Consider the following 407431-nt stretch of genomic DNA (forward strand, 5'->3'; position numbering starts at 1 on the left):
TTCTTTGTTCTTTGTTCTTTGTTCTTTGTTCTTTGTTCTTTGTTCTTTGTTCTTTGTTCTTTGTTCTTTGTTCTTTGTTCTTTGTTCTTTGTTCTTTGTTCTTGCGGGCGTGGGTCTGCTCTTGGGGTTAGTTCTCGGGCAGGTCGCGGTAGGCGGGGGCTGCGCCGGAGATGGCGTCGCCCATTCGGTGGACTCGGAGGGCGTTGGTGGAGCCGGGGATGGAGGGTGGGGAGCCGGCGACGATTACCACCAGGTCGCCCTTTTGGAGTTTGCCCAGTTCGAGGAGGCGTTGGTCTACCTGGCGGACCATGTCGTCGGTGTGCTGGACGGTGGGGACGATGTGGGTCTCGATGCCCCAGACGACGCTCAGCCAGGCGCTGACCGACGGTACCGGGGTGAACGCCAGGACCGGGATCTCGGTGCGGTACCGGGCCAGGCGCAGCGCCGTGTCGCCGCTCTGGGTGAAGGCGACGAGGTACTTCGCCTCCATCCGCTCCGCCACGTCGGCGGCCGCCTTGGCGATCACGCCGCCCTTGGTGCGGGGCTCCCAGTCGATCTCCGCGACCCGGCCGAGGCCGTGCTGCTCGGTCGACGCGACGATGCGGGCCATCGTCTTGACCGTCTCGATCGGGAACCGGCCGACGCTGGTCTCGCCGGACAACATCACCGCGTCGGCGCCGTCGAGCACCGCGTTGGCGACGTCGGAGGCCTCGGCCCGGGTCGGCCGCGGGGCCGAGATCATCGACTCCAGCATCTGGGTGGCGACGATCACCGGCTTCGCGTTCAGCCGGGCCTGGTCGATGATCAGCTTCTGGACCAGCGGGACCTCCTCCAGCGGGAGCTCCACGCCGAGGTCGCCGCGGGCGACCATGAAGCCGTCGAAGGCCTCGATGATCTCGTCCAGGTTGGCGACTGCCTGCGGCTTCTCGATCTTGGCGATCACCGGGACCCGGTGACCCTCTTCTTCCATGATCTTGTGCACGATCTGGATGTCGGCCGCCCGCTGGACGAACGACAGCGCGATCATGTCGGCCGGCAGGTGCAGGGCCCAGCGCAGGTCCTCCGCGTCCTTCTCCGACATCGCCGGCACGCTCACCGTGACACCTGGCAGGTTGATGCCCTTGTTGTTCGACACCGGTCCGCCCACGACCACCCGGCAGATCACGTCGGTCTCGGTCACCTCCTCGGCGACCAGAGCGATGCGGCCGTCGTCGATGAGCAGCTGATCACCCGGGCTGACGTCGCCGGGCAGCCCGTCGTACGTCGTACCGCAGATGGTCACGTCACCGGGGACCTCCCGGGTGGTGATGGTGAAGCGCTCGCCGTAGGTCAAGGTGACCTTGCCTTCGGCGAACTCCGCCAGCCGGATCTTCGGGCCCTGCAGGTCGACGAGGATGCCGACGTTTTTGCCGGTCTCCTCCGCTGCAGCGCGAATCCGGTGGTAGATGCGCTCGTGCTCAGCATGGGCGCCGTGGCTCAGGTTCAGCCGAGCGACGTCCATACCAGCTTGGACGAGTTCCAGGATGCGCTCCGGGGCGGCCGTAGCCGGGCCGAGCGTACAAACGATCTTTGCGCGACGCACGTCACAAAACCCTACTCCTACAAGACCACTGTGCTGCTGGTCCGCTCCCGTTACTGGTGGGTTAACACCGTGTGTCAGTTGGCCAGCGGCTTGTATGTGCCCACCGTGATCTCACCCGTCAGCTCGGCCGTCACGGTCTGCAGACCTGCCGGCTGACCCTTCACATAGGTGACCAATGTGACCTCGCCCGGCCGCCGCAGCGTGTACCCGAGGGCGAACGCGTACGCCGCTCCGCCGGTGGTCCCGTTGGTGAAGGTGGTGACCGCCTTGCCGCCGATGATCTTCGTCTCCGGCCCCACCTGGCGATGCAGATGACCGGACAGCAGCAGCGACGCGCAGCCGCGATTCGCGGTGTCCTGGAACGAGGACGGATCGTGGACGACGAAGGTCGAGATCCGCTCGTCCTCGGGCTGGTCGCAGGCCACGTCGGCGAGCCGCTTGGACTGCTCCCCCGTCGTCTCGTCGCCCGGGGTGTCCGCGCTGCCCAGACCGGTCTTGGTGGGGTCGCTGTCGCCGAGGAACCGGATGCCCTCGACCTCGACCGGCTTGCTGTCGAGGACGGTGAACTTGTTCTTCCGCATCGCGTCCTCGATGTGCCCGCCGGCGTCGTGGTTGCCGGCGACCGCGACCACCTTGAGATCCTTGAAGTGCTGGGCGAGCGAGTTGATGCTGAACACCTCCCACGCCTGCCCCGAGGACGAGTCGTCACCGGCATCGATCAGTACCTTCGCGCCGGCCACCTTGGCGACCTCGGCGGCGAACGGGTCCATCCCGATGTTGTCGTGCCGGTCCGAGACGAGCAGCGCGACGGTCTCCCCCTCGGCCGCCTGGTGAATCCGGCCGCCGACCCGGCTGACGCGGTCGCGGAGCTGGCCGTAGAACTCGGTCGAACGCTCGTACGTCTCGACCGCCGTCCGGATCACGCCGACGCCGCCGGTGGTGGAGAAGCCCGACGCGACCTCGACGTTCTTGAGGCGCTCGTCGAAGGACAGCTCGGGGAGCAGCTTCGAGAGCGGTTGCCAGGCGGTCGGGGCGGCCTCGGGGGTACGCATCGCGGCCGGGCCGAAGATCGACGCGATCGTGGTCAGCATGGCGACCAGTACGACGATCGCGCGGTGCTGCACTCGGCGTTCGGAGTTGTGCAGAGCTGTCCAGAGCTCGCGTCGGCGGCGGGGGCCGACCATGGCCCAAGCGGTGGCGACGACGACGGCCACCAGCAGACCTGAGCCGGCGCCGGCGACCGCGTTGTCGACGGCCATCTCGCGGACCACCTGGCGGATCCGGGCGATCTCACCGTCGGGCTGCGAGGCGATCAGGGCGTCGCGGTTGAGCAGCTCGGTGAGGTTGTCGGCGTCGGTCTCCTGGATGTCGATGTTGAGGCCGAGGTCCGCCGGGAGATCGGTCTGCAGGCGAAGGCGGGGCAGTACGGCCCCGAGGTCGAGGGTGGCGTGGTTGTCAAAGGTCGGCGACACGGTGGCCGCGTGGGCGCCGATGGTGACGCGTTCGGAATCGTTGGCGAAGCCGAGCAGACCGATCGCGACCGACACCACCAGCCAGAGCAGCACCAGCGCGGCCCACGGCGCCGCTTTGCGGAGCCGGGCCTTCGTCACCAGCCGTCGAAACACAGGCTCCAACCTATTGCGCCGGATCAAACAGATGCATGTTGGCGCGCGGTCGGTCTCGTACTGCGGAAGCCCTCAGCCGCAGTACGAGACCGCCTCGAATCAGACCACCAGTGGGCGGGCGGTGGGCGGGATGGGGGTTGGGAGGGTGGATGAGCCGGTCAGGTGGGTGTCTACGCCGGCGGCGCAGGAGCGGCCCTCGGCGATGGCCCAGACGATCAGCGACTGGCCTCGGCCGGCGTCGCCGCAGGCGAAGACGCCTTCGACCGAGGTCTGGTAGGACTTGTCCCGCTTGACGTTGCCGCGCTCGTCCAGGTCTACCCCGAGTTGCTCGAGGAAGCCTTCGCGCTCGGGGCCCAGGAAGCCCATGGCGAGGAGGACCAGTTGGGCGGGGATGGTGCGCTCACTGCCCGGTACCGGAGTGAAGCGGCCCTCGACGAGTTCGACCTCGACCAGGTCCAGGCCGGAGACGTTGCCGTCAGCATCCGCCACGAAGTTGTTGGTGGAGACCGCGTAGACGCGCTCGCCACCCTCCTCGTGGGCCGAAGCGACCCGGTAGATCATCGGGTACGTCGGCCAGGGCTGCCCATCCGGCCGCTCGTCCGACGGCCGCGGCATGATCTCCAACTGGGTGACACTGCGGGCACCCTGGCGGTGTGCGGTACCGAGGCAGTCGGCGCCCGTGTCGCCACCACCGATGATCACGACATCCTTGCCAGTGGCAACGATCTGATCCTCGACCGTCTCCCCCAGCGCGACCTTGTTGGCCTGCGGCAGGTACTCCATCGCCTGGTGGATGCCGCCGAACTCGCGCCCCGGTACCGGCAGATCGCGAGCCGCCGTCGCGCCGGTGGCGATCACGACAGCGTCGTACCGCTGCTTCAGCTGCGTCCCAGTGACATCCACGCCGACGTTGACGCCGGAGCGGAAGACCGTGCCCTCTTCCTTCATCTGCTGGATCCGGCGCTCGACCTGCACCTTCTCCATCTTGAACTCGGGGATGCCGAACCGCAGCAGTCCACCCGGCGCCGAGGCGCGTTCGTAGACGGCAACTGTATGACCCGCCCGGGTCAGCTGCTGAGCGACCGCGAGACCGGCCGGCCCGGACCCGACGACCGCGATCGTCTTACCGGTCAGCCATTCCGGCGGCTGAGGCCGGACGTCGCCGGACTCCCAGGCCTTGTCGATGATCGCGACCTCGACGTTCTTGATCGTGACCGGCTCCTGGTTGATCCCCAGCACGCAGGCCGGCTCACAGGGAGCCGGGCACAGCCGCCCGGTGAACTCCGGGAAGTTGTTGGTCGCGTGCAGCCGCTCGATGGCGCCGGTCCAGTCGTCGCGCCAAACCAGGTCGTTCCACTCCGGGATCAGGTTGCCCAGCGGGCAGCCGGAGTGGCAGAACGGGATGCCGCAGTCCATGCAGCGGCCCGCCTGCTTGGTGATGATCGGCAGCAACGCCTTGCCGGGTCCACCGGGGTAGACCTCTTTCCAGTCCTGCTTGCGTTCCTCGACCGGGCGGCGCTCCGCGACCTCGCGCGGGGTGGTCAGGAATCCCTTCGGGTCAGCCATCAGATGGCCTCCATCATCGCTCGCGTGGTGGCGTCCTCGTCCAGCCCGTCGCGTTCGGCAGCCGCCTTGGCTGCCAGTACGCGGGCGTAGTCACGAGGCATCACCGTGGTGAAACGGGCAGCCGCGGCGGCCCAGTCGGCGAGCAGCTTCTCCGCCCGCTCCGAACCGGTCTCCTCGTGGTGCCTGCGGACCAGGTCGTGCAACAGCTCGGACTCCGCATCGGTGACCGGGAGCAGGTCGACCAGCTCCGGGTTCACCAGCGCGGGATCCAGGTCGAGCACGTGGGCCACGCCGCCCGACATGCCCGCCGCGAAGTTCCGGCCGGTCGCGCCGATGACGACGACGCGACCACCCGTCATGTACTCGCAGGCGTGGTCGCCGACTGCTTCGACGACGGCGGTGGCACCGGAGTTCCGGACACAGAACCGTTGCCCTGCGCCACCATTGATGAACAGCTCGCCCGAGGTCGCGCCGTAGGCGATCACGTTGCCGGCGATGATCTGGTCGGCCGCGTCGAACCGCGCCTCGCGGTCCGGGCGGATCACCACCCGTCCACCGGACAGCCCCTTGCCGACGTAGTCGTTGGCGTCGCCCTCCAGCCGGAGCGTGACACCGCGCGGTACGAAGGCGGCGAACGAGTTGCCGGCCGACCCGGTGAAGGTCAGGTCGATCGTGCCGTCGGGCAGTCCGGCGGCCCGGTACTTCTTGGTGATCGCGTTGCCGAGCATGGTGCCGACGGTCCGGTTGACGTTCCGGATCGGCAGCTGCGCCCGGACCGGCTCGCCGTTGTCGATGGCCGGCGCGCAGATCCGGATCAGCTCGTTGTCGAGCGCCTTGTCGAGCCCGTGGTCCTGGGTGACGGTCTGATGCCGTGCAGCACCCTCCGGCAGCGACGGCACGTGCAGGATCGGCGACAGGTCGAGCCCGTCGGCCTTCCAGTGGTCCACCGCGCGCTTGATGTCCAGTACCTCGGCATGCCCGATCGCCTCGTCGAGGGTGCGGAAGCCGAGCTCGGCCAGGTACTCCCGGACCTCCTCCGCGATGAACTCGAAGAAGTTGACGACGAACTCCGGCTTGCCCGCGAAGCGCTCACGCAGTACCGGGTTCTGGGTCGCGACGCCGACCGGACAGGTGTCCAGGTGGCAGACCCGCATCATGATGCAGCCCGATACGACGAGCGGAGCCGTGGCGAACCCGTACTCCTCCGCGCCGAGCAGTGCCGCGACGACCACGTCCCGGCCGGTCTTGAGCTGGCCATCGGTCTGTACGACGATCCGGTCGCGCAACCCGTTGAGCAGCAGGGTCTGCTGAGTCTCGGCCAGACCGAGCTCCCAGGGCCCACCCGCATGCTTCAGCGAGGTCAGCGGAGCCGCACCGGTACCACCGTCGTGCCCAGAGATCAGTACGACGTCCGCGTGCGCCTTGCTCACCCCCGCCGCGATCGTGCCGACGCCGACCTCGGAGACCAGCTTCACGTGGACCCGGGCCAGCGGGTTCGCGTTCTTCAGGTCGTGGATCAGCTGTGCCAGGTCCTCGATCGAGTAGATGTCGTGGTGCGGCGGCGGCGAGATCAGGCCGACGCCCGGCGTGGAGTGCCGGGTGCTGGCGACCCACGGGTACACCTTGTGCCCCGGCAGCTGGCCACCTTCACCGGGCTTCGCGCCCTGCGCCATCTTGATCTGGATGTCGTCGGAGTTCGTCAGGTACTCCGACGTAACGCCGAAGCGGCCCGACGCGACCTGCTTGATCGAGCTCCGCCGCTCCGGGTCGTGCAGCCGGTCGGAGTCCTCGCCGCCCTCGCCGGTGTTCGACTTGCCACCGAGCTGGTTCATCGCGATCGCGAGGGCGGTGTGTGCCTCGGCGCTGATCGAGCCGTAGCTCATCGCACCGGTCGAGAACCTGCGCACGATCGCCGAGACCGGCTCGACCTCATCGACGCTGATCGGCTCACGGCCGGAGTTGAAGCCGAACAGCCCGCGCAGCGTCATCAGCCGCTCCGACTGCTCGTCGACGCGGGCCGTGTACTGCTTGAAGATGTCGTACCGGCCCGTGCGGGTCGAGTGCTGCAACCGGAACACGGTCTCGGGGTCGAACAGGTGCGGCTCGCCCTCACGCCGCCACTGGTACTCGCCACCGACGTCGAGCTTGCGGTGCGCGCTGAGGATGCCGTCGGCCGGGTACGCCCGCAGGTGCCGGCGCCTGACCTCCTCGGCGATGACGTCGAGACCGATGCCGCCGAGCTTGGAGGAAGTACCGGTGAAGTACTCCTCGACCAGGTCCGGGGACAGGCCGTTGGCCTCGAAGATCTGCGCGCCCGTGTACGACGCGACGGTGGAGACGCCCATCTTGGACATCACCTTGAGCACGCCCTTGCCCAGCGACTTCACCAGGTTGCGGACGGCCTGCTCGGGCTCGATGCCGGGCAGGTACGTGCCACGGCGGCAGAGGTCCTCGACGGACTCCAGCGCCAGGTACGGGTTGACGCCGGCCGCGCCGTACCCCATCAGCAGGGCGACGTGGTGGACCTCGCGGACGTCGCCGGCCTCGACGACCAGCCCGACCTGTGTACGGGTCTTCTCCCTCACCAGGTGGTGATGAACCGCGGCGGTCAGCAGCAGCGACGGGATCGGCGCGTTCTCGGCGTTCGAGTGCCGGTCGGACAGGACCAGGATGCGGGCGCCCTCGGCGATCGCCGCGTCGGCTTCGGCGCAGATCTCGTCGAGCCGGGCCTTGAGCGACGCGCCGCCGCCCTCGACCACGTAGTGACCGCGCAGCACGGTCGTCGCGAGACCGGGCAGGTCACCGTCCAGGTTGATGTGGCGGATCTTGGCCAGCTCGTCGTTGGTGAGCACTGGGAACGGCAGCACGACCTGACGGCAGGACGCCGGGCCCGGGTTGAGCAGGTTCGCCTCCGGCCCCAGGGACGACGACAGCGAGGTGACGAGCTCCTCGCGGATCGCGTCCAGCGGCGGGTTGGTGACCTGCGCGAACAGCTGGGCGAAGTAGTCGAACAGCAGCCGCGGCCGGTCGCTCAGGACGGCGATCGGGGTGTCGGTACCCATCGAGCCGATCGGCTCGGCACCGGACTTGGCCATCGGGGTGAGCAGGATGCGCAGCTCTTCCTCGGTGTACCCGAAGACCTGCTGGCGCCTGGTGACGGAGGCGTGGCTGTGGACGACGTGCTCGCGCTCGTGCAGGTCCTCGAACCGGATCAGGCCGGCGTGCAGCCATTCGTCGTACGGGTTCTCGGCGGCCAGCGCCGACTTCACCTCGTTGTCGGTGATGATCCGGTGGCCCTCGACGTCGACCAGGAAGATCTTGCCCGGCTCGAGCCGGCCCTTCTGGACCACGGTCGCCGGGTCGATGTCGAGCACGCCGGCCTCGGAGGCCAGCACGACGAGGCCGTCGTCGGTGACCCAGTACCGCGAGGGGCGCAGGCCGTTGCGGTCGAGGACGGCGCCGACCTTCGTACCGTCGGAGAAGACGACCGAGGCCGGTCCGTCCCACGGCTCCATCAGAGTCGAGTGGAACTCGTAGAACGCGCGCCGCTTGGGATCCATCGTCGTGGCGTTCTCCCACGCCTCCGGGATCATCATCAGCATCGCGTGCGGCAGCGACCGGCCGCCGAGGTGGAGAAGCTCCAGCACCTCGTCGAAGGAGGCGGAGTCGGAGGCTCCCGGAGTACAGATCGGGTAGAGCTGCTCCAGGTCGCCCGGGATCAGGTCGCTGGCCAGCAGCGCCTCGCGGGCGCGCATCCAGTTCCGGTTGCCCTGCACGGTGTTGATCTCGCCGTTGTGGGCGATGTACCGGTACGGGTGGGCCAGCGGCCAGGACGGGAACGTGTTGGTGGAGAAGCGCGAGTGCACGACGCCGATCGCCGAGGCGAGGTCGGGGTCGGTCAGCTCAGGAAAGAACTTGTCCAGCTGGTCGGTGGTCAGCATCCCCTTGTAGGTGATGGTGCGGCCCGACAGCGACGGGAAGTAGGTCTCGGTCTCCTTCTCGGCCCGCTTGCGCAGCCGGAAGGCCATCCGCTCCAGCGCCAGGCCGAGCACGCGACCGGCCTTGGCCGCCACGAACAGCTGGCGGAACACCGGCATCACCGAACGCGCGGTGGCGCCCAGCAGGTCCGGGGTGGTCGGCATCTCGCGCCAGCCCAGAACGGTCAGGTTCTCCTCGGCGGCCAGCTCCTCGATCCGGGCGATCGCCTTCTCGGCGTCGTCGGGGTCCTGCGGGAGGAAGGCGATACCGGTCGCGTAGCTGCGGGCGACCGGCAGCTCGAAGTCGCACACCTTGCGGTAGTACGCGTCCGGGATCTGGATCAGGATGCCGGCGCCGTCGCCGGAGTCCGGCTCGGCACCCGAAGCACCTCGGTGCTCGAGGTTGCGCAGGGCGGTCAAAGCCTTGGCCACGATGTCGTGGCTCGGTTCACCAGTCAGGGTTGCGACAAAGGCGACACCACACGCGTCGTGCTCGTGGCGTCCGTCGTACAGACCCTCGCTGGGGAATGGGGGGCGACCAAACATCTAGGGGCTCCCGTCGTCCTACGGTCAACTGCTGGCCGCGGGACAACATTGGCCCAAGCCGGGAGTCCCGAGACTACCTCATGACGCCCATCAGATGGACTGCCATTCCACCGTCGGAGCGCCTTTCACCGTCCACAATCACGGCGTGTAAGCAAGCGCTCACTGCGTCGTCTACCCATGGTGACATCATGGGGTCAAATCTGGGTGATGAACTTCGCGCCGAAACCCGACTGGCAGCCGCTCACGTCCGGTACCGGGCAGTCCAACGGCGGAGTATGGCTCACCGCCGAGGGCTGGGTCGTGAAACGGCTGGTGCCGGGGGTGCCGGATCCGCGGCACCACGCTTACTGGGAGCGGCAGGCGCTGGTCGCCGAATCGGGCATCGTGGCGCGGACGCCCGGGTTGTGCTCCCCGAAGTACCAGCGGGTGATGCGGGACGCTGACGGGATCACCCTGCTGTCGGAGTACGTCGAGAGCGCACCGATCGACGCGACCAACCTCGCGCTGGCACTCGCGCGTTTCGCGAAAGCGCCGCTCGAAGAGCCGCCGTGGGGTGCGCGCGACGTCCTGCGCAACCGCCTGCAGACCGTCGAGGCGCGAGGCGGCTGGACTTCGCTGCCGGAGCTGGAAGAACTGGAAGAGCCGCTACGGCAGGCTCTGGGGGCTTTGTGGGTACGCCGGTCCGCTGCGCTCGACGAGCTCGACGCCTTGCCGCGGACGCCGGCTCATGGCGACGTGCACCCCCTCAACCTGCGCGGCCGCCGCGGGCACCACGTGATCGCCTTCGACTGGGAGCAGTTCGGCTTCGCCCCCGCGGGTTTCGACCTCGGCTACCTGGCGATCGCCGTCGCCCTGCCGCTGGACGAAGAACTCTTCGACGATCTCCTCCTCGCGGCGGACGCTGATTCCGCGGCACGCCGCGGCGCAGTACTCACTGCCGCCCTGACCGCCGCCTCCCGAGCCGCCTGGTCCCTCGACCAGCCTTCGCCGGGCGACCACGTCGATCGCCTGGTCGCCCTCACACCTCTGATCACCGAGGCGGTTGGATGAACAGGTGGGGTGAATTGGCTGTACTGGTGGTAGATCTTGTCGGATGGAGTGGGAGCCGGAGGCCGACTGGGTTGCGCTTACCGTGGGGACGGGGGTGTCCAACGGTGGGGTTTGGCTGACGCCGGATGGGTTGGTGGTCAAGCGGTTGTTGCCAGGGGTTGAGCGGGTGGATCACTACGCGTACTGGCGGCGGCAGGCTGAGGTGGCGAGTAGTGGGGTGGTTGAGCGGACCGTCGGGGTGCGGGGGCCTCGGTGTGTGAAGGTTGAGAGCGATCCGGGTGGGGTGACCGTTTGCAGTGCGGCGGTGTCGCCGGTGGAGTTCGAGCCGGTGGAGTTGGCTGCGGCGGTGGGGCGGTTCGGGCTGAATGAGTTCGAGCCGGCGGAGTGGTTCGCCCGGAGGATCTTGTGGGATCGGCTGGCGAAGGACGAGAAGGGTGCCGGGTGGGCGTCGCTGGTCGGTGAGGAGCGGTTGCCGGCTGGGGTTCGGCGGGATTGCGGGAGGTTGTGGGAGCGGCGGTACGAGCTGATGGACGAGCTCGATCGGCTGCCACAGCAGGTGGTGCATGGGGACGCGCATCCGGTGAATCTGATCGGGCGCGAGGGCGACCACGTGGTCGCGGTCGACTGGGAGCAGTTCGGGGTCGGGCCGGTGGGGTTCGATCTCGGATATCTGGTGGTTTCCACCGAGGCGACGATCGATGTGCTGCTGGGTGCGTATCAGAGCGGGAGCCGGTCGACTTGGCCGCGTGAGGCGGTACGGCGTGGAGCGGTGCTGACTGCCGCGATCACGGTGGTCGCGCGGGCGGCTTGGTCGCTCACTCAGGACGAGCCGGGTGATCACGTCGAGCGGCTGTGCCGGTTGGATCAGGTGGTGGCGGAGGCTGCCCGCCAGGCTTTGTAGAAGGCCGAGTAGCTCGGGTACCTGGTGGTGACGGCTTCCTGCAGTACGGCGTACAGGGCGTCGGAGCCTTTGAAGGCCGGGCGATCGAGGGTGCCGTCGGCGAGGAAGATCAGCGCGGTGCGGGCCATCACGAAGGCGGTGGTGCGTTCGTCGATCGGGGCGCCGAGTGAGAACTCCTCGGGCGCCATGAATCTGGACGAGCCGAACATCCGTCCCATGTCGTTGCGGTAGGCACCGAGTTGGTAGTCGTCGAGGTCCATCGCGGTGAGCTGGCGGGTACCGAAGTCGTAGAGCAGCGAGCCGTCGTAGAAGTCGCCCTCGACCCAGCCCTGCGTGGTGAGCAGATCGTGCAGGTCGAAGAGCTGGTCGAGTGCTGCGGTGATCTGCTCGACAGGGAGCGCTCGGAGGCGCTGGAACGCGCTCGTCGGGTTGTCCTGCCGGGTGCCGAGGTGCTCGCCGTCGCGCCATTCGTAGACCAGCAACGGACCGGCCGGCGACTCGATCAGGCCGTGGTACTCCGGCAACAACGGATGAGCGACCGCCTCGGCCAGCCGGGCGGCGTTGCGCAGTACCGCCGCACGCCGGTCGAACTTGGCGAGCGGCTCCGGATCGGCCGGGTCGCCGGCGGTCTTGACGAAGTACCGCTGGCCTGCGACCTGTACGCCGTACGAGACGTTGCCCGAATCCTGGGTGTCGAACCGCGCGAACACCTCACCGAACTGGTGGACGAAGACCTCTGGCCGCTCATCGATCGCCGCAGGAAACATCCACGCGACACTAGCCGATGCCTGGACCGACCAGCGTGCCGACGCCGTACGTGAGGGCCGCCGCGGCGCCGCCGAGGAGGAGTTGGCGGAGTCCGGAGTACCACCAGGAGCGCGACGTCACGCGGCTGACGACCGCGCCGCAGATGAAGAGCGCGGTGAGGGACAGGATCAGCGCTGGTACTACCGAGTTGGCGCCCAGGAGGTACGGGAGGAGTGGGACGAGGGCGCCGACGGCGAAGCAGACGAAGCTCGAGGCCGCGGCGACGACCGGTGAGGGGAGGTCGTTGGGGTCGATGCCCAGTTCTTCGCGGACGTGTTCCTCGAGGGCCTGGTCGGGGTTGGCGTGGAACTGCTTGGCGACCTTGTCGGCGAGGTCGGCATCGAGGCCCTTTTGCTGGTACGTCTCGGAGAGTTCGCGTTCCTCGTCGACGGGGTGGCGCTGGATCTCGCGGCGTTCGACGTCGATCTCGGCGCTGGCGAGTTCGCGCTGGGAGGCGACCGACGTGTACTCCCCCGCGGCCATCGAGAAGGCGCCGGCCGCGAGGCCGGCCAGGCCGGCGAGGACGATGAACTTGGAGCCGCTGTCGGTACCACCGTCCATGCCGGCGATGAGGGCGAAGTTGGAGACCAACCCGTCCATGGCGCCGAACACGGCCGGGCGAAGCCACCCACCGGTGACGTCTCGGTGGGTGTGGTCGCCGGAGTGTTCGGCGGAGATCTCAGTCACGGGTCCCGTCGGTGGAGTCGACCTTCAGGTCACCCTCGACCGGGCTGTGCGGGCCGGTCTCCTCAACCACCTTCGACGCCGTGGGCGCGTTTGCCTCAACCGCCGGGGACGAGTCTGGTGCGGGTTCGTCGGCGGCGGCGTTGGAGAGTTCCTCAGAAGCCGTCTCGGAGGTGGAGCTTGGGTTTTCCGGCGAGTCGGCGTCCGGCGCCGCGGTGCCCGCTGGGCTGTCCGACGACGCGGCGGGCGCGGGGGTATCCGTCGGGGTGGTGGTTGCGTCGGTGTCCGACGGAGCAGGAGCGGCCGGTGTGGCGAGGGCCGAGATGTCTTCTTGGCCGGGTTTGAGGCGGGTGGCGAGGATGAAGTAGGCGACTGCCAGGACGAACAGGAGCATCGCGGTCCACACGTTGAGGCGGAGGCCGGCGAATTCGTTGACCGTGTCGATGCGGAGGTTCTCGATCCAGGCGCGGCCGGCGGTGTAGCCGGCGACGTACAGGGCGAAGGCCCGGCCGTGGCCCAGTTTGAAGCGGCGGTCGATCAGGATGACCAGGGCGATGACGCCCAGGTTCCAGATGGCTTCGTACAGGAAGGTCGGGTGGAAGGTGCCGAAGTCCTTGAAGCCGTCGGGGCGGTGGTTGAAATCGATCTCGAGGCCCCACCAGTGGTTGGTCGGGCGGCCGAAGAGTTCCTGGTTGAAGTAGTTGCCGAAGCGGCCGACCACCTGGGCCAGCGCGATCCCCGGCGCCATCACGTCGGCGACCGCGAGGAACGGCACCTTGTGGCGGCGGCAGGCGATCCAGGCGCCGAGGCAGCCGAAACCGACCGCGCCCCAGATGCCCAGCCCGCCGTGCCAGATCTTCAGCGCGTCGATCGGGTGCTTGCCCGCACCGAAGTACAGCTCGGCATCGGTGATCACGTGGTAGATCCGGGCGCCGACCAGACCGAACGGCACCGCCCACATGATGATGTCGGCGAGCACCTCCGGCGAGCCACCGCGGGCGATCCAGCGCCGGCGGCCCAGCCAGTAGCCGGCGAAGATGCCGATCAGGATGCAGATGGCGTACGCACGCAGCGGCAGCGGGCCGAGGTGCCAGACGCCCTGGCTGGGACTGGGGATGAACGCCGGGATGATCACGGCGGGCACGAGACTAGACATGGCAGTCGGACCCTACTCGACCCGCCCCGAGCGCGACCACCAACCCCGTGGTCACGATTGGGGGACGGAGCGTCAGCTGATACCGCTGATGGCGGCCTTGAGGCCGTCGACGGTGAGTTGGTCACCCTGCAACTGCTTGTCGTTCACGAACACGGTGGGGGTGCCTTCCACCTTGCGGTCGTCGGAGGTCTTCTTGATCGACTCCAGCCAGCCCGCGTAGCTGTTGTCCTTGATCGCGGCCTCGAACTTGGCGTCGTCGATGCCGAGCTTCTTGCCCAGCTCGATCAGCTGATCCTCGGTCCACGCCTTGGTGAAGTCGGCGTAGATCTCGTCGGCGTAGCTCAGCGCCTTGCCACTCGCGGCGGCCGCGGCGAACGCGTTGGCCAGCCGGGGCGACGCGCCGGGATTGACGAACTTCAGCGGGTAGTACGTGAGCGTGATCGTGCCGTCCTCGACCAGCTGGTCCAGTACCGGCCCGGTGTCCTTCTCGAACTCCGCGCAGTGCGGGCAGCGGAAGTCCAGGAACAGGTCGACGTTCGTCGTCGCGCTGTCCTTGCCGACCTTGACGCCTTGGCCGTCGGTCCCCGGCCCGGTGAGCACGGCCGGCTCGGTCCGCCCGTCGGAGGTCACGTCGACCGAGGAGTGCTTGCGCCAGTAGTCGACCCCGACGGCCGCGACGATCGCCAGCACCACCACGCCCACGACGACGATCAGCCCGACCGGCAGGCGGCGCTTCGGCGGCTCCACCACCAGCGGACTGGCGGGCCTCTTCTTCTTGCTGTTGGTCACGACGCGACGACTCCTGTCGAGGGTTCGGATTCGAGCGCGAACCTGCTGAACGGGTTCAGGAACAACCACCCCGCGACCACCAGCAGACCCACATCCCGCAGGATCTCCTGCAGGTACTTCGTATCGCCGGGCGCGACCTGACCGCCACCGCCGAAGCAGCCGCAGTCGATCGCCAGCCCACGCGCCCAGGCCGACGACACCGCGGCGATGAACATGACCATGAACACCCCGGCCGCCACCGCTGCCGCGCGAACACCGTAGCCGACGATCAGCAGCAGCCCGATCCCGATCTCCAGGAACGGCAGCAGCAGCCCGACGACCCCGTCGAAGCCCTGCGGCAGCAACTCGTACGCCCGGACCGCCTGCGTCGCCGCCTCCGGGTCCGTCACCTTCAGCGCGCCGGCGACCAGCATCACCCCACCCAGCAGCAGCCGGGCGGCCAGCGACACCCACGACTTCACTGGTTGTCCTCCACCAGCTTGCCGAAGTCGTGCGCCAGATCACCGATCGCCGCGTTCGACAGCCACAGCACCCCGGCCTTGTCGTTCTTGCCGAAGCCGAGCACCTGCGCGCCGTGGCCGACCTCGTACCCACCTGAGGGCAGCTTCTGCATCCCCTCGACCGGTACGCCGACCGCCTTGGCGATGTCCTTGATCGACCCCAGCGACCCGGTCAGCCCCACGAACGACGGATCGAACCGGTCCAGGTACTTCCGGATCACCGGCCCCGTGTCCCGCGCCGGGTCGGTGGTGATGAACAGCAACTGCACCTGGTCGCGGACCGACTCGTCGAGCTTGGTCAGCGCCGAGGCCACGTCGGCCATCACCGTCGGGCACACGTCCGGACAGTTCGTGTACCCGAAGAAGACCAGCGTGACCGGCTTCTTCGTCGAGGTGACCAGGTTGAAGTCGTTGCCCGACGTGTCGGTCAGCACCTTGGCGGGCAGCGCGTACGGCCGGTCCAGCGTTGCCCCCCGCAACCCGCTCGGATCACCTGCCGGGGTACGGATGATCGCCCCACCGGGGTTGTTGGCCGTCTGCTTCTGTCCGCCGCTGCAGCCCACGAGGGCAAGCAGAGCCACCGCGACGAAGAAAACAGCCGCGTTCCTGGTTCGACTCACAGGCGGTTCAACGATCAACGGGCTTGCGTGGTTCCCGCCGGACTCCCTCGGCGAGATCTTCCGTGAGAGTCCGTACGCCCGCCGCGCCGCCCGCGTCGAGCGCCTTCACGAAGGCCGAGCCGACGATCACCGCGTCCGCGTACGCCGCGATGGCGGCGGCCTGGTCCCCGTTCGAGACGCCGAGACCGACGCCGACCGGCAACCCGGTCGCCGCCTTCGTCCGGGCGACCAACGGCGCCGCCAGGTCGGAGGTCTGGTCGCGGGCCCCGGTGACGCCCATCACGGCGGTCGCGTACACGAACCCCCGGCAGTTGCCGGTCGTCATCGCGATCCGCGCGTCCGTCGAGGACGGGGAGACCAGGAACACCTTGTCCAACTCGTTCTTGTCGGCCGCCGCGATCCACTCGGCGCCCTCGTCGGGGACCAGGTCGGGCGTGATCAGCCCCGCTCCCCCGGCCGCCTTGAGGTCGACGGCGAACCGGTCCACGCCGTACCGCTCGATCGGGTTCCAGTACGTCATCACGAGCACCGGGACATCGGAGTACGCGGCGAGCTTCTCGACCGTGGCGAGGACATCGCGGATCCTGAGCCCACCGGCCAGCGCGGCCTCGGCGGCCCGCTGGATCGTGACGCCGTCCATCACCGGATCGGTGTACGGCAGGCCGATCTCGAGTACGTCGGCGCCGCCGTCGACGAGCGCCTTGATCGCGTCGACGCCGCCGTCGATGCTCGGGTACCCGGCCGGCAGGTAGCCGACCAGCGCTGCCCGGCCCTCGTCGTTGGCCTTCCGGATCGCGGTTCCGGCGTTGCCCAGGGCAACCATTTCGGAGCTCATGCGTTGCCGTTCCCGTCGATCAGGCCGAAGTACGTGCCGGCCGTGTCCATGTCCTTGTCACCGCGTCCCGACAGGCAGACCAGGTAGGTCGCGTCGGGGCCGAGCTCCTTGACGATCTCGAGCGTGCCCGCGATCGCGTGCGCCGACTCGATCGCGGGGATGATGCCCTCGGTGCGGGCGAGCAGCCGGAACGACTCCATCGCGTCCGCATCCGAGACCGGCCGGTACGACGCTCGGCCGGTCTCCGCCAGCCACGAGTGCTCGGGACCGACGCCCGGGTAGTCGAGCCCGGCCGAGATCGAGTGCGACTCGATCGTCTGGCCGTCCTCGTCCTGCAACAGGTAGGACCGGGCGCCATGCAATACGCCGACCTGCCCAGCGGTGATCGTCGCGGCGTGCCGACCGGTCTCGTACCCGTCGCCACCGGCCTCGATGCCGTACAGCTTCACGTCGGTGTCGGGGACGAAGGCCGCGAACAGGCCGATCGCGTTCGAGCCGCCGCCGACGCAGGCGACCGCCGCGTCGGGCAGCCGGCCGAGCAGCTCGAGCGACTGCGCCCGCGCCTCGTCGCCGATGCCCCGGACGAAGTCACGGACCATCGCGGGGAACGGGTGGCCGCCGGCCGCCGTACCGAGCAGGTAGTGGGTGTTGTCGACGCTGGAGACCCAGTCGCGCAGGGCCTCGTTGATCGCGTCCTTGAGCGTGCGGCTGCCGGTCTTGACCGGGATCACCTCGGCGCCGAGCAGCTTCATCCGGGCGACGTTCAGCGCCTGGCGCTCGGTGTCGACCTCGCCCATGTAGACGACGCACTCGAGGTCCAGGTAGGCGCAGGCGGTCGCCGTGGCGACACCGTGCTGGCCGGCGCCGGTCTCGGCGATGACGCGGGTCTTGCCCATCCGCTTGGTGAGCAGCGCCTGGCCGAGCACGTTGCGGATCTTGTGGGCGCCGGTGTGGTTGAGGTCCTCGCGCTTGAGCAGGATCCGGGCGCCGGCGACCTCGGACAGCCGGGTCGCGTCGTACAGCAGGCTCGGCACGCCGGCGTACTCGCGCAGCATCCGGCCGAACTCGCCGGTGAACTCCGGATCAGCCATCGCTTCCTGCCAGGCGACCGTCAGCTCGTCGAGCGGCGCGATCAGCGCCTCCGGCATGAACCTGCCACCGAAGCGGCCGAAGTGCCCGAGCTGATCAGGCAACACAGCAGTCATTTCCAGCCTCCAGAGAGAGTTTCCCCTGCGTGGGCAGGGGAAACCCGACGTCTAGTGACGCTGCTGGATGGCGGGGTGCGATCCCGCAGCGACGAGATCGGCGACCGAGGCCCGCGGATCGCGGCCGGTCACCAGGGTTTCACCGACGAGGACGACATCGGCCCCGGCGCGCGCGAACTCGATTACATCATGCGGACCACGCACCCCGGACTCCGCCACCCGGATCAGGTTGGTCGGGATCACCGGCGCGACCCGCGCGAAGGTCGAGCGGTCCACCTCCAGCGTCTTGAGGTTGCGGTTGTTGACGCCGATCACCTGGGCCCCCGCGTCCACCGCACGCAGGGTCTCTTCCTCGTCGTGCACCTCGACCAGCGGGGTCAGCCCGATCGAGGTGGCCCGCTCGATCAGCGAGACCAGCGCCTCCTGCTCGAGCGCCGCGACGATCAGCAAGATCATGTCGGCACCGGCTGCCCGGGCCTCCCAGAGCTGGTACGAGGAGACCACGAAGTCCTTGCGCAGCACCGGCACGTCGACCCGGCCGCGGACCGCGCGCAGGTCCTCGAGGCTGCCGCCGAACCGGCGCTTCTCGGTCAGCACGCTGATCGCGGCCGCGCCGCCCTCGGCGTACTCGAACGCGAGCGCCGCCGGATCGGCGATGTCGGCCAGCGCGCCCTTGGACGGGCTGGACCGCTTCACCTCGGCGATGATCGCGATCCCGTCGCCGCGGAACACCGGCATCGGGTCCTTGGCGTCCGGCTTGCGCTGGGCTTCCAGCTTGAGGTCGTCCAGGCTGACCAGCGCCTGGCGCTCCGCGAGGTCCTCCCGGACCCCGGCGAGGATGTCGTCAAGCACAGTCATATCGGTTCCGTCCGTCAGGAGTGGTCGCTGGACTTGGCACCGAAGCCGAGCAGCTGCATCACCTTGCCGACCAGGCCGCCGGCGACGGCGATCCCGACCGAGATCCAGAACAACAGCCAGTTCGGGCCCATCACCATCGCGATGGCTCCGAGGGTGAAACCCACCAGCACGATCACGACGGCGGTCCAGGCCGCCGGGGTGCTGCCGTGCAGGCCGCCCGCGTGAGCTTCGTCGCTCTCGTACGTCACCGCTTGATCCGTGGTCGTATTGTCCATCGTTGGGCCACTCCTCGTCGTCGTCCCGTCCTATTGTGGCGGTTGCCTCCGACAGTCAGACCGTCGGGTCCTCACCTGCGTCGATCGCCTTCCACTGATCGGCGGGCGTGACCGCCGGATCACGCTCGTACCGGAGCGTGGGACGGCGCCATCGGTGTGCCGTCAGCACAGCAACGATGCCCGCCGCGAGCAGCGCCAGGCCGCCTGCCAGGGCGAGCCACGGCGCCGGGCCGGTGCTCAGGGTCACCGAGTCCGTGACCGCCTGGCTGAGCTCCGGTCGCAGCCTGCCGAGCTCCGCCGCGTCCGGGCGGACCTGCAGGGCCACACCGATCACTCCAGCGCCCATGAACACGATCAGTCCGGCCAGCACCCGGCGTAGCGCAGTACCGGCCAGCTTGGTCACGATCACGGCCACTGCCGAGGCCAGTGCCAGCGTCACCGGCGCGCGGGTCACGGCGTACCCGTTGAAGTTCACTACGGCTCTGCCGCTGCCCGGGTCGGCGATCGACCAGGTCAGGTACGCCGAGAGCGCCAGCAGCACGAGCGCCACCAGGGCCAGCAGGTCGACCAGTCTTTGCGGGCGCATCAGACCTCGGAGAAGGTGCCGGCGACTGCTATCGCGTTGAGGACCGCGGCGGCCTTGGTACGGCACTCCGCGTCCTCCGAGGCCGGGTCCGAGTCGGCGACGATGCCCGCGCCGGCCTGGACGTACGCCGTCGTGCCGCGGAGGACCGCGGTACGGATGGCGATGGCCGTGTCCGCGTCACCGGCGAAGTCGAGGTACCCGACCACGCCGCCGTAGACGCCGCGCCGGGTGACCTCGAGCTTGTCGATGATCTCCATCGCGCGCGGTTTGGGTGCCCCCGACAACGTTCCGGCCGGGAAGGCCGCCGTGAGCGCGTCGAAGGCGGTCTTGCCCGCCTGCAGCCGGCCGGTGACGGTCGACTCGAGGTGCATCACGTGGCTGTACCGGCGTACGTCCATGAAATCGACGACCTCGACCGTGCCCGGCGCGCAGACCCGGCCGACGTCGTTGCGGCCCAGGTCGACCAGCATCAAGTGCTCCGCGCGCTCCTTGGCGTCCGCGCGCAGCTCCTCCTCCAGCGCCCGGTCCTCCTCCGGCGTCGCGCCGCGGGGGCGGGTGCCGGCGATCGGGTGCAGGATCACCTTGTTGTCGGTGACCTTCACCAGGGCCTCGGGGCTGGAGCCGACGATGTCGAAGCCATCCAGGCGGACGAGGTACATGTACGGGCTCGGGTTGGACCTTCTGAGCACCCGGTAGATGTCCAGGGCGCTCGCGGAGGTCTGCAGCTCGAACCGCTGCGAGACGACGATCTGGAACGCCTCACCCGCCCGGATCTCCTCCTTGGCGGTCTCCACGGCCTCCCGGTACTCCGCGCTGGACCGCTGCCGGTGCGGCTCGGGCAACGCCTTGCGATCCGCCCTGACGACGTACGACGGGGTCGGCTGGGCCAGGTCGTGCTCCATCGCGTCGAGCCGGCGGACGGCATCGGCGTACGACTCGTCGACGCGCTCGTCGGAGTCGTCCCAGTTGACCGCGTTCGCGATCAGCCAGATCTCGCCGGTCTCGTGGTCGAGGGCGGCCAGGTCGGTGGCGAAGAGGAAGGTCAGCTCGGGCAGGCCGAGGTCGTCGGTCGTTGTGTCCGGCAACTTCTCGAGCCGGCGGACGGCGTCGTACCCGAGGAAGCCGACCATGCCGCCGGTGAGCGGGGGCAGGTCGGGCAGCCGTGGCGTGTGCAGGATCTCCAGCGTCTCGCGCAGCGCCTTGAGCGGGTCACCGGTCTGCGGCAGGCCGACCGGCGGGTTGCCGGTCCAGATCGCCTCGCCGTTGCGCTCGGTCAGGGTCGCCGCGCTGCGGACGCCGATGAACGAGTACCGCGACCAGACGCCGCCGTTCTCCGCCGACTCCAGCAGGAAGGTGCCCTCGCGCTCGGCGGCCAGCTTGCCGTAGACCCCGATCGGCGTCTCCGCGTCGGCCAGCAGCCTGCGCGTCACCGGGATGACCCGGCGGTCCTTGGCGTACTCGCGGAAGGTCTCCAGCTCGGGAGAGTTCATGCCTTGACCTCGATCTCACCGTGCTCGAAGCAGCTCCGGGTGCCGGTGTGGCAGGCCGGGCCTTCCTGGTCGACCAGGACGAGCAGGGTGTCGGCATCGCAGTCCACGAGGATCTGCTTCACATGCTGCCGGTGGCCACTCGTCTCGCCTTTGACCCAGTACTCCTGCCGGCTCCTCGACCAGAACGTGCTCCGGCCGGTCGCGGCGGTCCGGCGTACGGCCTCGGCGTTCATCCAGCCGACCATCAGCACCTCGCGGGTGTCGTACTGCTGCACCACCGCGGGGATCAGGCCCGCCGCGTCGAAGGTGAGTTCCTCGGTGTCCACCCGCTCATTGTCTCGCACTCCGCCAGACACCTTGACCGCACCCTGCTGAGCCCGTGCGAGCCGCGGGCAATCCTGACAGGATGTCGCAATGACCTCCAGTGTTGCCCGGGTACAGGGACTGTTGCAGGACCATCCGCTGGTCGACGGCCACAACGATCTCCCGATCGCCTTCTACGAGCTGGCCGGATACGACCTCGACAAGTACGACCTGAGCATCTCGGTGCCGAAGCTGAACACCGACCTCCCCCGGCTGCGGCTCGGGCAGGTCGCTGCCCAGTTCTGGTCGCTGTGGGTGCCGCAGGACGCGGACGCGGTGCGCCGTACGTTTGAGCAGATCGACTTCGTGCACCGGCTCGTGGCGCGCTTCCCGGAGGCGCTGCAGCTCGCGGTCACCGCCGATGACGTCGACGCTTGTTTCAAAGAGCGCCGGATCGCCTCCCTGATGGGGATGGAGGGCGGCCACTCGATCGGTGAGTCGCTCGGCGTCCTGCGGGTGATGCGCTCGCTCGGCGTGCGGTACATGACGCTGACCCACAACAACAACGTCTCCTGGGCCGACTCGGCGACCGACGAGCCGGTGCTCGGTGGGTTGAACGAGTTCGGTGAGGACGTCGTCCGGGAGATGAACCGGATCGGCATGCTGGTCGACCTCTCGCACGTCTCCACCGACACGATGCGGCACGCGCTGCGGGTGACGAGCGCGCCGGTGATCTTCAGCCACTCGTCGGCGCGGGCGGTCTGCGACGTACCGCGGAACGTCCCCGACGACGTCCTGCAGACGCTGGCCGGCAACGACGGCGTCTGCATGGTGACGTTCGTCCCGTACTTCGTCTCGCAGGCGTACGTCGACTGGGTCGCCGGCGCTCGCGAGGTGGCCGGCTCGCTCGACCTCGATCCGTTGGTGCCGGCCCAGCAGAAGAAGCTGAAGGAGGCGTACGACGTACCGAAGCCGCGGATCACTTTGGCGGACGTCGTGGCGCACGTCGAGCACGTCCGCGAAGTGGCCGGCGTCGACCACATCGGCCTCGGCGGCGACTACGACGGCTGCCCCGAGTTCCCCGACGGCCTGATGGACGTGGCGTCGTACCCGTCCCTCTTCTACGCCCTGGCCGACCGCGGCTGGAGCGACCAGGACCTGACAAAACTTGCCGGCAGCAACATCCTCCGCGTACTCCGAGCCGCCGACGAGGCCACCACCGCCTAATGTCCTAGAAGTCGCGGACTCGGTCGCGGCTCTGGCTGAGCTAGAAGTCGCGGACCTGGTCGCGGGTTTGGGTGAGTGGAGTGAAGCCGGCGGACTCGTAGGTGGCGACTGCGCCGACGTTGAAGCAGGGTGTCGAGACCAGCGCGCTTGACGCCCCCATCTCGCGGAGGGCCGCGGCGGCAGCGAGCGTGATAGCCTGGCCGTAGCCGCGACCGCGATGATCGCGGTGCACCCCCATCGGCTCGAGCAACCCGGGCTTGCCCTGGCCAGCCGACCAGACGGTGACCCCCGCGACGGCCGTGCCCTGCGCGTCGCGACCGAGCAGGCAACGGGCGGTCGCGTACGGAGTACCGGCTGCCATCGCGTGCCAGCGCTCATCGGTGAAGGTCGACCCATCGAACGACGCCCGCTGAATCGCCGTCCGCTCGGCCGCGCTCTCCGGCCCGACCGTCTCGATGCTGAGACCGCCGTCCTCGACCGGCGCGGCCAGATCGCGCCGCAACGGCTGCCACGGCTCGTCCAACGTCCAGCCGTCCTTCGTGAGGAGCTCCTGGATCACGCCCGCCGTCGGCGCCTCGAAGTACACCTTGCCCTCGATCAGCACCCCACGCTCCGGATCCGAACAGTCATCGACAATCCGCCGCGCCAACTCCTCATCGCGAAGCACCCCCGGCGCAAACGCCAGCCGCAGCAGATCCGGCTCATCCAGCATCCCGATCGCGACCGGCTCCCCATCCCGCTCCCACACCCGCACAGCCGCCGCGGTCCGCTCACCCCCGAACCGCCAGAACCACCCAAGATCCCCCGGATGCAACTGCACCGGCCCCTCATCGCTCTGCCACTCCCCCAACTTCCCCGCCACATCCGCAAGCCCCGCCACCCCAGGCGTCCCCAACCAAATCGTCATACCACCCATCCCACACCACCCCACGGACAAAACGCATCCGACTTTCCCACCCCCACCCCATCAACCCCATCAACAAATCCTCCTCGCCCCCCACGCCCGGGCCCGCCCCACCACACCCCATTGCCCCGCCCCACCGCCACGGCAAGCCCCACCGCCAACCCTCACCCCCCAGCCTCGCCCGCGCCCTCGTCCTCCTCACCACATCGCTCCCACGCACTTTGAGCACCGAGCAGTCGCCACTTGGGCGATCGGACGACTGCCCGGTGCTCAAAGTCATCGGTGGGCTGGTGCGGTGGAAGTCGAGGGGTGGGGTTCGGTGCGGAGTAGTGGGGGTTATCCACAGGGGCTGGGGTGACGAGGTGCGGACGGAGGTGCTGGAGGGTCAGGGTTAGGGGATGGATCGGCTTGGTGATGAGGTACGGAAGCGACTCGAATGCGTGTGGGGCATGCCGACGAGTCGGCGCGCGTTGCGCGAGCTCGGATTGTCCGACAACGATCTGCGGCGGCTGGTTCGCAACGACCACCTGCACCACGAGCGCAAGCACTATCTGGACGCCGGCATCGATCCCGTCCTGGCCAGAATCGCCGGAGCCCAAGCGGCGTATCCCGAGTCGGTCATCAGTCACTTCAGCGCCGCCGCGCTGGCCGACCTGCGGACGTGGACCGACAGAGCAAGGCCACACCGGCCGCCGACCGCTGCAGTCTGGCTCACCCGCCACCCGTCCGCGAAACGGAACCAGCGTCGCGATGACGTCGTACTACGTCGTGCAGGGCTTCCGCTCGGCCACCTGACTCGTCAGAACGGGTTCCTGACGACCTCGAACGCTCGGACGGTCGTGGACCTGGCTCGCGAGCTTCCGGCGCGCGAGGCCGTCGTGTCGATCGACCACGCGCTTCGAACCGGTACGCCGATCGAGGCGATTCAAGCAGTACTCGACCGCCAGTACCGGTGGCCGGGGATCCGCAGAGCACGGGACGCCGTGGCGCTTGCCGACCCCGGCTCCGAGTCGGCGCTGGAGTCGATCGCGCGGCTCGCGTTCATTCGCGGCGGGCTGCCTGCGCCGAATCTCCAGGCCCAGTTCTGGGACGGCTGGAAGTGGATGCTGGAGCGAGTCGACTTCTGGTGGCCGGAGCACCGCACAGTCGCCGAGGCAGATGGGTTGGCGAAGTACGAGGCAGACACCGCGGTTGAGCGACGACGCCGATTGCGAGACAGCTACGAGAGGGATCAGCGGTTGAGCGACCTGGACGTCGAAGTGGTCCGGTTCGGATGGGAGGACGTCGTCGGCGACAGCAGCCGGCTCCTCCACCGGCTACGCCAGGCATTCATCCGCGGTGGACGGCGTACCGGTCCATCTCCCACCTGGCGCTCCGCACTTGTCCTCCCACCCTCCACCGCCGCCTAACCACGCCTTTATCCCCATCCGCCCCCTCACCCTTCACCTTCACTTTGAGCACCGAGCAGTCACTCGAATCGCGAGCCGACGACTGCTCCGTGCTCAAGGTCGTCACGCATCTCGGTGCGAACGGCGACTTTGAGCACCGGGCAGTCGTCGGGGCGGTGGTTGAGTGGCTGGCGGGTGCTCAAAGTGAGCTGGTACGCCGGAGCGTGGCGTGGGTTGGGGCGGGGTGGTGGGTGGGGTGTTTGGGGATTCGGGGGTGGGGCACGGGGCGGGTTCACCGCAGTCGATGCTAGGAGAAGCAAGTGCTTACCCTGACCGAGAACGCCACTCTGGTGATCAAGAGCATCACGGGCGTCGAGGGCGCTCCCGAGGGTGCTGGGGTCCGGATCTCCCAGGACAACCCGACCGATCCCGCGCTGGCCGTGACGACGACCGAGTCGCCGGCCAAGGGCGACCAGGTGCTCGAGGAGAGCGGTGCCCGCGTCTTCCTGGAGCCCAACGCGGCCGCCACGCTGGACGACAAGATCCTGGACGCCGCAGTAGACGACAAGGGCGGCGTCGAGTTCCTCCTCGTCCCCCAGCCCGGCGCGCACTGACCCACACGCTGAGCTTGATCGGCTAACCCTGCACTTCACACGACAGGCTGTGTTGAGAGCAGGGCGTAGCCCCGCTGGTGGTCAGGGGCGCAGCCCCGCCGGTCGTCCCGGGTGTAGCCCCGCTGGTGGTTCAGGGGGCATAGCCCCGCCGGTGGTTCAGCGGGCACAGCCCCGCCGGTGGTTCAGGAGGCACAGCCCCGCCGGTGGTTCAGGAGGCACAGCCCCGCCGGTGGTTCAGGAGGCACAGCCCCGCCGGTGGTTCTGGGGTGTAGGCCCGCTGGTGTGGTTGGGGGTGGGTTAGAGGGCTGTGCGTTGGGCTATCCAGCTGTTGTGGAGGTGGGTGTAGACGCCGCCGGCGGTGACGAGGGTGGCGTGGGGGCCTCGCTCGACGATGCGGCCGTTGTCGAAGACGAGGACTTCGTCGGCGGCTTCGGCGGTGGAGAGGCGGTGGGCGATGGTTACTGAGGTTCGGCCGGTCATGAGGCGTTCGAGGGCCGCGTTGACCCGGACCTCGGTGCCGGGGTCTACGGCTGAGGTGGCTTCGTCGAGGACCAGGAGGTCGGGGTCGGCGATGTTGGCTCGGACCAGGGCGACCAGTTGGCGTTCGCCGGCTGAGAGGGATTCGCCGCGTTGGCCGACCGGGGAGTCGAGGCCGTCCGGGAGGGACTCGAGCCAGTCGGTCAGGCCCAGGGACTCGAAGGCGTCGAGCAGCTGGGCGTCGGTGACGTCGGGGCGGCCGAAGCGGACGTTCTCGGCCAGGGACGAGTCGAACAGGTAGCCGTCCTGCGGCACCATCACCACCCGCTCGCGCAGCGAGGCGAAAGCGATCTCGCGGGCATCGACACCGTCGAGCAGGACAGCGCCGGAAGTCGGATCCATCAGCCGGGTCAACAGCTTGGCGAAGGTCGTCTTGCCCGAGCCGGTCTCACCGACCACCGCGACCCGGCGGTGCGGTTCGAGCCGGACGTCGACGTCACGGAGTACCAGCTCCCCGTCCGGATAAGCGAAGTTCACGTCACGGAACTCGACCGTCACCGGCCCGCGCGACTGATGCACCCCGGCCTCACCCGGATCGACGACATCAGCAGGCGTAGCGATCACGCCGAGCACCCGCCGCCAGCCGGCGAAGGCGCTCTGCGCATCGGTCAGCACCTGTGTCGCGATCTGCACCGGATCGGAGAACAACGCCACCAGGAACATGAACGCCAAGATCTCGCCCAGCGTCGCGTGCCCGTCCACCCCAAGCAGCACACCTGCAGTCAGTACGCCGGCATTCGCCAGCCCCGCCGCCAGCCCACCGATCGAGAACGTGATCCCGGTGATCGCCTGCGCCTTCGTCGCCGTCTTGCGGTAGTCCTCGATCGACGCGTCGATCCGCTCCTGCGTCCGCTTCTCGATCGCGTACGCCCGCACGACCTGCGCCCCGACCACGGGCTCGGCGATCGCCGACAACATCTCCCCGACCTTCGCCCGCACCACGCCATAGGCCGCGGACATCAGCCGCTGCAGGTACTTCAGGCTGGCGAACAGCGGCAGGAAGCAGATCAGCACGACCAGCGCCAACTGCCACGAGTACACGAACATCACCACGGTCGCGAGCAGCATCTGCCCGATGCTCACCAGGAAGATGAACCCGCCGAACTGCAGGAACTGCGACACCGTGTCCACATCGGACGTCACCCGGCTGACCAGCGCACCCCGTCGCTCGGTGCTCTGCGTCAGTACCGGCAGGTCGTGCACGTGCCGGAACGCCTTGATCCGCATCGTCGCCAGCCCGCGCTCCGAGTTCGTCGCGAGCCGCACGGTCGTCAGGTACGACGCGAAGGCCGTCACCAGCACGCCACCGAAACACGCGACGCACATCCACGCCACGAACGACATGTCCGGCCCACCAGGACCCGACAACCCCTTGTCGATGGTCTGCTGCACAGCGATCGGTACGACGATCCGCCCGCCGGTCATGGTCAGCGCGAGCAACCCCGTGATCCACCAGCCGCGCGCCAGCTCCGGCGAGATCCGCAGACCCTGGCGAAGCGTCTCCAGGCCGCCCGCGTTGTCACCGGCGTCGAGACGGCTGGACGATGCGGCGGTACTCACGCGGACGCTCCTTCGGAGTCGAGATCATCGAGTTCTGCTTCGAGCGCGGCCTCTTCCTCACGCCGCGCCGCGTCCTTCTCGTACGCGTCTACCAGGTCCCGGTACGCCGCCGAGCGCTCCTGCAACTCGACATGCGTCCCCTGGTCGGCGATCCGCCCCTCATCGAGGAACAACACCTCATCGGCCAGCGCGATGGTCGCCTTGCGATAAGCGATCACCAGCACAGTCGTCGCCGCTTGAGAGCCCTGTACCGCCGTACGCAACCCAGCCAGGATCCGCGCCTCCACCTGCGGATCCACCGCGCTCGTGGCGTCGTCGAGAATCAGCAACCGCGGCCGCCGTACCAACGCGCGGGCCAGCGCGATCCGCTGCCGCTGCCCACCGGACAGCGTCGTACCGCGCTCCCCCACCTTGGTGTCGAGCCCGTGCGGCAAGGACTTCACGAACCCGTCGCCCTGCGCGATCCGCAACGCGTCCCAGACGTCCTCGTCGGAGTACTCCCCGCCGAGCGTGATGTTCCCGCGGATCGTGTCGTCGAAGAGCCAAGCCGTCTGCGCGACCAGCGCGACCGACCCGGCCAACTCATCGCGAGCCAGCTCCCGCAGGTCCAGCCCGTCGACGGCGACCGCCCCCTCCTCGGGATCGACCAGCCGGGTGAGCAACGTCGTCAGCGTCGATTTGCCCGACCCCGTCGGCCCGACGACAGCCACCGTCCGCCCGGGCTCGACCACGAAGTCGACCCCGGCAAGCACATCGCGATCGGGCAGATACCCGAAGCGCAGATCGGACACCTCCACCCGAGCCGCCGAGGCCGAGGTCAAGCGAAGTGAGCCGTACTCCATCCCACCCTCAGCCTTGAGCACCCGCTGTACCCGGTCCCAGCCGACCACGGACCGCGGCAGCTCACCGAGCACCCAGCCCAGCGCCCGGATCGGAAACCCGATCAGCGTGAACAAGAACGCCACCTGCACCACATCGCCCGCGTCGGCCGCGCCCGAACGAACCCGCCCGACCCCGACCAGCAGCACCGCCAGTACGCCGACGCGCGGCAACCCCTCGATCACCGGGTCGAACGCGCCGCGAGCCCGGTTGACCGCGATGTTCGCGTCGCGCAACGCGTTGGTCGGCCCGCGGAAGCGCTCGGTCTCGGCCGCCTCACGCCCGAGCGTCTTCACCACGAGCGCGCCGTCGAAGGACTCGTGCGCGACCTCGGACACGTCCGCCCGCAACTCCTGAGCCCGGGTGGCGAGCGGCTGCAGAGTGCGCTGGAAGATCACGTTCGCGACGAAGACGAGCGGGAAGACCAGACAGCCGACCAGCGCGAGCCAGACGTCGGCGGCGAACATCGCGGCGATGGCGAACCCGAGCATCGCTATCACCCCGACGGCCATCGGCAGCGGGGCGATCGGGTACCAGGTCGACTCGACGTCCGCGTTCGCGTTGGACAGCAGCTGGCCGGTCGGGTGCTTGTGGTGCCACTCCAGCGGCAGCTTCAGGTACTGCCGGGTGACGCGTTGCCGGTACGTCGCCTGCAGCCGGAACTGCATGACGCCGGCCCCGATCCGCCGGCCGACCACGCCGATGGCGCGCAGGATCGCGATCCCGAGGAACAGCGCGATCAGCGACGCGACCGCGCCGAAGGTGGTGTCACCCCGCTCCAGCGCCGGCCGGATCACGTGGTCGGTCGCCCAGCCGAGCCCCCAGCCGTCGGCGACCGTCATCGCGCCGTACAGCATGCTCGCCGCGACCGACCAGGTGAACACCCACGGTTCTTCCCAGATCGCCACTCGCAGGACCGCGAACCCTCGCCGGGTCACGCTCCCCTTGCTGGGAACCTTCGGCTGTGGCACGCAGACATCCTTCGAACGACACTGTCAGGACCGTAGCCAGCCACGAAGCTGACAACGATTGACATTCTGCCATTGCGCGCCGACAACTACGATCGAGTTGTGACCGATTACAGCAAGGTAGAGCGACTGGCGCTGTGTGACCTGTTCGACGAGGTCGGGCCTGATCAGCCGACGCTGTGCGAGGGATGGATGACGTTCGATCTCGCCGCCCATCTGTACGTCCGGGAGAACGATCCGATCGCGCAGCCGGGCATCATGATCGCCGGGCTGGCCGACACCACCGGCCGCCGAATGGAGCAGGCCAAGGCGAAGTACGGCTTCGCCGGGATCGTCGACAAGGTCCGCAACGGGCCGCCGCGGCTCTCGATCTACGGGATCCCGGGGATCGGGCACAACCTCAACACCACCGAGTACCTCGTGCACCACGAGGATGTCCGTCGCGCGGTCCCCGACTTCACCGTCCGGGCGCTGCCGGCCGAGCAGCAGGAGGGGCTCTGGAAGCAGGTGAAGCTGGCCGCCAAGTCGATGACGCGCAAGGCTCCGACCGGCCTGGTACTACGCCTGCCGGACGGCAGCGAGTCGGTCGCCAAGAAGCCGACCGCCGAAGGCTCGGTCACGATCACCGGCGAGCCGGTCGAACTGGTCCTGTTCTGCTTCGGCCGCCAAGCAGTCGCCCAGGTCAGCCTGGACGGCGAGCCGGCCGCGGTAGAGCGCCTCCAAGCAGCATCCTTCGGCGTGTAGGTACCTCAGTCGGTGACCGGCTCGCCCGTGGGTTGCTTTGCTGCGGCGGACTTCTTGCGCCAGCGCTGGATCAGGCTGCTGACCACCGTGGTCAGCAGCACCAGCACGATCGCCGCGACCACGCCCTGCCAAGGCTTCGGGAACAACGCATACCCGAGCAACCCGATGGCCATGTAGACCACCGCCCACAACGACGACGAAATCAGGTCCACCACCGCGAACCGGTGCCACCGATACCCCGCCAGCCCAGCCGCCAGCAACACCGGCACCCGCCCGCCGGGGATCAGCCGCGACGTCAGCAACACCGTGATCTCGTGCTCGGCCAGCCGCACCCGCAACGCATCCAACGACGCGTTGTTCCGCAGCCACCCGACCCGTTGAGCCAGCCGCTCCCCGCCCGCCCGGCACGCGGCGTACACGATCAAGTCACCCAGATACGCACCACCGGCACCGGCGATCAGTACGCCCACCAGCCCGATCGGATTGCTGTGCGAGGCCAGCACCGCACCCGCCGACACCGCCGCACCGGTCGGCAGGATCGGCAGTACCGCACCGATCAGTACTGCCCCGGCCAGCGCCGCCAGGTACACCCAGCCGAAGTCATCACCCGTCATCGCCCGACCACCTCGGTCAACTCGCCCGGCGCCAGCAGCTCCACCTCGACGGCAGGGTCCACCTCGGCCATCACCTTCTTGAACTCCTCCCCCGGCGGCAGGAACAGATCCGGCCGCAACCGATCGCACCCGATCGGCCAGAACGTCCCGAAGTGCACCGGGATCGCGATCCGCGCGCCGACCCGCCGTACCGCCTCAGCGGCCCGGACGGGGTCGAGGTGCCCCGGCCCGAGCGACGGACCCCAGCCGCCGACCGGTACGACCGCGACATCCACCGGCGCCACCTCCGCCGCCATCGCGTCGTACAGGTCGGTATCCCCCGCGAACCAGACACTCGGCGAGCCTTCGACGCGGAACCCGAGAGCAGGTCCGCGATGAGCGGACCAGGGCAGCCGCCGGCCGTCGTGGTCGGCGGTGACGACCGTGATGTCGAGCTTGCCGATCCGCAATTGGTTGCCGGGGGCAACTTCAATGCAGCGGTCCGAGTAGAAGGCGCCGCTGTGCGCGTCGATCAGCTTGGCCGCGCCCCGTGGCACGACCAGCGCCGCGTCCGGCGAGACCTTCGGCAGCGACGTCAGATGCAGATGGTCGGCATGCAGATGCGACACCAGTACCGCGTCACAGCGGCCGGCCTCCGGCGTCGGCGCGGGGCCACGGCGGCGCCGGACGTGCGCGATCCGAGCAGTCAGCACCGGGTCGGTCAGGAGCCTGGTGCCGTCCGACTCGATGGTGGTGGTGCTGTGCCCCCACCAGGTGATCCGCACTCTCAGGCCTCCACGCTTGCATCCGACGAACTCTCCACCTGGTCCTCGACCTCAGGTTCAGCGTGAGACTCGAAAGCGTCGTCGGGCTTGCGCTGGCCGAGCTGGTCGAGCCAGCTGATCAGGAGGCGGTGGATCGCATCGGAGCCTACGGGTGGCTCGTCGACGGCCCAGCGGCGCGGGTGCACCAGGACGGCCTCGGTCTGCCAGCCGCCGATCCCGCCGTGGCAACCGACCAGCTCCTCGAACGCGGCCACCTCCCGGGTGTACTCGTCCAGCCGGCTGATCACCACGATGTCCCCGTTGTGCGGCATCTCGGCCTGCCGCAGCATCGACGCGGCCGCCTGCGGACCGTACGGCTCCAGCGGGTCGGCGCCTTCGATCCGGCCCGAGCGAAGTACGTGGACGCCGGCCCGGCCGATCGCGATCGGCCCTTCCGCGAGCGTCTCCACCACGACGAACCCGACGCCCGGATGCGTCGCGAGCCCCGGGATCAGCCGCGGGTGGAGCAGTTCGATCTCCTCCAGCGGCACCCGTCCCGGAGTCCTGGCCAGGTAGATGAGGGCAAGGTTGCCCGAGGCCGTGACGATCATCTGCTCGTCGGCCGCGATCGGCGGCTCGCAGTCGGCGGGGCCCAGCTCGACCTCGCCCCGGACGGCCTTGCCGTGCAGCGCCTTGCGGGTCACCTTGCCGCCCATACTGGTCCGCATGGTCAGCTCGGTCAGGAACGCGTTGACCGGGCCCCAGCCCTCGGACCGGCCGGTCGCCGCCACCGGTTCCTTGGTCGTGTCGACCAGGTCGTCGACGACCTGGGTGAGGGTCCGGCCGTACCGCTGGAGGAAGGTCGAGCCCTGGCTCTGGCCGTGATCTGAGAGGACCACGATCTCGTACGAGTGCGGCAGGATGTCGATGATCCGCTGGAGCGCGCCGAGCACGCGGTCGAGCCCCTCGAGCGTCTGCAGCGACTCCGGCCGGGTCGGACCGGCGTGGTGGGCGACCTCGTCGTAGTCGACGAAGTCGCAGTAGATCGCCGGGGTGCCCTTGACCAGCTCGTCGGTGATCAGCGAGACGTTGAGGTCACGCAGCAGCACGTTGGAGATGGCCCGGAGGAAGATGTACGACCCGCCGCGGTTGACCCGCGGTACCAGGTTGCGAACGCGTTGCCGACGAGCCTGGTGGAGTTCCTTGACCATCTCGGCGAAGCAGAGCACCAGTCCACGGGCAGCACCCTGCGGGCTGGAGAAGAACCGGACGTACCCCCGGCTGCGGCCGTCCGGCAGTGCCGCGCGGCTGAACACCAGCTCCGACTTGGGCGCGTCGCCGGACCAGTTGTTGCTGATGCTCGCGCCACCATCGGCAAGCAGCCCGCGGCCGGTGGACATCCGCGCCTCGATCTCGGCGGCGTCCCGGGCACGGTTGGTCACCATGATCCGGCCGGTCTCCTTCTCATACCACCGGAAGGCCGGGATCTGGCCGGATCCGCCGTGCAGGATGCCCGCCTGGCTGGCCGGTGTGGTCGCCGGTACGCCGGTGTGCCACTCGACCATCGAATGGCGTCCCTCCCGGATCCAGCCACCCAGATGCGGCAGGTTGCCCGACATCACCATCCAGTTGAGCAGCGGCGCCGACAGCCCGTCGATCTGGATGATCAGCATCCCGGTCTTCGGCGCGGCGTCGATCCGGCGGGCCCGGCGCCGGACGACGCGCATCACCTCGGAGACGTAGGCGTCGTCACTGCCGGCGTACGCGATCCAGCCGACGAACGCGCTGACGGACGACATCACGATCGACACCACCAGCGCCGCCTCGGGGCCGCCATGCAGGTGCACGCCCGGATCGATCGTGACGCCGAGGTAGACGACCGCGAACTGGCTCAGCAGCCCGCCGATCAGCACCCCGACCGAGCCGATCAGAACCGCGATCCCGGCCAGGATCCAGCGCACGATCAGCCCGATCACCGCCAGGATCACGACCAGCCGCAGGATCGGCCAGGCGCCGTCACTGCTGCTGATCTGGGGCAGCGTCCAGAAGGTGATCAGCAGCGAGACCAGCGAGGCGAGTCCGCCGAGGATCATCGCCTGCAGGCCGCGGGTGGTACGGCGCAGGTCGAGCCAGACCGGCCTGTGCTGCCGCCGATCGCTGGAGATCTGCTCGGGTGGTTTTGCCATCAGGTACTTCGAACTCCCCGCTCGCCCATCACTGCCACCCCGAGCCTACGAGCCCACCCAGCAACCGCCCACTCCGCCACACCCCGGATTCTCCCCCGACCGTCGACTCAGGGTCACTGGAGTTCGAAGTAGTCCACCTCCGTGTAGAGGTCGCCTTTGGTCAGCCGGACGGTGTTCCAGCCGACATTCAGAGTGATCGGTACTGCCGCCTGGTGCCAGTTGTCCCAGCCGGTGGCCGGGTAGCTGATCGTCCCCTGGCTGTTGCCGTTGACAACCACGCCGTGGCTGGCCGTCGCGCCCATCCCGTTCGCGTAGCCGACGGAGAGCGTGTAGCCGCCTGCTGACGGAGCGAACACGGAGACCTGCACCCAGGAGTCCGCGTAGTCGATGTACGCCGCGACCGCTCCCTGCGATGCGCCGGCAGCTCCGGTACGGACCGAGCAGTGGTTGAGGGTGCCGCGCTCTGCCTCGGTACGGACCCGGCTGCCCCGGACGACCGGGAAGTCGTTCGCCCAGCCGAGGTCGGCGACGTACAGGTGCCTCGAGCCGTTGACCCAGCCGTGCAAAAACACCTTGTCCCCGACGAAGTCAGCCCCGCCGGGTCCGCAGACGTGGTTGTCGAAGCTGGCCGTGGTCATCAGGGGGCGGAAGGCCGTCGTCCACGGGCCGTTGAGGCTGGACGAGGTCGCGTACGAGGTCAGGTAGTTGCAGTCGTTGTAGCCGCCACCGGAGTAGAAGAGGACGAACTGGCTCCCCCGCTGGACCAGGTCCGGCGCCTCGATCACGCCGCTGGAGGTGAGCATCGCCGTGTTGCCGCCAGTGAGGGCCGTGCCGTTGTTCGTCGTCCTGGTGAGCCACAGGGTGGACGGCTGGCCGATCGCATTGCCGTCGTTCTTCCAGGTCAGGTACCGGGTGCCGTCATTGGCGACGAAGGTGTTCGCGTCGATCGCGCCGCCCTTGTCGAGCGGGCAGATCAGCGGCTGGCTGCCGACTGGAGTGAACGGGCCGAGCGCCGAGCTTGCGGTGGCGACGCCGATGCACTGCCGACCGGACGCCTTGTGCCAGGCGGTGTAGGTGAGGGTGAAGCTGCCGTCCGGGTTCGGATAGACGTCCGGCGCCCAGGTACGTCCGGCCTGTGCCCAACTCGCCGACGGGCCGCCGGGCATCGCGTCGCCGCGAATGGTCCACGGACCGTTGGCGCTCGGCGCGGAGGCGACCGGGACGTGACCACGACCGTTGTTGGTCGAGTAGGCATACCAGGTGCCGTTCTTGGCGAAGACGTCCGGATCGGGGAAGTCCTCGCCGATGATGTCGGCCGGGAACGCTGCCGCTGTGATCCGCTGAACGGCGGCCTGGGCGGGTGGATTGAGCATGGTCAGGGGCAGGACGAGGGCGGCGATCGCCGCGAGGACTCTGTTGCGCATAGGGGCTCCTCAGGTGGGGCGGTACCTGTGCGACCCACTTTTACATCGATTCACCTGAGAATCGAGAGCTGGAAATCTTTTCGATCCATTGACAGGCAATGCCATAACGTGGAAATTACTTCCACATGGACGACTCCGACATCCTGCGCCGGCTGCGCGAGCTGAGGCCCGCGATGGGCGGCGCGCTGGTGCGGATCGCCGACTTCCTGCTGGCCGAGCCGGCCGAGGCCGCGCGGCTCACCATCACCGACCTGGCCGATCGCACCGGCACCTCCCCCGGCACCGTCACGCGCTTCTGCCACACCGCCGGCTTGTCCGGGTTCGCCGCGCTCAAGGTCGCACTCGCCGAGCAGGTCGGCCGCTCCGGCGCGAGTCGCTGGCGTACGGACATCGGCCGCGAGATCGAGCCTGCCGACGACCTCGACCAGGTCCTCAAGGTTATCGTCGCCGCCAACACCCAGGCGTTGCTCAGTACCGCGGACCAGCTCGATCTGGCTGCCATCGATCAGGTCGCGCAGGCGATCACCGGAGCGCGCGCCATCCATCTCTTCGGCGTCGGTACCAGCGCGATCACCGCGGACGAACTGCGGATCCGGCTGCAGCGGATCGGTTTCGCCTGCTGGCTCTGGCCGGAGGTGCACGGCGCTCTCACCGCGGTCACCCTGGCCGACGAGCGCGACCTCGTGATCGGCATCTCCCACTCCGGCCAGATCACCGAAACCATCGACGTACTCCGAACGGCCCACGGCGCCCGAACAGTCGCGGTCACCAACGACCGCACCTCGACTCTCGCCGCCGAGGCCGATCTGGTCCTCACCACGGCCCAAACCGGCGCGGCCCCCGCCGACGCTCTGGCCGACCGCCACGCCCAACTGCTCGTCCTGGATGTTCTCTACACCCGAGTAGCCCAGCTGAACCACGCCCGCACCCTCACGGCCCTGGAAACAACCGCCACCGCGATAGACCCCCACCGCACCCCCAAGCCCAAGCGCCGCCGCACCCGGCCCAGCTGAAGGAGTTCCATGGACCGCCACACCACCCCCGACCCCACATCCCCGGCAAGCCCGCAAGGCGCTCTCCTCACCCCCAGCCGTCGCACCGTTCTGAGCAGCCTGGTTGCCGTAGGCACCGTTCTCTCAGTCCCCAAGGCCTTCGCCGCCCGCCGCCCCACCGACGCATCCGAAGCTGCCGCCTTCACCTTCCTGGCCGAGAAGATCGACCAGTACGGCACCGGCACCGCCCTCCGTGTCCCGCAGAGCTACACCGGCGGCTTCTTCGCCGACCTCAACTTCGTCTCCTCGTTTCTGTACGACGACGCCCTCACCGTCATCGCGTTGCTCCGCGAGGGATCCGCCGCTCAATTGACGAGAGCCAAAGTCCTCGGCGACGTCTTCCTCTACGTCCAGCAGCACGACCCGATCGGCGACGGCCGGACCCGAGCCTCGTACCAGCCCAACCCGCTGATCACCGCCGACGGCTCGCCCTACATCGGCTCCCCCGCCGCCTACTCCGGCAACCAGGCCTGGGTCGGTATGGCGCTCTGCCATCTCTACCAACGCACCGGCCAGCGGAAGTACCTCAACGGCGCCCTCACGGCGGCGAACTGGATCCAGTCCAAGACCTGGTCAGGCGCCGGCATCCCCGGCTACACCGGCGGTCGCAGCGCCGACGACCAGCCGCTCACCTTCAAAGCGACCGAACACAACATCGACATCGGCGCGTTCTTCGCGATGCTCAACCAGCAGACCGGCGACCGGGCCTGGTCGGCCCGCTCCCAGCAGGCGTTCGCCTTCATCCGCGCGATGTGGGACAACCCCGGCCGGATGCTCTGGACCGGCACCAACCCCGATGGTGTGACGATCAACCACTACCCGATCCCCGCCGACGTCCAGATCTGGGCGTACCTCGCCACCCGCGACGCCCGCTACAGCCAGGCCGTCGACTGGGTGATCGCCAACTTGGCGGCAACCGACGGCGGCTTCACCGGGATCAGCTTCAGCAACACAGATACGAGCAAGGTCTGGTTCGAAGGCACCGCCCATCTGGTCACCGCGCTCAAGGTCCGCCGCGCTCCTGGCGACCAGGCCCGGATCAACACCTATTTGGCCAGCCTCCGCGACGCCCAGCTCCGGGCACCGAACGCCGACGGCAAGGGCATCGTCTCCGCCTCCTCCGACGGCCTCGACACCGGCTTCGGCGACCTGTACTACGCGTCGCTCCACACCGGCGCCACGGCCTGGTACCTGCTCGCCGCCACCGGCACCAACCCGTTCGTGGTCTGACCGGCCCAACCGATCGGGCACGATCACTGGACCGGAAGGGCAACCGCGATGGAGACTCCGGGGTAGTTGGATTCCGCCAAGGTTTGAGGGGTTCTTGTGAGGAAATTACCGAGGGTGTCCGGGCGCGGCCTGATGGCGTTGACGGCCGTCGTCGCGGCGACCGCCGGCCTGGTGGGTCAGTCGGCCGGAGCGCCGGCCGCGGTACAGCAGGTGCAGGCGACCGGGTTGCAGCAGCAGTTGGACACGTTGCTGGCCGATCCGCGATTCCAGGGATCGCAGGTCGGCCTGCTGGTCCGCGACGCGACCACCGGCGAGACGCTGTACGACCGCAACGGCGGCACCCGGCTGGTGCCCGCCTCCAACACGAAGCTCTTCACGTCGACGGCCGCGATGCACACGCTGGGAGCCGGCTACCGGTTCCACACCGACGTACTGGCGACCGCGCCGGTGAAGGGCGGGAAGTTGCGCGGAGACCTTTATCTGAAGGGCTTCGGTGACCCGACCGCACTGGAGAGCGACTACGTCGCACTGGCCAAGCAGATCGCCAAGGCCGGGATCGAGCGGGTCGACGGCAACGTGATCGCCGACGACACCTACTTCGACCACGTACGCCTCGGCGACAGCTGGGCCTGGGACGACGAGCCGTTCTACTACAGCGCGCAGATCTCCGCGCTGACGCTCGCTCCGAACACCGACTACGACTCCGGTACGGCGATCGTCGAGAGCCGGCCGGGCGCGACGGTCGGAGCACCGGTCAAGCTCAACCTGGTCCCGGCCAACGGCGTGCTCAAGCTGATCAACACCGCCACCACGGGCGCGGCCGGGTCGGCCAACACGCTCAGCATCGAGCGCGACCACGGCACCAACGTCGTACGGGTGACCGGCTCGGTACCGGCCGGTGCCACCGTCGGCCAGGAGTGGGTCACGGTCTGGGAGCCGGCCCTGTACGCCGCGGACGTCTTCCGCCGGGCCCTCAAGGCCGAGGGAGTCCGCGTCGACGGCAGCACCCGGGAGGCGGCGACGCCGGCCACGGCCAGGCAGCTCGCCCGCGACGAGTCGATGACGGTCGGCGAGCTGATGACGCCGTTCCTGAAGCTGTCCAACAACATGCACGCCGAGACGCTGGTCAAGGCGATGGGCGCGGTCGCGAAGGCGGACGGGAGCTGGCCGGCCGGCCTGGGCGTCGTCACGGCGTACGCGAAGAGCGTCGGCGTCGACACCGCGACGATCCGGCTGTCCGACGGCTCCGGCCTGTCCCGCAAGGTGAACGTGACCCCGAAGAGCGTCACCGACATCCTGCTGGCCGCGGAGAAGGAGCCGTGGTTCCAGCAGTGGTACGACGCGCTGCCGATCGCGGGCAACCCGGATCGCTTCACCGGCGGAACCCTGCGGTCCCGGATGGCCAACACGCCGGCCGCGAACAACCTGCACGGCAAGACCGGCTCGCTGACCGGCGTCACGGCACTGTCGGGCTACGTCACGACCAAGGACGGCCGCAAGCTGGTCTTCTCGATGATCACCGACAACTACCTGACCAGCCCGCGCTCGGTCGAGGATGCGGTCGGTGTCACCCTCGCCTCCTGGACCGACCAAGCGCCGGTCGCCGCGATCAAGCCCGCTCCCGCCGCCAAGGCACAACTGACCGACGACGGCACCGGTCCCGAAGACCCCGGAAACGACTGGATCAAGGACCGCTAATCGAATAGACAGTGCGGCAGTGGTTCAGCACCATGTGGGAATGACTGCCGCACTGCCCACCGGGCACACCTTCCGCCGGCCCACCGAGGACGACGCGGAGGCGATCTTCGAGCTCGTCGCGGCGCGGAACATCGCGGCCATCGGGTCCGCCGACTTCACCCTCGAAGACATGGCCAACGAGCTCGGTGAGCCCGGCTTCGACCTCGACCGGGACGGCTGGCTGGTCTTCACCGGCGAGACCCTGACCGGCTACGGGACGGTCTTCGGCCAGGGTGATCACCACCTGCTCGACATCGACCTCTACAGCGCCGATCCCGCCATCACCGACTGGCTGCTCGGCGAGATCCTCGGGCGCGCCAAGGAGCTGGGCCGCGAGCACGGGCACGCGGAGGTGTCGCTCGACCTCGGCGTCTACCGCACCGACACGGCGAAGCGCGAGCTTCTCACCGCCAACGACTTCGCCCCTGGTACGACGTATCACCGGATGCGCATCGATCACACCGGGCCGGTGGCCGCGCCGAAGGTACCGGAGGGTGTGGTGCTTCGTCGGGGCGCGGCGGACGAGGAGACGCGGCGTGCGGCGCACGCGGTGTTCACCGAGACCTTCACCGGGCAGTTCGGGTTCACTCCCCGGTCGTACGAGGAGTGGTTCGCGGCGCGGGACGCCCAGTCGACGTTCGACTGGTCGCAGCTGAGTCTGCTGGAGCTGGACGGACAGGTGGTCGGGTTCATCGAGAGCAACGACCAGTTCGTCGAGGACGAGAACTGCAACTACGTCGGCCGGCTCGGCGTGCTCAAGGAGGCGCGGGGCCGGGGGCTCGCCAAGTTCCTGCTGCGCGACGCCTTCGCCGTCGACGCTGCCGCCGGGCGGGCCGGCACGATCCTCCACGTCGACACCAACAATCCGACTCCGGCGCTCGGGCTCTATCTCTCGGTCGGCATGCAAGCAGTCCTCGTCATCGACGTCTGGCGACGCACGGTCGCGGTCGACCGATGACGGGCCTGCCGGAGGGTGCGACTTGCCGGCCGATGCGGCTCGAGGACGTCGAGGTGGTCCAGCAGCATCTGGCGGCTCGCAGCGTGGCGCTGATCGGGCTGCATCAGTACAGCCTGGAAGGTGTCGAGGACTTCCTGCGCAATCCGCAGCTCGACCTCACTACGGACACCTGGCTGGTCTTCGTCGACGACGCGATCGTCGGCACCGCAGCCGTCGTGCACAGGCCGGACTGTATCGGCATCGAGCTCACCGCGACCGACCGATCCGTCGCCGACTGGCTGTTCGACCGCGCGATGGACCGGGTGGCGGAGGCGACTCGGGACGCCGGTCTGGGTGAGCAGCTGGTGCGGATCGGGGTGCTGGGCGCTGACGAACTGGTGGCTGAGCTTGCCGCCGCTCGCGGGTTCATTCATGAGACCTCGATCCAGCGGATGAAGATCGAGCACACCGGGCCGATGGACCGGCCCGCCCCGCCGGCCGGGATCGTGGTTCGCAGTGGCGCATCTGACGAGGAGTCGCGGCGGACGGCGTACCGGCTGATCGTGGAGACGTTCGCCGACCAGCCGTCGGCGAGCCCGCCGGAGTACGAGAAGTGGGTGGCGGCACGCGAAGCGCGGTCGACCTTCTCCTGGTCCCAGCTGACCGTGCTCGAGCTGGACGGCGATCCGGTCGCGATCCGTGAGTTCGACCGCAACTTCGTGAAGTCCGACAACTGCGGGTACATCGGGCGGATCGGTGTACTGGCCCAGGCGCGCGGCCGTGGGCTGGCGAAGTACTTGCTCCGGGACCAGTTCGCCATCGACGCGACGGCGGGACTCAGCGGCACTCTGTTGCATGTGGACAGCTCGAACCCGACTCCGGCAGTCGGCCTCTACCTGGGTGTCGGGATGCGGCCGGACATCGTCAACGACAGGTGGCGGAAGACGCTGCAGGTCTAGTTCAGGACGACTCGGTTGCCGGTGGAGCCGGCGAGGACTTGGCGGGTGGCCAGTTGCCAGTGGAGGGCGAGGATGCCCTTGAAGGGTTTGCCTTCAGGTCTGAAGCACTGCATGCCTTCGTCCGATTGGGGCAGGACGGAGTACTGGTAGGCGGCGATCCGGACTGCCTTGGCGTCTTGGGCCAGGACTCGGAGGACCACGTGGGGGACGCAGGTTTCGGTGTCGCCTCGGGTGGCTTCGACGATCAGGCGGTCCGGGGTGGCTGGGTCGGGGTAGGCCCTGGTGATCTCCAGTTCGTGGTCGAGGGTGAGCAGGGTGGTGCCTTGCTTGAACTGTGGGGGCGGTGGGCCGACATCCATCGAGCTGGTCGCGGGTGTGGTGGTGGTGACTGCTGGGCTTTCGTCGGCGTGTTGGCGGTTCACGGCGGTGACCGTGGCGGCGCCGCCGATCACGCCGATGGTCGCGGCGACGGCCATCACGATGCGGCCGCGTCTGCGGCGGTGCAGTGCGCGTTCGACGTACTCGAAGGGGCGCGGCTCCTCGGGCGTGCGCTCGTCGACGTACTCGGTCAGCAGGTCGGTCTCCGGATCACGCATGGCCAGGCACCTCCTCCTCGACCTCCAGTAGCGGCGCGAGCGCCTGGCGGGCACGGGCCAGCCGCGACTTCACCGTGCCGCGTGGCAGTTGCAGTTCGTCGGCGATCTGCTCGATCGACAGGTCGGTCACGTAGTACAGGACCGCCACCGCCCGCTGCGTCGGAGTGATCCTCGCCAGCGCGGCCGCCACGTCCACAGCATCCCCATCAGGACCCTGTACTTCGGAAGCGCGGCCGGTCAGCTTGGCCAGGGCACGCGTCGCGACCTGCTGGCGTCTGAGTCGGCTGACCAGCGCCCGTACCGCGACTGCGCGGACCCAGGCGTCGGGGTCGTCGTACCGGCTGATCTTGTCCCAGCGGTCGAGCAGCTTCACGTACGCGTCCTGGGCCAGCTCCTCGGCGTCGGCCCGCGAGGCGCCGATGGAGACGAGCAGGCCGATCAGGCGTGGCCACGTACGGCGGTAGAGCGCCGCCACCTCTGCCGCCGGATCGCCGTCGAGCTCCCTCACACCACTAACACGCGCTGCTCCCCTGGTCGGTTCCACTTCCCCGCCGACTTTTTCGCTCTTGCGTCCCGGAGATGTGAGAGATTACTCTCGAAACATGTCTCTCAGAAATCCGTACGGCGATTTCGAGATCACCGACCCGCAGGCGATGCGCGCGTTGGCGCATCCCGTCCGGCTCGCCGCGCTCAGCTACCTGCAGAAGAACGGACCGGCCACCGCGACCCAGTTGTCGGTGCACGTCGGCGCCTCGCCGTCGGTGACGAGCTGGCACCTGCGGCATCTCGAATCGTTCGGGCTGGTCAGAGACAGCCCTCCCCCGGACGGCGGCTCCGACAAGCGCCAGCGCTGGTGGAAGGCGGTCGCCCGCGGGTTCCGCTTCGAGATGCCCGACACCCCCGACGGCGCGGAGGCCGGCCGGATGCTGCGCACCGAGATGATGAGCCAGGCCCTGGACCACATCCAGCAATGGCTCTCCGACACCGAGCCCGTCCTCGACCCCGCCTGGTCCCGCTCAACCGGCTCCTCGAACACCCTCCTGACCATCACCCTCGCCGAAGCCGAAGCAATCGAGAACGCCATCGAAGACCTCCTCGCCCCCTACGTCCAACGCGGCGAATCCGGCGCCCCCACCGACGCCCACCCAGTCCGCCACATCCGCATGACGTTGCCCGAAGCAACCACCTGACCCGCTGACCTGCTTGACCCGCTAACCCGCCCGCCCGCATGACGTTGCCCGAAGCAACCGCCTGACCCGCTGACCCGCTGACCCGCTGACCCGCCGACCCGCCGACCCGCCGACCCGCCGACCCGCCGACCCGCCGACCCGCTGACCCGCTGACCCGCTGACCCGCTGTGAGGATCCACCATGACCGCTCCTGCCCAACCACCCGAGCCTCCGGCCGCTCCCATCTCCTCCGCGCCGACGGGGCCGGAGGCTCCGTCGGCGCGGAGTTTGTGGCGTGATCGGCAGTTCCGGACCTTCTGGTCGGCTCAGGGTGTTTCTGAGTTCGGTGATCGGATCAGCGAGCTTGCGTTGCCTTTGATTGCGGTGACGATGCTGGATGCTTCGCCCAGCCAGGTCGGGTTTCTGACCGCCGCGGTGTGGTTGCCGAACCTTGCGTCGTTGTTCATCGGTACCTGGGTCGACCAGCACCGCGACAAGCGGCCGTTGATGATCGCCGCCGATCTCGTCCGCACCGTCTTGTTGTTGTCGCTGCCGATCGCCTACTGGCTCGACATCCTCTCCCTCGGCCAGCTCTACGCGATCGCCATCCTGGCCGGTACCGCGCACGTCGTCTTCAACACCGCCTACGCGTCCTTCTTCGTCCGGCTGGTCAAGCGCGAGCAGTACCTGGAAGCGAACAGCAAGCTGGCATCCACCAGATCGATCTCATTCATCGCCGGCCCGGCCGCCGGCGGCCTGCTGATCCAATGGCTGACCGCACCGATCGCGCTGCTCGTGGACGCGTTGTCGTTCCTCTTCTCCGCGCTCCAGGTCAGCCGCCTGAAGGTCGAGCCGGGCACGGCCGACGACACCGAGGAGCCCTTGCTGACCAGGGCACGGGCCGGGATGAAGTACCTGCTCAAGCATCCGTACCTGCGCGCCAGTCTCGGCTGCGCGACCACGGTCAACTTCTTCAACATGATCGGGCTGGCGCTGCTGGTGCTGTTCGCCAGCCGCAACCTGGGTCTGCCGGCCGGCACCATCGGTGTCGCGTTCGGTGTCGGCGCCAGCGGTGGGCTCGTGGGAGCGCTCGCCGCGAACCGGCTGACCCGGCTGATCGGCGCCGGGCGGCTGATCGCGCTCGGTTCAGTCGTCTTCCCGGCCGCGTTGGGGATCGTCGTTCTCGCCGACGGACCGGTCTGGGTGCGGGCGGCCACGCTCGCGGCGGCCGAGTTCGTCGGCGGGTTCGCGGTGATGTGCTTCGACGTACCGCTGAACTCGCTGCAGGCTTCGGTGACCCACGACCACATGCGTAGCCGGGTCGCGGGCGCGTTCAGCAGCATCAACTACGGCGTACGGCCGCTCGGCGCGGTGATCGGCGGTCTCCTGGGCACCTGGCTGGGCGTCCGGGAGACGCTGCTGATCTCCGCCGCCGGCGGCCTCCTCGCCGTACTGTGGCTGCTCCCCTCGCCGATCATCCGGACCCATGACCTCGACGGGCTCGAACCACCGGCGATGTGACGGTCAGTCCAGCTCGACCGGCTCGTCGAGCTTGGCGACCGTACGGCGAAGCGGGATCTCCTTGATGAACAGGACCGCGATCAGGCTGACCAGCGCGCAGGCGGCCGCGATCAGGAAGATGCGCCCGGTCGCATCGCCGTACGACTGCCGGACCAGCTCAGCCAACTGCGGAGGCAGGTGGTTGACGTCCAGCAGGCTCGTACCGTCCGAGCCACCCTGCTGCAACTTGGCCGCCGCTGCCGCGCCACCCGGCCCGTGCAGGACACCCTGGATCAGCAGGTCCTTGACCCGAGTGGCCAGGACGGCCCCGAGAACCGCGACTCCGACCGCACCGCCGAGGCTCCGGAAGAATGCCACCGACGCGCTCGACGCCCCGATCTCGCTGACGTCCACGGTGTTTTGTACCGCGAGCACCAGGTTCTGCATCATCATGCCCATCCCGATGCCCATGAAGAGCATGCCGAGACCGACGTACCAGTACGGGCTGGTGTGGTCGATCGTGCCCAGGATGCCCAGGCCGATGGTGAGCAGGACGCCGCCGGCGATCAGGTACCGCTTCCACTTGCCGAACCGCGTCACCATCTGGCCGGCCCCGACGGAGCCGATGAACGAGCCGAGCATCATCGGGATGGTCAGCAAGCCGGCCTCGGTGGCGCTGTAGCCACGGGCGACCTGGAAGTACTGGCCGAGGAAGAGCGCGCTGCCGAACATCGCGACGCCGACGGCCATGCTGGCCACGATCGCCAGCGCGGTGGTGCGCTGCCGGACCACCTTGAGCGGGACCAGCGGCTCGCGGACCCGGTTCTCGACCATCACGGTCAGGATGCCGAAGACGATCGTGCCGCCGACGAACAGGACCGACTGCCAGGAGATCCAGTCGAAGTCGTGACCGGCGAAGGTCACCCACAGCAGCGGCAGGCTGGCGGTGATGCTGATCAGCACCGCGCCGAGATAGTCGACCGTGACCTGACGCTTGAACAGCGGCAGGTGCAGGTACTTCTGCAGGATGACCAGGCTGATCACGGCGAGCGGGACGCAGACGTAGAAACACCAGCGCCAGCCCAGCCAGGAGGTGTCGACGATGACACCGCCGATGAGCGGGCCGCTGACGGTGGCCACGGCCATCACGGCACCCATGTAACCGGAGTACCGGCCGCGGTCGCGGGGCGGGATCGCCGCACCGATGATCGCCTGGGCGAGGGCCATCAGACCACCCATGGCCAGACCCTGCAGCACGCGCGCGCCGATCAGGAACGGCACGCTGTGGGCCATCCCGGCGAGGGCCGAGCCGACCACGAACAGGCTGATCGCCAACTGCACGAGCAGCTTCTTGCTCATCAGGTCGGACAGCTTGCCCCAGATCGGGGTGGACACCGTGGTCGCCAGCAGGCTCGCGGTGAGCACCCAGGTGTACTGCGTCTGGGAGCCCTCGAGGTCGGCGATGATCGTCGGCAGGGCGTTGCTGACGATGGTCGAGCTGAGCATCGCAGTGAACAGCGCGGCGAGCAGCCCGACCAGGATCTCGAGGATCTCGCGGTGGGTGAGTTCCGGCGCGGCGGGCGCTTGCGGCCGGGTCTCCGTGACAGTCATCAGTCTCCAGTCGAGGGGTTTGAGTGCTTCGCAGACTCAGCGGTCTGGGTGACCGCGGCGGCGACGCGGCGCAGTACTTCGGCAGCCGCGGCCATCTCGTCGTCGTCCCAGTCCGCCAGGGCAGAGCGGAGTTGCCGGGCGTAACCGGCGTACAGGTCCTCCAGCCGTTTCCGGCCGGCCTCACTGAGCTGGACCAGGGACACCCGGGCGTCAGCCGGATCAGGCCGACGGCTCACCAGGCCGTCGCCCTCCAGCGCACTCAGCTGCCGGCTCACCACGGAGGCGTCGACGCTCAACTTGGCGGCGATCTCACCACCCCGCTGCTCGCCGTCCTTGGCCAGCACCTTCAGCACACTCGCGTCAGCGCGTCGCAGGCCCGAGTCGGGCCACAGATGCCGGTGCTCGATACAACGCACGGCCCGGATCAGCGAACTGACCCCTTCGAGCACTTCCTGGGCCGGCGTATCCCGCTCCACCTCCGGGACAGAGGTCTGCTGGACTAGTTGCATAACCCAACTATACACACATTTAGTTGGTTTCTGCAACCATATGTGCGGACTGCTCTGTTGTGACTACCGAGCGTGAAGGTCTAGCTGAGGTCGAGGTTCAGGCGGGCCAGGAGGCGGGCCAGGGCGGCCAGGTCGGGGGTTTCCCAGCGGTCGAGGATGGCGCGGAACTCTGCCTGGCGCTGGACGCGCATGGCGCCGAAGCGTTCGGCTCCGGTTTCGGTCAGGCGGAGGAGGCGGGCGCGGCCGTCGTCGGGGTCGCCTACGCGCTCGATCAGGCCGAGGGATTCGAGTTGGGTGAGGCCTCGGCTGACCGTTGACTTGTCGAGGCCGAGGGCTTGGGCGACGTCGGAGGCGCGGACGCCGGTACGACCGGAAGAGGTGCCCAGCTCGATCTGCGAGATCAGCGCATAGCCGGCGGCATCCATCTCCGGGTGGACGCGACGGGCCATCATCATCTGAGCCGAGCGCGACCGGCGGAACAGGTTGGTGAGCTCGTGCTCGACGTCGGCGACCAACCGCTGGCTGTTCCCGGTCACCATGTCGCTCACCGGACCACGATTCCGGCGTCGCGCAGCGCTTTCTTGACGTCCGCGATCCGCAGCTCGCCGAAGTGGAAGACGCTGGCGGCCAGTACTGCGTCCGCCCCGGCCTCGACTGCCGGCGGGAAGTGCTCGGGCAGCCCCGCTCCCCCACTCGCGATCAGCGGTACGTCGACCACCGCCCGCACCGCCCGGATCAGCTCTAGGTCGAAACCCTTTTTGGTGCCGTCGGCATCCATCGAGTTGAGCAGGATCTCCCCGGCCCCCAACTCGGCACCACGCCGCGCCCACTCGATCGCGTCCAGCCCAGCCGACTTCCGGCCTCCGTGGGTCGTCACCTCGAAACCGCTCGGCTGCTCAGCGGACCGGCGTACGTCGAGAGACAACACCAGCACCTGGTTGCCGAACCGGTGCGCGATCTCCTCGATCACCGCCGGCCGCGCGATCGCGCCGGTGTTGATGCCGACCTTGTCGGCCCCCGCCCGCAGCAGCCGGTCGACGTCGGCCGCCTCCCGCACGCCACCACCCACAGTGAGCGGGATGAACACCTGCTCGGCCGTCCGCCCGACCACCTCGTACGTCGTCTCCCGCGACCCCGACGAAGCGGTGATGTCGAGGAACGTCAGCTCATCGGCCCCTTCGGCGTCGTACAGCCGAGCCATCTCCACCGGATCCCCGGCATCCCGCAGATCGGCGAAGTTGACACCCTTCACCACCCGCCCGGCATCAACGTCCAGACAAGGAATCACACGCACGGCAAGGCTCACCCGGAAAGCCTACCGACTCCACCGCACCCGACCCGGCCAATAGTCCAGACTTGACCGGTGAAGATCCCCCGCCCCTGGCAGAAGAAGCCGCCCCGCGACCTGGCCACCGAGCTGCGGACGCCCCCGCCCGGACTCGTCGCAGAAGCGGCCCGTACTCCGGGTGGCTGGGTCTACGACATCGACCAGGACTGGCTCGACGACCGAACGGCAACGTGCCGCCCGAGGCGATCCGCGGCGGCTGGCGCGTCGACGACGCCGGCAAGCTCACCGGCGAGTTCGTACCCAACGAAAAGCACACCTCACCACGAGACGACTTCAGCGCGCTCACGGAGCCGGATCACTGGCTCGACTGGCTCGGCGAGGATCCGGGGCAGGTTGTGCGGGACAGCATCGAGCTGTCACTGGCAGATCAGGTCGCGGGCGCCAAGGTCCAGTGGTTGAGGTTCAGGGGCGAGCCGGCCTTCGTGACCGGCGGCAAGCCGTTGCCGCACGATCCGGGCAAGGCGCAGGTGGTGCGGACCGGCCTAGCCGTGGAGTTCATCCTCGCGGTCGTGCGGCCTTCGAATGAGCGGGACGTACTGACCGGCGTGTACACGCTGGCCATCGCCGGCATGGACGAGCCAGAAGCGCGCGAACGCTCCTGGCTCGACCTCGGCGCCACCATGGACCAGATCGGCCCCCTGCTGGAAACCCGGCTCTACGAACTGGGCTGAACAGCAGAAGGCCCTCCAGCCAGGCGCAACCGACGACGCTCAGAGGATGCCGCGGTCTGCGAAGACCATCGTGGGTTTCCGCGCATCGTCGGCAGGCTGGGCGACTAGTAGACGAGCCTGCCGGGGATGCGCTCGGTGACCTCTTGGAGGACCCAGGTGTTGCCGTCCGGGTCGGAGAACGCCGCCTGGCTGACGTACGAGCGACCCTCGGGATCGCGCCCGGGCTCGGGCCGGCCGCCTGGGGTGGCGTGGAAGATGTCGCCGATCTCGATGCCGCGGTCCAGGATCTCGGCGTGGGCGGCCTCGATGTCGTCGACGATCAGCAGCAGGCCCTGCAGCGGCGGCCCGGCGGGCGGGCCGAACTGGACCGACGCCGGGGAGCCCGGCGGGGTCAACTGCACGGCGCGCACCTGCTCGGTGAACTGGAAGTCGATGTCCAGCTGCCACCCCAGCCGCTGGTAGAAGTCCTTCGCCCGATCGATGTCGGTGACCGGGATGCGCGTCACCTCGAACTTCAGGGGCACCTTGGCCAGGTCCTGTCCTTCGGCCGGCGACGGAATGCTGTTCACAGTCATGATGCTTCCTTCTGGGGTGCTGATCGCCTGAAGCGCGGCTACCCCCGATCATGGGCGACAAGCTGCTCCATTGGAACCCGTCGCTCCCGCCGGTTCCAGGAGGCCAGCAGGGCCAACTTGTCCGCGTCGCTCGATCCGGCGTCCGGGTGGTACACGACGAGCTTCAGGTCCTCGGCTCCGTCGATCCGCAGTCGCTCGCGGTTGAGGGTCAGCTCGCCGACCTGCGGATGGTTGATCCGCAGCGGCGTACCGCGCTGGCCACGGACCTCATGCCGGGCCCAGAGTTCGCGGAACCGGGCACTCGCGCGCGACAGTTCCGTGGTGAGCTCGATCAGGCGCGGATCGTCGAGGTCGTTGCCGACGGACTGCCGCAGGTTCGCGATCAGGCACTCGGTGACGTCTTGCCAGTCCGGATGCAGGGCCTGCTCGGCCGGGTCCAGAAACAGGTCGCGCAGTTGATTGCCGCCGGCAGCGAGCCCGGGGGAAAGCGCTCTGGCGAGAGTGTTGGAGGCCAGGATGTCGAAGTACCGGCCCTCGATGAAGGCGGGCTGGGCCAGCGAGTCCAGGAGCTTGAGCGCGCCGGACGGTGGGATCTCGACCGGCGATCGGCGGCCGCGCGGGCGGGGCGCCTCGGAGACCAGGGACTTGAGATGAGCGAGGTGCTCGTCGTCGAGGCGGAGCACCCGAGCGATTGACTCGAGCACCTGCTGGGACGGGTTGCGGTCGCGGCCGCGCTCCAGCCGTAGGTAGTAGTCGGCGCTGATACCGGCGAGCATGGCGACCTCTTCGCGCCGCAGACCGGGCACCCGCCGTACGCCGAGGTCGGCGATGCCCGCCTGCTGCGGTGTCACCAGCTCGCGCCGGGCGCGCAAGAAGGCGCCGAGGGCTTTCTTCGTCCCGGACCCGTTCCGCAGAGGGGGTCCTGGCACACCCCGGGCTGGAGAGGGCTCTGGTTGCGGCAGGTGGCTGCTCATAGCGTGTTCAACGGTCCGCTCGGGCCGGATATTTCGACAGGAGACACAGACACATGACGGTCACACTGATCACCGGGGCCAACAAAGGCATCGGTTTCGAGACGGCAAAACAGCTCGTGGAGCGGGGACACGTGGTCTACGTCGGGGCGCGGGACGTCGAGCGAGGTGAGCAGGCCGCGGCCGCGCTCGGCGCACGCTTCGTCCAGCTCGACGTGACCGACGACGCCTCGGTGGACAAGGCGCTGGCGACGATCGGTTCGGACGAGGGCCGGCTCGACGTACTGGTCCACAACGCGGGCGTGCTCGGGGACGGACCGATCGACGGCCCCAAGGCGCTACGGGTCTTCGACACCAACGCGGTGGGAATCGTGCGGGTCACGGAGGCGGCGCTTCCGCTGCTGCGCGAGTCCTCGAACGCCGTGGTGGTCACCGTGTCCAGCAGCGCCGGGTCGTTCTGGGCGGTGAACAACCCCGACCGGCCGGAGTACCACCTGCCGGTCGCCCTCTACTCGGCATCCAAGGCCGCGGCCACCATGCTGACGATCCAGTACGCCAAGGCCGAGCCGGCCATCAAGTTCAACGCAATCGAGCCCGGCACCACCGCCACCGACATGACCGCAGCCTTCGGCATCGGCCGCTCACCCGAGGAAAGCGCCGCCTTCGTAGTACGCCTGGCAACCCTCGCCCCAGACGGCCCAACCGGAACCTTCCAGGACGAAACCGGCGAACTGCCCTGGTGAATCTGCCACCGCCCGTCAGAGGATGCCGCGGTCTGCGAAGGCCTTGTGGACGGTTGCGGCTGCGGCTGCTCCGTACATCGACTGTGCGGTGGCGACCGTGTGCGTGGCCGCGGCGGCGAAGGTGGTGTCCGGGGCGAACTTGAACTGGGCGTTGACGATGATCCGGTCGGCGACCTTCGGGCCGAGCGCCGTGCGGATCTGGAACAGTGCCTGCGACCAGATCTCGCCGTCCGCGTGCACCTCGCCCTCGACGTCCTCGGGGTAGTGCTTGCCGGCGTCCAGGCGGCGCAGACAGTGCGGGACCGTCGAGGTGTACGAGGTCGCGTCCCAGTCCATCACGCAGGCCAGCGGCGCCTTCACCGGTACGCCGTACTTCTTCGCCACCCAGTCGCCGACCGTCACCGAGAAGTAGTCGCCCCAGGCCTCGCCGATCGAGCCGGCCTCGAGCGAGGAACCGAATTCCGGCACCTGGGCGTCATGCACCGCGTGACCCGTCTCGTGGACGATCACCTCGCCGTCCTCGGCGTCGTCCACACCGCCCTTGCCGAGCGTGATCGTGTCGTGCTTGTCCCAGGAGAACGAGTTGTCGAGGCCGTACTGGTCGACCTTGTAGTCCTGGCTCTCGGCGTTCACCGGTGGCAACTCGCTGCCGAAGCCGAGCGACTGCAGGTACTTCTGCGCCTCGGTCCCCCAGAAGTACGACATCACCTGCTCGAACTGGTCGTCGTGCCGGTCGTAGAAGTAGGTGCCGTTCGTGCTGTACGCCGGGGTGCCGGTGCTGCTCCGCACGTTCGCCCACTTGCCACTCAGGTAGCCGGAGCCGTCCAGGTCCGTCAGGGTGACCTCGTAGTACTCACCGCGCGGAACCGCTGTCGCCGAGTCCTTCTGGTCGGTGAGCGTCTCGTTCCCACTGGACTGGACGGGGTTCGGAATGAACACCAGCGCCTTCGCCGTGCCGGCACCGGCCGGCGGCTTCGCATTGGCGATGGGCGCTGTCAGCCCGGCCAACGCCAAGGCGGCAGCCGCGGCCAAGGCGACGGGAGTGGTCCAGCTCTTCGGCACCATCGGAGCCTCCGTGTCGACGCAGGGGACTTACCAGCACAAAGTAAGTCGCGGCGATTCACGGCGGTAGTGCCTGCTACGAAGGTCGAGGGTTCTCATGCTCGGCCCGTCACACACAGCCAGCGCCCCACCTCGCGCCGGTGACGATGCCGGTGATCCCGGCTCGCTCGGACAAGGTGAGGCGCTGCTTTCAGCCGATTACTTCCAGGCCCTGCGCTTCTGCTCTGCGGGCTTGACAGGTGTCGTGGACTCCCAGACGCGGCGCCAGCGGGCGGCGTCGGGACCGGACTGCGACGGGGAGGCGCCGGCGGCGACCCGGCGGCGGGCCTCCCACCAGGTTGTTGCTTCCTCGTCCAGCAGGGCCGAGACGGCCGCCGAGATGCGCGGCGCGAAGTCGCGAGCGGTCTCACCCTCGGCCGGGTAGAGCGGGTCACCGTACCGGACTGCGACCGTCGGGCGACCAGGTACCGGCCAACCACGGCCACGGGGCATCGCGGCGAAGGAGCCCTTGATGCCGACCGGGATCACCGGAACGCCTTGCTCCACGGCGATGTAGGCCGCGCCCATCCGGAAGCGTTCCATCCAGCCGTCGGGCGAGCGCGTGCCTTCGGGGAAGACGACGACGTTCCAGCCGTCCGCGAGCAGGTCGCCCGGGGTCGCGCTGAGCTTGCCGCCACGACGCTCGATCGGGAACGTGTTGAACACGATCGCCGACGCGGTCGCCCGCCACCAGGTGTCGAAGAAGTAGTCCGCAGCCGCAGCGACGGCCGTCTTGCGACGCATGTCGTCAGGCAGCGTGCAGAGCACCAGCGGCGTGTCCAGGTGCGACGAGTGGTTCGCCACGATGACGGCCGGCCCGTGCACCTTGCGCAACGAGTCGAGCCCGCTCACCTGCGGGTTCACCTCGAAGCGGAGTACCGAGTTGAGAGCGCCCTTCTGCAGGACCTCCCGTACTGCGATCGCCGCGGGCGTGCGAGCCCACCTGGTCGGGAAGACCGACGACTCCTTCTTGACCACGTACGGCTCGGCCGAGCGCGGCACCTGCTGACGACGGCCCCAGCGGAAGCCGCGCGCGACCTGCTTCACGTCCCGCGCGGTGTCCCGGCCGAACCTCACCAAGCTCGTCCCCATCAGCGGACGTCCGCGAGCAGGTGCGGCGGGTTGTGGAGGTACGTGATGGACGGCGACCGGCCGACCGAGTGGCTGACCATCTCGAGCGCGTCCTGCAGCGTGGAGGCGGACCGGAAGCCCATCCGCTCGACCGTCTTGCGGTTCGCGCCGACCCAGACGATGTCGCCGCAGTGGTCCAGCGCGTGGCTGATCCAGTACCACATGTAGAACGGGTGCACGCCGTGGTACGCGTTCGAGGTGCGGTACAGGTGGATGTACCACGGGTCCTCGGCGTACTGCTTCTCGAACTTCGCCTCGATGCTGGCCGGGTCGGTCGACTCCGACAGCACCTCCTCGAAGAAGTCCACGTACGACGGGTGGTGCAGCTGGCTGAACTCGTAGTCGACCGGGTGGTACAGGATCACCGCGCCGTCCTTGCGGACGATCGGCTGGCCCAGGTACGAGTTGAAGTAGTAGCCCAGTCCCATGCAGGCGGCCAGGATCGGGTTCATCACCGAGTTGACGTTGTACGGGCCGACGAACGGCACGCCCATGATCGCGACGTCGGCCTGGCCCTGGACCTCGACCTTGTGCTGGCGGTGCACCGCCTCGATCGTCTTCTCGTGCACCGGCTCGATCTTGCCCGCGGTGACACCGGTCAGGCCGTAGTTGGCCCGGACGTCCTGGAAGATCTTGCGCTTGATCCTGGTCGGCGCGAGGTCGAGCCCGCGCTTGGCGCCGAGGTAGGCGGCCTGGTCCTTGATCGACCACTCCCACTCGCGCTTCTGCAGGAACTCCAGCGGTCCGCCGAAGATGTCGTTGTTCAGCGTGGTCTCGATCTGGAAGACCTTGACGTGCTGGGTGAGGATCTCGCCCATCCGCCAGGCCGACTCGTGCATCTTCGACCGCTTGTGGTCCATGAACGAGCGCGAGTGGATCATCGTGTGGCTGTTGTGGTGGTGCTTCAGCGACTTGTACGACGCCAGCCCGATCGACGTCGACTTGTGGCCGCCGTCCATCGCCACCAGGTTCACGTTCACGTAGACCAGCAGGTCGGACTCGGCCGCCCGCTTGGAGATCTCGACGTCCTCGCCGTGCTTGGTCTGACCCAGGTGGGCCAGGTTCGCCTCGTCCTCGGCGTCGAAGTTGTAGAGCTTGCCGTCGGGGTAGAACGACCGGAAGACCCGCTCGCCGACGATGTCGCGCAGCTCGTTCGGGGTGAGCCGGCGGTGCAGCGCGTTGGCCGAGATCAGCTCGACGTCGTCGACGCCCGCGTCGGCGGCCATCGTCAGCACCTGCTCGATGATCCGCTGCCGGATGTCCGGCTTCTTCATCGGCGGCAACGGGATGGAGATGTCGTCGAACGCGATGGTCAGCTTCATCCCCGCGAACAGCAGCTCCGGCAGCGGCTCGGACTCCAGCGGGTTGAGCAGCGCGTTCTGGATCGCCTCCTCGACGTCGCGCACCGCCGGCAGCGACTCCGGCGGGTAGACCACCCGGGTGCCGAGCGGGAACCGCTCCAGCAGGAAACCCTCACCGTTGTGCACGAGCAGCGGCGGCGTCCGGTCGTCCACCTCAAGCACAAACCCTGGCCGAGACATGTCAGAACCTCTCTCGTCGTACGTTCAACGGTGCAGCAACAACTGTGTCAATGGCGGCGGCGGTCATGAGGCCCTCACGTCGAAAGCGACCTTCACGGTGCCCAGCCGGCCGGCGGACTGCGCGTGGTCGAGCGCCTCACGCCACCGGTACAGCGGGTACTTCGCGCCGACGACCCCGTCCAGCGGAGCCTTCTGGGCCATCTCCAGCGCGGTCTCGAAGGCAGGGCGCCCGTTCGGCTCCTCCCGCGAGGACGCGTACGTCCCGGTCAGCTCCAACTCACGGAACCACACCGGCGACAGGTCCGCACCCGTCGACGGCATGCCGGCCAGTACCACCCGGCCGCCGGCCTTGGTGACCCGCAGCACGGTGTCGATCGAGTCCTTGCTGCCGACCGCGTCGACGGCGACGTCGACACCGCCGAGCAGGAACTCCTTGGCGTTCATCTCCGGCTTCAACCGGAACGCGCCGGTGGCCCGGCGGACGCCACGGAAGACCTCGTCGGGCGCGACCACATCGCTCGCGCCGAACGCCCTGGCCAGCTCGCGCTGCTTGGGGTGCTTGGCGACGACGGTGATCCGGCCTGCCTGGGTCAGCTCGCGCAGGGCGAGCGTCGCGAACAGCCCGACAGCGCCGGCGCCGCTGACCAGTACGGACTGGCCCGGCTCGATCTTGGCCCGGAGCGCGGTGTGGACGGCGCCGGCCAGCGGCTCGACCAGGACAGCCCGCTCATCGGAGAGGCCTTCCGGTACGGCGTACAGCTGGCTGCGGTGGGCCACCATGACGTTGCCCCAGCCACCGCCGGTGTCCTGGCAGAAGCCGGTCTGGAGTCCGGGCGAGACGTGGCCGACCGTGATCCGGTCGCACAGGCTCGTCCGGCCGGACACACAGCTCTCGCACGGCTCCACGCCACGCGCGGCGCACGTGAGGACCGAGTCCATGACTACCCGGGTGCCCTTCGGCAGGTCCTCGCAGTCGTCCAGCAGCTCGCCGACGATCTCGTGACCCGGTACGAACGGCAGCGACACCAGCGCGGAGAAGTAGAGCTTGGTGTGGCCGGTGACCATGCCGAGGTCGGAGCCGCAGATGCCGGACAGGATCGGCCGGATCCGCGCCCAGCCGTCGCGGTCGGCCTTCGGCTCGTCGATCGTGACGAGCCGCAGCGGCGCGGCCGGGCCGGTGAGGATGGCCGGGATCCGGCTGCCCATCGCCTTCGCGGCCAGGAACTTGGCCGGTGAGCGGTACATCTCCAAGGCGAGCATCATCGGGCCTTACCTCCGGTCAAACGCTGTACCCCGGGGATCTCCAGACGTGAAGAGGTGGCGGGTGTCTTCCAGTCGACGATCTGCCAGCGCGCGGCCCGGGCGGCCCGGAACAGCGAGACGTCCGGCGAGACGGCGACCGGGTTGCCGACGGTGGTCAGCATCGGCAGGTCCGAGTGGCTGTCGGCGTAGGCGTACGACTTGGACAGGTCGATGTTCGTGCCGCGGGCGCGGTGCTTGATCCACGCCGCGCGAGACTCGCCCACCAGCGGCGGGCCGGTCAGGTACCCGGTGCAGCGGCCGCGGTCGTCGACGGCCAGGTCGGCTGCGACAATCTCGTCGAACAACGAGTCCAGCGGCCTGGTCAGCGGCCGGACCGCGCCGGTGATCAGGATCGTCCGGTGGCCGGCCGCCTTGTGCTCGCGGATCCGCCGGACGGCAGCGCCGCTGAGCCGCTCGAGCACATGCCCGGCGAGAACCTCGTCGACGATGTGGTTGAGCTCTTCCAGGTCCGCACCCTGGTACCGGCGGTAGATCGTGCGCAGGAAGGTGCCGCGGTCCTTACGCTCGGCCGAGATCAGCTTCGGCAGCTTGCGCAGCATCGCGCCGATCTCACCGACCCGCTGGTGGCTGTCCAGCTCGGGCAGCCGCATCCACAGGTAGGTCTCGATCACGTTCGACGACAGCAGCGTGCCGTCCATGTCGAACGCGGCGATGATCTCGGCGTCGTCCGAGGGCTGCACCTTCTTGAGCGTGCCCGCGGACTCGGCCAGCGCCTTGTTCCGCTTCTTCCGGACGACGTCCAGCCGGCGCAGCGAGTCGGTGACGCTCGGGCAGTGCACTTCCTGCAGGTAGTGCTGCCAGTCGACGATCGAGGTGTCGCACCAGAACTTCTCCCGGTCGTCACCCTCGAGCGCGTTGTGCAGGGCGAGCACGTTGTCGTCGATGAACTGCAGCTCGGCCTGCGCGTACTCGGAGTACAGGTCCATGTAGCGGCGCAGGAAGTCGATCCGGCGCTTCTGCACGTCCAGCTCGCGCGCGTACTTGCGGGTCCGCTCGCCGCGAGGCGCGTGCATGATGATCTGGTCGGCGATCTTGTGCGCCTTCTCGCCGTACCGCAGCATGCTCTCGACCGAGTCGCCGCCGGGGAACTTCCAGACCGGCAGCCGGACCGCGCCACGCTCGCCCAGGTCGAATGGGTGCTTGGAGAAGTACGCGCGGACGCCGGCGTACAGCTGCTCGAAGGTCAGCGGGTTCCGGGCGCCGGAGCTGACGTGGTAGTACTCCGGCTTCGACAGCTCGGGCTCGGTCGCCATCACCGCGCAGATCGCGCCGACGACGTGGTCGACCGGGATGATCTCGACGACCGAGTCGGGGCTGGCCGGGAACTCGGGCAGCTCGCCGCGGCCGTAGGCCAGGATCAGCGGCTCGGCCATCTTGAAGCCCTCGATCCAGCCCGGGTGCGGGCTCTGCACCGCGGACTCGATGATGGCCGGCCGGACGATCGAGGTCGGCAGCTTGGCCGCGAACTCCTCGACGACGCGCTCGCCCAGCGCCTTGGTGAAGGTGTAGCAGTCGGTCCAGCCGAGGCTGCGCGCGCGCTCGGTGCCGGTCTCGACCAGCTTCTTGGCGACCCACTCGGTACGCCGGCGCTCGGTGTCGGCCGCGGCGGTCAGGTGACCGGCCCGGCGGTGCAGCTTCTCCGACTCCTTGCGGAACCGGATCAGCATCGCGGCGCTGCGCGAGGTCTCCTCGATCCGGGCCTTCATCGCCATCCCGGCCTCGGCCTCGGCCCGCCAGTCGACGTTGTGGTCGACCGGGGCTTCCGGGATCGCGCCCCGGCGACGGCCGGCGGTGTAGGCGGTGGAGATGTGCACGTAGTGGACCGGACGGCCGTCGCTGGCCTCGACGATCCGCTCGAGCAGGCTCTTGGTGCCGAGCACGTTGGTGGTGAACGCCTCGTGGATCGGCGGGTCGAAGGAGACGTCGCCGGCGCAGTGCACCACGATGTCGAGATCCTTCGGCAGCGCCGGTACGTCGGACAGGTCGCCCTCGACGACCTCGACCCGGGCGGCGGTCAGCTCGGCGGCGTCGGCGTACGGGGTGCCCTCGCCGTAGAACGGCTTGAAGATGTCCTTCTTGAGCATCTGCGCCATCCGGTCGGTGCCCTTGAGGGACCCCTTCGGACGGATGATCGCGACCACGGTGGTACCGGGCAGGTCGCCGATCATCCGGTGCAGCAGGGCCTCACCGACGAATCCGGTGATGCCGGTGACCAGGACCTTCTTGCCTGCCAGCTTGTCGGCAAGGCTCACTTGTCGCCTCCACGGGTGAGTTCGAGTGCCTCGGTCAGGGTGAACGCGCCGGCGTACAGGGCCTTGCCGACGATGACGCCTTCGACGCCGTCGCTGACCAGCGTGCTCAGGGCGCGCAGGTCGTCGAGGCTGGAGACGCCGCCGGACGCGACGATCGGCTTCTCGGTCCGCGCGCACAGGTCGCGGTACAGGTCGAGGTTGGGGCCCTGCAGCATGCCGTCCTTGGTGACGTCGGTGACGACGTACCGCTCACAGCCGGCTCGCTCGAGGCGCTCGAGCACCTCGTACAGGTCGCCGCCCTCTTTGGTCCAGCCGCGGGCGGCCAGCGTGCGACCACGGACGTCGAGCCCGATCGCGACCCGGTCGCCGTACTGCTGAATGATCCGGTCGCACCACTCGGGGTCCTCAAGGGCGGCGGTGCCGATGTTGACGCGGCGCGCGCCCGTCGCCAGAGCGGCCTCGAGCGAGTCGTCGTCGCGGATACCGCCGGACAACTCGACCTGTACGTCGAGCTTGCCGGTCACCTCGGCGAGCAACTCACGGTTGCTGCCACGACCGAACGCGGCATCCAGATCGACCAGATGGATCCAGTCCGCGCCGGCCTCCTGCCAAGCCATCGCAGCGGCCAGCGGGTCACCGTAGGAGGTCTCGCTCCCCGCCTCGCCCTGGACCAACCGAACAGCCTGCCCATCCGCCACATCGACGGCAGGCAGCAGCACCAGAGTCCCAGACCGGGGCGGTGGGGTGGGGGCCGAATCAGACACTGACATGGGCCACACCCTAGATGGCTTGGCTGGCAGTTTTGTAACCCAGTGCCCTGCTGAGTCGTTGAGATCCGATCTGTCGCAGCAATACCAGTGGGGTTACTGGTATGTACCATACGTAAGCTGTTGGGCATGACCACCGTGGCTGAACTCGAGACCGATCCGCATCCGTATCTCGCTCGGATCCGGCCCGTCGGGTTTAGCGACGCGTTGGGTGGCTGGGTGGTCGCCAGCCGGGCGTTGGCGATGGAGGTGATGCGGGATCCGGAGACGTTCACTGTCGATGATCCGCGGTTCTCTACGGCGCAGGTGGTGGGGCCGTCGATGTTGTCGCTCGACGGTTCCGTGCATGGTGAGCATCGGGCGCCGTTCGAGCATCCGTTCAGCCTGGCGCAGACTCGGGCTCGGTTTACGTCGTTCGTTTTGGAGGAGACCGATCGGCTTGTCTCGGCGATCGAGCTGCTGGGGGCCGCTGACCTTCGGACCACTGTCGCCGGCCCGCTGTCGGTCGCGGTGGTCGCGTACTCGCTCGGGCTCGACCGGACCGACGCCGCGACGGTGCTGGACTGGTACCAGGACATCTCTTCGTCGGTCAGTGGGATCGCGGCGGGGCTGCCGGTTACCGCCGAGGGGGCCGCAGCGTTCGCCAAACTTCACCAACATGTTGCCGGGAGCATCGATCACTCGGACTCGCTGATCGCCGAGGCCGCTTCTGCCGGGCTTGGGACCGATGAGGTGGTCGCCAACGCGGCCGTGCTGATGTTCGGCGGTATCGAGACGACCGAGGGGATGATCACCAACTGCCTCTGGCATCTGCTGACCAACCCGTCGCAACTCGCTCTGGTACTGGCCGATCACTCGCTGATCCCGAACGCGATCGAGGAGTCACTGCGCCTGGAACCGGCCGCGGCCGTGGTCGACCGCTATGCGACGCGCGACGTCTCGCTCGGCGGTGCTTCAGTGAAGCGCGGTGACTTCGTCAGCGTCTCGCTGGCCGGCGCCAACCGCGACCCGGCCGTCTTCCCCGATCCTGATCGGTACGACGTCCAGCGCGACAACGCCCGTCGCCACCTCGCCTTTGCCAGCGGCCCGCACATCTGCCTCGGCATGCACCTCGCCCGGCTCGAAGCGGTCAGCGCGATCACCGCGCTGCTCACCCGGCTCCCCGACCTGCGACTCGACCCGGCCTCTCCCCCACCCCACGGCCTCGTCTTCCGTAAGCCGTCGGCGGTCGACGTCAGCTGGACGGTCGCCTGAGGTCAGCTGACGTCGACCGAGCTGAGCTCAGCCAGCCGGACGGCTGAGCAGCAGGACGCCTGCCGGGAACGCGGGTACCTCGCGGTCCGGGTCGGCGTCCGCGTCGCGTTCGAAGTCGGCGAATCCTCGGTCGAGCTCATCGTCGGCGATGTGCTCGAAGGTCGAGAACGCTCGCAACTTCAGCCTGTCGTACGTCGCCCGCAGCGTCCGCGCTTCCGTGACATCGACCCATCGCGGCTCTTCCTCGGCTTGCAGACCGGCCTCCATCGCCAGTGCGCGAATCTCGTCGAACGGCAGGTACATCGCCGCGTCGACGCCGCGGGCGCTCGGGAAGTACCGGTACCAGTAGAGGTCCGGCATACGGTCGCCGAACTGGGTCCGGAGGATGACAGTGCCGCCGGGGCGCAGTACTCGGGTGACCTCTCGCAGCCCCTGGAGCGGGTCTGACCAGTGGTGGATCGTCAGGAAGAGCCAGGCCAGGTCGCAGGACTTGTCTGGCAACGGGATCGCCTCGGCGGAGCCTTCCAGATAGGTGACATCGGGGTGCTCGGTCGCCTGCTCCAGCATCCGGGCCGACGGTTCGACGCCGTACACCGGACCGCCGAAGGTCTCGGCGAGAGCCGGGGTGAAGCGGCCGATGCCGCAGCCGAGATCGAGAACTGTCAGTGGGCGGTTCGGGGGCGCGAATCCGGCGGCTGCCTGCATCCAGGTGTTCAGGCTGTCGGCGGGGAGGGCGCGGCCTTGGGCGTAGACCTGATGAAGCCGAGCGTCATAGTCCACCATTTGGCGATCCTAGCGATGGCCGGTCAGGCGGGGCATCAGGTTTATCGGGGCCAGAACACGTCGTACGCGAGGCGGAGGATCAGCGCCGAGACGACGACGAGGAAGATCACCCGGACGAAACGCGAGCCGCGCGCGACCGCGGTACGGGCGCCGAGCAGACCGCCGAGCATGTTGGCCGCGCCCATGATCAGGCCCAGTCGCCACAGCGGTGCGCCGTGGGCGGCGAAGACGAGGATGGCGCCGAGGTTCGTGGCGACGTTGGCGATCTTGGCCTTGGCGCTGGCGCGGAGGAAGTTGTAGCCCATCAGCCCGACCAGCGCGAAGATCAGGAACGAGCCGGTACCCGGCCCGACCGCGCCGTCGTAGAACCCGATCAGCAGTCCGACCAGGCTGGCGGCGACGTAGTGGGCCCGGCCGTCGAAGCGCAGTACGGTCGCGGACCCGAGATCCGGCTTGAACCAGGTGTAGAGCGCGACGCCGATCAGCAGCACCAGCACGATCGGCTTGAACCACGCCATCGGGATCCGCGTCGCCACCAACGCGCCGCCCGCCGCCCCGATCGCAGCCAGCCCGGCCAGCGGCAACACGGTCCGCCGATCAGGCTTCACCTTGAGGCCGAAGGTGACCGCGCTGGTCGTCGTACCGAACAACGACGAGATCTTGTTGGTCGACAGAATCTGCGCCGGCGATGCGTTCGGCAGCCCCAGCAACATCGCCGGCAACTGGATCAACCCACCACCACCGACCACCGCGTCGATCCACCCGGCCGAGAACGCGGCCACCACCAAGAACACCAACGTCCACAACGAAATGTCAGGCACAGAAGCCCCGCGGCCCGCGATAATCAATCACGGGCCCCATCATCAGGTAAGCCCATTGTCCCGCTCTACCCTTACACCGTCCGATGTGCTCCAGCCCACTGCTCAACCCGCGAGTACAGGCCGGTGCCGAGGAGGACGTGGCCGATCATGATCGGGTAGATCGCCGAGCGTTCGAACATACCGATGTTCCACATCCAGCCGGTGAAGACGTCGAGCATGAAGACCGCGAAGCCGGCCAGGCCGGCCATGCCGAGCGCGGTGCTGGCGATGGAACGTCCGCGGGCCAGGCCGATCCGGGAGCCGGTCACGCCGACAACGATGGCCATGATGTTGCCGGCGATCATCACGCCCTGCGCACCGAAGGTGTGGAAGGCGATCAAGCCGTTGTCGACGTTCGCATTGGAGCCCTGGAAGATGCCGACCAGCGAGACACCGACTCCGGAGATGGTGGCGAGGGCAACAATCACGACCGGGCGGATGCCCCTGCGGAGATCGAAGGTGAGAAAGGCGCCGACGATCAGGAGTACTCCGTAGAGCACCCAGCCGGCGTCCATGACCGCGCCGAGCGGGGAGTTGCCGACCTGCTGGAAGGCGACCTGGCTCGGACCGGTCAGGCCGAGGTGGCTGACCCAGTTGTAGAGGGGCGAGTAGTGCGGGTCCTGCCAGGCCGCGGCGGTGATGAACTCGGCGCCCCAGGAGATGAGCGGTCCAAGGAAGATGAGGAGCGCTCCGGTGCGGACCGTGTCGGCGCGGATGATGGTCTTCATCGCAGCGCCATTCCCGGGATGCGCCGGCGGATGGCTTCCAGCTCGGCCTCGTCGGAGATGCCCTGGAAGTCGTAGCGCGGCGTGTACGGAGCCTCCAGAACCTTCACGTCGTCGTCGGTGAGCTCGAGATCCAGCGACGCCACTGCTTCGTCGATCTGCTGGATCGAGCCTGCGCCGACCAGGGGTGCGGTGACGACCGGTTGGCGTCGCAGCCAGGCGAGTGCGACCTGGGCGCGACTGACGCCGTGGAGCTGCGCGACCTGGCCGACCGCGTCGATGATCGCGCGGTTGGATGCCTCCTGCTCGGGTGAGTAGAGCGTGTCCGCGTACGCGCCGTCGGTCTCGGACCGCTGCGTCGACCTGGCATCGTCCCAGCCGCGCGCGAGCCGTCCGCGCGCCAGCGGTGACCAGATGATCGTGCCGACGCCTTCGTCCAGACACAGCGGGATCATCTCCCGCTCCTCCTCGCGAGCGAGCAGGTTGTAGTGGTCCTGCATGGACACGAACCGGGCCCAGCCGTACTGCTTCTGCAGGCGCAGCGCTTTGGCGAACTCCCAGGCGTGCATCGACGACGCGCCGAGATAGCGCACCTTGCCGGCCTTCACCAGATCGCTGAGCGCCTCGAGAGTCTCCTCCCACGGGGTGGCGTGGTCGTTGCGGTGAATCTGGTACAGGTCGATGTAGTCGGTGCCGAGACGGCGCAGCGAGTGGTCGACCTCGGTCAGCACCGCCTTGCGCGACAGGCCCCGGCCGTTGGGACCGGTACGCATCGGATGCCGGAGCTTGGTCGCGATCACCACGGCGTCGCGGTCGGCGAAGTCCTTGAGCGCGCGGCCGAGGATCTCCTCGCTGGATCCGTTGGAGTACATGTTGGCGGTGTCGAAGAAGTTGATGCCGGCGTCCAGCGCGTGCTGGATCAGCGGTCGCGCCTCGTCCTCGCCCTTCGACCAGACGGGATGGCCGCGGTCGGGTTCGCCGTACGTCATCGCGCCGATCGCGATCGGAGACACGTCCAGGCCGGTGGTGCCGAGCTTGATGTACCGCATGATGCTCCTCTAAGCTATGTGGAGAGTTCTCCAGATACGTTAGTGGAGAGTTCTCCACTTAGCAAGGAGAGGTCTGCGATGGTTCGTTCAGACGCCCGGGAGAACCGGGCCCGCATCCTCGCGGCGGCCCGCGAGGCCTTCACCGAGGACGGCGCCACGTCCATGAACCAGGTCGCTCAGCGGGCAGGCGTCGGCGCCGGCACCCTCTACCGCAACTTCCCCACCCGGGAGACGCTCGTACTGGCCGTCTACCAGGACGAGGTCGAACGGATCGTTGGCTCCGTACCTGGCCTCCTGGCCGATCTGCCTCCGATCGAGGCCCTCCGGCACTGGACGACCGACCTGGTCGAGGCGATGCGGCGCAAACATGGCCTGGGCGACGCGCTCAGCCCCACCGCCCACCAGACGATCACCGAACAGACCTACGATCCGGTCATCACGGCGATCACGACCCTCCTGGACGCAGGCAAAAAAGCCGGCACCATCCGCCCCGACGCAGACCCCGGCGACTTCCTCCAACTAACAGCCGCCCTCTGGCGCACCCCCACCGGCCCCCAAGACCGCTCCCCCCGAATGCTCGCCCTCATCCTCGACGGCCTCCGCCACCAGCCGTAACTCCCTGCCCCCTCCCGCGGGCACGCAGGACGAGCAGCACCCGATCGAGCGCCACACGAGCGAGCACCATCCGACGCGTCGCCCACCCCACCGCTCACCCCACCCAACGCACGGCCCCACCAACGTGGTCAAACCGCGCGACGCAGGAGCGCCGACACCAGGGCGGGCGGGAGCACCCAGAGCCGTGAGCGACGCGGACTTCCCAGGGGCTAGGGGTGTCAAGCGGCGAGTGTTTGGGCGAACAGCGGCGGGAGCGTGGGGCAACCCAACCACCTGCCGGCCACGCCACGGATCAGCCAGCAATGCGGTCGCACTCGCGCGACGCAGGAGCGCCAACACGGGTGGGCGGGAGCACCCAGAGCCGTGAGCGACGCAGGAGCGAACAGCGGCGGGTGCGTGGGGTAGTAGAACCGCCGCCCTCACCCGGAGGTGAGAGCGGCGGTTGTCATGCAGGTGGGTCAGCCGCGGACGACGGAGACCAGGTGGTCGACGATTTCGGCGACCGGGACGTCGGTGCGGTTGCCCGAGCGGCGGTCCTTGACCTCGATGGTGCCGTCGGCGAGGCCCTTGCCTACTACGGCGATGGTGGGGATGCCGAGCAGTTCGGCGTCCTTGAACTTGACGCCGGGTGAGACCTTCTCCCTGTCGTCGTACAGCACCGTCAGGCCGCGGGACTCCAGCTCGGTGGCGATCGAGGCCGCCTTGGCGAAGAGGTCGGCATCCTTGCCGGTGGCAACCAAGTGGACGTCTGCAGGGGCGATCTCGCGCGGCCAGATCAGGCCGAGCTCGTCGTGGTTGCCCTCGGCGATCGCCGCGACGGCGCGGGTGACGCCGACGCCGTACGAACCCATGGTGACCGTGACGAGCTTGCCGTTCTGGTCGAGCACCTTCAGGTCCAGCGCCTCGGCGTACTTCTTGCCGAGCTGGAAGATGTGCCCCATCTCGATCCCGCGCGCCGACGACAGCGGACCCGAACCGTCGGGCGCCTCGTCGCCGTCGCGCACCTCGGCGGCCTGGATCGTGCCGTCGGCGGTGAAGTCGCGGCCGTACACCAGGTTGATCACGTGGAAGCCGGTCTTGTCCGCGCCCGTCACCCAGGCCGAGCCCTCGGCCACGCGGGGATCGAGCAGGTACCGGATCTTCGACGTGTTCTCCGCCCCCAGCACGCCCGGGCCGATGTAGCCCTTGGCCAGCGCGGGGTTCTTCTCGAAGTCCGACTCCTCGAAGGCAACGACCTCGGCGGGCTCGACCTGCGCGCCCAGCCGCTTCTCGTCGAGGTTCCGGTCCCCCGGTACGCCGATCGCGAGCGGCTCGCGGGTCCCGTCGGGGTGCACCAGCATCACGAGCACGTTCTTCAACGTGTCCGCCGCAGTCCACTCGCGACCGTCCGAGCGAGCATGCTTCGCGTTCAGCGCGTCGACCAGGGTGTCGATGGTCGGCGTGTCCGGAGTGTCCACGACCTCGGCAGCGGGCACGCCCGAGGCGTCGACAGCCGGCGACTGCGGCACCACGACGGCCTCGACGTTGGCCGCGTACCCACCGGGCGAGCGGACGAAGGTGTCCTCGCCGTTCTCCGCGATCGCCAGGAACTCCTCCGACGCCGACCCGCCCATCGCGCCCGACATCGCGGCCACGATCACGTAGTCGAAACCGAGCCGGTCGAAGATCGCGATGTACGCCTTGCGGTGCAGCTCGTACGACGCCTGCAGCCCGGCCTGGTCGATGTCGAACGAGTACGAGTCCTTCATCACGAACTCGCGCCCGCGCAGCACCCCGGCGCGCGGCCGGGCCTCGTCGCGGTACTTGTTCTGGATCTGGTAGATCGACAGCGGCAGGTCCTTGTACGACGAGTACAGGTCCTTCACGACGAGGGTGAACATCTCCTCGTGCGTCGGCCCGAGCAGCATGTCGGCGCCCTTGCGGTCCTTGATCCGGAAGATGTTCGGCCCGTACTCCGTCCAGCGGCCGGTCGCCTCGTAGGGCTCGCGGGGCAGCAGCGCCGGGAAGACCAGCTCCTGCGCGCCGATCCGGTCCATCTCCTCGCGGACGATGTTCTCGACGTTGCGCAGCACCTTCAGGCCGAGCGGCAACCAGGTGTAGATACCGGGCGCGGCGCGACGGATGTAGCCGGCCCGGACCAGCAGCCGGTGGCTCGGGACCTCCGCGTCCGCCGGGTCCTCGCGAAGGGTGCGAAGGAACAGCGACGACATGCGCAGAATCACGGGAGTCTCCAAGCAGTGAACGAGTGGTGGAAGAACTACTGTCGGCAAAGAGGATATCCGCCGACGGGCAGAACTCTCACCAGCTTTCCACAGCCCCGCCTCAGCGCCCCTCGCGGGACGCCTTCAGCGCCGCCCGGATCAACGGGAGCTGGAGCGGCAGCCGGGCGAATCCGATCGCCTTCGCGCGCGGCGTTCCCTTCCGCTGAAGGTCGAGCGCCATTTGCACGTTCGCCGGGAACACGGCGGCCAGCAGCCCCGCGCTGAGCAGGCCTGCCGGTCGCCGCGTCCGCGGATGCAGGAGCCCGGCCGCGCAGGCGAGCTCAGCGATGCCCGAGGCGTAGACGAGCTCCTTCTTGCGCGGCAACTGCCGTGGCACGATCCGCTCGAACGGCTCCGGCTTCACGAAATGCAGCACCCCCATGACCCCGAAAAGCACGGCCAGCCCGGTGGTGCTCCTGCTCCGTCTGCTCATGCCGACGACCTTAGCGGATGGTGTTACCCACGGGTAGCCACCCTACGGAAGCTTCCCGTACGGCGTCGCGGCCGCGCGGGCGGCGTACAGGAGAGCGGGCTTCTGCGCCGGCCACAGAGTGCTGGTGAAGCACGGGTACGACGGGAAGAACCCGCCACAGCTTCCCGAGTCCGGCCCGATCTCGAACGTGTACGCCGGAACGCCCCGCGTCCCGTAAAGCCAGTCATCGGTGGCCCCCGGCGCGAAATAGCCGACGCCACCGTCACCAGTGGAGACCGGATACCCGTTCAGCGCCCCCATCTTCTTGCCCAGGGCAACCAATGCGGCCTGGTTCGGCGCCGCCGTGTTCGTGTACCCGTACGGCGCCAGGATGTCGCTGCCGAAACTGTGCAGCGTCAGGAACACCCCGGTCGTGTCCGCCGCCGCGGGCTCACCGACCGCCCCCTTGGTGTCGCGGAAGATCTTGTCCAGCAACCCCTGGATCGCGACCGTCTCCGGCTCCGAGATCGCCTTCTTCCCCGGATAGGTCTCGTCGCACGGACCGCCCTGCTGCACGTCCCACTGGAAGCTCGAGTTGCGGTTCAGGTCGACACCGGCGTCAGCGGCCGGGCAGCCGCCCGCGGAGTTGTCGACGTTCTTGCGCTGCATCACCGGCCGCGTCGGGTTCGACGCGACCACGTCGACGCCGTCCGGGTTGGCGATCGGGATCACCCACAGCTCCCGAGTGTCCAGCAGCGAGGTGATCGCCGGGTCCGTCCCGTACGACCCGACGAGCAGGTCGATCCACTTGTACGCGACCTCGCCGGTCGCCAACTCACGCGCGTGGATCTGGGCGTGCAGGACGAACTTCGGCTTCTTGCCGGTGCTGTTCAGCGCGCAGTCACCGCTGGTGAGCTTGGTGATGCACAGGGCCTGGATGTCGTGCCCGCCCTGCCCCTTCGTCTTCTTCCACGAGTCGCCGATGTCGTACAGCTTCACCAGGTCGGGGTGGGCTGCCGTGACCGCCGCGTTGTGCTGCTCGTGGCCGGCCGTCGTGTGGTAGCCGCCGTAGTACGTAGTACCGGCTGCGGTTGAGCGGATCACCGGCTGGTAGACGTTGCCTGTCTTGCCGAGGACTACGCCACGGTCACGCAGACGGGCGACCTCGGCAGGGTTGGCGACCAGGATCGGGCGGGAGCCGTGGCCGTGGGGGATGTCGTAGCCGTCGCGGATCAGGTCGGCGACGGTCAACCCGGCGGGCAGCTTGAACGAGTAGTAGGACGGCGTGGTGTCGACCTCTGGCTGAGGCGCAGCGGCGGAGGGACCGGGCGCGAAGCCGGAGACGGCGAACGCGACGGTGGCCAAACCGGCCAATGACACAGCGAGTCTTCGCATGGAGTTTTATCCTTCGACTGGGCGGGGCGGCGCTGTCGAACAGCCAATCTCACCAGCGGTCACCGCGTCATCACAGTGAGCGCTCAGCCTCAGAACAGGATCGTCGCGAAGGTCTCGATGGTCCGGAACCCCACCCGCTCGTACGCCGCTCGCGCCGGCGTGTTGAACGCATTGACATACAGAGTCACCACCGGCGAGATCTGTCGCGCGAGTTCCACGACAGCCGCCATGCCGGGAGCCGCCAGCCCCTGACCCCGTCGCTCAGGATCGACCCAGACGCCCTGGATCTGGCAGACCCCAGTGCCGACCGAGCCGATCTCCGCCTTGAACACGACCTTGCCGTCCTCGATCCGCGCGAACGCCCGGCCGGCCCGGATCAACTCGGCCACCCGCGACCGGTAGAACGTGCCATCCGGGCCGGTCTGCGGCGGTACCCCGACCTCCTCGGTGTACATCGCGACGCACGCCGGGTACAGAATCCCCAGCTCCACCGGCTCGACCGCGCGCACGAGCGGATCCGGCGCGATCGCCGGCGGCCCCTCGATCACCATGAACGGCTGCTCGTCGCGCACCTCGCGCGCCGGTCCCCAATGTGGTTCGAGCACGGTCCACAACTGCTCCACGGCGCGGGCAGGCCCGAGGATCTGGAAGCAGTTGCGACCTCGCCGCAACGCATAGGCCGCGAACGAACGCAACGCGGCCTCCCCCGCACCGACCGGCACCATGTTGCCGCCTGCATGGCAGAGCGCCTCGAGTTCGCCCTTCTCGACGTACCCCCAGACCTCCGCACCGCGGCGCGGATCGAGCCCGGATGCCTGCACGAGCGAGTCGACGAAGACGTTCACGACCGGATCGCGGGCGATGACGGCCCTCGCTGCTGAGAGGTCGCGAGGACCCAGTACCCGTACGCCCACGCCGCAGAACCTAGCCGATTACCGCCGCTGTGGCGCGCAATGGGTCAGTTAGAGCGCGCGTGCCATCCAGATCAGCTCGTCACCCAGGTCCCGGTCCGGCGTACGCCGAGGTGCTCCGAAACCGTTCTTGCGATAGAACCGGATCGCCCGCTCGTTGCCGGCCAGCACATCCAGCAACAACTGATCCGTCCCCTCCGGCAGTGCCCCGATCGCCCCGTCCAGCAAGGCTTTCCCGATCCCTCGCCCCTGATACCCCGGCAGTACATAGAGCTTCCACATCACCCAAAATCCGGCTTCCTGCCCCAAGCCCACCATCCCGACCAAGCGCTGCTCGTCGACCAAGCGCTGCTCGTCGACCATGCGCTGCTCGTCGACCGCGACCAGGGTGATGCCGCGGGTGATGCCGCGCTCGACCGCCTCCGGCGACCACCACTGGGCCAACCCGTCCGCGATGAACTCGGCCGAAACCAACCCGTCGTACGCGACCGGCCAGGTCCTCAACCCGATCTCCCGCACCGCGTGGACATCGTCCACCACGGCCCGGCGGACGCTGATCATCCGCGGACCCTCACGATCTGCCCGTCCGGATCTACCACGGACAAGCCACCGTCAGCCTTCTCAGCGCGATAGCCGGTCGCCGTGAGCCGCTCGGCGACCTCGTCCAGGCTCTCCGTCGTCGTCAGCTCAAGCTGCACCTCAGGCCCGCCCGCCAGCTGTACTTCGGCCCCGCGCCGGAACCTCGCCAACTCGGGATTGTCCCCACCCAGGACGTCCAGCAGCCGCTCCCAGCCCGCCTGATCCGAGACGGCGAGCACCGGCGTGACCGACCATCGGGTGTCCGGATGGGCGGCATGCAACTTGTACCCGTACAGATCCTTGGGACGCTCGTCGATCCACAACCCCGCGCCATCCGGCCCCCGAGCCGTCAGCACCCGCCCGAACGCCTCGTCGAAGATGCTCACCTCCTCGAAGCCGGCCGCGTCGAGCCGGTCCTTCAGCTCGTCGATGTCGTCGGCCTCGAAGGTCAGCCTGGTCTGCCCCGGCTCGCCGCCGGTATCGCTCCGAGCCGCGTCGTGCAACGCGACCATCCCGCGGCCGGCGACCATGTCGATCCAGATCCCGCTCTCCGACTCGATCCGGGACCGCAACCCCAGCGTCTCCAGGAACGCCCGCATCGTCTGCACGTCGTTGCTGAACCTCAATGCGCGAATCACGACCTCATTCATGCCGATCCCTCTCCAGATAGTCCGTCAGCGCCTGCTCCACCAGAGCGGACAAGCTCGTGCTCTCGTCGATCGCCTGATGCTTGATCCGCCGGATCAGGTCCGGCGGCAGGTACACGTTGAACTGCGCCTTCTTGGCGGCCTCTTCGGTCATGGCTAGAATGCTAGCAATCTAGCGACCTAACAAACAAGCCCCCTGGCCGGAGCCAGGGGGCTTGCGAAAAGCGGAGCGGATCAGACGGCGGTCAGCAGCGCGTCATCCAGCTCCTTGAGCAGCTTGGCCTTCGGCCGGGCGCCGACGACGGACCAGATCAGCTCGCCGTGGTGGAAGAGCATCAGCGTCGGCAGTGCCATCACCCGGTAGTTCGAGGAGATCGCCGGATTCTCGTCCGAGTTCACCTTCACCACGGTCAGCCGGTCGGCGCGCTCGACCGCGATCTGCTGCAGGATCGGGACGATCTGGTGGCACGGTGGGCACCACTGCGCCCAGAAGTCCACCAGGACGGGCTTGTCGGCGCGTAGTACCAGCTGGTCGAAGTTCGTCTCGTCGGCCACGAGTAGTTCGGTCATCGGTTGGTCCTCCAGTTCTCGGCATCGGTCAGGAGGCCGGCGAGTTTGATCCGCAGTTCGGCCAGCTCGGCGATCCGCCGGTCGACCTCCGCGATCCGTGCCCGGTACGCCGTCAGCGAGGCCGGGCAGACGTCCGCCCGGTCGTTGCCGGCCCGCAGGCACTCGATGAACGGATACGTCTGCTCCGCCGTCAACCCGAGCGACAGCAAGGCCTTCACCTCACGGACCACGATCACGTCCTCGGCGCTGTAGGCCCGATATCCGTTGGGCTCCCGCCGGGGCTTCAGCAGCCCTTGAGACTCGTAGTACCGAACCGCCTTGACCGTCACTCCGGCCTCGGCCGCCAAGTCCCCGATCCGCATCTCCGCCTCCTTGACTCGACGCTAAACCCTGCCCCCAGGGTCAAGGTCAAGTCAGCCTAGTTCGGCTCGGAGCCAATCGCCCAGGACTTTGGCGCTCGCATCCACCAGGGCCGGCCAGTCCATCGCGGCCTCATCCGCCGAGTCCGACACATGCTTGACCAGCCGGACCGGTACGCCGAACTGGCGGCAGGCGAAGGCCACCCCGTACGCCTCCATGTCGACCAGATGAGCGCGCTCGGCGAGGCGGGCCCTGACCACCGGGTCGGTGACGAAGACGTCGCCCGAGGCGAGGACCGTACCGTCGCCGCCCTCGATCTGGATGGACTCCTGCGGGTCGAGCCCGATCCCGCGGATCGCCTCGGCGTTGAGGTCGTGGTTGACCACCTCGCTCGGCAGGTAGATCCCGGCCAGCCCGTCGCGCAGTGCTCCCGTCGTACCGACGTTCAGGACCGTGAGGTCGCTGGTGTCACGGCCGGCCAGCGCCTGCGCGGTGATCACCGCGGCCGCGGTCTTGCCGACTCCGGTGATGACCACCGGGATGCCTTCCGGAACGTACCGAGCCTCGCCGCGCGTCGCGCTGATCACGATGTAGTCCGCCACGCGGCGAGCGTACCGGGTCACCCGAAGGTGCCCGGCCGCGTTACGTCGTGTGGGTCAGCCGACCGTGACGGTGGGCTCGCCGCTGTCGACGGACTCGCCCATCTCCTCGGCGATCCGCAGCGCCTCTTCGATCAGGGTCTCGACGATCTTCGACTCGGGCACCGTCTTGATCACCTCGCCCTTGACGAAGATCTGGCCCTTGCCGTTGCCGGAGGCAACTCCGAGGTCGGCCTCGCGGGCCTCGCCCGGTCCGTTCACGACGCAACCCATAACGGCCACCCGGAGCGGAACCTCCATGCCCTCGAGCCCCGCGGTGACCTGCTCGGCCAGCGTGTAGACGTCGACCTGGGCGCGGCCGCAGGACGGGCAGGAGACGATCTCGAGCTTGCGCTCGCGCAGGTTCAGCGACTGCAGGATCTGCAGGCCGACCTTGACCTCCTCGACCGGCGGCGCGGACAGCGAGACGCGGATCGTGTCGCCGATGCCCTGGGACAGCAGCGCGCCGAACGCGACCGACGACTTGATCGTGCCCTGGAAGGCCGGCCCGGCCTCGGTGACGCCGAGGTGCAGCGGCCAGTCGCCGGCCTCGGACAGCAGCTGGTACGCCTTGACCATCACGACCGGGTCGTTGTGCTTGACCGAGATCTTGAAGTCGTGGAAGTCGTGCTCCTCGAACAGCGACGCCTCCCAGACGGCCGACTCGACCAGCGCCTCGGGCGTCGCCTTGCCGTACTTCTTCAGCAGCCGGGGGTCGAGCGAGCCGGCGTTGACGCCGATCCGGATCGAGGTGCCGTGGTCCTTGGCGGCGGCCGCGATCTCCTTGACCTGGTCGTCGAACTTGCGGATGTTGCCCGGGTTGACCCGGACCGCCGCGCAGCCGGCCTCGATCGCGGCGAACACGTACTTGGGCTGGAAGTGGATGTCGGCGATCACCGGGATCTGCGAGTGCCGGGCGATCTCCGGCAGCGCGTCGGCGTCGTCCTGCGACGGGCAGGCCACCCGGACGATGTCGCAACCGGCCGCGGTGAGCTCGGCGATCTGCTGCAGCGTCGTGTTGACGTCCGAGGTCAGCGTGGTGGTCATCGACTGTACGGACACCGGCGCGTCGCCACCGACCAGCACCTTGCCCACCTTGATCTGGCGGGTCTTGCGGCGCGGGGCGAGGGTCGGCGGAGGCAGCGCGGGCATGCCCAGGGAGATGCTCATTTTTCCTTTGTCCGGTTGAGAGTTATCCGTTGAAGAGCTTGATCGGGTTGACGATGTCGGCGACGACGAGCAGCACGCCCATCACCACGATGACGCTGGCCGCCACGTACGCGATCGGCAGCAGCTTCGCCACGTCGACGTACCCGGGGTCGGGCCGGCCGAGCAGCTTGGCGAACCCGCGCCGGATGCCTTCCCAGATCGCGCCGATCATGTGCCCGCCGTCCAGCGGCAGCAGCGGGATGAAGTTGAACAGCGCGAGGAACAGGTTCAGCGAGGCGAGCAGCGAGACCCCGAAGGCGAACTTGGCCGGCACCGTCAGGTCCTGGTTCGAGGCGACCTCGCCGGCGACCCGGCTGGCGCCCACGACGCTCATCGGGCTGTCGGCATCGCGGTCGCCGCCGACGATCGACTTGGCCACGCCGACCAGCTTCTCCGGGAAGTGGCCGAGCGCCTTGACCGTGGCGACGGTCAGCTCGCCCATCTTGTCGAGGACGAAGCCGAAGTCCTGCCGGACCACCTTCTGCTCCGGCGAGACCCCGAGGAAGCCGACCGAGACGAACTTGTCCGAGCCTGGCTTGTCCACCACCTGATTGAGGATCGTGTGGGTGGTCAGCGTCTGCTGCTTGCCGTCCCGCTCGACCACGATGGTGGCCGGCTTGTCGGTGTTGGAGCGGATCAGCGGCGTCAGGTCGTCCCAGCTGCTGATCGCGGTGCCGTTGAAGGACAGGATCTTGTCGCCGACGTGGAAGCCGGCGGCCTTGGCGGGCGACTCCTTGTCGGACGGCTGGCACACCCGGCCGGCCTTCGACGCCTCCGACGCGGGGATCACGCAGTCGGTGACGGTGGCGACCGTGGTCTGTGCGACGCCGGCGCCGTAGAACATGAACAGGCCGGCGAACAGGAAGAACGCGATCGCGACGTTGACCAGCGGACCGGACGCCATCACGATCAGCTTCTTCCACCACACCTTCTGGTAGAACAGCCGCCCGTTGTCGGCCGGATCGATGGTCTCGTACTCCGCGGTGCGCGCGTTCTCCACCAGCGACTGGATCGGTCCGGTGTTGGCCTTGCGGACCTTCGTCGGGTCCTGCCCCTTGGCCGGCGGCATCATCCCGATGATCCGGACGAAACCACCCGCCGGGATCGCCTTGAAGCCGTACTCGGTCTCGCCACGCTTGGTCGACCAGACGGTCTTGCCGAAGCCGACGAAGAACTGGGTCACCTTCATGCCGAAGGCCTTGGCCGGCAGCATGTGACCCATTTCATGCAGCGCCACCGACGCCAGGATGCCGATCACGAACAGCACCACGCCGATGAAAGTGAGGAGTGCGCTCATACCTGTGTGGTCTCCTGGCCCTGCTCGTTCGTGCTGCCGGTCAGTTCCCGGGCCCGCGCGCGGGCCCAGGCGTCCGCGGCGAGCACGTCGTCGACGGACAGTTCCTCGTACGAGGGTACGTCGTGTTCGGTCACGATCCGGGCCACGGTGTCGACGATCCCCAGGAACGGCAGCCGCCCGGCGCGGAACGCCTCCACGCAGACCTCGTTCGCCGCGTTCAGCACGGCCGGAGCGGTACCGCCCCGCTCCCCCGCCTCGCGGGCCAGCTGGACGGCCGGGAACGCCTCGTTGTCGAGCGGCTCGAACTCCCAGGACGACGCCTTGGTCCAGTCACAGCTCGGGGCGGCGTCCGGTATCCGTTCAGGCCAGCCCAGCGCGAGCGCGATCGGCAGCCGCATGTCCGGCGGCGAGGCCTGGGCGATGGTCGAGCCGTCCACGAACTCGACCATCGAGTGCACGATCGACTGCGGGTGGACGACGACCTCGATCCGGTCCATCGGCAGGCTGTAGAGCAGGTGGGCCTCGATCACCTCGAGACCCTTGTTGATCAGGTTGGCCGAGTTGATCGTGATGACCGGGCCCATGTCCCAGGTCGGGTGGTTGGCTGCCTGCTCGGGCGTCACGTCGGCCATCTCGGCGCGGGTACGGCCGCGGAAGGGTCCCCCGCTCGCGGTCACGACCAAGCGGCGTACCTCGTCGGCGGTACCGGTGCGGAGGCACTGGGCGATCGCGCTGTGCTCGGAGTCGACCGGGACGATCTGACCTGGCTTGACCCGCTTCACCACGAGCGGGCCGCCGATGACCAGTGACTCCTTGTTGGCGAGGGCGAGGGTGGTACCGGCGTCAAGCGCGGCCAGGGTGGGCTGCAGGCCGACGGATCCGGTGATGCCGTTCAGTACTACGTCGCACGGCATGCCGGCCAGCTCCGTGGACGCGTCCGGGCCGGTGATGATCTTCGGGATCCGGAACTGTCCTTGGGAGTAGCCGCGCTTCTGCGCCTCGGCGTAGAAGGCCAGCTGCAGATCCTGGGTCGCGGTGGCCTTGGCGACCGCGACGACCTCCACCTCGAACTCCAACGCCTGCTGGGCCAGCAACGCGACGTTGTCACCGCCCGCGGACAGCGCGAGCACCCGGAACCGATCCCGGTTGCGGCTGATCAGCTCGAGCGCCTGCGTCCCGATCGAGCCGGTCGAACCGAGGATGACGACGGTGCGTTGATTCACGCCACCTATTGTCACAGGTACTGGTCCTCGCTCGACTCCCGGCAGCGCTACCGTTGGCTCCATGAGCCTGGAGCAGCCGCCGCCCGCCCGCAGGGCATCCGACCATGACCGCGAGCGCGCCGCCGCCGTGATCCAGGAAGCCCACAGTGACGGCCGGTTGGACTTCGAGGAGATGGACGAACGGCTGACCCAGATCTACTCCGCCAAGACCGAGATCGAGCTGCGCACGGCCACCGCGGACCTGCTGCCCGTCGCGCACGGCAGCAACGCGGCCGAGCTGACGATCCGCGCCAAGCACAGCGCCCAGAAGCGCGAGGGCGCCTGGATCGTGCCCGAGCGGGTGACCGCGGTCGCTGAGCACTCGTCGGTGAAGCTCGACTTCACCGACGCGGTGATCAGCTGGCGCGAGGTGCATGTGGAGGCGCACGCCAAGCACAGCTCAGTGGTGATGATCGTGCCGCGCGGCTGGAGCGTCGACATCGACAACGTGGACATGGTCCACAGCGCCGCGAAGAACAAGGCGACCGCACCGACTGTCGGCGGTGTCCGGTTGGTCGTCACCGGCCAGGCTCGGCATGGCTCGATCATCGTGCGGCACCCACGCAAGCGACACTGGTGGTGGCCCTGGTACCGCAAGTGACTCCGTTAGCGTGTGTCCATGACGGTTTCGCTTGATCTTGTCGACGTCGACTCGCTGCTCACCGAAGAGGAAGTCGCCATCAGGGCGACTGCCCGGCGGTTCGCGGACGAGCGGTTGCGGCCGCATCTGCCCGAGTGGTTCGAGTCCGCGAGCATTCCCGCGCGCGATCTGGCCAAGGAGCTGGGCGCGCTCGGTCTGCTGGGCATGCACCTGACCGGGTACGGCTGCGCCGGGCTCGGGCCGGTGGCCTATGGGCTGGCCTGTCTGGAGATCGAGGCGGCCGACTCGGGGATGCGGTCGTTGGTGAGCGTGCAGGGTTCGCTCGCGATGTACGCGATCTGGAAGTACGGCAGTGAAGAGCAGAAGAACGAGTGGTTGCCGCGGATGGCGGCGGGCGAGGCGATCGGCTGCTTCGGGCTGACCGAGCCGGACTTCGGGTCGAACCCGGGTGGCATGCGCACCAACGCCCGCCGCGACGGCGACGACTGGGTGCTCAACGGGTCGAAGATGTGGATCACCAACGGGTCGGTGGCCGATGTGGCGGTGGTCTGGGCGCGGACGGATGACGGGGTCCGCGGATTCGTCGTACCGACGTCGGCGGCTGGTTTCTCGGCGCCGGAGATCACCCGGAAGATGTCGCTGCGGGCGTCGGTGACGTCGGAGCTGATCTTCTCGGATGTGCGGTTGCCGGCATCTGCAATGCTGCCCGAGGCTCGTGGATTGTCCGGGCCGTTGGGGTGTTTGAACGAGGCGCGGTTCGGGATCATCTTCGGCGCGATGGGCGCGGCGCGGGACTGCCTGGAGACGGCCGTTTCGTACGCGGCTGATCGACAGGTGTTCGACAAGCCGCTGTCGGCGTACCAGCTCACGCAGGCGAAGTTCGCGGACATGGCGGTCGAGCTCAACAAGGGCACCCTGCTCGCCGTCCACCTCGGCCGCCTGAAGGAGAAGGGCACGCTGCGCCCCGAGCAGGTCAGCGTCGGCAAGCTGAACAACGTCCGCGAGGCGATCGCGATCGCCCGCGAATGCCGCACGATCCTCGCCGCCAACGGCATCAGCGGCGAGTACCCGATCATGCGCCACGCCAACAACCTCGAATCGGTCCTCACCTACGAAGGCACCTCCGAGGTCCACCAACTGGTAATAGGTCAAGCCCTGACCGGCCAACCCGCCTTCCGCTGACCCGTGCTCAGTACCCGTGCTTGAGAATCGATGGATCGGGTACTGAGCGTGAGGAATCATCCACGGACAGTCACCCGGAGGTGCCGATGAGGATCAACGGGGGCATTGCACTCATCGCGATCGGGGCGATCATCGCCTTCGCCGTCCACGACACGCTGAGCGGGATCGATCTGACCGCGGTCGGCATCATCATCATGCTCGGCGGCGCGTTCGGGCTGTGGTTCTCGTACCGCCTCGCGAACGCCAAGCACGACGAGGAGATCGAGCTGATCAAGCCGTCGGTCGAGGAGCAGTACACGACAGAACCGCACGAGTACGCGATCCAGGAACAGATCGACGTCACCCCTACCCATCTCCCCAAGGAGCCTTAGGCGCGCGCCGCCCCGGGCTCAGACCAGGCGGGCGCCGCCATCCAGGTGGAGGACGGTGCCGGTCAGGAACGGATTGGTGATCGCGCTCAGCACCGCCGCCGAGATGTCTTCCGTCGTGCCGATCCGGCGGGCCGGGTTCTTCGCGGCGACATCGGCGTACAACTTCTCCTTGCCCGCGCCCAGCCCGTCCCAAGCACCCGAATCGATGATGCCCGGCGAGATCGCGTTGACCCGGACCGGCGCCAGTTCGACCGCGAGCGCCTGAGCCAGGAACGCGACCGCGCCGTTCGTCGTCGCCGTCACCGCCATCCCGGGCTTCGGACGCCAGGCGACGATCCCGGAGAAGAGCGTCACCGACGTCGTCGGCCGCAGGTGCTTGACCAGCAACAGTGCACCGATCACCTTGGCGTCGAACGCTGCTGCGATCGCCTCCCGCTCCAGCTTCTCCACCGGGCCCTTCGCCGGCGCATTGGCCAGCGAGATCAAGTGCTCGACCACGACATCACGCCGGTCGAGTTCCGCCGCCAACTCCGCGATCGAGTCTTCGTTGCCCAGGTCAACGACTGCTGTCGCCACTTCCCCGTTGATCGAATCCGCCACCTTCTGTACTGCCTCCGCGCTGCGGCCCGTGATCGTCACCCTGGCCCCTTGGTCGACGGCATCCTGCGCCAACCGCCGGCCGATGCCCGAACCGCCCGTCACGATGAGGACCTGCTTGCCGTCGAGTTCTGTCCCTGTTGTCATGCGTCCAGCCTCTGCGTCTTCTGCCATCGGCACAAAGACCAGTTTTCGATGCTCCCCATAGACTGCCTCTATGCCTACCTTGCGAGCCCTGGAGTGCTTCGTCGCCACCGTCGAGGCCGGGTCGATCACCCGGGCTGCCGCTGCCCTGCACCTGTCGCAACCCTCGTTGTCGCACCAGATCGCAGTACTGGAGAACGAGCTCGGTTCGCCACTGCTCGAGCGGCTCCCCCGCGGCATCCGGCCGACCAGCGCCGGGCGGGAGGCGTTACGGCATGCTCGTGCTGCTTTGGAGTCGGCCGCTCGCGTAGTACAGGCTGGTCGAGCCGTTGGCGCATTGGATGAGGGGCAGCTGCGGATCGGCTGCGCGGGGTCGATGACGGCCGGCCTCGTCGCTCCACTGCTCCGTGCCTGGCGACGGCGTCATCCTCTGGTGCGGCTCGCCCTGCAGGAGCGGAACAGTGCCGACGCGCTCGCCGCGATGATCACCGCCGACGAGATCGATGTCGCGATCGGCCCGCGCCCTACCCGCTGGGACGGCCTCACTGAGCTGCTTGCGAGCGAGGAGCTCGTCATCGTGTTCTCCGCCGGCGATCCGCTCGGGGACCAACCCGGACCAGTTCCTCTTGCTGCACTCCACGGCTATCCGGTGATCCAGTACGCCGGTCCGCATGGCCTGGCGAGCTGGCTCGACGGGCTCTTCGCCGAGCATCACGTGTCACCCGAGGTTGTCATCCGCACGCAGCAGACCACGTCGGCACCGGCCCTTGCCGCGGCGGGGTTGGGGGCGGCCGTAGTACCGGTGAGTGGGGTTCCTGCCGGGTTTGTGGGGACTGTGCATCGGCTGGATCCGCCGCAGTCGCGGGACGTCGTGGCGCTGACGGCCGGGCGGGGCGACGTACTGGTCTCGCAGTTCGTCGCGTCGGTGAAGGCGACCGGGCTGCGGGTGCCGGCGGCCGTTGCCAGGCAACTGGAAGCGGTTTAAGACTGGCTGAAGGCCACTGCGCAGGCTGGCTCTCAGAAGGGCGGGTGGTCGCTATGACCGACAAGAACCGTGCGCTCCTGGAACGCCTCTGGCCGATGGACGGGCAGCTCGCGTTGTCGGCCGAGGCCGAGCACGAACTGCGCACCGAGGACTACGTGCTGGAGATGCCGCAGTCGGGGGAACGCATCGTCGGGCGGGACAGGATGCGCGCGATGCAGCGCGAGTACCCGTCGCCGCCGTCGATCGTGATCCAGCGGATCACCGGTGCGGGCGACCATTTCGTCGTCCTCGGCCGGTCGGACTACGACGGTGAGATCTTCCATGTGGCCAACATCGTGGAGTTCAGCGACGGGCGGATCGCGCGGGAGACCCGCATCTACGGTTCGCCGTTCGAGCCGCCGGCCTGGCGTTCGAAGTACGCGGAATAGCTCGCCACCCTGCGGCCTCCGCCACCAATACACTCGGCTGCCTCGAACCGCGTGACCGGAGGAGCCGAGATGACGACAGCGCCACCAACCCAGGACGACGTGCTCGGGTACTTCGACACGCTGTCGAACTGGGGACGCTGGGGCGACGACGACGAGCTCGGCACGCTGAACCTCATCACCGACGACGTCCGGCTGGCCGCGGCGCGGGCCGTCCGCCACGGCAGGAGTGTGTCGTGCGGGTGGGAGGTCGCAGTACCGGAGGAGATGGAGCGGTCGACGACGGCGTGCCCGTGCGCCGCCGACATGCCGGGCGCCGAGCACATGCCGGCCGCGTTCCACGCCGACCGCCGCTGGGGCTTCTCGAACGAGCGGCTCGGCATCTTCTTCCACGGCAACACGATCACCCACCTCGACTCGCCCTGCCACCTCTTCTGGGACGGCAAGATGTACAACGGGCGTCCGCACTCGCTGGTCGACGCCGAGACGGGATCGGCATGGGCGGCCGTCACCGCGGCGGCGAACGGGATCATCACCCGCGGCGTCCTGCTCGACATCGCGCAGGTCCGCGGCGTGCCGTGGCTCGAACCAGGCGACGGCGTACATCCGGACGACCTCGAGGAGGCCGAGCGCCGCCAGGGGGTCCGAGTGCAATCCGGCGACGCCGTACTCATCCGAACCGGCTACGGCCGCGCCCGACACGAGACTGGCCCGTCCGGCGGCATCACTAAAGCCGGCTGGCACGCCTCCTGCCTTCCTTGGCTGCACGAACGAGGCGTCGCCCTGATCGGCGCCGACACACCCCAAGACGTCCAGCCATCCGGCTACGACAACATCCTGATGCCTGTCCACGCCGTCAGCCTCGTCGCCATGGGCCTCTGGCTACTCGACAACTGCGACCTGGAGGCCTGCGCGACAACCGCCACCGAACTGGCCCAATGGGACTTCCAGCTATCCCTCGCCCCACTCCGCCTAGCCGCCACCTCCGGCAGCCCAACAAACCCAATAGCCACCTTCTGAGTCCTCGCCCCGCCGGGCTCGGAGCTCCCCTGTGGATAACTTCCGCGCTGAGCGACCCCTGACGGATACGCTCAGTTAGGAAGGACAGGGTGGCGGCGGCGGTGCACGGCCACCAGGCAACCTCGGCGGCGTGCTGCTGCTTCTGCTACTTGGCGACCTCGGTGGCGCGGGACTCGCGGACGACGGTGACGCGGATCTGGCCGGGGTAGGTCAGCTCCTCCTCGACCTGCTTGGCGATGTCACGCGCCATCACCTGCGCGGCGATGTCGTCGACCGCGTCCGGCAGCACCATCACCCGGATCTCGCGACCCGCCTGCATCGCGAACACCTTCTCGACGCCGTCGTGATGCATCGCGATCTCCTCGAGCCGCTCGAGCCGCTGCACGTACGCCTCCAGCGACTCGCGCCGCGCCCCCGGCCGTCCACCGCTGACCGCGTCCGCCGCCTGCGTCAGCACCGCCTCGACCGTCCGCACCTCGACCTCGTTGTGGTGCGCCTCGATGCAGTGCACGACGTCGTCGTCCTCGCCGTACTTGCGGGCCAGCTCGGCCCCGACGATCGCGTGGCTGCCCTCGGACTCATGCGTCAGCGCCTTGCCGATGTCGTGCAGGAACGCGCCCCGCTTGCACCGCTTCACATCCAGCCCCAGCTCGGCCGCCATCATCCCGGCGATGTGCGCCGACTCGATCAGGTGCTTGAGCACGTTCTGCCCGTACGACGTCCGGTAGCGCAGCAGGCCCATCGTGCGAACCAGTTCGGGATGCAGATCGGTGATCCCGACATCGGCCATCGCGTCCTCGGCCGCCCGCTCGCACAACTCCGCGACCTCGCCCTTGCTGCGTTCGTAGATCTCCTCGATCCGGCTCGGGTGGATCCGGCCGTCCAGCACCAGCGAATCCAGGGTGAGCCGCGCGGTCTCCCGGCGTACCGGGTCGAAGCAGGACAGCAGCACCGCCTCGGGGGTGTCGTCGATGATCAGGTTGACGCCGGTGGTCTGCTCGAAGGACCTGATGTTGCGGCCCTCGCGACCGATGATCCGGCCCTTCATGTCGTCACTGGGCAGGTGCACGACCGACACGACCGACTCACTGGTCTGCTCCGAGGCCAGTCGCTGAACGGCGCCGGTGATGATCTTGCGCGCCTTGATCTCACCCTCGTCCTGCGCCTGCCGCTCGATGTCGCGGACGATCGTGTGCGCGTGCCGCTTCGCCTCGGCCTCGATCGCGGCGACCAGCTCAGCCTTCGCCTGCTCGGTGGTGAGGTTCGCGACGCCCTCCAGGATCCGGCGCCGCTCGTCCTCGAGGTCGCGGATCTCCGCCTTGCGCTGGTCGAGCTCGGCGAGCTGGGTGGTGAGCTCGGCCTGACGCTCCTCGATGCTCCGGTGCTGCTCGTCGAGGCGTTCCTCGCGCTCGGTCAGCCGGTGCTCGCGGCGCTCCATCTCCAGCCGCTGCTCCCGCAGGTCCTCGCGAATGGACTGGGCCTCGGACTCGGCTTCCCGGCGTACGTCGGACGCCCGCTGCTCAGCCTCACGCCGTACTTCGGAAGCCCGGGTCTCGGCGTCACGCCGGATCTCCTCGGCACGCTGCTCGGTCGCCTCGGTGCGGACGCGGAGTACCGTCGCTGCTTCTTCCGCCTGCCGAGTCACCAGCTCGGCAGCGGATCTCGCGTCGGCCGTGATCGTCGCGGCCTCGAGCTTGGCGTTCGCCTGGGCGGCGCTGAGGGCCGCGGACTGGTCGGCGACCTTGCGGCGCGACAGCGTCAGGCCGATCCAGGCGAGCAGGCCGACGATCAGCAACCCGATCAGGACGAGCCCCACAGATGCCGCCGTCGGCATGGCCGCGAGTGACATCGGCGTCTCCCCTCTGCGAGTCGCGCCCGGGGGCGTGACGTTGTATGCGTCGAAGGGAGCTTTCACAGCGATCAGCAGGACGATACGACGAAGAGCACCACCCGGTTCGGCGGTGCTGCAAACACCCGGCGGTGCCGGGTCGTCCTATGCGGCAGCTCGGTCGAGCGTAGGTCTCGCGTCCCCCGCGCCACGATGATGGGTCATGGCCCGGGTTTTGTCCGGCCGATCCAGCCGGTCCTGCTATGTACGCCATCTCGCGATGGAATGCTCCCTTGCTGATTCCGAGGCTAGGCGTGGCCATCCACAGGGTCAAGACGAACACCCGTCGACCGGTTTCCCGGTTGAATCGAGACCTTCACCCTGCTGCCACCCCATGGTTACCACTCAGTCACTCAGCGCCGCCCAACCACGCTGCTCTCGGCGCGCCACCCGGCCCCATCTGCCGCCGAACACCCGGGACGTACGTACCCGAACACCCCGGCTGTACCCACGTACCGGCGGCGCAACGGCAACAGCAACAGCAACGGCCCGGGCCTCCCCTGCTTGCTGGCAGGTGGAGGCCCGGGCCGTCGACGTGTCTTGCGGGGCGCTACCTCGGGCCGGGGAGCCCGCCTTCCGACGTACCGGTCGCGGTGCCACCGGTCTGGACCCCCTCGGTACCGGAGCCGGCCGAGCTGCTCGGGTTGCTCGACACGTCGGGCACCTCTCCACCGACGACAGTGCCATCCACCGCCTCGGGAGCGGCCTCGTCGGCGATCTCCGCCTCGTCACCCTCAGGGTCGGGCGCGGCTTCGTCGACGCTGCCCGGAACAGGTTCGCCGGATGCTTCAGGATCCGGCGCGGCCTCGTCGACAGTGCCGGGGACAGGCTCGTCGCCCGCACCCTCGGTGTCTGCCGTGCCGGGGCCGGAGGATTGGTCTGGTCCAGCATCGGCAGATCCTGCCGTACCTTCATCGGCCGCGGACGCGTCCGCGGTGGTGTCCGCACTGCTCTGCTCGGTCGAGGTGGTCCCGGGCCCGCCGGCGGGCTTGGCAGGGTCCGCGTGGGAGTCGACGTAACCGCCGACCTTCTCCTGCACGGAATCGACCTTGTCGGCGTACTTTCCGCCGGTCTGCTTGTCGATCAGGTCGCCGGCTTTCTCCACGCCTGCCTTGATCTTGTCCGGGTTTTGCTTGACGACATTCCGGAGCCAGTTCTTCGCCTGGTCTTGGAAATCGTTCATTGCACCCTCCGAGAGGTGTCAGGGGCGGATCGGACGAAAATCCCAGCCTACGGACCACACAAATCCGATCCGTACTTCGGATCACACACCGTCAACCCCCACCCGTCAACGTCCCTCGCCGCGAACCCCTCGCCCAACGCTCCCCAACCACCTCCACCTGACGCACAGTCACCACCCGAAGCGATCCGCCGAGCTGTCAGGAGACGGCGGGTGCGGCTGTGTACTGCTCATCGGTGACGGGTTCGAGCCACTGGACCATGTCGTGCTCGGTGTCGGCCTCATTGATGGCGAGGTGAACCATGAGGCGGTTGGGGGCTGCGCCGTGCCAGTGTTCCTCGTCGGCTTCGAAGAGGACTCGGTCGCCAGGCCGGATGACCTCGATCGGGCCGCCGCGACGCTGGCACAGGCCGACGCCTTCGGTGACGAAGACGGTTTGGCTGAGCGGGTGGCGGTGCCAGTGCGTGCGAGCGCCCGGCATGAAGTGGACCAGGTTCGCCGCGATGCGTGAAGGCGGTGGGGCCGCGGCGACGGCGTCGATATAGACGTCACCGGTGAACCAGTCGGCCGGTCCCTTGGCAGTGTCGATGGAGCTGCGGGTGATCTGCATGAGTTCCTTCAGTTGGGGTTGGTCGGTACGTTGGCCGGCGCCGCCCAGGAGGCGAGCAACTGGAGGCGCTCGGCCGACGGTGAGCCGGGCTCGGCGGTGTAGACCAGCAGTACCAGTCCCGGCTCTGCCGTGACTGCGAGTTCCTCGTAGGCCAGGGTGAGTTCACCAGCGACCGGGTGGTTGAAGCGCTTGGTGCCGGTACCGTGCGTACGGACGTTGTGGTCGGCCCATAGCCGGCGGAAGGTCTCGCTGCGGGTGGAGAGCTCGCCGACGAGGTCCTGGAGGCCGCGGTCGTGGGGGTCGCGGCCTGCCTCGGCACGCATGATGCCGACGCACATCTGGGCGAACAGGTCCCAGTCGGGATAGAAGTCCCGCGAGGCAGGGTCGAGGAACTGGAACCTGGCCAGGTTCGGCGTACGTCCGCTGTCGCCGATGACCGGTGAGTAGAACGCGCGGCCCAGGGAGTTCGTGGCAAGCAGGTTCTGATGCGGATCCCGCACGAACGCGACGCCGTCCTTGATCGCGTCCAGCGCCCATTGCAGGCTGAGCCGCGACGCTGCCTTGGCCGCGGTACGGCGACGCGGGCGACCCGAGGTCGGCATCCCGTCGGCAGCCCGCGCGAGGTCGAGGAGGTGGGCCCGCTCGGTCTCGTCCAGCTGAAGAGCTCGCGCGAGCGCTTCGAGCACGCCGGTGGAGGCGCCGGCGATCTGGCCCCGCTCCAGCCGGGCGTAGTACTCGACGCTGAGACCGGCGATCGTTGCGACCTCGCTGCGGCGCAGACCGGGTACTCGCCGGGCGCCGGTACTGGGCAGCCCTGCCTGGTCCGGAGTGATGCGGGCGCGCCGAGTCGTGAGGAACTCACGCACCTCCTGACGATTGTCCACGACTCCGACCCTAGCCCGCCGGAAGCGCCGGCTGAGCGATGAAGGGTGCCCTGTGAGTACACCTATCGACAGTGACTTCTTGCCCGTCGGACCGCCGGGTTCACTCGTTCGTGTGGCCTCTGACCGGGGCCAGAACGCCAGTACGAGGAGGAGCGCGTGATGCGCCAGGTAGTCATGCACGGCCCCGGGAACGTACAGGTCGAGGACCGCGAGGACCCGAAGATCCTCGCGCCGACAGACGCGATCATCCGCTTGTCGGCGACCTGCATCTGCGGAAGCGACCTGTGGCCCTACCGAGGTACCGAGCCCGTCGATCACCAAGTGATGGGCCACGAGTACGTCGGTGTCGTCGAGGAAGTCGGTACGGAGGTACGGACCGTGAAGGTCGGCGACTTCGTGGTGGGCTCCTTCTGGGCCTCGGACAACACCTGCGAGATCTGCCAAGCCGGCTACCAGGCCTACTGTGTCCACCGCGTTCTGATGGGCACCATCGGCACCCAGTCCGAACGGGCCCGCATCCCGCTGGCCGACGGCACTCTCGTCGCAACCCCCGGTATGCCCGGCCCGGATCTGATCCCGTCCCTGATGGCGGCCTCCGACGTACTCGGCACCGGCTGGTTCGCCGCTGTCGCCGCCGAGGCCGGACCGGGCAAAACGGTCGCGGTCGTCGGCGACGGCGCCGTCGGCCTGCTGGGCATCCTGGCCGCCAAGCAGCTCGGCGCCGAGCGGATCATCGCCTTCAGCCGGCACGCCGATCGCCAGGCACTGGCCAAGGAGTTCGGCGCCACCGACATCGTCGAGGAACGCGGAGACGACGGTGTGAGCCGGGTCAAGGAACTCACCGGTGGGCTCGGAGCGCACTCGGTGATCGAGGCCGTCGGTACCCAGGAAGCCATGATGCAGGCCATCCGCTCCACCCGGCCGGGCGGGCACGTCGGATTCGTCGGCGTTGCCCACGACGTCGCGATCCCCGGTGACGAGCTGTTCATGGCCGGCGTCCACATCCACGGTGGACCGGCGCCGGTACGGCAGTACCTGCCCCACCTGATCCAACTCATCTGGGACCGCAAGATCAACCCCGGCAAGGTCTTCGACCTCACCCTGCCGCTGGACCGCGCCGCCGAGGGATACCGCGCCATGGACCAGCGCACCGCCACCAAGGTCCTCCTCACGGTCTGACCAGCGAAGTGCACGGTGACATCGCACGCAACCCCGAAGGGGCCTGATGCAACAAACTTCGTTGCCCCCGGACGTCAGCTGGTCGACGCCCTCGCAGAAAGTACGCCGCCAGGCGCAACTGACCGCCGGATTGGTCGCGACCGTGGTTTTCCTGACCGCGATCGCACCGCTGGCCACGGACATGTACGTCCCGGCGTTTCCGCAGGTCGGTAGTGATCTCTCCAGTACCGCGACGCAAGTTCAGTTGACTCTGACAACGTTCTTCGTCGGTATGGCGCTCGGCCAGTTGATCGGCGGCCCGGTCTCGGATCAACGCGGCCGGCGGATCCCGTTGCTCGCGGCACTGCTGGCCATGACCGCAGCCTCGATCGTTTGCGCACTCGCGCCGACCATCGCGGTGATGACTGTGGCGCGACTCGTCCAGGGTTTCGCCGGTGGATGGGCGATGGTGATCGGGCGGGCGATCATCGTCGACCTGGCCAGCGGCGTCCGGCTGGTCAAGGTACTGAACGTCATCGCCGCGGTCGGCGGCATCGCGCCCATCGTCGGTCCGCTCCTGGGCGGGCTCATCTTGCAGCTGTCCCATTGGCGGGTCTCGTTCTGGCTCGTCGCAGTGCTCGGTTTTGGGATGGTGCTGGCTGTCTTGGTTGCCGTACCCGAGTCGCTGCCGCGCTCGCGTCGTCAGCCCGGGGGGCTACGCAATTTTGTGACCGCCGGTGGCGTCGTCCTGGCCAACCGGGAGTACGTCGGCTACCTGGTGGTGGCGGGGGCCGCGATGGGCGCGTTGTTTGCCTATGTCGCCACGTCCGCCTTCGTCCTGCAATCCATGAACGGGCTCTCACCGATCGCGTACTCCGTCGACTTCGCGGGGAACGCCACCGGGATGACTGCGGCCGCACTGGTTGCAGCCCGGCTCGCTGGTCGGATCTCTACCCGCAAACTCATCCTGACCGGACAGATCGCCGCTTTGGCCGCAGGCATTGCCATGCTGCTGGGTGCCCTGTGTCTCGGTACACCACTGCTCCTGGTACTCGTGTGCTTCTTCGTCCTCATGACCGCCCAAGGCCTCATGATCCCCAACGGCGGAGCCCTCGCGTCGGCCGCAGTACCCGAACATCCGGGCACAGGATCCGCTGTGCAGGGCTTCGTCCAATGGGTCGCCGCCGGAACCATCGCACCGATCGCCGGCCTTGGCGGCGAGCACACCGCCGTACCGATGGCCACCCTGATAACCGCCGGTGCCATCGTCTCCATGCTCGGACTGCTGATCCTGGCCAAGCCGAGAACCATGCCGAGACCAACAGCCGGCGCAACTGATGCCGACTGAAGTCCGCCGCCGCCTATGCTCCACCCCATGACGTCGGAGGAAGCCCTACACCGCGAGGCGCTCGCGCTGATCGGCCCCGAAGCGACTCACCGAGACGCCGAACAAGCGCTCCTCGCCGCGGGCTGGACACCCGGTGGCGCCGGCGACTGGGCCATCGCGCTCCGGTCACCCGACGGCACCACAGCCGCACGAATCAGCCCATTCGACCCAACCGGCCCCTACACCGCAGCCCTGTACCGCGAGGCCGCCCATACCCGCCAGGTCCCCGTACTCTTCGCCCACCGCCGTCTCACCGGCGGCGGCGACCTCCAACTCATGGAATGGCTCAGCCCCGTCCCCCTGCCGGAAGCCATCGCCTTCCACCAGGCCATCACCTCCTGCTCCCCCGAGGTCGCCGACCTGGTCGAGGTCATCAACCGCATCCACACCCAGGCCCTCGAAGAACTCCCCTGGTGCGGCCCCCTCGACGACAACCCGTCAAACGTCATGCGCGGCGCAGACAACCGCCTGGTAGTAGCAGACCTCTTCTACGCCGACGGCCCAAACCTCTACGCCACCGCAACCCAGGATCCCGACTTGGTCGTAGCCCGAATCCCAGAACCCGAACGCCGCTACATGACCGAGATCCCCCTAGCCGCCTCCGGCCCCTGGAACCCCACCGAACAAACCGCCCTACGCACAGCCCTAGCAGCCGCAGACACCCGCAACACCACCCAAACTCCCCCGCACTAGCACCACTTCCAGCCCAACCACCCTCTGCGTTGCCACCAGCGCGCTCCCGGCCCCCTTCGAAAAACGGCCCAGAGCAATCCACATCGACGACACCAGGCACCGCACCCCGAAATCACAGCCTCGAACTCAGCCCGCTCCGAGTTCCGCTCGCCCCGAACTCCACGCCAGGCCAGGCATATGACCGAGGCGAGGCACCGTCCTCCCTGGGATCGCCAACGCACTGACCGCGAGGTGCTGGGGCGTGCGCCAGGCCGGCGCGGCCGGGCACCGTCCTCGCCGGGGTCACCAACGCACTCGCCACCGAGCGCTGAGGCGCGTTGGGCACACGGGGCGTGCGCCGTGGCGAGGCACCCTCCTCGCCGGGATCGCCAACCCACTGAACACCACACGCTGGAGCGGGGCACGGCACGGCACAGCACGGCGCGGCGTGTACCGGGGCGAGGCACCCTCCTCGCCAGGATCGCCAACCCACTGACCACCAGGCGACCGGGGCGGGTGCGGCGCGGGACGAGACGCCCCCATCGCCCTCCTCAACCGCGCGGCCGGTGCGGCTCCGGTGGGGGCTATTCGGCTTCTAGGCCGGAGTCGTTTAGGAGGGGGAGTTCTTCGTCGGAGGCGGCGAGTTCTTGTTTGACGACGGTCATGGCGAGGGCGCCGGGGTAGCCCTTGCGGGCGAGCATGCCGATCAGGCGGCGCATCGCGACCTGGCGTTCCAGGGAGCGCATCGAACGGAGCTTCTTGCGGACCAGGGCGCGCGCGGTGGCTTCTTCCTGGTCGGGCTCGATCTCTTCGATCGCGTCGCGGGCCAGTTCGTCGTCGACTCCACGCCGACGGAGTTCTTGGGCGAGCGCGCGCTTGCCCAGACCGCGACCGCGGTGGCGTGATTCCACCCAGGCGTTGGCGAAGGCGGCATCGTCGATCAGTCCGACCTCGGTGAACCGATCGAGCACCTCATCCGCCACCTCGTCGGGAATCTCCCGCTCCGCCAGCAGATCGGCCAGCTCAGCCCGGGTCCGCGGCTGCCCACTCAACTTGTCGAGCAGGATCGTCCGCGCCGTCGAATGCGGATCCGCGAACTCATCAACCTCAGCCTCCGCAGCCTCACTTGGACGCCTCCCACCGAACTTCCGGCTCCCCCGCATCCCTGACCGCCGCCGCCCAGACCCATCCGACCTCCCAGCCCCACCAGACGACTCCCACACCCCACCGCCAGCACCAGCACCAGCGGGTTCATCGGCGCCGGCGGGCAAGTCGACGGCGGACGGGGCAGCGTTGACTTCGGATTCCTCGGGGGATTCGTTGGAGTTTGTTGCTGTGTGGGTTGTGTTGCTGACAGCCCAGTCGGGCATGCCGTCTGGTTGGCCTTCGAAGGCGTCGAAGGCGCCGTCGTCGGACGAGCGACTCCCACCGATGCGGCCCGCCCTGACCCGATCGGAACCGTCAGCGCCGGCACGGCTGGACTTACCCGTCGCAGCGCGACCAGACCGGCCAGAGGCAGTACCGCCGGATCTCCCCGTGGCGTGACCACCCGACCCCGCATCGCCCGAAGCGCCGCGGCCCGAGCTGGTACGAGCCGAACTCGAACTGGCGCGGCCCGAGCTCGAGCTGGTACGAGCCGAGCTCAAGCTGGTACGAGCCGAGCTCGAGTTGGCGCGGTCCGAACTCGAGTTGGTGCGAGGTGACTTGCTGGAGCGGGATGTGGCGGGCTTCTTGGGGGCTCCGGTTTTGTTGTCCAGGGACCACGGGAGGGGCTGGACCGGAGCTCGTTCGACCTCTGGGTCGGGGCTCACCGGCGCCTGCTTCGGCGTGGTGAGTCCCGTTACCCCCCGGCGGACTCCCGCAGGCAACTCCGGCAGGGCCTTGGGACTGGCCTGCCCGGAGCTGCCCGGACGGTCGTCGCCGGGAGACGAGGGGTGATCAGAAGTCGACATCGACCTCGGCCGCAGCCTTGCCCGCAGCCTTGGCGTCGACCGGCTCCACCGCCACGCCGATGCCCATCTTGTCCTTGATCTTCTTCTCCAGCTCGTTGGCCAGATCCGGGTTGTCGCGCAGGAAGTTCCGCGCGTTCTCCCGGCCCTGACCGAGTTGGTCGCTCTCATAGGTGAACCAGGCGCCGGCCTTGCGGACGAAGCCCTGCTCGACACCGAGGTCCAGCAGGCTGCCCTCACGGCTGATGCCCAGGCCGTAGATGATGTCGAACTCGGCCTGCTTGAACGGCGGGGCGACCTTGTTCTTCACGACCTTGACCCGGGTCCGGTTGCCGACGAAGTCGGTACCGTCCTTCAGCGACTCGATCCGGCGCACGTCGAGCCGGACCGAGGCGTAGAACTTCAGCGCCTTACCACCGGTCGTCGTCTCCGGGGAGCCGAACATCACGCCGATCTTCTCGCGCAGCTGGTTGATGAAGATCGCGGTGGTGTTCGTCCCGCTGACCGCACCGGTCATCTTCCGCAGCGCCTGGCTCATCAGCCGGGCCTGCAGACCGACGTGGCTGTCACCCATCTCGCCCTCGATCTCGGCCCGGGGCACCAGCGCGGCCACCGAGTCGATCACGACGATGTCGATCGCGCCGGAGCGGATCAGCATGTCGGCGATCTCCAGCGCCTGCTCACCGGAGTCCGGCTGCGAGACCAGCAGCGCGTCGGTGTCGACGCCCAGCTTCTGCGCGTAGTCCGGGTCGAGCGCGTGCTCCGCGTCGATGAACGCCGCGATCCCGCCGGCCCGCTGCGCGTTCGCCACCGCGTGCAGCGCGACCGTCGTCTTACCGGAGGACTCCGGGCCATAGATCTCCACCACCCGACCGCGCGGCAGACCGCCGATCCCGAGCGCGATGTCGAGCGCGATCGACCCGGTCGGAATGACCTCGATCTTCGCCCGCTCCTGATCGCCCAGGCGCATCACCGCGCCCTTGCCGCAGTTCCGCTCGATCTGCGTCAGCGCGGTCGCCAGCGCCTTCTCGCGATCCGCGACCTTGCGATCATCCTTCGCCGCTGCACCAGCCATCTGACTGCCACCTAACCCATCTACTATCGGGGCCGCTGTCCCAGCCGCCCGGAGGAAATTCGTTGTCGCCAGAGACGGTATGGGTTCCGACGGACAGTTTTTGATGCCAGACCGAATCTGTGGAAAACCCGGCCGGTCCGCAGAACCCGTACGGGACAAAATAGCCCGAACACCTGTTCGAATCACAACTGACACGCCGAAGCACCCCGGAGATCGTCACCGACCCGCCCAGTCCCTACCCTGACGGACGTGACCGACCGCCCTGACGTCCCCGACTCCGCCGTCGTCCTGGCCCTCAGCCGGGTCGAGTTCGGCATCGACTCGGTTCTCGACGCGCTCCGCACCCAGGACCCGTTCGGCATCCGCGGCATCCTGACCGAGTACTCCGCCCAGGAGCAACCCAACCTGGCCGAGAAGGGCCTGATCCTCGCGATCGACCGGCTGCTGCGGATGAAGGTACCCGGACATGCCGAGTGGCCGACCCTGCCGCTGGGCAAGCGCTGCGACTGGTGGGTGGAACGGCTCGGCGGGTTCGCCGCCGTGGTGGCGGGTCTCCCCCGGCTCAGTGGCGCCGCCGCGGATGCGCTGCCGGTCAAAGACACCCTCGGCGCCGCAGTACAGGCCATGGTGATCGGTGCGGTCTGTCGCGAGTACGGCGTCGACGCGCACGCGGACCGGACCTCCGTGATGGCCCGGGTGCTCACAGCACGCCCGATCACGCCGGACGACGTACTCCGGTACGACGACCCGACCACCGCCGGCAAGGACATCGCAGCGCAACTGGGACTGGGTGACGAGTCAGACGAGGCGGGCCTGCGCAAGGGCATCCGCCTGGTCTGGCGGATCAGCAAACTCTTCGGCGGGCTCGGAGAGGTGTTCGAGGACCGTCCGCGCGGCAGTATCGGCGCCAGGATGCTCGGCAAGCTCCCGGCGGTCGGAGTGGTCGGCGGGTTCTTCGACGAGCGCAAGGGCATCCGCAAGGCCGCGTACGCCGCTGCCGAGCTGCTCAGCACCAGCGCCTTCCGGGTGAAGCCGACCGGATAAGGGCTGTCTGTGCCACCCGGTCGCTGCGATGATTCACCCCATGAGCGCGATCGCCATCGTCAACCCGGATCCGACCTGGCCTGCTCAATACGACAAGACGGCCCAGGTGATCACCAACATCCTCGGCGACACGGTCGTACGGGTGGACCACATCGGTTCCACCTCGGTACCGCGCCTGGCGGCCAAGGACATCCTGGACATCCAGGCGACCGTCGCTGCCGAGTCCGAGCTGGAGGACGCCGTGCAGCTGCTGACGGCAGCCGACTGGGAGGCCAGGCCGCCGCGCCGCGACCACCCGGTGCCCGGACTGCCCAAGGACGAGTTCCAGTGGGTCAAGCGGCTCGTGGTCGAGCCCATGTACCGGCGCCGGGTGAACCTGCACCTGCGGGTGATCGGTCGCGCCAACCAGCGGTACGCGCTGCTCTTCAGGGACTATCTGCGCGCCCACCCGGACACCGCCGCGGCGTACGGCGAGTTCAAGCGGCGCGCCGCGACCCTGCCACTGGAGTCCGTCGGCGAGTACGCCGATCTGAAGGACCCCGTGTGCGACCTGATCTACCTGCCGGCTGAGGACTGGGCCGCGCGTACCGGCTGGTCCTCCTGAACCGATGCCCCTTCGGGCAAACCTCTGCGGAGGGTGACCGGAGTACTACTCGGGGCTCGTTGACGCGCCCCCGCGGCAGCCGGGAGGCTGGGCGCGGGGGTGGTTACGGATGGCGGGAACAGGGCGGCTCGCGGCATTGCCGTGCGGCAAGGTGTCGAAGTGGATCGTGCTCGGGTTGTGGATCGTCGCGGTCGCGGTGTGCTTCAGCCCGGCCGGCAAGCTGACCGGTGCTCAGGACAACGATGCTGTGTCCTGGTTGCCCGGCAACGCCGAGTCCACCGAAGTACTGAAGGCGACGGCTCAGTTCTCCTCGCCTGACGAGATCCCCGCGGTGCTGGTCTACGAGCGACCCGGTGGGCTGACCGAGGCGGACAAGCAGGCTGTGACCGGCCACGCGGCTGAGTACGGGAAGTTGCCGAACGTCGATCGCGAGGTGGTCGGGCCGATCCCTTCGGAGGACGGCAAGGCGCTGCAAGTCCTGGTACCGATCAACGCGGGCGACGGCGGTTGGGACACCATCGGCGCCAGAGCCGAGGACATCCGCCGGGTCGCCGCCGACCGACCTGACGGCCTGTCGTTCCACTTGACCGGCCCCGGTGGCTTCGCTGCCGATTCGCAGGAGGCATTCGCCGGCATCGACGGCAAACTCCTGTACTCCGCGGCCGCTGTCGTGATCATCATCCTGCTGCTCACCTACCGGAGCCCGGTGCTGTGGTTGCTGCCGCTGATCTCGGCCGGTACTGCGCTGTTCGCGGCGCAGGCTGTCGTGTACCTGCTGGCGACCAAGGCAGACCTTACGGTGAACGCACAGAGCGCAGGCATCCTCACAGTGCTCGTCTTCGGCGCAGGGACGGACTATGCCCTGCTCCTGGTGGCTCGCTATCGAGAAGAGCTCCGCCGGCACGAGGATCGGCACGAGGCGATGGCCTTTGCCCTGCACCGATCCGGGCCGGCCATCTTCGCATCAGGCTCGACAGTGGTAGCCGGCATGCTGTGCCTGCTGCTCGCCTCGATGAACTCGACTCGCGGCCTCGGCCCGGTGGCAGCGGTCGGCATCGTGGTCGCCCTGCTCGCCATGCTGACCCTCCTGCCTGCCCTGCTGGTGGTCTGCGGCCGCTGGGTGTTCTGGCCGCTACGGCCGACATACGGGTCCGACGATCACACGGAGACGAGTGTGTGGGGGCGGATCGGGCGACGGATCGCAGTACGGCCGCGGCTCACCTGGGTCACGACCACGGTTCTGCTGGGCGCCGCGGCGTTGGGGATGCTCACACTCGACGCGAACGGACTGTCGAACGAGGAGTCCTTCACTGGAACCCCGGACTCGGTAGTCGGCGAGAAGGTGGTCGCGGCGCACTTCCCAGCGGGCGCAGGCAACCCGCTCGTCGTCGTAGGCAAGGCAGACCACGCCACGCAGATCCGTACTGCGATGTCGTCGGTCAAGGGCATCGCGTCGGTCGCTGAGCCGCAGACCTCGGGTGGGCTCGCCTACATCGAGGGCACGATGACCGATGCGGTGGACACGCAAGCAGCGAAGGACACCGTCGACCGGGTGCGGGCAGCCGTCCACACTGTCGACGGTGCGGACGCGCTGGCCGGCGGTGGCGCGGCGATCGTGCTGGATACCCAACGGGCCTCGAACCACGACAACAAGATCATCATCCCGGTGGTCCTCGCGGTGGTGCTGCTGATCCTCGCCTTGTTGCTGCGATCGCTGCTGGCGCCGGTGATGCTGGTGGCAACCGTCGTACTGTCGTTCGGCGCGGCTCTCGGAATCAGCTCGCTGGTGTTCCATCACCTGCTGGGCTTCGACGGCGCCGACAGTTCCCTGCCGCTGTTCGTGTTCGTCTTCCTGGTGGCCCTGGGCATCGACTACAACATCTTCTTGATGACCAGGGTGCACGAGGAATCGAAGGTGCACGGGACCAGGCGTGGGGCGCTGATCGGCGTCGCCGCGACCGGCGGGGTGATCACCTCGGCCGGGCTGGTGCTGGCCGGCACGTTCGCCGTACTGGCGACGATGCCGGTTGTCGCGTTCGCGGAGATCGGCATCGCCGTCGCCCTGGGCGTCCTGCTGGACACGATCGTCGTCCGGTCGGTGCTGGTGACCGCGCTCAACCTCGACATCGGGCGGCACCTGTGGTGGCCGAGCAAGCTCGCCCAGAAGCGCGATCCGGCGCCAGAAGCACTCGACGACCCCGAACCAGAACGCGCCCTGGCCGGCAACTGACCGGTTGGCCGCAAAGCAGCACAAGCTGCGGCGACCGGCAGGCTGGCCAGTTCAGCCAGCGCTAGCTGTGGCAGGGCTGGCCAGTTCAGCTGGCGCTAGCTGTGGTGACCGGTGGGGTTGGCCAGTCCTGCTAGCGCTCGCTGGGTGGGAGTTGGAGGTGTGCCCAGACGGCGCGCCAGACCTCTTTGGCCGCCTCCCCATCGGCGAGGGCCTCGTCGACCGTACGGCCGCCGAGCTCACTCAGCGCCTGGGTCTCCGCCCAGGTACGCGAGTAGGCAGGACCCAGATGGCTGTCCATCCGGGTCCAGAACTCCGTCAGTCTCATTACTGCCCATCGTTGTCCGGCGGCCGGTTCCAGCCACCTTGCTGTCCGCCCTGCGGCGGCTGACCCCAGCCACCCTGCCCCTGCTGAGGCGGCTGTCCTTGCGGCGGTTGCCCCTGGGGAGGCCGACCCTGCTGAGGCTGTCCCTGCTGAGGCTGGCCCTGAGGGGGCTGACCTTGAGCGGGCGGTCCCTGCGGCGGCTGACCCCAACCACCCTGGCCCTGCTGAGGCGGACCTTGCGGTGGCTGTTGCGGTCCCCACTGGCCAGGCTGACCCTGCTGCGGGGGCTGGGGCTGCCCAGGGTACTGCCCCGGACCAGGCTGACCGTACTGCTGCGGCGGCTGACCGTACGGCCCCTGCGGACCGGCGCCATAGGGGCCAGGCTGACCCGGCTGCCCGTACCCACCAGGCTGACCCTGTGGCGGACCGTACTGGCCAGGCGCACCGGGCTGGCCACCGTACTGGGAACCCCACTGCCCCTGCGGCTGGCCCGGGTACTGCCCGTATTGGCCGTATTGCTGCGTCTTGGCCTTGCGACCACGGAGCACGAAGAAAGCCACGGCACCGCCGCCGAGTAGCAGGAGCACGATGATCAGGATCAGCGCCCAGGCCGGGAAACTGCTGCCGGCCTCCGACGTCAGCGAGACCTTGCCCAGCTTGTCGAGGCTGTCGTACGTCGCCGTGCGGCCGTCGACCTTGGCGCCCGCGTCGTGCTCGAGGATCTTGCCCGGCATGGTGATCTTGAAGTCCACCACCGGCGTGATGCCGTTCGTGTCGCCGTCCAGGCCCAGGTCCTTGATCGAGACGAAGAACTTGTCGCCCTCCTTGCGGAACCCGACCCCGTCGTCGGTCGACTGGCCCATCGAGCGGAACGGCACGTTGTCGAACGTGCAGTTCGAGCCGACGTACTTGTCGTCCTCGAAGGATTTGCAGGTGACTCCCTCGGTCGAGGTCTGCTGAAGCCCCTTCTCGACCGATTGCCGGAGCAGGTCGAGCGACTGGCCGCTGCTGCTGGCCAGCTGCTTGTCCAGGCCGATCTTCATGCTGCCGGAGACGGTCTCGTCGGAATTGACCTTGAGGTCGCCATCGAGCTTCACGCAGCCGGTCAGGCCGACCAGGCAGGCGATGATGACGAGCGCGGTGCGCACGCGGTTCTTCATGCCGCCGATCATTCCAGAAGCCGGGGACAGCCCGCGGCCACGGTCCGGCCGGAAATTGTCGGAGCGGCCAGGCAAGATGGGCAACGTGCAGAAATCCAGCGCGTTGAGCCGATTCTCGCCCGCGACCCGGGCGTGGTTCGGCGACGTCTTCGAAGCGGCCACCCCGGCCCAGCTCGAGGCGTGGGACGCGATCACCGCGGGCCGGGACGCGCTGGTGGTCGCCCCGACGGGTTCAGGCAAGACGCTGGCGGCCTTCCTCTGGGCGCTCGACCGGCTGGCCACGACCCCACCGCCGGACGATCCGAAGCTGCGCTGCCGGGTGCTCTACGTGTCACCACTGAAGGCGCTGGCGGTCGACGTCGAGCGCAACCTGCGAGCGCCGCTGATCGGGATCCGGGAGACCGCCCGGCGGCTGGGCGAGGCGCCGATCGACGTCGAGGTGGCGGTTCGTTCGGGCGATACGCCGGCCAACGAGCGCCGGCGGTTCGCCACCAAGCCTGCCGACGTGCTGATCACCACGCCCGAGTCGCTGTTCCTGCTGCTCACCTCGCAGGCGCGGGAGTCGCTGCGCGGGGTCGAGACGATCATCGTCGACGAGGTGCACGCGGTCGCCGGTACGAAACGTGGCGCGCATCTCGCGCTCACCCTCGAGCGGCTGGACGCGTTGCTGCCCAAGCCGGCCCAGCGGATCGGCCTGTCAGCGACGGTGCGACCGGTCGAGGAGGTCGCGCGTTTCCTCGGCGGCGAGCGGCCGGTGAAGGTGGTGCAGCCGAAGTTCACCAAGCAGTGGGACCTGAGCGTCGTCGTGCCGGTCGAGGACATGGCCGAGCTGGCCAAGACCGAGATCGAGACCTCCGGATCGGCCGCCGGGCCGCCGCAGCACGCGTCGATCTGGCCGCATGTCGAGGAGCACGTCTTCGACCTGATCTCGGCGCATCGGTCCACCATCGTCTTCTCGAACTCCCGGCGATTGGCCGAGCGGCTGACCGCCCGGCTCAACGAGATCGCCGCCGAGCGGGCCGAACTCGAGCTGCCCGAGGCCGGGTCGCCTGCCCAGCTGATGGCTCAGTCCGGCGCGTCGCTGGCCGCTCCTCCGCTGATCGCCCGCGCGCACCACGGCTCGGTCAGCAAGGAGCAGCGAGCTCTGATCGAGGCCGATCTGAAGTCGGGCCGGCTGCCCTGCGTGGTCGCGACCAGCAGTCTGGAGCTCGGCATCGACATGGGCGCGGTCGATCTGGTCATCCAGGTCGAGGCGCCGCCATCGGTCGCGAGCGGGCTGCAGCGAGTCGGCCGCGCCGGTCACCAGGTCGGTGCGGTCTCCCGTGGTGTGCTGTTCCCGAAGTTCCGCGGCGACCTGGTCGACACGGCCGTGGTGGTCCAGCGGATGCGCGACGGCCTGATCGAGAGCCTGCACATCCCGGCCAATCCGCTGGACGTGCTGGCCCAGCAGATCGTCTCGATCGTCGCCCTCGACACGATCGACGTGGACGAGCTCTACTCCCTTGTACGCCGCTGCGCCCCGTTCGCGTCCTTGCCACGCTCGGCCTACGACGGTGTGCTGGACATGCTGTCCGGGCGGTACCCGTCGGACGAGTTCGCCGAGTTGCGGCCGCGGATCGTGTTCGACCGGGTCAGCGGCGAGATCTCCGGCCGGCCCGGTGCGCAACGGCTCGTGGTGACCAGCGGCGGCACGATCCCGGATCGCGGGCTGTTCGGCGTCTTCCTGGTGGGCGAGTCGACCAACCACCGCGTCGGCGAACTCGACGAGGAGATGGTCTACGAATCCCGCGTCGGTGACGTCTTCACGCTGGGGGCATCGAGCTGGCGGATCGAGGACATCACCCATGACCGGGTCCTGGTCTCTCCCGCTCCAGGCCAACCGGGGCGACTGCCGTTCTGGAAGGGCGATGCGGTCGGTCGCCCAGCCGAGCTCGGAGCCGCGACGGGCGCCTTCGTCCGGACCATGGCCGCGCTGCCGCCTGCGAAGGCGGTCAAGCGGGCGCGCGACGCCGGCCTCGACGAGTACGCGGCGAACAACCTGGTCGCTTACCTCGGTGAGCAGCGCGAAGCGACCAGCCGGGTGCCCGACGACATCACGATCTTGGTCGAGCGGTTCCGGGATGAGCTGGGCGACTGGCGGGTCTGCATCCATTCGCCGTACGGAGGTCAGGTCCACGGTCCCTGGGCGCTGGCGATCGCCGCTCGGCTCCGCGAGCGGTACGGCATGGACGCGCAGTCGGTCTCCGGCGACGACGGCATCGTGCTGCGCCTGCCGGAGACGGACGAGCCGCCGCCGGGCGCCGACCTGGTGCTGTTCGACGCGGCCGAGATCGAGGATCTGGTCACCGCCGAAGTGGGCGGCTCGGCGCTGTTCGCTGCCCGCTTCCGTGAGTGTGCCGCGCGGGCGTTGCTGCTCCCCCGGCGCAACCCTGGCAAGCGGTCACCTCTGTGGCAGCAACGGCAGAGGTCGGCCCAGTTGTTGAGCGTGGCCAGCAAATACGGCTCGTTCCCGATCGTGCTGGAGACACTGCGTGAGGTGCTGCAGGACGTCTACGACCTGGATGCGCTGAAGGACCTGCTGACCGGCATCAGCGAGCGGCGGATCTCGGTGGTCGAGGTGGAGACGCCCGAGGCGTCGCCGTTCGCGAAGTCGCTGCTGTTCGGGTACGTGGGCGCCTTCATGTACGAGGGCGACACCCCGCTCGCCGAGAAGCGTGCCGCGGCGCTGGCACTCGACCAAAGCCTGCTCGCCGAGCTGCTCGGCCGCACCGAGCTGCGCGAGCTACTCGACGCCGAGGTGGTACTTCGCACCGAAGCCGAGCTGCAACGCCTCGCCGAGGACCGCCGTGCTCGCGATGGCGAGGGTCTCTTCGACGTACTGCGCCTGATCGGACCGCTGTCGTTGTCCGAAGCGTCGCAACGATGCGTCGACGGCTCGGACGCCGAAGCCTGGCTGACCGAGCTCGCCGCCGCCCGCCGGGTGGTCCGGGTGCGGATCGCGGGCGAGCACCGATGGGCCGTGGTCGAGGACGTCGCTCGGTTGCGTGATGCCCTCGGCGTACCACTGCCGCCTGGAATCGCCGAAGCCCATGCAGAGTCCGTCGCCGACCCGATGGGCGATCTGGTGTCGCGCTATGCCCGCACCCACGGGCCATTCCGCGCCATCGATCTGGCGACACACTTCGGCATCGGCGTCGCTGTCGTGTCCGACACCCTGCGCCGGCTCGCAGCGGCCGGACGGGTGGTCGAGGGTGAGTTCCTGCCCGGTGGGATCGCGATGGAGTGGTGTGACAGTGAGGTTCTGCGACTGCTCCGTCGCCGCTCGCTCGCCGCTCTGCGCAAGGAGGTCGAGCCGGTCGACCCGGCCGCGCTCGCGCGATTCCTGCCTGCCTGGCAAGGCATCACCAGCAGTCGCGGTCGTGGGTATGACGTACTGCTGGGTGCTGTCGAGCAGTTGGCTGGATGCGCGGTCCCTGCGTCGGCGCTGGAGTCGATTGTGCTGCCGTCGCGGGTGCCTGGGTACCAGCCGTCGATGCTGGACGAGCTGACAGCGACTGGTGAAGTGGTGTGGGCGGGTTCCGGTTCACTGCCTGGTACGGACGGCTGGGTCTCGTTGCACCTCGCGGACAACTGCGACCTCACGCTGCCCGATCCGGATCCGTCCTTCGAGATCGGCGAAACCCATCAAGCCGTGCTGGACGCGTTGGCCGGCGGCGGCGCGTTCTTCTTCCGGCAACTCAGTGATGTCGTCGGCTCGACGGCTGGAGTGGTCGACGACGAGACCATGGTCGGCATCCTGTGGGATCTCGTCTGGGCCGGGCATCTGACCAACGACACCTTGGCACCGGTCCGGTCATTGGTCGGCGGCGGCAGGGGCACCCACCGCACCCGTCGTCCTACGCCGCGCGCGCGACCCGGGCGTCCCTTGCGGCCGGGGCGTCCGGCGATGCCTGCGCGGAGCGGTCCGCCCACAGCAGGCGGGCGCTGGTCGTTGCTGCCTGAGCGCAATGAGGATGCGACCAGGCGGGCACATGCGGCGGCGGAGACGTTGCTTGATCGCTATGGGATCGTCACGCGCGGATCGGTCATCACCGAGCGGACGCCGGGCGGGTTCGCGGCGGTGTACAAGGTGTTGAGCGCGTTCGAGGAGTCTGGACGGTGCCGGCGTGGGTACTTCGTCGCGGGGCTGGGGGCTGCGCAGTTCGCCTTGCCGGGGGCGGTCGACCGGTTGCGGGCGATGGCCGAGTTGCCGACGGGAGGGTTGGGGTCTGGGGGCGCGGGGTCTGGTGGGTCGGGGTCTGTTCGGTCGGGGGCCGGCGGTCGGGCGAAGGAGGAGCCGGCTGCGCGTGCCGTAGTACTGGCTGCTTCTGATCCCGCCAATCCGTACGGCGCCGCTCTGCCTTGGCCCGAGCGAGAGAACGCGGGCGGGCATCGACCGGGGCGGAAGGCCGGCGCGCTCGTGATGCTCGTCGACGGCCGGCTGATCGTGTACGTCGAACGCGGCGGCCGGACCGTACTGAGCTTCACCGAGGATCCGGAGCTGCTGCAACCAGCGGTGGATGCGCTAGCGCTGGCAATCAGGGACGGGCACCTGGGCAAGCTCAGCGTGGAGACGGCCGATGGCGAGCAGGTGCGGCATACGGCGTTCGGGGATGCGCTGGCCAAGGCCGGCTTCCATGCGACTCCGCGCGGTTTGCGGCTTCGGGCCTGAGCCATGCCTGAGGGAGACACCGTCTGGCGCGCATGCAAGCGACTCGATCAGGCGCTGGGTGGGCAGGAACTGACCGAGACGGATTTCCGGGTGCCGACGCTTGCTACAACGGACCTCAGCGGGCGGACCATGCTCGAAGTCGTTGCGAAGGGCAAGCATCTGCTGATGCGACTGTCCGGCGGGCTGACAATCCACAGTCACTTCCGGATGGACGGCAGCTGGCACCTGTACCGGCCGGGCGAGTCATGGAAGGGCGGTCCGGATCATCAAGTGCGGGCGGTGCTGAGGACCGCTGACTGGACTGCGGTGGGTTACCGGCTGCCGGTGCTGGATCTGCTCGCGACCGATCAGGAAGACACCGTCGTGGGTCACCTGGGGCCGGATCTGCTCTCGCCTGACTTCGATCGGGAGCTGGCGCTGACCAACCTCGCTGCTCAGCCGGAGCGGACGATCAGCGAGGCGCTGCTGGACCAGCGGAATCTGGCCGGGATCGGCAACTTCTATCGGACCGAGGTCTGCTTCCTGCTCGGTCTTCATCCGTGGCGGACGGTGGAGTCGGTCGACCTGGCAGCGGCAGTCGACCTCAGTCGGCGGCTGATGAAGGCGAATCTGCGGCATGGGGCCCAGGTGACGACGGGCGTGGACCGGCCCGGCCAGCGGACCTACGTGTTCGAGCGGCCTGGCAAACCGTGCCGGCGGTGCCGGACGACGATCCGGACGGCGCCGATCGGCGAACCGCCCCGGGAGCGGGTCAGCTACTGGTGCCCAACCTGCCAGCCCGAACCCTGAAATCGCCTGTGGATGAACCGCCGACCCGGCGGGCAACCGGATACCTTCCCTGACGAGTCGAACATTTGTTCGAATCCGAGAGGAGACCTTCATGTGCGACATCTGCGGCGGCATCACGAATCCGGAGTACGAGCAGCGACTGCGGAGCAACATCCGCAAGCACGGCTGGACGGTGCAGTTCATCGAGGGCGTGGACGACCGCAATCCCGCCTTCGCCTACACCCTCGGGATGAGCCTGCACGGGCACCCGGAGTTCGTCACCTTCAACTGCCATCCGGACTACGTCGGGCGCGAGTTCGAGCCGCTCGCGGAGGCGGTGTTGTCCGGACGTCGCTTCGACGAAGGTGACGGGCTCAGCGATCTGCTGCAGCCGCGACTGCTCCGGGTGCCTGACTCGACCACACACCTCTACACGGCGAACACGATGTTCAGACAGCCCGGAGAACCACCCATCGAGGCACTGCAGCTGGTCTGGCCGACCAGGACGCCGTGGTTGGAGAGCGGACGATGAACGTCCGTGAGCTGCCAGGGTCAGGCAGCGGAGGCAACGACCTCAGGCTCGATGGCCGGATGCGCCAGTACGAGGGCCTCTTCGCGGGCCAAGTCCTCGCTCACCTCGGCGAAGATCGTCGACAGCGGTACTTCCAGTGCCATGCAGATGGCAGCGAGCAGCTCGCTCGATGCCTCCTTCTGGCCACGCTCGACCTCGGAGAGGTAGCCCAGGCTGACCCGAGCATCAGCGGACACCTCGCGCAGAGTGCGCCCCTGGCGCAGCCGCTTGCGCCGCAGGACGTCGCCCAGGAGGCCACGAACCAGCACCATGAGGTTTCTCCCTTCCGCCTGTCGGACCGAACCTACTCGCACCGTAGCTCGACCGTGGGGACCAACGGTACCCGTTGCCGGGTCACTACTCCTCGCAATGTCCAGCTTCGGTGCGCCGTGCCAGTCTGCCCTACCTGTTCCCATGGTGGTCTCAACACCCCGATCAAGCCAGTTCTTCCGCCACCAACTCGGCAGCGAGTTCGAGAACTGCCTGCACGCTCCCCTGCCGAACAGCAGCCCGGTCACCGCTCAGAGCCAGCTTCCGGACCCGTACGGTGCCTGGGCCCGCAGCCGCCACGTAGACGGTGCCGGCCTCGATACCCGCTTGTGGGTCCGGGCCGGCCACACCAGTTGTGGCTAGGCCGTAGGTGGCCCCGAGGCGCTCGCGCACACCCGTGGCCAGGGCAGCCGCCGTGTCCGGATGAACCGGGCCCACATCGGCCAGGAGCTCCGCTGGGACACCGGCCAGGCTGGCCTTCAGATCGGTTGCATACACGACGACTCCGCCTCGATAGACCGCTGACACGCCCGGCACCTCCGTCAGCGCTGCGCCGACCAGGCCGCCGGTCAGCGACTCCGCCGTCGCGAGGGTCTCCCCGCGCTCCTTCAACCGCGCAACCAGGCCCAGCAACACCTCCTGGGAGCCGGCTTCGTTCGCGGTCACGGGAGCGGGCGTTTCGCGGCGGCCCGGAGGCGGAGGGCGCGACCGACGTAGTCGAGGCCGGTGACGATCGTGACGATGACGGCGGCAGCCATGAAGACGACCGCGGTCCAGTGCACGGCAGCGACCGAGTGCCAGGGAAGGAGGTAGAGGCCGAGCGCGATCGCCTGCAGGACCGTCTTCAGCTTGCCGCCGCGGCTGGCCGGCATCACGCCGTGCCGGATCACCCAGAACCGGAGGGCGGTGACACCCCATTCGCGAACCATCACGACGATGGTGACCCACCAGGGCAGGTCGCCGAGGATCGAAAGGCCGATGAACGCTGCCCCGGTGAGTGCCTTGTCGGCGATCGGGTCGGCGATCTTGCCGAAGTTGGTGACCATGTTCCACCGGCGCGCGATGTCGCCGTCGAACCGGTCGGTGACGATCGCGACCACGAAGGCCGCGGTGGCGAGCAGCCGGTTGCCGTCGCTCGCGCCGGCGTCGCGGAGCAGCAGCCAGACGAACAGTGGCACCAGGACGAGCCGCAGGACGGTCAGCGCGTTCGCCACGTTCCAGGCGCTGGGCGCGCTGAGCTGGCCGGCGGCCGCGCGCGGTACCGGGTTCGTCGGCGGGATCGTCACGCGGTCAGGTTAGCTGCCGGAACGCCCTCTCGGGTGCGTACCTGCGCGCCGAAGGCGGCGATCAGGTCGACGCCTTCGGTCCCGACCACCTCAGCGGTCACCAGATCGCCGATCGCGAGGTCCGCCGGGAAACCGGTGAGCGTCGTCGAGCCGTCGACCTCCGGGCCTTGGTGGGCGGCGCGGCCCTCGGCGGTGTCGCCATCGATCGACTCGACCAGGATCTCGACGGTCTCGCCGATCCGGGCCTCGGCGCGGGCCGAGGTCAGGTCCTCGGCGAGCCGGGTGACGCGGTCCAGCCGGGCCGCGATGGTGTCCTCGTCGAGCTTGCCGTCGTACGTCTCCGCCTCGGTGCCGTCCTCGTCCGAGTAGCCGAACACCCCGATCGCGTCGAGGCCGGCGCGGGAAAGGAAGTCGCAGAGAATGTCCACGTCCTCCTCGGTTTCACCCGGGAAGCCGACGATGACGTTGCTCCGGATGCCGGCCGTGGGCGCCTGCGCGCGGACCTGGGCGATCAGCTCGAGGAAGCGCTCGGAGTCGCCGAAGCGACGCATCCGGCGCAGCAGCGGGCCGGATGCGTGCTGGAAGGAGAGATCGAAGTACGGGACGACCCCGGGGGTCGAGGCCATCGCGGTGATCAGGGTCGGGCGCATCTCGGCGGGCTGCAGGTACGAGACGCGGACGCGGGTCAGGCCTGGTACCTCAGCGATCTCTGCGACCAAGGTCTCGAGCAGGCGGAGGTCGCCGAGGTCCTTGCCGTACGAGGTGGAGTTCTCGGAGACCAGGAAGACCTCGCGTACGCCATTCTCAGCAAGCCAGTGTGCCTCGCCGAGCACCTCGGTCGGGCGCCGGGAAACGAACGCACCACGGAAGGCGGGGATCGCACAGAACGCGCACCGGCGGTCGCAACCGGAAGCCAGCTTCAACGGAGCCATCGGCCCGCCATCCAGCCGACGCCGAACAATCCGAGGCCCACTAGCAGGCGCGGAAGCAAGGTCCGGAGCGTCGATCGTCAGCTTGCTCGGATCCGAGGCCTCGACCGTCCGACCCTTGAGGCCCTGCTGCCCCTGGGCCTCGTCGCCCGCCGTCACAGCGTCACCGTTCAGGATCTGCTGAGCGCTGGCCTTGATACCGCCGTTCGCGGCCCGCGTCGCACCGGCCCTCATATCGCCGTTCGACCGCTGCGTCGCACCGACTGCGGTGTCGCCGTTCAGAGCCTGCGTTGAGGCAGAGGCGTCGCCGGTCGGATTCTGAGTGGCGGTGTCGCCGTGGCCTGGGACCGCTACGCCTTGGGCGGTGGCGCGGTCGGCCGGGGCCAGCGGGAGGAGTTTGCGGCGGTCGCGGGGGACGTGCGACTGGTGCTTGGTCCCGGCGAGGATCGAGCGGAGTTTCTCGGAGATGTCCGCGTAGTCGTCGAAGCCGAGGACAGCGTCAGTCTCCGGGAGTGCTTCGGCCAACTGCTCGCCGTAGCGCTCGGCCAGGCAGCCGACTGCGACAACTGCTTGGGTGCGGCCGGACTCCTTGTAGTCGGAGGCGGCGAGCAAGGTGTCGACCGAGTCCTTCTTGGCCGCCTCGACGAATCCGCAGGTGTTGACCACCACGGTGTCCGCCTCGGCAGCATCCTCGACGAGCCGGAAGCCACCGGCCTCGAGCCGGCCGGCCAGCTCCTCGGAGTCGACATCATTGCGAGCACAGCCCAGCGTGACCAGGGCGACGGTGGTGGGAGTCGTAGTCATCACCCACGAGTATGACCCCTCACCCGACCCCACCGAAATCAACACCACCCACCCCAACCCACACTCCGCCACCCGCAGCCGCCGACGACCCAATCGACAGAACTCCAGCTCCCCACCTCCCCAAGACACCCAACCCAATGCTCATCCCCACCACCCGAACGCCTCAAGGGCCGTGTCCAGAGGACCCGCCGCCGAGTACCAACGCTGGCCACAGACACCAGGCCCCAATCCCAGCCCCGACGCTGACGCCCCGGCTGGCTCCAGCGGCTGGGTCTGGGGCTAGGTGGCTGGAGCTCAACCCCGGCACACGAACTGGGTCTCAAACCGGTGACCAGCGCTCGGCCCAGCGCTCGAACTGAATCTCAGACCGGTGGCCAGCGCCCTTCCCGGTACAGGAACTAGGTCTGAAACCGGTGGCCAGCGCTCGGCCCAGCGCTCGGACTGGGTCTCAGACCGGTGGCCAGGGCTCGGCCCGGTACAGGAGCTGGGTCTGAAACCGGTGCCCGAGCTCCGGGGCTGGCCTCACCGGCCGGCGGCTGGCTCGATGCCGCCGGCGTGGACCCACGGGCGCAAGAGTCAGCACGTGAGTTGGCAGTCGGACGCCGCCGGTGCTCGGAAGGTGGCCGGTTCTCCGGGGCCGCAGGGTTGGGCGGTTGGTCGGTTTCGCGGCGTTGCCGCTGAATCCATCGCCGCCGGTGGTGGTGGGCCGCCTGAGCGCGGGGCGGCAGGGCTGGCTCTGCCTCGAGAGGAGGTGGCTGGGCCTCGGAAGGACGCGAGCCCGGCGGTGGTGGGGCCTCGGGAGGACGCGAGCCCGGCGGTGGTGGGGCCTCGGAGGTGGCAGAGCCTCGGGGTGGGTGGCCTTCGGGGTGGGTGGGCTTGGGAAGCGGGTTGGGGTGGTTAGTCGTTGGGGGTGGCTAGTTTGCCGGTGGGGAGGATTGTGAAGCGTTTGGCGGGTGGGGTGACCTTGGTGCCGTTGATGTAGACGGTGATGTTGGCGCCGCTTTCCAGGGTTACCCGGATTTCGCCGGCGTAGTTGATGGTTTGGGTGGAGCCGGGGCCGAGGACGCCCTGGAAGAGTTTGAGGCCCTTGGAGTTGCGGATGGTGACGTAGGAGCCGTCGCCTCGGGCGGTGAGGGAGAGCTTGGTGCGGAAGGGGGCCGGCGGCTTCGCGGGGGTGGTCGGTTTCGCCGACGGCTTGGCGGAAGGCTTGGGGGCGGGGGTGGTGACGGCGGGGGTTGGCGTGGTTTTCGACGCGTTGGCCTCTACGTCGTTGGGGAGGGTGAACAGGCGCATGATGCCCCAGCCCATCAGGCCGACCAGGATCGCGCCCAGGACCAGGCCCCAGCGCGGGCGCGCGGAGTGCAGGGTCGGGCGCTTGTCGCTGGCGCGTTCCTCGCGACGGACGCGGTCCGGCTGCGGCGCCGGGTGCGACTCGTCGAACTTCGCCAGCAGGGCTTCCGGATCCGCCTTCACCACCCGGGCGATCGCCCGGATGTGACCGCGGGCGTAGAAGTTGCCGCCGCAGCGGGAGAAGTCGTCGGCCTCCATGGCGACGAGCAGCCCGGATCTGATCCGGGTCGACGTACTCAGCTGCTCGATCGTCATGTCCGCCCGTTCGCGGGCCGCCGTGAGCTCGCTGCCGATGCTCACGCCCCACCACCTCTCTCCACCGTCTACGAAGTTGGCTGCCAGTACGCCGACGTCACAACAGTCAACGCCCTGGGCTCGACGGGTTCACGCGAGGCTCAGACTTGTTCCCTGACCGGACACCTGGTGTCCGCCAGCATGTGCAGAGCCTGTACCACGTCTTTGGTGGACGCTTCCCCGTTGGACGGCTTGGCCGTCAACCCGAACGGTACCGCGAGCGAAGTACCGGTCAGCCGCCGGTTGGCGTCGGTGACCTTGCGAGTCGCGGCCGGCATCTCGCTGAGCACCGGTCCGGGATCGAGCAGGTGGACCGCGATCCGGCCGTCGTCGAGCAGATGCCGCCGCTTCAGCACGGTGACCTCCTCGATCTCCTCCCACCGGGTGCCTATCCATTCGTTGCGGATCCGCAACCGGATACCGACCTCGTCGGCGACCAGCATCGCCCCGACGGTCAGCGCCCGGGCGCAGATCACCGCTAGTACGGCGAAGGCCGCCGCGGCGATCCAGCGCAGTACGCCGGTCGGGCTTGTCGACCCCGAGGTCGCGAAACCGATCGCGACCAGCGCGGCGCCGACGGCCAGCGCGCCGTGCACCGGCTGGGAGGCCTTGACGGTGAACTCGTGGGTGGCCTGGTCGATGTCGACTGCGTGCTGCTCAGACCGGGGCATCGCGGTGTGGGCGGTCACGGGTCACTCTCCTCGCAATGTGGCGACGAAGTCCTCTAGGTCGTCCGGTTTCACCAGTACGTCGCGGGCCTTCGAACCCTCGCTCGGCCCGACCACACCCCGGCTCTCCAGGATGTCCATCAGCCGGCCCGCCTTGGCGAAACCGACCCGGAGCTTACGTTGCAGCATCGACGTCGAGCCGAACTGGGTCGACACGATCAGCTCGGCCGCCTGGACGACCAGGTCGAGGTCGTCGCCGATCTCGTCGTCGAGGTCCTTGCTCGGTCCGGCCGGCGCGATCAGATCCTCGCGGTACGTCGGTTGCAGCTGCTCCTTGCAGTGCTCGACGACCGCCCGGATCTCGTTCTCGGTGACCCAGGCGCCCTGGATCCGCATCGGCTTGCTCGCGCCCATCGGCAGGAACAGGCCGTCACCCTGGCCGACCAGCTTCTCCGCGCCGGGCTGGTCGAGGATGACCCGGCTGTCGGCCAGCGACGAGGTCGCGAAGGCCAGCCGGGACGGCACGTTGGCCTTGATCAGACCGGTTACGACGTCGACCGAAGGACGCTGGGTGGCCAGCACCAGGTGGATACCGGCGGCCCGGGCCAGCTGGGTGATCCGGACGATCGAGTCCTCGACGTCGCGCGGCGCGACCATCATCAGGTCGGCGAGCTCGTCGACGATCACCAGCAGGTACGGGTACGGCGTGAGGACGCGCTCGCTGCCCGGCGGCGGCTTGATCTTGCCGCCGCGGACCGCCTTGTTGAAGTCGTCGACGTGCCGGAACCCGAAGGCCGCCAGGTCGTCGTAGCGCATGTCCATCTCGCGGACGACCCACTGCAGCGCCTCGGCCGCCTTCTTCGCGCTGGTGATGATCGGCGTGATCAGGTGCGGGATGCCCTCGTAGTTGTTCAGCTCGACCCGCTTGGGGTCGACCAGCACCATCCGGACCTCGTCCGGCGTCGACCGCATCAGCACCGAGGTGATCAGCGAGTTGACGAACGACGACTTGCCCGAGCCGGTCGCACCCGCGACCAGCAGGTGCGGCATCTTCGCCATGTTGGCCACGACGAAGCCGCCCTCGACGTCCTTGCCGAGCCCGGCGACCATCGGGTGGTGGTCGTTGCGCGCGGTCGCGGACCGGATCACGTCGCCGAGGCTGACGATCTCCTTGTCCACGTTCGGGATCTCGATGCCGATCGCGGACTTGCCCGGGATCGGCGACAGGATCCGGACGTCGGCCGAGGCCACGGCATACGCGATGTTCTTCGACAGCGCGGTGACCTTCTCGACCTTGACCGCGGAGCCGAGCTCCACCTCGTACCGGGTGACCGTCGGGCCACGGGTGTAGCCGGTCACCTGGGCGTCGATGCCGAACTGGTCGAACACCTCGGTGAGCTTGCCGACCACCGCGTCCGACGCCTTCGTCCGGGCCTTGTGGACCGAGCCGGGCTTGAGGATCTGCCCGTCGGGCAGCGTGTAGGTGATGTCGCCGGAGAGGCTGAGTTGCTCGACCCGTTGCGGCAACGGCGTGTGCGGCGGCGGCTCCGGAGCCGGTTCGGGCTCCAGGTCCTTCTTGGAGCCGGCCTTCATCGCACCCGCGACGGCACCGTAGATCGGCGGAGCACCGGCCGCGGCCGCGGCGGCGCCGTCCGCGTCGACGTCGTACGGCTCCTCCTCCGGATCGATCGGAGCCTTCTTGCGGCCGCGCTTGTTGATCTCGCGGCCTTCGAGCACCGGCGAGTCGTACGGCTTGACGGTCGGCTCGCCGTCGTCGTCCAGGGCGGCCTTCGCGCGCCGCTCCTTGCGAGTCAGACGGACGGTGTCGTCAGCAGCCGCGGCCACGGACGGCGCGTCGGCCGGGAGCTCAGTACGTCCGAGCAGTACGTCGAATGCGGCACGCACCCGCAACGGGATCGCGTAGATCGGAGTACCGGTGACTACGAGGGCGCCGAAGAGGGCGAGCAGGACGAGTAGCGGCGCTGCGACGTACTGGGTGAGCAGGTCGGACAGGAGCGAGGAGACGACGTACCCGATCGCTCCCCCGGCGTCCTGCAGCCGGCCGTCGGACGGGTTGCCGGGACGCGGCAGCCCGTTGGCGATGTGAACCAGACCCAGTACTCCGAGGGAGACGGCCGTCCAGCCGATCACCTGGCGTCCGGCCGGGCCGTTGCGGTCCGGGTGACGCATGGTGCGCAGGGCGATGAACAGGAGCATCAGCGGTACGGCCCAGCCGAGCATGCCGACACTGCCGCCGACTGCCACCCGGATGCCCTTGCCGACCGCGCCGGGCATGTCCCACCAGATCGCGGCGGCCACTACGAACGCCAGGCCGATCAGGGTGAGGCCGGCGCCGTCACGGCGGTGGGCCGGGTCCAGGTCGCGGGCGCCGTGGCCGATGCCGCGGACCATGCTGCCGAGCACGTGGGCGATCCCGATCCAGACCTTGACCAGCCCTCTGGCGAGGGCGAGCATGGCGGCCGCGAACGGACCCGCGCTGCTCGCTTTGGGCACGGCCGTGCGCGCAGCGGTGGAGCCACTGCGCTTCGTGCTCTGCCCACGCTTCTGGGCGCCTGACGGACGGGAGCGGCCACCAGCCGCCGAGCGGCCCGATGCGGGGCTGCTGGCTGCCGACTTCCGCGCCCGCGCCGGGGAAGACGTGCGGGTCGCCATGTCTAGCAGGCTACCCCGACTACCACTCGAGTCACACGTGTCACACGCCGATCACACCGCCCCATCCGTAGCGTCACAGCCCCACGCGGCCGGGCGTGTCCCAGCGGCCGCAACGCAGGCCTCAGGCGCCGGTCACGCCGTCCAGATGTTCGCGGAGGAGGTCGGCGTGGCCGCAGTGGCGGGCATACTCGCCGATCAGATGGATGTAGATCATCCGGAGCGAGGACACCTCGTCACGGAAAGTGAACTGCTCATCCAGAGAATGGCCTTCGGCGGCCTTGTCTGAAAGCGCCCATTCGTCGATCAGGGCTTCGTACTCCGCCTGTGCCCGGCCTGCGTCGATGAGTTCGAAGTCCGCGTCCTTGCCGAGAGCCGGATCGAACACGGGCGCAGCCGGATTGTCGCCCGCGAAGTGGATGCGGAACCAGATTCGTTCGACCTTGGTCGCGTGCCGGATCAGGCCGAGCAGGGAGAGGTTCGACGGTGGCAGCGGGCGGGCGGCCAGTTGCTCGGCGGTCAGGCCGGCGCATTTGTACAGCAGCGTGGTCCGGTGGAAGTTCAGGTAGCCGGCGAGCAACTCCTGCTCGGGCGCGACGAGCGAGCCCTCGGGCCGCTCGACCTCAGGTGCGATCCAGGTCATCCGCGCATCCTCCCCCAGCGGTCACCCCGCGAGCCATTGCATTAAGCAACAACCCGGAAAAGCACACTCACCCACGCCTGGCGTCTCACGATACGTTCGAGTATCCCAGCCAATGAGATGGCTGCTGGCGCGAAGGCCGGATCGTTGGCTACGGTCTTGGGCAGGTCATGAGTGTCAGCGTCAAGCCCCGGCTCGCTGGCCGGCAACCCTCCACCGCGGTGGGGTGCCCCGGGTGAGGACCCGGCCGTTCGGATACCCCGATTCGGCAAGTGCGGACCACCCGGGAGCAGAACCATGTCGATCCTCTCCATCCTCGAGCCTGCCAACGCCGCCGTGACCACCCGGCCGGCCCTCGCCAAGCTCACCACCGGCAACATCCCCGCCACCGTCGCGAGCGACCTGCTGGTCCCGCTGGCCGACGGCCGCGTGACCGACTACGCGAACTTCGACCACGGTGCGAGCGCGCCGTGTCTGGAGTCGGTGCGAGCGGCGGTCGAGGCTGCCCTCCCGTCGTACGCGTCGGTGCACCGTGGCAACGGCTACGCCTCGCGCATCACCACCCAGTGGTACGAGCGGGCTCGCGCCGAGGTTCACGGCTTCGTCGGTGCCCGCGAGGACGACCAGGTGATCTTCACCCGGCAGACCACCGACGCGCTCAACCTGCTGGCTCGCGCCGTACCGGCCGACGCGACCGTGATCGTGTTCGAGTCGGAGCACCACGCGGCCCTCCTCCCCTGGCCCGCCGAGCGCACTACCAGGCTCGCGGCGCCCACCAGCCACACCGGAGCGGTCACCGCAGTCGCCGACGCACTGCGCGCCGCACCGGAGGGCCCGCGCCTGGTCGTCATCACCGGCGCGTCGAACGTGACCGGCGAGATCTTCCCCATCGCGGAGATCGCCGCCGTCGCCAAGGCCCACGGTGCCCGCGTCTGCCTCGACGCCGCGCAGCTCGCACCGCACCGCGTGGTCGACATCCAGGACCTGGACGTCGACTGGGTGGCGCTCTCGGGCCACAAGCTCTACGCCCCGTACGGCGCCGGCGCGCTGATCGGCCGGGCTGACTGGCTCAACGCGGCCGACCCGTACCTGTACGGCGGTGGCGCGACGGCCGCAGTGACCGGCGACACGACCGTCTGGAACCAGGGCCCGGCCCGGCACGAAGGCGGCTCCCCCAACGTGATCGGCGCGATCGCACTGGCCGCCGCGTGCGCCGCGATCACCGAGCACCGCGAGGCGATCGAGCAGCACGAGCGCAGCCTGCTTGCCCGGCTCCGCACCGGCCTGGCCCAGATCGCCGGCGTGAACACGTACGACATCTTCGGCGCCGACGCCGACCGAGTGGGCACGGTCTGCTTCACCATCGACGGGGTCAGCTCGACGCTGGTGTCTGCGGCGCTCTCGGCGGAGTACGGGATCGGCGTACGGGACGGCAAGTTCTGCGCGCACCCGCTGGTCGGGCACCTGCTCGCCGACTCGCCGGAGGCAACCGCAGTCCGCGCAAGCCTCGGATTGGGTACCACCCGCGAGCACGTCGACCGCCTCGTCAGCGCGGTACGCGCCCTGGCCACCAACGGCCTGACCACCGAGTACGACGAGACGCCGCACGGCTGTCAGCCCCACAACGACCCCCGCGACCTGGTCGCGCCCAAGATCTGGTGAATCACCCCGCACTCGCCGACCGCCTGAGCCGCTCCACCGCTCGGTGACTGGCTGAAGACCACAGACGTGGCGAGTGCAGGACCTAGTGGTGAGCGGCAAACGCCTAACGGTCCGGACGGTTGGCCAGCCAGGCAGCGATCTGGCTGCGCGAGCTGAAGCCGAGTTTGTCCAGGATGTGCACGACATGCGATTCCGCGGTCCGTCTGCTGATCACGAGTCGGAGCGCGATCTCCTTGTTCGTCAGCCCCTGGGCCACCAGCTCGGCCACCTGATACTCCCGATCACTCAGCGATCCTGCAGCGGCGGCCACCGGCCGCGGTGCCGGTACTGCGGCCGTGCGCCCGGCGACGAACGTCATCGCCTCGTCGAAGCCGGCCGCGGCCGCCGCTGCGCCACGCCCGAAAGCCGCCCGGTACCGGTCGTTGCCCAAGGCATCCGTCACCTCACGCTCACAGGCGTCGTGAGCGTCACTCATCCTCAACGAGCCGAGCAACCGCTGCCCGCCACCCATCGGCCACACCTGGTGCGCGACCCCGAGCAGCTCGGCAGCGCGTTCGGCCCGGCCCATCGCTGCAGTGGTCCAGCACAGCAGCTCCAGCCAGGTCGCTGCGCCCAGTACGTCATTGAAGAGGGCTGCAAGCCTGACTGCCTCGATCAACCTAGCAGTCGCTTCAACGTACGAGCCCTGCATCCATTGAGCCAGCGCGCACGCGTAGAGCAGGCCCCCACGTGCGTACTGCTCCCCCGTCTCGTCGCAACGCTCTAGTGCCCGCTGGGCGAGTGCCATACCCTCAGCTAGCCGTCCCTGCCAGATCTCTGCCTGGGCCGTAGCCGAATGGAGCTGCAGCAGGAAGCTACTGGGTTGATCCAGCGCCTCCAGCCGGCGGATCGCCTCATGGAAGAGCGGTGTCGCCTTCTCGATCTCGCCGGTCAGGAAGTAGTAGGCACCGAACACGAAGACGGTGTGGGCGAGCATGTCAGCGTCGTCGTGCTCACGCGCCCAGCTGTCGGCCTCCGCGGCGTACGCGTAGATCGTCGCGGCCTCGCCCATCAGGCTGAGGGCGAAGGACAGGATGCCAAGAGCAACGGCCCGGTCCCGGCTCGGCTCCGGGTTGAGTTCCAGTGCTCGCTCCAGCCAGAGCTTGCCCTCGGCAGGATGACCGCAGAACAACCAGTCGAAGTGCAGCACGACCACGAACCGCAGGAAGACCACAGGGCTGCTAGAGCTGTACTCCAGAGCCGCCCGGAGATTGGCATGCTCGTCCCTGCACCAGGCCTGCGCCTCAACCTGTGCCGTACTGCGACGCCAGTCCTCACTCCACATCGCCGCGAGCCGCAGGTAGTGATCCCGATGCAGAGCCTGTACCGCGTCTGCCTGGCCCGCCTCCCGAAGCCGCCGAAGCCCGTACTGCCGAACAGGCTCCAACAGCCTGAATCGACCCTGCTCGCGCTGCACGATCGACTTGTCCACCAGGCCGGCCAGAACGTCCAACCCACCGCCAACCGCCTCAGCACCGGTTAGGTCGAAGCCGGCAAAGACCGAGAGCCGAGCCCAGAGCTCCTGCTCCTCAGGACTGCACAGGTCATAGCTCCACCCGAGCGCTGCGCTGAGTGACTTGGACGAGAGACCGTCCAACCGGTCCAGGAGCTCGGAGACCGACAAGACCCGCAACCAAGCAGCAGCCAGCTCGACGGCCAGCGGGATTCCGTCGAGCCGCCTGCAGATCTCGGCAACGGCAGCCCCGTTCACCGAGTCGACCACGAACCCAGTGGACACAGCAGCGCCACGATCGGCGAACAGCCGCACAGCATCGGAGGCGAGCTCACCGACGGCCAGTGGCGGCACGGCGTACACATGCTCGCCTTCAACACCCAGCACGTGCCTACTGGTAGCCAGGACCCGGATGCCCGGCGCTGCCGGCAGCAACTCAAACACCAGGGCAGCACACGCCGCAGCGAGGTGCTCACAGTTGTCGAGCACCACCAGCAGCGACCGATCACTCAGGTAGTCGGTCAACCACGCAACGGGATCCTCATCGGCATCCCGCAGCCCCAGCGCTACCCCCACCGTCCTGGCGAGCAGCGCCGGCTCACGCAACGCGGCAAGCTCCACCAGCCACACACCGTCAGGAAACGTCCGCCGAACCTGTACTGCGGTGCGCAACGCGAGGCGGGTCTTGCCCACCCCGCCGGGACCGGTGAGCGTGACAAGGCGGCTGGTAGCGAGCAGTGCCCTGACATCCAGCAACTCTTGGCGCCTGCCGACGAAGCTGGTCAACTCCGCCGGCAGGGTTCCCATGCTCCGAATCTAATCCAGATAGTGCTTCAGGTCAGCCGCCGCGTGCCGGTACTCCGCCTGGGTGGAAGGTAGTTGCCGGATCGGCGTAAGCAACGCCATGTCGTGGATCTGCCCGACATATTGCACAGAAATGACGTCCACCCCGGCCTCGTCGAGCTTGTGTCCGTAGGCCTGCCCCTCGTCGCGCAGCGGGTCGTTGCCGGACGTGTGGATGATGGCCGGGGGCAACCCGCGCAACTGGTCGACCCGAGCCTGCAGCGGAGCGGCGTACGGGTTGTGCCTGGTGGCCTCGTCCGGGGCATAGATGTCCCAGCCGAACTTCATGAAGTCACGGGACAGGAACCGTCCGTCCGCGAAGTCCCGGTACGACTCCGTGTCCAACTCAGCTGAGGTGGCCGGGTAGAGCAGCAACTGGACCTTGATCGACGGACCGTCGTGGTCACGCGCGTAGAGCGTCAGCGCTGCGCTCAGGTTGCCGCCGACGCTGTTACCGGCGACAGCGAGCCGCGCTGCATCGAGTCCCAAGGCAGCGCCCTCCGAGGCGACCCACTGCAGCGCAGCGAACGCCTCTTCCAGCTGGGTCGGGAAGACCGCGTCCGGGATCGGCGTGTACTCGACGAACACGGCCGCGTACCCGGTGGCGATCACCAGGTCCCGGGTCAGCGACTGGTGGTTGTCGAAGTCGCCCGCGATCCACACGCCGCCGTGCAGGAACAGGATGACCGGCAACGGCCCGTCGACACCCGAAGGACGCTGGATGTAGACCTTGGCGCTCACCCCGTCGACGGTGATGTCGTGCTCCGTGACATCGACCCCGCTCAGGTCGGGCGGCGCGGTTGCCTGCAGACCACGCAACACCCCACGAACCTGGTCGCCCGGCAGCAACCAGTACGGGTCCGGGTTCTTGTTCACCTCGGTCAGGAACTCCCGGACCCGGCGCTCGATCCTCAGGTCGGTACCGGCGTCCGGGACCTCGATTGCGCTCATCTGACTTCTCCCTGCTCACGGTGGGGACTGGTGGCCCGAGTCCAGCACCAGTCCCCGTGAGCGGGCATCCGTCAAAATACCGATCGCGCAACTACGGCTGGAGTCCCGTGTGGTGGGCGGCGAAGGCCAGTAGGTCGGCCCACTCGGAGGCGACCATCGCTGCCGGCTTGCCGAAGCCGTGGCCGGTGTTGACCTCGATCCGGGTCAGTACCGGTTTGTCCCCCGCCTGCACGTGCTGCAGCGTCGCCATGAACTTGTGGCTGTGCAGCGGCACCACCCGGTCGTCGTGGTCGCCAGTGACGACCAGGGTCGCCGGGTACGACGTACCGTCGTGCAGGTTGTGCAGCGGCGAGTAGGCCAGCAGGTCCTCGAACTGGGTCGGGTCATCGGGCAGTCCGAAGTCGGATGCCCAGGCGGCGCCCACAGTGAAGAGGTGGAAGCGCAGCATGTCCATCACGCCGACGCCGGGCAACGCCACCGCGAACAGGTCCGGCCGCTGAGTCATCACCGCCCCGACGAGCAGCCCGCCGTTGCTGCGCCCGTGGATGGCCAGCTGGGCGGGCGTGGTGATCTTGGTCTTGGTCAGGTCCTCCCCGACCGCGATGAAGTCGTCGAAGACGTTCTGCTTGTTCCGCAGCCGCCCCTCGTCGTGCCAGGAGCTCCCGTACTCCCCACCGCCGCGCAGGTTGGTGATCACCAGTACGCCGCCCGCCGCAAGCCAGGCCGGCCAGCCCGGACGGTAGTCGGCCATGATCGGGATGCTGAAGCCGCCGTACCCGTACATCAGCGTGGGCCGCGGCTCGTCGAAGCTCAGGTCGGCCCGGCTGATCAGGAAGTACGGCACCTGCCGCCCCGGCTCGACCCGGCGGCTGACGGTGATGTCCGGCGACAGGAAGCCGACGCCGGCCGGCACCAGCGACGGCAGCGCACGGAACTCGCCGGTCGCCGCGGAGACCACGTAGGCGACAGTCGGATCCGTGGTCGACGAGAGCCCGATGAAGAGCTCGTCGTACTTCGGTGACGAAGTCAACCCCACAAAGCCCCCGCCCGGCACCGGCACCACCCGGCCGCCAGAGCCATCCAAAGCGTGCAACGTAAGCACCGGCTGCGCATCCACCAGCGAAACCACGGCCAGCCCCGACGCCGTACCGCTGACGGTCAGCAACGCATCCTGGCCCTCGGGGATGAGGTCGGTGAAGTTGCCCTCCAAGTCCGACGTCACCACCCGGCCCCGGGGCGCATCCTGGTCGGTCTGCAGGACCAAGCGGTCGCCGGACATCCGCACGAAGATGTTCTCGTCGCGGAACTCGTCGATCACCTTGATCGGCTCGCCAAGCACGCTGCCCTCGAGCGGGTACACCCAGATCCTCGACGCCGGGTCGGTGCCCTCGGCAAGCGTCACCACGAGGTAGCGGTCGTCGTCGGAGACCTCGGGCTGGATGAAGAGCTGCGGGTTGTCGGGGAAGCTCAGGATCAGCTGGTCGTCGTCCTGCGGCGTACCGACCTTGTGCAGCTTCAGCTCGCCGGCACCGAGCGCCTGCGTTTCGGTCCCCTCACTGCGGCCGCTGGCCGGGTAATGGAGGTAGAGGTACGCCGACGAGTCCGGTAGCCAGGTGGCCTGGGAGAACTTGGCACGGGTCACCACGTCGTCCACATCGGCACCCGTGGCGATCTCCCGGAGCCGGAAGGTGGTCCAGTCGCTACCACTCTCGTTGACCCCGTAGGCGAAGTACCTGCCGTCCGGGCTGATGGTGAAGTTGCCCAGCGAGTCAGTGCCGTCCACGGACAGCTTGTTGGGGTCGAGGATGACCCGGCCGCCCTCCAGCAGCCCCTCCAGCGAGTCGGCGACGTAGAGGACGTCCTGTGCCTGGGAGCCGTCGTTGCGGCCGACGAAGTACCAGCCGGACTTCTGCACCGGTACTCCGGCCCGCGGGCGCGCCAGGATCGCAGTCATCGTCTCCTGGAACCAAGCGCGCTCGGGGTAGCTCGACAGCTCGGCCTCGGTCGCAGCGTTCTGACGGGAGACCCAGTCCTTGGTCTCGTCGGAGTCAGCGTCCTCCAGCCAGCGGTACGGGTCGGCGATCTCACGTCCGTGCAGTGTGTCGACGACACTCTCGTCACGGCGACTCTCTGGGTAGCTCATGCGAGCCAACTTACTGCGCGTCAGTGGTGGGCGGCCGGCAGGTCCTTGCGCCAGAGCACCTTGCCGTAGAGGTCACGCAGCGAGGCGGTGAAGACCTCTGACCGCGGATCAATGGAGACGTGTCCGAAGAACTGGTTGCCACCCGACGGCGGCTGGTTCGGGAAGTCGGCCGCCTTGACGAACTCCAGCCGGGGGCCGAAGGTCGGGTCGAGCGCGTTCGGCCCGAAGGTACCGGCGTTGACCGGACCCGCGACGAGCTCCCAGAACGGGTCGAAGTCGGTGAAGGCCGCCCGCGACGGGTCGTAGTGGTGCGCGGCGCAGTAGTGCACGTCGGCGGTCAGCCAGACCGTGTTGCGGACCTTCCGGCGCTTGAACTGCGAGAGCACCCAGGCGATCTCGTGCTCGCGACCACCCGGCGCACCCGCCAGCCCGTTGGCGACAGCCTCGATCTCGGTACCGTCCGGCACCAGCAGCCCCAGCGGCATGTCGCTGGCGATCACCTTCCAGGTCGCCTTGGAAGCGGCGGCCTCGCGAACCAGCCAGGCGGCCTGCTCGGCACCCAGCATCGCGACCGGCCCTGCGACACCCGGCGCCGGGTTGGCGCCGCGGTACGTCCGCATGTCGAGGCAGAAGACGTCGAGCAGCGGGCCATAACTCACCTTGCGGTAGATGCGGTTGCGGCCGGCGGTGTGCACCATCGGCAGGTACTCGAGGAAGGCCTGCCGGGACCGCTGAGCCAGGACGTCGACCCGCTTCTCGGTGTAGCGGTCGTCGGTCAGGATCTCGCCCGGGTACCAGTTGTTCAGCGTCTCGTGGTCGTCCCACTGGCTGACGATCGGCACGTCGGCGTACAAGCCGCGGAGGTTGTGGTCGAGCAGGTTGTACTTGTACCGCCCCCGGTACTCCGCCAGCGTCTCGGCGACCTTGCTGACCTCCTCGGTCACCACGTTCTTCCAGGTGGTGCCGTCCGGGATCGCCACCGACGCCGCGATCGGGCCGTCGGCGTAGATGTTGTCGCCGGAGTGCAGGAAGAAGTCGGGACGGGTCTGGTGCATCGCCTTGTACGCGATCATGCCGCCGATGTCGGGGTTGATGCCGTAGCCCTGGCCGGCGGTGTCACCGGTCCACACGAAGCTCACGGGGCGGTTGCGGCCCGGCGTACTGAAGGAGCCCTCGATGGTCTCGCCGCGGCGGCCGTAGGCGTCCTCGAAGCCGATGCGGTAGTCGTAGCGCTGGCCCGGGCGCAGACCACGCAGCGGCAGTTGCGCCGTGTAGTCCTGGTCGGCCGAGGTGATCGGGCCGCGCAACGTCACGGCCCGGTCGAACCGGCCATGACTGGTCAGGTCGACGGTCAGCCGGGCGCGGCGATCGGTCCTGGACCAGACGACGGCGGAGTTCGAGGTGACATCGCCCGACATGATTCCGGATGGCAGAGCAGGACGGTCCCGGCGTACTACGGAAGCGGCGGCGGTCACGCTCGGTACGGCGGCGGTCGCACCCGCGACGGCAGTGGCGGCCAGTAGCTGGCGGCGGCTCAAGTTCATGAGCCGAAGGTGCTCCTCCGGAGTGACATCGCGGTGTCCGCGGAACGAACTGAGTAACAACTTGCCCGAGGTATCGCCGGGGGCTTGCGCGGGCGTCGATGATTGAGTCTCACAGGGTCGAAGGGAATTCCGGTGCAGTCCAGGGAACAACGCCTCGCAGAGGTGTTCATCAAGCTCGCCGACACGCTCGGCGACGATTTCGAGCTGGCCGCCTTCCTGGGCATGCTCGCCGAGTCGACGGTCGAGCTGCTCGAGGTGGACGCGGTCGGCCTGGATCTGGCCAGCGACGGCCATGTACTCCGGGTCTTCGCCACAGTCGACTCCCCCGCCCAACTGGTCGAGCATGACCACCCGGCCTACGCCACGACCGAGGAACTGCCGCTTTGCCTGCGGGGCAAGGTGATCGGCTCGATGAACCTGTTCCGGACCGGCCCAGTCACGTTCAGCGAGCAGGAGCTGACGCTGGGGCAAGCGCTGTCCGACATGGCGACGATCGGACTGCTGCACGAGCGCGAGCACCGTGACCGGCAAGAGCTGTGCGGGCAACTGCAGCAGGCGCTGGACAGCCGGATCCTGATCGAGCAGGCCAAGGGAATGCTGGCTGAGCGGACCGGGCTGAGCCTGCCGGAGGCCTTCGCGGCGATGCGCTCCTACGCCCGCGGGAAGGGCTGTGGACTGAAGGCCGTGGCCAGCGGTGTGGTGGACGGCACACTCCGCACCGCGAGCCTGCTGACTCCCTGAGCCTGACCACGCCACGCCCCTACCGAGCGGTCGGTTGCGTGTGGTCGCCCAGCGTGGTTCCGTTGGGTGCTACAGCCACTCTTCTCGTGGCGCTGCCCTGGACCCGGTGGCGCATCGACTGATGCACTCCCGGATGGGGCGTTCTCCTTGTCGCAACTGCTTGCCGAAGACCCGCACCCCCAAAGACCGCAGCAGAAGTACGCGAGTCTTTACAGCGACCTCTTGCACACGGTCCGGGACCTCGGCCTGTTGCGACGTCGCTACACCTACTACTGGACCCGCATCGGCCTGGTACTGGCCGCCCTCGGCGGTGTCATCACCGGATTCATCCTGCTCGGTGACTCCTGGCTGCAACTGCTGATGGCCGGCGCCCTCGCGCTGATCCTGGTCCAGGTCGCGTTCCTCAGCCATGACAGCGCGCACCGGCAGATCTTCCACTCCGCCGCCTGGAACGACTGGACCGCCCGGCTGCTGGCCGGCGGCCTGGCCGGGATGAGCATCACCTGGTGGAAGAACAAGCACAGCAAGCACCACAACGCGCCGAACCAGCTCGGCAAGGACCCCGACATCGCGATCGGCGTCGTCGCCTTCACCCCCGACCACGCGGCCAAGCGCAAGCGCGGCTTCATGAAGTGGTACCAGGACCGCCAGGGCTGGCTCTTCTTCCCGCTGCTGACGCTGGAGGGCCTGAGCCTGCACGTGTCTAGCCTGCAACACCTGTTCCGTCGCGGCGCGACCAAGGTGGAGCGGGTCGAGGCGGCGGTCGTCGTCTCCCGGCTCGGCCTGTACGTGACCGCGCTGTACGTTCTGCTGCCGGTCGGCAAGGCCAGCGCGTTCCTCGGCCTGCAACTGGCCGTCTTCGGCGTCTGCCTCGGCGGCTCGTTCGCGCCGAACCACAAGGGCATGCCGCTCGTGCCGGCCACGATGAAGATCGACTTCCTCCGCCGCCAGGTGCTGATGTCACGCAACATCCGCGGCGGTGTCCTCACCGACTTCGCGATGGGCGGGCTCAACTACCAGATCGAGCACCACCTGTTCCCGAGCATGCCGAGGCCCACGCTGCGCCACGTCCAGCCGATCGTCCGCGAGTACTGCGAACTGCACGGCGTGAAGTACACCGAGGTCGCCTTCCTCGAGTCGTACAAGATCGTCGTCGACTACCTCAACAACGTCGGCCTCCGCGCCCGCGACCCGTTCGCATGCCCCCTGGTCAGCCAGTACCGGAAGTAGTCAGGCAGTACTTGAGGTAAGCAGCGGTAGGGCGGCGGCCAGCGCATCGTCGGCCGCTGCCCGTCCCAGCGCCTGGTGGTCGGCCAGCACGGTCGCGCCCTGCAGCAGCATCAGCAACTGACGCCCGGCCCGGTCCGGGTCGGCAACGCCCGCCGCGGCGGCGATCTCCGTGAGCAGGGCCTGATAGCCGTTGAGATGCTCGACCACCATGCTGTGAGCCGGCTCGAAGTGCCGCTGAGTGGCCGCGTTCACCAGCGCGCAGCCCCGGTAGTTCGCCTGGTCGAACCACTCCCCCAGTACGCCGAACACCGCGGTCAACTGAGCGACCGGGTCAGCCCCGCCCGTCTCCGCGGCCCGCCTGAGCCAGGCGTTGTTGCGCTCGCTGCGAGCCTGGAGGACGGCGGCGATCAGCCCGTCCTTGGAGCCGAAGTGCCGGTACAGGGTCTCCTTCGAGGCTCCCACCGACGAGCAGAGCTCGGCGATCCCGACGCCGTCCAGCCCGCGCTCGTAGAAGACGGCGGTGGCGGCCTCCAGCATTGCCGCCCGGGTCCGGTCGGGGTCGAGCGTGGTTCCTTTGGCGACGGGCATGAGACAGATGGTACCGATCGGGCCCATCTCTTGTTAGCGTTGCGATGGTACCGGTCGGTTCGATCAGATGAGGTGTCGCTTGACGTACGCCAGCACCGTCACGTTCACCGTCGCCAGCGGCGGTCATGAGTTGCCCGGAGTACTGCATCTACCGGCGGGCGACGGGCCGCATCCGGCGGTGCTGTTGCTGCACGGGTTTCCGGGGTGGGAGCGCAACTTCGACCTCGCCCACGTCCTGCGCCGCTCCGGCTACGCGACACTCGTCTTCCACTACCGCGGTTCGTGGGGCTCCGCCGGGACGTGGGCCTGGAGCAACGTTCTCGAGGACGCGGCGGCCGCCGCCCGGCAACTACGCGCCGATCCGCGCATCGATGCCGCCCGGCTCGCCGTCATCGGCCACAGCATGGGCGGATTCGCGGCGCTGCAGACAGCCGCGGCCGATCCCACGATCCCGGTGGTTGCCTCGATCGCCGGCTTCGACTTCGGCGCCGCCGGTACCGCGCCTGATCCCGACCAGTATGTCGAACCGTTCGACGGCGACCTGCTTCCGTTGCAAGGGACCAGTGGCCGCGCACTCGTCGACGAAATGGTTGCCCACGGCCCCGAATGGCGCCTGGCGGACCTGGCGCCTCGGTTGGCGGATCGCCGAGTCCTGCTGATCGGGGCGAGCCGAGACACGGCCGCACCCCCGGAGCAGCACCACCTGCCACTGGTGGAGGCATACAAGAACGCTGAGCACCACCTATTCCCCACCGACCACGCCCTGTCGGACCACCGCGAAGAACTGGCCCAGGCAGTCATCACCTTCCTCAGGGGCTGAAACCGAGGCAGGGCCGAGCCGGAGCAACCCGGCGGTGAGGCTAGTCCGGGCGGTAGGCGGGGAGCGAGCTTCGCTGCCCGTAGTGTGAGGCGCATGTGGTTGGGATTGCTGTGCGCCCTGGCTGCCGCTTTGGCCTATGGCCTGGCGTCGGTGATGCAGTCGATGGCTGCCGCGGCGACGCCCGGTGGTGATGAGGGCGTTGATCCCCGGTTGTTATTCCGGGTTGTCTCGCAATGGCGGTTCATGGCCGGGATCGCTCTGGATCTGTGCGGGTTCGGAGTGCAGCTTGCCGCATTGCAAGTGCTCCCACTCTTTGTAGTCCAGGCGGCGCTGGCGGCCAGCCTCGCCGTGACCGCGGTGGCGGCGAGGTTCCTCGGGATCAGGTTGGGGCGGCGTGAGTGGGCGGCGGTCGGCGCGGTCTGCGTCGGGCTTGGGCTGCTCGGGCTGTCCGCGGAGAGTGAAGGCGCCGCCTCGATCGGCAGCGGCTTCCGCTGGGGCCTGGTGATCGCCACGGTGGCCCTCGTCGCGATCGGCCTGTCAGCAGGGTTGGCGCCCAAGAGACTGCGAGCACCGATGCTCGGCCTGGTGGCCGGGCTGAGCTTCGGGGTGGTGGCGATCTCGGGCCGGATCATCGACAGCTTCAAGCCGATCGATCTGCTCACCGATCCCGCCGTCTACACGGCGGTCGTCGCAGGAGCCGGGGCGATGCTGTTCTTCGCCTCGGCGTTGCAACGCGGCAGCATCACGACGGCGACGGCCATGCTGGTCGTCGGCGAGACGGTGTTCCCGGCCGCCGTCGGCATCCTGGCGCTCGGCGATCGGACCCGCCACGGCTTCGTAGTACCGGCAGCGGCCGGGTTCGCTCTCGCGATCGCGGCCGCCCTGGCCCTTGCCCGGTACGGCGAGCTCAGCTCGACGGAGGAATCTCCCCCGAGCCGCGAATCGTCAACTTCACCGGCACCCTGACCGTCCGGCCCGGGCGGTGCGGCTCGGGCAGCCGCTCGGTCATCAACTGGATCGCGGTACGGGCCATCACGTCGGCCGACTGCGCCACCGCAGTGAGCCCAGGGCTGAGCAGGTCACCGAGCGCCAGGTCGTCGAACGACACCAGCGCCACGCGGTCACGCCGACCGGCCATCCCCCGCAGTACCTCCGCAGTCGTCATGTTGTTCGCGGAGAGAATGGCCGTCGCGGGCTCGGGCCGGTCCAGTACCGCGGACAGCGTGATCCCGATCCCCTCCGTCGTCGGCTCGGACAGGTGGACGAGGTCCTCGTCGACGTCGATCCGGTGCCGGGCCATCGCGGCCCGGTACGCGACCACACGCTCGCGAGCCGTGAAGATCCGCTCGTCGTCACCGAGGTACGCGATCCGCCGGTGCCCCTGCCGAACCAGGTGGTCGATCGCCTGGTCGATGCCGCCGGCGTTGTCGGCCAGCACCGCGTCGGCCTCGATCCCGTGCGCCGGCCGGTCGATCGTCACGACCGCCATCCCGGCGTCCACGTGCGGAGCCAGGTACTCCTGGGTCTCCCCGATCGGCGCCATGATCAGCGCGTCCGGGCGCCGGGCGACGAACTCGAGGCAGACGTCCCGCTCGCGCTCGGGGTCCTCGTCGGTCAGGCCGATCATCACGACCGAACCGCTCCCCCGCGCCCACAGCTCGACCGCCCGGCCGAGCGAGGCGAAGAACGGGTCGCCGATGTCGCGGATGACGACCGCGATCGTGCCGGTCTTGCCGCGGCGCAGCATCCGGGCGCTCTCGTTCGGCGTGTAGTTCAGGTCCTTGATCGCGGCCTGGACCTTCGCGGTCAGCTCCGGGCTGACGTTCGGCTCCTCGTTGACCACCCGGGAGACGGTCTTGAGCGCCACGCCCGCCCGGGCCGCGACCTCTTTCATGGTGGGCCGGCGCTGCCCGGCTCCATTCACACCAGTAATGCTCACGTCTGGCCCACCCCTCTGAATTAGGACTGCACGACGACCGGGATGATCATCGGCCGGCGACGGTGCGTGTCGCTGACCCACTTGCCGACCACGCGGCGGATCACCTGCTGCAACTGGTACATGTCGTCCACCCCGCTCCCGATCGCCTTCTCGATCTCCGCCTCGATCTTCGGCCGCAGCTCGTCGAAGACAGTGTCGTCCTCGGCGAACCCACGTGCCTGGATCTCCGGCCCGGCCATCAGTTTGCCGGTGACAGAGTCCATCACGGCGATCACCGAGATGAAACCCTCATCGCCGAGAATCCGCCGGTCCTTCAGCGAGGTCTCGGTGATGTCGCCCACGGTCGAGCCGTCGACGAAGACGTAGCCGCACTCGACCTTGCCCGCGACGACGGCGTTGCGGGCGATCAGATCGACCACCACCCCGTCCTCGACCACGACGACATTGGCCGCCGGTACGCCGGTCTGCCGGGCCAGCTCGGCGTTCGCGTGCAGGTGCCGGATCTCGCCGTGCACCGGCATCACGTTGCGCGGCTTCACGATGTTGTAGCAGTAGAGCAGCTCGCCCGCCGACGCGTGGCCGGACACGTGGACGAGCGCGTTGCCCTTGTGGATCACGTTCGCGCCATGCCGGGTCAGCCCGTTGATCACCCGGAAGACCGAGTTCTCGTTGCCCGGGATCAGCGACGACGCCAGTACGACGGTGTCGCCCGGCTGGATCTGGACGACGTGATGGTCGTTGGCCGCGATCCGCGACAACGCCGACATCGGCTCCCCCTGCGAACCGGTCGACACCAGCACGACCTGCTCGGGCGGGTAGTTCTCCAGCTCGCGCATGTCGATCAGCGTGTCGCCGGGCACGGTCAGGAAGCCCAGATCGCGGGCCACCGCCATGTTGCGGACCATCGAGCGACCGACGTACGCGACCTTGCGGCGATGCTTCACCGCCGCGTCCATCACCTGCTGCACGCGGTGCACGTGCGAGGCGAAGCAGGCGACGATGATCCGCTGCTTCGACGCCTTGCTGAAGACGCCGTCGAGCACCGGCGCGATGTCGCGCTCATGGGTGGTGAAGCCTGGTACCTCGGAGTTGGTCGAGTCGACCATGAACAGGTCGACGCCCTCCTCGCCGAGCCGGGCGAACGCGCGCAGGTCGGTGATCCGGTTGTCGAGCGGCAACTGGTCCATCTTGAAGTCGCCGGTGTGCAGCACCAGGCCGGCCGGCGTCCGGATCGCCACCGCGAGCGCGTCCGGGATCGAGTGGTTGACCGCGACGAACTCGCACTCGAACGGGCCGAACCGCACCGTCTCACCCTCGACGACGGTCTGCTGCGGCACGTTGCGGTGCCGGTGCTCCTTGAGCTTGCCCTCGAGCAGCGCCAGGGTCAGCTGCGAGCCGACCACCGGGATGTCGCCACGCTCGCGCAGCAGGTACGGCAGACCACCGATGTGGTCCTCGTGGCCGTGCGTCAGGACGACCGCCACGATGTCGTGCAAACGCTCCCGGATCGGCTGGAAGTCCGGGAGGATCAGGTCGACACCGGGCTGGTTCTCGTCCGGGAAGAGCACTCCGCAGTCGACGATCAGCAGCTTGCCGTCGTACTCGAAGACCGTCATGTTCCGGCCGACCTCACCGAGGCCGCCCAGCGGGATGACACGGAGAGCGCCGGGCGCGAGTGGTCCCGGCGCTTGCAGATCAGGGTGCGGGTGGCTCATGCAATCAGTCCTGCCGTCTTGAGATCGGTGGTGAGCCAGTCCACTTGCTCGCCGGTCGCCTCGACCAACGGCGCGCGCAGCGTCGCGTGCTCGATCACGCCGGCCAGCTTGAGGGCCGCCTTCACCATGATGGCGCCCTGCGTCCTCGTCATGATCGCCTCGACGGCCGGAACCAGCTGCCGGTCGATGCGTCGCGCGGTCTCGAGGTCACCGGCGACCACGGCATCGATCAACTGCCGGTACTGCGGGCTGGCGACATGCCCGACCACGCTCGCGATGCCCACGGCACCCATCGCCAGCCAGGCAAGGTTCAGCTCATCCGCACCGCAGTAGTAGTAGAGGTCCGAATTGGCCAGGACCTTCGTCGTGGCAGCCACATCGCCCTTGGCGTCCTTCACCGCGACGATCCGCGGGTGCTCGGCCAGCGCGAGCAGCGTCTCGGTGGTGATCGGCACACCGGCCCGGCCGGGGATGTCGTACGCCATCACCGGCAGCCCAGTGGCGTCGGCGACAGCCTTGAAGTGCAGCTTGATGCCCTCTTGCGGAGGCTTGTTGTAGTACGGCGTCACCACGAGCAGGCCGTGCGCGCCGGCGGCCTCGGCTGCCTTGGCGGACTCCACGCTGTGGGCGGTGTTGTTGGAACCGACCCCGCTGATCACCTTCGCGCGATCGCCGACCGCCTCGAGGGTGGCGCGGATGATCAGCACCTTCTCCTCGTCGCTGGTGGTCGGCGCCTCGCCGGTGGTGCCGTTGACGATCAGGGAATCGTTGCCCTCGTCGACCAGCTTGCCGGCCACCTTCTGCGCCGCGTCGAGATCGAGCGAACCATCGGGCTTGAAGGGGGTGATCATCGCCGTGGTCAACCTTCCGAACGGAAGGGCCGTGACAGCGGTGTCTGCGGTAGAGGACATGGGGCTCAGATTACCGCTCCCAGCGCCTCAAGAAATGAGTAGGCCTGGTGGCTGTCCGCTCGGGGGTCCGGGCAGCCACCAGGCTCACTCGTCCTATCGCTGCAGCCTCCGCAGTCGTTACACCTTCCACCAAAAAAATCCGAAAAACTTCCTGCGAACACGCTCCGCACCCGGCCTCTTACTTTCTGTTCACTTTTCGCCCGATCAGACCCCTAACGACGAGCCACACTCACTCCCACCGCGTCGAAGACATCCACCAGGAACTGGATCGCGCCCGGCAGCAGCAAGACGCCGGCGACGACCAGTACCGGCACGATCAGCAGGTTCTCCACCCAGCCGCCGGTGCGGAAGCGCAACGGCCGCGGCAGCCGGATCTCGTACCAGGTCTCGCCACCGATCGGCAGCGGCCACAGCCACGGGCAGCCTGATCGCGTGAGACTGTCACCCAGGCAGTGCACGAACATGCCGACCGCGACGGCCACGCCGATCCACTTGCCGATCCCGTCCAGCCCCGAGTGCAGGTTGTGGACCGCCGACTCGCCCGGCAACCAGGTGCCCGCGATCGTCCAGGCGCCGGCGGCCAGTACCAACGTCACGACCCAGTCGCCGAGCGCATCAGCGGCCAGCAGCAACCCGACGAGCGCCACGGCCAGTACCGCGCGCCAGCCGCCCGCCGCGCCCGCACTCGAGGTCGCAAAGCCGAGCCCGATCGCAGCCGCCAGCGTATGACTGGCATGCCGGTGCTGCCCCGTGCTGTCCTCGTCGCGCGGGCCCTTCGTCAGCGAGTACAGCAAGCTCGAGAAGGCCCGCACCACATTGGACACGAACCCGGTGATCGGCCCGAGCAACCGGGACGCGCCGGCCCCCGGATGATCGAGGTCAGGCAGCAACGCGTACCCGGCCGTGGCAGCAGCGAACGGCACGACCTCCGCGATCGTCGTCAGCCCCACCAGCGGCGCGACCGCGAGCCCAGCGGCCCAACCGGACAACGCATGCGAACGCCCCATCACGGCGCCCCACCCCCATCAGTCGTGAGCTTCACATCCTTTCAGCGCCGACCGGCAGAAACCGGGAGCCACACGGGCCGTCAGCTTTCCGCCATGCCGGATTCCGCCAGCTCCGATCCACTGCCGACGCCGCGATCGCGCCCAATACTGAGGCCACCAATCCCCTCCACCGCCGTCCCGGCGAAGTCCTAGGAGAGCTATGAAGAAGTCCCTTGCAGGGCCGGCCATCCTGCTCACGCTCGTGCTGGCGGGCGGTCTGGCGACCAGCACCGCCCAGGCCTCGACCTCAACCGTGCAGTCCGTGGCGGCTACCCAGGCTGTGTCTCCCGAGCAGACCAGCGCGCTGGCAGCCAAGCTCAATGCGCTGCGGCCGACGGACGGATCGACTCTCGCCGCCCAGCTCAATGCTCAGGTGGCGATCGACGACGACCTGAGCGCCGCGGTCCTCCCCACCGCGTGCAACCCGTCCACGCCGGTCCGTGACTGGGCGGCGGCGCAGCGAGCCGACTGGACGGCCGCGGACCAGCAGTTCGCGGACGCCCTCAACAGCTTCCAGCCGCTGCTGTTCGACGCGCTGCTGTGGCCGCAGGATGCAGGCTCGACGTTCGGCCTCAACGGTGAGTTCAGCACCGACATCACCCACACCTTCCGCGACCTCGGCCGGTTCTGGGACATCGATGCGACCGGCATCCGGCTGGTCCCGATGAAGGGCACCATGCTGACCGACCCGGCGCGGATGTACCGGCTGTTCCACGTCGTCTACGGCCTGAACGACGCCATCTCGACTGCGCTGGCCACCGAGGTGGTGACCACGGTGAACCAGCCGAAGTTCGACTACGGCAACCACCCGTTCTTCAGCTTCAACGCCTTCGCCTACCCGGGCGCGGTCATTCCCGGCTTCGTCATCCCGAAGATGATCGTGATGGGCGACGGGGTGCTCGAAGCCTTCAAGGCGATCGGCTACTCCGACGTCACCGCGCAGGCGATCCTGGCCCACGAGTACGGGCACCAGGTCCAGTTCGCGGACAACCTGTTCACCACCGCGCTCACCGGGCCGGAGGCGACCCGGCGGGTCGAGCTGATGGCCGACTCGTTCGCCGCCTACTTCCTCACCCACGCCCGCGGCGATGCCCTGCAGTACAAGCGAATCCAGCAGTTCGACCAGGTGTTCTTCCAGCTCGGCGACTGCGGCTTCACCAACCCCGGCCATCACGGCACCCACACGCAGCGTCTGCGTGCGGTCGACTGGGGCTACAGCATCGTCCAGAGCGCCCCCAACCAGGGCCACATCCTGCCCAGCCGTACCTTCGCCGGCCTCTTCGAGACCCAACTGCCCATCATCGTCGCCTGACGATCCGGCGGGGCGGAAGATCCTTCCGCCCCGCCGCGGGTCAGCGGGCCGGCGGCCTGAACACGTACGGCACCTTGGTCTTGGCGGAGCGGGTTTCGGGGTGAGCGAACGGGACTGCGTCGGGCTTGCAGACCGTGCCCTTCGCGGGCAGAGCGCCGGTGAGCAGGTAGGCGCTCGCCTTGCTGTCCGCGCAGGATGACGAGAACAACGAGGTATGGCCCCAGCCGCTGACGCTGAGCAGCCGTGCGCTGCCGAGGATCTTCGACGTGCTGACCGCGTCCTCGTAGCGAGTCGCCGGGTCCCAGCGGTTGCCGATCACCAGCACCGGATTGGCAGAGCGCTTGGTGAACGGGCCGAGGTACCGGTCGGTGTCGTGTCCCGGCCAGCTCGCGCAGATGCTCGAACTCCAGATCCAGGCTCGACCGAAGTACGGCCACTTCTTGTCAGCCGCCTTGGCACTGCTGGCCCAGTACGACGCACTGGCCGGGTTCAGCGAGTCGCTGCACCACACGCCGTAGAAGCCTTCAGCACCTTGCTCGTATGCCGGTGCGGCGAGCGCCGCGCGTGCTGCCTTGACCTTGCTCGCCGACGCGGTCGCGAGCCCTTGGAGGTACTCGGCCAGGCTCGGGAAGCTGCCGGCGTTGTAGAGCGCGCCGAGCGTCTCGCTGACCATGTCGGCATACGTAACGACCTGGCCGTCGGAGAGCTTGATCGGGTGCTTGCGGAGCTTGGCCGCGAGTGCGTCGTACCGGGCCTTCGGGTTGCCGGCGCTGAACGCGCAGTTCGGACCGCCGGCGTCGCAGAGCCGGAGGAACTCCTGCAGCGTCTGGTAGGCGCCCTGCTCGCTCTCCAGGCGAGCGTCGACCGGCTTGCGGACCCACTCGAGGCCGCGGCCGGTGGCATCCGAGACCGGGTCGATGACGCCGTCGATGATGACCGCGCGGACCTTGTCCGGGAACAGGTTCGCGTAGACCGAGCCGATGTAGGTGCCGTACGAGTACCCGGCGTACGTCAACTTCTTGTCGCCGACCGCCTGCCGCAGCAGGTCCAGGTCCCGCGCGACGTCCGCGGTCGACATGTGGTTGATGATCGGCCCGGCGTACTTCTTGCAGGACTTGGCGTACGCACGGTCGAACCCGACCCAGGCCTTCTCCTCGGTCGCCGTCACCGGGAATTTGAAAGGCGCGGTCGCGGCATCGGCTTGGTCCTGCGTCTTGAAGCAGGTCAGCGGAGTACTGCCGGCGACGCCTCGGGGGTCGAAGCTGACCAGGTCGAACCGGGCGCGCACCTCATCGGAGTACAGGCTCTGACCGACGGCCTGGAGGAACCCGACGCCCGAACCACCCGGACCGCCCGGGTTGAGGAACAGCGAGCCGATCCGTCGCTTCGAGTCGGTCGCCTTGATCCGGCTGACCGCCAGCGAGATGGTCGCGCCGCGCGGGTTGTCGTAGTCCAGCGGCACCTTCGCCGTCGCGCACTGGTAGCCCGGCGCCGAGTCACACGCATGCCAAGCCAGCTTGGGCACCGGCACGCTCGGAGATGCAGATGCCGGTACCACGGTGAGCAGACCTGCGACGAGCGCGCCGGCCGTGGCGAGTGTCTTCCAACGTCGAGCCATCGATGAACCCCCAGTGAGCGGACCGCTACAGGTTTGGGATTCTGCCTCATCAATCGTCAGGCGTCGAAGTCGAGGGTTACTTTCTCGCTGGTCGGGTGGGACTGGCAGGTGAGCACGTAACCCGCCCGGATCTCGTCGGGCTCGAGCGCCCAGTTGGTGTCCATCCGAACGGTGCCGTCGACAACTTTTGCCCGGCAGGTCCCGCAAACTCCGCCCTTGCACGCAAAGGGCGCATCGGTCCGGACAGCCAGCGTCGCGTCGAGCACTGCCTTTCCGTGCTCACCCAACGGGAAGGTCGAGCGACGGCCGTCGAGGATCACCGTGACCTCGGCCGCCTCGGCATCCGTCGTGGTCTCCTCGACCCGGACCACCGGTGCTTCGTCGCCGACATGGAACAGCTCGGCATGGACGTCCTCGCGGGCCACGCCCTGGTCGATCAGCAGCTCCTGCGCGCCGACGACCATCGCGTACGGACCGCAGAGGAACCACTCGTCGACGGACTTCACCGGCAGGATCGTGTCGATCATCCGGCCCAGCCGGTCCTTGTCGATCCGCCCGCTGAACAGCTCGACATCGGTCGACTCCCGCGACAGCACGTGCACCAGGTGCAGGCGTTCGGCGTACCGGTCCTTGAGGTCGGCCAAGTCGTCCGCGAACATCACCGAGCCGGCCGTGCGGTTGCCGTAGACCAGCGTGACGCGACTCTGCGGCTCGACCTGCAGGATGGTCGCGACCAGCGAGATCACCGGGGTGATCCCGCTGCCCGCGGCGATGAACGCGTAGTGCTTGGCGTGGGCGGGATCGAGCGGCGTGCCGAACCGGCCGAGTGGCGTCATCACGTCGATCGTGTCGCCGACCTTGAGCGCGGTCGACGCGAACGACGAGAAGTCGCCGCCGGGGATCCGCTTGACCGCGATCCGCAGTACGCCGGAACCGGCCGGCGAGCAGATCGAGTAGCTGCGCCGGACGTCGTCGCCGGTACGCCGTACCGTCAGGTGCTGTCCTGCGGCGAACTCATACTCCGCCGCGAGCTCAGCCGGTACGTCGAAGGTGATCGCCACCGAGTCGTCGGTGATCTCGTCGATCGCCTTGACGGTCAACGGATGGAAACTCGCTCTACGCCTGGTCATAGTCGTCATCGTTCAGATCGCCTTGAAGTGGTCGAAAGGCTCCCGGCAGGAGTTGCATCGCCAGAGCGACTTGCAGGAGGTGGACCCGAACCGGCTCAGCTCGGTCGTGTCGGGCGAGCCGCACAGCGGGCACCGGATGGTCAGGCTCAGCGACACCGGTCCCCCGACCGCACGACGGCCCGTCGGCGGCGCGATCCCGTACTCCGTCAGCTTGGCCTTGCCCTCGTCGCTCATCCAGTCCGTCGTCCACGCCGGCGAGAGCACCGTCTCGACGCGACCCTTCAAATGCAGCGAGTCCAGCGTGAGCTCGACCTCATGCTTGATCAGGTCCATCGCCGGGCAGCCGGAGTAGGTCGGGGTGATCGTCACGACCACCTCGTCGCCCTCGTGCCGGACGCCGCGCAGGACGCCGAGATCGGCGATCGTCAGCACCGGTACTTCGGGATCCGCGACCTCCCCGACTGCCTCGAAGATCGCGGTGTCCGTCACCATTTCGCTCCTGGATGCGAGCGGGCGACGTGCTGCATCTCTGCGAGCAGGTACCCGAAGTGTTCGGTGTGACGGCCCTCGCGACCGCCGCTGTGCTGGTACGACGAGGTCGGCCGCTCGCAGGTGGACGCATCGATCACCTCGTTGACCCGGCGCAGCCACTCCTCCTCCAGCGTCGACGGGTCGACAGCGACGTCAAGCCGCTGGACCAGGTCATCGGACGCGAACAACTCGGCCGTGTACGGCCACATCGCGTTGAGGCCGGCCTGCATCCGGCGGTGGCTCTCTTCAGTGCCGTCGCCCAGGCGTAGTACCCACTGGGTGGCGTGGTCGACGTGGTACGCGACCTCCTTCACCGCCTTGCCGGCTACCCCCGCGAGGGTCTCGTCGGTGGAACCGCGCAGTTCTTCGTACAGGAGGTGCTGGTAGGTGGCGAAGAAGAGCAGCTTGGCCATGCTCTGCGCGAAGTCGCCGTTCGGGAGTTCGGTGAGCTGGACGTTGAGGAAGTCGCGCTCGTCGCGGAAGTAGGCCAGGTCGTCCTCGGACCGCCCGGCGCCCTCGACCTCGCCGGCGTACTGCAGCAGTGACCGCGCCTGGCCGAGCTGGTCGAGTCCGATGTTGCCGAGGGCAACGTCTTCCTCGAGCTGCGGGGCGGCCGCGATCCACTCGGCGGTCCGCTGCGCCGCGATCAGCGCGTCGTCGCCAAGTCTCAATGTATAGGTGAAGAGGTCGCTCACAGGTGCTCGACGCCTTCCGGGACCTGGTAGAAGGTCGGGTGCCGGTAGACCTTGTCGGCGGCGGGGTCGAAGAACTCGTCCTTCTCATCCGGGCTCGACGCGGTGATGTCGGTGGCCGGCACAACCCAGATCGAGACACCCTCCTGGCGACGGGTGTAGACGTCGCGGGCGTTGCGCAGCGCCATCGTCGCGTCGGGCGCATGCAGGCTGCCGACGTGCACATGCGAGAGCCCGCGGCGGGACCGCACGAACACCTCCCACAGCGGCTCGACCGTCGGGCGCTGGGTGGTTCCGGTCGTCTCGCTCATGCTGCGCTCTCCTGCGTCTTGGCGGCCTGCTTCGCCGCATAGGCGGCCGCCGCCTCGCGGACCCAAGCGCCGTCTTCATGTGCCTTCACCCGGTGCGCGAGCCGCTCCTGATTACACGGACCGTTGCCCTTGACAACTTCGTACAGCTCGGTGAAGTCCGGCTGGGTGAAGCTGTAGTGCCCGGTCTCCTCGTCGTAGGTCAATCCGTCGTCAGGCACCCTGATACCGAGCACGTCCGCCTGCGGGACGGTCATGTCGACGAAGCGCTGCCGCAGCTCGTCGTTGCTGTGCCGCTTGATCCCCCACGCCATCGACTGCTCGGAGTGGGTCGAGCTGGCATCCGGCGGGCCGAACATCATCAGGCTCGGCCACCACCAGCGGTTCAGCGCATCCTGCGCCATCGCCTTCTGCGCGTCGGTGCCGTTGCACAGCGTGTGCAGGATCTCGAACCCCTGCCGCTGGTGGAACGACTCCTCCTTGCAGACCCGGACCATGGCCCGCGCGTACGGACCGTACGAGCAGCGGCACAGCGGCACCTGGTTGACGATCGCGGCGCCGTCGACCAGCCAGCCGATCGCGCCGATGTCGGCCCAGGTCAGCGTCGGGTAGTTGAAGATGCTGGAGTATTTCTGCCGGCCTTCGTGCAACAGGTCGAGCAGGTCGGCACGGTCCACGCCGAGGGTCTCGGCAGCGGCGTACAGGTAGAGGCCGTGGCCGGCCTCGTCCTGGACCTTCGCCATCAGGATCGCCTTGCGGCGCAGTGACGGCGCGCGGCTGATCCAGTTGCCCTCGGGCTGCATGCCGATGATCTCGGAGTGCGCGTGCTGCGCGATCTGCCGGATCAGGGTCTTGCGGTACCCCTCGGGCATCGCGTCGCGCGGCTCGATCCGGCCGTCGGCGTCGATCGTCGCCTGGAAGCTGTCCATGGTTCCGAGCATAGCCGACTTGTGACACTTTTTCTGCAGATCGCACGAGAAGTGTCACAAGCTGCTGCTTGGGGGTGCTAGCTCCACCTTCAGGTGTGGGCTCAGGCCACTGGGTTGGGGGCTTTTGCGGGATCAGGATTGTGGTCAACAGCTCAACCCATCCACAGTTTCTGAAAAGGGTGAATCCCGTGACGCAGCTCATCACCTCGCAGCCCCCGGTGACCGACCACCGGGGCCCGGTCACCAGCGCCGAGCGCGCGCTGGCGCCGGACCTGATCCGCGGCGCGATGCTGCTGCTGATCGGCCTGGCCAACGCCGCCAACTTCGCCTTCGCCGGCAGCCCCGGCCTGAACGGCACCCCGCACGGTCTCGAGCGGATCCTGAACTTCCTCAAGATCACCCTGGTCGATGCCCGGGCCTACCCGGTCTTCGCGGTGATGTTCGGCTACGGGCTGGTCCAGCTCGCCCGGCGCCAGCGCAACTCGGGGGCGTCCGCGGGCGGCGTACGGAAGATCCTGCTGAAGCGCAACGCCTGGCTGGTCGTCTTCGGCCTGGCCCACGCGACGCTCCTGTACTTCGGTGACTTCCTCGGCGCGTACGGCCTGGTCGGCATCATCTGCACGCTGCTGCTGCTGAACCGCGGCGACCGGTTCCACAAGATCGTTCTGTGGATCTGGGGTGCCCAGATCGTCTACGTGATCGTCACTGCCGTCATGGCCGCTCTCGCCGTCATCAACAGCTCGGGACCGGGCCAGGCCATGACGAACAGCCCGAACCCGTCGCTGGCCGCCACGAGCTACGGCTCCAGCCTGGTCCACCGGCTGCAGGAGTACCCGGCGCACACCGCCTTCGTACTCGGCTTCACCGTCATCGTCTGGCTCGGCATCTGGGCCGCCCGCAAGCAGATCCTGGAGAACCCGCTCGCTTTCAAGCCGCTACTGACCCGAGTGGCCGCGGTCGGCATGGGCATCACCGTCCTCGGCGGCCTGCCGCTCGCCTTGGTCGCCGCCGGCTGGCTGCACGTCGACGAGGCCGCGATCAGCAAGCTTTCTTTCCTGCACGACCTCAGCGGCCAGTTCGGCGGACCCGGCTACATCGCCCTCTTCGCGCTCCTGGTCGGCAAGCTCACCGCTGGTAGGCGGCCTGCCGAGCTGGGCCTGCCGGTCCAGGCGATCTCCGCTCTCGGCCAGCGCTCGATGAGCGGCTACCTGTTCCAGTCGGTCTCCTGGATGGTCCTGCTGGCGCCCTTCACCCTCAACCTGGGGCAGCGCTTTGGAAGTACCGGCTGGACCGCCTTCGGCGCGGCAGTACTGGTCTGGACGATCTCGGTGATCGCCGCCTACCAGATGAAGAAGCGCTCGTACCGGGGCCCGGCCGAGACCCTGCTCCGCAAGCTCGTCTACTGACCCCCTCCTGAAGCCGCCTCCGGCAGGACACCTACCCGACGGGTGTCCTGCCGGAGGCTTTCGTTCACCCCTTTGAAAGGATGTCGGCATGAACCACGACGACTTCGGCGTACCGGAACCGGAAAGCCTGACTTCGATGGGCACCACCGAGGACCCGATCGCCGAGTCAAGCGTCCGCCTGGCCCTACCCGCCGAGGCCGACGCCATCGGCGAGATCCAGGTAGCAGCCTGGCGACGCGCCTACGAGGGCCTGCTCCCCGCGGACGTCCTGGCCGACCTCAACCCCGCCCAGTTCGCCGCCCAGTGGCGCGCCGCCCTGATCGCCCCCGGCGAAGCCCGCAACCGCGTCCTGGTCGCCCTGGCCGGCCGCACCATCGTCGGCTTCGCCGCCATCACCGCCTCCGACGACCCAGACGCCGACCAACGCCACGACGCCCTCGTCGCCGAACTCGCAGTAGACCCCTCAGCCACCCGAGCCGGCCACGGCTCCCGCCTCCTGAACGCCGTCGTGGACACCATCCGAGCCGACAAATTCCAACGGGTAACCGTCTGGGTCAACACCACCGACGACGTCCTCCGAGCCTTCTACACAGACTCCGGCTGGGCCCCCGACGGCGCCACCCGAGAACTAGACCTCTACGGCGACGAATCAGTACGAGTCAAACAGGTCCGCCTACACACAGACCCGTCCGCCTCCGAGTAGCTGTTAAGGCCCACCCGCACTCGCTCGTCGAGCCCGGGTGTTGAGCCCACCCAAACCCCACGCCGGCCACCGCGTCGACCAACGCGACCCCAGTCGACACCCGGGCAGATGAGTTCGCCCCACCCGTACTCGCTCGTCGAGCCGGCGCATTGCCCCCACCCGACCACAAGCCACGCACCGCGTTGGCCAACGCGAGACCGGTCGGGCTGTTCCTTCAGCTCCACCGGGCAGCGAAGCCACTACGTCAGCAACGCGTCGCTCACCCTGGCAAGTTGGGTGGACGAGTACCAGTGCAGGAATCAGCCCTTGACGATAAGCCGAGCGGCAGAGTAGCCACCCCCGAGATCATGGCTCCGCAGACCGACACACCAACCGGCTTCAACTGGTGATGCATTCAGTGGTACTCCCAGATCAGGCCCGCATGTTCGATCTGCTCATCCGTCGGTACGCATCAAGCCTGTACCACTACCTCAGCCGTCCCATGAGCGGCGGCCCGACCTATATGGGATCAGGCGTCTCGCTCGTCTCCTGGCGGGCATCATCGATCTCATGCTTCTCGTCCCGCCGACGAGCCCGTGAAGCCCATTCCTTGGCCTCTTCGGCATCGCCCCAATGCCCATGCTTGCGGGACATATCCCGAGCACCGACGTGCTCCGTCTTACCTCGCCCAAGCGCCACACCGCCACGATAGCTATGGAAGTCGGTCATCGTCCGCCACCAGCCGGATCAATCGACGACGGCGGGCAAGGGATGCGGACTGCCCACCACATAGTGGCGACAGGACAAACCATGACGACCCCCGTCGTCTGACTCGGGCTGGCCGATGGGTGCCGCCATCGACACCAACGCGTACGAGCCGATCGACGTCGCGCCCGCCACTGGCTTGTGTTGGCGCGATCCTCCGGCTCGGTGAACGAGCACGGGTGGCGAAAGCATCGAGCCTCAGGACGGTTGGCGCTGCGGACGGCGGGCCCAGCTGCGGTGAGCCGCTGCGGCCGGTTTGGACTGGTGGCATCTCCAGTAGCGGCGAACGCGCTGGCGATCACCGATCGCCTGATGGCGGCTCGAACCCCCAGCCGAATGCGGGCGTGCGTGATCGGCGTCGGGACCGGAGGGCGGTCGGCGCTGTGGACGCGGGGTCGTTGCGGTGAGGTGTTACGGGCCGGTGGAGGGGGTGCCGGTTTCGCCCCAGGGGTTGAGGTCGGCGACGGCTTCGGGGGTTAGCCAGGACAGGCCTCTGGCCGCGGGGTTGACTGGGGTAGGGGCAGTGGTGCTGCGTAGCCAGTTGGGCTGAGGGTTGTGGGGATCGGTGTTGATGGACCAGTCGGCTGTTGTGGGCGCGAGCCAACTGGCCGCAGTGCCGTCCAGCGTCAAGGTGCCCGGCACTCGGCGGGCATCCGAGGCAGGCGAGGTGCCCCATGGCGAGATCGGCGGGGTACCGAGGGGCCCTACGCTGGCCGGGGCCGCCGGGGCGCCCCAGCGCGGCGAGGTTGGCTGCTCGCCCATGGCGGCTGGGGTTCGCGGCTCGCCCATGGCGGCTGGGGTTGGCTGCTCGCCCCCGGTGGCTGGGATTGGCTGCCCGCCCCCGGTGGCTGGGATTGGCTGCCCGCCCCCGGTGGCTCGGATTGGCTGCCCGCCCATGGCGGCTCGGATTGGCTGCCCGCCCCCGGTGACTGGGATTGGCTGCCCGCCCACGGTGACTGGGATTGGCTGCCCGCCCATGGCGGCTCGGATTGGCTGCCCGGCCACGGTGACTGGGATTGGCTGCCCGCCCATGGCGGCTCGGATTGGCTGCCCGCCCACGGTGGCTGGGGTTCGCGGCTCGCCCACGGTGTCTGGGGTTGGTGGGGGGTCCCAGGGTGAGGAGGTGTTTGGGGGTGGTGGGGTGATGGAGGGTAGCGGGAGTCGGGTTGGGGTGGGGATGGTCCAGTGGGGGCGGGTGATCTGTACGACGCCGTTGGTGATGGTGATGGTCCAGTGGCCGGCGTGGACGGCGCGGTGGTGGGCGCCGCACAGCAGCACGAGGTTGGTGATGGCGGTGGGGCCGCCGTCGGCCCAGTGGGTGAGGTGGTGGGCGTGGCAGTGGGAGGGTGGGGCTTTGCAGATGACGCAGCCTTTGTCGCGGCGGTTGAGGGCTCGGCGGATGTAGCGGGTGACGAACCGGTACTCCATGCCGACGTCCAACGGCTGGGAGTCGGTGCCGAGGACGATCGGTAGTACGGCCGCGTCGCAGGCCAGCAGGCGCACCGCCGAGGCGGACAGGTTGTCACCGAAGACGAGTTCGCCGACGGCCGCTGAGGTCAGGGCCTTGAGGTCGGCGTAGTCGATGGTGACGGTGAGGTGCGGGACTCCGGGGATGCCGGTGGTGGGGTCGGCGCCGGTGGCGATGTTGAGGATGGTGGTCAGGGCGTCGGCTTGGCGTTTTTCGTGGGAGCGGGGGTCGAGGTCGCCGTCGACGGTCCGGTGGGGTTTGGCGAGGTCGTGGATGGCGGTTTTGAAGTGTTCGGCGTTGGCGCCGGCCAGGTAGCCGCTGAACTTCACGCCGTGGTCGGCGGGCCGGATCCGCAGTGATTCTTTCTGGTAGGCGTCTTCTTCGGCGGGTTCGGGGCCGTCGGTGTCGAGACGGTCGAGGACCTGACGGCCGAAGTCACGCAGACCGCTCGGGGTGAGGTAGCGGGCGGCTTGGATCATCTGTTCTTCGGCGACGCGGAGAGTCTCGGCGGGAACGGTGGAGGGGGCTTTGTCCAGGGTGGTGACGATGACCTTGGCGTGGTCCGCGGTGAGACCGGTCGGGTCGTCGTCCGCCACGGTGAGGGCGTGGGTGACGGCCTCGTATTTGGGGAGGTTCTTGAGGAACGTGAGGTCGTTGCGGGTGTCGGCGGGGTCGCGGCGGTGGCGCAGTTCGAGGAGTTCAATGGTGTTCTTGGCGCCGAGTTCGCGAGCGAGGCCGCGGGACTCGACATCGTCGACGACGTCGAGGTAGTAGGTGTCCAGAATCCTGCGGGCAGCCTCGACCGTGTCCAGAGTGACGACCAGTTCGTCGTCACTCTGGAGGTAGGTCGGTCGCAGCTGCGGGATCTCCATGGACACAACAGTAGACCGACCCGCCGACACTTTTCAGAGCCGAGAAGCCCTTGTGGATAAGGGATCCACGATTGGCCGGAAGCGGCCAGGTTATGCACAGCAGACTGGGCGGGTACCGATCACCCGGTAGCGTTGAGGGCGAAGCGGCGGCGGTAGTTGCTGGGGGTTAGGCCGGTGCGGCGTCTTAGTTGGATGCGTAGGTTGGTGGCTGTGCCTAGGCCGGATTGGCGGGCTACTGCGTCCAGGCGGATTTCGCCGGCTTCCAGTAGGCGGCAGGCTAGGGATACTCGCTCGGCGGTTAGCCAGGCTAGAGGCGTAGTACCTAGCTCTGCTTGGAAGTGGCGGTGGAGGGTTGCTTGGCTCATGGCGGCGTGGGCTGCAATGTCAGCGATTGTGAGCGGGCTGGCCAGTTCTTCGCGAATCCAGCTGAGAAGCGGGGCCAGCGAGGTGTCGGCGACGGCCGGTACGGGCTGGTCGATGAACTGGCGTTGGCCGCCGTCACGGTGGGCGGTGTAGACGAGTCGGCGGCTGACTGCGTTGGCTACCTCGGCGCCGTGGTCGCGGCGGATCAGGTGCAGGCCGAGGTCGAGTGCTGCCGCGCTTCCAGCCGCTGTGAGGACGTTGCCTTCGTCAACGAATAGTACGTCCGGTTCGAGCTTCACCTCGGGGTACATGGCGGCGAAGAGGCCGGCCCAACGCCAGTGCGTGGTGGCTCGGCGACCGTCGAGCACGCCGGCCGCCGCGAGGGTGAAGGCGCCGGTACAGAAGCTCACCATTCTCGCTCCGCGCGCAGAGGCCCGAAGTACGGCGTCGAGAACAGCCGGAGGCGGCGGTACTTCGGGATCCGGGCGGTTCGGGACGATGACGGTGTCCGCGTCGTCGACCTGGTCGAGCCCGGCGACTCCGGTCAGCTGGAAGAACCCACTGTGCATGCGGACGGCCGGCTCCGGCGTACAGAGCACCAGTTCGTACCACTCCCGATCCAGCTCCGGCCGCCGCAACCCGAACAACTCCGTCGCGACCCCGAGCTCAAACGGATTCGACCCCTCCCCGACGATCACCGCCACCTTGTGCGACTGCGGCTGCGACTGGGATTGCGAGGATCGTTTCGACATGTGTTATTCCTAGCACTCACGCGACGGGATTGCACCTGGCGAAGATGGTCCGGTGACCAACGAACCGATCGACCTCCGCGCCGTGCTCGCCACCTTCGACGACCTGTGGAATCCCCGGATCGCCGCGCGCATCAACGACTACGACATTCGCGTGACGCACGTGAAGGGCTCCTACATCTGGCACGTCCACGACACCACCGACGAGCTCTTCCTCACCCTGGACGGCGACTTCAACATCGCCGTCCGCGACCCCGACGAGCGGGTCATCGCCCTCCCCGCCGGCTCCCTCTTCGTCGTCCCGAAGGGCATCTACCACCGCCCGTTCTCCGACGGCGGCGCGCAGATCCTCGTCATGGACCCCGCCAACACCCCCACCACCGGCGACACCCACGACCCCCTGCCGGCCCACATCCAAACCCACACCGGCATCGAGCTCTAAACAGCCTGGAGCGCTCCGGCGGCCCGCAGCAGCAGGGCTTCGTAGATCGACGGGTCGTCGGCGGTGGCGATGGGGAAGCCGGTGCCGTAGGCGTCTGTGTAGTGGACTTCTACGCCAGGATTGGCAGAGTTTGTACCGTCGGCCAGGAACAGGTGGGGGCTGCACTGGACCGCGTCGGTCTGGGAGACGGCGAAGTCGGCCATCACCAGCTTGCGGGCGCGGCCGTCGTCGAGTGCCGCCGCCAGGTGGTCGACGTCGACTGCGCCGGTCTCGGCGGCAACCTCCAGCAAGACCGAGCGGAGGCTGATGCAGCGGCTGTCGACCCAAAACGCCTTGCGCAGGGCGAGATCCAGGGCTTCACTCGCGGCGAGGCCTTGCTCCTTGACCGCTTGCACGGCCTCGAGGGCGGGCAATGTAGTCGTCGGATAGGTCCAGTCGGGCGCTTGCCAGAGCTTCCAGCCGGCGTCCGGATCGAGTCGGCCGATCGCGGAGACCTCGGAGTCGGTACCCGGGCGCGGACTGCTGTGCCCGTTCAGCAACTCCAGCGGAAACGCATGGTGATCGAAGGCCACCTGCCCTTCCAGCCCCAACCGGGCTCGCGTCGCATGCAGCCGATGCACGGCCAGATGGGCGAACGAGCACCAGATGTCGGAGTACACGACGATGGTCCCCGGAGCGACAGCAACAGTCATCAGTTTCCCCTTCAAAACAATGGAAAATCCACCGTATCATAGAACTGGACCGTGGTCCGGTTAACCGCTGACGTGATTGAATGGGCAGGTGACTCTCACCCACGAGGTCGTGGCCGCGGACGGCCGCACCCTCAAGTACTGCCTGTATGGCGATGAGGCCGGCGTACCCGTCATCGCCCACCACGGGACGCCCGGGACGCGCTGGGAACGACCGGACGTCATCGCCGCAATCGAGGAGACGGGCCTGCGGGTACTGCTCCACGGCCGCCCGGGCTACGGCTCCGATCGGCAACCTGGCCGCACTGTCGCCGACGTGGCAGCTGATGTGGAGTTGCTGGCCGACGCTGCGGGATGGGACCGGTTCGCGGTCACCGGCTTCTCCGGCGGCGGACCACACGCCCTCGCGACTGCCGCGTTGCTCCCAGACAGAGTGATCCGCTGCAGCACCGTCGCAGCAATCGCACCACCCGGTACTACGGCCTTCGCTTCACTCGACTGGACAGCCGACGCCCACCGCGGAGAACACTTCCTCCGCGAACAACTCACCCGCCGAGGCCCCGAAATCCTGCAAACCTTCACTTCCGAAGCACCAGATGGCGGCCGCACCGGAGTACCGGATGGCCGGCAAGCCGGAGTACCGGGCGGCACTCGTACCGCGGCGTCGGACGGTGGGCGGTATGAGCGGATGTGGGCAGCCTGTGTCGACGGGCTGGACGGGTGGATCGACGACTACCTGGCGTTGAGCAAGGCGTGGGGGTTCGAGTTGCAGGACATCGTCGTACCGGTCGAGGTGTGGTTCGGATCGGAGGACGACAACTCAACGCCGGCTCACGCCGAATGGCTGGCGACTGCCATCCCCGGCGCCGAAGCACGCAGCTATCCCGGCGGCCATGACCCCGATGACACCAGCCAGCGACAGATTTTCGCAGCCTTGCGCGGCGACTAGCTGCATCGCCAGGCGGCGTCCGTCAAGTCACGCAGAACTCGTTGCCTTCGGGGTCTTGCATGATCAGGTGGAAGCCTTCGGGGTGGTCCATCGGTTGGAAGAGCGTGGCGCCGAGCGACACCAAGCGGTCGCCCTCCTGCTCGATCTTCGAACGTCTGGAGGTGCCTTCGAGGCCTGGGGCGACCTTGATGTCCAGGTGGAGGCGGTTTTTGCCGGCCTTGGATTCGGGGACTTGGAGGAAGAAGATGTCGGGACGGTTGCGGTCCTTGTCGACGAGGGTGCGGCCGGTGGGGCGTTGGTCGACGGGGATTCCCTGGGCGTCGGCCCATTCGTCCCAGGTGGTGAAGCCGTCGGGGACCGGCATCGGGAAGTCGTAGCCGCCGAGGGCCTCCATCCAGAAGCGGGCGACCAGGTCGGGGTTGGCGCAGTCGAAGACGATGTGCAGATCGAAGGCAGTCATGCCGCCGTCCCGAAGCCGGCCCGGTAGAGGTCGCGAAGTAGGCAGATCTCGGCGCCGTGGTGCATCGTCTCGCGGTTGAGGTGGACGATCAGGGACAGCATCGAGTCATCGGCGTACGGGCCGCCCTTGGGGCCCAGAGGCGCGGCCAGTCCCGCATCGTCGAGGCTGCGGATCGCGGCGTGCCACTTGCCGTACCAGAGATCCAGGAAGGCCAGGCCGGCGTCGGCCGTCACCGGCAGGTCGGTCGGGCGTTGGCGCGGATCCCACATCGGGGCGTCGATCGTGCCGTCGAAGAAGGTGTTGTAGCGGGCCGCGAAGCAGCCGACCGCGATGTGCACGAGCCGCCACGCGATCGTCGGCACCGGCGGCGGCGAAGGCTCCGGATCCTCGACGTCGAAGACAACCGCACCAGAAGCATCCGCGTGCACAGTCCAGCTCGGTTGCGCCGGCGCCCACTGGTACTCCGCGTCGGTCATCCCCTCCAGCCGCGGCCGCAGGTGAAAATCCCAGTAGAACTCCAGCTGCCCGATCACCAAATCTCCGCAGTCACCCATGCGACCGACCCTAGAACCAGCCACCGACAAAAGTCAGCGATAAGCCCGGGCCTGTACTTCGAACAGCTCCGCGTACCGCCCCCGCGCCCCCATCAAAGCCTGGTGACTCCCCACCTCGACCACCCGCCCCCGATCCATCACCACGATCAGATCCGCCATCCGCACCGTCGAGAACCGGTGCGACACAAGCACCGTGATCCCGCCCGTCTCCGCCGCCGCCACCCGCGACGCCTCCGCGAACCGCTCGTACAAAGCGTGCTCCGCCTCGGGATCGAGCGCCGCCGTCGGCTCATCGAGCAGCAGCACCAGCGGTCGCTCGCGCAGAAACGCCCGGGCCAAAGCCAACCGCTGCCACTGCCCACCCGACAACTCGGAACTGTCAGAGAACCGCGTCCCGAGCTGCGTGTCGAGTCCGCGTGGCAACGAGTCGACCAAGTCAAGCGCCTCCCCACGCGCCAACGCAGCCCGCAAGGCCGGCTCATCACCGAGACGAGCAAGGTCCCCGACTCCCACCGCGAGTCGCGCGCTGAACTCGTACTTGACGAAGTCCTGGTACCCCGCCGACAACCGCTCCCGCCAAGCCACCGGATCGATCGTCGACAACGGCACCCCGTCGACCAGAATCGAGCCGGAGGAAGGGTCGTACATCCGCGACAGCAGCTTCACCAGCGTCGACTTCCCAGCCCCGTTCTCCCCCACCAGCGCCACACTCGTCCCCGCCGGTATGAACAGATTGACCGAGTCGAGCACCGCCGCGTCCGTGCCCGGATACGCGAAGGACAGATCGCGCAACTCGATGCCCTCGACAAGGCAAACCGGCGCCGACCCCACACTCGACGTCCAGGAGTGCGCCGACGCATAGTCGCGCAGCCAGCGATACCGTCCAAAACTCCGCAGCGCGACTCCGACCCGGCTGACCCCGTCACCCGCCTCCGACGCGGCCCCATCCACTTGCGGAGCAAGCAGAACCACCAGCGCAAGATCACCCGGCGACGCCGAGCCGCGTCCCGCCAACACGATCAAATAGACGACAGCACCGAGGTACGCGAGCCGGAAGACGGTCTTGGCCAGCGTGACGGCCGCCAGCCCGCGAACCATCGCGCGGCGCTCACCGGCGTACATGGTCCCGGACAACGACCGGATCCGGGAGAGCAAGGTCGGACCGAGGCCGAAGACCCGCAACTCGGTCGCCGCACGTGGATCGCGGGCCAGCTCAGCCAAGGAACGGACAAGCCGGCCGTACGGCTGCATCCGCTCCATCGTGTCCTGCATCCACTTCGAGTCGAGGCTCGCGGCCCACACCTGCCCGAACGCGAGCACGAGCAGAACGGCGAAGACCGGGTGTACGCCGCTGAGCATCGCCACCACCAGCGCGATCGTGACACCGGTGGAGATCAGCTGGAACAGCACCAGCACGAACCACCCCAGTTCGCGAGCACTGTCGCGGAGTTGAGCCAGCCGATCCGCGACATCCGGCCGCTCGTGCTGCTCGATCCCGGGGATGTGCGTGGTGAGCCGCAGGATGTCGGACAGTACCCACCGCTCGACCCGATCCGCGCCGGCACTCTCCAGGTACCCATCCACCGAGGTCCCTGCGAAAGCCACGGCGAAGGTCGCGAGGATGACCATCACACCCAGCCGGATCGGCCCGTCGCCGGCGCCGCCGACGCCATCGACGATCAGCTTCACCCCGTACGTCCGCACCGGCGCGATCGCGGCCTGCAGGCAGAGCATCACCACCAACGCCGTCGAGTGAAACGGCGCCGCTCGCCACCCCGTCATCAGCCACAGCCGCAGAGTCCCCGCCTGCTCACGCATCCGAAGGACCTCCCAGGTAGCGCTCAGCCTGCAGCCGGAACATCGCCGCATACCGGCCGCCAAGTTCCAACAGCTCGGAATGCGTCCCGGTCTCGACGATCCGCCCGCCATCGAGCACGCAGATCCGATGCGCGTCGCGAACCACCGAGAACCGGTGCGAGATGATCAGCGACGTCAGCCCGCGGGTGAGATCCAGGTACTCCGCAACGAGCCGCGCCTCGGCCCGGACATCAAGCGCCGCAGCAGGTTCGTCGAGTACCAGCACCTTGGCCCCACCCTGTACTGCGAACAGCGCCCGGGCCAGCGCGATCCGCTGCCACTCCCCACCCGACAGATCCGCGCCGTCCTGCCAGGCCTTGTCGAGCACGGTGTCCCAGCCAAGCGGCAGCCCGTCGATCAGCTCGTCCACACCGGCCCTCCGAGCGGCCCGCACCCGACCAGCCTCGTCGTCGTACCGCTCGATCCGCCCGAAGCCGACGTTGTCCCGGACGGACAACGGAAAGCGGACGAAGTCCTGCGCGATGGCCGCGATCTGCCGCTGCCAGATCTCCAGCCCGGCAGGCGAAAGCGTCGCGAGGTCCACCCCGTCGACGGTGATCCGCCCCCGAGTCGGCTGGTACGCCCCCGTCAGCAGCTTCACCAACGTCGACTTACCCGCCCCGTTGATCCCCACCAGCGCCAACGCCTCACCACTGCGAAGCTCAAGCTCAAGCCCGTCGAAAACATCGCGATCCGCACCCGGGTAGCGGAAACCGACCTGTTCGAACCGAATCAGTTGTCCAGGCGCCTGACTCAGATCCGCTGCAGAAACACCCGTCTCGGGATGACGCTCGTCGATCAGGACCGGGACGTGGAGCATCGCTCGGTACGCCGTAACCCCACGTCTCACCTGCAGCGCGGTGTACGGCGACACGCTCACCGCCAGGGTCAGCATCGCCGGCAGTACCGTCGCCGTCTGCGCGACGCCGAGATCGCCCCGGCCGGCCCGCAGAGCGACGTACAGGATCGCCGCCGCGAAGAGAAGCAGATAGCCGGCGAGCGGGATCATCCCGCGAAGAGCGCCCGATCGCCGCGTGCGCCAGATCTCCCGCATCGCGGCCGTCCACTCGGTCCGGTACCGATCGACCAGCCAGCCATGCAGACCGAAGACCGGCAACTCCTTGGCGCCCTCATCGGTGCCTAGCTCGAACAGGTACTGCGCTCGCCGCTGATCCTCAGTCATCCCCTGGTACGCCTCGAGCTCACCGTCGAGCTTCTTCAGGTACCGCCGCTCGGTCACCAGCACCGCGCCGGCCAGCACCACCGCGACGACCCAGTTGAACAGCGCACCGACCAGCACCGTCTGGCCGATCAGCATCACCCGAGCGGAGAACAACCCGATCACCCGGCCGAGCGAAGCCTCGATCGCCCACCCATGCCCACCACGCGCCCGCTCGACCTCGTCAAGCACGACCGGATCGTCCAGATGCGCGATCCGGCGCGGCGCGAGCAACGGCGAGGCGAGCCGCGGCCACAGGTCGTACGCGGCCGACTGGGCAAGCATCCACTGCGCGGTCGACAACACCTCCGGCAGCACCCCGCCCAGCACGAAGACGATGCCGAAAGCAACAAACAGTGCCACGAAGGAACCGCCGACCGGGCCGCCATCCAGCACACCGGGCAGCGCACCCACCACCCGCCCGATCAGCAGATTCAGCACCGCAGCCGCGCCGGCCGACGCCAGCGCAAGCAGCAACGTCGCCACAGTCGCGCCCGGAACAACCCCGTAGGCGTACCTCAGCAGCATGCGCATCGACCTGATGCTAATGCCGGACGACCACCGCCTCGCACTGCTTTTCGCGGCGGCTCTCTTAACATCTCCAGCGATCGGCGACGGGCCGGGGGTGGTGCTAGACCTGCACTGCCTGCCATGACAGATTGCGACGGTCCGATCACGCAAGGTCTTGGAGAACGTATGAAGTTCCGTACCCTGGCCGTCGCCCTGGGTATCAGTACCGCCGCACTGCTCGCGATTCCGGGCTCCGGGGCGACCGCCTCGCTGCAGACCGGGACGGAGCGGGTGCAGTCGGGTCCCAACAAGGTGGCCACCCGGTACCTGAAACAGAAGCTCGCCTGGACGCAGTGCGGCGACCCGGAGTACCGGACCTACTGCGCCAAGATCACCGCCCCGCGCGACTGGTCGAACCAGTACTCCGGCCACGACATCGACCTCGCCATCAGCAAAGTCACGCCAACGAGCAAGAAGAAGCCGAGCCGCGTCATCTTCGGCAATCCCGGCGGCCCCGGTGCAGCAGGGCTCGGCATGGCGCCGTACCTGGCCGGCCAACCCGGCCTCGGCAAGGACCACCTGTTCGTCGGGTTCGACCCACGCGGCACCGGCGACAGCGCCAACGTCACCTGCCAGGGCGCACCCGGCTTCACGATGGACGCGCGCGACCGCGACAGCGAGAACCTCGACCTGATCTCCGAGGCGGCCCTGCTCACCCGGCCGTACTGCGAACGCCAGTCCCGCGGGCTGCTCCCCTACGTCAACACCGCGCAGACCGTCCAGGACATCGACCTGATCCGTCAACTGCTCGGGTATCAGCAGATCGACTGGCTCGGGTACTCCGGCGGCACCTGGCTCGGCGCGTACTACCAGACCTACTTCCCCGCCCACGTCGGCCGCTTCGTGCTCGACTCGAACACCGACTTCACCCGGCCGTGGTCGGAGACCTTCGAAGCCCAGCCGCAGGCGTTCGAGCGACGCTTCCGGGAGGACTTCGCACCGTGGGCGGCCAAGTACGATGACCGGCTGCAACTGGGGTCGTCGCCACGCTTGGTGATCAGAACGTATGAGCGGCTGCGCCGGGAACTGAAAAAGCAACCGGCCGTCGAGGAGTTCCTGGACGGGTCGATGAAGATCACCTACGACCAGAACACGCTCGACCAGATCGTCGCCTCGGATATGTATACAAAAATGGATTTCCAGTCACTGGCGCTGGATCTCGCATTTCTCCGGGGCCTGTCCGCCGCGCAGACCACCGGTGGACCGAAGGCGGCACAACGCAAGGTCGACGCATTGCCGCGGGCCCGTCAGCAGGAACTCGTCCGGCGCGCGACCAACGGACCGATCGGACTGCCGCCGATCGGCCAGGGCGTCGGCCAGGGGATCGGCCAGGGGGTCGGCGACGACGCGGAGAGCGCGACCTTCACCGCCGTCACCTGCAACGACACGGCCTGGCCGCAGGGCCGCGGGATCGGCGACGAGCTGGCGGCCGACCTCGGCCCGAAGTACCCGCTGATCGGCTGGTCGATGAACGAGAACCCCTGCTTCTACTGGGATCGGCCCGCGCTCGAGATGCCGACCCCGACCGGCAAAGGCTTGCCGACGACGTTGATGGTGCAGTCCGCGCACGACCCCGCGACCAACGCCTCGCTGGCCGCCGCGGCGCACCAGCGGTACGCCGGATCGCGGCTCGTCACGATCACCGGCGAGGGCGACCACGGCATCTACGGCGGCGTGAACAAGTGCGCCGACAAGATCATCAACACCTTCCTCACCACCGGGGTGGCACCGGCCCGGGACACCAGTTGCAAGGGCGAGGGAATTCCGGCGCCGTCGGTTCCCTATTCCGAGGACGAGCCCGGCGCCGGCACGCCACTGAACCGGATCGCCGGATTCACCAAAGCAGTCTCCGGATATCTGCACTGATCGTTAATGCCGCAGTGAATTAGCGGCATTTCCACCGCACGGAAAGCGAACGCCCCGTCACGATCCGCGAGATCGTGGCGAGGCGTTCGTTGTCACCCTGCGTTTGTCAGGGCGATGTCAGGGTTCCGTCCCTGTGCCACGCAGCGTGACCACGGCAACCTTGAGTCAGCGCGGGAGATCCGGAACATCGGCTGGGAGGGCCCGATGTGAGGGTGGCATCGCCGAACGTGGCTTCGGCCGGCTGTGGGGTGGGGGGACTGCCTGGGGGGTCAGACAGACACAGCCGGCCGGGACCCCGTTCACGATGGCGCATCCCGGCTCCCAGATCCCTCGCGAGGTACCTTCGATCCCCCAGGTCGTGGTGCCTCGCGAGGCCTTTTTCTGTGATCAACGATCAGCGATCACCGATGGCGGTCCAGGTACTGCGCCTGGTACAGCGACGGCGGGAACAGACCCGGGCGGTTCGCACCCTCGATGTAGCCCGCGGGCTGGCTGAACGGGCCGTCCCCGGTGACCACTCCCCGGCAGCCGATCGCGTAGTTCTGCGCCGTCGGCGGCTTCTGGACGACGAGCTTCGCGGTGCCCGTGTCGCAGTTCCAGCCGACCGAGTGCGAGGTCGCCCAGCCGTGCCCGGTGCCGTAGTCGCCACGGTTGTAGATGCCCAGCGTCAGGTCGACCTGCGGCGCGACGTCGCGGTGGTTGTCCCAGAGCAGTCCCTGGCTCCAGCGCCGGTGGCCTTCGCTCGAGGCGAGCGCGCCTTCCGAAGTACCGCGAAGGAAGACGATGCCCGAGGCGCTGCTGGCGCCGTTGGAGATGAACGCATGCCGCGCTTTGGTGGCGTGGCAGTCGACGAACAGCACCTGCTGGGAGAACGACTCGCAGTTGAAGTTGTAGCGCAGGCCGCCGGTGACGACCGAGGCCGGATCGAAGGCGCGGCAGTTCCGGACGGTCACCCGGGTCGCCTCGGTGGTCTCGACGCCGGCCTTCGCGAAGTGCAGGAAGGTGCAGTCGCGGACCCACGCGTCCTCCACCTGGCGGACCTTCACGCCGACCCACGCGTGCGCCTCGTCCACGTCCGGGTCACCCGCGAACTGGATGTCGATCCGCAGGCTCTCGACCCCGACGCCGGTCACCAGGCCGGCGCGGTCCCAGACGTACAGGTAGGACTGGGCCAGATCGCGCCGTAGATGCTCGAAGAGGGGCACGTCAACAGCGACAGTGTTGCCGCGGATCGACTCGATGTAGCGGTTGTACGTGATCGGCTGACTGTCGACGGTCCAGCCGGCGTCGGTCGCCGTGCCGCCGTGATCGACCGCGGTGAGCCACGCCTCCGTGCACGGGTGGATCAGGATGATGTTGTCACCCTTCTTGAGCGCACTGGCGTCCGCGACCTCGAACGACCGCGAGCCGACCTGCACCCAGTCGCTGGTGATGTCCGTCCTGGTCCCGGGGACCTGACCGCGCCAACTGGTGCTGGTACCACCGCCGAGCACGATCACGTCGCGCGAGACCGGGGTGTTGCCGGTCGCCTGGATGATGGTGTGCCGTTTCGGGTCGGCGCCGTCGCCGGAGCCGCGGAGGACGACGCCGGACTGGTTCACCCGGAGGGTGCCGGCGACCGGATAGTTGCCCGGGGCAAGCAGCAGCGCGCCGCGGAAGCCGCTGTGGTCGGGGGTGCCGCCGGCGACCTCGTCGATCGCGGCCTGCAGGTGGGCGGTGTTGTCACCCTCGATCGGCTTGACGGTCTTCACGGTCCGGACGTGCGGGATCGGGCTGTCGCCGTACTTGTAGCCGGCATAGCTGAAGTCGGGGATCCGGTTTCCCTCGGCGTCGGCGGTGTAGACGAGCCGGTACTTCGCGTCGTACCGGACCCGCTCCGACTGCCACAGGCCGGTGGTGGTCGCACCCGACGCCTGGCTCATGCCGAGCGAGCCTAGTGCCGCTCCCCCGACCACAGCTCCCCCGGCTCCGAGCAGACTCCTCCTGCTGAACACGTTCGTCATCGAGCACCTTCCTGATGGGCGGATCAGTCCGCCCATCCTGCGGTGCGTCCCGCGCCTTGGCAAGCGCTTACCGGCGTGTTGGGAACAGCTTCCCGTCTGACGGAACTCGCCGAGGTGGCGGCGGCCTGCGTCCGGACGAGGCGGGTGTTCGGGGTTATAGACGGTTTGAGCGGTCGGGGGTGCTGCTGCCGCCAGTACCGGGGTAGCCGTCGGCTACTGCGGCCAGTGGGGCTGCTCGGCCGGCGGACCAGGCGGCTCGGAAGGCTCGCCGGTCGAGGGTCTGCTCGATCGCGCGGCGGGTGGCGAGCTGGTCCGGCTTCTCGACCTGCGGGACCGGCGCGCCGATCACCTCACGGATCCCGTCGGCCGCACCGATCAGAAACGCCGCGTACTCCGTCCGCTCCCGCTGCCGGGCAACCGTCGCCAGCTCCTCCAGCACGCTCGCGGTCCGCCACCGGTCGCCGAGATCGCGATGCTCGGCCAAGCTCTCGTCGAGCAGATGCACCGCCCGATCCGTGAAACCCCGCCGCCGCTCGACGATCCCCAACTGGTTGAGCGACCAAGCGACCCCTTCGCGATACCCGAGCCGCTGTGACAACGCCAGGCTCTCCAGCAGCAGGTCCTCAGCCTCGGTCAGCTCACCGCTGTACTGCGCGATCGTCCCCAAACTGATCAGCGACCAGGCCAGCCCCTCGCCATCCCCAAGCACCCGGAAGCTGTCCCGAGCCCGCTTGCACCGCCGCGCCCCGACCTCCAGATCGCCACGCAACCAGGCGACAAACCCAAGATGGTTGTGCGCCCAAGACATCCCCGACCGATCGCCGAGACTCTCGAACAGGTCATAGCTCTGGCAATGCAGGTTCTCGGCCGTCTCGTAGTCCCCGCGCTCGCGAGCCACTCCCCCGAGCCGCTGCATGACGAGCGCCGTACCGGCTGTGTCATCAAGCGCCTTGTACTGCGCCAGCGCCGACTCCAGTCGCGTCGTCGCCACGCCGTACTCACACTGCAGGAACGCGAGCATCCCCGCCCCCAGCGCCGCCTTGGCCTGGTACTGCGGTTCGACCCCGGCCGACCCGGTCAACGCAAGCGCCCGCTCGAGCCACTCGCCGCCCTCCGCATACTGACCGCGCAGGTAGCAGAACAGCCACAGCCCACCCGCCAGGCGAACTGGTTCGCCCGCAGTACCCGACCGCAGCGACCACGACATCGCCGCGCGGATGTTGTCGAGTTCACCGTCGAGGCGATCCAGCCAGTCTGCCTGGTTCGCACCCCGCAGATGACTCTCGGCCTCTTCGGCGAGCGCGATGTAGAACGCCGCGTGGTGCCGTGCAACCTCATCGGTCCGGCCCGCCGCCGCCAGCTGATCGGCGGCGAACTCGCGGATCACGGCGAGCATGTCGTACCGCGCGATGCCCCGATCGCGGCTCACCCGGATCAACGACTTGTCCACCAGCCGGCTGGTGAGGTCGAGCGCTCTGGCCCGCTCCAGCGGACCCGGCACGACCGTCCCGGACAGCACCGCGGCCGCCGCATTGAGGGTCCAGCCTCCGACGAAGACCGAGAGCAGCGCGAACAGCTCGCGCTCCTGCGGGGTCAGCAGGTCGTGGCTCCATTCGATCGCGCCGTACAGGGACTGCTGCCGGGGACTCGCAGTACTCGATCCGCCGGCCAGGATGCCGAAGGACGTCTCCAGCTCGGCCGCGAGCTCTTCGACCGTGAGGACGTTGGTGCGGGCGGCGGCCAGCTCTATCGCGAGCGGCATGCCTTCGAGGCGGCGTACGACGCGGGCGACCTGGTCGCTCTGCCCGGTCGGCGCCTGCCCGCGCGCGGTGGCCCGATCGACGAAGAGCTTGACCGCGGGCGAGGTGTCGATCTCGTCGTCGGACCGCGGCAGCGCCAGCGGCGGTACGACGTACACGCTCTCACCGGGGATCCGCAGGAGTTCGCGGCTGGAGGCGAGGACGGAGAGGTTCGGGCAGCTCTCCAGCAGGGTCGAACAGACCCTCGCCACCTCGGCGACGACATGGGCGCAGTTGTCGAGCACGAGCAGCAGGTTGCGTCGGCCGATCTGCTCGGCGATCTCCTCGAGCAGCCGACCGCCGTCGAGCGGATGCAGGCCCGTCGACGCGGCCACGGCCGGAGCGACCGCCGACGGATCGGAAATCAGGGCGAGCGGCACCCAGCAGACGCCGTCCTCGAAGTGATGGGCAACCTCCGCGGCCACCGCGAGCGCGAGGCGGGTCTTGCCCACGCCGCCGGGACCGCTCAAGGTCATCAGCCTGGTGACCCGCTCACCGACCCGCCGGCCGACCTCGGCGAGCTCGCCCGTTCGGCCGACCAGCTCGTTCGCCGGGACCGGTGCCGGTCGCATCGACGGGCGGGGACCGGCGTTGCCGTCGCGGCGGGCGGCCGCGGTGAGCTGGGCGCGATCGGGCGCGCCGAGCCGGAGAGCGTCTCCGAGCAGCCTGAGCGTGTGTGGTCTGGGCGCTCGCCGACGACCTCGCTCGAGCGCCGCGATGGCGTCGACGCTCAGACCGGCGAGTTCGGCCAGTCCCTCCTGCGACAGTCCGGCGTCTCGCCGGTGCCGGCGGAGCAGATCGCCGAAACCCGTTGCCTGGGCGTCGTCCGAGCCGCGGCGAGACCCGTCTGAAGGCAAAGGACGGCCCACCCAGTCTCCGACCTCGTCCGTGGCGGTCGCCACGCACACCCTGAAGGTATCCCGATCGGCACCGCGTTGTCAGGCTGAGCCGCACCGTTCACAGCCAACTGCCAGGAAACTCCCGGCTTACCGCTGAGTACGGTGCTCGATTGCCGTCCGCATCGATGCGCGGGCCCGCCTGCGGTCACCGGCCGCATCGTAAGCGGTCGACAGCCGGAACCAGACCCGCCAGTCGTCCGGCGCCGCCTCGGCCTCTTCCTTGTACTTCGTGAAGGCGGCGTCCGCGGCGGCCCGGTCGATCCGTCCCGACGGCCGCCTGGGCAGATCGTCGACGGGCAGGCCGCCCGACTCGGCCAGCTCCTTTGCGAGCGCCTCGGTCCGCCGGCCGAACTGGAGCTCCCGCCAGACCAGGTACAGCCCGACGAGCGGGATCACCAGCACCGCGATGCCGAGCACGACCGCGACCGCGTCGCCGGTGCCGATCAGCAGGACGCCACGCCAGCCGAGCAGTCCGGCGTACGCGATGAAGACGATCGCGATCACCGCCACTGCACGTTTTGGAGTCAACACAGCGCGGTCATCTCAGCTGAGGTCCATGAAGTGCTCGAGGCCGACCGTGAGGCCCGGCGTGTCGACGATCTTCCGGACGCCGAGCAGGACGCCGGCCATGAACGATTCGCGATGCATCGAGTCGTGCCGGATCGTCAGGGTCTCGCCGATGTCGCCGAGCAGGACCTCCTGGTGCGCGACGAGCCCGCGCAGGCGGACGCTGTGCACGGGGATGCCGTCGACCTCGGCTCCGCGCGCACCGTCGAGGCCGGTGCTGGTGGCGTCGGGGATGGGCGCTGAGCGGGCGTTCTGGCGAGCCTCGGCGATGAGTTGCGCGGTGCGCTGCGCCGTACCGGAGGGGGCGTCGACCTTGTCGGGGTGGTGCAACTCGATGATCTCGACGGATTCGTAGTACGGGGCCGCCTTGGCCGCGAACTGCATCATCAGCACAGCGCCGATGGAGAAGTTGGGGGCGATCAGCACGCCGGTACCGGGGTTGGCCTCGAGTTGTGTGCGCAGCGTCGCCAGCCGCTCGTCGGTGAATCCGGTCGTGCCGACGACGGCGTGGATGCCGTGCCCGATGCACCAGCCGAGGTTGTCCATCACGACCTCGGGACGAGTGAAGTCGACGACCACGTCGGTCTTCGCGTTGGTGAGCTCAGCCAGGTCGTCACCCTGGTCGAGGGCGGCGACCAGCTCCAGATCGTCGGAGGCTTCCACCGCCTGGCACGTCTGGGCGCCCATCTTGCCTTTGGCACCCAGCACCGCAACCTTGATCATCCGTAGCCTTCCTCGCGCTTTTGCCGATCCGGGGTCAAGGATCTCACTGGCGCCTGCCGGGGTCGCGATCAGGGAGTGTGCTTGGCCAGCTCGGCGGTCGGCACGTAGATCTGCAGGTTCATCGTGGTCGCCGGTGGCGCGATCAACTTGTAGTCGACGTCGAAATCGAGACCGCAGGTTCTGAGCGCGTCGATCTCCAGGTCGCTCACCGGGCGGTTGAAGAACAGCAGCGGCTGGCGGTTGCCCGGCCAGGGCTCCTTGGTGGAACACACCTCGGTGATGCCGGCCGCGGTCCGCTCGCGCTCCTTGGGCGCCACCCAGGCCTCGCCGAAGGGGCGGCCGCGCAGCATCAAGACGATGCCGGCCATCTTGTCCAGCGCGATGATCGGACGGCCGGACGGGGTCGTGTACGGCTTGAGCAGTTCGTCGAGGGCCTGGTACCTGGCGGCGTTGCCCTTCGTCAGCTTGAGGTCGCCGAGCGACTTGAGGTTGGTCGCTGTGGTGAGATCGCGGTGGGGGGCCGATCGGTACGGGTTGAGCATCAGGCCGCCGTACGAGATCGAGGCGACTGCCACGAGTGCGCCGACGGTCACCAGGGCGGTCGTCGTACGGGCTACGAGCGGGGCCTTGTCGAGGCTGGTCAGGACGGCGATCATCAGCGCGGCCCAGGCGGCGAACGCGTTGAAGCCGATCATGTAGATGGGGGTGTTGGTCCCGAACGCCTGCACGAACGGGAGCACGGTGAGCAGCCCGAGAATGACCCAGGATCTGAGGGTTTCCACTTTTGGCGTCCACTGTTTGGTGGCTACCGCGGCGGCGGTCGTGATGACGGCGACCAGTACGGCGGCCAGCAGGGTGACCTGGAACTTGCCGTTGTTGACCGGGCCACCGTGGAGTCCGCCCTTGTCGATGGCTTGGTAGACCGACAACGCGAGGCCAGCCGCGGCGAGCAGCCACGCGGCGGCTCGTAGTACGGGCTTGCGGGCCACTACTCCGGCCGCAGCGGCGATGAAGAGCAGGAAGTGCTGCTTGAAGGTCTCACCGACGAGCTTGATGCCGGTGTTCCAGTACATCTGCACGAGCGTCGCGGGCGTGTAGGAGCTGCCTGCGATGAAGCGGTTGACCGCGAGGATGCCGGGGATCGCGACCGTCAGCGGCACCACGAAGACCTGCACCGCGACGGCGATTCCGGTCACGCCGACCAGCGCCCAGAAGATGCCCCGGGCAACTGCTTGCGATCCTTGTTTGCTGAGCACCACGATCGCGGCGACGACGATCAGGGTCAGCACCACGATCGACGACCATTTGGCGAGCACCATCACGCTGATCACCACACCGGCCAGGGTGAGCGCCCAGATCGGCGGCTTCTTGTCCCTCTCGATCGCGGTCGCCGCCCAGAGCACACACGAAACCCCGGTGAGCGACCCGAGCAGAATGACGTCGTTGTACCCCGGACTGATCGGCAACCAGCTGTAGGTCATGCCCCCCGCGGCGAGGATGGTGGTGATCCCCGCCGCTTCCCAGAGCCCGGTCTTCGGCGCCTCCGGCCTACGGGTGCGCAGCCAGCGCATGAAACTCCACCCGAAGAACAGATGCCCTCCGACGACAGTCACCAGCCGGAAGATCCGCAGCTGCGCGATGTCCCAGTGCAGCAACTGAAAGACCGGCCCGTAGATGTACTGAATCCCGGTCAGCGCCAGCGGATTGCTGCTCCACCAGCGGTAGGACAGCAGGTAGTACCCCTCATCCGTGATGTCGAAGCCGTACCCGACGTTCCGGGCCGCGGTAACAATCCAGGTTGCGCTGACGGCTGCTGCCACCACCAACACAGCAACAATCAAGCCACGGCTACGCCCCGTGACCCTCTCATTGCCATCAGCAACCGCCTCAACACTCACTGGAGAACCTTAGACCGGTTACCGGGGTACTCCCCCACGCCGGCGCCACGCTCGGCGAAAGTGGCGAGGCCAGCCTCGGACAGCTAGTGGCCAACATAACTCACCCGTCAGCGAACCGGAGCGTGATGCGGCTGCGGGCAGAGCGCAGTGCGTCAGTCTTATCCGCTTTTCTACTTGAATGTTTCAGTCTCGAGGTCGCTCTTGTTCGGGTCTGAATGTTCTTGCGTACCTCTGATCGACGGATGGACACCACCAGATTCCGGGTCGATATTCCTGAACATGTGAAGCGGTAGATCCTCGAGCGCTCAGAAGAGGTCGATACATGAACGGAAGACCGCCCCAATCCCGCACCACGCCACTACGCCGATCGCTGCTCCTCCTGGTGGTGAGCACTCTCGCCCTGGGTGGCCTGGTCGCCACTTCGGCGCCGGCCAACGCCGCAACCAACCAGTTCCGGGGTATGAACTGGGCCGTCCTTGGTGACAACTTCAGCAAAGGACCGCTCGTCATCTCCGGCCTCAGCCAGACCGACAGCAACGCGACCGTGCGGGCCAAGGCCAATGCGGTGTATGACGACCTGGCCGCGATCGGCGTCAACACGGTACGGCTGCCGATCAACACCCACACCGTGGGCACGACCTGGTGGGAGGCGTACCGGGGCGCCGTCGACGCGGCGACCGCGCGCGGCTTCAAAGTCATCCTCACCTACTGGGAGGACGGCGCCGCTTCGGGCGGCAAAGTGACGAACTACACCGCCTGGAACACGATGTGGTCGCGAGTGACCAGCACCTACGGTTCCAACGCCAATGTCTACTTCGAGCCGATGAACGAGCCGCACGGCTACAGCTCGACCGAATGGCGAAACGTCGCCGCCGAGTGGCTCAGGTACCACTACTCAGCCGTGCCCAGCCGGGTGCTCATCGGCGGTACCGGCTTCAGCCAGGACTTGCGCGACATCTGCAATGACAGCCGCTTCAACGGCACGCTGATGTCGTTCCACACCTACACCTTCTTCGCCGGCGCAATGACGTACGACGGTTGGCGCAGCTACATCCAGACCCGGCTGGGTAACTGCGCCTCCCGCGCTGTGATGACCGAGTACGGCGCGCCGATGTCCAACGGCCTCAACTACGCCAACGCGAGCAGCACCGACAACTACGTGCGCTACCTGCGGGCCGCCACCCAGGTTATGCGGGACAACCAGATGGGCGGTACCTACTGGCCCGCGATCGGCGGCAAGCGCACCGACGGCGGCGGTTTCGACTGGTATTCGATGTTCTCCCAGAGTGGCAGTGGCACCACCATCGATTTGGCGGTCCGCAACTCCTCCGGCCGTGACCGCGTCAGGTACGGCTGGGGCCTGTAACCAGAGCTGACCAAGACATCAGCCCGAAGGACAGGTCGGCGAAAGCCGAACTGTCCTTCGGTCTGCGGCCGCGCCGCACGGTCATCTGGGACACGCGGCACAAGCCACCCACTAGGCGGTGAGGGTTGTTGTGTAGGTGGATTGGGCGTCTTCGGCGAAGTGGCAGGCTGCGGATTGGCCGGTGGGGAGTTGGCGGAGTTCGGGGGTGTCGATGGAGCAGCGGGCTTCGGCGCGGAGGCAGCGGGTGTGGAAGCGGCAGCCTGAGGGTGGGGACACCGGGGAGGGTGGGTCGCCGGCCAGGACGATGCGTTTGCGGCCTTGGCGGGCCAGGCCGGGCTCGGCGGAGAGCAGGGCTTGGGTGTAGGGGTGGGCTGGTACGTCGTAGACCTGATGGTGCTCACCAAGCTCAGCGACCCGGCCGAGATACATGACAGCTACTCGGTCGGATACGTGGCGTACTACCGACAGGTCGTGCGCAACGAAGATGATGCTCAGGCCTAGTTCTCGTTGTAGGCGCATCAGGAGGTTTACAACCTGCGCCTGCACGGACAGGTCGAGCGCCGACACCGGCTCGTCGCATAGTAGGACGTCAGGGTTCAGTGCGATGGCGCGGGCGATGCCGATGCGCTGCCGCTGACCACCGGAGAATTGATGCGGAAACCGCGTCTCATCCTCGGCACGCAAACCGACCAGCTCCAGCAACTCCCGTACCCGGGCACGGATGTCGAGGCCGCGCGACACATCCGGATGTACCTCCAGCGGCTCCGCGACGATCTCACCGATCCGCATCCGCGGGTTCAGGCTCGAGTACGGGTCCTGGAAGACGACCTGTACGTTCCGCCGCCACCTCCGAAGCTCACGACCGCCCATCTTGCTGACGTCCTCACCGCCATACAGAACGGACCCCGAAGTTGGCTTCTCCAGCGCCGCGAGCAGCCGGACGAGAGTCGACTTCCCGCACCCCGACTCCCCCACGATCCCGAGCGACTCGCCACGGCGCAGTACGAGATCGACCCCGTCCACCGCGCGGACCAGCGTCTTCTGGCTGAAGGAGAACGCCGGGCTGATGTCATAGTGTTTGACCAGGTTGGTTGCCAGCAGCAACTCGTCACTCATCAGACCGCCTCCTGCGCGGGGATCGACGTACGGCGGATGCAGGCGGCGTCTCGGCCCGGCGCGATCGTCAGCAACGGCGGCACCACCTGAGCGCACTCCTCGATCGCCTCCGGGCACCGGGTCCGGAAGGCGCAACCCGACGGGATGGCGCGCAACGACGGCGGCGTACCGGGGATCGTCGGCAACTCCTGCCCCTTCAGGTCAGCCGAGGGCATCGACCCCAGAAGTCCTTCCGTATAAGGGTGCAAGGGCCGTTCCAGCGCCGCAGCAGTAGCCGCCCGCTCGACCACATGTCCGGCGTACATCACCACCACGTTGTCGGCGACATCCGAGACCACCCCGAGATCGTGCGTGATCAGCACGACCCCCATCTCCCGCTCAGCCTGCAGATCCTCGATCAACTCCAGGATCTGCGCCTGCACGGTCACATCGAGAGCGGTGGTCGGCTCATCGGCGATCAGTACGTCGGGATCGAGCGCCAGCGCCATCGCCAGCATCACCCGCTGCCGCATCCCACCGGAGAACTCGTGCGGATAGTCATGGACCCGCTTGGCCGCCGCCGGGATCCGCACCTGATCCAGCATCTCCGCCGCCCGCTTCATCGCGTCCGACTTCGACAGCCCCCGATGCACCCGATAGCACTCGGCGATCTGCCGACCGACCGACTGCACCGGATTCAAAGCAGACAACGAGTCCTGGAACACCATCGTGATCCGGTCCCCGACGATCTTCCGTCGTTCCCTGACGGTCATCGCGATCAGATCTTCACCCCGGTACTTCGCAGTCCCGGAAACGATCCGCCCCGGCGGCATCTCCAAAATCCCCGTCAGCGCCTGGGTGGACACACTCTTGCCCGAACCCGACTCCCCCAGAATCGCCAGCGTCTCCCCGGCCCGCACCTGCCACGAGACCCCGTCAACAGCCCGGACCCGCCCGTGCGGAGTATCGAACTCCACTGACAGATCCTCGACCTGCAGCAGTACCTCGCCAACCGTCGTAGTCATCGCATCAGTTTCGGGTCGAGGGCGTCGCGGATCGAGTCGCCGATGATCATGAAGGAGATCGTCATCGTCGAGATGAACAGCGCCGGCCAGATGAACAGGTGTGGTGCGTCCCGGTACGACGCCGCGACGCCGAACTGCGACCCCCACGAGATGGACGGCGGCTGCAACCCCACGCCCAGGAAGGTCAGGATCGCCTCCAACCCGACCAGCCCGCCGACGCCGAGAGTCGTTGTCGCCAGCAACGGCGCCATCGCGTTCGGGAAGACGTGTTTGCGCAGGATCCGCAGCGGCGGTACCCCGACCGACCGGGCGGCCAGCACGAACTCCCGGTTCCGCACCGAGAAGACCGTCGAGCGCATCAGCCGCATCCCGAGCGGCCAGGACGTCAGCAGGATGACCCCGACGATGATCCAGATGCTCCGGTTCGGCACCGAGTTGAGGACGACGATCAGCGCGACCAGCCCCGGCAGCGAGAACAGCACGTCCGCGGTACGGGAGATCAAGTTGTCCACAAACCCCGGGAAGTACCCGGCGAGCAGCCCAAGAACCGCCGCGATCAGGAAGCCGCCGATGCTCGCCACGACACTGACCAGTACCGACGGCCGGGCACCATAGATGACGTTGGCGAAGTAGTCGCAGCCCTGCACGTCAAAGCCGAAGGGATGGCCAGGAGCCCGCCCCTGCTGCGACTTGCCCAGCTCGCAGAAGCGCGGATCGGTGGCGGTGAAGATCCGTGGCACCGCGGCCATCAGGAAGAACGTCAGCACGAGGACCGTACAGAGCACGAACTGCGGTTTGCGCAGCAGCGCCCGGAGCAGTTCCCGGTTCGAGAGCGTCCGGCTGCCCAGCTCCAGAGCCTCGGACTCGAAGATCGCCTGTGTCTCAGACATTGCGCACCCTCGGATCGATCGCGCCGTAGATGACATCGACGAGCAGGTTGACGGCGATGAACATCACGAAGGCCAGCGTGGACAGCAGGACGACCACGCCACCCTCCTTCAGCTTGATCGCCTGGAACATGAACTGACCGAGCCCCGGCAGGTTGAAGATGCTCTCCGCCAGCAACGCGCCGGCGAAGATGCCGCCCACGTCGACACCCATGAAGGTCACCATCGGCAGCAACGCGTTCGGCAGCACGTGACCCCACAGGATCCGCTGCTCCCCGAGGCCCTTGGCCCGGGCGGTCTTCACGAAGTCGGCGTTCGCGGTCTCGACGATCGACGTCCGGGTCAGCCGGGCCAGACCGGCGAACCCGGTCAGACCGATGCACAGCGCGGGCAGCAGGTACGACGTGGGATAGCCGTGCGCGATCCCCGACACCGGCAGCCACTTCAACTCCACACCGAACACGTACTGCGCAGCGAAGTACACGACCAGCAGCGGCACGGCGAGGATGAACAGCGTCGCGAGCAGCAGGATCCGGTCGACGGCGCCGTTGCGCTTGAACCCGGCGTACAGGCCGAAGAGCAGGCCGGCGATCCACTGGATCACCAGGCCCATGGTGGCCAGCTTGAGCGTCACCGGGATCCGCAGTTGCAGCTGCGAGGCGATGTCGGCACCGGCGAACGTGGTCCCGAAGTTGCCGGTGAAGATGTCCTTCATCGACAGCAGGTACTGGACCACGAACGGATCGTCGAGGTGGAACTGCGCCCGCTTGGCCGCCATCACCGCGGCCGGGATCGGCTTGTCGCCGGCCAGTTCGCGCAGGGGGTCCCCGGGCATCGCGAAGACGAGCGCGAAGACCCCCAGCGTGACGATCAGGCCGATCGGCACCGCCGCCAGGATGCGGCGCAGGACGAACCGGGTCACTTGAACGTTGAGTACAGGGCCTGGACGCCGGTGTACTTCGACACCCGCGGCTCGATCTTGGCCGAGTGCAGGTACGGGTTCTGCTTGGCGTACAAGGGAATCAGCGGCATGTCCTCGAGCGCGATGTCCTCGGCCTGCTGGTACAGCTTGATCGCCGCCTCCGGGTTCGGCTCAGCATCGCCCTGGGCGAGGATGGCGTCCAGCTTGGGGTTGCTGTAGTGGGCGAAGTTCGCGTCACCGGTGGTCTTGAACATCGGCGTCAGGTAGTCCTCGATCGACGGGTAGTCGTGTCCCCAGCCGCCGAACCGCAGGCCGTCGAGCTTGCGCTGCTGGGCCAGCTCGGTGAGCTCGGAGCCGACCTTGCCGGTGTACTTGACCTCGAGCCCAAGGTTCTGCCGGAGCATGTTGCCGATCGCCTCGGCGTACAGCTGACCGGTCGCGGAGGTGGTGTTGTAGTTGATGTTCAGCGGCCCGGAGAAGCCGCCGGCCTCCGCCAGCAACGCCTTGGCCTTGGTGACGTCGAAACTGCAGTACTTGCAGGCGTCGGCACGGTAGCCGTCGATGTCCGGCGAGATCAGCCCGTTGGACGGCGTCGCCAGGCCGACCAGATCGGCCATCGCCTTGCGGTCGATCGCCATCGAGAACGCGTGCCGCAGCCTGGGGTCCTTGAACCGCTGGTCCCAGGCCGGCATCACCAGGTAGTTCGCGCCCGAGCTCTCGCCGGTCACCCAGCCGTCCGGGGCGTCGGTCTTGAAGGTCTTGATCTTGGTCGACGGCACATCGACGAAGTCCACCGTGCCGGCCAGGAACTCGTTGTACGCCGTGTCCGCGTTCGGGATGAAGCGGAAGGTGATCGCATCCGCCTCGGGCGCGTTCGGCCCCTTGTACCCGTCCCACTTGGCGAGCTTGACGTCGCCGCCGTTGCTCCAGTCGCCGTCCAACTTGTACGGCCCGTTGCCGATCGGCTTGCGCTTGTACGCGTCCGGGTCCTTGCGCACCTCTTCGGGCAGCGGCGCCAGGCCCAGGTACTGCAGGGTCAGCCCGAACTGCGAGAACGGCACCTTGAGCTTGACCGTGAAGGTCAGGTCGTCGACCTGCTTGAGGCCGCTCATCGCCTTCACCGAGGTCGGTGCCGGCGTGGCTCCCTCGGCGGTCGGCGGGTTCAGCGCGTCGTACCCCTCGACCTTGGAGAAGAAGCCGTTGTTGTCCCAGGCGTTCGAGCCCTCGGCGGTCAGGTTCCAGCTGTCGACGTAGTCTTTCGCGGTCAGTGGCTGACCGTTCTGGAAGCTGTTGCCGGCCTTCAGCTTGATCGTCCAGGTCTGGCTGGTCTTGTCCGGGGTGACCGCGTCGGCCATCACGTTGACGACCTTGCCGGTGTTCGGGTCGGTCGCCACCAGCGGCGCGAACATCGCCTGCGCGATCTGGATGCCCGGGCTGCTGTTCTCGTTCAGCGGGTTGATGAAGTCGAGCGGATCCGCGGCCAGCGCGATCACCATGCTCTTGGCGCCGCCCGTCCCGGAGCCGTTGTCCTTGCCGTCGCCACAGCTGGTGAGCACCAGCGCGAGACCGAGCGTCACCCCCAGAACCCCAGTGACTCGTCGCACGTCGAACCAACTTCCTCGGCGGAGGGCCGGTAGGCGGAATAGCCGCCATGTTGGCTGGTCGAAACTGGCGATGTCAACGTTGTCAGAGCCAATCCAGAGGCAAGTAACAAACGCGTTACCTTGACGAGACCTCAGAGCACCCAGAACACACTCCGCGTACCGACGTCAAGAACTCGCCCCAATTATCCCAAGTCATCAGACCTCAGCCGAGACTCGTCACGCTCCGTAGACTGCCCGTCGAAGATCTCCGCGAACCGCCCGCCCGGTACTGCGAACAGCTCCGCGTAGCTCCCCTCCTCTACCACCCGCCCCTCATCGATCACGTAGATCCGGTCCATCTCCCGCAACGTCCAGGCGCGATGCGACACCACGATCGTGATCCGCCCGGCCCGGGTCCGGCTCAACTCGCCGAAGATCTCCCGCTCCGCCTCCGCGTCGATCGCCGAGGTCGGCTCGTCGAGGATCCAGATCCCGGCGTCGCGCAGATAGATCCGCGCCAACGCCAGCCGCTGCCACTGCCCACCCGAGATCCCGGTACCACCCCACTGCTGCCCCAGTTGCGTGTCCAGCGTCATCCGGTCCGTGAACGACCCCGCCTCAGCCGACACGAGCGCCGCCCGCACGTCTTCATCCGGTACCACCTCCGCCGGCGTCCCGAGCCGGATCACGTCGCCTAGCGAGAACTCGAACTTCCCGAACTCCTGCACCAGCAACCCGAAGCACCCGAGCCGCTCGCCCTCGCTCATCGAGGCCGCGTCGACCCCGTCGATCAGCACCCGCCCCGCGTCGACGCCGAGCAACCCGATCAGCGCGTTGATCGCCGTCGTCTTGCCGGCGCCGTTGACACCGACCAACGCGATCATCTCGCCCCGCTCGGCCCGGATCGACACGTTCCTCAGAGCAGGCTCGACAGCACCGGCGTAGGTGAAGCTGACGTCTTCCAGCCGGATCTCACCGACGTCATGCCTGACCGTCTGCGGTGATGCAGGCGGGACACTGGCCAGGAAACGCCGGTAGATAAGGGCTTGTGGCGACGCGGTGATGATCGTCCCGAACGCATAACCACAGGTCCTGATGGCATTGAGACCCGAGATCGTGCCCGCCACCGCTGCCGCCGCACCCGCTCCCGAAGCGCCGCCCAGGACCAGAGCCGCCAAGGCCCCACCGAAGAGCAGGGCGGTAGCCAGCGCAGCCGCAAGTTCCACCAGCATGGCCTTGCGGACCATCAGGTCGAGGACCCGGGTCGCGTCACCACGATGAGCCGCGACCACTGCGGCCACCTTCCGCCCCGAACCCACCACCGCCAGCTCGGTCCCCGGGCGTTGCTGGACGAGTTGCTCGGTGGCATAGCTCGCCCGCCGGTCGAAGGTCGCGACCTTGGGCCAACCGTCGGCCTCCATCTGAGAGATGACGGTGAACCCGAGGACGGTCGGCGCCAGCGCGGCGACCACCAGCAGCCCCGACACCGGGTTGATCGCCCAGACGACGGCACACAACATCACCGACGTGACGCCGGAGCCGAGCACCTGGAGGGTTCGTCCCGGCACGTCATCCATCACCGCCGTCGCCGTCTGGCTCGCCTCCAGGTCGGTCACCACCTCGGGCCGGGCGAGCATGCTGGGCGTCAGCTGCGCGGCGGCCTCCGCGAGGTCCGATCGGTAGCGGAGCCGGAGTCTGAGCGACATCCGCTGGGTCGACGACAGCGAGACCTGGCCGAGCGGATACATCAATCCGACGACGGCAGTGAGACCCGCCAGCGCGATCCATGGGTCGTCGTCGACGGTCTCCACGACCCGCTCCAGGAGGACGACCTGAGCCGCGGGGAGTACGGCTTGGGCAAGCAGTAGCAGGGCGGCGATGACCAGCCAGCCGGGAGTATGACGGGCGGCGTCGCGGAGGGCGGCACGGGCGGTACCGAGGGAATCCAGCACGAGATCCTCTTTCGCAGGAGGGCAGGCGAGATCTCACCGGAGTGAGATACGTCGGCCGCTAAGTGCGATGAGATTCCGTTCGGAGTGGAACCCAGAGGCAGATAACGCTGTGACGCAACGAACCGCAGCCTACCAATCGGCAGGCCGCGGTTCGAGGGGTCAGACGGTGGTGTGTCAGACCGTGAAGGGGGTCTTGTCCTTGAAGGGGCCCATGACGGTGAGGGTCTGGTCGCCGGCGTAGAGATCGGCGGCCAGGGTGGCCACGTCGTCCAGGGTGACAGCGTCGATGCGGTGCAGGATCTGGTCGACGGTGGGGAGTTCGCCGTAGACGAGTTCGGCCTTGGCGATCCGGGTCATCTTCGCGCCGGTGTCCTCCAGGCCCATCACCACCGAGCCGCGCATCTGGCCCTTGCCGCGGAGGAGTTCGTCGGGGGTGATGTTGCCCTTGGCAATGTTCTCCAGTTCGGCCCGGACCACCTCGAGGACCTCGGGGGCCTTCTTCGGCAGGCAGCCCGCATAGACACCGACCATGCCGGAGTCGGCGTACGCCGAGCCGAAGGTGAACACCGAGTACGCCAGTCCTCGCTTCTCGCGCACCTCCTGGAACAGCCGCGATGACATCCCGCCACCGACGATGCCGTGCAGCACGCCCGCGGCGTACCGGCGCTCGTCGTTGCGCACCAGCCCGGGCATGCCGAGCACGAGATGCGCCTGCTCGACGTCGCGGTAGTGAACTTCCACTCCCCCGTACGTCGGTACGCGGCGCTTCGCCTCTGGTCGTACCGGCGACGGTTCTGCCTCAGCAGTCATCCAGTGGCGCTCGAATGCCTTGCGGACCAGGCGGACGACGTCGGAGTGCTCGACGTTGCCGGCCACCGAGACGACGATGTTCTCGGGCAGGTAGCGACGGCGGTACCAGCCGCGGACCTGGCGAGGCGTCAGGCCGGCCACCGATTCCGGCGTACCGGTGATCGAGCGGCCGAGTGGGGTCTGCCCCCAGAGTTGCTCGGCGAACAGGTCGTGGATGTGGTCCGACGTCTCGTCGGCGTGCATCGCGATCTCTTCGTCGATGACGTCGCGTTCACTCTCGATGTCCGCCTCGGTCAGCGTCGCCGAGGTGATCATGTCGCAGATCACGTCGACCGCCAGCGGCAGGTCGGAGTCGAGCACCCGGGCGTAGTAGCAGGTGTACTCCTTGCCGGTGAACGCGTTCATCTCGCCACCGACGGCGTCCAGCGACGCCGAGATCTCCATCGCGTCGCGCCGCTCGGTGCCCTTGAACAGCAGGTGCTCGAGGAAGTGCGTCGCGCCGGACAGGTGGACCGGCTCGTCGCGTGAGCCGACGCCGACCCACACGCCGAAAGTGACCGAGCGGAAGCCCGGCACGGACTGGGAAAGCACGCGGAGCCCGGAGGGCAGGACGGTCCGTTTGACCGGACCGCCCTCCTCCGGGCTCAGCAACGTGCTGGTGATGGCACGTGTCACTCGGCGGGAGCGACCTCTGCGTCATCGGCCTTGGCCTCTTCCGCCTTGGCATCCTCGTCCAGGACCGGGATCAGCGACAGCTTGCCGCGGTCGTCGATCTCGGCGATCTCGACCTGGAGCTTCTGGCCGACGGACAGGATGTCCTCGACGGCCTCGACCCGCTTGCCACCGGCCAGGCCGCGCAGCTTCGAGATGTGCAGCAGACCGTCCTTGCCGGGGAGCAGGGAGATGAACGCACCGAAGTTGGTCGTCTTGACGACCGTACCCAGGTAGCGCTCGCCCTTCTCCGGCATGGTCGGGTTGGCGATCGCGTTGATCATCGCGCGCGCCGCGTCGGCCGAGGGGCCGTCCGTCGCACCGATGTACACCGTGCCGTCGTCCTCGATGGAGATGTCGGCACCGGTCTCGTCGGTGATCTGGTTGATCATCTTGCCCTTCGGGCCGATGACCTCCCCGATCTTGTCGACGGGGACCTTCACCGAGATGACCCGCGGCGCGAACTCGCTCATCTCACCCGGGGCGTCGATGGCCTTGGCCATCACGTCGAGGATGGTCAGGCGGGCTTCCTTGGCCTGGGTCAGCGCGCCGGCCAGCACGCTGGCCGGGATGCCGTCGAGCTTCGTGTCCAGCTGCAGCGCCGTGACGAAGTCCTTGGTACCGGCGACCTTGAAGTCCATGTCGCCGAACGCGTCCTCGGCGCCGAGGATGTCGGTCAGCGCGACGTACTCGAGCTTTCCGTCGACCTCGCCGGAGATCAGGCCCATCGCGATACCGGCGACAGGAGCCTTCAGCGGCACACCGGCCGAGAGCAGGGACAGCGTCGAGGCGCAGACCGAGCCCATCGAGGTGGAGCCGTTCGAGCCGAGCGCCTCGGACACCTGACGCAGCGCGTACGGGAAGTCCTCGCGTGACGGCAGCACCGGCACGAGCGCGCGCTCGGCGAGGGCGCCGTGGCCGATCTCGCGACGCTTCGGCGAACCGACCCGGCCGGTCTCACCGGTCGAGTACGGCGGGAAGTTGTAGTTGTGCATGTAGCGCTTGCGCGTCTCCGGGGAGAGCGTGTCGAGCTGCTGCTCCATCCGGAGCATGTTCAGCGTGGTGACACCCATGATCTGGGTCTCGCCGCGCTCGAAGATCGCGGAGCCGTGCACCCGCGGCAGCACCTTGACCTGCGCCTTGAGCGGACGGATGTCGCTCAGGCCGCGGCCGTCGATGCGGACCTTGTCCTTGAGCACGCGCTGCCGGACCAGCTTCTTGGTGAGCGAGCGGAAGGCTGCGGACAGCTCCTTCTCGCGGCCCTCGAAGTCGGCGGCCAGCTTGTCGACCACGGCGGCCTTGACGGCGTCGGTGGCCTCCTCGCGGTCGTGCTTGCCGGCGATCGTCAGAGCCTGCGACAGCTCCTCGGTGGCAGCGGCCTCGACAGCGGCGAACGCGTCGTCCTGGTAGTCCGGGAAGACCGGGAACTCACCGGTCGGCTTGGACGCCTTGGCGGCCAGCTCCGACTGGGCGTCGACCAGGATCTTGATGAACGCCTTGGAGGCCTCGAGGCCCTGGGCCACGATCTCCTCGGTCGGCGCCTGCTTGCCGGCGGCAACGGCGTCGAAGGTGCCCGGGGTGGACTCGGCCTCGACCATCATGATCGCGACGTCACCGGAGTCGGTGACCCGGCCCGCGACCACCATGTCGAAGACGGCGTCCTCGAGCTCGGTGTGCGTCGGGAACGCGACCCACTGCTTGTCGATCAGGGCGACGCGGGTGGCGCCGATCGGGCCCGAGAACGGCAGCCCGGCGATCTGGGTGGACATCGACGCGGCGTTGATCGCCAGTACGTCGTACAGCTTGTCCGGGTTGAGCGCCAGGACGGTGATGACGACCTGGATCTCGTTGCGCAGGCCGGAGACGAACGACGGCCGCAGCGGGCGGTCGATCAGCCGGCAGGTCAGGATGGCCTCCTCGGAAGGGCGGCCCTCCCGGCGGAAGAACGAGCCCGGGATCCGGCCGGCGGCGTACATCCGCTCCTCGACGTCCACCGTCAACGGGAAGAAGTCGAACTGGTCCTTGGGCTTCTTGCTGGCCGTGGTGGCCGACAGCACCATCGTGTCGCCGTCGAGGTAGGCGGCGGCGGAGCCGGCGGCCTGCTGGGCCAGACGGCCCGTCTCGAAGCGGATGGTGCGGGTGCCGAAGCTGCCGTTGTCGATGACGGCTTCAGCGAACTCTGCGCCCTCCATGGGCGCGTTTGTGGATCCCGACACGGGATACCCCTCTCGTCACTTGAGACGACTGTGAGGCGCGAGTCTCCCGGGGGTGTGCCGGTCTTCGATCGAGGCCCGCGGGTGCCGCGCCGTTGTGCTGCGCTGTCCCGAAAGCCACTACCGAGGACCGGTCGTCGGCCCGGCACGCGTCTCGCGTCGTCTCGTTGTCGTTGATTATTCAGTTGTTCCGCACGATCGTGCGGGGCTCCGTACTTGCGCACGGATACGCGAGAAGCGGCCACCCGGAACGCGGTGGCCGCTTCTCACGACGTCATCGGCGAAGGCCGAGCCGCTCGATCAGGGACCGGTAGCGGTTGATGTCCTTCTTCGACAGGTAGTTCAGGAGCCGGCGACGCTGGCCGACCAGGAGCAGCAGACCACGACGGCTGTGGTGGTCGTGCTTGTGCTCCTTCAGGTGCTCGGTCAGATCGGCGATCCGGTGCGTGAGCAGCGCGACCTGGACCTCGGGGGAACCGGTGTCGCCCTCGGTCAGGGCGTACTCGCCGATGATCTTCTTCTTCGCCTCAGGATTGGCTGACGACACGTAGTGATCCTCTCGATGTCCGTTGCGCGGCGCACCGGGGCTTAGGTCACCCGGGCACTCTCGATCCGCGGCCGTTCAGACGGCAGCGTCCAGGGTATCAGTCCGTGGACGCGTCACCCTAATTCTGTGACCCCTAGCGGTCACTCGGTAAGGATGCGGCGTGCCCCGTCGACATCGAGTTTCATCTGGACCAGGAGGTCGTCGATGGTGTCGAAGCGGATCTGGGTGCCGCGCAGGCGGGTGACGAAGTCGATCGCGACCTTGGAGCCGTAGAGCTCCAGGTCGTCGCGGTCGAGTACGTACGACTCTACCCGGCGGTCCACACCGTCGAAGGTGGGATTGCTGCCGACGCTGATGGCGGCCGGCAGCGGTTCGGCGTACCGCGGAGCGCCGGGGGCCCGTTCCAGCACGGTCAGCCAGCCTGCGTACACGCCGTCGAGCGGGACGGCGGCGCCGGGCAGGGCGGGGATGTTGGCCGTCGGGTAGCCGAGTTCGCGGCCGCGCTTGTCACCCTCGATGACGACTCCGGTGACCCTGAGCGGCCGGCCAAGCGCCGCGGCGGCCCCTTCGACGTCACCCTTGGCGATCAGATCCCGGATGTACGTCGAGGACCACGGCTGGGCATCACCCGCCAGGCTCAGGCCCTCGACCTGGAACCCGGCTGCGGCACCGGCCGCGACGAGCGTGTCGACGTGTCCCGCGGCCTTGTGGCCGAACCGGAAGTTCTCCCCCACCACGACCGCCTTGGCGTGCAGGGTCTTGACCAGGACCCGGTCGATGAACTCTTCCGGCGACCAGTTCGAGACGTCCTGGTCGAACGGCAGGATCAGTACCGCGTCCGCGCCGGCCGCGCCGAGGAGCTCCGCCCGCTGGGTGGGCGCGCTGATCATCGCGGGAGCGTGGCCGGGGCGTAGTACCGCCATCGGATGCGGGTTGAAGGTCATCGCGACCACCGGCAGCCCACCGAGCTCGGCAGCCCGCGCCTTGGCGTGCCGCAGCACCTCCTGATGACCGCGGTGCACGCCGTCGAAGTTGCCGATGGTGACGACCGACGGCCCGAACCCCGGGTCCACCTCGCCCAAACCGTGCCAGACATGCATGGCAGAAGGATTCCACGTGACCGGCGCAGCTGTATCAACAGGTCCCGTCGTCACCCCTTGTAATCGGACGGTGACTCAACTTAGATTGGGCCCGCACTTCTTTCGCACCCTCGGAGGTTCCGTGAAAGTTCAGCGTCTCGTCGCCGCCTGCAGCTCGGCGGTCCTGGTCGGTTCGATGTCCCTCACAAGTACCGCTCAGGCTGCCGCCCCGGCCTTCGCGCCAGTTGTGTTCAGCAAGTACGTCGCTCTCGGTGACTCCTACTCCTCGGCGCCGCTGGTGCCGCTGCCCGACATCCTGTCGCTGGGTTGCCTGCGCTCCTCGAACAACTACCCGAAGCAGCTCGCCGCTCAGCTGCGGGTGACGTCCTTCACCGACGTCAGTTGCGGTGGCGCGGACACCACGAACATGACCCAGCCACAGAGCACGCCGCTCGGGACGTTCCCCCCACAGTTCGACGCGCTCCGGCCGGACACCGACCTGGTCACCGTCGGGATAGGTGGCAACGATTTCGGGGTCTTCGGGGACATCACCGGGACGTGCCCCGGCCTGCGCGCGGCCGATCCAGCCGGGTCGCCGTGCAAGACACACTTCACGGTCGACGGCGTGGACACGCTGGCGGCGAAGATCACCCAGACGCAGGCACGGATCACCGAGGTGGTGAAGGGGATCAAGCTGCGCTCGCCGCGCGCGACCCTAGTACTGATCGGGTATCCGAAGATCGCGCCGGAGCAGGGCGTCTGTCCGGCCATTCTGCCGTTCTCCGACGGCGACTACGCCTATCTGTACTCGGTCGAGCAGAAGCTCAACCAGGCGGTGTCCGGCGCTGCGGCTGCCGGAGGGGCGGTCTATGTCGACACCTTCGGGCCGTCCACCGGGCATGATGCGTGCGCTCCTGACGGGCAGGCGTGGATCCAGGGCAAGGACATCAACCTGCTGCGGGCGCTGAACTACCACCCTCGGTACGAGGGCCAGGCCAGCGTGGCGTCGCTGACCTACAAGAAGCTGACCGGCACGCCCACGACGATCACCGCGGCCGAACAGACCCGCTGGGCGACAGAAGCCCGCCAACTCAGCCGCAAGGCCTCCACCTCCACCCCGGCCGTCGAGGCCGCCTTGAACCGCCTACGGACCGGCGCGCAACGCTGACCCTTTCCAATCCGTACGGCGGACACCGGACCGGCCCCTTTCACGCAAGGGACCGGTCCGGTGCTCATTCCGGGGTTGTGTCGGATCGGGGTGGCAGTGTTCGTTGCAGAGGTATCGGTTCCGAGGACAAGGGAAGGTGTCATGAGGCTGCTACTGACCTCTGCGGGTGTGGAGAACACCAGCATCGAGGCTGCGCTGGTCGAGTTGCTGGGGAAGCCGATCGCCGAGGCTGATGCGCTGCTCATTCCCACCGCTCTGTATCCCTTCCCCGGTGGGGCTGGGATGGCACAGCGGGCGATCACCGGGCAAGGGCCGGGGCGGTTGGCGGACCTGGGGTGGAAGTCGTTGGGTGTGCTGGAGCTGTCCGTGCTGCCGAGCATCGACGAAGGTGCGTGGGTGCCTGCGGTTCGGGACGCTGACGCGTTGCTGGTGTGTGGCGGCGACCCGTTGTTCCTGGCCGGCTGGATGCGGCGGTCCGGGCTCGCTGAGCTGCTGCCGACGCTGCGCTCCGAGGCGGTCTACGTGGGGGTGAGCGCCGGGAGTATCGCGACCGCCTCCACCTTCGTCGAGACCTACACCGACCCTCCGCGCGGAAGCGATGGGCCGCTGAAGTCGGAGGAGGTCGTCTTCTCGGCGCCGTCAGGTGACGTCAAGAAGACGCTCGTCACCGGCCAGGGAGCCGGGCTGGTCGACTTCGCGGTGATCCCGCACTTCGAGCACCCGGACCACCTCGACGCGTCGCTCGCCAACGCCGAGAAATGGGCGGCGCGGATTCCCGTACCGACGTACGCGATCGACGACGCGTCCGCGATCAAGGTCGTCGACGGTACGGCCGAAGTCGTCTCCGAGGGCCAGTGGAAACTGTTCTAGGGCCGGATCACCGGGTCCGATGACATACCCGGGCCTAAAGTTCCGCCATGTCTGTCACTGAGATGTGCCTGTGCTTCCTGGTCGCACGCGACCCTGATGGCGCGGTGACCCACGTGCTCCTCGGACGGAAGAAAGACGGCTTCGGCGCCGGAAACATCGTCGGTCTCGGCGGCCACGTCGATCCTGGAGAGACCCCACGGATCGCCGCTGTTCGAGAGGTTGCCGAGGAGGCCTACGTGACTGTCGCCGAGTCAGATCTCACCGAGCGCGCCACGATCGTCTTTCGTTTCCCCGCCCGCCCGAAATGGGACCAGCGTGTCACCGTCTTCATCGGCGAGTCCTGGCAAGGAGAGCCGAAGGAATCCGACGAAATCGCTCCCGAATGGCACCCCGCCGAAGCGCTGCCCCTCGATCTGATGTGGGACGACGCAAGCTACTGGCTTCAACGCGTCCTCACCGACGAACACCTCGACGCCGACATCGTCTTCAACGACGACAACCGCACAGTCCGCCAGGCCAGCCTGACGCCACGCAATCTGTCACCACAGAGCATCGAAAACTGAACCGCCGCGTCGCGGACACCGTCCACGACGCACCTCCCAGGTCACCCACCGGAAACCTCTTCGGAGTCTAAGGCGACATACGTTCGAGGGAGCGGTGGATGTAGGCCATCGTCTTGCCCAGGTCGGCCGCGAATGATGGGTTGATCTGGGCCATACCGGCGTACCAGAGTCCGAAGGCGACGTAGCGGGTGGCGATGAAGTCGTCCAGGTGTGTGAGGTCGGGCAGCTCGCGGCGTTGCGCGTAGCCGTCGAGAAGTGCCGCGCGGTACGCCGGGTAGTCGTCGCGGTAGTGGTTGTCCCACAGCGGTACGGCGAGGTCGTACAGCCAGTACCCGAAGCCGCAGTCGTCGAAGTCGATGACCCGCACCGCATCGCCGTCGAACAGCGCATTGTCCAGGTGCAGATCGGCATGAATCAGACCGAAGGCGTCCGCTTGCGTCCCGAGGTCTGGCATGACGGTTCGCATCCGGCGCGCGACCTCATCGAACTGGGCGCGCACCGGCGCCGGCAACAGATCCCAGCAGTCGGCCGCCGACACCCCGCCGTACTCCATCGTGTTGCCGAAGAAGGTCTCCCAGTCCCATCGCATGCGGACAAACCCTTTCGGTGGAATCCACCCCGAGGCATGCTCATGCAGCCGCGCAAGAACCCCACCCAAGCGCCTGAAATGCACGGCCTTCGGATGAGCCGCCTGCATCCGCCCACCCTGCCATCCCAGCACCGAGCAAACCCGCCCATCGGCGACAGCGGTCCACTCCCCCGTACGCGCCCGAACCGGCGCCGGCACGCTCAACTCCGTCTCCGTGCGCAACGCCGCCAGCCAATCCAGCTCCGACCCGACGGCGACGCTCGAATCAACACCCAGCCCATGCCGATTGGCCCGATGCACCCGCAGCAAGAACTGGCCGTCCCGGGAGTCCACTCTGAACGTCGTGTTCTCCCCATGCGCAATGAACGAAAGCCGCGGCTCATCAATCGGATAGCCCGCCAGCGCCCGGACAGCCGTACGCCGAATCCGCGCAACCTGCGCCCGCTTCGACACCAGTTCAGCCATCCGGGCAGAGTATCGACGCACCTGGGCCTTCCACCACGGACTTCCCGCCACCCGGCCGCCTCGTCCGCTCGTGGTAAGCGCGAAGACTGCCCGACCGGGCAACGACGTCCTGTCGCGTCCAGGCCGGCTGCGGAGGCTGATCGCGCGTCAGCGGGGATTCGTGGTGCGCCAGGTGAGGTAGTCGGCGATCGCGTCGGCGACGTCGAAGGCTGGCGTGAAGCCGGTTTCCCCGGTGAGGCGGGTGATGTCGAGGTAGGGGTCGTCGCCGGGGCCGTTCTGTCTGCCGGGGATGACGTCGAGCTGTGCGCCGGGTACGGATGCCCGGAGTGCGTCGATGACCTCTTGGTTCGTGGATCGGCGGCCGTTGGAGATGTTGTAGGTGTCGTGCTGCAACGTCTCCGCTGTCATCAGCAGGGCGATCGCATGGCCGGTGTCCGGGGCATAGCAGTTGTCGCCGCCGTCGCCGTCGTAGATGGGTCGCGGCGTCTCGCCACGACGGAGCGCGCTGACGCACGCCGGGATCGGGTTGAACGGTGATTCCGGATCCATCAGCGGTCCCCAGGTGCCGCCGATCCGGAGCAGGACCGGCTGGACGCCGGTGCCCTGGAGGCTGTGCGTCACCAGCGGCTCGACCGCCTTCTTGAACGCGATGATCAGATGCGGATACTCCACATTCACCAGCGAAAGCTCTTCGTGCCAAGGGATCTCGGGCCGGCCGATATACACCCCGATGCTGCTGGCAACGGCGAACCGGCGGACGCCCCACGCCCGGGCAGCATCCAGTGCGTTGAGCAGCCCGGTCAGGTCGGTGCGGAAGTAGTCGACCGCGTCCTCGCCCGGGATGGTGCCGGCCAGGTGGACGATGTCCGAGATCTCGTACTGCTTGCCAAGAGCAAGGAATGCGTCCCGGTCGTTGGTGTCAAGAGACTCCACGAGGACCTTGCCGGCCAGGAAGGACGGGACCTCAGTACGCCGGTACGCCGTGACCACCACCTCCTGCCCCAGCTCCACCAGCGCCCGAGCGGTCTGCGCGCCGATCATCCCCAGTCCTCCCGTGATGAGGATCATCGGATCACCTCGTAGTGGAGATGCGTCACGCCGGCCGCCGGTACCGCCTCGACAAGCCGCAGACTCACGTGCGAAGGCAGCGACTGGAAGTACGGCCGGCCTCCACCGAGCAGGATCGGCACCTGATGCAGAACCAACTCATCGACCAGCCCCGCCTCGAGAGCTGCCGTCACCACGCCACCACCCATCAGCGCCACGTCCTTGTCACCGGCCACCGAGCGCGCTGCCGCGACAGCATCCTCGATCCCCGTCGTGATCACCGTTTGGCGATCCCTCGTCCCCGGAATCGGGCGGTGCGTGAGCACAACCAGCGGTGCATCAGGATGCGGTGTCCCACCGTTGATCCAGCCGGAGTCGTCGTAGGTGTTACGACCGGCAAGGCTGGCCCCGACCCGGCCGGCAAAGGCGTCGAACACCCGCGCACTGGCCTCACTGAGCTTGAACCCGTCGAACTCCTTGCTGGGCGTGTCCCCGTCGAAGTACCAGTCGAACAGCATCGACCCGTCACCCAGCCCACGACCCTCTCCCGGATCGCGCCCGGTGATGTACCCGTCGACCGACACCGACAACGCGCTGAAAACCTTGCTCATGACACTCCCTGGACGAAATCGAAGAACCGGTCGGGGTCATAGGCGTTCTTGACCGCCACCAGCCGTGGATGGTTGCCTGCGTGGTACGCCGAAGCCCAATCGGCAAGCGCCGGGTCGGGAAAGTTGGGGTACACGCGCCCTGACCCGTCGACATGAGCCGTCGCCCAGGACTCGTCGACCCAGGAATCGTCGCCGATGTGCTCCAGCAGGAACCGCTCGCCACGATGAGCGAACGCCGTCGCATCCTCCGCGACCCGGTTGTAAGCCCCACCCATCGCGGTGAAGGCAATCCCGCGCCCACCCTCACCCAGCTGGCCCAGCAGCGACTCGATGGTCCGCTCCGACAGCGAACGCGAGAAGAACTCCGACCGCATCCGTACGGGGGGAAGCCCAAGCGGGTCCGCAAAGGAGCTCTTCAGAAGGTGAAACGGCAGGCCCGCACGCAACTCCAGCGACTCGGCCAACCCAGCCGACTCCAGTAGCTCCCGCGTCGGCCCCTCCCCGGGGAGCGAGGCGCCGAAGAGAGTCGCCTCCATCGGCACGCCGGGCTTCGACGCGATGTGGAGGTTGACGGTGACGTCGTCCGGAGCATCCGGCGCCCAGGTCTGCCAGGCCGCGACAACCTTGTCAACACCAGCCCCGGACCAGTGCGCCTCGACCCGAGTCGTCAACGGCTCGGGGACGGTGGCGAATCGAAGTACCGTCACCACGCCGAACTGACCGCCACCCGCGCCACGCAGAGCCCAGAACAAGTCCGGTTCATGGTCCTCGTCGCAATCCACGACGCTGCCGTCCGCGAGCACGACCTGTACTCCGATCAGCCGATCGCAGGTCAAGCCGTACCGCCGCCCGAGCAACCCGATCCCGCCACCGAGCGTGAGGCCCGCGATCCCGACGGTCGGACCACATCCGGCCGGCAACGTGCGGCCGTGCTCGTGGAGGGTGGAATACACCTCCGCCAACAGGGCACCCGCTCCGATCGTGGCGAGCTCGCCCACCACCGAGATGCCGTCGAGGTCGGACAGGTCGAGCAGGATCCCCTCCGTCGACGAGCGACCGGCGAAGCAATGGCCGCCGCCGCGAAGAGCGACCCGGTCTCCGGTACGACTCGCATAGCGCACCGTCTTGACCACGTCCGACACCGACCGGCACCGGACTACGAGCCGCGGCCGCACGTCGTGGTAAGCGGCGTTGACCGGCAGGCGAGCAGCGTCGTAGCCCGGCGAGTCGGGTCCGAACAACTCACCGTCGAGGGTCAGGTCGGCCATGACGACGAATCTAGGAGGGTCGTACCGCCCCGGTCTTGAACAAATCGTGCACCGGCAGCGGCCTGTCGCGGGTGGCGAGGAAGGGCCGGTACGACGCGGAGTGGTCGTGGCCGCACAGGCACCGCTCGATGGCGCCGCCGAGGAGCTGGGACGGGGTGACGCCCGTCAGTCGGAGGCACTCCCGGCTGAGGTGGGCCTGGTCGGCGTACCCGGCGTCGATCGCGAGCCCGGCCATACCGTCCGCGCCGCGTCGACCGCTCGCCGTGGCACCGGCTTGGGCCAGCGCGAGGAAGCCCTGGAATCGCAGGGTCCGCTGGAGAACCTTCGGACTCATCCCCACCGCCTGCTGGCAGCGACGGCGCAGTTGGCTCGACGACAGCGCGAGGTGGTTGGCGAGGCGGTCGATGTTGACCGGACGCCAGGGCATCAGCGCCCGCACAGCCTCGCCCACCAAGGGATCCAGGCCGGTACGCCGGAAGTGCTTCAGCAGTTCGGTCTGCAACAAGAGCAGCCCGCGCTCCGGCGTACTGGCCAAGGCGACGGCCTCCACGAGCCGGTCGGCCGAATCGCGCCACAGGTCCGCGAGTCCGAGGCGCTGATCCACCAAGTCGTCGAGCACGGTCGGAAGCGGCGGCGGAGTCCCCGGCTGGAACCGCACGCCGACGATCGTCGTGTGCGGCGGGATGACCTCGACCTCAGGACCGGTCAGCGGGCCGAGCAGTTGCGGCCGGCCACCGATCGGGAAGTGGATCTCGACTCCGCCGGTGGGCAGATGCCGTTGCACGTACGCCGTACCGCCGGTGCGCTGGATCCACACCGTGCGCACCGTCGTCGCCAGCTCCGGCAGCGGCGGATGCTCGACGTAGGACTCCACCTCGGCATCCTCGCACCCGAAAGGCCGACGCCGAGGCAGCCGCGGAGCGAGACCGAGACGCCGGCGTCAGAGGAGTGCGCTGGTGAGGGTGGTGAGCGCCTCGCCGAGCGGGAGGTTCACCCGCACCGCGGCGTACGGGTCGCCTCGGGTGATGCCCTGGTTGATGATCAGGACGGGTTTGCCGGCCTTCGCGGCGTACCGGACGAAGCGGAAACCGGACATGACGGTCAGCGACGAACCGAGAACGAGCACCGCTCGGGCGTCGTCGATCAGGCCGTAGCAGCGCTCGACCCGGGTCTTCGGCACGTTCTCGCCGAAGAAGACGACATCCGGCTTGAGCAGCCCGGATCCACAGTCGGCGCAGTCGACGAGGTTGAAGTCCTTGACCACCTCGTCGGGCAGCTCGACATCGCCGTCCGGGTTGATCCGCGTCGCCTGTCCTTCGAAGAGCGGGTTGGCCGCGCGCAGCCGCCGGTCGAGTTCTTCGCGCGGAGTCGTCTGCCCGCAGTCCAGGCAGATCACCCGGTCGAGATTGCCGTGCAACTCGATCACATCCCGCGCCCCGGCGGCGCTGTGGAGCCCGTCGACGTTCTGGGTGATGAGCCCATCGACATACCCCCGGGCCTGCAACGCGGCGACGGCCCGATGCCCCGCGTTCGGATCGGCCCGGGCGATCGTCCGCCAGCCCAGGTGGCTCCGCGCCCAGTACCGCTGCCGGCCGGACTCGCTCCCGACGAAGTCGCCGTACGTCATCGGCGTATGAGTCCGCAGACTCCCCGTCTCACCCCGATAGTCCGGGATCCCCGACTCGGTGGAAATCCCGGCCCCGCTCAACACCACCACGCCGCCACCACCGACCACCTCGGCAACGGCCGCGACGTCCGTCACACCGGGCGCAAGCGACAGCACATCAGGGCCCGGAGACCAGGTCAGTGTGGGACGGGAACGCACCCCACAAGAGTACGTTGCCTCACCACTCGCCTGTCCTGTTCAGCCGTCGAGACCGCGGCGAGCAGGCTGTGACCTGCGGATAGGGTTCGGGGAGGTGCTAGAGCGGTTTAGGGGAGGGTGATGCTCGACCGGTCCGGGTCTGCGGTGGGGATCGTGTTTCGGTCGCGGGTCTACCGGTCGTCGTTCCTGGCTTTGCTGATCGCCGGGATCGGGATGTCGGCAGCCACCCCTCAGCTCACGCTCTTCCTCGTCCGGGAGTTGCACACCCCGTTGCCGGTGGCGGGCCTGTACTACGTGACGAACCTGGCGGCGCCCGTCGCGGGATACCTGGTCGGGCGGTTGTCGGATCGGACTCCTGAGCGGCTGTTGTGGTTCAGGATCTGCGCGCTGGTCGGCACGGTCGGATGGCTCGCGATGGCGGCGGCCAACACCGTCTGGCTGCCGTTCGTGATCAGCGCGATCGCGTTGAGCGTGTCCGGTGGGTCGATGGCTCAGCTGTTCGCGGCCTGCCGGGACGAGTTGAGCCGGCACCCGACGAAGGCGGACAACCGGGTGGTCGCGACCGTTCGGATGGCGTTCGTGATCGGCTGGATGGTCGGGCCGGTCGCGGGAAGCTGGTTCGGCGGGCAGTTCGGTCTCCGCGCGCTCTTGGTGGCGACGGCGACCTGTGTCTTCGCGCAGCTGATCCCGCTCGGCCGCCTGCGGGTGGAGCGGTACGACGACGTCACCCTGCTCCCGCGCTCGACAGGCCGGCGCCAGATCGACCACATGATGCCGCTGCTGGTCTTCACCGCGATCTGCGTCCTCGCGATGACCGGCGACACCATCAAGTTCGGCTACCTCCCCATCTACATGGCCGACCAACTCCACGTCTCCGACACCATGCGCGGCGCAGTGATCGGCATCCAGCCCCTGCTGGAACTCCTCCTGCTCCCCCTCGTCGCCCGCCTGGCCGACCGATTCGGCGGCCTCAAGGTGATGACAGCCGGAGCCGCCCTCGGCCTGGCCGGAAACCTCGCCTACGCAACCAGTACCTCCGTAGCGGCCCTCTTCGTCGGCCAAGCACTCACCGCCGGCCTCTGGGCCTGCGTCGGCGCACTCGGCGTCTCGATCGCCCAGCACCTGTACCCCGAAGGTGTCGGCACGGCATCCGGTATCTTCCTCAGCTCCATCCCGGTCAGCTCAGCCATCGGCGGCGCGATCGGCGGCCTGGGCGTCGCAGCCATCGGCCTCCCTCACGTCTTCTTCCTCCCAGCCGCCCTGACCACGCTGTCGACCATCGCCTTCGCCGTCCTCAGCCGGCGTCGGCAACCAGGCGAGCAAGCTACCTAGCGTCGGCGTACCAACCCCCTGTGCCGCTGGATCTGGCGCCCCGGGTGGTTCAATTCCCTCGTGACTGAGACGGTAAAGGCCGCGGGCGGTAGCCGGACGATCGCGAAGGCCGCTCTGATGGTCGGGGCGCTGGGCGTGGTGTTCGGAGATATCGGGACCAGTCCGATCTACACGATCCAGACCGTCTTCAACCCCACCGACCCGCACCCGGTGCCGGTGACCACCGGCAACGTCTACGGGATCATCTCGCTGATCTTCTGGTCGGTGACGCTGATCGTCACGGTCAAGTACGTGCTGCTGGTACTGCGCGCCGACAACGACGGCGAGGGCGGCATCCTGGCGCTGATCACGCTGATCAGAGGCAAGGCCGTCCCGGGCACGGCGCGGACGAAGTACATCCTGGCCGGTCTCGGCATCTTCGGCGCGTCACTGTTCTTCGGCGACTCGATGATCACCCCGGCCATCTCGGTGCTGTCGGCGGTCGAGGGCCTGAAGGTGGTCGAACCTGGCCTGAGCCACCTCGTCGTACCGATCACCGCGACCATCATCCTGGTGCTGTTCGCGGTCCAGCGGCTGGGGACGGCGAAGATCGGGCGCTCGTTCGGGCCGGTGATGATCGTCTGGTTCACCGTGATCGGCGCGGCCGGGATCGGCGGCATCGTCGACCACCCGCAGATCCTGAAGGCGCTCTCGCCGACCTACGCGATCGGCTTCATGACCGGTCACTTCTCGATCGCGTTCTTCGCGCTGGCCGCGGTCGTACTGGCCATCACCGGCGCCGAGGCCCTGTACGCCGACCTGGGCCACTTCGGCCGGGCGCCGATCAGCCGGGCCTGGCTCTTCCTGGTCTTCCCGGCCTGCACCCTGAGCTACCTGGGCCAGGGCGCACTGGTGATCTCGGACCCCGCCAACCTCAGCGGCCCGTTCTTCCTGCTCGTCCCCGACTGGGCCCGGCTGCCGCTGGTCCTGCTCGCGACCGCCTCGACCGTGATCGCCGCACAGGCCGTGATCACAGGCGCCTTCTCGGTCGCCCACCAGGCGGTACAGCTCGGCTACCTCCCGAGACTGCGGATCAAGCACACGTCTGAGGAGGCAGCCGGCCAGATCTACATCCCGTGGATCAACTGGGCGCTGATGATCTCGGTGCTGACGCTGGTCTTCGCCTTCGAGAGTTCGGCAGCCCTCGCCTTCGCGTACGGCATGGCGGTCACCGGCACGATCACGATCAACTCGATCCTGTTCTTCTATGTCGTCCGGCGGCATTGGGGCAAGCCACTGTGGCTGGTCATCGCGGGGGCCTCGACCTTCCTGCTGGTCGAGCTGCTCTTCCTCGCGGCCAACCTGACCAAGATCGCGCACGGCGCGTGGTTGCCGCTGATCATTGCGATCACAGTCTTCACCGTGCTGACCACCTGGCAACGCGGCCGGGTGCTGGTCACCCAGCGGCGTGAACAGCGAGAGGGTCCGCTGCGCGAGTTCATCGACCAGCTCCACGAGTCCAAGCCACCACTGCAGCGGGTGCCCGGTACCGCCGTCTTCCTGAACCGCAGCAAGACCAGCGTGCCGCTCGCGATGCGTGCGAACGTCGAGCACAACCACATCCTGCACAAGCACGTGCTCATCCTGTCGATCGAGACCGACCCGGTCCCGCACGTCGACGTCGCCGACAGCGTCACCGTCGACGACCTCGGCCACCTCGACGACGGCATCATCCACGTCGCCGCCCGCTTCGGCTACATGCAGACGCCGGACGTCCCCACGGTACTCCGCCTGACGGCCGAGAAGAGTCCCGAGATGTCGGCCGATGTCGAGGACACGTCGTACTTCCTGTCGACGATCGAACTCGGTCTCGGCGACGCGCCGGGGATGACGCGCTGGCGCAAGCGGCTCTTCATCGCCACCTCCGGCATCACCGCCGACGCGGCCGAGTACTTCAGCCTGCCGCGCGACCGGGTCGTCATCATGGGGTCCCGCATCGACGTCTGAGCTCGACTTTTGCAACTTGCTGCAAAGGCTCGGCCGGACCGAACTTCGCTCCGGACACCGCCGTCGGACCAGCAAGGACGGACCACCCCCTGGTCCGCCACTTTGTCTGGGGGAATGTCAGCATGATCAGAAACGTCGTTGTTGCAGCAACTCTTCTCGCCACCACGGTGCCGGCCACACAGGCCTTCGCCGCGAGCCCGGAAACCCAAGCAGGACTGGCGAACTGCGTCAAGACCGTACTCAACCTGCCGGCCGACTCGCTGCCCGGATCGAGCCAGGCCACCACCGCCGACCCGTCCGGCCGGTACATCCTCGGGGAGGCCAACCGCGACGGGCACCAGCACCCGCAAGCCGTGCTCTGGGTGGACGGCGTACCGCGCTGGCTCGGCACTTCGCTGGCCGGTGCCGAATCGTTCGGCTACTCGGTCATCAAGGGTGGGCTGGTGCTCGGTACCACCTATGGCAGTGACAAGAACGACTACTGGATCTACTCCGCCAAGACCAATTCATACCGGATCCTGGATGTACCGGCGAACCTGCAGTTCCCGGACTTCCACGCGATGAACAGCAACCAGGACATCGTCGGTCTCAGCTGGGACGAGGCGCTCGGCAAGCGGGTCGCCTTCGTCTGGCCGGCCGGCCGCCAGCCGCGGCTGCTCCCGACGCCGGCGGGTGCCACCGTCGAGTACCTCGACGACATCTCCGACGAGGGGCTGATCGTCGGGCGGGTCACTCCCGACGGTGAGTTCGGTGCGACGAGCTACCTGTGGAAGAGCTGGAACGCTCAGCCGACCGCGCTCCCCGGGATCGACGACGGCGACGTCTGGGCACGCGACATCGAAGGCACCTCGATCGGCGGCCAGCAATACGCCTCCGACGGCACCACCGGCCTGCTCTGGAACACCCGGACCTCCCGGGTCACCCAACTGGAGCGGGGCGTCATCGACCTCAACACCTCCCACGACGCCGTCACCGAAGGCATGTGGGGCGCGAACGGCGACTACCCGTCGATGATCATCCGCGCCAACGGCACCAAGCTCACCTTCCCCGCAGGCACCATGCTCACCCACATCTTCGAACGCAACACCCAATGGACAGCAGCCGGCTACGACGTAAGCACCAACACCCTCCAACCCGTCCTCTACGCCTGCTGACAAACCCCCTACCCCCGCCTGCCACCAACCCCGGCGGCAGGCGGGCCCGGCACTCCCCACGCGGGCGCGCGCGACCAGCCAAGAACCCTCCTGCGTGCGATCCGTCAACAACTCCGTCTCCGTCGGACCGCCGCCAATAGCAGCGCAGTGCTGGATGCGAAGAGTTCTGCCTCGTCGCGCCGGAGCACTAGCCCAGGCTCGCTCCGCCCCCGCTCACTCAGCCGCAGGCTCTCACCCACCCTGAGTGCGGGCTCCGTGGTCGTCCAACGGCCAGCCGGAACCCGATGCAAGCCGTCCTTCGAACCGTCCTGCAAAGGGCGGCTCCCGCGGCGACCACGCCTTCGCGGTCACCTGGATCTCAACGGCTCAGGAGACCATGTGGTTTTCCCAGGCTCAGATGGCCAGTTCGGTTCTGTTGCGAAGGTTGAGTTTGCGTTGGGCGCTGGACAGGTGGGACTTGACGGCCGCCGGAATCCATCCTGGCGATGTTCGCAGCTTCTACCTGAATCTGCAGAGGTGGGCGATCGAGGCCCCCCAGGCAGGCTACTGGTCGCCGCGCTGCTGCGGGACCGGGGCTTGTTCGACGATCTGCCATAGCGCTTGGACATGTCTGAGGAACTGCTGCCGACCTTCGTCGGTTGCTTGAACTGTAGTTTTGGGAACCGTCCGAGGTAGGTGAGGCGTGCAGTCAGGGCTGAAGGCCGGCGATGAAGATGTCTGCCAGGCGGCGGGCGACCTGGGTCCAGTTTCCGGTCTGCGGGAGTTGCTGAGTCAGCATGGCGCCGAACACGACGACATCGGCCTTGCTGATGTCGGCGCGGATCGTGCCGTCGGCGCGGCCCTGACTGATCAGCGAGTCGAGGATGCGGTGCACGTCGGCCATCACCGCCTTGGTGGCGGGGTCGGTCAGCGGCTGACCGCTCTGCATCGGGAGAACGATCTCCTTGCCGTCCCTGATGGTCTGGTAGAGGAAGGCACGGATGGCATCGAGCGGAGGCCGGTCGTCAGCGGCGGCCGAACGCGCGGCGTCCAGGACCATTTCGGCGGATCGGTGGGCCAGGGCTGCGAGGAGCGCATCGCGGGAAGGGAAGTGGCGGTAGACGGTCCCGACGCCGACGCCGGCGTCCGCCGCGATGGTCGCCATAGGTACAGCGGCGCCTTCACGCCGGACGGCGATGATGGCGGCTGCCAGCACGCGGTCCCGGTTGTCGAGCGCATCACGCCGCGGTCCGCGCCGACGACCGGCGGACTTCGAAGCTGGCTCGCTCACGTCGCAATGATCGCAGACCAGGGCTCCAGGTCGTCGACTGTCCAATCGGATTCCAAACCGGCCGGCCCGTCGGGTAGCGCTCGCGCACGGCAGCGGTGAACTCGTTGCGACCGACCGCGACACTCGCGCCAAGCGCGCCTCTGCAGATCGATCTGAATGATTGGCCACACTGGCGGCCGCGGTTGTCCTTCGGCTATCCGGCGGTCCAATGCGCCTTGGTGAAGGCGGCAGCGGAGTCGAGCGCCTCGGCACCTTCGTCGAGAAGTGCGGCGAAGCCTTGGAAGACGTGCGGCACCTCCGGCCATACCTGCAGCTGCACCAGTACGTCGTACGCGGCGGCGCGGGCCGCGAGACGGGTGGCGTCGTCGAGAAGGATCTCGTGCGAGCCGGCCTGGATGAGCAGCGGCGGCAGACCGGTGAGATCGGCGAAGATCGGGCTCACCGTCCCGACCGCGGGATCCCCGCCGGCCACGTAGTCGCCGACCCGGCGGCGAAGACCGTCAGGGGTCAGGGCCGGGTCGACCTCGGCCTTGGTCTTCATGCTGGCACCGGACAAGGTGAGGTCGACAAACGGTGAGAAGACCGCTGCCGATGACGGCTGCGGCAAACCCGCCTCCTTGAGAGCGACAAGTGTCGCAACCACCAGACCACCCCCCGCCGACTCCCCCACGAAGGCGACCTGGGAACTCGGCACGCCACTGTCGAGCAGCGCTCGATACGCGGCGACCGCGTCCGTGAGCGCGGCGGGATACCGATGCTCGGGAGCAAGCCGATAGTCCACGGTGATCACACGCGCGCCGACCCGCCGAGCAACGTCGGCCGCCAACCCGACCGAGTCCCGCGCCGACCCGAGCGCGTACCCACCGCCGTGGAAGTACAGCACGACGACCGAAGGATCGTTGCCCGGAGTCCCGACCGTGATCACCGGTACACCGCCGAGCTCGCCCGGTGTCGTAACGATGTCGTCGGCCAGCGGCAGCGAGGAGATCATCTCGTGAAAGATCACCCGCTGCTCGTCGACGTCTCCCCCGATGTCGAACTCGCCGTGCCGCAGAATCTGGTCGAGCTGCTCGCGTTCCTGGCGGCTCACAGGGCCGTCTCCTTCGGGTTGTCGGGGTCGGCGAGAGGCGTCAAGGCGATCACCGGGATGATCCGATCGGTCTTCTGCTGATAGCCGGCGAAACCTGGGTAGCGGCGGGCCTGCTCGGCGTAGTACGCGTCCCGCTCGTCGCCTCGCAGTTCGACAGCCTGGACCGCGATCGTGTCGTCGCCGACCTCGATCCGCGCCTCGGGATGGGCGAGCAGGTTGTGATACCAGGCAGGATTGCTGTCGGAGCCTGCCTTGGAGGCGAACACCAGATAGCGTTCCCCGTCCAGCAGATACATCATCGGAGTGATCCGCGGCTCGCCGGAACGAGCGCCTGTGCTGTGCAGCAGGAGCAGCGGCGCTCCTTCGAAGTACCCGCCGACTTTGCCGTTGTTGGCCCGAAATTCCTCGATCACCCGGCTGTTGTGGTCCGTAGTCATGAAGGTCCTTTGGATGGCAGGGGATGGCACTCAGCGTGGCGGCCCGACGATCACGTTCCCGTACTTGGTGGCGATCGCCTTGTCGGGCTTGACCTCGTTACCGGGCGGGCGCGGGTTCTGCTTAGGCAGGAACACCCCCCTCGGCCAGTTCGTACTCCTCGTCGTCACACCAGACCAGCGCGGTCCTTCATCAGCATCTCCACACCTGCTGACAGGCGCCATCCACGGTTGCGGACGAAATCGTCCGCTTAGTCTGATGGCCAGAGTACCTGCAGCCGGACCCGGTAGCCAGCGATCTGCAATCCTGGCCGGGACTGAGGTTGCCTACGTCGGGTCACCTAGGTCTTGCGTGATCCAGCCCGGCGTATCCAGCCGCAGCGGCTCTGCGCCGACCAGCGCCGACAACTGCGCCTCGAGTTCGGCGAGCTGAGCGGCGCCGATCTGCCGCCCCCAGCGATCGCGCAACTCGTCGAAGATCGCCTCGGCTTCAGCGAGAAGGCCGAATCCCTCCGGCGTCACCTGAAGCCGTTTGCGACGTGCATCCGCAGGATCAACGTCGCGGGCAATGTAGCCCCGCTCCTGCAGTACGACGATCGTCTTGGCCGCCGCCTGCTTCGAGACCGCCATCCGCCGGGCCAGTTCCGAGGCGCTGTCGGCACCAGCCGCGATCGCGCGGATGGCGAAATCGTGGACGGGACGGACATCGGCGTGCCCGCGGGCAGCCAACTCGGCGTGCGCCGCATCCACCAGACTGCGAAAACCTCCGAGCAACAGCAGTGCGAGGTCGGCACCGGAGCGAGACATGAACCCCAGGCTACGATGCCGCGCTAGACAAAGACAATCTGGTTGTCTATCGTCAATGGACAACCAGATTGTCTAATTGGGAGCTGTCATGACCGCCATCCCCGAGAGCGCAGCACTGCCCGGGATCACCCACCACTCCGTCGACCTCAACGGAACCCGCCTCCACTACGTCGAAGCCGGAACCGGTGGGTCTCCGATCCTGCTGGTCCACGGCTTTCCGGAGACCTGGTGGGCGTTCCGCAAGCTCATCCCGCTACTGGCGGCGAACCACCGCGTGTTCGCCGTGGACCTGCGCGGCTTCGGTGACTCGGGCAACGAGACCGGACCGTACGACAGCGCGACTTCCGCCGACGACCTGCACCACCTCGTCGAGCACCTCGACGTCGGCCCGGTACACCTCGCCGGCCAGGACATCAGCGGGATGATTGTCTTCCGGCTGGCCGCCACCCACCCGGAAGACGTCCGCAGCTTCACCGCGATCGAGACAGGGCTGCCCGGATTCGGCATGGAAGGACTGGCCGACGTCACCCGCGGAGGCGCCTGGTACATCGGAATGCTCACCACCCCAGGCATCCCCGAGATGCTCCTGGCAGGCCGGGAGCACGAGTTCCTTACTCAGTTCAGCGGCCCACCCATGACCATGACACCTGGAGCGATGACCGAGGCCGACCTTGCCGAGTACGTCCGGACCTACTCGCGGCCCGGTGGCTTTCGCGGCGCTACCGGTCTCTACCGGTCGATGCTGCAAGACGGCGGCGAGATCACCGCCATCGCCGCCGAGAACCCGCTCAAGATGCCGGTACTCACCATCGGCGCCGGAGGCGGTGACTTCACCAGGGCCACCTTCGCCCAAGTCGCGGCCGGCGCGATTCGCTCCGTCTCCCTCGAGGGCGTCGGCCACTACGCAGCCCAAGAAGCCCCCCGCGAGCTGGCCGTCGCCGTTCTCGACTTCCTCCGCGACGTCGATGGGACATCTCAGTAACCCAGTATCGACAAGCCTGCAGGCGAGACGATAGCCAGCCGCTGATACTTCCGGTGACTCGGAAAGGCCATGGTTGTTAGCGTGCCCGGATGCACCTACTGCCCCGGTCGACGCCGGCCGCCTCAGGAATGTCGTCCCGGGCGGTCATCGCGCTGCTGGACCAGCTCGAAGCGCGGTCGGTCGAGTGCCACTCGCTCATGGTCGTGCATCGCGGGCAGGTGGTCGCGGAGGGGTGGTGGGCGCCGTACTCGGCTGAGCGCCCGCACCTTCTCTACTCGTTGACCAAGTCGTTCACCTCGGTCGCCGTCGGGCTCGCGATCAGCGATGGGCTGCTCTCGCTGGACGATCGGGTGGTGGACGTGTTGCCCGACCAGGTACCGGACGATGTCTCCGAGCAGGGTCGCCGCATCACCGTCCATCACCTGCTGTCGATGACGGCCGGGCACGACCCGGACAGTCTCGAAGAGGCCTGGCAGCTCGAACCGTACGACCTGGTGAAGGGCTTCCTGCGCGTACCGTTCGCCGATCCGGAGGGCACTCGGCACTCCTACGACAACTCGACCACGTACGTCCTGGCGCGGATGGTCGAGCGGGTCACCGGCCGCGACCTGCGGGAGCTGCTCGACGAGCGGCTGTTCCGGCCGATGGGCATCGAAGGCGCCGAATGGGATCGGGTGGCGAGCGGGGCGTCGTTCGGGTTCCACGGACTCCACCTGACGACCGAGGCCGTCGCCGCCTTCGGTGAGTTGCTGCTACGGCGAGGGGTCTGGAACGGGCAGCAGCTCGTTCCGGCCGACTGGGTCGACCTCGCGACCAGGGCGCACATCGAGACCTTGCCGCTCCCCAACTGGTCGCACAACCCCGACTTCGTCTGCGGGTACGGCTACCAGTTCTGGATCTCGCGCCACGGCTTCCACGGCCACGGCTCCTTCGGGCAGGCCTGCGTGGTCGTACCGTCCCATGACCTCGTCATCGCGCTGACCGGCGCCGTCGGCCCCACCGAGGTGCTGCCCGGCCTCTTCTGGGACTACCTGCTGCCTGGCCCGGATGCTGCAACCCCCGAAGACGATCAGCTACTCGAAGATCGCCTGCGGAAACTGTCCTTCACCCCCGTACCGGGCTCAGGCTCGCCCCGTTCGGCGAAGGCGACGATCGACGGCTCTCCCGCTGACTCAGCGCTGCCCGACGGAACCGCGGTGACGGTCGAACCTGTCGCCGGCGGCTGGCTCCTGCAACTCGGCCCGTCCCTCAAGATCTCGGTAGGCCACGGCGAGTGGCGCGAGAGCTCTCCACTCGGCCGCCCTGTCGTCGCAACCGGCGCCTGGCAGGGTGACACCTTCGTCGCCGACCTCTACGTCATCACCACCCCACACCGAGTCCGCTTGATGATCAACGCGGACACCGCGGCAGCAACCTGGAGCACCGTCCCGCTGACCACCCCCAACCTGGAGCTACACCTGCGCTCCCCCCTAATGACCCGCCCCGACGTCGCTTAGGCGATCCAGCGGTTGAAGTCCGCGGGGGTGACATTGCTTCCGCAGAGGATGGTGGCGACCGTCTTACCGGCGTACCGGCCGTTGCTCTCCAGAATCGAGGCGACTCCGAGCGCTGCGGCCGGTTCGACCACCAGACCCGCATGGGTGTGGATAAGCCGCATCGCCTCGACGATGCCGGCCTCGGTCACCAGGACCGCGCCATCCACAACCTCGGCCAGATCCTCGAGTACCTCCGGGATCATGGATCGCCCGGCGACGCCGTCCGCGATCGTGTCTGGAGAGCCGACCTCGACCGGCCGACCGGCCCGCAACGCCAACGTCATCGCCGGCGCCTGCTCCGGCTGGACACAGATCACCTCGGTCTTCTGGCCCAGACTCTTCACCGCAAAGCCCACACCCGACGCCATCGCACCGGCCCCGAGCGAGATCAGCACCGCATCAAGCTCAACCGCCGACTCCGACAGCTCGACCCCGATCGTGGCCGCCCCTTCACACGTACCGATGTCCTTGCTGTCCTCGACCAGGTACGCACCCGTCTCGGCCGCGATCCGCTCGGCAGTCTCGAGCGCCACCTCGATCTCCCCATCCACCAAGATCACGGTGGCGCCAAGCGCCTTCATCCGCTCGATCTTCACCGGATTGGCAGCCGACGAAGCCACCACCGTGGTCGCGATCCCCCGCCGCCGCCCGCTGTACGCCAGCGCCTGCCCAAGATTCCCCGCACTCGCGCAAACGACAGCACCGCCTTCCGGCAGCCTGCTCAGGACGGTCTCCGTCCCACGCCCCTTGAACGACCGCACCGGGTTGGCCGTCTCGACCTTCAGAACCACCCGGCACCCAAGCACCTTCCCCAACGCCTCACACTCGTACTGCGGTGTATCCCGAAACACCGGATCGATCCGTCCACGGGCTTCCAGAATGCGCTCCAGCTCCAACCGCACCGCAGCCTCCCCATCACCATGCCGACCGAGCACCCGACACTAGCTCTTGTCCATCGAGAGGCTCGGGCTCAGACTGCGACTGATGTCATCCGAGCTGATGCGCGCCGTGGTGACCGGGGTCCTCGCCTTGCTGACCGCCGGGGTGATCGCCCTCGTCAACAGCTGGATCTCCACCCGGGCGGGGATCGACGAGAACCTTCGCGACCAACGGCTCGCGGCGTACCCAGAACTCTGGAAGGCGACAGGCGCCGTCCCCCGCTGGCCACGCACCGAACCGACCCGCGGCCAGCTCGCGGAGCTCCACGAGTCGTACCGCACCTGGTACTACGCGACCGGTGGCCTCTTCATGTCCGAGTCGGCGCGAGCCCGGTACGGCGACGTCCAGGAACTCCTCGCCGCCGTACTCCAGCACAAGTCGCCCGACGCATCCGCTCCGCTGAGCGAGGTTGCCTATACAGACCTGATGTTGACCACAAGCGCCTTGCGCACGGCGATCACCCAGGACCTGGACACTCGCCGGCGCCGATCAGTACTTCAGCTGTGGCGGCGTGCCCGCTGGCATCGCAAAGCCGCCGCGAAAGCCCGGCTCCGCATCAAGCGCACCGCCGCCTCGTCGTCTCCGTTCGAATCTGCCGACCATCGCTAGCTACCGGGCGAGGACCGGCTCTACAGCGACTGGTCAGCGGATGGTGGCGGAGGCGCGGCGTACGGAGGTGGTGATGCGGACCGGGAGGTGGATGGGGCCGCGGATCGTGTTGGAGTTGCGGCGGCGGGTTCGGCCGGCGCGGCGGAGGGTGAGGGCGCGTTCGGCGAGGGTCTGGAGGGCGACGGTGGCTTCGAGTTGGGCGAGAGGCTGGCCGACGCAGTAGTGGATGCCGCTGGAGAAGGCCAGGTGATCGGCGGTGTGCTCGCGGGCGATGTCGAAGCGGTCGGGATCAGGGAACGCCTCGGGGTCGCGGTTGGCCGCGCCGATCAGGGTCACCACGAACTGCCCTTGCTGGACAGGCTTTCCGGCCAACTCGAGCGGCTGCAGAGCAAAACGACCGGTACGTTGGACCGGCGGGTCGTACCGGAGCGTCTCCTCAACCGCCTTGGGCGCCATCGTCGCCGGGTCCGCGCAGAGCGCCTCCCATTGGTCGGGGTGGTCGAGGAGCGCGTTGACCGCATTGCCGATCAGGTTCACCGTCGTCTCGAAGCCCGCGACCAGCAGCAGTATGCACATCGGCAGCATTTCGGCAGGCTGGATCTGTTCGCCTTCCGCCGCCACCAAGCGAGAGATGATGTCATCGGCAGGATCGCGTCGCCGTAGCGCGAACAGGCCGGTGAACAACGCGTTCAACTCAGCATCGGCCTTCTGCAGCCGAGCTGCGTGCGACAGCGACTGCACTCCGTCAAGCGCCCCGCCGATGACGGTCCCGTACCGCGCGAAGTTCTCCGCGTCCGCTTCGGGGATGCCGAGCAGATTGGTGATCACCGCGATAGGCAGCGGCGCAGCCAACGCGCCGACCAGGTCGAAGCCTCCGGTCTCGACAGCTCGATCCAGCAACTCATTGACGGTCGCCTCGATCTGCGGCCGGTAGCCGGCCATCTGCTTGGGACTGAACGCAGGTTGAGCGAGCCGCCGCAAACGAGTGTGATCAGGCGGGTTCATATCCAGAAACGAGAGGTCGACCTCGTCGGTAGGCGTCTCGCCGACCGGCGCACCGGCCGGCCGTACGCCGAAGCGCCGATCCCGAAGTACCAGATCACAGAGCGAATGACTGGTCGTAACCCAGTTCCCCAGCCGCGTAGGCACCAACGCCCCACCTCGCTGAATCCGCTCATAAATCCGGTACGGATCGTCCCGACCGGGCTTGAGCTGCAGCAGAGCCATTGGGTCACCGACCGCGTAGCCCGCCCAAAGCGTACTGAGCCGCTGACGATAAAGGCCCGCAGCGAACGACAAGGTCTGACCAAGCCGAGCCATAACGATCCTCTCCGCAAGACGGATCAACCTGAAGAGCTTCCCATGTGTTCAGGGTCGACGGTGGTCTTGGTCTAATCGTCTGACTCTGCAGCCCCCCGCGCCGTACTCTGCCGGGATGGAGATCCCGGTGACCTTTCATGGACTGCTCAGCTCGACGGCGGTGGCTTTTGTCTCGACCCTTGGCAAGCACGGCGAACCACAGACCACGCCTCTTTGGTTTCTCTGGGACGGAGAAGCCGTCCACATCAGCCTCGTCGAAGGCCGCCAGAAACTACGCAACCTACGCCGCGACCCTCGCATCGCCCTCGTCGTGGTCGACCCCGCCCGCCCCACCCACTACATCGAACTCCGCGGAACCATCGGCGACCTCACCCCGGACCCAGACCTCACGCTGGAGCGTGCGATCGCCGAAAAATACACCGGAGAATGGACAGACGTCGAACCACCCAACACCCCGCGCTACGCAACCACCATCATCCCAACCAGACTCACCACCCAACTCGGCGCACCATCCAACTGACGCGTGGGAAAGAAGGGTTTAGCTGACGAAGACGGCGGTGGGTTTGGCTAGGGGGCCGTGGGGTTCGTACAGGGCCAGGAAGGTGCCGTCGGGGGCGAACATGGCGGTTTGGGTGCCTGGGGTCAGCTTGAGGCCGGGTAGGGGGCGGCCGGTGCGGATGGCTGCTGCCTGGTCGGCGTCGGCGTCGAAGCGGGGGAAGGTGCCGGCGGCTACGTCGGCGATGGGGAGCATTGTGAAGGACTCCGCCAGTTCTTCCAGGGTGTGGGCGGACGACATGCCGAAGGCGCCTACCCGGGTACGACGCAGTGCCGTGAGATGGCCTCCTACCCCAAGGTCGGCGCCCAGGTCGCGGGCCAGGGCGCGGATGTAGGTGCCGCTGGAGCAGTCGACGGAGATGTCGACTTCGATGCCGCCGGCAACGGTTCGGACGGCGAGGACGTCGTACCGGCTGATCGTCACGTTCCGGGCCTTGAGCTCGACCTCTTCGCCGGCCCGGACCCGCTCGTACGCGCGCTTGCCGTCGACCTTGATCGCCGAGACCTTCGACGGGATCTGCGAGATCGGCCCGCGATAGGGCTCGACGGCCGCCTCGATCGTGGAGGCGGTCACCGCCGCCAAAGCCTCAGCAGACGCAGCGACCGTGATCTCCCCCTCGGCATCGTCCGTGGAGGACGTCGCGCCGAGCAGGATCGTCGCGTCGTACGACTTGTCGGCCAGCTGCAGATGCCCCAGCAGCCGAGTCGCCCGGTTCAGTCCGACCACCAGTACGCCGGTGGCCATCGGATCCAGCGTCCCCGCGTGACCCACCTTGCGGGTCCCCGCCAGCCGCCGTACCCGAGCGACCACCGTATGCGAGGTCACCCCCGCCGGCTTGTCGACGATGACGATGCCGTCCGCAACGGACGCATCGAAGCCGCCGACCGAAGCAACAGGAGCTGCAGTGCCGACGGGCAGGTTAGAAGTACTCGACGAAGCGGACGCGCCCTCCCCCTCCGGTGAGGAGGAAGAAACAGGCGCGTCCACGGCGTCACTCGTCGTCGGAGTCATCGTCCTCGCGGCGCTTGTACGGGTCGGCGTCGCCGGCCGGCTTGGCACCGGCGGCAGCCTTCGCCACCTCAGCGTCAGCCTGCCGGGCCTTCGCCAGCAACTCCTCGATCTGACCGGCGGTCTCCGGTACGGCGTCCAGGTAGAACGCCAGGCTCGGAGCCCGTCGCAGGCCGAGTGCCTTGCCGACCTCGCTGCGGATCAGCCCACGGGCCGACTCGAGCGCCGCGGCGGTGGAGACACGGTCCTGCTCGCCGCCGTACACCGTGTAGAAGACGCTCGCCTCGCCCAGATCGGCGGTCAGCTTCGCGTCCGTCACGGTGACGAAGCCGAGTCGCGGGTCCTTGACCCGGCGCTCCAGCAGCTCCGCGACCAGGACCTGGATCCGGTCGGCCAACTGCTTCGCCCTTGCTTCACCCATCAGGGCTCACTCCTTCTCAGTCCACATCATGCGTAACGTCCGGAGCGACGGAAGAACAAACCGTCACTCCGGACGTTACTAGGGCAGTGCTACGTACTAGCTGCGGGCCTTCTCGCGGAGCTCGAACGCCTCGACGACATCGCCGATCCTGATGTCGTTGTAGTTCTGCACGGTCAGACCACACTCGAAGCCCTCGCGGACCTCGGACGCGTCGTCCTTGAACCGCTTGAGCGACGACAGCTCGCCGTTCTCGACGATCACCGCACCGTCGCGGATCAACCGGATCTTCGCGTTTCGCCTGATCAGGCCGCTGGTGACCCAACAGCCGGCGATGTTTCCGACCTTCGACGACTTGAAGATCTCGCGGATCTCCGCCTGACCCAGAGTGACTTCCTCGTAGATCGGCTTCAGCATGCCCTTCAGGGCCGCCTCGATGTCGTCGATCGCCGCGTAGATCACCGAGTAGAACCGGATGTCCACGCCTTCACGCTCGGCCAGATCCCCGGCCTTGCCGGCCGGCCGCACGTTGAAGCCGATGATGACGGCGTCGGAGGCGATGGCCAGGTTGACGTCGTTCTCGTTGATCGCACCGACACCACGGTCGATGACGCGCAGCGAGACCTCGTCGCTGACCTCGATCCGGACCAGCGCGTCTTCCAGCGCCTCGACCGAACCGGAGCCGTCGCCCTTGAGGATGAGCAGCAGTTCCTGCGTCTGCCCCTTCTCCATGGAAGCCATGAAGTCCTCGAGGGTACGGCGCGCGCGCCGCTTGGCGTTGGCCGCCGCACGAGCCCGGGCTTCCCGCTTCTCAGCGATCTGCCGGGCCATCCGGTCGTCCTCCACCACGAGGAACTTGTCACCGGCGCCGGGCACGGCGGTCAGACCGAGGACGAGCACCGGCCGCGACGGCAGGGCCTCCTCGACCGAGTTGCCGTGCTCGTCGAGCATCGCCCGGACCCGGCCGTACGCCGGACCCGCGACCATCGAGTCGCCGACCCGCAGCGTTCCGCGCTGGACCAGCACGGTCGCGACCGGTCCACGGCCCTTGTCCAGGTGCGCCTCGATCGCGAGACCCTGGGCCGGCATGTCCGGGTTGGCCCGGAGATCCAGCGCAGCGTCCGCGGTCAGTACGACACCCTCGAGCAGGCCCTCGATGTTGATCCGCGACTTCGCCGAGACGTCGACGAACATCGTGTCGCCGCCGTACTCCTCGGGAACCAGCCCGTACTCCGTGAGCTGACCGCGGACCTTGACCGGGTCGGCCGCCGGGACGTCGATCTTGTTGACCGCGACCACGATCGGCACACCGGCCGCGCGGGCGTGGTTCAGCGCCTCGATCGTCTGCGGCATCACGCCGTCGTCGGCCGCGACCACCAGGATGACGATGTCGGTGGCCTGCGCACCACGAGCACGCATGGCGGTGAACGCCTCGTGACCCGGGGTGTCGACGAAGGTGATGGCGCGTTCCTTGCCGTCCACCTCGGTCGTCACCTGGTACGCACCGATGTGCTGGGTGATGCCACCGGCCTCGCCGGCCACGACGTTCGCGTGCCGGATCGCGTCCAGCAGCTTCGTCTTACCGTGGTCGACGTGACCCATCACGGTCACGACCGGCGGCCGTGCCATCAGGTTCGAGTCGTCGCCCTCGTCGGAGCCGAAGTCGATGTCGAACGACTCCAGCAGCTCGCGGTCCTCGTCTTCCGGCGAGACGACCTGAACGTCGTAGTTCAGCTCGGTGCCGAGCAGCTCGAGGGTCTCCTCGTTGACCGATTGGGTCGCGGTCACCATCTCGCCCAGGGCGAACAGCACCTGGACCAGCGATGCCGGGTCGACGCCGACCTTCTCGGCGAAGTCCGTCAGCGAGGAACCACGGGCAAGACGAACGACCTCGCCGTCACCGTGCTTGACCCGCACGCCGCCGACGGCCGGAGCCTGCATGTTGTCGAATTCCTGGCGCTTGGCGCGCTTGGACTTGCGACCACGACGGGCCGGACCGCCCGGACGCCCGAAGGCACCCTGCGTTCCGCCACGGCCACGGTTGCCCGGGCCGGGACGACCGCCACCGCCACCACCGGGGGGACCGCTGGGGCCACCACCCGGACGGAAGCCGCCGCCACCGCCACCACCGGGACGCGCGCCGGCACCGGCACCGGGACCACCGGAACCGCCGCCGGGACGGCCACGGCCGCCACCGCCGCCACCAGGACCACCCGAACCGCCGCCGGGACCCGACGGACGGCCGGTGAAGGTACCGGCTGAGGACTTCGGCATCATCGCCGGGTTCGGACGCGGTGCGCCCGGAACGCCACCCGACGGACGCGGTCGGTCGGTACCGCCGCTACGGGCCTGCGCCGGCCGCGGCGGCATACCTGCCGGAGTGCCGCCCTGGGCCGGGGCCGCCGGAGCGCCACCCGGACCCGGACGCGCGCCACCGCGCTGCATGCCCTGGGTCGAGCTGAAGGGGTTGTTGCCCGGACGCGGTGCACCCGGACGGCCACCACGGTCGCCACCGGGAGCGCCGGGACGCGGGGCGCCACCCGGACGGGGAGCACCACCCGGACGCGGCGCGGCACCACCAGGACGCGGGGCGTTGCCGCCCGGACCTGCGGGACGCGGCGCCGGACGGTCACCCGTCGGACGCGGCGCTGCCGGGCCGGGACGCTGACCGGCCGGAGCCGACGGCGCCGCGGAAGCAGCAGGAGCCTGTACTGCGGGTACCTCGGGTGCGGCAGGAGCCTCCACCGAAGCGGCCGGAGCAGCCGGTGCCGGAGCAGCCGGAGCCTCGGCAGCCTTGGCCGCCGGAGCCTCGAACGCCGGAGCGGCCGGGCTCTCCTGGCGCGGACCAGGCTTCGGACCAGGCCGCGGACCCGGGCGAGCCGGGGACGGCGTAGAACCCGTCGCCGGACGGGCCGGAGCCGGTGCCGGGGCGGACGTGCTGGTCTCAGCGCTGGCCGGGGCTGAGGCGGCCGGAGTGGCCGACTCGGTGACCTCGGCGCCGGACGTGGCGGTGCTCGCGGCGGTCTCGACCACCGTGGGCTCAGCCTTAACCGGAGCGGCCGGGGCCGGGGCAGCCGGTGCGCTGCTCTCAGCGCTCGGCGCCTTCGGCGCGGCCGGGGTGACCGGCGCGGTCGCCTGCGGCGCTGCTGAGGTGCTGGCGGCGGCCTTCTTGGCCGCGCGCTTCTTCGGCGGGTTCTTCTCGAACTCCTCCGCCAACCGTCGGACGACGGGTGCCTCGATCGTCGAGGACGCCGATCGGACGAACTCTCCCATGTCGTTCAGCCTGGTCAGGACGACCTTGCTGGTAACTCCGAGCTCTTTCGCGAGCTCGTAGACTCGGACCTTTGCCACTACTCTCCCTCTGGTCCGAGCCTTGGGGGCGCGGACCGTTAGCTGACGTACATGCTCATCGCATTGCACTCATCGCTGTGTATCCATCACTTTTGGACACTCATCGAGTAGTCATGAGTCGATGACCCGCCTTCATGTCTTCACGGCCTTTTGCACCGTGGGCGGCCGGGCGGCCGCACTTCGTGTTACAGCTCACTGCTCCACCTGTTCCCGTACGAGCGAAAGATCAAGCGGACCCGGGACCTTGAAGGCCCGTGGGAACGCCTTTCGCCGCTCTGCCAGGTCGAGACACTCGGTCACCGGGTGCAGATGCGCCCCGCGGCCGGGTGCCCGATGCGCGGGATCCGGGAGGACACGTCCTCCGGAAACCGTCATCCGCAGCAGATCAGCCGGACTGTCCCGCTTCCGACACCCGATGCAGGTACGTTCCTGAACCTTCTCAGGGCGCGCGTCTGCAGTGTGAATCTTCAGTTCCTCAGGGTGTGGTGACGACTCAGTCGACCGACCGAGAGATCAGTCTACCTTCTCGTCCTCACGAGTCACATCCGTATCCGGCCGGATGTCGATCCGCCAGCCCGTGAGCCGGGCCGCGAGGCGGGCATTCTGCCCTTCCTTGCCGATCGCCAGCGACAGCTGGTAGTCCGGTACGACGACCCGCGCGGCGCGTGCCGCAGCGTCGACGACCTCCACCGACGAAACCTGCGCCGGCGACAGCGCATTCCCGACGAACGTCGCCGGGTCGTCGCTGTGATCGATGATGTCGATCTTCTCGCCGTGCAGCTCGTGCATGATGTTGCGCACCCGCTGGCCCATCGGGCCGATGCAGGCGCCCTTGCCGTTCACGGACGGGTTCAGCGTCCGGACGGCGATCTTGGTCCGGTGGCCGGCCTCACGCGCGATCGCGGTGATCTCGACGGTGCCGTCGGCGATCTCCGGCACCTCGAGCGCGAACAGCTTCTTGACCAGGTTCGGGTGCGTCCGGGAGACGGTGATCTGCGGGCCCTTGAAGCCCTTGCGGACACCGACCACGTACACCCGCAGGCGCGAGCCGTGCTCGTACTTCTCCCCCGGCACCTGCTCGGGCGCCGGGAGTACGGCCTCGATCTTGCCGAGGTCGATCATCACCGAGCGCGGGTCGCGGCCCTGCTGGACGATGCCCGACAGGATGTCGCCCTCCTTGCCCGCGAACTCGCCGTACCGGACCTCGTCCTCGGCGTCGCGCAGCCGCTGCAGGATGACCTGCTTGGCCGTGGTGGCCGCGATCCGGCCGAAGTCGGCCGGCGTGTCGTCGAACTCGCGGGCGACCGTGCCGTCCTCGGCCAGCTCCTTGGCCATCACCGTGACGTGCCCGCTCTTGCGGTCCAGCTCGACCCGGGCCTGCTGCTGGGCGCCCTCGGTCCGGTGGTACGCCACCAGCAGGGCCTGCTCGATCGCCTCGACCACGATGTCGAACGCGATGTCCTTCTCGCGTTCCAGGGACCGCAGCACGGCCATGTCGATATCCATCAGTTCTCCTCGTCCACGCCGTCAGCGGCGGATTCTGCTTCGTCGTTGCCGGCTGGCCGGTTGAACTCGATCTGGATCTTGGCCTTGGTGATGTCGCCGTACGCGATCGTCCGCGGCCGGCCCTTGACGTCCAGCTCGGCCGCCTCGTCGGTGGCCGAGGTGATCCGGCCGGTCACCTTGCCGCCGGCCACCAGGGTGACCTCGACCAGGCGGGAGACGTTGCGCCGCCAGTGCCGCGGCAGCGTGAGCGGCCGGTCGACGCCGGGGCTGGACACCTCGAGCGTGTACGCGCCGTCGCCCATCACCTCGTCGGCGTCGAGCGCCTTCGAGATGGCCCGGGTGACGTCGGCGACGTCGTCCAGGTTGATTCCGCCGTCGCGGTCGACCAGCACCCGCAGGAGCCGGCGCTTGCCGATCGGCGTGACTTCGGCTGCCTCGAGGTCGCAACCGAACTGGGCGACGATCGGGCGCAGGAAGTTTTCGAGGCTCTCGGGGTCCGTGTGGTCAGTCCTTCGGCTCACAGGTAGACCTGCCTCTCTCTCCAGTTGTGACACCGCGTTCTGCAGCGCCGTGCGCCCCGGCGATCCGACCGAGGGCAGTAGCCCACCATATCCGGCCCACCGAAGTGGCCGAGCACGTACCTCCGTTCGGGATAGGGTTTCGGCCTATGCCGAACGATCCTGAGCCCCTCACTCGCTGGTCGGCAGCGTTGCTGTCCCGCCGGACCACGCTGCGGACGGTTGCCCTGTCAGCCGGCACTACGACCCTGCTCGCAGGGTGCAAAGACGACAGTGATGAGCCCACGGCCGGTGACACCAAGAGCGGCGGCACCAAGGGCCCGGATGGGAAGCCGGAGCCGAGCACCGACCCGGCAGTGGTCGCGGCCATGTCCGCAGCGGCCGGGCAGGTGGCCCAAGTAGCCCAGCGGCTCACAGCGGCCGGCAAGCTCTACCCTGCGCTGCGCACCCAGCTCACGACCGCGGCGAAGTACCACGCTCAGCACCTGGCGAAGCTCAATGAGGTGTCCGGGGCAGGCCCGGCCACCGCTCCCCCGCTGCCCGCCCTGCCGAAGGGGGCCGAGGCTGCGATGGCCGACCTGGCCACGAGGGAGCAGAAGCTGTCCGTCGCCCACGCGACCGCCGCCGCGAAGCTGTCCGGGCCGAATGCCCGCCTGCTCGCCATGGTCGCCGCCGCCGAGAGCCAGCTAGCGAACTCCCTGACCGTCAAGAAGAAGCAGGCCGCCCAGTGAGCCAAGTCGATGCCCTCCAGGCGGCGCTAGCCGGTGAACACGCTGCCCTGTACGGCGTGGGCGTAGCCGGCGGCAAGCTGAATGGCGCAAAGTTCCGGGCTGCCGACGACCTGTACGAACAACACCGCAGGCAACGCGACAAACTCGCCGCCCTCCTCACCGCGGCCGGGGAGAAGCCTGTTGCGGCCGAGCCGGCCTACGACCTGCCGCTGGCCGTGACGACCCCGCAGACCGCCAGCAGCCTGATCCTGCTGATCGAGCGGCGACTGGCCGCCGTATACGCCGACCTGGTCGAGGGTGCCGAGCAGGACCAGGTCCGTGCGCTCGCGATCCAGGCATTGATCACCACCGCGACGACCCAACTCAACTGGGGCGGCACTCCCGTCGCGTTCCCCGGGACCGTCTGAGGCTCGTCACCGGGGGTTAGCCCGTACGACACCGGAGTACTGCAGACTCCGGCCCATGAAGCTGGGGCGGCTGGCTAGCGGGCGGCGGTGGTTGGCGGCGTACTGGGGTGCGGCGGCGATCAATGTCGCGGCAGTTGCTGTCGACATCAAGCTGCTGAAGCAGGCGAGCAAGGTGACGCTGATGCCCTTGCTGCTGTCCTGGACGCGGACGCAGGAGGACATTCCCCCGCTGATCCAGGCCGCGCTGCTCGCGTCGGCGGCCGACGACCTGCTGCTGGAGACCGATCTGCAACTGGCTGGCATGGCCGCCTTTGCCGCGGCGCATGCCTGCTACCTCGCCGTGTACCTCACCAAGCCCGGCGAGAAATCGTGGCGACTGCTTGCCGCGTACGGCGCGCTCTGGGCAGCCATGATCGCCCTGCTGTCGAAGAACCTCGGCTCCCAGCGAGTCCCCGTCGCGGCGTACGCGTTGTTGCTCACGGCAACCGCCGTCGCCTCCGGCTGGCACAACAAACGCAGTGGTCTCGGCGGCGCCCTCTTCCTCATCTCCGACGCGCTGATCGCGATGCGCCTGGCCGGGCGCGACTTCCCCGGGCGCGGCGTCCTGGTGATGTCCACCTACGCCACCGGCCAGTACCTGCTCGCCTCCGGCGCCAAGGCACAATCGGAGGATGGCTAAACGCACGCCCTGCCCCTGCGGTCTCGACGCCGCGTACGCCGACTGCTGCGGCAGCATCCACGAGGGCCGGACCCAGGCCACCACCGCCGAGCGCCTCATGCGCTCGCGCTACTCCGCTTTTGCAGTACGAGACGCTGACTACCTGCTCCGCAGCTGGTCCACCGCGACCCGCCCGCGCGAACTCCACCTCGAGGACGACCTCGAGTGGACCGGCCTGGAAATCCTCAACACCACCGCCGGCACTCCCTTCCACACCGAAGGCACCGTCGAGTTCCGCGCCGACTACCGAGCCGAAGGCCACCCCGGCCACCAAACCGAAAACAGCCACTTCCTCCGCGAGAACGGGCTGTGGGTGTACGACGGACCGGTCAGCTGATCGATACAGGTGCCGGCCGTGCCTTGGGGCGGGGGGCACGGCCGGCGGGGTGGTCAGCGGCGGCGGCGCCAGGGGCCGGTGACGGCGAAGGTGATGCCGGGGGTGTAGATGTTGAAGAACATCGTCCGGCCGTCGGCGGAGAAGCCGACGCCGGTCAGTTCGCCGTACTCCGGGGCTTCGGGGGTTCCGTTGTTGACCCGGTTGCGGGCGAACTTGAAAACCTGGCCGTCCTCGGTGGTACCGAGCATGTGTTGTTCACCTAGGCCGTCCTCACACATCATCAGGCCGCCGTACGGCGACATGGTGATGTTGTCGGGCGCATCGAACTCGGGGTCGTCCGAGCCTGGCGACGGACGGGTGAAGATCACCTCGAGGCGCAGCGTCTTCCGCCGCGGGTCGAACCTCCAGACCTGGCCGTCGTGGTCGATCTTCGGGCCGAGCTCGGTCCGGGCGAACGACGAGACGAAGTACACGCAGCGGTCCACCGCGCCCCACCAGCAGCCCTCGAGCTTGTAGCCGCCGGTGATCGGCTTCGCGTAGTCCTGCGCGCGCACCGACTCGGTGGTGGCCAGCGGGTCGGGCACCTTCACCCACTGCACGTTGTGGAAGAGCGTGCCGGGCTCCTGTACCACGGAAAGGTCAGGCAACCCGTCGATGTGCATGGCTTGGAGCTCGCCGCCGGCCCGCAGGCTCCCCCAGCCACCCCGCGGGCGGTTCGGGAGGAAGCGGTAGAAGCCGCCGAGCGGCGCGACGAACGCGTCCTCGGTCTCGTAGACGATGCCGGTGGAGGGGTCGATCGCCACCGCCTCGTGCTGGAACCGGCCCATCTCCTTGAGCGGCGTCGGGTGCAGGTTGCGGCGGTCGTCGTACGGGTCGACCTCGAAGATGAAGCCGTGGTCCTTGGTGTAGCCGCTCACCCCGGCCTTGAGCTCGGTCTCCTCGCAGGTCAGCCAGGTGCGCCAGGGGCTCGGGCCACCGGAGCAGTTGATCGCCGTACCGCCGAGGCTGATGTACTCCTTCGTGGCGTGATTGTGCCGGTCCACGATCAGCGTGCTGGTTCCACCGGCGCCGCCCGGATCGTAGGTGCGCTCGGGCGGAGCGACGACCTTGATCGCCGTGGTCGGGCTGCACTCGTGGTTGCGGACCAGCCTGCTGCCGCCGTTCCGGTCGGGGAAGGTCCCCGTACCGTCGAAGCGGGACGGCACCTTGAGCCCGTCCGGGCGGACCGTGCCTTCACGCGAGACGACCTTGTAGCTGAACCCCTTCGGCAGATCGAGCATGCCGTTCGGGTCCGGGACCAGCGGGCCGTAGCCGACCTTCGGCCCGGACGTACCCAGCGCGGGCTGGGCGGTATAGAGCGCTTCCACCGACCCGGCGACACTGACGGCAACGCCTGCAGCAGCGGCACGAGCGACGAACTGACGTCTGGACAGGGGGTTCTCTACAGTCACTGGCGGTCTCCTTGTCAGCACAAGCAGTGGTCGCCAGTGAACCTACGGTGAACGACAGCCGAACGGCAAGAGACGGCGGGTCAGGAATCGCTCTGTGATCGCCCGCCCCGCTGCCAGCGACGCGCGGTGACGGTCATCGGCGACCGGGCGTTCAAGTGAGCAGCGATGTGGTGGATGCGGTCGTCGGCCTTCGCGGGTTCCGTGGTGAGGGCTGCGAGGAGGCCGACGGAGGTTGTGCTTTCGTCGTCGACGAGGATCGCGACGAAACTCAGTTCGTCGTCTGCGAGCAGCGACGCAGCCACCTCTGTCAGTGGGACCGGCTCCCACTCGGCAGTCACCAGCGAGCGCGGCCGGTCCTCGGTCCGATCGAGCAGCACCACGGCTCGTACGACCGTCAGCGGCTCGTAGTACCCGGCCAGCCAATACGGCTCCTCGTACGCGAACCGCTCGGCCGTCGCCCGATCGTCCACGTCGACGAAATGCACGCTCCCCGTGTGCTCCTCACCATCATCGGACAGCGTCGGACCACGCAGGATCAACCGATCGGCCCACTGATCCATATAGGACCAGTGGGCCTCGGACCGCTCGATCAGCCCGGCCAGAACGTCGGGCTTGTCCTCACCATGGACGTAGAAAGTCATAGGACCTTTCTACTGGTAACACGGCTTACTGAACTCGTACTTCGCCGCTGTCTTGCCGGTGAAGAAGTCCTTCTCGACCTTCACGCCGGTGGGCGCCGACGGATCGACCTTGGAGATGAGGCTCTGCCGGAAGACCCGCTCGTTCGGCGCGCCACCGAACTTGCCGGCCTCGGCGGGCAGCATCCCCTCGTAGTCGACAGTGGTCAGCGACTTCACCGCCGCCAGCAGCCCGGCCCGGGTGAGGTCCTTGGACTCGACGGCCTTCTGCAGCGCCGCCTTCATCGGGTACGACCAGACCCAGCCGGCCGTGTAGCCGTCGTTGGGCGCGGCACTGAACATCGCCGGATCCAGCGCGCCGGCCAGTGCCTTGTGGCCGGCAGTGTCCGTGCCGTACGGCGCCCACGGCCCCGACTGACGGTAGAGCGCCGTCAACGCGGGAGCAGCCGGGCTCTTCAGCAGCGCCGGGTTCCAGGTCGGGCTGGTGCCGATGAACTGTCCCTTGAAACCAGCCTGCGCGGCGCCACCGACGATCGTCGCCGCCTCCGTCGGGCCAGTGGTCAGGATGACCAGGTCCGGCTTGGCCGCGACCAGCTTCTGGATCGCCGCGCCCTGGTTCTCCTGGCCGGGCGCGGTCGGGATGTCGGTGAACTTCATCCCGTTCGCCTCGGCCGCGACCTTGGTACCGGCCGCCGCGTCGTCGCCGTAGTCGCCCGGGAAGTGCAGCGCGACCACGCTCTTGGCCTGCAACGTCTCGGCCCCGAAGTCGACCGAGTTCATCGACTCGAAGCAGTAGTTCGTACCGGACTCCAAGATGACGTCCTCGAACGCCCAGGCCGACGTCCACGAGGCCGGCACGCCCACCACGCTGCTCGACTTCAGATCGGCGAGGATGGCGGCCGTGGTCGGGGAGCCCAGCGTCTGGGCCAGGCCGAGCACGTCCGGCTTGATCTCGGAGTACACCTCGTTGTGGATCTGCGGGTTGTACTTGTTGTCCTTGACGTACTTGGTCACGTCGACCTCGTAGCCGCCGATCCCGCCCGCGGTGTTGACCCGCTTCCAGAACGCCTTCTGGGCCTCGGTGATCGGCACACCCAGCGCCTTGAACGGGCCCTCGGTCAGGTCGGAGATCGAGCCGAGGTAGATACATCCCTTGGCCTTGTCGACCGCGGCCGGGCACGGTTCCTTGGTGACGCCGACGTCGAACTTGACGCCTTCACTGCCCTGCTGCGTCTCCGGGGCGTCGTTGCGGCACCCCGCGACGGCCAGTACGGCGGCCACCAGGCCCACCGCGACCGCCCTGCGACTTCTGTACATCGCTGTTCCTCCTCGGGCTGCCGGCACCGACAGGTGAGTCAGTGCGAGAACGGCCATGACTTCCAGTACGTGCGAACGCGGACCCAGATCCCGAACAGCCCGCGCGGTTCGAAGATCAGGAATCCGATGATCAGCAGGCCGTACAGAATCGTCTCGACCTGGAAGACCGTGATGCCGCCGGCCGTCGAGCTGCTGCTGATGAACGGCAGCACCGCCGGCAGCTCGCGGGTGACCCGCGGCAGCAACGTGATGAACAACGCGCCCATGATCGATCCGGAGATGGTGGCGACGCCGCCGACCAGGATCATCGCGATGTACTGCACCGACATCGCCAGGTTGAACGAGCCGGGCTCGACGAAGCCGATCATCACGTACAGCAGCGCCCCGGCGACGCCGGCGTAGAACGACGACACCGCGAAGGCGATCAGTTTGTACCGGGTGACGTCGACGCCGATCACCTCGGCGGCCAGATCGCGATCCCGGACCGCCGCCAGCGCCCGGCCGATCCGGGACCGGACGAGGTTCCGCGCCAGCACCCCGAAGATCACCAGCAGCACGAACATCAGCAGATACAGCTTCTGCGCCTTGGTGAAGTACGCGCCGTCGACCGCGAACTGCAGCCCGAACAACTCCGGTACCGCGGCCGGCCGGCCGACGCCCACTCCCCCGGTGAGATCCCGCCAGTGCTTGAACAGGTGCTCCCCGATGAACACCAGACCGAGCGTCACCACAGCCAGGTACAACCCCCGCAGCCGAGCGGCCAAGGGCGCCACGATCAACCCGGCCAGGCCCGCCACCAAGCCGGCGGCCAGCAACCAGATCGGCAGCGAGGTGATACCGAATCCGATCAGCCGGGTGCTGTCCGGATCACCAGACAACGCTGCCGCGGTGTACGCCCCGATGGCGAGGAAGAACGCGTGGCCGAGCGACACCTGACCGGCGTACCCGGTGACGATGTTGAGGCCGATCGCCCCGATCGCGGCAACGAACGCGGTCGCCAGTACGACGAGCAGGTCGTCCTCGAGCATGAAGGGCAGCAGTACCGCCGCCACGACCAGCCCAAGCGTCCACCATCGTTTGGCCGGAGTATTGAGCAGCGCCATGTCCTGCCCGTACGACAGGTAGAGCTGCGGTCGACCCCTCATATCCGCTCCACCTCGCGTGTCCCGAACAGGCCGTACGGTTTGACCAGCAGCACGAGCAGCATCAGCAGGTACGGCACGACCAGGAAGAAGTCGCCGCCGAACACCGGAGCGACGTCGCCGCCGTAGCTGCCGACTAGCGCCTCCACGACCCCGATCGACAGCCCCGCGATCACAGCGCCGCCCAGCGAGTCCAGACCGCCCAGGATGATCACGGGCAAGGCCTTCAACGCGGTCAGCCAGAGGTTCTGCTCCAGCCCGATCCCGGTCGACAGGAACACTCCGGCGAGTCCGGCCAGCATCGCGGCAAGCGCCCACGACAGCGAGAACACCCGTCCGACCGAGACGCCCTGAGCCAGCGCGACCTCCTGGTCCGACGATGCCGCGCGCATCGCCAGACCGGTTCGCGACCAGCGGTAGAAGGCGAACAGCGCCGCGACCACCACCAGCGTCGTCACCAGGGTCGCGAGGTGCCGCTGGTCGATCGTCACCCCGAACGGCTTCAGCTGCTTCAGGCCCCAGGGATCGCCCATCTGGCGGATGTCCAGGCCGATGAAGGAGTTCACCACCGTACGGATCACGATGTCGACGCCCAGGGTGATGATCGCGATCACGAAGACCGGCTTGCCGATCATCGGCCGCAGCGCGACCCGCTCCACCCCGGCCCCGAGCAGGGCCGTCAGCAGCAGCGAGACGAGCACCGCCAGGAAGAAGTTCATCGACAGCACCAGGTGGCTGACCAGGACACCGCCCGCCATCATGAAGGCCGGCTGGGCGAAGCTGATCACCCGCATGGACTTGTAGATGATCACGAAACCCAGCGCCAGCAGGGCGTAGATCGAGCCGTTGCCCAGGCCCCGGACCACAGTGGCGACGAAGTCGTTCACCGGACGCCCTCGGAGTACATCGACTCGACCAGTTCGGCGAAGGTGTCGGTGACGGCGCTGCGCTTCACCTTCATGGTCGCGGTCAGCTCGCCGTCCTCGTGGTCGAGCAGCTTCGGCATCATCCGGAACCGCTTGACCTGCTCGACCGTGGCGAACCGCTCGTTGACCTCGTCGACGATGCCCTGCACCAACGCGATCACCTCCGCCTTCGAGGACAGGTCGTGGTACGTCGAGTACGGCAGCCGCTGCAACTGGGCCCAGTGGCCGACGGTCTCCGGCTCGATCCCGATCAGCGCGGTCAGGTACTTGCGCCGATCCCCGATCACCACCGCTTCCTTGATGTACGGCGATGCCTTCAGCGCGTTCTCCAGCTCCGAGGGCGCGATGTTCTTGCCGCCCGCGGTGATGATCAGGTCCTTCATCCGATCGGTGATCCGCAGGTGCGTGCCGTCGACCCACTCGCCCACGTCACCGGTGTGCAGCCAGCCGTCGGCGTCGATCATCCGGGCCGTCGCCTCCGGGTCGTGCCAGTAGCCCGCGAAGGTGCCCGGGTGCCGGGTGAGGATCTCGCCGGTGACCTCGTCGATCCGCAGTTCGACGCCCTCATGCGGTTCGCCGACCGTGCCGACCTTCACGCGGCCCGGGCGGTTCGCGGTGGCGACGGCCGAGTTCTCGGTCATCCCGTAGACCTCGTGCATCGGCAGGCCGAGGCCCATGAAGAACCGGAGGACTTCGGGTGCGATCGGCGCGGCGCCCGAGGCGGCGTACCGGACCTTGCGGAGGCCGGTCCGGTCCATCAGCGCGCGATAGCAGAGCACGTAGCCGACTGCGTGTTCCAGCCGGGACAAAGGCGTGTGCTTGCCACCGTTCGCGGCGAGGATCGCACCGATCCGGTCAGCGCGACGCAGCCAGTACCCGCCGACCTTGCGCTTCAGCCAGGTCGCCGATCCGACCCGGATCTGAACGCCGGCCGCGATCTTCTCCCAGATCCTCGGTACGCCGAACAGGACCGTCGGCTGCACCTCGTACAGATTGGCCACGACGGTCTCGATCGACTCCGCGAAGTGCACGGTGACGCCGGCGCCGGCGCCGAACCAGCAACTGAAGACGCGTTCGGCCACATGGCACAGCGGCAGGTACGACAGCACGCAGTCCTTGGGCGACGGTGGCGGCGAGGTGAAGCCGCCCCGCTCGACGAGCTCCCGGATCGCGTAGTCCACGTTGGCCACCGTCAGCATCACGCCCTTCGGCGGTCCGGTGGTTCCGGATGTGTACACCAGCGTCGCCACATCGTCCGGGCTGACGCCGGCCATCCGCTCCTCCACCGCGCCCGGCCGGGTCTCCCGGTGCTCCTTGCCCAGGGCAAGGAAGTCGGGCCAGGCGAGTAGTCGCGGATCGTCGTAGCGGTTCCTGATGCCGCGCGGCTCCAGGTAGACGATGCGCTCGAGATCGGGGAGCTCATCTGCGGCCGCGAGTGCTTTGTCGACCTGCTCCTGGTCCTCCGCGATCAGCACCCTGGTACCGGAGTGGCTGAGCAGGTAGGCGACTTCGGACACCGGGTTGGTCGGGTAGAGACCGACCGTCACGGCTCGTACCGAGACCGCGCCGACGTCGGTGTAGAGCCACTCCCGCCGGTTCTCCGAGTGGATCGCCACCCGGTCCCCGGGCTCGATGCCGAGGGCAAGCAACGCGTGGCCGACGAGCTCAGCGGTCTGCCAGTACTGCGACCAGCTGACCTGTTGCCACAGACCGAGATCCTTCTCCCGCAGGGCGATCACGTCCGGCGTCGCGATTGCCCGGTCCCGCACCCGGGTGGCGATCGTGGCGGTCATGCCCGCTCCACGATCCGGTGTTCCTCGCCGAGATAGGCGCGCACCACGTCAGGATCCGCGGCGACCTCGGCCGGTATGCCGGTCCGGATCGGGCGGCCGAAGTCGACCACCATGATCCGGTCGGCCAGGTCCATCACCAGGCCCATGTCGTGCTCGACCATCACCATCGGCAGGCCCAGCTCGTCACGGATGTCGAGGATGAACCGGGCCATGTCCTCGGTCTCCTCCAGGTTCATCCCGGCGACCGGCTCGTCGAGCAGCAGCAGCTTCGGCTCCGACGCCAGCGCCCGGCCGAGCTCCACCCGCTTCTGAACGCCGTACGGGAGCAGTCCGACCGGCATCCGTCGCCACTGGGCGAGCTCGAGGAAGTCGACGATCTCCTCGACTGCCCGGCGGTTGGCGAACTCGTTGCGGCGGGCCTTGCCGAGCCAGCCGAGCGCGGCCAGCACGCCGTACGGATGGTGGTGATGGCGGCCGAGCATCAGGTTGTCGAGCACGGTCAGGTTGGAGAACAGCTCGATGTTCTGGAAGGTCCGGGCGATCCCGAGCCGCGCGATCGCGTGCGGACGCAGGCCGAGCAGGTCCTGGCCGTTGAACCGCACCGAGCCTCGCTGCGGACGGTAGACGCCGGAGAGCACGTTGAAGATCGAGGTCTTGCCGGCCCCGTTCGGACCGATCACAGCGAACAGCTCACCGGCGTCGACGGTGAAGCTCACGCCGTTCAGGGCGGTCACGCCGGAGAACTCGAGCAGGACATCGTCGAAGGTCAAGACGCTCATGACAACCACCGCTTCCGCCGGCGGTAGTGCTTCACATCGCGGAAGGATCTGGCTCCGCCCTCGGCGCCGAGGCCGAGGTAGAACTCGCGGACGTCGCCGTCGTCCAGTAACTCGGCGGCCGGCTTGTCCATCACCATCGCGCCGTTCTCCAGCACATAACCGTGTTCGGCGATCGACAGCGCCATCGCGGCGTTCTGCTCGACCAGCAGCACCGTGGTACCGGCCGCGTTGATCTCGACGATCACGTCCCGGATCTGCTGCACGATCATCGGCGCCAGGCCGAGGCTCGGCTCGTCCATCAGCAGGTACCGCGGGTCCGACATCAGCGCCCGCCCGATCGCCAGCATCTGCTGCTCGCCGCCGGACAGGTACCCGGCCACCTTCCTCCGCCGGTCGGCCAGCACCGGGAACAGCTGGTAACTCCTGTCCAGGTTGGCCTTCAGCGACTTCGGGGCGACATGGCCGCCGATCCGCAGGTTCTCCTCGACGGTCAGATCGGCGAAGATCCGCCGGCCCTCCATCACCTGCTTGATGCCCAGGGCAGCGATCCGGCTGGCCCCGAGGCCGTGGATGGGCTCGCCGTCGAGGGTGATCGCGCCCCGGCGTACCTGGCCGTCGTGGACGTCCAGCAGGCCGGAGATGGCCCGCAGCAGCGTGGACTTGCCGGCGCCGTTGGCCCCGAGCAGGGCAACGATCTGCCCCTGCGGGACCTCGAGGCTGACGCCCCGCAGGACCAGCATCACGTCGTCGTAGACGACCTCGAGATTCGACGCTGCCAGCACGTACGGCCTCCTGGATCCCCGAAGGTTCCAACCGTTCTGGCGAGTGAGTGTGACAGCACCGATGTCATCTACGGAAGAGTTCGGCCGCGGTAAACCGGCGGTCACTCCCCAAACTGTGATCGAGGGACCACCGGCGGATCTACAGCGTGCGGAGCCAGTTGGCCAGGAGTTCGGCGCCGGCGTCGCCTGACTTCTCCGGGTGGAACTGGGTGGCGGTCAGCGGGCCGTTCTCGACCGCGGCGACGAAGCGGTCGCCGCCGTACTCGGTCCAGGTGACCGTCGGGGTGACGGCGGCCCAGGTCTCGGTGAGGTGCCAGTCGCGGACGCCGTAGGAGTGGACGAAGTAGAAGCGTTCCTTCTCGATCCCGTCGAAGAGCTTCGTCGTACCGTCGACCGCGACCGTGTTCCAGCCCATGTGCGGGACCGGCTCGCCACCGACGGGTTGCAGCCGCTCGACGACGCCGGGCCACTGCTCGCAGCCCTCGGTCTCGACGCCGTGTTCGATGCCCTTGGCAAACAAGATCTGCATGCCGACGCAGATGCCGAGCACCGGCCGGCCACCGGTCAGCCGGCGGTCGACGATCTCATCACCGCGGACCGCCTTCAGCCCGTTCATACAGGCCTCGAAGGCGCCGACGCCGGGGACCAGCAGCCCGTCGGCGTTCAGCGCCTCGTCGAAGTCGCTCGTCACCGTCACGTCGGCGCCGACCCGTTGCAAGGCCCGCTCGCCCGAGCGGATGTTGCCCGAGCCGTAGTCGAACAGGACGACAGTCTTCACAGAGCGCCCTTGGTCGACGGGATGCCCGGCTGCCGTGGGTCGAGCTCGGCGGCGGCCCGCAGCGCCCGCGCGAACGCCTTGAACTGCGCCTCGACGATGTGGTGCGGATCGCGGCCGGACAGCACCCGGATGTGGATGCAGATCGCCGCGTTGAAGGCGAGTGTCTCGAACACGTGCTGGGTCAGCGAGCCGGCGTAGTCGCCACCGATGATCGCGTACACCTGCCCGTCGGGCTCGCCGGTGTGGACGCAGTACGGCCGGCCGGACAGGTCGACCGTGCAGTGCACGAGCGCCTCGTCCAGCGGTACGGTCGCGTCGCCGAAGCGCCGAATGCCTCGCTTGTCGCCCAGCGCTTCCTTCAACGCCTGACCGATGCCGATCGCGGTGTCCTCGACCGTGTGGTGCGCGTCGATCTCCAGGTCGCCGACCGTGTTCACGTGCAGGTCGAGCAGCGCGTGCTTGGCCAGCGCGTTGAGCATGTGGTCGTAGAAGCCGACGCCGGTGGAGATGTCCGCGCGCCCGGTGCCGTCGAGATCGAGCTCGACGAGCACCTTGGACTCGCTGGTCTCCCGGTCGATCCGGGCCGTGCGTGTCATAGGGACCTTCCTAGATCGGTCTTGAGCACCTTCTCCAGCGAAGCGCGGAAGGCGGCCATCTCGGCGCCGGTGCCGATCGACACCCGCAGCCAGCCGTTCGGTCCGGTCTCGCGGATCAGTACGCCGTCGTCCAGCAGCGACTGCCACACCGCGTGCCGGTCGGCGAAGGTGCCGAAGAGGACGAAGTTCGCATCCGAATCGACCGCGCGCAATCCCTGCGCCCGCAGCCACTCCACTGTCTCATCGCGTTCGATCCGCAACTGCTCGACCCGGCCGAGCAGCTCGTCGGAGTGCCGCAACGCCGCCCGGGCGACCGCCTGGGTCACCGCCGACAGGTGGTACGGCAGCCGGACGATGCGCAGGGCATCGACCAGTTGCTTGCTCGCGGCAAGGTAACCGACCCGGGCGCCCGCGAGCGCGAACGCCTTCGAGGTCGTCCGGGCCACCGCCAGATTGGGGTACGACGGCAACAACGTGACGGCGCTCGGAGTACCGGTACGCCGGAACTCCGCGTACGCCTCGTCCACCACCAGGACCGCCCCGATCGCGGCTGTCCGGGCGGCGACCGCCTCGACCAGCTGGATCGGCAGCGCGGTACCGGTCGGGTTGTTGGGTGAGGCAAGCAGGACGACGGACGGCCGGTGCCGGGAGATCGCCGCGAGCGCCTTGCTCTGGTCGAGGGTGAAGTCCTCGGAGCGGCGCCCGGTGACCCAGGCGGTGTTGGTGTCGCGGGCGTACTCCGGATACATCGAGTACGTCGGAGCGAAGGACAACGCAGTACGGCCTGGTCCGCCGAAGGCCTGCAGCAAATGCAGCATTACCTCGTTGGAGCCGTTGGCCACCCAGACCTGCTCGGCCGTGAGCTGAGCGCCGGACTCACGCCCCAGGTACGCCGCGAAGTCGGCGCGCAGGGCAAGGAACTCGCGGTCCGGGTAGCGGTTCAGCCCGCGAGCTGCCTCGGCCACCGACGCGGTGATGTCCGAGACGACGGCCTCGCTCGGCGGGTACGGGTTCTCGTTGACGTTGAGCAGGACGGGGACATCCAGTTGGGGCGCGCCGTACGGCTCGAAGCTCTTCAGCTCGTCGCGGATCGGCAGCCCATCGAAACGGCCCATCAGTCCTCACTCTGGAAACGCATAGACACAGCGGCGCCGTGGGCCGGCAGATCCTCGGCGTGAGCGAGCGCGACGACGTGCCCGGCGACCTCTTGCAGAGCCTCGCGGGTGTAGTTCACGACGTGCATCGCCTTCAGGAAACTGCGCACGGACAGGCCGGACGAGTGGCAGGCGCAGCCGGCCGTCGGCAGCACGTGGTTCGAGCCGGCGCAGTAGTCGCCGAGGGAGACGGGCGACCAGCCGCCGACGAAGATCGCGCCGGCGTTGCTGATCAGCAGCGAACGCTCCTCGGCGTCGACCGTCTGGATCTCGAGGTGCTCGGCCGCATAGGCGTCGACGACGGCCGTGCCCTGGTCCAGATCATCGACCAGTACTACCGCCGACTGCTGCCCGGCGAGCGCTTCCGTCACCCGCTCGGAGTGCTTGGTCTCGGGCACCTGCTTGGCCAGCTCCGCCTCGACAGCCGTCGCCAACGCCTCGCTCGGAGTGACGAGCACGCTGGCCGCCATCGGGTCGTGCTCGGCCTGGCTGATCAGGTCGGCGGCGACGTGTGCCGCGTTGGCCGAGTCGTCGGCCAGTACGGCGATCTCGGTCGGCCCCGCCTCGGAGTCGATCCCGACCTCGCTCTGCACGAACCGCTTGGCCGCGACCACATAGATGTTGCCCGGACCCGTGATCAGGTTGACCTTGCGGCAGCCCTCGAAGCCGTACGCGAACCCGGCGATCGCCTGCGCGCCGCCCATCGCGTACACCTCGTCGATCCCGAGCATCGCGCACACAGCGAGCACAGTCGGGTGCGGTAGGCCACCAAACTCCTTCTGCGGTGGAGACGCCAAGGCGAGACTGGTGACCCCGGCAACCTGTGCCGGTACGACGTTCATCACCACGCTGGACGCGAGCGGCGCGCGGCCGCCGGGCACATAGAGTCCGACCCGCTGCACCGGCACCAGCCGCTGGGTCACCCGGCCACCCGGCGCGGGCTGCGACTCGACGTCACTCCCCCGCTCGTCCAGGCTGACCTCGCGTACCCGCCGGATCGACTCCTCCAGCGCCTTGCGCACGTCGGGGTCGAGCTCTTCCAGGGCGGTCTTGAGCGCGTCGGCGGGGACCCGGAGGTCCTTCACGGCCACATGGTCGAACTTCTCGCCGTACTCCCTGATCGCCTCGAGCCCGCGATGACGGACGTCCAGGCAGATCGGTCGGACGACGTCGAGGGCGGCCTCGACGTCGAACACAGCTCGGGGGACCAGGGCTTGGAGGTCGAGAACCTCTCCGGCTGCCACTCGGCCCCGCAGGTCGACGCGGCGAATCATGACGCTCAGTCTAGTGGTCGCCTCCCCCGGACCCCGCGCGCCGTCTACTGCGCGGACCACGGCCCGCGGTCGTTGCCATTAGGCTCAACGGTATGGACTCCCGCCTGCCGCTTCTCACTGTCGAGACAGTGATCTTTCCTGGGCTGGTGCTCCCGATCCCGGTCACGGATGTTCAAGGGCGGTCGGTGATCCGCGATCTGGTCGAGAACGGCGGCGAGATGGTGTGCGGCGCGGTGGCGGTCCGGGACGGATACGAGCTGGGCGACCGGGTGTTCCGGTCGCTGTACGGCACCGGCTGCGCGGCGACGATCTCGGAGATCTCCCTCGACATCGACGACGACGGCCCGGTCGAGGTCACCCTGACCGGCAACCGGCGCTTCAAGGTCGCCGAACTCGACAGCGGCGGCGACTACCTCGTCGCGGACGTCGAATGGCTCGACGAGGAACCAGGCGACGACCCCCTCGGCACCGCGACCGTCGCGGTCGAACGCTTCCGCCGGTACGCCGCCGCCGTCACCGAGATCTCCCAGCCCGGCCTGCACATCGGCTCACTTCCCGATGATCCCGGCATCCTCTCGTACCTGATCTCAGCCGCGATGACGCTGGTCACCCCCGAGCGCCAGAAGTTGCTCGAGGCCCTGGACACCACCACCCGCCTCGCCCAACTCGTCGGCCTCCTGGACACCGAACTGGCCGCGATCACCGCCCTCCCCTCCCTCCCCGCGATCGACCTGGCCTGGGCAGACATGTCCCCCAACTGACCTCAGACACCAGTGGGACAGATCTCCAACGGAGTCTCAGGCAGCTCGAAGATCGCACCGACCGCACCAACCGGTGGCGCATCGGCGAACTCGACCAGCAACGTCGCCCCGGCCACATCCAGCGTCGCGACCCCCAGTTCGTCGATCGCATCGACCCGGCCGCGAATGCAGATCCGGTTCCCCTCGATGGCGAACCCGGGCTCGACGGCCGCCAAGGTATCGGCCCAGCGCAACTCGGCCTGGACCGTGAACTCAACGTCGACAGGCTCGCCCAGCGGCGGGCGTGGCGACCCTCTCCAGGTGCCGACAGCGCCGCCGGCCGAGCTGGCGAACTGGACCTGAAGGCTGGTGCTCGCGATCGGAACGATCCGCATCCGCGCAGCCTACGACAGCTTGGCCAACTTATTCCTTGACAAGAATATTCTTCTTGGGGAATGCTTTGGGTCATGGACGCACGGATCGCCGCACTCGCCGATCCGGCTCGGTGGCGGCTTGTCGAGTTGCTGGCCGAGCGGCCTCGGTCGGTGGGGGTGTTGGCTCAGTTGGCGGAGGCGCGGCAGCCGCAGACGACCAAGCATCTGCAGACGTTGGAGCGCGCGGGGGTTGTCACTTCGGAGCGGACCGGGCAGCGGCGGGTCTACGCATTGCAGTCCGATCCCCTGCGCAGGCTGGCGGCTGCGCTCAGCCAGCTCGCTGACACGGCGGATCAGGTGGGCGGTGCGCGCGAGAGCTTCGATCGGCACCGGGTGACTGTCAACGCCGAACGACTCGCCGCAGACGAAACTGGGTGGGCTGACGGGCGGGCCTTCAGGTTCGTACGGTCGTTGCCTGCGGCTGCGGACCAGGTTTGGCGGTATCTGACCGAGGTCGATCTGCTCGCCCAGTGGTGGGTGCCGGAGGACCTTCGGGTTTCGGAGCTCGTCTTCGAGGCAAGGCCAGGTGGGCGGGTCGTCCTGGAGTACCGCGATGTGGAGGACTCCGACGGCTCCGATGTAGTGGCGGGGCGTTCCGAGGGAGTCGTCACGGACGTACGGGCCGGCGAGCACCTCGCCTACCGCAACTCCCCTCTGCTTCCTCACGGAAGTACCGCGTTCACCGCCCACACCGACTACGCGCTCCGGCCGACTGACGCCGGTACCGAGCTCGAGGTCGAGCTGCGGATCACCGACAGCACGATCCAGTCTGCCGACTTCATCGCAGGGATCGAGCTCGGCTTCGGCCAGAGCCTCGACAAACTCGCGGCGACCATCGCCGCCCATACAACTAGGAGCACGAAATGACCGACCGCCTGGTGACCGCCAACCTCTCCCTGTCCCTCGACGGCCGCTACAACGGCCCCGGCGGCGCGTACGACCTGGCCGCGATCATCCCGTACGCGACCACCGACGTCGCCCGCGACCACCTGACCCGCCTGCACGAGAACGCGACGACCGCCGTCCTCGGCCGGCTCAACGCCGAAGGCTTCCTGGGCTTCTGGCCGTCCGTCGCGGACAACGACGAGGCCGACCCGCGCGACCGCGGCTACGCGACGTGGCTCCGCGACAGCGAGAAGGTCGTCTTCTCGACCACCCTCACCGAGGCGCCGTGGCAGCGGACCCGGCTGGTGAACGCTCCCGTCGTGGACGTCATCACCGAGCTCAAGTCCGCCGACGGTGGCGAGATCCTGGTCAACTCCAGCGCGAGCATCATCAAGCCGCTGCTCGCCGCCGACCTGCTCGACCGCCTGTACCTGATGATCACCCCTGAGATCAGCGGCGGCGGTCAGCGGCTGTTCGACGACGGCGTACCGGCGACGAAGTGGATCGTGGCCCACCAGGAGACCGGCAAGCTCGGCGAGCTGGCGATGGTCTACGACCGGGTGCGGTAGAGAATTGAATCCCAAACCGGTATGGTTCTGGTATGAGCAAGCAGATCACCGTACGGCTGCCGGACGAGCTCGTCGAGTTCATGGACCGGTTGGTGGATGACAACAAGGCGTCCAGCCGGGCGTCAGTGGTCGCGCGCGCGATGGAGCGGGAGCGGCGGCGGGAGCTGGCCGAGCGGGACGCGGCCATCCTCGCCGCCCACGGAGACTACGAAGACCTCGACGGACTGGCGGTCGCCGCCGGCGGGACTGTGCTGACCGACCTCGACTGATGCGCCCGCTGCACATCGCCCGGCTGGACAAGCCCCGCCCGGTCGTCGTCCTCACCCGCGAACTGATCCGGCCGCGCCTGACCAACGTCACCGTCGCCCCGATCACCAGCACCATCCGCGGCCTGTCGACCGAAGTACTGGTCGGCTCTCAGAACGGCCTGGACCACCCCAGCGCAATCAGCTGCGACAACATCCAGACCATCCCGAAACTCCAGCTAGGCCGCCTGATCGGCTACCTCCTCCCCGACCAGGAGGCAGCCCTGGCCGAGGCGATCACCCTCGCCTTCGACCTCGAGCTGTCCCTCTGAACAAGCGGTCTTCGAGCAGGCAGCCTCTGAAGGTCAGCCGAGCTTGGTGACGTCCCGGACCGCGCCCTTGTCGGCGCTGGTAGCCATCGCGGCGTAGGCGCGGAGGGCGGCGGAGACCTTGCGGTCGCGGGACTTGGGGGCGTAGACGCCGCCCAATGCGTCCCGGCGGGCGGCCAGTACGTCGTCGGCCACGAGCAGCTCGATCGAGCGGCCGGGGATGTCGATGCGGATGCGGTCGCCGTCCTCGACGAGGGCGATCGTCCCGCCTGAGGCTGCTTCGGGTGAGGCGTGGCCGATCGACAATCCGGATGTACCGCCGGAGAAGCGGCCGTCCGTGATCAGGGCGCAGACCTTGCCGAGCCCGCGGCCTTTGAGGAACGAGGTCGGGTAGAGCATCTCCTGCATCCCCGGACCGCCCTTGGGTCCTTCGTACCGGATGACGACCACGTCACCGGGCTTGATCGCCTTGGCGAGGATCTTCTCGACCGCCTCTTCCTGCGACTCGCAGACGACGGCCGGGCCTTCGAAGGTCCAGATCGACTCGTCGACGCCAGCCGTCTTCACCACGCAGCCGTCGACCGCGAGGTTGCCCTTCAGCACAGCCAACCCGCCGTCGACCGAGTACGCGTGCGCCGCATCGCGGATGCACCCACCCGCCGCGTCAGTGTCCAAAGTCTCCCAGCGCTCCGACTGCGAGAACGCCGTCGCCGATCGCTTGCAACCAGGAGCGGCGTGCCACAGCTCGACTGCCTCGGCCGACGGTGAACCCCCGCGAACGTCCCAGTTCTTCAGCCAGTCGTCGATCGAGGCGCTGTGCACGGTGTGGATGTCCTCGTTCAGCAACCCGGCGCGGTACAGCTCGCCGAGGATCGCCGGGATGCCGCCGGCGCGGTGCACGTCCTCCATGTAGTACGTGCCGCCGGGAGCGACGTTCGGCGCGACCTTCGCCAGGCAGGGCACCCGACGCGAGACGGCGTTGATGTCGTCCAGGTCGAAGTCGACCTCGGCCTCCTGGGCTGCCGCGAGCAGGTGCAGGATCGTGTTCGTCGAGCCGCCCATCGCGATGTCGAGCGCCATCGCGTTCTCAAAAGCCGCCCGCGACGCGACGGTCCGCGGCAGGACGGTGTCGTCGTCGGTCTCGTAGTACCGCTTGGTGATCTCGACGATCGTGCGGCCGGCGTTCTCGTACAGGGCCTTGCGGGCGGTGTGGGTGGCGAGCGCCGAGCCGTTGCCGGGCAGCGCCAGACCGATCGCCTCGGCCAGGCAGTTCATCGAGTTCGCGGTGAACATGCCCGAACACGAGCCGCAGGTCGGGCAGGCGTTCTCCTCGATCCGCAGGATGTCGGCGTCGGAGACGTTCTCGTTGACGGCCTCGGACATCGCGTCGATCAGGTCGAGCTTGCGCACGGTGCCGTCGACGAGCGTCGCCCGGCCGGCCTCCATCGGTCCGCCGGAGACGAACACGGTCGGGATGTTCAGCCGGAGCGCGGCCATCAGCATGCCCGGGGTGATCTTGTCGCAGTTCGAGATGCAGATCAGCGCGTCGGCGCAGTGCGCCTCGACCATGTACTCGACCGAGTCGGCGATCAGGTCGCGGGACGGCAGGCTGTAGAGCATCCCGCCGTGGCCCATCGCGATGCCGTCGTCGACCGCGATCGTGTTGAACTCGCGGGCGATCCCGCCTGCCGCCTGGATCGCCTCGGACACGATCCGGCCGACCGGCTGCAGATGGGTGTGGCCGGGGACGAACTCGGTGAAGCTGTTCGCCACCGCGATGATCGGCTTGCCGAAGTCCTCTCGGGCGACGCCGGAGGCCATCATGAGGGCGCGGGCGCCCGCCATGTTGCGGCCGTGGGTGACGGTACGGGACCTCAGTTCAGGCACGACGATCTCTCCAAATCCGCTACGACGACTGCCTGTCATGGTGCCACTCCCAGTCCAGATGCCGAAACACCGGTCCCGTATGACGGATGGCCGGCGAGACGCTGACCGAGTTCGCCCGGCCTCCCGCCGGCCCTGTCCACGAAAACCGCTTTTTGTCCGAGGGTGGCTTTAGCCTGGGCAGATGGAGGGCTTCGAGCACCATGTGCGCAGGGCGCATCCCGCCCTGCGCCCGTACCTCGGCAACCTCACCGGCTATGCGTACCGGGGTGCGCCACTGGAGCTGCATCGCGGACTGCCCTCGCGGTACCTGACGATCGTCATCAGCCTCGACGAGCCGCTCGGCGTCGCCTGGCCGAACGAGCCGGTGGAGAAGTTCCAGACCCTGGTCGGCGGGCTGCACTCGACCGCTGTCCGGATCGCCGACTCCCCCAATGTGGCCGGCCTCCAGCTTTCGCTCACGCCGGCCGGGTCGCGAGCGCTGCTCGGCCTTCCGTCGGGTGAGCTCGCCACCACGATCATCGACCTCGACAAGCTGCTAGGGGTGCCGGCGCAGGAGGTCGGCGAGCGGCTTCGCGCGACACCGCACTGGCATGAGCGCTTCGACATCGTGGAGCGGTTGCTGCTCGAGTCATGGCGGGACGAGCCGATCGGCGCGCCAAGGGCTGAGCTCGGCTGGGCGTGGCGACGGTTGTGCGAGACGGCGGGCGGCATCGGCGTACAGGAGCTGGCTGGGGAGGTGGGGTGGAGCCGACGGCATCTGACTGAGCAGTTCCGGGCGGAGTACGGGTTGGCGCCGAAGGTCGCCTCGCGGGTACTCCGTTTCGAGCGAGCCGTCTCGCGGCTCAAGGCGAGGCCGCGGACCCGGTTGGCGGATCTCGCGGCCGATCTCGGGTACGCCGATCAAGCTCATCTCACTCGTGAATGGCACGCGATCGCGGGATGCTCGCCACGGCAGTGGATGACCGAAGAGCTCCCATTCGTCCAAGACGACAACCGTACCGAGGTTGCAGAGTCGGGGGTATGAACACGACGACGAAAGACACCGTGATCGGGGTCTGGCCGACGCTGGTCTACCGCGACGGTCAGGCCGCACTGAAGTTCCTCACCGAAGGGCTGGGGTTCACCCTGGTCGCCTCGTACGCCGGGGTCGCCGAGGGCTCGATCGCCCATGCCCAGCTGGCCTGGCCGGCGGGTGGTGGAGTGATGGTCAGCTCGGCCGGCCGCAACGCCGAGCCGAACGAGTTCGACCATCTGGCCGAGCAGGTCCAGTCGGTCTATCTGGTCTGCGAGGATCCCGACGCGTTGTGGCCTCAGGTGCTGGCGGCGGGCGCGACCGTAGTACGGGAAAGGCGGTCGGAGGACTACGGGTCGTACGGATTCAGCGTCGCCGATCCGGAGGGCAACGTGTGGAGCATCGGCACCTATCGCGGCGAGATCGGCGCGTTGTCCACAGGGGGCAAACAGTGACTGCGGGAACTCCGTAGACTCGCCGGGTGACAGAGACGACCCAGCCGCTGGACGACACCTCGAGCGAGGCCTTGCAGGTCCTGCACCGGGTGTTCGGGTACGACTCGTTCCGGGGTGAGCAACAAGACATCATCGAGACCGTCGTCGCCGGCGGTGACGCCCTGGTGCTGATGCCGACGGGCGGCGGGAAGTCGCTCTGCTACCAGATCCCTGCCCTGGTCCGGTCGGGCGTCGGGGTGGTCATCTCGCCGCTGATCGCGTTGATGCAGGACCAGGTCGACGCGCTGACGGCGCTCGGCGTCCGGGCCGGGTTCCTCAACTCGACGCAGGACTACGAGCAACGGCGTGAGGTCGAGCAGGCGTTCCTGTCCGGTGATCTCGACCTGCTCTACCTGGCGCCCGAGCGGCTCCGGGTGGAGGCGACGACGCGGCTGCTCGACCAGGGCAAGATCGCGCTGTTCGCGATCGACGAGGCGCACTGTGTGTCGCAGTGGGGGCACGACTTCCGGCCCGACTACCTGATGCTGTCGGAGCTGCACGAGCGCTGGCCCGACGTCCCGCGGATCGCGCTGACGGCGACCGCGACCGAGGCCACGCACGCGGAGATCGCCACCCGGCTGAACCTGAAGTCCGCGAAGCACTTCGTCGCGAGCTTCGACCGGCCGAACATCCAGTACCGGATCGTGCCCAAGGACAGCCCACAGAAGCAGTTGCTCGACCTGCTGCGCACCGAGCACGCGGGCGACGCCGGCATCGTCTACTGCCTGTCCCGCAACAGCGTCGAGAAGACGGCGACCTTCCTGACCCAGAACGGCATCGAAGCCGTCCCGTACCACGCCGGCCTGGACAGCCGGGTGCGCGCGAAGAACCAGTCGCGGTTCCTGCGCGAGGACGGGCTGGTGGTGGTCGCGACGATCGCCTTCGGGATGGGCATCGACAAGCCGGACGTCCGGTTCGTCGCGCACCTCGACCTGCCGAAGTCGGTCGAGGGCTACTACCAGGAGACCGGCCGCGCCGGCCGTGACGGTCTGCCGTCGACGGCCTGGCTGGCGTACGGCCTGCAGGACGTCGTCCAGCAGCGCAAGATGATCGACACCTCCGAAGGCGACGCGGCCCACCGGCGCCGGCTCGGCACCCATCTCGACGCGATGCTCGCGTTGTGCGAGACGGTTCAATGCCGCCGGCAACAACTCCTCGCGTACTTCGGGCAGAACGGGGAGCCGTGTGGCAACTGCGACACCTGCCTCAGCCCGCCGGAGTCGTGGGACGGCACCATCCCGGCGCAGAAGCTGCTCTCGACGGTGTACCGGCTCCAGCACGAGCGCAACCAGAAGTTCGGCGCCGGTCAGGTGATCGACATCCTGCTCGGCAAGACGACCGACAAGGTCAAGCAGTTCCGGCATGACGACCTGACCGTCTTCGGCATCGGCACGGAGCTGAAGGACACCGAGTGGCGTGGCGTGGTCCGACAGCTACTCGCCCAACGACTGCTCACGGTCGAGGGCGACTACGGCACGTTGCTGCTCACCGAAGAGAGTGCCGAGGTGCTCGGCCGCCGCCGCGACGTGATGATGCGCCGCGAGCCGGAGCGGGCCGCTCGATCCAGTTCGCGGTCGAGTGGTGGCAAGAAGAAGGCCGTCGTCGACCTGGCGCCCGAAGCCGAGCCGATCTTCGAGCGGCTGCGTGCTTGGCGAGGGGCGGTCGCCAAGGAGACCGGCGTTCCGGCGTACGTGATCTTCCACGACGCGACGTTGCGGCAGATCGCGACCGACCTGCCGGCCAGCCTCGCCGAGCTGGGCAAGATCAGCGGCGTCGGCGAGAACAAGCTGGCGAAGTACGGCGAGGGTGTGCTGGAGGCGCTGGCCGCGGAGTAGGTGTGACGCGATCGCGGGCCCAGCGCGTCTGAACGGGTATGCAGACCATCGTTTCGTCATTGCTGTTGGCAACTACCGTGGGCGGCCTCGCGGTCCCCGCGCCGATCGACTGGACGGTGACCCCGACCGGTCCCGAGAACGCTGTGCTCTACACGACGGAGCGGGCCGGTGACTCGCTCTGGAGCGTCGGCATCAACCTGGAGCCGGGCAAGGACGGATCGGTCAAGTTCCACCCACTCGCCGTGCGCTGGAACGGCCGCGCCTGGCAGCAGACCAAGCAGCCAGTGCCGGACGGCCGGCTGGACGACGTACTGGCGAGGTCGGCCGACGATGTCTGGGCAGTCGGCGCGACCGAGATCGGCGCGGAGTCGCGTCCCCTCCTGCAGCACTGGAAGGGCGGTGCCTGGGACCTGGTCGGCTCCCCTGCCGGAGAGGACAACGCGCAGTACACCTCGATCGCCGCGCAGGGCAGCGGTTTGCTGATCGGCCGGTATGGCGACCAGACCAGCGTTCTCCGGTACGCCGGCGGCAAATGGCAGGAGCTGCCACGCGAAGGCCTCCAGCACGTCGTCTATATCGATGATCTGAAGGCGGTCGGCAAGGAGATCTGGGCGGCCGGCATCGGTGGAGTCGCTCGCTACGACGGCACCCGCTGGATCGAGGTGAAGCTGCCGGTGAAGGTTCCCGAAGGCCGGTCCTTCGAGGTCGCGCAGCTCGTGGTCAGGTCGGCCAAGGACATCTGGGCGGTCGGCATGAAGAACGACGCGGAGCTTTGGCGAGTGCCGCTCGCGCTGCACTACGACGGCAAGAGCTGGACCGAGGTCGCCGCGCCCGCGATCACCGGCCAGTTCCATGACCTGGAGTTCCTCGACGGCAAGGCGGTCGCCGTCGGCGGCAACCCGAACACCGGCGAGCCGCTGGTCGCCGAACTCGCCGGCAAGGAGTTCGTCCAGACCACGACACCTCCCGGCGCGGGCTACCTGCACGGCAGCGCTCAGGTCGGCAAGTGCCTTTGGACGGTCGGTGTGGCGGCCGCAACGACTCCGGACGGCTTCGAGAAGCCGTTCATCACGGTCGGCAAGCATCGTCCCGGCAATGATCACGGCCTGGGCTGTTAGCTCGCAGCAGAGGCGGAAACTCATCCGGCGGCCTCTCCGTTGGACGAGACATGAGCAACCTGACGAGTTCGTACGACCACCTGGCCGACGCCTACCACGCGACCATCGACCCCGACGGCGCCGGTCTCGACGACCCGACTTTCGACGAACTGGTGGGCGACCCCCGCGGCCAACGGGTCGCGGCGGTCGCTTGCGGGCAGGGCCGGGAGGCGCGCCGGCTGGCGGATCTCGGCGCTGAGGTGGTCGGCATCGACGCCTCCGCGCCGCTGCTGGCCCATGCCCGGTCGCTCGAACAGCAGACCCCGCGCGGGATCGAGTACGTCCACGGCGACGCGCACGACCTCCAGCCGCTCGCCGACGCTTCGTTCGACGGCGCGGTCTGCTACATGGCGCTGATGGACATCCCCGAACTCGATCCGGCCCTGCGATCGATCGCCCGGATCCTCAAGCCTGGTGGATGGTTCGTGGCGTCGATCATCCACCCCTGCTACAAGCCACCCGCCCACGGCGAGCTGATCGACCACGTCGAAGGCACCTACCGCCGGATCGCCGGCCGGTACTTCGAAGAAGGCCCGCACAACAGCCCGACCCGCTGGGAGATCCTGCCGCGAATCTCCTACCACCGGACGCTGTCCACCTACGTCAACACCCTCGTGGGTTCAGGCCTGCAGATCGAGCGGACGGCCGAGCCGGTCGGCACCACGCCGGTCTGGAAGGAGGCCGCCCAGGTCCTCTTCTTCAGCTGCCGAGCAGGGGCTGCAGAGCGGTGATCAGCTCGGTGACCACTCCCTCGGGGCGTTTGTTGCCATCAGCAAGGAGCACGGCGACGGAGACCTTGCGGGACGGGACAGTGACGAGCAGACTGGAGTAGTCGGGCATCTCGCCGCGGTGCCCGTACGCAGTACCGATCCCGTAGATCTCCGAGAACAGCATCGTCCCGAGGCCGTACTCGCCGTCACCGGTCGTCATCTGCTTGACCAGCTCAGCCGGTACTACGCGATTGCCGTACAACTCGTAACCCCACCGGGCCACGGTCGGCGCATCGGCGGCGAGGCCCGCGTTGGCGGCGGACAGGCTCGCGATAGCGCGGCACGGCGTGTACCCGTCGACGGCCTTGCCGCAGACCGGATTGCGATCCTCAGCGACTGGAGCCGCCGGCTTCTGGCCATCCTGGAAGGCGGCGCGCTCCAGCCCGGCACGCTTGGCCAGGTCGCGGTTGAGCACGGTCGCGAGCGGTTCGCCGGTCACCTTCTCGATCAGCATGCCGAGCAGGACATAGCTGGGATTGCTGTAGTCGTAAGCGACGTCAGGCTTGGTCGGCTCGGCGGTGTCGTAGGACAACGCCTGCTCCGGCGTCCAGTGCTTGCCGGGCGCCGCCTTGATCGCGACATCCAGCTTGGCGTAGTCGTCGGCTCGATAGTTCGGTACGCCGGAGCGCATGCCGAGGTGTTGCCGGACGGTCGCGTTGTTCGCGGTGAGTTTGTGTTTCACGTACTTCGACAGCGGGGCGTCGAGGTCGAGCTTCTTGGCCTGCGCGAGCAGCATGACCTCCGATGCGACGAACGTCTTCGTGATGCTCGCGACGCCCATGCTCGTCTGCGGTGTGAGCGCGATACCGGCCGCGTCCTTGCCGGCTGCGCCCGACCAGATCCATTTGTCGGTCACCACGGCGGCGGTGACGCCGCGGGAACCTGACTCGGTCGTCGGATCGCTGATCACCCTCGCCAGTACTGCCTCCAGCGCAGCCGCCTTGCCTGGATCGAGCACGGTCGCCGCCGGGTCGGGCAACATCTGACCGGCGGTGTCCGTGAAGGTCGAGTTCGGCGTCGGCGAGGCATCGCCGTCCGCCGAGCAGCCATTCGCCAGCAGAGCTACTGCGACCGCCAGCACCACCCCAGTTCTCCCCATCAGGTGATCGTCTCGCGCTCCGGGGTCATCAGTTCTTCAGTTTGCGCCAGCCGCCTGCGCGGTTGTTGGCGATGATCTGGCGGAGCATCGCGGTGAGGGCCGGCTCGTTGATCGGTTCGTCTTCGTGGATCGAGATCATTCGGGCGGTCTTGTTGTCGTGGCCGCCGGTGATGATGCCTTCCGGGTCGGGGACGATCGCGCCGTCGTAGAGGAAGATGTTCACGTGCGTCTTGGCGGCCAGCAGGGCGCAGACGTTGCCCTGCAGCACGAAGTACGGCTGGACCGTGCGCTTGATCGTCTCCTCGACTTTGGGGTCGGCCGCGTGCACGAGGTCGCGCACGCGGTGGCAGATCTCCTGCTGCCAGTCGGGCAGCTTGTCGATGTACTCGTCGACGCGTGGGTCCTGCTGATAGCTCATCAGGTGCTCCGGGTGAGTCCGATCACGATCTCCGCGAAGTCATGAATGGTTCGGGCCCGTCGCCCGGCGCTCCAGGCCAGGCAGACGTGGTTGGGGCCGATGTCCTCGATCGGCACCGCGACCACGTCCGGTCGGGTGTAGAAGCTTGCGGTGGAGAGCGGCAGCACCGAGATTCCGTTGCCAGCAGCAACGTGTTCGAGCTTCTCCTCGACGTTGTGGAAGACCGGTACCCGACCTGGCCGCCGTTCCCGGAGCTCGACCGCGATGTCGCGCCACTCCGGTACGGCGTCCGGGTCCTGCAGCAGGTGCTCGTCGGCAAGATCGCTGATCCGCAACGACGGTTTGCCCGCGAGCCGATGGTCGATCGGCAGCATGACGACCCGCGACTCCTCGAACAACGGGCGGACCGTCAAGCCCTGCTGGTCGATCGGCAGCCGAACGATGCTGACGTCGGCGCGGCCGTCTCGGAGTACCTCGACCTGGTCGTGCCACGACGTCCGGAGCAGCTCGATCGTCAGCTCCGGGTACCGCGCGGTGAACGCGCGCACCGCCGTCGTCACGGTGATGCCCGGCATGAACCCGATCGTGAAGGTGCCCGCCGGCCGCGCGGCCCGGACCACCCGGACCCGGGCCGCCTCGGCGGCGGCGAGCAACGGGCGGCCGTCCTCCAGCAACTGCCGGCCGGCCTCGGTCAGCTCGGTCGCCCGCTTGGTACGGACGAACAGCTGGACCTTGAGCTCGTCCTCCAGCGCCCGGATCTGCCGCGACAGCACCGGCTGGGCGATGTGCAACCGCTCCGCCGCGCGGCCGAAATGCAGCTCCTCGGCCACCGCGACGAAGTACCGGACCTTGCGCAGATCGACGTCCATACGCCACCTCCTGATACCTGCAGGGTATTACTCCTGGGCCAGGTAGAGCCGGTTGCCGTCCTGGTCGACGAAAGTGAACATCGGCGGTACGCCCGGCCAGGAGATCAGCTCGCTCGTCTCCACACCCTGCCCGGTGAGCGCCGCGTGGGCGGCCGCGGCGTCCGTCGTGCCCAACCGAATGCCCGTGTCAACGCCGACCGCGGCGCTCTGCAGCAACGCGACGGAGGTAGGCCCGCCCGGCAGCCCGACGACGAGCCAACGGCCACCGAGCTGTGGCAGCGGCGCATCCATCAGCTTCTCGAAGCCCAACTTCCGCTCGTAGAACTCCAGCGCCCGGTCCTGGTCGGCAACGGGGATCGCGACGGTCCGGACTGCGGTGATGTGCTGCATTTCGGGTCCCTCCTAGGTATCTTTACCCCTAGGTAGAGGCCGCCCGACAGATTTCGACACGATCCACCGATGAGTTTTCGCCGGCTCGCTCGTCTTCATGGTCAAACCACACCAAGGAGGCAGATCGATGGCGAAAGTCCTGTACCACGTGACGATGTCCCTCGACGGTTTCATCGCCGGCCCGGAGCACTCGATGGCCTGGATGGCGCAGGCGCCGGTCGGGCCGCAGGACGAGGGGATGGCGGTGGCCAAGACATCCGGCGCGGCGCTGGCCGGGCGGAACGGGTACGAGATCGGCAGGCAAGCCGGCAGCGAGCTGTACGGCGGCGCCTACACCGGACCGATCTTCGTCCTCACCCACAACCCACCGGCCAACGAGACGAACCCGGCCTACACGTTCGTGAGCGGCGACATCCGGCCGGTCGTCAAGACCGCGCTCGATGCGGCGGGCGGCAAGGACCTGCTGGTCCTCGGCGGGACGGTCGCCGCCCAATGCATCGAGGCCGGGCTGCTCGACGAGCTCTTCATCCACGTCTCCCCCATCCTGCTCGGCCAGGGCGTGCCGCTGTACCGCAGTACCGGCCCGGCCGTTGCGCTGGAGCCCATCTCGAGCAAGCAGGTCGGCCGGTCCACCAACCTGCGGTTCCGCGTGATCAACTGACCTCTGCCGGCGGTACTTCGTTGAGGTAGGCGGCGAGGTCTGGCGTGCCGGTGAGCAGGTGCCGGACCCAAGCAGCCCGCTCGTGCTCGGCAAGAGCCAGCTCCCAGACGCAGCCGGTCGAGAATGCCGGCATGGGGGTGATGGCGGTCGGTCGGTCCAGTGCCGAGCGGAAGTACGCCAGGCAGAGATCCACGTCGCTGCTCCACCAATAGACGAGTATGAAGTTGGCTGGGCGGGCGCGGTGGGCGATGACGAACGCGGCCCGGCCGTCGGACTCGGGTGGCAGGGTTGTGGCTGCGAACATGCGTGCGGCCTGCAGCAGTACAGGGTCGGGCTGTCCTTCAACCGCCAGGCCGTAGAGCTTGGTCGGCCAGGTACCAAGCATTTCCACGCCGTACGAGGTGACCGGTCGCGGGCGGTGATTGGTTGTCTCCACGTGGCAAGGGTGCCTGGTCCGAGGGGTCGTTGGACGGCAAAGCCCGGACAGCCTTGGTGGCTGTCCGGGTTTGTGCGGTTGAACTACTTGGCTACGACCCGCAGGGTGAATTCCCCTTGGCCGTCGCCGGTGACGCGGCTGGTGAGGCCGGCGGAGCGGAGGGCGGCGTAGTCCTTGTCGCGGCCGATCTCCTCGTCCAGCGAGCCGATCGCGGCGAAGTCGACGTAGCCGACCAGAACCGCGCCGGACGTGTCCGGCACCGCCTGCTTGAAGCTGTCGGACTGGCCGAGGTTGCCGCCCTTGAGCACCTGGTCGGCGTAGTCCTGATCGGTGGCGAGGACGAGCGTCTTGTCGTCCTTCGCCTTCTTGATCGGGATCTCCCCCACCGGCGAGTGGCTCTGGATCAGGTCGGTCACCTTGTCGACCACCGCCTCGGCCTTGGCCGGGTCGGTCTCGATCCGGGCGGCGATCTTCGGGCCGTTGCTGCTGTCCTTGTCGATCGCGACCGACAGGTTCTTGCCCAGCAGCGGCTTCAGGTCGTCCGGCAGGACCAGCCCGTACTCCTCGGTGAAGCCCTTCGTCAGCTCCGGCAGGTTGAGGTCCGCGCCGGACTTCTCCAGCTGCTTCCAGACCGTGTCGACCAGGTTCGCACCGTCGGACAACGTCAGCGCGCCGGCCGTTGTGTCGGGCAGCTTGGCGATCTGGTCACCGGCGGTGGCCGAGTTGACCTTGAGCGACTTGTCGCCGCGGGCGATGCCCTTCAGCTCGACGTACTGCGAATCGAACCGCAGCGCCGCGGCCGCGCTTCCCTCCGGCAACGCGGTCTGCGAGGCGAACTCCTTGGGCGCCAGCGCCGACAGGCCCTTCATGTCCGCCCACATCGAGACGAAGCCCTGCTCGCCGAGCGCGTCCATGTCGGCCTTGAAGGTGGCGTTCTCGGACAGCGGGCTGTCCTTGCTGGCGGCAACGGCCGCGTCGACGGTCGCCTGGTCCTCGGACAGCAGCACGTAGCCGTCGGTGAACACCCGGCCCGGCTTCTTGTCCTCCTTGGCGAACAGCTTGTCCAGCCCGGCGTTGGCCTTGTCCTCGTTCTTCACCTCGACGGCGACGATCGCGTCCGGCTCCTCGCCGTCCTTGCCCGGGACCGCGGCGGCACCCGCGCGGTCACCCAGCCACGGCTTGATGTCCTTGTCGAAGTCGACGTCGGCCAGCTCGTCGTCGGAGTCCTTCTTGATCAGGTCGAACAGCTTCTGGCGCAGATCGTCCTTGTCGCTGGTCAGGCCGATCTTGTCCTTGGCGGACGGGAACTTGAGCATGAACCGGACGGCGGCGACCTTCTGGCCGGCCGACGGGTTCAGGTCGACCCGCGCGTAGGCGACGGCGTTGCCCGGGAGCACGTCCGCCGGCTGGCCTCCGCCGGCAAGCTTGCCGTACGCGAAGATGCCACCCCCGGCGACTACCGCGACGACAGCGACGCCCGCGATCAGCGGGATCAGCTTGCCGCGCTTCTTCGGCTCAGGCTGCCACTGCATGGTCTCCGGCGACCCGTACGGCGGTTGTCCGCCGCCGCCGTACCCCTGCTGCGGGTAGTCCGGCGACCCAGGCTGCGGCCACAACTGCTGTCCCTGAGGCGGCTGCTGCCCGTACTGCCCCGGCTGCGGCTGCCCTGCGCCGTACTGCGGTCCCTGCGGCTGCTGGCCGTACTGCGGGAACGGCTGGCCCTGCGCCGGCTGCTGGCCGTACTGCTGGCCCTGCGGCGGCTGTCCTGGCTGGCCCGGCTGCGACCCGCCGTAGGGCGCGCCCTGCGGCGGTGGGCCGCTATAGCCTGGCTGCTGGCCTTGCGGAGCGTACGGATTGTGCTGCGGCTGGCCGCTGTACGGGCCCTGCGGACCGCCAGCGGCACCCTGGTGGTGCCCGCCGGTCGGCGGATTGGTGTCGTCAGACATATGCCCCCCTCACGTCGCCGGTAGCCTCACCACCGGCCGAAACAGGCTAATGCACCTGCGGTGACGATTCTGACGCGCCAGATACCGATCCGGTTGCAACAGGATCCGCACGCCAGGTCGAGGCGGCGATGATGGCCGCCGCGAGCGCCGCGCCCACCAGCCACGCGGCCAACGGCGTCCACGTGTGCAGCTCCAGCGGAGCATCCAGCAGATCCCCCGGCTTGGCCGTCTCCAGCCGCGCCTGCAACGGGTCATGCCCGAGCAGCATCCCGACTCCCCAGGCGACCCCGGAGCCGAGCGCCGAACCGAGCACGACGATGCCGACCGCCCACGGACCGTAGTTGCGCAACCACCAGAACAGCAACGCGCCCAGCACCAGCGCGGCCAGGAACCCGATCGCGGTGAAGGTGCCGTCGGGGCCGAAGACCTTCGTCATCTGCTCCTCGCCGAGCGACCCGCCGTTCTCGTCCACCGTGTACTGCGCGAGCGGCGAGAACTGCTGCCACGCCCACCCCGCGATCGCACCGGCGACGAGGAACACGCCGATCGTCACCGCGATCGCCCGGCTCCACGGCAACCTGGGTTCTTCGACCACTACCGGCGTACCGAACTGATGCTGTCCGAACGGCTGACCGTAGCTGGGCCCATAGGCGGGAGGCCCACCAAGCGGGCTGTTCGGGTTGTCCACTGGCTGACTCACGCCGCCAGTGTTGCAGGTCCCGCTAGCCGGCCAGGCACGACGGGCCCAGCAACGCCTTCAGGTCCGCCATCAGCGACGAGGTCGGCGTCACCCGGAACCGGTCGCCGATCCGCATCACCGTCGTCTTCTGCCGCGCCTGCAACCGCAACTGCACCTCGGTCATGCCCGGGTGCGACTGCAGTACGTCGCGGAGCTGGTCGACCACCGGCGGCGTGCACCGGTTGACCGGCATCGTGATCACCACCGGGCCGCTCGGCCCCTGGGTCAGGTCGGGCACGGAGACCTCGTCACCGCTCAGCTCGACCCGGTCCTCGCGCCGGCGGATCCGGCCCTTCATCAAGATGATCGCGTCGTTGCTCAGCAGGTGCGCGTGCAACTGGTACGCCGAGGAGAACATCATCACCTCGATCGAACCTTCGAGGTCCTCGATCGTGACGATCGCGTAGATGTCGCCGCGCTTGTTCACCTTGCGCTGGACCGCGGTGACCAGGCCGCCGATCGTCACCCGGCTGCCGTCCGGCCGGTCCTCGTCGGCGAGCAGCTGACCGATCGTGCAGTCGGTGCCGTTGGTGAGCACGTGCTCGACCCCGAACAGCGGGTGGTCGGAGACGTACAGGCCGAGCATGTCCCGCTCGTGGGCGAGCTTGGTGGCCTTGTCCCACTCCTCGATCTCGGGCACCCGGACGGTCAGCCGGCTGTTGCCGTCGGCCTCGGTCTCGTCGTCGTCACCCATCGAGAACAGGTCGAACTGCCCGTGTGCCTCGTTCCGCTTGAGGTCGATCGCCTCGTCGACGGCCTGCTCGTGCACCGCGACGACCGCGCGCCGGGCGTGGCCCATCGAGTCGAACGAACCGGCCTTGGCCAGCGACTCGATCACCCGCTTGTTGCAGACCGGCAGCGGCACCTTGTCGATGAAGTCGACGAAGTCGGTGAACCGCCCCTCGGTCTGGCGGGCGGCGACGATCTCGGCCACCACGTTGACACCGACGTTGCGGATCCCGGACATGCCGAAGCGGATGTCGGTGCCGACCGGGGTGAAGTCGGAGTCGGACTCGTTCACGTCCGGCGGCAGCACCTTGATGCCCATCCGGCGGCACTCGTTCAGGTAGATGGCCATCTTGTCCTTGTCGTCCTTCACGGACGTCAGAACAGCCGCCATGTACTCCGCGGGGAAGTTCGCCTTCAGGTACGCGGTCCAGTACGAGACCAGCCCGTACGCCGCCGAGTGCGCCTTGTTGAACGCGTAGTCGGAGAACGGGACCAGGACGTCCCAGAGCGCCTTGATCGACTGGGCCGAGAAGCCGTTCGCCTTCATGCCCTCGGAGAAGCCGACGTACTCCGCGTCGAGCACCTCGCGCTTCTTCTTGCCCATCGCCCGGCGGAGCAGGTCCGCCTTGCCGAGCGTGTAGCCGGCCAGCTGCTGGGCGATCGCCATGACTTGCTCTTGGTAGACGATCAGCCCGTACGTCGTACCGAGGATCGGCTCCAGCGCGACCGCGAGCTCGTCGTGCGGGTAGCTGATCTCCTGCTGCTTGTTTTTCCGGAGCGCGTAGTTGGTGTGGCTGTTGGCGCCCATCGGGCCGGGCCGGTAGAGCGCGCCGACGGCGGAGATGTCCTCGAAGTTGTCCGGCTTCATCAGCCGCAGCAGCGCCCGCATCGGGCCGCCGTCGAACTGGAAGACGCCGAGCGTGTCACCGCGGCCGAGCAGCTCGAAGGTCGGCTTGTCGTCCAGGCTGCGGCCGAGCGCGTCCAGGTCCAGCTTGATCCCGCGGCTGGCCTCCACGTTCTTGACCGCGTCGTCCATGATCGTCAGGTTGCGCAGACCCAGGAAGTCCATCTTGACCAGGCCGAGCGTCTCGCAGCTCGGGTAGTCGAACTGGGTGATGATCTGGCCGTCCTGGTCGCGGCGCATGATCGGGATCAGGTCGATCAGCGGCTCGCTGGACATGATCACGCCGGCCGCATGCACGCCCCACTGGCGCTTCAGGTTCTCCAGGCCACGGGCGGTGTCGACGATCTTGCGGACGTCGGCGTCGGCCTCGTACAGCTGGCGGAACTCGCCGGCCTCGGAGTACCGCTTGTGCTGCGGGTCGAAGATGCCGGACAGCGGCACGTCCTTGCCCATCACGGCCGGCGGCATCGCCTTGGTGATCCGGTCGCCCATCGCGAACGGGTAGTCGAGCACCCGGCCGGCGTCCTTGATCGCCTGCTTGGCCTTGATCGTGCCGTACGTGACGATCATCGCGACCCGGTCGTCGCCGTACTTCTCGGTGACGTACCGGATCACCTCGGGGCGGCGACGGTCGTCGAAGTCGATGTCGAAGTCGGGCATCGACATGCGTTCCGGGTTGAGGAAGCGCTCGAAGATCAGGCCGTGCTGGAGCGGGTCGAGGTCGGTGATCCGCATCGCGTACGCGCACATCGACCCGGCGCCGGAACCACGGCCGGGACCGACCCGGATGCCGTTCTCCTTGGCCCAGTTGATGAAGTCGGCGACGACCAGGAAGTAGCCGGCGTACCCCTTCGAGGTGATCACCTCGATCTCGTACTCCGCCTGCTTGCGCACGTGGTCGGGGACCCCGGCCGGGTACCGCTTGTGCAGGCCGGTCTCGACCTCGGCGACGAACCAGGACTCCTCGTTGTGCCCGTCGGGGCAGGGGAAGCGCGGCATGAACCGGCCCTCGCCCTCGGTGAAGCTCACGTCGCACTGCTCGGCGATCAGCAGCGTGTTGTCGCAGGCCTCCGGGTAGTCCTTCCAGACCTCGCGCATCTCGGCGGCGGTCTTCACGTAGAACTCGTTCGCGTCGAACTTGAACCGGTTCGGGTCGGACAGCGTCGAGCCGGACTGCACGCACAGCAGCGCCGCGTGCGCGACCGAGTCCTCGGGCTTGGTGTAGTGCAGGTCGTTGGTGGCGACCAGCGGCAGGCCGAGCTCCTTGGCCAGCCGCAGCAGGTCGCCCTGGATGTCGCGCTCGATGCCGAGCCCGTGGTCCATCAGCTCGCAGTAGTAGTTCTCTTTGCCGAAGATGTCGCGGAACTCCGCGGCCGCCTTGATGGCCTCGTCGTACTGCCCGAGCCGGAGCCGGGTCTGCACCTCGCCGGACGGGCAGCCGGTGGTCGCGATCAGGCCCTTGCCGTAGGTCTGCAGCAGCTCGCGGTCCATCCGGGGCTTGAAGTAGTAGCCCTCGAGGCTGGCCAGCGACGACATCCGGAACAGGTTGTGCATGCCGCCGGTGTTCTTCGCCAGCAGCGTCATGTGCGTGTACGCACCGCTGCCCGAGACGTCGTCGCGACCCGAGTTCGCGTCGCCCCACTTGACCCGCTTGCGCTCGCTGCGGTGGGTGTGCGGCGTCAGGTACGCCTCGACGCCGATGATCGGCTTCACGTCGTACTTCTTCGCGGTCTTCCAGAACTCGTACGCCCCGAAGACGAAGCCGTGGTCGGTGGTCGCGATGGCCGGCTGACCCATCTCCTGGGCCGTTTTGAACAACTCGTCGATCCGCGCGGCGCCGTCCAGCATCGAGTACTCGGTGTGCACGTGTAGATGCACGAAACTGTCGCTGGACGCCATGTCTTCGCAGACCTCCCAGAGGCGTGAGTTAGTGGAACTGCCCCACCATATGCGGCCCCACCGACAGTCCCCGAACCGCCATCCCGACACCTCGACCGGCCGCCCGATATCCGGTCGTGGACCGAACCACCAGCACACCAGTTCGCGTCGTTCGAGAGATGCTCCACCCTCTCCGCCCGGAGGTGGCGGAGAGGGTGGAGCGGCGGACCCGGGGCCGAGGCAGGGGGTTTCACAGCCCGCCAGGTCCGCCGGTCTTCAGCGATCCCTCAGCAGGAACCAGGCGGTGCTGTTGGGCGGGAGCTTCTCCCCCGCTTCCGGGTCGCTGGCGTGCACCAGGTCGCCGTCAACCGGAGTACAGACCGGCCTCGACGAGCAGTTGACGACACAGGCGAACCCATCGCCCCGGGTGAAGGCCAGTACGCCCGGCTCGGTCAGCAGCCAGCGGAAGTCGTTCGAGGAAAGCGCGGGAATCAGGCGCCGCAGGGCGAGGGCCTCGCGATACAGGTGCAACATCGACTGACCGGATTCGAGCAGGCGGTCGACAGCGTGGTGGGCGAACCAGTCGGGCTGTGGCAGCCACGGTGTCGAGGCGGTACCACTCGCCGAGAACCCGAAATGATCCTCTGCGGTCGCCCAGGGCAGGGGGACCCGGCAGCCGTCCCGGCCGCGCCGTACGCCATTGCTGCGGTGGAACATCGGATCCGCCAGTACCTCCTCCGGCAGATCGGTGACCTCCGGCAGGCCCAGCTCCTCTCCCTGGTAGAGGTACGCGGATCCCGGCAGGGCGAGCATCAGCAACGCGGCCGCCCGGGCCCGGGTGAGTCCGAGCTCGACGTCTCCAGGGCCGGCGCCGGGCGCACCACCGGCGTACCGGGTGACGGACCGCGGCATGTCGTGGTTGTTGAGCACCCAGGCGACGGCGGAACCGGAGGCGGCGATAGTCCCCAGGCCACGGTCGATCACGTCCGACAGCGTCCGGTCGTCGAAATCGGCGCGGAGGAACTCGAAGAAGAAGTTCTGGTGCAGCTCGTCCGGACGCTGGTACTGCGCGACCTGCTCCGCGTCCAGCACGCCGACCTCACCGACCAGCACCCGCTCCCGGCCGGTCCGGGCGGTGTACTCCTCCGCGATCGCTCGCCAGCTTCGCCACACATCGTGCACCTCGGGCTGGTTCCAGGCGTGGGGATTGACCGGATCGCCGGTGAGCTCATCGTGCCCGGCGTGCTCGTGGTCGGGCAGGCCATCGCGCTTGTGGAGGCCGTGCGCGACGTCGATCCGCAACCCGTCGACGCCACGGTCGAACCAGAAGCGGAGTACCTGCTCGAAGTACGCCGCGACGTCGGGATGGCGCCAGTTGAAGTCGGCCTGCTCCGCGGCGAACGTGTGCAGGTACCACTGGCCATCCGGCACGCGGCGCCAGGCGGACCCGCCGAAGATGGAGCGCCAGTTGTTCGGCGGCAGCTCGCCATCGCGGCCGCTGCCGTCGGCGAAGTGGAACCGGGCCCGTTCCGGACTGCCGGGTCCGGCGGCCAGCGCCTCGGCGAACCAGGGGTGCTCGATCGAGCAGTGGTTGGGGACGACGTCGATCATGACCTTGAGGTTCAGCCGGTGAGCGTCGCGGACCAGCCGGTCGAAGGTGTCGATGGTTCCGTAGTCCGGGTGCACCGCGCAGTAGTCGGACACGTCGTACCCGTGATCGTGCTGCGGCGACGGGAAGAAGGGGTTGAGCCAGAGCCCGTCGACACCGAGGCTCCGCAGATAGGGCAACCTGGCCCGGACGCCGCCCAGGTCGCCGATGCCGTCGCCGTCGGCATCGTGGAAGCTGCGCACGTAGACCTGATAGATCACGGCGTTCCGCCACCACCCTGGGCCGGCGCTCGGTTCGGTGTGCATAGGGAGCCTCGTCACGATCTGTCCGACGTTGTCAGCGCAACGATCCCGGGTGCCGGCCACTCTGGGCATCCGTAGACCTACGGGTTTGTCTACGGACGTGGGAGCGTGCCCATGCCCGTCAGTCAGTGCGTTGTTCGGCGATCCAGCGGGCGACCTGCGCCCTGGAGGTGAACCCGAGCTTGCCGAGAATGTGCTCGACGTGGGTCTCGGCGGTGCGTTGGCCGATCACGAGCCGGGCGGCGATCTCCTTGTTGCTCAGCCCTTCGCTGAGAAGTTCGGCGATCTCGTGTTCCCGGCGGGTCAGGCCGCCGGCCCGGCTGGGACTCGCGGTGCCAGCACGCTCCGTCTCCTTGCCGAGGGCGAGCGACACCGCCTGCTCGAACGAGTACGCCGCACCCTGCTCGAAGGCCAGCCCGAAGGCGGCATCGCCCACCACTGCCCGGATGCGCTGCTGGGACTGTTCGTCGAACCGGCTGTACGGCGTGGTCTCGTCGACATGCGCGCCACTCGACCGCCAGACCGCCCGGGAGGCGCCCATCAGCCGGGCAGCAAGTTCGTTGGGCGCTGCCGTGCTCGCACACCAGGAGAGCGCCTGGACGCAGAAGCCGATCCCGGTCCGGTCGTCCAGCGGCAGCCACAACCGGATGGCCTCGCGGAAGGATCGACCGGCCTGCTCGGCATCATCGTGGTCGCGCCACTGGACGATGCCGACCGTCCACAGCGCATAGGCCTTCGACGATGCCGCGCCGTGGCTGTCGGCGAGCGCCAACGCCTGCCGGCTGAACTGCTCGACCCGTGGATCACCGAGGAAGAAGGTGGCCGCCGCCAGCAGGATGAGGACGTCGAATTCGCCGAGCTTGTCGTCGACGGCACGGAAGCCCGCCAAGCCCTCCTCAAGCCTTGCCACTGCGGCCTGGAGCTCGCCGGAGTAGTTGAGAGCATGGCCCGAGACCTCCGCGATCCTCGCCCGCAACAGGTCGTCGTCGAACCGCTCGGTCAGCGCTTCGCACTCGGCCAGCAGCCGGCCCATCTGCTCGGTCTCACCGAGGAACATGGCGAGGTAGCTGCCTGCCCAGAGCGCCTTCGCCCGGGCAGGCGTCGGCTCCGGGGCGAGTTCGAGGGCCCGGACCAGGTAGCGGTGGCCCTCGCGGAGGAATCCCGCGAACCAGAAGTTCCAGATCGGCGCGGCGATCTCCAATGCCGCTGGTGCCTCGGCAGATTCGGCGAGACAGAAGTCCAGCGCGGCCCGGAAGTTGTCATGCTCGCGGCGCAGCCGGATGAACCAGTCGGCCTGGCGGGGGCTGAAGCAGTCTGCTTCCCACTCCGCGGCCATCGCCCGGTAGTAGTTGCGGTGCCTCACCTGCAGCGCCCGCGTCCGGCCCGCCGCGGTGAGCCGCTCCACGCCGTACTGGCTGATGATGCCGAGCATGTCGTACCACGCGACGGTGTGATCCGTCATCGCCTTCCTGCTGATGATCGACTTGTTCACCAGGCCGGCGATCAGATCGAGCACCTCGGCGCGGTCGAGGCCGTCTCCTGAGCAGACCTGCTCCGCGCCGTCGAGGTCGAATCCACCGGCGAACACGGAGAGCCGTTCCCACAGGGCTTGTTCGGCCGGCGAGCAAAGGTCGTAGCTCCAGCCGATCGCGGCATCCAGCGCCTGCTGTCTGATCGGCGCGACTGGTTTGCCCGTGGCGAGGAGCCGGAAGCGGTCCTCGAGCCGGTCGAGGATCTGCGCCGGTGACAGCGTCCGGATCCAGACGGCCGCCAGCTCGAGGGCCAGCGGTATGCCGTCGAGACGCCGGCACAGCTCGATCACCAGCGGGCGGTTGGCCGCGTCGATCTCGAACTCCGGCGACACGGACTGCGCACGATCCGCGAAGAGTGCCATCGACTCGTACCGGCCGGCGTCACCCGCCGTCAGCTCGTTCTCCGGCGGTGTGGACAGCGGTGGTACCGGGAAGATCTGCTCGCCTTCGACACCGAGCACGTGCCGGCTCGTGGCGATGATCCGTAGCTGCGGGGCCGCCGCGAGCAGCTTGCTCGCCAGCACCGCGCACGCCTCCGCGAGATGCTCACAGTTGTCGAGCACCAGCAACAGGTGCTTGTCTTCCAGGTACTCCGCAAGGTCGGCCGTCGGGTTCGCCGAAACCTGGCTGAGCTCGAGTGCCCCTGCCAGGGTGTGCCCCAGCAGACCGGGGTCGTGCAAGGCGGCGAGCTCGACGAACCAGACGCCATCCGCGAACGTCCGCCGTACCTCGGCGCCCAACCGCATCGCCAGCCGGGTCTTGCCGACCCCACCCACTCCGGTCAGGGTCAGCAGGCGGCTGCTCGCCAGCAGCCGCCTGGTACCGGCCAGCTCGCGGCGCCGTCCCACGAAACTCGTCAACTCGGCCGGTAGCCTTCCGCGAGCCGTTGCCGTGGGCTTCGTTTCAGCCATGCCGATCGCTTCCCGCCTTCGGTGTCTTCCTCAGCGTAGGCCGGAAGGCGCAGACTCGGGCTATGACGGGGCAGCACGGAGAAAGTGTCCGGATCGCCGAACTGGTGGCGACCCTGTCGTACGCCGCTGATCTTGGCCTCGGGCAACCGATGGAGCACTGCCTGCGCCAGACCGTGATCGCTCTGCGGCTCGCGGACCTGGTCCAGGTGGAGCCCGGCGAGCGGGAGGCGACGTACTACCTCGGCCTGCTGATGAACGCCTACTGCCACGCCGACGCCTCCGAGCAGGCGCAGTGGTTCGCCGACGACATCTCGTTCAAGAGCGACAGCTACGAGATGTTCTCGATGAGTACCGCGCAGACGGCGGCCTTCCTGCTGCGCCGTCTCGGGTCACACGGCACCGCCCTCGACCGGGTACGACGCGTGGCGGCCTTCCCGCTGACCGGTCAGCGGACCATCGAGTCGTGGCTGACCACTCACTCGACCCTCGGCTCGGAGTTCGCCGCGCGGATCGGCCTCGGCGAGGTGACCGTCACCGCCTTTCGGCAGGCCTACGAGCAATGGGACGGCAAGGGAACCCCCCGCCACCTCCACGGGCCCGAGATCAGCCTGTCGTCGCGACTCGTCCAGTTCGCCGGGCCGATGGAGGTGATGGCGAGGCGACACGGTCCCCAGGCGGCGGCGTCGACCGCGCGGAGGCATTCCGGGTCGTACTGGGACCCCGAGCTGGCCGACCTGTTCATCCAGCACTCGGCCGAGGTGCTCGACGACCTCGCCACCGCGGCGACCTGGGAGAGCGTGCTGGCCGCTGAGCCTCGACTGGCCAGAAGCGTGTCGGGCGCCGACCTGGACGATGTACTGGAGGCAATGGCCGACCTGGTCGATCTCAAGTCGCCGTACCACGCGGGCCACTCGCGAGGAGTGGCCAACCTGGCGGCCGAGGCGGCGCAGATCACCGGCCTTCCGGAGGCCGAGCGAGAGACCCTTCGCCGGGCCGGGCTGCTCCACGACCTCGGCCGGCTCGGCGTCTCCAACGCGGTCTGGGAGAAGGCGGGCCACTCAGCGACGTCGAGCGGGAGCGGATCCACCAGCACCCCTACCTCACCGACAAGATGCTGCTCCGGATCCCGGCGCTCGCGCACAGTCGCGAGATCGCTGCGCGTCATCACGAGCGGCTCGACGGTTCGGGCTATCCGCGGGGCTTGACCGCGGCCTCGCTGACGCCGGCCGACCGGCTCCTCGCGGCGGCGGACGTCTACCACGCGATGACCGAGCCTCGCCCGCATCGGCCCGCGCTGACCGGCGAAGAGGCGGTGGCGCAGCTTCGCTCCGAGGTCCGCAGCGGGCGCCTCGACGGTGACGCGGCGAGCGCTGTACTTCAGGCGGCCGGTCATCGCACGGCGACCCGGCCCGAACACCCTGCCGGCCTCACCGCCCGGGAGGTCGAGGTACTCGCGCTGCTGGCCCGCGGCCAGGCGAACAAGCAGATCGCCCGTCAGCTCGGCGTCACCCCGAAGACGGTGTCGAACCACGTCGAGCACGTCTACACCAAGCTCGGTGTCGGCAGCCGGGCCGCCGCGACCCTGTTCGCAACCCAACACGGCCTGGTCGGCAGCTTCGAACCCCAACCCCAGCAACCCGCTCCGCATCCCTAGCGTCCCGCCACTAGCCTGGCTGCTCTGAGTGGCCGGCTTTCGAGTCGCAGGACTCGCCAGGCGAGCGACGAGATGCCGCACGCGACCAGGAGGATCGCTCCCCGCTGCGTCCAGCCCTGCAACGCAGTACCGGTGGACAGGCCCGTCACGGCCAGCGCCGCGATCACGACGATCCCGAAGGTCCGGGCTGGCCCGGCGAGGTCCTGCCAGCCATCGACCCTTCGCATTGCCCGCGAGAGGACGAACGGCGCAACGACAGTTGCCAGCGCAGCGGCCCCGAAGCAAAGCAGATGCGCCTTGGCATGCCATGACGCAGTCGCCTGGGCCGCCGTGCAACCGGCATCGGCGGCCCGGCAGTCGAGCCGGAAGAAGGCATCGCTCATCGTGTCGAACGCGGGCAACGACGCAGCGACCAACCAGGCGCCGACAACACCGGACCGGCCGGCGGAGCGCAGGCACGGCCGCAGTACCAGTACTGCGAACGCGATCGTCAGCGCGCCACCGATCCCCTCGGTGAGGCGAGAGGCAGTCGCGTGGTGAGCAGTGAGGGCGCCGAGGTCGCTGACATCGTGCCGTCCCGCCGAGTAGCCATCTCCCTCGACCATCCCGACGACCAGCCAGCCCCCGACGAACAGCAGTTGCCCCGCGATGGCGGCACCCCCAAGCGCGGTCATCCGCCGTACCGAGTTGTCTGTCATATCCCGAGCGTGATCCGCGCCGTCTGCTCTGTCATGAGGAGTTCGCCTCATGCACTCGAGGTCAGGAATTCCTACGTTGGCAGTACACCTGGCGAAGGGGACGGACATGACGACGCAGGCAGTACCGGGACTGGCGGAGATGAAGCAGCATGCGCGAGCGAGCTGGGCGGCCGGGGACTTTCCGGCGGTGGCGAAGCTGACCCTGTGGGAGGTTGGAGAGCGGCTCGTCAAGCGGGTGGGTATCGGCGCCGGCGAGGACGTTCTCGACATCGCCTGTGGCACCGGGAACGCCGCCCTCAGGGCCGCCTCGGCGGGTGGCCGGGTCGTCGGGGTGGACCTCACGCCGGAACTGTTCGTCGCGGGTCGCGCGCTGGCGGCCGAGGCCGGGGTCGAGATCGAGTGGATCGAGGGCGACGCGGAGGACCTGCCTTGCGCCGACGAGAGCTTCGACGTCGCGCTCTCGACGTTCGGCCTGATGTTCGCGCCGCGCCACGAGGTGGCAGCGCGCGAGCTCGTCCGCGTACTACGTCCAGGCGGGCGCTTCGCCTGCACGGCCTGGACCCCCGAAGGCTTGCAGGGCACCTTCTTCCGCAAGCTCGGCTCGTACGCGCCGCCGCCTCCGCCGTTCGCCCGGCCGCCGTTGTCGTGGGGCGACGAGGGCTACGTCCGGGAGCTCTTCGCGGGAACCGGGATCACCCTGGAATTCGCCCGCGAAACGGTACCGCTCGCGCCGTTCGACTCACCGGACGCGGCGATCGACTGGACCGCCGACCACTTCGGTCCCCTGATCATGCTGCGCGGAATGCTCGAGCAGCAGGGGCGCTGGGAGGAGGCCCGCGCGGAAATGGCGAGCCTCTACGTCAGCGGTGCGCCCGCGGAGTACCTGGTGGTCCAGGGCCGCAGGCCCGCCTGAGTCACTGGTCGGCGGCGAGTTTGTTCAGGGCGTTGTCGAGGTCGTCGGGGTAGTTCGAGGTGTACTCGACGTACTCGCCGCTGCCCGGGTGGGTGAAGCCGAGGCGCATGGCGTGCAGCCATTGGCGGGAGAGCTCGAGGCGTTCGGCCAGGACCGGGTCGGCGCCGTAGGTGAGGTCGCCGGCGCAGGGGTGGCCGATGGCGGACATGTGGACGCGGATCTGGTGCGTCCGGCCGGTCTCCAGGGTGATCTCGAGCAGGGTGGCGAAGCGGAACGCCTCGAGCGTCTCGTAGTGCGTCACGCTCGGCTTGCCGCCCGCTACGACGCCGAACTTGTAGTCGTGGTGCGGGTGCCGGTCGATCGGGGCGTCGACGGTGCCGGTGAACGGGTCGGGGTGACCTTGTACCAGCGCGTGGTAGATCTTCTTGACGGTGCGCTCCTTGAAGGCGCGCTTGAGCACGGTGTAGCTGTACTCCGTCTTGGCGACCACCATCAGGCCCGACGTACCGACGTCGAGGCGGTGGACGATGCCCTTGCGCTCGGCCGCGCCGCTGGTGGAGATGCTGAAGCCGGCTCCGGCGAGATGGCCGATCACGGTCGGGCCGGTCCAGCCCGGTGACGGGTGGGCGGCGACTCCGACCGGCTTGTCGACGACGATGATCTCGTCGTCGTCGTGCACGATCCGCAGGTTGTCGACGGTCTCCGGTACGACGCTGATCTCACCGGGTGGCGCTGGGAGCTCGACGTCGAGCATGACGCCGGCGGAGACGCGGGCCGACTTGAGTGCTGGAGAGCCGTCCAGCTGGACCAGGCCGGACTCGATCATCTCGGCGGCCTTGGTCCGGGAGACCCCGAACAGCCGGGACAGCGCGGCGTCGAGCCGCTCACCGGCAAGCCCGTCCGGAACCATCACCGTGCGTGCGTCGCCGCTCATTTCTTCCCCACGTCTTTACTGCCATCGAGCCGGATTCCGCGCAAGGTCTGGATCACCAGCAGGATCGCCGCGGAGGTCACTGCCATGTCGGCGACGTTGAAGATCGCCCAGTGCGGCGTCTGCAGAAAGTCGACCACATGCCCGTGGAACGGCGACGGCTCCCGGAAGACCCGATCGGTGATGTTCCCGATCGCCCCACCGAACAACAGCCCGAACGCCACCGCCCACCCGATCGACCCGAGCTTGCGCGACAGGTACACCACCCCGACCGCCACGATGATCTGAATCGCACTGATCACCGGCGTCAGGTTCGACCCCAAACTGAAAGCCGCTCCCGGATTCCGGATCAGGTTGAACTTCAGCAGACTCCCCACCACATTCACCGGCTCACCCGGCGTCAGATGGTGCAGAGCCAGCACCTTGGTCAGCTGATCCAGCCCGAGCACCAGCAAACCCACCACCGCGAACAACCCGATCAGGCGGCGGGAGGGTGACGAGGAGGAACCGGCCGACTCGAGGTCGGCCGGTTCGGTCTTCGGGGTCTCGTCCCCTGGCAGGTGGGACGGGGTTTGGTCGCTCAGCGGCGTTCTTCGCGTTCTTTGCATGACACGCACAGTGTCGCACGCGGGAACGCCTGCAACCGCCCCTTGCCGATCGCGTTGCCGCAGCTCTCGCAGACGCCGTAGGTGCCGTCGTCGATCCGGGACAGCGCCCGCTCGATCTGGTCGAGCATGTCGCTCGCGTTCCGGGCCAGCGACATCTCGTGGTCGCGCTCCAGCGTCGTCGACCCGACGTCGGCCTGGTCGTTGCCGGCCCCGTCGCCACCGTCGCGGAGCAGTCCGACGATCTCCTGCTCGGCGTCGCGGATCTCCTCCTTCAGGTGCACCGCGTCGGCCTCGAGCTCACCCCGGAGCTCTTCCATCTCGGCCGCGGTCCACGGCGTCTCGCCGTCCTTGACGGTGAAGTTCTCGGCCTTCTTCGCAGGCACCTTGGCCGGTGCAGTCGCGGGACTGCGGTTCTCGTTCGTCTTCATGGCCACCCTCTTCGTCGGAGTCTGCTTGGCAGGGGCCTTCGTCGCTGAAGGCGGTTGGGCCGGTGCTTTCGTGGCCGCCGGCTCGGCGGATTTCGCGGCGCTCTTCTTGGCCGCGGCAGGACGTCTGGGGGCGGACTTCTTCGGAGCCGATGTAGCCATGGTCGACTACCCCCTGCCTTCGTCGGAGACTGAAGCGGACTGGTCGCAAGACAGTAGGTCACGTGAAGGCCACGTGCCAGCCCGACGCGCAGACCGTGGACATACGGTAGTCGGTTCTTCAAGCTCACTCGATGTTCCGCGCGTCACAGCCGCGTTTCGGACCTGGTTCAGCCAAGCAGTTGCTTCAGTTTCGGGCCGGTCTCAGCGCCCGCACGAGCATTGTCAGGGACGGAGTCCGGCTTGACCAGTGATTAACGATTCGTAGCCGGATGGTACGGAGTCGTACACTGGCTCGGCAGACCGCAAGGCAGTGATGGGACGATCACCCCGGAGCCGCCGGAAGAACGGTCCTTCACGGACTCAGTAGAACCGGCAGCGGAGCGTAACGAAGTGGGCAGGTCCCCCAGGGACCGGCCAAGGAGGGTGGTACCGCGGAGCCCGGCGACGACGCCGGCGCCTCGTCCCTTCGTCCGGCAAGCACGACGCTCGACGAAGGAAACGAAGGACATGGCGGACAACCCCACCACCAACGGATGGCTCCAGATCCCTGCCCAGGTCGATCTGCCGGCGATCGAGCGTGACGTGCTCGCGCACTGGGACGAGCAGGACACCTTCGCGAAGAGCCTCCAGCAGACGGCCGGTGGCGAGCCGTGGACCTTCTTCGAGGGCCCGCCGACCGCCAACGGCATGCCCGGCACGCACCACATCGAGGCGCGCGTCTTCAAGGACGTCTTCCCGCGCTACCGGACGATGAAGGGCTTCTCGGTCGAGCGCAAGGCCGGCTGGGACTGCCACGGCCTGCCGGTCGAGGTCGCGGTGGAGAAGGAGCTCGGGTTCAGCGGCAAGAAGGACATCGAGGCCTTCGGGATCGCCGAGTTCAACGCCAAGTGCCGCGAGTCGGTACTGCGCCACGTCGACGCCTTCGCCGACCTGACCACCCGGATGGGCTACTGGGTGGACATGGAGCACCCGTACCGGACGATGGACCCGGAGTACGTGCAGTCGGTCTGGTGGTCGCTCAAGCAGATCCACGACAAGGGTCAGCTGGTCGAGGACTACCGGATCACCCCGTACTGCCCCCGCTGCGGCACCGGCCTGTCCGACCACGAGCTGGCGCAGGGCTACGAGACAGTCATCGACCCCTCGGTCTATGTCCGCTTCCCGCTCACCTCTGGCCCGTTGGCCGGCAAGGCGTCGCTCCTGGTCTGGACGACCACTCCCTGGACGCTCGTGTCCAACACGGCCGTCGCTGTGCACCCAGATGTCGACTACGTGGTCGCCACCGACGGCAGCGAGTCACTAGTCGTGGCTGAGCCGCTGGTGAGCGCACTGGGCGAGGGCTGGACCGTCACCGACCGGTACGTCGGACGTGACATGGAGCACTGGACGTACCAGCGGCCGTTCGAGCTGGTGGAGTTCACCGACGCGGCGCATTACGTAGTACTGGCCGACTACGTGACCACTGAGGACGGTACTGGTCTGGTGCACCAGGCTCCTGCGTTCGGTGCCGACGACCTCCTCGTCAGCCGGGCCTACAACCTCCCGGTGGTCAACCCGGTCGAGTCCGACGGCACCTTCAAGGCCGACGTACCGCTGGTCGGCGGGCAGTTCTTCAAGAAGGCCGACGAGGACCTGGTCAACGACCTGCGCGATCGCGGCGTCCTGTTCAAGCACGTGCCCTACGAGCACCCCTACCCGCACTGCTGGCGCTGCCACACCCCGGTCATGTACTACGCGCTGCCGTCCTGGTACATCCGCACCACCCAGGTGAAGGACGCGCTGCTCCGGGAGAACGAGAAGACCAACTGGTACCCGGACTCGGTCAAGTGGGGCCGGTACGGCGACTGGCTGCGCAACAACATCGACTGGGCCGTCTCCCGCTCCCGCTTCTGGGGTACGCCGCTGCCGATCTGGCGCTGCGCCGACGACCACCAGGTCTGCGTCGGGTCACTGGCCGAGCTCGGTGAGCTGGCCGGGCGCGATCTGAGCGCTACCGACCCGCACCGGCCGTTCGTCGACGACATCACCTTCGCCTGCCCGACCTGTGGCGAGGAGTCGACCCGGGTGGCCGAGGTGATCGACGCCTGGTACGACTCGGGCGCGATGCCGTTCGCCCAGTGGGGCTACCCGTGGGCCGAGGGGTCGCAGGAGAAGTTCAAGAAGTCGTACCCGGCGGACTTCATCTCCGAGGCGATCGACCAGACCCGGGGCTGGTTCTACACGCTGATGGCGATCGGCACGCTGGTCTTCGACGAGTCGTCGTACCGCAACGTCGTCTGCCTCGGGCACATCCTGGCCGAGGACGGCCGGAAGATGTCCAAGCACCTGGGCAACATCCTCGAGCCGATCCCGCTGATGGACAACCACAGCGCGGACGCGGTGCGCTGGTTCATGGCCTGCTCCGGCTCGCCCTGGAAAGCGCGCGGCATCGGGCCGAACGTACTCAACGAGATCGTCCGCAAGGTCATGCTGACCTACTGGAACACGGCTGCCTTCCATGCCCTGTACGCACGGTTGGCCGACTGGTCGCCGACGGCCGCCGCTCCTCCGGTGGCCGAGCGCTCGGTGCTCGACCGGTGGCTGGTCAGCGAGACGCACCGGCTGGTCCGCGACACCGACGAGGCGTACGCGGCGTACGACACGCAGAAGCTCGGGGCGCTGATCAGCCAGTTCGTCGACGTGCTGTCCAACTGGTACGTCCGCCGCTCCCGCCGCCGCTTCTGGGCGGGCGACGCCGGCGCGCTGGCCACGCTGCACGAGACCCTCGACGTGCTGACGCGGCTGATGGCGCCGCTGACCCCGTTCGTCACCGAGCGGGTCTGGCAGGACGTGTTCCGCCCGGTCACGCCGGGGCTGGCCGAATCGGTGCACCTTGCCGCTTTCCCGTCGTACGACGAGACGCTGATCGACGACCGGCTGGCGACGCACGTGTCGATGGCCCGGCGGGTCGTCGAGCTGGGCCGGTCGGCGCGGGCCGAGGCGAAGGTCCGTACCCGGCAGCCGCTCGGCCGCGCGCTGGTCGGGTCGGCCGCGATCGCCGACCTGGACGACGAACTCCTCCGCGAGATCGCCGAAGAACTCAACGTCGGTACCGTCGCCCCGCTGTCCTCGGCCGGTGAAGATCTCATCGACTACTCGGCCAAGGGCAACTTCCGCGAGCTCGGCAAGCGCTTCGCCAAGCAGACCCCGGTCATCGCAGCCGCGATCGCCGCTGCCGACGCAGCCGGGCTGGCCGCGGCTCTCAAGGCCTCGGATACGGCGACCGTGCTGGTCGACGGCGAAGAGGTCCAGGTAAGCGCCGACGAGGTTCTGCTGTCGGAGCGGCCGCGGGAAGGCTGGTCGGTGGTGAACGAGCAGGGCGAGACCGTTGCCCTCGACCTCGAGATCACGCCCGAACTGAAGCAGGCAGGTCTCGCCCGCGAGGTGGTACGGACGTTGCAGGAGGCCCGCAAGAACTCCGGCCTCGAGGTCTCCGACCGCATCATCGTCTGGCTCACCAGCACCGACTCGGAACTGTCCGATGCCCTCGGCAAGCACGCCGACGAGATCTCTCGCGAGGTGCTGGCGACGAGCCTGACCGTCTCGGCACCGCCGGCGGCAGACGCCCTCACCACTGGCGCCGAGGACGACCTCGGCCTGACCTACTGGCTCACCAGGGCCTGACGGTTCAGCGCGGCGGGGTGACCCGCCGCGCTGCCGGCCGGGCGGCGGCGGCGCGAAATCGTCTCGCCGCCGAGACAGCGCCGGAAATGACAAAGGTCCCCTTGACCGGCCGGAGCTTCCGGCGGCCGGCAGTGGGGACCCTTAGTCACGAGAGAACAACCCTGAGTCAGAAAAGTCCGGACATGACAAAGAGGCGGTGCTGCCGGATTAGCACCGCCCCTAGTCACGCCGAAGACCAGGTACTACATCGCTACAGGTAGTGCTTAAACGCCGTGGCCGTGAGCCTGGGCGCGGGCCTCCGGGCGGAAGCCGTTGCGCGGGCTGAGCGTGTCGTCGCCGTTGCCGAGCGCCTTGAGCTGCTCGGTGAAGTACGTCTTCAGGCGGCTGCGGTACTCACGCTCGTACGCGTGCAGGTCGTCGATGGTGCGCTCGAGCTGACCCTTCTGCTTCTCCAGCGTGCCGAGCATCTGAGCGCGACGCTCGGCGATCTCACCGTCGAGCTTCTCGGCGCGGGCGCGAGCCTCACCGGTCATCCGGTCGGCCTTGCCGCGTGCCTCGTTCTCCAGCCGCTCGGCCTTGGCGCGGGCCTCGCCGATGATCTTGTCGGCGGTGTCCTTCGCCTCCTGGACCAGGTCGTCGGAGTGCTTGGTGGCCATCTCCAGCAGCCGCACGGCGGAGCTGGAGGCGTCGCCGACGGTTCCTGCTGCCGCAGCAGCCCCCGCGGCGGCTACAACCGGAGCGACGACTGGCGGCGGCTCTTCCTTGGGCTTCTCGACGACCACGGGGGCCGGCTTGGGCTGCTGCACGACAGGCGGCAGGGCGGCGGTCTGGTCGACCACCGGTCGGTCCTGCCCACTGCCGGCACGCTGGGCCGCGGCGAGCTTGGCCCGCAGCTCCTCGTTCTCGGCGAGAAGTCGCTCGAGCTCGGCTTCGACCTCGTCGAGGAAGGAGTCGACCTCAGTGACGTCGTAGCCCTCCCGCAATCGGACGGGCGTGAACTGCTTCGAGCGGACGTCATCCGGCGTCAGCGGCATCTTTCACCTCGTTTGTCTGTGTCTTGGCGGAGTCGTCGTGGCCTGGACCTCGGCGACTCAGTAGATCACGTTATCGCTTCGTTGTGTTCTGGCGGAATCCGGGCGGGCGATAACGGTCCCCATGGTCGGTGTTTCCGGGCGGCTCCTACCCAGCTGGTCGCATCCTCACGCTTGTCGTCACGGCTCAGATGGACCGGATCGCGGTGGAGTTGATCGACATCGCCAGCGAGACGAGGACGAACAACATCAGCATCGACAGGTCGACCCGGATGCCCCCCGCGCCGATCGGCGGCAGGATCCGGCGCAGCGGCCGGAGAAACGGATCGGTGACCGAGTAGATCAGCTCGAACAGCAACAGCAGCGGCCCTTTCGGGTGCCACTGCGGCGCGAACATCACGATCAGGCTCAGAACGAACCGCGCCACCAGCGCCAGGAAGAAGGCGAGCAGCACGTAGTAGAGAACACCGAGGACGAGCACGAGAGCATCCATGTCAGACACGAGTGTAGAAGACGGCCGAAGCCACGTCCTCAGCTCTGGTTGTAGAACCCGTCGGCGGCGATCTTTTCCTTCTCCTCCGCGGCCAGCGTCACGTTCGGCGGACAGACCAGGAAGACCTTGGTGGTGATCCGCTCGATCGAGCCACGGCAGCAGAAGATCAGCCCGGCGGCGAAGTCCACCAGCCGCTTGGCGTCCGCGTGGTCCATCTCGGTCAGGTTCATGATGACGGGCGTGCCGTCACGGAAGTGCTCACCGATCACGCGCGCCTCGTTGTAGCTGCGCGGGTGCACGGTGGTGATGCGGGCCAACTCGGTAACCTCCGGGGATGATGCGGTGACGCCACGTCGATCTGGGAACTTGCTGACCGTTCCGACCTGCCCCGCTGCGACCGGCTCGGTGCGCCGATCCGGCACCGGTGCGGTCTCGTCGGTCTCCCCGTCGACGGCTTCTTCGTCGTACTCGTCGTCGTAGCCGTCGTCATACTCGTCGTCATAGCGCGCGTTGTACCGCTCGCCGTCCTCGACCAAGCCGAGGTACACACCCATCTTGCGCAACGCGCCGCTCATGGCCCTCCAGCCCTTCGTGTCGAGTCTCGATGTCGACACTAGCCCAGTGGAGGACGTGTACCGAGTAATGCGCGCCCGAGCCGAACGTGTGTCGCCCCACGCCTGATCGCGGCCTCCAGATCGCCGCTCATCCCGGCGGAGATCCAGTCCGCGCCCGGATGTTCGGAGCGTAGCCGGGACGCTACGGCTTCCAGGGCGGCGAACGCCTCGTCCGGGTCGGATCCGAGCGGCGCCACGGCCATCACGCCACCGAGCTCCAGACCGTCCGCCGCCGCGACCTCCGCGGCCAGCGCCGGTACGTCGGCCGGCGCGACGCCACCCCGGCTCATCCCGGTCGCCACCTCGTCCCGCCCGTACTCCGCCAGGCTCACCTGCAGCAGGCAGCGCAGTACCCGGCCTTCATCGACCGCGGCCCGGGACAGTGCCGTCACAAGCGGCGACCGGTCGACCGAATGCACCACCGAGGCGTGGCGGGCGACCGAACGCGCCTTGTTGGACTGCAACTGGCCGACGAAATGCCAGGTGACGTCCTGACAGTCGGGCGCCTTGACCTTGAGTTCCTGCTCCCGGTTCTCGCCCAGATCCTGTACTCCGAGCGCCGCCAGCGCCCGTACGTCGCTGATCGGGAAGGTTTTCGTGATCCCGACGAGGGTGACCGACCCCTCGGGCCTCCCGGCCGCCACACAGGCCGCCTGGATCCGCTCCCGCACCGCCTTGACGTTGGCGCTGAGCTCCTCCTCGCGGGTGCCGGTCATGCGGTTGCCAGTCTCGAGGTCGCCGATCTCGAGGGAAGCCTGACCAGGCCGGCCATCCGGCCGCTGACGGGGCCTTCGCGGCGGTACGAGTAGAGGTTCTCCGACTCGATTGTGCAGGCGGTCGCCTTGATGACGGTGCAGTCGAGCTCGGCCAGCTGGGCCGCGACACCGGCCGCGACGTCGATCGACGGGGTGCCCCAGCTCGTCTCGGCGTACGAGGCCGGTACGCGTTCGGCGACCTCGGCGCGCATTTCGTCGGGGACTTCGTAGCACTTGCCGCAGGCGTACGGACCGAGCACCGCGGTGATGTGCTCGGCCCCGAGGGCGCGCATGGCCTCGACTGTGGCTGGTACCACGCCGACATACAGGCCCTTGCGTCCGGAGTGGGCAGCGCCGATCACGCCGTTGGTCTGGTCAGCGAGCAGGACCGGGAGGCAGTCGGCGGCGCGGACGCAGAGCGCGACATCGGACTGGGTGGTCACCATCGCGTCGGCTCGCGGGCGTGGATCGATCGCGGTGTCCCCGGGCCCGACGACGTGGACGTCGGGGCCGTGGATCTGGTTGACCCGGATCACCCGCTCCGGCGCGACCCCGAACTCGGTCGCGATCAGCCGGAAGTTCTCGGCGATCGCCGACGCCTCGTCCCCCTGCGCACTCCCCAGGTTCAGTTCCCCGTACGGCGGTTGGCTCGCTCCCCCGAACCGATCGGTGAAGGCGAAGCGGACACCGTCGAAAACCTCGTCATAACCGAACACATGTCAAGGCTATCTGTCGGCGGGAGTGAGTGCGGCGAGTGCTTCGCGCGCCTCTTCGGTCAGGGCTCGGCGGGCTGGGTCGGCAGGGAGGGCGAGGACGTGGTCGAGGGCTTGGCGGTAGGCCTCGGGGAAGGCTTCGCTGGCTGGGAGTTCGAGGTCGGGGATGACGCCGACGCCCTCCCAGTTGGTCAGGGAGATGGGGTTGATCGCGCGCTGGACCGGGATGGTCGCCTCCAGGTGGGCATGCAACTTGAACCCGTCGCGTGGGTGGGCGCCACCGCCAGTGCGTTCGCCGATCACCTTGGCGCGGCCGAGTTGCTGGAGGTCGTAGGTGAGTTCTTCGCCGCCGGAGAAGGTGGTCGAACTGGTGAGCACCCAGATCGGCTTCGTACCGCCGAAGCGCGGGCCAGGAAGGTGCGGAATGGTCCAGAACTGCCGGACGGTCCCGTCCGCGGGAGTGACCAGGTCGTTCAGGTGAACCGGCTCCCCGTCGAACAGATGGCTGCAGACGAACGCGACCATGTCGGGCGATCCACCCAGGCACCGACGCAGGTCGATCAGCAGCGCATCGGTTGCTGACAGCAACGACATGGCGGCGCTCACCGCCGCGCCGGCCTGGCTGGGATCGAACAGCAGCGGCTGGATCTCGAGTAGACCAATGTTGCCGGGCAGGCGCTCCACCCGGGCCATCCCGCCGGCGGAGAGCTCGGCACGACGCCGCCAGGCCAGCTCCTCGGCGACCGGATCGGTCTCGTCGACCACCTCGTCGACGTGGAACTTCAGCCGCAGGTGGCGATCGTTGTTGCCCTCCTGCAGGTCCGCCGTCACCCTCGCCGCCAGTTCCTCGGGCTCGGCGAGTGCGTCGTACCGCCCGTCCGCCGCGGCCGCTTTCAGGCGGGTGGCGATCCCGGCTCCGGCCTCGGGGAAAACGTAGAGCTCGCTGACCAGGGTGGCGAGCCGGTCGATCAGGTGGGTGACCTCGTCTGTGCGCATGCCGAGGAGTCAAGCACCCGGATTGACAAAGCGTCAAGAACCCTTGACGCTTGATTCATGACCGACGAGATGGCGGACCGGCTGGAGATCTCCACCGCGGAGCAGTTCAAGGCGCTGGGGCATCCACTGCGGCACAGACTGCTGTTCGCGCTCGGGCAGGAGGCGGCGACGATCAGCCAGCTCGCGACCTCACTCGGTACTGCGAAGGGCAACGTCGCGCACCATCTCGGCGTACTGCGAGACGCCGGGATGGTCCGGGTCGTCGAGACCCGCCAGGTGCGCGGCGGGACGGAGCAGTACTACCGCCGCGCGGCGAAACTGTTCGACTTCACCGGCGAGGGCGAACGCGCGAACTCAGCGATCGCCCTGCAAGCGGCAGCGGCCGAACTGCAGTCGTCGACCGGCCGGCCGATGCTCAACCTGCGCAACATCCGGCTGACCGAAGCCCAAGCCGAGGAACTCCAGGACCGCTTGTCCAGCATCGTCCACGACCTGGCCGACGCAGGCCGCGGCGAGGCCCGCTACGGCGTCGTCGTCTCGGTCTACCGCCCCCAACAGCCCGAGCCGACCCCGCCCAACTGAAACCGGGCCGGCACCGGCTGATCGCCGGCACCGACCCGGTGCACCACAAGCTGTCGGTCTACTTCAAGAAGTCCGGGATGTCGAGGTCGTCCTCGTCGTTGTCGGGCTTGCGCGGCTGACGCTGCGGAGCCGGCTGGGAGGACGGTGCGTTCGACGGGCCCGTGGTCGGCCAGGAGTGCTGAGTCGGCGCGGGGGTGTGCGGGACCGGCGGCTGGTTCGACGGCTGGGAGGTCGGCTGCGCGGTACGGACCGGCTCGCCACCCTGCGGACGGGCCGAGTGCGTGGTGCCCCGCTGCTGGTCCGTGTTCGGCACCGGCACCGTGTCGTCCGTCGGCGTCCCCGCCGGCGGCTGGTAGCTCGGCGCAGGCGACCCTGCGGCCGCGCCCTGCCCGAACCCACCCTGGCCTGCGGACCCCTGCCCGGCAGCAACCTGCCCGGCAGACCCTTGGCCAGCAGCCTGCCCGCCAGCCTGACCAGCGCCCTGGCCACCGGTGTTCTGACCGCCGCTGTTCTGGCCGCCGGGGTTCTGGCCGAACTGCTCAGCAGGAGCCGAGGTGTTGGCCGGCGGCGTGCCGTACGGCGGGGGCTGATTGGCCGGCTGCTGTGCCTGCGCCTGTGCCTCCTGCTGCGTGGCGCGCGGAACGCCCTGGGTGGCGACGTCTCCGCCGGCGGCCGGGAGCTTGTTCTGCGGGCGGGCCTGGTTCATCGCCTGCTCGCGCCGCTTCGGCATCCCGCCGTCGAAGCCGGCCGCGATCACGGTCACCCGGACCTCGTCGCCGAGCGCGTCGTCGATCACCGCGCCGAAGATGATGTTCGCGTCGGTGTGCGCCGACTCCGAGACCAGCTGGGCCGCCTCGTTGATCTCGAACAGCCCCAGGTCGGAGCCGCCCGCGATCGACAGCAGCACGCCGTGCGCGCCCTCGATGCTTGCCTCCAGCAACGGAGACGAGATGGCCGCCTCGGCCGCCGCCACCGCGCGGTCCTCGCCGCGGGACGAGCCGATGCCCATCAGCGCCGAGCCCGCGTTGGACATCACGGCCTTGACGTCGGCGAAGTCGACGTTGATCAGGCCGGGGGTGGTGATCAGGTCGGTGATACCGGAGACACCCTGCAGCAGCACCTGGTCGGCCTGCTTGAAGGCGTCCAGTACGGAGACGGCGCGGTCGGAGATGGTGAGGAGGCGGTCATTCGGAATGACTATCAGGGTGTCGACTTCTTCACGGAGCGCGGCGATGCCGTCTTCGGCCTGAGTCGCCCGGCGCTTGCCCTCGAAGGAGAACGGCCGGGTGACGACACCGATCGTCAGCGCCCCGAGTGAACGCGCGATCCGCGACACCACCGGCGCGCCGCCGGTGCCGGTACCGCCGCCCTCACCCGCGGTGACGAAGACCATGTCGGCGCCCTTCAGCGCCTCCTCGATCTCCTCCGCGTGGTCCTCGGCGGCCTTCTGCCCGATCGCCGGGTTCGCGCCGGCGCCGAGGCCCCGGGTCTCCTCCCGGCCGATGTCGAGCTTGACGTCCGCGTCGCTCATCAACAGCGCCTGGGCGTCGGTGTTGATGGCGATGAACTCAACGCCCTTCAGACCGTGCTCGATCATCCGGTTGACGGCGTTGACGCCGCCTCCGCCGATGCCGACGACCTTGATGAGTGCCAAATAGTTCTGCGGTGCCGCCACGTCCGCGCCTCTCGCCTCGTTCTGTTCCCGTTATGGCCAGTTGGCCGTCCGAGCTGCGCCTGCCTCGGACCCTCCCGTCCGCCGATCGCTTCGGCGGCAGAAAAGCCTTTACCTCAAGTACATGATTAGAGTTCTGTCAACCCTAGATTCCTTCGAACGCTACGGGAGACGCTCCGGCAATGTCCACGCGCCTCGCCGCCCGTACCACGATGTGTGCCCGATGTGGGCACGGTCACTTCTTTTCCCCTTTGGTGACAGGGAGATCGGGCGCCGAGACGTCGTAGACCTTCGCGTCCCGCTTCATCAGCACGCTGAGTACTTCGGCCTTTCGCTCACTGTCATCGGCGCTGCCCCAGACCACCTTCACCTTGGACCCCAGGTTGAGGGTGATCGAGTCCGGCGAAGCGGCCGAGATCGACTGCACCTGCGCCCGCAACGTCTCCGGCAGAGCCGCCGAAACCTTCACCACCGAACTGATCGTGACTTCGCGCCGGGCCCCGACCACCAGCGCCTCGGGCAGACCCTCCGGCCGGGCCGGCACGGTCTTGAAGGCCACCCCGGTCGCGTCGACCAGCTCGAAGTTGCTGCCGTCGGTGACCACCACCACCGGCACCCGCTCGGTCACCACGATCTTGAGCTGGTTCGGCCAGGACCTGGTGACCTGCGCGTCAGCGACCGACTGGATCGTCCGCACCCGGTCCGCGATCGCGGTCAGGTCGACCTTGGCCAGCGGCGTTCCCAGCGGTGCCGCGGCGACCTGGGTGATGGTTGCCACCGGCACCGTATCGGCGCCGGCCACCTTCACCCCGGAGACCGCGAGCACTGACGAGAAGTAGAACAACCAGCCGATCACTCCGGCGAGCAGGACGACCAGGCCGCCGGCCGCCCAGGGCAACCAGCCGCGCCAGCGCACCAACCGCTGCCGGCGCGCGAACCGCTCCTGTGCCCGGGCAAGGTCAGTGCTCTGACTCATCCCCCGCTCACCACCGGATCACTCCGCGGCCGCCGCGTGCGCCGCCCGATCGGCCAGCAGGCTGAGCACCTCAGGTCCGATCAGCGTGACGTCGCCGGCACCTGCAGTAACCACCAGGTCGCCCGGCTCGGCCAGGTCCGCGAGCAGTTGCGGTACGGCCGACCAGGACGGCTCGAACCGGACCTGGTCAGGCTTCAACGGGATGTGGTTGGCGATCAGCGCACCGGTGATACCGGGCTCGGGGTCCTCCCGGGCCGCGAAGATGTCCATCACGACGACCTCGTCGGCCAGCGCGAGCGCCTCGGAGAAGTCGGTCGCGAAGATCCTGGTCCGGCTGAACAGGTGCGGCTGGAAACAGGCGATCACGCGCCCCTCCCCCGCCATGGTCCGGGCAGCGGTCAGGTCGACGGCGATCTCGGTCGGATGATGCGCGTACGAGTCGAAGACGCGGACGCCGTCCTCCTGACCCTTGAACTCGAATCGCCGACCGGTCCCGGTGAAAGCAGCCAGCCCCTCGGCCAGGTCCGCGGCGGAGAAGCCCAGCCCGAGTCCAACGGTCAGTGCCGCCGCCGAGTTCAGCGCGTTGTGCTTGCCGGCCTGCTGCAGGTTGACCACCGGCAGCTTGCGGCCGTGGAACACCGGCACGTAGGACAAGGCCTGCGTCGATCCGCTCGCGACCAGCTCGGTCACCTGGGTGTCCGCATCGGGCGACTCGCCGTACGTCCGTACGTCGATCCCCTTGCCGCGGGCGAACTCGACCAGCCGCCGCGCACCGGCGTCGTCGTAGCAGACGACCATGAAGCCGCCGGGGAGCACGCGGTCGCAGAACTGCTCGAAGGCGAGCCGGTAGCTGGCCTCGTCGCCGTAGTTGTCCAGGTGATCGGGCTCGACCGACGTGACGATCGACACCTCGGGGCTGTAGGTCAGGAAGGACTTGTCGGACTCGTCGGCCTCCGCGACGAACAGGTCGCCGTTGCCGTCGTGGGCGTTCGAGCCGGACTCGTTCAGGTTCCCGCCGATCGCGTACGAAGGGTCCGCGCCGCAGTGCTGCAACGCGACCGTCAGCATCGACGTCGTGGTCGTCTTGCCGTGCGTACCGGCCACCGCGATCGTCCGTCGGCCGACCATGACGGACGCCAGTGCGGCCGCACGCGGCAGGATCGGGATGCCCGCGGCGCGCGCGGCGACGACCTCGGGGTTGTCCTCGCGGATCGCGGTGGAGACGACGACGGTGTCCACCTCGGCGACGTGCTCGGCGGCGTGGCCGACCCAGCAGGTCGCGCCGAGGGCCCGCAGGGCGCCGAGCACCTTGCTGTCCTTGCCGTCCGAACCGGAGACCTCGATGCCGCGGGCGGCCATGATCCGGGCGATCCCGGACATGCCGGCGCCGCCGATGCCGATGAAGTGCACCCGGCCGAGCTTCTCGGCGGGCAGATGGCTGTCAGGTGCGGTGACGATCACGAAGCAGACCTCACCACATCGAGGATGATCCGCGCCAACCGGTCGTCGGCGTCGAGCTTGATCAGGCCTTGGGCAGCAGTGGACATGGCTGTCAGACGCGCCCGGTCGTGCAGAAGTTGCGGAACGGTCGCGCGAACCCAGTCCGGGGTGACCTCGGCGTTGTCCACGAGCAGACCGCCGCCCGCCTCGACCACGGCCTTGGCGTTCTGGCGCTGCTCACCGTTGCCGTGCGGCAACGGAACGTAGATGGCCGGCAGACCCACGCCGGACGCCTCGGTCACAGCGTTCGCACCCGAGCGGCAGACGACCAGGTCGGCGGCCGCGTAGGCGTAGTCCATCCGGTCGATGTAGTTGAGCACCCGGTACGGATAGGGCCCGGTCTGGGCGACCTCGAGGCTGTTCTTCGAGCCGATCGCATGGATCACCTGTACCCCTGCGGCAAGCAGGTCGGCCGCGGCGCCGCCGAACGCCTCGTTCAACTGCCGGGCGCCCTGCGAGCCGCCGGTGACGAAGACGGTCGGCGCCTCCGGGTCGAGCCCGAAGAACTCGCGCGCCTCGGCCCGCAGCGCGGCCCGGTCAAGCGTCGAGATGGCCCGGCGGATCGGCAGCCCGACGTACTGGGCGTGCGGCAGGTCCGTGCCGGGGAAGGACGTGATCACGTTCTCGGTGCAGTAGCGGGCGGCGAACTTGTTCGCGATCCCCGGGGTCGCGTTGCCCTCGTGCACCACGATCGGCGTCTTGCGGCGCCAGGCAGCGACGTACGCCGGGGTGGACACGTACCCGCCGAAGCCGACCAAGACGTCCGCCTTGGCCTCGTCGAGCACCTTGCGGGCCGCGCTGACCGAGCTGAGCATCTTGCCCGGTACGGCGAACAGGGCCGGCGTGGGCTTGCGCGGCAACGGGACGGGCGGAATCAGTTCGAGCCGGTACCCGGCCTCGGGCACGACCCGGACCTCGAGTCCGCGCTCGGTCCCGAGGGCGATGATCTCGACCGTCGGGTCGATCCGGCGCAAGGCGTCGGCGGTAGCGATCAGGGGGGAAGTATGGCCGGCGGTTCCCCCACCGGCCAGGACGATGCTCGGCACAGCTTTCAACGCTCCCGCGTGTTCTCACGGCCAGTACGGCCAGGTGTGCGCCACGAGGACATCCACCCGAAGCGGGGCCGCCGGATCTCCTTGAGGGCGGCCTGCGCGCCGGGTTCGGCCTTCGCGAAGGACAGCAACATGCCGATCGCGATCAGCGTCGGCAGCAGTGCGGACCCACCGTACGACAAAAGCGGGAGCGGGATACCCACGATGGGTAGCAGTCCGATCACGGCGCCCAGGTTGACCAGCGTCTGGGCCATCAGCCAGACGGTGATTCCGGCGGACGCATAGCGGACGAAGGGGTCCGAATTGCGGGTCGCGATCCGGACGCCGACGTAGGCCAGCATCAGGAACAGGGCCAGCACGGTGAGCGAGCCGATCAGCCCGAGCTCCTCACCGATCACCGAGAAGATGAAGTCGGTGTGCGCCTCGGGCAGGTTGCCCCACTTCTGCCGGCTGTTGCCGATCCCGACCCCCCACCAGCCACCGGTGGAGAGCGCGTAGAACGAGTGGTACGCCTGCCAGCCGACGCCGCCGGGGTCGGCCAGCGGGTTGGTGAAGTTGAGCAGCCGGTCCATCCGGTGCTGCGCGGTGGTGACGAAGTACGCCGCGATCGTGCCGACCACGACGATCGTCGCCACGAACAGCCGGGTCGGCGCGCCGACGATCCAGATCATCCCGATCATCACGGCCATCAGGACCAGCGCCGTACCGAGGTCGTGCTGGCCGACCACGAGCGCGATCACCAGACCGCAGACCGGCACCATCGGGACCAGCAGGTGCTTCCACTGGGTGAGCAGTTTCTGCTTGCGGGCATAGAGATCCGCGCACCACATCACCAGCGCGAGCTTGGCGAACTCACTCGGCTGCAACTGCAGCGGCCCGCCCAGGTTCAGCCAGTTCGTGTTGCCCTTGACGCCGACGCCGAGTCCCGGCACGTAGGTCAGGACGAGCATGAAGACCGATCCGAGCAGCGCGATGTACGCCAGCATCCGGAAGTGCCGCGGCGTCATCCGCGAGGCGACGTACGCCATCGGCAGACCGACCCCGACCCAGATGAGCTGGCGGTAGAAGATCGCGTACTGGTTGCCCTGGTTGGCCCGGTACGACAGCACGCTGGACGCGGACAGCACCATCAGCAGCCCGAGCACGAGCAGCAGCCCGGTCGCGCCGAGCAGGATGTGGTACGACGTCAGCGGCCGGTCGAGCACGTCCTTGATCGCCGCCAGCCACGGGCGTTCGGTCGTCGCGGCCCTGTCCTCGGACTGCCCCTTGGCCTGGCCTTTCGACCGTCCGCCCGGCTGATCCGTGATCGTCGTCATGCGATCACCTCCGGATCAGTTGTCGCCCAGCCGCAGTACGGCTTCGGCGAAGGCGTCTCCGCGGGCTCCATAGTTGGCGAACATGTCCCAGGAAGCGCAGCCGGGCGCGAGCAGCACGGTGTCCCCCACCTGTGCCAGCTTCGCCGCCTCCCCCACCACGGTCTCCATGGCTCCAGTGTCCGTTGCCTCCACGACGATCACCGGGACATCCGGCGCGTGTCGGGCAAGTGCTTCGGCGATCACGGCCTTGTCCTGGCCGAGCAGCACAACGCCGCGCAACCGTTCCCTGGCAGCGATCACCAGCTCGTCGAAGGTCGCGCCCTTCGCCTGCCCACCGGCGATCCACACGACCGGGTCGTAGGCGAGCAGTGAGGCCTGGGCGGCATGCGGGTTGGTGGCCTTGGAATCGTCGATGTAGTTGACGCCGGCCACCTCGCCGACGGTCGCGATCCGGTGCGCGTCCGGGCGGAACACCCGCAACCCGTCACGGACGGCTGACGCCGGTACGCCGAACGCTCGTGCCAAGGCAGCGGCCGCGAGCGCGTTCGCGACGTTGTGCGGGGCGGCGGGCGTGATGTCGGCCAGGCTGGCGATCTCGAGCGCGGAGCTGGCCCGTTGTTCGACGAAGGCGCGGTCGACCAGCAGATCGTCGACCAGGCCGAGCATCGAGATGGCCGGCGTACCGAGGGTGAAGCCGATCGCGCGGCAGCCCTCGATCACGTCGGCTTCCTCGACGAGCTGCTCGGTCGCCGGGTCGGCGACGTTGTAGACGCAGGCGACCTGGCAGTTCTGGTAGATCTTGCCCTTCGCGGTGGCGTAGGCGTCCATCGAGCCGTGCCAGTCGACGTGGTCGGGCGCGATGTTCAAGATGGCGGCCGAGTGCGCCGACATCGAGTCGGTGAAGTGCAGCTGGTAGCTGGACAGCTCGACCGCGATCACGTCGTACGGCTCGGGGTCCATCACGGCTTCCAGCAGCGGCAGCCCGACGTTGCCCGCGGCAACTGCCCGGTGACCGGCGGCGGTCAGGATCGAGGTCAGCATCTGGACCGTCGTGGTCTTGCCGTTGGTACCGGTGACGCACAGCCACGGCGCGGCGTTGGCGGGATCGCGCAGGCGCCAGGCGAGCTCGATCTCACTCCAGACAGGGATCCCGCGCTCGACGGCGGTCGCGAGCAGCGGCGCGTGGGGCGGGATGCCGGGCGAGGTGACGACGACCTCGACATCGGCGGGCAGTCCCGCGGTACTGCCTTCGCCGAGGTTGATGTCGGCGCCCAGCGTCTCGAGGATCAGCGCCTTCTCGCGCAGCGCCTCGTTGTCGCGGTCGTCCAGCACGGTCACGTGCTCGGCACCTGCCTGCAGCAACGAGTCAGCGCAGGCATAACCCGCGGTACCGAAGCCCAGTACGACGAATCGCGTCGTCGCCCAGCCGTCGTCGGTCCTTGTCGTGAGGCTCATCCGGCCACCCATTCCGCATAGAACAAGCCGAGACCCATCGCGACGCACAGGCCGGAGATGATCCAGAACCGGATCACCACGTTCACCTGTTCCCAGCCGAGCATCTCGAAGTGGTGTTGCAGCGGCGCCATCCGGAACAGCCGTTTCCCGACGCCGCCGGTCTTCTTGGTGATCTTGAACCAGCTGACCTGCAGGATCACCGAGGCGGTGATGATGACGAACAGGCCGCCCAGCAGCAGCACCAGCAGCTCGGTCCGGGTCATCACCGCGAAGCCGGCCACCGCGCCACCCAGCGACAGCGAACCGGTGTCGCCCATGAAGATCTTGGCCGGCGACGCGTTCCACCACAGGAAGCCGAACAACGCGCCGGTGAGGGCGGCCGCGACGACCGCGAGATCGAGCGGATCGCGGATCTCGTAACACTTCGAGCCCGGCGCGGTCGCGCAGCTCTGGTTGTTCTGCCAGATGCAGATCAGCGTGTACGCGCCGAAGACCATCATCGAGGCGCCGGTGGCCAGACCGTCCAGGCCGTCGGCCAGGTTGACGCCGTTCGACATGCCGGCGATCAGCAGCAGGATCCAGATCACGACCAGGACCGGCAGCAGGTGCAGCCACTCGATGTCGCGGATGAACGAGATGAACGGCGAGGCCGGCTTCTGCCCGCGCTCGTCGGGGAACTGCAGGGCCAGGACCGCGAAGGCGACCGCGACCATCGTCTGGCCGGCCAGTTTCGCCTTGCTTCGCAGGCCCAGGCTGCGCTGCCGGAAGATCTTGATGAAGTCGTCGAGGAAGCCGACCGCGCCCATCCCGGCGAACAGGAACAGCACCAGCAGCGCCGACGCGCTCGGCGCCCGGCCGGTGAAAATCTTCGCGGCGAAGTACCCCACGATGGTGGCGACGATGAAGACGGTGCCGCCCATCGTCGGCGTGCCGCGCTTGGTGTGGTGCGAGGTCGGGCCGTCGTCGCGGATCTCCTGACCGTACCCACGGCGGGCCAGCAGGGTGATCGCCCCGCGGGTGCCGACCAGTGTCAGCACCATCGAGATGGCGCCGGCCAACAGGATCGAGATCACTGCGAAGCCTCCTCGAGCAGGGCGGTCGCCAGCCGGTCCAGCCCGACGAATCGGGACGCCTTCACCAGCACCACGTCTCCCTGCCGCAATTCCTTGCGAAGCAACTCGAGTGCCTCGTCCAAACTGTCGACGTACGCCGACTCGTTGCCCCAGGATCCTTCCAGCGAGGCGCCGAGGTGGATCGGGCGGGCCCCCTCGCCGACGACCAGCAGCCGCTGCACGTCCAGCCGGACCACCAGCCGGCCGATTGCGTCATGTTCCTCGGTGTGGCTGTCGCCCAGCTCACCCATCGGGCCCAGGACCGCCCAGGTCCGGCCGGTTCCGGCCTGCCCTGGGGCCTGCGCCGCGCGGCTCCGGCCGATCGCGACCAGTGCCTTGAGGGCCGCCCGCATGGACTCGGGATTGGCGTTGTACGCGTCGTTGATGATCGTCACGCCGTCAGCGCGCTCGGTCACCTCCATCCGCCACTTCGAGGCAGCCGTAGCGGTGCTCAGCCCCTCGGCGATCTGCGCCGGCGTCAGCCCGACGGCGTGAACCGCGGCAGCCGCGGCCAGCGCGTTGGCGACCTGATGCTCGCCCACTACCTGGAGCTGTACGCCGTGCTCTTCACCGTCGATCTGCAGCGTGAAACCGGCCCGGCCCAGTGGGTCGAGCTCGACCCCGAGCGAGCGGATGGTCGCTTCCGGCGCATCGCCCCACAGCACGACCTTCTCGCTCGTCCGGGCGGCCATCGCGGCGACGCGTGGGTCGTCCGCGTTGAGTACGGCGGTGCCGCCCGGAAGTACGGCCTCGATCATCTCGCCCTTGGCGACGGCGATCGCGTCCTGGCTGCCGAACTCACCGATGTGCGAGTGGCCCACGTTGAGCACCAGCCCGACCTTCGGCGGCGTGATCCGGCACAGGTAGGTGATGTCGCCGACGTGCCGGGCGCCCATCTCGGCCACCAGGAAGCGGGTGGTCAGATCAGCCTTCAGCGAGGTCAGCGGGTGCCCGATCTCGTTGTTCATCGAGCCGACCGCGGCCACCGTCGGGCCGTACGGCGCGAGCAACTGGGCGATCAGGTCCTTGGTGCTGGTCTTGCCCTGCGAGCCGGTCAGACCGATCACGGTCAGGTCGGGCAGCTGCGAGATGACGTACTTCGCAAGCTCGCCGACCGCCGTCTGTACGTCGGCGACGACGATGCACGGGCTGCCCTCGACCGGCCGGGTGGTGATCGAGACGGTCGCGCCGGCAGCGGTCACCGCCGGGACGTAATCGTGCCCGTCGACCTTCTCACCGGCGAAGGCGAGGAACAGTCCGCCCGCGGTGATCTCGCGGGAATCCCGCTCGACGCTGCCGTCGACGATCGCGGCGGGATCCGCTCCGGCCAGCTCACCGCCCACTGCCTCCGCGATCTGGGCACAACTGAGGGGGATCACACTGCTGCCTCTCCGGTCGCCGCGATCAGCTCGCGCACGGTCTGCCGATCGTCGAACGGGTGGATCACGCCGCCGACGTCCTGGCCGGTCTCATGGCCTTTGCCCAGCACCACCACGGTGTCACCGGGGCCGGCCAGCCCGATCGCGGTCGCGATCGCCTGCCGGCGGTCGCCGACTTCCTGCAGGTCCACGGCGGGGACCGCTGCCCGCGCGCCTTCGATGGCCGCGGCGCGGATCGCTGCCGGGTCCTCGCTGCGCGGGTTGTCGTCGGTGACGATCACGACGTCGGCCGCGCGGGCCGCCGCGGCACCCATCGCGGGCCGCTTGCCGGGGTCACGGTCGCCGCCGCAGCCGACCACGGCGAACAACCTGCCTTTGGTGGCGGTACGGGCGGCCTTCAAAGCCAGCTCCACCGCGTCAGGAGTGTGCGCGTAGTCGACGATCACACTGAGGCCATCGGCGCGGCTGAAGGTCTCCATCCGGCCTGGTACTGCGGCGTGCTGCAACCCCGAAGCGATCGCCTCAGCCGGTACGTCGAGCTGCCGCAGCATCACCGTCGCCAGCAGGGCGTTCGCCACGTTGAAGTCGCCAGGCAGCCCGATCTCGACGGTCAGCGCCTCGTCCGGCCCTTGGATGTCGATCACGGTCGTGCCGTGCTCGGACTGATGCGTGCTGCTGACCGTCCAGTCCGCGTCGCGGGTGGTCGACACGGTCACCAGCGGAACAACCGTCTGCGCGGCGAGACGGCGACCGTACTCGTCGTCGATGTTGACCACGGCCAGGTCGCAGCGTTCTGGGGTGAAGAGCGACGCCTTGGCGGCGAAGTACTCCTCGAAGGTCTTGTGGAAGTCCAGGTGATCCTGCGTCAGGTTGGTGAAGCCGGCGACCGCGAACCGCGCGCCGTCCACCCGGCCCATCGCGAGCGCGTGGCTGGAGACCTCCATCGCGCACCAGGCGACGGCCTGCTCGCGCATCACCGCGAACAACGCCTGCAGATCGGTGGCTTCCGGCGTCGTCCGGGCGCTCTTGACCGCCTCGTCGCCGATCCGGGTCTCGATCGTGCCGATCAGCGCCGATCGGCCGAGAGTCTTCAGCACCGAGTCGAGCAGGAAGCTGGTCGTCGTCTTGCCGTTCGTGCCGGTGATCCCCAGCAGATGCAGCTCGCTCGTCGGCTCACCGTAGATGCGGCTGGCAACGGCACCGAGCACGTCGCGTGGCTTGGCCACCACCAGCACGGGCAGGCCAGTGGCTCGCGCCCGCTCCTCCCCCGCCGGATCAGTCAGTACTGCGACAGCGCCGGCCGCCTGCGCGTTGGCGGCGAAGGCGGCTCCGTGCGTCACCAGGCCCGGCAGGGCGGCGTACAGGTCGCCCGGGTGGATCGACCGGGAGTCGAGTGACACACCGGTCACGGAGACGTCGGCGAGGTCAGTCGGGGCCTTGGCTCCGGCGATGTGGGCCAGGTCGGCGAGGCCGACCGGTACGGTCCGTTGCGGTCTGATCGAGGCAACGGCTCCGCCTGCGGCGGTTGGGGTGGACACGGGCCCAGAGATTACCGTTCCGGGCCCTGTCACACCTATCTGACCCGGCGTCACCAGGTCAGCGGGACGTTGGGCTGCTTCGCGCCGGTGGGCGGTACGGCGTACTTCTGAAGCGCATAGCTCATCACGTCGCGGAACACCGGACCTCCCTGGAAACCACCGCCCCGCCCGTTCGTCGGGTTCTGCAGTACGACGTACGTAACGAAGCGCGGGTTGTCTGCAGGGGCGAATCCGGCGAAAGAGGTCGCCCACTTGCAGTAGCCCTCGCAGCCCTCGCCGGTCTCCTGCGCCGTACCGGTCTTGCCTGCGACGCGATAGCCGGGGATGGCCGCCTGGAGCGCGGTACCGCCGTCAGCGGTCACCGACTCCATCATCGTGGCGACCTCCTTCGCGGCGGTCTCGCTCACCACCCGGCGCGACGGGCCGGCCGGGTTGGGGATGTCGTTGCCGTTGGAGTCGACGTAGTTCTTGACCAGCTTGGGCGGTACGTAGACACCGCCGTTGGCGACCGCGTTGACTGCGGCGGTCATCTGTACGGCGTTCACGGCCAGGCCCTGGCCGAAGGCGACCGTCGAGCGGGTCAGCTCGGGCCACTCGTCGCCCTGCGGCATCACGCCCCGGCTCTCGCCGGGGAAGTCCAGGCCGGTCGGCTCGCCGAAGCCGAAGTCGTGCAGGTACTTCACGAACTGCGGGATCGGCATCTCGCGGGCCGCGATGATCGTGCCGACGTTGGACGACTTGGCGATCACGCCGGCGATGGTCAGCTTCAGCACGCCGTGGTCGAAGTGGTCCTTGATCTTGCGCCGCTGCACGGTGATGCTGCCCGGCACCTCCAGCTTGGTGTCGAGCGAGATCTTGTTCGCGTCGGCCAGCGCGGCCATCGTGACGACCTTCTGCACGCTGCCCGGCTCGTAGACCTGTTCCAGCGCGTTGTTCTTCAGCGACTGGCCCTTGAGCGGCTTGTTCGGGTCGTAGCCCGGGTAGTTGGCCATCGCGACCAGCTCGCCGGTCTTCACGTCCATCACGACGACCGTGCCGGACTCGGCCTTCCACTGCTTGACCGCTTCCTCGATCCGCTTCTCGGCGAACCACTGCAGGTCGGAGTCCAGGGTGAGCTGCGCGCTGACGCCGGGCTTGGGCTCCTCGACGGTGTGGTCGGCGTTCGGGATCTTGTTGCCCTTGGTGTCGACCTCGTACATCGCCTTGCCGTCGGAGCCGGACAGCTTGTCGTTCAGCCCGTACTCCAGCCCGGCCAGACCCTTGCCCTCGTCGCCGACGACGCCGACCACGCTGGCGCCGACCGAGCCGAGCGGGTGGCTGCGGATCGGGTCCGACTCGGTGAACAGGCCGACCAGCAGCGGCGCCTTGGCCTCGGCCGGTTTGCCCTTGTTCTGCTCGTTGATCGCGGCGTTCTGGTTCTTGATCTCGGCCGAGATCTGGTTCCAGGTCTGCGGGCTGACCTGGTGCGCGAGCAGCACGTAGCGGCTCTTGCGGGTGAGGTCGGCGTAGAACTTCGCGTACGTCGTACCGGGGATCTTCGAGGTCAGCAGGCTGGCCAGCTGGGCGGCGACCGGCGCGGTCTGGGTCGGGTCGGCGGTGATCGCGACGGCGTCCTCGGAGACCGACAGCGGGACGCCGTTGCGGTCGAGGATCGCGCCGCGGGTCGCGTGCAGCACGAACGGCTTGGTGTTCTCCTTGGTCGCGGCGAGCGCGTAGGAGTCCGGGTCGACCCCCTGCAGCAGGATCAGCCGGCCGGCGAACAGCGACAGCACGAACGCCATCACCCCGAACGTCATCCGCAGCCGGAGCGCGGGACGGCCGAGCTTCAACGTCCGCGGCGGCTTCTTCACCCGCGGCTTACGCGGCGGCCGCCTGTTCTGCGGCGGCCTCTTCCGAGGTCCACCGCTGGCTGGACGCTTCCGCGGCGGCTCACCTGCACGCCGAGGCGCCCCGGCGCCCACTGACCGCGCAGCAGCAGTCTTCGCAGCACCGCGAGGTGCCGCTACCCGGCGCCCATCGCCGGCAGCCCGGCCGCTGCCGGCTCCGCCCAAGCGCCCATCGCTCGCGCGACGCGGCGCATCGCCGCTCGCCGCACGCTTGCGTGCGGCGGCATCGGTGCGGCTAACAGACTTGCGAGGCTCTCCCGTGGCCTTGCGAGGTCCAGCCGCCTTCCCACCGGGCCCTGCCCGGCCAGCCGTACCGCCGCTGTCCCGAGCGGCCCGCTGCCGCTTCGCCGGCTCGCCATCGCCAGCAGGCGACCTCCGGCCGCCTGCGGCGGAGCGGGAGGAGGGCGGCTCGCCGCCGACGGCTCGGCGCCCGCCGCCCGCCGCGGAGCGGCGGCTCGCCTCCGCGGCGTCCGGGCGCTTCGCGCCCTCTCCGCCTGTACGGGGCTTACCCGAGCCGGTGCGGCTCGGGCGGGGTGTGTTCGAGCCGGTGCTGTCTGTAGTGGGACGACGGCGCGGTGGGGTGGCTCGGCGCGGGGGTTCCCGGCCGGGGTCGCCGCCGCGTTTGCGTGGCGGTTCGCTGCCCCGTCGCTCCGTCATCCGATCATCCCCCGGTCGTCGTGTTGGCCCCAGTAGTCGCGGGCTTGTTCGTCGCCGGCTTGTTGGTGGCCGGCTTGTTCGTCGTGACGGGTGGCTTGTTCGTCGTCACTGGTGGCTTGTTGGCCGTCACTGGTGGCTTGGTGCCGGTCGCCGTGACCGGTGGCTTGGTACCGGTCGCAGGCGGCTTGGTGGTGGTCACCGGCGGCTTGACCGGCGGCTTCGGTACGACCGGCGTGTTGGTGGCCGGCAGGGCCGGGCCGAACATCGCCTTGGCGGTTCCTGCCTTGCCCTCGGCCGGCACGCCGAGCACCTTGCCGTCGGACAGCCGCAGGAACACCGGGTTCGGGTTCGGCACCATCCCCATCCGCACCGCCCGGTCCGCCAGGTTCTGCGGCGCCTCCAGCGTGCGGACCTGCTTCTCCAGCTGCTCTTGCTGGTCGCGCAGCTGATCGGCCTGGTTGTTCAGGGCGGTCACCTGGAACGTCCCGCGCTGCAGCTCGGTGTTGAGCAGCAGCAAGCCGACCAGACCGGCCGCGAGCAGCGCCACCACGAAGATGACGAACGGCATCCGCGGCGGCCGGAACGGCGCTCCGTAGACGACCCGGAGCTTCGGCTCCTGCTTGACCACCGGCTGCGCGGGAGTGACCCGTGCCTTCGACGGACTGAACACAGTGCTCATCAGGCCACCAGCCCCTTCTCGCGTACGCGCTCCGCCGCCCGGACCCGGGCAGATGCGGCCCTCGGGTTCTGCGCGACCTCTTCCTCCGTCGGCTTCTCCGCTCCACGCGTCAGCAACTTGAGGTACGGCTCATGACCCGCCGGGATCACCGGCAGGTCGTCCGGTACGTCGCTCTTCGCGCCTGCCGCCAGTACCTGCTTGGCGATCCGGTCCTCCAGCGACTGGTAGCTCATCACCACGATCCGGCCGTGCAGCGCCAGCGACGCGACGGCAGCGGGCAGGGCACGACGCAGTACCTCGAGCTCGCCGTTGACCTCGATCCGCAACGCCTGGAAGGTCCGCTTGGCCGGGTGTCCTCCGGTCCGCCGGGCCGCCTGCGGGATCGCGTCACGGACCAGCTCGGACAGCCGGGCGCTGTTCGTGAACGGCTCGGTCTCGCGGGCCTTGACGATCCGGTCCGCGATCCGGCGGGAGAACTTCTCCTCGCCGTACTGGAACAGGATCCGGGCCAGGTCGGCCGAGCTGTACGTGTTCAGGATGTCCGCGGCCGTCGTCGGCGCGGTGCTGTCCATTCGCATGTCGAGCGGCGCGTCCTGCGAGTACGCGAAGCCGCGGTCGGCCTCGTCGAGCTGCATGGAGGAGACGCCGAGGTCGAACAGGATGCCGTCGATCGCGGGGATGCCCAGGTCGAAGAGCACCTGCGGCAGCTCGTCGTACACGGCGTGCACCAGCGTGACGCGTTCGGCGTACGGGGCCAGCCGGTCGCCGGTCAGCCGCAGCGCCTCGGGATCGCGGTCCAGGCCGATCAGCCGGATGTCGGGGAAACGCTGCAGGAAGGCTTCGGCGTGTCCGCCGAGTCCGAGGGTGGCGTCGACGAGAACGGCACCAGGGTGCTGCAGGCCGGGAGCGAGCAGGGCGACGACGCGGTCGAGCATGACCGGGACGTGGCGTCCCTCTGCTCCGCGCTCAGCACCGTCCATCTCGACCCCTCCATAGCTTTACCTGCCGGCCTTGCGATCGTGCGAAGGGGCGGTGGTGGAGCAGAGTGGAGCGGCGACAGTTCGTCCGGTCAGATCGCGGGTACGCCTTCCGGGGAAGTACCCGATGCCTTGGCGCCGGGGAAGTGGCGCCAACACTCGAGTCGGAAGTCGGACCCGTGATCTCACCGGACGATCCGGTGCTACCTCGGGCTGGTTCAGAAGATGCCGGGCAGTACCTCCTCGGACAGGTCGGCGAACGCCTGCTCCTGTGCCGCTGAGTACGTGTTCCAGTTCTCCGTGTTCCAGATCTCCACCCTGTTCATCGCCCCGATGACGACACAGTCGCGATCCAGCCCTGCGTAATCGCGAAGCATCGGCGGGATGGTGACCCGGCCCTGCTTGTCCGGCACCTCGTTGGAGGCCCCGGCGAACAACATCCGTAGGTAGTCCCGAGCACCCTTGTTGGTGATCGGAGCCTGCTTCAACTGCTCGGTCAGTTGTACGAACTCAGCTTCCGGCCACACGGACAGCGACCGCTCCTGTCCCCGGGTGATCACCAGGCCTTCAGCCAATTCGTCGCGGAACTTCGCCGGCAGGAACAGTCGGCCCTTGTCGTCGAGCTTGGGGAAGTGCGTTCCAAGGAACACGCTCCACCTCCCCGTTGCGGACTCTCCGTCTCAGGTCGAGCTTGTTGTCCACCATTTCAGTACCACTGCGCTCCACCTTACTCCACTTTGCCCCACCGTCAACCAAATTCGCCCCGTTTCGCTCCCCCGTACGCTGGAGGTCACGAACCGGCAACAACGGGTGAGGGCGATTTAGATGAACGCCGAAACGACTGGTAACGAAACGCACGGAGATCTAGGCCCGACCCCTACGCCGGGTCAGAATGAGTCGGCCAACAACCAATGGGGAGGACTCAGGGTGAGCACCACCGCGACCAGCTCGGCCATGGAATTCGACGAGCTGACAGAGGTGGCGGGACGGGTCCGCCGAGCCATCGAGACTGTGATCGAAGGCAAACCCGATGTGGTCGAAGTAGCCGTCACCGTGCTGCTCGCCGAAGGACATCTGCTGATCGAGGACGTGCCCGGCGTCGGCAAGACGATGCTGGCCAAGGCACTGGCCCGGTCGATCGACTGCACCGTGCGCCGGATCCAGTTCACGCCGGACCTGTTGCCGTCCGACATCACCGGCGTGTCGGTCTTCAACCAGGAGAACCGCGAGTTCGAGTTCAAGCCGGGCGCGGTGTTCGCGAACATCGTCGTCGGCGACGAGATCAACCGCGCGTCACCGAAGACGCAGGCCGCGCTGCTGGAGTCGATGGAGGAGCGCCAGGTCACCGTCGACACCACGACGTACCAGCTCGAGGCGCCGTTCATGGTGATCGCGACGCAGAACCCGATCGAGATGGAGGGCACCTATCCCCTCCCCGAGGCACAGCGCGACCGCTTCATGGCCCGGCTGTCGATGGGCTACCCCGAGCCGGCCGCCGAGCTGCGGATGCTCGACGGGCACGCCGCTGCCGAGCCGCTGGAGTCGCTGCAGCCGGTGACGGACGGCCAGCAGATCCTCCGCCTGGTCAAGACAGTGCATTCGGTGCACGTATCGGAGTCGGTGAAGGAGTACGCCGTGGCTCTGGTCGGGGCGACCCGCCGCTCGCAGGAGCTGCGCCTGGGCGCCAGCCCGCGCGCCACGCTGCACCTGGTCCGGGCCGCCCGGGCCGCTGCCGCGCTGGACTCGCGTGAGTTCGTTCTGCCGGACGACATCCAGGAGCTCGCCGTACCGGTCCTCGCACACCGGGTACTACCGGCCGCCGAAGCCCACCTCGGTGGACGTGGCGCGGCTGACATCATCTCCGGGCTCGTGGCCTCGGTGCCGCTGCCCCGCACTCGTCGGGACTGAGACATGCGGCAGGCTTTGCGCGGACTGACCACCCGGGGGCGGGCGTTCGTCGCAGCCGGGATCACTGCTTCTCTTTGTGCGCTGCTGCTCGGCCAGAAGGATCTGCTGCGCGTCGGCATCCTGCTGGTCGCGCTGCCGCTCGTGGCGGCACTAGTGGTCGGCCGGACCCGGCTGCGCCTGCAGGTGCGGCGCAGCTTGGCTCCGGACCAGGTACCGGTGGGCACTCAGTCCACTGTGGAGCTGACGCTGTCCAACCAGGGCCGGATGCCGGCTGGGCTGTTGCTGCTCGAGGACCGCATTCCTTATGTACTGGGGCACCGGCCGCGATTCGTCGTCGACCGGGTCAGCCCGAACTGGAAGCGCACGGTCACCTACCCGGTGAAGTCCGACGTGCGTGGACTGTTCCAGGTCGGTCCGCTGATGCTGACGGTCGCCGATCCGTTCGGGTTGGTCGAGACGAGCCGGACGTTCACCCGGAGCCAGCATCTGCTGGTGACGCCACGGGTTTACCAGCTTCCCGAAGTACGGCTGGGAGCTGATCGTGCCGGGTCGGGCGAGAACCGGCCGCGCGCGATCGCGTCGGCGGGTGAAGAGGACGCCACTGTTCGCGAGTACCGCGACGGCGACGATCTGCGCCGGGTGCACTGGCGTTCGACGGCGCGGCGCGGAGCGATGATGGTTCGCCGGGAGGAGCAGCCCTGGCAGAGCCGGTGCGCGATCTTCCTGGATGCCCGCAGCATCTCCCACCACGGGCACGGGCCGTCGTCCAGCCTCGAGTGGGCGGTGAGCGCCGCGGCCTCGGTCGGTACCGACCGGATCCGGCGCGGCTACGTCACCACCTTGCTCGGCGGGCCGACCACGCTGTCGGCGATCAGCCACCGCAGCTCGACGGCGATCCACCAGCCGCTCACCAGCCAGCAACTGCTGACCGAGTGCGCGACGGTGGAGGAGCACAAGTACGCGGAGATCGGCCCGCTGCTGACCGTCGACCGGCACATCCAGGAGCCCAGCCTGGTGGTCGCGATCGTCGGTGCCTTGAACAGCGAGGACGTCACCTCGCTCAATCGCTGGCGGACCAGCCAGGCGACCGGTGTGGCGCTCTTGCTCGATGCGGCAAGCTGGTCGGTGGGCGCGGAGGGCACCGAGAAGGCCGCCCGGCTCACCGCGGCCACTGATGCCACCGAGAACGACCTGCGCCGCAACGGCTGGCGAGTCGCCAGAGTGCAACGCGGAGACCATCTCCCGACCGTGTGGTCCACCTTAGGACTGCGAAGCGGAAGGATCGCATGACCGGACACGTGAGGATCTCGATCGCCGCGTGGGTGGCGACGGTGCTCGGCGCCCTCGTGCTCACGCCGGTGTTCTCCGGGCCGTTCCTGTTCATCAGCGCCTTCTTCTGCGCGATCGTGACGGCGGTCGGGATCGGGCTGCAGAACTGGCGGGCGCCGCGCATCGTCGTACCGATCGTGCAGCTGCTCGTCCTGATCGAGCTGATCTCGCTGTCGTTCCTGCACAACACGATGAAGTGGGGGCTGATCCCGTGGAAGGCCACGGCGATCGCCTTCAACGACCAGATGGTCGACGCGATGGACGCCATCAACCGGTACAGCGCGCCGCTGCCGTACGACCGGCACCTGCTGCTGTTCGCGTCGACGGTGATCGCCTTCGCGGGGTTGCTGATCCACCTGGTCGCAGTACAGATCAGGCAGGCTGCCTGGGCCGGTCTGTTGCTGCTGACGATGTACACGGTGCCGGCCGCGACCGTGCATGGCGGACTGCCGGCCTTGCTGTTCATCCCGCCGGCTGTCGGCTACATCGTCTTGCTGTCCGCCGAAGGACGGACGAGGCTCAGTCGCTGGGGGCGCCGGATCTCCGGGGTCTCGCACCTGGACGCGGCCGAGCCGATCGAGGCCTCCGCGCTCGGCCAGGCCGGGCGACGGATCGGGCTGAGCGTCGTCGCGCTGGCCGCGTTGCTGCCGGCGTTGATCCCCGCGCTGCCCGAAGGCGTGATCGGCAACGGCTCGTCCGGTGTCGGCGGCACGGGTACCGGAGCGATCGTCTCCCCGAACGACACCATGCTGGACATGGGCAAGAACCTGAAGCGCGGCGACAACGTGACCGCGCTGACCTACACCGGTGGCCCGGCCGAAGGCGTCTACCTGCGACTGACCGCGCTGGACCTCTTCGACGGCAACAGCTGGCGCAGGTCGGACACGGGTGAGGGCCAGAAGATCGGCAACGATCCGCTGAGTCCGCCGCCCGGCTACAGCGGCGACCTGAGCAAGGTGCCGGAGAACAAGCTCAAGATCCAGGTCAGCCGCAGCTTCCGGTCCCAGTTCGCGCCGGTGCCGTATCCGTTGCGGACGATCTCGCTGAAGAAGAACTGGAAGTTCGACGCGAGCACGCTGGACGTGCTGTCCACCAACGGCAGCGTCGTCGGCGGCCAGGACTTCAGCCTCAGCTGGTACGACCTGAAGCCGACCGCGGAGGAGCTGAACGACAGCATCCCCGGCGGCGAGCCCGACCAGACCACCAGCGACGTCCCGGCACGGACCCCGCAGAAGTTCAGGGTGCTGGCCCAGGAGATCACCGCCAAGGCGAACGGCAACCACTACCTTCAGGCGACCATGCTGCAGGACTGGTTCCGTGGCAGCGACTTCACCTACAGCACGGCGGCCGACAGCGCGAGTGGCATGCGCGCGCTGGAGAAGTTCCTCTTCACCGACAAGACCGGGTACTGCGAGCAGTTCGCGACCGGGATGGCGCTGCTGGCCCGCACGCTCGGCATTCCGGCCCGGGTCGGGATCGGCTTCCTGCCGGGTACGACGGGCAAGGACAACCAGCACGTCGTCAAGATGCATGACATGCACGCGTGGCCCGAGCTGTACTTCGAGGGCTCCGGCTGGGTCCGCTTCGAGCCGACTCCGTCGGTCCGGGCCGCGACCACGCCGAGCTGGAGCAACCCGGCCAACATCAGCACGAACAACCCGACGACCGCGCCGACCACGGCGCCGACGACTCCGGGGTCGACCATCAACCCCACGACCGGGCGGCCGGAGAACGAGCGCAACCTGCCTGGCGACAGCGGTCTCAGCCCGGTCAGCGGTGGCAACTGGTTTACCAACGGCGGTGCGAAGATCATCGGCAGCTCGCTGGCCGTGATCCTGCTGCTCGGTGTGCCGTGGCTGGTGCGCACGCTGACCAGACGTCGCCGCTACAGCCGCGACCCGAGCAGGATCGGGATCGAGGGGTTGTGGGCGGAGGTCCGCGACACCGCTCGTGATCTCGGCCTGGACTGGTCGGAGATCGCAACACCTCGACAGCTGGGCGACTGGCTGGTCACCAAGGTCCCGGAGGAGACGCAGCCCGCCGCCCTCCGCCTGGCACGGGGTGTCGAGGCGATGCGGTATGCCGGTCTGGGCGATGTCTTCCCCGACCTCCGAGCGGATGCCGAGGAAGTCCGCAAAGCCCTGTGGCTCGACACTCGTTTCTTCCGCCGCTGGCGAGCCAGACTGCTCCCGCCGTCCTGGCGCTGGTACCTGAACCGCGGCAGCTCCGAGGCCTCCGACCTCCTGGACGAGTTCGACCTCCTACTGGCCCGAATCCGCTCAGCCCTACTCCCCCACCGCCACGCCAACTAACAACAACCACCACGCCCGCCAGCCCTCCGGGCCGGAGGGCGCACCGGCTTGACCACAACTGCTTTCACCCGCCCGCTGCCGACTGGGCCACCGGTAAGCGGTGGGCGGGTGGAAGCTAACCCGGCCATGCACCGACCGTCAGCCGGCAGCGATCACCCAAGCACCGCGTACGTAGTACCGGGGAATGCAGAACCACACCCGGCGCCGGGCGCGCGGGTGTGGTTCGGGAGGTGCGGTAGGTCAGAGGTCCTCGTCGCGGCGGCGGCGCCAGCGGTCTTCCATCCGCTCCATGAAGCTGCCGGACGAATCGTGTCTGGTCCGGTGCCGTTTGGACTGCGGCGGAGGCGGCGGCAGGTCGTCGCCGTCGCTCGCGTTGCTGATCCGCTTCATGCTCAGCGCCGCGATGTACAGGCAGGCGACCATCACGACGAAGCCGATGACTCCGATGATGGTGTTGGGAATGATCGCGCCGGCCATCAGTACCACGATGCCCAGCACGAATCCAACGCCGGCAAGCACTGCCCGGCGCTTGTAGTACAAGCGCACATTGGTGCCTCGCATGGCGGAAACAAACTTCGGGTCTTCCGCAGCGAGGGCACGTTCGAGCTGCTCGAACTGGCGCTGCTCTTCTTCCGAGAGGGGCACCGTCGATCCCTCCATGGTGAGCGCGATCTCGATAGGCCGAGTCCAGTCTAGGCCGACCATGCGGTCCACGAAACCCTGACCGCCTGTCCAGCGCGTCACGGTCCGGCAACTCCGCACCGTGACCGCTGCTCCGGCACCGGTTTCAGCGCTGGAAGGCGCTCGGTCATCCGGCGTGTCGCTGCCGTCCGCACACAGCAAGTAATCAACTTCCGCCCTCCACCCGACACCCGGAAAGGCATTCCCCAGGCGACCCAGCAGCTAGTACGAACGATTGACCCAGCTGCAGGACTGAGATCAGCGGGTGGCGAGGATGTGGAGTTGGGGGGCGAGGGCGCGGAAGGCGGGGTGCTGGCTGGCGGCTCGTTCGAGTTCGGCGAGGGCTTCGGGGGCTCCCGGCTCGGAGTCGACGAAGGCTGCCGGGACCAGGTCGGCGAAGGTACGGACGCCATGCACGGTGTGCACCATGAAGCCGGCTTCGGCGAGCTGGGCGATGATGCCCGCCTCGTCGAACCGGCGGGGCATCGGGTCGGTCGGCCCCCAGCGCCCGTCGGCGTCCTGCAGCGCGACGCGAGCTTCGGTGAGGTGGCCGGCCAGCGCCCGGGCCAGTACGACGGCGTTGCGCTGGGCAACCAGGAGGCTGAGTACGCCGCCTTCCCGTAGTACGGATGCCATCGCCTGGAGTGCTTGGACCGGGTCGTCGACGACCTCCAGTACGCCGTGGCAGAGCACTGCGTCGGCGGTCGACTCCCCCGCCACCTCAGGAAGCTCGGCGGCGTCGCCCTGGACACCACGGACGAGCTTGCTCACGCCCTCATCGGCAGCGCGGCGTTCGAGCGAGGCGAGCGCATCGGGGCTGGGGTCGACCACGGTGACGCGGTGCCCCTCAACCGCCAGCGGGACGGCGAATCCACCGGTACCACCGCCGAGGTCGACGATGTCGAGACCTGCCCCGGGGTCGATACGAGCCCGGCCCGCAAGCGCCACTCGCAGGGCCTCGGCGACCAGCGCAGTACGCACCGAGCGCCGACGTCGGTCGACCATCCTGAAGCTCCTTCTCGCGACAACACCACTCCGAGCCACACCCTACTGGCCGACCACCCGCGCTCTGCCCTTCAGGGGCGACGCGACAGCAACTGACCGAGTCGTTCGAGCGCTTCCTCAGCCTCCTCGACCATCAACTCGGCAAGGTCCACCGACCGTTCCGCTGCCGCACCGACGAACGTCGCGTTGCTCACCGCGGTCGCCCACGCCTCCCCCGTCGCCGCCAGCCACTCGCCCATCGGCGTACCGGCCTCTTTCCTCCAGGCGTCCTTGTACGCCGCAACACCGGCCCGCCGCCCAGCCATCACCACATCGAGCATGCCCGGCCCGACCCGAGCACTCCCCCAATCAATCAACCGCGGCGACCCCGATCCTTTGCAATCCGCCACCGACCGGCCGGGAACTGCCGTCGACCGTTTGCGATCCACCGTCGACTGCTTGGGCGCGACTGTCGGCTGCTTGGGCGCCGCTGTCTGCTGTTTGGGTACGGCCGCGATGACGTTGTCGCCGTAGACGTCGCCGTGGATGAGCGTCGGCGGCAGCACCTCCAGCCCGAGCAACAGCCGCTCGTCCTCAGCAAACCGAGCGAGCATCTCGAGTGCCCGATCGAACACCGCATGCTGTCCGCGCCGAACTGCAGCCCTGGCGATGCCCGCCGGCGCGAACCCGGTGAACGCCGATCGCAAGAACTGCTCATCGACCTTCGGTATCTCCGCCGGCAACTCGTCGACCCGACCGAGGTGCCGCAGATGCAGTCGCGCCAAAGCGGCGTACACAACCGCCGGCGGCTCGGCCATCCACCCGATCGCCCCACCGACCTCGAACGGCACCACGATCCACGGCCCGCCCTCGTCGATGCCGGAGTCGATCAACTCCGGAAACACCGGATCGACAACACCCAAGCACCTGAGCGCACCTACCTCACCCACCGTCGCTCGCTTGGCTACAACATCAACCTCGACTACAGCCCGGTCCCGCATCCCGCCGCCGTCCCTTGACCGCGCCCCCTCGTCAGCACCCAACCGCGTCCGCCTGACAGCCCTGGACAGCGATGGCTCGTCGGGGCTGGACGGCGTTGCTTCGTAGATGACTGAGACCCGTTCGATCACGGGAGCCGTCGCGCCGCCGGTGAGCGGTACTCGCCGGCCGATTCCGACGACGACCGCGTCGCCGCCCAGCCAGTTCTGGATGGCTTCGGGGCGGATCGGGGCCGGCTTCACCCGGATGAGCGTAGGCGCGGTCGTCCAGGGACCGACACCGGTTTTCCCGCGACCACCCGGGCCGACGATCATGGTGGCCATGGCGTCAGTACCGGACCTTGTCGATGTGGTTGCCTTCGGCGCCGACCCGACCGGGCGGGCCGATTCCGCGCCGGCGGTCGTGGCAGCGTTGCGGCATGCCAAGAGCCTCGGACGGCCGGTACGGATCGTGTTCTCCGAAGGCATCTTCCAGCTGTACCCCGAGCAGGCGGAGACCCGTGAGCTGTACGTCTCCAACACCGCCGGCGCCGACCAGCGGTACCGGGACAAGAAGATCGGGCTGCTCGTCGAGGACATGCACGACGTCATCGTGGACGGCCGTGGCGCGAAGCTCGTCTACCACGGGCTGCAGACGGCCTTCGCTGCGATCCGCTCGACCGATGTGACCTTCACGAACTTCTCCTTCGACTACGCCGCCCCGAAGGTCGTCGACGTCACGGTCGCCGACGCCGGGGTCACCGACGGACGGGCCTACCGGATCTTGTCGGTCCCCATCGGCAGCCCCTATGAGGTAAACGGCACTCACCTCACCTGGCTCGGCGAGACCAGTCCGGTCAGCGGTACGCCGTACTGGTCGGGCGTGGATGGCCTGGAGTACACGCAGATCCACGACCCGTCGGCGCAGCGGACCTGGCGGGCCGACAACCCGCTCTTCACCGATGTTGCCGCGATGCTCGACCTCGGCGATCGCCGGATCCGCGTCGACTACGCGACGGCCGCGCCGCCACGCGACCTCGGGCTCGTCTACCAGATGCGGCTGATCGAACGCGAGGAGCCGGGCGCATTCATCTGGGAGTCGTCGAACGTCACCTTGCGGTCGATCAACGCGCACTATCTGCAGACGTTCGGCATCGTGGGCCAGTTCAGCGAGGACATCACCATCGATCGGGTGAACTTCGCGGCGGACCCAGCGTCCGGTCGTACCACCGCCTCGTTCGCCGACTTCGTCCAACTGTCCGGCATCAAGGGCGACGTCACGATCACCGACTGCGTCTTCGACGGCCCGCACGACGACCCGATCAACATCCACGGCACGTACCTGGAGGTCGTCGCCAAGCCGGCGCCGGACGCGCTCGTCCTCTCGTACGAACACCCGCAGACGGCCGGCTTTCCGCAGTTCTACCCAGGCGACGAGGTGGAGTTCGTCGACAAGCTCACGATGTACCCGCTCGCCGGCCGGGCCGTGGTCACCGCTGTCGACGGGCCGAACGGGCTGGACCACATCAAACCGCTGACCACGATGACGGTCACCTTCGACCGTCCGCTCCCCGACGCGATCGAACTCGGCGGCACGGTCGCGGAGAACATCACCTGGACGCCGACGGTCGTTGTCTCCGGCAACATCTTCCGCAACGTGCCGACCCGCGGCGTACTCGTCACCACCCGCAAGCCGGTACTGATCACCGGCAACCGCTTCGAGGCGATGTCGATGGCCAGCATCTACATCTCCTCGGACGCGTACCAGTGGTACGAGTCGGGGCCGGTCACGGACGTCACCATCCGCGGCAACTCGTTCACCAGGCCTGCCGATCCGGTCATCTTCATCGAGCCGACCAACCGCGACGTCGACCCCGCCAGGCCGGTGCACCGCGGCATCACGGTCACCAAGAACACCTTCGATGTCGGCGACATCACCCTCGTCAACGCCAAGAGCGTGGCCGACTTCCACTTCACGGCCAACACGATCCGCCCCATCGGCGGACCTGGACGGCCGCCGTACACCGCACCACTGTTCGTCTTCACCGGCAGTACGGACATCCAGATAGCCGACAACGACTACGACACCGGGACGGCGTCATGACCCCACAAGAGACAGCCCGTCGAATCATCCACGCTAACAACTATCTGACCCTCTCCACCGCCGACCAGGCCGGCCGGCCGTGGGCATCTCCGGTGTACTTCACCCCCGACGGCGGCCTCGACTTCTACTGGGTCTCCCGCCCAGACAGCCGCCACTCCCAGAACCTCACCGCCCGCCCCGAGGTCGCCATCGTCATCTTCGACTCACAAGTACCCGTCTTCCACGCCGAAGCCGTCTACCTGACAGCCCACGCCGAACAGGTCCCCGACGCAGACCTGCCCCCCTGCACCGAGATCTACCGCAGCCGCCTCCCCGAACTGACCATCTTCACCCCCGAACACCTCCAGCCACCCAACCCCCTACGCCTGTACCGCGCCCACGCCACCGAAGCCTCAGTACTACTGAACGACGCAGGCCCCGACCTGCGAGTCCCCTTAGACCTTCCGATCTAACGTCCCACCACCACCCCCGGCGAACCGCCTGCCGCACGAGCCGGCGCGGGCGCCGGCGTCGGCCACCCCCGACGGACGAGCAGTTGTACGCCGGCTTGGCGGGAGCACCCAGCCAGGCGACTACTTGAAGCCACTCGGCATCTAGCAACCCGGGATCAGCACAGTGCTCGACCAGCACCGGCAGACGAACAGTCCCACGCAGGTCGTCCAGGCGAGCAATAGGAACCACCTGCTGTCGAGCGACCGGCGATCACCGCAATCGCCGCACCGCGCGACGCAAGAGCACCGAACGGTGCGGGCGGAGCACCCAAGACGGGAACGACCCAGGCGTGAGCACCGCGGGTGCGCCGGAACCACGCCACCAGACGCAACCCGCCCAATCGGCCCGCCACCACCGTGGTCACACCGCCCGACGCAGGAGCGCCCAACAGGGCGGGCGGGAGCACCCAGGACGGGACGACGCAGGCGTGAGCGCGGCGGGCTGCGCCGGAAACACCCCACCAGACGCAACCCGCCCAGTCCATCGGCCACCATCGTGGTCGCACCGCGCGACGCAGGAGCGCCCAATAGGGCGGGCGGGAGCACCCAGAGCGGGAACGACGGAGGAGTGAGCGCGGCGGGTGCGTGGGGGTAGACCCGGTTGGGGCGTGGTATCGGTGCGGTTGGTGGGATGGGGGCCGGATGGGGTGGTGGGGAGCTGCGGGCAAAGGGGAGCGCCCGCGGGACGGGGGCCCGCGGGCGCTGGGTGGGGTGGGGAGGCGGTTAGCTTGCCTGCATCCAGGGTTGGGCTAGGACTGATTGGGGGTCGGAGGCTCTGGGGAGGACGGGCTGCGTGGTGAGGTTGAGGCTGGACTCGACCAGGTCGTAGAAGGTTTCGGCGGCGCGGACCAGGTCGTCGGCCTCGCGGGTGGTGACGGCTCGCTCGAGGCCGGCTTCGGCGGCGGCGCGTTGGGCGGCGCCGGCGGCGAAGAAAGAGGCCCACTCGCCGAACTCGGGGGCCACCTCGGAGAGCAGCACCCAGGCGTTGCGCTGGATCCGGCGGCGGGCGCCGGAGCGGACCGGGCGGGCGCGGACGGCGAGCACCGCGGCGGCTACCCGAAGGGCTGCCACGTGGGCGCTCGAGTAGCGGATCAGGTGGTCGTCGGCCTCGCGGGCCTCGGCGAGCGCCGTACGCGCCCGGGCGAGATCGCGGCCGGCCGAGCCGGCCGCAGCCGGCGAAACCGGTGAAACTGTCATCGGTCCGTCACCCTCTCGAGTTGCCAACGTCCGGAGTCCGGGTCGTGCGCGAGATCGAACATCTCCCGCCGGCCGTGCCGGCCGCACCCCGCCTCCACCCGGTAGACCGCCCGTTGCGGCCCCCAATCCGCGTCCAGCACACCGACGGCGGCGGACGATCCCGCGACGGCGGCCGCCGTCGCGGCGCCCACGCCGGCGCCGATCACGCCTCGCTCCCACCAGGCCGCCGTCTCCACCCAGTGGGCTTCGACCGCGCAGACCCGCCACAACCGTCCGCGCCACAGGAATTGCTGTGGAGTCTCGATCCCGTCCACGACGTCTGAACGCACCTCGACGGACTCATCGAACTCCCACATACCGCATCGCCTCCTGTGCGCGAACTTCTTCCCCTGGTCAGCGGCCCGGTGGGTGGGCGCCAGGTGGGGGTCGAGGTCCACCTCGGCGCCCGGCCCACCGGGACCACCGGTTACCGATGCGGCCGCAACTCCGCACCGGAGTCCTTCAGCTGTCCCGATCACCGCTGCCCGCTCTCCCGACGAAACCGGTTCTGCGGCAATCGAACATCTGTTCGAACACTGAAAGCGTAACCCTGCCCGTCGGCAATCGTCAACGGGACGTAAGCGGTGGGCGAGCCGCGGCGCGGGCTCCCGCCGCCAGACTGGATCCAGCACCCGGACCCGCCGGGCGACGGACTGGAGCCGACCGATGCGGAGCACCCGCCGCCGTACCCTCGCCGCAGCCACCATGGCGGTCGCCGCCGTGGTCGCGGCCGTCGCGCTGCCGCTCTTCCAGCCTTGGCGGCTCTTCACCGGCAAGGTGGTCGACGAAGCGCTTCCGGGCGCCGATCCGATCTCCATGACCACATCCTCGACGGCGCCACCGACAATTTCCGGCGGCCGCCGGCCGACCCCGGCCGCGCCCCCGTCTCAGACGCCGGCACCCACCCGGGCAACCACGACGGCACCCACCCCGCCAACCACACTCGCCACCGGCACCTTCATCAGCCACGAGCACAAGACGACCGGTACCGTCGCCATCCTCGAACTGCCCAACGGTTCCCGCGTACTACGCCTGGAAGCCCTCGACACCTCCGACGGCCCCGACCTGGAGGTCTGGCTCAGCGACGCCAAGGTGCGCGAGGGCCGACCCGGCTGGCACGTGTTCGACGACGGCGCCCACCTCAGCCTCGGTCAACTGAAAGGCAATCAGGGCAACCAGAACTACGAGATCCCCAAGGATGCCGACCTGACCGCCCTGACCAGCGTCTCGATCTGGTGCAACCGCTTCAACGTCTCGTTCGGCGCCGCGGCGCTGACCTAGAGCCGCCGGAATTTCATGAAAAACCGGATGTAACCGTCCACCACCCCGAACTACTGTCAGGCCATGACCACCGGCAGCGCGTTCATCTCCGCGCGGAGCCTGAGCCAGGGCTTCCACGACGAGGTCATCCGCCCGTTGCTCGCCGGAATCCCTTACGCGGCAGGCCTGCTGGGCTGGGGCTCGGACGTCCTCGGCTACGACACCGAGCGCTCGATGGACCACGGCTGGGGCCCGCGCCTGCACGTCTTCGTCGACGCCTACCAGGTGGACCACGCCACCACAGCAGTCGAGAACGGCCTGCCGGACCAGTACCGCGGGCACCCCGTCCGCTTCGGCTGGGACACCCAGGAGCCGATCCACCACATCACGGTCACCACCGTCGACGCCTGGCTCAAGGAGCACCTCGGTGTGCTCAACGGCCGTCACCTGAGTCTGCAGGACTGGCTGGTGACCCCACAGCAGAAGCTGCTCGGGGTGGTCGCAGGCCAGGTGTACGCCGATGACGGCCGGCTGCAGGTGGTACGGGACGAGCTCCGGTGGTACCCGGATGACCTCTGGCGCTGGATGATCGCCTGCCAGTGGTCCCGGATCGCCCAGGAGGAGACCTTCGTCCAGCGCACCTCAGAGGTCGGGGACGAGCTCGGCTCGCGCATCGTCGCCGCCCGGCTCGCCCGCGACCTGATGCGGCTCGCGCTGCTGATGGAGCGCACCTACGCGCCGTACACCAAGTGGCTCGGCACCGCGTTCAGCCGCATCGGTCACCCCGACGGCCTGGATCGCGATCTCGAGGAAGCGCTCAGAGCTGGCACCTTCCCCGAGCGCGAGCGAGCGCTGACCTCGGCGTACCGGAAGGCAGCGATCCGGTTCAACGCGCTGAGGCTGACCGAACCGGTCGACATCGAACCGCACCAGTTCCACGAGCGGCCGGCGATCGTGCTGGGCGCCGGACGCTTCGTCGCGGCGAGCCTCAAGGCGGTGAAGGACCAGAAGGTGCGGGAGCTCGGACTGGTTGGCGCGATCGACCAGTTCGCCGACAACACCGACGTACTGAGCAATCCCAAGGCGTACCGCAAATTGATCAGCATCTACGAGAAGTAGGGTTTCGCACGTGAGCACTCATCCCAATGTCCAGCGGGTAGCCGACGCCCTGGCGGCGGCCGGCGCCACCGGTCAGATCAAGATCCTGGACGACGCCGTACCGACCGCGGCCGCCGCGGCCGCGGAGCTTGGCTGCGAGGTCGGCGCGATCGCGAACAGCCTCATCTTCGACGGCGACGGCGCGCCCGTACTGATCCTGACCTCCGGCGCGCACCGGGTGGACACCGCGAAGGTCGCCGCCGAGCTCGGCATCGGCAAGCTCCGCCGCGCGACGCCGGAGTTCGTCAAGGAGCACACCGGTCAGTCGATCGGCGGGGTCGCACCGGTCGGGCACCCGCAGCAGGTCCGCACACTGGTCGACACCACCCTCGACCAGTACGCCGAGGTCTGGGCCGCCGCCGGCATCCCCCACTCGGTCTTCCCGACCTCGTACGCCGAACTGCTCAAGCTCACCAACGGCACACCGATCACGGTCAACTAGGCGAGGACAGCAGCCCGTCGATGGTCGAGCGGACGAAGCGCCGCGCACGCAACCCGCGCCGGACCCGCGCCACCGGGTTGCGCCGCGACGCAACGGCGGGGAGGCCGCGCAAGGGCTCACCCTGGGCGGCCCCGTAGCGGCGGGCGTGGATGTCTGCGACGAGCGCCGTTGGGGCGCCGAGCGACGGCAGGAGTTCGAGCGCCTCGCGCTTGGTGATGAGCCGGCCGTCGGCGAGCGTGACGCCGGCCCGGGCGACCGTGACGATTCCGCCGTCGACCCACACGTCGGCCCACCACCGCTTCCACGCGCGAGCGGCCGGATACCAGAATGTCTCCAGGTCCTGCCGGATGAACGCCGCGAGCTCGGCATCGGTGGTTGCCGGGAGCAACGAAGATGGCGCCGGGCCGTAGATGCTCAGGTTGCCCAGCAACAACTCGCGCCGGGTCACTGCCGTCACCGGCCGCTCGAAGTACTCCCGATGGGCCCAGGTCGGATGCAGCAGCGACGCGTCCGCCAACTGATCGACGCGCAGATAGCTGCAGTGCAGCCCGCTTGCCAACGGATGCGCCGCCTCAATGGAGCGATGAAACGCCTGCAGACCGTCAGCATCCTCAATGGGACCGTCGAGGACAGCGATCAGATCCAGGTCGCTCCGCCCGACCTGGTAGTCGCCCAAGGCAAGTGACCCGTGCAGCCACAGAGCACGCAACGGCACCACCGACGGCAGAGACGCGACGAAGCCGTCCAGCAAGCGCTGGACGGCTTCGTCATAAGGCATGGTCAGTAGGCTAGCTTGAGGTCCACATCAGCCGCACGGACGTATGCCATCCGGTGGCCGAACCAGATCTGGTAATAGCGGTCCTTGCCGAGCACCTGCACGTGATCCGTCGGCGGCTGCCCAGCGAACGTCGTAGCGCGGTAGTAGTCCGTCTCGATGTTCGCATCGCCCACCGGGTAGGCCTGCCCCTCGCTGATCGAGTACTGCAGCGGGGTGACGGCCTGGTAAGGGATACCGGCCGGGTAGGCGGCCTGCTCCGGGTAGGCCCGCCCATAGACCGGCACGGACGCTTTGCCCTCCTTCGGCTTCACCACGAGCCCCGGCTTGGCGAAGGCATCAGGAGCACCAACAGGACTCTTGAACCAGGCCTTCGCACCCAGGTACCAGATGGCCACCCAGTCGCCCGAGCGCTCAGCCACCACGTACTGCGAACCAGCGGCCGCTCGCCCACCGATATCCGACACCTGCGTGGTGCTGTCGGCACCATTCGGCCGGTTCCCGAGGTCCTTGACCAGCGGAGCCGCGTCGTCCGGCGCCTGACGCAGGTACACGAAGTTGGTTCCCTGCGGCGTGCAGGGCTGACCGGCCGTCGTGCAGTCGGTCACGACCTGCTGGTTGGAGGCGAAGCCCGGCTTGATGGTGACAGTGGTGCCGGCCTTCACCGGGAAGACGCTGTGGCCGTAGATCGGCGCGCCCAGCAGGTCGAAGTAATGCTCCCAGTCCCAGTACGGTCCCGGATCCCAGTGCATGCCCGCCACTGTCGACGGCACCGTGCCAGGCACCTGGTCGTGGCCGATGATGTGCGCCCGGTCGAGCGGGATGTCGTTCTGCTTGGCCAGGTACTTCACCAGCTTGGCCGAGTTGCGGTAGAGCGCCTCGGTGTACCAGGTCGCGCCCTGGGCGGCGAAGCCCTCGTGCTCGATCCCGATGCTGTGCATGTTCACGTACCAGTTGCCCGCGTGCCAGGCGACGTCGTTGGCGTTCACGTGCTGCCAGACGTGCCCGTCGGACGAGCGCATCGTGTACTGCCACGACACGTACGTCGGGTCCTGGACCAGGTTCAGCGTGCCCTGCCAGCCGCCCTCGGTGTCGTGGATGATGATGTAGTCGATCTTGCCCGTCTTGGGCCGGTTCGCCAGGTCGTGGTTGCCGTAGTCACCAGCACCCGGCCCGTACTGCGAGTAGGGCGCCGGCAGCGACTCGCAAGCCAACTGCTTGGGGCACTGGGTCTCACCGGCACCAGCAGCAGCCTTGGCCAGCGGAAGAGCGGTCTTGGCCAACTGCGCCTTGTCCGGCGTCACCTTGAGCGCCGGCATGACGAGTTGCTGGCCGGTGTTCGTAGTACGGGCTGCACCGCGGGCCAGGATCGCGTAGACGTCGTCGGCGAAGCCTGCGGCGCTAGTGCGGTCCGATGCGCCGGCATAGGTGCTCACAGCCCCATACCAAGAGGCGGCGGAGGTCGATGCGCCCACAGGCAGGTTCAGCGAGCGCTGGTACGAGGCGAGCAGCGCTGCACCACCGGCGATGTTGGCAGCGGTGTCATTGCGCAGTGCAACGGGATCGAGCCCGGTCAGGTTCGATGCCGTGTACAACGTCCGCAGCGACTCCCCCTTGGCCAACTGCTCGCCGGTAGACCGCTCCATCAGCTCAGTCGGCGCCACGGCAGTCAGGTGCATGGGCCCGTACCCGCCGGACGTACTCGCTTTGCCCTGGTGGTCGTCCCACCGGGTCTCGGCGTACGACACAGCCATCAGCACGGACTCCGGTACGCCGTACTTGGCCGACGCGGACCGGAACGCCTCAGCCACCGAAGCGGACGAAGCGGACGCGGGACCCGGGGTGGCGGCGGTCGCCGCGGGTGGACCGCCAGACGACACGCCGGTCATGCTGATGGGCAGCGCTACTACTGCCAGTGCGGCGAGAATCTTCGGACGACGACGCATGTTCTGTTCTCCCTGACCCTGATGGGACTACGGTCACTCAGACCGGCAACCCGTTCACTCTGGGTCGCGCGGGACCGAATGTCAACGGTTAACCATTTTTGAGGTCAGAGCGTTCAATTCTGACGACAAGCGAGGGGCCATGGAAGCGTTGCCGTTGGCGTTCACGACCGGCTGGGCGAGCGGGATCAACGCCTACGCCTGTGTGCTGATCCTCGGCCTGCTCGGCCGGTTCGCCGGTGTCGACGACGTGCCGCACGCGCTCACCACCCCCGGCGTGCTGATCGCGGCCGGGGCCCTGTTCGCCTTCGAGTTCGTCGCCGACAAGATCCCGTACATCGACTCGGCCTGGGACGCGATCTCCACCCTGATCCGGCCGACCGTCGGCGCCATCATCGCCGCCCTGCTGGCCGGCCAGGCGAGCAGCCTGCACCAGGCCTTCATCGCGACCACCGGCGGCGTCGTCGCGCTGCTGTCCCACGCGGTGAAGTCGAGCCTGCGGCTGGCGATCAACACCTCCCCTGAGCCGGTCACCAACATCGCCGCCTCGTCAGGTGAAGACGTCGCGGTCGCGGGCGTCGTCTCGCTCGCCGCGTTCCACCCCACCGCCGCCCTGATCATCGCCGCCGTCCTGCTGCTGATCGGGCTGATCTCGGTGTACTTCGCGTTCCGCGCGATCCGCCGGGGACTCGCCAGGTTCCGCGCCTGGCGGGAGAGAAACAGCAATCCAGCAACTGGGAGCAGTGCAGTCTGATGGCCCGCGTGATCGTCATCGGGGCCGGCCTAGCCGGTCTCGCCACCGCCGTACGGCTGGCCAAGCTCGGCCACCAGGTCACCGTCTGCGAGAAGGACGACCGCTTGGGCGGCGCCTTGGGCCGGGTAGAGGCCGACGGCTTCAGCTGGGACGCAGGAGCAGCCAGTACTACGCTCCCGGCCGCCCTGCGCGACCTGTTCCGCAAAAGTGGCCGCCCGATCGACAGCCTGGCCCAACTGGAGCCCATCACCGAGCCGCGTCGCCACCTGTTCAGCGACGGCTCAGTACTCGACCTGCCGGTCGGGGACCGAGCGCTGCAGTCGGATGCCTGGGCGCACCTCGCTGACGACAAGACGGCGAAGCAGTGGACGGACCTGGTCGACAGGTACGGCGAGACTTGGCAGATCCTGCGCAAGTCCTCGTTGGAGCCGCCGCTGATGGACAAGCTGCCGCTGGCGGCGATCCGCAGCCTCAAGCCGTGGCAGTCGCTGGAGCGCACTGCCCAGCGCAGCCTCGACGACGAGCGCGCCCGCGCAGTACTGCGCTACTACGCGATCCAGCACGGCTCCGACCCGAAGCTCACGCCCGGGTATGTCGGGGTGTGGTCCTACCTGGAGCGCACCTTCGGCCGCTGGACGATCGACGGCGGGTTCGGCGTACTGGCCGATGCCCTCGCGCAGCGGGCGAGCGAACGCAAGATCGACATCCACACCAACGCAGAGGTCGTCGGAGTCGACACTGACCACGGCCAGGTGACCGGTGTCCGACTGGCGGACGGCAAGACGCTCCCTGCCGAGGTAGTGGTCAGCGACATCGACCCCCGCGACCTCTACGGCCAACTGGTCGACGACCCGCAGGCCAAGAAGGTACGCCGCAGGGTGCTCTCCACCCACCAGGCCCAGGCCGCGTATGTCATCCACCTGGGTCTCAAGGACCCAGTGCCGTCCCTACCCTTCGAGACCGTCCTTCACGGCAAGCCGACGGTAGTGGTCCGCACCGGCGGCCAGGCGCCGGCAGGGCATAAGGCCTGGTCAGTGCTGGTCCACGGCTACCCCACTGACGACGTACTGGACCTCCTGGTCGCCAGGGGGCTCCACATCCGGGACAAGGTCGTCTCGCGGCAGACCTCCCCCTCCTGGTGGGCCGGAGTGGCTTGGGAGGGCTACAAAACCGCCCGCCGTCGGGCAGCCAACACCTCCCCGATCAAGGGCCTGTACTGCGTCGGCGCGGGCGCCCATCCAGGCGTCGGAGTGCCCGCTACCACGCTCGGTGCGGCGATCGTCGCGGACGCCGTCGGCAAGGCTTGATCGCGGCGCATTAAGATTGACCGTTCATGTGTGCCGTGTCGGGGAGGTGTCCCGGCAGTAGAGAGGACCCCGGTGGATCAATCCCCCACGTCGACCGATCTCGAGAACGTCGAGCGAGCTGAGCTCGAGGCCGAGCAGCAGCACGTCGACCGGGTCTACGAGCGGGTCGCCGAAGCGGCCCGGTCGGCGTCCCGGATCGCGGTCGAAGGGCACCAGCGCGGTCAGGCCCAGAACGTCGGCCGGGTCCGCGACGAGGAGCAGACCGGCCTCTACGAGCGCGACGTGCTGGTGTTCGCCGCTGCCCGACGGATCGCCGAGCTGGACGCGGAGCACGAGGGCCTGGTGTTCGGCCGGCTCGACTCCGACCAGGGCGACGACACTGAGCCGGTCACGGCCGCAGCGGAGCTCGAGAGCCTGTACGTGGGCCGCATCGGCGTCCGCGACGCGGAGTACGAGCCACTGGTCATCGACTGGCGTGCCCCGGCCGCCGAGCCGTTCTACCGCGCCACCGCGACCGACCGGCTGAAGGTCGTCCGCCGCCGCGTACTGCGCAACAAGGGCCCCCGCATCGCCGGTCTCGAGGACGACCTGCTGGCACCCGGGCGCTCCCCCGCCGACCTGCCCGTGCTGGGCGAGGGCGCCCTGATGGCGTCCCTGTCGCGTGCCCGTGGCCACACGATGCGTGACATCGTCGCCACCATCCAGGCCGAGCAGGACGAGGCGATCCGGGCCCCTGCCCGCGGCGTCACCGTCATCGGCGGCGGCCCTGGCACCGGCAAGACGGTCGTGGCGCTCCACCGCGCCGCCTACCTCCTGTACTCCGACCGCCGGCGGTTCGAGCGCGGCGGCGTCCTGGTGGTCGGCCCGTCCGCCGCCTTCATGGCCTACATCGAGCGGGTCCTCCCCAGCCTCGGCGAGAACACCGTCTCGCTCAGGGCCGTCGGCGAGCTCGTAGACGGCGTGCGGGCAACCGCTGTCGACGAAGCGGACGTGGCAGCCATCAAGGGCTCCCTGCGGATGACTGGCCTGCTGTCCCGGGCAGCCCGCGACCGGGTGCCAGACGCGCCCACCACTCTGCGGGTGTTCATCAACGGCGCGACCGTCGAGCTGGACGCCAACCAGCTCGACAACGTCCGCCGCAACGCCCTGCGCCGCACACCGCGCAACAAGGCCGCCTCGGAGGCCCGCAAGGCTCTGGTGGCCGCACTGTGGCAGCGGTTCCCCGACGACCTGCGCACCGGCGTCTACGCCGACCGCGAGTCGTTCGGCGACCTCGTCACCGACCTGCCCGCATACAAGCAGTTCTTCGCGGCTTGGTGGCCGATTCTCACCCCTGGCACTGTGCTGCGCTGGCTCGGCGACTCTCGGCGGGCACAGCGCTGGTCGCGGGGAGACTTCTCCACAGTGGAGATCGACCAGCTGTCGGCGGCGATTCGGAGTACCAACGAATTCACCATCGCAGACGTCGCACTGCTGGATGAGCTGAGCAACCTGCTTGGCCGGCCGCCAGTGGTCGAGGCCGGCAAGGATGAGGAGTTCGACTGGCTCGAAGGGCTCTCGGACGGCGTCAACGAAGTACTGACGACCTCTGAGCGCCGTGCTCGGGCAATAGCGGCAGCAGAGGCTGAAGAGCCGGATGAGTACGCGCACGTGCTGGTGGACGAGGCACAGGACCTCTCCCCCATGCAGTGGCGCATGGTGACGCGTCGCGGCCCGCAGGCGAGCTGGACGATCGTGGGCGACCCGGCGCAGAGCTCCTGGCCCGACCCGGCCGAGGCGCGTGCGGCGATGGACTCGATGCTGTCGCACCTACAGCGGCACACGTTCCGGCTCTCGACCAACTACCGGAACTCGGCGGAGATCTACGCGTTCGCCGGCGAGGTGATCCGGCAGCAGATCCCGGACGCCGACCTGCCGAACGCAGTACGGCAGACCGGCGTTGACCCCGAGCACCGGATCTTCGACGCGGGCAAGGTCGCCCAAGCGGCTGCCGACGCAGCAGGCGAGCTGCTCGCACTCGTCGAGGGCACGGTCGGCGTCATCGTCCCGCCGGTACTTCGACCCGCCATCGACTCGGTGCTCGCCGAGCTGGGCGACTCCCGTGTGGTCGCGCTCAGCCCGCTGGACTCCAAGGGCCTCGAGTACGACGCGGTCGTGGTGGTCGAGCCGGACCGGATCGTCAGCGACACGCTGGGCGGCGTACGGGCTCTGTATGTCGTTCTGACCCGGGCGACCCAACGGATGATTACCATCAACAGCACTACCCACTGGTTGCCCGCCCGCGCCTCCTGAGAAGGAAGTAGGGCTTTGACAAACCACCTGACGCGCGGTGCAGCGCTTGCCGTCGCGACCGCGCTACTCAGCGCGCCCCTGGTCACGGCCAGCGCGGCGGCCCCGAAGCTGAAGTGGGGTGCGTGCCCGGACTCGGCGGGCGCACCCCGTGGCGTGTACTGCGCCAAGCTGCTGGTGCCACTGGACTACAGCAAGCCCACTGGTCGGCAGATCACCCTCACGCTGTCGACCAACGGCTCATTGAGCTCACCACACCTCATGCTGGTCAACCCGGGCGGCCCGGGCGCATCGGGGATCGGCACCGAGAAGCTGGTCTCCGCCGCACTCCCCCAGGCAGTAGCCGAGCAGTACTCCGTGTTCAGCTTCGATCCGCGTGGTGTCGGCGCCAGCACTCCGGTGGACTGTGGTGACCTCACCAAACTGAGCCCTCACCCGGCCCTGCCCTACAAGCCCGCCAACGCCAAGCAGGAGCAGCAGCGGGTCGCCTTGGCCACGAAGGTCGCTGCCCAGTGCGGGGCCAAGTCCAAGTGGCTGCTGCCATACATCACCACCGAGAACGCTGCACGGGACATGGACCGGATCCGGATCGCGCTCGGCAAGCAGAAGATCGACTACCTCGGCTATTCGTACGGTACGAAGCTCGGGGCGACTTACGCGACGATGTTCCCGCAGCACGCGGGCCGGTTCATCCTGGACAGCGTGGTGGACCCACTGGTCAGCACCTACCAGTCAGGCTTCGAGCAGAACGTCGCACTCGAGAAGCGCACCCAGCAGATGTTCGCCTGGGTGGCTGCCAACGACAAGACATACCACTTGGGCAAGACCGGGCGTGCCGTCGCTGCCGCGTGGGAGCGGCTCCGGGCCAGGTTGGCCGCCAAGCACGTAGGTGGCCGGGTCGGCGCGCCTGAGCTCGACGACATGCTCGCCTCGAGCATGTACACGGAGGACTCCTGGCCCACGCTGCTGGAAGCCGTCACTGACTACCTCAAGGGCAACCCGGAAGGACTGCTCACTGCGGCCGACCAGCTGGCTCTGGGAGTCGACCCGGCGCAGCTCGCCTACAACTGCAACGACAAGGGCTGGCCGCGCACCTGGTCCCGCTGGCACCGCGACACCGTGCGCTCGGATCGCCTGGCGCCGCACTATGCGTGGCTGAACACCTGGTACAGCGCCCCCTGCGCCTTCTGGCCGGTCGGTCCCGCGAAGGCCGGGCGGATCGGCTCCAGCAAGGTCCCGCCGATCCTGCTGCTCCAGGGCCGGTACGACGGCCCGACACCGCTGGTCGGCGCGCAGCGGATGCAACTTGTACTACCCGGCTCGCGGCTGCTCGTCGATGCCGGTGGCAACCATGCGTCGTACCTGTTCAGCGACAACCCGTGCACCGACGTACCGGCGGCGAAGTACTGGCTGACCGGCAAGCTGCCGAACAACGGCAACTGCCCGGCCTCCAGACCGGCTGCCTAACCGCGTGGGATGACGTAGTCGACCAGGTCTGCGTCATCCGCGCCCAGGTCCGCCCAGCGGCTGGTGGTGTGCAGGACTGCCAGGCCTGAGGTCGGGTACTTCTGGGTGAGCTCGACGCGGTTCGGGCTGGTGCCGTCCAGCGCCAGCTCGTCCGCGAGCCACGGGATGCCCGGGGCGTGGCCGACGACGATCACAGTCCGGACCTCGGCCGGGACGTCGTAGATCACCTGCAGCAATTCGTCCGTGCCGGCGCTGTAGATCCGGCGGTCGTACCAGACGTCGGTTGCCACCGCGCCGGCCTCGGCGGCGTACTGCCAGGTCTCCCTGGTACGGATCGACGGCGAGCACAGGACCAGCTCAGCCTCGATGCCTTGGGCAACCAAGTAGCGGCCGGCCGCGGCGGCGTCGGCCCGGCCGCGGTCGGCGAGGGGCCGCTCGAGGTCGGGCATCGACTCCGGCGGCACCGCCTTCGCGTGCCGGAGCAGTACCAGGGTGCGGTCGATCAGAAGATCCGACGGGTCAGCCATCGGATCAGGATAGGGCTCAGACCCGGCTGGGGCGGTGCGGCGGGGAAGGTACAAGTGCTGCCGGCTGCAGGTTGCGGAACACCTGACGGGTCGCCGTCGAGCGGTTCAGGGTGATGAAGTGGATGCCTGGCGCGCCACCGGCGAGCAGCGCGTCGGACAGCTCGGTCGCGATGTCGATACCGACGGCCCGGACCGCGGTCGGGTCGTCGGCGACCGCATGCAGCCGATCCGTCACCACCGACGGCAGCGCCATCCCGGTCAGCAACGCCATCCGCTCGATCTGCTTGATGTTCGTCACCGGCATGATGCCCGGCAGGATCGGGATGTCGCAGCCCAGCGCCGAGGCCCGCTCGACCAGCCGGAAGTAGTCGTCCGCGCCGAAGAACATCTGGGTGATCGCATAGTCGGCTCCGGCCGCTGCCTTCGCCGCCAGAACACGGGCATCGGTCTCGAGGTCCGCCGCCTCCGGGTGCTTGTCCGGGAAGGCCGCCACGCCGACGCAGAAGTCGCCGAGCTCGCGAACCAGCTCGACCAGCTCGATCGCGTGGTTCAGCCCCTCGGGATGCGCGACCCACGGCTGCGACGGGCCGCCCGGCGGATCGCCGCGCAGAGCGAGGACGTTGCGGACGCCGGCGCCCGCGTACGCGCCGACGACCGAGCGCAGCTCGTCGCGCGAGTGCGAGACGCAGGTCAGGTGCCCGAGTGGGGTGAGTGAGGTGTCCTGGGCGACCCGCTCGGTGACCCGGATCGTGCCGTCACGAGTGGTCCCGCCGGCGCCGTACGTGATCGAGACGAAGGTCGGCCGCAGTTGCTCGATCTCGCGGATCGAGCGCCACAGCACCTCCTCCGCCTCGGGCGTCTTGGGCGGGAAGAACTCGAAGGAGAAGGATGGCTGGCCGCCCGACAACAGCTCGCGGATCGTCGGCGTACTGCCCGGAAGAGTGGACGGGAGACCGGTTGCCATGAGGTCAAGGCTACCCGGGGCGTGGGGCTCGGCGCGCGGACCGACTACTCTCCGAGACGTGTATGCCGACGCAGACATCCCGACCGAGATCCAGCACGCTCTGACCGCCTTCCTGGACATCCAGCAGGTGCGGCTCGCCGCGATCGGACCGGAGCTCGAGGAGCAGGTCCTCGCCGCCCGCGACGCGACCAGCGGCGGCAAACGGCTGCGACCGTCGTTCTGCTACTGGGGATTCCGGGCAGCGGGCGGCGATCCCAAGCAGCCGATCCTGAAGGCGGCCGCCAGCCTGGAGATGCTGCACGTCAGCGCGCTCGTGCACGACGACGTGATGGATTCCTCCGACGTACGCCGGGGCGCACCGGCCGCCCATCGGCGCTTCGAGGCGCTGCAGCGAGCCAGGTCGGAGAAGACCGGCAACGGCGGCGACCCGGTCGGCTTCGGGGTCGGCGCGGCCATCCTGCTCGGCGACCTCTGCCTGATCTGGGCCGACGAGATGCTGCACACGTCAGGCTTCGACGCGGCAGCGCTGGCGGCTGCCTCCAAGTTCTTCGACGCGGTCCGGGTGGAGGTCACGGCCGGGCAGTACCTCGACCTGGTCGCCCAGGCGTCGGGTGAGGCGGACATGGACCGCGCCCTCCGCGTACTGCGGTACAAGGCCGCCACCTACACGGTCGAGCGGCCGCTGCACATCGGCGCGGCCCTCGGTGGGGGCGGACAAGAGCTGATCGATGCGCTGTCGGCGTACGGGCTGCCGTTGGGTGAGGCCTTCCAGTTGCGCGATGACCTGCTGGGTGTCTTCGGGGATCCGGCGCTGACCGGGAAGCCGGCCGGCGACGATCTGCGGGAGGGCAAGCGGACTGTGCTGACGGCGTACGCGGTCGAGCATGCTTCGGAGGTGCAGCTGGCCGAGTTCGACCGGCTCTTCGGGCGGCCGGATCTGGACGACGACGAGATCCAGTTGCTGCGCGAGATCCTTCAGGACAGCCGCGCGGTCCAGGCGTGCGAGGACCTGATCACCGAGCGCACCGAGGACGCCCTCGACGCACTCGACCGCTCTCCGATCGACGACGAGACTTCTCGCAAGGCGCTCGCCGACCTGGCCATCGCCGCCACCGCCCGCCACCTCTGAGCGTCAGGCCTTCGCGAGCAACGCCACCACACGTAGAAGATCTGCGGTCACCTCGGGATCACCGAGGATGATCAGTTTGAGGCTGGACCGGTCTGCGTCGTACGCCGTCTCGACTCGCAGGCGGCCGAGCCCGCCCTGGTTGACCGCCGCGTGCAGATGCGTGCTGATCCGGTCGGCGCCGGCCCGGTCGATCGCGTCGACCTGCACGATGCTCGACACCTCGACCCGCCGCTGGATCGCGCCACCGTCGTCGACGGCCGCGATCCCGGTGAACGCCTCGAGATCCGCGCTGCTGATCCGGTACTGCTTCCCGATCCGGACCGCGTTCAGCTTGCCGTCCCGGACGTAGTTCCGCACCGTCCGCACGTGCAGCCCCAACTGCTCCGCCACCTGCTCGACCGAAAACAACACAGTAGATCCCTATCACATACCTTAGAATTCCCTATAAATCATATTCGAGGGAAGGATACGGTACTTTGCGGGCCTATCGCGCGACCAAAGCCATCGCCAACGAACAGGACGCGGTCGACGCGATCGCGGACGCGCACTACTGGCATCAGGCCGAGTGGCTGGTCGTACCGGTCGAGCTGCTGCCCGCGGAGTTCTTCCAGTTGAGCAGTGGACTGGCGGGGACGGTCGTGCAGAAGTTCGTCAACTACCGGATGGGCCTGGTCGTGCTCGGCGACGTGTCCGCGCATGAAGCGGCCAGTGCGCCGTTCCGGGACTGGGTGCGCGAGGCGAACCGCGGGCGGGAGCTGCGGTTCGTACCGGACCAAGCGGCACTAGATTGCCTGCATGACCTGGCCTCTGGCACCTGAGCTCGTCCGGCCGCGGGTGCTCCGGCAGGAGTGGCTGGACCTGTCCTTCATCCACTGGGCAGTAGAGCCGGCCAGGGTCGCCCAGTACTTCCCGGCGGGCACCAGGCCCGACACGTTCGAGGGACGGACGTACGTCGGCCTGGTGCCCTTCCGCATGGTCATGTTCAGGTCGTTCCTGGAGACCAACGTTCGCCTGTACTCCGTAGACGCCACCGGCCGGCGAGGCGTCGTGTTCCTGAGCCTCGACACCAACTGGCTTCCGCTGGTGGTCGGGTCGCGCAGCACCCTGGGCATCCCTTACCGCTGGGCGCGCATGCAGCACCACACAGCGGGCGGCCGCCATACCTACAGCTCGACTCTCCGGTGGCCGCATATCGACGCCAGCAGCACGATCGAGACGCAGGTAGGCGAGCAACTGGAGCTTGGCCCGCTGGAGCACTTCCTGACCGCCCGCTGGGGTCTGCACCTGAGCAGGGCGGGCCGTACGTGGTACATGCCCAATGAGCACCCACCCTGGGTCCTGCACCGAGCAGAGCTGCACCGGCTTGAGGACAGGGGTCTGCTTGCCTCTGTGGGGCTAGGCGAGCTCAGCAGTCGCCCGCCAGACCATATGGCCTTCAGCGCCGGCGTACCGGCTCGGTTCGGCTTACCTAGAGGACCGGTACTTCGGTAACCAGGTCTGGTACGTCGTCCGCCTCACGGAGCAGCACCCGGAGTTGACCCGACTCGTTGGCGTCCTCGGCAAAGATCTGGAGCGCCACGTCGACCGTGTCGTGGTCATGGTCGAGCAGCTCGCGCCAGCCGTCCCAGAGCACGACCTCCGGCTCCCCTGTCGACCTGTCGCTCAGTGAGTCGGCCAGTGCGTCCCAGTTGCGCCCGAACCAGCGCGGTAGGTCGAACGCGGTCGCACAGACGTCGAGGAAGCCTGCCTTGTCGTGCACTGCCGTTGTGTCGAGCAGCACGAGGCTCCAACCCGCGTCGGTGGCAGTACGGCGTACCTGGTCGGCAGTGAGCTTGGAGTGCCAGCGGTAGACGCCCGGACGCAGGCCCTTGCTCAACAGCGCGGGCAGGTCGGTCATCCGTCCTCCTGGATCCGGCGGAACGACTTGTAGTGGTCGTCAGTGTAGTAACGCTCGCCGCTCTGAGCGGTGATGATCCGGCGTGCGCCGCGGTCGTTCTCGCCCGGGGTCTTCACGGTGAACTCGTGGTAGTAGCCGTTGCTCTGCTTCGGCAGGATCTTCTCGCGGTTGCCGAAGACGATGCCGTCGCGGCTGTACGGGTACGGCCCGCCCTTGTCGATCAGCGCAAGCGTCTGCCGGGCCTCCTTCGGCAACTCGGCCGCCGCCACGACCCGAAGCCCGCTGACCGGATCCTGGGTCGGCCTACTCTGAGTCGTCTGTGCCCTGGTCGTCTGGGTTTTGGTTGCAGTGTCCGAGCCGGAGGCGCTGCAGCCGAGCAGGGAGGCGGCAAGCGTGATCACCATCATCGCGATCACCACCGCGGCGATGATCCGCGCCGCCTTCGGGTTGTTCATCATCCGGCGCCACGCAGCCGCCGGCTGAACTCCCCCGCCGCCGCGGCCGGGTCGTCCGCTTCAGTGATCGCCCGTACGACGACCACCCGCGTCGCCCCCGCCTCGACCACCTCATCCAGCCGGTCGAGGTCGATCCCGCCGATGGCGAACCATGGCTTGACCGGCTGGCGACTGGCGGCGTACGAGACCAGTTCGAGCCCGGAGGCCGCACGACCGGGCTTGGTCGGAGTGGCCCAGGTCGGGCCGACGCAGAAGTAGTCCGAGCCGTGCTCATCGACTGCGGCGTTCACCTGGCTGAAGGTGTGAGTGGAGCGGCCTATCACCGGCTCCATCCCCGTGATGGCCCGCGCTGCCCGGACAGGCAGGTCGCGCTGGCCGAGATGCAGGATGTCGGCCCCTGCGGCGAAGGCGATGTCGGCGCGGTCGTTGACGGCCAGGAGCTTGCCGTGGCGCTTGCAGGCGTCTGCGAACACTTCCAGGGCCGCCAGCTCGTCGGCGGCCTCCAGGTCCTTTTGCCGCAGCTGCACGATGTCGACGCCACCGCCCAGGGCAGCGTCCAGGAACTGTTCGAGGTCTCCCTGCTTCTCCCGGGCGTCAGTGCACAGGTACAGGTGGGCGTCGGCCAGCCGGTCGCGCAGTAGTCCGGCGTCTGCGGTGTGCTCAGTCACAGGCCCAGCCTGCCATGTGTATACCGTCGTACTGTTAGCGCATGGCTGAGCGAACCTGCGATGTCGTCATCATCGGCGCGGGCCTGATCGGTCTCGCGACTGCCTGGCGCCTTGCTGTAGACGGTATCCAGGTGACGGTATGTGACCCGACACCAGGCAGCCAGACCTCTTCCGTCGCCGCAGGCATGCTGGCCCCGGTCACCGAGGTCGAGTACGGCGAGGATGAGCTGCTCGCCCTCAACCTGGCCAGCGTCGCCGCCTGGCCCACCTTCGCCGCGGAGCTGGAAGCCCTCACCGGCGAGTCCGCCGGACTCCATCGGACCGGCACGCTCTCCGTCGCATACGACGTCGACGACGCAGCCGCCATCCGCCGACTGGCCGACTACCAGCGGCGGCTCGGCCTGGAGGTCGAGGAGCTGTCCGGCCGCGAGGCCCGCAAACGCGAGCCGCTGCTCGCCGCCGGAGTCACCGCGGGAGTCTGGGTTCCCGGCGACCACTCCGTGGACAACCGCCAAGCCGTCTCCACCCTGCTCCGCGCCGCCGAGCTGTCAGGGGTCGAGCTAGTCCGCCAGCGCGTCAACCGAGTCCTCATCACCGGTACTACAGCAGTCGGCGTCGAGCTGGAGGACGGGTCAGCTATCCATGCCGGCCAGGTCATCGCAGCGACCGGCCCCTGGTCATCCCAGTTGGAGGGCATCCCGGCGGAGTTCCGGGTCCCCGTCCGGCCGCTCAAGGGCGAGATCCTGCGACTACGGGTGCCCCCGGCGTACAGGCCTGCTCTCAGCCACACAGTGCGTGCCACTGCACGCGGCTTTGCCGTCTACCTGGTACCGCGGCCCGGTGGCGAGCTGGTGGTCGGGGCGACCACGTCGGAGCTCGGCTACGACACCCGGGTCCTCGCTGGTGGAGTGTTCGCGCTACTGCGGGATGCGCGGATGATCCTGCCCCTGGTGGATGAGCTGGAGCTGGTGGAGGCAGTGGCCGGGTTGCGGCCGGCTACGCCCGACAACGCGCCGATCCTGGGACCGTCCGGCATCGACGGGCTGCTGTGGGCTACTGGGCACTACCGCAACGGAGTACTGCTCACGCCGATCACTGCCCAAGTCATCGCCGATACCGTCCGTACCGGCGTCCTTCCCTCGCTGGCGACTCCGTTCCAAGCCAGCCGCTTCACCGAAGTTAAGGTGACGACATGAACGTGCTCGTCAACGGCAGTACTGAGCAGATCACTGCTGGGACCACGGTGGCCGATGTGGTCGAGCGCTGGGCTCGCAGCCCGGTCGGTGTGGCGGTGGCGGTGAACGAGGCCGTGGTGACCCGGACAGAGTGGCCCGGGACGACACTGGCCGAAGGTGACCGGGTGGAGATCCTCACCGCGGTCCAGGGCGGTTGAGGATCAGCACTTTGAGGAGCAGGCATGAGTGACGACACCCTGGTGATCGCGGGCCGCGAGTTCACGTCGCGGCTGGTCATGGGTACCGGCGGAGCGCCGAGTCTCGAAGTACTGGAGGAGGCGCTGGTCGCGTCCGGTACTCAGCTGACGACCGTGGCGCTGCGGCGGCTCGACCCGAGCCAGCAGGGGTCTGTCCTCGATGTGCTGCGCAAGCACGACATCGCAGTACTGCCGAACACTGCTGGGTGCTTCACTGCGGGTGAGGCTGTGCTTACAGCACGGTTGGCGCGGGAGGCCTTGCAGACCGACCTGATCAAGCTCGAGGTCGTTGCGGACGACCACACGCTGCTGCCTGACCCGGTGGAGCTGCTGGATGCGGCTGAGACGCTGGCTGCCGACGGGTTCTCGGTGCTTGCCTACACCAACGACGACCCGATCCTGGCTCGGCGGCTGGAGCAGGTCGGGTGTGTGGCGGTGATGCCGCTTGGATCGCCGATCGGGTCCGGGCTGGGGATCCGAAACCCGCACAACATCAGCATGATCGTCGAGGCGGCGAAGGTGCCGATCGTGCTCGACGCGGGCATCGGTACGGCGAGTGACGCGACGCTGGCGATGGAGCTGGGCTGCGACGCCGTACTGCTCGCGACCGCCGTCACCCGGGCCGAGCGACCGGCGCTGATGGCTGCCGCGATGCGCGACGCCGTGACGGCCGGCCGGGGCGCTTTGCTGGCCGGGCGGATCCCGCGCCGCTACCACTCCGCACAGGCTTCGTCACCCTTGGATGGCCGGGCCTCACTTTAGGTGCCTCCGGCATCGGTTGCCGGTAGCAAACACTCGATTGTGAACCACAATCGTGTAGTTCAGCCTTAAATTGTTACCTTTTCATCACAGCCGTAACAAATGACCCATGCGCACCTGTTGTCACATCTGTACCACCACTTACCGTCAAGGGACATTCACACGGGGAGATGGAAGATGGGCAACACGTGGCGAAAAGTCCTGCGGGTAACGACTGGTTTCGCGGTCCCGCTGCTCGCGGCCGGGGTGATCACGGCCGGCTCGCCCGGCTTCGGCCAGTACAAGGTGAAGCACGGTGACACGCTCAGCCACATCGCGGCGGCGTACGGGACCAACGTCCGGACCCTGGTCGCGCTGAACAACCTGCCCGGCAACGGCAACGCGATCTACGCCGGCGAGGTGCTCCAGCTGCCGGGCAAGGCGCCCAAGCAGAGCCCGGTGAAGAAGCGGTCCCAGCTCGGCCGGGTCCCGTACGTCGTGAAGCCCGGCGACACGATCAGCAAGCTGGCCAAACGGTTCCGCTGCTCACAGGCCAACCTGCTGGCGGCGAACGGGCTGAAGGTCACCGACCACATCTACATCGGCAAGAAGATCCTGATCCCGGTGAAGATCGTCGCGAAGCCGGTCGCTCGCAAGAAGCCGGTCGCGAAGAAGAACAACACCTTCGCGGGCCGTACTTACGCCGACCACATCGTCTCGGCCGCGGACGCCAACCGCGCCGCCTTGAGCAAGCGCAAGCTGCCGACCCGGGCCCAGATGCGGACGATGATCATCCACACCGCCAAGCGGTACCACGTGGATCCCGAGCTGGCGCTGGCGATCGCCTGGCAGGAGTCCGGCTGGAAGCAGCGGGTCGTCTCCCCCGCCAATGCGATCGGCACGATGCAGGTGATCCCGTCGACCGGCAAGTTCGCCTCGAGCTTCGTCGGCCGCCGGCTCGACCTGCTCAAACCGCAGGACAACGTCACCGCCGGGGTCGTCCTGCTCAATCGTTTGACCTCGGCCGCGCGGCTCGACATCGCGGTGGCCGGCTACTACCAGGGCCTCGGCGGCGTCCGGCGGAACGGGATGTACCCGGACACGAAGCGCTACGTGAAGAGCGTTCTACGCCTGAAAACGAGCTTCGAGAAGGGGTACAACCCGCTCCGGTAGGCGTCCAGCGGCGCGGCGGTGGAGTGGCGACCTTGCACCCTATTTACACTCTCAGAGCAGACAGCTTTGAGAGGCGGCTCACCGCAAGTGACGGAAGACGTAGGCACCCAGGTGGGCGACCGCCTTGTCGGGCGAGTGCTCGACGGGCGGTACCGCGTGGGTTCGCGGATCGCCAAGGGTGGCATGGCGACCGTCTACGAGGCCCTCGACATGCGGCTCGACCGGATCATCGCGCTCAAGGTGATGCATCTGGGGATGGGCGACGATGCCGAGTTCGGCCGCCGGTTCGTCGCCGAGGCCCGGGCCGCCGCCAAGCTCTCGCACCCGAACGTGGTCGCCGTCTTCGACCAGGGCACCGACGACGACACGCTCTTCCTCGCGATGGAGTACGTGCCCGGCCGCACCCTGCGTGACGTGATCCGTCAGCAGTCGCCACTGCCACCCGCGCGGGCGCTGGACCTGCTCGCGCCGGTACTGTCCGCGCTCTCGGCCGCCCACGACGCGGGCATCGTGCACCGCGACATCAAGCCCGAAAACGTGCTCATCTCCAACGACGGCACCGTCAAGGTCGCCGACTTCGGCCTCGCCCGCGCGGTCACCACGACAGGCAACACAGCGACACAGGGCCTGTTGATGGGTACGGTCTCGTACCTGGCCCCCGAACTCGTCACCGACGGCCGCGCCGACGCACGCTCCGACGTCTACTCGTCCGGGATCCTCCTGTACGAGTTGCTGACCGGCAGCAAGCCCCACACCGGCGATACGCCCATCCAGGTCGCGTACGCGCACGTCCACGCGGATGTACCGCCGCCTTCGCAGCTCGTACCGGGCATCCCGCCGTATGTCGATGCGCTGGTGCAGCGGGCCACCGCGCGCGACCGCGATCTCCGGCCGGCCGACGCGCGGGTCTTCAGCCGTCAGGTCCACCGGGTGCGCAGCGCGATCGAGGAGGGGCTGCCGGACGATCCCGAGCTGACCGGCGACCTGACCGTGCCGATCCAGCAGATGCGCCAGGACAACGGGTACGACGACGGCTACTCGCGCGGCAACGCGTACGTCGAGCACGTGGAGCAGCCGCCGCGGAACGACACCATCGTCGTACCGTTCGAGCCGGCTCAGCCCCAGTCCCTGCTGCGGCCGACGGGGGCAACCAGCCAGCCTCTTCCGACTCGGCCAGTGACTCGGCAGCCGCAACCACAGCGTCGAGGACGAGGCTTCATCGCGCTCATCGGCGTACTGGCGCTGGCGATCGGCGTCGGGACGGCCGCGTGGTTCTACGGCGTACATCGCTACACCTCGACGCCCGTACTGCTGAACCTGACGCAAGCCGAGGCGAACACGAAAGCCGCCGAGTCCGGGCTGACGACCAAGCTCGCGAACCAGGACTACTCCGAGGACGTGCCCAAGGGGTCCGTCATGGCGACCAACCCCGAGCCCGGCGCCCGCATCCGCAAGGAGGGCGAGGTCGAACTCACCGTCTCCAAGGGACCTGAACGCTATCGGGTACCGCAGCTCAAGGGCCTCGACGAGGACTCCGCTCGACGCGCTCTGGAGTCGATCAAGCTGAACGTCGGCCAGGTCAGCCAGGCGTACAGCGAGACCGTCCCGAGCGGCCGAGTGATCATCTTCTCGCCCAAGTTCGACTCGGTGATGAAGCCTGGCGAGTCCGTCAACCTGGCGATCAGCAAGGGCAAGCGCCCGATCACCGTTCCCGACCTGACCGGCAAACCGGTCCGCGAGGCAACCCGAACCCTCAAGAAGGCCGGCTTCACCGTCAGCCGCACCGACCAGTTCGACGAAAAGATCCCCGAGGGCCAGGTCATCTCCCAGACCCCCAACAACGGCACCCTGTTCGCCAAGGACAAGGTCACCCTGGTCGTCTCCAAGGGCCCCGCGCTGCGGAAGGTCCCCAACGTCCGCAGCAAGAAACTGGCCGACGCCGAAAAGATCCTCACCGAGGCCGGCTTCCTGGTAAAAGTCGAGAAAGCCCCCTTCAACCTAGGCCTCAACCTGGTAGCCGGCCAATCCCCCGCCGCCAACCAAATGGCCAAACCCGGCACCACGGTCACCGTCACCGTCCTGTAAAGCTCCCCACGCCACCTCGCCCGCCTCACCGCCTCACCGCCTGGCCGCCTCCGCGGCCGATGGCCCAGCGTGGTGGCTACCGTCCCGCCGGCCTCCATTTGAGGGGTTAACTCTTCAAATTGTGGGTTGCCCGCCGAGTATCCGCCGGGCAACCCACAATCCGAGGGGTCAACCCCTCGGCGCGCTCAAGCTAGGCGCTTATCGCCCGAGGGGGTTAGCGCGGAGTACGCGGTGTTGGGCGTCGAAGTCGGTGTACTGGGCGTTGTGCAGGGATCGCAGTACTTGGTCCAGCTCGAGCCAGTACTGCTCCTTCTCGGGCCAGGTCAGCGGCAGTACGGCGACTCGCGCCCGGGCACAGCGCAACTCGAGGCGGAACCGCAGTACCGCATGCTCTCCGTCATACGCCGGTACGTTGGCCAGGCTCGCCGCAGCCGTCAACTCGGCGAGCAGCGCGGCATGCGCCTCGGTCGCCAGCGTCTGGTCGGCGTCTCGATCGCGCGCGGCCGCGACCAGGTCCGCAAACTGTTGCAAAGCCAGCGCCACCAAGGCGATCACGCCGGTCTTGATCGCCTCGTTCATCACCGGGTCCCCGACCGTCGGCGCACCGAGCGGTGTCGCCGCGATCGCGATCCCGATCAGCAGCGTGAACCGCAGGACCACGCCGATCAGCCGGTCGAGCAGCGAGTGATCCACCCCGATCTGAACCTGCTGCAGTTGATCCCTCAGCTCCTCGATCCCCTGCAACACCGCCGCCCGGTCATCGGCCCCGATCCCACCGACCTCGACCAGGCCCGGCAGCAGCTCATCGACGACATCCGCCGCAACCCCGAGGAACTCAGCAACCTCACCCAGCGGCAACGCAGCCAACTCGGCCGCCGTCACGAGCGGCGGCACGGTCCTCCGGAACTTACGGCGGGACCGTTTCCCGCCGCTGTCCCGCACCTGCTTCGCCGCCTGCAGCAGCATCAGATCAAGATCGGTCACCACATCCCGGAGCGCCGCCGCCGCGGTATTCGGCCGTCCAGCGGCCCGAGCCGCCGCCCGCCGCTCCTCACTACTGAGCAACCGACTCAACCCAGGCGGCCCAGCCTGCGAAACCGCCCCCTGCCGCCTTTCCTGCACGTCGGAGTCCCCACCCGGCACCCCAGCAGGCGTATCCACCCCTTGCCCACCCTGAGCCGAAGCGACCTTGAACCACTCCGGACGATTCGACCCAGCCTGTGAAAAGCTCATAACCCAACCCTAGGCAACGCCGTGCCCAGCGATTACTTGCTCGCCGCCGCGAGTCGGCCCAGGCGGGGTGCCCTTGCCGAACGGCCTTCCACCCAACGCCTCCCGGCCGTGTGGCGTAAGCCAACCTGAGAGATCCGGTCCCTTAGGGATGATCTGCGTCGGATTGATGCCGGTGTGCACCACGTAGTAGTGCTCCTTGATCTGAACGAAGTCGACCGTGTCCCCGAACCCCGGCGTCTGGAACAGATCCCGTGCATACGCCCAAAGCACCGGCATCTCAGTCAGCTTGTTCCGGTTGCACTTGAAGTGCCCGTGATACACGGCATCGAACCGAACCAACGTCGTGAACAGCCGCACGTCAGCCTCGGTAATCGTGTCCCCCACGAGATACCGCTGATCCCGCAATCGCTCGGACAGCCAGTCGAGCGCCACGAACAAGCGATCGTACGCCGCCTCGTAAGCTTCTTGCGACGATGCGAACCCGGCGCGATACACCCCGTTGTTGACCTCGGTATAGACGCGCTTGGCAACCTCATCGATCTCACCCCGCAACGGTTCCGGGTAGAGGTCCGGCGCGCCGTCGCGGTGGTACGCCGTCCACTCGGTCGACAGGTCCAACGTGATCTGCGCAAAGTCGTTGGTCACCACGGCCCCGCTGGGCACATCAACGATCGCCGGCACCGTGATCCCCTTCGGGTACTTCGGATCGCGCTTCAAGTACGCATCCTGCAACCGAGGAATCCCCAGCACCGGATCAACCCCACCCGGATCAAGATCGAACGTCCAACTCCGCTCATCATGCGTAGGCCCACAAAACCCGATCGACAACACCTCCTCCAGCCCCAGCAACCGCCGCACGATGATCGCCCGATTAGCCCAAGGACAAGCCCGAGCCACCACCAACCGATACCGCCCCGGCTCCACCGCGAACCCATCCCGCCCATCCGCCGTGATCCGAGTAGAGATGTAGTCACTGTCCCGGTTGTACTCCCCTTTAGCACTCACCCCTCAAGCATGCCCCACCCAAACATCCCCCACGCCGAAGCGCTCAATTCGCAAGCAAACAAGGCTGCGTACTCCGCCATCGCGTGGTCGGCGATCGGCGGTTTAGGCCTCCGGCGAGACGGGTCGGTCTCGCGGTGCGAGGCTGATCGGCGTAGGCGAGTTCGAGGCGGATTGGTGGCCGCCTACTCGGGCCGGGCGGAGCCGCTGGTCAGGTGGGGGCCGAGCGGGACGGTTCCGCTGATCGCAGGCTCGCTGTGGCCGGGGTGAGTGCCTACTCTCGCATTCGCGCGACGCAGGAGCGCATGCCTGGGTGGGCGGGAGCACCCAGAGCGGTAGCGACGCAGGAGCGGACGCGGCGGGTGCGTGGGGAGAGCCCGGCTAGGCGCGGGATTCGGCTCCCGGGGTCTGCTTCGTGTCAGCGCCGTGTCAGGACCGGGCGACAGCATGGTCGGCATGAGCACATTGGTGATGGCGACGGCGGGAGCGGTCTGATGGGGACACAAGAGGGTGCGGCGATCCAGGTACGGGGGCTGGAGAAGTCGTTCAAGGAGTTGAAGGTGCTGCAGGGCGTGGACTTTGAGGTGGCGCCGGGGAGCATCTTCGCGCTGCTCGGGTCGAACGGGGCCGGTAAGACCACGATCGTGCGGATCCTGTCCACCTTGCTGAAGGCGGATGCCGGTACCGCCGTCGTCAACGGGTTCGACGTCGCGGCCGAGCCGCTCCGGGTGCGGGAGTCGATCAGTTTGACTGGGCAGTTCGCTGCGGTCGACGAGATTCTCACCGGGCGCGAGAACCTGGTGATGGTGGCCAAGCTGCGGCATCTGAAGAACCCCGGTCAGGTGGCGGACGAGCTGTTGAGCCGGTTCAACCTCACCGAGGCGGGTTCGCGGAAGGTCTCGACGTACTCCGGTGGAATGCGCCGGCGGCTGGACATCTCGATGAGCCTGATCGGGCAGCCCAAGGTGATCTTCCTCGACGAGCCGACGACCGGGCTCGACCCCGAGGCGCGGCTTGATGTGTGGAAGGTGGTGCAGGAGCTGGCCAAGAGCGGCACCACCGTCCTGCTCACCACCCAGTACCTCGACGAGGCCGAGCAGCTCGCGGATCGGATCGCGGTACTTCACCAGGGCCGCATCATCGCCGACGGCACCCTCGCCGAGCTGAAGAAACTCCTTCCGCCGGCCAAGGTCGAGTACGTCGAGAAGCAGCCGACTCTGGAAGACATCTTCCTCGCCCTCGTTGGAAACGACAGCAAAGAGGTCCAGTCATCATGACCACACATTTCTTCGGCGACACCGGCGTACTGCTGGGCCGGTCGCTGCGCCACATCTTCCGCAGCGCGGACACGATCATCACGACCGCGATCACGCCGATCGCGATGATGCTGCTGTTCGTGTACGTGCTCGGCGGGGCGATCAAGACCGGTACCGATCACTACGTCAACTACCTGCTGCCGGGCATCATGCTGATCGCGATCGCGTCGGGCATCGCGTACACGGCGGTCCGGCTGTTCACCGACATGAAGAGCGGCATCTTCGAACGCTTCCACTCGATGCCGATCGCCCGCTCGTCCGTGCTGTGGGCGCACGTGGTCACCTCGCTCGTCGCGAACGCGATCTCGGTCGTGATCATCGTGCTGGTCGGCCTGGTGATGGGATTCCGTACGTCGGCAGGCCCACTCGCGTGGCTCGCAGTGGCCGGGATCCTGCTCCTGTTCACCCTGGCGCTCACCTGGATCGCCATCCTCGCCGGCCTGTCGGCCAAGTCCGTCGACGGAGCCGCCGGCTTCTCGTACCCGCTGATCTTCCTGCCCTTCATCAGCTCCGCCTTCGTCCCCACCGACACGATGCCCGGCCCGGTCCGCGCCTTCGCCGAAAACCAGCCGGTCACCTCGATCGTCAACACCATCCAGCACCTCTTCGCCGAACAACCCGTCGGCAACGACATCTGGACAGCCCTCGCCTGGTGCCTAGGCATCCTCATCGTCGGCTACCTCCTGGCCATCCGCACCTACCGCCACCAAATCGCCTAGCCCCGTCAGCAACAGCGGCTGAGCTGGAACTGGGGAGGATTCTGTCCGCGAGCGGGGAGGCAATTGCGCCGATCTGGGGGCAGGATCCTCCCCAGTTCCCGTTGAGATGAACGGGGATCAGCTGGTGTGGAGGATTCTGAAGCCGTTGGGTCCGGGCCCAGGGCTGCCAGGCTTCGGGAAACCTAGCAGCCCTGGGGTCCTGTCCAGCTAGCCGACAACTACCCGGTCGATGTCCGGGGCCCATCCGGTGGAGTTGCTGAAGGAGATGCTGTTGGCGGTGCCCGCCAACAACGTGCGGGTCACAGTGACGGAGCCGACGGTGTTCCAGTCGGCGGTGGCCGGGAAGGTGACGGACTGCCCGTTGACGGTCGCGGTACGGGCGACGGCGGAGGCGTAGTAGATCGTGATCGCCTTCGCGCCACCGGAGCCGCCGTTCACGTTCGGGATCGACAACGTACCGAGATTGTTGCCGATGTACCCGACCTTGGAACCGCCCGAGCACGCGGAGCACGACGACACAACCGCCCCACCGGCGAGGTTGCCCGCCTCAGCCTCGTAGCTGACGGGCACACTGCCGCCCGTACCAACGGTGACAGCGCCCAGCCCGACCCACCCGTCGGCGTTCTGGGTCGCGTTGGCGAAGCGGAGTTTCTTGGCGTTGGCCGACGTCGCCTCGAGCGGGTTCTTCACCCGCAGTACCCACTGGTAGTTGCCCTGGGCCACATTTGCCAGGTTGACCGGCGTCTGGAAGTACTGCGGATAGCCGAAGTCGCGATAGGTCGGGTCGGCACCGACATTCCAGTCCGGGAACGTGCGGATCTTCAGCGGCTGGATCGTGCGCAGATCCCAGGCCGTGTCCCAGCTCTGCACGACCGTACCGGCACTGTTCTTCAACCCCACCGTCACCTTCCACGGGTAGTAGAACGGGGCGACGCCGGTGTTGCTGATCTGTACGCCGAGGTTGGTCGTACCGCTGGCCGTGTTCTGGAAGTAGGCCTTGTTCACGGTCAGGTTGTAGCCCATCAGCCGTACCGCGGCGCCCACGTTGGCGTTGCCCGCCGAGTAGTTGACCGACTGCTCGTTGATCTTCCAGGTTGTGTGCTCCAACTCGAGACACGCCTTCATGTTGTCGACCGCGCCCGACCCGCCGGGCCAGTTGTCGAACGCGGTGGACTGGATCTCCGGCCGCACCTCACCACCCATCGAGTCGTTGATCCACTTGTTCTCCGTACCGGTCGCAAGGTTGCGCTGCAGTTGCGAGTACGACGCTCCGCCCAGCGACTGTGGCAGCGTCACCCCCGCGAGCGGCGACCCTTCCCGGTAACAGAACGAGTCATCGTGGTACCCGATGTCACGACCGTTCGCCGCGCCACCGGCCGCGTCGGGATAGCGGAGTTCGAGCTTGGTCGTGCCGAACGCGCTGTCGTAGGCGTTGAGGATCTGCGCCGCGTTCGCGTCGGTGGGCATGTAGTTGGGGAACCCGTCGGCGGTGTCGGTGTCGTACGGCCAGGTGTGCCACTCACCCCAGAGCCCGATCAGGCCGAGGTGCACGAACCCGAGCCGCGGATCACCGTCGTACCGGGCCCCGAAGGCCGCGATGAAGTTCTTCAGCGCGTCCACCAGGTACGGGCTGTCGTAGTCGGGCTCGGTGACGTTCCAATAAGTGTCGGACCGGTAGTTGACGTGACCGTTGAAGCACGACGGGATCGCGTTCGCCGGATGGCTGCCGGTACCGCCGGGATAGACCATGTAGAAGCGAATCGCGGCCTGATTCCCCTGCGCTGCGGTCTCGGCCAGCATGTTGTCGAGGATGGACCAGTTGTAGCTGCCGCAACTGGCCGCATTGGTCATCACCTCGGACAGGCCGAAGTACCCCCAGGTCAGTGAGTGCGGGTAGCCCGTGTTCTGGTTCGCGCCCGGTGAGTAGAACCGCGCGAACCCCTTCAGCGGATTGTCGAGCGGGCCGTCGGCGGCCTGCAGAGTGTGCGACTGCAGGGCCGGATCAGGAGTGGCGGGTGGTGCCGGGCGGGCCGGCGGACCGGCCGGAGCCGCGTCGGCCGGGGTCACCGCCGCGACGCTCAGGCTGAGCGCTGCCGTGACGGCGGTGAGCGCGGCCAGCAGGCGGCGGCCGCTGATCTGAAGGGGCATGGCTTCTCCTCGGGGCGAATATGAAGAAGTGTTGACAAACTTCCGAATAACTACATCATTAGTCCAGAGCGAGCCGCCTGACAAGAGCTCGCCGGAGCCGATCGAGGGACAGCCATGGGCCAAGCCAGACAACGGGACGACCGGCGGGTCGCATGGTGGTTCGTCGCGCCGGTGCTGGTGGGATTCGCCGTCTTCTACGCCTATCCGGCGGTCCGCGGCGTCTGGTACTCGCTCACCGACTACACGATGCTCGGCACGCCGTCCTTCGTCGGCGCCGAGAACTACACCGATCTGCTGGCCGATCACCAGTTCTGGAGCTCGATGCTCGTCACGGCGTACTACGTCGTGCTCAACATCGCATCGCAGACAGTGCTGGCCCTGGCCGTCGCGGCCCTGATGCACCGGCTGACCCGTTCGGTCGTACTCCGGGCAGCGCTGCTCCTGCCCTGGCTGGTGCCCAATGTGACGATCGGCCTGCTCTGGATGTGGCTGCTGGACACCAACCTCGGACTCGTCAACCACCTCCTGCACGCGGTCGGTCTCGGCCCAGTTGGCTTCTTCACCGACGCGCACTGGGCGATGCCCGCGGTCGCTGGGATCAACACTTGGGCCTACACCGGGTACACCGCACTCCTCCTGTACGCCGGGATGCTGCAGATCCCGCAACACCTGTATGAGAGCGCGGCGATCGACGGAGCCGGCGAGCTGCGGATCTTCGCCCGGATCACCATGCCCCTGCTGCGACCGGTGCTGGCCCTGGTACTGGTCGTGTCGTTGATCGGCTCGTTCCAGATCTTCGACACCGTCGCGGTCACCACCAAGGGCGGACCGGTGTCCGCGACCCGGGTCATCTACTTCTTCATCTACCAGCAGGCCTTCAGCTACTTCCACATGGGCTACGCGGCCGCGGCAGCAGTCTTCCTCGCGCTGGTGCTCGGAGTGTTCACCTTCGTCCAGCTCCGCCTGCTCCGGGCGTCGAGCTCGGACCTGGCATGAGAGGCCCAGCGATGAGATCCACCAACCGCCGAAGCCCGGGGCGCATCCTGGCGTGGGTCTTCCTGGCTGTCTTCCTGGTCGCGACGATCTTCCCGTTCTACTGGATGATCCGCACCGCGCTCACGCCGGCCGCGGACCTCTACAACGACAGCAGTTCGCTGCTCCCCCACCAGCCGACGCTGATCAACTTCGCGCGCGTCCTCGGCCTGACCACCGAGGCGGAGGCCAGGGCGGCGGGTGGCTCCGGCGCAAAGCTCGACTTCGGCCGGTACCTGCTGAACTCGGTGATCTACTGCGGGCTGATCGCCGGCGTGCAGACCCTGCTGTGCTCGATGGCCGGATACGCCTTCGCCCGGCTGCGCTTCCCCGGTCGCGATCTCGCCTTCACGCTGCTGGTCTCCGCGCTGATGGTGCCGCCGATCTTCACCCTGCTGCCGAACTTCATCCTGGTGAAGCAGCTCGGCTGGATCAACACGATGGCCGGTATGGTCGCGCCGACGATCCTGATGACCCCGTTCGCGGTCTTCTTCCTGCGGCAGTTCTTCCTCTCGCTGCCCCGGGAGGTCGAGGAAGCCGCCATCCTGGACGGCGTCGGGCCGTGGGGGATGTTCTGGCGGGTCGCGATGCCGATGAGCCGTGGGCCACTGATCACGATCGGTCTCACCACCACCGTCTGGGCCTGGAAGGACTTCCTCTGGCCGTTGCTGGTCGGCCGGGGTGAGGAGCACCGCCTGGTGACCGTTGCCCTGGGCGTGTTCCTGCAGCAGTCCCCCAACACCCAACCGGACTGGACCGGCCTGATGGCCGCGTCCACCTTGTCCGTCCTGCCCGTTCTGCTGCTGCTCGTCTTTCTGGGGAAGCGACTGGTGCAGTCACTCAGTTTCACCGGCGGCAAGTAGCTCCTTGCCGTCAGCAACCATTCATCGGAGGACGTCATGAACCGCAAGACCCTGGGCGCAGCGCTGCTCGCCCTGTCGCTGACCGCACTGGCCGGCTGTACCTCGAGCGACGATTCCGGATCCGGCGGTGCGGTGACGCTGGACTACTGGCTGTGGGACGACAACCAGAAGGCGTCGTACCAGGCGTGTGCCGACGCCTTCCACACTGCGAACCCCGACATCACCGTCAAGATCACGCAGACCGCCTGGGCGCAGTACTGGCAGAACCTGACCACCCAACTGGCCGCCGGTGACGCGCCGGATGTGTGGACCGACCAGGCGTCGTACTATCCGCAGTTCGTCACCAGCAACCAGATCCTCGACATCCAGCCGTTCGTCGATCGCGACAAGGTCGACCTGTCGCAGTACCAGGCGGGGCTGGCGGACCTGTACGCGAAGGACGGCAAGCGGTACGGCCTGCCGAAGGACTGGGACACGATGGCGCTGGTCTACAACACCACGCAGCTCAAGGCGCAGGGCATCGCGCCGGCGGACCTGGAGAACCTCACCTGGAATCCCTCCGACGGAGGTACCTTCGAGCAGCTGATCGCCAACGCGACCGTCGACGAGAAGGGCCGCAACGGGCTGGATCCGGCCTTCGACAAGACGAAGATCAAGACGTACGGCTTCCTGCCCGAGTGGGCCGACGGGTCGCAGGGGCAGAACGGCTGGGGTAACCTTGCCGTCAGCAACGGGTTCGAGTTCCTCGACAAGAATCCGTGGGGCACGCAGTACAAGTACGACGACCCGAAGCTCGCCGCGACCATCGACTGGTTCAAGTCGCTGATCGCCAAGGGGTACGCTCCCCCGCTGGACAAGGCGTCCACGCTGTCCCGTGATGCCCTGCTCAGTGCCGGGAAGGGCGCCATCACCTTCGCCGGTTCCTGGATGATCAACAGCTACCTGGCCGCCGACGCCAAGGTGAAGTTCGCGTTCGCGCCGCTGCCGACCGGACCGCTCGGGCGCAAGACGGCGATCAACGGGCTGTCTGATGCCATCAACGCCGGTACCGAGCACCAGGAGCAGGCGTGGAAGTGGGTCAAGTTCCTCGGCTCGGCCGACTGCCAGAACATCGTCGGTGGCAACGGGGTCGTCTTCCCGGCGATCACTGCGGCCGGTGACAAGGCGCTGGCCGCGCACAAGGCCAAGGGCCAGAACGTGCAGGTCTTCGTCGACGAGGCCAAGGCGCCCGGCGGGACCTTCTTCCTCCCGGTCAGCGAGCACGGCAACGAGATCTCGCAACTGGTGCAGGACGGGATCCAGTCCGCGGTACTCGGCCAGGCCGACTCGGCCTCGGCCTTGAAGAAGGCCAACGACCAGGTCAACGCGCTGTTCAAGTAGCTGTTCATCCAGCGCTCAAGTAGAAGGAAGAGCATGACTCTGCTCCTCGACGTGGCCGGACACACCCTCGCTCTGCGCCACGACGGACCAGGCGTTCCCCGTACCGCCGACGGAGGCATGATCCTCCCGGCGGGGCGGGTCGCCCTCCTGCACGACCTCGGAGACGGCCTGTTCTACCGGCACGGACAGAACTCCTGGAGCCCCTGCGGGTGGCGCCGGTTGTCCGAGCAGCCCCTCCGGATCGCCAATCCGGTACGCCGGGTGACGGCTGACGACGACGCGTGGGACGACCCCTGCCGCCACCACTCGTCGGCCGTTGCCGCGATCCAGGGCGAGGACGGCAACGTCTTACTGCTCGGGGCACTGGGGCTGGGGGTGCCGCGGTTGACCGCCGATCGCGACACGCTGGCCGGGTGGTACGAGACGGGCGCAGCGCCTTGGTTTGTTGCCTATGGCCCGGAAGAGACCGTGTTCGCGGCATACACACGTCACCTCGCCGAGCATCTCGGGCGGGGGCGCAATCGTGCGGGCAACGTGTGGTGTTCGTGGTACGCGTACTACGAGGACATCACCGAGGAGCAGCTCACCAAGGACATCGAGGCGCTGGATGGTCTGCCCTTCGAGGTCGTACAGGTCGACGACGGCTGGGAGGAGGCGGTCGGCGACTGGTACGCCAATGGCAAGTTTCCTTCCGGCATGAGTGCCCTGGCCTCGCGAATCTCGGATGCCGGTATGGCCCCCGGGTTGTGGGTGGCGCCGTTCATCGCACTCCCCTCCTCCCGGCTCGCTTTGGAGCGGCCCGAGTTGCTGTTGCGCGACGAGCACGGTGCGCCGGTCGTTGCCGGGTACAACTGGGGTACCGGCTACTACGCGCTCGACGTCACTCTGCCGGCGACGCAGGAGCATCTCGTCGAGCTGACGCAGCGACTCGTCCACGAGTGGGGGTTTCGGTACCTCAAGCTCGACTTCATCAACGCCGCGGCAGCGCCCGGAGTACGGGCCAATGGGTTGGGGCGTGAGGAGGCATATCGTGAAGCGCTGGCGCTGATCCGCCGTGCTGCGGGTGACGACGTGTATCTGCTGGGCAGCGGCGCTTTACTGCTGCCGTCCCTCGGGATCCTCGACGGGCTTCGCAGTGGGCCGGATGTCGCGCCGATGTGGCAGAACTACGCCAGTGACGATCCCTCCGACGCGATGGCCCGCAACGCGGTCGTCAACACGCTGCACCGCCTCTGGCAGGCGCCGCTGGCCGAGGTCGACCCTGATGTCGTGTACTTCCGCAGCCGGTTGAACCTGCTCACCGAACAGCAGCAGGGCTGGCTGCGCGACCTCGCCGACATCTGCCGGTTCCGTGCCGTGTCCGATCCGCCTTCGTGGCTGCGGGCCGACGAGTTGCAGGCGATGACGGAGTACTTGAGCGGTACTCCGTCGGTCGAGCGTGTCGGGCGGTACAAATACCGGATCGACGGGCGTGACGTCGACTTCACGCCCGCGGTGGATCCGCAGAGCGGGTCTTCCTATCCGATCAGTTGATAATGTTGCCGAGGTGGGAGCGTCAGCAACGCGAAGGAGCGACCGGCCGTGACAGATGGCGCCGCCGCCGGCGTGGACCTTCCGCGGCTGCGCGAACTCAACTCGCTGACGATCGTCCGGGCGCTGCGCGATCACCCGCCGTCGACGGTGACCGAGCTGTCCCAGCGCACCGGGTTGTCCCGTCCGGCTGTCGATCTGATCGCCCAGAATCTGGTGGCCGACGGGTGGGCGACGGTGATCGAGGCTGGTTCCAGCAGCGCGGTTGGGCGGCCGGCTCGGCGGTACCAGTTCCGTAGTACGGCCGGATATGTCCTTGGGGTTGATGTCGGCGTACACAAGGTGCTCGCGTTGGTGGCGGATCTGAGCGGGGAGGTCCTGCACAGTCACCGCGCTTCCGTTGCCGCGGACGCCGACCCTGCCGCGCGACTCGCCGCGCTGGACGAGGCGATCCAGGAGTGCCTCGCCGCAACCAAGAAGAAGCCGGCCGACGTCTGGGCCGTCACCATCGGCGTCACCGGCCCGGTCGACTCCTCCGGTCGTACCACTCTCTTCACGCCGATCCCCGGCTGGGGCCAGGTCGACCTCCCCACCCATCTGGCCGGCCACTTCTCCTGCCCCATCATCGTCGAGAACGACTGCAAACTGGCCGCCCTCGCCGAACGCTGGAAGGGCGCCGCCAGCGACGCGAGCGACATCATCTACCTGCTGGCCGGGATGCGAACCGGCGCTGGGCTGATCCTCGATGGGATACTGCGCCGCGGGTACGGCGGTGCCGCCGGCGAGATCGGCGCCCTCAAGCAGGTCCGCTGGCTGGCGGCACCCGGCCACCTGCAGAACTGCCCCGGCGTACCCGAAAGCGTCAGCCCCGACGACGCCGCCGCCTGGGTCTTCGACGCAGCCCGCCACGGCGACCGCGCCGCCAAAACCGCCGTCTCCCGCTACGTCAAGGACCTCGCCGTCGGCGCCGCCGCCCTCATCCTGGCCCTCGATCCCCAGGTCGTCATCTACGGCGGCGGCTTCTCCCGCTCAGCCGACCTGGTCCTAGCCCCCCTCACCACCGAACTCCAACGCCTCTGCCTCCGAGTCCCGGAAGTCCGAGCGTCGACTTTGGGCGCCGACTCGGTCGCCCTCGGCGCGATCCGGCTAGCCCTCAACGAACTCGACGACCGCCTCTTCTCCACCACCCTGTCGTCCCCCGCAGCTCCAACCGTCCGCTGAAGAACTCCCCACGCTGCCTCGCCGCTCGCTCCTCCGTCGCTCACCACTCGGCGCTCCCACCCACCCTGCGTATGCGCTCCTGCGTCGCGCGAAAGCGACAGTAGGCACCCACCTCGCCGAGGCGATCGTCCTGCAAGGGCTGCGGTGGAGGTATCCCCCACGCTGGCCCACCGCGCGGAGGGACTCGTGGCCTCGAGTGTCTGCGAAGCTCGCGGGATGACGCACGAGCTGTTGCTGACCGCGCTCCTGATCGTGGCGTCGTTCGGGACTGCGTTGTTGTCGGCCATCGCTGGCTTCGGTGGTGGCGTACTGCTGCTGCCGGTGTTCGTCGCGGTTTTCGGGGCTCGGGACGCGGTCGCCGTACTCACCGTGGCGCAGTTGGCCAGCAACGGGAGTCGGGTCTGGTTCAACCGGCACGAGATCGATCGGCGTCTGGTGATGATCTTCGCCGTCGGCGCAGTACCAGCCGCTGTGGGTGGTGCGCTGCTGTTGACGAGCGCGCCGCTCCCAGCGCTCACCCGGGTCATTGGAGCGTTCCTGCTGGCGATGGTTGTTTGGCGTCGGGTGCGTCCGAACGCCGCGCGGGTCGGGGATCGCGGGTTCGCAGCGCTGGGTGCCGCGTCCGGATTCGGATCCGCGCTGGTCGGGAGTGTCGGTCCGATGGTCGCGCCGTTCTTCCTCGCCCGCGGCATGGTCCGAGGCGCCTACATCGGAACGGAAGCCGCCTCAGCGGTCGTCATGCACCTCACCAAGCTGGTCGTCTTCGGAGCAGCAGCTGTCCTCACCTGGCACACCGGCCTCATCGGCCTTGCGCTCGCACCCGCGGCGGCCGGTGGTGCTTGGGCCGGCAAGAAGATCCTCGACCGGCTACCTGTCACAGTCTTCGTCATCCTGGTCGAGGCCGGTCTCGTCATCTCCGGCCTCATCCTCGTCATCACTGGTGGCTGATCCAGGGCGCCACGCTGAGCGAATCGAGACCCAGCCGGTTCACTTTGTCTGGGTGATGGCCTGTAATTGCGGTAGGAGTAGTGCCGCCTGCTTCGCTCGTGCGGAGATGCCGAACAGCTCGCGGGCCAGCAGGACCAGGGAGATCGGGAACATCACGACCGCCACCAGGATCACGAAGATCGCAGCTAGGCCGTCCAAGGCCGAGTCGTTGCTGCGGGCGTCGCCGCTGCCTGGCGAGGAGAAGTTCAAGCTGTCGCGCTTGCCCGTCTCGAGGAGGCAGCGCAGCTTCGGTTTGTACGGGCGTACCGTCGCCTTGCTGCCGTCGGCGAACCGGAGCCTGATGCGGCTGCGGATGAACACGCCGCGGGAGACCCTTGTCACCGCGGGCAGTTGACGCCATGGACGGTCAGAGCGCTCCAGCACCGAGACCCCGCCCTCCTGAACGCGCAGTCCGGTAACGGTCTTCTTCATCAGCACCATCGTCACGCCCGCGGGCAGTGGAGCCTCGCACGCGGCGCGGATCTCTTCGACCGTGTACTGCGGCAATGGGTACGCTTGCTTCTTCGCCACGATGTCCCTCCGGAGGCCACGATCGATCCGTCACCGGAAGGCTAGCGTCTGTCCGCCACCCACTCGGTGGTCTGAGCCGTGGCGCCCGCGCGGTGTCCGCCGAGAATCTCGGGATCAGACGGTGAAGTGCTTCCAGTGCCCCTCGGACACGACCTCGACCTGATCGCCGTTCACCTTGACCGCGGTCTGCACATCGGTCGCGTACGACGGCACCGACAGGCCGGCCGCCCACTTCTCCGCGTTGGCCATCGTGTTGTCCGGCAAGCCCTCGAAGTCCAGGTGCGGGAAGAGCGAGAAGTCGACGAGCCCGAGCGTCTCGTCGCCACCGCCCGGCAGGCTCCACCGGACGAAGTCCTCGCCGATCCGCGGTGTCAGCACCATGCTGCCGGCACTCATCCCGACGTAGACCGCGGACAGTGTCGGCAACAGGCCGGCCAGTCCGGACTCCCGCATCCAGTGGCACAGGTACATCGGGTCGCCGCCGCCGACCAGCAGAGCGTCGGCCTCACGGACCGACGGCAGCCAGACCGACTCGTCGACGCTGGGCAGCGCGGTGAGTTCCAGCACGCCCACCGACTGCCACGGCAGCTCAACCATCGCGCCGATCGGCTGGTTGCCGCTGATCAGTCGCCAGGCATGACCGGTGCCGCCGTTCTGCGCGTAGGCCGCGGTCGGGATGCAGAGCGCGGTGGACTCGGAGATCGGCTTGCCCAGGAGGTCGACCAGCGCCTCCTGGATGCTCGGGTTCGTGATGCCTGAGTCGGTGAGCAGAAGCTTCATGAGGCCTGTCCCGTCGTGGCCGGCGATTCTGGGCAAGTGGCGACGATAGACGGGACCGTCACGTTCGGCAATCTCCGAGTATCGATCGTGAGAGTCACTGCCTACGGCCGACCCGCTCAGTTCTCCGAACCTGCCGGCTTTCGTCGTATGTAACTAACTATTGACTTACTTGAGGGTGCGAGCTAGCTTGTACCTATCTAGTTAGGTACAAGCAAGAAGGAGCCAGTCATGACAACCACTCTCATCACGGGAGCGAACAAGGGACTCGGCTACGAGACGGCCCGTCAGTTGGTCGCCGCGGGACACACGGTCTATGTGGGGGCCCGCGATGTCGAGCGCGGACAGCAGGCTGCCGACCGCCTCGGCGCGCGATTCGTCCAGATCGATGTCACCGACGACGCCTCGGTCGACGCCGCGGTCAAGGAGATCGAGGCCGGCGGCGGACTCGACGTTCTCGTCAACAACGCCGGAGTCGAAGAGCGCACGCCCGACGGCGGCTTCGTCGCGGCCGCGGACGTCACCGCCGACAGCGTCCGTACAGCCTTCGAGACGAACGTCTTCGGCCTGGTCCGGGTCACTCACGCGTTCCTGCCACTGCTCCAGCGTTCGGCCGCCCCGGTCGTGGTCAACGTAAGCAGCGGACTGGGATTGACGAGAGATCTGGCCGACCCGACCGCGCCCGCGCGCTTCTACCCCGGGATCGCATACCCGGCCTCCAAGGCGGCGGTCAACATGATCACGGTGCAGCTGGCCAAGGCGTTCCCCGGCATCCGTATCAACGCCGCGGACCCGGGCTTCACCGCCACCGATCTCAACCACAACACCGGGACCCAGACCGTCGAACAGGGTGCCGAGAGCATCGTCCGCCTGGCCCGGATCGGGCAGGACGGCCCAACCGGCGGCTTCTACGACGCCACCGGCCCGGTGGCCTGGTAAGCCCTGCACTCCTTTGCGGGTTGCCGGGACACGAACTACCACGAAGGTAAGGTGATCAGCATGTCCGAGGCGGCGGCGGCCCGAAAACCACGTCCCCGCGACTCGGTGGCAACCAAGGCTCTGCTCCTCAAGGCGGCCACCGAAGAATTCGCCGAGTACGGACTCGCCGGCGCACGGATCGACCGGATCGCCGAACGCGCCGGCGCCAACAAGCGCCTTCTCTACGTCTACTTCGGCGACAAGAACCAACTGTTCGACGCAGTTGTGCAGGAGCAGACCGATGCGGTCCTCCAGTCCGCTCCCATGGACGACGGCGACCTGTGCGCGTTCGCCATCGCCCGCTTCGACTACATCCTGGCCAATCCCGACTCGCGCAGAATCGCAGCCTGGCGCACCTTCGAGCAGACCGAGCCGTCCGACACCGAGCGCGGCGCGTTCCGGGCGAGAATCGAGGCGGTCGAGAAGGCGCAGCGGGCCGGGCGAATCCGCACCGACATCCCGGCGGCAGACCTGTTCGCTTTCGTTCTGCGCCTGACCGAGAGCTGGCTCAGTGGCCCGCCCGCGCTCCTTGCCGCCGGCAGCAAGGACCCGCTCTCACCCAAACGCCTGCAACAACACCGCACCGCCCTGCAGGCCGCCGTCCGCAGCCTCGTCGAACCCCCCTGACCGAATTCCCAGCTCGGTCAGCGGAGGAGGGTGGTTGTTTCGCGGGCTATCTGCCATTCCTCGTTGGTGGGGATGACCAGGACGGTGACCGCGCTGTCGTCGGTGGAGACGGTGCCGGGGGTGGTCGCGTTGTTGCGGGCGGGGTCGAGTTGGATGCCCAGGCGGTCGAGGCCGGTCAGGGATGCGGCGCGGACGGGGGCGGAGTGCTGGCCTACTCCCGCGGTGAAGACGATGGCGTCGACGGTGCCCAGTACGGCGTAGTAGGCGCCGATGTATTTCTTGATGCGGTGGCAGTAGACGTCGAAGGCGAGCTGGGCAGCGGGATCGCCGGCCTCCATCCGGGTGGACAGCTCCCGGAAGTCGTTGGCGCCGGCCAGGCCTTTGAGGCCGGAGGCGGAGTTGAGGGCGCGGTCGACTTCCTCTACCGTCCAGCCGAGTTCGCGGACTAGGTGGGCGTGGATGGCCGGATCCAGGTCGCCGGAGCGGGTGCCCATCACCAAGCCCTCCAGTGGGGTCATGCCCATCGAGGTGTCGACCGAGACACCGCCCCGGATCGCCGCGGCCGAGCAGCCGTTTCCGAGGTGCAGGACGATCATGTTCATCTCGGCGAGGTCGCGGCCGAGGAACCGCGCCGCCTCGGCCGAGACGAACGCGTGGGACGTACCGTGGAAGCCGTACCGGCGGATGCCGTGATCGTCTCGCCAGGCCAGCGGAACCGCGTAGGTGTAGGCCGCCGGCTCGAGGGTCTGATGGAACGCGGTGTCGAAGACCGCGACCTGCGGCAGGTCCGGGAAGAGCCGCCGGGCCACCCGGATCCCTTCGAGATTCGCCGGGTTGTGCAGTGGCGCCAGCGGCACGAGTTCGGTGACCGCGGCGACCAGGTCGTCGTCGATCAGAGCCGGATCGCCGAACCGGGATCCACCGTGCACAACACGATGGCCGACGGCGGTGAGATCGTCGAGCGACGGGCCGTGCTGCTCGAAGGCATCCAGCGCGGCCCGCAACGCATCCTCGTGTGACGCGACCTTCAGGCTGATGCTGATCTCGCCGTCAGGTCCGCGGTGCAGGTGATGGCCTTCCGGCTCACCGATCCGTTCCACCAGACCCGCTGCGGCCGCCTCCCCCGACACCGCGTCGATCAGGCTGTACTTGAGCGAGGACGAGCCCGCGTTGATCACCAGCACGTTGTCACTCATCAGCACCCCGTACGCCGTACTCCGCCTGTACCGCCGTGATCGCCACCGTGTTGATGATGTCGCGCACCGTCGCTCCCCGGGATAGATCGTTCACCGGTTTCCGCAGGCCCTGCAGCACCGGCCCGACGGCGACCGCGTTGGCCGAGCGCTGCACCGCCTTGTACGTGTTGTTGCCCGTATTGAGGTCGGGGAAGATGAACACCGTCGCCCGGCCGGCCACCTCCGAGTCCGGCAACTTGGTCCGGGCCACCGCGCTGTCGATCGCCGCGTCGTACTGGATCGGCCCCTCGACGAGCAACGACGGAGCACGCTCCCGGACGATCCCCGTTGCCTTCGACACCTTCTCCACATCCGTTCCGCTGCCCGAAGTACCGGTCGAGTACGACAGCATCGCCACCCGCGGCTCGACCCCGAAAGCGGCCGCGGTCGCCGCCGACGAGATGGCGATGTCGGCCAGCTGCTCGGCCGTCGGATCGGGATTGACCGCGCAGTCGCCGTACACCAGGACCTGGTTCTGCAGGCACATGAAGAACACCGAGGAGACGACCGAGACACCGGGCAGCGTCTTCACGACCTCGAGCGCCGGACGGATCGTGTGCGCCGTGGTGTGCACCGACCCCGACACCATCCCGTCGGCCAGGCCGAGCTGCACCATCATCGTGCCGAAGTACGAGACATCCCGGACGACTTCACGAGCCTTGTCGAGGTCGACGCCTCGATGCTGCCGCAGCCGGTGGTACTCCTGCGCGAACATCTCCCCCAGCTCCTCGTCGTCCGGGCTCACGATCCGCGCGGCCGAGATGTCCACGCCCAGCCCGGCCGCCTTGGCGCTGATCACCACCGGATCGCCCAGCAAGGTGAGGTCGGCCACCCCGCGACGCAGTACGACATCCGCCGCCCGCAGGATCCGCTCCTCCTCGCCCTCGGGCAACACGATGTGCTTGCGGTGGGCAACCGCCTCGTCGATCAGCTGGTGCTCGAACATCAACGGCGTCACCGCCCCGCTGCGCGCCACCTCGAGCCGGTCCAGCAACGCAGGGCCATCGACGTGCTGGTCGAACAACGCGAGCGCCCGGTCCACCTTGCGCGGCGAGTCCTTGGTCAGCCGGCCACGCACCGCGGTCAGGGCCGTCGAGGCCGCGTGTGTCCCCAAGCCGGTCTCGATCAGCGGCATCGTGCTTCCGATGCCCTCGATCAGTCGCAGGATCTGCGGTGGCAGCGCGAATCCGCCGTTGAGGAAGATCGCCGACACCTGCGGAAAGTTCTGCGAGGCGTTCGCCATCAGCACCCCGACGACCACCTCCGGCCGGTCCGCGGCGGTGATCACCGCCGCCCCGTCGAACAGTCGATCCAGCACGTTCGGCATCGTCATCGCGGCCACCACCAAGCCGCTGACCTCACGAGACAGCAGCCGCGGATCACCGCTGAGCAGTTGCCCGTCGACAGCGCTCACCAGGTCCGCCACGGCGGGCGCGCTGAGCAACGGCTCCTCCGGGATCGCGTACGCCGGTACGCCGGCTCCGCCCACGGCCGCGACCGCCTGGTCGAGCTCGTCCGGGCTGACCCGATTGGCGATGACCGCGAACAGGGACCCGTGGTTGGCCGTCAGCTCAGCGCCGGCGATGTCGATCAGCGTGCGCAGATTCTCGGGAGTACGGCCCGAACCGTTCAGCACCAGCAGCACGGGCGCACCCAGGTTGGCGGCGATCCTCGCGTTGTAGGAGAACTCGGTCGGCGTACCGACGTCGGTGTAGTCGCTGCCGACGATCAGGACGGGATCTCCCCGCTCCGCCAGGTGCCGGTACCGCTGCACGATCCGGTCCAGGGCCGCATCCGGATCCGCGTGCACCTCGTCGTAGCTGACCCCGACGCATTCGTCGTACGACAGCGAGACGGCGTCATGCGAGGTGAGCAGATCCAGCACATAGTCCCGCCCGCCGTACAGCGCGGTGTCCGGCCGCACGATCGGCCGGAACACCGACACCCGCTCCACCCGACGGGACAACTGCTGCAGCACCCCCAGCGCCACGGTCGACTTGCCGGTGTACCCCTCCACCGATGCGACGTACACGCTGCTACCCATATCGAAACCTTATGCGGTGACCTCACCGGATCGCTTCGGGACGTCGGTCCCGGATTCTGAGGGCCAATGGCACTGAACTAGGAGCGCTGCCGGCTGGTTCGATGGATACCAGCGGTACCCACGGGCCGGACGGAGCGGGCGATGAGCGAGACGAACCGGTAACCTGGCCGTGCCGAGCTACTTCGGCGGGCGTTGCCTGGTGCGCTCGACGGCGTACACGGCGGCCTCGGTGCGGCGATCCATCTCGAGCTTGCGGAGCAGGCCGGAGACGTAGTTCTTCACTGTCTTCTCGGCCAGGAACATGTCCTGCGCGATCTGCCGATTCGTCTTGCCCTCGGCGATCAGGTCGAGGATCTTGCGCTCCTGCTCGGTCAGCGACTTGTACCGCGGGTCCTCGTCCTCCTCGGCCGGGTGCCGCAGCCGCTCCAGCACCGCCGTGGTCATCGCCGGATCGAGCAGCGACTCCCCCGCCGCGAGCCGGCGGACCGCGCCGACCAGGTCGATCCCGCTGACCTGCTTGAGCAGGTATCCCGCCGCGCCGGCCATGATCGCGGTGAAGAGCGCCTCGTCGTCGGAGTACGAGGTCAGCATCAGGCACGCGGGCGGCTCGTCCATCGCCGACCGGATCTCCCGGCAGACCGAGATGCCGTCGCCATCGGGCAGCCGCACATCCAGTACGGCGACATCCGGACGCAACGCCGGGATCCGCGCGACGGCCTGAGCCGCCGTACCGGCCTCGCCGATCACCTCGAGGTCGTCCTCGGCCTCCAGCAGTTGCCGCAACCCGAGGCGGACGACCTCATGATCGTCGAGCAGGAACACCTTGATCGTCATGTCGCGTCTCTCCCGCTCTCGCCTTCGACCCTCCCGGCCAGACTAGACCGCCCTCTCCTCGGAAAGGGGCCACGATGAGTGCCCCACCGCGCCGGTTCGACCACTCCGGCCTGCAGATCCTCGACCAGGACGACTGCCTGAAGCTGCTCGGCTCGGTTCCCATCGGCCGGCTCGTCTTCACCCTTGGCGGACTTCCCGTCATCCGCCTGGTCAACTTCGCCGTCGACGACCGCACACTCGTCTTCGCCACCACGGACGGTGACAAGTACCGGGCCGCGGAGCGCGGCGACGTGGTCGCCTTCGAGGTCGACGACGTCGACCAGGACCGCCACCTTGGCTGGACCGTGACCGCGACCGGCCACCTGTCCGTCGTCGACCCCGGCGAGGCCGAGGCCCTCCGGGCCACCGTTCCGCTCCGCCCGTGGGCACCGAACCGCGACCATCACCTGATCCGGCTGGCGGTCGAGGTCCTCGACGGCCGCCGCCTGGTCGCCTGGGGCGAACGCCCCCACCCAAGCGCCACTGATCACCGCTGACCGCGCCGGCCGCAGCACCGCCACGTCGTCCACGACCAGTGCCTCGGTGACCGTCACTGCTCGCTGGCTGTGGCGGCGCGGAAGGCCTCGACCGCGGTCGGGAGGGTGAAGAAGACATGGTCCGGGCCGAGCCGGTCCAGGAAGCCGGCCGCCTCGAGGTCGTCGCGCAGCTCCTGTTTGACCCGCGCCAGGGCGAGTACGATGCCGCGCTGCTCCAGCTCCTCGCGCAGGGCGTCGAGAGCGTCGATCGCGGTGATGTCGATCTCGATGTTCGCCTCGGCGTTGAGCAGCAGCCAGCGGACCGGCACCGGCGAGGCGTCGACCGCGGCCAGCGCCCGGCGGTGGAAGTTCTCCGCGTTGGCGAAGAAGAGCGGCGAGTCGTACCGGTAGACGACCAGCCCGGGAACGGGCTCCGCCGTGGGGTAGTCGTCGATGTCGTGCATGCCGGGGACTCCCGGGACGATCCCGAGAATGCCGTCGTGCGGCCGCGCCACCCGCCGGAACAGGTCGAGAACGGACAACGCGACCGCCACGAGTACGCCGTACAGGACGTCGAGCGCGACGACGCCGATACAAGTCGCCACCGCCAGGATGAACTCGCTGCGCCGGAACCGTGCGATCCGGCGGAACTCAGCGACCTCCACGAGACGCACCGCGGCGTAGACGACCAGGGCACCGAGCGCGCCGGTCGGGAAGGTGGACAGGAGCGGACCGGCGAACAGCAGCGTCGCGACAACACAGGCCAGCGCGACCAGGGAGTACAGCTGGCTCTTGGCACCTGCGGCCACCGCTACCGCCGTACGGCTGCCACTGCTACTGACCGGAAAGCCGTGCAGAGTCCCTGCAGTCAGGTTGGCGACACCCAGGGCAAGCAGCTCCTGGTCGGCATCGATCCGCTCATGGCGATCAGTGGCGAAAGCCCGGCCGGTCAGCACTGTGTCGGTGTAACCGACCAGCGCCACGCCCACTGCCGGAAGGACCAAAAGCTTCAGATCGCCGACGCCGATGGCCGGCAAGCCTGGAACAGGTAGGCCCGCAGGCACCGTGCCGATCACGGCCACACCCTGATCACGCAAGCCTGCGATCGCCGTGACGGCGGCCGCCAGTGCCATCACCAGGAGGGGCGCCGGCCATCGCGGCAACCACTTGGCGGCCGCGAGGAGCAGGGTGAGTGCGACCAGGGACAGAATCACCGTCGCCGGATGCCAGGAGCCGAAGTGCCGCACCGCCGAGATCAGCTCCGCGACCGGCGAGTCCCCCGAGACGCTCGTGCCGGTCATCCGGCCGAGCTGACCGGCGACCATGATCACCGCGATCCCCGTCAGGTAGCCGATCAGCACCGGCTTCGACAGCAGATCGGCGAGAAAGCCGAGCCGGAGCAACCAGGCGATCAGGCAGATGCCTCCGACCAGCAGGGCCAGCGCAGCCGCCAGGAGCGCGTACCTCGCGGGATCCCCAGCAGCCAGCGTTCCCAGGCTGGCGGCCGTGATGAGCGCGGTGGTCGACTCCGGTCCAACCGACAGCAAGCGCGACGTACCGAGAACCGCATAGACGGCCAGGGGGGCCAGTACCGCCCACAAGCCGGCCACCGGGGGTAGACCGGCCAGCTGGGCGTAAGCCATCGCCTGCGGCACCAGATACGCGGCCACTGTCACGCCGGCGATCGCATCGGCGCGCAACCCACCCCGCAAGCCGGTCAGGCCGGCGGCGATCTTCACCCGATCAGTATGTCGGCACCACGACGTCGATCCCCGGACGCAGGGCGCGGGCCCGCCGTCCGCGCTCCTCCGCGGTCACGTGATGCGGAACGATCGCGACCGGGCAGGCCATTGCAGCCACCGCCCGGCGGGCAATCGGGTCACCGACCGGCAGCAGCCCGGCCCGCGCACCCAGCACGACCAGGCCTGCTTGGGCACCCTCGCGGACCAGTGCTTCGACGACCGGCCTGGCCGTCAGGAACCGGGTCACCTTGACCTCTGGGTACTCGTCGGCCCAGCCGGCCAGCGTCTCCGACACGGTCAGGTCGCCCCGGCGTACCCAGGAGCTCTCGACCGAACCGTCGACCGGGTCGTACCGCGGAGCGTGCTGGGCATGCACCACCGTCAGTTCGCCCTCGCGGTCCGCGGTCGCCCGGAAGGCGAACTCGACCGCCTCGAGCGACAACGGCGTACCGTCGATGCCGACGGCAACTTTCCGGTCGAGCAGGCCCGGCCGCCAGGTCAGCGGTACGACGATCACCGGGCAGCCGGTCCGGGCGGTCAGGGTGATGTTCCCCTGCGCCGCGACCAGGCGGTGCGGTCCCCGCGTGCGCGCGCGCCCGACGACGAGCAGCCGGGCATGCCTGGCCGCCTGCGGCAGCACATTCAGGCGGCCGCCCTCCTCGGATATCGCGGTGACCTGCAGTTCGTAGCCGTAGTGATGGCGGACATGCGCGACCGCCAGTCGTAGTCCGGCATCGGCGATCTCCGCAGGCGGCTTCGGCTGGTAGCCCGGCGTCATCGGGTTGTACGAGCCGTGTGCCTGGTACGGCGCGACCAGGACCAGCTCGGCACCGGAACGCAACGCCTCCAGTGCCGCGTAGTCGACGACATGCAGGCCTTCCGCGTTGTCGTCGACCTCGACGACCACCGGTCCCGTCCGTGCCCAGCTGCCCATTTCATCCTCCTCGTTGTCCTCTTGCCAGCTTCTCGCCGACGGAGGGCTCGCACGCAGTGCCGCCCGGCACCGATCGACGGGACCCAAGGCGGCTTTCCCAGGGACCTTCGACCTGCCGGGCGTCGCTCGCCGGTGGTGGCGCTTGTTCCCTATCCGGCAGGGGTTCCGTACGGTGAGCGACATGGGTGGGAACGAAGGCGAACATCGCAGTACCTGGGACGAAGGCACGCTCGAGTTCTCCAGCCTGTCCCGGGTCCGGCTCGACGCGCTCCTGCAGGAGCTGCTCGGCCGTGTCGACGAGATCATGGACTCCCAGGAGCGCCTGCGCGCCCTGCTCGACGCGGTCGTCGGCATCGGCTCGGATCTCGACCTCAACAGCACCCTCGACCGGATCGTCACCGCCGCCTGCGAGCTGGTCGGCGCCCGGTACGGCGCCCTCGGCGTGGTCGGACCCGACGGCAAGCGCCTGGTCCGCTTCGTCACCCACGGCGTCACCGCCGAGCAGATCGCCGCGATCGGCCCGTACCCCGAGGGCCACGGCATCCTCGGGGTGCTGATCGATCACCCCACCCCGATCCGGCTCACCGACCTGGCCGAACACCCACGCTCGTTCGGCTTCCCGGCCAACCATCCGCCGATGAGCAGCTTCCTCGGCGTCCCGATCCGGACCCGCGACCACGCCTTCGGCAACCTGTACCTGACCGAGAAGGCCGAGGGCGCCGACTTCACCGCGGACGACGAGCGCGCGGTCACCGCGCTGGCCACCGCGGCCGGCGTGGTGATCGACAACGCCCGCCTGTACGCCGACACCGAGCGCCGCCGCCGCTGGCACGAGGTCACCGCCGAGATCACCCAGCTGATGCTCGGCGACTTCGACCCCCAGCAGGCACTCCAGCTGATCGCCTCCCGGGCGCGCGAGGTGTCGGAGTCCGTGATCGGAGCGGTGTTCCTGCACGACGACGGTGACCTCGTGGTCCGGGCCGTCGACGGACCGCCGCCGTTCGCGAAGTACCTCGGCCGGCGCTTGGCGGCCGACCGGCCGATCCTTCGCGACGTGCTCGGCAGCGACGAGCAGGTCGTGGTCGAAGACCTCGCCACGCTGGCCAAGGAGACCGGACAGCTCGCGGACTTCCCCGAGCTGGGCGACCTCGGCCGGACCATCTTCGCGCCGCTGCCGGCCGGCTCCGGGACCTCCGGCGGGATCTTGATGGTCGCCGCCGAACACGGCGCGGTTCTCGGGGTGACCGTCGGCACGGACCTGGTCCGGATGTTCGCCAACCAGGCGACGCTGGCCCTCGACCGCGCCCAGGCTCAGCAGAACCGATCGATCCTCGCCGTCCTGGAGGACCGGGACCGGATCGCCAAGGACCTGCACGACCTGGTCATCCAGCGGCTGTTCGCCACCGGGCTGCAACTGCAAGGAATGCACCGGATGGTCCGGCCGGACGTCCAGGAGCGGATCACCCGGGCGGTCGAGGACATCGATGCCACCATCCGCGACCTGCGCGGCGCCATCTTCGAGCTGCAGAGCCAACCCGGCAGACAGTCGCTGCGCGCCGATCTCCAGGCGATGGTCGCCGAGTACGCCGAACCGCTGGGGTTCCGCCCCGAGCTGATCATCACCGGACCGATCGACACCGCCGTACCGGCGTCCGTGCGGCCGCAGATCATCGCCGCGGTCCGGGAGTCGCTGTCGAACGTGGTCCGGCACGCTCAGGCGTCAGCCGCCAAGGTCGAGGTCACGGTGACCGGCGTGGACGTCACCGCGCGGATCTCGGACGACGGTGTCGGCATCCGCCCGTCCGATCGGCGAAGTGGGCTGCACAATCTCGAGGAACGGGCGGCCGCACTGGGTGGCGCCGTACGGCTGGAGTCCAACCAGCCGCACGGCACCGTGCTGGAGTTGCGCGCGCCCCTCAACGCCGACCCCAGCTGATCAGGCATCGTCCGTGGTGAGACGGATGACGGCGACCGGACAGGTCGCGTGCTGCAGCACGCCTCTGGCAACGGATCCGAGCAGGACGGAGATCACCTTGAGGTGATGACGACCGCCGATGACCAGCAACTGCGCGTCGACGGCGTCGGCTGACGAGAGGAGGCCGTCCACGGCGTGCCCTCGGCGTACGTCGACCGCGATGGGAAGGTCGGGGTACTTCTGCCGCCACTGCCCGGCAACGGCCTCGAAGTGCAGCTCGGCCGTCCGCGACCATGAGTCGAGGGCACCTTCGACCTCCATCGACTCCCAGCTGTAGATGGGCGGCAGATCCCACACATGCACCATCCGCAGCGCGCTGCCTCGTTCGATGGCAGCCTCGGCAGCGAATTCGACCGCGGCCTCGGATTCACCCGAGTCGTCCAGCCCGACCACTACCGTGCCCGGGTGGCCGGAAGGCGTCCAGCCGTCCGGTACCACGATCACCGGGACGGTAGCCAGGTTCGCCACGGCCTCGGAGGTCGAACCGACCAGGAGCCGCTTGACCGTACTCATCCCCCGGCGACCAACCACCAGCATCAAGCTGCCGGAGGCAAGCTCGGCCAGGGTTGTCGCCGGCGGGCCCAGCACGACCTGGGTGGAGTGATCCAGGGCCGGGTCCCGGCTCGTCATCGTCTGCTGGACCTCTTCGACCAGATCGAGCGCGGCGTCGTCGACCACTTTCGGTTCCCAGTACGGCGCGTACCGCAGCTTCTCGTCGATGACGTGGACCACCCGGAGCGGGGCCTTGCGGATCGAAGACTCCTGCAAGGCCCACTCCAGCGCACCCGTGTCTCGCCAGGAGCCGTCGACGCCCACGTGGATCACAGGTTGCTTGGTCATCGTGCTCACCGCAGCCAGGGGTAGTGCTTGACGATCGACATCCCGGACCACTGCTTGCCGAGACCCCAGACGTTGCCAGCGGCAACCAGTGCGAGGGCGATCAGGGCGATGGCGCCGATGATGTGGTCGTCCAGCACGGGGTTCGTCTCGAGCGGCAGGCTCGCGCTCCACATCAGCACGTAGAGCAGCGTTCCGGCGACGGCGGCGATCCGCATCCCGATGCCGAGGGTCAGGGCGAGACCGATGCCGGCCAGGCCGATCATGAACAGCGGGGTGACCCAGAAGTCGCCGACCAGCGAGTGGTAGAAGTCCGCGAACGGACCGGTCGCGCCCTTGCCGAGGAACCCGGCCGTCGGGTCGCCGCCGTCGATCCAGCCCTTGCCGGACTTGGTCGCGAAACCGAGACCGAAGACCTTGTCGACGAAGGCCCACAAGAAGGTCAGGCCGTAGGCGATCCGCAGGACGGCGAGTGCTCGCCCAGCGGCCACCCTCGTAGTGCGGGCCTGCTCAACAGGGGCCGGGCTGTGCTGCCGGAGCGAAGTGGTGGTCATGGTGTTTCCTTCCGATTCGTAGGGACACCCTGATCGTGGCGGCCGGGACGACGGTCCTGGCAGAGCACGTAGTCATGGACGTTGGTGCCGAAGGGCCCGACCGGACGGGACCCATGCCTGCTGCGCGCCGGCGTACTGCGGGCCGAGGCTGGTACTGCGGCAGTGGTTGCCGCCCGAGCAGGTCGAGGAGGCCCCTGATGTCCGAAGAGCAGCTGTCCATGGTGCAGATCGACGTACTGCTCAGCGCCGCGGTCTCGGCGCCGAGCATGCACAACACCCAGCCCTGGCGCTTCGAGGTGAACGGCCGAGTGATCGACGTCTTCCTGGACGGCGCCCGCGCGCTGCCGGCCGAGGACCCGACCGGCCGGGCGATGCGGATCGCCGCCGGCGCCGCGACCTTCAACCTGCGCTGCGCCGCGGCCTCGCTGGGCTACGACAGCTGGTTCGGTCTGGTGCCTGACCCGACCGAGCCCGAGCTGGTCGCCCGGATGGTCCTCGAACCGACCGACACGCCCGATCGCAAGCTCACCGAGCTCTTCCTGCAGATCCCCCGCCGGCACACCAGTCGCGAACCCGTCCGAGCGGTCAACGTGCCGACCGACGCTCTGATCGCACTGACCCAGGCCGCCAGGACCGAGAACGCCGATCTCACCTGGCTCCCGGCCGTCGCGGTCCACGAAGTACTCGGGCTGCTGATCGATACCGACCTGCGCGAGATCGGCGACTGGCACCGCCGCGCCGAGCGGGCTCACTGGGTGGGCGGCGTTCGTGCCACCGACGGTGTGCCCAGCTCGGTGCTCGGGCCCCGGTCGGCCAGCTACCCGTCACCGGTACGTGACCTCGGCACCCGGCCGACGGACCGGACCAGGGCGCGCGCGACCTTCGAAGCCGAGCCTGCACTGGCGGTCCTGTTCACCACTGGCGATTCCACGGTCGACCAACTCGCCGCCGGTCTGGCCCTGCAGCGCACCCTGCTGGTCGCCACCCGTGAGGGCCTGAAGGCCGCGTTCCTCAACCAGCCGTTGGAGTTCGACGACCTGCGCCGCAAGGTTCAGGGCATCACCGGCAAACCCGGCTTCGCCCACATGGTGATCCGGTTCGGCCACAGCACCGTGCAGGACACGACCCCACGCCGCCCCGTAGCCGACTTCGTCCACACCGGCGCCGAGAAGTCCTGATGACCAGCCTGACCGCGATGCGAGCCGAGATCACTCGCTGGGAGAACGACCTGGCCGAACTCGAAGCCGAATGCACGGCCGAGGGCTGGACCGAGCCGGAGAAGCTGCTGATGATCCTGCAGCGGACCTCTGGCGCGTACCGGCACAAGGTTCTGCCGCGGCTCGAGACCGACCGGCTTCCGCTCCTTCCAGCCATGCCGGACAGTGCGGCCCCGCGCGCGCTGGCCGTGTTCAACCTGATCATCGTCGACGAACTCGGTGACCTGGTCAGCCGGCTGGACGACCTGCGGCTCGAACTCATCCGGTTCGGCCAGACCCCCCAGCTCCGGTTGCAGGCCACCGAGATCCTGGCCGGCCTGCGCGCACTGGGCCGGCTCCTGCTGCGCTTCAGCCAGGAAGCCGAGAATCCAGCACTCTCCGCACAACTCACGGCGACCGAATCCGGGCAGCCACGGCACCTGGAAGCAGTCCGGCCATGGTGATCCGGTACGACAACCCTGTCCTCAGCCAGGACGAGCTCCGCATCCTGATCAGCTCGGCCGGACTGGCGCCGTCGATGCACAACACCCAGCCGTGGCGCTTCGAGGTCACCGGCCGGGTGGTCGACGTCCTTCTCGACGAGGACCGGACGTTGCCGGCCGAGGACCGCTCCGGGCGAATGACCCGGATCGGGCTCGGCGCTGCCGCGTTCAACCTTCGGGTGACCGCCGCGATGCTCGGCTTCGAGACCACGCTCGCCGTCGACCCGGACCCGGACCGCCCTGACGTCGCGGTCCGGATCTTCCTCGGTTCCCGCCGGCCCACGGCCACCTCCCCGATCGGCAGCCTGTACGGCGAACTGCGCCGCCGCCACACGTATCGCGGACCGCTGATGGCCGCCGTCGTCTCGCCCCTCGTGCTCGAGCAGCTCAACGCCGCTGCTCGAGCAGAGGGTGCCGAACTCCGCTGGCTGGACCAGTACGCCGAGACCCAGCTCAAGCGGATCCTGCACGCGGCCGACTACCTCGACCTGCACGACGAGGACCGGCTGACCGAACGGGGCCGCTGGATCGGCGGCGACCGCACTCGGGACGGTGTCCCCCAAGCCGCACTGGGGCCGCTGCCGGCGCGGTCCGCCATCGTCCGCGATCTGGCCGCCGGCTTCGACCACCACGCCCGCAGCAGCGCCGTCTTCGAGACGAACCCACGGATCGCGGTTCTCACCACCGCCGCCGACGACCCGGTGGCGTGGACGCGAGCGGGGATGGCGCTCCAGCATCTGTTGCTGATAGCAACTTCATACGACCTGACCGTCTCGTTCCTCAACCAGGCGGTCGAATACGCGCAGTTGCGGTCCCACGTCCAGGAGCTGGTGGGTCGCAGCCCCCGCCCTCAGCTGATCCTGCGAGCCGGCTACCCGGCCCAGACCGCGGCCGAGACACCGAGGCTCCCCTGGCAGCAGACCCTCGACAGCCTGGTCGACGACTGGCACCCCGGGATCGTCCAAGCCTGTTCAGATGCCTGAAGCAACAAAACATCGGATGCCACCTTCATTGCCGAGGTGGCGGGAGTAGCAGTCCGGGTCTGGGGGCGCCGGTGTCAGGCGGACCTTCACGTTTGCCGCGAGTACGCCGGTGGGAGTGGCTGTCAAGGGGTTGATGTCGAGTTCGGCGAGCTCCGGTACCGCTTCGGCCAGCCACGCGAGCCGGTGCAGGACCTCTAGTACCGCGGGCTCGTCCGCCCCGGCTGCGCAGCGCAACGACCGCACCATGTCCATGGCATCAAGGTCGGTGAGTGGCAGGCCACGCCACCTACGGTCGGCCAATAGGTCAGTGAGTACGCCACCGCCGCCGATCATCAGCACCGGGCCGAAGAGCGGGTCGCGGACAAGCCCGGCGAGCAACTCCACTCCAGTCGGCGCTTGGTCGACCACTGGGATGCCGGCACACACCATCAGTTGCTCGGCATACGCCGGATCGAGCCATCCACCGGTGGGATGACTGTTGAGATAGCGCCTCGCGACGGCCCGGGCAGCATCCTTGTCGACGCCGGTGACCTCCGGTACGACGCCTTGCGGCCGGGCGCGCCAGGCGGCGTACCGGACTGCATGGCCGAGAGCGCGAACCGCTGTCTCGGGGAACGCGTAAACCGGAAGCTTGGAGCCGTTCTCCAGGACGACCTGCGTCGGAGCCTTAGGAGCGCCAAGGCAGTTGACGAGTACCGGCACCGTGGCATCGGCGGTGGCGCGGGCGATCGCAGCGTAAGTATCGTCGACGTGACCCCCGCGGGTCGCCGCATAGGTGACCAGGACGGCATCCACCTCACCGCTGGCGAGGATGATCCTGATCGCGTGTTCCAGCGTCTGCGGTGTCGCGGCGGCACCGAGGTCGACCGGGTTGGCGGGACCGACTGCGCCGGCCAGCGCGTTCATCGTCGCCGGGCTGAACTCCGGTACCTCGAGCCCGGCCGCGGCCGCCGCGTCGGCAGCCAGTACTCCGGCGCCGCCCGCGTTGCCGACGATCGCCAGTCTCGGGCCCTTCGGCAGCGGGCGACCGGAGAGCACTCGGGCTGTGTCGATGAGCTCCTCCAGCGTCTCCATCCGCAGTACGCCGGACTGCTCGAACAGCGCATCGACAGCGGTGTCCGGCGTCGCCGCCGCTGCCGGGTGGGAGGCACGCGCCCGGCGACCACCGGTCGAACGGCCGCCCTTCACCACCAAGACAGGCTTCTTCCGCCCGACCAGCCGGGCGAGGCGGCCGAACTTGCGCGGATTGCCGAACGACTCCAGGTAGAGGCCGATCACGTCGGTCCGCGGATCGTTCCACCAGTGCAGCAGGAGATCGTTGCCGCTGACATCTGCCTTGTCGCCCAGCGACACGAACTCGGAGACCCCCGGCCCGATCCGGCCGGCATGATCGAGAACGGCGATGCCGACCGCGCCGGACTGCGCGGCGAGCGCCAGCCCCCCGGGCTCGGGCCGGGCGTTCGCGAACGTCGCGTCCAGCCGGACCTCCGGGTCGGTGTTGACGACGCCCAGGCAGTTCGGGCCGATCAACCGGAGGCTGTGCCGGCGGGCGAGCGCGAGCAACTCCTGGCGGCCGTCGGGTCCCAGCTCCGGGAATCCCGAGGTCAGGATGACGGCTCCCCCGACTCCGGCCAGGCCGCATTGCTCGACCACGCCGCGCACCTGGCCGACCGGGACCGCGATCACCGCCAGATCGACCGGTCCGGGCACGTCGGCGATGCTCGGGAACACGGTCACGTCGCCGATCCGGTCGGTGTTCGGATGCACGGCGTACAGGTCGCCGCTGAAGCCGCCGTCGACGAGATTTAGCAGCACTTCGGGGCCGATCCCGCCAAGTTTGCCGCCGGCGCCGATCACGGCGACGGAGCGAGGTGACAGCACCGGTCGCAGCGACCGCGACTCGGCCGCGCTTTCCCGCTCGGCCATCCGGTCCAGCGTGAGCGCGTCGTAGGCGGTGTCGAGCGACAGCTCCACCACGCCTTCCTCGAACCGATGGACCTCGCGAAACCCCGACCCGAGGAACACCCGCAACATCGGCGCGTTCTCGGCGAGGGTTTCGGCCCGCAGCGTCTTGACACCCCGCTCGCGGGCGACCGCGGCGAGCTGCTCGAGCAGCAGGGTGCCCAGGCCACGACCATGCATCGAGTCATCGACCAGGAACGCCATCTCCGCTTCACCGGCACTGATCAGCTCATAACTGGCGACTCCGGCCACGGCTCCGTCGACCTCGGCGACCAGCGCCACCTGACGATCGGCCGGATCGGAGTCCACCAGGTGCCGCGTGTGCTCGTCCGCGGCCAGCCGGCTGACACCGAAGAACCGCAGGTAGATCGACCGATCGGAGACCCGGTGGTTGATCGCTTTCAGCGCGGGCTCGTCGTCGCGAGCGATCGGCCGCAGATGAACCACTGACCCATCGGTGGCCAGGGCGTCCCAGCCGGCGGCTGCCGGCCGGGGCGGAGCGTCGCCCGGCCCAGGAGCCTCCAGGTGCCCGAGAGTGTTCATCCGCTGTCGCCCCTTGGTCCGCTGTGTCACTGATACCCCAGTCGACCTCCTGGACGGCCTGAGCGGCAGGGTCGGAGGGACCTTGCCCTACGGGACCTTCGGCCCTGACCCCGGCACGTCCGGTCGACCAGGCTGATGAGATCCGACCGAGCTGGGAGAAACAAGATGGAACAGGTAGCTGACAAGCCGCTGACATCCGACGAGGCGGCCGCGTTGGACGCCTACTGGCGGGCAGCCAACTACTTGTCCGTCGGGCAGATCTATCTGCTGGACAACGCGTTGCTGACCAGGCCGCTCAAGGCTGACAGCGTCAAGCCGCGGCTGCTCGGGCACTGGGGAACGACGCCTGGCCTGAACATGATCTACGTCCACCTCAACCGCGTGATCAGACTGCGCGACCTCGACATGATGTACATCATCGGCCCCGGTCACGGCGGTCCCGCGATCGCGGCGAACACCTGGCTCGAGGGCAGCTACAGCGAGACCTACCCGGATGTACCGCGCGACGAGCACGGCATGAACCACCTGTTCCGCCAGTTCTCCTTCCCTGGTGGGATCCCGAGCCACGTCGCGCCCGAGCTGCCGGGCTCGATCCACGAGGGTGGAGAGCTCGGCTACTCGCTCAGCCACGCATACGGCGCCGTACTGGACAACCCGGAGCTGATCGTCGCCTGTGTCATCGGCGACGGCGAGGCCGAGACCGGTCCGCTGGCAGCCTCGTGGCACTCGAACAAGTTCATCGACCCGCGCACCGACGGAGCGGTACTGCCGATCCTGCACCTCAACGGCTACAAGATCGCCAACCCGGCGGTCCTAGCCCGGATCGGCGAGAACGAGCTCACCAGTCTCCTCGAGGGGTACGGCCACCGCCCCTACCTGGTATCCGGCGACGACCCCGAACTCGTGCACCAGCAGCTCGCCGCCACTCTCGACCGCGCGCTCGACGACATCGCGGACATCCAGAACGAGGCCAAGGACGATCCCGACGCACCGCGCCGGAGCTGGCCGATGATCGTGCTCCGTACGCCGAAGGGCTGGACCGGACCGCATGAGGTCGACGGAGTCCAGGTCGAGGGCACGTGGCGGGCTCACCAGGTGCCGCTGTCCGGCGTACGGACGTCGCCGGAACACCTTGCGATGCTGGAGACCTGGATGCGCAGCTACCGGCCCGAGGAGCTGTTCGACGAACAGGGCCGACCCGTACCGCGGCTGCTGGACCTGATTCCCGAGGGCGACCGGCGGATGGGCTCGAACCCACACGCCAACGGTGGACTGCTCACGCGCGATCTGGAACTCCCGGACCTTGCCGCGTACGCCGTCGACGTACCGCACCCCGGCAGTGGGCCGCACGAGCCGACCCGGATGCTCGGCCGCTACCTGCGCGACGTGATGCGAGCCAACGAGTCCGAACGCAACTTCCGCGTCGTCGGACCCGACGAGACCGCCTCCAACCGCCTCGACGCCCTGTACGACGTCACCGCGAAAGCCTGGAACGCCGCCGTACTGCCGACCGACGAACACCTCGCGGTCGACGGCCGGGTGATGGAGATCCTCAGCGAACACACCTGCCAGGGCTGGCTCGAGGGCTACCTGCTGACCGGCCGGCATGGCTGGTTCTCCTGCTACGAAGCCTTCGTGCACATCGTCGACTCGATGGTCAACCAGCATGCCAAGTGGCTCAAGGTCACCGGCAAACTGCCCTGGCGCCGGCCGATCCCGTCGCTCAACTACCTGCTGACCTCGCACGTCTGGCGGCAGGACCACAACGGCTTCTCCCACCAGGACCCCGGGTTCATCGATCACGTGGTGAACAAGAAGGCCGAAGTGATCCGCGTGTACCTGCCGCCGGACACCAACACCCTGCTGTCGACAGCCAAGCACTGCCTGGCCGGCCGCGACCACATCAACGTGATCGTGGCCGGCAAGAGCCCGCAGGAGGACTGGCTGGACCTCGAGGCGGCCGAGCTGCACTGCGCTCGCGGCCTGGGCGTCTGGACCTGGGCGAGCAACGACGAGGGCGAGCCCGACGTGGTGATGGCCTGCGCCGGCGACGTACCGACGCTGGAGACGCTCGCCGCGGTCAGCCTGCTGCGTGAACACCTGCCTGAGCTGCGGATCCGGGTCGTCAACGTCGTCGACCTGATGCGCCTGCAACCGGCCGGCGAGCACCCGCACGGGCTTGCCGATCCGGAGTACGACGCGCTCTTCACCACCGACAAGCCGGTCATCTTCGCGTACCACGGCTATCCCTGGCTGATCCACCGCCTGACCTACAGGCGGACCGGACACGAGCACCTGCACGTGCGCGGCTACAAGGAAGAAGGCACGACCACCACCCCGTTCGACATGGTGGTCCGCAACGACCTCGACCGCTTCCACCTCGCCATGGACGTGATCGACCGCGTCCCCGGCCTGGCCCAGCGCGCGGTCGCCTTCCGGCAATGGCTGACCGACCAACGGGCCCGCCACCACGCCTACATCCTCGAACACGGCGAAGACCTCCCCGAAATCCGCGACTGGCACTGGCCGATCCCGGAAGCAGGCCCGTCGTGACCGCGGAGTCCGATCTCCCGCTGGGAGGACAGCTCGCGCGCCAAGCACGAGATGTTCGTCCACACCGACGTACCGCAGGCGCCGTGGTACGTCGTCGAGAGCGAGGACAAGAGGTCCGCGCGGATCAACATGATCGTGCACCTGATCTCGACCATCCCGTACTACGAAGTGCAACGCCCCCCACTCGAGCTGCCGCCACGCCGACCCTGCAAGGGATACGAGCGGACTCCGCGGGAGATGCAGACCCAGGTCCCCGACCACGCCTCGGCGCTGCGGGGACGGTGACTGCGGTTCAGACCGCCGAGGCGCCCTCGAGGGCCGGCCCGGTCGCCGACCAAGCTGTCATCGGCTCGACCTGGATCGCGAGGTCGACGGTCAGGTGGTCGATGTCGCGCACCTCGCGATAGACGATCGCCCGGTCGGTGAACAGTGAGCCCCAGCAGCGCTTGACCGCCGCCAGGAGCGCCCGCTCCCCCTTCACGCCGAAGAGGATCTCGTGCGGCCCGGTCAGGAACTCGTCGAGCTGGTCGTCGGTGATCACCGGTCCCACCACCATCTCGGCGCCGGTTCGCCCGCACTGCCGGTAGGCGCACACGATCGCTTCGGCAAGCTCGGCCGGCAGTTCGGCGTCGAAGTACGCGGTACGGATGAAGGCGCCCACGGCAACCAGATCCGCCCCTCCGCGAAGCCGCCGAAGCTGCGTCGCGACGAGCGGCCGGAGCCGGGCCGCCTGGAGGAACTCCCGGTAGGCGGCCGGCGTGATCACGAATCCCGGCTGCCCGGCGCAGCTGACGACGTACAGGTTCTCGCTCATGATGCGTTCTCCTCTGGATCTGACTGCGATCGGGCGACGAGTTCGGTGGGGTCGTTTCCATTCGAGGACAACCCGCGACTGCTGGTCAGGGCCGAAGGTCCTCGTTCGGCCGGGCACCTCTCGGGACCGATCCATCGGTCCACCGTCCTCAGGACCTTCGGCCCTGCAAGCGGTGCCCCGACCAGCGTTTGCTGGAGCTATCACCGGGTGGCGAAGGAGGTCTTGATGCCCAGCAAGGTTCTGGTGGCCTACGCCAGCAAGATGGGGGCGACGGCCGGGATCGCGGAGGCTGTCGGCGCCGTACTGCGCGAACGCGGCCACCTTGCCGACGTCCGCGACGTGACCGGGGTCGACTCCATCACGCAGTACGACGCCGTCGTCCTCGGCAGCGCGATCTACCTCCGGCGATGGCGGCCGGAGGCGGTCCGGTTCCTCCGCAGGTACGCCGAAGAGCTCGGCGACCGGCGCGTCTGGCTGTTCCACAGCGGCCCGGTCGGCCCCGACCGTGAGCAGCTCCAGGACATGCCGGCCAACGTCCACCGCCTCGCCCACCGGATCGGCGCGGCCCCCGCCACCACCTTCGCGGGCGCCATCCTCCCTGCCACCGCCAAGGGTTTCCTCGCCCGCCACCTCGCCAACAGCAAGCTGGCAGGCGACTCCCGCGACTGGCCACTGATCGCCGCCTGGGCCGAAGACATCGCCGCGACCCTCACCAGCACAGAAGACGCCACGCAACCTCATCACCGCGCCTGAACGGATCAGGGATTCAGATGTCCAGAAAGGTACTCGTGGCCTAGGCCACCAAGATGAGCGCGACCACCGGCATCGCTGAGGCCATCGGCGGCGTGCGGACCTCACCCGGCAGCGGAGCACCCCGCAGGCGAACAGCAGTTCGGTCGACGGTCGCTTGAGCAACGTGGGTGCCTACCCTCGCAACTCGCGCGACGCAGCGTGGGGAGTACCTTCAGCCAGCCGATTCCTTGGGAATGTCAGGTGTCTGAGAGGCTTTGGTGGTGAATCGGTCGCGTGTTGCTGTGTTGGCCTTGCTTGCGGTGGCGGCGGCTTGGGGGTCTACGTTCTTTTTGACCAAGGATCTGCTGACCCGGATGGATGTGGCCGATTACCTGGCGTTGCGGTTTCTGATCGCCTCGGTGGCGTTGATCGCGATCCATCCGCCGGCGATCTCCAAGCTCAGCCGGCTGGATCGCGGCCGGGGTGTTGCCTTGGGCATCGTGTACGGGGTCGCGCAGCTCGTACAGACCGAGGGATTACGGCATACATCGGCCAGCGTGTCCGGGTTTGTGACCGGTATGTACGTCGTGTTCACGCCGTTGCTGGCAGCGGTCATTCTGCGGCACAAGATCGGGAAGTGGGCTTGGGTTGCGGTTGCGCTCGCGACGGTTGGGCTCGGAGTGCTGTCGTTGCGCGGGTTCAGCATGGGGACGGGTGAGTTGCTGACGCTTGCGTCGGCGGGCCTGTACGCGCTGCACATCATCGGCCTCGGCGCCTGGTCGACACCGTCGAGCGCGTTCGGGTTGTCCGCGCTTCAGATGGTCACGATCACCGTCGTCTGCGGCATCGGCGCCATCCCCGGCGGGTTCTCGCTGCCGAGTGGCACCGGCGACTGGATCGCCGTCATCTACATGGCGCTGATCGCCGGCGCGGTCGCGCTGATCGTGCAGACCTGGGCTCAGGCGCACCTGACGCCGACCCGGGCGGCGATCGCGATGACAATGGAGCCGGTGTTCGCTTCCGCTTTCGCCGTACTCTTCGGATCGGACAGTGTGACCGCGCGGATGCTGATCGGCGGCGCACTGGTGATGTCGGCCATGTACCTGGTCGAGCTGGCGCCCCGGCGCAAGTTCGAGGCCGAGGTGCAACACCTGGGACAGTAGGAGGGAGGGCGAGATGCGCGACAACAGCGCGCGACGCGTGCGTTGGTTCCCGTACGCCGTAATCGCGCTCCTACTCGCCGTCCTCGCAACCGGCACCGCCGCCAACCTCCGCCGCAACCCCCAGCCACAATTGGTTGCCGAGGGCATCACCGGCCGCGCGGGCCCGACCGCGCTGGAGTCCCCCACCGACGAGGCCGACCTGGCCAGGCCCGAGCTGATTCGCGACGCGCTGATCGATCTCGACGCTCTCACCCTGCCCGACGGCGCGACCCTGGCCGGCTGGAACGGCCCGTGGCGATTCGTCTGGCCGCGCGACGCCTCGTTCGTCGCCGCCGCCCGCTGCTCGATCGGCCAGTACGCCGAAGCCGACAAGGTACTGGGATTCCTCAACAAGATCCGGCCGTCGAAAGGCCGGTGGGCGGCAAGGTACTCCGCTCCGGACGGCAACGAACCCCAAGACGGCCGCGAACCCCAACTCGACGGCTCCGGCTGGGTCCTCTGGGCAACCTGGTTCTGCGGCGAAGCCCAGTCCAGCCCAAATCGGGGTGGAGCAGAAAGCACCACAACGCTCACCAAGTACTGGCCGATGGTTAAGGAATCAGGCGACCAGATCGTCGCCGAAATCCAGCAAACAGGTCTGCCCGACCCCTCCCCCGACTATTGGGAGCGCCCCGAGGACCAGGTCACCCTCGGCACCATCGCCCCGCTCCTCACCGGCCTCCGCTCCGGCCTGGCGATCGCCAGAACCCTCAACCACAGCGACGAAGTAGCGCACTGGCAGACAGCCCTCGAGCGACTGACCGAAGCAACCGACAAGCACTTCGGCCCGACCTACCCGCGGACCCCGGCCAGGGCCGTCAGCTTCGTCGAGCCAGGCGTCGAACCAGCAACCCTGCAAGGCGGCGCCGACGCGATCGTCACGGTCCTCGGCCCGCCCTTCGCCCCCGCCCGCGACGTCGTGACGAAGGCGATCGAGCACACCCGCGACGTACTCACGCAACCCAACGGCGGCGTCACCCCCGGCGAGGAGTGGCGCACCGACGGAGTCTCCTGGACGCCGCAGACGGCCCTGTTCGCGTTGAGCGCAGCCGCTCGCGGCGACCGTAGTACCGCGAACGAACTGCTCGCCTGGCTCGACTCCCACCGCACCACTACCGGCTCACTGCCGGAGAAGGTCAACCGCGATCTCAAGCCCGCCGGCGGAGCACCCCTGGCCTGGACCACCGCCCTGGTTGTCCTCACGGCCTCCGCACTGGATCACCCGCTACCAATCCCCTAAAGAATCTCCATCACGTCAGCAGTAGGAGCAGCAGGCCGCGCAGTCGAGGTAGCGGTGGAGTAGAAGAACGCGGTCGACGCGATGTCGTCCTGCAGCGGCAAGTACCGCCCACCCGACCGCCACCCCAGCGCCTGTACGTCGACCCGCAGCCGCGTGCGGAACCGAATCGGGTCAGGCAGATGGAACCGGTACATCCCGAACCGCTGCTGACTCTGGTACTGGCCGTCCGGCCGCAGAACCTGCGGCAACCCCAGGTACGGCGTACTGAACTCCGTGTACCCACCACGGTCCGCCCCCAGGTCGAAGTTCCACGCACCGCCGAAGTAGTCCTCGGTCCCCGTCCCACAGATCGTCGGGAACTCGTCGTCATCGTCGACGTAGAACTTGACCTCCCCCTCGCCCCACCACCCGCTGCTGTTCACACCCCAGGCCAGATACGTCCCCACGTAATGCCCCGGCCCCGCCACGCCATCAAGCAACGTGTGGACGGCCGCCGAAGCCAACGGATTGCTCCGCCGCCACTGCGTGTGCAGGTACGCCGATCCGTCGGCAACCGCCCCCAGCCAGTAGTCCACCTGGAAGTAGACGACCACAGAGGTGTCCGCGGTGTTCTCGAGCGTCAACTGAGCCTGCGACCGGAACGGCATCTCCCAGTAGCAGTTGAAGCCGCCATTGGGGTTCACCGCGACCGGCAGCGAGTTGACCTGCGCGAACCGTCCCCACCCCGAGCAGAAGAAGTCGCCCACCGGCGCCTCGATCGCCGGCGCCTCGTCACCGTCCCAGTGTCCGCGCAGCACCAGCCGACGCCAGTTGTCGCTGTGCGTGGTGAGCCAGATGTGCGTGATGCAGCCCGGCCCGGCGATGTCCGCGAGCGTCACCGTCTCCCCCGCGGCGATCTCGATCGACGGCGACACCTTCCAGCCGACCCCGAGCTCACGAGCGGCATGCGCCCCGGTTCCCTCGGTACGCCGACCGCCCTGGCCGGGCTCGCCGGTCGGGTTCTCCGCGCTGATGGAGCGGGTCTGGACGTCGACGACCGCGCTGATCCCGGACAGGTTCGGAAGAGTCATGCGCCCGAGCCTAGGGTCCGGCATGGCCCGTCGACAGGCCTGGAAATCGATTTCTCACACTGTGGTCAAAAGACTTGGGACAGTGGTCAGCAGGCGCGGACCTTGGCGTCGAGGCCGTGTACGAACGTGAGGCAGGACCAGGGGCGACCCTGGTCCTGCTTGGCGCGGATGATCAAGGGGTACGCGTCGGCGCCGCGGACTGTGGGGCTGCGGTCGGTTTTGAGGGTGCCGATGGCGCCGCCTCGGGCCTCGGCCGCGGCCTTCACGTCAGCGATGCTGACGGTGCTCGCGGCTTGCTTCTCCGCGGCGGCCTTCGCGTCGTCGGCCACGGCAAGGGCGAACTTGATCTCCGGGGGCTGGGACCAGGTGGTCGAGCTCACCGGGAAGACCACGCCGAACATCACCACCCCGACCAACCCGATGATCGGCCGCGCCTTGCGGTCGTTCTCGCCTGCCAGCACCGCGGCGCACGCAAGTGCTACCACCAGCGTGATCCCGCGCAGAATCCAGTGCCGGTCGAGCCGGCTGTCGACCGCGAAGGCAGCCGCCAGCGCGATCACCAAACACGCGGCCACGGCAATCCCAGCCGCCGCCCGGGGTGGCACCGCCCGGACCTTGGCCGACGCCGCTCCGGGCTCGGACGGCGCCGGCCGGGGGTTGGGGGGCTCGGGATTCATGGGGTGACGATAGAGGGGTGCCGTTCGGCGCAGCGAATCGGCCGTTCAGCGAGTGGCGGGCCGGACGGGCTGAACCGATCCGGGTTGCGGTGGCAGGTTCGGAGGGGTCCCCACCGCCCCGAGGGATTGGACGGCATGATGAGTTCTGAGGACCCTGGAATCTGGAGTGTTTCGCGGCGCCGGGCGCTGCAGTTGACCGGTGGGGTGGCCGTCGCCGGCGCCTTGCCGATCGGCTCGGCCGAGGCTGCACCGGCCGCCGAGCCTCGAAGTACCGGTGGATCGGCGAATCTGAGTCAGGGCACCAACTTCATGGTGTCGGTGTCGCCGGACGGGCGATGGCTGGCGTTCGACCTGGTCACCGCGATCTGGGTGACGCCGGCCCAAGGCGGTCAGTCGCGGCGGCTGACCGATGACCTGCAGGACGCGACCCGCCCGCGGTGGACGCCCGACGGCGCCGGCCTGGTCTTCCAGTCCTACCGGGACGGGAACTTCCACCTGTGGACGATCCGGCCAGACGGGTCCGGATTGCGGCAGTTGACGACCGGCCGCTTCGATCATCGGGAGCCGATGGTCGCGCCCGACGGGAAGTCAATCGTGTTCTCGTCGGACCGCGGCGGCAACGGCAACTACGGCATCCACCGGCTCACCCTCGCCACCGGCGCGATCGTCGCCCTGACCGACGACCCGAGCGAAGAGGCCGAGCCGGTCTACTCCCCCGATGGAACGAAGATCGCCTTCACCGTCGACGCGTCCGCCATCATCGAGCTCGACCTGACCACCGGACAACGCCGTACCGTGGTCGCGGCGCGCACTGGCAGCAGCGTCTACGGACCGTCGTACTCGCCCACCGGCCAGCTCGCCTACGTCCGGCTGACCGGCCCGGCCAGCGAACTCATGATCGGCGACCAACCGGTGACGAGCGGCAAGGATGTCTTCGCCCTGCCACCCTCCTGGGACCCCACCGGCGAGCTCTACTACACAGCCGACGGCCTGGTACGAAAGCTCAAAGCCGACACCGTCGTCGCCTTCACGGCCGCCGTCCCGGTCACCGCAAAGCGGCCGCGACCGAAGACGCCCGACATCGAGTCGACCAAACGCCACCGCGTCCTGGGCATCGCCGGCCCGACCGTCTCCCCCGACGGCCGCTGGCTCGCCTTCCGCGCCCTGAACGCCCTGTGGCTCGCCGAGACCAGCGGCCGCGGAAAACCACGCAAACTCGTTGCCGACGGCTACTTCAACTCCGACCCGGACTTCTCCGCGGACGGCAAGTCGTTGCTCTACGCAAGCGATCGCGACGGTACGGCGGATCTCTGGTCGCACGACCTGGCGACCGGTACCGACCGCAAGCTCTCGTCGTTGCCGGGGGCCCAGACCGCGGCGCGCTACTCCCCCGACGGCAAACAGATCGCCTACCAGGACCAGGACGGCATCGCCTGGGTCCTCGACCTCGACTCGGGTCAGGTCCGCCAGCTCACCCCGACGCTCTTCCAGCCCGGCCGGGTCAGCTGGTCCGCCGACGCCAGCACGATCGTGCTCGGCGCGGTCAAGCCGTTCTCCAAGCGGTTCCGCGAAGGTACCAGCCAGCTCCTGTACGTCGACGTCGCGACCACCGCCCTCGAGTACGTCGAACCGATGCCGTTCCGCTCGCTCGCCACCAGAGGCGACGACGGCCCGGTCTTCTCCCCCAACGGCAAGTGGCTCGCCTTCGTCGTCGAGAGTCTCCTGTACGTCGTACCGGTCGACCGTCGCGGCCGCTTCACCGGCGACCCACGCGCGGTCACCGACGAGTCGACCGACTCACCGGTCTGGCAAGACGACAACACCTTGCTCTACCTGCACAACGGACAACTACGCCGTACTGACCGGAGGGGCTCGCGACCCCAGACGATCAAGCTCGACCTCCACTGGCAGCGCCCGACGATCAACCAGCACGTCACCATCCACGCCGGGGCACTCTGGGACGGACGGGCCAAGGAGTTGCGGCAAGACGTCGACATCGTCGTGGACGGGTCTCGGGTTGCCGCGATCCGGCCGCATCACGGCAAGGCGGACATCGACGCGAGCGGGCTGACCGTGATGCCCGGTTTGATCGATGCGCATGTGCACTGGCATCTGCGGGGACGCGCTTGGGGGTCGCGGCAGGGGAACGTCTGGCTGGCCTACGGGGTGACGAGTACGCGGTCGCCGGGCGATCCGGCGTACCAGATGCAGGAGACCCGGGAAGCGCTCTCGCACGGGTCGCTGACCGGGCCGCGGTACTTCGCGACGGGTGAGGCGATCGACGGGTCCCGGGTCTACTACAACTTCATGCGGCCGACGCTGTCGCTGCGGCAGCTCGGGCTGGAGCTCGATCGGGTCGAGGGGCTCGCGTACGACCTGGTGAAGACGTATGTGCGGTTGCCGGTCGAGTACCAGCGGCGGGTGATCGCGGCCGTTCATCGGCTCGGGCTGCAGTTGTCGTCGCATTATCTGTACCCGGCTGAGCATCTCGGGATGGATGGGATGGAGCACACGGGCGCGACGAATCGGCTCGGCTACTCGCATACCGTCAGCCGGCTCGGTCGCGCGTACGGCGATGTCGTCACGCTCTTCACCAGGGCGGGGCTCTCGGTGACGCCGACGCTGTTCAACTCGACGATGGCTCATGTGGACGATCAGTCGCTGGTGACCGACGTACGGACGACGACGCTGTATCCGGCGTGGGAGTACGCCGCGTTGCAGGCCAAGGTGCAGACGGCGGCCGGTCCTGCTGGGGTGACCACGCGGGCCTTGCTCGCGGGGAACGTGGACATGGTGTTGCGGATTCATCGGGGTGGCGGGCTGGTGATCTCCGGTACGGATTCGCCGCTCGACAATCCCGCCATCTCGCTGCATGCGAATCTGCGGTCGATGGTCGCGGGCGGCTTCACGCCGTTCGAGGCGTTGACGACCGCGACGCGGAACCCGGCCAAGTGGCTTGCGCTCGAGGACAGGCTCGGGGTTGTCCAGGTGGGTGCGCAGGCGGATCTGTCGTTCGTCCGGGGTAATCCGCTGCTCGACATCACGCATGCGGCCGCGGTTCAGCAGGTGATGGTGGGCGGGAAGCTGCACACCGTCGACGAGTTGCTCGCGCCCTTCACGGCTCAGCCGGTGGCGCCCGCGTTGGTTGCTGCGGGCAACACTCCTCAACCGCTGACCGCATCGCAGGCTCACGCACATGACCCGGAGTACTGGTGGCACGAGCCGGAGTGGTTGCACAGGCTTTGTTGCGAAGGGTGAAATAGGCTCGGCCCATGAGCGACCTGGGGATCTCGGCGGCCAGTGCGGCGGAGCTTTTGATGATGCGGCAGTGGGCATCGGACGAAGGATGGGATCCGGGACGGTCGGACATGCTGGCATTTTGCGCTGCTGATCCCTCGGGTTTCCTGGTCGGCCGGGTGGACGGCTCGCCGATCGCTTGCTGCTCGGGCGTTCGGTATGGGCGGGACTACGGGTTCCTCGGGTTCTACATCGCACGGCCGGAGGTGCGGGGCCAGGGCTACGGGATCGCTCTCTGGCAGGCCGTCCTCGCGCATCTCACCGAGCGCACGATCGGCCTCGACGGCGTCGTCGACCAACAGGACAACTACCGCAAATCCGGCTTCAAACACACCCACAACCACATCCGCTATTCAGGCACCCCCCACCCCGGCTTCGCCCGCGCGGGTGGACGTGATGAAGGCGCTGGTCGCGGAGGTGGCACCGGAGGTGATGGTCGCGGTGGTGGCGCCGGAGGCGCTGGAAGCGATGGCGATGGTCGCGCCGGTGGGGTCGGAGGTGATGGTCGCGGAGGCGCTGGAGGAGGCCGCGGCCACGCCGCATCTGGGGGCCAGGTGACGCGCAGCGTCACGAGCCCGGATTCCAGTCGGTGGGCCGGCGGTCCAGCAGGGGTTGAGTTGATTGATGGGCGGTCGGTGTCGTTTCGGCAGGTGGCTGATTATGATCGGCGGTTTTTTCCGGCGGAGCGGGAGGGTTTTCTTGCGTTGTGGCTGAGTCTGCCTGGGCATCGGTCGGTGGCTGCGCTCGACGACGGTGAACTGGTCGGGTTCGGGGTACGGCGGCCGACTGATTCGGGGACTCGGATCGGTCCGTTCTACTCGGCGTCGGAGGGCGTGGCGGAGGCCGTGCTGGCCGGGCTGGTGGAGCCAGGTGAAGAGGTCGCTCTCGACGTACCGGATGTCAACGCGCCCGCGATCAAGCTGGCCGAACGCCTGGGCCTCACACCGACCTTCGAGTGCGCCCGGATGTACGCCGGCGGCCCACCGCCGTACGTCGACCAGCCCGGCATCTTCGCGACGACGACCCTCGAGCTCGGCTAGCCCTCGGAAGCCTTGAGGATGCGTTGGCCGAGGGTGTGGAGTGCCTCGCGCAGCTCCGGTGGTCCGATCACCGAAAAGGTCGCTTCGAGCGACGCGAGGCGGTAGGCGTACCAGTCCGGATCGTCGGTACTTCCGATCAGCCGGGTGTGCGTCGCGTCGATCGGTTCCAGCCGACCGAGCTTGCGGGCCAGCACGATCTCGCCGAGTGGCGCGTCGATCACCACCTCGATCGGATATCGCCAGCCCTGGGCGAAGTGGTCCTCGATGGCGGTGACGGGGTTCAGGTTCTCAGGCGGGTCGAAGGTGTCGTCCAGCAGCTCCGTCGTGGTGACGCGGTCGACGCGGAGTACTCGCTGGGCGTCCTTGGTGTGTGACCAGCAGAGCAGGTACCAGAGTCCCTGGCGTACGGAGACGGCCCACGGGTCGACGTCCATCATGATCGGGTCGCGGCCTTCTCCCCGGCTGTAGCCGATGCGGAGCCGGCGGGCCGCGGTACAGGCTTGGACCAGGGCTGCGGTCGTCTCCGGGTCCGGGTAGGTGCCTTCGGCTGCTTGTCGCGGGGTGACGATCCGGCGCATCGACTCGGCGGGCTCGGCGACCGGCTTCGGTAGTACGCGGATGATCTTGTTGAGCGCACTGCCGGCCGGGTCCTCCGGGTCGGACGCTCGATGATGGCCTTCGAGCGCGGCCATCATCAGCCCGAGCGCCTCGGCGGTGGAGAACATCAACGGTGGCAGCCGGAACCCGCGGCCGACGCGATACCCGCCGTACCGGCCCGGGGTGGACTCGATCGGGATGCCGGCCTCGCGCAGGATCCCCACGTACCGGCGGGCGGCGCGATCCGTCACGCCGAGCCGCTGACCGAGGCGCTCACCGCTGATTCCCGGGTTGTCCTGGATCAGCTCCAGCGCCATCAGCGCCTTGGCCGTCGGGCTCAGTTCGTCCACGATCACCAGTCAACCTCCCTTCCCGGAAGCAGAACGTCCGCATTGGATATTACCGTCCGAATCATGACTGACTACGACCTCCCGCACGAGGCGCCGATCGCGGGGACCGAACTCGAGACCATGCTCGGCTCGCTCGAACGGCAACGCGCGATCTTCGCCTGGAAGTGCGGCGGCCTGGACTCCGCCGGCCTGCGCAAGTCGCATCCGCCGTCGACGATGACGCTGGGCGGGCTGCTGAAGCACCTGGCACTGTGCGAGGACGAGTACTTCACGCACCGACTGACCGGCGCGGACCTGGGAGCGCCCTGGGATGCGGCCGACTGGGACGCCGACCCAGACTGGGAGTGGCATTCGGCCGCGGACGATCCGGCCGAGCAGCTCTACAAACTCTGGAACGCTGCGGCCGACCGCTCGCGGGCCGCCGTCGCCGCAGCACTGGCTGAAGGCGGGCTGGACCACTTGGCGCAGTACAAGAACTCTCGTGGCGAGACACCGACGCTGCGGCGCCTCCTGATCGACCTGATCGAGGAGTACGCCCGCCATGCCGGCCACGCCGACCTGATCCGCGAGACGGTGGACGGGCTGACCGGTGAAGAGCCACCGCGATGACGCTCGACTCCGTTGCGGACCAACTCACGTTCCGGCCGGCGAACGAGGCGTCGTGGCAGGACCTGCAGACCGTCCTGGGTGACAGCGACGCCGGGCAGTGTCATTGCCAGCGGTTCAAGACGCGCGGGTGGATGTGGGCGGTCACCACCGAGCCTGAGCGCGCCGGGCTGATGCGGGAGCAGACGAACTGCGACAACCCGCGGGCCCGGCAGACGAGCGGGTTCGTCGGCTATCTGGAGGACGAGCCCGTGGGATGGTGTGCGGTTGAGCCGCGGACGGCGTACCCGCGGCTGTTCGGGCGTACGCCGGTGCCGTGGAAGGGTCGCGACGAGGACAAGGAGGATGGTTCGGTCTGGGTCATCACCTGCTTCGTCACGCGACCGGGCTATCGGCGGCGAGGGGTCAGCTACGGGATGGCTCACGCGGCGATCGACTACGCCCGCGAGCGTGGCGCCCGGGCGTTGGAGGGGTATCCGATGATGCCCGCGGCGGGCAAGGACGTGCCGTGGGGTGAGCTGCACGTGGGGCACTACAGCGTCTTCGAGGAGGCCGGCTTCAAGGAAGTCAGCCACCCGACATTGCGGCGCTACGTGATGCGAGTGGACTTCTAGAAGGGCAGCTTGGGTTGCGGTGGTGCGTGGGTCGGGTCGACGCCGTCGAAGAGGCTGCTGACCGACTCACCCTCGTGGATGCGTTTGATCGCCTCGGCGAACAGGCCGGAGACCGAGCTGACCTGCAGCTCGGGGAAGCCGTCCGGCCGTGGGACCGTGTCGGTGCTGATCACCTCGGTGATCGACGGGTGGGCGCGCAGCCGCTCGACGGCCTTGCCGGCGAACAGTCCGTGCGTGGTGGCGACGGCGGCCTGCGTACAGCCGAGGTCCTTCAACCGGTCGAGCAGCTCGATGATCGAGCCGCCGGTGGCGATCTCGTCGTCGAGGATGATCGCCTTCTTGCCGGCCACGTCGCCGACGATCGCGTCGATCACCACCCGGTCGTCCGACAACCGCTGCTTGCTCCCCGCCGCGACCGGCAGGCCGAGCAGCCGGGCGAACTGGGTCGCGGTCTTCGCGTTGCCCAGGTCGGGGCTGACGACGACGGTGTTGGTGAGGTCGGTACCGCGGAAGTGCTCGGCCAGTACGCCGATCGCGGTCAGGTGGTCGACCGGCACCGAGAAGAACCCGTGCACCTGAGGCGCGTGCAGCGTCATCGTCAGCACCCGGTCGACGCCGGCCGCGACGAGCAGGTCCGCGACAAGACGGGCGCCGATCGAGATCCGCGAGGCGTCCTTCTTGTCCGACCGCGCATACGCGTAGTGCGGCATCACGGCGGTGATCTGCGCGGCCGAGGCACCCCTGGCCGCGTCGATCATCAGGAGCAACTCCATCAGGTGCTCCTGGGTGGGCGGTACCAGCGGCTGGACGATGTAGACATCGCGCTGGCGGCAGTTCACCTGCAACTGGACCTGTAGGCAGTCGTTGCTGAACCGGTGGATCTCCACCGGCGACAGCTCCACACCGAGATCGGTGCAGATCTGCTGAGCAAGGCTGGAATGGGCACTGCCACTGAACACGACGATCTCTCGCACGGCTCTCCCCGAATGCTGTGACCCGACGCCCGAAGCCTATCTCGCGGGGTTTTGCGCGACGCGGGCGACGCAGACGAAGTGCAAGGTCGCGCCGAGCAGGTCGGGCAGTTCGCAGGTCGCCCGGAGCATGGCGAAGAACTCCTCGGGCTCCTGCCCTTCGATCGTCTCGGGCGACAGCCGAGCGGCGAGACCCTGCAGATTCCGCGTCCGCAGTACCTCGAAGCCGGCCTCGCTGAGCGCCTCCTGGGCGGCACCCGGCCAGCCGCGGTACTGCTGCATGCCCAGGTGCATCGTCGGTCCGCCGCCGCTCAGCCGCTCGACCTCGCGCAGGTCACCCGCTTCGACCGCCTCGACGAGATTCCGGTACGGCGAGATGTAGGCGGCGACCAGGATGCCGCCCGGACGCAATACCCGCCGGGCCTCCCGCAGCGCCGCGAGCCGTTCGTCGTGGGTGACGAGGTGGTAGAGCGGGCCCATCAGCAGTACCGCGTCGAACGACTCCGGCGCCAGCCAGCCGAGATCTGTCGCCGAGCCTGTTCGGCAGAACAGCACCGCGTCGGACCGTACTCGCTCTTCGAACAGCCGCAGAGACTCCGCCGACAGGTCGCTCAGGCCTACCCGACAGCCCTTGTCCAGGAGGTACTCGGCGTAGCGGCCCGGGCCGGCGGCCGCGTCGAGGACCTCAGCGCCCGGCCTGACGACGTACTCGTCCAGCAGGTCGGCGGTGAGCGCGAACTCCGCCCGGTTCAGCAACGAGCGATCGAGACGCTCGTACTCCGAAACCGCATACCGGTCGTAGACCCGAGCGACCGCATCCTGATCCGTCGACTCAGCCATTCCACCCCAGTATCCCGCCTCGGCTAGCTGATGATGCGGGCGATCGTTTCCGCTGCCGTGCGGACGTCGGCGGGTGAGACGTCGAGGTGGGTGACCAGGCGGAGTTGGGTGGCGCCTACTCCGCCGACCAGCACGCCTTCCGCCTTGGCTCCCGCGACGACCTCGGCGACCGTCTTGCCGGTGGCTGCGAGGTCGGCGACGACGATGTTGGTGTCGACCTGGTCGGGCTTGACCGAACCCGGCGCCGCGTCGGCGAGGATCTCGGCGATCTGGCGGGCGTTGGCGTGGTCTTCGGCCAGGCGCTCGACATTGTTGTTGATCGCGTAGAGGCCGGCGGCGGCCAGTACGCCGGCTTGGCGCCAGCCTGCGCCAAGGCGTTTGCGCCATACGCGTGCCTCCTTGACCAGCTCGGCCGAGCCGACCAGGACCGAGCCGACGGGAGCGCCAAGGCCTTTGCTGAGGCAGACGCTGGCGGCGGCTGCTCGAGAGGCGTAGGACTTCAGCGAGACGCCCGAGGCGACGGACGCGTTCCAGAGCCGGGCGCCGTCGAGGTGGAGGGGCATGCCGATGGAGTCGAGCTCGTCGGCCAGGGCGTCGTACGAGCGCTGGATGGCGCCGCCGCCGAAGTTGTGGGTGTTCTCGACGGAGACGGCTGCCGTCTGGACGAAGTACGGGCCGAGGTCGGGGGCGATCAGGGTACGGATCTGCTCCAGGTCGATCTGGCCGGCCGGGGCGCTCCAGGTGCGGGTGGTGACGCCGCTGATTGCCGCATGCGCGCCCAGCTCGGCGCGGGCGATGTGGGCGCTCGCCTCACAGAGCACCTCGGAGCCCGGCGCGACGAGCGCCCGGACGCCGAGGATGTTCGCCAGCGACCCGGTCACCGTGAACAGCCCGGCCTCATGCCCGAGCAGGTCCGCGACAGCTTCTTCAAGTTCGGTGACTGTCGGGTCTTCGCCGTACACATCGTCGCCGACAGGCGCACTTGTCATCGCCGCCAGCATGCCCGCAGAAGGCTTGGTGACGGTGTCCGACCGTAGATCGATCATGCTCGTGCACCTCGTAGGCGTTCGGCCACGAGGAAGGCGAGTTCGAGGGACTGATGACGGTTGAGGCGCGGGTCGCAGGCGGTCTCGTACCGGTTGACGAGGTCCTCGGCGACCAATTCCTCGCCGCCGCCGAGGCACTCGGTGACGTCGTCGCCGGTGAGCTCGATGTGCATGCCGCCCGGCCAGGTACCGACCTGTTCGTGCGCGTCGAAGAATCCCTGGACCTCGTCGATGACGTCGTCGAAGTTGCGGGTCTTGTAGCCGTTCGGCGTCTCGTAGGTGTTGCCGTGCATCGGGTCGCACACCCACGCGATCGGCGAGCCGTGGTCGCGGACCGCCTCCAGCAGCGGCGGCAGCCCGTCGCGGATCTTGCCCGCGCCCATCCGGGTGATGAAGGTCAGCCGGCCCTCGATGCCCTTCGGGTTCAGCTTGTCGATCAGTGCGCGGATGTACTCCGGGGTCGTGGTCGGCCCGATCTTGACGCCGAGCGGATTGCTCAGCGTGGACAGGAACTCCACGTGCGCGCCGTCCAGCTGACGAGTCCGCTCCCCCACCCAGAGCAGGTGCCCGGACACGTCGTACGGCAGCTCGGTCCGCGAGTCGATCCGGGTCAGGGCGTGTTCGTACTCGAGGATGAGCGCCTCGTGCGAGGCGTAGAAGTCGACCGTCTTGAACTCGTCGGCGGTCGCCCCGCAGGCGCGCATGAAGGCCAGCGCCCGCTCGATCTCACCGGCCAGCTGCTCGTAGCGCTGCCCGACCGGCGAGGACTTCACGAAGTCGGTGTTCCAGGCGTGTACCTGGTGCAGGTCGGCGTACCCACCCGTGGTGAACGCGCGGGTCAGGTTCAGCGTCGCGGCGGCCGCGTTGTAGACGCCACGCAGCCGCTCCGGGTCCGGGATCCGCGACTTCTCGGTGAACTCCAGCCCGTTGACCGCGTCACCCCGGTACGACGGCAGCGTCACGCCGTCGCGCGTCTCGTCACCGGAGCTGCGCGGCTTCGCGTACTGCCCGGCGATCCGCCCGACCTTCACGACCGGCACGCTCGCGGCGTACTGGAGCACGACCGACATCTGCAGCAGCACCCGGAGCTTGGCCCGGATGTTCTCGGCAGTAACCCCGTCGAACGTCTCCGCGCAGTCACCCCCCTGCAGCAGGAAGGCCTCACCGCGCGCGACCGCGCCGATCTTGGTCGTCAGGTCGTCACACTCACCCGCGAACACCAGCGGCGGCAACGTCCGGAGCTGCCTGATGACGTCGTTCAACGCGACCTGGTCCGGCCACTCGGGCTGCTGCAGGGGCTTCAGCGCCCGCAGCTCCTCGAGAGTCGGAACCCCAGGCACTTCCCCCGCACTCAACGTCGCAAATTGCATGCCCCCAGCCTATTCCAGCCATCTCACCCCTCGCCCGCCCGTCTCACCCAGCCGGTACTGCCCTCCGCCCGCCGTCCGGCTCACCACCTCTGCGGCGTCCCACCGATCTGGCGCATTTGGGGAGGCAAATACCCCGATTCGGGGGCAAGATCCGCCCCAGCCCTGGCCAAAATCCTCCTCGGACCGGGTTGTCCACAGGGTAACGGGAAGGGAGGCTCCGGGCGAGGAAGTGAGGGCATCTTGTCTGTGTGGATATCGATCAGCAGGGGTCGGCGCCAGCGGCGCTGATGGGTGGGGGTGATGAGTCGGTTCGGTTGTTCGTGGAGTTGCGGCGGAGACAGAAGGGAGCCTTCAGCCGGGCACAGGCGTTGGAGCACGGGATCACCGACAAGGTGCTTCAACGGAGGTGCCGGGCGCGGCAACTGCAGCGGGTGCATCACGGCGTGTACGTCGACTTCACCGGTCCGTTGCCGTGGGAAACCAGAATGTGGGCTGCCTGGCTCGCCTGCGGGCCGGAGGCTGCCCTGACCGGCAAGACGGCGCTCCGGTACTACGGGATGGAGGGCGACTGGGATCACGACGACCCGATCCACCTGGCCGTGCCGCACGCGCGTCGCGTCGATCGTCGGGCAAAGATTCTCGTGGCCCGCTGGCGCGAGTTCGATTCGCGGTTGAACCCCACTCGCAAGCCACCGACCGTACGGCTGGAGATCGCCCTGCTGACGACCGCGAGCGGGGAACGAGAGACGGCACGGCAAGCAGCGATGCTCCTGGACGCCTGTCGCCAGCGCCGGACGACCCCTCAACGGCTGCTGGCTGAGCTGGAGACGCTGGGGCAGTTGCCCAGGCGAGATGTGATCCGGCAGATCCTGCTCGACGCAGCGGACGGTGTGCAGTCGTTCCTCGAACAGGTCTATCTGCGCCGGGTCGAGCGCGCTCACGGCCTGCCCGTTGCCGACCGCCAGGTCCGAGCCGTGACAACTGCCGGCTCGGCCTCGACCGGGTTTACGACCGCTGCCCCGGACCTGTCCTCGAAGCGAGTCGTCTTTCGCGACGTCGAGTATTCGCCGTACGGCGTGATCGTCGAGGTCGACGGCCGGCTTGGCCATTCCGATGCGCTGTCCCGCTGGCGTGACATGAGCCGGGACAACGCCGCTGCGACAAGCGGGAAGCTCACCCTGCGATTCGGGTACCAGTTGGTCAGCCACCCCTGCGAAACCGCAGCGCAAGTGGTGACCGCCTTGCATCAGCGCGGCTGGACCGGCACCCCTCGCCCCTGCTCCCCCACCTGTGCACTTGGGGAGGAACCTGTCCGGGGCCGGGGAGGCGGATACCCCGATCCGGGGGCAACATCTTCCCCAACCCGGGCGAGAAACCTCCCCGGTTAGCCCAGTGAGCTGAGGTCTGGTGGGACGTCGACCGCGTGCTCCCGCAGCACGCTCAGCGGGATGGTGTCGAGGGACCGAGCATGGGTGGAAGCCAGTACTACGGGAGCCGCGGCGCCGGCGTGGTACGCCTGGAGCCAGCGGGCCGCGACGACGCACCAGCGGTCGCCGGGGCGGAGGCCGGCGAAGTTGAACTCGGGGCGTGGGGTGGACAGATCGTTGCCGACGGACGCCTGATGGGTCAGGAACTCGGAGGTCATCACGGCGCAGACCGTGTGGCTGCCGAGGTCCTCGGGGCCGGTGGTGCAGCAGCCGTCGCGGAAGAAGCCGGTGACCGGGTCGGTGCCGCATTCCTGGAGCACCTCGCCCAGGACGTTGAGTTCGCTCTCCATCGAGTGCGGTCAGGAGGCCTTGGTGTCGCCGAGGCGGGGCTTGATGTGGTCGTCGACCGACTCGCCGGCCTTGATGAGTTCCTTGGCCTTCTCGGCGTACATGTCGACGTACTCCTGGCCGGACAGCTCCATCAGGGCGTACATGATCTCGTCGGTGACCGAGCGCAGCACGAACCGGTCGCGCTCCATTCCCTCGTACCGGGAGAAGTCGAGCGGTTTGCCGATCGACACGCCGGGGCGGATGAGCCTGGGCAGCCGACGGCCAGGCTCGCGGATCAGGAACTTCGGCCAGACCGAGCCGGGCGGATTCAGCTTCTCGGTGTCGATCATCGCCACCGGGATGACCGGTACGCCGGCCACGATCGCCATCCGGGCCACGCCGGTCTTGCCCTTGTAGAGCCGGCCGTCGGGCGAGCGGGTGCCCTCGGGGTAGATGCCGAACAGCTCACCTTTGGCGAGGATCTCCAGCCCGGTGTTCAGCGCGGCCAGCGAGGCGCGCCCACCGGAGCGGTCGATCGGGATCTGGCCGATCGAGCGGAAGAAGGTCGCCATCAGGCGGCCCTTCAGCCCGGGCGCGGTGAAGTACTCCGACTTGGCCGGGAAGATGATCTGGCGTGGCACCGCGACCGGCAGGAACACCGAATCGGTGAACGCCAGGTGGTTGCTGACCAGCAGCGCCGGCCCGGTCGAGGGAATGTTCTCCAGCCCCTCGACCCTGGGACGGAAGAGGAGCTTCGCAATCGGTCCGACGAAAAACCGCCTGAGGAACAGGTACAGCAACGCCTTCACCTCCGTCACTCGGCCGAGAGCCTACGTTCCACCATCCTCTACAAGCAACGTGACCGCCAGGAATAGGCGGGTTGCACTCTGTGTTGTCCTGTGGTTGCAGACTGGGTGCGACGTCGGTCACGACTGATTGACGACACCCGTGCCGGGGTGGGCGGGTGGCCCTGTGGCTGCGACCATTGGCATCTGTTGGATCCATGCGACCCGTCGAGGAGTACCCGTGGCAGTGCAAGCTCACGCGGAGGAGTTCCGCAGCCCAGGGTCCGGTGTGAACGCCGCGACCGGGGTGCTGCTGAGCCACGGCTTCACCGGCTCGCCGAAGTCGATGCGGCCGTTCGCTGAGCACCTGGCGGCCGAGGGCTACGGGGTCGCGGTACCGCGGCTGCCTGGGCACGGTACGAGCTGGCAGGAGATGAACACCACTCGCTGGCAGGACTGGTACGCCGTACTCGACAACGAGCTGGAGCGGCTGCGCAAGGAGCATGACCAGGTGTTCGTGGGCGGGCTGTCGATGGGCGGTTGCCTGGTGTTACGGCTCGCCGAGCAGCACGGGGCGGACATCTCGGGTGTGATCCTGGTCAACCCATCCGTCCGTACCGACGACAAGCGGCTCGTGTTGCTCCCGGTGCTGCAGCGGCTCACAGGGTCCTTCCCCGGCATCTCGAACGACATCAAGAAGCCCGGCGTCGACGAGGGCGCCTACTCCCGGCTGCCGCTGCGCGCGCTCCACTCGCTGTCGCAGCTCTGGACGCTCACCCGGACGGACCTGGCCAAGGTCACCCAGCCGGTGCTGCTTTTCCGCAGTACTGTCGACCATGTCGTGGAACCGAGCTCGGGCCGGGCGATCCTGGCGGCGATCTCGTCCCGCGACGTGACCGAAACCCTGCTCGAGGACAGCTACCACGTGGCCACTCTGGACAACGACGCACCCCGCATCTTCGCCGACACCACCACCTTCATCGCTCGGATCACCGCCAATGCGTGACAACGGCCTGACCGCACCCGCCTACACCTCCATGGGCGGCATAGACCCTCAACTGGCCGAACCAGTCCTCAAGGCCCTGGCAGAAGCCGGCATCGCGGCGTACTGCGAGGCTCCGGGCGGGGTCGCGCCGGCGGACGACGTACCGAAGGAATCGGCTGAAGCAGACGCCGAGGCCGGTACCAAGCCGGAGAGCGCTGCCGTCTCCGAGACAGCCGCGCCGGCGCCCGCGAAAGCTGACGAAGTTCCTCCGGCGCGGATTCCGGTGGGGTTCGAGGAGATTTTTGTTGATGCTGAGGCCGAGGTTAAGGCTCGGGGGGTGATTGCTCGGAGTACTGAGGATGCTGAGTGGGCGTCTTTGGTGGAGCAGTTCAACTTGCCGTCGGCGGAGGGGCATGACGCGACTCCGGTGCCGCGGTGGCCCGCCAGCGAGGATGTGGACGAGGGGTCGTACGAGCCGCTCATCGACGTACCGGCCGGGTTGATCGTCGGGGACACCGACGAGGATCCGCCGGAGGAGCCGCCCGCCCGTCGGCGTGAGGACCATACCGAGCACTTCGTACCGCCGGAGCCGCCCAAGGGCCCGAAGCTGGACTGGATCAGCAGAGCCGCCTGGCTCGGGCTGATCGGCGGGCCGCTGCTGCTGATCCTGGCCGCGCTGCTCGACTTCGGCACCGGCCGGATCACCACCCTCGCGGTGGTCGGATTCATCGGCGGATTCCTCACCCTGGTGATCCGGATGAAGGACCGGCTGCCACCCGAGGACACCCCGGACGATGGCGCCGTCGTCTAGCCGTTAGGCTGCAGATCGTCGGACAATCCGACGAGATGAGCTGGGACGAAAAGGGGAGGCACCCGTGCAGGTCACCGAGACGGTCGAGATCACCGGTCACCTGATGGATACCGGGTTGCTGTCCCGGGTCCTCGACGACATCCGCGGGTACGGCGGCGAGTACACGCTGGACAAGTTCGACCTCGGGTACGACAAGGACGACCCGTCCACCGTCCGGATGACCGTCGGCGCGGAGGACGAGGAAGCGCTCCAGCGGCTGCTGATGCGGATCCAGACCAAGGGCGCCAACCTGGTCAACCCCGGTACGCCGGAGATCTCCGAAGTACTCCAGGACGGCGTCTTCCCGGACGGGTTCTACTCGACCACGAACCTGCCGACCAGCGTCCGGCTGAACGGCCACTGGGTCCCGGTCCGCAACCCCGAGATGGACTGCGGCCTGCTGGTCGAGGGCGAGGACGTCCGGACCATCCCGATGTCCGAGGTGAAGGCCGGCATGCGGATCATCTCCAGCGCCCAGGGCGTCAAGGTCACTCCCCCGATCGTCGCGAGCAGCGAGGAGTCGTTCGGCTTCATGGAGTCGGACGTGTCCAGCGAGAAGCCGCAGGGCGTCCTGGTCAAGCAGGTCGCCGAGGGCATGCGCGAGGCGAAAGCGGCTGGGCTCAAGGTGCTTTGGGTCGGCGGCCCCGGCATCGTCCACACCGGCGCCGCGCCGGCCATGGTCGCGATCGTCGAGGCCGGTTTCGTCGACGTCATGTTCGCCGGCAACGCGCTCGCCACGCACGACATCGAGTCGTCCTTGTACGGTACGTCGCTCGGCGTCGACCTGGCTCGCGGCCGCGGGGTCGAGCACGGGCACGAGCACCACATCCGCGCGATCAACACGATCCGCAAGGCCGGCTCGATCGCCGCGGCCGTCGAGTCCGGCGTACTGACCTCGGGCGTGATGCACGCGCTGGTCAAGAAGGGCAACAAGTTCGTCCTGGTCGGCTCGGTCCGCGACGACGGCCCGCTGCCGGACGTCTACACCGACGTACTGGCCGGCCAGCGAGCGATGCGCGCCGAACTCGAAGGCGTCGGCTACTGCCTGATGGCCGCCACCATGCTGCACTCAGTTGCCACCGGCAACATCCTGCCCGCGTCCGTACCGCTCACCTGCGTCGACATCAACCCCGCCACCGTCACCAAGCTCGCCGACCGCGGCTCGGCGCAGGCCCGCGGCATCGTCACCGACGTCGGCCTCTTCATCGAACACCTCGCCCGCGAGCTCTCCCCGGCGTACGCCGACGCCAACTGACTTTGTCGGTGGTGGGTGCCATGGTGGATCCATGGCACTCAGGACGAAGGCTCACTGGTTCGGTGTGGTACTCAACTCCCCCGACCCGAAGGCGCTGGCCGACTTCTACCAGCGCCTGCTCGGGTGGACTCTGTATCCCTCCGATGACGACTCCGACTTCGTCAGCCTCGCGCCGTCGGAGGAGGCGGGCTACAACCTGGCTTTCCAGCGCGAGGATCTGTACGAACGCCCGGTCTGGCCGGCTGAGGAGGGCAAGCCGCAGATGCAGCTTCATCTCGACCTGGAGGTGGACTCGCTCGACGCGGCGGTCGCGCATGCTGTCGAGTGCGGTGCGGAGCTGCCGGAGTTCCAGCCGCAGGACAACGTCCGTGTGATGCTCGACCCAGATGGCCATCCGTTCTGCCTCTATCTGGGTTGAGCAGGCAGGATGGGTCCATGACGGAACTCGTGCACCTGGCGGTTGTCGACGGCGTCGCGACGATCACGCTGGACTCGCCGGACAACAAGAACGCGCTCTCCCAGCAGCTGACCGGCGAGCTGCTGGCTCACCTGGAGACGGCCGACGGGGATGACGCTGTCCGGGTGATCGTGATCCGGTCTGCGCTGGATGTGTTCTGCTCCGGGGCGGACCTGTCCGAGGCGACGTCGGTCGGGATGAAGGTCGGCGCGCAGCGGATGGTCGACGTCCAGCGTGCGATCGTCGCCAACTCCAAGCCGATCATCACTCGCGTCGCCGGGCCGGTGCGGGCCGGCGGCATCGGCATCGTAGCCGCGTCGGACATCAGTATCGCGGGGCACAGCGCGACCTTCGCCCTCACCGAAGTACGGCTCGGGCTGGCGGCTGCGACGATCTCGCTGACGGTGATCCCTCGTCTGACGGATCGGGCTGCCTCCCTCACCTACCTCACCGGCGACAGCTTCGACGGCGTCAAGGCAGCCGACCTCGGCCTGGTTACGCAGTCGGTCCCCGACGCGGAGGTCGACTACGCCCTCGCCGAAACCCTCAAGTCGCTCCTCAAAGGCGCCCCCCAGGGCCTGCGCGAGTCCAAGAAACTCCTCAACCGGGAACTCCTCGCCGACATCGATGCCCGAGGCACCGACCTGGCCGAGCTGTCCGCCAGTCTCTTCGGCTCCCCCGCGGCCCAAGAAGCAATGCTCGCTTTCCTGAACCGCAAGAAGAACTAACCCACCTGTCCCACCGCCGGCGTGCGGGGTGCGGGGTGCGGGGTGCGGGGTGCGGGGTGCGGGGTGCGGGGTGCGGGGTGCTGGCGAGGTTACTGGAAGCCGCCGTTGCTGTGCAGGAGTTGTGCGTTGATCCAGCCGCCCTCCGGCGAGCACAGGAAGGCGACCAGGTTGGCGGTGTCGCGCGGCTGCCCCGGTCGCTTGATCGGGTTCTCGGCGGCGAACCGCTCGACCATTTCCGGTGTCATCCAGCCGGTGTCGATCGGGCCGGGGTTGATCACGTTGGCGGTGATGCCGAGGTCGGTCAGCTCCCGCGCCGCGGCCAGCGTGATCCGGTCGAGGGCGCCCTTGCTCGCTCCGTACGGCAGGTTGCCGGCCGTGTGATCGCTGGTCAACGCGATGATCCTGCCGTCGCCGTACGGCGCGGAGTACTGCTCGGCGAAGGCCTTGATGAGCAGCCAGACCGCCCGGGCGTTGACCGCGAAGTGCCGGTCGAAGCTCTCGATCGTGGTGTCGAGGATGCCGCTGTTCACCGACTCGCAATGCGCCATCACGAGCGCCTGTACCGGACCAAGCGCCTCATTGGTCGCGCGCAACACCTCGGCCGGCACTCCGGGATCCTCGAAGTCGCCCTCGACCGAGAAGACGCGTGCCCCGTGACCGGCCAGTACGCCGGTGATCTCGTCGCGGGCGGCCGTGTCCTGGCCCCAGGGCATCCGGTCGTCGTACCCGGAGTAGTACGTGAACGCGACATCCCATCCAGTCGCCGCCAGCCGCTCCGCGAGCCCGGCACCGATGCCAACCCGCCGCCCCACACCCGTCACCAAGGCCACCGGTCGCTTCTGCTCGCTCATCCCGCCATCCTGCCGACCGCCACCGCAATGCACAAAAGCTTTTAGCCAAGCGGAAGGGTGAGCTCAATCAGCATCGGGAGGTGGTCGGAGGCGGCGGCCAGGTCGGCGCGGGTGACGCCTTCGATGGAGTCGAGGGGGATCACTCGGCCTGACAGGCCTGGGGAGAGGTGGGCGCCGTCGATGCGTTTGACCGGGTTGTCGGAGTGGAAGGTGTTGCCGGCGTTGATGCCCAGGTCGGTCAGGCCCTCGGCGGCGAGGCGGTTCCAGACGGGGCCGCCTGGCTCTTCGTTGAGGTCGCCGACCAGGAGGTAAGGCAGGTTGAAGGACTTGCAGCCGCGTAGTACCTGCTCTAGCTCGTGTTGCCGGCCACGGATGTGCAGGCCGAGGTGACAGACCACCAGGGCCAGGTCGACTCCGCCGAGGGTGGTCCGGCCGCCGACCGATCCGCCGGGGAGCTGGGTCGCGATGAAGCGGAAGCGCCGGCGGACGAACGGCCGCCAGACCCTCCAGTGCAAGGGATCCGCGAGGTCGATGCCATCAGCAACCAAGATCGCGTTGCGCGCCGAGGCCGCGATGTACCGGAGGCCGAAGCTCGCCGCCATCGCCTCGCGCTTGCGCCGGGTGCCCCACCAGGTCGGAGCTTCCTGAACCAGCATGACGTCGGGTTTGCAGGCCCGCACCACCCGAGCCAGCGCGTCCCGGTCATCGCCCCACCGATGCACGTTGTACGAAAGCACCCGCATCGCCGGACCGGCCGCGTCCTTTTCATTGCTCGCGGCAACCGGCTCAAGGCCGTCCGTCATGCCTCGGTGTCGCCGTTCAGTTCGGCGGGGGCCGGTTCTTTCAAGGGCTCGGCTGTGCGCATGCCGGTACGGCGGCCGACTGACTTGCGGGCGGCTCGTTCGAGGCGGGTTGAGCGGGCGCCGCGGGCGGCGGCCGTCTTGGCTGTGACTGCGGTCGTCTTGACTCGGACCCGGCGCAGCCAGGTTGCCTCTTCGCGGGCCAGGTCGGCAGCACCGACCATGCCGGCTTCAGGGCCGAGTACCGCGCGCACGATCCGTGCCTCGGGCCGGAACCCGCGCCCGGTCAGCGTCCGCTTGAACGCCTCCCGCGCCGGCGCCAGCAACAACTCCCCCGCGTCCGACACGCCGCCACCGATCACGAACGTACCGGGGTCGAGCGCAGCGGCCAGGTTGGCCAGTCCGATGCCGAGCCAGCGGCCGACATCCTCCAGCAACTCGACAGCAACCGGATCGCCGTCCTTGGCGAGCGCGGTGACCATCGGACCGTTGATCTTGCGCGGGTCGCCGTCGGCCGCCCGCAGCAGGTTGTGCGCGACCGGCGAACCGGACAGCGCCAGCTCGCGAGCCTCACGCGTCAACGCGTTGCCGGAGGCGTACTGCTCCCAGCAGCCACGGTTGCCGCACTCGCAGCGGTGCCCGCCCGGTACGACCTGCATGTGCCCGAACTCGCCCGCGATACCGAACTTGCCGCGCTGCAGAGCACCGTCGTTGAGGATCGCGCCGCCGATACCGGTACCGAGCGTGACGCAGACCAGATGACTCTCCCCCTGGCCGCCACCGAACCGCCACTCCGACCAGGCGGCCGCGTTGGCGTCGTTCTCGACTACCACCGGCAGCCCGAGGCGACGCTCGACGGCGTCGCGCAACGGCTCGTGCCGCCAGGCCAGGTGCGGGGCGAACAGTACGGACGAACGCGTCCCGTCGACGAAGCCGGCCGCGCCGATCCCGACCGCGATCACGTCGTGCCGCGACTCGAGGTCGTGCACGATCTCGGCGATCGCGTCCTCGGTCTCGCGCGGGTCCTTGGTGGGCGTGTCCCGGCGCAACCGGTCCAGGATGTTGCCCTCCGGGTCGACCACTCCGGCAGCCACCTTGGTGCCACCGATGTCGATCCCGATCGTCAGCGCCTGCGTCAGAGCCATCGCTCGACCCTCCTGATGAATCCCCCGGATTCCACAGCAAGCCTACCTATCGACAGTGAACTCAACGCTGCTTCTCCGGGGCGGGAGCCGGTTTGCGGGCCAGGTCGGCGGCGCCGATCAGGCCGGCGTCGTTGCCGAGTTCGGCGAGGCCGAAGGCCGGGTGCGGGCGGTTCGCCTTGGCCGGCAGGTTCTTCTCGAAGGCGACCTGCGCCGACTTCACCAGCAACTCCTTGGCCGCGCTCACGCCACCGCCGATCACGATCGTGCTCGGGTCGAACAGCGTCGCGATACTCGCCAGCCCCTCGCCCAGCCAGCGCCCGAGGTCGTCGAGCAGTTCGACGGCGCACGGATCACCGGCAGCCGCCGCCACGGTGATCATCGGGCCGGTCAGCAGAGCCGGGTCAGTGATCCCACACACGCTCAGCATCTGCGCCGCCGCCAGCGAACCGGACTCCGCCTGCGCACGCCCTTCGCGGACCAGAGCCCGCCCCGACGCGTACTGCTCCCAGCACCCACGAGCCCCACAGCCACACCGATGCCCGCCCGGTACGACGCGCATGTGCCCAAGCTCCGCCGCGACGCCATGAGCGCCTCGCAGCAACTCGCCGTCGATCACCACGCCGCCACCGATCCCGGTACCGACGGTTATGCACACCATGTGCTCGACATCCTTCGCCGCCCCGAAGGCGAACTCACCCCAGGCGGCCGCGTTGGCGTCGTTCTCGACCACCACCGGGACCTTGAGCGCGGCAGCCACCCGCGCGCCGAGCGGCTCGTCCCGCCAGGCGAGGTTCGGCGCGAACAGCACGGTCGACCGGTCCGACGACACGAACCCGGCCGCGCCGATGCCGACACAGTCGACCTGATGGTCCCTGATCAGCTCAGCGGCCGCGTCGATGATCGCAGCGGCGGTCGCGTCGACCGAGTCGGCCGGGGTGTCGCGATGGGTCCGCGCGCCGATGACGCCGTCCGCGTCGACGATGCCCGCGGCGATCTTGGTGCCGCCGACATCGATGCCGATGCTCAATCCCATGGTTCGGGGTCCTCACTCACGTCGATCCGGTCCACGCGGGACCGGGCGGGCCGTTCGGGTTCCTGCGCCTTGGCGGTCCGCGACTCTGCGTCCTCCCGGGCCTGCCGCGCGGCCTCCGCGGCAGCTTCCAGCAGCGACCGTACCGATCCGAGCACCCCGGCCGCCGCCGTCGACAGCTGCTCGATCGTCTCCGGGCTGGTCGTCCGCACCTTCGCGATCAGCTGGCACAGCGGACACCACTGGCACTCAGGCCCACTGCGCGAAGTACCGTGCTGGTGCTCTTCTGCTGCTGGCTCTTCGGCTTTCGGAGTCTCCTGCTGGTCATGCCGGGCGGCCTGCTGAAGTACCGCGAACAGCTTGGCTGCCTCTTCAGCGACCGAGCCGACGGGCTCCTTGCTCATCTGGTGCCCTCCGAGATTGCCGTCGGCTCGTTGCCGAACTGCTGGCTCATCTGCTCGCGAATCTCCTGCGCCAGCGCCTCGACGGAGTCGAGCGACCCGATCGCGGGCGGCAGATCGACGGCCCGCGGCAACGGTTCACGCGGCGCGAAGCGCACTTGCAGCCGGCCGTCATCCAGCCGAGCGCCCGCGACAACTCCACGCGCCAGCGCGGCAGGCAGCGGAAGTACACGCCGGTACGAGCCGACGGTGATGATCAGTTCGTCCCCATGCCGGGCCAGCTCCAGGTCGCTGGCCGAGGCGAGCGGCAGCGGCATGGTCAGCGTGTACGTCCGCCCGTCGGTGTCGATGTGCCGATCCACCCACAGCGAGGTCTCGTCGGTCGCCCGGGTGAACGGATCGTCCTTGCCGTACATCTCGACCGCGAACGCCGCGAGCTCCTCCACCCCGACCGGCTCGCACGCACGGTACGGCGACTCCCAGATCGGCAGCGGGCGGAACGAGTCGGCGACGTCGTCGAGGATGCCGCGCTGCGCCGCGACCCACTGGCGTCGCCAGTTGTCGGCGCCGGCCGCCGGGAAGACCCGGTTCGCGATGACGCCGTCGACGCGATAACCGAACAGGGACAGGGTGGTGAGCGAGCGTCGGGCTTCGGCGACGACGACGGCTTCAGGGGTCAGTACCAGCCGCACTGAAGCGTCGGGGCCGGTCAGCAAGGTGCGGATGTCGGCCAGGTCGTTCTGCAGCCGGCGCAGGGCGTCGAAGACGGTGTCGTCGGGCATCGGCAGGCCGGAAGCCCTGCTGAGCAAGGGCCGGAAGGCGCGGACGACCTTGCGCTCGGCGTTGAAGATGCGGCCCAGGTACCAGGTCAGGGCGTCCGGCAGCGCGAGCAGCCGCAGCGTCTCGGCGGTCGGCGCGCAGTCGACGACGATCACGTCCCAGCGGCCGGACCGGACGTGGTCGCGCACCTCGAGCAGCGCGAGCACCTCCTCGGCCCCCGGCAGCACGGTCAGCTCCTCGGCCTCGATCGGGTCGACGCCGATCACGTTCAGCACCGAGCGCAGGTACGCCTGGATGTCACCCCAGGACCGCTCGAACCGGCGCTGCGCGTCGATCTGCTGGACGAACAGCAGGTTGTCGATCTCGGTCGGCTCGCCGCCCACCTCACTGTCGAACGCGTCCGACAACGAGTGCGCGGCATCCGTCGACAGCACCAACGTGCGCAGCCCGCGCAACGCGGCGAGCGTGGCAGTACCGGCGGCCGAGGTGGTCTTCCCCACGCCACCTTTACCCGTGTAAAGCAGTATCCGGGTCACTGGATCAGGACTCGACGCGCTTCTTGAGCCCCTTCAGGGCTGTGTCGATGATGACCTTTTCGGCCTTGCGCTTGAGCAGGCCGATCATCGGGATCGCCACGTCGACGGCGAGCCGGTACGTCACCTCGGTGCCCTGGTCGCCCAGGTCGCGCAGGACGTACGAACCGTCCATGCCCTTCACCATCTTGGCCTGGACGAGCGTCCAGGTGACCTCGTTGCGGGACCAGACATAGTCCAGCGTGTACTCGTCCGAGATCGCCCCGGCATCCACCTTGAACCGGACCTGCTTGGGCCGGCCGGCCTCGTCCGTGGACAGCACCTGCGTCTCCCGCATCGAGTCGGCCCACTCCGGGTACGCCTCGAAGTCCGCGATCACCGCCATGATCGCCTTCGGGGTCGCGTTCACGACGATGGTCGAGGTGGTCTGCTCTGCCATCGATTCACCTCTTCGCTGCCGGGACGGGTTCTGCCAGGACTGATCCGAGGTCGCTCGCGCGCCCCCGGGGTCCAGCGATGAGACTATCGCGGGTTCGGACTGCTCCCTGCCCTCACCCGCGGCGCGGCCCTGCTCGAGTTCGTCCTTCAGCCGCCAGATGTTGGTCCGGTACCGCGCGACGTAGCGCTCCCGCAGTTTGGCCAGCCGGCGGCCGCCGACCGCCTTGACCGGGTCGATCCGGAGGTACCAGTGGACGATCACTCCGTCTCGCACCGGCTCCAGCCACCACTCCGCCGTACCGATGCCGTCCCCGGTCACCGCCCAGCGCACGCCCTCCAGGCCGCGCCGCTCGGACGGGGTCAGGATCAGGTCCGGCCACCACTGTTTCCACAGGGTGTCCGCGCCGAGGCGCTGGGCAACGTAGGCTGGTTCGGCGACGAGGAGATCGTCGCAACTTATGTCTAGCGCCGGCATGCCTGAATCCTGGTGTCCAGTGAGTCACAGATCTGACTACTTGTGGGTAGGTTGACGGTAGCGTGCGATTGAGTTGTCCGTTCGTGACCGTCTGAGGAGACGCGGATGCGTGAGTTCACCACCCCTGCTGTCATCGAGCCGCCGACCACCGGCAGCTTGAGCGATCCCGTCTGGGCGAACGCGTCGTCCCATCCTGACACCGCGGTGTTCAGTCGACGGGTCGAGGGTGGCGGCTGGCTGGACATCACCGCCGCGGAGTTCGCGCAGCAGGTGGGCGCGGTCGCGAAGGGCCTGATCGCGGCCGGGGTCAAGCACGGCGACCGGGTCGCCCTGCTGAGCGCCACGCGGTACGAGTGGACCCTGATCGACTACGCGATCTGGAGCATCGGCGCGGCCACCGTGCCGATCTACGAGACCTCGTCTGCGTCGCAGATCCAGTGGATCCTGACCGACTCCGAAGCGGTCGTGGCGATCGTCGAGAACCCGGCACACGGGGTCGTCGTCGAGTCCGCCCGGGCCGAGGCGCCCGCCCTGCAGGAGGTCTGGCAGATCGAGTCGGGCGCCGTCGACCAGCTCACGGTCCTCGGGCAGCAGGTCAGCGACGCCGAGCTGGACAAGCGGCGTACGGCCGTGGTCCCCGGCGATCTCGCGACGCTGATCTACACCTCCGGTACGACCGGGCGGCCGAAGGGCTGCAAGCTCAGCCACGGCAACTTCATGGACGAGCTGGGCACCGCCACGAAGATGCTGCCCGCCCTGTTCAAGCTGGAAGGCGCCTCCACACTGCTCTTCCTGCCGCTGGCGCACGTGTTCGCCCGGATCATCCAGGTCGGCTGCGTGCTGATGCGGGTCAAGGTCGCGCACACCGCCGACGTGAAGAACCTGGTGCCGGACCTCGGCGAGTTCAAGCCGACCTTCATCCTGAGCGTGCCGCGGGTGTTCGAGAAGGTGTTCAACACCGCGTCGCAGACCGCGCACTCGGCCGGCCGGGGCAAGATCTTCGACGCCGCTGCCGAGACGGCGATCGCGTACTCGGAGGCCCAGGACAAGGGTGGCGCCGGCTTCGGGCTGAAGGCCAGGCACGCGCTGTACGACAAGCTCGTGTACGGCAAGCTGCGGGCCGTGCTCGGCGGGCGGGCCGAGTACGCGGTCTCGGGTGGGGCGCCGCTGGGTAACCGGCTCGGCCATTTCTTCCGCGGTATCGGCGTACCGGTGCTGGAGGGCTACGGGCTGACCGAGACGACCGCCGCGCTGGCCGTGAACCTGCCCGACGACATCCGGATCGGGACCGTCGGCAAGCCGCTGCCCGGCGTGACGGTCGGTGTCGCTGACGACGGTGAGCTGCTCTTCAAGGGCGGGCAGGTCATGCTCGGCTACTGGAAGAACGACGAGGCGACGGCCGCGGCGATCGATGCCGACGGGTGGTTCCACACCGGCGACCTGGGTGAGTTCGACGCCGACGGGTTCATCAAGATCACCGGGCGGAAGAAGGAGATCCTGGTGACGGCGGGCGGCAAGAACGTTGCCCCCGCGGTGCTGGAGGACCGGATCCGGCTGCACCCGCTGGTCAGCCAGTGCATGGTCGTCGGCGACGGCAAGCCGTTCATCGCCGCCCTCGTCACGATCGACCCGGAGACCATCCCGGCCTGGGCCGACAAGCACGGCAAGCCGAACGACATGTCGGTCCTGGTGGACGACAAGGACCTGATCGCCGAGATCCAGACCGCCATCGACGACGCCAACACCGCCGTCTCCAAGGCCGAAGGCATCAAGAAGTTCAGCATCCTGCAGGAGGACTGGACCCAGGAGAACGGCGAACTCTCCCTGAAACTCTCGCTGCGCCGCCACATCGTCATGAAGAAGCACGAAGCCGACGTAGAAGCCCTCTACCAGAAGTAGTGACCCGCTGAAGGAGACCTCGGTGGCGTGTTCGACGACTTCGAGGTCGTTGCCGAGGGCCCACTCGGCAACCCGCGAGACGGTCTCGGCGGGGATGGCTGGGGTGGTGGATGTGGCGGGGATGCCGGTGGTGGTGTGGCCACCGCCTGTACTTCGTGAGTCGCAAGAAGGCCTGGACTGGTTGCGTGGGCGCGAGCGTAACGACTCGTGCCCCGCGGTGGCGCACCCTCCAACGCCACCGCAGGGGTGCGGTGGCCCCCTGATGCCACCGCGGAGTCGCGCCTCCCCCCTCCAAGGCACTGTGCCGGTCGCGTTTCTGATCACCGGCTTGTTGTACAAGAGGGCCGGGATACCCGCTTGATACGTCCGATTCCCGGATATTTTCGGCGACTTCGGTATCTGTGGGTCGCCGGCCGCCTCCTCTGAGGCAGAACAGACCGAACATGGACGGCGTCCGTCCCAACCGCGACAATGACTGAGCGGTTGGCGGGGCCGAGAAGAACCGGAGTCTTTTGCGATGGATCTGCTGCGAGATGTCAGTACTGCCGAGCTCGTCAAGCGAGCCCAGGCGACTGACCAAGCGGCCTGGAACGCGCTGACAGCGCGGTACACCAACCTCTTGTGGTCGGTGGCCCGCAGCATGCGACTCGGCAGCGACGACGCCGCCGACGCGGTCCAGACGACCTGGCTGCGGCTGGTCGAGCGCCTGGACACCGTGCGCGATCCGGAACACCTGGGCAGCTGGCTGGCCACGACCGTACGCCGGGAGTGCCTCGCGATCCTCCGCCGCAAGGTGCCGACGCCGACCGATTCCGACTGGGACAGCCTGCCGGACGACGACGCCGCTCCACTCGATGCCGGTCTGCTCAAGACGGAGCAGGATTCGGCGCTGTGGCGGGCGTTCCGCTTGCTGAAGCCGCGTTGCCAGGCACTCCTGCGAGTACTGATGGCAGATCCACCACCCCCGTACGCCGAGGTCGCCGCGGCCCTGGACATGCCGGTCGGCAGCATCGGGCCGTCCCGGCAGCGCTGCCTAGCCAACCTTCGAAAGCTGGCCGTGTCATGAGCGCCTTCGATGACGACGACGAGCTGATGGCCCAACTCAGCCGGCTCGCCGGCGAGCTGGACCCCGTACCGGAGCACGTCGCTGCCGCGGCTCGGGCAGCGATCAGCACCCGCGACCTCGACAGCGAGCTGGCCGTCTTGGTTGCCGACTCCTCGGCGACCGAGGCGGAGCTGGAGTTCGAGCTGGTACGACGAGGAGCCGCGGACGCCGGTCAGGATCGCCTCCTCTCCTTCGACAGTGGTGAGCTCCAGGTCGAGCTGGAGGTCGTACAGGACGGCGACGAGCTGACCCTGATCGGTCAGGTGATCGGTACCGCGCCAGTGGACTGCTCACTCGAGTACGGCGACAGTCGCCGGGTTGCACTGCCCACTGACGAGCTGGGGCGCTTCCTGGTCGACGGGCTGTCAGGCGGGCCCTTGAGAGTGCGATGCCGGTCGGCAACCGGCGCTTCGGTCACGACAGCTTGGGTGATGGTTTGACGCTGTCAGCACCCGAGGGCGACGAAGGACAACGCGGTGGCGAGCATGACCGGGTCGTCGGCGATGCTCGCCCGGACGGCGCGCAACGCAGTACCGAAGGAAGCTCCGCCGCGCAGGTGTTCGTGGAAGTCGACCATCAGGCCTGCGGTGGCGGCGTCGTTGACCGGTACGACGCTCGCGAGCAGGCTGGCCGTGCCGAGCGGGACCAGCGCGGAGACGACGCCGAGGAGCTCGTCCGCGCCGACGGCGGCTGCGACGCCGGATTCGCAGCTGGACAGGACGAGTCTCTGGGGGGCGCGGCGCAGGCGACCGAGATCGTAGAGGGTCAGTGGGCCGTCGTGCAGGGTGAAGGCGGAGAAGAGCGGGTTGTCGGTGCGGAAGATGCCGTGGGCAGCGATGTGCGCGGTCCAGGCGCCGTCGAGCGCGGCCAGGGCAGCCTCGGCGGTCGCGCTCTCGTCGAGCAGGGTGACCGCGTCGGGGTAGCCCTTGTTGATCAGTTCGAGTTCGCTGCCGCTGCCGTCGAGGCCCGGGCCGACGACCAGCGCCACCCGGCGGCGCGACGGGGCCTTCGTACGGCCTGCTTTCAGCCACAACGCGGCGGAGGGCGCCACCGTCACCGCGACCGCACCCAACGCCGGCAACATCGCCCACGGCGCCGACTGCAACCGAGCAGTGGGAACGACGACGATGGGTCCGCTCGGGCCGCCTCCGCTTGGGTTGGCTCGGTGCAGATCATCGGCGGCTGGGCCGAGGAGGACTTGCTGCAATCGTCGGCCGGCGGTTTCGAGGGCTTCCAAAGCACGGGCAGGCGGTCGACCTCGCGCCAATCGACGCAGCATGAACCTGGCCAGCTCGATCTCCCGGACAGCCGCGGCCACCGAGCCGACCCGATGCATCCGCACCCGCCGCCCGACCACGGTGATCGCGAACAGCTCCCCATCGACCTCAGTGAGCTCAACCAACCGATGCTCCCCCAACCCACTCAACAACCCCGCCAGATCTTTCCCAGAAGTTGTTGGAGAGGTAGCTGGGCGGGCGGCGAGGCGGCGGGTTCTGGAGCGGATGGCGGATTCGAGGCGGGTGCGGTCGGCGCGGAGGCGGTCGGTGGCAGGACCTGGGTCGGCCTCGTCGAGGCGGGAGGTGACGTTGCGGAGGGCGGCCAGTTCCTCGGCGAGTTCGCGATCGTCTGGTCCGTGGACCGGCGGCACGGCCAGCGCGCCGGCTCGCCAGAGTTCGCTCCACCGCAGCAACATGCGCGCGTCACCTCGGCGTACGGCGTGCCGCTGGGCGAGAGCCGCGAGTTCGGTCCCGTACGCCGCCGCATGCGCGCGCAACTCAGGCGCCGCCAGCGAGCGCTGGTGATCCCCAGCAGCCTGCAACCCCCGTCGACAGGCAATCAGCGTCGCAGCGGTGGCACCTCGCCCCTCCGCGCGCAAAGCCTCCGCGAGCCATCCCGCCGCATGACCGTACGCAGGCCCGCGCCGGCGGAATCGAGCGGCAGTGGCAAGGTGCCGATCCGCATCCTCCCGCCGACCGACCTCAGCCGCCAGCCGACCAGCGAACAGATGCGCGGACGCCGCCTCAGCCGAGTGCAACTCATCAAGCTGATCAGCAACCCGACCAGCCTGCGTGCTCAACCGCGCACCACGCTGCCCAGCGTCGTACCGCGACTGCAGTACGACGAACGACGCCCGAGCCTGCCAACTCTTCCGCCCCTGCCGACGGAAAAGTTCAGCCGCCGCCGCTGCCCGTTCCCCCGCCAGAGCGGGCTGTCCCGCCGCCTGGGCAGCCTGCGCCGCCGCGAAGAGCAGATCAGCCGTCGCAGTCCCGTTGCCGGTCTCATTGGCCAGCGCCTCCTCCGCGCTGGCCAGAGCTTCGCCCGCCAACCCCGCGGCGAGCAGCACCGCCGAACGGTCGATGGCCAAGCTCGGCCAGGACGTCTCCAGGGCCGCATAGCGAGCCGCCGCTTCGTCGAGAAATCCGAGCGCCTCCGGCAGGTCGCCCCGCTGATAAGCCAGCTCGGCCCGGTTGTGGACCGCCATCGCCGACTCCAGATCCTGCCCCTCGGCAGTCAGCAGTTGCTCGGCGATCACCAGGTCGCGGTCAGCCCGGGTCGCCTGTCCGAGAGCGGCGTACACGAGGAAACGATGGGTGCGCGAGCGCGCCTCCCAGATCCGGTCGCCCCCCGCGCGCAGTACCTTGACTGCCCGGCGAAGGTCGGCGAGCGCTTCGTCGTACCGGCCGAGCACCCGCAACAGGTAGCCCCTGCGCGTGAGGACGCGACCACTGTGAATCCCATTGCTGAGCGCAACGGCATGGTCCAGAGCCGTGAGTCCCTCCGCCACGCGGCCGGCCAGCCCCAGGGTGAGCCCGAGCGTGGCCTCGACGTCAGCGGTCCGCTCCGAATCGCCGGACCTGCCCGCCAGGCGAACCGCTCGGCGAAGCTCCGCAATGGCCTCGGTCGCTCGCCCGGAGTCGCGCAGCACGATGCCCTTCACCTGGTGCGCGATCGACGCGGTCCGCGGATCCAGCGACTGCTCGAGCAACCTGTCGGCCGCCGCGAAGGCTTCGGCCGGCCGGGCCACGGCAAGCGGAAGCAGTCCGTCAGGAGCATGCTGACGGCCTTTACGGGGGTCGCCATTGGCAACTGACACGGGGACGAGTCTAGGTTGCATGGCACAGAAACTGCAGGGCGAGATCTGGAGGGGTAATGCAGGAAGACGAGGGTTCGGCGGCTGCCGGTCCGAAGGATGTTCCCGAGACGCCGTGGACCGAGCAGCGCCGCGCCATTCAGGAGAGTTATGGCGCCGGACGGGGCAAGTCGCGGTGGCGGGTCGGGATCGGAACCGGTGCCGCTGAGACGGAGTTCCTTTATGAGGAAGGCGCACTGCTCGTCCGGCAGGAGTACTTCGACGAGGTGCGCGACATCCTCGTGCAACTGGGGGTGTTCCCCTCCGAGGACGAGCAGGCGCGGGCCGACGCGGACGCGGCCGAGGGCCGGCCGTACAGCCGGTTCATCGAGCCTGTACTGGCGGGTCTGCGGCTCGTCCGGCTGTCGGCGGAGGTCGACTACGACACGATCGACGTGCTGGAAGCCGTCACCGCTGGCGGTCGGCCGACCATCAACGGACGGGCGGTCCAGGTCAACGGAGCCGGCCGGGACAGCGCCGCGCTGAACCATGTCGTCCCGCTGTGTGGCAACGGTGCCGGATGTCCCGCGACCGAGCCCGAACCGGTACCGGCCGTCAGTTCCCCCTACCCCGGCTACACGCCGGATCGCGGGGCCGGCGACGGGGTGAAGGTCGTCGTGGTCGACACCGGGTTCGACGCGACGGCGCCGCAGCGCAGCCAGTGGCTGGAGGGCGTCGCGGGTGACGCCGACTACGCCCAGGCCGGCGACACCCTGAACAAGTACGCGGGGCATGGGACCTTCATCGCCGGACTCGTGCGCTGCGTCGCGCCACGGGCCGAGGTGCACGTCCGGGGCGTACTGAACTTCGGCGGCTCGGCGCTGGAGTCCGATCTCGTCCAGGCGCTCGACGCCGTGCTGAACGAGGACTTCCCCGACATCATCAGCATGTCGGCCGGTACGCATGCCTATGACGCGACCGGGCTGCTCAGCTTCCGGGTGTTCGACGAACTGCGGCTGAGCCACCACAAGGGCGTCGCCCTGATCGTTGCGGCAGGCAATGACTCGAGCCGGAAGCCGTTCTGGCCGGCCGCGTCGCCGTTCAGTGTCTCGGTCGGCGCGCTGTCCACCAGCTGGCAGGGCCGGGCGCCGTTCAGCAACTTCGGTGGCTGGGTGGACCTCTATGCGCCGGGTCAGGATCTCGTCAACGCGTTCCCGGTCGGCAGCTACGAGTACCACGAACCGCCGCATGTGGTCCCGGGGCAGGCGCCGCGGGTGGAGCGGTTCTACGGGATGGCCAGGTGGAGCGGCACGTCCTTCAGTACGCCGATCGTCGCCGGCCTGGTCGCTGCCCGGATGAGCCGCACCGGCGAGAACGGCCGCGACGCGGCCGCGGCGCTCATCAAGGAGGGGCAACTGAACGCGCAACCTGGTGTAGGCGCTGTCCTCCTCCCCGACTAGGCGGGGTTCAGGAAACGGGTGATCGAGCTGATCCGGTCGTCGCTGACAGTCAGGACTACTTGTCCGGTGTCGCGGCGATCGGATCCGTTCACGAAGTAGCACCGGTACGCCGGCAGCCGGTTGGCCCCGTCTGGCTCCAACTCGAGGGCCGCCGAGGTGCGCCCGCCGGCGCTGGCCTCGAGGAACGCGGCGATTGCCGGCGGGCCGTAGTACTGGTGTGGTGCCGGCGGCATGGCCAGCCAGGCGTCGTCGGTGAGCAGGGTCTTGATGGTGGTGATGTCGTCGGCGGCGAAGGCCTCGGCGAAGCGGCGGGCGACTTTGCGTTCGGTCTCGGTGTCGCGCGGAGGAGGAGGGCTGTGCAGCGAGGCGCGGGCGCGTTGGAGAGCGCCTTTGACGGCGGTCGGCGTCGTGTCCAGCAGGCCGGCCGCTTCCTTGGTCGAGAAGTCGAGTACGTCGACCAGGATCAAGGCGGCCGCCTGCCGCCGGGGCATCCGCTGGAGTGCGGTGATGAAAGCGAGCTCGATGTGCTCGCGCTTGATCAGGTGATCGTCCAGCAAGGCGTCGGGGTACGGCTGCAGCCAGGTGACGTCACAGCGGCTGGTCGGCTCGGGCGGATCGAACGGCGGCAGCGGCTCGGGCGGCGGGCGGCGCTTGCTGTCCCGGATCGCGTTGAGGCAGCGATTGGTGGCGATCTTGTACAGCCAGGTACGCAGCGACGAACGTTCGTCGAAGTCGGGCAGCCCGCGCCAGGCGGCCAGCAACGTCTCCTGCAGCAGGTCGTCGGCGTCGGTGAACGAGCCGAGCATCCGGTAGCAGTGCAGATGCAGCTCACGCCGGTACGGCGCGATCAGCTCCTCGAAGCTCTGCATCCCCACATCGTGCCAGCCCGACCGTTCCGATCGCCCCGGCCGTGGTGTCTACCTCAGTATGACAACACCATTGGAGACCGTCCTCGCCTATTTCGAGGCGTGGACCGGCCATGACTTCGACCAGGCGATGACGTATCTCGCCGACGACATCGTCTGCCACGCGCCGGCCGGCCGGCTGGAGGGCGCCGACGCGTTCCGCGCCTTCATGGAACCGTTCTCCCGGATCCTGCTCAAGGCCGAGTTGCTCGCGTCGTACGGCGACGACACGACCGCGGTGCTGATCTACGGCACCAGCACCCACCCGGTCCCCGACGCCCCCGGCGCCGAACTCCACACCGTCCGCGACGGCAAGATCGTCGACCTCCGCATCATCTTCGACCGGCTCCCCTTCGAACAGGCCCGCGCTGCTCAGAACACCTAGATTGATAGTCCTGATCAAAGTGATCACTGGATGAGCACTTTGCCAGGCATGCTGGTGGTCAACGAGGTGGACGACCATCTCGAAGACCCAGGGAGAGCCCGATGTTCCGAGGATTCGCCACCATCAGCTTCTACGCCGACGACCTCGCCGCCGCGCGCGACTGGTACGCCGAACTACTCGGCCAGCAGGCCTACTTCCAGTTCCCGCCCACGCCGGCTCCGCCCGCGTACTTCGAGTTCCGGATCGGCGACGACGAAGACGAACTCGGGTTCATCGACCGCAAGTACGCGCCGCCGGGCGCCTCGAACACGCCCGGCGGCGCCGTCATGCACTGGCACGTGGACAACCTGCAGGCCACCTTCGAGAAACTCCTCTCGATGGGCGCCAAGGAATACACCCCCATCACCTCCCACGGCGACAGCAACTTCACCACCGCCGCCGTCATCGACCCCTTCGGCAACGTCCTCGGCATCATGCACAACCCCCACTACCTGGAAATCCTCGAAGCCCGCACCACCATCGCCACCAACTGACTCTCGTGGTGTACAGCGCAACCGCCAGCGGCCCTGAGCGGTCGGCGCGAGCTAAGCCTTGGTCCGCTCGTAGGTGGCGACGACGGTCGCGCTGCCGATCACCGACGGCTTGGCGGCCGCGAGGACCTTGCGGGCAGGTGATCCGTAGGGGAGGTCGATCGGCTTGGACAGAGCCAGCAGTGTGAAGCGGTAGTGATGGGTTTGCCCGGCGGGTGGGCAGGGGCCGTTGTAGGTCGCCTCGCCCAGGTCGCTGAGCGCCTCGCGGGCTTCGTCCGGCTTGGTGTGCTCCGGGAGCCCGGCCGAGTTCGGGGGGATCTTCCATTCGACCCAATGGATCAGCGGATCGCCCGTCGCGCTCGGCTTGTCGTCATCCACCATCGACAACACCAACTCGACGGCTCCGGCGGGCACGTGCCGGAACACCAAGGGTGGCGAGTAGTCCCCGGCACCGTCGCAGGTCATCCGCGGATCAAAGCTGCCATCGTCGTGGAACCCGGCGCCCCGTAGTACGGCGAACTTGCCGTCATCGGGTGGCAGCTCGCTGCCGGTGGACGGCTCCTTCGAGCAGCCGACGGCTCCGATCATCAGCAACGCAACGACAATCGGCAGCTTGGCTCGAGGCATGGAACCACGCTAACCAGCCCCGACGCCATCCGCCCCTTACCGATCGTCAACCTTCTGCGGCAGCCGGCACCGCCGAACATCGTGAGCGATGTCCGGCGGCGTCGGCAGGCGCCGTTGCTGGGTCGGGTTTCAGTCGGTGGTGTTGAGCCAGGCGCGCAGTCTCGGGGTTCGGCGGATCACCAGCTGGTCGAGCAGCAGGGCGAGTACGAGCGTGATCCCGAACATCGGCAGGAACAGGGCCAGTGCGATCACGAGGACCGCGAGCACCGGCGTCGCCTTCAAGGGCAACCGGCCCCGCGGCGCACCGACAGCGCCGGCCGACTTCGGGCGTCGGCGCCACCACATCAGCGGGCCGGAGACGCACATGAAGATCACCCCCAGGCAGAACGCTGTGGTGAGAACCATGTTCGCGGTCCCCAGACGCCGGCCCTCATGCAGCGCGATCCCTTGCGCGACCGTCTTGGCCAGCAAGGGATAGTCGTGGTAGCCGTACGTCGAGACCACCTGCCCACCGAACTGGTCGACGTGCAGCGTCCGCTCCTTGGCCGGGTTCTGAAAGGCGTACCCGATCACGGAGTACACGCCCTCCTCGCCGGCGGGCAGTGCGATCGTCAACGGCCGCGCCAGACCGTTCTGGACGCCGACCGTCACCGCGGTGTCGATGGTGGCCACCGAACGCCTGTCCTGGTTCGGATCCGACTTCGGCACCTTCGACTCCCCCAGTGCCCAGGGCACCGCGTGGCTGTGCGGCAGCGACTCGTCCAGGGTCGACGTCGGATTCGACAGCGCGCCGGGATCCTCGCCCCACATCGAACTCCCCTGGCTGGTTGCGAACTGCTGCACCTTCGCGCCCCAGAAACCCGTCCACGGCAGACCCGACACAATCAGGAACAGCAGGCCGATCCCCAGTACCGACCCCGTCAGCGCGTGCCGCGACCGGAGCACGGCGCCCGCTGCCTCGGCTGTACGTCGTCGCGCGCGGGCGACCCGTCCGCGGGCGAACAGGTAGTACCCGGTGATCGCCATCACCAGCGCCCAGCAGGCACCGATCTCGATGACCGCGTCACCCCAGCGACCGGCCATCAACTCGCCGTGCAACAGGATCGCGCCACCCGACAGCGTCGAGTCCGGATCCAGCGACCCCAGTACCTGGCCCTGGTACGGATCTACGAACACGTCCCGGGTGGCACCGTCCGCGGCCTCCACGGAGAAGACTGTCGATCGGTCAGGGCCGGACGGCTCGGTCATCGACAGCACGGTCGCGTCCGGAAACGCTTTCTGCACCGCGGCCAGCTGAGCGTCGTACTGCTGAGCCCGCAAGCCGGCCGGCTGCTGCACCTTCATCAGATCGGGATGCAGAGCCGGCTCGAGCTGGAACCGGAACAGGTAGATCAAACCGGTCACCGCCAGCACCAGCACCACTGGAATGACCAGGAAACTCGCATAGAAATGCCATCGCCAGAAGGCCCGGAACAGCCCGGCTCCCTTGGCGCCGGCAGCTCGTTTCTCGCCGGCAGCTCGTTGCTCCGGTCCCCTTTGCGAGCCGCCGACCTTCGTTGCCACATCACCACTACGTTGCATCTGCTTCTCCAGGAATCCACGATCCGACGGGCGGTCCGGCCGGATCCGATCGCTTTACGGCCGCCGGGCAGGCATGGCCGTACCCGGCGCGGCCACAGGGGGCTCAGCGCCGGGTGGGTCGAGCTGTCAACCGACAGCGACCCCAGCGGGAGGACCCCGGGAGACGATCGCGTGGACCAGCCGCAGCTGTCGCATGGTCCGGACCCGGAACGTCCGGCTCGGCCGGATTCGAGGCAGTCCCAGCGGCGCGGACACCCGGTTCACCAGCGTCAACGACGCCCGGACCCACTGCGCGGCGTACCGGACGGCACTGAAGACCGCGCGTTCCCCGTACGCCAGCCAAAGCCCACTCAGCAGCGCCACCACAAGGTGGGCAGCAAACATCCCCAACATCGACCCAAGCGCCAGCCCACCGCCGTGCCCCATCCCCTGGCTGTGCGCCATCTCGTGGGCGTGCGTCATCCCGTGGTTGTGAGCGACCGGACTCATATCCGGCATCACCATCTGCGAATGCACGGCACCAGCCGAGCCGATCATCTCTGCGATGGTGAAGCCAACGTGCAGAACTGCCTGCGTGGCAACCGCGATCGCCGTCACCGAGACAACATCCCGTTCGCACGCAGCCAACCGCCAGCCGCAGCTCCAGACCCCGACAAACGCCCCACCAACCGCCCACCAAGGCAGCGACGCACCGGACATCAGCACGTGCCCAAGCGCAGTAAGCAGCACACAAACGACAGCAAACAACGCCGCCCGCGCTACCCGAGACCACCCCTGATCACCCATGCTCCGAACATCGTGACATCCCGCATCCGCCGATCGCACTTGTCTAGAGCCCGAACCGGCTCCCCCGCCTGTGGCAAGTCCCACAACCAGATCAGGAACTCTTCCCCCAGCCACCTGCATTGCCTGATGGCGGGGTCTTCGCAAACGATCGAGGCGGCGCTCATGACCGTGTCCCAGCTGGCAGTACAGTTCGCCGGTGATCAAAACGGAGCATGTCGATGGCGTGCGGCTGCTGCGGCACCGGGATCCACAGGAACACACAGACGCCACCCTGACCTTCGCGGTCGGAGCCCGGGACGAGACGCTGCGCACCGTCGGGGTCGCGCACACCGTCGAGCATCTGGTGATGAGCACAGTGCGCCAGTTGCCGATCCAGGTCGAGGCCGAGGTCGATCTGATGACGACCACCTTCGCGGCGTCCGGATCGCCCGCGCGGGTCGGCGAGTTCCTGAACCGGCTCTGCGCCGCGCTGGCCGACCCGCCGGTGGATCGGCTTGCGGTCGAGGCCGGGGTACTGGCCGCCGAGAACGGATGGGTGGCGCATCCGATGGCCGCGTTCCTGCTGTTCGTCCGGTACGGCGCTGCCGGTCCGGGGCTGGCCTGGCTGGACGGTGCGGGGTACGACGGCCTGACGGCCGAGCACGTCACCTCCTTCGCACAGAAGTGGTTCGTGCCTGGCAACGCAGTACTGCAGGTGAGCGGTCCGCTGCCGGACGGGCTGGAGCTGAAGCTGCCGCAAGGGCCCACGCCTACCAGGGAGTACCCGCGCGGACGGTTGCAGGATGGACCGTCAGCGGTGGGGTACGGCATCCCTGGAGCCGCAGTACTGCTCACTGTGCCACCAGGTGACGCTGCACGCGTGCCCAGACTGGCGATGAGTGTGCTGGAGAACAGGATCGAGGAGCAGTGTCGCCACGTCGCTGGACACAGCTACGTCGTCGACAGCCAGGTCGTGGGTAGGGACTTCGTCATCTTTGCCGAAGCCCGCGAAGGCACTGAGGAACCGGTTGCTCAGGCAGTGGCAGAGGCCCTGACCGACCTCGCCGCCCATGGCCCCAGCGAAGAAGAGTTGGCGCTGGCGGTTGCCCGTCTGGAGGAGGACCTTGCCACCACCGACAGAGAGCTGGCTTCGGCGTTCGGCGCCGCGATGCACGAGTTGATGGGTGACCCGCCGTCGGCACCGACTGACCTAGTGCTGGCCAAGCAGGTACACCCGGCGGACATCGCTGCAGTACTGCATGACGCCCTTCCTTCGGCGATCGGATATGCCGAGCAGGAGGTACTGAACGTCTGGAAAGCGCACGGGTTCCGTCCCGAGACGCACTGCCGGCTCGTTCCCGAACTGCCGGCGGGGAAGGTCTACAAGCCGTCCCTCGCAGCTAGGACCTTCTTCAAGGACGCTCGCTCGCTGGTGCTGGTGCAGACCGAGCAGGGACTCGCATTGCGCGACGAGGACGGCGTCCACGAGATCCGCTGGCAAGAGGTGGCCGGGGTGATGCGCACGGATAGCCCAACCGTGGTCTTTGGCATCAACGGCTGCGCGATCCCGGTGGACCCGCAGCTTTTCCGCGGTTCAGCCGCCGCCCTTGACGAACTGGCGCGGCGTACCGATCCCGGCCTGTGGTTCGACGAGTCGGCCTTCACCCGCGACCAGGACAACCACTAGCCGCTTTGGTCGGCCACCATCGCATCTGACCCAACACTGATGCGTCGCGCCTGGAGCAACCGCCCAGCTCAACCGGCGCGAGCGAGCGACGAAGGACCGGGCGTAGCGGCCGGCTTGGGGAGCCACCCGAGCGTGAGGAGCACCAGCCAATGACCCACCCCACACGCTCGCCAAAAGGGCGGGTGGGAGCCAGGCGCGGAGAGAGCGACGCAGGAGCGAGCGGGGCGGCTGGCGTGGGGGTTTCGCGGGCGGCCCAACCCGCCGTCCAACCGCTGAGCGCCTCTACGGATTAGGACTCGATAGCTATCGAATCGGACCGGACTGGTCTTTGTTTGTGACATAGCTGGGGACTTAGCCTCAGGTATGGCTTTGATGGCTGAGGTGCGGCGGACGGTTGCTGGGCTTGGGTGGGTCGGGGCGCCCCGGACCGGCGGAGAGCTTCTGGTTGTCGGGCCCAGTTTGGGGACGAGTGTCGAGGCGCTGTGGGGGGCGTGCGCGGACAGGCTCGGTGGGCGATTCGACGTACTGGGCTGGGAACTGCCGGGGCACCGGAGTGGTGTGCCTGCGACGGCGCCGTTCACCGTCGAGGAGTTGGCGGCGCAGGTTGTTGCCGGGGTCAACGAGCTCTGGGGGCCGGGGGCGTTTCGGTACGCCGGTGATTCGCTGGGCGGGGCAGTTGGGCTGGTACTGCTGGTCGACCATCCGGATCGGGTGAGCGCGGCGACCTTGGCCTGTACGAGCGCCCGGTTCGGAGCGCCCCGGATGTGGCGCGAGCGTGCGGCCCTGGTACGGGCCGAAGGGACGGAAGCGGTGGTGAAGGGGTCACGGGAGCGGTGGTTCTCGCCTGGGTTCGCTGACCGTGAGCCGGCGGCGGTCGAGGCCTTGATCGACGCGTTGCGGGCGGTTGACGACGAGAGCTATGCGCTGGCATGTGAGGCGCTGGCCGAGTTCGATCTGCGGCAGAGGTTGCCGCGGATCGACCGGCCGCTGGCGTTGATCGCCGGGCGGGACGACGTGGCCACACCGGTCGCCGATGCGCAGCGGATCGTCAACGCGGTACCTGGCGCGCGGCTCACGATCCTCGACGATGTAGCCCACCTGGCCCCGATCGAAGCGCCGGACCGAGTCGCCGCGATCCTCAGCAACTGGCCGGCCGCCGCACTGGAGAGCACCGCCTAACCAGCGATGTCTGAGGGGTGCTTCGCCAGAGGCTGGATCTCCAGCTTCATGTAATTGAAAAGCGGGAGGTCCCAGAGCAGCTGGTGGAGTTCGTCGATGGAGTCGACCTCGAAGATGCTGAGGTTGGCGTACTGCCCGGCGATCCGCCAGATATGCGGCCACTTGCCGGCTCGTTGCAGCTCCTGGCTGTACGCCTTCTCCAGCGCGAGCGTGTCGTCCCGCACCGCCGGATCCAGGTCGGCCGGCAGGCTCACTCGCATGGTCACCGCGAACAACATGGTGTCTCCTCACCGAGAGGTCCCGCCGCCCCGGCCGAGGCGACGGGACGACGGGATGGCGATCAGGTGTGGGTCAGGACGGGGCCAGGACGAAGTCGTACTCGACGTCGATGCCGTTGCCGGCCGGCTTCGGGTCGAGCATCAGTTCGGGCTTGACGGCTGAGGCGATGTCGTCCTCGTTGTGGGGGTCGCCGGGGAAGTACAGCTGGGTGGTGACCAGTTGGTGGCCCGGTGCAGAGACCTTGAGGTGCAGGTGGGCCGGGCGCCACGCGTGCCAGTTCGCGGCCCGGATGAGTGCGCCGGTCGCACCGTCGGTGGGGATCTGGTACGGCGACGGCTGGATCGTATGGATCCGGAAACCGCCCTGGTCGTCGGCCGTGATCACGCCCCGCAGGTTCCATTCGGGCAGCCCGGGTGCGAACTGCGCGTAGTACCCGGCATCGTCGCAGTGCCAGATGTCCACCCTCGCCCCGGCCAGCGGCGTACCATCGGCCGACCGGACCTGGCCGTGGAAGGTGAGCGGGGTGCCCGGTTCGTCGGCACGCATCGGCAGGGTCGCCTCCGCAGGCAGTTCCGGCGCGCCGGGAGCGTAGAACGGGCCCTCGATCGTGCCCTTGCTGCCTTCCCGGTCGGCACTCGCGACCTCCTCGACGACGTTCTCGAGGAACACGTCCAGGAACAGCGGCCACTCGCCATCCGCACCGACCTGGATCAGCCACGCCTTCAAGGCGTCGTACTCCGCATAGCTGACCTGGTTGGCGCGGATCGTCGCGTGTACTGCCGCCAGGACCTCCCTGGCCAGCTTGCTCACCCGTTCCGGCGGCGTGTCGGCGACGGCGGTCTTGTCGGCGCGGAACCGCTCGGTCGCGGATGCGCCGGTGGCGGCCGCGGTGGCCGACTCCTCGGTCGTAGTCATGGTGTTTTCCCTTCTCTGGCGGGTGCCGTCCCGAGGTCAGGCACGGTCGGTCCGGTAGTGCGCGAGCTTGCTCGCGTCGATGTCGATGCCGAGCCCGGGCGCTTCCCGGACCCGGAGCAGGCCGCCGCGGATCTCCAGCGGCTCGGTCAGGAGGTCGTCGGCCATGTCGAGGAAGTTCGACAACTCCCCCGCCTGCCGTGACGTCGCCTCGAAGGCGGCGCCGAAGGCCAGGCTGCAGAGCGATCCGAGCTGCCCGTCGATCTGGTTGCCCATCACAACTTCCACGCCGAGCCCCTCGCACTGGGCGAGCACCCGGTGCGACCCGGTGAAGCCGGTACGCGCGGTCTTGATGCTGACCCCGGTCGCCGAGCCGCCGAGCAGCTCCCGGGTCACGTCGCCTGGCGTCGGCACGCTCTCGTCGGCGTACATCGGAATGCCGCTCTGCCCGACCAGCCATCGCCGTCCGAGGACGTCGTCGGCCGGGCACAGCTCCTCGGCGAAGAGCAGGTCGAGGTCGGCCATCGCCCGCAGCGCCCGCGCTGCCTCGGCCGCGGTCCAGCCACGGTTCCCGTCGATGTAGAGCTCGGCGTCCGGCATCGCCTCGCGCAACGCCCGGCAGGCGGCGACGTCCAGGTGGATCGGCCGCCGGCCCACCTTCACCTTGAAGGTGCTGATCCCGTACTGCTCCCGCACCCGCCCGGCCTCGGCGACCATCTCGGCCGGTTCGGCGAACCCGACCATGTGCGCCACTCGCATCCGATCGCCATACCCGCCGAGCAGCTCGGTGACCGACACCCCGAGTGACTGCCCGATGATGTCCCACAAAGCCATGTCGATCGCGGCCTTGGCCGTCGGATTGCCGACCGTACGAGCCAGCCGGACCCGGACCTGCTCGCGCTCCAGCGGCGACAGCCCGACGAGCTGCTCGGCGAACAGCCCGCAGACGGCCGCGACGATCGAGGCCTGCGTCTCGCCATAGGTGAAGGGCCGTGGCGGCGCCTCCGCAACGCCCACCAACCCGTCGTCGGTGTGGACGCGGACCAGCACATGCGCTGCCTCAGTCACCTCACCCGACGCGAACCGCAGCGGTTTGCGGTAAGGGATGGCGAACGGGATCGCTTCGACCCTGGTGATCTTCACGGTTGTTCTCCCATGATCATCGCCTGATCAGCGGACTGCGGACGACGTTGCGTCCCGAGGCCCGGTCGGCGGAGTCGAAGAAGTCCTCCCGGTAGATGTCGCGCGGGAACAGCCGGGCCTTCATCAAGGCCTTCATCGAGTCGGCGACGAACTCAGGACTGCCGCACAGGTACGCCACGTGCCCGGCCGCCCGCGGATAGTCCTCCGCAACCAGAGCCGGCACCCGCCCACTGCGTCCCCCATATTGCTCCCGCGACACCGCGGGCCGATAGGAGAACCATTCGTGGGACGCCGCGAACTGCTGCAACCAGTCGTGCTCGTAGAGGTCGTCAACGGTCGGCACACCGTGGTAGAGGACTACTTGCCGGAAGCAACCAGTCCGCTCCAGGTGCTGAAGGATCGCCTTCATCGGCGCGAGCCCGGTCCCGCCGGCCAGCAGCAGCACCGGTTCGTCCCGGGCCGGCCGGAGGAAGAACTGCCCGTACGGTCCGGAGACCGACACGGTGTCGCCGACGGCCAGGTCCTTGAAGATCCACCCGTCCGTCGCCAGCCCGTCCGCCGATCGCTTGACGTGCAACTCGATCGTGTCGCCAGGCAGACCGGCCAGCGAATACGGCCGGGTCTCACCGTCAGGCGTCCGGAGCAGCACGTACTGCCCAGGGTTGAACGGAATGGGCTCCGACAGGGCCACCCGCAGCCGCCGTACGCCGGCGCTCACCTCGGCCAGCTCGACAACCCGGCCGGCGTAGTCACGTACCGGGTGGATCTCGACGCCATCGTCGACATCCACCTCTCCCTCGATGGTCACATCGCTGCGCGGCTTGGCCACGCAGAGCAGCGCGGCTCCCTCGTCACGCTCGCTCTCCATCAGCGCGTACGGCGAAGCATCGCCGAGATCCAGGTCGCCCTCCAGCAGCTGCGCCTTGCAGGTACCGCAGGTCCCGTGCGTGCACGCGTGCGGCAGCCACACTCCTTCGCGCAGACAGGCATCGAGGACGGTCTGGTCGGCACGACACTTGATCTCGGCACCGATCGGCTCGATGGTCACCGTGAACGTCTCGTCACTCATCTCCGCCGCCTCAGACGGTGAAGTGCAACAGCGCCTTGTGACCGATCCCGAGATCGGTCAGGGACGCATCCGGTACGGCGCTCAGCGGCTCGTCGAACAGCCGCCAGTCCAGAGTCGCCGCGGCATCGAAGTCGGGATCCGACCCGGCCCAGGGCGCGACCATCCCGGCGACGAACTCACCGAACGGCATCGCCCGCGGTACCCGGAAGCAGGCCGCCGAGCAGAACAGCGGATTGCCGTCCCAGTGCACGTAGACGAGCTGGTCGTCGCCGAACAGCTCCTGCCGGTCGGCCGACGGGAACTCGTAGTCGTACAAGGCTTTCACGGGCATCGCTCATGCCTCCTTCGTCGCGCTGGAGTGCCATTCGGCCCACGACTTCGCGTCCGGCGACCCGCGGTACTCACCGGCGTCGCCGTCCTGGATGCCGTACCACTCGAGCACCTCCGGCACGCTCGGACCGCCGCAGTTGCCCTGGTAGATCTGATGCACCGGCAGCCACGCCTGGACGTACTTCTCCGGTTCGCGCTCGAAGATCCACTGGCACCCGTCGGAGCAGGTGTGGAAGGTCTCGTCGCGGAACTCGCTGCGCCGGAACGAGATCGCGGCCGGATCGGCGGTCTCGGTGAACGCCATCGGGATCTGGCAGACCTGACACAGTTGCGGCAACCCCTGGAAGAACACCCGGCCACCGTTCGCCTCGATCTTCGCGTGCTTGTCCCAGACCGGCTGGTACTGCTGCGGATAGGTCTCCGGGTACTGCTCGGCGAGCCACTTGGAGTGCTCTTCGGTCGGCGTCTGGGTGGTGAACGACGCGGCGAAGCTGAAGTTGTGCAGGATCTTGTAGACCTGGTGGGACAGGTGCTCCTTCTCCGCGATCGCCTGTTCCACATGCTTCGGCGGCCGGATGCCGTAGAACTCCAGATCCGGGAACAGCCCGCCCAGCATCTGGTCCTCGAAGTACAGCTCGAACGCTTCCTTCCAGCTCATCACCGGCTTCGGAAGCATGTAATCCATCATCGCGGCGACCAGAGCCGACATCCGGTACGCCCGCCAGAACCACTTGTCGATCCAGTCCTGGATGATCGGCACGTTGCCCTCGTCCTGCTCCAGCAGGAACTTGATCGCCTCCAGGCCCAGCGTCATGTGCCGGCTCTCGTCCGACTGCGCCGAGAACCCGAACGACATCGTCGGCATGTCCCCGTTGAAGCTGGCGCCGCTCATGAACGGCACGAACAGCAGGTTGGTCAGCAGGTACTCGAAGCTGAACGAGATCGAGATCAGGAATTCGAACGGCCCGGCCGTCATCGCGTCGTCGAACAGTGACTTCGGCACCGACAGGTACCAGACCCGGTCGTGCATCTTCGACCAGCTGTGGAAGCCGCCGTAGTACTTGTTGTAGTTGCTGATCGTGTGGATCTGCGTCTGGCAGTGCCGCAGCTCGTCGACGCTCTGGCACAGAGCGGCGAACCGCGGCGCCGGCCCCTCCAGGTAGCGCGCCAGGTAGGCGAAGTGCCGGTGCGCGGCGTACTCGAGCGGGGTGACACCTTGGATGAAGAGCTTGATCGAGTTCAGGTACGACGCGTCCGACAACCCGAGATGTCCCTGGCTCTGCGCGAAGCTGTCGAGTACGGCGTACAGGCGCTTGTCCTTCTCGGCCTGGTACTTGTAGTAGGCGTCAACGGTCAGCCGGAAGGGGTCCTGCCAGCCGTCCCAGTCGTGGATCTTGATGCCCTCGTACGACGTGTGCGGGAAGAGCTTCTCCTTGCTGACGTAGCTCGGCTCCCAGTCGAGGTCGCGGGTGAGCAGCGCGTAGCGCTCCTTCAGTGGGAGCTTCTTCGGGCGGGTGATGGCTTCGGTCATGGTCAGTGCTCCCAACTCACGATGATCTGGTCGTCGTCCCACTCGGTGAAGTTGCCGGCGTACGAGACGATCGCCAGCTGGAACTCACCGGTGTCCCAGTCACGGCCGAGTTGCCTCTCGACGGTCTCGCGGTTGATCACGATCCGTCCGGCCGACTGGAGCTTGAGCAGGCCGGGCAGATGCCGGATGGTCAGCTCGGGGTTGTCGGCCTTGATCGCGTCGACCAGCGGCCGGTTCTCCTCGGCGTCCTGGAGGTCGATACCGACCTGGCGCAGCGTCGTAGTCATGCCTGTACTCCGTCCAGCTTCGTGGCTAGTGCCGCGACAGCTTCCTGGGCTTTTGGTTGCCAGGTGCCGGCGATGCGGGTGAGGTGCTCGGCGTTGGCCGTGCCGTGGTCGGGGTCCGTGGACCAGGCGGTGATAAGGGCGTCGAGCCACTTGCGCTGATCGGCGTACCAGGTGCTGAGGTGCTGGGCGAACAGCGAGTACGCCCCGGCGCCAGTGAGCAGTGCCTGCTCGTCGAGACCCGTGTACAGCAAGGGATAGATCAGCGCGTCGATGTGGTCGATCGCCAGCAGGCCCTCGGCCCAGTCGTCGACGATCATGATCTCCTCGACTAGCCGCCGCAACGGTTGCAGGTGCTCGCCGTTGAGCCAGTCCTGCTTCGCAGTGGTCAGGACTCCCCCAGCGCCGGCGCCCAGGGCGATACCGACCCGCGACAGCATCTGCGCATTGCCGATCCGGTCGAACGCGGCGAAGGTGCAGCACTGCTCGATCGACGTACCGTAGGCGAAGCGTGCTCCGGCGACCGTCACCAGTTGAGCGCCGGACTCGTAGTGCCGCAGGGGGATGACGACTGTGGCCAGGACCTCGCGCCACGCCTCGGGCATCCGGCCGAGCAGGTCGCGTCCCTCCAGGTAGCCGAGGGTCTTGCCGAACTCGTCGTGCAACGCGGCCCGGTTTGTCACGTACGGCGTGTAGTAGAAACCGCGGGGATCGGCGTAGGTGTAGGGATCGGTCAGCTGGAGTGCGGTGTAACGCGGGTCGTACAGCTCGCGGTCCTGGATCCAGGTCGGCCGGTAGTGGAAGTTCTCCCGCGGCTCGACGTCGAGCGTCGCCTCCTGGTACCGGGTGGCCGGCTGGTCACCGAGCCGGTCGATGACGTTCTGGTAGCTGTTCCGCTTGGGTTCGATGACGTTGTAGCGCAACTCGTACTGCACGGATCACTCCTGACGGTCGGCGTGCGGATGCGGCTCGATCAGACTGAGAACAAGCCCCTGCAGCTCGTCCTCACTACTCAGCCGCCGTGGCTGGCTCGGCCGGTCCGGCTGGTTGGATACGTCGAGGCTGACGAGCGCGGAGTGGCCGGACATCACAGTCCGCACCCGGGCCGCCCGGTCGTGGTAGGTCATCGTGAAGGTCAGCTCGCCCGGCCCGACCTGATCGACCAGGTCGATCACGTCACCCCGCGGGCGCAGGATCGCGTTGGCCTCGCTGACCAGCTGCTCGGCCAGCGAACGGACGATCACCTGGGTGTCCGTCGCGACCGGAATCGGCATCGGCACGCTGTCCTCGACCCCGGTGGCCGGCGCGGGCTCACCGTCGAGAAGTGCCTGAACACTGAGCATGAACGGCGTCATGCTCATGAGTCTCGACTCCCCAGCAGGACAAGGGAAATACCTAAAAAGTCAGCATTAAGACGCCCAAACTCTCAATCCGCTTGCCGGCAATCAGTGGCTAGGGGGTAGGCGGCGGCCGCCGCCGATGAGGCCTTCGGCTCGGGCTCGGACTCTCGCGACCAGTGGGGACTGCTCGTCGGCTCGGGTCGCGAGGGCCAGTTCGACCTCGCTCGTCGTGCCGGCCAGGGGCAGGTAGGCGGCACCGGTGATCTGGAGGTGCTGCACGGAGGCCGGTACCAAGGCGACACCAAGCCCGGCGGCGACGAAGGAGACCAGCGTGGACGTCTCGGCGACCTCATGGATCGTCGTCGGAACGAAGCCCGCGTGTTGGCAGGTGTCCAGGACGGCGTCGTACACGACCGACCGGTTGTGCGACGGGTAGGTGATGAACGGATCGTCGGCCAGGTCCGACAAGCGGACCTTGTCGCTGGCGGCGAGTGGATGCTGGGTGGGCAGGACCGCGATCAGCGGTTCACGCCGCAGTACCCGGACCTCGATCTGCGGGCTGCGCACGGGCGGGCGCAGGAACGCCAGGTCCAGGGTCCCGTCCAGGAGCGCGGCAACCTGTCGTGGCGTCAGCATCTCGCCGTGGATGTCCAGCTCGATGCCTGGCAGATCGGCGCGGACCGCGCGTACGAACGAAGGCAGCAGGTCATACGTAGCCGACCCGGTGAACCCGATCGCGATCCGACCCAACGTGCCGCTCGCCACCTCGTTGGCCTCGACCACCGCGCTGTCCACCGCCGCCAGGATCTCCCGGGCCCGCTCCAGGAACCGCCGCCCGGCATCGGTCAACTCGACCTTCCGGGTGGTCCGATGCAGCAACTGCACCCCGACCTCGGCCTCGAGCAGCTTGATCTGCTGCGACAACGGCGGCTGAGCCATGTTCAGCCGCGCCGCCGCCCGCCCGAAATGGGCCTCTTCGGCAACAGCCACGAAGTACTGAACCCGACGCAGTTCCATCTGCGGACAGTACCGCGCTACTTAGCTTCGATGGCGTCCAGATCGCGCACCGCGTACCGGTGGTGTTCCCACTCCTCTTCCAGAATCGTGTGCAGGCAGGACAACGTGGTCTCGGGATACTCAGGAGCCCACGGATGCGCCCGGACCGTCGCCAACTCCTTGGCGGTGACGCCGTCGAGGAACGCCCGCACCATCCCCACCCGCTCAGCCCGGACCCTCAGCACCTCGTCGTACGACGGTTGACCTGTCGCGAAGACCGACATGTCGTGGCCATCGGTCTCGTACTCCGCGTTCGGCTGCCCGATCGGATGAAACGGCTGCTCGACGCCAAGAATCGCGCGTCGCAGCCAGACATCGGTCGCCATCACCAAATGCCGCAGCGTCTGCGCGAACGACCACTCCCCATCGACCGACACATCCACCGTCCCGTCCGGCATCGCCGCAGCCCGCTCGAGCGTTCCTTCCCACACTCGCTCAAGCGCCGCCCAGGCCGTCCGCAACCCATCGGGATCCGCAGCCCGCCGATCCGCCCGCCCAGGAAACCGCCGGTTGAGCTCGGCATCCACAAACGGAACCACATCAACCCCGTTGACCAGCAGGCTGTCGTCCCCCACAAGCAACCACGGCGCATCGATATCGGCCCCACCGACCTGCACCGACCGCATCACCACTCCCGATAGATCAGCCCGCACAAACCGAGCCTCCCGAAGATCCGCATCAACGAACTCGGCCCTCCGCGAGTCACCCGCCTGCGTCAAGTCGTCCATGCCGAGAAGTCTGACATCCAGGTGCAGCCGTCTACCGGACTGGTTCGGCGAGGGCGACGGTGTTGCTGACGTAGACCTTGCCGTTCCAGTCTTCGCAGGTGACGAGTACGAGGCGGCCGTCGGTGGTCTGGTCGAAGAGCTCTGTGGCGTGCTTCGCGAGCGATTGTTTGGGGTAGTTCGTCACCGAGGTGACGGCGTAGGTGATTCTGCCGGTGCTGGTGACGACGGTGATGAGCGCACCTGGCCGGAGTTTGCCGAGGTCGTCGAAGGCACCGCCGCCGGTGTGCACGGTGTGGGCGGTCATCACGGCCGAGCCGATCCGGGCTCCGGGCTGGGCGCCGGCCGACCACCAACCGACGGCGCGCGGGTTCGACGGCGGCTTGAGGATGCCGCCGTCTGCGGTTATCGGTATCACCTGCGCCGATACCGCGATCTGTGGGAGCAGGATTCTCTTCGGACTGCCCTGACCTGCATCGCCGGATCGGGGAGTCGTACGGGCCGTGCTCGGTACGACGGGGCTGGTCGTCGGTGACGCCTGGGATCTTGTCGTCGAGGCGATTGTCTCTGACGGTGGGGCGGCTTCATCGCCTGCTGGCTGCGTGAAGATCACCCATGCGGCCAGCAAGGCGAGCACGAAGCTGACCGCCGCGATCACCTGGCCCCGGAATGAGGAGGCCGGGTGATCGCGGCGGTTGCTACCCATGCGGGATGTTCCTGTCAGCGCTGGTGCAGTCCGCGGCGACGGCGGACCAGGAACGACGCCAGGCCGATCATGACGGCGATGGCCAGCAGGCCGGTACCGGCGATCGTCCAGCCGTGGCTGGAATCACCTTGTGCAGCAGGGCCTGCGAGGCCGGCCTCCACCGCGGTTGGCACGGCTACCGGCGTCGAAGGTGCGGCGGTCGGCGTCGACGGTATGGCGGTCGGCGTCTCGGACGGCGGTGCGGTTGGCGTGCCCGATGGCCCAGCGGTCGGCGTACCAGTCGGCGGCGTGGCTGTAGGCGGCGTGGTTGGCGTGCCGGTCGGCGGGGCGGTCGGGGTGGGAGTCGGCGGCTTGAAGGCACACTTCACGCGCACATGGATCAGCGTGACGACGTCCCCGTCGGCGTTCTGGGCCTGCAGTTCGTACGTGTCGTTGGTCTGCGCCCAGAACTCGACCTTCTCAGCCCCGTGCGGGGCGAGATTCACCACGTAGTTGTCGTAGGCATCGCCCGCGTGGAACCCGACCATGTAAACCTGCTCGGTCGCGTTGGGATTGCTCAGCCTGGCCGAAACGCCGGCGCCGACGTCGTGACAACTGACCCGTACGTTGCTGTAGACCGGCGGCCGCACCGTGCTGGTCTGGGCTGACGCGGACGTACTCCCCAACAGGAGCAGACCTGGCGCAAGCGTGGCCGTCAACAATGCGCCGGCGAAGATCGGTAGACGAAGATGAACAGAAGAAATGCTGTGAAAAGACTTCACGTTGCCCCCCTTGGACACCTGTTCGATGCGCCCAGGGGAAACAAAGTTATCGATTGGCGCGGGTAGCGGGGCTAGGCCCAGTGCGGCGGGCGAATCAGCCGGGGTGGAAGCCTCGTACCGGCGTCACCGCGGGCCGCGTTGACCTGCATCTGGGTCAGGAAAATACTCCGTGCCAGATCGGCTCCCCGCAGGTCGGCATCCCGGAGCTCCGCACCGATCAGGTCGGCCGCCGTGAGATCGGCTGCCCGAAGGTCGGCGGCTGTCAGGTAGGCGCTGCGCAGGTCCACGCCGCGGAGGTCAGCTCCGCGCAGATCGGCACCGCGCAGATCGGCTCCGCGGTGGTTCGTCGGCATGGGCGAGACGCCGGCCCTGACAAGCTCGCTGGTCCTCAGCAGCAGGTCATTGATCCGTGAGCGATGGGCGGGAGTGTCGAGCCCCGCGAGCGATTGCGGGCTGCCGAAGGTCAAGCGTTCGGTGTCGTCGAGCGCGGTCCTGAGCTCGCTGTGGAGTGTTGGCGCGAGTACCAGAGCCTCGGTCAGGTACCAGAGCAGTTCGTGCAGCAGCCGCATCACCGCGAACACCTCGAACATCAGCGCGCCCGAGTCCGCCGCCTGATGCCAGTCGCGGCCGCCGAAGGTCACCTGCACGACCTTCTGGCCGGCACCGAAACAGTCGTACACGGTGCAACCGGGGAATCCACCATCCCGCAGCCGCACATGAATGCCGCAGCGGAAGTCGCGCCTCAGGTTCGGGCACGGCTCACCGGCCGGCTTGTCGATGGCGAAGTCGGCGGACGCGGTCAGTGTCAGCCCCACGCAACACAGCCCAGCGCACTGCGCGCAATCGGCGCGCAGGTCCGGGCGTCGTACAGGCTCAGGCTGGTTGGTCGCGGACATGTCCCTGTCGAGGCTAGAGCGCGCGACGACAACTCGCATCAGTTGCGCCTGGCAGGTCGTCGCCGCTGGGCAGCTGCAGCATCACCTCTCGCGCAGCTGAGGCAACTGCTGGATGCCCGGAGTCGATCGCGAGTTGATAGGCCCGCTCCGCGCCGGCAAGGTCACCCTGATCCTCACGAAGCACTCCAAGGTTGAACGCCGCCTTCGGGGCCATGTCCGCGTGCCCCGAGTCGATCACCAACTGGAAGGCAAGCTCAGCCCCGGCGAAGTCGGCCCGACCATGACAGAGCACGCCGAGGTTGACCCCCGCCTGCGGCGCCTGGTCTGCATGCCCTGAGTCGATCACCAGCTGGTACGCCCGCTCAGCCCCCGCGTAGTCTTCCCGCCCTTCGCGGAGTATCCCAAGGTTGACGGCCGCCTTCGGGGCCTGGTCTGCGTGCCCAGAGTCGATCGCCAACTGGTACGCCCGCTCAGCGCCGGCGAAGTCGCCCATGCCCTCGTGAAGCACTCCTAGGTTGACCGCCGCCATCGGGGCCATGTCCGGGTGCCCAGAGTCGATCGCCAACTGGTAGGCCAGCTCCGCGCCGGCGAGGTCGCCCTTGCCTGCACGGAGTACACCGAGATTGACCGCCGCCTTCGGCGCCTGGTCTGCGTGCCCGGAATCGATCGCCAGGCCATAGACCCGTTCCGCCCCGTCCTGATCCTCACAGAAAACCCCGAGATTGACCGCCGCCATCGGAGCCATGTCCACGTGCCCCGAATCGATCGCCAACTGGAGCGCCCGCTCAGCCCCGGCGAAGTCGCCCCGGCCCTCACGAAGCACTCCGAGATTGACCGCGGCCTTAGGGGCCTGGTCGACGTGCCCGGAATCAATGACCAACTGATAGGCCAGCTCCGCCCCAACGAAGTCGCCCCGATCCTCCCGAAGCACCCCAAGGTTGAACGCCGCCCGCGGCGCCCGGTCGGTATGCCCGGAATCGATCACCACCTGCAGGGCACGCTCCGCCGCGCAGACATCGCCTCGCCCATCTTCGCCCGACTCCGCCACGGCAACCCCTACCCCCAGCACGACACCCTTCGCACCGTACTCCCCACGTTACAGAACATCACCCCTACTGCCAGTGCGAATCTGCCCCAACCCAGCCAGGCGCGGAGTGAGCGAGCGGGCCGACTGGCGTCGGTCAGTCACCCGAGCGCTTAGATCACCAGCAGCTCAGCCCACGCGGTCCACTGGCGTGGGGGTCTTTTAGCGGCCGCCCGTGAAGGTAATTCCGTTGGTTATTTGTTTTTGGGCGAAGAAGAAGATGGCTACGCAGGGCAGGGTGATGAGGACGGAGGTTGCCATCAGGAGTGGGGTGTCGGTGCCGTTGACCGATTGGAAGCCGGCCAGGGCGAGGGGCAGGGTTTTCCACTGGTCGGAGTTGATGTAGATGGCGGGGCCGAGGAAGTTGTTCCAGTAGCCCATGAAGAGCAGGATCGAGACGGCTACCACCGCAGGCCGGGCCAACGGGAAGTACACGAGCAGGAACATCTTGAACCAGCCGCAGCCGTCGACCACCGCCGCGTCGGCCAGCTCGGACGGCATCCGGGAGAAGAACTGGCGGAAGAGGAAGATGTAGAAGGGTGATCCGAAGAAGGCCGGCAGGATCAGCGGGTAGAGGGTGTCGATCATGCCGAGGTTGTTGAAGAGCATGAACTGCGGCACCATCGTCACCTCCCCCGGCAGCAGCATCGTCGCCAGTACGACCCCGAAGACCACCCCGGAGAAGCGCACCCGCAGCCGCGCGAACGCAAACCCGGCCAGCGAGCACGAGAACACCGTCCCCACGATCGGGATCAGCGTCGTCAGCACCGAGTTGAGCGCATACCGCCAGAACGGGAACGACGTGATCGCCCGCGTGTAGTTGTCCCACAAAAACTCACGCGGCCAGATGCTCGCACCCGACGATCCGACCCCCGCCAACGACCGAAGCGACGTCGCGATCATCCACAGGAACGGGTACACGAAAGCAAGAGAGCCGAGCGCCAGTACCACGTACAGAGCAACAGTCACCGGCAGGTTCCGCCGCCAGTACGGCCGATCGGCGCGACGGACGGCCCGAGAGACGTCGACAGGTGCACGAGTTGAGACGAGAGTCGCCATTGGTCAGCCCCTCCTACCAGAACGGCGCAACCGGCGGCGGCCGCCGAGTTCGGTTTCGTAGTACACGGCGAAAGCACTCCCGCGCAGCGTGACGGCGGTCAGCGCCAAGATGATGACGAAAAGAATCCAGGCGAGCGCGGACGCGTACCCCATCCGGAAGTTCTGGAACGCGTTGTCGTACAGGTAGTACACGAAGAACAACAGCGAATCCTTCGGCCCACCATTGGCGACAAACCCCTGGGTGAAGATCTGCAGCGCCCCGATGATCCCGGTCAGCGCATTGAACAAAATGATCGGCGACAACTGCGGCAGCGTCACATGCCAGAACAACCGCAGCGGACCAGCCCCGTCCAGAGCCGCCGCCTCATACAGATTCAGCGGTACGTCCTTCAGCCCGGCCAGATAGATCACCATCGCCCCGCCGACGGTCCACAGGCTCATCAGGATCACCGTCGGCAACGCCCACGACGCGTCGCTGAACCACCCCGGCCCCTGCACCCCGAGCTTGGCGAGCAGATCGTTGGCCAGCCCGTACTGCGGGTTGAAAACCCAAAGAAACAAGACGATCTGAGCAACCCCGGACACCAGCGACGGCAGATACCAGATAGTCCGGAAGAACCGGATCCCCGGCAGGTCGACGTTCATCAGCAACGCGACCATGAACGCCAGGAAGGTCTGCAACGGCACCGAGATCACCGCATAGAGCAGCGTCACCTTGATCGCCTGCCCGACCCGCGGATCCTGGAACGCCTCGGTGTAGTTCGCCACTCCCACAAACCGAGGCGGCGTGATCAGATCCCACGACGTCAGGCTGACGTAGACCGACGAGAGCATCGGCCCGACGGTGAAGACGAGGAAGCCGATCAGCCAGGGCGAGATGAACAGCCAGAACGCGATCGTCTTGTCCGCCCGCGGCCATTTCCGCCGAGCCCCGTACGCCGCCAGCCCGATGACGGCGTACAGGACGATCAGCAGCACCAGGAACGGGACCAGCGGAACGAGCACCGCGGGAACACCCCAGGACTCCGCGAGCGTGCGGATCCAGCCGATGGTCGGGTTCATGGCCGCCTCACTTCTTCAGCGCGGCAGTGCACTTGTCGTTGAGGCCGGGCAGGATCTTCGCGACGTCGTCCTTGCCGCTGCCCAGCGGGGTGTAGCTGGTGATGCCCTTGTCCGCGTCACCGGAGATCTGCGCCTCGCGCGGCACCGACGGGCTCACCAGACCCGTCTTCAGCGCGGTGGTGAAGGCGGCCAGGTTGCGATCGGCCGGCAGGATCTTCTCCAGCGTCCCGGTCGCCTCGGCGATGATCGGTACGCCGAGCGCGGTGTTGCCCTGGATGAGCTGGTTCTGCGCGTCGACGTTCGTGCTGGCGAACTCGACGAACTTCTTCGCCGTCTCCGCCTTCTTGCCGGACGCGTTCTTGGCGATCGCCAGCCCGCCGACCTCCATCGGGAATCCCTTGCCAGGAACCGGTACCAGCGTCCAGTTCGGTTTAGAGATCTTCGCGAAGTCCGCGACCGTCCACGGCCCGAAATCACTGAACGTCCCGAGCCGGCCGGCCGCGAACCACTGGGCCTGGTCCTGCCCGTCGATGTCCAGCGAGGTCGGCGCGTACTTGTCCTTCTGCATGTCCACGACGTACTGCGCCGTCTTCACCCCTTGCGCGTCCCCGAAAGTACAGGCCGTCGCATCCGCGTTGTAGAACCCGCCGCCCGCCGCGGTCAGCCAGCCCTTGAACCACAGGTTGCTCGTCCCAAAGACGCGCGTCTTGCCCTCACCATGGGACAGCTTCGCGACCACCGCCTTGAACTCCTCCAGCGACAGCGGAGTCGTTGCGCTCGGCAACGGCAACCCGGCCGCCTTGAAGGCGTCGACGTTGATCGCCATCACCTTCGGCTTGGCGGTGAACGGCGTCGCGTAGTACTTGCCGTCGTACTTGAGCGCCTCGCTGATGTTGGGCTGGACGAACTTGCCCGGGTCGACCTGCTGCTCGGCGAAGCTCGGCGCGAACCCGGCCAGGCTGGTGTTGCTGATCTCCATCACGGTCGACTGGGTGCCTGCCGCGATCGAGGTCTGGATCTTCTGCTCGTAGTCGGCCTGGATCCAGTTCGTGGTCACCTTGGTACCGGGGTTGGCCTTCTCGAAAGCCGCCGCGATCGCCTTCAGCGAGGCTGCCTCGGAGTTCGTACCCCAGAAGGAGAAGGTGATGTCGCCGTTGTCGCCGGCCCCGCCGGCATTGTTGGCGGCCGGCGCACTGCCGGAAGCGCAGCCGGCGGCTAGGAGGAGGGCGGCAAGACCGGCCCCGACCGGGAGCAGGTGGCGGTTGAAGAGCTTCATGAGCGGTCCTTCGTCTGAGAAGAGGTGACCCGTGCGGTCTCGCCGGGTTCGAGGATCCAGGGACCGGCGGAGCCGACCCTCACCGTCAGCGGCCCCGGTCCGCTGTGCACGGTGATCTCGGTCGTGTGCCGTCCTTCTTGGGTGATGCGCAGGTCCCAGTCGCCGACGTGGACGTGGTCGGCGGTGAGCCAACCGATCTCGGCCGGCAGATGGGAGTCGATGGTCAGAGTTGCCTCGGGCGCGCCCGGGACCAGGCCGAGCAGGCCTGCCACCAGATGCTCGACGACTGTGAAGGAGATCTCCGGATAGTCGTCCCGGCTGTCGATCAGGTGCCGCAGCCAGCGCCATGCCGACTCGTCCCGGCCATACCGGAAGAACACCTCAGGCAGATAGCTGAACGCCTCGATGTTCGGCGGCGGATCGGACTCCAACCGCTGCTCGATGAAGTCCAGGAACCGCTCGGCCCGTACGCCGGACCCGCCCAGCCCCGTCATGGGAACGAACCAACTCGTCTCCAGCCCCCAGCCGAAGTCGAGGCTGCCGTCGTTGAGCCGGCCGCGGGCGTAGCTGCCGCTGTCCTCGTCCCACCAGGTGAGGAACTCACGCTGCACGGCTTCGGCAGCCGCGCGATGGTCGTCCCCGAAATGCCGGGCCAGCTCAAGCAGAGCGGCGTACTGGAGTGCGAGCCCGTCGGCCGCGACGGTCAGCGGCCGCTCGGGGTGCTCGTTGTAGGTGGCGGTGCCTTCGAAGATGTCGCCGGTGCCCGGTGCTTCCGGCAGCCCGTCGCCATCGTGGTCGTGTGCCCGGACGAAGTCGCCGACCGAGTGTTCGTAGTACGCGGCCAGGTCGGGGTCGTCGAGCCAGTTCCGGTCGCCGGTCCAGCCGTACTGGCGCAGCGCCCGGTAGGTCAGGTCGAACACCGCGGGGATCTCCCGGACGAAGTGCTCGTCATCGTGATGGTCGAGAGCGGCGATGCTCCCGTCGAAATGGAACGCCCAGAGCGGGTACCACTTTCGCCCGGCCGTCGCCGACCGGGCGAAATGCCGGAACATCGCGAAGTTCTCCGCGTCCAGCCCGAGCAGGTGCGCGCCGGCCGCCTGGTGGCAGACGTCGCGCGAGTAGAACATCGGCCGGGACGGGTAGCCCGCCCAGTACGACGGCAGACCACCCGCGTCGGTCTGAACCCACGCCAGGGCACGCTTCCGGGCCCAGGTGAACGCGTCCTCGACATAGCCGAGATCCGACGTCACGATCAGGTCGGACATGCTTGGCCTACTTTCGGACGACGGGGATATTAGCGGTAAAACTAGAGAGCTGGATTGCATTCGTCAATAGCTGCGAGGGCGTCGGTTTTACCGCTATAGTCGAGGGCATGGCCGCCACCGACTTCGAGGTCCGCTCCCCCGCCGGAGACATCTGCCGGATCGGCACGGTGTCCGCCGGGACCGTCACCACCCTGCCGTCGGCCGAGTCCGGCGTGCTCAGCTACGAGATCGTCGCGGCCGACCTGGCGGCCGAGCCGGTCCGGCTCCGGTGGACCTGGCCGGTCGACTCCGCAGCCACCCTCTGGCAGGCGATCCAGGGCACCGCCCGGACGCTGCCGACCGACTGGGGTTCGCATCGCGACATCCGCTCGGTCCGGTCCGCGCCGGTGGCGTCGTTCGTGAACCTGGACGATTCGAGCCCTTGTACGGTCTCGCTGTCGTCGGACGTCCGCGGCTGCGACTTCGCGGTCGGGGTGAACGAGGAGAGCGCGGAGCAGCTGTTCCAGTTGGCGATCGACGATGTCGAGGCGGTCGACGGCGAGCACCGCTTCACCTTGCGGATCGATCTGCGCGGGCTGCATTTCGCCGAGGCGCTGCGTGGCGTCACCGATGCCTGGACGGCTGAGCTCGGCGACCGGGTGACGCCGGTGCCGGAGTTGGCGCATCAGGCGATGTACTCGACCTGGTACAGCGATCATCAGCACGTGTCAGCGGCGTCCGTGGAGGACCATGCGCGTGAGGGAGCGCAGTACGGGTGTCGTGCGGTGATCGTCGATGACGGGTGGCAGACCGACGACACTGCGCGGGGTTATGCGCACTGCGGTGACTGGGAGCCGACGAGCAGCACGTTCCCCGACATGGCCGCGCACGTTGCGAAGGTGCACGAGACCGGCCTGGACTACGTGCTGTGGATCGCGCCGCCGCTGATCGGTGAGCACTCGAAGGCGTGGGAGCGATTCAAGGACTACACCATCGGGTACGTCGACGGGCTGAGCGCTTGGATTCTCGATCCGCGCTATCCGCAGGTGCGTGAGCACATCGTCGAGGCCTGCGTCCGGCCGGTCCGGGACTGGGGTGTGGACGGGCTGAAGCTCGACTTCATCGACTCCTGGGCGTGGGAGGACGCTCCCCCGGCGCCGGGTGGCGACTGCGCGACGATCGACGAGGGTGTCGAGTTGGTCTTCGCCGCGATCGCCGCCGAGTTGCGCCGGTTGCGACCGAGCTTGCTGATCGAGTTCCGGCAGAGTTATGTGAGCCCGCGGTTGTGGCAGTTCGGCACGTTCCTGCGGGCGGGCGACTGCGCTTTGGACGCGGTCGAAAACAGGGTTCGTACGATCGACTGCCGACTGCTGGCCGGTGGGCGGGCGGTGCACTCGGACATGCTCATGTGGCATCCGTCAGCCTCGGTCGAGGCGGTTGCTCAGCAGTTCATCGGGGCGTTGTTCAGTACGCCGCAGGTATCGGTCTCGTTGTCCGAGTTGTCGCCGGAGCATGAGCGGGTGGTGCGGTTCTGGCTCGGGTTCATCGGCGAGCACGCGGATGCGTTGCTGCACGGCGTACTGACTCCGTCGCGGCCGGATGCACGCTACTCACAGGTGACGGCATCGAGCGAGTCGAAGGCGGTGGTTGCCGTTTTCGCCAACCCTGTGGTGCGTTTGAGCACGTCGGCTGCGGTGACACTGCTGGTCAATGGCAGCAGCGAACCACGCCTGTACGTCGAAGGTGCGGGCGCCGGACCCGTCCAGCTCGTAGTGTCTGACTGCTCGGGCGTCGAGCTGTCCCGGGAGACGGTCACACCGCCGGCGGGGCCGTGGCCGATCGGCGTACCGGCCGGCGGGGTGGCCCGGCTCGAGCTGATCCGATGACCGACGTGGGGGGCTCGATGGCAGACGAGAAGAAGCGGCCGGTACGCCGGACGACGGTGGCCGACGTGGCCAAGCTGGCCGGCGTCTCGGCGATGACGGTGTCCAACGTGCTGAACGCGCCGCACCGGGTGAGCGAGCCGACCGTACGGACCGTGCAGGCCGCGATCGACGAGCTCGGTTACACCCCCAACCACGCGGCGCGTGCGCTGTCGTCGGGTCGCAGCCAGGTGATCGGGTTGCCGCTGTACGTCGATGACGAGACCTTCAGCGATCAGAACCCTGGGCTTGGTGGGTTCTTGCACGGGCTGCTCGGCGGGCTGGTGAAATCGGCGGCTGTCGCCGGGTACGGCGTACATGTGACGACGCCGACCGAGGGCGCGACCGAGATCGCGCTCTACGAGAAGCTGATCGCGGCCCGGCAGGTCGACGCGATCGTCGTACTGGAGACGATGCCGCATGATCCGCGGCTGGAGTTCCTCAGCTCGCGGGGGTTCCCGTTCGTCGCTTTCGGGCGGACCCGGCGCGACCAGCGGCAGTGCTGGGTGGACGTCGACAACGAGAAGTCGATGGCGGGAATCGCTCGCCATGTCCGTGGTACCGGCCGTCTGCGAGCCGCCTACCTCGCCACCGAAAGCACCCTCCCCTGGGTCCACCAACGCCAGGCCGGCTTCCTCCAGGAATTCACCTCGCCACACTCTCTGCAGTCGTTCAACTCGCTGGACGCCGTCGCTGCTTATGTGGAGAGCGCTCTCGGCCGCCCCGACAGCCCCGACGTCTACGTCGCCGACAACGACGCCTTCGCAGTCGTCGCAATGCGCACCCTCCAGCAACGCGGCGTCAAGGTCGGCGAAGACATAGCCGTAACCGGCTTCAACGACTTCCCCTTCGCCAGCATGCTCGACACCCCACTGACCACGGCCCGCATCCCCCTACGCGACATAGCCGCCCGCCTCTTCACCCGAGCCCTCCAAGAAATCAACAACACCCCCGACCACCCCGGCCAACTAGTCACCGCCCCGCTCATCGTCCGCTCCAGCGCCTGACCTTCAACTCCACACGATGTCGCCCAAGCCGTAGTACTTGCTGTAGTCCGGCTTCTGATCGTCAAGCCCCCAGCCGTACGGCACGGCGTGGTAGTGGATCTCAGTGATCGGGTCCTTGGCCGGGGCCAGTCCGACCACGCATCCTTGGCTGACAGCGCCCTTCATCGCCGGCTTGAAGAAGACGAATCCACCGCAGCCGTCCAGCGCCTGCTGGTCGTTCGTGACGAAGACCAGTGGGGTACGCCCGCCACGCTGCTCAGCAATCAGTGTCGGAGGGCCGTAGCTGCTCAGGTCGGCGTCCGTCTCATTGGTGACGTCCACGACGGCGTAGTACACGGTCTGCCCGCGGAGGATCTTGCGGTTCTCCGGATCGGAGGTCACTTGCAGGCTCGAGGTCTTGGTCATGCGGAGTGCCCGGACGGTGATCGACAGCACCCCTCGCCTCTCCACCACCTTCGACGGCCCAGTCTCCACGAAGTACTGCACCGGAACCACAGCCGTGTCCCCAAACCGCAACCGACTCCCGGCCTTCGTCATCCCCTTCCCAACCCGCACCGGCCCGGCGGTAGCCATGTCCACCGGCTCCTTCGGAGTCAGCTTGGGCTTGCTCACGGAGGCGATGGGCCCGGGGTTGCCCGCCGCAGAGTCCGACCCGCCACAACCTGCCGACAACAACCCGACCACCAGCACACAACCCAACCAGCCGCGTCTCATGCGCTCGACGATATTGACGCCCCGGCCCCGCCTACCCCGACCTGGCGCGAAGCTGCCAGGGCCTAGCTCTCGTGGGTCCGTGCGCTTCTGGCCCGGCGGACGTGGGGATTGACGGCTCGGCGTTGAAGGCGATAGCGGCTCGGATGTTCGGAAGGACAGGTAGTAGTCCTCCCCAGAGAGTCCGCTCCAGCCGTTTCACGCTCAGGCGGTCGGCCTGACCAGGACTCCTACCTGTCCTTCGGCACACAACAGTCGCCCAGAGATCGCCACAAGCCAACCGCCACTCCCGGCACCGCGTGAACCACAGCAACAGCCGGGACTGTCT

377 protein-coding genes, 3 pseudogenes and 1 riboswitch are annotated in these 407431 nt (G+C 68.2%); of the genes and pseudogenes, 137 read left to right on the forward strand and 243 right to left on the reverse strand.

What is annotated here, in order from left to right; genetic code table 11:
- Positions 1-127: 127 nt before the first annotated feature.
- The 4 genes from pyk to gltB all read right to left on the reverse strand — a co-directional run bounded on the left by pyk (position 128) and on the right by gltB (position 9296).
- Positions 128-1582, reverse strand: coding sequence for a pyruvate kinase (gene pyk / locus ACIA12_RS09275; RefSeq protein WP_396366416.1), 1455 nt, complete (start codon positions 1580-1582; stop codon positions 128-130).
- Between the two features lie 74 nt (positions 1583-1656).
- Entirely contained in the window at positions 1657-3207 is a 1551-nt protein-coding gene (locus ACIA12_RS09280) for a metallophosphoesterase (protein ID WP_396366417.1), read from the reverse strand.
- A gap of 99 nt (positions 3208-3306) precedes the next feature.
- A complete protein-coding gene (locus ACIA12_RS09285) occupies positions 3307-4773 on the reverse strand; it encodes a glutamate synthase subunit beta (RefSeq protein ID WP_396366418.1) in 1467 nt (488 codons plus the stop codon).
- Complete coding sequence (gltB, locus tag ACIA12_RS09290; protein WP_396366419.1) at positions 4773-9296, reverse strand: glutamate synthase large subunit; 4524 nt, start codon at positions 9294-9296, stop codon at positions 4773-4775. Before gltB ends, ACIA12_RS09285 begins: the two co-directional genes overlap by 1 nt.
- Before the next feature lie 207 nt (positions 9297-9503).
- Here gltB and ACIA12_RS09295 point away from each other — a divergent pair, with 207 nt between their 5' ends.
- A complete protein-coding gene (locus ACIA12_RS09295; RefSeq protein WP_396366420.1) occupies positions 9504-10346 on the forward strand; it encodes a phosphotransferase in 843 nt (280 codons plus the stop codon).
- A 43-nt stretch (positions 10347-10389) separates the two neighbouring features.
- A complete protein-coding gene (locus ACIA12_RS09300; protein WP_396366421.1) occupies positions 10390-11247 on the forward strand; it encodes a phosphotransferase family protein in 858 nt (285 codons plus the stop codon).
- Here the strand turns inward: ACIA12_RS09300 and ACIA12_RS09305 are convergent.
- From ACIA12_RS09305 to hisI, 13 genes are all read right to left on the reverse strand, one after another.
- Positions 11211-12014 carry a hypothetical protein gene (locus ACIA12_RS09305; protein WP_396366422.1) on the reverse strand — a complete coding sequence of 268 codons (804 nt, stop codon included), beginning with the start codon at positions 12012-12014 and terminating at the stop codon, positions 11211-11213. The genes ACIA12_RS09300 and ACIA12_RS09305 overlap by 37 nt on opposite strands.
- Before the next feature lie 10 nt (positions 12015-12024).
- Complete coding sequence (locus ACIA12_RS09310; protein WP_396366423.1) at positions 12025-12741, reverse strand: VIT1/CCC1 transporter family protein; 717 nt, start codon at positions 12739-12741, stop codon at positions 12025-12027.
- Positions 12734-13894: a prolipoprotein diacylglyceryl transferase gene (lgt, locus tag ACIA12_RS09315; protein WP_396366424.1), complete on the reverse strand. Its 1161-nt coding sequence runs from the start codon at positions 13892-13894 to the stop codon at positions 12734-12736. The genes ACIA12_RS09310 and lgt overlap by 8 nt, the downstream gene beginning before the upstream one ends.
- A gap of 72 nt (positions 13895-13966) precedes the next feature.
- Positions 13967-14683 carry a DsbA family protein gene (locus tag ACIA12_RS09320; protein WP_396366425.1) on the reverse strand — a complete coding sequence of 239 codons (717 nt, stop codon included), beginning with the start codon at positions 14681-14683 and terminating at the stop codon, positions 13967-13969.
- Positions 14680-15144 (reverse strand): MauE/DoxX family redox-associated membrane protein, encoded by a 465-nt coding sequence (locus ACIA12_RS09325; RefSeq protein ID WP_396366426.1) that lies wholly within the window; start codon positions 15142-15144, stop codon positions 14680-14682. The genes ACIA12_RS09320 and ACIA12_RS09325 overlap by 4 nt, the downstream gene beginning before the upstream one ends.
- Positions 15141-15803, reverse strand: a complete 663-nt coding sequence (locus ACIA12_RS09330; protein ID WP_396366427.1) for an SCO family protein — start codon at positions 15801-15803, stop codon at positions 15141-15143. Before ACIA12_RS09330 ends, ACIA12_RS09325 begins: the two co-directional genes overlap by 4 nt.
- A gap of 7 nt (positions 15804-15810) precedes the next feature.
- Positions 15811-16638: a tryptophan synthase subunit alpha gene (trpA, locus tag ACIA12_RS09335; RefSeq protein ID WP_396366428.1), complete on the reverse strand. Its 828-nt coding sequence runs from the start codon at positions 16636-16638 to the stop codon at positions 15811-15813.
- A complete protein-coding gene (gene trpB, locus ACIA12_RS09340; protein ID WP_396366429.1) occupies positions 16635-17843 on the reverse strand; it encodes a tryptophan synthase subunit beta in 1209 nt (402 codons plus the stop codon). The genes trpA and trpB overlap by 4 nt, the downstream gene beginning before the upstream one ends.
- Positions 17844-17894: 51 nt before the next feature.
- The gene (trpC, locus tag ACIA12_RS09345) at positions 17895-18701 is read right to left on the reverse strand and encodes an indole-3-glycerol phosphate synthase TrpC (protein ID WP_396366430.1); all 807 of its coding nucleotides are present in this window, start codon (positions 18699-18701) and stop codon (positions 17895-17897) included.
- A gap of 14 nt (positions 18702-18715) precedes the next feature.
- Positions 18716-18976, reverse strand: a complete 261-nt coding sequence (locus tag ACIA12_RS09350) for an HGxxPAAW family protein (protein ID WP_164596673.1) — start codon at positions 18974-18976, stop codon at positions 18716-18718.
- Positions 18977-19031: 55 nt separating this feature from the next.
- Positions 19032-19562 carry a Trp biosynthesis-associated membrane protein gene (locus ACIA12_RS09355; protein WP_396366431.1) on the reverse strand — a complete coding sequence of 177 codons (531 nt, stop codon included), beginning with the start codon at positions 19560-19562 and terminating at the stop codon, positions 19032-19034.
- Complete coding sequence (locus ACIA12_RS09360) at positions 19562-21052, reverse strand: anthranilate synthase component I (RefSeq protein WP_396366432.1); 1491 nt, start codon at positions 21050-21052, stop codon at positions 19562-19564. The genes ACIA12_RS09355 and ACIA12_RS09360 overlap by 1 nt, the downstream gene beginning before the upstream one ends.
- Entirely contained in the window at positions 21049-21378 is a 330-nt protein-coding gene (hisI, locus tag ACIA12_RS09365) for a phosphoribosyl-AMP cyclohydrolase (RefSeq protein ID WP_343977722.1), read from the reverse strand. The genes ACIA12_RS09360 and hisI overlap by 4 nt, the downstream gene beginning before the upstream one ends.
- Positions 21379-21466: 88 nt before the next feature.
- Here hisI and ACIA12_RS09370 point away from each other — a divergent pair, with 88 nt between their 5' ends.
- The gene (locus ACIA12_RS09370; RefSeq protein ID WP_396366433.1) at positions 21467-22582 is read left to right on the forward strand and encodes a dipeptidase; all 1116 of its coding nucleotides are present in this window, start codon (positions 21467-21469) and stop codon (positions 22580-22582) included.
- Between the two features lie 40 nt (positions 22583-22622).
- Here ACIA12_RS09370 and ACIA12_RS09375 read toward each other — a convergent pair whose 3' ends face one another.
- Positions 22623-23489 carry a GNAT family N-acetyltransferase gene (locus ACIA12_RS09375; protein WP_396366434.1) on the reverse strand — a complete coding sequence of 289 codons (867 nt, stop codon included), beginning with the start codon at positions 23487-23489 and terminating at the stop codon, positions 22623-22625.
- Between the two features lie 395 nt (positions 23490-23884).
- Between ACIA12_RS09375 and ACIA12_RS09380 the strand changes: the two genes are divergently transcribed.
- A complete protein-coding gene (locus tag ACIA12_RS09380) occupies positions 23885-24895 on the forward strand; it encodes a hypothetical protein (RefSeq protein WP_396366435.1) in 1011 nt (336 codons plus the stop codon).
- A 299-nt stretch (positions 24896-25194) separates the two neighbouring features.
- The gene (locus tag ACIA12_RS09385; RefSeq protein WP_396366436.1) at positions 25195-25488 is read left to right on the forward strand and encodes a Fe-S cluster assembly protein HesB; all 294 of its coding nucleotides are present in this window, start codon (positions 25195-25197) and stop codon (positions 25486-25488) included.
- Between the two features lie 297 nt (positions 25489-25785).
- On the opposite strand, the gene ACIA12_RS09390 is transcribed toward ACIA12_RS09385, so the two are convergent.
- The gene (locus ACIA12_RS09390; RefSeq protein WP_396366437.1) at positions 25786-27585 is read right to left on the reverse strand and encodes an ABC transporter ATP-binding protein; all 1800 of its coding nucleotides are present in this window, start codon (positions 27583-27585) and stop codon (positions 25786-25788) included.
- Positions 27582-29435, reverse strand: coding sequence for an ABC transporter ATP-binding protein (locus tag ACIA12_RS09395; RefSeq protein WP_396366438.1), 1854 nt, complete (start codon positions 29433-29435; stop codon positions 27582-27584). The genes ACIA12_RS09390 and ACIA12_RS09395 overlap by 4 nt, the downstream gene beginning before the upstream one ends.
- Positions 29436-29534: 99 nt before the next feature.
- Here ACIA12_RS09395 and ACIA12_RS09400 point away from each other — a divergent pair, with 99 nt between their 5' ends.
- Complete coding sequence (locus tag ACIA12_RS09400) at positions 29535-30176, forward strand: TIGR03085 family metal-binding protein (RefSeq protein ID WP_396366439.1); 642 nt, start codon at positions 29535-29537, stop codon at positions 30174-30176.
- Positions 30177-30181: 5 nt separating this feature from the next.
- Here the strand turns inward: ACIA12_RS09400 and ACIA12_RS09405 are convergent, their stop codons facing one another.
- The 4 genes from ACIA12_RS09405 to ACIA12_RS09420 all read right to left on the reverse strand — a co-directional run bounded on the left by ACIA12_RS09405 (position 30182) and on the right by ACIA12_RS09420 (position 35143).
- Complete coding sequence (locus ACIA12_RS09405; RefSeq protein WP_396366440.1) at positions 30182-30790, reverse strand: DedA family protein; 609 nt, start codon at positions 30788-30790, stop codon at positions 30182-30184.
- Positions 30787-31554 carry an MBL fold metallo-hydrolase gene (locus ACIA12_RS09410; protein WP_396366441.1) on the reverse strand — a complete coding sequence of 256 codons (768 nt, stop codon included), beginning with the start codon at positions 31552-31554 and terminating at the stop codon, positions 30787-30789. Before ACIA12_RS09410 ends, ACIA12_RS09405 begins: the two co-directional genes overlap by 4 nt.
- A 2-nt stretch (positions 31555-31556) precedes the next feature.
- Positions 31557-33719, reverse strand: coding sequence for an alkaline phosphatase family protein (locus ACIA12_RS09415; protein WP_396366442.1), 2163 nt, complete (start codon positions 33717-33719; stop codon positions 31557-31559).
- 113 nt (positions 33720-33832) lie between these two features.
- On the reverse strand, positions 33833-35143 hold the full coding sequence (locus tag ACIA12_RS09420) for a family 43 glycosylhydrolase (protein ID WP_396366443.1): 1311 nt from the start codon (positions 35141-35143) through the stop codon (positions 33833-33835).
- 125 nt (positions 35144-35268) lie between these two features.
- Between ACIA12_RS09420 and ACIA12_RS09425 the strand changes: the two genes are divergently transcribed.
- The 5 genes from ACIA12_RS09425 (at position 35269) to ACIA12_RS09445 (ending at position 41058) form a co-directional block, all read left to right on the forward strand.
- On the forward strand, positions 35269-36156 hold the full coding sequence (locus ACIA12_RS09425; RefSeq protein ID WP_396366444.1) for a MurR/RpiR family transcriptional regulator: 888 nt from the start codon (positions 35269-35271) through the stop codon (positions 36154-36156).
- Between the two features lie 9 nt (positions 36157-36165).
- Entirely contained in the window at positions 36166-37425 is a 1260-nt protein-coding gene (locus ACIA12_RS09430) for a hypothetical protein (protein WP_396366445.1), read from the forward strand.
- 114 nt (positions 37426-37539) lie between these two features.
- On the forward strand, positions 37540-39123 hold the full coding sequence (dacB, locus tag ACIA12_RS09435) for a D-alanyl-D-alanine carboxypeptidase/D-alanyl-D-alanine-endopeptidase (RefSeq protein ID WP_396366446.1): 1584 nt from the start codon (positions 37540-37542) through the stop codon (positions 39121-39123).
- Between the two features lie 40 nt (positions 39124-39163).
- A complete protein-coding gene (locus ACIA12_RS09440; protein WP_396366447.1) occupies positions 39164-40120 on the forward strand; it encodes a GNAT family N-acetyltransferase in 957 nt (318 codons plus the stop codon).
- Entirely contained in the window at positions 40117-41058 is a 942-nt protein-coding gene (locus ACIA12_RS09445; RefSeq protein WP_396366448.1) for a GNAT family N-acetyltransferase, read from the forward strand. The genes ACIA12_RS09440 and ACIA12_RS09445 overlap by 4 nt, the downstream gene beginning before the upstream one ends.
- On the opposite strand, the gene ACIA12_RS09450 is transcribed toward ACIA12_RS09445, so the two are convergent.
- Positions 41055-41654: a hypothetical protein gene (locus ACIA12_RS09450; RefSeq protein WP_396366449.1), complete on the reverse strand. Its 600-nt coding sequence runs from the start codon at positions 41652-41654 to the stop codon at positions 41055-41057. The genes ACIA12_RS09445 and ACIA12_RS09450 overlap by 4 nt on opposite strands.
- Positions 41647-42162 carry an RNA polymerase sigma factor gene (locus tag ACIA12_RS09455; protein WP_396366450.1) on the reverse strand — a complete coding sequence of 172 codons (516 nt, stop codon included), beginning with the start codon at positions 42160-42162 and terminating at the stop codon, positions 41647-41649. The genes ACIA12_RS09450 and ACIA12_RS09455 overlap by 8 nt, the downstream gene beginning before the upstream one ends.
- Positions 42163-42256: 94 nt before the next feature.
- Here ACIA12_RS09455 and ACIA12_RS09460 point away from each other — a divergent pair, with 94 nt between their 5' ends.
- Both ACIA12_RS09460 and ACIA12_RS09465 read left to right on the forward strand, forming a co-directional pair.
- A complete protein-coding gene (locus ACIA12_RS09460) occupies positions 42257-42844 on the forward strand; it encodes an ArsR/SmtB family transcription factor (RefSeq protein WP_396366451.1) in 588 nt (195 codons plus the stop codon).
- Positions 42845-43024: 180 nt separating this feature from the next.
- Positions 43025-44344, forward strand: coding sequence for an MFS transporter (locus tag ACIA12_RS09465; protein WP_396366452.1), 1320 nt, complete (start codon positions 43025-43027; stop codon positions 44342-44344).
- A gap of 3 nt (positions 44345-44347) precedes the next feature.
- Here ACIA12_RS09465 and ACIA12_RS09470 read toward each other — a convergent pair whose 3' ends face one another.
- The 4 genes from ACIA12_RS09470 to hisF all read right to left on the reverse strand — a co-directional run bounded on the left by ACIA12_RS09470 (position 44348) and on the right by hisF (position 47749).
- A complete protein-coding gene (locus tag ACIA12_RS09470; protein WP_396366453.1) occupies positions 44348-45934 on the reverse strand; it encodes an MFS transporter in 1587 nt (528 codons plus the stop codon).
- Positions 45934-46443, reverse strand: a complete 510-nt coding sequence (locus tag ACIA12_RS09475) for a MarR family winged helix-turn-helix transcriptional regulator (RefSeq protein ID WP_396366454.1) — start codon at positions 46441-46443, stop codon at positions 45934-45936. Before ACIA12_RS09475 ends, ACIA12_RS09470 begins: the two co-directional genes overlap by 1 nt.
- Positions 46444-46523: 80 nt before the next feature.
- A complete protein-coding gene (locus ACIA12_RS09480) occupies positions 46524-46982 on the reverse strand; it encodes a MarR family winged helix-turn-helix transcriptional regulator (protein ID WP_396367150.1) in 459 nt (152 codons plus the stop codon).
- Between the two features lie 5 nt (positions 46983-46987).
- Positions 46988-47749, reverse strand: coding sequence for an imidazole glycerol phosphate synthase subunit HisF (gene hisF / locus ACIA12_RS09485; protein ID WP_396366455.1), 762 nt, complete (start codon positions 47747-47749; stop codon positions 46988-46990).
- Positions 47750-47961: 212 nt separating this feature from the next.
- On the opposite strand from hisF, the gene ACIA12_RS09490 reads away from it, so the two are divergent.
- On the forward strand, positions 47962-48462 hold the full coding sequence (locus ACIA12_RS09490) for a hypothetical protein (RefSeq protein WP_396366456.1): 501 nt from the start codon (positions 47962-47964) through the stop codon (positions 48460-48462).
- A gap of 104 nt (positions 48463-48566) precedes the next feature.
- Here the strand turns inward: ACIA12_RS09490 and ACIA12_RS09495 are convergent, their stop codons facing one another.
- Both ACIA12_RS09495 and ACIA12_RS09500 read right to left on the reverse strand, forming a co-directional pair.
- Entirely contained in the window at positions 48567-49037 is a 471-nt protein-coding gene (locus ACIA12_RS09495) for a VOC family protein (protein ID WP_396366458.1), read from the reverse strand.
- Between the two features lie 38 nt (positions 49038-49075).
- Positions 49076-49966 carry a helix-turn-helix transcriptional regulator gene (locus ACIA12_RS09500; protein ID WP_396366459.1) on the reverse strand — a complete coding sequence of 297 codons (891 nt, stop codon included), beginning with the start codon at positions 49964-49966 and terminating at the stop codon, positions 49076-49078.
- Between the two features lie 98 nt (positions 49967-50064).
- Here ACIA12_RS09500 and ACIA12_RS09505 point away from each other — a divergent pair, with 98 nt between their 5' ends.
- Complete coding sequence (locus ACIA12_RS09505) at positions 50065-50751, forward strand: SDR family NAD(P)-dependent oxidoreductase (RefSeq protein WP_396366460.1); 687 nt, start codon at positions 50065-50067, stop codon at positions 50749-50751.
- A gap of 15 nt (positions 50752-50766) precedes the next feature.
- Here ACIA12_RS09505 and ACIA12_RS09510 read toward each other — a convergent pair whose 3' ends face one another.
- The 6 genes from ACIA12_RS09510 to priA all read right to left on the reverse strand — a co-directional run bounded on the left by ACIA12_RS09510 (position 50767) and on the right by priA (position 58869).
- Positions 50767-51816: a M4 family metallopeptidase gene (locus ACIA12_RS09510; RefSeq protein ID WP_396366461.1), complete on the reverse strand. Its 1050-nt coding sequence runs from the start codon at positions 51814-51816 to the stop codon at positions 50767-50769.
- A gap of 195 nt (positions 51817-52011) precedes the next feature.
- Positions 52012-52944 carry a lysophospholipid acyltransferase family protein gene (locus ACIA12_RS09515; protein ID WP_396366462.1) on the reverse strand — a complete coding sequence of 311 codons (933 nt, stop codon included), beginning with the start codon at positions 52942-52944 and terminating at the stop codon, positions 52012-52014.
- The gene (locus tag ACIA12_RS09520) at positions 52944-54524 is read right to left on the reverse strand and encodes a lactate racemase domain-containing protein (protein WP_396366463.1); all 1581 of its coding nucleotides are present in this window, start codon (positions 54522-54524) and stop codon (positions 52944-52946) included. Before ACIA12_RS09520 ends, ACIA12_RS09515 begins: the two co-directional genes overlap by 1 nt.
- Before the next feature lie 63 nt (positions 54525-54587).
- Positions 54588-55784, reverse strand: a complete 1197-nt coding sequence (locus tag ACIA12_RS09525) for a zinc-binding dehydrogenase (RefSeq protein ID WP_396367151.1) — start codon at positions 55782-55784, stop codon at positions 54588-54590.
- Entirely contained in the window at positions 55784-58099 is a 2316-nt protein-coding gene (locus ACIA12_RS09530; protein ID WP_396366464.1) for an HAD-IB family hydrolase, read from the reverse strand. The genes ACIA12_RS09525 and ACIA12_RS09530 overlap by 1 nt, the downstream gene beginning before the upstream one ends.
- Positions 58096-58869 carry a bifunctional 1-(5-phosphoribosyl)-5-((5-phosphoribosylamino)methylideneamino)imidazole-4-carboxamide isomerase/phosphoribosylanthranilate isomerase PriA gene (gene priA, locus ACIA12_RS09535; protein ID WP_396366465.1) on the reverse strand — a complete coding sequence of 258 codons (774 nt, stop codon included), beginning with the start codon at positions 58867-58869 and terminating at the stop codon, positions 58096-58098. Before priA ends, ACIA12_RS09530 begins: the two co-directional genes overlap by 4 nt.
- Before the next feature lie 126 nt (positions 58870-58995).
- Between priA and ACIA12_RS09540 the strand changes: the two genes are divergently transcribed.
- Entirely contained in the window at positions 58996-60120 is a 1125-nt protein-coding gene (locus tag ACIA12_RS09540) for a cytochrome P450 (protein WP_396366466.1), read from the forward strand.
- 27 nt (positions 60121-60147) lie between these two features.
- On the opposite strand, the gene ACIA12_RS09545 is transcribed toward ACIA12_RS09540, so the two are convergent.
- The 4 genes from ACIA12_RS09545 to ACIA12_RS09560 all read right to left on the reverse strand — a co-directional run bounded on the left by ACIA12_RS09545 (position 60148) and on the right by ACIA12_RS09560 (position 63537).
- Positions 60148-60903 (reverse strand): methyltransferase domain-containing protein, encoded by a 756-nt coding sequence (locus tag ACIA12_RS09545; RefSeq protein ID WP_396366467.1) that lies wholly within the window; start codon positions 60901-60903, stop codon positions 60148-60150.
- A gap of 41 nt (positions 60904-60944) precedes the next feature.
- The gene (locus ACIA12_RS09550) at positions 60945-61724 is read right to left on the reverse strand and encodes a sulfite exporter TauE/SafE family protein (protein ID WP_396366468.1); all 780 of its coding nucleotides are present in this window, start codon (positions 61722-61724) and stop codon (positions 60945-60947) included.
- Between the two features lie 71 nt (positions 61725-61795).
- Positions 61796-62491: a DUF998 domain-containing protein gene (locus tag ACIA12_RS09555; RefSeq protein WP_396366469.1), complete on the reverse strand. Its 696-nt coding sequence runs from the start codon at positions 62489-62491 to the stop codon at positions 61796-61798.
- Positions 62488-63537 carry an aldo/keto reductase gene (locus ACIA12_RS09560; protein ID WP_396366470.1) on the reverse strand — a complete coding sequence of 350 codons (1050 nt, stop codon included), beginning with the start codon at positions 63535-63537 and terminating at the stop codon, positions 62488-62490. The genes ACIA12_RS09555 and ACIA12_RS09560 overlap by 4 nt, the downstream gene beginning before the upstream one ends.
- A 78-nt stretch (positions 63538-63615) precedes the next feature.
- Between ACIA12_RS09560 and ACIA12_RS09565 the strand changes: the two genes are divergently transcribed.
- Positions 63616-64152 carry a TetR/AcrR family transcriptional regulator gene (locus ACIA12_RS09565; protein ID WP_396366471.1) on the forward strand — a complete coding sequence of 179 codons (537 nt, stop codon included), beginning with the start codon at positions 63616-63618 and terminating at the stop codon, positions 64150-64152.
- 458 nt (positions 64153-64610) lie between these two features.
- On the opposite strand, the gene ACIA12_RS09570 is transcribed toward ACIA12_RS09565, so the two are convergent.
- From ACIA12_RS09570 to dxr, 13 genes are all read right to left on the reverse strand, one after another.
- Positions 64611-66374 (reverse strand): proline--tRNA ligase, encoded by a 1764-nt coding sequence (locus tag ACIA12_RS09570; RefSeq protein WP_396366472.1) that lies wholly within the window; start codon positions 66372-66374, stop codon positions 64611-64613.
- Positions 66375-66474: 100 nt separating this feature from the next.
- Entirely contained in the window at positions 66475-66846 is a 372-nt protein-coding gene (locus tag ACIA12_RS09575; protein WP_396366473.1) for a hypothetical protein, read from the reverse strand.
- Between the two features lie 42 nt (positions 66847-66888).
- Positions 66889-68220: a M14 family zinc carboxypeptidase gene (locus ACIA12_RS09580; RefSeq protein ID WP_396366474.1), complete on the reverse strand. Its 1332-nt coding sequence runs from the start codon at positions 68218-68220 to the stop codon at positions 66889-66891.
- A gap of 89 nt (positions 68221-68309) precedes the next feature.
- A complete protein-coding gene (locus ACIA12_RS09585) occupies positions 68310-69134 on the reverse strand; it encodes a GNAT family N-acetyltransferase (protein WP_396366475.1) in 825 nt (274 codons plus the stop codon).
- A 48-nt stretch (positions 69135-69182) separates the two neighbouring features.
- A complete protein-coding gene (locus tag ACIA12_RS09590) occupies positions 69183-69692 on the reverse strand; it encodes a GNAT family N-acetyltransferase (RefSeq protein ID WP_396366476.1) in 510 nt (169 codons plus the stop codon).
- On the reverse strand, positions 69689-70360 hold the full coding sequence (locus ACIA12_RS09595) for a VOC family protein (protein WP_396366477.1): 672 nt from the start codon (positions 70358-70360) through the stop codon (positions 69689-69691). Before ACIA12_RS09595 ends, ACIA12_RS09590 begins: the two co-directional genes overlap by 4 nt.
- The gene (locus tag ACIA12_RS09600) at positions 70353-70511 is read right to left on the reverse strand and encodes a CopG family transcriptional regulator (protein ID WP_344837904.1); all 159 of its coding nucleotides are present in this window, start codon (positions 70509-70511) and stop codon (positions 70353-70355) included. The genes ACIA12_RS09595 and ACIA12_RS09600 overlap by 8 nt, the downstream gene beginning before the upstream one ends.
- 80 nt (positions 70512-70591) lie before the next feature.
- The gene (gene trxA, locus ACIA12_RS09605) at positions 70592-70927 is read right to left on the reverse strand and encodes a thioredoxin (protein WP_343977581.1); all 336 of its coding nucleotides are present in this window, start codon (positions 70925-70927) and stop codon (positions 70592-70594) included.
- Positions 70924-71289 carry a MerR family transcriptional regulator gene (locus ACIA12_RS09610; RefSeq protein WP_396366478.1) on the reverse strand — a complete coding sequence of 122 codons (366 nt, stop codon included), beginning with the start codon at positions 71287-71289 and terminating at the stop codon, positions 70924-70926. The genes trxA and ACIA12_RS09610 overlap by 4 nt, the downstream gene beginning before the upstream one ends.
- Before the next feature lie 51 nt (positions 71290-71340).
- On the reverse strand, positions 71341-71889 hold the full coding sequence (locus ACIA12_RS09615) for a nucleosidase (protein WP_396366479.1): 549 nt from the start codon (positions 71887-71889) through the stop codon (positions 71341-71343).
- Positions 71890-71943: 54 nt separating this feature from the next.
- Positions 71944-73095 (reverse strand): flavodoxin-dependent (E)-4-hydroxy-3-methylbut-2-enyl-diphosphate synthase, encoded by a 1152-nt coding sequence (gene ispG, locus ACIA12_RS09620; RefSeq protein ID WP_396366480.1) that lies wholly within the window; start codon positions 73093-73095, stop codon positions 71944-71946.
- A 22-nt stretch (positions 73096-73117) separates the two neighbouring features.
- On the reverse strand, positions 73118-74431 hold the full coding sequence (locus ACIA12_RS09625; protein ID WP_396366481.1) for a M50 family metallopeptidase: 1314 nt from the start codon (positions 74429-74431) through the stop codon (positions 73118-73120).
- Entirely contained in the window at positions 74428-75654 is a 1227-nt protein-coding gene (dxr, locus tag ACIA12_RS09630) for a 1-deoxy-D-xylulose-5-phosphate reductoisomerase (protein ID WP_396366482.1), read from the reverse strand. The genes ACIA12_RS09625 and dxr overlap by 4 nt, the downstream gene beginning before the upstream one ends.
- A 61-nt stretch (positions 75655-75715) precedes the next feature.
- Between dxr and ACIA12_RS09635 the strand changes: the two genes are divergently transcribed.
- The 3 genes from ACIA12_RS09635 (at position 75716) to ACIA12_RS09645 (ending at position 77847) form a co-directional block, all read left to right on the forward strand.
- Positions 75716-76294 (forward strand): DUF1707 domain-containing protein, encoded by a 579-nt coding sequence (locus tag ACIA12_RS09635; RefSeq protein ID WP_396366483.1) that lies wholly within the window; start codon positions 75716-75718, stop codon positions 76292-76294.
- Between the two features lie 18 nt (positions 76295-76312).
- Positions 76313-77476 carry an acyl-CoA dehydrogenase family protein gene (locus tag ACIA12_RS09640; RefSeq protein WP_396366484.1) on the forward strand — a complete coding sequence of 388 codons (1164 nt, stop codon included), beginning with the start codon at positions 76313-76315 and terminating at the stop codon, positions 77474-77476.
- An 86-nt stretch (positions 77477-77562) separates the two neighbouring features.
- Complete coding sequence (locus ACIA12_RS09645) at positions 77563-77847, forward strand: DUF6458 family protein (RefSeq protein WP_396366485.1); 285 nt, start codon at positions 77563-77565, stop codon at positions 77845-77847.
- Between the two features lie 18 nt (positions 77848-77865).
- On the opposite strand, the gene ACIA12_RS09650 is transcribed toward ACIA12_RS09645, so the two are convergent.
- Positions 77866-78591, reverse strand: coding sequence for an SDR family oxidoreductase (locus tag ACIA12_RS09650; protein ID WP_396366486.1), 726 nt, complete (start codon positions 78589-78591; stop codon positions 77866-77868).
- A gap of 70 nt (positions 78592-78661) precedes the next feature.
- Here ACIA12_RS09650 and ACIA12_RS09655 point away from each other — a divergent pair, with 70 nt between their 5' ends.
- The 3 genes from ACIA12_RS09655 to ACIA12_RS09665 all read left to right on the forward strand — a co-directional run bounded on the left by ACIA12_RS09655 (position 78662) and on the right by ACIA12_RS09665 (position 81018).
- Entirely contained in the window at positions 78662-79573 is a 912-nt protein-coding gene (locus ACIA12_RS09655; protein WP_396366487.1) for a LysR family transcriptional regulator, read from the forward strand.
- Positions 79574-79626: 53 nt separating this feature from the next.
- On the forward strand, positions 79627-80001 hold the full coding sequence (locus tag ACIA12_RS09660; protein WP_396366488.1) for a nuclear transport factor 2 family protein: 375 nt from the start codon (positions 79627-79629) through the stop codon (positions 79999-80001).
- Positions 80002-80070: 69 nt separating this feature from the next.
- Complete coding sequence (locus ACIA12_RS09665) at positions 80071-81018, forward strand: cyclase family protein (RefSeq protein WP_396366489.1); 948 nt, start codon at positions 80071-80073, stop codon at positions 81016-81018.
- Between the two features lie 145 nt (positions 81019-81163).
- On the opposite strand, the gene rny is transcribed toward ACIA12_RS09665, so the two are convergent.
- The 4 genes from rny to ACIA12_RS09685 form a co-directional block, all read right to left on the reverse strand.
- Positions 81164-82867, reverse strand: a complete 1704-nt coding sequence (gene rny, locus ACIA12_RS09670) for a ribonuclease Y (RefSeq protein WP_396366490.1) — start codon at positions 82865-82867, stop codon at positions 81164-81166.
- A gap of 589 nt (positions 82868-83456) precedes the next feature.
- A complete protein-coding gene (locus tag ACIA12_RS09675) occupies positions 83457-84089 on the reverse strand; it encodes an Rv0909 family putative TA system antitoxin (RefSeq protein WP_396366491.1) in 633 nt (210 codons plus the stop codon).
- Positions 84090-84285: 196 nt separating this feature from the next.
- On the reverse strand, positions 84286-84696 hold the full coding sequence (locus ACIA12_RS09680; RefSeq protein WP_396366492.1) for a cupin domain-containing protein: 411 nt from the start codon (positions 84694-84696) through the stop codon (positions 84286-84288).
- Between the two features lie 8 nt (positions 84697-84704).
- On the reverse strand, positions 84705-85580 hold the full coding sequence (locus ACIA12_RS09685) for a helix-turn-helix transcriptional regulator (protein WP_396366493.1): 876 nt from the start codon (positions 85578-85580) through the stop codon (positions 84705-84707).
- 159 nt (positions 85581-85739) lie between these two features.
- Here ACIA12_RS09685 and ACIA12_RS09690 point away from each other — a divergent pair, with 159 nt between their 5' ends.
- Genes ACIA12_RS09690 through ACIA12_RS09700 form a run of 3 tightly spaced genes read left to right on the forward strand, consistent with a single transcriptional unit; the run spans position 85740 to position 88818 of the window.
- Positions 85740-86759, forward strand: a complete 1020-nt coding sequence (locus ACIA12_RS09690) for a zinc-dependent alcohol dehydrogenase family protein (RefSeq protein WP_396366494.1) — start codon at positions 85740-85742, stop codon at positions 86757-86759.
- Between the two features lie 46 nt (positions 86760-86805).
- Entirely contained in the window at positions 86806-88086 is a 1281-nt protein-coding gene (locus ACIA12_RS09695; protein ID WP_396366495.1) for a multidrug effflux MFS transporter, read from the forward strand.
- A gap of 27 nt (positions 88087-88113) precedes the next feature.
- Positions 88114-88818: a hypothetical protein gene (locus tag ACIA12_RS09700; protein ID WP_396366496.1), complete on the forward strand. Its 705-nt coding sequence runs from the start codon at positions 88114-88116 to the stop codon at positions 88816-88818.
- 563 nt (positions 88819-89381) lie between these two features.
- Here ACIA12_RS09700 and ACIA12_RS09705 read toward each other — a convergent pair.
- Positions 89382-89960 carry a regulatory protein RecX gene (locus ACIA12_RS09705; RefSeq protein ID WP_396366497.1) on the reverse strand — a complete coding sequence of 193 codons (579 nt, stop codon included), beginning with the start codon at positions 89958-89960 and terminating at the stop codon, positions 89382-89384.
- Between the two features lie 775 nt (positions 89961-90735).
- Complete coding sequence (recA, locus tag ACIA12_RS09710) at positions 90736-91821, reverse strand: recombinase RecA (RefSeq protein WP_396366498.1); 1086 nt, start codon at positions 91819-91821, stop codon at positions 90736-90738.
- A 249-nt stretch (positions 91822-92070) separates the two neighbouring features.
- On the opposite strand from recA, the gene ACIA12_RS09715 reads away from it, so the two are divergent.
- From ACIA12_RS09715 to ACIA12_RS09725, 3 genes are all read left to right on the forward strand, one after another.
- Positions 92071-92865, forward strand: a complete 795-nt coding sequence (locus ACIA12_RS09715) for a hypothetical protein (RefSeq protein WP_396366499.1) — start codon at positions 92071-92073, stop codon at positions 92863-92865.
- A 40-nt stretch (positions 92866-92905) separates the two neighbouring features.
- Positions 92906-93469, forward strand: coding sequence for a GrpB family protein (locus tag ACIA12_RS09720; protein ID WP_396366500.1), 564 nt, complete (start codon positions 92906-92908; stop codon positions 93467-93469).
- A gap of 109 nt (positions 93470-93578) precedes the next feature.
- On the forward strand, positions 93579-95699 hold the full coding sequence (locus ACIA12_RS09725) for an MMPL family transporter (protein WP_396366501.1): 2121 nt from the start codon (positions 93579-93581) through the stop codon (positions 95697-95699).
- Positions 95700-95829: 130 nt separating this feature from the next.
- Here the strand turns inward: ACIA12_RS09725 and ACIA12_RS09730 are convergent, their stop codons facing one another.
- Positions 95830-96024: a DUF3046 domain-containing protein gene (locus ACIA12_RS09730; RefSeq protein WP_396366502.1), complete on the reverse strand. Its 195-nt coding sequence runs from the start codon at positions 96022-96024 to the stop codon at positions 95830-95832.
- Complete coding sequence (locus ACIA12_RS09735) at positions 96024-97181, reverse strand: LppM family (lipo)protein (protein ID WP_396366503.1); 1158 nt, start codon at positions 97179-97181, stop codon at positions 96024-96026. The genes ACIA12_RS09730 and ACIA12_RS09735 overlap by 1 nt, the downstream gene beginning before the upstream one ends.
- A gap of 76 nt (positions 97182-97257) precedes the next feature.
- Between ACIA12_RS09735 and ACIA12_RS09740 the strand changes: the two genes are divergently transcribed.
- From ACIA12_RS09740 to ACIA12_RS09750, 3 genes are all read left to right on the forward strand, one after another.
- The gene (locus ACIA12_RS09740; protein WP_396367152.1) at positions 97258-101892 is read left to right on the forward strand and encodes an ATP-dependent helicase; all 4635 of its coding nucleotides are present in this window, start codon (positions 97258-97260) and stop codon (positions 101890-101892) included.
- Between the two features lie 3 nt (positions 101893-101895).
- The gene (locus tag ACIA12_RS09745) at positions 101896-102681 is read left to right on the forward strand and encodes an Fpg/Nei family DNA glycosylase (RefSeq protein ID WP_396366504.1); all 786 of its coding nucleotides are present in this window, start codon (positions 101896-101898) and stop codon (positions 102679-102681) included.
- Between the two features lie 91 nt (positions 102682-102772).
- Positions 102773-103192, forward strand: coding sequence for a DUF4262 domain-containing protein (locus ACIA12_RS09750; RefSeq protein ID WP_396366505.1), 420 nt, complete (start codon positions 102773-102775; stop codon positions 103190-103192).
- 20 nt (positions 103193-103212) lie between these two features.
- On the opposite strand, the gene ACIA12_RS09755 is transcribed toward ACIA12_RS09750, so the two are convergent.
- The 8 genes from ACIA12_RS09755 to ACIA12_RS09790 all read right to left on the reverse strand — a co-directional run bounded on the left by ACIA12_RS09755 (position 103213) and on the right by ACIA12_RS09790 (position 112145).
- Positions 103213-103503, reverse strand: a complete 291-nt coding sequence (locus ACIA12_RS09755) for a helix-turn-helix domain-containing protein (RefSeq protein ID WP_396366506.1) — start codon at positions 103501-103503, stop codon at positions 103213-103215.
- Between the two features lie 163 nt (positions 103504-103666).
- On the reverse strand, positions 103667-104167 hold the full coding sequence (locus tag ACIA12_RS09760) for a CinA family protein (protein ID WP_396366507.1): 501 nt from the start codon (positions 104165-104167) through the stop codon (positions 103667-103669).
- On the reverse strand, positions 104164-104787 hold the full coding sequence (pgsA, locus tag ACIA12_RS09765) for a CDP-diacylglycerol--glycerol-3-phosphate 3-phosphatidyltransferase (protein WP_396366508.1): 624 nt from the start codon (positions 104785-104787) through the stop codon (positions 104164-104166). Before pgsA ends, ACIA12_RS09760 begins: the two co-directional genes overlap by 4 nt.
- Positions 104784-106520, reverse strand: a complete 1737-nt coding sequence (locus ACIA12_RS09770; RefSeq protein ID WP_396366509.1) for a MiaB/RimO family radical SAM methylthiotransferase — start codon at positions 106518-106520, stop codon at positions 104784-104786. Before ACIA12_RS09770 ends, pgsA begins: the two co-directional genes overlap by 4 nt.
- Positions 106521-107417: 897 nt before the next feature.
- A complete protein-coding gene (locus tag ACIA12_RS09775) occupies positions 107418-108170 on the reverse strand; it encodes a RodZ domain-containing protein (protein ID WP_396366510.1) in 753 nt (250 codons plus the stop codon).
- Positions 108171-108265: 95 nt separating this feature from the next.
- A complete protein-coding gene (locus ACIA12_RS09780; protein WP_396366511.1) occupies positions 108266-108853 on the reverse strand; it encodes a hypothetical protein in 588 nt (195 codons plus the stop codon).
- A gap of 3 nt (positions 108854-108856) precedes the next feature.
- Positions 108857-111505, reverse strand: coding sequence for a DNA translocase FtsK 4TM domain-containing protein (locus tag ACIA12_RS09785; protein WP_396366512.1), 2649 nt, complete (start codon positions 111503-111505; stop codon positions 108857-108859).
- A 121-nt stretch (positions 111506-111626) separates the two neighbouring features.
- On the reverse strand, positions 111627-112145 hold the full coding sequence (locus ACIA12_RS09790; RefSeq protein WP_396366513.1) for a DinB family protein: 519 nt from the start codon (positions 112143-112145) through the stop codon (positions 111627-111629).
- Positions 112146-112308: 163 nt separating this feature from the next.
- Positions 112309-112423: riboswitch (SAM riboswitch) on the forward strand.
- 16 nt (positions 112424-112439) lie between these two features.
- Between ACIA12_RS09790 and ACIA12_RS09795 the strand changes: the two genes are divergently transcribed.
- Positions 112440-113804 (forward strand): aminotransferase class V-fold PLP-dependent enzyme, encoded by a 1365-nt coding sequence (locus tag ACIA12_RS09795; protein ID WP_396366514.1) that lies wholly within the window; start codon positions 112440-112442, stop codon positions 113802-113804.
- A gap of 103 nt (positions 113805-113907) precedes the next feature.
- Here the strand turns inward: ACIA12_RS09795 and ACIA12_RS09800 are convergent, their stop codons facing one another.
- The 4 genes from ACIA12_RS09800 to ACIA12_RS09815 all read right to left on the reverse strand — a co-directional run bounded on the left by ACIA12_RS09800 (position 113908) and on the right by ACIA12_RS09815 (position 120777).
- On the reverse strand, positions 113908-116103 hold the full coding sequence (locus ACIA12_RS09800; RefSeq protein ID WP_396366515.1) for an ATP-binding protein: 2196 nt from the start codon (positions 116101-116103) through the stop codon (positions 113908-113910).
- Between the two features lie 9 nt (positions 116104-116112).
- Positions 116113-117090, reverse strand: a complete 978-nt coding sequence (locus ACIA12_RS09805) for an alpha/beta hydrolase (RefSeq protein WP_396366516.1) — start codon at positions 117088-117090, stop codon at positions 116113-116115.
- 91 nt (positions 117091-117181) lie between these two features.
- Complete coding sequence (locus tag ACIA12_RS09810) at positions 117182-119233, reverse strand: prolyl oligopeptidase family protein (RefSeq protein WP_396366517.1); 2052 nt, start codon at positions 119231-119233, stop codon at positions 117182-117184.
- A gap of 20 nt (positions 119234-119253) precedes the next feature.
- On the reverse strand, positions 119254-120777 hold the full coding sequence (locus ACIA12_RS09815; protein ID WP_396366518.1) for an alkaline phosphatase D family protein: 1524 nt from the start codon (positions 120775-120777) through the stop codon (positions 119254-119256).
- 132 nt (positions 120778-120909) lie between these two features.
- Here ACIA12_RS09815 and ACIA12_RS09820 point away from each other — a divergent pair, with 132 nt between their 5' ends.
- Complete coding sequence (locus ACIA12_RS09820) at positions 120910-121518, forward strand: ANTAR domain-containing protein (RefSeq protein ID WP_396366519.1); 609 nt, start codon at positions 120910-120912, stop codon at positions 121516-121518.
- A 147-nt stretch (positions 121519-121665) separates the two neighbouring features.
- A complete protein-coding gene (locus ACIA12_RS09825; protein WP_396366520.1) occupies positions 121666-122748 on the forward strand; it encodes a fatty acid desaturase family protein in 1083 nt (360 codons plus the stop codon).
- On the opposite strand, the gene ACIA12_RS09830 is transcribed toward ACIA12_RS09825, so the two are convergent.
- Complete coding sequence (locus ACIA12_RS09830; protein ID WP_396366521.1) at positions 122749-123336, reverse strand: TetR/AcrR family transcriptional regulator; 588 nt, start codon at positions 123334-123336, stop codon at positions 122749-122751.
- Positions 123337-123415: 79 nt separating this feature from the next.
- Between ACIA12_RS09830 and ACIA12_RS09835 the strand changes: the two genes are divergently transcribed.
- Positions 123416-124156, forward strand: coding sequence for an alpha/beta hydrolase family protein (locus ACIA12_RS09835; protein WP_396366522.1), 741 nt, complete (start codon positions 123416-123418; stop codon positions 124154-124156).
- 93 nt (positions 124157-124249) lie between these two features.
- A complete protein-coding gene (locus tag ACIA12_RS09840) occupies positions 124250-125122 on the forward strand; it encodes a hypothetical protein (protein WP_396366523.1) in 873 nt (290 codons plus the stop codon).
- On the opposite strand, the gene ACIA12_RS09845 is transcribed toward ACIA12_RS09840, so the two are convergent.
- The 4 genes from ACIA12_RS09845 to ACIA12_RS09860 all read right to left on the reverse strand — a co-directional run bounded on the left by ACIA12_RS09845 (position 125064) and on the right by ACIA12_RS09860 (position 129728).
- Complete coding sequence (locus tag ACIA12_RS09845; RefSeq protein ID WP_396366524.1) at positions 125064-126095, reverse strand: LacI family DNA-binding transcriptional regulator; 1032 nt, start codon at positions 126093-126095, stop codon at positions 125064-125066. The two genes, ACIA12_RS09840 and ACIA12_RS09845, sit on opposite strands and share 59 nt — an antisense overlap.
- A 20-nt stretch (positions 126096-126115) precedes the next feature.
- Entirely contained in the window at positions 126116-127810 is a 1695-nt protein-coding gene (locus ACIA12_RS09850) for a ribonuclease J (protein ID WP_396366525.1), read from the reverse strand.
- Entirely contained in the window at positions 127807-128721 is a 915-nt protein-coding gene (dapA, locus tag ACIA12_RS09855; protein WP_396366526.1) for a 4-hydroxy-tetrahydrodipicolinate synthase, read from the reverse strand. The genes ACIA12_RS09850 and dapA overlap by 4 nt, the downstream gene beginning before the upstream one ends.
- A 212-nt stretch (positions 128722-128933) precedes the next feature.
- On the reverse strand, positions 128934-129728 hold the full coding sequence (locus ACIA12_RS09860; RefSeq protein WP_396366527.1) for a metal-dependent hydrolase: 795 nt from the start codon (positions 129726-129728) through the stop codon (positions 128934-128936).
- A 199-nt stretch (positions 129729-129927) separates the two neighbouring features.
- Between ACIA12_RS09860 and ACIA12_RS09865 the strand changes: the two genes are divergently transcribed.
- Entirely contained in the window at positions 129928-131079 is a 1152-nt protein-coding gene (locus ACIA12_RS09865) for a hypothetical protein (RefSeq protein WP_396366528.1), read from the forward strand.
- A 40-nt stretch (positions 131080-131119) separates the two neighbouring features.
- Here the strand turns inward: ACIA12_RS09865 and ACIA12_RS09870 are convergent, their stop codons facing one another.
- The 6 genes from ACIA12_RS09870 to paaA are packed head-to-tail and all read right to left on the reverse strand — an operon-like array spanning position 131120 to position 136287.
- Entirely contained in the window at positions 131120-132697 is a 1578-nt protein-coding gene (locus ACIA12_RS09870; RefSeq protein WP_396366529.1) for an alpha/beta hydrolase, read from the reverse strand.
- A gap of 56 nt (positions 132698-132753) precedes the next feature.
- Positions 132754-133827, reverse strand: coding sequence for a 1,2-phenylacetyl-CoA epoxidase subunit PaaE (gene paaE, locus ACIA12_RS09875; RefSeq protein WP_396366530.1), 1074 nt, complete (start codon positions 133825-133827; stop codon positions 132754-132756).
- A 12-nt stretch (positions 133828-133839) separates the two neighbouring features.
- Complete coding sequence (gene paaD, locus ACIA12_RS09880; protein WP_396366531.1) at positions 133840-134319, reverse strand: 1,2-phenylacetyl-CoA epoxidase subunit PaaD; 480 nt, start codon at positions 134317-134319, stop codon at positions 133840-133842.
- A complete protein-coding gene (paaC, locus tag ACIA12_RS09885; RefSeq protein ID WP_396366532.1) occupies positions 134313-135053 on the reverse strand; it encodes a 1,2-phenylacetyl-CoA epoxidase subunit PaaC in 741 nt (246 codons plus the stop codon). The genes paaD and paaC overlap by 7 nt, the downstream gene beginning before the upstream one ends.
- On the reverse strand, positions 135050-135361 hold the full coding sequence (paaB, locus tag ACIA12_RS09890; RefSeq protein ID WP_396366533.1) for a 1,2-phenylacetyl-CoA epoxidase subunit PaaB: 312 nt from the start codon (positions 135359-135361) through the stop codon (positions 135050-135052). The genes paaC and paaB overlap by 4 nt, the downstream gene beginning before the upstream one ends.
- Positions 135358-136287: a 1,2-phenylacetyl-CoA epoxidase subunit PaaA gene (paaA, locus tag ACIA12_RS09895; protein WP_396366534.1), complete on the reverse strand. Its 930-nt coding sequence runs from the start codon at positions 136285-136287 to the stop codon at positions 135358-135360. Before paaA ends, paaB begins: the two co-directional genes overlap by 4 nt.
- A gap of 188 nt (positions 136288-136475) precedes the next feature.
- Here paaA and ACIA12_RS09900 point away from each other — a divergent pair, with 188 nt between their 5' ends.
- Both ACIA12_RS09900 and ACIA12_RS09905 read left to right on the forward strand, forming a co-directional pair.
- Positions 136476-137693, forward strand: coding sequence for a DUF418 domain-containing protein (locus ACIA12_RS09900; protein WP_396366535.1), 1218 nt, complete (start codon positions 136476-136478; stop codon positions 137691-137693).
- Between the two features lie 88 nt (positions 137694-137781).
- On the forward strand, positions 137782-138396 hold the full coding sequence (locus tag ACIA12_RS09905; RefSeq protein ID WP_396366536.1) for a GNAT family N-acetyltransferase: 615 nt from the start codon (positions 137782-137784) through the stop codon (positions 138394-138396).
- 1155 nt (positions 138397-139551) lie between these two features.
- Here ACIA12_RS09905 and ACIA12_RS09910 read toward each other — a convergent pair.
- The gene (locus ACIA12_RS09910; RefSeq protein ID WP_396366537.1) at positions 139552-141480 is read right to left on the reverse strand and encodes a DUF222 domain-containing protein; all 1929 of its coding nucleotides are present in this window, start codon (positions 141478-141480) and stop codon (positions 139552-139554) included.
- Between the two features lie 119 nt (positions 141481-141599).
- Complete coding sequence (locus ACIA12_RS09915; protein WP_396366538.1) at positions 141600-142595, reverse strand: GlxA family transcriptional regulator; 996 nt, start codon at positions 142593-142595, stop codon at positions 141600-141602.
- 52 nt (positions 142596-142647) lie between these two features.
- On the opposite strand from ACIA12_RS09915, the gene ACIA12_RS09920 reads away from it, so the two are divergent.
- On the forward strand, positions 142648-143034 hold the full coding sequence (locus ACIA12_RS09920) for a cupin domain-containing protein (protein WP_396366539.1): 387 nt from the start codon (positions 142648-142650) through the stop codon (positions 143032-143034).
- On the opposite strand, the gene ACIA12_RS09925 is transcribed toward ACIA12_RS09920, so the two are convergent.
- Complete coding sequence (locus tag ACIA12_RS09925; RefSeq protein ID WP_396366540.1) at positions 143031-143726, reverse strand: DsbA family protein; 696 nt, start codon at positions 143724-143726, stop codon at positions 143031-143033. The genes ACIA12_RS09920 and ACIA12_RS09925 overlap by 4 nt on opposite strands.
- Positions 143727-143814: 88 nt before the next feature.
- Here ACIA12_RS09925 and ACIA12_RS09930 point away from each other — a divergent pair, with 88 nt between their 5' ends.
- Positions 143815-144672, forward strand: a complete 858-nt coding sequence (locus tag ACIA12_RS09930) for an alpha/beta fold hydrolase (RefSeq protein ID WP_396366541.1) — start codon at positions 143815-143817, stop codon at positions 144670-144672.
- A 22-nt stretch (positions 144673-144694) separates the two neighbouring features.
- Here ACIA12_RS09930 and ACIA12_RS09935 read toward each other — a convergent pair whose 3' ends face one another.
- From ACIA12_RS09935 to ACIA12_RS09950, 4 genes are read right to left on the reverse strand one after another with little or no spacing between them, the layout of a single operon-like run.
- Entirely contained in the window at positions 144695-145132 is a 438-nt protein-coding gene (locus ACIA12_RS09935; RefSeq protein WP_396366542.1) for a VOC family protein, read from the reverse strand.
- Positions 145129-145686: a DinB family protein gene (locus ACIA12_RS09940; protein ID WP_396366543.1), complete on the reverse strand. Its 558-nt coding sequence runs from the start codon at positions 145684-145686 to the stop codon at positions 145129-145131. Before ACIA12_RS09940 ends, ACIA12_RS09935 begins: the two co-directional genes overlap by 4 nt.
- Before the next feature lie 33 nt (positions 145687-145719).
- Entirely contained in the window at positions 145720-147504 is a 1785-nt protein-coding gene (locus tag ACIA12_RS09945) for an ABC transporter ATP-binding protein (protein WP_396366545.1), read from the reverse strand.
- Positions 147497-149296 (reverse strand): ATP-binding cassette domain-containing protein, encoded by a 1800-nt coding sequence (locus tag ACIA12_RS09950; RefSeq protein WP_396366546.1) that lies wholly within the window; start codon positions 149294-149296, stop codon positions 147497-147499. Before ACIA12_RS09950 ends, ACIA12_RS09945 begins: the two co-directional genes overlap by 8 nt.
- A gap of 162 nt (positions 149297-149458) precedes the next feature.
- Between ACIA12_RS09950 and ACIA12_RS09955 the strand changes: the two genes are divergently transcribed.
- Positions 149459-151198: an alpha/beta fold hydrolase gene (locus ACIA12_RS09955; RefSeq protein WP_396366547.1), complete on the forward strand. Its 1740-nt coding sequence runs from the start codon at positions 149459-149461 to the stop codon at positions 151196-151198.
- A gap of 401 nt (positions 151199-151599) precedes the next feature.
- Here the strand turns inward: ACIA12_RS09955 and ACIA12_RS09960 are convergent, their stop codons facing one another.
- From ACIA12_RS09960 to ACIA12_RS09980, 5 genes are all read right to left on the reverse strand, one after another.
- Entirely contained in the window at positions 151600-153201 is a 1602-nt protein-coding gene (locus tag ACIA12_RS09960; RefSeq protein ID WP_396366548.1) for a hypothetical protein, read from the reverse strand.
- 154 nt (positions 153202-153355) lie between these two features.
- A complete protein-coding gene (locus ACIA12_RS09965; RefSeq protein ID WP_396366549.1) occupies positions 153356-155902 on the reverse strand; it encodes an ATP-binding protein in 2547 nt (848 codons plus the stop codon).
- 84 nt (positions 155903-155986) lie between these two features.
- Positions 155987-156430: a hypothetical protein gene (locus ACIA12_RS09970; protein WP_396366550.1), complete on the reverse strand. Its 444-nt coding sequence runs from the start codon at positions 156428-156430 to the stop codon at positions 155987-155989.
- A 12-nt stretch (positions 156431-156442) separates the two neighbouring features.
- On the reverse strand, positions 156443-157189 hold the full coding sequence (gene dapB, locus ACIA12_RS09975) for a 4-hydroxy-tetrahydrodipicolinate reductase (protein WP_396366551.1): 747 nt from the start codon (positions 157187-157189) through the stop codon (positions 156443-156445).
- 68 nt (positions 157190-157257) lie between these two features.
- Positions 157258-159087, reverse strand: a complete 1830-nt coding sequence (locus ACIA12_RS09980; protein ID WP_396366552.1) for a hypothetical protein — start codon at positions 159085-159087, stop codon at positions 157258-157260.
- 322 nt (positions 159088-159409) lie between these two features.
- Between ACIA12_RS09980 and ACIA12_RS09985 the strand changes: the two genes are divergently transcribed.
- A complete protein-coding gene (locus ACIA12_RS09985) occupies positions 159410-160453 on the forward strand; it encodes a glycoside hydrolase family 5 protein (protein ID WP_396366553.1) in 1044 nt (347 codons plus the stop codon).
- Positions 160454-160564: 111 nt separating this feature from the next.
- Here the strand turns inward: ACIA12_RS09985 and ACIA12_RS09990 are convergent, their stop codons facing one another.
- The 10 genes from ACIA12_RS09990 to ACIA12_RS10035 form a co-directional block, all read right to left on the reverse strand.
- On the reverse strand, positions 160565-161569 hold the full coding sequence (locus tag ACIA12_RS09990; protein WP_396366554.1) for an ABC transporter ATP-binding protein: 1005 nt from the start codon (positions 161567-161569) through the stop codon (positions 160565-160567).
- Positions 161569-162573 carry an ABC transporter ATP-binding protein gene (locus ACIA12_RS09995; RefSeq protein ID WP_396366555.1) on the reverse strand — a complete coding sequence of 335 codons (1005 nt, stop codon included), beginning with the start codon at positions 162571-162573 and terminating at the stop codon, positions 161569-161571. Before ACIA12_RS09995 ends, ACIA12_RS09990 begins: the two co-directional genes overlap by 1 nt.
- Positions 162570-163463, reverse strand: a complete 894-nt coding sequence (locus ACIA12_RS10000) for an ABC transporter permease (protein ID WP_396366556.1) — start codon at positions 163461-163463, stop codon at positions 162570-162572. Before ACIA12_RS10000 ends, ACIA12_RS09995 begins: the two co-directional genes overlap by 4 nt.
- Complete coding sequence (locus ACIA12_RS10005) at positions 163456-164382, reverse strand: ABC transporter permease (protein ID WP_396366557.1); 927 nt, start codon at positions 164380-164382, stop codon at positions 163456-163458. The genes ACIA12_RS10000 and ACIA12_RS10005 overlap by 8 nt, the downstream gene beginning before the upstream one ends.
- Complete coding sequence (locus tag ACIA12_RS10010; protein ID WP_396366558.1) at positions 164379-165959, reverse strand: ABC transporter substrate-binding protein; 1581 nt, start codon at positions 165957-165959, stop codon at positions 164379-164381. The genes ACIA12_RS10005 and ACIA12_RS10010 overlap by 4 nt, the downstream gene beginning before the upstream one ends.
- 209 nt (positions 165960-166168) lie before the next feature.
- Positions 166169-167917, reverse strand: coding sequence for an ATP-binding cassette domain-containing protein (locus ACIA12_RS10015; protein ID WP_396366559.1), 1749 nt, complete (start codon positions 167915-167917; stop codon positions 166169-166171).
- A 174-nt stretch (positions 167918-168091) separates the two neighbouring features.
- Positions 168092-169402, reverse strand: coding sequence for a M16 family metallopeptidase (locus ACIA12_RS10020; protein ID WP_396366560.1), 1311 nt, complete (start codon positions 169400-169402; stop codon positions 168092-168094).
- Positions 169399-171630, reverse strand: a complete 2232-nt coding sequence (locus ACIA12_RS10025) for a polyribonucleotide nucleotidyltransferase (RefSeq protein ID WP_396366561.1) — start codon at positions 171628-171630, stop codon at positions 169399-169401. Before ACIA12_RS10025 ends, ACIA12_RS10020 begins: the two co-directional genes overlap by 4 nt.
- A 295-nt stretch (positions 171631-171925) precedes the next feature.
- The gene (gene rpsO / locus ACIA12_RS10030; protein ID WP_164604166.1) at positions 171926-172198 is read right to left on the reverse strand and encodes a 30S ribosomal protein S15; all 273 of its coding nucleotides are present in this window, start codon (positions 172196-172198) and stop codon (positions 171926-171928) included.
- A gap of 140 nt (positions 172199-172338) precedes the next feature.
- Positions 172339-173298 (reverse strand): bifunctional riboflavin kinase/FAD synthetase, encoded by a 960-nt coding sequence (locus ACIA12_RS10035; RefSeq protein ID WP_396366562.1) that lies wholly within the window; start codon positions 173296-173298, stop codon positions 172339-172341.
- A 121-nt stretch (positions 173299-173419) separates the two neighbouring features.
- Between ACIA12_RS10035 and ACIA12_RS10040 the strand changes: the two genes are divergently transcribed.
- From ACIA12_RS10040 to ACIA12_RS10050, 3 genes are all read left to right on the forward strand, one after another.
- Positions 173420-174445, forward strand: coding sequence for an SGNH/GDSL hydrolase family protein (locus ACIA12_RS10040; protein ID WP_396366563.1), 1026 nt, complete (start codon positions 173420-173422; stop codon positions 174443-174445).
- A gap of 141 nt (positions 174446-174586) precedes the next feature.
- Positions 174587-175315: a Type 1 glutamine amidotransferase-like domain-containing protein gene (locus ACIA12_RS10045; protein WP_396366564.1), complete on the forward strand. Its 729-nt coding sequence runs from the start codon at positions 174587-174589 to the stop codon at positions 175313-175315.
- 47 nt (positions 175316-175362) lie between these two features.
- Positions 175363-175878 carry an 8-oxo-dGTP diphosphatase gene (locus ACIA12_RS10050; RefSeq protein WP_396366565.1) on the forward strand — a complete coding sequence of 172 codons (516 nt, stop codon included), beginning with the start codon at positions 175363-175365 and terminating at the stop codon, positions 175876-175878.
- Between the two features lie 67 nt (positions 175879-175945).
- Here ACIA12_RS10050 and ACIA12_RS10055 read toward each other — a convergent pair whose 3' ends face one another.
- The 6 genes from ACIA12_RS10055 to ACIA12_RS10080 all read right to left on the reverse strand — a co-directional run bounded on the left by ACIA12_RS10055 (position 175946) and on the right by ACIA12_RS10080 (position 181683).
- The gene (locus ACIA12_RS10055) at positions 175946-176932 is read right to left on the reverse strand and encodes a phosphotransferase enzyme family protein (protein ID WP_396366566.1); all 987 of its coding nucleotides are present in this window, start codon (positions 176930-176932) and stop codon (positions 175946-175948) included.
- Positions 176933-177079: 147 nt separating this feature from the next.
- The gene (locus ACIA12_RS10060; RefSeq protein ID WP_396366567.1) at positions 177080-178000 is read right to left on the reverse strand and encodes an NAD-dependent epimerase/dehydratase family protein; all 921 of its coding nucleotides are present in this window, start codon (positions 177998-178000) and stop codon (positions 177080-177082) included.
- On the reverse strand, positions 177997-178590 hold the full coding sequence (locus tag ACIA12_RS10065; RefSeq protein WP_396366568.1) for a dihydrofolate reductase family protein: 594 nt from the start codon (positions 178588-178590) through the stop codon (positions 177997-177999). The genes ACIA12_RS10060 and ACIA12_RS10065 overlap by 4 nt, the downstream gene beginning before the upstream one ends.
- Positions 178587-179858, reverse strand: coding sequence for an FAD-binding oxidoreductase (locus tag ACIA12_RS10070; RefSeq protein WP_396366569.1), 1272 nt, complete (start codon positions 179856-179858; stop codon positions 178587-178589). The genes ACIA12_RS10065 and ACIA12_RS10070 overlap by 4 nt, the downstream gene beginning before the upstream one ends.
- A 10-nt stretch (positions 179859-179868) precedes the next feature.
- Complete coding sequence (locus ACIA12_RS10075) at positions 179869-180732, reverse strand: helix-turn-helix domain-containing protein (RefSeq protein ID WP_396366570.1); 864 nt, start codon at positions 180730-180732, stop codon at positions 179869-179871.
- 66 nt (positions 180733-180798) lie between these two features.
- Positions 180799-181683: an NAD-dependent protein deacetylase gene (locus tag ACIA12_RS10080; protein WP_396366571.1), complete on the reverse strand. Its 885-nt coding sequence runs from the start codon at positions 181681-181683 to the stop codon at positions 180799-180801.
- Positions 181684-181803: 120 nt separating this feature from the next.
- On the opposite strand from ACIA12_RS10080, the gene ACIA12_RS10085 reads away from it, so the two are divergent.
- From ACIA12_RS10085 to ACIA12_RS10095, 3 genes are all read left to right on the forward strand, one after another.
- Complete coding sequence (locus ACIA12_RS10085; RefSeq protein ID WP_396366572.1) at positions 181804-183015, forward strand: MFS transporter; 1212 nt, start codon at positions 181804-181806, stop codon at positions 183013-183015.
- Positions 183016-183075: 60 nt separating this feature from the next.
- On the forward strand, positions 183076-185001 hold the full coding sequence (locus tag ACIA12_RS10090) for a potassium transporter Kup (protein ID WP_396366573.1): 1926 nt from the start codon (positions 183076-183078) through the stop codon (positions 184999-185001).
- Positions 185002-185123: 122 nt separating this feature from the next.
- Positions 185124-186155, forward strand: a complete 1032-nt coding sequence (locus tag ACIA12_RS10095) for a hypothetical protein (protein WP_396366574.1) — start codon at positions 185124-185126, stop codon at positions 186153-186155.
- Between the two features lie 688 nt (positions 186156-186843).
- On the opposite strand, the gene ACIA12_RS10100 is transcribed toward ACIA12_RS10095, so the two are convergent.
- The 5 genes from ACIA12_RS10100 to ACIA12_RS10120 form a co-directional block, all read right to left on the reverse strand.
- Complete coding sequence (locus ACIA12_RS10100) at positions 186844-187425, reverse strand: TetR/AcrR family transcriptional regulator (RefSeq protein WP_396366575.1); 582 nt, start codon at positions 187423-187425, stop codon at positions 186844-186846.
- 193 nt (positions 187426-187618) lie between these two features.
- Positions 187619-188515: an alpha/beta hydrolase gene (locus ACIA12_RS10105; RefSeq protein ID WP_396366576.1), complete on the reverse strand. Its 897-nt coding sequence runs from the start codon at positions 188513-188515 to the stop codon at positions 187619-187621.
- Positions 188512-188952 carry a nitroreductase family deazaflavin-dependent oxidoreductase gene (locus tag ACIA12_RS10110; RefSeq protein ID WP_396366577.1) on the reverse strand — a complete coding sequence of 147 codons (441 nt, stop codon included), beginning with the start codon at positions 188950-188952 and terminating at the stop codon, positions 188512-188514. Before ACIA12_RS10110 ends, ACIA12_RS10105 begins: the two co-directional genes overlap by 4 nt.
- Positions 188953-188982: 30 nt before the next feature.
- On the reverse strand, positions 188983-189120 hold the full coding sequence (locus ACIA12_RS10115) for a hypothetical protein (RefSeq protein ID WP_396366578.1): 138 nt from the start codon (positions 189118-189120) through the stop codon (positions 188983-188985).
- Between the two features lie 156 nt (positions 189121-189276).
- Complete coding sequence (locus ACIA12_RS10120; RefSeq protein ID WP_396366579.1) at positions 189277-189756, reverse strand: MarR family winged helix-turn-helix transcriptional regulator; 480 nt, start codon at positions 189754-189756, stop codon at positions 189277-189279.
- An 88-nt stretch (positions 189757-189844) separates the two neighbouring features.
- Here ACIA12_RS10120 and ACIA12_RS10125 point away from each other — a divergent pair, with 88 nt between their 5' ends.
- Positions 189845-190738, forward strand: coding sequence for an alpha/beta fold hydrolase (locus ACIA12_RS10125; RefSeq protein WP_396366580.1), 894 nt, complete (start codon positions 189845-189847; stop codon positions 190736-190738).
- An 89-nt stretch (positions 190739-190827) separates the two neighbouring features.
- Positions 190828-192234: a serine hydrolase domain-containing protein gene (locus ACIA12_RS10130; protein ID WP_396366581.1), complete on the forward strand. Its 1407-nt coding sequence runs from the start codon at positions 190828-190830 to the stop codon at positions 192232-192234.
- Here the strand turns inward: ACIA12_RS10130 and ACIA12_RS10135 are convergent.
- Positions 192231-193175, reverse strand: coding sequence for a threonine/serine dehydratase (locus ACIA12_RS10135; protein ID WP_396366582.1), 945 nt, complete (start codon positions 193173-193175; stop codon positions 192231-192233). The genes ACIA12_RS10130 and ACIA12_RS10135 overlap by 4 nt on opposite strands.
- An 82-nt stretch (positions 193176-193257) precedes the next feature.
- Here ACIA12_RS10135 and ACIA12_RS10140 point away from each other — a divergent pair, with 82 nt between their 5' ends.
- Positions 193258-193821, forward strand: coding sequence for a hypothetical protein (locus ACIA12_RS10140; RefSeq protein ID WP_396366583.1), 564 nt, complete (start codon positions 193258-193260; stop codon positions 193819-193821).
- Between the two features lie 33 nt (positions 193822-193854).
- Here ACIA12_RS10140 and ACIA12_RS10145 read toward each other — a convergent pair whose 3' ends face one another.
- Positions 193855-194970 (reverse strand): cytochrome P450, encoded by a 1116-nt coding sequence (locus tag ACIA12_RS10145; protein ID WP_396366584.1) that lies wholly within the window; start codon positions 194968-194970, stop codon positions 193855-193857.
- Between the two features lie 286 nt (positions 194971-195256).
- On the opposite strand from ACIA12_RS10145, the gene ACIA12_RS10150 reads away from it, so the two are divergent.
- Entirely contained in the window at positions 195257-195661 is a 405-nt protein-coding gene (locus tag ACIA12_RS10150; protein WP_396366585.1) for a PPOX class F420-dependent oxidoreductase, read from the forward strand.
- A gap of 18 nt (positions 195662-195679) precedes the next feature.
- Here ACIA12_RS10150 and truB read toward each other — a convergent pair whose 3' ends face one another.
- From truB to rimP, 6 genes are all read right to left on the reverse strand, one after another.
- The gene (truB, locus tag ACIA12_RS10155; RefSeq protein ID WP_396366586.1) at positions 195680-196708 is read right to left on the reverse strand and encodes a tRNA pseudouridine(55) synthase TruB; all 1029 of its coding nucleotides are present in this window, start codon (positions 196706-196708) and stop codon (positions 195680-195682) included.
- Positions 196689-197126 carry a 30S ribosome-binding factor RbfA gene (gene rbfA / locus ACIA12_RS10160; RefSeq protein WP_343968385.1) on the reverse strand — a complete coding sequence of 146 codons (438 nt, stop codon included), beginning with the start codon at positions 197124-197126 and terminating at the stop codon, positions 196689-196691. The genes truB and rbfA overlap by 20 nt, the downstream gene beginning before the upstream one ends.
- Positions 197127-197222: 96 nt before the next feature.
- A complete protein-coding gene (gene infB, locus ACIA12_RS10165; protein ID WP_396366587.1) occupies positions 197223-200474 on the reverse strand; it encodes a translation initiation factor IF-2 in 3252 nt (1083 codons plus the stop codon).
- Positions 200475-200666: 192 nt separating this feature from the next.
- Complete coding sequence (locus ACIA12_RS10170; RefSeq protein WP_396367153.1) at positions 200667-200945, reverse strand: YlxR family protein; 279 nt, start codon at positions 200943-200945, stop codon at positions 200667-200669.
- A gap of 42 nt (positions 200946-200987) precedes the next feature.
- Positions 200988-201980 (reverse strand): transcription termination factor NusA, encoded by a 993-nt coding sequence (nusA, locus tag ACIA12_RS10175; protein WP_396366588.1) that lies wholly within the window; start codon positions 201978-201980, stop codon positions 200988-200990.
- A complete protein-coding gene (gene rimP, locus ACIA12_RS10180) occupies positions 201980-202501 on the reverse strand; it encodes a ribosome maturation factor RimP (RefSeq protein ID WP_396366589.1) in 522 nt (173 codons plus the stop codon). The genes nusA and rimP overlap by 1 nt, the downstream gene beginning before the upstream one ends.
- A gap of 146 nt (positions 202502-202647) precedes the next feature.
- On the opposite strand from rimP, the gene ACIA12_RS10185 reads away from it, so the two are divergent.
- Genes ACIA12_RS10185 through ACIA12_RS10200 form a run of 4 tightly spaced genes read left to right on the forward strand, consistent with a single transcriptional unit; the run spans position 202648 to position 204691 of the window.
- Complete coding sequence (locus tag ACIA12_RS10185) at positions 202648-203229, forward strand: cell division protein FtsK (protein ID WP_396366590.1); 582 nt, start codon at positions 202648-202650, stop codon at positions 203227-203229.
- Positions 203226-203636 (forward strand): ferritin-like domain-containing protein, encoded by a 411-nt coding sequence (locus ACIA12_RS10190; RefSeq protein ID WP_396366591.1) that lies wholly within the window; start codon positions 203226-203228, stop codon positions 203634-203636. The genes ACIA12_RS10185 and ACIA12_RS10190 overlap by 4 nt, the downstream gene beginning before the upstream one ends.
- A gap of 55 nt (positions 203637-203691) precedes the next feature.
- Positions 203692-204315: a lysoplasmalogenase family protein gene (locus ACIA12_RS10195; protein ID WP_396366592.1), complete on the forward strand. Its 624-nt coding sequence runs from the start codon at positions 203692-203694 to the stop codon at positions 204313-204315.
- Positions 204308-204691, forward strand: coding sequence for a YchJ family protein (locus ACIA12_RS10200; RefSeq protein ID WP_396366593.1), 384 nt, complete (start codon positions 204308-204310; stop codon positions 204689-204691). Before ACIA12_RS10195 ends, ACIA12_RS10200 begins: the two co-directional genes overlap by 8 nt.
- A 53-nt stretch (positions 204692-204744) precedes the next feature.
- Here the strand turns inward: ACIA12_RS10200 and ACIA12_RS10205 are convergent, their stop codons facing one another.
- From ACIA12_RS10205 to hisD, 12 genes are all read right to left on the reverse strand, one after another.
- Positions 204745-206142 (reverse strand): alkaline phosphatase PhoX, encoded by a 1398-nt coding sequence (locus tag ACIA12_RS10205; RefSeq protein WP_396366594.1) that lies wholly within the window; start codon positions 206140-206142, stop codon positions 204745-204747.
- A gap of 80 nt (positions 206143-206222) precedes the next feature.
- Complete coding sequence (locus ACIA12_RS10210) at positions 206223-206783, reverse strand: YciI family protein (protein WP_396366595.1); 561 nt, start codon at positions 206781-206783, stop codon at positions 206223-206225.
- Between the two features lie 9 nt (positions 206784-206792).
- Positions 206793-208097, reverse strand: a complete 1305-nt coding sequence (locus ACIA12_RS10215; protein ID WP_396366596.1) for an ABC transporter substrate-binding protein — start codon at positions 208095-208097, stop codon at positions 206793-206795.
- Between the two features lie 38 nt (positions 208098-208135).
- The gene (locus ACIA12_RS10220; protein WP_396366597.1) at positions 208136-209242 is read right to left on the reverse strand and encodes a branched-chain amino acid ABC transporter permease; all 1107 of its coding nucleotides are present in this window, start codon (positions 209240-209242) and stop codon (positions 208136-208138) included.
- Positions 209239-210126, reverse strand: a complete 888-nt coding sequence (locus ACIA12_RS10225; protein WP_396366598.1) for a branched-chain amino acid ABC transporter permease — start codon at positions 210124-210126, stop codon at positions 209239-209241. Before ACIA12_RS10225 ends, ACIA12_RS10220 begins: the two co-directional genes overlap by 4 nt.
- Positions 210123-211958 carry an AMP-dependent synthetase/ligase gene (locus ACIA12_RS10230; protein WP_396366599.1) on the reverse strand — a complete coding sequence of 612 codons (1836 nt, stop codon included), beginning with the start codon at positions 211956-211958 and terminating at the stop codon, positions 210123-210125. The genes ACIA12_RS10225 and ACIA12_RS10230 overlap by 4 nt, the downstream gene beginning before the upstream one ends.
- Entirely contained in the window at positions 211955-212737 is a 783-nt protein-coding gene (locus ACIA12_RS10235) for an ABC transporter ATP-binding protein (RefSeq protein ID WP_396366600.1), read from the reverse strand. Before ACIA12_RS10235 ends, ACIA12_RS10230 begins: the two co-directional genes overlap by 4 nt.
- Positions 212734-213519 carry an ABC transporter ATP-binding protein gene (locus tag ACIA12_RS10240; protein ID WP_396366601.1) on the reverse strand — a complete coding sequence of 262 codons (786 nt, stop codon included), beginning with the start codon at positions 213517-213519 and terminating at the stop codon, positions 212734-212736. Before ACIA12_RS10240 ends, ACIA12_RS10235 begins: the two co-directional genes overlap by 4 nt.
- 139 nt (positions 213520-213658) lie before the next feature.
- Positions 213659-214297, reverse strand: a complete 639-nt coding sequence (gene hisH / locus ACIA12_RS10245) for an imidazole glycerol phosphate synthase subunit HisH (RefSeq protein WP_396366602.1) — start codon at positions 214295-214297, stop codon at positions 213659-213661.
- Positions 214294-214893, reverse strand: coding sequence for an imidazoleglycerol-phosphate dehydratase HisB (hisB, locus tag ACIA12_RS10250; RefSeq protein WP_328322632.1), 600 nt, complete (start codon positions 214891-214893; stop codon positions 214294-214296). Before hisB ends, hisH begins: the two co-directional genes overlap by 4 nt.
- Positions 214890-216008, reverse strand: a complete 1119-nt coding sequence (locus ACIA12_RS10255) for a histidinol-phosphate transaminase (protein WP_396366603.1) — start codon at positions 216006-216008, stop codon at positions 214890-214892. The genes hisB and ACIA12_RS10255 overlap by 4 nt, the downstream gene beginning before the upstream one ends.
- Positions 216008-217321 (reverse strand): histidinol dehydrogenase, encoded by a 1314-nt coding sequence (gene hisD, locus ACIA12_RS10260; RefSeq protein ID WP_396366604.1) that lies wholly within the window; start codon positions 217319-217321, stop codon positions 216008-216010. The genes ACIA12_RS10255 and hisD overlap by 1 nt, the downstream gene beginning before the upstream one ends.
- 92 nt (positions 217322-217413) lie before the next feature.
- Here hisD and ACIA12_RS10265 point away from each other — a divergent pair, with 92 nt between their 5' ends.
- A complete protein-coding gene (locus ACIA12_RS10265; protein WP_396366605.1) occupies positions 217414-218082 on the forward strand; it encodes an LON peptidase substrate-binding domain-containing protein in 669 nt (222 codons plus the stop codon).
- 2 nt (positions 218083-218084) lie between these two features.
- On the opposite strand, the gene ACIA12_RS10270 is transcribed toward ACIA12_RS10265, so the two are convergent.
- Positions 218085-218456: a hypothetical protein gene (locus tag ACIA12_RS10270; RefSeq protein WP_396366606.1), complete on the reverse strand. Its 372-nt coding sequence runs from the start codon at positions 218454-218456 to the stop codon at positions 218085-218087.
- Positions 218457-218528: 72 nt separating this feature from the next.
- Here ACIA12_RS10270 and ACIA12_RS10275 point away from each other — a divergent pair, with 72 nt between their 5' ends.
- Genes ACIA12_RS10275 through ACIA12_RS10290 form a run of 4 tightly spaced genes read left to right on the forward strand, consistent with a single transcriptional unit; the run spans position 218529 to position 220526 of the window.
- The gene (locus ACIA12_RS10275) at positions 218529-219362 is read left to right on the forward strand and encodes a metalloregulator ArsR/SmtB family transcription factor (protein WP_396366607.1); all 834 of its coding nucleotides are present in this window, start codon (positions 218529-218531) and stop codon (positions 219360-219362) included.
- Positions 219359-219949 (forward strand): dihydrofolate reductase family protein, encoded by a 591-nt coding sequence (locus tag ACIA12_RS10280; RefSeq protein WP_396366608.1) that lies wholly within the window; start codon positions 219359-219361, stop codon positions 219947-219949. Before ACIA12_RS10275 ends, ACIA12_RS10280 begins: the two co-directional genes overlap by 4 nt.
- A 32-nt stretch (positions 219950-219981) precedes the next feature.
- Positions 219982-220218 carry a ribbon-helix-helix domain-containing protein gene (locus tag ACIA12_RS10285; protein WP_328322622.1) on the forward strand — a complete coding sequence of 79 codons (237 nt, stop codon included), beginning with the start codon at positions 219982-219984 and terminating at the stop codon, positions 220216-220218.
- Entirely contained in the window at positions 220218-220526 is a 309-nt protein-coding gene (locus ACIA12_RS10290) for a type II toxin-antitoxin system PemK/MazF family toxin (RefSeq protein ID WP_396366609.1), read from the forward strand. Before ACIA12_RS10285 ends, ACIA12_RS10290 begins: the two co-directional genes overlap by 1 nt.
- A gap of 33 nt (positions 220527-220559) precedes the next feature.
- Here the strand turns inward: ACIA12_RS10290 and ilvD are convergent, their stop codons facing one another.
- Entirely contained in the window at positions 220560-222410 is a 1851-nt protein-coding gene (gene ilvD / locus ACIA12_RS10295; RefSeq protein WP_396366610.1) for a dihydroxy-acid dehydratase, read from the reverse strand.
- Between the two features lie 181 nt (positions 222411-222591).
- On the opposite strand from ilvD, the gene ACIA12_RS10300 reads away from it, so the two are divergent.
- The 5 genes from ACIA12_RS10300 to ACIA12_RS10320 all read left to right on the forward strand — a co-directional run bounded on the left by ACIA12_RS10300 (position 222592) and on the right by ACIA12_RS10320 (position 227639).
- Positions 222592-223434, forward strand: coding sequence for a helix-turn-helix domain-containing protein (locus ACIA12_RS10300; RefSeq protein WP_396366611.1), 843 nt, complete (start codon positions 222592-222594; stop codon positions 223432-223434).
- A complete protein-coding gene (locus ACIA12_RS10305) occupies positions 223431-223877 on the forward strand; it encodes a VOC family protein (RefSeq protein ID WP_396366612.1) in 447 nt (148 codons plus the stop codon). The genes ACIA12_RS10300 and ACIA12_RS10305 overlap by 4 nt, the downstream gene beginning before the upstream one ends.
- 26 nt (positions 223878-223903) lie before the next feature.
- Positions 223904-225751, forward strand: coding sequence for a DNA helicase RecQ (gene recQ, locus ACIA12_RS10310; protein ID WP_396366613.1), 1848 nt, complete (start codon positions 223904-223906; stop codon positions 225749-225751).
- 65 nt (positions 225752-225816) lie between these two features.
- Complete coding sequence (locus ACIA12_RS10315; RefSeq protein ID WP_396366614.1) at positions 225817-226869, forward strand: hypothetical protein; 1053 nt, start codon at positions 225817-225819, stop codon at positions 226867-226869.
- Between the two features lie 50 nt (positions 226870-226919).
- Positions 226920-227639 carry a class I SAM-dependent methyltransferase gene (locus ACIA12_RS10320; protein ID WP_396366615.1) on the forward strand — a complete coding sequence of 240 codons (720 nt, stop codon included), beginning with the start codon at positions 226920-226922 and terminating at the stop codon, positions 227637-227639.
- On the opposite strand, the gene ACIA12_RS10325 is transcribed toward ACIA12_RS10320, so the two are convergent.
- Genes ACIA12_RS10325 through ACIA12_RS10340 form a run of 4 tightly spaced genes read right to left on the reverse strand, consistent with a single transcriptional unit; the run spans position 227608 to position 230454 of the window.
- Positions 227608-228777, reverse strand: coding sequence for a serine hydrolase domain-containing protein (locus ACIA12_RS10325; protein WP_396366616.1), 1170 nt, complete (start codon positions 228775-228777; stop codon positions 227608-227610). The genes ACIA12_RS10320 and ACIA12_RS10325 overlap by 32 nt on opposite strands.
- Positions 228778-228805: 28 nt before the next feature.
- Positions 228806-229195 carry a DUF1801 domain-containing protein gene (locus ACIA12_RS10330; RefSeq protein ID WP_396366617.1) on the reverse strand — a complete coding sequence of 130 codons (390 nt, stop codon included), beginning with the start codon at positions 229193-229195 and terminating at the stop codon, positions 228806-228808.
- Positions 229195-230064 carry a LysR family transcriptional regulator gene (locus ACIA12_RS10335; RefSeq protein ID WP_396366618.1) on the reverse strand — a complete coding sequence of 290 codons (870 nt, stop codon included), beginning with the start codon at positions 230062-230064 and terminating at the stop codon, positions 229195-229197. Before ACIA12_RS10335 ends, ACIA12_RS10330 begins: the two co-directional genes overlap by 1 nt.
- A gap of 27 nt (positions 230065-230091) precedes the next feature.
- The gene (locus tag ACIA12_RS10340; protein ID WP_396366619.1) at positions 230092-230454 is read right to left on the reverse strand and encodes a VOC family protein; all 363 of its coding nucleotides are present in this window, start codon (positions 230452-230454) and stop codon (positions 230092-230094) included.
- Positions 230455-230581: 127 nt separating this feature from the next.
- On the opposite strand from ACIA12_RS10340, the gene ACIA12_RS10345 reads away from it, so the two are divergent.
- Positions 230582-231115: a dihydrofolate reductase family protein gene (locus tag ACIA12_RS10345; RefSeq protein WP_396366620.1), complete on the forward strand. Its 534-nt coding sequence runs from the start codon at positions 230582-230584 to the stop codon at positions 231113-231115.
- On the opposite strand, the gene ACIA12_RS10350 is transcribed toward ACIA12_RS10345, so the two are convergent.
- The 6 genes from ACIA12_RS10350 to ACIA12_RS10375 all read right to left on the reverse strand — a co-directional run bounded on the left by ACIA12_RS10350 (position 231108) and on the right by ACIA12_RS10375 (position 242101).
- Entirely contained in the window at positions 231108-231551 is a 444-nt protein-coding gene (locus tag ACIA12_RS10350; RefSeq protein ID WP_396366621.1) for a hypothetical protein, read from the reverse strand. The two genes, ACIA12_RS10345 and ACIA12_RS10350, sit on opposite strands and share 8 nt — an antisense overlap.
- An 83-nt stretch (positions 231552-231634) precedes the next feature.
- The gene (locus ACIA12_RS10355) at positions 231635-233497 is read right to left on the reverse strand and encodes a DUF3352 domain-containing protein (RefSeq protein WP_396366622.1); all 1863 of its coding nucleotides are present in this window, start codon (positions 233495-233497) and stop codon (positions 231635-231637) included.
- Between the two features lie 46 nt (positions 233498-233543).
- Entirely contained in the window at positions 233544-234197 is a 654-nt protein-coding gene (locus ACIA12_RS10360; protein WP_396366623.1) for a hypothetical protein, read from the reverse strand.
- Positions 234198-234219: 22 nt separating this feature from the next.
- The gene (gene dnaE, locus ACIA12_RS10365) at positions 234220-237768 is read right to left on the reverse strand and encodes a DNA polymerase III subunit alpha (RefSeq protein WP_396366624.1); all 3549 of its coding nucleotides are present in this window, start codon (positions 237766-237768) and stop codon (positions 234220-234222) included.
- A 255-nt stretch (positions 237769-238023) separates the two neighbouring features.
- Complete coding sequence (locus ACIA12_RS10370) at positions 238024-239661, reverse strand: alpha-amylase family glycosyl hydrolase (protein WP_396366625.1); 1638 nt, start codon at positions 239659-239661, stop codon at positions 238024-238026.
- Between the two features lie 118 nt (positions 239662-239779).
- Positions 239780-242101, reverse strand: a complete 2322-nt coding sequence (locus ACIA12_RS10375; RefSeq protein ID WP_396366626.1) for an ATP-binding protein — start codon at positions 242099-242101, stop codon at positions 239780-239782.
- Between the two features lie 866 nt (positions 242102-242967).
- Between ACIA12_RS10375 and ACIA12_RS10380 the strand changes: the two are divergent.
- Positions 242968-243123, forward strand: a pseudogene (locus ACIA12_RS10380) (HD domain-containing protein); the annotation flags it as partial.
- Between the two features lie 59 nt (positions 243124-243182).
- Positions 243183-243755 (forward strand): HD domain-containing phosphohydrolase, encoded by a 573-nt coding sequence (locus tag ACIA12_RS10385; protein WP_396367154.1) that lies wholly within the window; start codon positions 243183-243185, stop codon positions 243753-243755.
- Here ACIA12_RS10385 and ACIA12_RS10390 read toward each other — a convergent pair.
- Entirely contained in the window at positions 243752-244453 is a 702-nt protein-coding gene (locus ACIA12_RS10390) for a DUF998 domain-containing protein (protein ID WP_396366627.1), read from the reverse strand. The genes ACIA12_RS10385 and ACIA12_RS10390 overlap by 4 nt on opposite strands.
- Before the next feature lie 106 nt (positions 244454-244559).
- Here ACIA12_RS10390 and ACIA12_RS10395 point away from each other — a divergent pair, with 106 nt between their 5' ends.
- Positions 244560-245366, forward strand: coding sequence for a class I SAM-dependent methyltransferase (locus ACIA12_RS10395; RefSeq protein WP_396366628.1), 807 nt, complete (start codon positions 244560-244562; stop codon positions 245364-245366).
- Between the two features lies 1 nt (position 245367).
- On the opposite strand, the gene ACIA12_RS10400 is transcribed toward ACIA12_RS10395, so the two are convergent.
- The 3 genes from ACIA12_RS10400 to ACIA12_RS10410 are packed head-to-tail and all read right to left on the reverse strand — an operon-like array spanning position 245368 to position 247333.
- On the reverse strand, positions 245368-246300 hold the full coding sequence (locus ACIA12_RS10400; protein ID WP_396366629.1) for an RluA family pseudouridine synthase: 933 nt from the start codon (positions 246298-246300) through the stop codon (positions 245368-245370).
- On the reverse strand, positions 246297-246905 hold the full coding sequence (gene lspA, locus ACIA12_RS10405; RefSeq protein ID WP_396366631.1) for a signal peptidase II: 609 nt from the start codon (positions 246903-246905) through the stop codon (positions 246297-246299). The genes ACIA12_RS10400 and lspA overlap by 4 nt, the downstream gene beginning before the upstream one ends.
- Complete coding sequence (locus ACIA12_RS10410) at positions 246878-247333, reverse strand: TraR/DksA family transcriptional regulator (RefSeq protein WP_396366632.1); 456 nt, start codon at positions 247331-247333, stop codon at positions 246878-246880. Before ACIA12_RS10410 ends, lspA begins: the two co-directional genes overlap by 28 nt.
- Positions 247334-247999: 666 nt before the next feature.
- Here ACIA12_RS10410 and ileS point away from each other — a divergent pair.
- Positions 248000-251155, forward strand: a complete 3156-nt coding sequence (gene ileS / locus ACIA12_RS10415; protein ID WP_396366633.1) for an isoleucine--tRNA ligase — start codon at positions 248000-248002, stop codon at positions 251153-251155.
- 263 nt (positions 251156-251418) lie between these two features.
- Here the strand turns inward: ileS and ACIA12_RS10420 are convergent, their stop codons facing one another.
- The 6 genes from ACIA12_RS10420 to ACIA12_RS10445 all read right to left on the reverse strand — a co-directional run bounded on the left by ACIA12_RS10420 (position 251419) and on the right by ACIA12_RS10445 (position 255757).
- Positions 251419-252189: a DivIVA domain-containing protein gene (locus tag ACIA12_RS10420; RefSeq protein WP_343968484.1), complete on the reverse strand. Its 771-nt coding sequence runs from the start codon at positions 252187-252189 to the stop codon at positions 251419-251421.
- A gap of 184 nt (positions 252190-252373) precedes the next feature.
- Positions 252374-252679, reverse strand: coding sequence for a YggT family protein (locus ACIA12_RS10425; RefSeq protein WP_396366634.1), 306 nt, complete (start codon positions 252677-252679; stop codon positions 252374-252376).
- Positions 252680-252717: 38 nt separating this feature from the next.
- On the reverse strand, positions 252718-253254 hold the full coding sequence (locus ACIA12_RS10430) for a cell division protein SepF (protein ID WP_396366635.1): 537 nt from the start codon (positions 253252-253254) through the stop codon (positions 252718-252720).
- Positions 253255-253292: 38 nt separating this feature from the next.
- Complete coding sequence (locus ACIA12_RS10435; protein WP_396366636.1) at positions 253293-254009, reverse strand: YggS family pyridoxal phosphate-dependent enzyme; 717 nt, start codon at positions 254007-254009, stop codon at positions 253293-253295.
- Complete coding sequence (gene pgeF / locus ACIA12_RS10440; RefSeq protein WP_396366637.1) at positions 254006-254764, reverse strand: peptidoglycan editing factor PgeF; 759 nt, start codon at positions 254762-254764, stop codon at positions 254006-254008. The genes ACIA12_RS10435 and pgeF overlap by 4 nt, the downstream gene beginning before the upstream one ends.
- Before the next feature lie 9 nt (positions 254765-254773).
- Positions 254774-255757, reverse strand: a complete 984-nt coding sequence (locus ACIA12_RS10445; protein WP_396366638.1) for a S41 family peptidase — start codon at positions 255755-255757, stop codon at positions 254774-254776.
- Between the two features lie 57 nt (positions 255758-255814).
- Between ACIA12_RS10445 and ACIA12_RS10450 the strand changes: the two genes are divergently transcribed.
- Positions 255815-256339 (forward strand): ArsR/SmtB family transcription factor, encoded by a 525-nt coding sequence (locus ACIA12_RS10450; RefSeq protein WP_396366639.1) that lies wholly within the window; start codon positions 255815-255817, stop codon positions 256337-256339.
- Positions 256340-257068: 729 nt separating this feature from the next.
- Here ACIA12_RS10450 and ftsZ read toward each other — a convergent pair.
- From ftsZ to mraZ, 13 genes and pseudogenes are all read right to left on the reverse strand, one after another.
- Positions 257069-258014: pseudogene (gene ftsZ, locus ACIA12_RS10455) on the reverse strand (cell division protein FtsZ); the annotation flags it as partial.
- Positions 258015-258246: 232 nt separating this feature from the next.
- Entirely contained in the window at positions 258247-258987 is a 741-nt protein-coding gene (locus tag ACIA12_RS10460; RefSeq protein WP_396366640.1) for a cell division protein FtsQ/DivIB, read from the reverse strand.
- A gap of 18 nt (positions 258988-259005) precedes the next feature.
- On the reverse strand, positions 259006-260448 hold the full coding sequence (murC, locus tag ACIA12_RS10465; RefSeq protein WP_396366641.1) for a UDP-N-acetylmuramate--L-alanine ligase: 1443 nt from the start codon (positions 260446-260448) through the stop codon (positions 259006-259008).
- A complete protein-coding gene (murG, locus tag ACIA12_RS10470) occupies positions 260445-261533 on the reverse strand; it encodes an undecaprenyldiphospho-muramoylpentapeptide beta-N-acetylglucosaminyltransferase (RefSeq protein WP_396366642.1) in 1089 nt (362 codons plus the stop codon). Before murG ends, murC begins: the two co-directional genes overlap by 4 nt.
- A gap of 5 nt (positions 261534-261538) precedes the next feature.
- Positions 261539-262855, reverse strand: coding sequence for a putative lipid II flippase FtsW (gene ftsW, locus ACIA12_RS10475; RefSeq protein ID WP_396366643.1), 1317 nt, complete (start codon positions 262853-262855; stop codon positions 261539-261541).
- 15 nt (positions 262856-262870) lie between these two features.
- Complete coding sequence (gene murD, locus ACIA12_RS10480; RefSeq protein ID WP_396366644.1) at positions 262871-264310, reverse strand: UDP-N-acetylmuramoyl-L-alanine--D-glutamate ligase; 1440 nt, start codon at positions 264308-264310, stop codon at positions 262871-262873.
- Positions 264307-265383: a phospho-N-acetylmuramoyl-pentapeptide-transferase gene (gene mraY, locus ACIA12_RS10485; RefSeq protein WP_343968505.1), complete on the reverse strand. Its 1077-nt coding sequence runs from the start codon at positions 265381-265383 to the stop codon at positions 264307-264309. The genes murD and mraY overlap by 4 nt, the downstream gene beginning before the upstream one ends.
- On the reverse strand, positions 265380-266801 hold the full coding sequence (murF, locus tag ACIA12_RS10490; RefSeq protein WP_396366645.1) for a UDP-N-acetylmuramoyl-tripeptide--D-alanyl-D-alanine ligase: 1422 nt from the start codon (positions 266799-266801) through the stop codon (positions 265380-265382). Before murF ends, mraY begins: the two co-directional genes overlap by 4 nt.
- The gene (locus tag ACIA12_RS10495; RefSeq protein WP_396366646.1) at positions 266798-268339 is read right to left on the reverse strand and encodes a UDP-N-acetylmuramoyl-L-alanyl-D-glutamate--2,6-diaminopimelate ligase; all 1542 of its coding nucleotides are present in this window, start codon (positions 268337-268339) and stop codon (positions 266798-266800) included. Before ACIA12_RS10495 ends, murF begins: the two co-directional genes overlap by 4 nt.
- A gap of 50 nt (positions 268340-268389) precedes the next feature.
- On the reverse strand, positions 268390-270189 hold the full coding sequence (locus ACIA12_RS10500; protein WP_396366647.1) for a peptidoglycan D,D-transpeptidase FtsI family protein: 1800 nt from the start codon (positions 270187-270189) through the stop codon (positions 268390-268392).
- Between the two features lie 697 nt (positions 270190-270886).
- The gene (locus ACIA12_RS10505) at positions 270887-271561 is read right to left on the reverse strand and encodes a hypothetical protein (protein ID WP_396366648.1); all 675 of its coding nucleotides are present in this window, start codon (positions 271559-271561) and stop codon (positions 270887-270889) included.
- Positions 271561-272541: a 16S rRNA (cytosine(1402)-N(4))-methyltransferase RsmH gene (rsmH, locus tag ACIA12_RS10510; protein ID WP_396366649.1), complete on the reverse strand. Its 981-nt coding sequence runs from the start codon at positions 272539-272541 to the stop codon at positions 271561-271563. Before rsmH ends, ACIA12_RS10505 begins: the two co-directional genes overlap by 1 nt.
- Positions 272542-272756: 215 nt before the next feature.
- Complete coding sequence (gene mraZ / locus ACIA12_RS10515; RefSeq protein WP_164602800.1) at positions 272757-273188, reverse strand: division/cell wall cluster transcriptional repressor MraZ; 432 nt, start codon at positions 273186-273188, stop codon at positions 272757-272759.
- Between the two features lie 304 nt (positions 273189-273492).
- Between mraZ and ACIA12_RS10520 the strand changes: the two genes are divergently transcribed.
- The 3 genes from ACIA12_RS10520 to ACIA12_RS10530 are packed head-to-tail and all read left to right on the forward strand — an operon-like array spanning position 273493 to position 278087.
- Positions 273493-274446 carry a MoxR family ATPase gene (locus ACIA12_RS10520; protein ID WP_328335230.1) on the forward strand — a complete coding sequence of 318 codons (954 nt, stop codon included), beginning with the start codon at positions 273493-273495 and terminating at the stop codon, positions 274444-274446.
- A gap of 3 nt (positions 274447-274449) precedes the next feature.
- Positions 274450-275736: a DUF58 domain-containing protein gene (locus tag ACIA12_RS10525; protein ID WP_396366650.1), complete on the forward strand. Its 1287-nt coding sequence runs from the start codon at positions 274450-274452 to the stop codon at positions 275734-275736.
- Positions 275733-278087: a transglutaminaseTgpA domain-containing protein gene (locus ACIA12_RS10530; protein WP_396366651.1), complete on the forward strand. Its 2355-nt coding sequence runs from the start codon at positions 275733-275735 to the stop codon at positions 278085-278087. Before ACIA12_RS10525 ends, ACIA12_RS10530 begins: the two co-directional genes overlap by 4 nt.
- A 240-nt stretch (positions 278088-278327) precedes the next feature.
- Here the strand turns inward: ACIA12_RS10530 and ACIA12_RS10535 are convergent, their stop codons facing one another.
- From ACIA12_RS10535 to ACIA12_RS10545, 3 genes are all read right to left on the reverse strand, one after another.
- The gene (locus ACIA12_RS10535) at positions 278328-278831 is read right to left on the reverse strand and encodes a DUF3040 domain-containing protein (protein WP_396366652.1); all 504 of its coding nucleotides are present in this window, start codon (positions 278829-278831) and stop codon (positions 278328-278330) included.
- A 195-nt stretch (positions 278832-279026) separates the two neighbouring features.
- Positions 279027-279773 (reverse strand): methyltransferase domain-containing protein, encoded by a 747-nt coding sequence (locus tag ACIA12_RS10540; protein ID WP_343968520.1) that lies wholly within the window; start codon positions 279771-279773, stop codon positions 279027-279029.
- Between the two features lie 71 nt (positions 279774-279844).
- Positions 279845-280993: a hypothetical protein gene (locus tag ACIA12_RS10545; RefSeq protein ID WP_396366653.1), complete on the reverse strand. Its 1149-nt coding sequence runs from the start codon at positions 280991-280993 to the stop codon at positions 279845-279847.
- 79 nt (positions 280994-281072) lie between these two features.
- Between ACIA12_RS10545 and ACIA12_RS10550 the strand changes: the two genes are divergently transcribed.
- Positions 281073-282833, forward strand: coding sequence for a right-handed parallel beta-helix repeat-containing protein (locus tag ACIA12_RS10550; RefSeq protein ID WP_396366654.1), 1761 nt, complete (start codon positions 281073-281075; stop codon positions 282831-282833).
- Entirely contained in the window at positions 282830-283285 is a 456-nt protein-coding gene (locus tag ACIA12_RS10555) for a pyridoxamine 5'-phosphate oxidase family protein (RefSeq protein ID WP_396366655.1), read from the forward strand. Before ACIA12_RS10550 ends, ACIA12_RS10555 begins: the two co-directional genes overlap by 4 nt.
- A gap of 762 nt (positions 283286-284047) precedes the next feature.
- Here ACIA12_RS10555 and ACIA12_RS10560 read toward each other — a convergent pair.
- Complete coding sequence (locus tag ACIA12_RS10560) at positions 284048-284521, reverse strand: SAV_6107 family HEPN domain-containing protein (RefSeq protein ID WP_396366656.1); 474 nt, start codon at positions 284519-284521, stop codon at positions 284048-284050.
- Positions 284518-284877, reverse strand: coding sequence for a DUF6504 family protein (locus tag ACIA12_RS10565; protein ID WP_396366657.1), 360 nt, complete (start codon positions 284875-284877; stop codon positions 284518-284520). Before ACIA12_RS10565 ends, ACIA12_RS10560 begins: the two co-directional genes overlap by 4 nt.
- A gap of 349 nt (positions 284878-285226) precedes the next feature.
- On the opposite strand from ACIA12_RS10565, the gene ACIA12_RS10570 reads away from it, so the two are divergent.
- The 3 genes from ACIA12_RS10570 to ACIA12_RS10580 all read left to right on the forward strand — a co-directional run bounded on the left by ACIA12_RS10570 (position 285227) and on the right by ACIA12_RS10580 (position 287420).
- The gene (locus tag ACIA12_RS10570; protein ID WP_396366658.1) at positions 285227-285841 is read left to right on the forward strand and encodes a DM13 domain-containing protein; all 615 of its coding nucleotides are present in this window, start codon (positions 285227-285229) and stop codon (positions 285839-285841) included.
- 63 nt (positions 285842-285904) lie between these two features.
- A complete protein-coding gene (locus ACIA12_RS10575; RefSeq protein WP_396366659.1) occupies positions 285905-286939 on the forward strand; it encodes a DUF4037 domain-containing protein in 1035 nt (344 codons plus the stop codon).
- Between the two features lie 10 nt (positions 286940-286949).
- Positions 286950-287420 (forward strand): YbaK/EbsC family protein, encoded by a 471-nt coding sequence (locus ACIA12_RS10580; protein WP_396366660.1) that lies wholly within the window; start codon positions 286950-286952, stop codon positions 287418-287420.
- Here the strand turns inward: ACIA12_RS10580 and ACIA12_RS10585 are convergent.
- Positions 287413-288198 (reverse strand): hypothetical protein, encoded by a 786-nt coding sequence (locus ACIA12_RS10585; RefSeq protein ID WP_396366661.1) that lies wholly within the window; start codon positions 288196-288198, stop codon positions 287413-287415. The genes ACIA12_RS10580 and ACIA12_RS10585 overlap by 8 nt on opposite strands.
- 2 nt (positions 288199-288200) lie before the next feature.
- A complete protein-coding gene (locus ACIA12_RS10590) occupies positions 288201-290141 on the reverse strand; it encodes an N-acetylmuramoyl-L-alanine amidase (RefSeq protein WP_396366662.1) in 1941 nt (646 codons plus the stop codon).
- A gap of 139 nt (positions 290142-290280) precedes the next feature.
- Between ACIA12_RS10590 and ACIA12_RS10595 the strand changes: the two genes are divergently transcribed.
- From ACIA12_RS10595 to ACIA12_RS10610, 4 genes are all read left to right on the forward strand, one after another.
- Positions 290281-290892 carry a DUF4126 domain-containing protein gene (locus tag ACIA12_RS10595; protein WP_396366663.1) on the forward strand — a complete coding sequence of 204 codons (612 nt, stop codon included), beginning with the start codon at positions 290281-290283 and terminating at the stop codon, positions 290890-290892.
- A complete protein-coding gene (locus ACIA12_RS10600; RefSeq protein WP_396366664.1) occupies positions 290892-292199 on the forward strand; it encodes a phytoene desaturase family protein in 1308 nt (435 codons plus the stop codon). The genes ACIA12_RS10595 and ACIA12_RS10600 overlap by 1 nt, the downstream gene beginning before the upstream one ends.
- A 72-nt stretch (positions 292200-292271) precedes the next feature.
- Entirely contained in the window at positions 292272-294491 is a 2220-nt protein-coding gene (locus ACIA12_RS10605) for a HelD family protein (protein ID WP_396366665.1), read from the forward strand.
- A 15-nt stretch (positions 294492-294506) separates the two neighbouring features.
- Entirely contained in the window at positions 294507-295955 is a 1449-nt protein-coding gene (locus ACIA12_RS10610) for an alpha/beta fold hydrolase (RefSeq protein ID WP_396366666.1), read from the forward strand.
- On the opposite strand, the gene ACIA12_RS10615 is transcribed toward ACIA12_RS10610, so the two are convergent.
- Positions 295952-296482 (reverse strand): SixA phosphatase family protein, encoded by a 531-nt coding sequence (locus ACIA12_RS10615; RefSeq protein WP_396366667.1) that lies wholly within the window; start codon positions 296480-296482, stop codon positions 295952-295954. The two genes, ACIA12_RS10610 and ACIA12_RS10615, sit on opposite strands and share 4 nt — an antisense overlap.
- Positions 296483-296498: 16 nt before the next feature.
- Positions 296499-297446 (reverse strand): methylenetetrahydrofolate reductase [NAD(P)H], encoded by a 948-nt coding sequence (gene metF / locus ACIA12_RS10620; RefSeq protein WP_396366668.1) that lies wholly within the window; start codon positions 297444-297446, stop codon positions 296499-296501.
- A gap of 58 nt (positions 297447-297504) precedes the next feature.
- On the opposite strand from metF, the gene ACIA12_RS10625 reads away from it, so the two are divergent.
- Positions 297505-298575: a polyprenyl synthetase family protein gene (locus ACIA12_RS10625; RefSeq protein ID WP_396366669.1), complete on the forward strand. Its 1071-nt coding sequence runs from the start codon at positions 297505-297507 to the stop codon at positions 298573-298575.
- Between the two features lie 3 nt (positions 298576-298578).
- On the opposite strand, the gene ACIA12_RS10630 is transcribed toward ACIA12_RS10625, so the two are convergent.
- Complete coding sequence (locus ACIA12_RS10630; protein WP_396366670.1) at positions 298579-298986, reverse strand: helix-turn-helix domain-containing protein; 408 nt, start codon at positions 298984-298986, stop codon at positions 298579-298581.
- A 65-nt stretch (positions 298987-299051) separates the two neighbouring features.
- On the opposite strand from ACIA12_RS10630, the gene ACIA12_RS10635 reads away from it, so the two are divergent.
- A complete protein-coding gene (locus ACIA12_RS10635; protein WP_396366671.1) occupies positions 299052-299393 on the forward strand; it encodes a DUF4180 domain-containing protein in 342 nt (113 codons plus the stop codon).
- The gene (locus ACIA12_RS10640; RefSeq protein WP_396366672.1) at positions 299371-300066 is read left to right on the forward strand and encodes a YqjF family protein; all 696 of its coding nucleotides are present in this window, start codon (positions 299371-299373) and stop codon (positions 300064-300066) included. Before ACIA12_RS10635 ends, ACIA12_RS10640 begins: the two co-directional genes overlap by 23 nt.
- Here ACIA12_RS10640 and ACIA12_RS10645 read toward each other — a convergent pair.
- The 3 genes from ACIA12_RS10645 to thiE are packed head-to-tail and all read right to left on the reverse strand — an operon-like array spanning position 300044 to position 301595.
- A complete protein-coding gene (locus ACIA12_RS10645; protein WP_396366673.1) occupies positions 300044-300472 on the reverse strand; it encodes a barstar family protein in 429 nt (142 codons plus the stop codon). The two genes, ACIA12_RS10640 and ACIA12_RS10645, sit on opposite strands and share 23 nt — an antisense overlap.
- Complete coding sequence (locus ACIA12_RS10650; RefSeq protein WP_396366674.1) at positions 300469-300927, reverse strand: ribonuclease domain-containing protein; 459 nt, start codon at positions 300925-300927, stop codon at positions 300469-300471. Before ACIA12_RS10650 ends, ACIA12_RS10645 begins: the two co-directional genes overlap by 4 nt.
- A complete protein-coding gene (gene thiE / locus ACIA12_RS10655; protein WP_396366675.1) occupies positions 300927-301595 on the reverse strand; it encodes a thiamine phosphate synthase in 669 nt (222 codons plus the stop codon). The genes ACIA12_RS10650 and thiE overlap by 1 nt, the downstream gene beginning before the upstream one ends.
- A gap of 41 nt (positions 301596-301636) precedes the next feature.
- Here thiE and thiO point away from each other — a divergent pair, with 41 nt between their 5' ends.
- The 5 genes from thiO to pknB all read left to right on the forward strand — a co-directional run bounded on the left by thiO (position 301637) and on the right by pknB (position 307023).
- The gene (gene thiO / locus ACIA12_RS10660; protein ID WP_396366676.1) at positions 301637-302791 is read left to right on the forward strand and encodes a glycine oxidase ThiO; all 1155 of its coding nucleotides are present in this window, start codon (positions 301637-301639) and stop codon (positions 302789-302791) included.
- Positions 302788-302988, forward strand: a complete 201-nt coding sequence (gene thiS / locus ACIA12_RS10665) for a sulfur carrier protein ThiS (RefSeq protein ID WP_396366677.1) — start codon at positions 302788-302790, stop codon at positions 302986-302988. The genes thiO and thiS overlap by 4 nt, the downstream gene beginning before the upstream one ends.
- 24 nt (positions 302989-303012) lie before the next feature.
- Positions 303013-303789, forward strand: coding sequence for a thiazole synthase (locus tag ACIA12_RS10670; RefSeq protein WP_343968566.1), 777 nt, complete (start codon positions 303013-303015; stop codon positions 303787-303789).
- Between the two features lie 174 nt (positions 303790-303963).
- Entirely contained in the window at positions 303964-304938 is a 975-nt protein-coding gene (locus ACIA12_RS10675; RefSeq protein ID WP_396366679.1) for a LysM peptidoglycan-binding domain-containing protein, read from the forward strand.
- 87 nt (positions 304939-305025) lie between these two features.
- Positions 305026-307023 carry a Stk1 family PASTA domain-containing Ser/Thr kinase gene (gene pknB / locus ACIA12_RS10680; protein WP_396366680.1) on the forward strand — a complete coding sequence of 666 codons (1998 nt, stop codon included), beginning with the start codon at positions 305026-305028 and terminating at the stop codon, positions 307021-307023.
- A gap of 198 nt (positions 307024-307221) precedes the next feature.
- Here the strand turns inward: pknB and ACIA12_RS10685 are convergent, their stop codons facing one another.
- Positions 307222-308256, reverse strand: a complete 1035-nt coding sequence (locus tag ACIA12_RS10685; protein ID WP_396366681.1) for a hypothetical protein — start codon at positions 308254-308256, stop codon at positions 307222-307224.
- Positions 308257-308265: 9 nt separating this feature from the next.
- On the reverse strand, positions 308266-309261 hold the full coding sequence (locus tag ACIA12_RS10690; RefSeq protein WP_396366682.1) for a glutathione S-transferase family protein: 996 nt from the start codon (positions 309259-309261) through the stop codon (positions 308266-308268).
- Positions 309262-309752: 491 nt separating this feature from the next.
- Between ACIA12_RS10690 and ACIA12_RS10695 the strand changes: the two genes are divergently transcribed.
- Together ACIA12_RS10695 and ACIA12_RS10700 are read left to right on the forward strand one after the other, a co-directional pair.
- Positions 309753-310535, forward strand: a complete 783-nt coding sequence (locus tag ACIA12_RS10695; protein WP_396366683.1) for an ABC transporter ATP-binding protein — start codon at positions 309753-309755, stop codon at positions 310533-310535.
- On the forward strand, positions 310532-311293 hold the full coding sequence (locus tag ACIA12_RS10700) for an ABC transporter permease (protein WP_396366684.1): 762 nt from the start codon (positions 310532-310534) through the stop codon (positions 311291-311293). Before ACIA12_RS10695 ends, ACIA12_RS10700 begins: the two co-directional genes overlap by 4 nt.
- Before the next feature lie 207 nt (positions 311294-311500).
- On the opposite strand, the gene ACIA12_RS10705 is transcribed toward ACIA12_RS10700, so the two are convergent.
- Positions 311501-313441: a DUF4832 domain-containing protein gene (locus ACIA12_RS10705; RefSeq protein WP_396366685.1), complete on the reverse strand. Its 1941-nt coding sequence runs from the start codon at positions 313439-313441 to the stop codon at positions 311501-311503.
- Between the two features lie 114 nt (positions 313442-313555).
- On the opposite strand from ACIA12_RS10705, the gene ACIA12_RS10710 reads away from it, so the two are divergent.
- The 6 genes from ACIA12_RS10710 (at position 313556) to ACIA12_RS10735 (ending at position 320415) form a co-directional block, all read left to right on the forward strand.
- Positions 313556-314437, forward strand: a complete 882-nt coding sequence (locus ACIA12_RS10710; RefSeq protein ID WP_396366686.1) for a carbohydrate ABC transporter permease — start codon at positions 313556-313558, stop codon at positions 314435-314437.
- Positions 314438-314448: 11 nt separating this feature from the next.
- Positions 314449-315336: a carbohydrate ABC transporter permease gene (locus ACIA12_RS10715; protein ID WP_396366687.1), complete on the forward strand. Its 888-nt coding sequence runs from the start codon at positions 314449-314451 to the stop codon at positions 315334-315336.
- 36 nt (positions 315337-315372) lie between these two features.
- Positions 315373-316716 (forward strand): ABC transporter substrate-binding protein, encoded by a 1344-nt coding sequence (locus ACIA12_RS10720; protein ID WP_396366688.1) that lies wholly within the window; start codon positions 315373-315375, stop codon positions 316714-316716.
- Between the two features lie 33 nt (positions 316717-316749).
- Positions 316750-318249, forward strand: coding sequence for an alpha-galactosidase (locus ACIA12_RS10725; protein WP_396366689.1), 1500 nt, complete (start codon positions 316750-316752; stop codon positions 318247-318249).
- Positions 318250-318297: 48 nt separating this feature from the next.
- On the forward strand, positions 318298-319467 hold the full coding sequence (locus ACIA12_RS10730; RefSeq protein WP_396366690.1) for an ROK family protein: 1170 nt from the start codon (positions 318298-318300) through the stop codon (positions 319465-319467).
- A 216-nt stretch (positions 319468-319683) separates the two neighbouring features.
- Positions 319684-320415, forward strand: a complete 732-nt coding sequence (locus ACIA12_RS10735) for a sulfite exporter TauE/SafE family protein (RefSeq protein WP_396366691.1) — start codon at positions 319684-319686, stop codon at positions 320413-320415.
- A 39-nt stretch (positions 320416-320454) separates the two neighbouring features.
- On the opposite strand, the gene ACIA12_RS10740 is transcribed toward ACIA12_RS10735, so the two are convergent.
- Complete coding sequence (locus tag ACIA12_RS10740; RefSeq protein ID WP_396366692.1) at positions 320455-320985, reverse strand: hypothetical protein; 531 nt, start codon at positions 320983-320985, stop codon at positions 320455-320457.
- 114 nt (positions 320986-321099) lie between these two features.
- Positions 321100-321765: a Type 1 glutamine amidotransferase-like domain-containing protein gene (locus tag ACIA12_RS10745; protein ID WP_396366693.1), complete on the reverse strand. Its 666-nt coding sequence runs from the start codon at positions 321763-321765 to the stop codon at positions 321100-321102.
- Between the two features lie 228 nt (positions 321766-321993).
- Between ACIA12_RS10745 and ACIA12_RS10750 the strand changes: the two genes are divergently transcribed.
- The gene (locus ACIA12_RS10750) at positions 321994-322701 is read left to right on the forward strand and encodes an SDR family NAD(P)-dependent oxidoreductase (RefSeq protein ID WP_396366694.1); all 708 of its coding nucleotides are present in this window, start codon (positions 321994-321996) and stop codon (positions 322699-322701) included.
- A gap of 60 nt (positions 322702-322761) precedes the next feature.
- Positions 322762-323367: a TetR/AcrR family transcriptional regulator gene (locus tag ACIA12_RS10755; protein ID WP_396366695.1), complete on the forward strand. Its 606-nt coding sequence runs from the start codon at positions 322762-322764 to the stop codon at positions 323365-323367.
- Positions 323368-323384: 17 nt separating this feature from the next.
- On the opposite strand, the gene ACIA12_RS10760 is transcribed toward ACIA12_RS10755, so the two are convergent.
- The 3 genes from ACIA12_RS10760 to ACIA12_RS10770 form a co-directional block, all read right to left on the reverse strand.
- Entirely contained in the window at positions 323385-324563 is a 1179-nt protein-coding gene (locus ACIA12_RS10760) for an acetate/propionate family kinase (protein WP_396366696.1), read from the reverse strand.
- A complete protein-coding gene (gene pta / locus ACIA12_RS10765) occupies positions 324556-326646 on the reverse strand; it encodes a phosphate acetyltransferase (RefSeq protein WP_396366697.1) in 2091 nt (696 codons plus the stop codon). Before pta ends, ACIA12_RS10760 begins: the two co-directional genes overlap by 8 nt.
- A gap of 177 nt (positions 326647-326823) precedes the next feature.
- Entirely contained in the window at positions 326824-327480 is a 657-nt protein-coding gene (locus tag ACIA12_RS10770) for a response regulator (RefSeq protein ID WP_396366698.1), read from the reverse strand.
- Between the two features lie 74 nt (positions 327481-327554).
- On the opposite strand from ACIA12_RS10770, the gene ACIA12_RS10775 reads away from it, so the two are divergent.
- Complete coding sequence (locus tag ACIA12_RS10775) at positions 327555-328016, forward strand: pyridoxamine 5'-phosphate oxidase family protein (RefSeq protein ID WP_396366699.1); 462 nt, start codon at positions 327555-327557, stop codon at positions 328014-328016.
- Between the two features lie 53 nt (positions 328017-328069).
- Here ACIA12_RS10775 and ACIA12_RS10780 read toward each other — a convergent pair whose 3' ends face one another.
- On the reverse strand, positions 328070-329734 hold the full coding sequence (locus tag ACIA12_RS10780; RefSeq protein ID WP_396366700.1) for a SulP family inorganic anion transporter: 1665 nt from the start codon (positions 329732-329734) through the stop codon (positions 328070-328072).
- A gap of 4 nt (positions 329735-329738) precedes the next feature.
- The gene (locus ACIA12_RS10785; protein WP_396366701.1) at positions 329739-330671 is read right to left on the reverse strand and encodes a universal stress protein; all 933 of its coding nucleotides are present in this window, start codon (positions 330669-330671) and stop codon (positions 329739-329741) included.
- Between the two features lie 181 nt (positions 330672-330852).
- Here ACIA12_RS10785 and ACIA12_RS10790 point away from each other — a divergent pair, with 181 nt between their 5' ends.
- The gene (locus tag ACIA12_RS10790; RefSeq protein WP_396366702.1) at positions 330853-332607 is read left to right on the forward strand and encodes a GAF domain-containing protein; all 1755 of its coding nucleotides are present in this window, start codon (positions 330853-330855) and stop codon (positions 332605-332607) included.
- On the opposite strand, the gene ACIA12_RS10795 is transcribed toward ACIA12_RS10790, so the two are convergent.
- Both ACIA12_RS10795 and ACIA12_RS10800 read right to left on the reverse strand, forming a co-directional pair.
- On the reverse strand, positions 332608-333486 hold the full coding sequence (locus ACIA12_RS10795; protein WP_396366703.1) for a universal stress protein: 879 nt from the start codon (positions 333484-333486) through the stop codon (positions 332608-332610). It lies immediately after the preceding gene.
- A 5-nt stretch (positions 333487-333491) separates the two neighbouring features.
- Entirely contained in the window at positions 333492-334037 is a 546-nt protein-coding gene (locus ACIA12_RS10800) for a hypothetical protein (RefSeq protein ID WP_396366704.1), read from the reverse strand.
- Positions 334038-334234: 197 nt separating this feature from the next.
- Here ACIA12_RS10800 and ACIA12_RS10805 point away from each other — a divergent pair, with 197 nt between their 5' ends.
- Genes ACIA12_RS10805 through ACIA12_RS10815 form a run of 3 tightly spaced genes read left to right on the forward strand, consistent with a single transcriptional unit; the run spans position 334235 to position 336719 of the window.
- On the forward strand, positions 334235-335215 hold the full coding sequence (locus tag ACIA12_RS10805) for an Acg family FMN-binding oxidoreductase (RefSeq protein ID WP_396366705.1): 981 nt from the start codon (positions 334235-334237) through the stop codon (positions 335213-335215).
- A complete protein-coding gene (locus ACIA12_RS10810) occupies positions 335215-335697 on the forward strand; it encodes a hypothetical protein (RefSeq protein ID WP_396366706.1) in 483 nt (160 codons plus the stop codon). The genes ACIA12_RS10805 and ACIA12_RS10810 overlap by 1 nt, the downstream gene beginning before the upstream one ends.
- Positions 335691-336719 carry an Acg family FMN-binding oxidoreductase gene (locus ACIA12_RS10815; protein ID WP_396366707.1) on the forward strand — a complete coding sequence of 343 codons (1029 nt, stop codon included), beginning with the start codon at positions 335691-335693 and terminating at the stop codon, positions 336717-336719. Before ACIA12_RS10810 ends, ACIA12_RS10815 begins: the two co-directional genes overlap by 7 nt.
- On the opposite strand, the gene ACIA12_RS10820 is transcribed toward ACIA12_RS10815, so the two are convergent.
- Entirely contained in the window at positions 336708-339224 is a 2517-nt protein-coding gene (locus ACIA12_RS10820) for a GNAT family N-acetyltransferase (protein WP_396366708.1), read from the reverse strand. The two genes, ACIA12_RS10815 and ACIA12_RS10820, sit on opposite strands and share 12 nt — an antisense overlap.
- Positions 339225-339389: 165 nt before the next feature.
- Here ACIA12_RS10820 and ACIA12_RS10825 point away from each other — a divergent pair, with 165 nt between their 5' ends.
- Together ACIA12_RS10825 and ACIA12_RS10830 are read left to right on the forward strand one after the other, a co-directional pair.
- Entirely contained in the window at positions 339390-341777 is a 2388-nt protein-coding gene (locus ACIA12_RS10825; RefSeq protein ID WP_396366709.1) for a phosphoketolase, read from the forward strand.
- Between the two features lie 12 nt (positions 341778-341789).
- Complete coding sequence (locus ACIA12_RS10830) at positions 341790-342062, forward strand: hypothetical protein (RefSeq protein ID WP_396367155.1); 273 nt, start codon at positions 341790-341792, stop codon at positions 342060-342062.
- A gap of 7 nt (positions 342063-342069) precedes the next feature.
- On the opposite strand, the gene ACIA12_RS10835 is transcribed toward ACIA12_RS10830, so the two are convergent.
- Positions 342070-342591: a PEP/pyruvate-binding domain-containing protein gene (locus ACIA12_RS10835; RefSeq protein ID WP_396366710.1), complete on the reverse strand. Its 522-nt coding sequence runs from the start codon at positions 342589-342591 to the stop codon at positions 342070-342072.
- Between the two features lie 225 nt (positions 342592-342816).
- Between ACIA12_RS10835 and ACIA12_RS10840 the strand changes: the two genes are divergently transcribed.
- The 3 genes from ACIA12_RS10840 to ACIA12_RS10850 all read left to right on the forward strand — a co-directional run bounded on the left by ACIA12_RS10840 (position 342817) and on the right by ACIA12_RS10850 (position 345765).
- Complete coding sequence (locus ACIA12_RS10840) at positions 342817-343344, forward strand: flavodoxin domain-containing protein (RefSeq protein ID WP_396366711.1); 528 nt, start codon at positions 342817-342819, stop codon at positions 343342-343344.
- A gap of 281 nt (positions 343345-343625) precedes the next feature.
- Positions 343626-344486, forward strand: a complete 861-nt coding sequence (locus tag ACIA12_RS10845; RefSeq protein WP_396367156.1) for a DMT family transporter — start codon at positions 343626-343628, stop codon at positions 344484-344486.
- A 13-nt stretch (positions 344487-344499) separates the two neighbouring features.
- Positions 344500-345765 (forward strand): glucoamylase, encoded by a 1266-nt coding sequence (locus tag ACIA12_RS10850; RefSeq protein WP_396366712.1) that lies wholly within the window; start codon positions 344500-344502, stop codon positions 345763-345765.
- On the opposite strand, the gene ACIA12_RS10855 is transcribed toward ACIA12_RS10850, so the two are convergent.
- Together ACIA12_RS10855 and ACIA12_RS10860 are read right to left on the reverse strand one after the other, a co-directional pair.
- Complete coding sequence (locus ACIA12_RS10855; protein WP_396366713.1) at positions 345762-346835, reverse strand: glycoside hydrolase family 172 protein; 1074 nt, start codon at positions 346833-346835, stop codon at positions 345762-345764. The two genes, ACIA12_RS10850 and ACIA12_RS10855, sit on opposite strands and share 4 nt — an antisense overlap.
- An 86-nt stretch (positions 346836-346921) precedes the next feature.
- Positions 346922-347512: a hypothetical protein gene (locus tag ACIA12_RS10860; RefSeq protein ID WP_396366714.1), complete on the reverse strand. Its 591-nt coding sequence runs from the start codon at positions 347510-347512 to the stop codon at positions 346922-346924.
- A 135-nt stretch (positions 347513-347647) separates the two neighbouring features.
- On the opposite strand from ACIA12_RS10860, the gene ACIA12_RS10865 reads away from it, so the two are divergent.
- The 4 genes and pseudogenes from ACIA12_RS10865 to ACIA12_RS10880 all read left to right on the forward strand — a co-directional run bounded on the left by ACIA12_RS10865 (position 347648) and on the right by ACIA12_RS10880 (position 351849).
- A complete protein-coding gene (locus ACIA12_RS10865) occupies positions 347648-350770 on the forward strand; it encodes an amidohydrolase family protein (RefSeq protein ID WP_396366715.1) in 3123 nt (1040 codons plus the stop codon).
- A 62-nt stretch (positions 350771-350832) separates the two neighbouring features.
- Positions 350833-351078, forward strand: a pseudogene (locus ACIA12_RS10870) (GNAT family N-acetyltransferase); the annotation flags it as partial.
- A 127-nt stretch (positions 351079-351205) separates the two neighbouring features.
- Positions 351206-351367 carry a hypothetical protein gene (locus tag ACIA12_RS10875; RefSeq protein WP_396367166.1) on the forward strand — a complete coding sequence of 54 codons (162 nt, stop codon included), beginning with the start codon at positions 351206-351208 and terminating at the stop codon, positions 351365-351367.
- A 92-nt stretch (positions 351368-351459) separates the two neighbouring features.
- Positions 351460-351849, forward strand: a complete 390-nt coding sequence (locus ACIA12_RS10880) for a hypothetical protein (protein WP_396367157.1) — start codon at positions 351460-351462, stop codon at positions 351847-351849.
- Here the strand turns inward: ACIA12_RS10880 and ACIA12_RS10885 are convergent.
- Positions 351846-352802 carry a helix-turn-helix transcriptional regulator gene (locus ACIA12_RS10885; protein ID WP_396366716.1) on the reverse strand — a complete coding sequence of 319 codons (957 nt, stop codon included), beginning with the start codon at positions 352800-352802 and terminating at the stop codon, positions 351846-351848. The genes ACIA12_RS10880 and ACIA12_RS10885 overlap by 4 nt on opposite strands.
- A 57-nt stretch (positions 352803-352859) precedes the next feature.
- On the opposite strand from ACIA12_RS10885, the gene ACIA12_RS10890 reads away from it, so the two are divergent.
- Positions 352860-353405 (forward strand): DUF664 domain-containing protein, encoded by a 546-nt coding sequence (locus ACIA12_RS10890; protein WP_396366717.1) that lies wholly within the window; start codon positions 352860-352862, stop codon positions 353403-353405.
- Positions 353402-354016, forward strand: coding sequence for a GNAT family N-acetyltransferase (locus tag ACIA12_RS10895; RefSeq protein ID WP_396366718.1), 615 nt, complete (start codon positions 353402-353404; stop codon positions 354014-354016). Before ACIA12_RS10890 ends, ACIA12_RS10895 begins: the two co-directional genes overlap by 4 nt.
- Here the strand turns inward: ACIA12_RS10895 and ACIA12_RS10900 are convergent.
- Genes ACIA12_RS10900 through ACIA12_RS10915 form a run of 4 tightly spaced genes read right to left on the reverse strand, consistent with a single transcriptional unit; the run spans position 354013 to position 358243 of the window.
- The gene (locus ACIA12_RS10900; RefSeq protein ID WP_396366719.1) at positions 354013-354990 is read right to left on the reverse strand and encodes a ribose-phosphate diphosphokinase; all 978 of its coding nucleotides are present in this window, start codon (positions 354988-354990) and stop codon (positions 354013-354015) included. The two genes, ACIA12_RS10895 and ACIA12_RS10900, sit on opposite strands and share 4 nt — an antisense overlap.
- Positions 354991-355026: 36 nt before the next feature.
- Entirely contained in the window at positions 355027-355827 is an 801-nt protein-coding gene (locus ACIA12_RS10905) for a class I SAM-dependent methyltransferase (protein ID WP_396366720.1), read from the reverse strand.
- Between the two features lie 23 nt (positions 355828-355850).
- A complete protein-coding gene (locus tag ACIA12_RS10910; protein ID WP_396366721.1) occupies positions 355851-356873 on the reverse strand; it encodes a threonine aldolase family protein in 1023 nt (340 codons plus the stop codon).
- Entirely contained in the window at positions 356870-358243 is a 1374-nt protein-coding gene (locus ACIA12_RS10915; RefSeq protein ID WP_396366722.1) for a class II 3-deoxy-7-phosphoheptulonate synthase, read from the reverse strand. Before ACIA12_RS10915 ends, ACIA12_RS10910 begins: the two co-directional genes overlap by 4 nt.
- A 248-nt stretch (positions 358244-358491) precedes the next feature.
- Here ACIA12_RS10915 and ACIA12_RS10920 point away from each other — a divergent pair, with 248 nt between their 5' ends.
- Complete coding sequence (locus tag ACIA12_RS10920) at positions 358492-359631, forward strand: type IV toxin-antitoxin system AbiEi family antitoxin domain-containing protein (RefSeq protein ID WP_396366723.1); 1140 nt, start codon at positions 358492-358494, stop codon at positions 359629-359631.
- Here the strand turns inward: ACIA12_RS10920 and ACIA12_RS10925 are convergent.
- Together ACIA12_RS10925 and ACIA12_RS10930 are read right to left on the reverse strand one after the other, a co-directional pair.
- Entirely contained in the window at positions 359628-360020 is a 393-nt protein-coding gene (locus tag ACIA12_RS10925; protein WP_396366724.1) for a DUF2237 family protein, read from the reverse strand. The two genes, ACIA12_RS10920 and ACIA12_RS10925, sit on opposite strands and share 4 nt — an antisense overlap.
- A gap of 9 nt (positions 360021-360029) precedes the next feature.
- Positions 360030-360818, reverse strand: coding sequence for a lysophospholipid acyltransferase family protein (locus tag ACIA12_RS10930; protein WP_363817497.1), 789 nt, complete (start codon positions 360816-360818; stop codon positions 360030-360032).
- A gap of 208 nt (positions 360819-361026) precedes the next feature.
- Here ACIA12_RS10930 and ACIA12_RS10935 point away from each other — a divergent pair, with 208 nt between their 5' ends.
- The 5 genes from ACIA12_RS10935 (at position 361027) to ACIA12_RS10955 (ending at position 365060) form a co-directional block, all read left to right on the forward strand.
- Entirely contained in the window at positions 361027-361791 is a 765-nt protein-coding gene (locus ACIA12_RS10935; RefSeq protein WP_396366725.1) for an alpha/beta hydrolase, read from the forward strand.
- Positions 361784-362581 carry a hypothetical protein gene (locus ACIA12_RS10940; protein WP_396366726.1) on the forward strand — a complete coding sequence of 266 codons (798 nt, stop codon included), beginning with the start codon at positions 361784-361786 and terminating at the stop codon, positions 362579-362581. Before ACIA12_RS10935 ends, ACIA12_RS10940 begins: the two co-directional genes overlap by 8 nt.
- Positions 362582-362645: 64 nt before the next feature.
- Positions 362646-363875: a TIGR00300 family protein gene (locus tag ACIA12_RS10945; protein ID WP_396366727.1), complete on the forward strand. Its 1230-nt coding sequence runs from the start codon at positions 362646-362648 to the stop codon at positions 363873-363875.
- A 31-nt stretch (positions 363876-363906) separates the two neighbouring features.
- The gene (locus tag ACIA12_RS10950; protein ID WP_396366728.1) at positions 363907-364293 is read left to right on the forward strand and encodes a VOC family protein; all 387 of its coding nucleotides are present in this window, start codon (positions 363907-363909) and stop codon (positions 364291-364293) included.
- Between the two features lie 17 nt (positions 364294-364310).
- Positions 364311-365060: an enoyl-CoA hydratase-related protein gene (locus ACIA12_RS10955; protein WP_396366729.1), complete on the forward strand. Its 750-nt coding sequence runs from the start codon at positions 364311-364313 to the stop codon at positions 365058-365060.
- 89 nt (positions 365061-365149) lie between these two features.
- On the opposite strand, the gene ACIA12_RS10960 is transcribed toward ACIA12_RS10955, so the two are convergent.
- The 7 genes from ACIA12_RS10960 to ACIA12_RS10990 all read right to left on the reverse strand — a co-directional run bounded on the left by ACIA12_RS10960 (position 365150) and on the right by ACIA12_RS10990 (position 371513).
- Complete coding sequence (locus ACIA12_RS10960) at positions 365150-365911, reverse strand: SDR family oxidoreductase (RefSeq protein ID WP_396366730.1); 762 nt, start codon at positions 365909-365911, stop codon at positions 365150-365152.
- 41 nt (positions 365912-365952) lie between these two features.
- Positions 365953-366714: an endonuclease/exonuclease/phosphatase family protein gene (locus ACIA12_RS10965; protein WP_396366731.1), complete on the reverse strand. Its 762-nt coding sequence runs from the start codon at positions 366712-366714 to the stop codon at positions 365953-365955.
- Positions 366711-367856, reverse strand: coding sequence for an ROK family glucokinase (locus tag ACIA12_RS10970; protein WP_396366732.1), 1146 nt, complete (start codon positions 367854-367856; stop codon positions 366711-366713). Before ACIA12_RS10970 ends, ACIA12_RS10965 begins: the two co-directional genes overlap by 4 nt.
- Positions 367857-367917: 61 nt before the next feature.
- Positions 367918-368889 (reverse strand): ROK family glucokinase, encoded by a 972-nt coding sequence (locus ACIA12_RS10975; protein WP_396366733.1) that lies wholly within the window; start codon positions 368887-368889, stop codon positions 367918-367920.
- Positions 368880-369290 carry a hypothetical protein gene (locus ACIA12_RS10980; RefSeq protein WP_396366734.1) on the reverse strand — a complete coding sequence of 137 codons (411 nt, stop codon included), beginning with the start codon at positions 369288-369290 and terminating at the stop codon, positions 368880-368882. The genes ACIA12_RS10975 and ACIA12_RS10980 overlap by 10 nt, the downstream gene beginning before the upstream one ends.
- A complete protein-coding gene (locus ACIA12_RS10985) occupies positions 369287-370603 on the reverse strand; it encodes an ArsA family ATPase (protein ID WP_396366735.1) in 1317 nt (438 codons plus the stop codon). The genes ACIA12_RS10980 and ACIA12_RS10985 overlap by 4 nt, the downstream gene beginning before the upstream one ends.
- A gap of 4 nt (positions 370604-370607) precedes the next feature.
- The gene (locus ACIA12_RS10990; protein ID WP_396366736.1) at positions 370608-371513 is read right to left on the reverse strand and encodes an SRPBCC family protein; all 906 of its coding nucleotides are present in this window, start codon (positions 371511-371513) and stop codon (positions 370608-370610) included.
- A gap of 105 nt (positions 371514-371618) precedes the next feature.
- Between ACIA12_RS10990 and ACIA12_RS10995 the strand changes: the two genes are divergently transcribed.
- The 4 genes from ACIA12_RS10995 to ACIA12_RS11010 all read left to right on the forward strand — a co-directional run bounded on the left by ACIA12_RS10995 (position 371619) and on the right by ACIA12_RS11010 (position 374957).
- Positions 371619-373412 carry an AMP-dependent synthetase/ligase gene (locus ACIA12_RS10995; protein WP_396366737.1) on the forward strand — a complete coding sequence of 598 codons (1794 nt, stop codon included), beginning with the start codon at positions 371619-371621 and terminating at the stop codon, positions 373410-373412.
- A gap of 27 nt (positions 373413-373439) precedes the next feature.
- Entirely contained in the window at positions 373440-373571 is a 132-nt protein-coding gene (locus ACIA12_RS11000; RefSeq protein WP_396366738.1) for a hypothetical protein, read from the forward strand.
- Positions 373572-373929: 358 nt separating this feature from the next.
- A complete protein-coding gene (locus tag ACIA12_RS11005; protein ID WP_396366739.1) occupies positions 373930-374478 on the forward strand; it encodes an RNA polymerase sigma factor in 549 nt (182 codons plus the stop codon).
- Entirely contained in the window at positions 374475-374957 is a 483-nt protein-coding gene (locus ACIA12_RS11010; protein ID WP_396366740.1) for a hypothetical protein, read from the forward strand. Before ACIA12_RS11005 ends, ACIA12_RS11010 begins: the two co-directional genes overlap by 4 nt.
- 5 nt (positions 374958-374962) lie before the next feature.
- On the opposite strand, the gene ACIA12_RS11015 is transcribed toward ACIA12_RS11010, so the two are convergent.
- Positions 374963-377611, reverse strand: coding sequence for a CHAT domain-containing protein (locus tag ACIA12_RS11015; protein WP_396366741.1), 2649 nt, complete (start codon positions 377609-377611; stop codon positions 374963-374965).
- Between the two features lie 56 nt (positions 377612-377667).
- Between ACIA12_RS11015 and ACIA12_RS11020 the strand changes: the two genes are divergently transcribed.
- Positions 377668-379047: a S8 family peptidase gene (locus ACIA12_RS11020; RefSeq protein WP_396366742.1), complete on the forward strand. Its 1380-nt coding sequence runs from the start codon at positions 377668-377670 to the stop codon at positions 379045-379047.
- On the opposite strand, the gene ACIA12_RS11025 is transcribed toward ACIA12_RS11020, so the two are convergent.
- Positions 379044-379916, reverse strand: a complete 873-nt coding sequence (locus tag ACIA12_RS11025) for an RNA polymerase subunit sigma-70 (RefSeq protein ID WP_396366743.1) — start codon at positions 379914-379916, stop codon at positions 379044-379046. The two genes, ACIA12_RS11020 and ACIA12_RS11025, sit on opposite strands and share 4 nt — an antisense overlap.
- Before the next feature lie 58 nt (positions 379917-379974).
- On the opposite strand from ACIA12_RS11025, the gene ACIA12_RS11030 reads away from it, so the two are divergent.
- Positions 379975-380337 carry a nuclear transport factor 2 family protein gene (locus ACIA12_RS11030; RefSeq protein ID WP_396366744.1) on the forward strand — a complete coding sequence of 121 codons (363 nt, stop codon included), beginning with the start codon at positions 379975-379977 and terminating at the stop codon, positions 380335-380337.
- Between the two features lie 101 nt (positions 380338-380438).
- Entirely contained in the window at positions 380439-380870 is a 432-nt protein-coding gene (locus tag ACIA12_RS11035) for a VOC family protein (RefSeq protein ID WP_396366745.1), read from the forward strand.
- A 51-nt stretch (positions 380871-380921) separates the two neighbouring features.
- Here ACIA12_RS11035 and ACIA12_RS11040 read toward each other — a convergent pair whose 3' ends face one another.
- From ACIA12_RS11040 to ACIA12_RS11050, 3 genes are all read right to left on the reverse strand, one after another.
- Positions 380922-381494, reverse strand: a complete 573-nt coding sequence (locus tag ACIA12_RS11040; RefSeq protein ID WP_396366746.1) for a YbhB/YbcL family Raf kinase inhibitor-like protein — start codon at positions 381492-381494, stop codon at positions 380922-380924.
- Positions 381495-381623: 129 nt separating this feature from the next.
- Positions 381624-383075 (reverse strand): PepSY-associated TM helix domain-containing protein, encoded by a 1452-nt coding sequence (locus ACIA12_RS11045; protein ID WP_396366747.1) that lies wholly within the window; start codon positions 383073-383075, stop codon positions 381624-381626.
- 126 nt (positions 383076-383201) lie between these two features.
- Entirely contained in the window at positions 383202-383861 is a 660-nt protein-coding gene (locus ACIA12_RS11050; protein WP_396366748.1) for a hypothetical protein, read from the reverse strand.
- A gap of 196 nt (positions 383862-384057) precedes the next feature.
- Between ACIA12_RS11050 and ACIA12_RS11055 the strand changes: the two genes are divergently transcribed.
- On the forward strand, positions 384058-385527 hold the full coding sequence (locus tag ACIA12_RS11055) for a hypothetical protein (protein ID WP_396366749.1): 1470 nt from the start codon (positions 384058-384060) through the stop codon (positions 385525-385527).
- A gap of 363 nt (positions 385528-385890) precedes the next feature.
- Positions 385891-386706: an alpha/beta fold hydrolase gene (locus ACIA12_RS11060; RefSeq protein WP_396366750.1), complete on the forward strand. Its 816-nt coding sequence runs from the start codon at positions 385891-385893 to the stop codon at positions 386704-386706.
- Here ACIA12_RS11060 and catC read toward each other — a convergent pair.
- From catC to ACIA12_RS11155, 19 genes are all read right to left on the reverse strand, one after another.
- Positions 386703-386984 carry a muconolactone Delta-isomerase gene (catC, locus tag ACIA12_RS11065; RefSeq protein ID WP_396366751.1) on the reverse strand — a complete coding sequence of 94 codons (282 nt, stop codon included), beginning with the start codon at positions 386982-386984 and terminating at the stop codon, positions 386703-386705. The two genes, ACIA12_RS11060 and catC, sit on opposite strands and share 4 nt — an antisense overlap.
- A 73-nt stretch (positions 386985-387057) precedes the next feature.
- A complete protein-coding gene (gene catA / locus ACIA12_RS11070; RefSeq protein WP_396366752.1) occupies positions 387058-387900 on the reverse strand; it encodes a catechol 1,2-dioxygenase in 843 nt (280 codons plus the stop codon).
- A gap of 36 nt (positions 387901-387936) precedes the next feature.
- Positions 387937-389040 (reverse strand): mandelate racemase/muconate lactonizing enzyme family protein, encoded by a 1104-nt coding sequence (locus tag ACIA12_RS11075; protein ID WP_396366753.1) that lies wholly within the window; start codon positions 389038-389040, stop codon positions 387937-387939.
- 16 nt (positions 389041-389056) lie between these two features.
- Positions 389057-390109 carry a 2Fe-2S iron-sulfur cluster-binding protein gene (locus ACIA12_RS11080; protein WP_396366754.1) on the reverse strand — a complete coding sequence of 351 codons (1053 nt, stop codon included), beginning with the start codon at positions 390107-390109 and terminating at the stop codon, positions 389057-389059.
- A 10-nt stretch (positions 390110-390119) separates the two neighbouring features.
- Positions 390120-390440: a phenol hydroxylase subunit P4 gene (locus ACIA12_RS11085; protein ID WP_396366755.1), complete on the reverse strand. Its 321-nt coding sequence runs from the start codon at positions 390438-390440 to the stop codon at positions 390120-390122.
- Between the two features lie 3 nt (positions 390441-390443).
- Positions 390444-391970 carry a phenol 2-monooxygenase gene (locus ACIA12_RS11090; RefSeq protein ID WP_396366756.1) on the reverse strand — a complete coding sequence of 509 codons (1527 nt, stop codon included), beginning with the start codon at positions 391968-391970 and terminating at the stop codon, positions 390444-390446.
- 2 nt (positions 391971-391972) lie between these two features.
- On the reverse strand, positions 391973-392257 hold the full coding sequence (locus ACIA12_RS11095) for an MmoB/DmpM family protein (protein ID WP_396366757.1): 285 nt from the start codon (positions 392255-392257) through the stop codon (positions 391973-391975).
- A complete protein-coding gene (locus ACIA12_RS11100; protein WP_396366758.1) occupies positions 392254-393189 on the reverse strand; it encodes a hypothetical protein in 936 nt (311 codons plus the stop codon). Before ACIA12_RS11100 ends, ACIA12_RS11095 begins: the two co-directional genes overlap by 4 nt.
- Positions 393190-393192: 3 nt before the next feature.
- The gene (locus ACIA12_RS11105; protein WP_396366759.1) at positions 393193-393615 is read right to left on the reverse strand and encodes a hypothetical protein; all 423 of its coding nucleotides are present in this window, start codon (positions 393613-393615) and stop codon (positions 393193-393195) included.
- 84 nt (positions 393616-393699) lie between these two features.
- Positions 393700-394611 (reverse strand): LysR family transcriptional regulator, encoded by a 912-nt coding sequence (locus ACIA12_RS11110; protein ID WP_396366760.1) that lies wholly within the window; start codon positions 394609-394611, stop codon positions 393700-393702.
- A 17-nt stretch (positions 394612-394628) separates the two neighbouring features.
- Positions 394629-395378, reverse strand: a complete 750-nt coding sequence (locus ACIA12_RS11115; RefSeq protein ID WP_396366761.1) for a DinB family protein — start codon at positions 395376-395378, stop codon at positions 394629-394631.
- 31 nt (positions 395379-395409) lie between these two features.
- Complete coding sequence (locus ACIA12_RS11120; RefSeq protein WP_396366762.1) at positions 395410-396081, reverse strand: sortase domain-bontaining protein; 672 nt, start codon at positions 396079-396081, stop codon at positions 395410-395412.
- Between the two features lie 14 nt (positions 396082-396095).
- Positions 396096-396842, reverse strand: a complete 747-nt coding sequence (locus tag ACIA12_RS11125) for a hypothetical protein (protein WP_396366763.1) — start codon at positions 396840-396842, stop codon at positions 396096-396098.
- A gap of 71 nt (positions 396843-396913) precedes the next feature.
- On the reverse strand, positions 396914-397657 hold the full coding sequence (locus tag ACIA12_RS11130; protein ID WP_396366764.1) for a pentapeptide repeat-containing protein: 744 nt from the start codon (positions 397655-397657) through the stop codon (positions 396914-396916).
- A gap of 94 nt (positions 397658-397751) precedes the next feature.
- Positions 397752-398807: a tetratricopeptide repeat protein gene (locus tag ACIA12_RS11135; RefSeq protein WP_396366765.1), complete on the reverse strand. Its 1056-nt coding sequence runs from the start codon at positions 398805-398807 to the stop codon at positions 397752-397754.
- Positions 398808-398984: 177 nt separating this feature from the next.
- A complete protein-coding gene (locus ACIA12_RS11140; RefSeq protein ID WP_396366766.1) occupies positions 398985-399881 on the reverse strand; it encodes a carbohydrate ABC transporter permease in 897 nt (298 codons plus the stop codon).
- Between the two features lie 3 nt (positions 399882-399884).
- The gene (locus tag ACIA12_RS11145) at positions 399885-400943 is read right to left on the reverse strand and encodes a carbohydrate ABC transporter permease (protein WP_396366767.1); all 1059 of its coding nucleotides are present in this window, start codon (positions 400941-400943) and stop codon (positions 399885-399887) included.
- 7 nt (positions 400944-400950) lie between these two features.
- A complete protein-coding gene (locus ACIA12_RS11150; RefSeq protein ID WP_396366768.1) occupies positions 400951-402219 on the reverse strand; it encodes an extracellular solute-binding protein in 1269 nt (422 codons plus the stop codon).
- Complete coding sequence (locus ACIA12_RS11155) at positions 402216-403484, reverse strand: hypothetical protein (RefSeq protein ID WP_396366769.1); 1269 nt, start codon at positions 403482-403484, stop codon at positions 402216-402218. The genes ACIA12_RS11150 and ACIA12_RS11155 overlap by 4 nt, the downstream gene beginning before the upstream one ends.
- 107 nt (positions 403485-403591) lie before the next feature.
- Between ACIA12_RS11155 and ACIA12_RS11160 the strand changes: the two genes are divergently transcribed.
- Positions 403592-405349 carry a glycoside hydrolase family 36 protein gene (locus ACIA12_RS11160; RefSeq protein WP_396366770.1) on the forward strand — a complete coding sequence of 586 codons (1758 nt, stop codon included), beginning with the start codon at positions 403592-403594 and terminating at the stop codon, positions 405347-405349.
- A complete protein-coding gene (locus ACIA12_RS11165; RefSeq protein ID WP_396366771.1) occupies positions 405346-406392 on the forward strand; it encodes a LacI family DNA-binding transcriptional regulator in 1047 nt (348 codons plus the stop codon). Before ACIA12_RS11160 ends, ACIA12_RS11165 begins: the two co-directional genes overlap by 4 nt.
- Before the next feature lie 3 nt (positions 406393-406395).
- Here ACIA12_RS11165 and ACIA12_RS11170 read toward each other — a convergent pair whose 3' ends face one another.
- Positions 406396-407004, reverse strand: coding sequence for a hypothetical protein (locus ACIA12_RS11170; protein ID WP_396366772.1), 609 nt, complete (start codon positions 407002-407004; stop codon positions 406396-406398).
- Between the last annotated feature and the right edge of the window lie 427 nt (positions 407005-407431).

It is taken from the genome of Kribbella sp. NPDC051620 (genome assembly GCF_044453825.1).
Classification (GTDB): Bacteria; Actinomycetota; Actinomycetes; order Propionibacteriales; family Kribbellaceae; genus Kribbella.

What these genes read in the sequence shown, in the direction of transcription:
- murD (WP_396366644.1), bottom strand. Translation starts at nt 264,310, where the DNA reads ATGAGCCTCACGACAAGGACCGACGACGGCTGGGCGACGACGCGATTC.
- ACIA12_RS10700 (WP_396366684.1), top strand. Translation starts at nt 310,532, where the DNA reads ATGACCACACATTTCTTCGGCGACACCGGCGTACTGCTGGGCCGGTCG.
- lspA (WP_396366631.1), bottom strand. Translation starts at nt 246,905, where the DNA reads ATGCAAAGAACGCGAAGAACGCCGCTGAGCGACCAAACCCCGTCCCAC.
- ACIA12_RS10445 (WP_396366638.1), bottom strand. Translation starts at nt 255,757, where the DNA reads ATGCGCACAGACGAGGTCACCCACCTGATCGACCGGCTCGCCACCCTG.
- paaA (WP_396366534.1), bottom strand. Translation starts at nt 136,287, where the DNA reads ATGGACAGCTTCCAGGCGACGATCGACGCCGACGGCCGGATCGAGCCG.
- ACIA12_RS10650 (WP_396366674.1), bottom strand. Translation starts at nt 300,927, where the DNA reads ATGAACAACCCGAAGGCGGCGCGGATCATCGCCGCGGTGGTGATCGCG.
- ACIA12_RS09370 (WP_396366433.1), top strand. Translation starts at nt 21,467, where the DNA reads ATGACCTCCAGTGTTGCCCGGGTACAGGGACTGTTGCAGGACCATCCG.
- ACIA12_RS10715 (WP_396366687.1), top strand. Translation starts at nt 314,449, where the DNA reads ATGAGATCCACCAACCGCCGAAGCCCGGGGCGCATCCTGGCGTGGGTC.
- ACIA12_RS10305 (WP_396366612.1), top strand. Translation starts at nt 223,431, where the DNA reads ATGAACACGACGACGAAAGACACCGTGATCGGGGTCTGGCCGACGCTG.
- ACIA12_RS10340 (WP_396366619.1), bottom strand. Translation starts at nt 230,454, where the DNA reads ATGCAGCACATCACCGCAGTCCGGACCGTCGCGATCCCCGTTGCCGAC.
- ACIA12_RS09725 (WP_396366501.1), top strand. Translation starts at nt 93,579, where the DNA reads ATGGCGGGAACAGGGCGGCTCGCGGCATTGCCGTGCGGCAAGGTGTCG.
- trpA (WP_396366428.1), bottom strand. Translation starts at nt 16,638, where the DNA reads ATGAGCTCCGAAATGGTTGCCCTGGGCAACGCCGGAACCGCGATCCGG.
- ACIA12_RS09545 (WP_396366467.1), bottom strand. Translation starts at nt 60,903, where the DNA reads ATGGTGGACTATGACGCTCGGCTTCATCAGGTCTACGCCCAAGGCCGC.
- ACIA12_RS09705 (WP_396366497.1), bottom strand. Translation starts at nt 89,960, where the DNA reads ATGCGGGGGAGCCGGAAGTTCGGTGGGAGGCGTCCAAGTGAGGCTGCG.
- ACIA12_RS11045 (WP_396366747.1), bottom strand. Translation starts at nt 383,075, where the DNA reads ATGCAACGTAGTGGTGATGTGGCAACGAAGGTCGGCGGCTCGCAAAGG.
- ACIA12_RS09565 (WP_396366471.1), top strand. Translation starts at nt 63,616, where the DNA reads ATGGTTCGTTCAGACGCCCGGGAGAACCGGGCCCGCATCCTCGCGGCG.
- dapB (WP_396366551.1), bottom strand. Translation starts at nt 157,189, where the DNA reads ATGATCAAGGTTGCGGTGCTGGGTGCCAAAGGCAAGATGGGCGCCCAG.
- ACIA12_RS10760 (WP_396366696.1), bottom strand. Translation starts at nt 324,563, where the DNA reads ATGAGTGACAACGTGCTGGTGATCAACGCGGGCTCGTCCTCGCTCAAG.
- ACIA12_RS10795 (WP_396366703.1), bottom strand. Translation starts at nt 333,486, where the DNA reads ATGACCAAGCAACCTGTGATCCACGTGGGCGTCGACGGCTCCTGGCGA.
- ACIA12_RS09695 (WP_396366495.1), top strand. Translation starts at nt 86,806, where the DNA reads ATGCAACAAACTTCGTTGCCCCCGGACGTCAGCTGGTCGACGCCCTCG.
- ACIA12_RS09665 (WP_396366489.1), top strand. Translation starts at nt 80,071, where the DNA reads ATGACGACAGCGCCACCAACCCAGGACGACGTGCTCGGGTACTTCGAC.
- ACIA12_RS10430 (WP_396366635.1), bottom strand. Translation starts at nt 253,254, where the DNA reads ATGAGCGGCGCGTTGCGCAAGATGGGTGTGTACCTCGGCTTGGTCGAG.
- ACIA12_RS09460 (WP_396366451.1), top strand. Translation starts at nt 42,257, where the DNA reads ATGTCTCTCAGAAATCCGTACGGCGATTTCGAGATCACCGACCCGCAG.
- ACIA12_RS10370 (WP_396366625.1), bottom strand. Translation starts at nt 239,661, where the DNA reads ATGCACACCGAACCGAGCGCCGGCCCAGGGTGGTGGCGGAACGCCGTG.
- ACIA12_RS10025 (WP_396366561.1), bottom strand. Translation starts at nt 171,630, where the DNA reads ATGGAGGGCGCAGAGTTCGCTGAAGCCGTCATCGACAACGGCAGCTTC.
- ACIA12_RS09830 (WP_396366521.1), bottom strand. Translation starts at nt 123,336, where the DNA reads ATGCCCGTCGCCAAAGGAACCACGCTCGACCCCGACCGGACCCGGGCG.
- ACIA12_RS09470 (WP_396366453.1), bottom strand. Translation starts at nt 45,934, where the DNA reads ATGACTGTCACGGAGACCCGGCCGCAAGCGCCCGCCGCGCCGGAACTC.
- ACIA12_RS10215 (WP_396366596.1), bottom strand. Translation starts at nt 208,097, where the DNA reads ATGTACAGAAGTCGCAGGGCGGTCGCGGTGGGCCTGGTGGCCGCCGTA.
- ACIA12_RS10425 (WP_396366634.1), bottom strand. Translation starts at nt 252,679, where the DNA reads ATGGATGCTCTCGTGCTCGTCCTCGGTGTTCTCTACTACGTGCTGCTC.
- ACIA12_RS10670 (WP_343968566.1), top strand. Translation starts at nt 303,013, where the DNA reads ATGAGTGACGACACCCTGGTGATCGCGGGCCGCGAGTTCACGTCGCGG.
- ACIA12_RS10355 (WP_396366622.1), bottom strand. Translation starts at nt 233,497, where the DNA reads ATGTCTGACGACACCAATCCGCCGACCGGCGGGCACCACCAGGGTGCC.
- ACIA12_RS09560 (WP_396366470.1), bottom strand. Translation starts at nt 63,537, where the DNA reads ATGCGGTACATCAAGCTCGGCACCACCGGCCTGGACGTGTCTCCGATC.
- ACIA12_RS10895 (WP_396366718.1), top strand. Translation starts at nt 353,402, where the DNA reads ATGACGCTCGACTCCGTTGCGGACCAACTCACGTTCCGGCCGGCGAAC.
- ACIA12_RS10600 (WP_396366664.1), top strand. Translation starts at nt 290,892, where the DNA reads ATGGCCCGCGTGATCGTCATCGGGGCCGGCCTAGCCGGTCTCGCCACC.
- ACIA12_RS10775 (WP_396366699.1), top strand. Translation starts at nt 327,555, where the DNA reads ATGAGTGCCCCACCGCGCCGGTTCGACCACTCCGGCCTGCAGATCCTC.
- ACIA12_RS10925 (WP_396366724.1), bottom strand. Translation starts at nt 360,020, where the DNA reads ATGGAGAGCGAACTCAACGTCCTGGGCGAGGTGCTCCAGGAATGCGGC.
- ACIA12_RS10420 (WP_343968484.1), bottom strand. Translation starts at nt 252,189, where the DNA reads ATGCCGCTGACGCCGGATGACGTCCGCTCGAAGCAGTTCACGCCCGTC.
- ACIA12_RS10035 (WP_396366562.1), bottom strand. Translation starts at nt 173,298, where the DNA reads ATGCATGTCTGGCACGGTTTGGGCGAGGTGGACCCGGGGTTCGGGCCG.
- ACIA12_RS10540 (WP_343968520.1), bottom strand. Translation starts at nt 279,773, where the DNA reads ATGGTCGACCGACGTCGGCGCTCGGTGCGTACTGCGCTGGTCGCCGAG.
- ACIA12_RS11030 (WP_396366744.1), top strand. Translation starts at nt 379,975, where the DNA reads ATGACAACACCATTGGAGACCGTCCTCGCCTATTTCGAGGCGTGGACC.
- recA (WP_396366498.1), bottom strand. Translation starts at nt 91,821, where the DNA reads ATGGCTGGTGCAGCGGCGAAGGATGATCGCAAGGTCGCGGATCGCGAG.
- ACIA12_RS11095 (WP_396366757.1), bottom strand. Translation starts at nt 392,257, where the DNA reads ATGACTACGACGCTGCGCCAGGTCGGTATCGACCTCCAGGACGCCGAG.
- ACIA12_RS09925 (WP_396366540.1), bottom strand. Translation starts at nt 143,726, where the DNA reads ATGACTGTTGCTGTCGCTCCGGGGACCATCGTCGTGTACTCCGACATC.
- ACIA12_RS09770 (WP_396366509.1), bottom strand. Translation starts at nt 106,520, where the DNA reads ATGACTACGACTCCCACCACCGTCGCCCTGGTCACGCTGGGCTGTGCT.
- ACIA12_RS09960 (WP_396366548.1), bottom strand. Translation starts at nt 153,201, where the DNA reads ATGACGAACGTGTTCAGCAGGAGGAGTCTGCTCGGAGCCGGGGGAGCT.
- ACIA12_RS09580 (WP_396366474.1), bottom strand. Translation starts at nt 68,220, where the DNA reads ATGCGAAGACTCGCTGTGTCATTGGCCGGTTTGGCCACCGTCGCGTTC.
- ACIA12_RS11085 (WP_396366755.1), bottom strand. Translation starts at nt 390,440, where the DNA reads ATGCCCGTGAAAGCCTTGTACGACTACGAGTTCCCGTCGGCCGACCGG.
- ACIA12_RS10530 (WP_396366651.1), top strand. Translation starts at nt 275,733, where the DNA reads ATGACCGGACACGTGAGGATCTCGATCGCCGCGTGGGTGGCGACGGTG.
- ACIA12_RS10865 (WP_396366715.1), top strand. Translation starts at nt 347,648, where the DNA reads ATGATGAGTTCTGAGGACCCTGGAATCTGGAGTGTTTCGCGGCGCCGG.
- ACIA12_RS10125 (WP_396366580.1), top strand. Translation starts at nt 189,845, where the DNA reads ATGACCGCCATCCCCGAGAGCGCAGCACTGCCCGGGATCACCCACCAC.
- ACIA12_RS09755 (WP_396366506.1), bottom strand. Translation starts at nt 103,503, where the DNA reads ATGGTGCTGGTTCGTGGCCTCCTGGGCGACGTCCTGCGGCGCAAGCGG.
- ACIA12_RS10840 (WP_396366711.1), top strand. Translation starts at nt 342,817, where the DNA reads ATGCCCAGCAAGGTTCTGGTGGCCTACGCCAGCAAGATGGGGGCGACG.
- ACIA12_RS11150 (WP_396366768.1), bottom strand. Translation starts at nt 402,219, where the DNA reads ATGAAGCTCTTCAACCGCCACCTGCTCCCGGTCGGGGCCGGTCTTGCC.
- ACIA12_RS09360 (WP_396366432.1), bottom strand. Translation starts at nt 21,052, where the DNA reads ATGAACTCTCCCGAGCTGGAGACCTTCCGCGAGTACGCCAAGGACCGC.
- ACIA12_RS10560 (WP_396366656.1), bottom strand. Translation starts at nt 284,521, where the DNA reads ATGACAGTTTCACCGGTTTCGCCGGCTGCGGCCGGCTCGGCCGGCCGC.
- ACIA12_RS10850 (WP_396366712.1), top strand. Translation starts at nt 344,500, where the DNA reads ATGCGCGACAACAGCGCGCGACGCGTGCGTTGGTTCCCGTACGCCGTA.
- ACIA12_RS09295 (WP_396366420.1), top strand. Translation starts at nt 9,504, where the DNA reads ATGAACTTCGCGCCGAAACCCGACTGGCAGCCGCTCACGTCCGGTACC.
- ACIA12_RS09555 (WP_396366469.1), bottom strand. Translation starts at nt 62,491, where the DNA reads ATGAAGACCATCATCCGCGCCGACACGGTCCGCACCGGAGCGCTCCTC.
- ACIA12_RS10335 (WP_396366618.1), bottom strand. Translation starts at nt 230,064, where the DNA reads ATGGACGTCGATCTGCGCAAGGTCCGGTACTTCGTCGCGGTGGCCGAG.
- ACIA12_RS09905 (WP_396366536.1), top strand. Translation starts at nt 137,782, where the DNA reads ATGAACCACGACGACTTCGGCGTACCGGAACCGGAAAGCCTGACTTCG.
- ACIA12_RS09735 (WP_396366503.1), bottom strand. Translation starts at nt 97,181, where the DNA reads ATGAAGAACCGCGTGCGCACCGCGCTCGTCATCATCGCCTGCCTGGTC.
- ACIA12_RS09995 (WP_396366555.1), bottom strand. Translation starts at nt 162,573, where the DNA reads ATGACTACGACGGTTGGCGAGGTACTGCTGCAGGTCGAGGATCTGTCA.
- ACIA12_RS10140 (WP_396366583.1), top strand. Translation starts at nt 193,258, where the DNA reads ATGTCATCCGAGCTGATGCGCGCCGTGGTGACCGGGGTCCTCGCCTTG.
- ACIA12_RS10280 (WP_396366608.1), top strand. Translation starts at nt 219,359, where the DNA reads ATGACCGACCGCCTGGTGACCGCCAACCTCTCCCTGTCCCTCGACGGC.
- ACIA12_RS10810 (WP_396366706.1), top strand. Translation starts at nt 335,215, where the DNA reads ATGACCAGCCTGACCGCGATGCGAGCCGAGATCACTCGCTGGGAGAAC.
- ACIA12_RS09645 (WP_396366485.1), top strand. Translation starts at nt 77,563, where the DNA reads ATGAGGATCAACGGGGGCATTGCACTCATCGCGATCGGGGCGATCATC.
- ACIA12_RS10585 (WP_396366661.1), bottom strand. Translation starts at nt 288,198, where the DNA reads ATGCCTTATGACGAAGCCGTCCAGCGCTTGCTGGACGGCTTCGTCGCG.
- rbfA (WP_343968385.1), bottom strand. Translation starts at nt 197,126, where the DNA reads ATGGGTGAAGCAAGGGCGAAGCAGTTGGCCGACCGGATCCAGGTCCTG.
- ACIA12_RS10055 (WP_396366566.1), bottom strand. Translation starts at nt 176,932, where the DNA reads ATGGCTGAACTGGTGTCGAAGCGGGCGCAGGTTGCGCGGATTCGGCGT.
- ACIA12_RS09375 (WP_396366434.1), bottom strand. Translation starts at nt 23,489, where the DNA reads ATGACGATTTGGTTGGGGACGCCTGGGGTGGCGGGGCTTGCGGATGTG.
- ACIA12_RS10770 (WP_396366698.1), bottom strand. Translation starts at nt 327,480, where the DNA reads ATGACGATCAAGGTGTTCCTGCTCGACGATCATGAGGTCGTCCGCCTC.
- ACIA12_RS09680 (WP_396366492.1), bottom strand. Translation starts at nt 84,696, where the DNA reads ATGCAGATCACCCGCAGCTCCATCGACACTGCCAAGGGACCGGCCGAC.
- ACIA12_RS09800 (WP_396366515.1), bottom strand. Translation starts at nt 116,103, where the DNA reads ATGGGAACCCTGCCGGCGGAGTTGACCAGCTTCGTCGGCAGGCGCCAA.
- ACIA12_RS11020 (WP_396366742.1), top strand. Translation starts at nt 377,668, where the DNA reads ATGCAGGAAGACGAGGGTTCGGCGGCTGCCGGTCCGAAGGATGTTCCC.
- ACIA12_RS10950 (WP_396366728.1), top strand. Translation starts at nt 363,907, where the DNA reads ATGGCACTCAGGACGAAGGCTCACTGGTTCGGTGTGGTACTCAACTCC.
- ACIA12_RS10860 (WP_396366714.1), bottom strand. Translation starts at nt 347,512, where the DNA reads ATGAATCCCGAGCCCCCCAACCCCCGGCCGGCGCCGTCCGAGCCCGGA.
- ACIA12_RS09420 (WP_396366443.1), bottom strand. Translation starts at nt 35,143, where the DNA reads ATGCGCAACAGAGTCCTCGCGGCGATCGCCGCCCTCGTCCTGCCCCTG.
- ACIA12_RS09465 (WP_396366452.1), top strand. Translation starts at nt 43,025, where the DNA reads ATGACCGCTCCTGCCCAACCACCCGAGCCTCCGGCCGCTCCCATCTCC.
- ACIA12_RS10525 (WP_396366650.1), top strand. Translation starts at nt 274,450, where the DNA reads ATGCGGCAGGCTTTGCGCGGACTGACCACCCGGGGGCGGGCGTTCGTC.
- ACIA12_RS10375 (WP_396366626.1), bottom strand. Translation starts at nt 242,101, where the DNA reads ATGGCTGAAACGAAGCCCACGGCAACGGCTCGCGGAAGGCTACCGGCC.
- ACIA12_RS10150 (WP_396366585.1), top strand. Translation starts at nt 195,257, where the DNA reads ATGGAGATCCCGGTGACCTTTCATGGACTGCTCAGCTCGACGGCGGTG.
- ACIA12_RS10970 (WP_396366732.1), bottom strand. Translation starts at nt 367,856, where the DNA reads ATGGCTCTGACGCAGGCGCTGACGATCGGGATCGACATCGGTGGCACC.
- ACIA12_RS11060 (WP_396366750.1), top strand. Translation starts at nt 385,891, where the DNA reads ATGGCTTTGATGGCTGAGGTGCGGCGGACGGTTGCTGGGCTTGGGTGG.
- ACIA12_RS10320 (WP_396366615.1), top strand. Translation starts at nt 226,920, where the DNA reads ATGAGCAACCTGACGAGTTCGTACGACCACCTGGCCGACGCCTACCAC.
- ACIA12_RS10800 (WP_396366704.1), bottom strand. Translation starts at nt 334,037, where the DNA reads ATGACCACCACTTCGCTCCGGCAGCACAGCCCGGCCCCTGTTGAGCAG.
- ftsW (WP_396366643.1), bottom strand. Translation starts at nt 262,855, where the DNA reads ATGACGACGATCACGGATCAGCCGGGCGGACGGTCGAAAGGCCAGGCC.
- ACIA12_RS11010 (WP_396366740.1), top strand. Translation starts at nt 374,475, where the DNA reads ATGAGCGCCTTCGATGACGACGACGAGCTGATGGCCCAACTCAGCCGG.
- trpB (WP_396366429.1), bottom strand. Translation starts at nt 17,843, where the DNA reads ATGACTGCTGTGTTGCCTGATCAGCTCGGGCACTTCGGCCGCTTCGGT.
- pta (WP_396366697.1), bottom strand. Translation starts at nt 326,646, where the DNA reads ATGGGTAGCAGCGTGTACGTCGCATCGGTGGAGGGGTACACCGGCAAG.
- ACIA12_RS10120 (WP_396366579.1), bottom strand. Translation starts at nt 189,756, where the DNA reads ATGTCTCGCTCCGGTGCCGACCTCGCACTGCTGTTGCTCGGAGGTTTT.
- ACIA12_RS09700 (WP_396366496.1), top strand. Translation starts at nt 88,114, where the DNA reads ATGACGTCGGAGGAAGCCCTACACCGCGAGGCGCTCGCGCTGATCGGC.
- ACIA12_RS09540 (WP_396366466.1), top strand. Translation starts at nt 58,996, where the DNA reads ATGACCACCGTGGCTGAACTCGAGACCGATCCGCATCCGTATCTCGCT.
- ACIA12_RS10915 (WP_396366722.1), bottom strand. Translation starts at nt 358,243, where the DNA reads ATGCAATTTGCGACGTTGAGTGCGGGGGAAGTGCCTGGGGTTCCGACT.
- ACIA12_RS10720 (WP_396366688.1), top strand. Translation starts at nt 315,373, where the DNA reads ATGAACCGCAAGACCCTGGGCGCAGCGCTGCTCGCCCTGTCGCTGACC.
- ACIA12_RS09430 (WP_396366445.1), top strand. Translation starts at nt 36,166, where the DNA reads ATGGACCGCCACACCACCCCCGACCCCACATCCCCGGCAAGCCCGCAA.
- ACIA12_RS09590 (WP_396366476.1), bottom strand. Translation starts at nt 69,692, where the DNA reads ATGATCAGCGTCCGCCGGGCCGTGGTGGACGATGTCCACGCGGTGCGG.
- ACIA12_RS10940 (WP_396366726.1), top strand. Translation starts at nt 361,784, where the DNA reads ATGCGTGACAACGGCCTGACCGCACCCGCCTACACCTCCATGGGCGGC.
- ACIA12_RS10820 (WP_396366708.1), bottom strand. Translation starts at nt 339,224, where the DNA reads ATGAACACTCTCGGGCACCTGGAGGCTCCTGGGCCGGGCGACGCTCCG.
- ACIA12_RS11120 (WP_396366762.1), bottom strand. Translation starts at nt 396,081, where the DNA reads ATGGGTAGCAACCGCCGCGATCACCCGGCCTCCTCATTCCGGGGCCAG.
- ACIA12_RS09850 (WP_396366525.1), bottom strand. Translation starts at nt 127,810, where the DNA reads ATGAGCCACCCGCACCCTGATCTGCAAGCGCCGGGACCACTCGCGCCC.
- ACIA12_RS09440 (WP_396366447.1), top strand. Translation starts at nt 39,164, where the DNA reads ATGACTGCCGCACTGCCCACCGGGCACACCTTCCGCCGGCCCACCGAG.
- ileS (WP_396366633.1), top strand. Translation starts at nt 248,000, where the DNA reads ATGGCGGACAACCCCACCACCAACGGATGGCTCCAGATCCCTGCCCAG.
- ACIA12_RS10675 (WP_396366679.1), top strand. Translation starts at nt 303,964, where the DNA reads ATGGGCAACACGTGGCGAAAAGTCCTGCGGGTAACGACTGGTTTCGCG.
- ACIA12_RS09940 (WP_396366543.1), bottom strand. Translation starts at nt 145,686, where the DNA reads ATGGGTGACTGCGGAGATTTGGTGATCGGGCAGCTGGAGTTCTACTGG.
- ACIA12_RS10825 (WP_396366709.1), top strand. Translation starts at nt 339,390, where the DNA reads ATGGAACAGGTAGCTGACAAGCCGCTGACATCCGACGAGGCGGCCGCG.
- ACIA12_RS09655 (WP_396366487.1), top strand. Translation starts at nt 78,662, where the DNA reads ATGCCTACCTTGCGAGCCCTGGAGTGCTTCGTCGCCACCGTCGAGGCC.
- ACIA12_RS10575 (WP_396366659.1), top strand. Translation starts at nt 285,905, where the DNA reads ATGACCACCGGCAGCGCGTTCATCTCCGCGCGGAGCCTGAGCCAGGGC.
- ACIA12_RS10255 (WP_396366603.1), bottom strand. Translation starts at nt 216,008, where the DNA reads ATGGGCCGTTTCGATGGGCTGCCGATCCGCGACGAGCTGAAGAGCTTC.
- rny (WP_396366490.1), bottom strand. Translation starts at nt 82,867, where the DNA reads ATGTCACTCGCGGCCATGCCGACGGCGGCATCTGTGGGGCTCGTCCTG.
- ACIA12_RS10750 (WP_396366694.1), top strand. Translation starts at nt 321,994, where the DNA reads ATGACAACCACTCTCATCACGGGAGCGAACAAGGGACTCGGCTACGAG.
- ACIA12_RS10345 (WP_396366620.1), top strand. Translation starts at nt 230,582, where the DNA reads ATGGCGAAAGTCCTGTACCACGTGACGATGTCCCTCGACGGTTTCATC.
- ACIA12_RS09475 (WP_396366454.1), bottom strand. Translation starts at nt 46,443, where the DNA reads ATGCAACTAGTCCAGCAGACCTCTGTCCCGGAGGTGGAGCGGGATACG.
- ACIA12_RS10000 (WP_396366556.1), bottom strand. Translation starts at nt 163,463, where the DNA reads ATGTCTGAGACACAGGCGATCTTCGAGTCCGAGGCTCTGGAGCTGGGC.
- ACIA12_RS10460 (WP_396366640.1), bottom strand. Translation starts at nt 258,987, where the DNA reads ATGAGTCAGAGCACTGACCTTGCCCGGGCACAGGAGCGGTTCGCGCGC.
- ACIA12_RS09515 (WP_396366462.1), bottom strand. Translation starts at nt 52,944, where the DNA reads ATGGGGACGAGCTTGGTGAGGTTCGGCCGGGACACCGCGCGGGACGTG.
- ACIA12_RS10805 (WP_396366705.1), top strand. Translation starts at nt 334,235, where the DNA reads ATGTCCGAAGAGCAGCTGTCCATGGTGCAGATCGACGTACTGCTCAGC.
- ACIA12_RS09745 (WP_396366504.1), top strand. Translation starts at nt 101,896, where the DNA reads ATGCCTGAGGGAGACACCGTCTGGCGCGCATGCAAGCGACTCGATCAG.
- ACIA12_RS10785 (WP_396366701.1), bottom strand. Translation starts at nt 330,671, where the DNA reads ATGGGCAGCTGGGCACGGACGGGACCGGTGGTCGTCGAGGTCGACGAC.
- ACIA12_RS09675 (WP_396366491.1), bottom strand. Translation starts at nt 84,089, where the DNA reads ATGAACGATTTCCAAGACCAGGCGAAGAACTGGCTCCGGAATGTCGTC.
- ACIA12_RS10755 (WP_396366695.1), top strand. Translation starts at nt 322,762, where the DNA reads ATGTCCGAGGCGGCGGCGGCCCGAAAACCACGTCCCCGCGACTCGGTG.
- hisB (WP_328322632.1), bottom strand. Translation starts at nt 214,893, where the DNA reads ATGACACGCACGGCCCGGATCGACCGGGAGACCAGCGAGTCCAAGGTG.
- ACIA12_RS09730 (WP_396366502.1), bottom strand. Translation starts at nt 96,024, where the DNA reads ATGAGACTGACGGAGTTCTGGACCCGGATGGACAGCCATCTGGGTCCT.
- ACIA12_RS09815 (WP_396366518.1), bottom strand. Translation starts at nt 120,777, where the DNA reads ATGAACTTGAGCCGCCGCCAGCTACTGGCCGCCACTGCCGTCGCGGGT.
- ACIA12_RS10265 (WP_396366605.1), top strand. Translation starts at nt 217,414, where the DNA reads ATGGACTCCCGCCTGCCGCTTCTCACTGTCGAGACAGTGATCTTTCCT.
- thiO (WP_396366676.1), top strand. Translation starts at nt 301,637, where the DNA reads ATGGCTGAGCGAACCTGCGATGTCGTCATCATCGGCGCGGGCCTGATC.
- dapA (WP_396366526.1), bottom strand. Translation starts at nt 128,721, where the DNA reads ATGTCCTCTACCGCAGACACCGCTGTCACGGCCCTTCCGTTCGGAAGG.
- ACIA12_RS11165 (WP_396366771.1), top strand. Translation starts at nt 405,346, where the DNA reads ATGACCGACGTGGGGGGCTCGATGGCAGACGAGAAGAAGCGGCCGGTA.
- ACIA12_RS10960 (WP_396366730.1), bottom strand. Translation starts at nt 365,911, where the DNA reads ATGAGCGAGCAGAAGCGACCGGTGGCCTTGGTGACGGGTGTGGGGCGG.
- ACIA12_RS10855 (WP_396366713.1), bottom strand. Translation starts at nt 346,835, where the DNA reads ATGACTCTTCCGAACCTGTCCGGGATCAGCGCGGTCGTCGACGTCCAG.
- ACIA12_RS09785 (WP_396366512.1), bottom strand. Translation starts at nt 111,505, where the DNA reads ATGGCGACCCGCACGTCTTCCCCGGCGCGGGCGCGGAAGTCGGCAGCC.
- ACIA12_RS09525 (WP_396367151.1), bottom strand. Translation starts at nt 55,784, where the DNA reads ATGCTCGCCTTGGAGATGTACCGCTCACCGGCCAAGTTCCTGGCCGCG.
- ACIA12_RS09495 (WP_396366458.1), bottom strand. Translation starts at nt 49,037, where the DNA reads ATGACTGTGAACAGCATTCCGTCGCCGGCCGAAGGACAGGACCTGGCC.
- hisD (WP_396366604.1), bottom strand. Translation starts at nt 217,321, where the DNA reads ATGATTCGCCGCGTCGACCTGCGGGGCCGAGTGGCAGCCGGAGAGGTT.
- ACIA12_RS11140 (WP_396366766.1), bottom strand. Translation starts at nt 399,881, where the DNA reads ATGGCGACTCTCGTCTCAACTCGTGCACCTGTCGACGTCTCTCGGGCC.
- ACIA12_RS09595 (WP_396366477.1), bottom strand. Translation starts at nt 70,360, where the DNA reads ATGAATGAGGTCGTGATTCGCGCATTGAGGTTCAGCAACGACGTGCAG.
- ACIA12_RS10325 (WP_396366616.1), bottom strand. Translation starts at nt 228,777, where the DNA reads ATGGGGAGAACTGGGGTGGTGCTGGCGGTCGCAGTAGCTCTGCTGGCG.
- ACIA12_RS10735 (WP_396366691.1), top strand. Translation starts at nt 319,684, where the DNA reads ATGACGCACGAGCTGTTGCTGACCGCGCTCCTGATCGTGGCGTCGTTC.
- ACIA12_RS10235 (WP_396366600.1), bottom strand. Translation starts at nt 212,737, where the DNA reads ATGAGCGTCTTGACCTTCGACGATGTCCTGCTCGAGTTCTCCGGCGTG.
- ACIA12_RS10210 (WP_396366595.1), bottom strand. Translation starts at nt 206,783, where the DNA reads ATGACTTTCTACGTCCATGGTGAGGACAAGCCCGACGTTCTGGCCGGG.
- ACIA12_RS09750 (WP_396366505.1), top strand. Translation starts at nt 102,773, where the DNA reads ATGTGCGACATCTGCGGCGGCATCACGAATCCGGAGTACGAGCAGCGA.
- ACIA12_RS09945 (WP_396366545.1), bottom strand. Translation starts at nt 147,504, where the DNA reads ATGCGTGAGCAGGCGGGGACTCTGCGGCTGTGGCTGATGACGGGGTGG.
- ACIA12_RS10285 (WP_328322622.1), top strand. Translation starts at nt 219,982, where the DNA reads ATGAGCAAGCAGATCACCGTACGGCTGCCGGACGAGCTCGTCGAGTTC.
- ACIA12_RS10835 (WP_396366710.1), bottom strand. Translation starts at nt 342,591, where the DNA reads ATGAGCGAGAACCTGTACGTCGTCAGCTGCGCCGGGCAGCCGGGATTC.
- ACIA12_RS09415 (WP_396366442.1), bottom strand. Translation starts at nt 33,719, where the DNA reads ATGGCAAAACCACCCGAGCAGATCTCCAGCGATCGGCGGCAGCACAGG.
- ACIA12_RS10695 (WP_396366683.1), top strand. Translation starts at nt 309,753, where the DNA reads ATGGGGACACAAGAGGGTGCGGCGATCCAGGTACGGGGGCTGGAGAAG.
- ACIA12_RS10060 (WP_396366567.1), bottom strand. Translation starts at nt 178,000, where the DNA reads ATGATCCTCATCACGGGAGGACTGGGGATGATCGGCGCGCAGACCGCT.
- ACIA12_RS09505 (WP_396366460.1), top strand. Translation starts at nt 50,065, where the DNA reads ATGACGGTCACACTGATCACCGGGGCCAACAAAGGCATCGGTTTCGAG.
- ACIA12_RS11025 (WP_396366743.1), bottom strand. Translation starts at nt 379,916, where the DNA reads ATGCAGAGCTTCGAGGAGCTGATCGCGCCGTACCGGCGTGAGCTGCAT.
- ACIA12_RS09915 (WP_396366538.1), bottom strand. Translation starts at nt 142,595, where the DNA reads ATGTCGAAACGATCCTCGCAATCCCAGTCGCAGCCGCAGTCGCACAAG.
- ACIA12_RS09635 (WP_396366483.1), top strand. Translation starts at nt 75,716, where the DNA reads ATGAGCCTGGAGCAGCCGCCGCCCGCCCGCAGGGCATCCGACCATGAC.
- ACIA12_RS10685 (WP_396366681.1), bottom strand. Translation starts at nt 308,256, where the DNA reads ATGAGCTTTTCACAGGCTGGGTCGAATCGTCCGGAGTGGTTCAAGGTC.
- ACIA12_RS09625 (WP_396366481.1), bottom strand. Translation starts at nt 74,431, where the DNA reads ATGAGCGCACTCCTCACTTTCATCGGCGTGGTGCTGTTCGTGATCGGC.
- ACIA12_RS09935 (WP_396366542.1), bottom strand. Translation starts at nt 145,132, where the DNA reads ATGACTGCCTTCGATCTGCACATCGTCTTCGACTGCGCCAACCCCGAC.
- ACIA12_RS10300 (WP_396366611.1), top strand. Translation starts at nt 222,592, where the DNA reads ATGGAGGGCTTCGAGCACCATGTGCGCAGGGCGCATCCCGCCCTGCGC.
- ACIA12_RS09790 (WP_396366513.1), bottom strand. Translation starts at nt 112,145, where the DNA reads ATGACCTGGATCGCACCTGAGGTCGAGCGGCCCGAGGGCTCGCTCGTC.
- ACIA12_RS09425 (WP_396366444.1), top strand. Translation starts at nt 35,269, where the DNA reads ATGGACGACTCCGACATCCTGCGCCGGCTGCGCGAGCTGAGGCCCGCG.
- ACIA12_RS10710 (WP_396366686.1), top strand. Translation starts at nt 313,556, where the DNA reads ATGGGCCAAGCCAGACAACGGGACGACCGGCGGGTCGCATGGTGGTTC.
- ispG (WP_396366480.1), bottom strand. Translation starts at nt 73,095, where the DNA reads ATGAGCATCTCCCTGGGCATGCCCGCGCTGCCTCCGCCGACCCTCGCC.
- ACIA12_RS09985 (WP_396366553.1), top strand. Translation starts at nt 159,410, where the DNA reads ATGAACGGAAGACCGCCCCAATCCCGCACCACGCCACTACGCCGATCG.
- ACIA12_RS10085 (WP_396366572.1), top strand. Translation starts at nt 181,804, where the DNA reads ATGCTCGACCGGTCCGGGTCTGCGGTGGGGATCGTGTTTCGGTCGCGG.
- ACIA12_RS09445 (WP_396366448.1), top strand. Translation starts at nt 40,117, where the DNA reads ATGACGGGCCTGCCGGAGGGTGCGACTTGCCGGCCGATGCGGCTCGAG.
- ACIA12_RS11110 (WP_396366760.1), bottom strand. Translation starts at nt 394,611, where the DNA reads ATGGAACTGCGTCGGGTTCAGTACTTCGTGGCTGTTGCCGAAGAGGCC.
- ACIA12_RS09480 (WP_396367150.1), bottom strand. Translation starts at nt 46,982, where the DNA reads ATGGTGACCGGGAACAGCCAGCGGTTGGTCGCCGACGTCGAGCACGAG.
- ACIA12_RS10070 (WP_396366569.1), bottom strand. Translation starts at nt 179,858, where the DNA reads ATGGCCGACCTGACCCTCGACGGTGAGTTGTTCGGACCCGACTCGCCG.
- ACIA12_RS09910 (WP_396366537.1), bottom strand. Translation starts at nt 141,480, where the DNA reads ATGGAGATCCCGCAGCTGCGACCGACCTACCTCCAGAGTGACGACGAA.
- trpC (WP_396366430.1), bottom strand. Translation starts at nt 18,701, where the DNA reads ATGACTGTGCTTGACGACATCCTCGCCGGGGTCCGGGAGGACCTCGCG.
- ACIA12_RS10390 (WP_396366627.1), bottom strand. Translation starts at nt 244,453, where the DNA reads ATGACAGACAACTCGGTACGGCGGATGACCGCGCTTGGGGGTGCCGCC.
- ACIA12_RS10725 (WP_396366689.1), top strand. Translation starts at nt 316,750, where the DNA reads ATGACTCTGCTCCTCGACGTGGCCGGACACACCCTCGCTCTGCGCCAC.
- ACIA12_RS09690 (WP_396366494.1), top strand. Translation starts at nt 85,740, where the DNA reads ATGCGCCAGGTAGTCATGCACGGCCCCGGGAACGTACAGGTCGAGGAC.
- ACIA12_RS11005 (WP_396366739.1), top strand. Translation starts at nt 373,930, where the DNA reads ATGGATCTGCTGCGAGATGTCAGTACTGCCGAGCTCGTCAAGCGAGCC.
- ACIA12_RS11090 (WP_396366756.1), bottom strand. Translation starts at nt 391,970, where the DNA reads ATGACCGAAGCCATCACCCGCCCGAAGAAGCTCCCACTGAAGGAGCGC.
- ACIA12_RS09510 (WP_396366461.1), bottom strand. Translation starts at nt 51,816, where the DNA reads ATGGTGCCGAAGAGCTGGACCACTCCCGTCGCCTTGGCCGCGGCTGCC.
- ACIA12_RS09575 (WP_396366473.1), bottom strand. Translation starts at nt 66,846, where the DNA reads ATGAGCAGACGGAGCAGGAGCACCACCGGGCTGGCCGTGCTTTTCGGG.
- ACIA12_RS09305 (WP_396366422.1), bottom strand. Translation starts at nt 12,014, where the DNA reads ATGTTTCCTGCGGCGATCGATGAGCGGCCAGAGGTCTTCGTCCACCAG.
- ACIA12_RS11145 (WP_396366767.1), bottom strand. Translation starts at nt 400,943, where the DNA reads ATGAACCCGACCATCGGCTGGATCCGCACGCTCGCGGAGTCCTGGGGT.
- ACIA12_RS10990 (WP_396366736.1), bottom strand. Translation starts at nt 371,513, where the DNA reads ATGCCGGCGCTAGACATAAGTTGCGACGATCTCCTCGTCGCCGAACCA.
- ACIA12_RS10875 (WP_396367166.1), top strand. Translation starts at nt 351,206, where the DNA reads ATGAAGGCGCTGGTCGCGGAGGTGGCACCGGAGGTGATGGTCGCGGTG.
- ACIA12_RS09640 (WP_396366484.1), top strand. Translation starts at nt 76,313, where the DNA reads ATGACGGTTTCGCTTGATCTTGTCGACGTCGACTCGCTGCTCACCGAA.
- ACIA12_RS10505 (WP_396366648.1), bottom strand. Translation starts at nt 271,561, where the DNA reads ATGAGCACTGTGTTCAGTCCGTCGAAGGCACGGGTCACTCCCGCGCAG.
- ACIA12_RS10195 (WP_396366592.1), top strand. Translation starts at nt 203,692, where the DNA reads ATGAAGCTGGGGCGGCTGGCTAGCGGGCGGCGGTGGTTGGCGGCGTAC.
- ACIA12_RS10890 (WP_396366717.1), top strand. Translation starts at nt 352,860, where the DNA reads ATGACTGACTACGACCTCCCGCACGAGGCGCCGATCGCGGGGACCGAA.
- priA (WP_396366465.1), bottom strand. Translation starts at nt 58,869, where the DNA reads ATGTCAGTGTCTGATTCGGCCCCCACCCCACCGCCCCGGTCTGGGACT.
- ACIA12_RS10550 (WP_396366654.1), top strand. Translation starts at nt 281,073, where the DNA reads ATGGCGTCAGTACCGGACCTTGTCGATGTGGTTGCCTTCGGCGCCGAC.
- ACIA12_RS09355 (WP_396366431.1), bottom strand. Translation starts at nt 19,562, where the DNA reads ATGCGCCCGCAAAGACTGGTCGACCTGCTGGCCCTGGTGGCGCTCGTG.
- ACIA12_RS10570 (WP_396366658.1), top strand. Translation starts at nt 285,227, where the DNA reads ATGCGGAGCACCCGCCGCCGTACCCTCGCCGCAGCCACCATGGCGGTC.
- truB (WP_396366586.1), bottom strand. Translation starts at nt 196,708, where the DNA reads ATGACTCCGACGACGAGTGACGCCGTGGACGCGCCTGTTTCTTCCTCC.
- ACIA12_RS11155 (WP_396366769.1), bottom strand. Translation starts at nt 403,484, where the DNA reads ATGTCCGACCTGATCGTGACGTCGGATCTCGGCTATGTCGAGGACGCG.
- nusA (WP_396366588.1), bottom strand. Translation starts at nt 201,980, where the DNA reads ATGGATATCGACATGGCCGTGCTGCGGTCCCTGGAACGCGAGAAGGAC.
- ACIA12_RS10065 (WP_396366568.1), bottom strand. Translation starts at nt 178,590, where the DNA reads ATGAGCAAGGTTTTCAGCGCGTTGTCGGTGTCGGTCGACGGGTACATC.
- gltB (WP_396366419.1), bottom strand. Translation starts at nt 9,296, where the DNA reads ATGTTTGGTCGCCCCCCATTCCCCAGCGAGGGTCTGTACGACGGACGC.
- ACIA12_RS10410 (WP_396366632.1), bottom strand. Translation starts at nt 247,333, where the DNA reads ATGAAGACGAACGAGAACCGCAGTCCCGCGACTGCACCGGCCAAGGTG.
- ACIA12_RS10435 (WP_396366636.1), bottom strand. Translation starts at nt 254,009, where the DNA reads ATGACCGGCACCCGCGAGGAGGAGCTCAGCGCCAACGTCAAGGCGGTG.
- ACIA12_RS10745 (WP_396366693.1), bottom strand. Translation starts at nt 321,765, where the DNA reads ATGAAGCTTCTGCTCACCGACTCAGGCATCACGAACCCGAGCATCCAG.
- ACIA12_RS09660 (WP_396366488.1), top strand. Translation starts at nt 79,627, where the DNA reads ATGACCGACAAGAACCGTGCGCTCCTGGAACGCCTCTGGCCGATGGAC.
- ACIA12_RS10640 (WP_396366672.1), top strand. Translation starts at nt 299,371, where the DNA reads ATGACCTGGCCTCTGGCACCTGAGCTCGTCCGGCCGCGGGTGCTCCGG.
- ACIA12_RS10050 (WP_396366565.1), top strand. Translation starts at nt 175,363, where the DNA reads ATGTCTGTCACTGAGATGTGCCTGTGCTTCCTGGTCGCACGCGACCCT.
- ACIA12_RS09720 (WP_396366500.1), top strand. Translation starts at nt 92,906, where the DNA reads ATGAGCGCGATCGCCATCGTCAACCCGGATCCGACCTGGCCTGCTCAA.
- lgt (WP_396366424.1), bottom strand. Translation starts at nt 13,894, where the DNA reads ATGTCTAGTCTCGTGCCCGCCGTGATCATCCCGGCGTTCATCCCCAGT.
- ACIA12_RS10645 (WP_396366673.1), bottom strand. Translation starts at nt 300,472, where the DNA reads ATGACCGACCTGCCCGCGCTGTTGAGCAAGGGCCTGCGTCCGGGCGTC.
- ACIA12_RS09350 (WP_164596673.1), bottom strand. Translation starts at nt 18,976, where the DNA reads ATGGACAATACGACCACGGATCAAGCGGTGACGTACGAGAGCGACGAA.
- ACIA12_RS10290 (WP_396366609.1), top strand. Translation starts at nt 220,218, where the DNA reads ATGCGCCCGCTGCACATCGCCCGGCTGGACAAGCCCCGCCCGGTCGTC.
- ACIA12_RS10450 (WP_396366639.1), top strand. Translation starts at nt 255,815, where the DNA reads ATGACCGACGAGATGGCGGACCGGCTGGAGATCTCCACCGCGGAGCAG.
- ACIA12_RS10095 (WP_396366574.1), top strand. Translation starts at nt 185,124, where the DNA reads ATGATCAGAAACGTCGTTGTTGCAGCAACTCTTCTCGCCACCACGGTG.
- ACIA12_RS10955 (WP_396366729.1), top strand. Translation starts at nt 364,311, where the DNA reads ATGACGGAACTCGTGCACCTGGCGGTTGTCGACGGCGTCGCGACGATC.
- metF (WP_396366668.1), bottom strand. Translation starts at nt 297,446, where the DNA reads ATGGCAACCGGTCTCCCGTCCACTCTTCCGGGCAGTACGCCGACGATC.
- ACIA12_RS09740 (WP_396367152.1), top strand. Translation starts at nt 97,258, where the DNA reads ATGGGCAACGTGCAGAAATCCAGCGCGTTGAGCCGATTCTCGCCCGCG.
- ACIA12_RS11040 (WP_396366746.1), bottom strand. Translation starts at nt 381,494, where the DNA reads ATGCCTCGAGCCAAGCTGCCGATTGTCGTTGCGTTGCTGATGATCGGA.
- ACIA12_RS09610 (WP_396366478.1), bottom strand. Translation starts at nt 71,289, where the DNA reads ATGCGGATCGGGGACTTGGCGGCCGAGGCCGGAGTGACGGTCAAGGCG.
- ACIA12_RS10615 (WP_396366667.1), bottom strand. Translation starts at nt 296,482, where the DNA reads ATGGCTGACCCGTCGGATCTTCTGATCGACCGCACCCTGGTACTGCTC.
- ACIA12_RS09840 (WP_396366523.1), top strand. Translation starts at nt 124,250, where the DNA reads ATGTGGTTGGGATTGCTGTGCGCCCTGGCTGCCGCTTTGGCCTATGGC.
- ACIA12_RS10330 (WP_396366617.1), bottom strand. Translation starts at nt 229,195, where the DNA reads ATGAGCTATCAGCAGGACCCACGCGTCGACGAGTACATCGACAAGCTG.
- ACIA12_RS11105 (WP_396366759.1), bottom strand. Translation starts at nt 393,615, where the DNA reads ATGAGCATGACGCCGTTCATGCTCAGTGTTCAGGCACTTCTCGACGGT.
- ACIA12_RS10975 (WP_396366733.1), bottom strand. Translation starts at nt 368,889, where the DNA reads ATGGGATTGAGCATCGGCATCGATGTCGGCGGCACCAAGATCGCCGCG.
- ACIA12_RS09860 (WP_396366527.1), bottom strand. Translation starts at nt 129,728, where the DNA reads ATGGGGCGTTCGCATGCGTTGTCCGGTTGGGCCGCTGGGCTCGCGGTC.
- paaB (WP_396366533.1), bottom strand. Translation starts at nt 135,361, where the DNA reads ATGAGCGAGACGACCGGAACCACCCAGCGCCCGACGGTCGAGCCGCTG.
- ACIA12_RS09805 (WP_396366516.1), bottom strand. Translation starts at nt 117,090, where the DNA reads ATGAGCGCAATCGAGGTCCCGGACGCCGGTACCGACCTGAGGATCGAG.
- ACIA12_RS09405 (WP_396366440.1), bottom strand. Translation starts at nt 30,790, where the DNA reads ATGACGGGTGATGACTTCGGCTGGGTGTACCTGGCGGCGCTGGCCGGG.
- ACIA12_RS10790 (WP_396366702.1), top strand. Translation starts at nt 330,853, where the DNA reads ATGGGTGGGAACGAAGGCGAACATCGCAGTACCTGGGACGAAGGCACG.
- ACIA12_RS09300 (WP_396366421.1), top strand. Translation starts at nt 10,390, where the DNA reads ATGGAGTGGGAGCCGGAGGCCGACTGGGTTGCGCTTACCGTGGGGACG.
- ACIA12_RS10595 (WP_396366663.1), top strand. Translation starts at nt 290,281, where the DNA reads ATGGAAGCGTTGCCGTTGGCGTTCACGACCGGCTGGGCGAGCGGGATC.
- catC (WP_396366751.1), bottom strand. Translation starts at nt 386,984, where the DNA reads ATGTTGTTCGCGGTGACCATGCGAGTGAGCCTGCCGGCCGACCTGGAT.
- ACIA12_RS11160 (WP_396366770.1), top strand. Translation starts at nt 403,592, where the DNA reads ATGGCCGCCACCGACTTCGAGGTCCGCTCCCCCGCCGGAGACATCTGC.
- trxA (WP_343977581.1), bottom strand. Translation starts at nt 70,927, where the DNA reads ATGACCGAACTACTCGTGGCCGACGAGACGAACTTCGACCAGCTGGTA.
- ACIA12_RS11035 (WP_396366745.1), top strand. Translation starts at nt 380,439, where the DNA reads ATGTTCCGAGGATTCGCCACCATCAGCTTCTACGCCGACGACCTCGCC.
- ACIA12_RS10910 (WP_396366721.1), bottom strand. Translation starts at nt 356,873, where the DNA reads ATGATCGATCTACGGTCGGACACCGTCACCAAGCCTTCTGCGGGCATG.
- ACIA12_RS10185 (WP_396366590.1), top strand. Translation starts at nt 202,648, where the DNA reads ATGCCGAACGATCCTGAGCCCCTCACTCGCTGGTCGGCAGCGTTGCTG.
- ACIA12_RS10270 (WP_396366606.1), bottom strand. Translation starts at nt 218,456, where the DNA reads ATGCGGATCGTTCCGATCGCGAGCACCAGCCTTCAGGTCCAGTTCGCC.
- ACIA12_RS09450 (WP_396366449.1), bottom strand. Translation starts at nt 41,654, where the DNA reads ATGCGTGATCCGGAGACCGACCTGCTGACCGAGTACGTCGACGAGCGC.
- ACIA12_RS10555 (WP_396366655.1), top strand. Translation starts at nt 282,830, where the DNA reads ATGACCCCACAAGAGACAGCCCGTCGAATCATCCACGCTAACAACTAT.
- paaE (WP_396366530.1), bottom strand. Translation starts at nt 133,827, where the DNA reads ATGACCAGGCGTAGAGCGAGTTTCCATCCGTTGACCGTCAAGGCGATC.
- ACIA12_RS10905 (WP_396366720.1), bottom strand. Translation starts at nt 355,827, where the DNA reads ATGGCTGAGTCGACGGATCAGGATGCGGTCGCTCGGGTCTACGACCGG.
- ACIA12_RS09600 (WP_344837904.1), bottom strand. Translation starts at nt 70,511, where the DNA reads ATGACCGAAGAGGCCGCCAAGAAGGCGCAGTTCAACGTGTACCTGCCG.
- ACIA12_RS09810 (WP_396366517.1), bottom strand. Translation starts at nt 119,233, where the DNA reads ATGAGCTACCCAGAGAGTCGCCGTGACGAGAGTGTCGTCGACACACTG.
- ACIA12_RS09865 (WP_396366528.1), top strand. Translation starts at nt 129,928, where the DNA reads ATGAAGAAGTCCCTTGCAGGGCCGGCCATCCTGCTCACGCTCGTGCTG.
- ACIA12_RS10200 (WP_396366593.1), top strand. Translation starts at nt 204,308, where the DNA reads ATGGCTAAACGCACGCCCTGCCCCTGCGGTCTCGACGCCGCGTACGCC.
- ACIA12_RS09990 (WP_396366554.1), bottom strand. Translation starts at nt 161,569, where the DNA reads ATGAGTGACGAGTTGCTGCTGGCAACCAACCTGGTCAAACACTATGAC.
- ACIA12_RS10110 (WP_396366577.1), bottom strand. Translation starts at nt 188,952, where the DNA reads ATGACTACGGACCACAACAGCCGGGTGATCGAGGAATTTCGGGCCAAC.
- ACIA12_RS11115 (WP_396366761.1), bottom strand. Translation starts at nt 395,378, where the DNA reads ATGGACGACTTGACGCAGGCGGGTGACTCGCGGAGGGCCGAGTTCGTT.
- ACIA12_RS10565 (WP_396366657.1), bottom strand. Translation starts at nt 284,877, where the DNA reads ATGTGGGAGTTCGATGAGTCCGTCGAGGTGCGTTCAGACGTCGTGGAC.
- ACIA12_RS10275 (WP_396366607.1), top strand. Translation starts at nt 218,529, where the DNA reads ATGGACGCACGGATCGCCGCACTCGCCGATCCGGCTCGGTGGCGGCTT.
- ACIA12_RS09870 (WP_396366529.1), bottom strand. Translation starts at nt 132,697, where the DNA reads ATGGCTCGACGTTGGAAGACACTCGCCACGGCCGGCGCGCTCGTCGCA.
- ACIA12_RS10400 (WP_396366629.1), bottom strand. Translation starts at nt 246,300, where the DNA reads ATGAGCGGCGACGCACGCACGGTGATGGTTCCGGACGGGCTTGCCGGT.
- ACIA12_RS10220 (WP_396366597.1), bottom strand. Translation starts at nt 209,242, where the DNA reads ATGAGGGGTCGACCGCAGCTCTACCTGTCGTACGGGCAGGACATGGCG.
- ACIA12_RS10130 (WP_396366581.1), top strand. Translation starts at nt 190,828, where the DNA reads ATGCACCTACTGCCCCGGTCGACGCCGGCCGCCTCAGGAATGTCGTCC.
- ACIA12_RS10395 (WP_396366628.1), top strand. Translation starts at nt 244,560, where the DNA reads ATGACGACGCAGGCAGTACCGGGACTGGCGGAGATGAAGCAGCATGCG.
- ACIA12_RS10590 (WP_396366662.1), bottom strand. Translation starts at nt 290,141, where the DNA reads ATGCGTCGTCGTCCGAAGATTCTCGCCGCACTGGCAGTAGTAGCGCTG.
- ACIA12_RS10980 (WP_396366734.1), bottom strand. Translation starts at nt 369,290, where the DNA reads ATGAGCAAGGAGCCCGTCGGCTCGGTCGCTGAAGAGGCAGCCAAGCTG.
- ACIA12_RS09285 (WP_396366418.1), bottom strand. Translation starts at nt 4,773, where the DNA reads ATGGCTGACCCGAAGGGATTCCTGACCACCCCGCGCGAGGTCGCGGAG.
- ACIA12_RS11050 (WP_396366748.1), bottom strand. Translation starts at nt 383,861, where the DNA reads ATGGGTGATCAGGGGTGGTCTCGGGTAGCGCGGGCGGCGTTGTTTGCT.
- ACIA12_RS10045 (WP_396366564.1), top strand. Translation starts at nt 174,587, where the DNA reads ATGAGGCTGCTACTGACCTCTGCGGGTGTGGAGAACACCAGCATCGAG.
- ACIA12_RS10995 (WP_396366737.1), top strand. Translation starts at nt 371,619, where the DNA reads ATGCGTGAGTTCACCACCCCTGCTGTCATCGAGCCGCCGACCACCGGC.
- ACIA12_RS11080 (WP_396366754.1), bottom strand. Translation starts at nt 390,109, where the DNA reads ATGAGTGACGAGACGTTCACGGTGACCATCGAGCCGATCGGTGCCGAG.
- ACIA12_RS09950 (WP_396366546.1), bottom strand. Translation starts at nt 149,296, where the DNA reads ATGCGCATGCTGCTGAGGTACGCCTACGGGGTTGTTCCGGGCGCGACT.
- thiS (WP_396366677.1), top strand. Translation starts at nt 302,788, where the DNA reads ATGAACGTGCTCGTCAACGGCAGTACTGAGCAGATCACTGCTGGGACC.
- dnaE (WP_396366624.1), bottom strand. Translation starts at nt 237,768, where the DNA reads ATGGCGTCCAGCGACAGTTTCGTGCATCTACACGTGCACACCGAGTAC.
- ACIA12_RS09795 (WP_396366514.1), top strand. Translation starts at nt 112,440, where the DNA reads ATGTCGATCCTCTCCATCCTCGAGCCTGCCAACGCCGCCGTGACCACC.
- ACIA12_RS09520 (WP_396366463.1), bottom strand. Translation starts at nt 54,524, where the DNA reads ATGTCTCGGCCAGGGTTTGTGCTTGAGGTGGACGACCGGACGCCGCCG.
- ACIA12_RS09650 (WP_396366486.1), bottom strand. Translation starts at nt 78,591, where the DNA reads ATGACAACAGGGACAGAACTCGACGGCAAGCAGGTCCTCATCGTGACG.
- ACIA12_RS09380 (WP_396366435.1), top strand. Translation starts at nt 23,885, where the DNA reads ATGGATCGGCTTGGTGATGAGGTACGGAAGCGACTCGAATGCGTGTGG.
- catA (WP_396366752.1), bottom strand. Translation starts at nt 387,900, where the DNA reads ATGACTACGACCGAGGAGTCGGCCACCGCGGCCGCCACCGGCGCATCC.
- paaD (WP_396366531.1), bottom strand. Translation starts at nt 134,319, where the DNA reads ATGGTGACGGACACCGCGATCTTCGAGGCAGTCGGGGAGGTCGCGGAT.
- ACIA12_RS10965 (WP_396366731.1), bottom strand. Translation starts at nt 366,714, where the DNA reads ATGACGGACGGCCTTGAGCCGGTTGCCGCGAGCAATGAAAAGGACGCG.
- ACIA12_RS10705 (WP_396366685.1), bottom strand. Translation starts at nt 313,441, where the DNA reads ATGCCCCTTCAGATCAGCGGCCGCCGCCTGCTGGCCGCGCTCACCGCC.
- rsmH (WP_396366649.1), bottom strand. Translation starts at nt 272,541, where the DNA reads ATGGACGGTGCTGAGCGCGGAGCAGAGGGACGCCACGTCCCGGTCATG.
- ACIA12_RS10520 (WP_328335230.1), top strand. Translation starts at nt 273,493, where the DNA reads ATGGAATTCGACGAGCTGACAGAGGTGGCGGGACGGGTCCGCCGAGCC.
- ACIA12_RS10815 (WP_396366707.1), top strand. Translation starts at nt 335,691, where the DNA reads ATGGTGATCCGGTACGACAACCCTGTCCTCAGCCAGGACGAGCTCCGC.
- ACIA12_RS09955 (WP_396366547.1), top strand. Translation starts at nt 149,459, where the DNA reads ATGAAGTTCCGTACCCTGGCCGTCGCCCTGGGTATCAGTACCGCCGCA.
- ACIA12_RS10230 (WP_396366599.1), bottom strand. Translation starts at nt 211,958, where the DNA reads ATGACCGCCACGATCGCCACCCGGGTGCGGGACCGGGCAATCGCGACG.